The organism is Rhodococcus sp. Z13_19A (assembly GCF_058133575.1).
This window is the reverse complement of record NZ_JBYUNN010000003.1, coordinates 452093-815188: the sequence shown is the minus strand read 5'-3', so window position 1 is coordinate 815188 and position 363096 is coordinate 452093. Positions and strand designations below refer to the sequence as shown.

Below are 363096 nucleotides of genomic sequence, written 5' to 3'. Positions count from 1 at the left end.
AGAGTAGGACGCCGCCGAACATCATTTGCACCACCACGAAAGAGGATCCCCTTGCGGGGATCCTCTTTCGTGCGTTCCGGGCCCTTTATAAAGAGGCGGGCACCTGTTGCGCCACTGTGACGAAGCTGGGCGCCCCGGCGGGGGTGGGGCGGCGGGGAGTGCAGCGACGACTGCCCCTACCCTTGCGGGGTGCGTCTAGTGATTGCTCGTTGCGAAGTGAACTACGTGGGTCGGCTGACCGCCCACCTCCCGAGCGCCATCCGGCTGCTGCTGGTGAAGTCGGACGGGTCGGTGAGCATCCATGCCGACGACCGTGCCTACAAGCCGCTGAACTGGATGAGCCCGCCCTGCTGGCTCAGCGAGACCGACGGGCTCTGGACCGTCACCAACAAGGCCGGCGAGACGCTGGCGATCACCATCGAGGAGATCCTGCACGACTCCAGCCACGAGCTGGGGGTGGACCCGGGCCTGGTGAAGGACGGCGTGGAGGCGCACCTGCAGGTGTTGCTCGCCGAGCACGTGCAGACGCTGGGGGAGGAGTACACCCTGGTGCGCCGTGAGTACCCCACCGCGATCGGCCCCGTCGACCTGCTGTGTCGCACTGCCACCGACTCCTCCGTGCCCGCCCGTACGCGAAGCCGAGGAGCCGCTGGCGACGCTCCCGCCCCCCGCTACGCCGCGGTGGAGATCAAGCGCCGCGCCAACATCGATGCCGTGGAGCAGCTCACTCGCTACCTCGAGCTGCTCAACCGGGACACCTCGCTCGCTCCCGTCAGCGGAGTGCTGGCCGCCCAGATGATCGCTCCGCAGGCCCGGACCCTGGCCGAGGACCGCGGCATTCGCTGCGTGGTGCTGGACTACGACGCGCTCCGCGGCCGGAGCACCGAGGGCACGCTCTTCTAGTCAGTAGCTGGTGGAGCCGTCGTTGGTGTTCCACGTGGCCACGGCCCAGATGATCACCACGTCGATGGCGATGAGGACGATCGACCACACCGGGTAGTACGGCAGCCACAGGAAGTTCGCAATGATCGAGATCGCGGCGATGAAGATGGCCACCACCCGCGCCCAGGTCGCTCCGGTGAACAGGCAGAAGCCGGTGATGGCCAGCAGCGCACCGACGATGAGGTGGATCCACCCCCACGCCGTGGTGTCCAGGGTGTAGACGTACTCGGGCCCGACGATGAGGATGTCGTCGTCGGCCAGCGCCGACAGGCCCTGCAGGAACTGCAGGATGCCCACCGCCACCAGCAGCACCGCAGCGGCGATGGTGGCCCCCGCGGCGAAGCCCTGGCTGACGTCGTCGTTGCGGGGGCGCTGGGCGGCGGCACCGGTTCGGGGTGCGGAAGGGTTCTCAGTCACGGGGAGCTCCTCGGGGTTGGTCGCGGCATGCCTCCCCGCCCACAGTTCGCTAGACGAACCTCCCTGGCATCACCCGCCGCGGGTGAGTTCTTCGGATGACGTTGCACAAGTCGGGCACACGGCTCAGATCAGCTGCAGCTCACGGGCCCGGCGCACCGCCTCGTTGCGCCGCCGCACCGCGAGCTTGCGCAGGACGCTGCGCACGTGGGTGCGCACGGTGTGCACGGAGATGTACATCCGCGCCGCGATCTCCTCGGTGGACAACAGGTCCGACAGGTGCCGCAGCAGCTCCAGCTCTCGGTCGCTCAACGCGTCCACGCACGAGGCTCCGGGCGGAACCTCGGACGAGGCCAGCTGGGCAGTGGGGTCGGCCGGGTTCGGCGACCCGTCCCGGTGCAACCACCCGGCGGCGGCGCGCAGCCGCGGATCCGTGCTCAGCACCTGCCGCAGGGCGCCAGGGGCCTCCACGAACGGGCGCCGCGCGAGCTCGGGCTCGGCCAGGGCCAGGGCGCGCTCGGTGTGCTCCACGGCGGAACCGGTGGCGCCCGCACTGAGGTCGGCTGCGGCGGCGTCGATCCAGCCCTGCACCTGCACGTCCAGGTCGGCCGCGTCCTCGGGCAGCTGCCGCGCCGGGGGCGCGGTGCCGGTGCGGGCGGCGACCTCCGCGAGAGCTCGGGACCGCACCGCCTCGGCGCGCCTGCTGCCCCGGGCGGTGGCCGCTGTCGCCACCGCGTCGTGGGGGCGACGGCGGGCCAGCTGCACCAGGGCGAGCTCGACGGTGGCCCGCTCGCGCACCCAGGCGGGCCCGGGCGCAGCCGCGCCCTGCTCGTCGGCCAGTGCGCGCTCAGCCTCGGCCAGCCGGCGGTGCAGCCGGTGCACCCGTGCCCAGGTGGCGGAGACCAGCGGCTGCAGCCACGAGCTGTCGTCCAGCCGGTCCTGTGCCACCCGCACCCAGTGCTGAGCCGCGGGCAGGGCGTGCTGCTCGGCGTGCACCCAGGCCAGCGCCAGTGCCGGCGTCGCGGCCCGGTCGGTCGAGCTCAGCCCGGCGCGCTCCGCGAGGTCCTCGGCAGTGCTGGCCAGGCGCAGTCCGCTGCCCAGCTGCCCGCGCAGCGCCTCGAGCAGGGCCAGGTCGCCGACGCACTCCCGCTGCATCCGTTCGGCCTGGTCGGTGTCGCTGAGGGCCAGGGCCGCGCGCAGCTCGTCGACGGCCGCCTCCACCCGGTCACCACCCAGCCCGGTGCGGGCCCGGGCCCACCCGGCGAGCGTCTGCGCCGTGGGGTCACCACCGTCGTCGGGCACCTCCCCGGTGACCAGGGCGTGCACCGCGGCTGCGGAGGTGGCCAGCGGCGACGAGGCCATCGGGTCCAGCGCCAGGGCACGGAGCCGGCCGACGTCCGCCGTGGACACCGCACCGCGTGCCCGTACCGTCCGGGCCGTGCGCAGCACCGCGGCCGCGTCTCCGTGAGTGTTCTCGGGCAGGGCGGTCAGCAGGGTGTGGGCGGCACCGTCCTCGCGCAGCAGGAGCGCTCCCGCGCCGACGCCCTCCACCAGCAGCTCCGCCACGTGCGCCCAGTCCCCGGCAGCACCGGCGTGCTGGGCGGCGGCGACGGGGGAGCGTGCGGCGGCGAACCACCCGGCGCACCGGCGGTGCAGCTCGGGCACCACCGACGCCGACTCCGCCTCCAGCAGGTGGCGCAGGCACCGGCGAAACAGCGGGTGCACCTGGTAGGCGCCGGTGGAGGTGGGGCAGCGCTCCACGAAGGCGTTGGCCCGGGCCAGCGCGGCCAGGGTGCGGCGGCTGTCGGTGCCCTCGGTGAGCAGGTCCAACAGCTGCGGCCACACCCGCTCGGAGACGCTGGAGCGCAGCAGCGCCCGCTGGACCTCGGGTGGTTGAACCTCCAGCACCTCCGCCCGCAGGTACTCGCTGATGCTGCCGTCGTCGTGCTCCAGCGCCTGCAGGCAGCGCAGCGGGTCGGCGTCCTGGACCAGGGCGGCTGCGGCCAGGCGCACCCCGGCTGCCCATCCCTGCGTCCGCTCCACCACCGTCTGCACGACCTCGCGGGACGCTGGCGCCCCCGCGGCCGTGAGCAGGGCCTGCGCCTCCGCCACGTCGAGGGCCAGCGTGGCGCTGCGAACCTCGGTCATGGCGCCGGCAACCCGGTACCGGTGCAGCGGCAGCCGCGGGTCCCCGCGGGCGCACAGCACCAGCCGCAGGCGTGCGCCGGCGTGGCGCAGCAGGGTGTCCAGCCCGCGGACGAGCGCACGGTGCTGCAGGTGCTCGGCGCCGTCCAGGACGCACACCAACGGGTGCGGGCAGCGCAGCAGGTCCGCAGCCAGCGCCTCGAGAAAGCCCGCGGTGTCCTCCGCGCGCAGTGGCGGGGCCGCGGTGCTGGGCAGCTGCACGCCGGTGCTGGACAGGGCAGCGGCCAGGTAGGCCCAGAACGACGCGGGCTGGTCGTTGGTGTCGTCCACGCTCAGCCAGGCCACCGGCCACGGCAGCGGGTGGGCCCGGGTCCACGAGGCGGCCAGCACGGTCTTGCCCGACCCCGGTGGTGCGCTCACCAGCGTCAGCGGCGTCTGCTGCACGCCTGTGGTGAGCAGGTCCAGCAGCCGTGGCCGCACCAGCGGATCGGCCGGGTAGGGGCTCGGGTGCAGCGTGGTGGCCAGGACCGGGACGGAACCCGGCTGGTCGGCCCCACCCTCGCTCGCGCCTGCCATGTCGCCCAGACACCCGTCCGTTCGTCCGCGCTGGTCAGCGCCCAGCCCGCAGGTGCGCCGCACCTCCCACGCTACGCGGGGGCTGCGGCGCACTACGCTCCCGAGATGCCCACCCCCCGGTGTTCCGGGCGCCGATGCACTCCCGCCGGGAGGACGCCGGCCCCGGTCCCAGCGTCGCTCGCGCCCTGGCCCTGGGGGTGTGCGGGACGGGCGGAGTGCTGAGCCTGGTCCCGGCCGACCTCGCCACCGCCGTGGAGCGCGCGGCAGCCGAGCTCGACGAGCGCACCGCACGGCGGCTGGAGCGGTTCGGCGCCGTCCCCGACGGGTCGTTCGTGTGGACGCGCGACGCCGAGGGCAGCTACTGGCTGGGCCGGCTGGACGGTCCGTACCGCTACGACGGCAGCCCCGAGGCGGCGGCGGTGGACCTGGTGCACGTGCGCGACTGCCAGTGGCGGGAGACGCCGGTGCCCGAGCCCGAGGTGCCCGCAGCCACCCTGCAGACCTTCGCTCGCGGCGGGCGCAACTTCCAGCAGACCCACGACGGGAGGGTGGCCGAGCAGACGGCACGGCTCTGGTCCGACCCACGCTGATCGCGGCGCCGATCTGTGGGAACATGCTGTTGGCTACTCGGCGGTAACAAGCGTTGCCGTCGCCCTCGACGAATCGGGAGACCTGAGACGTGGCGCGCGAGTTCTCGACCATCGGAGTTGTCGGCCTGGGCACCATGGGTGCGGGCATCACCGAAGTACTGGCCCGTAGCGGCTTCAGCGTGGTTGCCGTGGAGCACGACGCGGCCGGTCAGGAGCGGGGTCGTCAGCACCTCGACCACTCCACCGAGCGTGCGGTGACCCGCGGCAAGCTCTCCGCCGAGGACCAGCAGGCCATCCTGGGCCGCATCACCTTCAGCACCGACCTGAGCGACCTCGTCGACGCCGACTTCGTCATCGAGGCCATCCCGGAGAAGCTCGCGCTCAAGGCCGAGCTGCTCAAGAAGCTGGACGAGATCGTGCGTCCCGAGGTCATCCTGGCCTCCAACACCTCCTCGCTGTCGATCACCGAGCTGGGCGTGCAGACCCAGCGCCCCGGCCGCGTGGTCGGCATGCACTTCTTCAACCCCGCGCCGGTGCAGGAGCTCGTCGAGGTGGTGCGCACGGTCGTCACCGAGCCCGACGTGATCGACGACGTCACCGCGCTGGCCGAGAAGATCGGCAAGACCCCCGTGGTCATCGGTGACCGTGCGGGCTTCATCGCCAACGCCCTGCTCTTCGGCTACCTCAACCACGCCGCGCGGATGCTGGAGGCCAAGTACGCCAGCCGCGAGGACATCGACGCCGGCATGCGCTACGGCTGTGGCTACCCGATGGGCCCGCTGGCCCTGCTCGACCTCATCGGCCTGGACACCGCCTACGAGATCCTCGACTCGATGTACCACCAGTCGCGCAACCGGCTGCACGCACCGGCCCCGCTGTTCAAGCAGATGATCACCGCCGGCCTGCTGGGCCGGAAGTCCGGCCGCGGCTTCTACACCTACGCCGCGCCGGACTCCTCCGAGGTCGTCGCGGACGCCTCCACCGCGGCCGCGGCCGTGGACGAGAGCGTGCCCACCCGGACGATCTCCTCGGTCGGCGTGGTGGGCACCGGAACCATGGCCACCGGCATCGTCGAGGTCTTCGCCAAGGCCGGCCACGACGTGCTGCTGCGCGGCCGCACCACGGAGAAGGCGCAGGCCGCCGTGGGCGCCGTGCAGAAGTCGCTGGACCGCGCGGTGAAGAAGGGTCGGCTGTCCGAGGCCGACCGCGACACCATCCTGGCCCGGGTCACCCCCACCGCGGCGCTGGAGGACTTCTCCACCGTGGACCTGGTGGTCGAGGCCGTCGCCGAGGACCTCGAGGTCAAGCGCTCGGTGTTCACCACCCTCGACGAGGTGTGCAAGCCGGGCGCGATCCTGGCCACCACCACCTCCTCGCTGCCGGTGGTGGAGTGCGCGGCCGCCACCAAGCGCCCCGGCGACGTGGTGGGCCTGCACTTCTTCAACCCGGCACCGGTGATGAAGCTGGTGGAGATCGTGCACACCGTCTCCACCGACGCCGACGTGATCGCCACCGCCCAGAAGCTGTGCCTGGACCTGAAGAAGGTGCCGGTGCACTGCGGTGACCGTGCCGGCTTCATCGTCAACGCGCTGCTGTTCCCGTACCTCAACGACGCGGTGAGCATGCTCGAGGCGCACTACGCCAGCGCCGACGACATCGACACGGCCATGCGCCTGGGCTGCCGCCTGCCGATGGGGCCGTTCCAGCTGCTGGACGTGGTGGGCCTGGACGTCTCCCTGGCCATCGAGAAGACGCTGTACAACGAGTTCCGCGACGCCGGCCTGGCCCCGGCGCCCCTGCTGGAGCACCTGGTGACGGCGGGTCGCCTGGGTCGCAAGACCGGCAAGGGCTTCCGGGACTACAGCTAGCCAGCTCTGGTCAGCGAGAACAGTGCCCCGACACAACCACCCCCGGCGCCGCAGCGGTCCCACCTCCGCTGCGGCGGCCAGGGGTGTCGGGGCTGAGGGTGTCGGGGCCAGGGGTTTCGGGGCGGGCACCCGTTCCGAGAGCGGGCCGGACGGCGAGTGGGCCGTCCGGCCCGTCCCTGCGTCGGGGGCCGGAAAGTTCTACCGGTGCCCGGGCTGCGACCACACCATCGCCGCCGGGGTCGCGCACGTGGTGGCGTGGCGGACTGATGACCCCGCAGGTGTGGAGGACCGCAGGCACTGGCACAACGGGTGCTGGGCGGGCCGCGGACGGCGTGGCCTGACCCGCCGCTGGTCGTGAGGGTGAGCTGACCGGCTAGCGGGGCTGACCCGCCGGCTGCTCGGCACCAGAGCGCGGCGACGGCCGGGGCTTGCTCGTCGCAGAGCCGGGCTCGTCCTGCTCGGACTCCCCCTGCTCGGGGTGCTGCCCACCCACGCTGCCCCGTCCGGCCGTGTCGGGTGCGCCGCTGGGCTGAGGTGCGACTGCTGCCTCGACCTCGGCCTCCTCCGCCGTGCGGGCCGCGGCCGCGGCTGAGGCGCTGGTGTAGTCGCCGGCCAGCTGGACCGCCTCGTCGTGCGGCGCCGCCAGCATCGCGGGCAGGTCCGCGAGGACGTCCCGAACCGCGACCAGCTGCTCGCCCACCCGCTCCCGCAGCGCGGCCAGCTCACGCACCTTCTCCTTGGCGGCCTCGGTGCGCTGCTCGGCCTGCTCGGTGGCGCGCTGCAGCCGCCGCTGGGCCTCGGTGGTGGCGTCGCGGACGCGGCGCTCGGCCTCCGCCTTGCTCGTCGCCTCCTGTGCCTGCACGGCGCGGATCGACTCCGAGCGGCGCGAGGACATCGCCAGCTCGAAGTCCTCCTGGACCCGCTGCTGGCGGGCGTCCTCCTCGTGGGCGATGCGGGCGGCCTCCGCCTCGGCACTGCGCACGATCTCGGTTGCCTCGTCGTTGGCCTTGCGCATGGTGGAGGTGTGCTGGTTCTCCATGGCCGCCCTGCGGTGGTCGGCCTCCCGGATCTGCTGGTCCCAATGCGCCTTCAGCTCGGCGATCTGGCGGGCGCTCTCCTCCTGCAGGACGGCGACGTCGTGCTCGGTGGTGGACCTGAGCTCGCGGACGTCACGCTCGGTGACGCGCTTGAGCTCGGCCACCTCCCGCTCGGAGTCGGCCCGCCAGCGAGCCACCTCCTGCGCGGCGTGCGCCCGCAGCTCGCCGACCTCCTGCTCGGTCACCGAGCGCAGCTCGGAGGCCTCCCGCTCGGTACGGGTGCGCAGCTCGGTGGCCTCGCGCTCGGCCCGCGTGCGCAGCTCGGTGGCCTCCGCACGGAGCCAGAGGATCTGCTGCTCGGAGCGCTCCCGAAGGTCGGCCACGTCCTGCTCGGCGCTCGCCCGGATCTCGGCAGCCTCCTGCTCGGCCACTGACCGCATCTCCGCGGAGTCGGCCTCGGCCCGCGCCTTGATCTCGGAAGCCTCGTCGTGGGCCAGGCGCAGCATCCGCAGCATGCGGTCGCTGAGCCCAGCCGTGCTGTCCAGGCCGGACACGATGCTGTCCAGCTGGCTGCTGAGGTTCTCGACCTCGGCGCGGGCCTCCTCCAGCTGGCTGGAGAGGTCCGCGACCTGGGCGGCGACAGCGTCCCGGTCGGCAGCGGTGACCCGGAGCTCGGCATCGAGCCGCTGCAGGTGGTCGTTCACCTGCTCGCGGTCGTAACCACGACGAACCAGGTCGAAGGGGCCGTCTACCGGAAAGAAACCATGCTCCGATGCCATGCCCGATACGCTACCGGCGCCGGTACGCTGTCGTCGCCATCCCACGCGCTAGTGGGCCGCCTAGATGCCGCGGAACCGGTTGATCTCGTCGATGTGACGCTCCCGCATCGCGGTGTCGCGCACACCGAGGCCCTCCTCGGGCGCCAGGCAGAGCACGCCGACCTTGCCCTGGTGCAGGTTGCGGTGCACGTCGTAGGCCGCCTGACCCACCTCGTCCATCGGGTACACCCGCGACAGCGTGGGGTGCACCAGGCCCTTGCTGATCAGCCGGTTGGCCTCGTAGGACTCGCGGTAGTTGGCGAAGTGCGAGCTCACGATGCGCTTGAGGTTCATCCACAGGTAGCGGTTGTCGTACTCGTGCATGTAGCCGCTGGTGGAGGCGCAGGTGACGATGGTGCCACCCTTGCGGGCGACGTAGACGCTGGCGCCGAAGGTCTCGCGGCCCGGGTGCTCGAACACGATGTCCGGGTCCTCACCGCCGGTGAGCTCCCGGATCTTCTTGCCGAAGCGCTGCCACTCCTTGGGGTCCTGGGTGCGCTCGTCCGACCAGAACTTGTAGTCCTCGGCGTTGCGGTCGATGATCAGCTCCGCGCCCATCTTGCGGCAGATCTCAGCCTTCTCCGGGCTGGAGACGACGCAGATCGGGATGGCGCCACCGTTGAGGGCCATCTGCGTGGCGTAGGAGCCCAGGCCACCCGAGGCGCCCCAGATCAGGACGGTGTCGCCCTGCTTCATGTCGGCACCGTTGCGGCTGACCAGCTGACGGTAGGCGGTGGAGTTGACCAGGCCGGGGGAGGCGGCCTCCTCCCAGGTGAGGTGGGCCGGCTTCGGCATCAGCTGGTTGGACTTGACCAGCGACAGGTGCGCGAGCCCACCGAAGTTGGTCTCGAAGCCCCAGATGCGCTGCTGGTTGTCCAGCATCGTGTCGTTGTGGCCGTCCGGGCTCTCCAGCTCGACGGACAGGCAGTGCGCGACCACCTCGTCACCGGGCTTCCAGGCGCTGACGCCCGGGCCGGTGCGCAGCACGACGCCGGCCAGGTCGGAGCCGATGACGTGGTACGGCAGGTCGTGCCGCTTGGTGAGCTCGTTGAGCTTGCCGTAGCGCTTGAGGAAGCTGAACGTGGAGACGGGCTCGAAGATCGACGTCCACACGGTGTTGTAGTTGATGGAGCTGGCCATCACGGCGATGATCGCCTCGCCGGGGCCGAGCTCGGGGGTGGGGACGTCCTCCACGTGCAGGGACTCCCGGGGGTCCTTCTCCCGGGTGGTGCGGCCCTCGAACATGTTGGCCTCGTCCGCGTGCACGGTCACCGCGCGGTAGGTCTTGGGCAGGGGCAGCGAGCCGATCTCGTCCAGCTTGTCGGCCTGGATCGCGGCGAGAATCTCATCCACAGGACACACCTCCGTAGGACGCCAGACGGCGCCGGGGAACAAGTCGGCGGGAATGTTACCGACTGGTAACCCGCCGGGGCGAACAGGTGGTCATCGACACACCGCGAATGGTGCTGCGCCCGAGCCGACCTCGCGTGGTGTCGGCCCGGGCGCCCCGGTTCCGGTGGTCTCGCCGCCGCTAGTGCTCGCTGGCGGCAGCCGGCTCGACCAGCTCGACGAGCACGCCGCCGGCGTCCTTGGGGTGCACGAAGTTGACCCGGGAGTTGGAGGTGCCACGGCGGGGGGTGTCGTAGAGCAGGCGCAGGCCCTTGTCGCGCAGGGCCTGGGCGACGGCCTCCACGTCGGTGACGCGGTAGGCCAGCTGCTGCAGGCCCGGGCCGTTGCGGTCGATGAACTTGGCGATGGTGGACTCCGGGGACAGCGGAGCGAGCAGCTGCACCTGGGCGTTGCCGACGCCGACCATCGCCTCGCGCACGCCCTGCTCCTCGTTGACCTCCTGGTGGGTGACCTCCAGGCCGAGCACGTCGCGGTACCAGGCGATGGCCACGTCCAGGTCGGGGACGGCCACGCCGACGTGGTCGATGGCGGTGACGAGCGCGGAGTCGCCCAGGGCGGGCAGGGCGGGGGGATTGTCCTTGGCAGAAGTAGTCATGGCCACAACCTAGCCACCGCGCCAGTCGGCGGGTAACCGTGGCCGACGGTGTCGCCGGCGGCGGCCCCGAGGGGCGAGTGTGGCGGCCGCAACACTGGGCGCGGCATACTTGTTACCGACGAGTATTCTCACGCTCACCTGACCGCAATGCTGCTGGAGGCTTCCGTGTCTGCTTCATCCACGTCCGGATCTGTGATCGTTGCCGGGGCTCGCACCCCGATGGGCCGCCTCCTCGGCTCGCTGAAGAACTTCTCCGGTGCCGACCTCGGCGGCATCGCGATCAAGGGCGCGCTGGAGAAGGCGGGCGTGGCCCCCGAGCAGGTCGAGTACGTGGTCATGGGCCAGGTCCTCACCGCCGGAGCCGGCCAGATGCCCGCCCGCCAGGCCGCCACGGCCGCCGGCATCCCGATGTCGGTGCCCGCGCTGAACATCAACAAGGTCTGCCTGTCCGGCATCGACGCCATCGCGCTGGCCGACCAGATGATCCGCGCCGGGGAGTTCGACGTCGTCGTCGCCGGCGGCCAGGAGTCCATGACCCAGGCGCCGCACCTGCTGGCCAAGAGCCGCGAGGGCTTCAAGTACGGCGACGTCACCATGGTCGACCACATGGCCTACGACGGCCTGCACGACGCGTTCACCGACCAGGCCATGGGCCTGCTCACCGAGCAGCGCAACGACGAGGACAAGATCACCCGCGAGGAGCAGGACGCCTACGCGGCCCGCTCCCACGAGCGCGCGGCCAAGGCGTGGAAGGACGGCCTGTTCGACGACGAGGTCGTCGGCGTCTCCATCCCGCAGCGCAAGGGCGACCCGGTGGAGTTCAAGTTCGACGAGGGCATCCGCGCCGACACCACTGTGGAGTCGCTGGGCAAGCTGCGTCCGTCCTTCCGCAAGGACGGCACCATCACCGCCGGCTCGTCCTCCCAGATCTCCGACGGTGCCTGTGCCGTCGTGGTGATGAGCAAGGCCAAGGCGGAGGAGCTGGGCCTGGAGTGGCTGGCCGAGATCGGCCCGCACGGCGTGGTCGCCGGACCGGACTCCACCCTGCAGTCGCAGCCCTCCCGCGCCATCGCCAAGGCGTGCGAGCGCGAGGGCATCAGCCCAACCGATCTCGACCTGGTCGAGATCAACGAGGCCTTCGCCGCGGTCGGCATCGTCTCCATGCGCGAGCTCGGCCTGGACGAGGACAAGGTCAACGTCAACGGCGGCGCGCTGGCCTACGGGCACCCGATCGGGATGTCCGGCGCTCGGATCACCCTGACGCTGGCCCACGAGCTGGCCCGCCGCGGTGGCGGCACCGGTGTGGCGGCGCTGTGCGGTGGTGGCGGCCAGGGCGACGCGCTCATCCTCCGCGTTCCGGCCAAGGGCTGACCCGTGACGTCGAGCTCTCGGCGACGAGAGCTCGACGTCGCCGCGCTGGTCGAGCGGGCTCGAGCTGGGCAGCCGCGTGCGGTTGCCCAGCTGATCTCGCTGGTGGAGGACGCGAGCCCGCAGCTGCGCGAGGTGGCTGCGGCGCTCGCCCCCCACGCCGGCACCGCACAGGTGATCGGCCTGACCGGCTCGCCCGGCGTCGGGAAGTCCACGTCCACCGCCGCGCTGGTCTCGGCCTACCGCGAGGCCGGACACCGGGTGGGCGTGCTCGCGATCGACCCGTCCTCCCCGTTCTCCGGCGGTGCCCTGCTGGGCGACCGCATCCGGATGCAGGTGCACGCCACCGACCCCGACGTGTTCATCCGGTCCATGGCCACTCGCGGACACCTCGGTGGCCTCAGCTGGGCAGCGCCGCAGGCCCTGCGCGTGCTGGACGCCGTGGGCTTCGACGTGGTGCTGGTGGAGACGGTGGGCGTGGGCCAGTCCGAGGTGGACGTCGTCTCCCTGGCCGACACCACGCTGGTGCTGGTGGCGCCGGGGATGGGTGACGGCATCCAGGCGGCCAAGGCCGGCATCCTGGAGATCGCCGACGTGTTCGTGGTGAACAAGGCCGACCGGGACGGGGCCGACCGCACCGCGCGCGAGCTCAAGCACATGATCTCCCTGGGTCGCCAGGAGCTCACCGGGCCGTCCTGGCGCCCGCCGGTGGTGCGCACCGTCGCCGACCGGGGCGAGGGGGTCAAGGACGTGGTGGAGGCCATCGCCGAGCACCGCGCGTGGATGGTCGGCAACGGCGAGCTCGAGCGTCGTCGCCAGCACCGGGCGCAGACCGAGGTGGAGGCCATCGCCCTGCAGACGCTGCGCGAGCGGCTGGCCGACGTGGCGGGCAGCTCGGCGCTGTCGGCGCTGGCCGGTCGGGTCCTGGCCGGTGAGCTCGACCCGTACGCGGCGGCCGACGAGGTGGTCCGCACCCTCGACACCACCCCCTGACCAGGCGCTTGCCGGAAACGTCCGGTTGGGGCCGGGGGCGTGGTGAGCGCCGTCACCAGGCACACTGAGCGCATGGCTTCTGCATTCGACCTCCGCACGCCCGCAGCCCGTTTTCGCCTGGTCGCCGTCCTGGAGGCACTCTCCTGGGCCGGTCTGCTGGTGGCGATGTTCTTCAAGTGGGTGCTGGACATGGAGGCCGGCGTCCCCGTGATGGGCCCCATCCACGGCGCCGCGTTCGTCGCCTACGTCATCGTCGCCCTGCTGACGATGCTCGCCCTGCGCTGGGACGTGAAGGTCACCGCGCTGGCCCTGGTGGCCAGCGTCCCGCCCTTCGGATCCATCATCTTCGAGCGCTGGGCGGACAAGCGCGGCCTGCTCGGTGACCGCGCCGCGGGCACGACGCCGGGGGCGCCGACCTCGGAGCGCGTCGCGCGGTGATCGTCGCCTTCAGCGTCAGCCCCAGCGGCGGCTCGCCCGACGGCAGCGTCAGCGAGGCGGTCGCCGCCGCGGTGCGGGTGGTCCGGGACTCCGGGCTGCCCTACGAGCTGTCGTCGATGTTCACCTGCATCGAGGGGGAGTGGGACGAGGTGATGGCCGTGGTCAAGCGCGCCGTGGACGTCGTCACCGAGACCTCCCCGCGCACCAGCGTGGTGATCAAGGCCGACATCCGTCCCGGCTACACCGGCCAGCTCACCGCCAAGGTGGCGCGAGTGCAGGACCGGCTCGCGCAGGACTAGCCGACCCCTGGCGGCCTCGTACCGCCAAACGTGTCAAAATTGGCGACGTGACTCGTCCAGGACCCCGTCCCGCACCAGCCCCGGCCATGTCCGGCGCGGTGGACCTCTCGGCTCTCAAGGCGCGCGCGGAGGCGCCGCCGTCTGCACCCGGCGCCGCGGCGTCGGCTGGCCTCACCGTCACCGAGGCCAGCTTCCAGGCCGACGTGGTGGACCGCTCCATGCAGAGCCTGGTCATCGTGGTGCTGCACGCCAGCTGGGACCCGCCGTCGCAGCAGCTGCTGCCCACCATGGACCGACTGGCCGCAGCCAGCGGCGGTGCGTGGACGCTGGCCAAGGTGGACATCGAGCAGAGCCCCCGCATCGCCGAGCTGTTCGAGGTGAAGGCGCTGCCCACGGTCGTGGCGGTGGCCCTCGGCCAGCCCGTGCAGGCCTTCGCCGGGCCGCAGCCGGAGGAGCAGGTGCAGGCCTGGATCGACAGCCTGCTCGCCGCGCTGAAGGACCGGCTGCCCGGTGCTGGTGTGCCTACCGAGGGCGCGGCGGTGGCCGAGGAGCCCCAGGACCCGCGCTTCCTGGAGGCCGAGCAGGCGCTGGAGACCGGTGACCTCGCCGGCGCCGAGGCGGCCTACCAGCGGGTGCTCGACTCCGAGCCCGGCAACGCCGAGGCCGCTGCCGCGCTGGCGCAGATCCGGTTCATGGCCCGGCTGGAGACCGTGTCCGCCGACGCGGTGGCCGTGGCCGACGCCAACCCCGCTGACGTGCAGGCCCAGCTGGCCGCTGCCGACGCGGAGCTGGCCAACCAGCAGGTGGAGGCGGCGTTCACCCGGTTGGTGGAGACGGTGCGCCGCAGCACTGGCGCTGACAAGGACGTGCCGCGCTCCCGGCTGCTCAGCCTCTTCGAGCTGTTCGAGCCCAGCGAGCCGTTGGTGGTCGCCGCCCGGCGCAAGCTGGCCAGCGCCCTGTACTAGACCGGGCGGCGCAGGCTCAGCCTCCGTAGACGGTGGCGCAGGTCGCGGCACCGTCGAGCACTCCGGTGCGGAAGGCCTCCACGCGGGTGAACCCGCTGGGGGCCTCCTTGCCGTTGACGTCGCTGGCCGCCAGCCCGTCGGTGAGCAGTCCGCTGACCGCCTCGTCCAGGTCGCCGGGGGACAGCCGCAGGGTGCCGGTGGGCTCGGAGGTGGCGGCCGCGTAGCCGCCCGCGTAGCAGGCGCTGCGCAGACCCACCAGCTCACCGTCCAGGCTCGCGCCCAGCCCCTTCTGGACCGCCAGGGTGTAGCGGGAGGCCAGCAGCACGTAGGCGCTGAAGTCGCCGCTGACGCTGTCCGGCAGGGCGTCGTTGTCCGTGTCGTCAGCCTTCTCCGCCCGCGCGGCCAGCCCGGGCACGTCCACGGTGAGGGTGTTGGTGGCCGGGCAGTAGGACACCGGCGGGGTCGACTTGGCGTCGGCGCACGGGCCGGTGTCGGTGTAGCTGACGGTCGGCTCGGCCACGTTGTTGCTGCGGAAGCTCTCCTTCAGGGACTCGATGACTGAGCCAACGTTGCGCTCGGTCACCGCGAGCTCGCCGGTGTCGGAGGAGGAGTCGAACTTGTTGGGCAGGTTGGCGATCCGCTTGCGCACCTCCTCGGTGTCGATCTTCGCGCAGCGGGCGGCGCCGTCGGTGAAGCCGAACTGGAAGGCGCTCACCCGGTCGAACGCGCTGCCGTGCGCGCGCTTGTCCGACGGCGCCATGCCCTCCTTGTCGCGCACGGCGATGGTGGTGGCCAGCACGGCGTTGAGGCCGTTGGCGGTGTTCAGCGTGAAGTGCTTGGCCTTGCCCTCCGCCACGGTGCGCATGAAGGCTCCACCGAAGCAGTCGGCCTGCTGCTCGGTGACCAGGGTGGGCGCCTTGGCGTTGAGCTTGGCGCGGCGCTGGACGGCGTGGCCGTACTCGTGGGCGAGCACCGTGACCACGCCCATGGCGCCGAAGCGGCTCTCGATGGCCGGCAGCAGCTTGCCGCGGTCCCAGCCGATGAGGTGCTCGGTGGAGCAGTAGAAGGCGTTGACCAGCTTGTAGGTGTCGGCGCCGCAGATCTCCTCGTCGCTGTCGACGGAGGAGTCGTAGGAGACCAGCTTCTCCACCTTCTCCAGCGGGCTGCCGAACACCGCCGGGTAGGTCTCCTGCCAGAACGCCTCCGCGTCGGCCACCGCGTTGACGGCGAGGGTGTCCACCGGGTCGTCGCTGATGCCCCGGACGGCCAGGTCTGCCCGACCCACCCCGTTGCGCGGCCCGCTGGGTCCCTCGCTCACCCGCAACCCGCTGACCAGCTGCGGGTCGGAGTAGATGGACGTGGCGGAGCCGTTCACCACGGTGGAGCACCCCGTGGCCAGCGTGAGCACCAGCAGCACGGTGCCCCACAGCGCAGCGCCTCGAGACCGGCTGCTGCGCTGCGGTGCAGCGGGTGTGCGCGAGCTGTTCATTCCTGGTCCCCCCGACGTCACCGACTGTGGCGGGATCCTATCTGTCAGTGGCGCCGGGGTGGACGAACTCGGAGCTACTGCTCGTGCACCAGCCACAGCACGCCGGCCGGGGGCAGCCGGACGTCGGCGGAGGCGGGCCGGCCGTGCCACGGCTCGTCGGTGGCGTGCACCGCACCCAGGTTGCCCACCCCGGAGCCGCCGTAGACCTCGGCGTCGGTGTTGAGCACCTCGCGCCACGTGCCCGCCTGGGGCAGCCCCAGCCGGTAGCCCTCACGGGGCTGGCCGGAGAAGTTCGCCACGCATGCCACCACCGAGCCGTCGTCGCCGTGGCGCAGGAAGCTGAGCACGTTGTTCTCGGCGTCGTTGGCGTCGATCCAGCCGAAGCCCTCCGGTGAGGTGTCCTGCGACCACAGCGCGGGCAGGCTGCGGTAGGTGGCGTTGAGGTCGCCGACCATCCGCTGGATGCCGCGGTGGGTGGCACCGCGCTCGGGGTCCTCCAGCACCCCCCACTGCAGCCCGTTCTTCTCCGACCACTCGCTGGGCTGGCCGAACTCGCTGCCCATGAACAGCAGCTGCTTGCCGGGGTGCGCCCACATGTAGGCCAGCAGACCGCGCACGCCGGCGGCCTTGTTCCAGTCGTCGCCGGGCATCCGCTCCCACAGCGACCCCTTGCCGTGCACCACCTCGTCGTGGCTGATGGGCAGCACGAAGTTCTCGCTCCAGGCGTAGACCAGCGAGAAGGTCATGCCGTGGTGGTGGTAGGTGCGGTAGACCGGGTCGTGGGCCAGGTAGTCGAGCGTGTCGTGCATCCAGCCCATGTTCCACTTCATCCCGAAGCCCAGGCCGCCGAGGTGGGTGGGCCGGGTGACGCCGGGCCAGGAGGTGGACTCCTCGGCGATGGTGACCACGCCGGGGTGGTTCTTGTAGACCGTGGCGTTCATCTCCTGCAGGAACGCCACCGCCTCGAGGTTCTCCCGGCCGCCGTGGATGTTGGGCTCCCACTGGCCCTCCTCGCGGGAGTAGTCCAGGTAGAGCATCGAGGCCACGGCGTCCACCCGCAGGCCGTCGACGTGGAACTCCTCCAGCCAGTACAGGGCGTTGGCCACCAGGAAGTTGCGGACCTCGCTGCGACCGAAGTCGAAGACGTAGGTGCCCCAGTCGCGCTGCTCGCCGCGGCGCGGGTCGGCGTGCTCGTACAGCGCGGTGCCGTCGAAGCGGGCCAGCGCCCAGGCGTCCTTGGGGAAGTGGGCGGGGACCCAGTCCACCAGGACGCCGATGCCCGCGGCGTGCATGGCGTCCACGAAGGCCTTGAACTCGTCGGGGGTGCCGAAGCGCGACGTGGGGGCGTAGTAGGAGGTGACCTGGTAGCCCCAGGACCCGCCGAAGGGGTGCTCGGCCACCGGCAGCAGCTCGATGTGGGTGAAGCCGGTCTCCCGCACGTACGCGGCCAGCTGGTCAGCCAGCTCCAGGTAGCCCAGGCCCGGGCGCCACGAGCCCAGGTGCACCTCGTAGGCGCTCATCGGCTCGGCGTGCGGACGACCCTCGGCGCGCCGGGCGAGCCAGGCGTCGTCGTTCCACTCGTAGCTGCTGGTGTGCACCACCGACGCGGTGGCGGGCGGGACCTCGGTGGCGAACGCCATCGGGTCGGCCTTGTCCATCACGCTGCCGTCGGCGCCGTGCACCCGGAACTTGTAGCGGGTGCCGTCGCTGAGGCCGGGGACGAAGACCTCCCAGACGCCGGTGGACCCCAGCGCGCGCATGGGGGTGGCCCGGCCGTTCCAGCCGTCGAAGTCGCCGACCACCGAGATGCCGCGGGCGTTGGGCGCCCACACCGCGAAGGACACCCCCTCGACGGTGCCGTCCGGGGTGTCGTAGCTGCGCACGTGTGCACCGAGGGCGTCCCACAGCCGCTCGTGGCGGCCCTCGGCGATCAGGTGCTGGTCCACCTCGCCCAGGGTGGGCAGGAACCGGTAGCCGTCGGCGACCACGGTGGTCTCCTCGCCGTAGGTGACCACCAGGCGGTAGTCCGCCAGGTCGGTCACCGGCACCGCGGCGCCGAACAGGCCGCCCTCGATGTGCGCGAGGTCGTGGTCGGTGCCGCCGATGCGGGCCTTCACCGAGGTGGCGTCGGGGCGCAGGGCTCGGATGATCGTGGCCCGACCGGCCGGGTGGGCGCCCAGCAGGGCGTGCGGGTCGTGGTGGGTGCCCTCCAGCAGTCGGGCCAGCTCGACAGCGTCCGGACGCGCGTCGGGGCGGGTGGCCGGGGTGCTCATGTGAGGTCCTTCTCTGTGGTTCGAGCAGGTACGGCGCGCGTGGGGGCGGCACCCGTGGGGGTGGCACCCGGGGGAGCGGCACTGAGGCGACGAATCGCCCGCAGCGGGATGGCCAGCCAGGTGGGCCGGTGCTGCGCCTCGTAGACGGCTTCGTAGATGGCCTTGTCCAGCTCGTAGGCCCGCAGCAGCTCGGGGTGCTCGCGCGGGTCGGCGCCGGTCACCTCGGCGTACCCCTCGCAGAAGGAGGAGATGTTGAGCTGTGCCCACTCCCGGGCGCGGAACTCCAGCTGCGAGGGCGGGCCGGCGTGCTCGCTGCCGGTCAGCTGGTGGAACGCGGCGTAGTCGAAGGAGCGGAGCATCCCCGCGATGTCGCGCAGCACGCTGTCGGGGCGGCGGCGGTCGGCCAGCGACTTGGCCGGCTCACCCTCGAAGTCGATGAGCAGCCAGCGTGCGGGTACCCGCAGCACCTGGCCCAGGTGCAGGTCGCCGTGCACCCGCTGCATCGTCAGCGACGCCGTGAAGGGCTCGGCGGCCTGGAACACCTCGCGCATCGCCTCGACGTGCTCGGCCAGCTCGGGCACCACCTGGACGGCGGCGTCGAGGCGGGCCAGCATGCCGGGCACGGGGCTGGTGGGGCCCTCGGTGCTGGCGCACTCCACGGTGCCCAGCGCGGCGGCCAGCCCGGCGTGCGCCTCGGCCACGGCCGCCCCGATGCGGTGGGCCTCGCCGGAGAAGTCGGTGCCCACCTCCTCGGCGTGCAGGTCGGCCTCGAGGAACAGGTCACGCACGCTGGTCAGGGCCATCTGCCAGCCGTCAGCCACGTTGAGGGCGTAGTCGTGAGCCATGGCCAGGGTGGTCGGCTCACCGTCCACCTCACCCTCCAGCCACGCGCGGACCGGCGCGATGCAGGTGCAGCCGGCCGCAGCCAGCGCGCGGTGCAGCTCCAGGTCGGGGTTGAGCCCGGGGGCGACGCGGCGGAACACCTTGACCAGCAGCAGCTCACCGAGCACGACGGAGGTGTTGGACTGCTCGGCCGACAGCGCGCGACCGGTGAGCCCGGCCGGGATGGTGACCCCGTCCTCCACCGCGAAGCGCAGGTGGTCGACCGGGCGCCCCGCGGCGAGGTGCTCGGCGAGCACCGCGATGGCGTCGGGGTCGCGCAGCCCGTCGTAGGCGACCCAGCCCTGCTCGTCCTGCCCGACCGCCCCGTGCAGGGCGGCCGCGGCAGAGTCGGACAGCGGGGTGGCGCGGTAGATCAGCGGAACCTGGAACAGCTGGGTCGGGGCGTCGGCGAGGTCCACCGACACCAGCAGGTGCTCCACCCGCTGGTCGTCGGCCTGGGCCAGCACCACCCGGCTGCGCACCTGCACCGCCTCGACGGCGTGGCCGATGGCACCGAACCACCGCTGCCGCGGCAGCCAGGTGGCGAGGGACTGCTCGAGCCCCGGCATCAGGCCTGCACCGCGCTGGCGGCCTCGGAGGGGTGCGCCGCGGCCTCCTGCTCGTGCGGCTCCTGCAGGGCCGGGTCAGGCTGCAGGGCGAACCAGAAGAACCCGTGGCCAGGCAACGTGATCATGTACTCCTCCGTGCCGATCGAGGGAAAGGGCACCGAGCCGGTGAGCTCGACCGGGATGCGCCCGGCGAACGGGCTCAGGTCCAGCTTCACGGCCTGGGGGAAGCGCGAGAGGTTGTTCACGCAGAGGATCACGTCGGCGGTCTTGCCCGGTCCCTCCGCCGAGGTGGCCGAGGGGGCCAGCTCGCGCAGGTACGACAGCACGCTCGGGTTCTGGCTGCCCAGCTCGGTGAAGGTGCCCAGCCCGAAGGCGGGGTGCTGCTTGCGCACCTCGATCATCCGCCGGGTCCAGTGCAGCAGCGTGTTGGTGGAGCCCATCTGCTGCTCGACGTTGACAGCCTCGTAGCCGTAGGTGGGGTCGAGGATGACCGGCAGGTACATCCGGGCCGGGTCCGCCCGGGAGAAGCCGGCGTTGCGGTCCGGCGTCCACTGCATGGGAGTGCGCACCGCGTCGCGGTCACCCAGCCAGATGTTGTCGCCCATGCCGATCTCGTCGCCGTAGTAGAGGACGGGCGAGCCGGTGAGGCTCAGCAGCAGGGCCGCGAACAGCTCGAGCTGGTTGCGGTCGTTCTCCAGCAGCGGGGCCAGCCGGCGGCGGATGCCGATGTTGGCCTTCATCCGCGGGTCCTTGGCGTACTCCGCGTACATGTAGTCGCGCTCCTCGTCGGTGACCATCTCCAGGGTCAGCTCGTCGTGGTTGCGCAGGAAGATGCCCCACTGGGCGGAGGACGGGATGGCTGGGGTCTGGGCCAGGATCTCGGAGATGGGGAAGCGGCTCTGCCGACGCACCGCCATGAAGATGCGCGGCATCAGCGGGAAGTGGAACGCCATGTGGCACTCGTCGCCGTTGTCCGGCTCGCCGAAGTACGCCACCACGTCCGACGGCCACTGGTTGGCCTCGGCCAGGAGCACCCGGCCGGGGTACTCCTCGTCCACCACCTTGCGGCAGCGCTTGAGGAACTCGTGGGTCTCCGGCAGGTTCTCGCAGTTGGTGCCCTCGCGGGCGAACAGGTACGGCACCGCGTCCAGGCGGAAGCCGTCGATGCCCAGGTCCAGCCAGAAGCGGAGCACGTCGATCATCGCTTCCTGCACGGCCGGGTTGTCGTAGTTCAGGTCCGGCTGGTGGGAGAAGAAGCGGTGCCAGTAGTACTGCTTGCGCACCGGGTCCCAGGTCCAGTTGGACTGCTCGGTGTCGACGAAGATGATCCGGGCCTCGGGGTAGCCGGTGTCGTCGTCGGCCCACATGTAGAAGTCGCCGTAGGGCCCGTCGGGGTCGCGGCGGGACTCCTGGAACCACATGTGGGTGTCCGAGGTGTGGTTCATGACCAGGTCGGTGATCATCCGGATGCCGCGACGGTGCGCCTGGTCCAGCACGTAGACGAAGTCCTCGACGGTGCCGAACTCCGGCAGCACCGCGCGGAAGTCCCGGATGTCGTAGCCGCCGTCGCGCAGGGGCGAGTCGTAGAACGGGGGCAGCCAGAGGCAGTCCACCCCCAGCCAGGACAGGTAGTCCAGCTTCTCCGCGAGGCCGCGCAGGTCGCCGGTGCCGTCGCCGTTGGAGTCGTTGAAGGCGCGCACGAGGACCTCGTAGAACACCGCCTTCTTGAACCACTCGGGGTCCACGCGCAGCTGGCGGGCGTGCGCGAAGTCCTCCGCGCTGGGCTCCGGGAGGTGGCCTTCGGCGTCGTGTGCCTCGGGGGGCACGGAGTGACCGAGGTTGCTGCTCAACGTGTTGCTCACCTTTGCGTCGTGTCGGGGGTACGGGGGCTGTGCAGGGGGAACACCGGTGCTACGCCCGCTGGGCGAGCGCCGTGCGGGCCTCGGCGGACAGGTGCGGCAGCGTGAGCACGTGGGCGACGGTGCGCCACGGCTCCAGCCGCACGTAGTTGGCCTGGCCCCACTGGTAGTAGTCGCCGGTCACCTCGTCGTGCACGGTGAAGCGGTCGGACCACTCCCGGCCCAGGGCGGGCAGGTCCAGCGACACGGTGCCCTCCTCGGTGCCGAAGGGGTTGAGGCTGACGACCACCAGCACACAGTCTCCACTGACCGGGTCGAACTTGGAGTAGGCGATCAGGGCGTCGTTGTCCACCGCGTGGAAGTGCAGCGTGCGCTGCTGCTGCAGGGCGGGGTGGTTGCGCCGGATCGTGTTCAGCGTGGTGACGAACGGCTGCAGCGACTGCCCGTGCGCCAGGGCGCCGGCGAAGTCGCGGGGACGCAGCTCGTACTTCTCCGAGTTCAGGTACTCCTCGCTGCCCTCACGCACGGCCTGGCCCTCGTAGAGCTCGTAGCCGGAGTACATGCCCCAGGTGGGGGCCAGGGTCGCCGCCAGCACCGCGCGGAGGGCGAACATGCCCGGGCCGCCGTGCTGCAGCGACGCGTGCAGGATGTCCGGGGTGTTGACGAACAGGTTGGCCCGGGCCACGTCGGCCTTGTCGGTGATCTCCCGGCCGAACTCCTCCAGCTCCCACTTCGCGGTGCGCCAGGTGAAGTACGTGTAGCTCTGAGTGAAGCCGAGCTGAGCCAGGCCGTAGAGCCGGGCCGGGCGGGTGAACGCCTCGGCCAGGAAGAGCACGTCGGGGTCGGTCTTCTTGACCTCGCCGATGAGCCACTCCCAGAAGTTCGGCGGCTTGGTGTGCGGGTTGTCCACCCGGAAGATGCGCACCCCGTGGTCCATCCAGTGCCGCACCACGCGCAGCACCTCGACGTAGAGCCCCTGGGGGTCGTTGTCGAAGTTCAGCGGGTAGATGTCCTGGTACTTCTTGGGCGGGTTCTCCGCGAAGGCGATGGTGCCGTCGGGCAGCACCGTGAACCACTCCGGGTGCTCGGTGGCCCAGGGGTGGTCCGGCGCGCACTGCAGCGCCAGGTCCAGGGCCACCTCCATGCCCAGCTCGGTGGTGCGCGCGACGAAGTCGTCGAAGTCCGCGAGCGTGCCCAGCTGGGGGTGGATGGCGTCGTGGCCGCCCTCGGCGGAGCCGATGGCCCAGGGCGAGCCCACGTCCTCCGGCCCGGGGGTGAGCGTGTTGTTGGGGCCCTTGCGGTTGACCTCGCCGATTGGGTGGATGGGCGGCAGGTACACCACGTCGAAGCCCATGTCGGCGATGCGCGGCAGCTCCTCGGCGGCGGTGGCGAAGGTGCCGTGCACGGGCTTGCCGTCGGCGTCCACGCCACCGGTGGAGCGCGGGAACAGCTCGTACCAGGAGCCGACCAGGGCGCGCGGGCGGTCCACCCACACCTGGTTGACCTTGCCGCGGGTGACCAGCTGGCGCAGCGGGTACACCCGGAGCAGCTCGGTGACCTCCGCGGAGAAGGCGGGTGCGATCCGCTCGGCCACCGTGGCGTCGGCCCGCAGCGCGGTCGCGGCGGCCACCACCCGGGCGCGGCTGGCCTTGGGCACCTTGCGGGCGGCCTCGGTGAGCAGCTGCGCACCGATCTCCAGGTCGTTCGCCAGCTCCTCGGCGGTCTGGCCCACGCCGACCTTGGCGTTGACGGCGTGCCGCCAGGTGCTCAGCGGGTCGCTCCAGGCGTCCACCCGGAAGCTCCACAGCCCGGGGGAGTCCGCCCGCAGCAGCGCGTGGAACCGGTCGGGCTCGGCGCCCTCGGTCATCGCCACCTGCATGGCAGCGCCCGCACCGGGGCCGCGCCAGACGACCGTCGCGGCCACTGCATCGTGTCCCTCGCGCCACACGGTGGCCGCGACGGGGATGACCTCGCCGACCACCGCCTTGGCGGGGTAGCGACCGCAGGCCACCACAGGGGCCACGTCGTCGATCCCGAGCCGACCACTCACGTATGAGCTCCATTCGTAAAAGGGTGTTTGGGTAGAGGTTCGGGTCCTACCCTGCCGGGCGCCGGGCCGCAGCGCTAGCCGAGCACAGTGTGATTTCTCGGTAGGCTCGCGATGTGAAAGCCCTTCGCCGGTTTACGGTCCGAGCCCATCTGCCCGCACGCTTGGCGGCCCTCGGGCCGTTGTCGCTGAACCTGCGGTGGTCGTGGAACCCCCTCATGCAGGACTTGTTCGCCGAGATCGACCAGGAGCTGTGGCAGTCGTGCCGCCACGATCCGGTCCGCCTGCTGGGGGAGGTGCCGCGCTCCCGGCTGGACGTGCTGGCGGCCGATGAGTCTTTCACCACACGGCTGGACGCGCAGGCCGCTGAGCTCCATTCCTACCTGACCGAGCCCCGCTGGTACCAAGAGATGGCCCGCACCGAGGAGCTGCCGCGCGCGGTGGCCTACTTCTCCATGGAGTTCGGCGTCAGCGAGGTGCTGCCCAACTACTCCGGCGGCCTCGGCGTGCTGGCCGGTGACCACCTCAAGGAGTCCTCCGACCTGGGGGTGCCGCTGGTGGCGGTGGGCCTGCTCTACCGCTCTGGCTACTTCCGCCAGTCGCTGTCGGCGGAGGGCTGGCAGCTGGAGCACTACCCGTCCCTGGACCCGCAGGGCCTGCCGCTGCAGCTGCTCACCACCCAGGACGGCTCCCCGGTGCTGGTGCACGTGGCCATGCCGGGCGACCGGGTGCTCGCCGCCCGGGTGTGGATCGCGCAGGTGGGCCGGGTGCCGCTGCTGCTGCTGGACTCCGACATCGGGGAGAACGACGCCGAGCTGCGCGGGGTGACCGACCGCCTCTACGGCGGCGACCAGGACCACCGCATCAAGCAGGAGATCCTGGCCGGCATCGGTGGCGTGCGCGCCGTGCGGGCCTACTGCGACATCACCGGTCACCCGCAGCCGGAGGTGTTCCACACCAACGAGGGCCACGCCGGCTACCTGGGCCTGGAGCGCATCCGCGAGCTGGTCACCGAGCACGGTCTGGACTACGAGGCCGCGCTGGCCGCGGTCCGGTCCGGCACCGTCTTCACCACGCACACCCCGGTGCCCGCCGGCATCGACCGCTTCCCGGTCTCGCTGGTGCGGCACTACTTCGCCGGTGACGGCGCCGACTCCGGGCTGCTGCCCGGCCTGACCCTCGACCGCATCCTCGCCCTGGGCGCGGAGGCCGACCCGCACATGTTCAACATGGCGCACATGGGCCTGCGGCTGGGGCAGCGCGCCAACGGCGTCTCCCGGCTGCACGGCGAGGTCAGCCGGGGCATGTTCGCCGAGCTGTGGCCGGGCTTCGACGCCGCCGAGGTGCCCATCGGCTACGTCACCAACGGCGTGCACGCCCCCACCTGGGCGGCGCGCGAGTGGTTCGAGATGGCCGAGGAGATGGTGGGCCGCGAGCGGGTCTCGCAGGCGCTGCGCCCCGACGGGCAGGCACGGGTGTTCGAGATGTTCAACGACGTCCCCGCGGAGCGGCTGTGGGAGCTGCGCACCCAGCTGCGCACCAAGCTGGTGCACGAGGTGCGCCGCCGGGTGAAGGCGTCCTGGCTGGAGCGCGGGGCCACCGAGGCCGAGCTGGGCTGGGTCAAGGACGTCTTCGACCCCGAGGTGCTCACCGTGGGCTTCGCCCGCCGGGTGCCCACCTACAAGCGGCTCACCCTGATGCTGCGCGACCCGGAGCGGCTGCGGGCGATGCTGACCGATCCTGACCGCCCGGTGCAGCTGGTCATTGCCGGCAAGAGCCACCCCGCCGACGACGGCGGCAAGGCGCTCATCCAGCAGGTGGTGCGCTTCGCCGACACCCACGACCTGCGGCACCGCATCGTCTTCCTGCCGGACTACGACATGTCCATGGCGCGCTTCCTCTACTGGGGCTGCGACGTCTGGCTGAACAACCCGCTGCGGCCGCTGGAGGCCTGCGGCACGTCCGGGATGAAGTCGGCGCTCAACGGCGGGCTCAACCTGTCCATCCGGGACGGGTGGTGGGACGAGATGTTCGACGGCGAGAACGGCTGGGCCATCCCCACCGCCGACGGCGTGCTGGACGAGACCCGGCGCGACGACCTCGAGGCCGCTGCCATGTACGAGCTGCTGGAGCGCTCGGTGCTGCCGCGCTTCTACGACCGCGGTGACGACGGGCTGCCCGCCCGCTGGGTGGAGATGGTGCGCCACACCCTGCGCGAGCTCGCCCCGAAGGTGCTGGCCTCCCGGATGGTCCGCGAGTACGTGCTGGGCTACTACCGGCCGGCCGCGGTGGCCGCCCACGCCATGGCTGCCGACGACTTCCGCGCCGCCAAGCAGCTGGCGGGCTACCGGCACGCCGTGCAGTCGGCGTGGCCGCTGGTGCGGGTGTCCGGAGTGGACGCCACCGGGCTGCCCGACACGCCGGTTATCGGGGCCGAGCTGACCCTGACGGCCAACGTGGAGCTGGCCGGGCTGCGCGAGCAGGACGTGACCGTGCAGGCGGTGCTCGGCCGGATCGGCGCCGACGAGGAGCTCACCGACGTGCAGGTCTACGAGATGCAGTCGGCGGGTGCGGCCAACGACGGCTCCGGGGCCACCACCTACCAGCTGCAGGTGCCCCTGCCGCACGCCGGCGCCGCCGGGTACACCGTGCGGGTGCTGCCCCGCAACGAGCTGCTGTCCGGTCCGGCCGAGCTGGGCCTGGTGTCGCTGGCCTGAGTGCCGGTGCTGCAAGAGGCTGCGCGATTGAGTGTGGGATTTTGTGCGTCGCGCTGTGTCATAACTTCGGTAACCATCCTTCGGTCTCGCCGACCTCGCGCAGGGATTTCTCTGTGTTCGCCCGCGAGTGCCATCTTTCGGCGGCCGCTACCCAGTGGAGAGGATAATCTAGCGGGCTTGCGAGGATATTGTCGATGTGTCCCGCTGGAAAACCAATTGGCCGCGCATCGGGCACTGTGACGACTGCATCAATACCGCAGCTGGTTAGTCCATTAAGTGCCTCGTCGGTCTGCTCAGTCAACAGTCGCGCTGTGAGTGCTCGATGCGCTGGCCAGGAGGCAGGACCAAGGCCAGCTATCGATCTCAGCGCACAGATATCGAGGCCTTGCAGCGGGTCCTGCACAGTTCGGTCAGCAGAGAAGAGTGCTACGACAGCGAGGGCTCTTGGGGATAAGGTTGCGGCGGCAGCGAGGGCATTCGGGGATAAGCGCGAATTCAAGGCGGTCGTTTCGACGGCCAGCCGACGCTCCAGTCCGCTCGCGCTTATACGGCTCAGGCCCTGAGCCAGGTTGTAGAATTGATCGGGAGTTAAGGAATCCAGGGCGGACGCCAGGTCTTCTGCCACGTCTACTAAAGTCGACTCGTTTGCGGTAATTAATAGCGCACCGCACCACGCCATGCGGGAATCGGAACTCGCGTGCTCGTTGACCTGGGAGCGCCACCACTGGGCGGTTTGGGGCGTCCGCATCGTCTGAACGAATACGCCGTAGTCCATTGCTGTGCCTAGTGCATCAGCTCCCTTCGTGATCGAGCCACTCGTATGGACGTGCCGGTTCGCGACCCCGATCAGGGCGATCTCGGTCGCTAACCAGCAAGGGCCGACGATGGCCGCGAGCGCGCGAGCAGTGTTCTGCCACGGCGCGGTTGAACCCCGCTCGCCCTTACGGAAGATGCTCGCTTGTTTGACGTCCTCGTAAGCAGAATCGACGGCAATAAGACGCTTAAAAACGTTCTGACGTTGGGCGCTATCATCCGTTGTTTCTTCAAGGTGGCCAGTTCGCAGTTGGTAAAGGGGGAGAGGCGGGTCATCGACGGTAATAGCCATACGCAAAAACAACTGAGGGCGCAACGCCCTTAAGAGATTTCCGGCTCGCGAGGCGCTTACGGTGGTGGTATCCGTTTGTTCACCATTAAGCACTCCCTGCACCATCGATTCGTCGAGTTTCGATCCCGGCGTCGGATCTGCACTGATCTGCAAAGCTGCTACGCGGGACGATGGGGTCGTCAGGCGGAGTCGGTCAGTCTCGCCCCGAGTCAGCAACTCGCTGCCGAACGCCGCGACAGTGGCTAGGATGCCTTCTTCGGTTGTATCATTTGCGTTCTGTAGTCTTAAACGGAACCAATCCCGCACTTCCGGGAGCGCCGATTCCATTCCGCCGAGCACGCGGGAGCGAAGAATCGCGCGAGGCGAAATAATCGGGTCTTCACGTAGCTCAGCAAAGATTTGAGTTGCGAGATCGGTTCCGCCGTGTATATGCGGCAGCGGTATGGCCGGGTCAGCCTGTGAGGTCATGTGAATAAGCCGTAAGCTCAAGTCATCGGTGAGGAGTGCGACCGCGCGCTTCTGGCTGCGGCTCACTCCAGCAAATACGCCGTCGCGAAGGAGATACCATAGGGCCACTCGGACCTGTACGGGGTGGCGGCCGCACTCTAAAGCGCTGTGGACGCCGTCGACCAAGCCGCTCAGTTCATTTGGATTGGCAAACCCAGCGAAGAAGAGGGTGGTGTTCAACCAGTAGGGTCGCTGGACCAGATGGGCGAGTATGTCTCCCTTAAGGACTTGTGTGGAGAGCATTCCCGCGTACATCGCTAAATAGCGCGCCGCGAAGTACTCTCTCACCGGCTGCACCGCAAACTCAAACGTGCCACCCTCTTTACTGGTTAACGCCCAAAATCGGTCGGATGCAGCGTAGAAGAGTTCATCGAGGATTGATACGGGTGCTTGAACTTCCTGTAGGTATGCGAACAGCGCCGTCTTTAGCTTTGCGACTGGCATTTTCCCTGCAGTTGCGTCACTCTCAACTCCAGACTGCATCGACCAGCCCAGCCACGACGTAATTTCGTAGATTCGTTCGACGTCGTCCTTGGCGATCTGTTCTCGCTCTATTTCGCGGTCCATCAGTGCGTCCATGTACGCGGTGTAAATGGCCGTACGCGCCGTCGGGACCGCCTCCCCCCGTCTGTTGATGAGGTACAGAAGCACGGTCAGATGCATGGGATTTGCACTCAATAGAGCGATATGCGCCTCGGCAGTCCTCGCCGAGAATATCCGGGTGAGTTTTCGGCGACGTGGACCCCGGATACCGTTAACTTCAGCCCATTTTTTTAAGTAGGCCAACTGCATCGAGGGGCTCATCGGATTTAGCCGAATATACTCGAACTGCGCCTTCGAGGGTTCGGCCTGAGACGATGCATTGGGGCGGGTGGTGACGACAAGTTGCGTCGAGCGGTGCCGGTCTGGGGCGACCCGGTTTGCTAGACGCTCAATTTCGCTCACTACGTCCTTGCGTAGTTTTTGGTCGCCTATTTCGTCCAGCCCATCAAGAACTATGAGTGACGGGTACCTTCCTAGAATCGTGTGGATATCATCAACAGTGACAGTGCGTCCTCCACTGTAGTGCCTGCAGTAATGGGCAATATAGTTTTCCAGGCTTCTCTGAGTTCCACGGCGCGGTCGGGTGGATTTCGCGGTGCTTGGATCTTCGTCGAAAGGATCAGCACCGTTAAGGAATCCGGCGTACTGACGCAGGTCGATGCGGAACGGTACCCTGCCGTTTTCGGTGGACACTTCATTTACTCGCGACTGAGCCAGCGTGTCGTCCGGCATTAGCACCGCTCGGTGAACTTGGCAGAGGTACTGGCCTAACGTCGATTTCCCTTGGCCTGGCTCCCCTAAGACGACTGTGTACAAGTTATATGTCTCGAGCAGGTAGCGTAACGCGCCCTCTTTGACGAGAATTCTCCCCGGCAGCTGAACTTCAGCTTCTACGTCCACAAAGACGTCGGCTAAGTCGGTCTGATCGAGGTCAACTTGGCTGAACTTTACCTTCGCGTCTTCGGCCCCTTGTCCCCTCATCACTTGTTGAAGGGTGTCGCGAAGTGCCGTGGCCGCGTCGTTCTCCGATGAGCCTGTAATTAGATATCGAATTAGGTCCTGGCCAGCCAGCATGTCAGCGTACGCCCACTTAAGCGCATCTGGTGCGATGTCCACCATGCCATCAATGTCTGCTTGCCACAGCGGCTGCATGGCGATGCCAAACTCTTGGGAGTACTTCTTGAACTCTTCGTCAAGAGCATCCATGGAACCAGCGGAAGGAATGCTGGTGCCCGCCACGCAGGTCATCAACCAGTAATGGGTGGCGCCTTCCGAGACCAGGCGCACAATACTCTTGCGTTCACCATCGATTGCCTGCTTCAACCACGAGACGGGATTCTGTATCCGCGTTTTAGTCCACTTGACCTGATAAATGTGCGCCCCTGCGCCACTGACTCCTGAGGGCACGACCATGTCCCTCCCTCCGTCTGACATTCCCACGGGGTATAATCGAACCCCCGGATGTCTGTTCAATAGGAGAGCGCCGCACAGTTGCTGGAACTTTTTTTCGCCAAGCCGCTCGTACAGATATTTGAACGAGTTCCCTGCTTGCTGGGAGACGGGCGACGTCTTATGGTTCCGTACCCCAGGTGATACGTTGACGCGAGCACTGGAACGGCGAGGGGTCGGGTTCAGTCCGGACAATGGACGGCTCCTGCTTTCGTTCTTGTGGCGTTTCTCTGTGTCGAAACCACTCTAGGCCGCCAGGTAGTCATTTGTATAGCGTCCTATTGCTCGGCAAAAGGGCCCAAGCGGGCAATACAAGGCCTCCCGGATCTGCATTGGCGCTCAATGCCGGCAACTTGGCGATAGGGCGCTGGTACCGAGACAGGGAGATCAGCCCAACGGAGCAGCGGCATCTGTGTGCCCGAGTCGGCCTCGCTGGCCTGAGCCGGCCCCGCCGCGGTGGTCAGCGCTCCCTGACCACCCGCAGCGCCCACAGGGTGTGCTCGGGCACCGTCACGGTGGTGCCGCCGGCCAGGAACCGCGGCCCGCTGGGCAGGCCGGTGGGGGAGCCGGAGTCCAGCACCACCTCCAGCTCTCCCACCGGCGCCAGCCTCACCTGGGCCGGTGCACCGCTGTGCAGCACCAGCAGCCAGCTGTGGTCGGCGAGCAGGTCGCCGTGGCGGTCGTGGGAGCGCACGTCGCCGCCGTCCACCCACATCTGCACGGTGCGCTGGGTGTGGTCCTGCCACTGGGCGTCGGTGATCTCGGTGCCCTCGGCGCCGAACCACACCAGGTCGGGCTGCCCGGACGGGGTGTCGCGGCCCTCGAAGAACTCCGGCTGGCGCAGTGCGGGGGCGGACCGGCGCAGCCGCCCCAGCCGGCGGTAGAACTCCAGCAGGTCGGGGTCGGCCGCAACCCAGTCCAGCGTCCACGGCGCTGCCGTGCTGGTGGGTGCGCAGTAGGCGTTGTTGTTGCCGCCCTGGGTGTTGCCCAGCTCGTCGCCGGCCAGCAGCATCGGGGTGCCGGTGGAGAGCATCAGCGTCGCGGCCAGGGCCCGGACGTGGTGCGCCCGGGAGGTGAGCACCGCGGGGTCGTCGGTGGCGCCCTCCACCCCGTGGTTGCAGGAGTGGTTGTCGTCGGTGCCGTCCCGGTTGTCCTCGCCGTTGGCCTCGTTGTGCTTGCGCTCGTAGGACACCAGGTCGTGCAGGGTGAAGCCGTCGTGGGCAGTGACGAAGTTGATGCTCGACCACGGTCGGCGGCCGCCCCGGGCGTAGAGGTCGGACGAGCCCGACAGCCGGTAGGCCAGCTCCCCCCGGGTGGCCTTGCCGCACCAGAAGTCGCGGACGGTGTCGCGGTAGCGGTCGTTCCACTCCGACCACTGCACGCCGAACCCGCCCACCTGGTACCCGGGGCCGGTGGCGTCCCACGGCTCGGCGATCAGCTTGCGGGTGCTCAGCACCGGGTCGGTGGCGATGGCGGTCAGCAGCGGGGCCCGGGGGTCGAACTCGGCGCCGCGGGGGCGGCCCAGCGCGCTGGCCAGGTCGAAGCGAAAGCCGTCCACCCCCATCTCCTGCGCCCAGTAGCGCAGCGAGTCGGTGACCAGGCGGACCACCGTGGGCGAGGCGGGGTCGAGGGTGTTGCCGCAGCCGGTGAGGTCGAGCAGCCTGCCGTCGGGGGAGTGCAGGTAGTAGGCCCGCGGGTCCAGGCCCCGCATGCTCAGCACCGGGCCGTCCGCCCCGCCCTCGCAGGTGTGGTTGTAGACCACGTCCAGCAGCACCTCGATGCCGGCCTCGTGCAGCGCGGCGACCATGGCGCGGAACTCGGCGACCTCCGCGCCCGGGGTGGCCGCGTAGCCGGGGTGTGGGGCGAAGAAGCCGAGCGTGGAGTACCCCCAGTGGTTGCGCATCCCCCGCGCCGCCACCCCGTCCTCGGTGCGGATGGCGTGCACCGGCAGCAGCTCCACCGCGGTCACGCCCAGGGACACCAGGTGCGCCACCGCCGCGGGGTGGCCCACGCCGGCGAAGGTGCCGCGCAGCTGCTCCGGCACGTCCGGGTGGGTGGAGGTGAAGCTGCCCACGTGCAGCTCGTAGATCACCGTCTCCTCCCACGGGACCTGCGGGGCGGTGCCGGTGGGAGGACCGCCGGCCGCGGTCACCACCCCCAGCCCGTCGGCGACCCGGCGGGCGTAGGGGTCCAGCAGCAGCGCCGGTGGCGTGGCCGGGGGCAGGCCAGGGCCGTGCACCCGGTAGCCGTACCGCTGGCCCTCGCGCACGCCCTCCACCAGGCCGTGCCACACGTCGAAGGTGCGCTCGACCAGCTCCACCCAGCGCTGCCCGCCGTCGTCGTCGAGCAGGCACAGCTCCACCCGCTCGGCCGCCGAGGAGGTGATGGCGAAGCGGGCGCCGGTGGCGGTCAGGTGAGCGCCCAGCGGGAACGGTGCCCCGGGGCGCGGAGGGGTTTCAGGCGACACGGAGGGCATCCTGCCCTCTGCCACTGGAGGCCGTGCGGGAAGATGGTCGGCGTGGTGCAACGCGAACCGGATCCCGACCTGCTCGTCGACCTCGACGAGGTGACCCTGCGCCGAGGGTCCACGACGCTGCTCGGACCGCTGTCCTGGCAGGTCGAGCTGGACGAGCGCTGGGTGGTGCTGGGGCCCAACGGGGCGGGCAAGACCTCCCTGCTGCGGCTGGCCTCCGCCGAGGAGCACCCCACCGCCGGCTCCGCGCACGTGCTGGGCGAGGTGCTGGGGCGCACCGACGTCTTCGAGCTGCGCCCGCGCATCGGCCTGTGCTCGGCAGCGCTGGCCAACCGGGTGCCCGGCGAGGAGCAGGTGCGCGACCTGGTGGTCTCCGCCGGCTACGCCGTGCTGGGGCGCTGGCGCGAGGCCTACGACGCGATGGACACCGATCGGGCCGACGAGCTGCTGGCCGAGCTCGGCGCCGACCACCTGGCCACCCGCGCCTTCGGCACCCTGTCCGAGGGGGAGCGCAAGCGGGTGCTCATCGCCCGGGCGCTGATGACCGACCCGGAGCTGCTGCTGCTCGACGAGCCGGCCGCAGGCCTGGACCTGGGTGGTCGGGAGGACCTCGTGCACCGGCTGTCCGAGCTGGCGATGGACCCCGACGCGCCGGCCATGGTGCTGGTGACCCACCACGTGGAGGAGATCCCCCCGGGGTTCACCCACGCCCTGCTGCTGCGCGAGGGCCGCGAGGTCGCGTCCGGCCTGGTGGAGGACGTCATCACCGGCGAGGCGCTCAGCGAGACCTTCGGCGCCTCCATCAAGCTGGACGAGATCGACGGCCGGTACTTCGCCCGCCGGGCCTGACACAGGGTTGCCGCGGTGGCGCACCGGGACGGTAGCGTGCCGCCCATGGCTGAATTCGTGTCACTCGAGGTCCAGGACGGCATCGGCACCATCAGGCTGAACCGCCCGCCGATGAACGCGGTGAACGAGACGCTGCACCGGGAGCTGCGCGCGGCGGCCGAGGAGGCCGACCAGCGCGAGGACGTGCGCGCGGTGATCGTCTACGGCGGCGAGAAGGTGTTTGCCGCCGGCGCGGACATCAAGGAGATGGCGAGCAAGAGCTACGCCGAGATGGCCGCCGACGGTGGCTCGCTCACCCAGTCGTTCCGGGCCGTGGCGCAGATCAGCAAGCCCACCGTGGCCGCCATCACCGGCTACGCCCTGGGCGGCGGCATGGAGCTGGCACTGTGCTGCGACCGGCGGATCGCCGGCGACAACGCGAAGGTGGGCCAGCCCGAGCTGCTGCTGGGGATCATCCCCGGCGCCGGCGGCACCCAGCGCCTGGCGCGCCTGGTGGGCCCCAGCAAGGCCAAGGACATCATCTTCACCGGACGCTTCGTCGGCGCGGAGGAGGCGCTCGCCATCGGGATGATCGACGAGGTGGTGGCCCCGGACGACGTCTACACCGCCGCGAAGGCCTGGGCCGGCCAGTTCACCCAGGCCGCCGCCCGTGCGCTGGCCGCTGCGAAGGCGGCCATCGACAGCGGGCTGGACATGGACCTGGACAGCGGCCTCAAGCTGGAGGCGCACCTGTTCGCCGCGGGCTTCGCCACCGAGGACCAGAAGATCGGCATGACGTCGTTCGTCGAGAACGGTCCTGGCAAGGCGAAGTTTACCGGCAAGTAGGGACCACTTAGGGTGTCCCGCATGACTGCGAGCACCCGCGACAACGTCGACCCGGCGCCCAACCCGCACGCCACCGCCGAGCAGGTGCAGGCTGCCTACTCCGACACCAAGCTCGCCCAGGTCCTGTACCACGACTGGGAGGCAGGCACCTACGACGAGAAGTGGTCGATCTCCTACGACCAGCGCTGCAACGACTACGCGCGGGGCCGCTTCGACGCGGTGGTCACCAAGGACGTCGCTGCTCGCGAGGTGCCCTACGAGCGGGCGCTGGAGCTGGGCAGCGGCACCGGCTTCTTCCTGCTCAACCTGATGATGACCGGGCTGGCCACGAAGGGCTCGGTCACCGACCTGTCCCCGGGCATGGTCAAGGTGGCGCTGCGCAACGCCGAGCACCTGGGCCTGGACGTCGACGGCCGGGTCGCCGACGCCGAGACGATCCCGTACGAGGACAACACCTTCGACCTCGTCGTCGGGCACGCGGTGCTGCACCACATCCCGGACGTGGAGCAGTCGCTGCGGGAGTGCCTGCGGGTGCTCAAGCCCGGCGGGCGGCTGGTGTTCGCCGGGGAGCCCACCACCATCGGCAACCGCTACGCGCGGCTGCTGGGTCGGCTCACCTGGGAGACCGCCACCCGAGTGACCAAGCTGCCGGGGCTGACGTCCTGGCGCAAGCCGCAGGGCGAGCTGGACGAGTCCTCCCGCGCGGCGGCGCTGGAGGCCGTGGTGGACCTGCACACCTTCGACCCCAGCGAGCTGGAGCGGATGGCGCTGCGCGCCGGTGCCGTGGACGTGCACGTGGAGACCGAGGAGCTCGCCGCTGCGCTGCTGGGCTGGCCGATGCGCACCCTCGAGGCCGCGGTGCCCGCCGGCAAGCTGGGCGTGCGGTGGAACTTCTTCGCGTTCAAGAGCTGGCAGCGGATGGCGGCGCTGGACGAGAAGGTGCTCAACCGGGTGGTGCCTCGCCAGTTCTTCTACAACGCGATGGTCACCGGCGTGAAGCCGGCCGCTGCCGACAGCCACTAGTGGGCTACGCGTTCGACCTCTCCGACGTCCGCTTCCTGCGGTCCGCGGAGGGCTCGGACGTCCTGGCTCGCTGTGCGGACCTGCCGCTGACCACCGCGTCCCGGCTGGCCGACGTGGCCGCGGTGCGCGCGGTGGCCGGCGACCACGCTCCGGCAGTGCTGGAGACGCTGCTGCTGCGCCGCCGGGCGGTGGCGAAGCTGACCGAGGCGCAGCACTGGCTGTTCACCGACGACGCGTTGCAGCAGGCCACCCCCACCCTGGTGGCGCGGCACCGCGCCCAGCGCCTGGCCGGCCGGGACGTGCACGACGTCACCTGCTCGGTGGGTGCCGAGCTGGCCGAGCTGACCGGCGTGGCCGGCCGGGTGCTCGGCTCCGACCTGGACCCCGTGCGGCTGGCGATGGCGGCGCACAACGTCCCCGGGGTGGCGCTGGCCCGCGCCGACGCGCTGGCCCCGGTCAGCCGGGACACCGTGGTGCTCGCCGACCCGGGGCGTCGGGACACCCGGGGCCGCCGGCACGACCCCGCGGCGCTGCAGCCGCCGCTGCCGGCGCTGCTGGAGGTCTACCGTGGCCGCGACCTGGCGGTGAAGTGCGCACCCGGGCTGGACGTGGACCTGCTGGACTGGGCGGGCGAGGTGGAGCTGGTCTCCCTGGACGGCGGCGTGCGCGAGGCCTGCCTGTACTCAGCCGGCCTGAGCAGCCCCGGCCACCAGGGACCCGTGCACCGCAGGGCCACCGTGCTCAGCAGCCGCGACGCCGCGTGGACGATCACCGACGCCGAGCCGGACGACACCGACGTGCGCCCGGTGGGGGAGTGGATCGTCGAGCCCGACGGTGCGGTCGTCCGGGCCGGGCTGGTGCGCCACTACGGCGCCCGACACGGCCTGGGCCAGCTCGACCCGCACATCGCCTACCTCACCGGCGACGTCCCGCCCCCCGGGGTGCGCGCGTTCCGGGTGCTGGAGGAGCTGGCCTACTCGGAGAAGGCGCTGCGCCAGGCGCTGCGGCGCCGCGGTGCGTCCTCGGTGGAGATCCTGGTGCGCGGCCTCGACGTCGATCCCGCCGTGCTCCGCCCGCGGCTCAAGCTCGCGGGACGCTCGGGCGGGCCCGCGCTGAGCGTGGTGCTGGCCCGCATCGGCGACGCGCACCGGGCCTACGTCTGCACCGCGCACCGCACCAGCTGAGCCGGGGGAAGTGGTCAGCGGGGTGATCTTTCCCATTTCGGCGCCCCGCCGAACCGTGTTAAATGGGCCGGGACGACGCATTGGTCCACTTCGCAGCGCAGCTCGGGCGAGAGTGGACGCAGTACCTGCTGCACCACCCGCACTGCCTTCACCCGCTCAGCAAGGGGGAGCACGGCATGATCGGCAAGGTTTTGCGCGACCCGCGCCGCACCGGTTCCGGCACCCCGCTGGAGGAGGCCGAGAACATCAGTCCCGCCCTGGCCAACGACCTGCGCTGGGTGGGGGTGCCCGACCTGGAGTCGCTGCGCGAGGCCGGTGCGGTCGAGGTCTGTGCCCGGCTGGAGGCCGAGGGCCTGATCGACTGCACCTACGCCCTGGTGGCCCTCGAGGGTGCCATCCAGGGTGTCCCGCACGAGCAGCTGGGCGAGGACGTGGCCGAGCACCTGAGCAGGCTCTGGGCGCAGCGCTGCCCCCCGCGCGGCGCCTGACCTGCCCGGTGGGGCAGTGCCGAGATGGTCGGCCCCGCCAGTAGGCTCCCTGCCCATGACGAGCATGTGGGGTGCGCCGCTGCGTGCCCGCTGGCGGGCCGGTCGCGGCAGCGGCGAGTCCGAGCAGGCCCGCTTCCTCACTCTCGCCTCGCTGCGGTGGGTGCTGCGCAACAAGGCCTACACGTCCTGGTACCTGGTGCGCTACTGGCGGCTGCTGCGCTTCAAGATGGCCAACCCGCACGTGGTGCTCCGGGGAATGGTGTTCCTCGGCCGCAACGTGGAGCTGCACGCCACTCCCGGTCTGGCTCGCATGGAGATCGGCCGCTGGGTCCACATCGGTGACGGCAACGCCATCCGCTGCCACGAGGGGTCGCTGCGCATCGGCGACAAGGCCGTCTTCGGGGCCAACAACGTGGTCAACACCTACCTGGACATCGAGATCGGTGCCTCCACCCTGGTGGCCGACTGGGTCTACATCTGCGACTTCGACCACATCTACGCCGACGTCAACACGCCGATCAAGGACCAGGGGATCGTCAAGACTCCGGTCCGGATCGGACCCGACTGCTGGATCGCCACCAAGGTGACCGTGCTGCGCGGCACGCGGGTGGGCCGCGGCTGCGTCCTCGGCGCCCACGCGGTGGTCAAGGGCGACGTGCCCGACGGCAGCATCGCGGTGGGTGCCCCGGCGCGGGTGGTGCGCAACCGCTACGACGACTGGGAGGCCACCGCCGCGGAGCGGGCCCAGCTGGAGGCCGCGCTGGCCGACATCGAGCGCAAGAAGGCGCTCGGCCTCGGCGGCTGAGCCACGGGCTCGGTGTGCCGCGCTCGCCGTGCGGCAGGGGGTGCGGTGTGGTCGACTCGGCTGATGAACAACATGCGGATGCTCCTGCCATGCGGGTAGTGGTCACCGGAGCGTCGGGCAACGTGGGCACCGCCCTCCTGCGGGCGCTGTCAGCTGACTCGGCCGAGCACGAGGTGGTGGGCATCTGCCGCCGCCCACCACCGGACGTGGACCCCTACCGTGGCGTGGAGTGGGTGGGCACGGACCTGTCGTACCCGTTCTCCGGGGAGGTGCTGGAGCGGGCCTTCGCCGGCGCGGACGCGGTGGTGCACCTGGCCTGGCTGATCCAGCCGTCCTACAACCAGCCGCTGCTGCACCGCACCAACCAGGGCGGCACCCGCCGGGTGATCGACGCCGCGGTCGCCCAGGGCGTGCCGCACCTGGTCTACCAGTCCTCCATCGGGGTCTACGCCCCGGCCGAGCAGGGCCAGGTGGTCACCGAGAGCTGGCCGCACACCGGTGTGCCCACCTCCTCCTACAGCGTGGACAAGGCCGCCACCGAGGCGATGCTCGACGAGCTCGACGCGCCAGGGACGACGGTCACCCGGGTGCGACCCGGGCTGATCCTGCAGCCCGACGCTGCCTCGGAGATCGCCCGCTACTTCATGGGTCCGCTGGTGCCCACCCGGCTGCTGCGCCCGGCGCTGCTGCGCCTGGTGCCGTTCCCGCCCGGGGTGAACCTGCAGTTCGTTCACGCCGACGACGTCGCCGACGCCCTGGTGCGCATGCTGCACCAGCGGGCCGAGGGCGCGTTCAACCTGGCCGCCGAGCCCGCGCTGGACCGCAGCACCTGGGCCGCGGCCTTCGGCGGCGTGGGTCCGCCCCTGCCGATCGGCGCCGCCCGGGCGGCCGGCAAGCTCAGCTGGCAGACGCGGCTGCAGCCGGTGGAGCCCGGCTGGGTGAACCTCGCGGCCGGTGCGCCCATCATGGACACCACCCGCGCCCGCACTGAGCTGGGGTGGACCCCGCAGCACGCCGCCGACGACGTGGTGCGCGAGTTCGTCACGGCCCTGGCCCAGCGTCGCGGCACCCTCAGCCCCGCGCTGGTGCCGCGCAGCAAGGACCGCGGCAGCACCCTGTAGCCGGCGTCAGCGGCCGGGCAGGGGGTTCGGCGGGATCACCGGGCGGGCCAGCGGTGTCCGTGGGCGTCGGTGGGCCGCGCGATAGACGTCCACGGTGGCCGCGGCGATGCTGGTCCAGCAGAAGTCGGTGTCCAGGCGCGCGCGGGCCCGCTGGGCGCGCTCCCGCGCCGCGCCGGGGTCGTCCAGCACGGAGCGCACCGCGGTGGTCAGCCCGGCCACGTCACCCGGTGCGAACGACAGCCCGGTCACGCCGTGCTGCACCGCCTCGCCCAGCCCGCCGGCCGAGGAGGCCACCAGGGGCGCCCCGGCGGCGGCGGCCTCCAGCGCCACGATGCCGAACGGCTCGTAGCGGCTGGGCAGCACCACCGCGTCCGCCCGCGCCAGCCGCTGCAGCAGCTGCGTCGTGCTCAGGTGCCCGGCGAAGGTCACCGCGCGCAGCACCCGGTGCCGGCGGGCCTCCGCGCGCAGCCACTCCAGCTGCGAGCCCTCGCCGGCCACCACCAGCCGGGTGCCGGGGTGCGTGCGCCGCACGCGGGCCAGTGCGGCGATGGCGTCCTGCACGCCCTTCTCCCACTCCAGGCGGCCCAGGAACAGCAGCTGCGGCGGTCCGGTCCGGGCGACCTGGGGCGGGCTCGGCCAGTGGTCCAGGTCGATGCCGTTGTGCAGCACCGTCACCGGCGCCTCGGGGCGGAACAGCTCGGTGACCTCGGCCCGCATGGCGGCCGAGCAGGTGACGAGCGAGTCGGCGCTGTTGGCCAGCCACCACTCCGCGGAGTGCACCTGGCGGTTCATCCGGTCAGGCAGCCAGCCGCTGTGCCGGCCGGCCTCGGTGGCGTGCAGGGTGGCCACCAGCGGCACCTGCAGGTGCTCAGCCAGGGCCACCGCGGCGTGCGCGACCAGCCAGTCGTGGCCGTGCACCACCTCGGGCTGCCAGCCGGAGCGCTGCAGGGCCAGCCCGGCGCGCACCAGGGCGTGGTTGAGCCCCAGCGTCCACGCCATCAGGTCCTCGGTGAACACCAGGTCCAGCGGGTCCTCGGCCACCGCGACGACGCGCACCCCCTCCACCACCGCGTCCGTGGTCGGGTGGGTGCCGGCGTCGGTGCCGGTGGGCCGTCGGGCCAGCACCACCACGTCGTGCCCGGCTGCGGCGAGGTGGCAGGCGAGGGAGTGCACGTGCCGGCCGAGCCCGCCCACCACCACCGGCGGGTACTCCCAGGACACCAGGAGGATCCTCATGCCGAGGCCGTGCTCCCGGGGGTGGCGAGCCGGCGGGCGTCCAGCGCGGCGAAGGGTCCGTCGGCACGGCGCCACTGCTCGGCCAGCGCCAGCGCAGGACCTCCCGCGCGCACCGCACCGGCGATCTCGTGCACCGCGTGGGCGTGGGTCTGGGCTCGGGTGCGGGCGTAGTCGGGGGCGGAGTCCTTGGTGACCATGAAGGCCCAGTCGCTGGACAGCGCCAGCAGCGCCTCCCGGAGGATCTGGTCGGCGACCGGGTTGCGGCCCTGCTCCTTGACCAGGTCGTCCACCGTGGACAGCGCGGTGCGGGTGACGTCGGCGTTGAGCCGGACGAAGTCGCTGACCTCGTCGCTGGCCCACACCCGCCAGTCCTTGCCCGAGCCCCACGACGACGCGGGCAGGTCCACCGGTGCGCCCACGCAGCCGGCCTCCACCGCACCCTCCAGGGTGGTCACCCGGACGCCGGCCTCGGGCAGCAGCCGCAGCACGGCCTCCACCCAGGCGGGCCCCTCGTGCCACCAGTGCCCGAACAGCTCGGTGTCGTAGGCGGTCACCACCAGGCCAGGGCGTCCGTCGCGCTCGGCCAGCGAGGCGAGCCGGGAGCGCACCACCTCCACGAACTCCGCGGCGTGCTGCTGCACCGCCGCCGCGGCCCGGGCGGGGTCGTAGGGCGCCTTGGCCTCCGGGGCGACGCCACGCCCGGTGACCCGGGCCGGCTTGAGCCCGCTGGGGTGGTCGTAGGTGTGGAAGTCGCGGTAGGCGGCGTGGCCGGGGTAGCCCGAGCGCGGCGACCACACCTTGTAGCTGACCTCGAGGTCGCGGCCGAAGCAGACCACGTCGCTGTCGCCCACGGTCCGGGCGGTGCTGGTCGCGCCGTGCAGGGCGGGTCCGTCCACCAGGAAGTGGCGCACACCGGCGGCGGCGTAGCCGGTCTCCATGCCGGGGGCGTAGGCGCACTCCGGGGCCCAGATGCCGGCCGGGGTGCGCCCGGTGCGGGCGGTGGCGTCGGCCAGGCCCGAGCGCAGCGCGAAGTCACGCAGCCGGGGGTCCATCAGCGGCTGGAAGGGGTGGGTCAGCGGCCCGCCGAGCAGCTCCACCACGCCGGAGTCCACCACCGAGCGCACCTGCGGGGAGCCGCCGTGGCGCCAGTGCGTCTCGAAGTCACCCAGCGCGGCCTCGGCGGCGCGGTGCTCGTGGGTGGCCAGGCGCTGCAGCGCGTCCTCGCCCCGGCGCCCGGCCGCGGAGTGCGCTCGCAGCTGCCAGTCGCCCAGCCAGTCGTGCATGCCGCGCAGGCTGTGCGCGTCGTCGAGCTGCGCGGCCAGCACCGGGGTGACGCCCAGGGTGAGCTGGCGGGTGCGGCCCTCGTCGGCGAGGCGGCGCAGCATGGCGAACAGCGGCTGGTACGAGCCGGCCCAGGACTGGTAGAGCCACTCCTCGCCCACCGGCCAGCGGCCGTGGTGGGCCAGCCACGGCAGGTGGGAGTGCAGCACCAGGCAGAAGGTGCCGACGGGCTCGGTGCTCACCGGCGGACCGCGACCGCGACCAGGTCCAGGCTCGCGTCCACGTCGGGCTCCACGATCTCGAAGTCGTCGGTGCTGATGGAGGCCACGTCGGCCACCAGCTGCTCCGGCCAGGCCTCGCCGGCCAGCGAGCGGTCCAGCTGGGCGTCGATGAAGGACCCGCCGTGGGCGGCGTCCAGTGCCCGCAGCCGCGGGCCGTGGTGCAGCCCACGCATGGACTGCACGGTGAAGCCGGCCTCGACCAGCAGCTCGGCCAGCTCGTCGGCGTTGAGCTCGCGGGTGTGGAAGGGGTTCAGCGGGGTGTCCCGGCCGGGGGAGAAGGTGATGCGGTTGGGGGTGCTGATGAGCAGCACGCCACCGGGGGCCAGCACCCGGGCGCACTCGCGCAGGAACTCCGCCTGGTCCCACAGGTGCTCGATGACCTGCAGGTTCACCACCACCTCCACCGACGCGGTGCGCAGCGGCAGCGCCGCCAGGTTGCCGCGCAGCACGTCCAGGCCGGGGTAGCGCCGGCCGACGTGGGCGGCGGTGTGCGCGTCGTAGTCCAGCGCCACCACGCGGGCAGCGCTGCGGGACAACAGGTCGGCGCCGTAGCCCTCCCCGCAGCCGGCCTCCAGCACGGTGCGGCCGGCGCAGTGCCGGGCCAGGTCGAGGTAGGCCACCTCGTGGCGGCGGAACCAGTAGTTCTCCTCGGCGATGCCGGGGACGGTGCGCTCACCGGTGATGGGGAGGGCATCGACGACAGCCGGGACGGGGCCCTGGCCAGCACCGTTCTGGTCCACGCTGTCCTGGGTGGCGGGAGCGGAGTCGGTCACCGGCGCAGAGTAGTACCTGTGCCGCAGCGGCGGTCCGGCACGCGGGAGTGTGGCGGGGATCGCTTAGCATTGAGTTGCACAGTTATTACCCGCCAGTAACATATGGGCAGAGCTACGCCGTGCCATCCTGCTCTACCGAAGGTCAGGATCACCACCACTCGCAGGAGGTCGAAGAAGACCCATGAACATCGTTGTGCTGATCAAGCAGGTTCCCGACACGTGGTCGGACCGCAAGCTGTCCGAGAGTGACTTCACCCTCGACCGTGCTTCGGCCGACGCGGTGCTCGACGAGATCAACGAGCGCGCTGTCGAGGAGGCACTGCTGCTCAAGGAGGCCGGCGAGGGCGAGGTCACCGTGGTGACCATGGGTCCCGACCGCGCGACCGACGCCATCCGCAAGGCGCTGTCCATGGGCGCCGACAAGGCGGTGCACCTCTCCGACGAGGCCCTGCACGGCTCCTGCGCCATCCAGACCGCCAAGGCGCTGGCCAAGGTCATCGGCACGCTGGGCGAGGTTGACCTGGTCATCGCGGGCAACGAGTCGACCGACGGTCGCTCCGGCGCCCTCCCGGCGATGCTGGCCGAGCTCCTCGGCCGCCCCCAGCTCACCCAGGTGCGCAAGCTGGCCATCAACGGCGGCACCATCACCGCCGAGCGGGAGACCGACGAGGGTGTCTTCCAGCTCGAGGCCTCGCTGCCCGCCGTGGTCAGCGTGACCGAGAAGATCAACGAGCCGCGCTACCCCTCCTTCAAGGGGATCATGGCCGCCAAGAAGAAGCCGGTCACCACGCTGACGCTGGCCGACGCCGGCATCGACCCCAGCGAGGTCGGCCTGGCCAACGCGATGAGCTCGGTCTCCGAGTCGGTGCCCAAGCCGCCCCGTGGCGGTGGCGAGCGCGTCTCCGACGAGGGCGACGGCGGCAGCAAGATCGCGCAGTACCTCGTGGCGCAGAAGATCATCTGACGGCGTGCTCGAGACCAACCGGACGAGAAGGTAGGAGAACCAGAAAATGGCAGAGGTCCTGGTACTCGTCGAGCACGCTGACGGCGAGTTGAAGAAGGTTTCATCCGAGCTCATCACCGCGGCGCGCGCGCTGGGTGAGCCCTCGGCGGTGGTGCTCGGCGCCGCCGGCACCGCGGCAGGCATGGCGGACGCGCTGGCCGCGGCCGGTGCGGAGAAGATCTACGTCGGCGAGTCCGACGCCGTCGACGGCTACCTGGTCACCCCCCAGGTGGACGTGCTGGCCAAGCTCGTCGAGCAGACCAGCCCGGCCGCCGTCGTGGCCGCCGCGAGCGTCATCGGCAAGGAGGTCGCCGGACGGCTGGCCCTGCGCCTGGGCTCCGGCCTGCTCACCGACGTCGTCGCGGTGGATGCCGACGGCTCCGTCAAGCACTCCATCTTCGGTGGCGCGTTCACGGTGACGGCCAAGGCCAACACCAGCGTGCCGGTCATCACCGTCCGGCCCGGCGCCATCGACGCCGCGCCGCAGGCCGGTGCCGGCACGCAGGAGACCGTCGAGGTGCCGGCTCCCGACGCCGCGACGGCCACCAAGATCACCAGCCGCGAGCCGGTCGTCAGTGGCGACCGTCCCGAGCTCACCGAGGCCAGCGTCGTGGTCTCCGGTGGACGTGGCGTGGGCAGTGCGGACAACTTCACCGTGGTGGAGGCGCTGGCCGACTCCCTCAAGGCTGCTGTCGGCGCCTCGCGCGCCGCGGTGGACTCCGGCTACTACCCGGGCCAGTTCCAGGTGGGCCAGACCGGCAAGACGGTCTCCCCGCAGCTCTACCTGGCCCTGGGCATCTCCGGTGCCATCCAGCACCGGGCCGGGATGCAGACGTCCAAGACCATCGTCGCGGTGAACAAGGACGAGGAGGCGCCGATCTTCGAGATCGCCGACTTCGGCGTCGTGGGCGACCTGTTCAAGGTCGCGCCGCAGCTCACCGACGAGGTGAACAACCGCAAGGGCTGACCCGGTCAGCACCATGCCCACGAGGCCCCTGCCCGCGCTGCGGGTGGGGGCTTCGTGGCGTTCTCAGCCGCGTACCCTGGTCCGGTCATGACTAGCACCCCAGCCTCGGCAACCGTCTACCTGGACCACGCCGCCACCACTCCCATGCTTCCGGAGGCGGTGGCCGTGGTGACCGAGGCGATGGGCACCGCGGGCAACGCCGCGTCCCTGCACGGCTCCGGCCGTGCCGCTCGCCGCCGCGTGGAGGAGTCCCGCGAGCTGCTGGCCCAGGTGCTGGGCGCCCGGCCCACCGAGGTGATCTTCACCGGCGGCGGTACCGAGAGCGACAACCTGGCGATCAAGGGGATCTACTGGTCGCGCACCGCCGCCGACCCGCGGCGGCGCCGCCTGCTGGTGGGGGCAGCCGAGCACCACGCGGTGATCGACGCCGCCCAGTGGCTGGTGGAGCACGAGGGCGCGGTGCTCACCTGGTTGCCGGTGGACGCGCACGGGCGGGTGCAGCCGGAGACGCTGCGGGCCGCGCTGGCCGCGCACGCCGACGACACCGCCCTGGTCAGCGTGATGTGGGCGAACAACGAGGTCGGCACCATCACCGACGTCGCAGCCCTGGCCGAGATCGCGCACGCCCACGGGGTGCCGCTGCACACCGACGCCGTGCAGGCGGTCGGCCAGCTGCCGGTGGACTTCCGCGCCAGCGGCGCCGACGCGCTCACCATCACCGGCCACAAGCTCGGCGGACCCTTCGGGACCGGGGCGCTGCTGCTCGGCCGCGACGTGGGCTGCGTGCCCCTGCTGCACGGTGGCGGCCACGAGCGCGACGTGCGCTCGGGCAGCCCGGACGTGGTCGGCGTGCTCGGTCTGGCCACCGCCGCCGAGGTCGCCACCCGCACCCTGCCCGAGCGGGCCGCGCGGATGGCCACGCTGCGCGACCAGCTGGTGCGCGGCGTGCTCGACGTGGTGGACGACGCGGTGCTCAACGGAGACCCGTCCCCGCAGGGCAGGCTGCCCGGCAACGCCCACCTGACCTTCCCCGGCTGTGCGGGCGACTCCCTGCTGATGCTGCTCGACGCCCGCGGCATCGAGTGCTCCACCGGCTCGGCCTGCACCTCCGGGGTGGCGCAACCCAGCCACGTGCTCATCGCCATGGGGGTGGACCCGCACGCCGCGCGCAGCTCGCTGCGGCTGTCGCTGGGGCACACCTCCACCGAGGCGGACGTGCACACCTTCCTGGACGCCATCGTCCCGGTGGTGGAGCGGGCCCGGATGGCGGGGCTGACCAGCGCGGGGGCGGCCCGGACGGCGGTGCGGGGCTGATGCGGGTGCTGGCCGCGATGAGCGGCGGCGTGGACTCCGCGGTCGCCGCTGCCCGCATGGTGGCGGCGGGCCACGACGTGGTGGGCGTGCACCTGGCCCTGTCGGCCTCGCCGGGCACGCTGCGCACCGGATCGCGGGGCTGCTGCTCCAAGGAGGACGCCGGCGACGCCCGCCGCGCCGCCGACGTGCTGGGCATCCCGTTCTACGTGTGGGACTTCGCCGCCCAGTTCGCCGAGGACGTGGTGGACGACTTTGTGGCCGCCTACGCGGCGGGGGAGACGCCCAACCCCTGCCTGCGGTGCAACGAGAAGATCAAGTTCTCCGCCCTGGCCGAGCGGGCCGTGGCCCTGGGCTTCGACGCCGTGGCCACCGGGCACTACGCGCGGCTGTCCGACGGCGTGCTGCGCCGGGCCGTGGACGCCGACAAGGACCAGTCCTACGTGCTGGCGGTGCTCACCGCCGACCAGCTGGGCCGCGCGGTGTTCCCGGTGGGGGACACCCCCAAGCCGGAGATCCGCGCCGAGGCTGCCCGGCGCGGGCTGGCCGTGGCGGAGAAGCCGGACAGCCACGACATCTGCTTCATCCCCTCGGGGGACACCCGTGCCTTCCTCGGCACCCGGATCGGGGTGCGTCCGGGCGCGGTGGTGGACGCCGACTCCGGCAGCGTGCTCGGGTCGCACGAGGGCGTGCACGGGTTCACCATCGGCCAGCGCAAGGGCCTGGGCCTGGACGCTCCCGCCCCGGACGGGCGCCCCCGCTACGTCACCGCCATCGACGCCGAGGCGGGCACCGTGACCGTGGGCTCCGCGGCGCACCTGGACGTGCACCACCTCCGTGGGACCCGCCCCGTGTGGACCCACGGGCACGCCCCGGACAGCCCGCTGGAGTGCGTGGTGCAGGTGCGGGCGCACGGGGGCCTGGCCCCGGCCACCGTCACGGTCACCGCCGAGGGGGTGGAGGTCACCCTGCACCAGCCGCTGCGCGGGGTTGCCGCAGGTCAGGCCGCGGTCTTCTACCGGCCCGACCCCGACGGTGACGTCGTCCTGGGCAGCGCCACCATCAGCGGCTCGCGCCACCCGGTCGACCACGCCGCACCGTCGGCCCCCACGGGCCCGCGCGACTGGTAGACAGTGCTGGTGACCGACGCAGCGAAGCCCTTCCTCCGCGGTCTGCCGGGCGGGACTGCCACCGGCGTGGGCTCCTGGCCCGGCGCCGACGCCGACGAGGCCGCGCGCATCGTGCTCGGTGAGCTGGCCGCGCTCCCGCACCTGGTGGAGCTGCCTGCCCGAGGCGTCGGAGCGGACATGGTGGGGCGCACCGCCGCCCTGCTGGTCGACCTGGCCGTGGAGGTCGCCCCCTCCGGATACCGGGTGGCCTCCCGTCCCGGCCGCGACCACCGCCGTGCCGTCGACCTGCTCCGCCGCGACCTGGACGTGCTGGAGGAGGCGCTGGAGCGCGCCGGCGCCACGCCGCCGGCGCTGAAGGTGCAGGTGGCGGGCCCCTGGACGATGGCGGCCCAGGTAGAGCTGCGCAGCGGCCACCGCCTGCTCACCGACCGTGGCGCCGTCGCCGAGGTCACCGCGTCGCTGGCCGAGGGGGTCGCCCAGCACGTGGCCGAGGTGCAGCGACGCACCGGCATCCCGGTGGTGCTGCAGGTGGACGAGCCCGGCCTGCCCGGGGTGCTGGCGGGCGCCCTGCCCACCGTCTCGGGGCTGACCACCATCCCGGCGGTGCCCGCACCGGAGGTGGAGGCCGGGCTGCGCACCGTGCTGGAGCAGGCGCCGGGCCGGACCATGGTGCACTGCTGCGCCGCCGCCGTCCCGCTCACCCTGATCCGCCGGGCCGGGGCCACCGCCGTGGGGGTGGACCTGGGACTGGTGGGAGTCACCGACCTGGACGAGATCGGCGAGACCCTGGAGGACGGGGCGATGCTTGTGCTGGGGGTGGTGCCCGTGCCGGTGTCCGTGCCGGCCTCCGGCGGGGCGTCGGCCACCACGCTGCACCAGCTGGCCGAGCCGGCCCTGCGGCTGATGGACCGCCTCGGCTTTCCCCGGTCGGTGCTGTCCACCGAGGTGCTGGTGACCCCCGGCTGCGGCCTGGCCGGCAGCACGCCCGCGGACGCCCGGCGGCTGCTGGCCCAGTGCGTGGAGCTGGGCCGTGCCTTCACCGACCCCCCGGAGTCCTGGGGCATGTGAGCGAGGCCCGGTCGGGGGCCGGGACTGTCAGGGTCACTGGCTAATCTTTGGGAGTGACGAGCGAGCTGCCAGAGACCTCCGGCGACCCCCAGGCGCGCGAGCGCTGGACCGCGCTCGCCGAGGAGGTGCGCGGGCACCAGTTCCGGTACTACGTGCGGGACGCGCCGATCGTCAGCGACCGCGATTTCGACCGGCTGTTTAACGAGCTGGTGGCCCTCGAGGAGGCCCACCCCGAGCTGCGCACGCCCGACTCGCCCACCCAGCTGGTGGGCGGCGGCTTCGCCACCGAGTTCAGTGCCGTGGACCACCTGGAGCGGATGCTCAGCCTGGACAACGCCTTCGACTCCGAGGAGCTGCACGCCTGGGCCGACCGGGTGGTGGCCGACGTGGGGCAGGAGGTGGACTACGTCTGCGAGCTCAAGATCGACGGGGTCGCACTGAACCTGGTGTACGAGAACGGCAAGCTGGTGCGCGGAGCCACCCGCGGCGACGGCCGCACCGGCGAGGACGTCACCCTCAACGCGCGCACCATCGAGGACATCCCCGAGGTCCTCACGCCGACCGCGGAGTTCCCGGTGCCGGAGCTGCTGGAGGTGCGCGGCGAGGTGTTCTTCCGGCTCAGCGACTTCGAGGCGCTCAACGCGTCGCTGGTGGCCGAGGGCAAGGCGCCCTTCGCCAACCCCCGCAACTCCGCGGCGGGATCGTTGCGGCAGAAGAACCCCGCGGTCACCGCGCGGCGACGGCTCGGGATGATCTGCCACGGCCTGGGCCGGCGGGTGGGCTTCGAGCCGGTGGCGCTGTCGCAGGCCTACGAGGCGCTGGCCGCCTGGGGCCTGCCGGTGTCCGCGCACACCGTGCGGGTGCACGGCATCGACGAGGCCGCAGCCCGGGTCGCCTACTGGGGCGAGCACCGCCACGACGTGGAGCACGAGATCGACGGTCTGGTGGTCAAGGTGGACGACGTGGCGCTGCAGCGGCGCCTGGGTGCCACCTCGCGCGCCCCCCGCTGGGCCATCGCCTACAAGTACCCGCCCGAGGAGGCGACCACCAAGCTGGTGGACATCCGGGTGAACGTGGGCCGCACCGGCCGGGTCACCCCGTTCGCGTTCATGGAGCCGGTGCTGGTGGCCGGGTCCACGGTGGCGCTGGCCACCCTGCACAACGCCAGCGAGGTGGTGCGCAAGGGCGTGCTCATCGGCGACACCGTCACCATCCGCAAGGCCGGCGACGTCATCCCCGAGGTTCTCGGTCCGGTGGTGGACGTGCGCACCGGCAACGAGCGTCCCTTCGTCATGCCCACCCACTGTCCGGAGTGTGGCACCGAGCTGGCCCCGGCCAAGGAGGGCGACGCCGACCTGCGCTGCCCCAACGCGCGCTCGTGCCCCGCCCAGCTGCGGGAGCGGGTGTTCCACGTGGCCGGCCGCGGCGCCTTCGACATCGAGGTGCTGGGCTACGAGGCGGCCACCGAGCTGCTCCGTGCCGGGGTCATCCAGGACGAGGGCGACGTGTTCACCCTCACCGAGGACGACCTGCTGCGCACCGAGCTGTTCCGCACCAAGGCGGGGAACCTGTCGGCCAACGGCCGCCGGCTGCTGGACAACCTGGACGCCGCCAAGGACCGTCCGCTGTGGCGCGTCCTGGTGGGACTGTCCATCCGCCACGTGGGGCCCACCGCGGCTCGGGCGCTGGCCGGGGAGTTCGCCAGCCTCGAGCGCATCGAGCAGGCCAGCGAGGCCGAGCTTGCCGCGGTGGAGGGCGTGGGCCCCACCATCGCTGCGGCCGTGGTCCGCTGGTTCGAGGTGGACTGGCACCGCGAGGTGGTGCGCAAGTGGCGTGAGGCCGGGGTGCGCATGGTGGACGAGCGTGACGCCGGCGTGCCGCGGTTCCTGGAGGGACTGTCCATCGTGGTCACCGGGTCGCTCGCCCGGCTGTCCCGGGACGAGGCCAGGGAGGCCATCCTGGAGCGCGGCGGCAAGGCCGCGGGCAGCGTGTCCAAGAAGACCGCCTTCGTGGTGGTCGGGGACGCCCCCGGGTCCAAGTACGACAAGGCCGTCACCCTCGGCGTGCCGGTGCTGGACGAGGCCGGCTTCGAGGTGCTGCTGGATCAGGGGCCCGAGGAGGCCACCAAGCTCGCGGTGCCGGCTGGAGAGGCGCCCGCCGGGGAGGTGCCGGCTGGAGAGGCGCCCGCCGGGGACAAGCCTGCCGACTAGCCCAGCACGGTGGCGACGATGCCCGCCATGTGACCCAGCCGCGCCACCTCGGACGGGCGGAACTCCGGGCCACCGGGCCGGCCGATGAGCACCGCGCGGTTCTCCTCGCCCAGGGGTGCCGCGGCGACGGTGGTGTTCACCTGCCGCCAGCTCTCCGGCACCCAGTCGGCGTTCTCGTCCAGGGCGGCCGGCGCCCGCAGCGGCAGCCAGGGCGCGGCCGCGGAGTGGGACTCCGGCGCGGCGGGGGAGCCCACCACCCGGTAGGGGCCGTCCTTGCCCATGCCCACGATCATCGCCCAGCCCACGCTGAGCACCCGGGGCAGCCCGTCCACCAACGTCTGCAGGCGGTCGCCGATGGTGCCGGCCACCACGTCGATCAGCTCGAGCTCGCGGTGGGTGTCCAGCACCCCCACGAACGGTCGCACCGAGATGACCTGCACGCCCTCGATGCCCTCGGCGGCGGTGATGAGGCCGTCGGGGAAGGACCCGCGGGGAATCTCCACCACCAGGTCGTCCACGGCGTAGCTGGCGTCGCGCTCCACCACGTCCACCGAGAGGATGTCGACGTCGGCACGTCCCAGCGCGGAGGCCAGCAGACCCAGGGCCCCAGGCTGGTCCGGGACCTGCACGCGCATGAGGAAGGACAATGTCGTCTCCTTGCCGGGGACACTCGGCGAACCGCTCGGGCAGGCAACATCTTCCTACACTCACGCGGGGGCAGGGCACGCTGGTGGCACCGGCTAGTCTTGGCGGGCACCCGATGCCGCCTCGATAGGGGAGATCCCCACCGCATGAATGCCGAGAACACGACGGCGCCCGTCATCACCCGCGAGGAGGTCGCCCACCTCGCGCGATTGGCCCGGCTCGCCGTCACCGAGGACGAGCTGGACCACTTCGCTGGTCAGCTGGACTCGATCCTGCACCACGTAGCCACCGTCTCCGAGGTCGCCGCGGAGGACGTCCCGCCGACCTCGCAGGCGCTGCCGGTCACCAACGCGTTCCGCCCCGACGTGGTCACCCCCGGGCTGACCCAGGACGAGGCGCTGGCCAAGGCGCCGGCCGCCGAGCTGGGCCGCTTCCGCGTGCCCCAGATCCTGGCGGACGAGCAGTGAGCGCCGAGCTGACCCGCCTCTCCGCGAGCGAGCTGGCGCAGAAGATCCACTCCCGCGAGGTCTCCTCCACCGAGGTCACCCGCGCCCACCTGGACCGCATCGGCGAGGTGGACGAGCGGGTCCGCGCCTTCCTCCACATCGACGGCATGGCGGCGCTGGCCGCAGCCGGAGCCGTGGACGCCTCCCTGGCCGCCGGTGAGCAGCCGGCCTCCCCGCTGGCCGGGGTGCCGCTGGCGCTGAAGGACAACTTCACCACCACCGACATGCCCACCACCTGCGGGTCGGAGATGCTCGAGGGCTGGTGGCCGCCCTACGACGCCACCGTCACCTCCCGCCTGCGCGCGGCCGGCATCCCCGTGCTGGGCAAGACCAACATGGACGAGTTCGCGATGGGCTCCTCCACCGAGAACTCCGCCTACGGCCCCACGCACAACCCGTGGGACCTCACCCGGGTCCCGGGTGGCTCCGGTGGTGGCTCCGCCGCCGCCCTGGCCGCCTACGAGGCCCCGCTGGCCGTGGGCACCGACACCGGCGGCTCCATCCGGCTGCCCGCCTCGGTCACCGGCACGGTCGGCGTCAAGCCCACCTACGGCGGCGTGTCCCGCTACGGCCTGGTGGCGTGCGCGTCCTCGCTGGACCAGGGCGGTCCGTGCGGGCGCACGGTGCTGGACACCGCGCTGCTGCACGAGGTCATCGCCGGGCACGACCCGCGCGACTCCACCTCCATCGACGCCCCGGTCCCGGCCGTGGTCGAGGCAGCGCTGCAGGGCGCCAGCGGCGACCTCACCGGCGTGCGCGTCGGCGTGGTGCGCGAGCTGCAGGGCGACAGCTACGCCCCCGGGGTGCTGTCCTCCTTCCACGCCGCGGTGGCCCAGCTGGAGGCGCTCGGCGCCGAGGTGGTGGAGGTCTCCTGCCCGAGCTTCGCCTACGCGCTGGCCTCGTACTACCTGATCCTGCCCAGCGAGGTGTCGTCCAACCTGGCCCGGTTCGACGCCATGCGCTACGGCCTGCGGGTGGGCGACGACGGCAGCCACAGCGCCGAGGAGGTCATGGCACTGACCCGCGAGGCCGGGTTCGGCGCGGAGGTCAAGCGCCGCATCATGATCGGTACCTACGCGCTGTCGGCGGGCTACTACGACGCCTACTACGGCCAGGCCCAGAAGGTGCGCACGCTCATCATCCGCGACTTCCAGGCGGCCTACCAGAAGGCGGACGTGCTGGTCTCGCCCACCTCTCCGCAGACGGCCTTCCGGCTGGGCGAGCGGGTGGACGACCCGCTGGCCATGTACCTGATGGACCTGTGCACCATCCCCACCAACCTGGCCGGTGACGCCGCCATGTCGCTGCCGTCGGGGCTCTCCGACGACGACGGGATGCCGGTGGGGCTGCAGATCATGGCGCCTGCGCTGGCCGACGACCGGCTCTACCGGGTGGGGGCGGCCTACGAGGCCGCCCGTGGACCGCTGCAGGCTCCGCCGGAGCTGTGAGCGCGGCGGCCGGGGCCGGCGAGCAGAAGCGGCGGATGCTCGCCGGTGAGCTCTACGACCCGGCCGATCCGCAGCTGGAGGCAGAGCGCCAGCACTGCCAGCTGGTGGTGGCGGAGTTCAACGCCGCCACCGACGACGCCGGGCGCACCGCGGTGCTGCACCGGCTGTTCGGCAGCGTCGGTGCCGGCACCTGGATCATGCCGCGGCTGCAGTGCGACTTCGGCTACAACATCACCATCGGTCGCAACTCGTTCCTGAACTACGACGCGATCCTGTTGGACTGCATGCCGATCACCATCGGCGACGACGTCTCCATCGGCCCGCGGGTGCAGCTGCTCACGCCGCTGCACCCGATGGACGACCACGAGGCGCGGCGGGCGCGCTGGGAGCTGGCGGCGCCGATCAGCATCGGGGACAACGCGTGGCTCGGTGGCGGGGTCATCGTCTGCGCCGGCGCCAGCGTGGGAGCGAACACGGTGATCGGTGCGGGCAGCGTGGTCACCCGCGACGTCCCCGACGGGGTGTTCGCCGCGGGAAACCCGTGCCGGGTCATCCGCCGGCTGGACCGGGCTGGGCGGGTCCCGCCGGGGGAGTGACCCCGTTGTGCCTGCGGTGCTTGCGCACCCGCCAGACCAGCACGGCCACCACGGCGACCAGTCCGACCGCGACCGCGATGTCGCGGCCGGCCTCGCTGGCGAGCTGCTGGTACGACGCCCCGGCCAGGTAGCCCAGCGCCACGCAGCTCACCCCCCACACCAGCCCGCCGACGGCGTTCCACAGCAGGAACTGCCGGTAGGGCATTCCGGCGGTGCCCGCCAGGGCTGGGATGATCGCGCGCAGGTAGGCCACGAACCGGCCCACGCACACCGCGATCGCGCCCCGGGTGGCCAGGAGGTGCTGCGCGGACTGCACCTGCGCCTGGCGCTTGGCCAGCACCTTGGCCTGCAGCATGCGCGTGCCGTAGCGCCTGCCGATCTCGTAGCCGATGCTGTCGCCGGCGATGGCGGCGGCCACGGTGACCGCCGCCATCAGGTAGACGTCGACGCGGCCGAGGCTGGCGGCCACCCCGCCGACCACCGCGGCGGTCTCGCCGGGGACGACGAAGCCGACGAACATCGCATCCTCGACCAGCACGATGAGCGCGATCGCCAGGTACACCCAGATCGGTGCCTCGGTCAGCAGCCGCTCGGCCAGGTCGCTCATCGCACCAGCAGACCAGGGATCAGAAGAAGACGCGGGTGACCGTCTCGGCGACGCACACCGGCTTGTCGCCGCCCTCGACCTCCAGGGTGACGGTGACGACCAGCTGCAGGCCGCCCCCGATCTCGGTGACCTCGCTGAGCACGGAGGTGCTGCGCACCTTGGAACCCACCTTGACCGGCGCGGGGAAGCGCACCTTGTTCAGGCCGTAGTTGACGCCCATCTTGACGCCCTCCAGGGAGTACGCCTGCCAGGACAGCATGGGGATGAGCGAGAGGGTGAGGTAGCCGTGCGCGATGGTGCTGCCGAAGGGGCCCTGGGCCGCGGCGTCGGGGTCGACGTGGATCCACTGGTGGTCGCCGGTGGCCTCGGCGAACGTGTCGATGCGGCTCTGCTCGATGGTCACCCAGTCGCTGGTGCCCAGGGTCTCGCCCTTGGCGGCGATCAGCTCGTCGGCGTTGTGGAAGGTGCGCACGTTCAGACTCTCCTCGCAGTTGGGCCCCGCGACCGTGCGGGGCTGACTCCGATCGTCGCACGGCACCTAGGATGGGGGACAACGCCGGCGTGCGGCGCCCGGCCGGGTCCACCGGCCGTGCAGCGCGCCGCGCCCGTCCACCGCACCAACGCGAGGAGCTCGTCACCGATGACCGCCAGCACCGCCGTCGACCTGATGGACTACGACGAGGTCGTCGAGAGGTTCGACCCGGTGCTCGGCATGGAGGTGCACGTCGAGCTGGGGACCGCCACCAAGATGTTCTGCGGCTGCCCCACCGGCTTCGGCGCCGAGCCCAACACCCAGGTCTGCCCGGTGTGCCTGGGCCTGCCCGGCTCGCTGCCGGTGGTCAACGCCGCGGCGGTGGAGTCGGCGGTGCGCATCGGCCTGGCGCTGAACTGCAGCATCACCCCGTGGGGCCGGTTCGCGCGGAAGAACTACTTCTACCCCGACCAGCCGAAGAACTACCAGATCTCCCAGTACGACGAGCCCATCGCCACCGACGGCTACCTCGACGTGGTGCTCGACGACGGCGAGACCTTCCGGGTGCAGATCGAGCGCGCCCACATGGAGGAGGACACCGGAAAGTCGCTGCACGTCGGCGGGGCCACCGGCCGCATCCACGGTGCCAGCCACTCGCTGCTGGACTACAACCGCGCCGGCGTGCCGCTGGTGGAGATCGTCACCCGCACGATCGAGGGCGCCGGGGCCCGCGCGCCGGAGGTGGCCCGCGCCTACGTCACCGCGCTGCGCGACCTGCTGCAGGCGCTGGGCGTCTCCGACGTGCGGATGGACCAGGGCTCGCTGCGCTGCGACGCCAACGTCTCGCTGATGCCCAAGGGCGCCACCGAGCTGGGCACCCGCACCGAGACCAAGAACGTGAACTCCCTGCGCAGCGTGGAGCGTGCGGTGCACTACGAGATGCGGCGCCAGGCTGCGGTGCTGGCCGCCGGCGGCACCATCGTGCAAGAGACGCGGCACTTCCAGGAGGCCGACGCCACCACCTCCCCGGGCCGCCGCAAGGAGACCTCCGAGGACTACCGCTACTTCCCCGAGCCCGACCTCACCCCGGTCGCCCCGGACGCGGAGTGGGTGGAGCAGCTGCGGTCCACCCTGCCCGAGCTGCCCTGGCAGCGCCGGGCCCGCATCCAGGCTGAGTGGGGCATCACCGACGAGGAGATGCGCGACCTGCGCAACGCCGGTGCGCTGGACCTGGTGGCCGCAACGGTGGAGGCGGGCGCCCCCGCGGCGCAGGCCCGGTCGTGGTGGGTGTCCTACCTCACCCAGCAGGCCAACACCCGCGAGGTGGCGCTGGCCGAGCTGCCCATCACGCCCGCGCAGCTGGCCCGGGTGATCACGCTGGTGGCCGAGGGCTCGCTGAACAACAAGCTGGCCCGCCAGGTCGTGGACGGCGTGCTGGCCGGCGAGGGGGAGCCCGACGAGGTGGTTGCCACTCGTGGGCTGGCCATCGTCAGCGACGACTCCGCGCTGCAGGCGGCGGTGGACGAGGCCCTGGCCGCCAACCCCGGGGTGGCCGACAAGATCCGGGGCGGCAAGGTCCAGGCGGCCGGCGCGATCGTGGGTGCGGTGATGAAGGCGACCCGCGGTCAGGCCGACGCGGCGCGCGTGCGCGAGCTGGTCATCAAGGCCTGCTCCTGAGCGAGCCCGGCGCGGGCTCAGCCAGCGCCCGGCTCAGACAGCGCCGGGGAACCCGTGCTGGCGCCACGCCTCGTACACCGCGAGGGTGGCGGCGTTGGCCAGGTTCAGCGACCGGCGCCCGGGCAGCATGGGGATGCGCACCCGCTCGGTGACGTGCTCGTCGGCCAGCACCTCCGGGGACAGCCCGGTGGGCTCCGCGCCGAACATCAGCACGTCGCCGGGGCGGTAGTCGATGTCGGTGTAGCGGGTGGTGGCGTGCCCGGTGAAGGCGAACACGCGGCACTCGCCCAGCGCGGCCCAGGCGGCGGTGAGGTCGTCGTGCACCGTCACCGAGGCCATGTCGTGGTAGTCCAGCCCGGCCCGGCGCAGCTTGGCGTCGGAGAGGTCGAACCCCAGCGGGCGCACCAGGTGCAGCTCGGTGCCGGTGATCGCCGAGGTGCGAATGGCGTTGCCCGTGTTGGGCGGGATACGTGGCTCGACGAACATCACCCGGAACACCGGGTGAGCATACGACCGGCTACACCGAGCTTGCGCCACCCTGTCCCGCCGGCGGCTGGATGCGCACCACCCGGTCGTCGGTGGGTCCCGCAGCGCCGGTGGTCTTGTTGACGGTGCCGGCCCACACCACGCCGTCGGTGCCCACGTCGGCGCCGTAGAGCTGGCCGTAGCGGCCCGGCACCAGCACCTCCGGCGGCGCGGTGACGGCGCCGTTGCCGCCGATGCTCAGCACGTGCAGCCCGGCGCCGGTTGTGACGGCCACCGACACGCGCCCCTGCACTGCAGCGCAGCCGGCCACGCCGGGCCGGTCCGGCCAGGTCCACACCTGCTCGCCGACCGCGCCGGTGGCGGACACCGGTCGCAGCCGGTCCACGGTGGCGCCACGGTCGGTGAGCCAGCTGCTGCCGGTGACGCCGTCGGTGCACACCCCGCCGGGCTCGTTGAGGCCGCTGGCCACCACCGGCGAGGTGGGGGTGGCGTTGCCCGGTGCCGGCGCCCCGGCCGGGGTGACCCGCAGCAGCTTGCCCGCCAGCGAGGCCGGGTCGGCGGCGGCGGCGGGCTGGCCGGCGTCGCCGGTGGCCACCAGCAGGTTGCCCTTGGCGTCAAAGGCGAGGGAGCCGGCGTTGTGCAGCGGCCCCTTGGGGATGCCCACCAGCACCGGCTTGGGGGAGTCGCCCACGGCGATGCGCACCACCCGGTTGTCGGTGGCCGTGGTGGTGTACAGGTAGATCAGGCGGTCCTGGGCATAGCTGGGAGACAGGGCCACGTCCAGCAGCCCGCCGTCGGCCGCGCCGTCCACCGGCACCCGGGCCAGCTCCACCGGCGCCTTCTCCGGGGCGACCCGCAGCAGCCGGCCGGTGCGGCGCTCCGCCACCAGGGCGCCGTCCTCGCCGGGCAGCTTGGCCAACCCTGCCGTGGGATCCAGACAGGTGGCCACCACCGCCGGGTCGGGGTCGGTGCACGGCGCCGGCGTCGCGCTGGGCGCAGGGCTCGACGGCGAGCCGGGCTCCGGCGGGGCGGTCGGCGGGGTGGGCAGCTGGGGGGTGACCTCCGGGCCGGCGCCCAGGGTGGGGTTCGGCCGGAAGTCGCCGGCGGGCTGGTCGTCGAACTGGGCGCAGCCGGTGGCGAGCACGGCCACCGCGGCCAGCGGAGCCAGCCGTCGGACCCACCGGTCGCCGCCTCTGCACCTGGTCACCACAGCAGGCTACTGGGCAGGTGGTGAGCCAGCGGTGAGCAGCGTTCACCGAATCGCAACACGCCACCGGTGCCGTGCTGCGCCGGATGCGGCGGGAGCGGTCCTACCGTCCTCGCATGGCACCGCGAGACCGCCCCACGAGCGCGGACGAGCAGGGCCCGCCCACGGTGGTCCTGCCCGGCGGCAGCCTGGGCGTGATCGCCCCCACGGAGCGCGCCAGCCCGCGCTACATCCCGCCGGCGTCCGAGCGGTCGGAGCTGCCGCCGATCTACCCCGGCCTCGACGACGACGACGAGATTGACGAGAGCGCAGAGCCGACCAGCGCGGTGGCCGTCCCCGTGGAGCGCCGCACCCGTCCATCGCCAGGCCTCGGGCCGTCGCCAGGCACCGCCCTGGGTCTGCTCCTGCTGCGGCTGGCGGTGGGGGCGCTGGTGCTGGCTCGCGGTGCGCACCAGCTGTGGGGCGTCCTGGGCGACAGCCACGTCATCGAGGCGCTGCCCACCGCGGTGAGCGTGGCCGAGCTGGTGGTGGGAGTCCTGCTGGTGCTGGGTCTGCTCACCGAGTGGGCGAGCGGTGCGGTGCTGGCGCTGGTGGTGGCGGCGCTGCCGGAGGTGCTGGAGCAGCCCCGCGTGGGTGTCCCCGTGATCGGTGAGCCCGGGCTCGGGGTGAGCGTGCACGCGCTGGGGCCCGAGCTGCTGCTCGGGCTGGGGGTGCTGGCCGTGGCGCTGGCCCTGGCCGGGGCGGGCCGGATCAGCCTGGACCACGGGCGGGTGTGGACCCGGGCCCCGCTGCGCACGGCCGCCGTGGCGCTGGTGCTGGGCGCCGCCGTGGGCGCGGTGCTGCAGCTCCAGCTCGCCTAGCGCTCGGCTCGGGGCTCGTCCTGGTCCGGGTCGTCGCGGGCCTCGTCGGCACCCTGGTCCGCCAGCTCCGCCTCGTCCCTGGCCGCGAACGGGTCAGGCACCCGGCCGCCGCTGGCCAGCGAGAGCACCGGCAGGTCGCGGAAGGTGACGCACGGCAGGGTCACCTCGGTGTCGTCGTCGAGCACCGCCCGGCCGAAGGAGCCCAGCCGGGTGCTCCGGTGGCGGGGGAACCGGACGCCGCGCACGCGGTCCCAGCCGATGGACTGCCCACCGGTCATGGTGCGCACCTGCAACCCGTCCGGGCTGGCCGTGGTGCGCATCCGCAGCACCCACCACGTGGCCACCACGGGGACGACCACCAGCCAGCCGAAGACGAGCGGTGCGGCGACCATGGCGGGGATGAGGCAGACGAGCAGGAAGCCGACGCCGAGCAGGGCGACACGGTTGTTCTGCAGCACGGCGGTGGGGGCGGGCTCGACCCGGGAAGGGGTGCTCGCCTCGGCTGGGGACATGCCTCCATGGTCGCACCCGTGGGTCAAGTTGACGCTGCCGGTGGCGCCCGGCTAACGTCACACGTGTGAACCATGACGCTCTCGTACTCGGCAGGCGCATCTACGCCTGAGCCGGACGTCTTCCGAACAGCTCAACCACAGCGTCGATGCGCCACCCTCGCACAGCGGAGTCTCCGCGGCGGGGGTTTTTTGTTGTTCGCCGAGCTTCATGCCACGTTCCCGTTGCCCCGTCCGACCAGAGGAAGCTGCAGTGAGCGCACCCACCGCCCGCCCGCACCCCACCCCGCGCGCGCCGCGCAGCCCGGCTGCGCCGGCCACCGGCCGCCGCGTGTCGTCCCCGCCCGAGCAGGTCACCGGGGCACAGTCCCTCGTGCGCTCGCTGGAGGAGGTGGGCTGCGAGGTGGTCTTCGGCATCCCCGGCGGTGCGATCCTGCCGGCCTACGACCCGATGCTGGACTCCACCCGGGTTCGGCACGTGCTGGTTCGCCACGAGCAGGGCGCGGGCCACGCGGCCACCGGCTACGCCCAGGCGACCGGCCGGGTGGGGGTGTGCATGGCGACGTCCGGGCCCGGTGCCACCAACCTGGTCACCCCCATCGCCGACGCCCAGATGGACTCCGTGCCGCTGGTGGCGATCACCGGCCAGGTGGCCACCGCGCTCATCGGCACCGACGGCTTCCAGGAGGCCGACATCTCCGGGATCACCCAGCCGGTCACCAAGCACAACTTCCTGGTGACCGACCCGCTGGACATTCCGCGCACCATCGCCGAGGCCTTCCACCTGGCGGAGTCCGGACGTCCCGGCGCCGTGCTGGTGGACATCCCCAAGGACGTGCTGCAGGCGCGCACCACCTTCTCCTGGCCGCCGGAGATCCACCTGCCCGGCTACCGGCCGATCACCAAGCCGCACAGCAAGCAGGTCCGCGAGGCCGCCCGGCTGATCGCCGCTGCCCGCCGGCCGGTGCTCTACGTCGGCGGCGGCGTGATCAAGGCCGAGGCCGGCGAGGAGCTGGCCCAGCTGGCCGAGCTGACCGGCGTCCCGGTGGTCACCACCCTGATGGCCCGCGGGGCGTTCCCCGACAGCCACCACCTCAACCTGGGCATGCCCGGCATGCACGGCACCGTCGCCGCGGTCGCCGCCATGCAGCGCAGCGACCTGCTGATCACCCTGGGCGCGCGCTTCGACGACCGTGTCACCGGGGTGCTCAGCTCCTTCGCCCCCGAGGCCAAGGTCATCCACGCCGACATCGACCCGGCTGAGATCGGCAAGAACCGCCACGCCGACGTGCCGATCGTGGGTGACTGCAAGGAGGTCATCACCGAGCTGCTGGAGTGCGTGCGCGACCAGCGCGCCGAGGGCGACGTGCCGGACCTGACGCAGTGGTGGAGCCAGCTCGACGACATCCGCACCCGGTTCCCACTGGGCTACGACCGCCCCGCCGACGGTGCGCTGTCCCCGGAGCTGGTGATCTCCGAGATCGGCAAGGCGGCCGGACCGGACGCCATCTACGTCGCCGGCGTCGGCCAGCACCAGATGTGGGCCGCGCAGTTCGTCTCCTACGAGAAGCCGCGCACCTGGCTGAACTCCGGGGGCCTGGGCACCATGGGCTACGCGGTGCCCGCGGCGATGGGCGCCAAGATGGGCCGGCCGGACACCGAGGTGTGGGCCATCGACGGGGACGGCTGCTTCCAGATGACCAACCAGGAGCTGGCCACCTGCGCCATCGAGGGCGTCCCGATCAAGGTGGCCGTCATCAACAACGGCAACCTGGGCATGGTCCGGCAGTGGCAGACGCTGTTCTACGACGAGCGGTACTCCAACACCGGGCTGTCCACCCACGGCGACGCCGACGGTCGCCGCATCCCCGACTTCCTCATGCTGGCCGAGGCCCTGGGCTGCGTGGGGATGCGCTGCGAGCGTGAGGAAGACGTCGCCGCCACCATCGAGGCGGCCCGCGCGATCACCGACCGGCCCGTCGTGATCGACTTCATCGTGGGCGCCGACGCCCAGGTGTGGCCGATGGTCGCCGCAGGCACCAGCAACGACGAGATCATGGCTGCCCGCGGCATCCGTCCGCTGTTCGACACCGACGACGCGGACCCGGAGATCGTCGCCGCGGCCACCGCCGAGGACGCGGCCACCGAGACCGGTGCTGCGGGCACCGGCACCGACACCACTGGGCACCAGAACCCGAAGGGACAGAACCTGTGAGCACCCACACCCTCAGCGTGTTGGTGGAGAACAAACCCGGTGTGCTCGCGCGCGTGGCCGGCCTGTTCTCCCGCCGTGGGTTCAACATCGACTCCCTGGCGGTGGGCGAGACCGAGCTGCCCGGGATCTCCCGGATGACCATCGTGATCTCCCTGGAGGACTTCCCGCTGGAGCAGGTCACCAAGCAGCTGAACAAGCTGGTCAACGTGATCAAGATCGTCGAGCAGGACCCCACCAACGCCGTGGCCCGCAAGCTGGTGCTGGTGAAGGTGAGGGCCGATGCCAGCGTCCGCAGCGAGGTGCTGGAAACTGTTGCCCTGTTCCGCGCGAAGGTCATCGACGTTGCCCACGAGGCCATCACCATCGAGGCCACCGGCACCAACCAGAAGCTGGACGCGCTGCTGCGGCTGCTCGAGCCCTACGGGATCCGGGAGATCGTGCAGTCCGGTGTGGTCGCGCTGGGCCGCGGCCCCAAGTCGATCACCTCGACACGCTAGCCACCCGCGCCCGCACGAACCAAGACTCAAGTCACCAATCGAAGGGAAACACTGTGAGCGTCGAGATCTTCTACGATGACGATGCAGATCTGTCGATCATCCAGGGCCGCAAGGTCGCCGTCATCGGCTACGGCAGCCAGGGCCACGCCCACTCGCTGAGCCTGCGGGACTCCGGCGTGGACGTGCGCGTCGGCCTCAAGGAGGGCTCGAAGTCCCGCGCCAAGGCCGAGGAGCAGGGCCTGCGGGTCGTCACTCCCGCCGAGGCCGCCGCCGAGGCCGACCTGATCATGGTGCTGGCCCCGGACACCGCCCAGGCCCAGATCTTCACCGAGGACATCGCCCCGAACCTCAACGAGGGCGACGCGCTGTTCTTCGGCCACGGCCTCAACGTCCACTTCGACCTGGTCAAGCCCGACCCCAGCATCACCGTGGCCATGGTGGCGCCCAAGGGCCCCGGCCACCTGGTGCGTCGCCAGTTCGTCGACGGCAAGGGCGTGCCCTGCCTGGTCGCCGTGGAGCAGGACCCCACCGGCAACGGCCTGGCGCTGGCGCTGTCCTACGCCAAGGCCATCGGCGGCACCCGCGCGGGCGTCATCAAGACGACCTTCCGGGAGGAGACCGAGACCGACCTCTTCGGTGAGCAGGCCGTGCTCTGCGGCGGCATCGAGGAGCTGGTCAAGAACGGCTTCGACGTGATGGTCGAGGCGGGCTACGCCCCCGAGATGGCCTACTTCGAGGTGCTGCACGAGCTCAAGCTGATCGTGGACCTGATGTACGAGGGCGGCATCGCCCGGATGAACTACTCGGTGTCGGACACCGCGGAGTTCGGCGGCTACCTCTCCGGCCCGCGCATCATCGACGCCGGCACCAAGGAGCGGATGAAGGAGGTGCTCGCCGACATCCAGAGCGGTGAGTTCACCCGTCGTCTCGTCGCCAACGTGGAGAACGGCAACACCGAGCTCGAGGGGCTGCGCAAGGCCAACGCCGAGCACCCCGTCGAGGTCACCGGCAAGAAGCTGCGCGACCTGATGAGCTGGGTCGACCGTCCGATCACCGAGACGGCCTGACACCTGGTCACCGCCAGCTGCACCACCAGCCGTGCCCGCCCGCGCTCCCGCGCCGGCGGGCACGGCTGTCTCGCCCCGGGATCATTCACCGCTGGGCCGTCACAACTGTGTCCCTACCTTTGCGCCAAGACCTCGGCCGCCGCGCGCTCACCCGCCCGCACCGCGCCGTCCATGAATCCCGCCCAGTAGGTCGCCGTCTCCGTCCCCGCCCAGTGCACGCGCCCGAAGGGCACCCGGATCTGCGCGCCGTAGGCGGTGGTGGTGCCGGTGCCCGCCGACGCCACCGGCGAGCCCTTGGTCCAGCGCTCCCGCGTCCAGTCCTGCTCCACGTACTCCACCGGGTCGAGCGCCTGCGGGCCGACGAGCTGGGCGAAGCCCTGCAGCACCGCGGTGCGGCGCTGCGCCAGGGGCAGGTTGCCGTACTCGCGCCACGTCGACCCGCCGACGAAGGCCAGCAGCACCCCCACGGCGGCGTCGGCAGGGGAGTTGTCGAAGCAGGTGCGCACCGCGCCGGAGGTGGCGATGCCGCTGCCGGACAGCCCGGCCGCGCGCCAGAACGGCGAGGGGTAGACGGCGTCCACCTTCATCAGCGTGCCCAGGTGCAGCCGGGTCAGCAGCTGCTGGCGCAGCGGAGGCAGCAGCGGGTCCCAGTCGATGGCCGTGACCAGGGGCGGGGGAGCGGCCACCACCACCCGGCCCGCCCGCACCTGGCCGCGGTCACTGGTCACCGTCACGCCGGTGTCGTCCTGGGCGATGCGTCGCACCGCGGCCTCGGTCTGCACCACCGCGCCCAGCTGGCGGGCCAGGGCCAGGGGCACCAGCTGCGAGCCGCCCACGAACCGGGAGTCCTGGGCTCCGTTGGCGGTGCTGGAGGCTCGCTCGAAGCTGCCCGGCGTGGTCTCGTTGCCGGAGCAGGCGATGGTCCACAGGAAGAACAGCAGTGACACGTCCTCGCCGTCGGAGCCGTAGGTGGGCTGCAGGAACGACTGCAACAAGGTCAGCGTGTCCCGGTTGAAGGTGTTGGCGCGCACCCACTCCTGCACCGTCACCGCGTCCCACTCCGCCGCGTGCGGGGCGCTCCACGGCGCGTCCACCGGCACCTGCCCGGCCATCCAGTCGATGCGCAGCTGCAGCACGAAGGCGTCCACCACGATGGCCAGGTCCGGCGGGACGGTGCCCTGGTAGCGCATGGTGCGGCCCTTGGCGGCGAAGATGTTGTCGCCGGCCACGTGCTCCTTGAAGGTGGGGACCCCCAGCTCGGCGGCCAGCGCCAGGATGCGGTCCTGGGTGGGTCCGACGAACGCGCCACCGGCCTCGATCACCGAGCCGTTGGCCAGGGTGTGGTTGAGCACCCGGCCGCCCACCCGGTCCCTGGCCTCCAGCAGCACCACCGTCCGGCCCGCCCTGGCCAGCTCGCGCGCGGTGACCAGCCCGGAGATGCCGCCTCCCACCACCACGACGTCGGCGGTGCCCGGCAACGGGCCCCGCGCGCCCGCGGCGGCCGCCCGCGCGGGAGCGGAGAGCGTAGCACTGGCCAGCAGCGCGCCACCGGCCAGGCCGCCGAGGAGCCCACGGCGAGTGAGGTTGCTGCTGCTGACGTCCATGACGGTCCCCCCGTGCTCGTCCGTGGTGCATGTCTATCCCACCGCGGGCCCCACCGGAAGTGCTGCGGAGGCACAGCCGTTCACCGCCCGCTGGGCTGGCGGGACCGCAAAGTAGGCTCGAAGAACCGCGCTTCGTCACATATTCCAAGCCAGGGAGATCGTCAGTGAGCCAGTCCGTCCGTCCCGTCGTCCTCATCGCCGAGAAGCTCGCGCCGTCCGTCATCGACGCGCTGGGCGACGGAGTGGAGGTGCGTCACGTCGACGGCACCGACCGCCCGGCGCTGCTGGAGGCCGTCGCCGGCGCCGACGCCCTGCTGGTCCGCTCCGCCACCCAGGTCGACGCCGAGGTGCTCGGCGCCACCAACACCCTCAAGGTCGTCGCCCGTGCCGGCGTGGGCCTGGACAACGTGGACGTGCCCGCGGCCACCGCCCGTGGCGTGATGGTGGTCAACGCGCCCACCTCCAACATCGTCTCCGCCGCCGAGCACGCCGTGGCGCTGCTGCTCTCGGCCGCCCGGCAGATCCCGGCCGCCGACGCCACCCTGCGCGAGCACACCTGGCAGCGCAGCAAGTTCAACGGCGTGGAGATCTCCGGCAAGACCATCGGCGTGGTGGGCCTGGGCAAGATCGGCCAGCTCTTCGCCCAGCGCATCGCCGCCTTCGGCACCACGCTCATCGCCTACGACCCCTACGTCTCCGCCGCCCGCGCCGCCCAGCTGGGCATCGAGCTGGTCACCCTGGACGAGCTGCTGCAGCGCGCCGACGCCTTCTCGGTGCACCTGCCCAAGACCCCGGAGACCAAGGGACTCATCGGCGCCGAGCAGCTGGCGATGACCAAGAAGGGCGTCATCATCGTCAACGCCGCCCGTGGCGGCCTGATCGACGAGCAGGCCCTGGCCGACGCCGTCACCAGCGGCCAGGTCGGCGCCGCCGGCATCGACGTCTACGGCAGCGAGCCCTGCACCGACAGCCCGCTGTTCGAGCTGCGCAACGTCGTGGTCACCCCGCACCTGGGTGCCTCCACCGTGGAGGCCCAGGACCGCGCGGGCACCGACGTGGCGCGCAGCGTGAAGCTGGCCCTGGCCGGTGACTTCGTGCCCGACGCCGTCAACGTGCAGGCCGGTGGCGTGGTGGGCGAGGAGGTCGCCCCCTGGCTGGAGCTGGTGCGCAAGCTCGGCGTGCTGCTGGGCGCGGTGTCCGGCAGCCTGCCCACCTCGGTCACCGTCGAGGTCCGCGGCGAGCTGGCGTCGGAGGACGTCACCGTGCTGCAGCTGGCCGCCCTGCGCGGGCTGTTCTCCGGCGCGGTGGAGGAGCAGGTCACCTTCGTCAACGCGCCGTCCATCGCCGAGGAGCGGGGGGTGAGCGTGGAGGTCACCACCGCCACCGAGAGCCCCGCCCACCGCTCCGTGGTCGTGCTGCACGCCGCCATGGGAGACGGTGCCGCCTACAGCGTCGCCGGCACCCTGTCCGGCCCTCAGCAGGTGCAGAAGGTCGTCTCCATCAACGGCCGCAACTTCGACCTGCGGGCCGAGGGCACCGTGCTGCTGCTGGCCTACGCCGACAAGCCCGGCGTGATGGGCAAGGTCGGCACCCTGCTCGGCGAGCAGGGCGTGAACATCGAGGCCGCGCAGCTCAGCCAGGCGGCCCAGGGCGACAGCGCGGTGATGATGCTCCGCGTGGACCGGGCACCGGCGGCCGACCAGCTCGCCCCGATCGCCGAGGCGGCCGGCGCCAGCACCATCGAGCTGGTCGACTTCAGCTGAGCCGCTTGACCTGAGCGCCGCCGAGCGCGCTGCCGGGCGACCCCGTGTCGCCCGGTAGCGTGCACCTCGGCCGCTGTGTGGCGGCCCCATACTCATGTGTGCAGGAGGCAGTGGATGAAGCTCGCGGTGATTCCGGGTGACGGGATCGGACCTGAGGTGGTCGCCGAGGCGCTCAAGGTGCTCGACGTGGTGGCCCCCGGGGCCGACCTGACCACGTACGACCTGGGTGCCCGGCGCTGGCACGCCACCGGCGAGCTGCTGCCGGAGTCGGTGATCGCCGAGCTGGGCGGGCACGACGCCATCCTGCTGGGGGCCATCGGCGACCCGTCGGTGCCCAGCGGCACCCTGGAGCGTGGCCTGCTGCTCAAGCTGCGCTTCGCCATGGACCACCACGTGAACCTGCGTCCGTCGCGGCTGTTCCCCGGCGTGCGCAGCCCGCTGGCCGACCCGGGCGAGATCGACTTCGTGGTGGTCCGCGAGGGCACCGAGGGCCCCTACACCGGCAACGGCGGCGTGCTCCGCAGGGCGACCCCGCACGAGGTGGCCACCGAGGTCAGCGTGAACACCTGGTTCGGCGTGGAGCGCGTGGTGCGCGACGCCTTCGCCCGCGCGGAGAACCGCCGCAAGCACCTCACCCTGGTGCACAAGAACAACGTGCTCGCCAACGCCGGCTCGCTGTGGACCCGCGTGGTCGACCAGGTCGCCGCCGAGCACCCCGACGTCACGGTGGCCTACCAGCACGTGGACGCCGCCACCATCCACATGGTCACCAAGCCCTCGCAGTACGACGTGATCGTCACTGACAACCTCTTCGGCGACATCATCACCGACCTCGCGGCCGCCATCTCCGGCGGCATCGGCCTGGCCGCCAGCGGCAACCTGGACGCCTCGGGCACCAACCCGAGCATGTTCGAGCCGGTGCACGGCAGCGCGCCGGACATCGCCGGCCAGGGGATCGCCGACCCCACCGCCGCGGTGCTGTCGGTGGCGCTGCTGCTGGAGCACCTCGGCCACCCCGCACAGGCCCGCGCCATCGAGGACGCGGTGGCCGCCGACCTGGCCGAGCGGGGCACCGCCGCCACCAGCACCAAGGAGATCGGCGACCGCCTGGCCGCCCGCGTCGCCGGCTAGTCCCCTCCCGCGCAGACCCTGCTCGACCCCGGTGGCCCTCGCTGCCGGGGTCGAGCCGCACCGTAGGCTCGGGCGCATGCGCTTGGGTCGAGTTGCCAGCCCGGATGGGGTCGCCTTCGTCAGCATCGAGGGGGAGGGCCCTGAGCAGCAGGCACGCGAGATCGCCGAGCACCCCTTCGGCACACCCACCTTCACCGGGCGCAGCTGGAAGCTGGCCGACGTGCGCCTGCTGGCGCCGATCCTGGCCACCAAGATCATCTGCGTGGGCAAGAACTACGCCGACCACGCCGCCGAGATGGGCGGGGCGGCGCCGGAGGCCCCGGTGATCTTCATGAAGCCCTCCACCACCATCGTGGGCCCGCACGCGCCCATCGTCCTGCCGCCGAGCTCCACCCGGGTGGACTACGAGGGTGAGCTGGCCGTGGTGATCGGGCGGCCCTGCAAGGACGTGCCGGCCGCCAAGGCGCTGGACGTGGTGCTGGGCTACACCGTGGCCAACGACGTCACCGCCCGCGACCACCAGGCCGCGGACGGGCAGTGGACCCGGGGCAAGAGCCACGACACGTTCTGCCCGCTGGGCCCGTGGATCGAGACCCAGCTGGACCCGGGCGACCTGGAGCTGGTCACCGAGCGTGACGGCGAGGTGGTTCAGCGCAGCCGCACCTCGCTGATGCTGCACGACGTGGCGGAGATCATCGAGTGGGTCTCGGCGATCATGACGCTGCTGCCCGGTGACGTGATCCTCACCGGCACCCCGGCCGGCGTCGGGCCGATCACCGCGGGCCAGAGCGTGAGCGTCACCGTCGAGGGCATCGGCACGCTGACCAACCCGGTGGCGGCCAAGCGCTGACCGATAGCCTGGGAGCAACATGACTACCTCCCAGAGCACCCGCCCGGTCCGTGTCCGCTTCTGCCCGTCGCCCACCGGCACACCCCACGTGGGCCTCGTCCGCACGGCCCTGTTCAACTGGGCCTACGCGCGGCACACCGGCGGCACCTTCGTCTTCCGCATCGAGGACACCGACGCCGCCCGGGACACCCAGGAGTCCTACGACGCCCTGCTGGACGCGCTGCGCTGGCTGGGGCTGGACTGGGACGAGGGCCCGGAGGTGGGCGGTCCGCACGAGCCCTACCGGCAGTCGCTGCGCAAGGGCCTCTACACCGACGTCGTCGCCAAGCTGGTCGAGGCGGGCGAGGTCTACGAGAGCTTCTCCACCCCCGAGGAGGTGGAGGCCAGGCACAAGGCCGCCGGTCGCGACCCCAAGCTGGGCTACGACAACTACGACCGCACGCTCACCGAGGAGCAGAAGGCCGACTTCCGCGCCCAGGGCCGTCCGGCGGTGCTGCGGCTGCGGATGCCCGACCACGACCTCACCTGGAACGACCTGGTCCGCGGGGAGACCACCTTCCGCGCCGGCACCGTGCCGGACTTCGCCATCACCCGGGGCAACGGCCAGCCGCTCTACACCCTGGTGAACCCGGTGGACGACGCGCTGATGGGTATCACCCACGTGCTGCGCGGGGAGGACCTGCTGTCCTCCACCCCGCGCCAGCTGGCCCTCTACGAGGCGCTGCAGCGCGTCGGGGTCGCCGACTTCACCCCGGAGTTCGGGCACCTGCCCTTCGTGATGGGGGAGGGCAACAAGAAGCTGTCCAAGCGCGACCCGCAGGCGGACCTGTTCCTGCACCGCGAGCGTGGCTTCATCCCCGAGGGTCTGCTCAACTACCTGGCCCTGCTGGGCTGGTCCATCGCCGACGACCACGACATCTTCAGCCTGCAGGAGATGGTGGACGCCTTCGACGTGCACGCGGTGAACTCCAACCCGGCGCGCTTCGACCAGAAGAAGGCCGACGCCATCAACGCCGAGCACATCCGGATGCTGGAGCCGGCCGACTTCGCCCAGCGGCTGCGCGCGCACCTCACCGCGCACGGCCAGCTGCCCGCGGACGTGGACTCCGAGCTCTTCGCCACCGCGGCCGACCTGGTGCAGACCCGCATCGTGGTGCTCTCCGACGCCGCCGCCCTGCTCGGCTTCCTCTTCGTGGACGAGAGCGAGTTCACCATCGACGAGGCGGCCGCGAAGAAGACGCTCGGCCCCGACGCGGAGCCGGCCCTGAACGCCGCTGTGGCGGCCCTGGAGGCCCTGGAGGGGTGGGACACGGCCAGCATCGAGGAGGCGCTGAAAAAGGCGCTGGTGGAGGATCTGGGGCTCAAGCCGCGCAAGGCGTTCGCGCCGGTGCGGGTGGCCGTCACCGGCTCCACCATCAGCCCGCCGCTGTTTGAGTCGCTGGAGCTGCTCGGCCGGGAGCGATCCCTGGGCAGACTGCGCGCTGCGGCCCGCTGACCAGGGGATTGGTGGTCTCGGCCGGGGGTGCGCTAGTCTCTTCCACGGCTCGAGAACAAGGAACCAACCACCGGCAGCCAGCCGGTTTGGAACTTGGAAGCCATTGGGGTATGGTGTAATTGGCAACACGGCTGATTCTGGTTCAGTTGTTCTAGGTTCGAGTCCTGGTACCCCAGCTGAGAGATCAGCACGGACGTGTTGATCTCCCTGGCCCCGTCGTCTAGCGGCCTAGGACGCCGCCCTCTCAAGGCGGTAGCGCGGGTTCGAATCCCGTCGGGGCTACACAGCACGAAACCCTCTGTCGCACTGCGGCAGGGGGTTTCTTGCCGTTCGGGGCAGCACGCCGACGACGGTGCGGTGAAGGTCACATCGCCTGGCGGCCCGCTCAGAGCCGCTGCTGCAGGGCCTCCGCCGCCGCCAGCAGGTCTGCCGCCCAGCGCTCGCCCGGGCGCCTGCCGATCCGGTCCACCGGGCCGGACACCGACACCGCCGCCACCACCGCGCCGGCGGCGTCGCGCACCGGTGCCGCCACGCTGGCCACCCCGGGCTCCCGCTCGGCCACGCTCTGCGCCCAGCCGCGGGCCCGGACCTGGGCCAGGGTCTGGGCGGTGAAGGTGGCCTCGTCCAGCACGGACCCCTGCAGCTGGGGCTCGGCCCACGCCACCAGCACCTTGGCTCCCGATCCGGCGGTCAGCGGCAGGTGAGTGCCGACCAGCACGGTGTCGCGCAGCCCGGTGGGTGGCTCGGCGATGGCCACGCAGACCCGGCTGAGGCCCTCGCGACGGTAGAGCTGCACGCTCTCCCCGGTGAGGTCGCGCAGCCGGGGCAGCACGCCCGCAGCGGCGTCCAGGAGGGGGTCGGTGACCGTGGCCGCCAGCTCGCTGAGGGCCGGTCCGGGTCGCCAGCGGCCCTGCTCGTCCCTGGCCAGCATCCGGTGCAGCTCCAGGCCGACGGCGAGGCGGTGCGCCGTGGCCCGGGGCAGCCCGGTCCTGGCGCACAGCTCACCGAGCGCGCAGGGTTCCGCCGCCACCGCGTGCAGGACCAGCACCGCCTTGTCGAGCACGCCGATACCGCTATCCTGTCTCACAGGACGATACTAACGTCCCACATGCTGGGAACGCGTGAGCGGAGATGGAAGACGTATGCCGAAGACACTGGCCGAGAAGGTGTGGGACGCCCACGTCGTGCGACAGGGCGCCGGCACGGGGGAGCAGCGCGAGCCCGACCTGATCTACATCGACCTGCACCTCGTGCACGAGGTGACCAGCCCGCAGGCGTTCGACGGCCTGCGGCTGGCCGGCCGGCCGGTGCGTCGTCCTGACCTCACCATCGCCACCGAGGACCACAACGTCCCCACCACCGACATCGACAAGCCGATCGCCGACCTGGTCTCCCGGACCCAGGTGGACACCCTGCGGGCCAACTGCGCGGAGTTCGGCATCCGCCTGCACTCCATGGGCGACGCCGAGCAGGGCATCGTGCACATCATCGGTCCCCAGCTGGGTCTCACCCAGCCCGGCGTCACCATCGTCTGCGGCGACAGCCACACCTCCACCCACGGCGCCTTCGGTGCGCTGGCCTTCGGCATCGGCACCAGCGAGGTGGAGCACGTGATGGCCACCCAGACGCTGTCGCTGCGCCCGTTCCGCACCATGGCCATCACCGTCGACGGCCAGCTCCCCCCCGGCGTCACCGCCAAGGACCTGATCCTCGCCGTCATCGCCCAGATCGGCACCGGCGGCGGGCAGGGCTACGTGCTGGAGTACCGCGGCGAGGCCATCGAGGCGCTGTCCATGGAAGCGCGCATGACCATCTGCAACATGTCCATCGAGGCCGGCGCCAGGGCGGGCATGATCGCGCCCGACCAGACCACCTACGACTACCTCAGGGGCCGCCCGCACGCCCCGCAGGGAGCCGACTGGGACGCCGCGGTGGCCAGCTGGGAGCAGCTGCGCACCGACGACGACGCGGTCTTCGACCACGAGGTGCGCATCGACGCCACCACGCTCACCCCGTTCGTCACCTGGGGCACCAACCCCGGCCAGGGCCTGCCGCTGGGCGCCTCGGTGCCCGACCCCGACACCATCGTCGAGGAGGGTGACCGCCAGGCCGCCCAGAAGGCCATCGAGTACATGGGTCTCACCCCGGGCATGCCGCTGCGGGAGGTCACCGTGGACACCGTCTTCCTGGGCTCCTGCACCAATGGTCGCATCGAGGACCTGCGGGCCGCTGCCGACGTCCTGCGCGACCGCCACGTGGCCGAGGGGATGCGGATGCTGGTGGTGCCGGGGTCCATGCGGGTCAAGGCGCAGGCCGAGCAGGAGGGTCTGGACAAGGTCTTCCTCGACGCCGGTGCAGAGTGGCGCCAGGCCGGCTGCTCGATGTGCCTGGGCATGAACCCCGACCAGCTGGCGCCCGGTGAGCGGGCCGCCTCCACGTCCAACCGGAACTTCGAGGGCCGCCAGGGCAAGGGTGGTCGCACCCACCTGGTGTCGCCACAGGTCGCCGCCGCCACCGCCGTGCGCGGCACGCTGTCCGCGCCCGCCGACCTGAGCTGAGAGGTACGACCATGGAAGCCTTCACCACCCACACCGGGATCGGCGTGCCGCTGCGCAGGTCCAACGTCGACACCGACCAGATCATCCCGGCGGTCTACCTCAAGCGGGTCACCCGCACCGGGTTCGAGGACGGGCTGTTCGCCGGCTGGCGCAGCGACCCGGAGTTCATCCTGAACAAGCCGCCCTACGACGCCGGCTCGGTGCTGGTGGCCGGACCGGACTTCGGCACCGGCTCCTCCCGCGAGCACGCCGTCTGGGCCTTGGGCGACTACGGCTTCCGGGTGGTCATCGCCTCCCGCTTCGCCGACATCTTCCGGGGCAACGCCGGCAAGCAGGGGCTGCTGGCCGCGCAGTGCAGCCAGTCCGACGTCGAGCTGCTCTGGAAGGTGCTCGAGGAGCGTCCCGGCACCCAGGTGAGCGTCGACCTCACCGAGCGGACCGTCACGGCGGGAAGCCTGGTGGTGCCGTTCGACATTGACGACTACACCCGCTGGCGGCTGCTGGAGGGCCTCGACGACATTGGTCTCACATTGAGACAGGTTGACGACATCACCGCCTTTGAGGAGTCCCGCCCCCGGTGGTTGCCGGTGACGACTCAGCAATTCTCGGGGTAATCGCCTTCGGCGCGCGCCAGAAATGGCCCGCCACTTGGACTCCTGTCGATTCTGGGTTTACCGTGGCGCCAGGTTGGCCCGTTCGGGGCCGCCCCTGGCGGAGGACTCGGGATGAACAAGGCGCAGCTCATCGATTCACTTTCCCAACGCCTGAACGGCGACAAGCGGGTGGCTGCGGAGGCCGTCCAACACATCGTGGACATCGTGGTGCGCACGGTGGAGGCGGGCGACCACGTGACGATCACCGGTTTCGGTGTGTTCGAGAAGCGAGCCAGGGCCGCACGGGTCGCCCGCAACCCGCGAACTGGGGAAACGGTGCGGGTGGCCCCCACGTCGGTACCCGCGTTCCGGCCTGGTGCCCAGTTCAAGGCGGTGGTCTCGGGCGAGCAGGAGCTGCCTGAGGACGCCCCGGCGGTCAAGCGCGCCTCGGCCGGCCAGGGAGGGGCCGGGCGCAAGCGCTCCGCCACGGGCAAGAAGTCGGACGCGGACAAGAAGAGTGGCCCAAAGAAGTCTGGTTCGACAAAAGACCCCACTTCGTCCAAAGGGAAGAAGGCGGACAGCAAGAAGAATAGTAAGTCAAAGAAATAGCTTCACGGGGAGTAGCTATTTCGCTTGACTATCTGTTGTTCTACCTCACTGTCCGTTTAACGCAACGGGGTGTCGAGATGATCAACCTCGATCACTCGACCCCCTTGCTGGGAGAGAACCCAGGTGCTGCCCTTTCGATTTCGGGAAGGGGGGAGGCCCACCTGGTCCCGCGCGGACAGCCAGTGCAGCAGGCCGGGGATGGCATCACCCTGGCTGCAGACGACGGGGGTCGTCGGCAGCTCGGCGATCTCCAGCAACCGCTTCTCGGCCAGCGCGGGGTCGGACTCGAACGCCTTGTCGGACAGGGCCGGCTCGGTGAGGACGGGCACGCCGAGGGCGTCGGCCAGCGGCTGCACGGTCTGCACGCACCGCACCAGGTCCGCGGCGTGCACCTCGGTGGCGCCGAAGGCCCGCAGGATCGGCACCAGCGCCGCTGCCTGCTGCCTGCCCACCGGTTCCAGCGGCCGCAGCCGGTCGTCTCCCTGGAACTGCTTGCGCGAGCCGGCCTTGGCGTGGCGCACCAGCAACAGGGTGGTGGTGTCGACCGGGCGCTCGGCGAACTGGTCGAGCACCCGTGCGTCGAAGGAGTAGCTGGCCAGCCGCCGGGCGTGCGGCAGGCTCAGCCAGCGCAGCTCGTCCACCTCGTCGTTGACCTGGAACTGCCCGCCCAGCACCCGGGCGGCCCAGTAGGTGACCACCTTCGGGCGGCCGTCGGTCCGGTAGGAGATGGTGCCGACGTACCGACCCAGGGCCACCCGCAGCCCGGTCTCCTCGGCCACCTCCCGGACCGCGGCGGTGGTGGCGTGCTCCCCGGGGTCCAGCTTGCCCTTGGGCAGCGACCAGTCGTCGTAGCGCGGGCGGTGCACCACGGCGACCTCCAGCGCGCCACCGGGGTCTCGGCGCCACACCACCGCGCCAGCGGCCCTGATCGGCTCCTCCACGCTCATCCGGCGGCCCCGTGGCGTCGCATGAGCTCCACCTGGTAGTCGCGGACCTGCTCGCCGGAGGCCGGGGCGGCCACCCACTCGCCGTCGGGACGCATCACCCAGCACCGGGTGGCGGGGTCCAGCGCGTCGTCGAAGACCGCCTCGAGCTCCTTGGTCAGCCGCGGGTCGGTCACCTGCACCATCACCTCCACCCGCCGGTCGAGGTTGCGGTGCATCATGTCGGCGCTGCCGATCCAGAACTCGTTGCCGCCGAGGAAGTGCATCACCCGGGAGTGCTCCAGGAAGCGGCCCAGGATGCTGCGCACGGTGATGTTCTCGCTGAGGCCGGGCACCCCGGGCTTGAGGGTGCAGATGCCCCGCACCACCACGTCCACCGAGACGCCGGCCTGCGAGGCGCGGTAGAGGGCGTCCACCACCTGCTCGTCCACCAGGGCGTTGGCCTTGAGCCGGATGCCGGCGGGCTCCCCCCGGCGGGCGTGCTCGATCTCGGCGTCGATGCGCTCGATGATGCCGCGGCGCACCCCGTACGGCGCCACCAGCAGGTTGCGGTAGGTGCGCTGGCGGGAGTAGCCGGTGAGGGAGTTGAACAGCTCGGTGAGGTCGCGGCCGATTTCCGGGGACGCGGTGAGCAGGCCGATGTCCTCGTAGAGCCGGGCGGTCTTGGGGTTGTAGTTGCCGGTGCCCAGGTGGGAGTAGCGCCGGATGGTGGTGCCCTCGCGCCGCACCACCAGGCAGATCTTGCAGTGCGTCTTCAGGCCCACCAGCCCGTAGACCACGTGCACCCCGGCCTGCTCCAGCTTGCGCGCCCACTTGATGTTGGCCTGCTCGTCGAAGCGGGCCTTGATCTCCACCAGCGCCACCACCTGCTTGCCGGCCTCCGCGGCGTCCACCAGGGCGTCCACGATGGGGGAGTCGCCAGAGGTGCGGTAGAGGGTCTGCTTGATGGCCAGCACCTGCGGGTCGGCGGCGGCCTGCTCCACGAAGCGCTGCACGCTGGTGGAGAACGAGTCGTAGGGGTGGTGCACCAGCACGTCGCCCTCGCGCAGGGTGGGGAAGACGCTCTTGGGGGTCTCCCGCTCGCCGAAGGCCGGGTGGGTGGCCGGCACGAACGGTGCGTCCTTGAGGTGCGGTCGGTCCACCCCGTAGATCTGCATGAGGCTGGTGAGGTCCAGCAGCCCGGGCACCTCGACCACGTCGCGCGGGTTGACGTCCAGCTCGCGCAGCAGCAGCTCGAGCATGTGCTCGGTCATGTCGTCGGCGACCTCCAGGCGCACCGGCGAGCCGAACCGGCGGCGAGCGAGCTCACGCTCCAGGGCCTGCAGCAGGTCCTCGTCCCGGTCCTCCTCCACCTCGAAGTCGGCGTTGCGGGTGATCCGGAAGGCGTGGTGCTCCACCACCTCCATGCCCGGGAACAGCGCGTCCAGGTGCGCCGAGATCAGCGCCTCCAGCGGCAGGAAGACGTCCTCGGCCAGGCGCACCCGCACGAAGCGGTCCACGTTGTCGGGCACCTTCACCCGGGCGAAGCGCTCGCCGCCGGACTGCACGTCGCGCACCGTCACCGCGAGGTTGAGGGAGAGCCCGCTGATGTAGGGGAAGGGGTGGGCGGGGTCGACGGCCAGCGGGGTGATCACGGGGAAGAGCTGCTCGCGGAAGTAGTGCGACAGGCGGGCGCGGGGCTCCTCCTCGAGGTCGTCCCAGCCGACGATGGCCACGCCCTCCTTGGCCAGCCCCGGCTGCACCTCGTCCAGGAAGACCCGGGCGTGCTTCTCCGCCAGCTCCTGGGTGCGCTCGGCGACCATGGCCAGCTGCTCGCGGGGGGACAGGCCGTCGGCCGAGCGCACGGACAGGCCGGTCTCGTCCCGGCGCTTCAGCCCGGCCACCCGCACCATGTAGAACTCGTCGAGGTTGGAGGCGAAGATCGACAGGAACTTGGCGCGCTCCAGCAGCGGGATGGAGGGGTCCTCGGCCAGGGCGAGGACCCGGGAGTTGAAGTCCAGCCAGCTGAGCTCTCGGTTGGCGTAGCGGTGGGCGGGCAGGTCGGTGGCCTGGGCCCGGCGGGGCGTGACCGCGGGCGGCGCGGTGGGCAGGCCCCGGTGCACGGCGGCGATGCCACCGTCGGCGTCGGCGGTGCCGTCGACTACGGCCGTGCCGTCGACCACGGTGGCGGTCTCCGGGTCGGTCGCGGGGTCACCGTCCGGGCCGCTGCTGGGGGGGACGTTCGAACCGGTGCTGGTCTCTGCGGTGCTCACACAGGACATCATCCCCCATTGCCACCGGGGACGGCGGCGGTCACCGGGGCGCTCGGATCCCTCGGGGGGCTGGCGCCCCGGGTCGCTCAGCCGGGCAGGGCCGCCGGGGCCGTGGTCACCAGCACCACCTCGCCGGCGGTGTTGCGGTGCACCCGCACCCGCTGGCCGGTGCGCAGCTGGCGCCAGCCGCCCAGGGCTGCGGCGGTGGGCGGGCAGGTGATGGTGCTGCCCTGGTCCCCGCGGACCACCAGCGCGCTGTCCGGCGCGTCCTGCACCGTGCCCGCGGTTCCCATGGCGTCGAGCACGGCGGCGGTGGCGGGTCCGACGCCCAGCCGCAGCGCCGCGGCGAGGTCCGTCACGGTGTCCACGTCGCAGCGCAGGCCCGGCCACCCGGGGGCGAGCGAGGTGGCGCCGGAGGAGGAGTGTGCGGCGGCCGAACCGGGGCCGAAGCGGGCGTTCAGCTCCACCCCGGTGGTGTGCAGCAGCGTGGTGCCGGTGCCGCTGCGGTCGGCGACGAAGCAGCGCAGGTGACCGGCGGCGGCGTCCAGGGCGGCGGCCAGCTCGGCGGGTCGAAGGGCCGGCAGGTCGGCCTGCAGCGCCACCAGCGGGCGGTGCGGGATCGTGGCGGCAGCGTGGGCGAGGGCGGGGTTGAGGCCGTCCACGTCGGGGTCGGCCAGCACCGCTGCACCCCACCGCACGGCGGTGGCGGCCACGGCGTCGTCCCGGGTGACCACGTGCACGCCGGCCACCTGCGGGGTGCGGGCGACGGCGGAGAGCGTGTCGGCGAGCATGGCCAGCACCAGGTCGCGGCGCCGGGCGTCGGGCACCGCCTCGGCCAGGCGGCTCTTGGCGTTGAGGAGGTCCTTCACGGCCAGCACCACGTGGACGCCCGCGGCGGAGGGGGTGGCAGTGGGGGAGGACACGGCTTGATCCTGCCAGCCGCAGGTCGCCGGAGCGGTTAGGCCATGATGGTCTGCCGGGCAGGACCGAGGCAGCAGACGTTTCAGGACAGGGGTTCGAGTGGCGCGAGTGGCCGTGCTGGGTGCGGGTTCGTGGGGCACCACCTTTGCCAAGGTGCTGGCCGACGCGGGCAGCGACGTGACGCTGTGGGCGCGCCGGCCCGAGGTCGCCCGCCAGGTGCAGGAGCAGCGGCGCAACGCCGACTACCTGCCCGGCGTGACGCTGCCGGACACCCTGTGCGCCACCTCCGACGCCCGAGCCGCCCTCGACGGAGCCGACATCGTGGCGCTGGCCGTGCCCGCGCAGTCGCTGCGGGAGAACCTGGTGGGGTGGACCGACGACCTTCCGGCGCACGCGACGCTGCTGTCGCTGGCCAAGGGCGTGGAGCTGGGCACCCTGCAGCGGATGACCGAGGTGGTGCGCGAGGTGACCGGGGCGGCCGCCGACCGGGTGGCGGTGCTGTCCGGGCCGAACCTGGCCCGCGAGATCGCGCTGGAGCAGCCCACCGCCACCGTGATCGCCTGCCTGGACCACGAGCGGGCGGTGGCCGTGCAGCAGGCGTGCACCAGCTGGTACTTCCGCCCGTACACCAACACCGACCTGCTGGGCTGCGAGCTGGCCGGGGCCTACAAGAACGTCATCGCGCTGGCCTGCGGGATGGCCGTGGGCATGGGGATGGGCGAGAACTCCCTGGCCAGCATCATCACCCGCGGCCTGGCCGAGACCACCCGCCTGGGCGTCGCGCTCGGTGCGGAGCCCGCCACCTTCGCCGGGCTGGCCGGGATGGGTGACCTGGTGGCCACCTGCTCGTCCACGCTGTCGCGCAACCGCACCTTCGGGGCGCGGCTGGGGGCGGGGGAGTCGCTGGAACAGGCGCAGCTGGCCACCAAGGGCCAGGTCGCCGAGGGCGTCAAGAGCTGCTCGGCCATCACCGAGCTGGCCGCCCGACACTCGGTGGACGTGCCCATCGCCGCCGGGGTGCACCGGGTGTGCCACGACGGGCTCAGCGTGCAGGTGCTGGCCTCCCAGCTGCTCGGCCGCAGGACCAAGCCGGAATGAGCACCCCCGAGCAGGGCCTGGGCGACTCCACCCGCTGCGTGCGCGCCGGGGTGGCCCCCGGGGCGCCGGGCGAGCCGATCATGCCCGGACCGGTGCTGGCCGCCCCGTACCACCTCAGCGCCGACGAGGGCAGCGAGAGCGACTTCTACGCGCGCAACTCCAACCCCACCTGGCGGGCACTGGAGCTGGCGCTGAGCCAGCTGGAGGGGGAGGGCTCGCCGGAGGTCGGTGCGGCGGTGTTCGGCACGGGGATGTCGGCCATCACCGTGCTGATGCGCACCGTGCTGCGGCCCGGGGACGTGCTGGTGATGCCCTCGGACGGGTACTACCTGGCGCGGGCGTACGCCGCGGAGAAGCTGGTGCCCCAGGGCATCGAGGTCCGCGAGGTGGACACCCCGGCGATGGTGGACGCAGTGGCTGGGGCACGGCTGGTGCTAGCCGAGACGCCGTCCAACCCGGGCCTGGACGTGGTGGACCTGCGCGCGCTGAGCGCTGCCTGCCGGCGGGCGGGAGCCCTGCTCGCGGTGGACAACACCACGGCCACCCCGCTGGGCCAGCTGCCGCTGCAGCTGGGCGCCGACGTGGTGGTGGCCAGCGGCACCAAGGCACTGTCCGGGCACAGCGACCTGCTGATGGGCTACCTGGCCACCGCTGACGCCGAGCTGCTCGGGCAGGTCTACCGCGAGCGGACGATGTCCGGGGTGGTGCTGGGACCGTTCGAGGCGTGGCTGGCCCACCGCAGCATCGGCAGTGCCGCGCTGCGGCTGGACCGCCAGGGCACCAACGCGGCGGCGCTGGCCGAGCTGCTGGTGCACCACCCGGCCGTGACCGACGTGCGCTGGCCGGGCCTGGCTGACGATCCTGCGCACGCGGTGGCCGCCACCCAGATGAGCCGGTTCGGCGGGTTGGTGCGCGGCGTGCTGCCCTCGGCGGAGGCGGTGCACGCCCTGGTGGCAGCCAGCGAGCTGACCACCCTGGCCACCAGCTTCGGCGGGCTGCACACCACCATCGACCGGCGGGCTCGCTGGGGTGATGACGTGGCGCCGGGGTTCTTCCGGCTCTCCTGCGGCATCGAGGACACCGACGACCTGGTCCGCGACCTCACCCAGGCGCTGGACTCGCTGCGCTAGCCCGATGCAGGGCTAGCCCCGGCCCCTGACGTGCGCGGGCACGGCGGCGTCCACCGGCAGCAGGGCACACGGCTGCGGCTCGCCCCAGCTCTGGGCCACGGGCAGCACCCCGGCCCAGGCTGTGCCCGCCTCGACGTCGGCGTCGTCGTCCACCGGGGGCCCCTGGCGCACCTTGACGCTGGCCTCGCTGGTGTCGATGGCCAGCACGGCCGTGGCGGCGAGCTCCTTGGCGGAGGGACCGCGGGCGTGCTCCCACGAGCCGGGCGTCACGTGCTCCACCAGGGCGCGCAGGGCGGCCAGCTTCTCCTGCGGGTCGGTCACCGGGCGGGCCTCGGCGTGCAGGACGGCGCTGCGGTAGTTGGCGGAGTGGTGGAACACCGAGCGGGCGTAGACCAAGCCGTCGAGCAGGGTGACGGTGAGGCAGACCCGGTGGCCGGCGGCGGCGCGCAGGCTCGGGGCGCCGGTGGAGGCGTGCACGTAGACGGTGTCGCCCACGCGGCCGTAGGTGGTGGGCAGCACCAGGGGAGCACCGTCGACCACCACGCCCAGGTGGGCGACCAGGCCGGCGTCGAGCACGGCGTGCAGGTCGGCCCGGTCGGTGCGGGCCCGCGCGGACTTGCGGACGGTGCTGCGCGGGGTCGGCGAGAGCTCGGGGGACATGCGCACGATCCTCGCACCCGAGGGCGGTGGGCTGCGACGGGTTTCAGCGCGGCAGGGCGGCGCAGAGCTGGTCGATCTCGTCGGTGGTGTTGTAGTAGTGCACGGAGGCGCGCACCAGGTCCTGCTGGGCGTGCGGGTCGAACCGGGAGTTGGCCGCGGTGGTGACGCTGGTGTTGATCCCCGCCCGGCGCAGCTGCGCCGAGACGTCGGCCGAGGCGGCGCCGTGCACGCTGAACGTGACGATGCCGCAGAGCCGCTCGCCGCGGTCGTGCACCTGGACGTGGGGGAGCTCGCGCAGCCGGTCGCGCAGCGTGGCGGCCACGGTGGTGATGCGTTCGGCGATGGCGGGCAGGCCCCACTGCAGGGCGTGGTCCACGGCGACGCCGAGGCCGATCTTTCCGGCGACGTTGCCCTCCCAGGTCTCGAAGCGGCGGGCACCGGGAGCGACCGTGAAGGTGTCGGGACCGGTCCAGGACGCGGAGTGCAGGTCGAGGAACGGCGGCTGGAGCCGGTCGGCGAGGGACTCGGCGACGTAGAGGAACCCGGTTCCCCGCGGGCCGCGGAGGAACTTGCGGCCGGTGGCCGAGAGCATGTCGCAGCCGAGCGTGCGGACGTCCAGGGGCAGCTGACCGGCGGACTGGCAGGCGTCGAGCAGGAAGGGGACCCCGGCGGCGCGGGTGAGCGTGCCGATGCCCTCGGCGGGGTTGACCAGGCCGCCGTGGGTGGGCACGTGGGTGACGGCGACCAGCTTGACGGTGCTGTCCAGCCGCTCGGCCAGGTCGGTCAGGTCGACCTGGCCGTGCTCGTCGTCGGCCAGGACCTCGATGCGCGCCCCCGTCCGCTGGGCGACCTGGAGCAGCGCCAGCGCGTTGCTGGCGTACTCCGCGGTGCTGGTGAGGATGCGGTCGCCGGGGGAGAAGGACAGCGAGTAGAACGCCATGTCCCACGCCCGGGTGGCGTTCTCCACCAGCGCGACCTCGGTGCTGGCGCAGCCGAGCAGCTCGGCCACCGCGGAGTAGGTGTGCGCAGTGGCCTCCGCCGCCTGTGCCGCGGCCTCGTACCCGCCGATGCGTGCCTCCAGCCGCAGGTGGTCGATGACCGCCTCGGTGACGGCGTCCGGGGGCAGCGCGGCACCGGCGTTGTTGAGGTGCGCCACCTCGCGGCAGCCTGAGGTCTCGCGACGGGCGCGGTCGACGTCCAGCGGCATGACCAGGACCTTAGCTAGAAGGGTGGTGGGTCGGCGCTGGCGGTGACGAGGCGGTGCGCAGCCGGGTGGGTGGCCTGGCCACGGTTGTGGTCGTCCCCGTCGGTGTTGTCCCCGTCGATGTCGTGGTGGGTGGGGACGTGGTGCAGGAACTCGTGACGCTCGGCGTCGGTGAGGTGGTCCTCGGACGGTGGTGGCAGGTGGTGTGCGTCGCCGGGGACGGTGTCGTGGGTGGTGCCGGTGGGGCTGGTCCAGCGCATGACAGCGCCGCGTTGGGGCTGCACGGTCCAGTCGCCGTGGGTCTTGAGGCGGTGGTGCCAGCGGCACAGGCACTGCAGGTTGGTGGCCTCGGTGAGCCCACCAGCGGCGGGGTTGGAGTGGTGGAAGGGCTCGACGTGGTCGAGGTCGCAGCGGGCGGCGGGCACCGCGCAGCCGGGGAAGCGGCAGTGGCCGTCGCGGGCGCGGACCAGCCGGGCCAGGGCTGCCCCGGGGGGGTAGCGGTGCACGGCTGCGGCGTGGGCGACGGCACCCGCGGGGGTCGGTGGGTCGGCGGCGATGATGGTGCCGCGGTGGGTGAGCAAGCGCTGCCAGGTGGCGTCGGCGGCCAGGGTGCGCACCACGTCGGCATCAAGCACACCCAGCCCGGCCAGCGCCCCGGGCAGGTCGGTGGCACCGGCGAGGGTGGCGGCGTCGATGCTGACCTGCAGCAACACCTTCGGCGTGGCCGGGGCCTGCGGGGCGCAGGGGCAGCCAGGATCGGTGCAGGTGCAGGCGAGGTGGTCCGCACCCAGGGCGAGGGCGGTGAGGGCGTCGGCGCGGCGCTGGGCGAGGCTGCGGGGATCGGCGCTGCAGACCGATTGCGCCAGCTGCCCCAGACGGGAGTCCAGCACCGCCCCGTCCACCGCCGGCAGCAGGCCCCACACCGACGCCAGTCCGTCGGTGTCGGCCCGCACCTGCAGATCCCGGTCGTGGTGGGCGCGCCGGCGGCGCTCGCGCACCCCGTCGGGGTCGACCTCGGCCACGATCCGGTCGAGTGCTGCCACCAGCCGGGCCCGGGTCAGCTCCCGACCTGGACGCAGCGCGACCTCCAGGATTCGGGCCTCCACCGCCGCCGCCACCGACTCCTCCAGGCCGGTGGTGCGGTCGGCGATCGCCCGCACCCGGGTGAAGTCCAGCTCCCCGCGGGCGAAGGCCAGCCGGGTCAACGGCAACCGCTCCGCCAGCGCCGCCCCCACGTGCACGAACACCCCCGCCATCGCACGGCTCACCGTCAGGGCGACGCCCACCTCGGCGGCGACGAACTCCCCGACCTGCGCGGCACACACCTGGGCGCGGAGATCGTCCTCGCACCGGCGTCGGTACAGCTCCGCCACCGCCGCGAGCTTGCCGGCCGCGTGTGCAGCCTCCGCCCGGGCATGCGCAGCCATCAGCGCCACGAGCTCCTCGGTGGTGCACGCCCCCGGTCTCGGGTGCTCCGACAACGTCGCTGATTCGAACATGTGTTCGACTTTACCGGCAGGCTCGCGCCGTGGCTAGGGCGATTCGGGCCACCTTGGGTGACTCACGGTGCCAACTGGGCCCTCCTAGGCCACTGCCTGTCATAGTGCGTAACCATGAGTGAGGTTCCGGAGACGTCCGACGAACGGTGGCGCGCCGCGCTGCAGGACGTCGTCGAGCGTCGCACCCCGCTCGTGCTGCACGCCCAGCCCATCGTGGAGCTCACCACCGGACGGGTCGCCGGCTACGAGCTGCTGTCGCGCTTCACCGGCCCCTGGCAGGCCTCGCCGGACCGCTGGTTCGCCGCCGCCGACCACTGGGGCTTCAACGCCGAGCTGCAGTCCCGCGTGCTCAGCGCCGGCATCGCCGCACGCGCCCACCTGCCGGCCAACACCTTCCTCACCGTCAACGTCGACCCCCACCTGCTCACGGTCGGTCAGGTCGCCGACGTCCTCACCGGCACCGACGACCTCACCCGCGTCGTGCTCGAGCTCACCGAGCACACCCAGGGCAGCGAGCACCCCACGGCGGCGGCGGTGATCGAGCACGTCCGCAGCGTCGGCGGGCTCATCGCCATGGACGACGCCGGCACCGGCTACGCCGGGCTGAGCAAGCTGCTGACGCTGCGGCCGGACATCGTCAAGCTGGACCGCGAGCTGGTCACCGGCATCGACCGCGACCCGGTGAAGCGCTCCCTGGTGGAGGTCTTCGGCGACCTCGCCGGTCGGATGGACGCCTGGATCCTGGCCGAGGGCATCGAGACCACCGACGAGCTGGACGCGCTGATCGCGCTGGGTGTGCCCCTCGGGCAGGGCTGGGCGCTGGCCCGCCCCGCGCCCACCATGCTCACCGAGCTGGAGCCCGACACGGTCACCCGCATCCGCAGCACCGCCAGCCGTACCGTTCTCGGCGACCACGTCGCCTCCTTGGTGCGCACCGCGGTGGTGGGCTCCGACCCGCTCACCTGCGACGTGCTGGTCGCCGACACCGGCCGCGTCACCCAGGTGCGGGTGCCGGGGGCGGTGCGCGGGTCGACGAGCGGGTGGGCTCCGGCGATGACCGTGGCGCCGAGCGCTGACGTGGTGGAGGTGGCTCGCCGGGCTGTGGTGCGCGCGGAGCCCCACCGGTTCGCCCCGCTGGTGTGCACCGACGGAGCGGGTTCGGTCCTTGGCACCGTCACCGTGGATGACCTCGTCGTGGCCCTCTGTCGGCGGCCCTAGCCGCTCAGGAGATCGTGGGGCCGGCCGATGGGGGAGAGACGACACTCCATCGAGAGAGGCCAGACATGAAGAGCTTTCGCTGCGGCGACGTGGTGCCCGGGTGCACCGCTGCGTTCACCGGTACCGAGGACGAGATCCTGGCCCAGGCCGCCAGGCACGCCGCCAGGGACCACGGCATGACCAGCGTGTCGCCCGAGATGGTGCTGCAGGTGCGTGGGGCGATGACCCCCCTGACCGCCTGACCTTGCTGGTGCGCTGCCGCGTCGACCAAGGCGCCGAATCGGCGTGACCAGCGTCATGGTGTGATCCGTTATCTACTCTCCAGTAAGGTAACGGCCATGACGAGCACCAAGAGCCATGAGACGAGCTCAGGCGCGCCGCGTCCGGCCCAGCGCGACGCCATGGGCTACGGCCTCGCAGCGCTGAACTGGTTGGCCGGGTCGTCCGTGCTGGATCGCCTGAAGATGCGCAAGCGCGCCGAGCAGGTGGCCTACCAGGCATCGCGCAGCGGCTTCCGCGTGGCGGGGGCGGCCAGCCGGGGCTTCAGCGCGGTGAACCAGCTGGGCAAGCCCGCCCGCCTGCCTGCCGCCCGCCCCAGCGACCTGTTCGACCTCACCCCCGACGACGAGCAGCAGATGATCGTGGAGACGGTGGCCGACTTCGCCGCCGAGCAGCTGCGCCCCGCCGCCTCAGAGGCCAACGAGGCCTGCGCTCCGCCGCCCGGGCTGCTGGAGCGGGTCAACGAGCTGGGCGTGACGCTGGTCGGCGTGCCCGAGGAGCTGGGCGGGGTGGGCAGCGAGCGCTCCGCCGTCACCAACGTCCTGGTGGCCGAGGCCCTGGCGCACGGTGACATGGGCCTGGCGGTCTCCTGCCTGGCGCCGTCGGCCGTCAGCACCGCCCTGGTGCTCTGGGGCGACGCAGCCCAGCAGGCCAAGTACCTGCCGGCCTTCGTGGGCGAGGACGTCCCGGCCGCCGCGCTGGCCGTGCTCGAGCCGCACCCGCTGTTCGACCCCTTCGCGCTGCGCACCACCGCGCGGCGCTCCGGCACAGGGTTCGTGCTCACCGGCGCCAAGTCGCTGGTGCCGCGGGCTGCCGAGGACGAGCTGTTCATCATCGCCGCAGAGCTAGAGGGCACCGGTCCCGCGCTGTTCGTGGTGGAGTCCAGCAGCGTCGGGCTGAGCATCGAGGCAGAGCCGGCCATGGGGCTGCGGGCCGCGAGCATGGGACGGGTGATGCTCGACGAGGTGCACCTGCCCGCCGACGCGCTGCTCGGGGCGGGACGTCCCGAGGTGTACGCCGAGTGCATCCGGCTGGGCCGCCTCGGCTGGAGCGCTCTCGCGCTGGGCACGAGCAAGGCCGTGCTGGACTACGTCACCCCCTACGTCAACGAGCGCATCGCCTTCGGCGAGCCCATCAGCAACCGGCAGGGCGTGGCCTTCAAGGTGGCGGACATGGCCATCGAGCTGGAGGGCATGCGCCTGGTCACCTACCGGGCCGCAAGCCGGGCCGCGCAGGGCAAGGACTTCGCCAGGGACACCGCCCTGGCCCGCAAGCTGTGCGCCGAGCGCGGCATGAGCATCGGCAGCGACGGCGTGCAGCTGCTCGGCGGCCACGGATTTGTCAAGGAGCACCCGGTCGAGCGGTGGTACCGCGACCTCCGCAGCATCGGCGTGATGGAAGGAATCGTGCTCGCATGATCAACCTCGAGGTTCCCAGGAAGTTCACCGCCTTCGTCAACCAGGCGCACCAGACCGCCGCGGAGGTGCTGCGGGCGAACTCGCGCAAGTACGACTCCGCCGAGCACGCCTACCCCAAGGAGCTGGACCTGCTGGCGTCCGTCGTCGACGGGCTCAACGACTCCTCGGCCACCGGCGGTGCCGGTGCTGCCGGTGTGCGCCGCACCGCCCAGAGCGGGGAGCAGAAGAACGCCAACGGCTCCAACATGTCCACCGCGCTGTCCATCATGGAGATGTGCTGGGGCGACGTGGGCCTGCTGCTGTCCATGCCGCGCCAGGGCCTGGGCAACTCGGCGATCGCCTCGGTGGCCAACGACGAGCAGCTCGAGCGCTTCGCCGGCACCTGGGCGTCGATGGCCATCACCGAGCCGCAGTGCGGGTCGGACTCCGCGGCCATCCGCACCACGGCGGTGCTCGACGGCGACCACTACGTGCTCAACGGCGAGAAGATCTTCGTCACCTCCGGCGAGCGGTCGGACTCCGTGGTGGTGTGGGCGACGCTGGACAAGAATCTCGGTCGCGCCGCCATCAAGTCGTTCCTGGTGCCCAAGGACACCCCGGGCCTGACCGTGGCTCGCCTGGAGCACAAGCTGGGGATCCGGGCGTCGGACACCGCCACGCTGTTCCTGGAGAATTGCCGGGTGCCCAAGGAGAACCTGCTGGGCAACCCGGAGATCGACACCTCCGGCGGCTTCGCCGGTGCCATGCAGACCTTCGACAACACCCGCCCGCTGGTGGCCGCGATGGCCGTCGGCTGCGCCCGGGCGGCCATCGAGGAGACCCGCGACCTGCTGGCCGAGGCCGGCGTGGTGGTGGACTACGACCGGCCCGCCGCCCAGCAGTCGCACGCCGCGGCAACGCTGCTGGGCATGGAGGCCGACTGGGAGGCCGCGTACCTGCTGGTGCTGCAGGCGGCGTGGATGGCCGACAACGGCAAGCCGAACTCGCTGCAGGCGTCGATGGCCAAGGCCAAGGCCGGCCGGGTGGGCACCGAGATCACCCTGCGCTGCGTGGAGCTGGTCGGCTCGATCGCCTACTCCGAGCACTCCCTGCTGGAGAAGTGGGCCCGCGACTCCAAGATCCTGGACATCTTCGAGGGCACCCAGCAGATCCAGCAGCTGATCGTGGCGCGCAGACTGCTGGGGAAGAGCTCGGCCGAGCTGAAGTAGGCCGGCTCACCCGGGACAGGTTCGGAGGCTGCGGATGTGGTGGGAAGGCAGGATGGTGCCCCGGGCAGCGGTGCTGCTGTGGGCGGACGGTCTTCCCGGAGAGGCTGGCCAGCCGGCGTACCCGGAGCTGGCTCGACTCACCGTGACGGTCACCTCCCGCGCCGAGCTGGAGCTCCTCCTGCTCCGCGTCCGTGCCGCCGAGCACCTGCACCTGCTCGAGGTCGTCGACGTCCCCGCCCACGTGCGCACCGTGGTGGTGCTCGGGCTGGCTGACGCCGGCGTGCTGGGCGGGGACGTCACCCTGCTCGCCGAGCTGCACCGCCTCGGCGTGCGGGTGCTCGCACCCATCCACGGCCACGGCAACGCCGCCGGCTCGGGCGCCCTCGACCGCGTGGACGCGGGGCTCACCGAGCACGGCCAGGTGCTGCTCGCCGAGCTCAACGCGGTGGGCATGGTGGTGGACGTCGCCGGGGCCAGCGAGCGCGCCACCGTGCAGATGTGCGAGCTCACCCGCGCCCCGCTGCTCATCAGCCACTGCGTGCTGGACGCCGACTGCGCGGTTCCCGGTGCCATCACCGTCGGGCAGGCGCGGGCCTGCGCGGCGACCGGCGGGGTGATCGGCATCGGCACCCCGGCAACCGCCGCCACGGTCGGGGCGGAGGACTTCCTCGCCCTGCTCGAGCGGGCGGTGGCCCTGGTGGGCGCCGAGCACGTGGGGCTGGGTGCCGTGGCCCCCGAGGTCCTGCGGGGACTGGACGGCACGCTGCGCGCGCGGGGGTGGTCGGCCTCGGACGCGGCCGCCGTGATCGGGGGTAACGCGGTGCGGGTGGCCCGGCAGGTGCTGGGTCGGGGGTAGCGCCACACCAGTGGGTGACACCTCAGTGGGATGGCGGAGGATCGGCCCGGCACCCCGGTAGCGTTGCGCCCATGGTTGAACGACGCACCAAGGTTGCTGTGGTCTACGGCGGACGCAGCAGCGAGCACGCCGTGAGCTGCGTGTCGGCGGGCAGCGTGCTCAGCCACCTCGACCCGGAGCGCTTCGAGGCCGTGCCCCTGGGGATCACCCGGGACGGCGCGTGGGTGCTGGGCACCACCGACCCCGAGGCGCTGGCCATCCACGGCCGCACCCTGCCCAGCGTGGACCCCGACGGCGTCTCTGTGGCGCTGTGCGTCGACCAGCACCGCGGCGGCGACGTGGTGGCGCTCGACCCGGACCGTGCCGGCGAGGTGCTCGCCACGGTGGACGTGGTGTTCCCCGTGCTGCACGGCGCCTACGGCGAGGACGGCACGGTGCAGGGGATGCTCGAGCTGGCGGGGCTGCCCTACGTCGGCGCCGGCGTGCTCGCCAGCGCGGCGGGGATGGACAAGGAGCTCACCAAGAAGCTGCTGGCCGCCGAGGGACTGCCCGGGGGCACCCAGGTGGCGCTGCGCGGTGGTGTGGCCACCCTGGACCAGGGGCAGCGCGAGCGGCTCGGGCTTCCCGTGTTCGTCAAGCCGGCCCGGGCAGGGTCGTCGTTCGGCGTCAGCAAGGTGACCAGCTGGGACCACCTGGACGCCGCCATCGCCGAGGCCCGGCGCTTCGACCCCAAGGTGGTCATCGAGTCGGCCGTGGTGGGCCGCGAGGTGGAGTGCGGGGTGCTCGAGCTGCCCGACGGCACCGTGCGCGCCAGCCTGCCCGCGGAGATCCGGCTGCTCAAGGCCGACGACGACAACGCCTTCTACGACTTCGACACCAAGTACCTCGACGACGTGGTGGCCTACGACATCCCCGCGGTGCTGGACGAGCAGACCCTCACCGCCATGCAGGAGATGGCGGTGACGGCCTTCCACGCCCTCAGCGGTCAGGGCCTGGCCCGGGTGGACTTCTTCGTCTGCGAGGACGGCTCGCTGGTGATCAACGAGGTCAACACCATGCCAGGGTTCACCCCCATCTCCATGTACCCGCAGATGTGGGCGGCCAGCGGCATGGACTACCCGTCCCTGCTGAGCACCCTCGTGGACACCGCCGTCGCCCGCGGAACCGGCCTGCGCTGAGGCCCTGACGCCCTAGCGGACCGGGGCGGGGTCCAGCGCCGTGGCGGGCAGGGTGGCCCGCACGGTGGACGAGATCTCCTGCACCGGGGTGGGGCCGGTGCCGTTGGGCAGGGTCAGGCCGACGTAGACGGCCCGGTCGACGGCCACCCACGTGGTGGAGCTGAGCCCGACCTCGGCGCCGGAGATCTGCAGCCACTGCACACCGTCCACCTCCACCAGCGCCGCCGCGGTGTCGAACTCGGCGGGCCGGTCGATGCCACAGCGCAGCACCACGGGGTCGGCCGACTCCGGGCCCTGCCACGCCGCAGCCCCGGCCGGTGCCGGCTGGACCAGCTGGGCTCGCTCGTCCTCGCCGAGCTGCTGTGGCAGCGCGGCCAGCAGGCTGGTGCACTCCGGCGACGTCGCCTCCGGGGCAGGGATCGCGCCCACCACCACCGGCCCGTCGCCGGCGCTGTCGTCCTTGGCGATCACCGCCGCAGCGATCACGCCCACGGCCAGGGCCACCGGCAGGGCCACGGCAGCGGCGAGGACAGCAGGGGGATGGGTGCGCGACACCGTCGGTCAGCTCCTCACTCGGGGTCGCCGCCACTGCAGGTACTGCCGCGGAGGGGCGGGCACCAGCAGGGTAGAAACTACTGCCAGGGAAACGGCTGCCAAGCAGGAGCGGCGGCGGCGACGTCGAACCACTCATCGACCGGGTCGTCCCGATCGCTGCCAAGGTACCCGCAGCCGGATCACCGCACCGCCACGACCACAGTCAGCAGGAGGCCCCCGATTACGTCCGCATCGAGCAAGCAGACCGTCGCCGACATCGGCGAGCTCGGGGTGATCGACCGGGCCGTGCGCGGCCACGTGCAGCCCGACACCACCCTGCTCGGTCCCGGTGACGACGCCGCGATCGTGCGCGCCGCCGACTCCCGCGTGGTCGCCAGCACCGACGTGCTGGTGGAGGGCGTGCACTTCCGGCTGGACTGGTCCACGGCCGAGCAGGTGGGGCGCAAGGCCATCGCCCAGAACGCCGCGGACATCGCCGCGATGGGAGCCCACTCCACGGCGTTCCTGGTGGGGCTGTGCTGCCCGTCCAGCACTCCGGTCGAGGTGGTCGACGGCCTGGTCAAGGGGATGTGGGCGGCAGCTTCTGAGCTGGGCGCAGGCATCGTCGGCGGCGACGTGGTGCGGTCGGACAACGTGGTGATCTCGGTGACTGCGCTGGGTGACCTGCGCGGACGGGAGCCGGTCACCCGCTCCGGCGCCCAGGTTGGCGACGTGGTGGCGCTGGCCGGCCGGGTGGGCTGGTCCGGCGCCGGGTTGGCCGTGCTCAGCCGGGGCTTTCGCGCCCCGGCGGCGGTGGTGCTGGCCCACCGCGAGCCCGAGCCCCCCTACGCCGCCGCGCTGGCCGCCGCCGCGGCCGGGGCCACGGCCATGACCGACGTCTCCGACGGGTTGCTGGCTGACGCCGGGCACCTGGCCGCCGCCTCCGGGGTGGGCATCGAGCTGCGCCGGCGACCGCTCACCCCGCCGCAGCGCCTGGTGGACGTGGGCAACGCGCTGGGCGTGGACCCGTGGACCTGGGTGCTCACCGGCGGCGAGGACCACGCGTTCCTGGCCACCTTCCCGGCCGGCACCGCCCTGCCCGAGGGCTGGGAGGCCATCGGCACGGTGCACGCGGGCGCCGGGGCCCAGGTGGACGACAAGCGGTGGACCGAGGCCGACGGCCCCACCGGCTGGCAGGCGTTCGGCAAGTGAGCCAGGTGGTGCTGTGAGCCAGGTGGTGCTGCGCCCGGTCGACTACGGCGTCGCCGAGGTGGCCGAGCTGGAGCGGCAGGTGCAGGCGGAGTACGCCCGCCGCTACGGCGGCGGTGACGACACGGTGCTGCAGCCCGAGCAGTTCCGGCCGCCCCGCGGGCTCTTCCTGCTGCTGACGGTGGACGGGGTGCCCTCCGGCATGGGCGGCTGGCGGGCCAGGGACGCCGACGGGCGGTTCGTGCAGGACGGCGACGCCGAGGTCAAGCGGATGTACGTGGTGCCCCAGGCACAACGCCAGGGGCACGCCCGCACGCTGCTGGCCGAGCTGGAGCGCACCGCCGCCCAGCACGGGCGCACCCGGATGATCCTGGAGACCGGGATGGCGCAGCCGGAGGCGATCGCGCTGTACACCTCCGCCGGCTACACCGAGATGGGCCGGTTCGGCCTGTACGCGCACGAGGAGTCGGCCCGCTACTACGCCAAGGTGCTCGGCGGCTAGGTTCGCCCCCATGGCCATCTACGCCCTCGGCGACATCGCGCCCACCGTCCACCCCGACGCCTTCGTGCACCCCGACGCCACGGTGATCGGCAACGTCACGCTGGCTGCGGGCGCCTCGGTGTGGCCGCAGGCGGTGCTGCGCGGCGACTACGGGACCATCACCGTGGGGGAGCGCACGAGCGTGCAGGACGGCACCGTGGTGCACTGCACCGACTGGCACCCCACCGACATCGGTGCGGACTGCGTGGTGGGCCACAACGCGCACGTCGAGGGAGCCACCATCGGCGACGGCTGCCTGATCGCGTCGGGCTCGGTGGTGCTCAACGGGGCGGTGGTCGGCGACGGCGCCGTGGTCGGTGCGGGCGCGGTGGTGGGCTTCAACGGCAAGGTCCCCGCCCGGACGATGGCCCTGGGGGTGCCGGCCCGCATCCGGGAGGGCCACGAGGTGGCCGAGGGCTCCACCCTTCCGGTGGTGCAGAAGTACCTGGAGAACATCACCCGCTACCGCGACGAGCTGCGCCGGCTGGACTGAGCGGCCGCCCGGGCGCCGGATAGCATCTGCGCTCGTGGCTGGACGACCGTTGAACGAGGTGGTGGAGGCCGGCTGGGCGCAGGCCCTCGCGCCGGTGGCCGACAACATCGCCGAGATGGGTGAGTTCCTGCGTGCGGAGGTGGCCGCCGGACGGCGCTACCTGCCGTCGGGTGCGGCGGTGCTGCGGGCGTTCCAGCAGCCCTTCCACGCGGTGAAGGTGCTCATCGTGGGCCAGGACCCCTACCCGACGCCGGGGCACGCAGTGGGGCTGAGCTTCTCGGTGGCCCCGGACGTGCGGCCGGTGCCCCGCAGCCTGGCCAACATCTTCCGCGAGTACACCGACGACCTGGGCCTGCCCATGCCCAGCACCGGCGACCTCACGCCGTGGACCGAGCAGGGAGTGCTGCTGCTCAACCGCGTGCTGACCGTGCGCCCGGGGGAGTCGGCCGCGCACCGCGGCAAGGGGTGGGAGGCGATCACCGAGCAGGCCATCCGGGCGCTGGTGGACCGGCCCGACCCGCTGGTGGCCGTGCTCTGGGGCAAGGACGCCGGCACCCTCACCGAGCTGCTGGGCGACGTGCCGATCATCGCCTCGGCGCACCCCTCGCCGATGTCGGCCTCCCGCGGGTTCTTCGGCTCGCGCCCGTTCAGCCGGGTCAACGCCGAGCTGGAGGACCTGGGCGAGGAGCCGGTGGACTGGCGCCTGCCCTGACACGCCGGGTGACGTGGCTCGGGCTCTCGGCGTGAGGCACAGTGGAGTGATGACGCCCGGCAACCACCTCCCCGACGGCACGAGCAGACCCGGCGGGGCACAGGTGGTGACCGAGCAGGACACCGACGACCGGCAGACCGAGCGTGCGGTGCGCGCCTGGATCAGCAAGCACCCCGGGTGCGGCCGCGACGCCGTGGCCGCGGGCGTGGGGGTGCCGGTGGAGCGGGTGAGCGAGATCCTCGGGTCCGAGGCGGGGCTGCTGCTCACCGAGACCCGGGCGCGGGTGCCCGAGTTCAGCGACGCGGAGATCATCGCCTGCCTGCAGCACGCGGCGGCCACCCTGGGCAGCCCGCTGGCAGTGAGCAAGTACGACGCGGTGAACACCAGCGGCCCCTCCAGCGCCCGCATCATCCAGCGCTTCGGCTCCTGGAACGCCGGCTGCGAGGCGGCGGGCCTGGCCGTCAACAAGGGGCGGGTGAGCTACTCGCGGGGCTGGACGCGCCAGTCGGTGCTGGAGGCGGTGGCCGACTACCTCGCGTCGGAGCGGCCGACGGGCTCCTACGCCGACTACACCGCCTGGGCCCGCCGCACGCCGGGCGCGCCCAGCGGGCAGACGCTGCGCAACTACGTGGGCGCGTGGTCCAGCGCCAAGGCCGAGGCCATGGTGGTGCTGGCCCAGCGACGGCACTAGCCGCCCTGGGGCCGGTGAGCGGGCACGAAAAAGACCCGGTGGAGAACCACCGGGTCTGTTTCACACAACCAGCTCAGGCGCGAACGACCTTGCCCGCCTTGAGGCAGGAGGTGCAGACGTTGAGCTTCTTGCGGTTGCCGGGGGACACCTCGGCGCGAACCGTCTGGATGTTGGGGTCCCAACGGCGCTTGGTACGTCGGTGCGAGTGCGAGACCGACATGCCGAAGCCGGGTCCCTTGGCGCAGACGTCACAGACGGCAGCCATAGTCGGACTCCTCGATAGTCATTACTTCACGGACAACCCGGCTAGCGTAGCGGGCGCACGCCGGCTCAGACAAACGACCCCACCAGCAGTCCCGCCGCCCCGCCGCCCGGGCACCAGTCGCGCTGTCGGGGCACGCGGATAGTCTCAGGTGACCCGCCCACGGGGCTGATCACCCCGGAGCACACCAAGGAGACGTCAGGTGCTGCAGCTGCTCGACGCCGCCGCACTACGGCGCTGGGCGGACGCCTGCGTGGAGGTGCTCACCACCCACTGCGCGGAGATCAACGGGCTCAACGTCTTTCCGGTTGCCGACTCCGACACGGGCAGCAACTTGCTGCACACCCTGCGGGCGGGGCTCGACGCCCTGGTCCGCGCGCCCGAGGAGGTCAGCCAGAGCTGCTCGGCCACGGCGGCCGCTCTGGCCCGCGGCACCCTGGTCGGTGCCCGGGGCAACTCCGGGGTGCTCATCTCCCAGGTGCTGCGCGGGCTGGCCGAGACCGTCCCCACCGACGCCGGCCTCACCGGCGCCGATCTCTCCGCGGCGCTGCGCCGGGCCGACGAGCTGGCCTACGCGTCGGTGGGCGAGCCGGTGGAGGGCACCGTGCTCACCGTGCTGCACGCCGCTGCCGAGGCCGCGCAGCGGGTGGAGCAGCCCAGCCTGGCCGCGGTGGCCACCGCCGCTGCCCGGGCCGCCACCGAGGCGCTCGCCCACACCCCGTCGCAGCTGTCCGTGCTGGCCAAGGCCGGGGTGGTGGACGCCGGCGGCCGGGGGCTGGTGCTCATGCTCGACGCGCTGGTGGCCGTGGTCACCGGCACCGCCGCCCCCAACCCGGTGCGCACCGTCAGCGCCCGGCCCGCGGAGATGCTCACCGCCGAGCGGGAGAGCGGGTCGTCGGCGCACGACTACGAGGTGATGTACCTGCTCGACGGCACGGGCCCGGAGCAGGTCGCCGGGCTGCGCGAGCACCTCAACGCCATCGGCGACTCGGTGGTGGTGGTGGGTGACGGCAGCGACCTGTACTCGGTGCACGTGCACTGCAACGACATCGGCGCTGCGGTGGAGGCCGGCGTGGTGGCCGGGCGTCCGCACCGCATCACCGTGGCCCGCTTCGCCGACGTCGCCGAGCCCCGCCAGGACAGCGGCCGGCTCACCAGGGAGCGGGCGCTGCTGGCCCTGGTGTCCGGGGCGGAGACGGCCTCGCTGTTCGCCGGGGAGGGCGCGGTGGTGCTGCGCTGCGGACCTGGCCCGGTGGAGCCGGACGCGGTGCGCAGCGCCATCGAGGACACCCGCGCCGGCCACGTCACGGTGCTGCCCAACGGCCTGGTGCCCCAGCGCGAGCTGATCGACGTGGTGGCCGCCATCCGCAAGGCCGGGCAGGGCGTGACGGTGCTGCCCAGCAGCTCACCCGTGCAGGGGCTGGCCGCGCTGGCCGTGCACGACCCCGGCCGCGACCACGAGGACGACACCCTGGCCATGGCCGAGGCCGCCACCGCCACCCGTCGCGGCGCGGTGCGGGTGGCCCGCGAGCAGGCGCTGACCTGGGTGGGCCGCTGCGAGCCCGGCGACGTGCTGGGCCTGCTGGACGACGAGGTGGTGCTCATCGCCCGCGGGGACGATCCGGCCGAGCAGCAGTCCGAGGCGGTGCGCGGTCTGCTGGACCGCATGCTCGACGCCGGTGGTGAGCTGGTGACGGTGCTGACGGGGGAGGGCATGGACGCGACGCTGGAGCAGGAGATGGCCGACCACGTGCAGGCGGTGCACCCCGGGGTCGAGCTGGTGGTCTACCCAGGTGGCGTGCTGGGAGACGTCGCCGTGCTCGGGGTGGAGTGAGCCCGTGGCGCAGCTGACCGACCCGCTGGGGCACGTGCTGGGGGAGAAGGCGGGCAAGGCCCTGGCCAAGACGTTGGACCTGCACACCGTGGACGACCTGCTGCGGCACTACCCGCGCCGCTACGCCGAGCGCGGCGAGCTGACGTCGATCGCCGGGCTGGAGGAGGACGAGCACGTCACGGTGATGGCGCGCATCGCCAAGGTGGACCTGCGCAAGATGCAACAGCGTCGCGGCACGATCCTCACGCTCACCATCACCGACGGCAGCAGCGAGCTCACCTGCACCTACTTCAACCAGCCCCACCTGGCCAAGGAGCTCACCCGCGGCCGGCGCGGGCTGTTCGCCGGCAAGGTCAGCCGCTACCGCCGGTCGCTGCAGCTGACCAACCCGCAGTACCTGCTGCTGCCCGACGACGACCACCTCACCGCCAGCTCCTCGGAGGGCTCGGGGGTGCTGGGGCTGGCCGCGGTGCCCGACGAGCGCGACTTCACCCGCCCGCTGCTGCCGGTGTACCCCTCCGCGGCCGGGCTGCCGTCCTGGACGGTGGCGCAGTGCGTGCGGGTGGTGCTGGACGTGCTGGAGGAGCCGGTGGACCCGCTGCCGGAGCAGCTGCGCACCGAGCACCAGCTGGCGCCGCTGGGCCAGGCGCTGCGGGCGGTGCACCTGCCGGAGGACGAGGCCGAGCTGGCCGCGGCCCGCCAGCGGCTGCGCTTCGACGAGGCGCTGGCCCTGCAGCTGGTGCTGGCCCAGCGCCGCCACGCCGACACCGAGCGCAGCGCCCCGGCGCTGCCCCCGCGCCCGGACGGCCTCGCCGCCGCCTTCGAGCGGCAGCTGCCGTTCGCGCTCACCGAGGGCCAGCAGCAGGTGGGCGCGGAGGTGGCCGCCGACCTCGCCCAGACGCACCCGATGAGCCGGTTGCTGCAGGGCGAGGTGGGCTCGGGCAAGACGGTCGTCGCGCTGCGGGCCATGCTCGCCGCCGTGGACGCCGGCCGCCAGGCTGCGCTGCTGGCGCCCACCGAGGTGCTCGCCGCCCAGCACGCCCGCTCGCTGGCGGACATGCTCGGCCCGCTGGGTCGTGCCGGTGAGCTGGACAGCGCCGAGCAGGCCACCCGGGTCACCCTGGTCACCGGCTCCATGCCGACCGCGGCCAAGCGCCGGGCGCTGCTGGAGGTGGTCACCGGCGACGCCGGGATCGTGGTGGGCACGCACGCGCTGATCCAGGACACCGTGCAGTTCTTCGACCTGGGCCTGGTGGTGGTGGACGAGCAGCACCGCTTCGGCGTGGAGCAGCGCGACGCCCTGCGCGAGCGTGGCCGCGACGGCGCCACCCCGCACCTGCTGGTGATGACCGCCACCCCCATCCCGCGCACCGTGGCGATGACGGTGTTCGGTGACCTCACCGTCTCCACGCTGCGCGAGCTGCCGCGCGGGCGCTCACCGATCGCCAGCTCGGTGGTGCCGGTGCTGGAGAAGCCCGCCTGGCTGGATCGCGCCTGGGAGCGGGTGCGCGAGGAGGTGGCGGCCGGTCGGCAGGCCTACGTGGTGTGCTCGCGCATCGGCGACGACGGCTCGGCGGAGGACGAGGTGGCGGCCGCCAAGGGGGGCGAGGGCCCGGAGACGTCGGCGGTGCTGGAGGTGGCGCCGGAGCTGGCGGCGGGACCGCTGGCGGGGTTGCGGGTGGAGGCCCTGCACGGGCGGCTGCCCAGCGACGAGAAGGACGCCATCATGCGGGCCTTCGCCGGGGGCGAGATCGACGTGCTGGTGGCCACCACGGTGATCGAGGTGGGCGTGGACGTGCCTAACGCCACCACCATGGTGATCATGGACGCCGAGCGCTTCGGCGTGAGCCAGCTGCACCAGCTGCGCGGCCGGGTGGGCAGGGGCGGGCACGCCGGGCTGTGCCTGCTGCTCACCAGCGCCGCGCCGGGCAGTCGTTCCCGCGAGCGCATCGAGGCCGTCGCCGCCACCACCGACGGGTTCGAGCTGGCCCAGCTGGACCTGGAGCAGCGCCGGGAGGGCGACGTGCTGGGCGTGGCGCAGTCCGGGCACAAGTCGTCGCTGCGGATGCTCTCGCTGCTGCGCGACACCGAGGTGATCGCCGCCGCCCGCGAGCAGGCGGAGCTGATCGTCGCTGGCGACCCCACCCTCCAGGCGCACCCCGGGCTGGCCGCGATGGTGACCTCGGCCCTGGACGGCGAGCGGGTCAGCTACCTGGTCAAGGCCTGAGCGGGGGTCTGCTCACCCGCCGTACCGGGTGGAGGTCGGGCCCACGGGACCCGGACCCTGCGCGCTGGGGCGCCACGTGGTGGCCTTGACCAGGTCGATCCCCAGGTCGTGGCTGAGGACGCCGGCGCTGTTGAGCCCGGCGGAGTCGAACCAGGACTGGTCGGCCTCCGGGTGCGGGCCCACCACGCCTACCCGGCCGCTGCCGTAGGAGGAGACGACGGCGGCCGGCTCCCCGGTGAGGTAGGTGGCGATCACCTCGGCGTCGGCGCCGGGGGCGATCCGAAAGACCGGCCCGTCCTGGAAGTACATCCGCCGGGGCACCCCGCGCCACAGCACCGACACGATGGTGTCGCGGGTGGTCCGGACCGTGGCCCCGTCGAGGGTGACGTACTGCTCGGTGTCACCAGGCAGCAGCCGGAACCCCGGCGTCGCTCCCGCGAGGTAGCCGCCGAGGCAGAAGCCGAGGTAGCTGCCGCCCTGGCGGACCCACGCCCGGATCACCTCGGTGTCCGCACTGATCTCGTCCCACGCCGGGTCGAGGTTGGCGCCGCCGGGCTGGGCGTACGCCGTGGCCGTGGCCAGGGTGTCCGCGGACAGCGGCAGGTCCTCGTCGGGGCCCACGTACGAGGTGCGGAAGTGGGCGCTGCGCAGCAGCGCGGTGACCGCCTCGGGGCAGCCCGGGGTGGCCGCGGGCCCGCGGTACACCAGGGCGAGCGGGCCGCTGTCGCGGTCGATGCTCAGCACGCCCGCCCCACCGGCCGCCGCCAGCACGCCGGCTCCGCCCAGGCCCAGCAGCAGCTGTCGTCGGGTGACCCGTGCCTCGCTCACCGCGGCCCCCACCGGTGCCGGGCCCGCTGCCGGTGCCGTCCGCCTGACCTGCGGGAGGGTGGTGCGGAGACCACGGCGAGGACCCGGCGCCGCGCCCGCGTGGCGGCGCCGGTGGCCAGGGTCTCCAGCGGGCCGCGACCGGCGAGGGACCGCCACGCGAGTCCCAGCGCCAGCACCGCCACCACCTGCAGCAGGTAGCTGGTCATCGCGGGATAGGTGTCGTGGGCGGAGTTGATGAACATGAGGTGGACGGTGTACAGCGTCAGCGTCATCGTCCCGGCGGCCACGAGCGGCGCCTGCACCGCGCCGAGCACCCGGCGCACCGGCGGCCAGGCGAGGTGGCCCACCAGCAGCAGCACTCCGATCACCGCCAGCGCCACCCCGGTGGTGGCGGCCAGGTCGAGCGGGGTGCTGGTGTGCGGCTTGTCCAGCGCGAGCCACCACCAGGTGGAGGTGGGGGTGGTGCCGTCGCCGCCGAAGACCAGCACGTCCTCGGTCTCGGAGGTGGTGAGGTTGCTGGCGTCCACCGCGGCACGGATGCGGTCCACCCCGCCGTAGGTGTGCAGCAGCAGCGAGGACGTGACCGCCGCGGCCACGGCGAGCACGAGCCCGCTGACCAGCGTCGCGAGCGCCACCCTCGCGCGGTCCAGGGACAGGCGCCCCAGCACCAGTCCCGCGCAGAGGTAGGCCATCCACGGCAGCGCGGGGTACTCACCCACGAGCGTCACCTCCGCGAGCAGCTGGCCGGGCCCCTGCACCAGGTCGCCGAAGCCTGGGTTGTCCAGCGACGGGGCGGGCAGGTGCGGCAGCAGCACGTGGGTCAGCGCGGGTCCCCCCACCGCCGCGACGACGCCGGCGCCGGCGACCGCCCAGGTGGGCAGCAGGACCAGGGGAGCGACTAGGACGAACATCATCGCGTAGTACGGCAGGATCACCATGGCCAGCGAGGGGTCGGCGTAGCCCAGCAACAGACCGATGCAGCCGATGACCCCCGCCCGGGCGAGCAGCCCGACGGCGGTGGGAACCGCGGCCCCCCGTCGTACCCGGGCCCGGCCGGTCATGAAGGCGACGGACACCCCGGCGAGCACCGCGAACAGCGCGGCGGATCGCCCGCCGAAGACCAGGAAGCTCCAGGTGGGCGCACCGGTGTCCGGGTCGAAGTCGGGCAGGGAGTGGATGGCCATCATCCCGACGAGCGCGATGCCGCGCGCGGCGTCGATCCCGCGCAGCCGAGCCCGGGGGAGCTGACCCACCGCCCCCGGGCCTGCCGTGCGCGGCACGGGGGAGGGCCGGGGCGCCGGGGAGGGCCGCAGCGCCGTGGTCGGGGTGGCGCCCGTGCGCAGGGCGGCGGTCACGGGGACATCACCGCGTCGACCAGGGCGAGCCCGAGGTCCTGCCCGCGGGCGGCGGCGGCGTCCCGCCGCCGGCGGCCGGGGTCGGGCAGCCCCGCGTCGGTGAACCAGTCCCTGGTGGCCTCCGGGTGCGGGCCGACCACGCCGACCCGGCCGGCGCCGTACCCGGTGACCAGGGCGGCCACCGTCCCGTTCGGGTAGGTCGCCATCACCGTGGTCCCCTCGTCGGCAGAGACCTCGAAGTGCGGTCCGTCCTGGAAGAACAGCACCCGCCGGTCGTCGCCCCAGCAGACCTCCACCAGGGTGTCGTCGGTGGTGCGCACGGTGGCCCCGCGGCTCACCACGTACTGGTCGGTGTCGCCGGGCAGCAGCTTGAACCCCGGCGTGGCGCCCGCGAGGTAGCCGCCGAGGCAGAAACCGAGGTACCGGCCACCGCCCTGGACGTACCCGCGGATGTCGTGCCGGTGCTTGCGCAGCCGGCGGTAGGCGGGCCCCAGGTCGGCGCCCCCCGGCTGCGCGTACACCGCCGCCCCCGTCAAGGTCGCGGCGCTGAGGGGATGCGGCTCGTGGGGTCCGACGTAGCGCACCGCGAAGCCCCAGCGGCTGGCGCTGAGCAGCTCGGCGACCGCCTCGGAGCAGCCGGGCACCGAGGCAGGTCCGCGGTACACCAGCGCCAGCGGTGCGCCGTCGGGCGCGGGCCCGGCCCGCGTGGCCGCCGGCTCCGCGCTGGTGCGCCCGAGCCACCGCCTCATCGCGCTGCCCCCACAGCCGCCAGCAGGCCGGTGCCTGCCTGCCCGCCGCCCGGCAGCCGGTCCACCACCTGGGCGGGGATGCCCCGCCACTCGGTGGTGGCGGGCAGGTGCTCGCCCTTCATCACCAGCGACAGCGACCCGAGCGAGACGTCACGCTCGACCACGGCGTCGTAGAGCACCACCGCCCGGGTGCCGACGGTGGCCCCCGCTTCCACGGTGACCACCGACATCTTCATCACGCGGTCCTCGAACAGGTGCGTCTGCAGCGACACCTCGGTCCCGATGACGGCGTCGTCACCGATCTCCACGAGGTCGAACTCGGTGAGGTAGGTGGTGCCGATCCAGGTGCCGCGACCGACCTTGGCGCCGAACGCGCGGAGCAGCGGAGGCAGGAAGGGAGTTCCCACCAGCATCCCCACGGCCGCCGGGACCGCAGCCGCCTCGTAGAGGCCGGTGACCAGCTCGCTGTGGCGGACCGTACGGCTCCACAGCGGTTCCACGCGGGGGCGGTAGGTGCCGATGAAGTTGCGCTTGACCGCCACGCAGAAGGCCACCACCGCGAGCCCGGACAGGATGGTCACGAGGGGGGACACCAGCGCGGGCACCGCGATGTCCCGACCGCGGGTGACGTCGGAGAGCACCCACAGGTACAGGTAGAAGCTCACGCCCAGCACGGACGCGGGCAGGGTGGCCCGCAGGAGCTCGATGAGCAGGCGGTGGCGCACCACCGGGCGGGTGGGCCGGAAGGTGAGCTCCTCGGGGAAGGAGCCGCTGTCCTGGCGCACCGGCAGCCGCATGGCGGGGGAGCCCAGCCACGACGTCCCCGGCGGCACCCCGGACTCCGGGGGCGCCGTGCAGACCCCGACCAGGGAGCCGTCGCCCATGCTGGCACCCGCCGCGACCACGGCCGCGTTGCCCACGAACGAGCGGTCGCCGATCTCGGTGCGCTGGAACATCACCCGTCCCCCCACGAAGGTGGCGGCACCGAGGCTGGCCATGTCGGCCACGAAGCTGTCGTCGCCGAGCGTGAGCAGGTCGGGGTCGAGGTGCGCGGCGGTGGACACCTCGGCACCGCGGCCGATGTCGGCACCGAGCAGCCGAAGCCACGGCGCCGTGTACAGCGTGGCGTACAGCGAGTTGGTGAACATCAGGCTGAACTCGATGAGCTTGTCCGCCAGCCACTTGCGCACGCCCAGCCCCGAGCGCAGCGGGTGCGCCCCGAGGGGCAGGCTCGGCAGGATCACCCGCTTGCCCACCAGCACCACCGCGCACACGGTGAGCACGAAGACGGGCCCGGCCAGCAGGGTGGCCAGCAGCCCGGCGATGACCCCGAAGGCCAGCAGCGCCCACCACACCAGAGCCACGCTGGGCACGATCATGGCGATGGCGGCGATCTCGAGGGCGAAGACGCCGACGGCCACCGCCGCGAGCTGCCCAGGCCGCCAGCCGTCGCGGCAGGGCTCGTCCACCAGCATCGACTCCACGGTCACCGACAGCCGGTCGACGGGCTCCGCCGGCGACCCCGCGTACCGGTGGCCGGCAGGGACCGTCTCGCCGTCGCTGAGCACCGATAGCTCGCCCAGGGCGGCCTCGGCCTGCACCGTCGCGCCGGGGTCCAGCACTGCCTGGGCACCGACGAAGGCGTCGCTGCCGATGGTGATCGGCTCGACGACCACCCAGCCGTCCTCCACCCGCCAGGGGTTGAGGGACACGCCGTAGCCGACGGCCGCGCGGTCGCCGATGCGCAGCATGCTGGGCAGGCTGATCGCGCTGGTGGCGATCTGCGCGTGCGTGCCGATCTTGGCCCCGAGCAGCCGCAGGTACGGCGCGGCCAGCGGTGAGCCGCTGAGCACGGGCAGCGGGCTGATGGACAGCAGCAGGTTCAGCGACCAGATCCGGAGGTAGGTGACACCCCATAGCTTGTACCGGCCCGGTCTGATGCCGGCCACCATCAGCCGACCGACCAGGATGGGCAGGACCCAGCGCACGTTGAGGTAGCTGACGAGGATCGCGACCAGCAGCTGGGCCAGCACCTCGACGGAGACGAAGCCGTCGTTCTCGGTGTAGACGTAGACCACCGGGAGGGTCACCACCAGCAGCAGCAGGTAGATGGACGCCGCCTGCCAGCCGCCGGCGACCGCGATGCGCCGGGTGCTGTGCCGCAGCGCCCGCGGCCGCGGGCGGGTGGGTGCCGTGCGGTGGCCCGACCGGGCCGCGAGCTGGGTGGCCATGCCCCGCACGGTGGGGTGGTCGTAGAGGTCGCGCAGCGCCACCCCCGCGCTCTCCGGCACCTCCCGCAGGCGGGAGACCACCTGCGCGGCGAGCAGCGAGTGGCCGCCGAGGTCGCTGAAGAAGTTCGCCTCCACCGACAGCGCCTCGGGCTCGAGCCCGAGTGCCGCAGCCCAGGCGGTGCGCACCTGCTCCTCCACCGGGCCCTCCGGCTCCACCACGGGCCCGCCGCGCAGCGCCAGGCGACGGGCGGGTCGCGGCAGCCTGGTGCGGTCGACCTTGCCGCTGGGCATCGTGGGCAGGGCGCTCACGACGTCGAGGAACACGGGCACCATGTACGCGGGCAGCCGCTGGACGAGCTGCTCGTGCAGACGCTCGGTGAGCACGTCGCGGGGCACCTCGACCCCAGCGCCCTGCACCACGTAGGCGGCCAGCTCGCCGGAGGAGCCGACGTCGGCAGAGTCGGCGGTCAGCGCCACCACGGCTTCGGTCACCGCTGGGTCCTCGAGCAGCACGCTCTCGATCTCGCCGAGGTCGACGCGGTGCCCACGGATCTTCACCTCGGCGTCGGCGCGGCCGTGGTACTCCAGCTCGCCCTCCGGCGTCAGGCGCCCGAGGTCGCCAGTGCGGTAGAGCCGGCCCGGCGCCGGCGCCAGCCGGTGGTGGACGAAGCGGTCGGCGGTCAGGTCGGGCCGGCCCACGTATCCGAGCGCCACGCCAGGGCCCCCGATGCAGATCTCGCCGATCTCTCCGGGCGCCACCTCGGCGCGGTCGTCGTCGAGCAGCACCACGGTGTAGGTGGGCAGCGGCCTGCCGATGGTGACGCGAGCACGGGGCCGCAGCTCGGCGACGGTCGCGGTGACGGTGGCCTCGGTGGGGCCGTAGGTGTTGAGCATCCGGCGCCCGGGTCTGCTCCACCGCTCCACCAGCTGCGCGGGGCACGCCTCGCCGCCGACCAGCACGCTGCGCAGGCGGGGCAGGTCGCGCGGGATGGTGGCCAGCAGGGTGGGCACGCAGTACAGGACGGTGACGGCGGCGTCGTCCAGGAAGTCGGCGAGCTCGGCACCCAGCCGGCGGGAGTCGGTCGGTCCCACGACGAGGGCCGCGCCGACGGCCCAGGTGGGCCAGATCTCCTCGATGGAGAAGTCGAAGGAGATGGTCATGCCTTGGTACACGCGGTCGGCCGGACGGACGTCGTAGACCTGGGGCACCACGCGCAGGAAGTTGCAGATGCTGGACTGGGCGATCTGCACGCCCTTGGGGCGTCCGCTGGACCCGGAGGTGTACATCACGTAGGCGACCGGGTCGGCCCCGTCCGGGTCTGGATCGTCGCCGACGCGGGGCACCGGGCGGCGCCGGTGCGAGGGGGACAGCTCGATGGGCGCGCGGTCGGTGTCGACCTCAATTGTGGTGCACGCCATTGCGGGAAGGGCACTCGACAGCGAGGACGACGTGACCACGAACTCGACCCCGGCGTCGGCGATGATGAATGCCACGCGATCGGCCGGCGCTGCGGGGTCAATCGGAACAAATGTGTTGTCCGCCTTGCCAATCGCCAGCAATGCGATGTAGGTGTCGAGTGATCGGTGCAGAAGAATGGCTGTCCGTGCACCCGGCCTGACGCCGCGTGAGACGAGGTGGTGGGCCAACCGGTTTGCTCTCGCCTCGAGCTCGGCGTAGCTGACCAAGACCCCCTCCCAGTCCACAGCGATGCTGAGAGGCGTTCTGTCGCAAGTTATCTCGAAGAACTGGTGGAGTCGCTGCGCAGTCTTGGCGACCGGTCTTGCAGTGGTTGTGGCACGAGCAGCCCCTTGCGAGACGGGTGTGTTCATCGAGCTCCTTGTCGAGCGGAGTTCTGGTGGAGCGCACCCCGGCAATGCGCAGCCCTCCGCTGCGCGCGTCCCGCCAAGAATGGGGGAGCCCGCCGCAGGAGAGCCTGTTTCGGGCGCAAATCTAGCGCATGAGGACCACGTTAAACAACAGCAAAAATCGCATGAACAAATGCTCACGCAAAGTGCATCTCGTGCTACCTGACGTGCATATAGACGAGGCGAGATAATGTGCTCAGGCAACCTCTCGGGGGCACAATGTCACACCATTGTCTACGCTGTGCTGAACAATTCGACGGCCTCGCTGCCGACGGTGTGAGTGCGCGGAGCCTCGCCCACGGTGGGGCCGTGGGCATTTCGCACGGACCGGGTGCCGCGACCAGCCTCGGGCGGTCCCGTTCTGTCCGTGGGCATCACCGAGGGTGGTCGAGATGACAGTGGGTGAGCCTTCCGGAACACGCCACCACACGCAGCTGCGCCCACCGGCCCCGAGACGGTCAGGGGTGCCGGGCGGTGTGCCGCAGCCACCACAGGCCCAGCACCGGCAGCACCAGCGGGACGAACCCGTAGCCGGCGCCGAAGTCCGACCACACGGTGGCATCGGGGAAGGCGTCCGGGAACACCAGGCTGGCCGTGCCCACCGCCAGCACGCCCACCAGCTCCGCCGTGATCGCCGTGGTGGCCAGCCGTCGGGACAGCGCGCCGCCCCGGGCCAGGGTGACCGTGGCCAGCACGTAGATCAGCGCGGCGAGCGCGGAGAGGGAGTACGCCAGCGGAGCGCGGTCGAGCTGGGTGCCCAGCTGCACGACCGAGCGGGCCGTCGCGGAGAGGGCGAAGATCGCGTACACGGCGATGAGCAGGCGGCCGGGGCCGCTGCGAGTGGCGGCGGCCCGGGTGCGCGGCGCGGCGGGGGTGTCACCCCAGCGCTCAGGCACCGTAGCCCGACCAGATCTGGTTCATCCGGACCACCAGCACCGGGATGACCAGGCACCCCACCATCAGCACTCCCACGCCCCACCGGCTCCGCTCGGCGAGCGACCACCACCCGGCCGCCGGCAGGATCAGCAGCGCGCCCAGCAGGTAGCCCACGAAGGTGGCGCTGGCGATGTGCCGGTGCTCCCCGAAGATCTTGCTGATGCCGACCACCGCCTGGACCACCAGCGCCACCTCGACCAGGGCGAGCCAACCCAGCAGCAGCCGGTGGCCCTTGGGGCCGCTGAGCATGAGCATGACCAGGCACCACAGCGCCCCGAGCAGGGCGCCGACCGAGATGGTGCCGGAGAGCAGCCCCGTCACTGCCCGCGCTTCCTCATGCCGGTCAGTATCGGCCATCGACGGCGGCACGTGGCGGCCGGGGACGGCGCCCGCGGCTGCGGGTGGGCAAGGCCACGTGCTGCTCGTCAGCACCCGGCGCGTCCGGCTCGGCATCATGACCGGCACCACCCGGTAGCGTTGCCAGGCACGTCACCTGAGAGGCGAGCGACCATGTTCCAGAAGGTGCTAGTTGCCAACCGTGGCGAGATCGCCATCCGTGCCTTTCGTGCGGCCTACGAGCTGGGGGCGGGCACCGTCGCCGTCTTCGCCTACGAGGACCGCAACTCCGGCCACCGGATGAAGGCCGACGAGAGCTACCAGATCGGCGAGGAGGGCCACCCCGTCCGGGCGTACCTCTCGGTGCCCGACCTCATTGCGGTGGCCCAGCGCTGCGGCGCCGACGCCATCTACCCCGGGTACGGCTTCCTCTCCGAGAACCCCGACCTGGCGGCGGCCTGCGCCGAGGCCGGGATCACCTTCATCGGCCCCTCCGCCGAGGTCCTCGAGCTCACCGGGAACAAGGCGCGGGCCATCGCCACGGCCCGGGAGGCCGGCCTGCCGGTGCTGGCGTCCAGCGAGCCCACCGATGACGTGGAGCAGCTGCTGGCGGTCGCCGAGGACATGACCTTCCCGGTGTTCGTCAAGGCGGTCGCCGGGGGTGGCGGGCGCGGCATGCGCCGGGTGATCGAGCCGGCGGACCTGCGGGAGAACATCGAGGCCGCCATGCGGGAGGCGGAGTCAGCCTTCGGCGACGCCACCGTGTTCCTGGAGCAGGCGGTGCTCAACCCCCGCCACATCGAGGTGCAGGTGCTCGCCGACGGCCAGGGCAACGTCATCCACCTCTACGAGCGCGACTGCTCGGTGCAGCGTCGCCACCAGAAGGTGCTGGAGATGGCACCGGCGCCCAACCTGGACCCGGCCCTCCGCGAGCGGATGTGCAACGACGCGGTCAGCTTCGCCACCGCCATCGGCTACTCCTGCGCGGGCACTGTGGAGTTCCTGCTGGACGCCGACGGCAACTACGTCTTCATCGAGATGAACCCCCGCATCCAGGTGGAGCACACGGTCACCGAGGAAGTCACCGACGTGGACCTGGTGCAGGCGCAGATGCGGGTGGCCGCGGGGGAGTCGCTGGCCGACCTGGGCCTGGCGCAGGAGGGCATCGTCCTGCACGGTGCCGCGGTGCAGCTGCGGATCACCACCGAGGACCCCAACAACGCCTTCCGCCCGGACACCGGTCGCATCACCGCCTACCGCTCGCCGGGCGGCGCGGGGGTGCGGCTGGACGGCGGCACCACCCTGGGCGCCGAGGTCGGCGCCTACTTCGACTCGATGATGGTCAAGCTGACCTGCCGCGGCCGCGACTTCGACACCGCCGTGGCCCGGGCACGACGGGCGGTCACCGAGTTCCGCATCCGCGGGGTGTCCACCAACATCCCCTTCCTGCAGTCGGTGCTGGAGGACCCGGACTTCCGGGCCGGGCGCGTCACCACCTCCTTCATCGAGGAGCGCCCCCAGCTGCTCAACGCCAACGCCTCCGCCGACCGCGGCACCAAGCTGCTCACCTACCTGGCCGACGTCACGGTGAACCAGCCCAACGGCGAGGTGCCGGTGGCGGTGGACCCGCTGGAGAAGCTGCCCACGATCGACCTGGACGCACCGCCGCCGGACGGCTCCCGCCAGCGGCTGCTGCGGCTGGGCCCGGAGGGCTTCGCCGCCGACCTGCGGGCACAGAAGGCCCTCGCCGTCACCGACACCACGTTTCGCGACGCCCACCAGTCGCTGCTGGCCACCCGGGTGCGCACCAAGGACATGCTGGCGGTGGCCGGCCACGTCGCCCGGATGACGCCGCAGCTGCTGAGCCTGGAGGCGTGGGGCGGCGCCACCTACGACGTGGCGCTGCGGTTCCTGGCCGAGGACCCGTGGGACCGGCTGGCCGACCTGCGCGAGGCGGTGCCCAACATCTGCCTGCAGATGCTGCTGCGCGGACGCAACACCGTGGGCTACACCCCCTACCCGGAGCGGGTGACCGACGCCTTCGTGGCCGAGGCGGCCAGCACCGGCATCGACATCTTCCGAATCTTCGACGCCCTCAACGACGTGGACCAGATGCGCCCGGCCATCGACGCCGTGCGCGCCACCGGCACCGCGGTCGCCGAGGTGGCGCTCTGCTACACCGGCGACCTGTCCGACCCGGCGGAGAAGCTCTACACGCTGGACTACTACCTGGGCCTGGCCGAGCAGATCGTGGCGGCCGGTGCGCACGTGCTGGCCATCAAGGACATGGCCGGGCTGCTGCGCGCCCCGGCTGCCGCCACCCTGGTGGGCGCGCTGCGGGAGCGGTTCGACCTGCCGGTGCACGTGCACACCCACGACACCGCCGGCGGCCAGCTGGCCACCTACCTGGCCGCCGCCGAGCACGGTGCCGACGCGGTGGACGGCGCCATGGCCTCGATGGCCGGCACCACCAGCCAGCCCGCGCTGTCGGCCATCGTGGCGGCCACCGACCACACCCCGCGGGCCACCGGCCTGGACCTGCAGGCGGTGTGCGACCAGGAGCCGTACTGGGAGGCGGTGCGCCGGGTCTACGCGCCGTTCGAGGCCGGGCTCAGCGCGCCGACGGGACGGGTCTACCACCACGAGATCCCCGGCGGGCAGCTGTCCAACCTGCGCCAGCAGGCCATCGCGCTGGGGCTGGGGGAGCGCTTCGAGGAGGTCGAGGCGATGTACGCCGGGGCCGACCGGATGCTCGGCCACCTGGTCAAGGTGACCCCCTCGTCCAAGGTGGTGGGCGACCTCGCCCTGCAGCTGGTCGGCGCGGGGGTGTCGGTGCAGGACTTCGAGGCCGACCCCAAGCGCTTCGACATCCCCGACTCGGTCATTGGTTTCCTGCGCGGCGAGCTGGGCGTGCCCCCTGGTGGCTGGCCCGAGCCGTTCCGCACCCGCGCGCTGGAGGGTCGGGCGGAGGCCGCGCCCACACCCGAGCTGACCGCCGAGGACGAGCAGCAGCTGCGGGACGCTCCGCGGGAGACCCTCAACCGGTTGCTCTTCGCCGGGCCCACCCGGGAGTTCGTCGAGCACCGCGAGCAGTTTGGCGACACCTCGGTGCTCGCCAGCGGGGAGTTCTTCTACGGGCTGCGCTACGGCGCCGAGCACGAGGTGGAGCTGGAGCCCGGGGTGCGCCTGCTGATCGGCCTGGAAGCGATCTCCGACCCCGACGAGCGGGGCATGCGGTCGGTGATGTGCACCCTCAACGGGCAGCTGCGCCCGGTGCAGGTGCGCGACCACAGCGTCGCCTCGGACGCCCCGGTGACCGAGAAGGCCGACCGCGCTGTCCCCGGGCACGTGGCTGCACCCTTCGCCGGCGTGGTCACCCTGTCGGTGCAGGAGGGTGCCGAGGTTGCCGAGGGTGACCCGATCGGCACCATCGAGGCCATGAAGATGGAGGCCGCCATCAGCGCGCCGGTGGCCGGCACGGTCAAGCGGGTGGCGCTGAGCGGGGTCTCCTCGGTGGAGGGCGGCGACCTGCTCGTGGTTCTGGAGTGACGCGGATCATCGCCGGGTCCGCCAAGGGGCGGCGGCTGACGGTCCCGACCAAGGGCACCCGCCCCACCTCCGACCGGGTGCGGGAGGCCATCTTCAGCGCGCTGCACGCGCGCACCGACCTCGACGACGCCCGGGTGCTGGACCTGTACGCGGGCTCGGGTGCGCTGGGGCTGGAGGCGCTCTCCCGCGGCGCCCGAGAGGTGCTGCTGGTGGAGTCCGACGCCCGCGCCGCCGCCGTGGCCCGCAACAACGTCAGCACCGTGGCCCTGCCCGGGGCGACGGTGCGCTGCTGCAGCGTGGCGGCCGCCCTGGGCACCCCGCCGGAGCAGCCCTACGACCTGGTGCTCGCCGACCCGCCCTACGCGGTCACCGACCAGGCCGTGGCCCGGGTGCTGCAGACGCTGGTGACCGACGGCTTCGTCGCCGACGGCTCGCTGGTGGTGCTGGAGAGGTCGGCTAGGGGTGCGGTCACCGAGTGGCCGGAGGGGCTGCAGCCGGAGGTGGTGAAGACCTACGGCGAGACCAGGGTTGAGATCGCCGCCTGTTACGGTCCCGTGCCATGAGCAGTGCGGTCTGCCCGGGCTCCTTCGACCCCGTCACCAACGGGCACCTCGACGTCATCGAGAGGTCCTCCCACCTGTTCGACGAGCTCGTCGTCGCGGTGCTGGTGAACAAGAAGAAGCAGGGCCTGTTCACGGTGGACGAGCGCATCGACATGCTGCGGGAGTGCACCGCGCACCTGCCCAACGTGCGGGTGGACTCCTCGCACGGCCTGCTGGTCGACTACGCCAAGGCGCACGGCCTGCGCTCCATCGTCAAGGGCCTGCGCGCAGTCAGCGACTTCGACTACGAGCTGCAGATGGCGCAGATGAACCAGCAGCTCTCCGGGGTGGACACCTTGTTCATCTCCACCAACCCGCTGTACAGCTTCGTGTCCAGCTCGCTGGTCAAGGAGGTGGCCACCTACGGTGGTGACGTCTCGCACCTGCTTCCCGATCTGGTGCACACCCGGCTGCTGGAACGATTGGCCGCCAACGCCTCTCAGTGACCACGCGAATCGCTCGGTGACGACACGCCGCCGGCGGTGCCCGCTGAGCCCGGCGCGGGCGGGCACACTGTGCCGAGCGGGTTGACTCGCACTTTCCTTTGATGATCGGGGTTGACGTTTGTACCGGGTTTTCGAGGCGCTCGACGAGCTGGTCGCCATCGTCGAAGAGGCGCGCGGCGTCCCGATGACCGCGGGCTGCGTGGTGCCGCGCGGGGACGTGCTGGAGCTGCTCGACGACGTGCGTGACGCCATCCCCGGCGAGCTCGACGACGCCCAGGACGTGATCGACCACCGGGACAAGGTGGTGGGCGACGCCCGCGCCGAGGCCGAGAGCACCGTCGCCGCGGCCAACGCGGAGGCCAAGGCCACGCTGGCCAGTGCCCGCGCCGAGGCCGAGCGGATGGTGACGCAGGCCCGCGACCGCGCCGAGCAGATCATCACCGACGCCCAGGGGCAGGCCTCGCGCACCATCGACGAGGGCGAGCGGGAGTTCGAGAAGCTCACCTCCCGCGCCCGGGCCGAGGCCGAGCGCATGGTCACCGCCGGCGAGAGCTCCTACGAGCGCTCGGTCAGCGAGGGCGAGGCCGAGCAGCGCCGCCTGGTGTCGCAGACCGAGATCGTCCAGGTGGCCAGGGACGAGTCGGCCAAGATCATCGACGCCGCCCACGACGAGTCCGACCGCCTGCGCGCGGAGTGTGACGTCTACGTGGACACCAAGCTGGCGACCTTCGAGGAGACCCTCACCGGCACCCTGCGCACCATCACCCGCGGCCGCCAGCAGCTGCGGGCCGGGCTCGGCACCCCCGACTACCGCAGCTGAGCGCCCGGCCGAGCGCGGCCACCCTGCCTCGCGCGTATCGTGGTGTGGTTGCCCGGTGCAGAGCCGGCGACACCGCGGTACCGCTGGGCGCACCGTCGCGCCCCGGAGCTCCTCCCGTGAGCACCCACGTGAGACACCCACGAACTGAGACCTGCAAGGAGACACGAGCAGCCGTCATGCCAGCACACAGTCACTCCGGCACGCACGTGGACCCGTCTGCACCCCTGGTGCTGGACACCCGCGAGCTCGGCCGCCGGCCGGGCAGCATGCGCACCGTCGAGCGCACCGTCGACGCCCCGGAACGCATCGGGCTGGAGCTCATCGCGGTGCCCCAGGGCGACCCGCTGGAGCTCGACCTGCGCCTGGAGTCGGTGATGGAGGGCGTGCTCGTCAGCGGCACCGTCGCCGCGTCGGCGGTCGGCGAGTGCTCGCGCTGCCTGGAGACCTTCACCCGGCCGGTGCAGATCACCCTCACCGAGCTGTACTACTACCCGTCCAAGACGCCGCAGCAGGCCGAGGAGGACGACGAGGCCAGGATGGTCGAGGACGAGCTGATCGACCTCGCCCCGGCCGTCACCGAGGCCATCGTGCTCGACCTGCCGCTGCAGCCGTTGTGCTCGGAGGACTGCCCCGGACTGTGCGCCCAGTGTGGTGTTCAGCTGGCGATTGCAGAACCCGGGCACGGGCATGAGACCATAGATCCCCGTTGGGCCGCGCTGTCGGCCAAGCTCGACCAGGCCGGTGTTCCGGAGCCCAGCGCCAAGCACAGCACCGATGACGGTGCGCCAACCGATCTCGAGGAGAAGTAGTCGTGGCCGTCCCGAAGCGCAAGATGTCCCGTGCCAACACCAGGGACCGCCGTAGCCAGTGGAAGACCACTGCTCCCACCCTGGTGACCTGCCCCAACCGGGCGTGTGGCGAGCAGAAGCTCCCGCACATCGCCTGCCCGTCCTGCGGCACCTACAACAACCGTCAGGTCACCGCGGTCTGAGTCCGCGGGATCAACGGTGGGTAGCAAGCACACAGACGGAGCGGTTCTCGACCGCGGTCCGCTGCTGACGGCACTCGGGGTCGATTTCGACCCCGAGCTGCTGACGCTGGCACTCACGCATCGCTCGTACGCGTACGAGAACGGTGGCCTGCCGACCAACGAGCGGCTGGAGTTCCTCGGGGACTCCGTGCTCGGGCTGGCAGTCACCGAGCGGCTCTACCGCACCTTGCCGGACAAGTCCGAGGGTGTGCTGGCCAAGATCCGGGCCAGCGTGGTCAACATGCACGCGCTGGCCGGGGTCGCCCGCACCCTCGGCGAGGGTGGGCTCGGTGCGTACCTCTTGCTGGGCAAGGGCGAAGAGCTCACCGGCGGCCGGGACAAGACCAGCATCCTGGCCGACGGCATGGAGTCGCTGCTGGGGGCCATCCACCTGCAGCACGGCATCGAGACCGCCCGCGAGGTGGTGGAGCGGCTGTTCGACACGCTGCTCACCGAGGCGCCGCTGCTGGGGGCCGGCCTGGACTGGAAGACCAGCCTGCAGGAGCTCACCTCCGAGCGCGGCCTGGGCGTGCCCGTCTACGACGTGCAGTCCAGCGGCCCCGATCACCTCAAGGAGTTCCAGGCGCGCGTGCTCGTCTCGGGGGACACCCTGGGGGTGGGCTCCGGCCGCAGCAAGAAGGAGGCGGAGCAGAAGGCCGCCTCCACCGCCTGGCGCGCCCTGTCGGCGGCCGAGACCCCCGTCGAGGCTGAGGGAACCACCTCCCCCTCCGGAGCCTGAGTGCCCGAGCTGCCCGAGGTCGAGGTGGTCCGGCGCGGCCTCGTCGAGCACGTGGTCGGCCACGTCGTGGAGTCCGTCGAGGTTCGCCACCCCCGTGCGGTGCGGCGCCACCTCGCCGGCGCCGACGACCTCGTGCTCGGCCTGCTCGGCGCGCGCCTGGTCAGCGCCGACCGTCGGGGCAAGTACCTGTGGCTGCAGGCCGACACCGCCGAGCGCGGTCGGCAGGCCGTGGTGGTGCACCTGGGCATGAGCGGGCAGATGCGGGTGCAGCCGGTGGGCGCCCCGGACGAGAAGCACCTGCGCATCCGGGTGCGGCTGCGGGCCACCGCCGACGAGCCGGCCAGCGAGCTGCGGTTCGTGGACCAGCGCACCTTCGGCGGCTGGGCGGTGGAGGAGCTGGAGCCGGTGGACGGCGTCCTGCTGCCCCGCCCGGTCACCCACATCGCCCGCGACCCCCTGGACCCCGACTTCGACGCCGAGGCCGCGGTGACCGCGATGCGGCGCAGGCACACCGAGGTCAAGCGGGCGCTGCTGGACCAGACCCTGGTCTCCGGCATCGGCAACATCTACGCCGACGAGGCCCTGTGGCGCGCCAAGCTGCACGGCCGGCGCCCCACCGACCGGCTCAGCCGCGCCCAGGCCCGCGAGCTGCTCAGCCGGGCCGCCGAGGTGATGCGCGAGGCGCTGGCCCAGGGTGGGACGTCCTTCGACGCGCTCTACGTCAACGTCAACGGTGACTCCGGCTACTTCGACCGCTCGCTGGCGGCCTACGGCCAGGCGGGCCGGCCGTGCCCGCGGTGCGGGCGCAGCATCGTGCGGGAGAGCTTCATGAACCGCTCCTCGTTCAGCTGCCCGTCCTGCCAGCCGCCGCCGCGGGCCCGCCGCAGCAGCAGCCGGACACCCACCGGCCTCAGCTCCGCCGGCGGTGCGGCACGAACTCCAGCACCAGGAACGCGGCCAGCACGAACGCCACCTGGCGCAGCCTGACCATCGCGAACCGCTGTCCGTCCAGCGCCCGGAACTTGCGCACGAAGCGGTACAGCGACTCGATGCGGATCAGCGGGTCGAGCAGGTGGGTGGCGACGTACACCGCCTGCTGGCCCGCCCCCCGGTGGGTGGACTCGAAGATCTCCGGGAACGCCGCGAACGCCAGCGACACCTTCTCCCCGCCGTGCTCCTTGCCGTGGTGCACCATGTCCACGCTGAGCCGCTCGTCCACCCCGTTGGGGGCGTCGCCGGAGCGGTAGGGCACGTCCAGGGTGAGCATGCGGCCCTCGTCGGCCGTGGCGTAGCGGTGGAACGCCACCGCCCTCCCCTCGGCGTCGCGGGCGATGGCCAGCAGGATGCCCGGCGTCCGGCCGTCGAGCAGGTGGTCCAGGATCATCGAGAAGCCCCGGTTGGCGTGCCGGTGGTCGCTGCTGGCGACGAGCCGGCGCAGCTCGGCCAGCGTCTCCTTGTCCAGGCCCCGCTCGGAGCGGACCTCGGTGGTGATCCCCGCGTTGTGGGTGCGCTGCACCGCCTGGCGGAGGTTGCGCCACTGCCGGCCCTGCAGGGTGAAGGAGGCGACGTCGATCACCACGTCACGCCCGATGGGCACCGTCCGCAGCCCGTGCCTGCTCCACAGCGGTGCGCAGTACTCGCCGGCGGCGAGCACCGCCACCCGCCAGCCGTTGCTGCGGCAGTGCGCCTGGAACTCCTCGATGAGGTCGGCGAAGTCGGTGCGCTCGCCCACCGGGTCCCCGGCGACGGCGGCGATGCCCAGGCGGGCCCGGTAGCCGAGCGCCGCGGTGCCGTCGCTGTTGAAGAAGTAGCCCTTGGCCGAGTGCATCACGAAGGGCGCCAGCGGGTCGTCCCGGGAGCGGTTGACCAGTGCGAAGACCCGGCCCAGCTCCTCGGGCGCGGCCTTGGCCGTCTTGGGGAACACCAGCACGGCACCGGCCAGGGCCAGGGCGATGAAGCCCAGCACCCCTCGGCCGCTGTCGTAGGCCAGCCGGGCGATGACCGCCAGCGCGATGGCGCCGAGCACGTGGTTGCGGGTGAGCGGCCGCCGCAGGTAGAGCCCGCGCAGCAGGAAGAAGATGGCCAGGCCGAGCGCGTAGGGCCAGGACCACTGCAGGTCGCCGAGGCGTCCGACGGTCTGGTCCTGGGTGGTGTCCAGGAACGAGGCGAGCCCGCTCACCCGGGATCCTGGCGCTTCTTGACCTCCAGGATGGCCGCGGGCACCCGGCCGTCGGCATCGATCGGGGTCCACGGCTCGCTGGGCACCCACTGCGAGCCGCACCCGGCACAGACGTGCAGGTCTTCCTCCGCGCGGCTGGCCCGCCAAGAACACAGCGAGCGGCAGGCGTTGACGACCAACCCGCGCTGTCCCACCCCTGCAGAATAGGCGGCATGCCTGATCCGACGACCGACACGCTTCCCGTCCGCCTCGCCGCATGGGTGCACGGTCACGTGCAGGGCGTCGGCTTCCGCTGGTGGACCCGCTCGAGGGCGCTGGAGCTGGGCCTGGTGGGCAGCGCCAGCAACCAGCGCGACGGTCGGGTGCTGGTGGTCGCCGAGGGCCCCCGCGCGCAGTGCGAGCAGCTGCTGCAGGCGCTGCGCGGGGGCGCGACCCCGGGCGCCGTGGACACCGTGGTGCACACCTGGGAGCCGGCGCGCGGCGGCCTGCACGGCTTCGTGGAGCGGTAGCGCCGGGTACCGTTCCCTGGTGCACCTGAAGAGCCTCACGCTGAAGGGATTCAAGTCCTTCGCCTCGGCCACCACGCTGCGCTTCGAGCCTGGAATCACCTGTGTGGTGGGGCCCAACGGGTCTGGCAAGTCCAACGTGGTTGACGCGCTCACCTGGGTGATGGGTGAGCAGGGCGCCAAGGCGCTGCGCGGGGGCAAGATGGAGGACGTCATCTTCGCCGGCACCTCCGGGCGCGCTCCGCTGGGCCGCGCCGAGGTCACCCTCACCATCGACAACTCCGACGGCGCCCTGCCGATCGACTACGCCGAGGTGTCCATCACTCGGCGGATGTTCCGCGACGGCGCCAGCGAGTACGAGATCAACGGCAGCTCGTGCCGGTTGATGGACGTGCAGGAGCTGCTCAGCGACTCCGGCATCGGCCGGGAGATGCACGTCATCGTCGGGCAGGGACGCCTGGCCACCATCCTGGAGTCGCGGCCGGAGGACCGCCGCGCCTTCATCGAGGAGGCGGCCGGCGTCCTCAAGCACCGCAAGCGCAAGGAGAAGGCGCTGCGCAAGCTCGACTCCATGCAGGCCAACCTGGCGCGGCTGGGCGACCTGACCACCGAGCTGCGCCGCCAGCTGAAGCCGCTGGGCAAGCAGGCGGAGGTGGCTCGCCGTGCGCAGACCGTGCAGGCCGACCTGCGCGACGCCCGGCTGCGCCTCGCCGCCGACGACCTGGTGACCCGCCGCGCCGAGCTGGACCGCGGCGTCACCGACGAGGCCGCCGCCCGCGCCCAGCAGGAGCAGGTGCAGGCCGAGCTGGCCCGCGCCGAGCAGCAGGTGGCCGTCAGCGAGGCCCTGGTGGCCGAGCTGGCCCCGGCCGCCACGGCTGCGCAGGACACCTGGCTGCGGCTGTCGGCCCTGCAGGAGCGGATGAGCGCCACCGTGCGGGTGGCGGCCGACCGGGCCCGCCACCTCAGCGCTCCGGTGGCCGACACCCGCCCCGGCCGCGACCCTGAGCAGCTGGAGGCCGAGGCCGAGCGTGCCGCCGAGCTGGAGGCCGAGCTGGAGGCGGCGATGGTGGCCGCCCAGGCGGAGCTGGCGACCGCGCAGCAGCGACGCACCGAGCTGGAGCGGGCGCTGACCGCCGCCGAGAAGGCACACCTGGCCGCGGTGCGGGCCATCGCCGACCGGCGCGAGGGCCTGGCCCGGCTGTCCGGGCAGGTGGACACCCTGCGCTCGCGCAGCGAGTCCGGCGCCGCCGAGATCGAGCGGCTGAGCACCTCCATGGCCGAGGCGCGCGCCCGCGGCGAGGAGGCTGCGCGCGAGTTCGCGGCGGTGCAGGCCGAGATCAGCGACCTCGACGCCGGCGAGCTGGGGCTGGACGACCGTCACGAGCGGGCGGTGGCCGCGCACGCCGCGGCCCAGCAGCGGGTGAGCGAGCTGCTCGAGGCCGAGCGTGAGGCGGGCCAGGCGGTGGCCTCGGGCCGCGCGACGGTGGCGGCGCTGTCGGTGGGGCTGGCCCGCAAGGACGGCGCTGGGTGGTTGGTCGAGCACCACCAGGTGCTCGGCACCGCCGCCCAGCGGCTGCGGGTGCGCACCGGTTACGAGGCGGCCGTGGCGGCCGCGCTCGGTCCGCTGGCCGACGCGGTGGTGGTGGCCGGCCAGCAGTCGGTGCTGCCCGCGCTGGAGGCGCTCAAGGCCGCGGACGGTGGACGGACCGGGCTGCTGGTGACCGACGCCGCGGCGCCACTCGGGCAGCGCCCCGCCGTGGCGCTGACCGACGGCGCGCGCTGGGCCGGTGAGCTGGTGGACTGCGACGACGCGCTGCGCCCCGCGGTGCAGGCCCTGCTGTGCGACGTCGTGGTCGTCGAGCAGCTCGGCCAGGCGGACGCCCTGACCGCCGCCGGGGTGCGGGTGGTGACCCAGGAGGGTGACCTGCTGGGCGCCGGGTGGGCGCTGGGTGGCTCGGACCGTCCGGCCAGCACCCTGGAGGTGCAGGCCGCGGTGGACGAGGCGACCGCCGCCGTGCAGGCCGCCGAGCAGCGCGCCGAGCAGCTGGCCGGTGCCCTCACCGGCGCACGGGAGGAGGAGAAGGAGCGGGCACAGAACGTCGACCTGACCCTGGCCGCGCTGAACGAGTCCGACGCAGAGCTGGCCGCGGTGGCCGAGCGCCTCGGTCGGCTGGGCCAGACCGTGCGCACCGCGGAGAGCGAGGTGGCGCGGCTGGCCGCCCAGCGGGAGAAGCTGGAGACTGCCCGGGCGGAGCGGCTCACGGCGCTGGCCGAGCTGGAGCAGCGCCTGGCCCACGCCCAGGCCGAGCCGGGGGAGGACGAGCCCACCACGGCCGAGCGCGACGCAGCCGCCGTCGCGCTGAGCACCGCCCGCGCCGCCGAGGTGGAGGCCCGGCTGGCCCTGCGCACCGCGGAGGAGCGAGCCGGGTCGGTGCGCGGCAGGGCCGATGCCCTGCGGCGCAGTGCCCGCGCCGAGCGCGACGCCCGGGTGCGGGCGGAGAACGCGCTGCGCACCCGTCGGCACGCCGCCGCGGTGGCGGAGGCGGTGGCCGAGGGCGGGCAGCGGGCGCAGCAGCACGTGCAGCAGGTGCTGGCCGCGGCGGTGGCCGAGCGCGACGCCGTCACCGCGCGCCGCACCGCGGCCGAGGCGGAGCTGCGCGTCACGCGGGAGAGCACCCGCAGCCTGGCCCAGCAGCTCGCCGCGCTCACCGACGCGGTGCACCGCGACGAGGTCGCCAGGGCCCAGGCGGCGCTGCGGGTGGAGCAGCTGGCGGAGACGATCGTGGCCACCCACGCCATCGGCCTGGACGAGCTGGTCGCCGAGTACGGCCCGGACGTGCCGCTACCGTCCACCGCGCAGGAGCTGGCCGAGCACGCCGCCGCCCGGGAGCGCGGCGAGCAGGTGAGCGCCCCGCCGCCCATGCCCTACGACCGCGCCACCCAGGAGCAGCGGGTGGCCCGCGCCGAGCGGGACCTGCGCACCCTGGGCAAGGTGAACCCGCTGGCGCTGGAGGAGTTCGCCGCCCTGGAGGAGCGCTACCAGTTCCTGGCCACCCAGCTGGAGGACGTCAAGGCCACCCGCAAGGACCTGCTGGGCGTGGTCGCCGACGTGGACCGACGGATCCTGGAGGTGTTCACCGCGGCCTACCACGACGTGGCGGCGGAGTTCGGCGCCGTGTTCGCCACGCTGTTCCCCGGCGGGGAGGGCCGGCTGGTGCTGACCGACCCCGACGACATGCTCACCACCGGCATCGAGGTGGAGGCGCGTCCACCGGGCAAGCGGGTCAAGCGGCTGTCCCTGCTGTCCGGCGGTGAGAAGTCGCTGACCGCGGTGGCCATGCTGGTCGCGATCTTCCGGGCGCGGCCGTCGCCGTTCTACGTGATGGACGAGGTGGAGGCGGCGCTGGACGACACCAACCTGCGGCGGCTGATCACCTTGTTCGAGCAGCTGCGGGAGCGCTCCCAGCTGATCGTCATCACCCACCAGAAGGCGACCATGGAGGTTGCCGACGCCCTGTACGGGGTGAGCATGCGGGGCGACGGCATCACCACCGTCATCTCCCAGCGGATGCGCAGGCAGCCCACGGGCGAGCCGGCACCCGCAGGCTAGTCCCCGCCCTGTCGCCCGGGGGCCTCCTCCCCACTGGGCCGTTAGGGTCTCGGCGGCCGGCGACTGGCACGATGGCGCTCGTGGAAACCTGGGTCTGGATCGTCATAGCCGTAGCCGCGCTGCTCATCCTGCTGCTCGTGGCGGGGCTGGTGCTGCGCCGTCGTCGTCAGGTGCGCCTCTCGGTGGGGCAGCGAGAGAGCACCGCCACCCCGACCGGCTACCGCGCGGACAAACCGATCAGCTTCAGCGGCGGGTCCACGGCTCCGCCTGCTCCGTCGCCGGTGGCACCCACCCTGCCGGAGACTCCAGAGTCTCCGGAGACCGAGCGCGAGCCGGCGGTCGGCGACGACGCGTCGATCCCGCGCGACTCCGAGCGCCGCACGCTGGTCAACGTCGACCTGCCCGACGCCGAGACGGCCGCGGCCGCGCCGCGCGCACCGGTGGAGACCGAGACCGCTGCACCCGAGACTGCCGAGACCGAGACCGAGACCGCAGCACCCGAGACCGAGACCGAGACCGCTGCACCTGAGACCGCCGAGACCGAGACGATCACGCCGGAGCCGACGGCGGAGCCCCGCGAGGAGATCGCCCCCACGGCCGGCCGGCTGGACCGGTTGCGCGGACGGCTCTCGCGCTCCCAGTCCGCCGTCGGGCAGAGCCTGCTGGGCCTGCTCGGCGCCGGCGACCTCGACGAGGACTCCTGGGAGGAGGTCGAGGACACCCTGCTGATGGCCGACCTCGGCACCGCCACCACCGTCGCGGTGGTCACCGAGCTGCGCGAGAAGATCGCCAGTCGCAACGTCCGCACCACCGAGCAGGCCCGTGCCCTGCTGCGCGAGGTCCTGGTCAACCAGCTGCACCCGGAGATGGACCGCTCCATCGCCGCCCTGCCGCATGCCGACCACCCGTCGGTGCTGCTGGTCGTGGGGGTCAACGGCACCGGCAAGACCACCACCACCGGCAAGCTCGCTCGGGTGCTGGTGGCCGACGGCCGGCGCGTGCTGCTCGGTGCGGCAGACACCTTCCGCGCCGCCGCGGCCGACCAGCTGCAGACCTGGGGCGAGCGCGTGGGCGCCGAGGTGGTGCGGGGCAAGGAGTCGGCCGACCCGGCCGCCGTGGCCTTCGACGCCGTCGCCAAGGGCACCGAGCTGGGCGTGGACGTGGTGCTCATCGACACCGCGGGACGCCTGCACACCAAGACCGGGCTGATGGACGAGCTGGGCAAGGTCAAGCGGGTGGTGGAGAAGAAGGCCGCGGTGGACGAGGTGCTGCTGGTGCTGGACGCCACCACCGGCCAGAACGGCCTGCTGCAGGCCCGCGTGTTCTCCGAGGTGGTCACCGTCACCGGGGTGGTGCTCACCAAGCTCGACGGCACGGCCAAGGGTGGCATCGTCTTCCAGGTGCAGCGCGAGCTGGGCGTGCCGGTCAAGCTGGTGGGCCTGGGCGAGGGTGCCGACGACCTGGCCCCCTTCGTCCCGGAGGCGTTCATCGACGCCCTGCTGGGCTAGCCCGCCGCGCCCGGTGACGCGGGCGCGGCCGTGAGGACCAGGCGAACCTGTGTGACTGCCGTAAACACGGACGTAACATGAGCGCCCCATCGTTCATCTCTGGGCAACAGTGGTGCTGCACAGGGGAAACACCGAACGGGGACTCTCTCCTCACAACCAGAGCCAGGGGGCATGCCCTAGGCCGGGGCAGGAGGAGGCAAGCCAGGTGAACTTCCCGACGATGGGCGTTCCGGACACAGGCGACACCGCGTGGATGCTGATCAGCGCGGCGCTTGTGCTGTTGATGACGCCAGGACTGGCGTTCTTCTACGGGGGCATGGTCCGAGCCAAGGGCGTGCTCAACATGATGATGATGAGCATCAGCGCCATGGGGGTCGTTGGCGTGCTCTGGGTGCTCTACGGCTACTCGGTCGCCTTTGGCGAGGACAAGGGCAACCTCATCGGTGACCCCACCCAGTACTTCGGGCTCAAGGGCCTGATCAGCGGCAACGGCTCCGCGGCCGTCGCCGAGGACGCTGCCGCCGGCATCGAGGCGGCCGACGTGGTGAACATCCCGCTGGTCGGCACCATGCCCGCCACGGTCTTCGTCGCCTTCCAGGCGATGTTCGCCATCCTCACCGTCGCCCTGATCTCTGGTGCGGTCGCCGACCGGATGAAGTTCAGCGCCTGGCTGGTCTTCGCGGGTCTGTGGGCCACGATCGTGTACTTCCCGGTGGCGCACTGGGTGTTCGCCTTCGACGGGGTCACCGCCGAGACGGGTGGCTGGATCGCCAACAAGCTCGCTGCCATCGACTTCGCCGGTGGTACCGCGGTGCACATCAACGCCGGTGCGGCCGCGCTGGTCCTGGTGCTCGTCCTCGGCAAGCGCCGCGGCTGGCCCAAGGACCCGATGCGCCCGCACAACCTGCCCTTCGTGATGCTCGGCTCCGGCCTGCTGTGGTTCGGCTGGTTCGGCTTCAACGCCGGCTCCGCCACCAGCGCCAACGGCACCGCGGGCACCACCTTCATCACCACCGTCGTCGCCACCTGCATCTCGATGCTGGCCTGGCTGCTGGTGGAGCGCGTCCGGGACGGTCACGCCACCAGCCTGGGCGGTGCGTCGGGCATCGTCGCCGGCCTGGTCGCCATCACCCCGGCCTGCTCCTCGGTGAACGTGCTGGGTGCGCTGGTCATCGGTGCGGTCGCCGGCGTGTTCTGCGCCCTGGCCGTCGGACTGAAGTACCGCTTCGGCTACGACGACTCGCTCGACGTGGTCGGCGTCCACCTGGTCGGTGGAATCATCGGCACCCTGCTGGTCGGCCTGGTGGCCACCTCGGAGGCTCCGGCCGGTGTCGACGGACTGTTCTACGGTGGCGGCGTCGACCAGCTGTGGCGCCAGGCGGTGGGTGCCGGCGCAGTGCTGGCCTTCTCGCTGGTGGTCACGGCGATCATCGCCCTCGCCATCAAGGTGACCATGGGTCTCCGCGTGGAGGACGAGGCTGAGATGATGGGGATCGACGAATCGCAGCACGCTGAGTCCGGCTACGACCTTGCACCGATCAGTGGTGGTGCACTGGGCATGACCGGGGGACAGTCAAAGCCGAACTCGATCCTGGCAGCATCTGCCAGCAAGGAGGCCTGATCATGAAGCTCATCACGGCGATCATCAAGCCGTTCACGCTCGAAGACGTCAAGACTGCGCTCGAGCAGCTGGGCGTGCTCGGCATGACCGTCAGCGAGGTCCAGGGCTACGGCCGGCAGAAGGGCCACACCGAGGTCTACCGCGGTGCCGAGTACTCGGTGGACTTCGTGCCCAAGGTGCGCGTGGAGGTCGTCGTCGACGACTCGGTGGCCGACAAGGTCATCGACGTGGTCGTCGAGGCCGCGCGCACCGGCAAGATCGGGGACGGCAAGGTCTGGTCCTCCCCGGTGGAGACCATGGTGCGGGTGCGCACCGGTGAGCGGGGCCCGGACGCGCTGTGACGCGCCCACGGTGACCAGCCTCCCTGCACGACGTCGCGGACCCTCGTCCGCCGGAACTCCCGGTTACGCACCGGTGAGGGCCCGGCGGGCGGGGGTCCGTGCCTGTGTGGGCGTGTCTGGCCCACCTCGCTGACGGACCCACCTCGCTGACCGGCCTACATCTCTGACCAGGACGGAGCTCCACCCATGCAGCCCGACTACGACCCGGTGCACGACCTCGTCGAGGGGCGGGCCAAGCTTCTGGCCAACGGCGACGCGCTGTCGGCCGCCGAGCTGCGCGCGGCCCTGCTCACCCTGCACGAGCACTGGCTGGTGCAGCGCGCCGACGAGCTCGGCATCACCGCCGGCAGCGGCATGGCCATCATGGCCGTCGGCGGGCTGGGCCGGCGCGAGCTGCTGCCGCACTCCGACCTCGACCTGGTGCTGCTGCACGGCAAGGGCGCCCCGAGCGGCATCGCCGAGATCGCCGACCGGCTCTGGTACCCGCTGTGGGACGCCCACGTGCAGCTCGACCACAGCGTGCGCACCCCGGCCCAGGCCCTGGCCGTCGCCGCCGAGGACGTCACCGCGGCGCTGGGCATGCTGGAGCTGCGGCCCATCGCCGGCGACACCGAGCTGGCCGGCGGGCTGGTTGGCTCGGTGTACGCCCAGTGGCGCAGCGGCATCCGCAACCGCCTGGACGAGCTGGCCGAGCAGGCCCACGAGCGCTGGGAGCGCGTGGGGGAGGTGGCTCACCGGGTGGAGCCTGACCTCAAGCACGGCCGCGGTGGGCTGCGCGACCTGCAGCTGCTCTCCGCGCTGGCTGCCGCCCAGGTGATCAACCGGACGCCCGGGCTCAGCGAGCACTCGCCCGGCGGCGGACTGCCCCGTGCGCACGCCCTGCTGCTGGACGTGCGCACCGAGCTGCACCGCGTGTCCGGCCGCGCCCGCGACGTGCTGCGCGCGCAGGACGCCGACGAGATCGCCGTCGCGCTGGGCCGCGGTGACCGCTTCACCCTGGCGCGGGAGCTCAGCGACGCCGCCCGCACCGTCAGCTACTCGGTGGAGGTGGGCCTGCGCACCGCCCGCAGCGCGCTGCCCCGCCGCGGCCTGGCCACCCTGCGCCGCGCCCCCGTGCGCCGGCCGCTGGCCGAGGGCGTGGTGGAGCACGGGGGCGAGGTGGCGCTGGCCAAGGGGGTGCGGGCCGGCTCCGATCCCGCGCTGTCGCTGCGGGTGGCCCTGGCGTCGGCCCGCACCGGGCTGCCCATCGCCGGCTCCACCCTCAACGCGCTGGCCGATGCCCCGCCCCAGGAGGCCCCGGTGTGGCCGCGGCCGATGCTGGCCAACTTCCTCGCCCTGCTGGGCACCGGGCGGGCGGTGATCGGCTCCATCGAGGCCCTCGACCGCGCCGACCTGTGGTGCACCCTGGTGCCGGAGTGGTCGACGGTGCGGGACCTGCCGCCCCGCGACGCCGCCCACGTCTGGTCGGTGGACCGCCACCTGATGGAGACGTGTGCCTACGCCGGCTCGCTGACCACCCGGGTGTCGCGGCCGGACCTGCTGCTGGTGGGCGCGCTGCTGCACGACATCGCCAAGGGGCTGCCCGGTGACCACAGCGAGGTCGGCGCCGAGATGATCCAGCCGATCGCCCGCCGGATGGGTCTGCCCGAGGCCGACGTGCAGACGCTGTCGGCGATGGTGCGCCACCACCTGCTGCTGCCGGTGACGGCGTCCCGCCGCGACCTCAACGACCCCGCCACCATCGAGGCCGTGGTGGACGCCGTGGGCGGCGACCGCGTGCTGCTGGAGCTGCTGCACGCCCTCACCGAGGCGGACTCCCGCGCCACCGGCCCTGGCATGTGGGGCAGCTGGAAGGCGTCCCTGGTGGAGCAGCTGGTGAGCCGCTGCCGGCTGATGACCCGCGGCGAGCCGCTGCCGGAGATGGAGCCGCTCTCGGCGGAGCACCGCGCGCTGGCGGAGGCCGGCAAGCTGTCGGTGACGCTGGAGCCGGCCACCGCCGACACCCCCATGCTGGTGCGGGTGGTGGCCCCGGACGCCCACAACGTGCTCGCTGCCGCTGCCGGGGTGCTGGCCCTGCACTCGCTGCGGGTGCACTCGGCGTCGGTGCGCGAGCACGCCGGCGCCGCGGTGGACACCTTCATGGTCTCGCCCCGCTTCGGCAGCCCGCCCGACGTGGCTCTGCTGCGCCAGGACCTGGCCCGAGCGCTGCGCGACGACGCCGAGCTGGCCCAGCGGCTGGCGGCCAAGGAGGCCACCTACGGTGAGCACGCCACCGACGGCACCGAGTCGCGGGTGCTCTGGGTGGACGAGGGCGTCGGCCCGGCCGTGCTGGAGCTCCGCGCGGCCGACCGGACGGGGCTGCTCTACCGGGTGGCCGCCGTGCTGCAGCAGCGCGGGGTGCAGATCGAGTGGGCGCGCGTGGAGACGATGGGCTCGTCGGTGGCGGACGCGTTCGGCCTGCACCTGGGCGACGCCGACACCCCAGTGCTGCGCAAGGAGCTCACCGCGGCGGTGCTGGCCGTCACCCGCTGAGCGCTCCGTCGTCGTGCAGCTGCCCGCGGAGCCGGAACTTCTGGATCTTGCCGGTGCCGGTCTTGGGCAGCGGCCCGAAGTGCACCTGCTTGGGCGCCTTGAAGTGGGCCAGGCGGGCACGGACGTGGTCTATCAGCTCGCGCTCGGTGACCTCAGCCCCCTCGCGCAGCACCACGAAGGCGGCCACCGACTCGCCCCACCGGGGGTCGGGCGCGGCGACCACCGCGCTCTCCAGCACGGCGGGGTGGGAGTCCAGCGCCTGCTCCACCTCGATGGAGGCGATGTTCTCCCCGCCGGAGATGATCACGTCCTTGGAGCGGTCGCGGAGCTCGACGTAGCCGTCGGGGTGCAGCACGCCGATGTCGCCGGTGCGAAACCACCCCTCGTGCTCGGCGGCCCGGGTGGCGTCCGGGTCGCGGTAGTAGCCGAGCATCACGTTGTTGCCGCGCAGCAGCACCTCACCGGTGGTGGCGGCGTCGGCGGGCACGTCGGCCCCGGCGGAGTCCACCACCCGCAGCGGCAGGCTCACCAGGTTGGCCACCCCCTGACGGGCGCGCAGCCGCGCCTGCTCAGCGGCGTCCAGATCGTCCCACTCCGGGCGCCAGTCGCAGATCGCGGCCGGGCCGTAGGTCTCGGTGAGCCCGTACAGGTGGGTGACGTCCAGGCGCAGGGCGGCCATCCGCTCCAGCAGCGCAGGCGAGGGCGGAGCGCCCCCGGTGCACACCGTGACGGTGCGCTCCGCCGGGGCAGCGTCGGGCGAGCCCGCCACGCCGACCAGCACGGTCGGCGCGGCGCACAGGTGGGTGATGCCCTCCTCGCGGATCGCCTGCCACACCGCGTCGGCCGCGACGGTGCGCAGCGTGTGGTGCACCCCGCCGGCCGCGGTGACCGCCCACGGGAAGCACCACCCGTTGCAGTGGAACATCGGCAGCGTCCACAGGTACACCGACCGCGCGTCCAGCCCGGTCTGGGCGGTCATGGCCAGCGCCTGCAGGTAGGCCCCGCGGTGGGAGTACATGACGCCCTTGGGCTTGCCCGTGGTGCCGCTGGTGTAGTTCAGCGACAGCAGCGACCACTCGTCGGTCACCGGCACCCGCAGCGGCTCCGCGGCCGCCAGCAGCGCCTCGTAGCCGTCCTCCGGCCCGCCGGCGACCACCAGCTGCACCGCGGGGTCCACCAGCGCGTGCACGGCGCGGCCGAGCTCGAGCAGGTCGGCGTCCACCACCAGCACCACCGACCCGGCGTGGGTGACGATCCAGGCCAGCTCGGCGGCGCTGAGGCGGGTGTTCAGCGCGTTCAGCACTGCACCGGCCATCGGCACCCCGTAGTGCGCCTCCAGCGCCACCGCCGAGTTCGGCGCCAGCACCGACACCCGGTCGCCGGGGCGCACCCCGATGCTGGCGAGCGCCCCGGCCAGGCGGTCGCATCGCTCAGCCAGCTCGCCGTAGGTGCGCCGGACGTCGCCGTCCACCAGCGCCAGCCGGTCGGTGTGCACCACCCGGGCGCGGTCCAGGAACGCGGTGGGCGTGAGGGGGACAGGGCCAAAAGGCGTGGTCACAGGCCTGAGCGTAAGCCTGCGGGTGCCGTGTCAGCCGATGCGAGCGGCGGCTGAGGCCATGCCCAGCCAGGTGTGCGGGTTGCCGCCCCAGCACCAGCCCAGTCGCGGCGCGCCCTTGCTCACCCAGACCCCGGTGACCCGCTTGTCGCCGGCCCGGGAGCCGAGCATCTGGAAACAGGTGCGCTCGCGCAGCCACTCCGGGTGCTGCACCGCCACGGCCAGCCCCTCCTCCAGGGTCAGCGGCGTGCGCCCAGTCCCCAGGATCGTGCTGAGCGCGTCGTCGGGGCGGACGTTGCGGGTCTCCTCCCCGGCGTCCACGTCGACCAGCAGGTACAGCGGTGCGTCGGGCAGCTCGACGTCGGCGGTGGGCACGAACCGGGCCAGGTCGTCCGCTGCCATGGTGGTGAAGCCGGTCTTGGTCCTCAGCCGGGCCAGCTCCACCAGCCGCTCCGGCGCCAGCAGCTCCCGGCTGGTGACCAGCACGAAGGGCTCGGCGGGCAGGTGCTCGCGCAGCGGGGCGGCCAGCGTGCGCAGCCGGTCCTCGGTGATCCCGGCGAGGGTGGGAAAGCCGGCGTCGACGAGCCGGTCCAGCTGCCGGTCGAGCTCGGCCGTGGCGGTGGGGCTGGGGGTGCGGGCTGGGCTGGCGACAGACATGGGTCACTCCTCCTCGACAGCAGCGGTGCGAGGTCAACGACCGAGCGCCCGGCGAAGTTCCGGCTAGCGACGCGGACGGACCATCCCCCGGCCGGTGACCAGCGGCAGGTCGAGAGCGGTGCGCAGCCCGGGGGCCGCGGCCACCACCGCGGGGATGGCGTTGACCAGCCGCATCGCGGTGGCGTTGAGGGTGGCGTCGTTGTGCACCCCGGTGGGCGAGTGCGCCACCAGGTCCAGGGTGTAGCTGGGCTCGCCGGTGATCTCCACCCGGTAGCTGCCCTCCGGCCCGGCCGGCTGGGGCCAGTGCGGCGCCAGGTCGGCGCGCAGCCGGGTGACGTGCTCGAGCACCAGCACCGCGGCCCCGTCCACCATGCCGCGGACGGCGAAGCGCAGTGCGGCCGCGGTGCCCTCGGCGATGGGGCCGGAGCGGATGGTGAAGGTCTCCGGGGCGGGGAGGCGCTCGTGCACCTCGGTGACCTCGTCCAGCTCCACCCCGAGCCCGGCGGCCAGCTGGCGCACCACGCTGCCCCAGGCCAGCGACAGCACCCCGGGCTGCAGCAGCATCGGCGTCTCGTCCATCGGCCGGCCGAAGCCCATGATGTCGAACAGCACGGTGGGGTTGTCGTAGGTGGCGTAGTCCACGATCTCCGAGCACCACACCTGCTCGATCTCCCGACAGGTGCCGGTGAGCACCAGCGGCAGCCAGTCGTTGGCGAAGCCGGGGTCGATGCCGTTGACGAACAACGAGGCGCCGCCCTCGGCCGCGGCTCGGCTCAGTGGCTCGTAGACCTCCGGCGGCAGCACGCCCACCGGGTACTGCAGGAAGACCGGCCCGCTGGCCACCACGTTGATCCCGGCACGCAGGAACCCGGTCAGGTCCGCCAGTGCCTCGGACAGCCGGTTGTCGCTCATCGCGGTGTAGACGATGCAGTCGGGCTGCAGCGCCAGCAGCTCGGCGGCGTCGTTGCTGGCGGGCACCCCGAGCGCGGTGTCCAGCCCGGCCAGCTCCCCGGCGTCGCGGCCCACCTTGGCGGGGTCGGACACCCAGACGCCGACCAGCTCCAGCTCCGGGTGCGCGGCCACACCGGCCACCGCGTGCCGGCCCACGTTGCCGGTGCTCCACTGCACCACCCGAGCGCCCATCGCCGACCCCCTGACTGTGGTGCACGTCACCGTGCGGCGAGGCTAGCCGGTGCGTGGCAGCCGGCGGGGACGGAGCGCGGCCGGCAGCAGCCGGCGTCGCGCCTCGTCCGGCTGGATGCGCAGGGCGGTGATGGTGGTGGCCAGCATCTCGTAGTGACCCACCAGCAGGCACAGCTCGATGCACTGCGGCTCCTCCAGGTGCCCGCGCAGCTGGGCCCAGGTGGCGTCGTCGAGGTCCAGGTGGGTGTGCAGGGCGTCCACTGCGTGCAGCAGGGTGCGCTCGCGGGCCGACCAGCCCGGCGCGTCGGGGCCGTCGGCCACGCGCTGCAGGTCAGCGTCGGTGACTCCGGCGCGGCGGCCCAGCCGGACGTGGTGCTCGTGCTCGTAGCGGTTGCCGCGCAGGTGGGCCACCCGCAGGATCACCAGCTCGCTCTCCCGCCGGGGGAGGGTGCCGCCGGGCATCAGCCTCCCGGCGAAGTGCAGCCAGCCGCGGAACAGCCGGCGGTGGCGACCCAGGGTGGTGAACAGGTGTGGGGCAGAGGTGCCCGCGGTGAGCCCAGCGAGCTGGGCGAAGCCCCAGGTCGCGAACCCGATGTCCGTGCGGCCACCGGGAGCGACGCGGGGCGTGCTCACGCGTGGTCGCCGGGCTGGGCGGTGGTGAGCGGGGCGTTCTCGGTGCGCGCGATCCGCAGGCTGTCCTGCAGGCCGTTCTGGGTGGCGCGGTCGGTCACCCGCTGGGCCAGCGAGCGGATGTGCAGCACCGGTCCCACCCAGCCCGGCGCCACCACCCGGCGGGAGCGGCGGGCGATGCCCCGCTCGAGGGCGTCCACGCCCAGCGACAGGGGCGCCACCTTGGACAGCGGCTTCTTCTTGCTCAGCGCCGTGGCTGCCTCGGTGCCGAACCCGCGGCTGGTCATGTCGGTGTCGAGCTCGGCGAAGTAGGCCAGGCCGACCTTGGCGCCCGAGGCGGCCAGCTCCACCCGCAGGGTGTTGCCCAGCGCCTCCACCGCGGCCTTGGACGCGCTGTAGGCGCCGAGCAGCGGGGCCTGCACGGCCGCCGCCAGGGACGACACCGCCACTGCGTAGCCGCGGTCGTGGCTGATGTGCGGGCCCGCCGCGCGCAGCAGGTAGTAGGTGCCCAGGACGTTGACCTGCAGGGTGCGCTCCAGCACCGACGGGTCGCCCCCGAGCATCGGCATCTGGGCGGCCACGCCGGCGTTGGAGACCACCACGTCCAGTCCACCGAGGCGCTGCACCACCTCGGCGACGGCGGCATCCACCTCGGCCTGCACCGCGACGTTGCACTCCAGCCAGGGCGCGTCCCCACAGCCGCGGGCCACCTCGGCGAGCAGCGCCGGCTCCAGGCCGATCAGCGCCACCCGTGCCCCGCGCTGGTGCAGCCGCCGGGCCAGCGCGGCGCCGATGCCGCGGGCGGCTCCGGAGATGAGGACGCGGCGTCCGCTGAGGTCAGGGGGCTCGGAGTGAGGCATGACGCCCAACCTAACAACATTCGTGACACCAGTGTTCGTTACGGCGGGCCGACGGGGGGCGCGCGGGTGCCGTCCGGTGGTGCGGGCCCGCGCGGAACACCCGGGGTGAGGTGGGCCGACTAGGCTGTCGTCACCAACCCGCCCGGCGTCACCGCCGGGGGGACCCCCGCCCAGCAATTGCAACGGGAGCGCGCTCGGTGTTCGAATCCCTCTCCGACAGACTGACAGGCACGCTGAAGGACCTGCGTGGCAAGGGCCGGCTCTCCGACGCGGACGTTGATGCCACGTCCCGCGAGATCCGCCTGGCCCTGCTCGAGGCCGACGTCGCGCTGCCCGTCGTGCGTGCCTTCGTGGCCAAGGTCAAGGAGCGCGCCAAGGGCGCGGAGGTCTCCGGCGCGCTGAACCCGGCACAGCAGGTCGTCAAGATCGTCAACGAGGAGCTCGTCACCATCCTCGGTGGCGAGACCCGCAGGCTGACCTACGCCAAGAACCCGCCGACGGTGATCATGCTGGCGGGCCTGCAGGGTGCGGGAAAGACCACGCTGGCCGGCAAGCTCGCCGCGTGGCTGCGCAAGCAGGGCCACACCCCGATGCTGGTGGCCTGCGACCTGCAGCGCCCCAACGCCGTCACCCAGCTGCAGGTGGTCGGTGAGCGTGCCGGCGTGCCGGTGTTCGCCCCCGAGCCCGGCAACGGCGTGGGTGACCCGGTGGACGTGGCCCGGCGCGGCATCGCCGACGCCCGCGCCCGCCAGTACGACGTGGTCATCGTGGACACCGCCGGCCGCCTGGGCATCGACTCCGAGCTGATGCAGCAGGCGGCGGACATCCGCGACGCCGTGCAGCCGGACGAGACCCTGTTCGTGCTCGACGCCATGGTCGGCCAGGACGCCGTCACCACCGCCAACGCCTTCCGCGACGGCGTGGGCTTCACCGGCGTGGTGCTCACCAAGCTCGACGGCGACGCCCGCGGTGGCGCCGCGCTGAGCGTGCGCGAGGTCACCGGCCAGCCCATCCTGTTCGCCTCCACCGGGGAGAAGCTGGAGGACTTCGACGTCTTCCACCCCGACCGGATGGCCAGCCGCATCCTGGGCATGGGCGACGTGCTCAGCCTCATCGAGCAGGCCGAGCAGGTCTTCGACCAGGAGCAGGCCGAGGCCACCGCGGCGAAGATGGGATCCGGCCAGCTCACGCTGGAGGACTTCCTCGAGCAGATGATGGCCGTGCGCAAGATGGGGCCCATCGCCAACCTGTTGGGCATGCTGCCCGGGGCCGGCGACATGAAGGAGGCCCTGGGCCAGGTCGACGAGAAGCAGCTGGACCGCATCCAGGCGATCATCCGTGGCATGACCCCCGCCGAGCGGGCCGACCCGAAGATCATCAACGCCTCCCGCCGGCTGCGCATCGCCAACGGCTCCGGCGTCAAGGTCTCCGACGTCAACCAGCTGGTGGACCGCTTCTTCGACGCCCGCAAGATGATGGCCCAGATGTCCGGTCGCTTCGGCCTGCCCGGCTCCGGCGGCGGCCAGCGCAAGGCGGTGCGCGGCAAGAAGGGCAAGAAGGGCAAGAAGGGCGGGCGCGGGCCCACCCAGCCCAAGGTGCGCGGTGGCTTCCCGGGCATGCCGGGTGGCCTGCCCGCCGGGCTGGACCTGCCGGGCCTGGCCGGCTCCGGTCCCGCCGGGTCGATCAACGAGCTCCCGCCGGGCCTGGCCGGGTTCGATCCCTCCCAGCTGAAGCTGCCCAAGTCGCCGAAGAAGTGACCGTGGCGGGGGGAGCGCCGAGGTGGCACCTGCAGGGCGTGGCCCTGCCGGACGGCGAGCCCACCGAGCTGTGGGTGGCCGACGGCCGGATCAGCACCGAGCCGGTGGCCGGCGCGGAGACGCTGTGCACCTCCGGGTGGATCCTGCCGGGGCTGGTGGACGCGCACTGCCACGTGGGCATCGGCCCGCAGGGCCCGGTGGAGCTGGACGAGGCCTACGCGCAGGCGGAGACCGAGCGCGACGCCGGGGTGCTGCTGCTGCGCGACGCCGGCTCGCCGGTGGACACCCGCGGCTTCGACGCCCACGACGAGCTGCCGCGCATCATCCGCGCCGGCCGCCACCTCGCCCGGCCCAAGCGCTACATCCCCACCCTCGGCATCGAGCTGGACGACGAGGCGCTGCTGCCCGAGGCAGTGGCCGCGCAGGCCGCCGCCGGAGACGGCTGGGTGAAGCTGGTGGGGGACTGGATCGACCGGGAGACCGGCGACCTCGCTCCACTCTGGAGCGACGAGGTGCTGGTGGCGGCGATCCGTGCCGCCCACGACGCCGGCGCCCGGGTGACCGCGCACGTCTTCGGCGAGGAGGCGCTGCCCGGGCTGGTGCGGGCGGGCATCGACTGCCTGGAGCACGGCACCGGGCTCACCGACGACGTCATCGACCTGATGGTGGAGCACGGCACCGAGCTGGTGCCCACCCTCATCAACATCGAGAACTTCCCGTCCATCGCCGACGGGGCGTCGAGGTACCCGCGCTACGCCGCGCACATGCGCGACCTGCACGCCCGGGTGGGTGCGACGGTGCGCAGCGCCGTGGAGGCGGGCGTGCCGGTGTACGCGGGCACCGACGCCGGCGGCGGCATCAAGCACGGCCGCATCGTGGACGAGGTTGTCGCCCTGCACCGCTGTGGGCTCAGCGCGCACGACGCCGTGGGCTCGGCCAGCTGGGACGCGCGCACCTGGCTGGGCCGCCCCGCGCTGCAGCACGGCGCCTCGGCGGACCTGCTGGTGTACGACACCGACCCGCGCACCGACCTCGACGTGCTGCGCAGCCCGGCGCACGTGCTGCTGCGGGGACGCCGGCACGGCTGAGCGCGCCCACCCGCCCCAGCGCGGCGACAGGCCGGGATTCGGCTGTCGCGGGGCAACGTGGCAAGATGGGAGGCTGCTCGCCGCGCCAGGCCACCTGTGACCTGGCGGGGCGGTCACACCCCCCAACTGCAAAACCGGATGGGCACGCTCGTGCGCATCGCTGAATTGCACCGTGACCAACTGCTAGGAGCACTACTTCGTGGCTGTCAAGATCAAGCTCATGCGACTCGGCAAGATTCGCTCGCCCCACTACCGCATCGTGGTCGCCGACTCGCGCACCCGCCGCAACGGCCGCGCCATCGAGACCATCGGCAAGTACCACCCCAAGGAGGAGCCGAGCCTCATCGACATCGACTCCGACCGGGCGCAGTACTGGCTGGGTGTCGGCGCGCAGGCGACCGAGCCCGTCGAGGCGCTGCTGAAGATCACCGGTGACTGGCAGAAGTTCAAGGGCCTGCCCGGCGCCGAGGGCACCCTCCGCACCGCCGCGCCCAAGCCCTCCAAGCTGGAGCTCTTCCAGGCGGCGCTCGCCCAGGCCGACCAGGAGCCTGCCGGCGAGGCCACCACGCCCAAGAAGAAGGCCAAGAAGGCTGACTCCGAGGCCGCAGATGCCAAGGCCACCGACGCCAAGGCCACCGAGGCCAAGGACGCCGACGCGAAGTGACCGTCGTCGCTGACGCCGTGGAGCACCTGGTGCGCGGCATCGTCTCCAACCCTGACGACGTCCGCGTCGACATGGTGACGGGGCGGCGGGGTCGCACCATCGAGGTGCACGTGAGCCCGGACGACCTCGGCAAGGTGATCGGCCGTGGTGGTCGCACCGCCACGGCGCTGCGCACCCTGGTCAGCGCCATCGGCGGTCGCGGCGTCCGCGTCGACGTCGTCGACACCGACCGCTGAGCACTCCAGCGGTTCAGCAACGAAGCAGGGAAAAGTAGTGGAGCTGGTCATCGGCCGCGTCGCGCGCGCTCACGGCGTGCACGGCGAGGTGGTCGTCGAGGTACGCACCGACGACCCGGAGGAGCGCTTCGCTGCCGGCACCGTGCTGCACGGGCGCAAGCCCCGTGCCAAGCAGGGTGCCAGCTACACGGTGGCAGCCGCCCGGAACCACTCCGGGCGGCTGCTGCTGCGTCTGGAAGAGGTGGCCGACCGCGCCGCGGCCGACGAGCTGCGCGGCACGCTGTTCCTCGTCGACTCCGCCGAGCTGCCGCCCTCGGACGAGCCCGACGCCTTCTACGACCACGAGCTCGAGGGCTTGTCGGTGGTGCTGGTGGACGGCTCCGCGGTGGGCACCGTGCGGGAGGTGCTGCACACCCCGGGCGGCGAGCTGCTGTCGGTGCGCCCGGCCGGGGCGGACAAGGGGGAGCACCTGGTGCCGTTCGTCGCGGCCATCGTCACCGAGGTGGACCTGCAGGCGGGCACCGTCACCATCGACCCGCCCGACGGCCTGCTGGAGGTCTGAGCGGTGCGGGTGGACGTGGTCACCATCTTCCCCGAGTACCTCGAGCCGCTGCGGACGTCGTTGCTGGGCCGGGCGATCGAGCGCGGCCTGGTGGAGGTCGGCGTGCACGACCTGCGGGACTGGACCCACGACGTGCACAAGGCCGTGGACGACTCGCCCTACGGGGGCGGGCCGGGCATGGTGATGAAGCCCACGGTGTGGGGCCCGGCGCTGGACGACGTGTGCGCCGGCGACCCGGCCCCGCTGCTGGTGGTGCCCACCCCGGCGGGCATCCCGTTCACCCAGCAGCTGGCCCAGCAGTGGTCGACCGAGCCGCGACTGGTGTTCGCGTGCGGGCGCTACGAGGGCATCGACCAGCGGGTGGTGGACGACGCCGCCCGCCGGATGCGGGTGCAGGAGGTCTCCCTGGGCGACTACGTGCTCATCGGCGGCGAGGTCGCGGTGCTGGTGATGGTGGAGGCCGTGGTGCGGCTGCTGCCCGGGGTGCTGGGCAACAAGCAGTCGGCGCTGGAGGACTCCTTCTCCGACGGGCTGCTCGAGGGCCCCAGCTACACCCGGCCGGAGACCTGGCGCGACCTGGAGGTGCCCGCGGTGCTGCGCAGCGGTGACCACGCCCGGATCGCGGCGTGGCGGCGCGAGCAGTCGCTGCGTCGCACGGCCGAGCGTCGCCCGGACCTGCTTGACGCGGCCGCCCGGGAGCAGCTCGGCCTGCCCGCAGTCACTGACGGCGATCCGGTCCGGGGCGGCTAGGGCCTCGTCGCGGGACCCCGCAGTTTCGCGGAGCGGGGGGCCGTCTGGCACACTTGAGTGGTTGCCTCGTGCAGGCAGCAATCTCGAGACTCATTCCATTGCCCGAAATTACCGAGCAGGGAGCGCGGCGTGCACCTCGGTGCGCGACCCACCTGCCGACGTCACTACTTTGAGGACGGACCACCGATGAACACCCTGGACTCCCTGGACGCCCAGTCGCTGCGCAGCGACATTCCGGAGTTCCGCCCCGGCGACACCCTCAACGTGCACGTGCGCGTCATCGAGGGCACCCGCGAGCGGGTCCAGGTCTTCAAGGGTGTCGTCATCCGTCGTCAGGGCGGTGGCATCCGCGAGACCTTCACCGTCCGCAAGGTCTCCTTCGGCGTTGGCGTGGAGCGCACCTTCCCGGTGCACAGCCCCAACATCGCCCAGATCGAGGTCGCCACCCGCGGTGACGTGCGTCGCGCCAAGCTGTACTACCTGCGCGAGCTGCGCGGCAAGGCCGCCAAGATCAAGGAGAAGCGCTGACCTACAGGCCTTGTGGGCCGGGGAGGGACTAGCCTTCCTCCGTGCCCGGGGTCTACAGCGACAACAGCTTCTTTGCCGCGTCGCCCGAGAACACCGAGCCTGCCCCGCAGGAGACGGTCTCGGAGCGCCGGCGCAGACGACCGAGGTTGACCCGCACACCGGGTCGGCCTCGGTCGTTTCTGCGTGAGCTGCCCGTGCTGCTGGTGGTGGCGCTGCTGATCAGCCTCACCGTGCAGCACTTCGTGGCCAGGGTCTACGTGATCCCGTCGGCGTCGATGGAGCCCACGCTGCACGGCTGCCCGGGGTGCTCCAACGACCGCGTGGTGGTGGACAAGCTCACCTACCGCTTCGGCGAGATCACCTCCGGCGAGGTGGTGGTCTTCACCGGCCCGCCCAGCTGGACCAACGACTTCCAGGCCGACCGCTCGGGCAACGGCGCGCTGCGCCTGCTGCAGGAGGCCGGGTCCCTGGTGGGGCTGGCGCCACCGGACGAGCGCGACTTCGTCAAGCGGGTGATCGCCACCGGCGGGCAGACCGTGCACTGCTGCGACGACCTGGGGCACGTGGTGGTGGACAACCAGCCGCTGGCCGAGCCGTACGTGGTCAACGACTTCCCGTTTCCCACCGGGGAGGCCAGCTGCAGCACCCCGCTGCGCTCGGGACGCTGCTTCGACCCGGTGACCGTGCCGGAGGGCAGCCTGTGGGTGATGGGGGACAACCGCAGCAGCTCGGCCGACTCCCGGGTGCACGGACCCATCTCGGTGGCCGACGTGGTGGGCCGTGCACGGCTGGTGGTACTGCCGGTGGGGCGCTGGCAGGTGATCGACGCGCACGACCCCCGGGCCGCGGACGCACCGCGCTGACACCGATCGGCTCCCGCCGTCCGTGAGCGGGCGGCGTGGCGTGCTCTAGCCTTGACCCGTGTCTGACGACGAGCACGATGCACCCACCGCGGAGAGCTCTCGGCCGTGGCGGCGCCGCCGGCAGACCGGCCAGCACGACGGTGGCCAGGGCGGCGACCAGCAGACCAAGCAGAAGCCGAAGCGATCCTTCTGGCGTGAGCTGCCCATCCTCATCGTGGTGGCGCTGGCGCTGAGCTTCGTCATCCAGAACTTCGTGGCCAGGGTGTACGTGATCCCGTCGCAGTCGATGGAGCCCACCCTGCACGGCTGCGTGGACTGCACCAACGACCGCGTGCTGGTGGACAAGATCACCTACCGCTTTCACGAGCCGCGCCAGGGCGACGTGATCGTCTTCCGTGGGCCGGAGTCCTGGGACAACGACTTCACCAGCAACCGCTCCAGCAACGTCGTCGTGCGCGGGTTGCAGCAGTTCGGCTCGCTGGTGGGCCTGGCCCCGCCGGACGAGCGCGACTTCATCAAGCGGGTGATCGCCACCGGTGGGCAGACGGTGGAGTGCTGCGACGCCGAGGGCCGGGTGCTGGTGGACGGCAAGCCGCTGACCGAGCCCTACGTGGTCAACGACTTCGAGTTCGTCCCCGGCGTCCTCGACTGCACCACCCCGGTGCAGTCGGCGCGGTGCTTCGAGCCGGTCACCGTGCCCGAGGGCAACCTCTGGGTGATGGGGGACAACCGCAGCGACTCGGCCGACTCCCGCTACCACGTGGCCGACGACGCCCGCGGCACCGTGCCGGTGGACAACGTGCTCGGCAAGGCCTGGCTGATCGTCTCGCCCCTGTCCCGGTGGCAGGTGATCGACTCGCCCACCATCACCTCCACGGCCCAGGCAAGCGCCATGGCCCAGGCCAGCGTCACGGCCCCGCAGCCGGCCGACGACCAGGGCACCGGCCCGCTGGCCGCGCTCGGCGTGGGTGCGCTGGCGGTGGTGCCGGTGGCCGGGCTGCGCCTGGGTGCCGCCCGCCGGGACTCCGAACGACAGGGTTCTGCACGACAGCGGTGAGCACTCAGTGGTGAAGGCACAGAAGTGGCCCCCGCGGGCCCTGGTCCGGCCGTCGCAGGGCCTGCGCACGCTGGAGGCGGCCCTGCAGCGCGCCGGGCTGGAGCACGTGGCCGGGGTGGACGAGGCCGGCCGGGGGGCCTGCGCGGGTCCGCTGGTGGTGGCCGCCTGCGTGCTGCCGCCGGGTCCGCAGCCCCGCCTGGAGGGTCTCACCGACTCCAAGAAGCTCAGCGAGGCCACCCGCGAGCGGCTCTTCCCGGTGATCCAGCGGCTGGCGGTGGCCAGCAGCGTGGTGGTGATCCCGGCCGAGGAGATCGACGCCAAGGGCGTGCACGTGATGAACATCGAGGGCATGCGCCGAGCCGTGTGCGCGCTGTCCGTGCCGCCGGACTACGTGCTGCTGGACGGGTTCCGGGTGCCGGGGCTGCCCGCCCCCTCGCTGCCGGTGATCGGAGGGGACGCCACGGCGCTGTGCATCGCCGCGGCCAGCGTGCTGGCCAAGGTCACCCGCGACCGGATCATGGTGCAGATGGACGCCGAGCTGCCTGGCTACGACTTCGCGGCGCACAAGGGGTACTCCACCCCGGCACACGCGCGGGCCATGCGGGCACTGGGTCCGTGTGTGCAGCACCGGATGTCGTATGCGAATGTGTCTGCAGCCCGCGCGGGGACGGCCACGCTGGTCGCCGCGGGGAGTCTGGCGATCGAATGTGCGCCATGATGGGGACGAAGGCTGAAGCGGCCATCCGGTACCAACGAGCAGGAGCGTCACAGCAATGAGTGCGGAAGATCTCGAGAAGTACGAGACCGAGATGGAGCTGTCGCTCTACCGCGAGTACCGGGACATCGTGGCGCAGTTCACCTACGTGGTGGAGACCGAGCGACGCTTCTACCTGGCCAACTCGGTGGAGGTGCACCCGCGCAACTCCGAGGGCGAGGTCTACTTCGAGCTGCGGATGGCCGACGCCTGGGTGTGGGACATGTACCGGCCGGCCCGCTTCCTCAAGAGCGTGCGGGTGATCACCTTCAAGGACGTCAACGTGGAAGAGCTGGACAAGCCGGACCTGCGGCTGCCCGAGGACGGTCCGTTCGGCGGCTAGTGCCACGCCGCTCAGGCGGTGTGCACCGTGGGGTGGACGGTGAAGTGCTTGCTCGCCGCCTCCTTGCCCCTGCTCGGCTCCTGTCCCGCCCGGGGGCGCAGCGCCAGCGCCACCGCGCCGAGGAGGCCGAGCGCGAGGAAACCCGCCCCGCCGTAGAGGGCGTAGGCGGAGGCGTCGGCAAAGCCCTCGGACAGCGCGGTGACCACCTCCGGGCCGCGCGGGCCCAGCTCGCCGGTGGTGCCCTGCTCGCGCAGGGCGCTGATCGCCCCGCCGGCGGAGCTGCGGGCGGCGTCGGCCAGGTCCTGTGCCGCGGGCGCCGCCACGCCCTGCTCCTCCAGGCGGGAGGCGCCGGCGCTGGCCACCCCCACCGAGAGGATGGTGCCGGCCACCGCGGTGCCGATGGCGCCACCGAGCTGGCGCACGGTGCTCTGGGTGGCCGAGCCCTGGCCGGACTCCGCGGCGGGGACCTGCGACAGCGTGAGCCCGGTCAGCTGGGCGGTGGTCAGGCCCAGCCCGAAGCCGTAGACGAGCAGCGTCACGGTCACCTGCCAGGTGGGCACCGTCGCGGAGAGCACCAGGGCCACCGCCACGATGCCGACGATCTCCACCACCAGCCCGATCACCACCGTCCAGGCGACGCCGATCAGCGAGACCAGGCGCCGGGACAGCCCAGCGGCGAGGAAGGTGCCCACGGCCATGATGGCCAGCACGTAGCCGGCCCCCAGGGTGGACAGACGCAGCACGTTCACCAGGTACAGCGGCAGCACGAACAGAGCGCCCAGCTCGCCGACGGACATCATGGTGGCGGTGAGGGTGCCGCCGCTGAAGGTGGGCAGCCGGAACAGGCTCAGGTCGAGGATCACCGACTTACCCCGCCGGCCGAGGAGGGCTTCCCAGCCGACGAACGCGGCCAGCGCCACCACCCCGACCAGCCCGCACACCGGCACCGCGGACAGCGCCGCCGTGGCCGGCCAGGTGAGGCCCAGCAGCCGCAGCTCGGCCGTCGGCGTCCACCAGCCCAGCTTGGGGCCCTGGATGATGGCGAAGATGACGGTGGAGAAGCCGATGATGCTGAGCACCAGCCCCCCGTAGTCCAGCCCCCGGCCCCGAGCGGGATCGCGTGACTCCGGCACCACCCACCAGGTGCCGAGGAGCACCAGCGCCCCGATGGGCAGGTTCACCAGGAAGATCCACGGCCAGGTGAACTGGGTGGTGATCCAGCCGCCGAGCAGCGGGCCGACGGCGGCCATCCCGGAGATCACCGCGCCCCACACGGCGAAGGCGATGACGCGGTCGCGGCCGCGGAAGGTGGCGTTGACCACCGAGAGGGTGGACGGCAGGACCAGCGCCCCGCCGATTCCCTGCACCAGGCGTGCCCACAGCAGCCAGCTGCCGCCGTCCGCGGCGGAGGCCAGGGCGCTGCCCGCCATGAAGACCAGCACGCCGAGGGCGAAGAACAGCCGCCGGCCGAACATGTCGCCCAGGCGCCCGGTGGTGAGCAGCAGGGAGGCGAACACCAAGGTGTAGAGGCTGTTGACCCACTGGGCGAGGTCCAGGCTGAGGTTCAGGTCAGCGATGAGCACCGGCAGCGCGGTGTTCACGATCGTCGCGTCCAGGATGATCATCGACAGCCCGACGGCGAGCACCGCCAGCGCCACCCACCGACTGCGTCCTTGACCGTTGGTGGGGCGGGGGAGCCAGTTCTGTGCGGGCATGAGCCACCTCCGACATGGGCGGGGTGACGCTCTGACGACCGGCTCCCGCTGCTGTGCGTGACCATCGGTCCCGGTCGTCTGGTGCCCGCCCGGGCCGCCACCTCATCCAGTATGCGGCTGCGTGGGCCGGGCGCTCAGTCGTCCAGCTGGGCGGCCAGGGTGCGGGGCGCGACGGTGCGATAGGCGTCGCGCACGATCGCGTCCAGCTCGGGGGACTGCACCTCGGTGAGGTGCACGCCCAACCAGCCGCGGTGGCCGACGTAGGGCGGGCGGAAGAAGCGGGCGGGCTCGGTCTCCACCATCTCCTCCTGCACCCCGGGCGGGGCCGCGCACCAGATGGCCAGCCGCCCGTCGCCGTGGTGGTTGTCCAGGAACATGACGAAGGTCTTCTTGCCCCGGACGAAGAACGCCGGGCTGCTGTGGCTGAGCCGCTCCGAGACCTCCGGCAGCCCCAGGCACGCGGCGCGCACCGCGGTCAGGGCGTTGTCGACCTCGGTGCTGCTGTGCGGCGGGGTGCGCGGGCTCGGTTGGTCCATAGCGCATTGTCGGTCCGCCCGGGGCGGCCCGTCCAGGGCTCGCACAGCCCCTGAGCAGCGGCGGGGGACGGGGTTACCGTGGACAAACGAGCGAGGGGGGCGGCCATGGTCATGGCATCGAGGCCGGGGGTGCAGGTCGCGAGCACCCCGATCGCGGCGATCGACACCGTCGGGCTGGGCGGGGCGTTCCTCTCGGCCCTCGCCCGCACCGCCTTCCGGCGGCCGTGGAGCGGACCGGAGGGCCCGGTGCGCAACGTCGCGGTGGCCACCACCCGGGAGCTGGTCCGCTCGCTGATGGGGTACATGACCTCGTTGCCGATCGACGAGTTCCGTGCGCTGGAGAAGGTGCTGGACGACCTGAGCCAGGTCGCGCTGCCGCCGTTCGTGGCGGTGCAGGGGGTGCACGCCGAGCACAGCAGCGTGGCGGGGGTGCCGGGCATGTGGTTCCGCAGCACGCAGTCCGACCCCAGGGGCACGCTCCTCTACCTGCACGGCGGCGGCTACATCGGCACCTCGCCCACCATGTACTCGGTGTTCATGGCGCACCTGGCGCGGGTCACCCGGTGCCAGGTCTTTGCGCCGGACTACCGGCTGGCCCCGGAGTTTCCCTACCCGGCGGCCACTGACGACGTCCTCGCCGTCATGCGGGCGCTGCTGAAGGCCGGGGTGCCCGACGACCGGCTGTTCGTGGCCGGCGACTCCGGCGGCGGTGGGCTGGCGGGCAGCGTGCTCAACGCGTGCGTGCTGAGCGGGGTGCGGCTGCCGGACGCGGTGGTGCTGTTCTCCCCGGAGGTCAGCCTGAGGCTGAGCAAGCCGTCGGTGCGGGAGAACGCCGCCCTGGACGTGCTGCCGTGGAACGTGCCCACCAATCCGTACCTGCACGGGCACAGCGCCGACGACCCTGCGGTGGACCTGCTGGTGCAGGACCTGTCGCTGTGGCCGCCCACGTTCGTCTCCTACGGCGGCGACGAGGTGTTCCGCGACGCCATCCGTGACTTCGTGGAGCGGCTGCGCGCCGCCGGGGTGCCCTACCAGGCGCACGAGGTGGAGCACATGTTCCACGTGTTCCCGTTCCTGCTGCCCTGGGCCTACGAGAGCCGCGAGGTGTACCGGCAGGTGGGGGACTTCATCGCGATGGTGTCCCAGACCGCGCCGCACCGGACCGCCGAGCCGCTGGTGAACACCCCGCCCGTGGCGGCCACCACCAAGCCGGCCCGACGGCGCCGCGCGGGGTCCGCCAGCCCGACGGCCTGATCCCGTCCCCGGTCGTGCCGCACCCGTAGGTGCTGGTCAGGGCGCCGCCGTCCGGTGACCCTGTGCACCCCCTCGTGACAGCAGCCGGGCGGCGAGGTGCATCCTGGAGCCACTGGTCGTTGTCTGCGGCAACTGTCTGCCCGGCATCAGCGCGAGGTGAGTTGCCGGGTCGAGCCGAGGGAGCAGTGCAGCATGGTGATGGGAGCACGGGTCGGCGTGGCGGTGGCGAGTGCGCCCATCGCCGTGGTGGACGTCGTCGGGCTGGGCGGCACCTTCGCCGCGGCGCTGGCGCGGACCGCGCTGCGCGCCCCGTGGCGGGGCAACGCCTCGGTGGTGCGCAACGTCGCGGTGTCCACCACGCGGGAGTGCGTGCGCTCGCTGATCGGCTACATGACCTCCCTGCCCATCGACGAGTTCCGTGCCCTGGAGCGCGTGCTGGACGGGGTCAGCGGGGTCGCGCTGCCGCCGTTCGTGCGGGCCCAGGGAGTGCGCATGGAGGCCGTCGCCGTCGCCGACGTGCCCGGGCTGTGGTTCCGCGCCCCGGACACCGAGCCGGTCGGGACCATCGTCTACCTGCACGGTGGGGGCTACATCGGCACCTCGCCCACCATGTACGCGGTGTTCATGGCCTACCTGGCCCGCACCAGCCGCTGCGACGTCTTCGTGCCCGACTACCGCCTCGCGCCGGAGTATCCCTACCCCGCGGCCACCGAGGACGTCGTCGCGGTGATCGGCGAGCTGCTGGCGGAGGGTGAGGTCTCCTCGGACCGGCTGTTCCTCGCCGGCGACTCCGGCGGCGGGGGACTGGCCGGCAGCGTGCTCAACGACCTGGTGCTGGACGAGCTGCCGCTGCCGGCCGGGGTGGTGCTGTTCTCGCCCGAGGTGAGCATGGTGCTCAACGAGCCCTCGGTGCAGGAGAACGCCGCCCTGGACGTGCTGCCCTGGAACGTGCCCACCAACCCCTACCTGCACGGGCACAACCCGGAGGACCCGTCGGTGTCGCTGCTGCACCAGGACCTGTTGCTGTGGCCGCCGACGTTCGTCTCCTACGGCAGTGACGAGATCTTCCGGGACGCCATCCGCAGCTTCGTGCAGCGGCTGGCCGAGCACGGCGTGCCGCACGAGGCGCACGAGGTGGCGGAGATGTTCCACGTCTTCCCGTTCCTGCTGCCCTGGGCGCAGGAGAGCCGCACGGTGTACCGGCAGGTGGGCAAGTTCATCGCGGGCGTGATGGCCGAGGAAGCGATCCACCCCGGGGTCGGCGCAGCCGTCAGCTAGCCCGCGGCGACCACGGGCTGGCGCAGGATCGTCCGCAGGCGTGCGGGCTCGGTCTTGCGCGGGTCGGACAGGTAGATCTCGTGGTGGCGCCCGGAGGGGCGCAGCCCCTGCGCGGGCAGGAACTCCTGGTGCAGGCGCTGCAGCGTGGGTCCTTCGCTGTCGTAGGAGCCCACGTGCAGGATCTGCGCGCTGCGGCCCTCGGGGTAGGGCTCGAAACGGGCCAGCTCGAGCGCCGGCAGGTCCTTCTCGGCCGCGGCGCGCGTGGCCTCGGCAACCAGGTCAGCGGTGATCCACTGGGGCTGGGCGATCATCACCGTCCAGTCCCAGGCGTCCTTGTCCCGCCGGGTGAACGCCGTCAGGTCCTCGGCGGACCAGAGGGCCTCCAGCGGAGCGACGGTGTGCACCTTCTCCAGCTGCCGCCTGGCCTCGGCGCGCACCGCGTAGGACAGGGGGTAGAGCGTCTGGACGGCGTCGCGGTAGGCGGCCGCCGTGTTGGGGTCGCCGTGGCCGTCGATCATGAGGAACGACAGTGTGGGCACGTCGACCACGCTGAAGCCGTCGGCCTTGGGCGCGTAGAGGCTGCGCAGCTCCTTCTTCACGTCGAAGCTCACCACGTGGTCACCTCTCCACGGTCCGGTCGGGTGCGGGCCTGACCTCCAGCATCTCGCGGTTGTGGCCCTTCTCGCCCCTTCGCCCACTGTCAGGGCCGAAACAGGTTGGCCGCGTGTGGGATACGCTTAGGGCCGAGATGGTGAACAGCGTGCTGTACTCCTGATCGTGGCGGCGGACCTGCACCGGCGCCAGCGCGAAACGGCAAACCCGACGGAAGTCGGGGACGCAAAGCCACGGGGCCCGCAGGGGTCAGCCGGGCTACCGAACGACCTGCTCGTCCTTCAGCACGTGCCGGCGTCTGCTGCGCCGCGACCCGTGGTGCAGTGCGAGGGCCACCACCACCAACACTGGGCACCTCATGACGACACTCGGACGACCCGCCATCTCGGCGATGAGGCCGCGATGACCCTGCGTGGAGCGGGGGACGGGCTGGCGCTGCACGGTGCGGGCGCGCCGCTGAGGCTGTTGCTCGTCGCGGAGCCCACGACCGACACGGCTCTCGTGCTGGTGCTGCTCACGAACCGCTTTCCGCACGCCTTCCTCGAGCTGCAGGTCGAGGTCGGCCAGGCTGCTGCGCTGGCCCGGCTGGCCGAAGACCCCTTCGACGTTGTCCTCGTGCACGTGCCGCAGCACCGGGCTCCGGGCGCGGCCGCCGCCGAGGAAGTGCGCGCCGCGCACCCCGCCACCCCGCTGCTGATCGTCACCGGCTCCACCGACAGCGACATGACCCTGTGGGCCCGGGTGGATGGAGCGCAGGCCATGGTGAGCGCGCTGCCCGGCGACCGCGCCGAGGATCGAGCGCTCCGGTACCTGGACCTGGCCCGGGGGCTCCTCGACGCCCAGGACGCACCCACCTGCGCTGTCGACCCGGAGGGTCGGATCGTCGCCGTCAACCTGGCGTGGCGCGACGTCACCGGGCGCAACGGCGGAACGGACGAGCTCTGCGGAGTGGGGGTCAGCTACCTGGACACCTGCGACCGGGCCGACCTGGACCGCCGGGGCAGCGGGACGCCGGACGCGGCGATCGTGGTCGGAGGACTCCGGCGGGTGCTCGCCGGCACGCTGGAGCTGTTCCGGCACGACTACGCGTGGCGCTCGCCCGACGAGAGCCGGTGGTTCCGCGTCCAGGTGACGTCGGCAACGATCAACGGCGGACGGGGAGCCGTGATCACCCACCTCGACACCACGAACGTGCGCGAGATCGAGCAGACCCTGGCGTACCAGTCGATGCACGACGCGCTGACCGACCTGCCCAACCGGGCCCTGCTGGTGGACCGTCTGGAGCAGGCGATCTGCGACGCCGACCGCCGCGGGCTCGGAGTGGCGGTGGCCCACCTGGACCTGACCAACTTCGAAAGGGTCAACCACCGGGTGCAGTACAGCGGAGGAGACCGCGTCCTCGTCCAGGTCGCCCAGCGCCTCCTCGCGCAGCTTCGGCCCGGCGACACCCTGGCTCGGGTGTCGGGGGACGAGTTCCTGGTGCTGTGGCGGGACCTGGACCTCGACGACCCGGAGGAGGTGCTCGCCCTGGGCGCGGGGCTGGTGACGGCGCTGGAGCAGCCCTTTGGCGCCGCCGACCTGCCGATACCGGTCACCGGGAGCGTCGGCATGGCGCGACACGTCACGGGTCGCGATCCCGAGCGAACCTTGAGCGCGGCCCGCCTGGCCCTCGCTGACGCCAAGACCCGAGGCCCCAGGAGCGTCGCCCTGTTCACGCAGGAGCTCGAGGAGGCGGTGATCGGCCGGACGACCCTGGAGACGGAGCTGCGGAAGGCGCTGGCGGGGAACATCACCCAGTTCGTCCTGCATTACCAGCCGGTCGTCGACCTCACGACCGGCACGGTCGTGGCGGTCGAGTCGCTGGTGCGGTGGGAGCACCCGGTCCTGGGCCGGGTGGGGCCGGATCGATTCATCCCGATGGCGGAGGCGACCGGCCTCATCCACGTGCTGGGAGGCTGGGTGCTGGACCAGGCCGTCCGGGACGCGGTCGCCATGACGCACGAGGGTCGCGAGCTCGACGTCGCGGTCAACTTCTCTGTGCTGCAGCTCAACGACGACGCGGTCCGGCAGGTGCAGCAGGTGCTCGAGACCAGCGGCTTGCGGGCAGGGCGTCTGATGATCGAGGTGACCGAGTCGGCCTTCGTCGAGGACGAGGATGCCGTGGTCCGAACCCTGGAGGCGCTGTCGCAGCTGGGGGTCAACGTCGCCATCGACGACTTCGGCACCGGCTACAGCTCGTTGCACTACCTGCGCCGCTACCCCATCAACACCATCAAGATCGACCGCGAGTTCGTTGCCGGCATCGGGACCAACGTGGACGACGAGGCGATCTGCGAGAGCATCGTCGGCCTTGCTGCCGCCGTGGGTGCCGCGACCATCGCTGAGGGGGTGGAGACGGCGGAGCAGTACGCCTTCCTCCACTCGCTGGGATGTCAGCACGGGCAGGGCTTCCTGTGGTCGCGGCCCGTCCCGGTCGACCAGCTCGGTGCAGCCATCGCCGCCTGCGGTGACGTCCCGGTCGCCTCGGCGCGGTCCCGGACGTCCCGGACGTCGGCCGGGCCGCGGACACCACGATGACGGACGAGAGGGGGACGGACGAGAGGGGGACGACGAGTGGGCCCGCGGTGCCACCGTCCGTGGCGGCCGCGCGACTGGCCGGCCCTGCACACCAGGCCAGCGGGCGTGCGTACCCGCTGAACGCCGCCGTGCCCGATCCGACCGCCGTGGCCGCTGAGCTCGCCGCCACCCAGGCACTGCTGCGCGCGGGGTCAGCGGCGGAGGTGAGCGCCATCGTGTCCACGCTCGTCCACGACCTCGGCGGGGCCCTCGTGGTGGCCCGCTACGCCGACCCGGCGACAGCAGTCCCCCTCGACGTCGCGCTCGGTCTGGCGGAGCCGCTGCTGCCGTGCGCCGACCCCGTCAGCGTCGCGGCGATGCGCCTGCGAGCGGTGCTGCCGGAGTTCCTCGAGGCGGCGCGGCTCGTGCTCTCCCGCATGCGAGACCAGGAGCGGCGAGAGGAGGAGGCTACGCGCGACCACCTGACGGGTGTCCTGACGCGGCGAGCCTGGATGCGGCGTCTATCCAGCGCGGCGCCAGGCGATGGCGTCTGCCTGATCGACCTCGATCACTTCAAGAGCATCAACGACACCGGCGGCCACGCGGCGGGCGACAAGGTGCTGCGTGCGTTCGGTGCCCTGATGCTCCGCACCTTCCGCCGTGACGACGCCTGCGGACGCTACGGCGGTGACGAGTTCGTGTGCCTGACGCCCGGGCTGGCCGGGCCGAGCCTGGTGGCGATGGGTGAGCAGGTTCGGCAACGCTGGGAGTCGGAGCAACCAGCAGCTGCGACGCTGATCGGGCTCACGATCGGGGTGGCAGAGGTGGGCGAGGACGGCGGTCGGGCAGCGCTGCAGCTGGCGGACGCGGCGATGTACCGGGGCAAGAGCGCGGGCCGCAACCGCACGGAGCTGGGCTGTACCGCTGGGTCTGGCCGAGGTGGACCCACGTGAGTGCACCCGCCGACCCGTGCGCGGCCTATTTCCGCACGGTCGAGGAGTTCGACCTCCACGGAGCCAGTGACCTCGTGGTCGGGCTCCTGGACGACGGCATGCCGGTGGACCGGATCATCACCGAGGTCCTTGCGCCGGCGCAGGTGAGCGTCGGTCAGCGATGGGAGTCGGGCCAGTGGTCCGTCGCCGACGAGCACGTGGCCACCTCGGTCACCGAGGCAGCGCTCGCCGCGCTGACCTACGCGGCGGTGCCCCGGCGGGGCGAGCACACCCGGCACGTGGCCGTGGCCTGCGTGGAGGGGGAGTGGCACAGCCTGCCGGCCCGGATGGCGGCTGCCATCGCGGGAGCGACGGGTGAGCTGCGGGTCACCATGCTCGGACCGTCCATGCCGGCTGAGCAGCTGCACCGTCGGCTCTCCGTCGGCGACATCGACGTGGTGGCGCTGTCCTGCTCCATGCCGACCAACCTCGTCGGCGCCGCCCGCTGCATCGCGGTGGCGCACGACCTGGAGGTGCCTGTCGTCGTCGGCGGCCGGGCTCTCGGTGCCCACCCGCGCCGGGCGCAGGCCATCGGGGCCGATGCCTGGGCGGTCGACGCTGGGGTGCTCCTGGAACCTCCGCCCGCGCTCACCGGACGCACCAGGGACGTGCCCACCGAGGTGCTGCTGCTCGACACCGTGGACGACGCGATCATCGGGCGGGCCCACGACCGGATGCTCGGTGCGTTCCCCCGGCTGTCGAGCATGACGTCGTACCAGCACGCGCGCACCCGGGAGGACCTCGGGTGGATTGTTCGGCACACGGCTGCTGCTCTGCTGACCGACGACGCGAGCATCGTGGGCGATGCCCTCACGTGGCTGTGCACGCTGCTGCGCGGGTTCGCGCCGGCGTCGGTGATCACCGGCACCGCTCAGCTGCTGGCGGAGACGCTCGAGCCGCAGGCGCCTGCCGGGGCAGCCATCCTGCGCCAGGCCATCGACACCACAGAGGGTGGCCTGAGGCTGGTGGGCGGCGACCGCATCACCTGAGCGCAGCTGTGCACAAGCACGCCCCGCTGTCCCCAGCTGCGGTGAACGGTGCACGCGGTGGGTGGCACCTCGGCACGCTGGCGGTCCTCAGTGGCCGAGACCCTCGGCGACGCGACGCACCGGGGACCGCCGTGAACGCTGCGCAGACACACCCGTCCGAACCACCCGCCGACGGTGAGCAGTCGGTGCTCAATTCACGAGCGGTGCTCAATTCACGAGCGGTGCCCAATTCACGAGCGGTGCCCAACCCGCGAGCGGTGCTGGGCGCGCACGGGGAGGACGTGGCCTCCCGCTACCTCACCGAGCGGGGCCTGGTGGTGCTGGACCGCAACTGGCGCTGCCGCCAGGGCGAGCTCGACCTGGTCGCGGTGGACGGGCAGACGCTGGTGGTGGTGGAGGTCAAGACCCGCACCGGTGTCGCGTTCGGCCATCCCGCCGAGTCGGTCACCCGCGAGAAGCTGCTGCGGCTGCGGCGCCTGGCGCAGCTCTGGCTGGCCGCGCACCGGGTGGGCTGGGTGGAGGTGCGCTTCGACGTGGTGTCGGTGCTGGTGCGGCCCGGCCGTCCGGTGGAGGTCGAGCACTTCCCGGGGGTCTACTGATGGCGCTGGGGCGGGCGCACTCGGTGGCCGTGAGCGGGGTGGACGGCCAGCTGGTGGAGATCGAGGCCTACCTGGGCAACGGGCTGCCCGGGGTGCACCTGGTGGGCCTGCCCGACACCGCGCTGCAGGAGTCGCGCGACCGGGTGCGCGCGGCGGTGGCCAACTCGGGGGAGAAGTGGCCCACCCGGCGCATCACGCTGGCGCTGTCGCCGGCGACGCTGCCCAAGGTGGGCTCGGTCTACGACGTGGCGCTGGCCTGCGCGGTGCTCCGAGCGTCGGGGGAGGTTCCGGCGCGGGCGATGGAGACCACCGTGCTGCTGGGCGAGCTGGCCCTGGACGGGCGGCTGCGCCGGGTGCGCGGGGTGCTGCCGGCGCTGCTCGCCGCCCGCAGCGCGGGCTGGCAACGAGCGCTCGTCCCCACCGACACCCTCGCCGAGGCGGGCCTGGTGGACGGGATCGAGGTGTACGCCGCCCCCACGCTGCGAGCAGCGCTGGCGTGGCTGCGCGGCGCCGGTGAGCTGCAGCGCCCCGGTGCTCGGGTGGTCGCCGAGCAGCACCTGAGCACCGACCTGGACGAGGTGGTGGGCCAGCCCGAGGCCCGGTGGGCGCTGGAGGTCGCCGCCGCCGGCGCGCACCACCTGCTGCTCACCGGACCGCCCGGCACCGGCAAGACCATGCTGGCGCAGCGCCTGCCCGGGTTGTTGCCCCCGCTGGGCGACGAGGAGGCGCTGGAGGTCACCGCCATCCACTCGGTGGCCGGGCTGCTCAGCGTCGAGCAGCCGCTCATCACCCGACCGGTGTTCGTGGCCCCGCACCACACCGCCTCGGTGAGCGCGCTGGTCGGTGGCGGCTCCGGGCTCGCCCGCCCAGGGGCGGTGAGCCAGGCCCACCGCGGCGTGCTCTTCCTGGACGAGTGCCCGGAGTTCTCCGCCCGCGCGCTGGAGGCGCTGCGCACCCCGCTGGAGGACGGGGAGGTGCGCATCGCCCGCCGCGACGGGGTGGCGCGGTACCCGGCCCGCTTCCAGCTGGTGCTCGCCGCCAACCCGTGCCCGTGCGCCCCCGCTCGGGAGCTGGACTGCGTGTGCCCGCCCACCGCGCGGCGGCGCTACCTGGGCAGGTTGTCCGGGCCGCTGCTGGACCGGGTGGACCTGCGGGTCCGGATGCGGGCGCTGGCGTCGAGCGCGCTGAGCGCGGAGGCGCCGGAGAGCACCGCCGCGGTGCGAGAGCGGGTGGGCCAGGCGCGGGAGGCTGCGGCGCAGCGGTGGAGCGGGCACGGCTGGCGCACCAACGCTGAGGTGCCCGGCCCCGCCCTGCGCCAACGCTTCCGGCTCGACCGGGCAGCGCTGGCCCCGCTGGAGCAAGCGCTGCGCAAGGGCCAGATCACCGCACGCGGGGCCGACCGGGCGCTGCGGGTGTCCTGGACGCTGGCCGACCTGGCCGGCGCGGCGAGCCCCGGGGCGGCCGAGGTGTCCACCGCGCTGGGCTTCCGGGACCGGAGGGCGGCATGAGCACCCGGGCGGTGGACAGCAGGCTGCGCGACTGGGCGTACCTGTCCGGAGTGGCCGAGGCGCCGTGCGCGCCGCTGTCGGCGTTCGTGGCGGAGGTGGGCCCGGAGCAGGCGGCGCGGGCCCTGCGGGAGCGCACCCTGCCACCGGCGCTGGACGGGCCTACCCAGAGCCGGCGCCACCGCGACACCGTCCGCGCTGACCTGGACCTGCTCGCGGTTCTCGGCGGCCGGTTGGTCACCCCGGACGACGAGGAGTGGCCCAGCTGGCGGTGGCTGGCGTTCAGCACGGCGACCGCAACCGGGGTGCGCGACGCGGTGGCTCCGCTCGCGCTGTGGGTGCTGGGCACGGCGCCGGTGGAGGAGCTCACCCGTCGGGCGGTGGCCATGGTGGGCACCCGGGCGGCCAGCGGCTACGGCGAGCACGTCACCGCCGAGCTGACCCACGACCTGGTGGCCGAGGGGTGGACCATCGTCTCCGGCGCGGCCTACGGCATCGACGGTGCCGCACACCGCGCGGCGCTGGCCGCGGGAGGACGCACGGTGGCTGTGCTCGCCTGCGGGGTGGACCGCGCCTACCCCGCTGGCCATGCGGCCCTGTTGCGGGAGATCGCGCGAGAGGGTGTGGTGATCAGCGAGTACCCGCCGGGCACCACCCCCGCCAAGCACCGCTTCCTGGCCCGCAACCGGCTGGTGGCGGGCCTGGCCGACGGTGTCGTCGTGGTGGAGGCCGGCTGGCGTAGCGGGGCCCGCAACACCGCCACCTGGGCACGACACCTCGGGCGTCCGGTGCTGGCGGTGCCGGGCCCGGTCACCGCGCTCAGCTCGGCGGGGTGCCACCGGATGATCCGCACCGGGGAGGCGGTGCTGGCCACCAGTGCCGCGGAGGTGATCGAGGAGGCCGGGCGCATCGGGGAGCTGGCCGGGCCCAGGCAGGGCGAGCTGGACCTGCGGCCCACCGACGGGCTCGACCGGGTGAGCGCCCAGGTGCTCGAGGCGTTCCCGGCCCGCGGTGCGGTGAACGAGCGGCAGCTGGCGCAGCAGTCCGGGCTGCCGCTGGCGCAGGTGCGCGGGGCACTGCCGCTGCTGGAGATGGCGGGCTTGGCCGAGTGGACGGAGCAGGGCTGGAACCGGGCCCGCTAGCGGGCTGGCCGCAGAACCTGGTCCCGCCAACCAGAGGAGTCCGGGACGCGGGCGCACTGCCGCACGGACATCTGCTGCTCGCCGGTGGGGTGGACGGTCTTCGTCCGGCCCCACGGCACAGTGGGCCGGTACCGTCAATGACATGACTACAGGCGACGTGACTACAGCCGCAACACAACCCGTCCGCATCGGTGTCCAGCTCCAGCCGCAGCAGGCTCCTGACTACGGCATGATCCGCGACGCCGTGCTGCGCAGCGAGGAGCTCGGGGTCGACATCGTCTTCAACTGGGACCACTTCTTCCCGCTGTACGGCGACCCGGACGGCCCGCACTTCGAGTGCTGGACGATGCTCGCCGCCTGGGCCGAGCAGACCGAGCGGGTGGAGCTCGGCGCCCTGGTCACCGGCGGCGGGTACCGCAACCCCGACCTGCTCGCCGACATGGCCCGCACCGTCGACCACATCAGCGGTGGACGACTGATCCTGGGCATCGGTGGCGGCTGGTTCGAGAAGGACTACGAGGCCTACGGCTACGAGTTCGGCACCCCCGGCTCGCGGCTGCGCACCCTGGGGGAGAACCTGGACCGCATCGAGCGCCGCTTCGCGCTGCTCAACCCGGCGCCCACCCGGGAGATCCCGGTGCTCATCGGCGGCGGCGGCGAGCGCAAGACGCTGCGGCTGGTGGCCGAGCACGCCCACATCTGGCACAGCTTCGCCGACCTGGAGGCCCTGCGGCACAAGAACCAGGTGCTCGCGGCGCACTGCCAGGACGTCGGGCGCGACCCGGCCGCCATCGCCCGCTCGGTGTCGTTCCCCAAGGAAGGGGGCGCGGTCGCCGAGGACTTCGTCAACGAGGGCGTCAGCCTGTTCACCGTGGGCGTCGGCGGGCCGGACTACGACCTGACCGAGCTGCGCGACGCGATCGCCTGGCGCGACGCCCGCTAGGAGGGACCGGCGATGCCCCGCACCCGCCGGCCCAGCCCGGTGGGCAGGCCGTCGGCGCACTGCCGGCGCACGATCTCCTGCAGCCGCTGCAGGGTGTCGGCGGCAAAGGGGCTCACCCCGCGGGTCTGCAGGCTCACGTGCAGGTCGAGCTGCTCACCGCTGGCGGCACGGTAGCCACCGGTGAGCGAGTACAGCTCGTGGAAGGTGTGCAGCCGCTTCGCGTCCACCCCGACCAGCCAGGAGTCCACCGCGATCTCCTCGCCCAGGCGCAGCTCGCGCTCGTAGGCGATGTGGGCGTCCACGACCATCTTTCCGCAGTGCCGCTGGGCCACGTAGCTGTCGCCGAGGCCGAGGTGCTCGGTGAGCGCGGCGTTGGACTCGTAGATGAGCAGCCCGTAGTGGCGCGAGTTCATGTGCCCGTTGACGTCGATCCACTCCGGCTGCACCGACCCGACGAAGCCGCGGAACGGGCCGGCGTTGGTGGTGGTGGGCGCGGTGCTGTCCATCAGGGCTGCCTCCGGGGTGTGCTCAGCGGGGAAGCCTGGAGTGTCGCCGCACCGCCCGGCCACGCACCGGGGAAGTCCCGGTGGTCGGGTGCGCCCCGGACCCGGCGCCAGCGGCGTGGCGCTTGACCCAGCGTCAGCGCTGCCGCACGGTGTGCGGGTGAATGCTCCCTCCGCGAAGGTGCCTGGCTCCGACGAGTCCCTGCCCGTGCCGTTGCGCGAGGCGCTGCAGGCCTTCGGTGAGCACCTCGAGCTGGAGGGCGGCCGGTCGCGGCACACCGTGCGGGCCTACCTGGGTGACGTCCGGTCCCTGTTCCGCCACTGGTGCGGGGCCGAACCGGCGGTGACGGGCCTGGACGGGCTGACGGTGCAGGTGCTGCGCTCCTGGTTGGCGGCACAGTCCGGTGCGGGCGTCGCCCGCACCACCCTGGCGCGGCGCACGGCGGCCGTGCGCAGCTTCACCGCCTGGGCGCTGCGCACCGGCCGCACCACCAGCGACCCTGGCACCCGGCTGGCCTCCCCGCGCGCGCACCGCACCCTGCCCGCCGTGCTCCGCCCCGACCAGGCGGCCCAGGCGGTGGACGCTGCCGCGCTGGGTGCCGAGCAGCACGACCCGCAGGCGCTGCGCGACCACCTGGTGATGGAGCTGCTCTACGCCACCGGCATCCGGGTGGGGGAGCTGTGCGGGCTGGACCTGGAGTCGGTGGACGCCGAGCGCCGGGTGCTGCGGGTGCTGGGCAAGGGCGGCACCGAGCGGTCGGTGCCCTACGGAGTGCCCGCGGCACGGGCGCTGGACGCCTGGCTGCAGCACGGGCGCCCGCACCTGGCGGGTCCGCGCAGCGGCGCCGCCCTGCTGCTGGGCGCCCGCGGTGGCCGCCTCGACCAGCGGGCGGTGCGCCGCACGGTGCACCAGGTGGTGGGCACCGTGCCCGGCGCGCCCGACCTGGGCCCGCACGGGCTGCGCCACTCCGTGGCCACCCACCTGCTGGAGGGCGGGGCCGACCTGCGGGTGGTGCAGGAGCTGCTGGGGCACTCCACCCTGGCCACCACCCAGCTGTACACCCACGTCAGCGTCGGCCGGCTGCGCGCGGTGCACGAGCAGGCTCACCCCCGCGCCTGAGGCCCGCTCACTCCGCCCAGGGCTTGAGCCGCACCGGCCAGCTGCCCACCAGGCGCAGCGGGTCGAGGTAGGTCTCGCCCCGGCGCACCCCCCAGTGCAGGCACGCCGCGCCGGGGCAGCCGGCGTGCCCGGCCTGCAGCACCCCCAGCACCTGGCCCTGCTGCACCGGCGCACCTGCGGCCACCTGCGCCGTCACCGGCTCGTAGGTGGTGCGCAGCCCGCTGGGGTGCTGCACCGACACCACCCCGCGCCCGGCCAGCGGCCCGGCGAAGACCACGGTGCCCGCACCGGCGGCCAGCACCGGCGCCCCCGCTGCGGCACGCAGGTCGACCCCGCGGTGTCCCGGCCCGTACACGCTGGCCGGCGGCTGGAACGGCCGCGCGACCAGCGGCCACCCGCCCAGCGGCCAGGAGTAGGTGCCCCGGGGAGCCGGCACGTCGGGGGCCTGGGTGGGCACGGCACTGGCCGCTGCCGACGGCGTCAGCAGCACCGCGCACAGCAGTGCCACCACCCCCAGCACCCAGCTCCGTCGCCCCACCGGACGACCCTCACCCACCTGCGTCCGAGAGCCCAGGCGCGCGCGGTGTGCTGTGCACGAGGGCTGGTCGCTGTGCACAGCCACGGGGGTCGCGCAGGTCGGTGGTGCAGGTCGTGCCCGGCAGGTCGTACACTGGGCCCGCGACCTGTGCGTGCACAGGCCGACTTCGCGCGCCTGAGTCCCACCCGTTCCACCAGGTGGACGGTTGCCGGCGGTCCCGCAGGAGCGGGTCCGGCATCCTTCTCGGGCGCCAGGGCGCTGGTCCACCCGGCCAGCGCGACAAACCGGCCGCGTGCCAGCGGGTCTTGGCCCCTGGCGCGCACTGAGCAAGAAAGGACGAGGGGCGACCCTCGACCACCACTATGGCAGTCGTCACCATGAAGCAGCTGCTCGACAGCGGCGCACACTTCGGGCACCAGACCCGACGCTGGAACCCCAAGATGAAGCGGTTCATCTTCACCGACCGCAACGGCATCTACATCATCGACCTGCAGCAGACGCTGGTCTTCATCGACCAGGCGTTCGAGTTCGTCAAGGAGACCGTCTCGCACGGCGGCACCCTGATGTTCATCGGCACCAAGAAGCAGGCGCAGGAGTCCATCGCCGAGCAGGCGACCCGCGTCGGCATGCCCTACGTGAACCAGCGCTGGCTGGGCGGCATGCTCACCAACTTCCAGACCGTGCACAAGCGCCTGCAGCGACTCAAGGAGCTTGAGTCGATGGAGCAGACCGGTGGCTTCGAGGGTCGCACCAAGAAGGAAATCCTCATGCTCACGCGTGAGATGACCAAGCTGGCGCGCACCCTCGGTGGTATCCGCGACATGTCCAAGGTTCCGAGCGCGGTGTGGATCGTCGACACCAACAAGGAGCACCTGGCCGTCGCCGAGGCCCGCAAGCTGAAGATCCCGGTCGTCGCGATCCTGGACACCAACTGCGACCCCGACCTCGTCGACTACCCGATCCCGGGCAACGACGACGCGATCCGCTCCGCCGCCCTGCTGACCAAGGTCATCGCCACCGCGGTGGCCGAGGGCCTGCAGGCCCGGGCCGGACGCAGCGGCGACGGTGACGCCAAGCCCGAGGGTGGCGTCGCCGAGCCGCTGGCGGAGTGGGAGCAGGAGCTGCTCGCGCAGTCCGCCACCGCCGCCGCGGCCACCGAGGTCGTCGCCGAGGCTGCTGCGGAGACCCCCGCCGCCGAGACCGCGGTCACCGAGGTCGTCGAGCAGGTCGCGGAGATCCCCGAGACCGCTGCGGCCGAGTCCGCCATCGGCGGTGCGCCGGTCTCCGAGACCGACGCCCCCGCGGACAACTCCTGACGTCCCGCCAGAGCCGGGCACCCCACCCCGGGTGCCCGGCTCTGGCGGTCGTCGCAGCGCGTCGAGTGCCGCACCGGCACACCGCGCCCCGGGTTCGCTGAACCCGCCCCCCGTCGAACGCACCACAACAAGGAGGCTCGCCGCACATGGCGAACTACACCGCCGCGGACGTCAAGCGACTCCGCGAACTGACCGGGTCCGGAATGATGGACTGCAAGAACGCGCTCACCGACAGCGAGGGTGACTTCGACAAGGCCGTCGAGCTGCTGCGCATCAAGGGCGCCAAGGACGTGGGCAAGCGGGCCGAGCGGGCCACCGCCAACGGCCTCGTCGCCGCGGCCGACGGCGTCATGGTCGAGCTCAACTGCGAGACCGACTTCGTCGCCAAGAACGCCGAGTTCCAGGAGCTGGCCGACCGCGTGGTCACCGCTGCCGCTGCCGGCAAGACCTCCGACGTCGCGGCCCTGAACCTGCAGGCCGTGGACGGTGCCACCACCGTGGCCGACCTGGTCGCGCAGTTCTCCGCCAAGATCGGCGAGAAGCTCGAGATCCGCCGCGTGGTCAGCTACGACGGCCCGGTGGCCGTCTACCTGCACAAGCGCTCCGCCGACCTGCCGCCCGCCGTCGGCGTGCTGGTGGAGTACACCGGCGACTCCGAGGAGGCCGCGCAGGCCGCCCACGGTGCCGCGATGCAGGTCGCCGCGATGCGCCCGCGCTACGTCACCCGCGACGAGGTTCCCGAGGACATCGTCGCCGCCGAGCGTCGCATCGCCGAGGAGACCGCCCGCGAGGAGGGCAAGCCCGAGCAGGCCATGCCCAAGATCATCGAGGGTCGCGTCAACGGCTTCTTCAAGGACACCGTGCTCCTGGAGCAGGCGTCCGTGCAGGAGTCGAAGAAGACGGTGAAGGCCGTGCTGGACGCCGCGGGCGCCACCATCACGCGCTTCTCCCGCTTCGAGGTTGGTCAGGCCTGACCGAAACAGCATGAGGCAGGATGGCGGGGTCGTCCCAGCCGCACCGAGACGATCGGTGCCGGCTGAGATGACCCCGCCGTCGTGTGCACACCCAGCGCCGGACGCCCCCACGGACGCCCGGCGGCATCAAACCCCGGCGAGACCTCGAGGAGCCCGATGACCGTCCAGGACACCCACACCACGCGAGGCGGCTACCGCCGCGTGCTGCTCAAGCTCGGCGGGGAGATGTTCGGCGGTGGGGGCGTGGGGGTCGACCCCAAGGTGGTGCGCAACGTCGCCGCGCAGATCGCCGAGGTGGTCCGCACCGGCGCACAGGTGGCCGTGGTCATCGGTGGAGGTAACTTCTTCCGCGGCGCCGAGCTGCAGCAGCACGGGCTGGACCGCGCCCGCGCCGACTACATGGGCATGCTGGGCACGGTGATGAACTGCCTGGCCCTGCAGGACTTCCTGGAGCAGGCCGGGGTGGACACCCGGGTGCAGACCGCGATCAGCATGGGTCAGGTCGCTGAGCCCTACATCCCGCGCCGGGCCGAGCGTCACCTGGAGAAGGGGCGCGTGGTCATCTTCGGCGCCGGCATGGGCATGCCCTACTTCTCCACCGACACCACCGCCGCCCAGCGGGCGCTGGAGATCGATGCCGAGGTGGTGCTGATGGCCAAGGGCGTCGACGGGGTGTACACCGCCGACCCCAAGACCGAGCCCACCGCGACCATGTTCACCGAGATCACCCACCGCGAGGTGCTCGACCGCAGCCTCAAGGTCGCCGACGCCACCGCCTTCAGCCTCTGCATGGACAACAAGATGCCCATGCTGGTGTTCAACCTGCTGGTCGAGGGCAACATCGCCCGCGCGGTGGCGGGGGAGAAGATCGGCACCCTGGTGCGCTCACCGAAGTGACACGCTGACACCGCGAGCGGCGGACAGCCGTGTGGTGCGGAGACTGGCATCAGTGCAACGAGACCGGAGGAACTGCTGTGATTGACGAAGCTCTCTTCGAGGCCGAGGAGAAGATGGAGAAGGCCGTCTCCGTGGCCAGGGACGACCTGTCCTCGATCCGTACCGGTCGCGCCAACCCGGGGATGTTCAACCGCATCGTGGTCGAGTACTACGGCGCGATGACCCCGGTGACCCAGCTGGCCAGCGTCACGGTGCCCGAGGCCCGGATGGCCGTGATCAAGCCCTACGAGGCGGCCATGCTGCGCAACATCGAGACCGCGATCCGCAACTCCGACCTCGGGGTGAACCCGTCCAACGACGGTCACATCATCCGGATCTCGCTGCCCCAGCTCACCGAGGAGCGTCGCCGGGAGTTCGCCAAGCAGGCGCGCGGCAAGGGCGAGGACGCCAAGGTCGCCGTGCGCAACGTGCGCCGCAAGTCGATGGACGAGCTCAACCGCATCCAGAAGGACGGTGACGCCGGCGAGGACGACGTCAACCGTGCCGAGAAGGAGCTGGACAAGGTGACCGCCCGCTACGTGGCGCAGATCGACGAGATGGTGAAGAACAAGGAGGCCGAGCTGATGGAGGTCTGACCCGGCCTGCACCAGCACGGACGAGCACCAGCACGAACCAGCACCAGCACACCAGGTCGAGCAGCAGGGAGGGCGGGATCCAGTGGTGACCGATCACGACGTGTCGACCAGTGGAGGCCAGGCCCCGCCCGTGCAGCGCACCTCGCGCGCCGGGCGCAACCTGCCCGCGGCCCTGCTCGTGGGCGGCGGCCTGGGCGCCCTGGTGATCTGCGCCCTGGTCTTCTACCCGCGGGCCTGGATCGGCATCGTCGCCGTGGCGATGGCGATCGCCACCTTCGAGCTGGGCACCGCCCTGCGCAGGACCGGCCTCAGCATCAGCCTGGTCCCGGTGCTGCTGGGCGGGCAGGCCGTGGTGTGGCTGGCCTGGCACAGCGTCACCGCCGCCCTCGCGGCCTTCGCCGTCACGGTCGTCGCCTGCATGGTGTGGCGGCTGTGGGGCAGCACCGAGCACTACCTGCGCGACACCGCCGTGTCGGTGTTCGTCGTCGCCTGGGTGCCGCTGTTCGGGGCCACCTCGGTCGCGCTGGTGGTGCAGCCCGACGGGGCGGCCAAGATCGCCGCCCTGATGATCGCGGTGGTCTGCTCCGACGTCGGCGGATACGCAATGGGCGCGCTGTTCGGCAAGCACCCCATGGTCCCGAGCATCAGCCCCAAGAAGTCCTGGGAGGGCTTCGCCGGCTCGCTGGCCCTCGGCGTGGTCGGCGGGGTGCTCACCTTCTGGCTGCTGCTGGACGCCAACCCATGGGCCGGGCTGCTCTTCGGCGCCGTGCTCGTGGTGGTGGCCACCGTGGGCGACCTGATCGAGTCACAGGTCAAGCGCGACATCGGCATCAAGGACATGGGCACGCTGCTGCCCGGCCACGGCGGGCTGATGGACCGGCTGGACTCCGTGCTGCCCTCGGCGGTCGCGGCCTGGCTGCTGCTCAGCGCGCTGGTCTAGCCCACCCGCCCGGCCCGGCGCCCCGGTGAGCGTGATCCCCAGCCCCAACGTGTGGCACCACCCCCAGCTCTACGAGCGGGAGAACCGGGCGCAGGACGTGCACGGCGCGGTGGACGCGGTGCTGCGCGAGGTGGCCGACTGGCACGGCCGCGACCTGCTCGACGTCGGCTGCGGCACCGGTTTCCACCTGCCCCGCTTCGCCGACGCCGCGCGGTCGGTGCACGGGGTGGAGCCCCACCCGCCGCTGGCCGAGCTGGCCCGGCGCCGCACCCGGGGGCTGGCCCACGTGCAGGTGCACCAGGCGGGTGCCGAGGCGCTCCCGCTGCCCCGTGACTCGGTGGACGTGGTGCACTCCCGCACCGCGTACTTCTTCGGCCCCGGCTGCGAGCCCGGCCTGGCCGAGGCGACGCGGGTGCTGCGCACCGGGGGAGTGCAGGTGGTCGTGGACCTCGACGTCACCCGCTCCCGCTACGGCTCCTGGATGCGCCAGGACCTGCCACCCGGCTACCGGGCCAAGCAGGTCGAGGCGTTCTTCGCCGACCAGGGCTTCGCCCTGCGGCGGGTGGACACGGTGTGGCGGTTCGAGACCCGCGAGGACCTGCGGGCGGTGCTGGGCATCGAGCTGTCCCCGCGGGTGGCCGAGCAGGCCGTGGCGCAGGTGCCGGGGCTCACCGTGGACGTGGCCTACCGGGTGCACTGGCGGCGCAAGGGCCTGCACGTGCCCCTGCACCAGCCCCGCTAGCGGCGCTTCTTGTCGGCCTTGCGCAGCTGGTGGATGCGGGCGCCACCCACCAGCGCCATGATCAACGCCCCGGCGATCGCGGCGAACAGGATGCTCACGCCCAGCGGCAGGCTGAAGTCCCAGAAGAAGATGGCGAACTCGGTGCTGTCGTTGTTCTGCAGGATGAACACCAGCAGCACCACCAGGATCAGCGCCCCGGCGATCAGCCCGGTCCAGGCCGCCGCGGCCCGGTTGCGCCGCTTGGGAGCCGCCGGCGCGGTGCCCGCCGTCCCGGCACCGGTTCCCGCCGTGCCCGAGCCGAGCGCGGAGGCGCCGCTGGTCTCGCTGGGGCGCACCGGTTCCTGCGCCATCGCCGGACGGTCGGGGGAGTCTGGGTTGGGGTGCATGTCCAGATCATGGCCCTTCCGCGGCGCACGCGCACCCGCGCCGCGCTGGGGTAGTGCGACAATGGAGACATCATGACCTCCCTGCCTCTCGTCTTTGACGCCCCCAAGCGGGGCATGCCGCCCCGTCACCTCGCCGACCTCGACGCCGACGGTCGCCGCGCCGCAGTCGCCGAGCTCGGGCTGCCCGCCTTCCGCGCCGACCAGGTCGCCCGCCAGTACTACGTGCGCCTGCAGGGCGACGCCGCGCAGATGACCGACCTGCCCGCCGCCGTGCGGGAGAAGGTCGGACAGTCGCTGCTGCCGCCCCTGTTCACCCCGGTGCGCCACCTCTCCTGCGACGAGGGCACCACCCGCAAGACGCTGTGGCGAGCCCACGACGGCACGCTGGTGGAGAGCGTGCTGATGCGCTACCCCGAGCGCGCCACCCTGTGCATCTCCAGCCAGGCCGGCTGCGGCATGGCCTGCCCGTTCTGCGCCACCGGGCAGGGCGGCCTCGACCGCAACCTCTCCACCGCCGAGATCGTGGACCAGGTGCGCGCCGCCGCGGCCGCCATGCGCGACGGCGAGGTGGGCGGCACCCCCGGCCGGCTGTCCAACGTCGTGTTCATGGGCATGGGCGAGCCGCTGGCCAACTACAAGCGGGTGGTGGCCGCGGTGCGCCGCATCACCGACCCCGCACCGGACGGCCTGGGCATCTCCCAGCGCGCGGTCACGGTGTCCACCGTCGGGCTGGCCCCGGCCATCCGCAAGCTCGCCGACGAGAACCTCTCCGTGCGGCTGGCGGTGTCGCTGCACACCCCGGACGACGAGCTGCGCGACACCCTGGTGCCGGTGAACAACCGGTGGTCGGTGGCGGAGGTGCTGCAGGCCGCGCGCTACTACGCCGACAAGTCCGGCCGGCGGGTCTCCATCGAGTACGCCCTGATCCGCGACATCAACGACCAGCCGTGGCGCGCCGACCTGCTGGCCAAGAAGCTCAAGGCCGCGCTGGGCCCGCTGGTGCACGTGAACCTGATCCCGCTGAACCCCACCCCGGGCAGCAAGTGGGACGCCAGCCCCAAGCCGGCGGAGCGGGAGTTCGTCCGTCGGGTGCGCAACGGCGGCGTGTCCTGCACGGTGCGCGACACCCGCGGCCAGGAGATCGCCGCGGCCTGCGGCCAGCTCGCCGCCGAGGGCTAGGCCCCGCAACGACGAACAGCCGACCGCGGTGGCTGCTGCCGTGCGGTCGGCTGTTCGGGTGGTACGGGTGCTGCTCGCCTGCGGGCGGGGGGAGCTACCTGCGCCAGGAGGTGCGACGGCGCATGGTGTCGCGGACCAGGATGAACACCAGCAGCGCGGCCAGGCCGATGAGCCACAGGTCCTCGACCCGGCCCTGGTGGTTGCCGATCAGCATGAGCAGCAGGATTGCGGCGACGACCCAGCCGCCGATGCGGGTGGCCTTGGGGAACTCGCCGTGCCAGCCCCACTCGGCAGACGGCTCGTCCACGAGGTCCACGGCGGTGACTGTGGACTGCGCCTCGGGCTTCTCAAGCTGCTTGCCGGCCACGGTTGGCTCCTCCTGCTCGATCCTGCGCGCTCCGCGAGCGGGCTGTGTTGGCGACCATCGTGGCACACGCGACTCCCGGTGGTGCTCACGGCACGGCGTTGGTGCCGGGGAGATCGTGTGATCTGTGTCGGGGGGCATCGGGGATGATGCGGGGGTGAACACCAGTGGCACCCCCGTGAGCACCAGCACCAGAACCAGCACCTCCGCCAGCGCCGGCACACCCGGTCCGGGCGCGGCCGCCGGCTCGGCCGCTCCGGCCCGGGTGCTGCTGCTGGGCAGCACCGGCTCCATCGGCACGCAGACCCTGGAGGTGATCGCCACCAACCCGGGGCGCTTCACCGTGGTGGGCCTGGCCGCCGGTGGGGGCAACGTGGACGCGCTGCTGGCCCAGGTTCGCGCCACCGGGGTCGCCGCGGTGGCGGTGGCCGACCGCACCGCGGCGACCGAGCTGCGCGCCGCCCTCGCTGCCCACGACCTGGGCGCGGTGCAGGTGCTCGACGGTCCGGACGCGGCCACCGAGCTGGTCCAGGCGGTGCCGGCCGACGTGGTGCTCAACGCCCTGGTGGGCTCGCTGGGCCTGCGCCCCACCCTGGCCGTGCTGGCCACCGGGGCGCGGCTGGCGCTGGCCAACAAGGAGTCGCTGGTGGCGGGCGGACCGCTGGTGCTGGCCGCGGCCGCGCCCGGCCAGCTGGTACCGGTGGACTCCGAGCACTCCGCGCTCGCCCAGTGCCTGCGCGGTGGCGCCGCCGGGGAGGTGGCGCGCCTGGTGCTCACCGCCTCGGGTGGGCCCTTCCGCGGCTGGAGCGCGGCGCAGCTGCGCGGCGTCACCCCGGAACAGGCGGGTGCGCACCCCACCTGGTCGATGGGCCCGATGAACACCCTCAACTCCGCCACCCTGGTGAACAAGGGGCTGGAGCTCATCGAGACGCACCTGCTGTTCGGCACGCCCTACGACCGCATCGACGTCACCGTGCACCCGCAGTCGATCGTGCACTCCATGGTCACCTTCACCGACGGCTCCACCCTGGCCCAGGCCAGCCCGCCGGACATGCGGCTGCCCATCGCCCTGGCGCTGGGCTGGCCCGACCGCATTGCCGGTGCCGCCGCCGCGTGCGACTTCAGCACCGCCGCCACCTGGACCTTCGAGCCGCTGGACGAGGAGGTGTTCCCCGCGGTGGCCCTGGCCCGGGAGGCCGGCACCGGCGGCGGGTGCCTGCCCGCGGTGTACAACGCCGCCAACGAGGAGGCCGCGGCGGCGTTCCTGGCCGGCGCCGTGAGCTTCCCCGACATCGTGCGCACCGTGGCGGCGGTGCTGGGCGAGGCGGACGCCCACCGGGCGGTGCCGAGCGGGGTGGCCGACGTGCTGGCGGCGGAGGACTGGGCCCGGGCCCGGGCCCGGGAGCTGGCCCAGCAGCGTCGGCGGTGACACAGCACCGCCGATCTGGTCACGGAGAGCCAGCGCCACCGGGCTCAGCCGGTACCGTTGAGCGCGACGGCACCCGGCAAGGCGGACAATAGGAGTTGTGGAGATGGTCTTTGCCTTCGGCGTGGTGCTGTTCGCGCTGGGGATCGGCTTCTCGATCGCCCTGCACGAGTTCGGTCACCTGCTGATCGCCAAGGCCTTCGGCATGAAGGTGCGGCGCTACTTCATCGGCTTCGGCCCCCGGTTGTTCTCCTTCCGCCGCGGTGAGACCGAGTACGGCTTCAAGGCCATCCCGGCCGGTGGGTTCTGCGACATCGCCGGGATGACCGCGCTGGACGAGCTCGACCCGGACGAGGTCGACCGGGCGATGTACAAGCAGAGCGCCTGGAAGCGGATCGCGGTCATGCTCGGTGGGCCCATCTCGCACTTCGCCCTGGGCATGGTCCTCATCTATGTGCTGGCCGTCGGCTTCGGCCTGCCCAACCTCAACGCCACCGACAAGGCCGTGGCCGGTGCGGTGGGCTGCGTGGCCCCCACCCAGTCCGCGGACGGCAGCTACGCCGAGTGCACCGGCGAGGGCCCGGCACAGCGGGCCGGGCTGCAGGCCGGCGACACCATCGTCGCCGTCGACGGCAAGCCCACCCCCACCTTCGCCGACGTCATCGCAGCCACCCAGGCCCTCACCGGCCCGGCGCCGTTCACCGTCGAGCGGGACGGGCGCGAGGTCACCCTCACCATCGACGTCGAGCCCGTGCAGCGCTACGTGGTCCGGCCGGGCGACCCCGAGCCCCAGCCGGCCACCGTCGGCGCCATCGGCGTCTCGCCGGTCAGCTATGCACCCACCGAGCACAACGCGGTCTCCGCGATCCCGGCCACCGTGGCGTTCACCGGCACCATGTTCGAGAAGACCTGGGAGAGCCTGCTCAAGTTCCCGGAGAAGGTGCCCGCGGTGGTGCGGTCGATCGGCGGCGAGGAGCGCAGCGCGGACACGCCGATCAGCGTGGTCGGCGCCAGCGTGATCGGCGGGCAGGTCGCCGAGCGCGGGCTGTGGGAGGTCTTCATCCTGCTGCTCGCGAGCCTCAACTTCTTCATCGGCATCTTCAACCTGCTGCCGCTGTTGCCCCTGGATGGCGGCCACATGGCCATCACCACCTACGAGAAGGTCCGGGACATGGTCCGCAGGGCGCTCGGCAAGGCGAAGGCGGCACCGGTGGACTACACCAAGATGCTCCCGCTGACCTACGTGGTGCTCATCATCGGCGGCGGCGTCACCGTGCTCACGGTGATCGCCGACGTCGTCAACCCGATCCAGCTGTTCCCGTGAGCAGCACACTCTTCGAGGAAGGACGATCGTGACCACACCCGTCACGCTCGGCATGCCGGAGGCACCCCAGCCGGTGCTCGCCCCGCGTCGCCCCACCCGCCAGCTGCACGTCGGTGACGTGGGGGTGGGCAGCGACTTTCCCGTGTCGGTGCAGTCCATGACCACCACCCGCACCCACGACGTCAACGCCACCCTGCAGCAGATCGCCGAGCTGACCGCCGCGGGCTGCGACATCGTCCGGGTGGCGTGCCCGCGCACCGAGGACGCCGAGGCGCTCAAGGCCATCGCGGCCAAGAGCCAGCTGCCGGTGATCGCCGACATCCACTTCCAGCCGCGCTACATCTTCGCCGCGATCGACGCCGGCTGCGCGGCCGTGCGGGTCAACCCCGGCAACATCAAGGAGTTCGACGGCCGGGTCAAGGAGGTGGCGCTGGCGGCCAAGGACGCCGGCATCCCCATCCGCATCGGCGTCAACGCGGGCTCGCTGGACCCGCGCATCCTCACCAAGCACGGCAAGGCCACCCCGGAGGCACTGGTGGAGTCGGCGCTGTGGGAGGCCGGGCTGTTCGCCGAGCACGGGTTCAACGACCTGAAGATCTCGGTGAAGCACAACGACCCCGTCACCATGGTTCGTGCCTACGAGCTGCTCGCCGAGCAGTGCGACTACCCGCTGCACCTGGGGGTCACCGAGGCCGGACCGGCCTTCCAGGGCACGATCAAGTCGGCGGTGGCCTTCGGGTCGCTGCTCTCCCGCGGCATCGGCGACACCATCCGCGTGTCCCTGTCTGCCCCTCCCATCGAGGAGGTCAAGGTCGGCAACCAGATCCTGCAGTCCCTCGGCCTGCGCCCGCGCAAGCTGGAGATCGTCTCCTGTCCGTCCTGCGGGCGGGCCCAGGTGGACGTCTACACGCTGGCCGACCAGGTCACCGCGGGCCTGGAGGGCATGGAGGTGCCGCTGCGCGTGGCGGTGATGGGCTGCGTCGTCAACGGGCCCGGCGAGGCTCGCGAGGCCGACCTGGGCGTGGCGTCGGGCAACGGCAAGGGCCAGATCTTCGTCAAGGGCGAGGTGATCAAGACCGTTCCCGAGGCGATGATCGTGGAGACCTTGATCGAGGAGGCCATGAAGATCGCGGATCAGATGAAGGACAGCGGTGCCACCTCCGGCGAGCCTGCTGTGACCGTCGGCTGATGTGCACGCTGGGCCCGCTGGGCCGCCGCGCGGCGGGCTGAGCCGTGCTCCGGGTCGGTGCGGGCGCGCAACCGTGGGACGACCGCCGGGCTGTCGTGCGCCGGCTGGGACAGGCCGACGCCGACGAGGTGCTGCGCGGGCTGGGCACCGACCCGGTGGCCAACTGCATGGTGCTCGCCCGGGTGGAGGCCCACGGAGTGACCCCCAACCGGCTCGGCGCCGAGCTGTGGACGGTCGACCAGCCGGGGCGGTCGCTGTGCTACTCCGGCGCCAACCTCATCCCGGTGCACGGCTCGCCGGAGGCGGTGGCGATGTTCGCCGAGCTGGCCCGGCGCCAGCCCCGCGCCTGCTCGTCGCTGGTGGGCATGGCGCACCTCGTGCTGCCCATGTGGGAGCTGCTGGAGGACTGGTGGGGTCCCGCTCGTGAGGTGCGTGCGCGGCAGCCGCTGCTGGCGCTGCCGGGTGCGCCGCTGGTGACGCCCGACCCGCACGTGCGGCGGGTCTGTCCCAGCGACCTGCCCGCGTACCTGCCCGCGTCGGTGGCCATGTTCATCGAGGAGATGGGGATCGACCCCACCGCCGCAGACGGCGGCGCTGCCTATCGCCGTCGGGTGGTCGAGCACATCGCCGAGGGCCGGGCCTACGCGCGGTTCGAGGACGGCGCAGTGGTCTACAAGGCGGAGGTGGGCGCCAGCTCCAGCACCACCGGGCAGATCCAGGGCGTGTGGGTGGCCCCGGAGCGGCGCGGCAGCGGGCTCGCCGGGGCGGGGACCGCCGCGGTGGCCGCCGCCATCCGCAGCTCCCACCGGCTGCCCAGCCTGTACGTCAACGACTTCAACGCCACCGCACGACGGGTGTACGAGCGGATCGGCTTCCACGAGGTGGCCACGTTTGCCACCGTGCTCCTGCACTAGAGCCGGCACCGTGCTCCTGCACGAGTGCCGGCACGGGCTGCTGGGCGCAAGGGTTTCGGTGTGCCGGTGCTTATGCTGGGCGGCGATGGTCACCGTCTCTGCGCGACCCCGCACCCTGGCTGGCCCGCGACTGCTGGCGGCCGTGCTGCTGGCGGTGCTGATGGTCACCGGCTCGCTCACCGCCTGCACCAGCGGGCCCAGCGCCGCCGACGCAGCGTCCCGGTTCCTGCAAGGGCTCTCCGCCGGTGACCTGGCCGCGGCCGGAGCCGCCACCGACCAGCCCGACGCGGCGCGTGCGGCGATCGAGACGACCCGCACCGGTCTGGGGGCGGAGTCGGTGGACACCGAGCTGGGGGAGGTCCGCACCTCCGACGGCACCGCCACCGCCGACTTCACCGCGCACTGGCACCTGGCCCAGCAACGCACCTGGACCCACACCGGCCAGCTGAAGCTCGGGCGCACGGGAGGGGACTGGACGGTCCGCTGGAGCAGCGCCAACCTGCACCCGAGGCTGGCCGACAACCAGTCCCTGGCCGTTCGGGCGGACCCCGCGCCCACCGCGTCGGTGCTCGACCGCAACGGCCAGGCGCTGCTCAACCCCGGCGTGGTGGTGCGGGTGACCCTCGACCCCGCCGCGGCCGGCGACGTGCCTGCCGTGGCCCGCGACCTCGCCGCCGCGGTCAGCCGGTTCGACCCCGCGATCACCACCCAGTCCATCATGGACGGGGTGGCCACCGGCGGGGCGGCGCCCTACCCGGTGGTGACGCTGCGGGAGAACGACTACCTGGCGGTGAAGGCCGCGGTCTACGAGCTGCCGGGCGTCAGCTTCAGCAGCCAGGCCGCGCTGCTCAGCGTCGACCCCACCGTGGCGCCCACCCTGCTCCGCGAGGTCAGCTCCACGGTGCAGGACGACCTGGCCGGGCGGGCCGGTTGGCGCGTGGTCACCGTGGGACCCAACGGTGCGCAGGTGGAGACCCTGGCCACCACCGCCGCGGAGCCTGCCGCGGCGGTGCGGCTCACCCTCGACCACGGCGTGCAGCAGGCCGCGCAGAACGCCGTGCGCAGCAAGCCGGAGCCGGCGATGACGGTGGCGCTGAAGGCGTCCACCGGGGAGGTGCTGGCCGTGGCCCAGAACGCCGCGGCCGACGCCGCCGGACCAGTGGCGCTGACCGGCCTGTACGAGCCGGGCAGCACCTTCAAGACGGTGACTGCCGCCGCCGTGCTGCAGGCGGGCACCGTCACCGCCGAGACCCCCAGCGCGTGCCCGGCCACCACGGTGGTCGGCGGGGTCCGGGTGATCCCCAACTACAACGACTTCGCGCTCGGCGAGGTCCCCCTGCGCACGGCGTTCGCCGCCTCCTGCAACACCACCTTCGCCCAGCTGTCCGGCGCGCTGGGAGCCGATGCGCTGAGCACCACGGCCCGCTCGCTGGGCATCGGGATGGACTACACCGCGGCCGGGATGACCACCGTCACCGGCAAGGTGCCGCCCACCGCGGACCTGGTCAAGCGCGCCGAGGACTCCATCGGCCAGGGTGACGTGCAGGCCAGCCCGTTCGGCATGGCGCTGGTGGCCGCCACGGTGGCCCGGGGCACCACCCCGGCGCCGGTGCTGGTACAGGGCGCGCCCACCGCGGTGGCGGGCAGCGCTCCGGCCTTGCCGGCCCCGGTGCTCGACCAGCTGCGGGTGATGATGCGCGAGGTGGTCACCGGTGGGTCCGGACGTGGCGTGGCCGAGCAGGGGCAGGTGCACGGCAAGACCGGCGAGGCGCAGTTCGGGGACGGCACCCGGTCGCACTCCTGGTTCATCGGCTACCGCGGCGACGTCGCCTTCGCCACCCTCGTGGTGGGGGGAGGAAGCTCGGCCGGCGCCGTGGGCGTCACCGGCCAGGTGCTCGCTGCGCTGCCCGCGGGCTACTGACCGGGGCGTTGACTAGGCTGGGCCCATGTCTGTCTTCACCACCGCCCGTCCGCCCCTGACCCCGGGGCACCCCACCCCGATCCGCACGGTTCCCCAGTCGATCCCGCGTCCGGAGTACGTCGGCAAGCCGGCGCCGACGCCGAGCAACGACCCCTGGGTGCAGCCGCCGGAGGTCATCGAGGCGATGCGGGTGGCCAGCAAGATCGCGGCCCAGGCGCTGCAGGAGGGCGGCAAGGTGGTGGCTCCGGGCGTCACCACCGACGAGGTGGACCGCGTGGTGCACGAGTTCCTCGTCGACCACGGCGCCTACCCCTCCACGCTGGGCTACCGCGGCTTCAGCAAGAGCTGCTGCACCTCGCTGAACGAGGTGATCTGCCACGGCATCCCGGACACCACGGTGATCCAGGACGGCGACATCGTGAACATCGACGTCACCGCGTTCATCGGTGGCGTGCACGGCGACACCAACGCCACCTTCCTCGCCGGCGACGTCGCGCCCGAGGTGCGCGACCTCGTCGAGCGCACCCACGAGGCCACCATGCGGGCGATCAAGGCGGTCAAGCCGGGGCGCCAGCTCAACGTGGTGGGCCGGGTGATCGAGGCCTACGCCAGCCGGTTCGGCTACGGCGTGGTGCGCGACTTCACCGGCCACGGCATCGGGCGGTCGTTCCACAGCGGTCTGGTGGTGCTGCACTACGACCAGCCCAGCGTGGAGACGGTCATCGAGGAGGGCATGACCTTCACCATCGAGCCGATGATCACCCTGGGCGGCATCGACTACGACCAGTGGGACGACGGCTGGACGGTGCTCACCAAGGACAAGAGCTGGACCGCGCAGTTCGAGCACACCATCGTGGTGACCGCCACCGGCGCGGAGATCCTCACCCTGCCCTGACCGCGGGCAGGGCAGGGGCTAGCCGTTCTCCTCCAGGGTGCGGCCCTTGGTCTCCTTGACGAAGAAGATCACCACCACCAGGGAGACCGCGGCCATCGCGGCGTAGCCGGCGTAGGTGAGCGAGAGGTTCGCCGCGGAGAAGGTCGGGAAGGTCACCGTCACCGCGAAGTTGGCGATCCAGTTGGCCGAGGTGGCCACTGCCACCGCGGCCGCGCGGGAGCGGTTGGGGAACATCTCGCTCAGCAGCACCCACACCACTGGGCCCCAGGACAGCGCGAAGAAGAACACGAAGCCGTTGGCGGCGACCAGCGCGATGGTGCCGTACGGGGAGGGCAGCTCGGCCGCGGCGGCGGTGCCGTCGGTGGAGGCGGCCACCGCCTCCGCGTGGGAGAAGCACCACGAGGCGATGCCCAGGGCCACGGTCATGCCCACCGAGCCGATGGCCAGCAGCGGACGGCGCCCGATCTTGTCGATCACCGCGATGGCCACGAAGGTGCCCACGATGTTGACCACCGCGCTCACCACGCTGATGAGCAGGGAGCGGTCCTCGCCGATCCCGACCGACTGCCACAGCGAGGCCGAGTAGTAGAAGATCACGTTGATGCCGACCAGCTGCTGCAGCGCGGCGAGCGCCACGCCGAGCAGCACCAGCGGAACCATCTTGTGCTGGCCGGTGAACAGGTCGCGAACCCGGGAGCGCTCCTCCAGCTTGAGCGACACCCGGATCTCCTCGATGCGGTGATCCACCTGCTCGGTGTTCCCGCCCTCCAGGCTGGCCAGGATCTTCGTTGCCACCGCCGTCTTGCCCTTGGCCACCAGGAAGCGCGGCGACTCCGGCAGCGTGTAGGTCATCAGCAGGTACAGCGCACCGGGGAAGGCCGCGGCCATCAGCATCCACCGCCAGGCCTCGAGCCCGGCGATCTCACCGCGCGAGCCACCAGCGGCCTCGGCGAGGGCGTAGTTGACCAGCGACGACACGGCGATGCCCAGCACGATGGCCAGCTGGTGCATCGATCCCAACCGCCCGCGGTAGGCGGCCGGGGAGATCTCGGCGATGTAGGCGGGGGAGATGACCGACGCGATGCCTACCGCGACACCACCCACGACCCGCCAACAGGCGAGGTCGACCACCGAGAAGGCCAGGGCGGAGCCCACCGAGCTCACGATAAACAGCACCGCGGCGATGCGCATCGTCCACAGCCGCCCCAACCTGCCCGCGACCGCCCCGGCGACCCAGGCCCCGAGGGCGGCGCCGATCAGGGCGAGGGACACGGTCAGCCCGGTCGCGGCGGTGCCGGCGTTGAAGCGAGACTGGATCGCCTTGACCGCACCGTTGATCACGGCGGTGTCGTAGCCGAAGAGGAAACCGCCCAGCGCGGCCGCGAGGGAGAACAGCAGGGCGTGGGCGACGCTGGCTCCTCCGGCGGGTGGTTCGGACCGGGCGGGGGTGCTGCTCGTGGCTCCGGTGCTCATCGGTCGTTCCGCCTCCCCGTGGCCAGGCATGCGCGTCAGCCGCGACGGTACGCCCGACGCTCCGGGGGTGCCGGGGAGCCGACGGGTAGCGTCGGCTCATGTCGGTGGAACAGGTGACCTGTGGTGAGCACACCTTCGACGTCCACCTCGGGGGTGACCCGGCGGACACCCCGGTGGTGCTGCTGCACGGGTTCCCGCAGAGTCCGCACTGCTACGACGCGGTGCTGCCGCGGCTGCACGCGGCAGGGCTGCGCACCATCGTCCCCGCGCAGCGCGGCTACTCCCCGGGGGCCCGCCCGACCGGGGTCGAGGACTACCGCATGCCCCACCTGGTCGGTGACGTCATCGCCCTGCTGGACGCCATGGACGTGGGCTGGGCGCACCTGGTGGGCCACGACTGGGGTGCGGCGGTGGCGTGGCAGGTGGCCGCCCGGCACCCCAGCCGGGTCAGCAGCCTGGTGGTGGCCAGCGTCGGGCACCCGGTGGCCTTCGCCGACGCGCTGCGCAACGACTCCGCGCAGAAGGAGTCCTCGAGCTACATGCAGCTGTTCGCCCAGCCCGGAAAGGCCGAGGACCTGCTGCTGGCCGACGACGGGCGGCGGTTGCGGGCCATGGTGGCCACCGGGGGGCAGACCGCGGAGCAGGTGGCCGCCAGCGTCGAGCCGCTGCTGGAGCCGGGTGCGCTCACCGCCGCGCTGAGCTGGTACCGCGCCATGCGCGGGGAGGACTACCGCGAGTGTCCGGCGGTGGAGGTGGCCACCACCTACTTGTGGAGCACCGGGGACACGGCGCTGGGCCGCACCCAGGCCGAGGCCAGCCGCAGGCACGTGCTGGCCGACTACCGCTTCGTCGAGCTGCCCGGGGTGACGCACTGGATCCCCGAGGAGGCCGCCGCCGAGCTGGCCGCGGAGATCGTGCTGCGCTCCAGCCCCTGGTAGGAGCCGGGCCCCGCTCAGCCGCGGCGGGGCTTGCGCGCACCCCCACGGGCACCGGACCTGCCACCCCGGGCACCGCCGGCCTGCTTCTGGGGCTGCCTGGTGCGTCCTGCTCGCGGGGCCGGCTCAGCGGGTGCCGGGTCGGCGCCGCGGGAGCTGCGGGCGGTGCGGCCCTTGACCACGCCGAAGAAGGTCTCCACCAGGTCGCTGTTGCGCTCGGGCACCCACGCCAGCGCCACCGGGGACGGCGCCACGTCGTGCACCGGGCGGTAGACGAGGTCGCGGCGGGCGTGCAGGCGGGCGATCGACTGCGGGACGACGACGATGCCCAGCCCGGCGGCCACCAGCTCGATGCGCTGGGCGTCGGTCAGCTCCTCGGCCACGGCCGGGCGCTCGCCGGTGCGCAGCTCCGAGGCGACGTCGCGCCACTCCGGCACGGTGTCCGGGTCCTGCAGCAGGTGCTCGTCGGCGAGGTCTGCCACCCCCACCGCATCGAAGAGCGCCACCGGGTGGTCCTTGGGCACCACCACCACCGGCACCTCCTCGTAGAGGCGCACCACGCTCAGCCCCTCGCGCTGCACGGGCAGCCGCACCAGGCACACGTCCACCCGCCCGGACCGCAGTGCGTCCACCTGCTCGGCCACCTCCACCCCCACTGCGCGCAGGGGCACCGTGGGCATCCGCTCGGACCACACGCGGCTCCACTTGGCCAGCGTCACCCCGGGCACGTAGCCCACGGTGAAGGTCTGCTCCCGTGGCGCGTCGTCGGCGGTCTCGGAGCCGCGGGGATCCGGTTCGGCCAGCGCTGACCGCGCCTGGGCGAGCAGCGCCTCGCCGGCCGCGGTCAGCCGGGTGGGCTGCTCGCCCGGCACCACCAGCGGCTCACCGACCTGCTCCTGCAGCGCGGCGAGGCTGCGGCTCAGCTCGGTGCGAGCGACGCCCAGCGACCGGGCGGCCTTGGTGAAGCTGGGCTGCTCGGCCACGGCCACGAAGTGGCGCAGCTGGCGGGGGTCGGCGGGCACCGGGGGAGTCCCTTCGTCGGTGGAGCGAGGCTTGCGGGGTGAAGCAGGGTCGATCGTTGCAGATAGGCTGACGTGGTGATCGAAGCGAGGAACCCCCGGTGAAGAAGCAGCAGACGATGAAGCCCGCCACGGCGGCGAAGAAGCTGGAGATCTACCTGCCTGCTGCCCCTGCGGAGTTCCGTGAGGGGACGGTCTCGCGCACCGAGCTCGAGGAGCTGCAGAACAACCCGCCGGAGTGGCTGCAGCAGCTGCGCCAGGCCGGCCCGCACCCGCGCAGCGTGCTCGCGCGCAAGCTGAAGATCTCCATCGCCGGGCTGGCCCGCGGAGGGGTGACCGAGGCGCTGACCACCGAGCAGGTGGACGCGCTGGTCGCCGAGGCGCCGGAGTGGCTGCAGGCCGAGCAGCGCCTGCAGGCTGGGGTGCGCGCGGAGAGCGCCCGCCAGCGCGAGGCCAAGCAGCAGTCCGGCAAGCCACAGTCCGCCAAGCCGCAGTCCGGCAAGCAGCAGTCCGGCAAGCCGCAGACCCGGGCCAGCTAGACCTCCAGGCCCAGCAGGGCGTTCTCCACCACCTCCGCCAGCGCGGGGTGGATCCAGTACTGGCCGGTGGCCATCTCGGTGGCCGAGAGGCCGAAGGACATCGCCTGGATGAGCGGCTGGATCACGGTGGAGGCCTGCGCGCCCATCACGTGGGCGCCCAGCAGCCGGCCGGTGCCGCGCTCGGCGATCACCTTGCAGACGCCCTCGACGTCCTCCATCGCCCAGCCGTAGGCCACGTCGCCGTAGGCCTGAACCTTCACGGTGACGTCCAGCCCGTGCTCGCGCGCCTGCTCCTCGGTGAGCCCGACGGTGGCGATCTGTGGGTCGGTGAACACCGCGGCGGGCACGTGGGCGTGGCTGGTGGTGCGCGGGGACTCCGGGTGCAGCAGGTTGTGCTGCACCACCCGCGCCTCGTGGTTGGCCACGTGCTTGAGCTGGTAGGGCGAGCTGACGTCACCCAGCGCCCACACGCCGGGCACCACCTCGCCGTTGGTGGACAGCACCCGCTGCTGCTCGTCGACCATGATCCGGCCGTCCGGGTGGGTGCCCACCCCGGCGGCGCCCAGGTCCAGCAGGTCGGAGTTGGGGCGCCGCCCGGCCGCGACCAGCAGTGCGTCGCCGCTGACCACGTCGCCGTTGGTCAGCTCCACCTCGATGTCGGGGTGGCCGTCGACGTCGCTGCCCTGGCGCACCTTGGCCAGGCCGTGCCCCAGGTGCACGTCCCACTTCTCCTGGGCGAGGGCGGTGAAGCGCTCGGCGATCCCGCGGTCGAGCTGGCGCAGCAGGACGTCGCTGCGCCCGATCAGCGAGACGGCGCTGCCGAAGGCGGAGAAGACGTGCGCGAACTCGGTGGCGATGTAGCCGGCGCCCACGATCACCAGGCGCTCCGGCAGCCGGGGCAGCCGCATCACGTCGTCGTTGGTGTGGAAGGTGACCCCGCTGTCGAGGACCTCGTCGGGCACGATCGCCCGGGACCCGGCGGCGATCACGATGCGGTCGGCGGTGATGGTCTCCCCGGTACCGGTGTCGATGGTGTGCGGACCGGTGAAGCGCGCCTCGCCGGTGTAGACGGTGGTGCGGGGGGTGCCCTCGCTGCGGTAGCGCCGTCCGCCGGCGGAGATGGGGTCGACCCGGCCGAACACCCGGTCCACGATGTCCGGCCAGCGCACCTGGTCCACGTGGGCGTCGATGCCGTAGCGCTCGGCGTGCTGCACCGTGCGGGCCACGTCCGCGGCGTAGACGTACATCTTGGTGGGGATGCACCCCACGTTGAGGCAGGTGCCGCCGAAGATCCCCCGCTCGAGCACCGCGACGTCGAGATCGTCGAAGCGGTGGTCCAGGATCGTGTTGCCCGAGCCGCTGCCGATGACTGCCAGGTCGAAGTGCTTCACCCGGTGAACGCTACCGCGCGAGGTCGACCTGCTCGTGGAGCGCCGCCAGCCAGGCGTCCAGCTCGGCGTAGGCGGCCTCCCGCGCCGGGGCCTGCGAGAGGAACACGTCGTGGCGGGCGCCGTCGATCGGGGCGACCAGCGTCCGGCCGCCCAGGCACCCCGCCCAGCGGGCGATCTGGCGCACGTCGAGCACTGCGTCGGCGGTGTCGACGTCGGGGGAGTACGCCGCGGCGAAGTGGCTGCGGGTGGAGCGCAGCAGCAGCGACGAGCAGCCCACGTCCAGGCCCCGGTGCAGCGCGGCCTGGCCGTGCCGCACGGCGCGCATCCAGCCGAAGCGGGCGGGGAAGCCCACCAGCGGCTTCCAGGAGAGGTCGTAGTCCCACTCGCCACCGCCGGAGCGGTGCAGGCTGGTGCCGTAGGCGTCGGCGCTGCCCACCGGGATCACCCGCTTCGGCGCGAGCCGGCCCACGGTGTCGATCAGGGCGGTGCCCGCCGCGCTGCGGTAGTACGCCGGTCCCTGCAGGTCGAACCACGGGCTGTTGAGCACCAGGCCGTCCGGGGCGGGCAGCCCGGCCTGTCGGCGGCGATCCAGCCACAGCGGCACGACGAGACCCCCGGTGGAGTGCCCGCCCACCACCACGCGGTCGCCGCCGGACTCCTGCTGCACGATCCGCAGCGCCTCGTCCAGCTCGGCGTCGTAGAGGGCGAGGTCGCTGACGAAGTGCGGCGTCTGTCCCGGCCGGATGGACCGCCCGCACTTGCGCAGGTCGAGGGCGTAGAAGGCGTAGCCCAGCGCGGTGAGGTGCTCGGCCAGCCCGGTCTGGAAGAAGTAGTCGGTGTAGCCGTGCACGTGCAGGAACGCACCCCGCGGTGCTACCCCGGGTGTGGCGTGTCGCACCAGGGTGGCCACGACCGGGGACTCCCCGTCCGGATCCGTGCCCAGCGGCAGCACCAGCTGCTGGTAGTCGGCACCGAGGACGTCGGGCTCCCAGTCGGTCATGGGGATCGATCCTAGGGGCAGGTGTGGTACCCATCGGGGATGACTCCTGTGCACCGATCGTGGTCCGCCGACCTGGACACCCCCACGCTCTACCGGCTCCTCGCCCTGCGCGTCGAGGTGTTCGTCGTGGAGCAGGCCTGCCCCTACCCCGAGCTGGACGGCGCTGACCTGCTGCCCCAGACCCGCCACCTGTGGCTGCAGGAGGGCGAGAACGTGCTGGGCACGGTTCGGCTGATGCAGCCCGACGGTGACGGGGGAGACTTCCGGATCGGTCGGCTGTGTGTTGCTCGACACGCACGGGGGCACGGTCACGCCCGTCGGCTGATGCAGGCGGCCCTGGCCGAGGTGGGTTCTCAGCCGTGCCGGCTGAACGCCCAGGTGCCGATGGTCGGCTTCTACGAGACGCACGGATTCGCCTCGGACGGTTCAGTTTTCGTTGAAGATGGGATCAAGCACCTGCCCATGCTGCGGTCCGGAGCGTGAGCCGGGAACCGGTGCTCTAACCACTACCCGTAGTGGTCACCCGAGCACCGTCAGCCACGATCTCGTTAGGCCGGCGAAAAAAGTCTGGGTAAGCAGAGGACTAAAGTTCCCTCCGTCTGAGCCGCACATGGCTCGGGCGCGAGCCCGGAACGCGATCGGCGAGCGGGCGTGCCTTGACTTCGAGAGGACTCGACCTATGCGGGTAAAGCGGTTCGCGGCGGCAGTCGCGCTCCCCGTGGCAGCGATGATGTTGATCGCCGGCTGCGGCGGCAGCAGCAGTGATTCAAGTGGGGGAAGCAGCGACCCGAACGCCGCCATCTCGATCCAGGGCACCCAGCCGGAGAACCCGCTGGTCCCGGCGAACACGAACGAGGAGGGCGGGTCCATCCCGCTCGACGTCATGTTCACCGGGCTCGTCAGCTACGACACCGACACCTCGGACCTGAAGATGGAGATCGCCGAGTCGATCACCACCACCGACGCGCAGCACTACGACATCAAGCTCAAGGACGGCTACACCTTCCACGACGGCACCCCCGTGGACGCCAAGAGCTTCGTGGACGCGTGGAACTGGGCGGCCTACGCCCCCAACGCGGCGCTCAACGCCAGCTTCTTCGAGCAGGTCAAGGGCTACCAGGACGTCAACCCGACGCCCCCCGCCGGCAGCACGGACGCACCCGCGCCCACGGCGAAGACGATGAGCGGCCTCACGGTGGTGAGCCCGACCGAGATCAAGGTCGAGCTGGTCGCGCCGTACAGCCCGTTCAAGCAGAAGCTGGGCTACCACGCCTTCGCGCCGCTGCCGCAGAGCTTCTACGCCGACCCGGTCGCCTTCGGCCGCAACCCGGTGGGCAACGGTCCGTTCAAGTTCGTCGCGTGGAACGACAACACCGACATCAAGATCACCCGGTGGGACGACTACAAGGGCGAGAAGCCCCAGGTCAAGGACGTCACCATCAAGCTGTACCAGAGCTCGGAGGCGGCCTACGCCGACCTCGTCTCGGGCAACCTGGACTTCCAGCAGCTGCTCCCGCCGTCCGCACTGGCCGGTGAGAAGTACCAGTCCGACCTGATGGACCGCACGCTCGACAAGGACGCGCCGCGCCTGACCACGGTGAGCCTGCCGATGTACGACCAGCGCTTCGCCAACGCCGACCTGCGCAAGGCCATCTCCATGTCGATCAACCGCGAGCAGATCGCCAAGGTCATCTTCAACGACACCTACGTGCCCTCCACCTCGTTCTCCTCGCCGGCCATCACCGGCTACGAGGCGGACACCTGCGGGGAGGCCTGCACGTACGACCCGGCCAAGGCCAAGGACCTGCTGGCCAAGGCCGGCGGCTTCAGCGGCCCGCTCACGCTGACCTACAACTCTGACGGCGGGCACAAGGACTGGTCCGAGGCGGTGTGCAACAGCATCAAGTCGAGCATCGGCATCGACTGCGTGGCCACCCCGACGCCGACCTTCAGCGTCCTGCGCCAGTCCATCAACGCCAAGCAGATGTCCGGCCTGTTCCGGTCCGCGTGGTCCTACGACTTCCCGAACCTGGAGAACGGCCTCAGCCCGCTGTACTCCACCACCGGCTCGGCGAACGACTCGAAGTACAGCAACCCCGAGTTCGACGCGGCCCTGCTGAAGGCGGCTGCCATCAGCGACACCGCGGAGTCGAACAAGGCGTTCATCGAGGCCGAGAAGATGCTGGCCGCGGACCTGCCGGCGATCCCGCTGTGGAGCGTCACGCAGAAGGCGGGCTACTCTGAGCGCCTGAGCAACGCCAAGCTGTCCTACACCCTCGAGCTCGACCTGACGCAGGTCAGGGTCAACAGCTGACACCCGCCACAGGCCGGCTCACCCTGCTGGGTGGCCGGCCTGTGGTGCGCGTGGCCAGTCAGAGCCAACTCGGAGATCCCCATGGGCCGCTACATCCTTCGACGTCTGCTGCAGATGATCCCGGTGTTCCTGGGCACGACGTTCCTCATCTACTGCCTCGTCTACGCAGTGCCCGGTGACCCCTTCGCCGGCAAGTGCGGCCAGCGGGCCTGCCCGCAGTCGTTCATCAACGAGATGACCGAGAAGTACAACCTGAACGACAACATCTTCGTCCAGTACTTCAAGTACCTGGGCAACCTGTTGCAGGGTGACTTCGGGAGCACCTTCTCGGGCGTGCCGATCAGCCAGATCATCTCGACCTCGTACCCGATCACCATCCGGCTGGCGCTGCTGGCGCTGGTCATCGAGATCGTGATCGGCATCGCGGCCGGCGTGCTCACCGGCCTGGGCCGCAAGGGCTTCTTCGACAACCTGGTGCTCATCTCCACCCTGTTGCTGATCTCGCTGCCGGTGTTCGTCACCGGCTTCGTGCTGCAGTACCTGCTGGGCGTCAAGTGGGGCGTGGTCAACCCGACCGTCTCGCCGAAGGCCCCGTGGAACGAGCTGATCATGCCGGCCTTCGTGCTGGCGAGCCTCTCGCTGGCCTACGCCACCCGCATCACCCGCACCTCGATCGTGGAGAACCGCCGGGCGGACTACGTGCGCACCGCCGTCGCCAAGGGCCTGCCCCAGCGCCGGGTGATCGGGGTGCACCTGCTGCGCAACTCGCTGATCCCGGTGGTGACGTTCTTCGGCACCGACTTCGGCGCGCTGATGGGCGGTGCCATCGTCACCGAGGGCATCTTCAACATCAACGGCATCGGCCGCCAGGTCTACCGCGCCATCCAGGTCAAGGAGGGCGCCACGGTGACCGGCCTGGTGGTGGTGCTGGTGCTGGTGTACCTGCTGATGAGCCTGCTGGTGGACGTGCTGTACGGACTACTCGACCCAAGGATCCGTTATGAGTGAACCCCAGCTCGGCGCCAGCCAGGTGGGCACGGGCGCCGCCCCCGCCGACCCCCAGCCGACGGGCAAGGACGCGGCCGGCACGGCGCCGGTGGAACGGGTGGGCAGCCTGGGCTCCGACGCCTGGCGCGACCTGCGCCGCAGCCCGCTGTTCCTGGTCTCCGCGGTGATCATCCTGGTGATGCTGCTGATGTCGCTGTGGCCGGGGTTGTTCACCAACGTCGACCCGCAGGCGGCCGACCTGAGCCAGAGCAACCTGGGCCCGTCCTCGGCGCACTGGTTCGGCACCGACGTGCAGGGCCACGACGTGTTGGCGCGCTGCATCTACGGTGCGCGGTACTCGCTGATCGTGGGCGTGCTGGCCACCCTGGGGACCACCCTGGTGGGCGTGGCGGTGGGCATCGTGGCCGCTTACTACGGCGGCTGGCTCGACGCTCTGCTCTCCCGGATCGCCGACATCTTCCTGGGCATCCCCTTCGTGCTCGGCGCCATCGTGGTGCTCACCACGTTCACGGTGTCCTCCACCGTGGGCATCGTGGCGCTGGTGATCGGGTCGTTGATCCTGCTCGGCTGGCCGGTGCCCACCCGCGTGATGCGCTCGTCGATGATGCAGGCCAAGCAGGCCGACTACGTGGTGGCCGCCCGCTCCATGGGCGCCGGCACCAGGCGGATCATCTTCCGCCACCTGCTGCCCAACTGCCTGGCCCCGACGCTGGTGTACGCCACCATCTCCCTGGGTGCGTTCATCGGTGCGGAGGCCACCCTGTCCTACCTGGGCATCGGCCTGCACGCCCCCGTCGTCTCCTGGGGCGTGATGATCAGCGACGCCCAGACCTACCTGCGCACGGCTCCCTTCGCCCTGCTCTTCCCGGCCGGCTTCCTGTCCATCACCGTGCTCGCCTTCGTGATGCTCGGTGACGCGGTGCGCCAGGCCCTCGACCCGAAGCTCCGTTAGGAGAGTCGTGTTCTTCCACCGCAAGCGCCCCGACCAGGGCACCCCCGACCCGACTGCCACCGAGCCGACCAACACCGAGCCGACCAACACCGAGCCGGCCGCCACCGCGGCAGGCACCTCCTCGGTCACCTCCGGCAAGGCCACGGCTGCCCCGGGTACCAGCGCGGTGCCCGGCTCGACCGCTGCCGACCCGCTGCACCCGTACCTGCCCGACGGCACCTTCCGCTCCCCGGCCCTGCTGGAGGTGGACGACCTGCACGTGGAGTTCCGCACCCGCGACGGCGTGGCCAAGGTGCTCAACGGCGTGTCCTACGACGTCCGGTCGGGGGAGACCCTCGCGGTGCTCGGCGAGTCCGGCTCGGGCAAGAGCGTCACCGCACAGACGGTGATGGGCATCCTGGACCAGCCACCGGGTGCCATCACCGGCGGCCAGGTGCGGTTCAAGGGCGAGGACCTGCTCGCCATGACCGACGAGCAGCGCCGCCTCATCCGCGGTGAGGGCATCGCGATGGTCTTCCAGGACGCCCTGTCCGCCCTCAACCCGGTGTTCAGCGTCGGCTTCCAGATCGCCGAGCAGTTCCGGGTGCGGCGCGGGATGAGCCGCAAGGACGCCACGGCCCGCGCCGTGGAGCTGCTGGACCAGGTGAAGATCCCCAACGCCAAGGGGCGCGTGAAGGAGTACCCGCACCAGTTCTCCGGCGGGATGCGCCAGCGGGTGATGATCGCGATGTCGCTGGCCCTGGACCCCGAGCTGCTCATCGCCGACGAGCCCACCACCGCCCTGGACGTCACCGTGCAGGCCCAGATCATGGACCTGCTCAAGGAGATCCAGGCCGAGCGCCAGATGGGGCTCATCCTCATCACCCACGACCTCGGCGTGGTCGCCGACGTCGCCGACAAGATCGCGGTGATGTACGCCGGGCGCATCGTGGAGCAGGCGGAGGTGCACGACCTCTACGCCAACCCCTGCCACCCGTACACCGTGTCGCTGCTGGAGTCGATCCCGCGGGTCGACCTCAAGGGCCAGAAGCTGCGGAGCATCGCCGGGCTGCCACCGAACCTGATGCACGTCCCGCCGGGCTGCGCGTTCCACCCGCGCTGCCCGATGGCGCAGGACGTGTGCACCCGGCAGGTTCCCCCGCTGATCACCCTGGGCGAGGTGCGCTCGAGCGCGTGCCTGTTCGCCGACGACCTCTACCAGGGCAAGGACGTGGTCCACCATGGCTGACCTGACCAAGCCCGCCGGCTCCGGCACGCCGCTGCTGGAGGTGCGCGACCTCGTCAAGCACTACCCGGTCACCCAGGGCGTGCTGCTCAAGCGAGCGGTGGGCCAGGTGCACGCCGTCGACGGTGTGAGCTTCACCCTGGACCACGGCGAGACCCTGGGCGTGGTGGGGGAGTCCGGCTGCGGCAAGTCCACCCTGGCCAAGGTGCTCATGCGGCTGGAGCCGGCCACCGCCGGCGAGGTGCTCTTCGAGGGCGAGGACATCCTCAAGCTCTCCGGCGCCGGCCTGCGGCGGATGCGGCGCAAGGTGCAGATGGTCTTCCAGGACCCCTACACCTCGCTCAACCCCCGCATGACGGTGGGCGACATCATCGGCGAGCCCTTCGAGATCCACCCCGAGGTGGCCCCGAAGAGCTCGCGCCGCAAGGCCGTGCAGGACCTGCTGGACGTGGTGGGCCTCAACCCGGAGTACATCAACCGCTACCCGCACCAGTTCTCCGGCGGCCAGCGCCAGCGCATCGGCATCGCCCGCTCGCTGGCGCTCAAGCCGGACCTGATCATCTGTGACGAGCCGGTCTCTGCGCTGGACGTCTCCATCCAGGCGCAGGTGATGAACCTGCTGGGCGACCTCAAGCACGACTTCGGGCTGTCCTACCTGTTCATCGCCCACGACCTGTCCGTGGTGCGGCACCTCTCCGACCGCGTGGCGGTGATGTACCTGGGCAAGATCGCCGAGGTCGGCACGGACGCCGAGATCTACGAGCAGGCCTCGCACCCGTACACCCAGGCGCTGCTCTCGGCCGTGCCCGTGCCCGACCCCGCCGCGCGGGAGCGCAAGACGGTGATCCGGCTGGTGGGCGACCCACCCAGCCCGGTGAACCCGCCGTCGGGGTGTCGGTTCCGCACGCGCTGCTGGAAGGCCCAGGACATCTGCGCCACCGAGGTGCCGGCCCTGGTGGACCGCACCGGGCACCCCAGTGCCTGCCACTTCGCCGAGCCGCGCGCGGTGCTGCAGGACTGAGGGCTGTGGCCCTCGACACGTTGGGCGCCCGGGTCTTTGACGGGTATGTCGGTAGCCGGAATGATGACCAGACTGCGACGGTTCACCGCGCCGTCCGTGACCGAGGAGTCGACTGTGAGCAGCGCGGAAGCCCGTGGCTGAGCCCGCCGGAACCTACTACCTGGCCGGTCTGGACCTGCGCGGCCGCCGCGTGGTCGTAGTCGGTGCCGGGACGGTGGCTCAGCGTCGCCTCGTCCGGTTGCTGGCCGTGGACGCCGACGTGGTGGTGGTGGCGCCGGCAGCCACTCCGACGGTGCAGGCGATGGCCGACACCGGCCAGCTGCGCTGGGAGCGCAGGAGCTTCCAGGGCAGCGACCTGGACGACGCCTGGTACGTGCTGGCCTGCACCGACGAGCCTGCGGTGAACGCGGCCGTGGTGGCGGAGTCGGAGCGGCGGCGGGTGTTCTGCGTCCGGGCGGACGACGCCGCCCGTGGCTCCGCCGTCACCCCAGCGACCACCGAGCACGACGGGCTGATGGTCGGGGTGCTCTCCGGCGGGCACCCGCGCCGCTCCTCGGCCGCGGTGTCGGCCATCCGGCGGGCGCTGCAGCGGGGCATGCTCACCGAGACCGCGCCGGAACGCCCCGTCGGCGTGGCGCTGGTGGGTAGCGGTCCGGGCGACCCCGAGCTGCTCACCGTGCGCGGCCGACGGCTGCTGGGGCAGGCGGACGTGGTGGTCACCGACCGGCTCGGGGCCACCGACCTGTTGCAGGAGCTGGGGGCGGACGTCGAGGTGATCGACGCGGCCAAGGTGCCCTACGGGCGGGCCATGGCCCAGGAGGACATCAACGCCGTGCTGATCGACCGGGCGCGGGCGGGCAAGTTCGTGGTCCGGCTCAAGGGCGGCGATCCCTACCTGTTCGGGCGCGGCTACGAGGAGCTGCTCGCGTGCACCGAGGCCGGCGTGCCGGTGACGGTGGTGCCGGGCCTCACCAGCGCGTTCGCGGTTCCTGCCGCCGCCGGCGTGCCGGTCACCCACCGGGGGGTCGCGCACGAGGTGGTGGTGGTCTCCGGGCACGTGGCGCCGGACGATCCGCGCAGCCTGGTGGACTGGCCGGCGCTGGGCCGGCTGAGCGGCACGCTGGTGCTGCTCATGGCGGTGAAGCGGCTGGCGCAGTTCGCCGAGGTGCTGATGGCCCACGGCCGCGCCGGCGACACCCCGGTGCGGATCATCCAGGAGGGCACCACCCGCACCGAGCGGGTGGTGTGCACCAGCCTGGCCCGCGCGGCCACCGACGCTCGCGCCCACGACATCCGCCCCCCGGCGATCATCGTGATCGGTGCGGTCGCGGGCCTGGGCGGTGGCGGCGATGTCTGAGTCCGCCCCGCCGGTCACCGGCCCCGTCGCCGCCGAGGAGCAGCCGCAGCGCCCGCTCGCCACCTCGGTCTTCGGCCTGGCCATCGTCATCCTCGGTGCCGTGCAGCTGATGCTCGTGCTCGACGGCAGCATCGTGAACATCGCGCTGCCGCACCTGCAGGACGACCCCGCCATCCGGCTCTCCGACGCCAACCTGTCCTGGGTGGTCAACGGCTACGCGCTGGCCTTCGGCGGCCTGCTGCTGCTGGGCGGGCGCTCCGGCGACGCGCTGGGCCGACGGCGGATGTTCATCGTCGGCATCGCGGTGTTCACCCTGGCCTCGCTGCTGGGTGCCTGCGCGTGGAGCGAGTGGTCGATGATCGCCGCCCGGGTCCTGCAGGGCGCCGGGGCCGCGGTGGCCTCGCCCACCGCGCTGGCGCTGGTGTCCACCACCTTCGCGCCGGGACCCGTGCGCAACAAGGCCTTCGGCGTCTACGCCGCGATGACCGGGGTGGGCTCGGCCGCAGGACTGCTGCTGGGTGGAGTGCTCACCGACATCTCCTGGCGGTGGACGTTCTTCATCAACGTGCCGGTGGGCCTGCTGGTGCTGGTGCTCGCTCCGCGAGCGCTGCCGACCACTCGCCCCGACCGGTCCAGCTTCGACCTGCGTGGCGCGATCACCGCCACCGCCGGCTTCTCCGCGCTGGTCTACGGGTTCACCGCCGGCGGCAGCGGCTGGCCGTGGATCGTGGCGGGAGTGGTGCTGGTGGCGGTCTTCGTGGTGCTGGAGGCCCGCACGGAGAACCCGTTGGTGCCGCTGCGGCTGTTCACCGACAAGGACCGCGCGGTCACCTACCTGGCCACCTTCATCACCGGTGCCTCGCTGTTCGCCATGGCGTACTTCCTCAGCCGCTACGTGCAGGAGGTGCTGGGCTACTCGGCCCTGAAGACCGGTATCGCCTTCCTGCCGTTCGCTGTCGCCTCCGGCCTGGCCTCACAGCTGACCTCGGCGCTCACCTCGCGGGTGAGTCCCCGGTGGATAATCGGGCCGGGCTCGGTGGTGATGGCCATCGGGTTCGCCTGGGCGTCACGCATGCCGGTGGACGCAGGCTACGTGCGCGACCTGCTCGGGCCGATGATCCTCATCGCCGCCGGCTTCAGCCTGATGATGATCCCGCTGACCATGTCGGCGGTGACGCGGGTGGACACCCGCGACGCCGGGGCCGCCTCGGCCGTGGTCAACGTGGTGCAGCAGATGGGTGGGGCGATCGGGTTGGCGGTGCTGGTGCTGGTCTCCACCCGGGTAACCGACGGCGCCGGCACCGAGCGCGTTCCGGCCCTGGCCGAGGGTTTCGGCGCCGCGTTCCTCACCTGCTCCGGGTTCGTGCTGGTGGCCGGCCTGCTCTCCGTGGTCGGCCTGCGCACCACCCACCACGACCTCGAGTAGCAACGAGCCCGCCCCCGGTCGGTGACCGGGGGCGGGCTCGTTGCAGCGGGCGCGGGAGCTACTCGTCGAAGCCCATCATCTTGCGGGAGGCCTTGGCGCTGGCCTCCACCATGGGGCCGCGGGGGAAGCCGAGGCGCTTCTTCGCGTTGGTGAAGTTGGCCTCGCCACCGGCGACCCACACCGGGCCCTCGGTGATGCGGGCCAGGCCCTCGGCGGCCACGTCGGCCGGGGCGGCCACGTCCAGACCGGGCAGGTCCATCTTCAGGCCGTGACGCTCCATGGACGGGGTGCGGGTGACACCCAGCACCAGGTGCAGCACGTCCACGTCGTGAGCCTTGAGCTCCAGCCACAGGCCCTCGGCGAAGACCCGGCTGAACGCCTTGGCGGCGGCGTAGATGCCGATCATCTCGGTGCCGAGGTAGCCGGCCATCGAGCCGAGCAGGATGATGCCGCCGCGGCCGCGCTCCTTCATCAGGGCGCCGAAGTGCTGGGACAGCTCGAGCTGGCGGGTGATGTTGAGGTCGATGACCTCCTGGACCTTGGTGAGGTCGGCAGTGACGAACTCGTTGGCGTAGGTGTTGGCGCCGGCGTTGAAGATGAACAGGCCGACCTCGAGCGGGTCGGTCACCGCGCGGATCTGCTCCACCGCGCCGGGGGCGATGAGGTCGACCGAGAGGGTGCGCACCTCCACGCCCAGGGCGCGGACCTTCTCCGCGGTCTCCTCCAGCGGGCCGGGCTTGCGGGCCAGCAGGACGAGGTTGATCCCCGCGGCGGCGAGCTGCTCGGCAAAGGAGGATCCGACGCCTTCCGAGCCGCCTGCGATGACTGCCCAGGGTCCGTACTTGGCTGCGTCGATGGTGCTTGTGTCGGTCACCGTGCTCCTCGGGTGGTGTCGGGATGTGCCGTCGCTGTGCGGCGCGTGCTCGAGCCGGCCGGGCGTGCTGCCCGCGGCACCGAGCGATGGTCTCGCACCTGACGGTAGGGCCGGGGGCGGTGATGTCGGACGCGCGTCTCACTGGATGGGAGAGGAGGGCAGCGGGTCGGTGGCGCCTCCGAGTGTGGGGTGCAGCACAGAAAGTCTTACTCAGCGGAACTGCAGCGCGCGGCGGCACCCGACACCTGTCGATGATTGTCGTCACAGGGGAGCGGGTCGGTGCAGCGCAGCGGCCCGAGGAGTGGGGAGGGGGTGGGTCAGTGGCCAGGATCGCCGTGATGCGTGCGCCGGCAGAGCCGAGCTCGGTGCTGCAGCACACCAAGTACCGACGGATGCTCAGGGCGGCGTCGGAGCTGGGTACGGAGAAGGAGCTCGAGCGCGTCCAGATGACGGAGGTCGCGCGGCGGGCTGGGGTGGCCATCGGCACGCTGTACCGCTACTTCCCGTCCAAGAACCACCTCTTCGTGGCGGTGATGGCGGGCCAGATCGAGCGGATGAACGAGGCCCCGCAGCTGGACGAGAGCAACGACCCCGCGGAGCGGGTGGCTCGCATGCTGGTGCGCTCGCTGCGGGCGCTGATGAGCCAGCCGATGCTGGCCTCGTCGATGATCCAGGCGGTGATCACCACCGGCGCGGCCGTGGTGAGCGACGTGGACAAGATCGATCACGAGTTCCGGCGCGCGCTCCTCTCGGCCGCGCACCTGAAGGAGCCGAACCAGGAGCAGCTCGCCCTCGTGCGGATGGTGAACCAGCAGTGGTACGGCGTGGTGCGGGCCAGCCTCAGCGGTCAGCTGGACGCCGCCCAGGCGGAGGAGGACCTGCGCAACGGCTGCCGCCTGCTGCTCGCCTCGCTGCGAGTGCCGGAGCTGGCGGGGCAGGGCCGCTAGCGCGTCGAGACCACCCCGTCGGCGTGCGGCGCCCGGTACTCACCTCGGGCGGTCTCGGGCTGCGCGGGCTCGGTCTCCCGCAGGAAGGTGTCGATGATCGCGACGACCTCCTGCGGCGCCTCGACGTGCGGGAAGTGGCCGATGCCGGGCAGCACCGCCAGCCGCGAGCTGGGCATCGCCTCGTGCGTGGCCACTCCGTGCGACAGCGGGATGATCGGGTCGTGGTCGCCCCAGATCAGCTGCATGGGCAGCCGGGCGCTGAGGTAGAGCCGGCTGGTGGCGCTCACCGCCTGACCACCGGGGTCCACCACCGAGCGCAGGATGCGCAGGAACGCCCGCCGGGACGGGCCGTCGGCCAGCGACGCGTACGCGCTCCACATCTCCTCGACCGCGCCGGCGCGCAGCCCCCGACGTCCCAGCCAGCCGCGGATCGTGTTGCCGGCGTCGCGGACGAACGGCGGGGCCAGCAGCGGCAGCACCAGCTCCGAGCCCGGCGTGGACAGCACCCGCAGCGTCCAGCTGACCTCCCGGCCCAGGCCACCGCTGGAGATGAGCACCAGGCGCTCGCAGCGCTCGGGGTACTGGTAGGCCATCTGCAGCGCCACCCCGCCGCCGAGGGACTGCCCGATCACGGTGACCCGGTCGATGTCCAGCGCGTCGAGCAGGTCACGCAGCGTGGCGGCGTACGCACCCAGGGAGTAGTCGCCGCGCGGCTTGTCTGACTCACCGTGCCCGGGCATGTCCGGGGCCACCACCCGGTAGCGCTTGCTCAGCTCGGGAATCAGGTACCGCCAGGTCGCCGAGCTGCCGGCCATGCCGTGCACCAGCAGGAGCGTCTCGCCGGTACCGGCCATCCGGTAGGCGAGGCGGTCGCCGTGCAGGTCGTGGAACATCAGCTGGGTCATGGTGGTCCAGTATTGACCACGAGCCGCACCGGTGCACGTCTGTGCACTGGCGCGGCTCGGGCGGTGCAAGCGGTGGTGCCGGCTCGGCGGAGCGCTCAGCCGGTGACCTCGCGCCGGATGATCTTGCCGGTCGCGTTGCGCGGCAAGGCATCCGTGGTGATCCGGTAGCGCACCGGGCGCTTGTAGTAGGCCAGGTGCTCCTCGGCGTAGGTGCGCAGCTGGTCCTCGGTCACCTGGTTCGCCGGATCGGTGACCACCACGGCGGCCACCTCCTGGCCCAGGTCGGCGTGCGCAACGCCGTAGACCACGCACTCCACCACGCCCGGGCACTCGTCGAGGGACTGCTCGACCTCCACGGGGTAGACGTTCTCGCCGCCGCGCAGGATGAGGTCCGACCGGCGGGTGGTCAGCCGCAGCATGCCGTTCTCGAACACGCCGATGTCGCCCGTCCGCAGCCAGCGACCGGAGTCGATGGCCTGGGCGGTGGCCTCGGGGTTGTTCCAGTAGCCGAGCATGACGAACGGGCTGCGGACGCACACCTCGCCCTCCTCGCCGTCGGGCAGGCGGTCGCCGAAGGGGTCGCGGATCTCCAGCGCCACGGTCACGATCGGCCGACCCAGGGTTCCCGGGTTGGCGGCCAGGTCCGCGGCGGTGGCCACGGTGGCGGCAGTGCTGCTCTCCGTCATGCCGTAGCTGTCCACCAGGGCGTCCTTGGCGAACGGCACGTGCTTGCGCAGCTTGTCCTTGAGCGCGATGGAGGACGGCGCGGAGGCCAGCGCGAACGCGGTGAGCGAGGAGGTGTCGTACTTGGTGAAGTCACCCTGCTCGAGCAGCCGGCTGGCCATGGTGGGCACCGCGCCCCAGTTGGTGACGCGCTCGCGCTCGATGAGCGAGAGCACCCGGTCCACGTCGAAGGCGCCCTGGTACATGACCACCACGCTGCCCGTGCCCAGCCGCGGCACGGCCAGGTTGTGCAGGCTCGCGATGTGGAACAGCGGCGAGGTGAGCAGGTAGCGCAGCGGCTCCGGCCCGGTCTGGCCGAAGGCGGCGAGGAGGGCGTCGTTGAGCTGGTGGTAGCTGACCACGGCCAGCAGGTTGCGCTGGGAGTGCACCACGCCCTTGGGTCGACCGCTGGTGCCGCTGGTGTAGAGGATGACGGCGGGGTCGTCCTCGTCCAGCTCCACCACGGGGGCGACGGCGTCGGGGTGCGCGGCGGCCAGGCGTGGCACGTCGTCCTCCAGGCCGAGCACAGGCAGCGGGGGGAGGGACACGGTGGCCTGCTCCAGCAGCGGCGCCCGCTTGCGGTCCACCAGGATCACGGTGGGCTCGCTGTGCCCGATGGCGAAGGTGATCTCCGGCGGGGTCCACCAGGCGTTGAAGCCCACGGCGATCGCCCCGAGGCTGGCCACCGCCCAGAACGCCTCCATCCACTCCGGGGAGTTGGCGCCCAGGATGGCCACCCGGTCGCCCTTGCCCACGCCGTAGGTGTCGGCCAGCTCCTGGGCCAGGGACCGCACCGCTGCGCCGTGCTCGGCGAAGGAGACGTGTCGGTCCTCGGTGACCAGGTAGTCGCGATCGCCGTAGCTCTCGGCCTGGGCCAGCAGCTCGGGAAGGGACTGGTTGCGGGTGGTGATCACGGGCATCCGGGTGCCGAGCACGTCCTCCTCGGCGATCTCGAAGGGTCCGCCGGGACCGGTGAGCTTGCCCATCACCTGTGCCACGTAGGCCTGCAGGTCAGCTGGAGCGGTCATCACACACACCTTATCGTCGTGCCTGTGTGCGCCAGGGCACACCGGGTTGCCAGCCGCACCGTGCCACAGCGCCCGGGGCGCAGCGGTGGTGGTTCCAGTCACCGAGACGGCCGCGGGCGTCGGGGTTCACCGTGCCGCGGGGGCGTCCTCGGCCGCGGCGGGGTGGGTGGCGACGTAGCGGGCCGGGTACTCGCCGCCGCCGTGCACGGCCAGGTCGGCACCGGTGACGTAGTCGGACAGGTCCCCGGCGAGGTAGAGGCACGCGCGGGCCACGTCGGCAGGCACCGCCATGCGCTGCATCGGGATGGTCCGCGCCACTGCGGCACCGCCGTCGGCGCCGTAGACCTCCGCCGCGGCCTCGGTGCGGATGAGCCCGGTGGTGACGTGGTTGACGCGGACCTTGGGCGCCCACTCCAGCGCCAGCGCGCGGCTGAGCACCAGCAGGCCGGCCTTGGCCGCGGAGTAGGCGGCGGTGCCCGGCTGCGGGTCGTGGGCGGAGACGCTGCCGATGTTGATGATGGTGCCGCCGCTGTCCTGGCCCTGCATCACCCGGTTGGCGGCCTGGGCGGCGTAGAACGGCGCCAGCAGGTTCAGCGCCACGATCTTCTCCACGAAGCGCGGGGAGACGGTGGCGGCATCAGCGTCGGGCGAGCCGCCGGCGTTGTTCACCAGCACGTCCACCCGGCCGAGCTGGTCCACCGCGTGCGCCAGCAGGGCGTCCACGGCAGCAGGGTCGCGCACGTCGGTGGCCAGGAAGAGCGCCTCGCGGCCGGCCGCCGCGGGCAGCGTCTCCGGTGCGGAGCGGCCGCACACCAGCACCTGGGCGCCTGCGGCCAGGAAGGTCTCGGCGATGGTGCGCCCGATGCCCTTGGTGCCACCGGTGACCACCACGCTGCGGCCGCTGAAGTCCAGGGGGTTGCTCAGAGTCATGCGGGAACCCTAACAAGCGCTTGGTCGGACGACCCTGACCGAGCGCCCCGGCGCGCTGTGGCAGGCTGGCCGCCGTTGGTCGGCAGGGGGAGGACACGCGTGGAGCGGCACGAGGCAGCCGGTGAGGCAGCCGACGATGCAGCAGCCATCGTCGCTGACACCGAGCACGCGGCGCCCACCTCGGACCACGTGTGGACGCTGCCCAACGCGCTGAGCACGCTGCGCCTGCTCGGGGTCCCCCTGTTCCTGTACCTGCTGCTGGGCCCGCAGGCCGACGGCTGGGCCATCGTGGTGCTGATGGTCAGCGGCGCCACCGACTACCTCGACGGCAAGCTCGCCCGGGTGCTCAACCAGACGAGCAAGCTCGGCGCCCTGCTGGATCCCGCCGCCGACCGCCTGTACGTGCTGTCCACCCTGTTCGCCTTCGTGGTGCGCGACGTGGTGCCCTGGTGGGTGGCGGCGCTCATCGTCGGGCGTGACCTGGTGCTGCTGTGCACGGTGCCGGCGCTGCGCAGCCGGGGGCTGACCGTGCTGCCGGTGCACTACCTGGGCAAGGCCGCCACCTTCTGCCTGCTCTACGCCTTCCCCGGGCTGCTCATCGCCCAGATGGACTCCTGGCTGGCCACCGTGCTGGGGCCGCTGGCCTACGCGCTGACCGTCTGGGGCACCGCGATGTACCTGTGGGCCGGGGTGCTCTACCTGGTGCAGCTGCGGCTGGTGCTGCGCGAGCTGCCGCGGGTGCCCTGGACCTGGCGTCCATGAGCGGTCCGCGCTTCCCGGTCCCGTCGCTGCTCGCCGCCCTGCAGACCGACCACCTCGACCCCGGCTACGCCGCTGCCGCCCAGCAGCCACGCGGGCAAGGACGTCGCCGGACCTGGTTGGCGGGCGGTGCCGTGCTGGTGGGACTGGTGCTGGGCGTGGGGGCGGCTGAGGCGACCTCCAGCGCCCCGGACGCCGACGTGGTCCGCACCGGGCTGGCCGCCGACGTCCGCCAGGCGCGCACCACGCAGCAGGAGCTCACCCAGCGCGAGGCTGCGCTGTCGGCGCAGGCGGAGGCAGCCCGCCGCAGCGCGCTGACCGGCAACGCCGAGGGCCGCGCCGCCCTGGACCAGCTCAGCGCCCTGTCCACCGCGGCCGGCGCGACCGCGGTGGTCGGCCCCGGCCTGGAGATCACCCTGGACGACGCCGAGGCCGGCAACGGCGCGCAGTCGCGCGGCAGCGTCCTCGACCGCGACGTGCAGCAGGTGGTCAACGCCCTGTGGGCCTCGGGAGCCGAGGCGGTCGCCGTGGGCGGGGTGCGGCTGGACCCGCGCTCCACCATCCGCCAGGCGGGCGGGGCGATGCTGGTGAACAACCAGCCGGTGCCCGCGCCCTACACCGTGGCGGCGGTGGGCCGGCCCAACGCGCTGCAGACCGGCTTCGTGGTCAGCGACGCCTACCGGTCGATGTCGGCGGTGTCCCGGTCCTACGGCACCCGCTTCGACGTCCGCGCCGCCGAGTCCCTGCAGCTGCCCGCCGCCACCCCGGTGGAGCCCCGCTTCGCGATCCCGCAGGTGCCCCGATGATCGCCGTGCTGGCGCTGGTCGCCGGCGTGGTGCTGGGCCTGGTGCTGCAGCCGGAGGTGCCCGACCTGTTCCAGCCCTACCTGCCCATCGCCGTCATCGCCGCGCTGGACGCGGTGTTCGGCGGGCTGCGCGCACGACTGGCCAAGATCTTCGACGCCAAGGTGTTCGTGGTGTCGTTCGTGTTCAACGTGGTGGTCGCCGCGCTGATCGTGGCCCTGGGCGACCAGCTGGGGGTGGGCACGCAGCTGTCCACCGCCGTGGTGGTGGTGCTGGGCATCCGCATCTTCGGCAACGCCGCAGCCATTCGACGCAGCGTGTTCGGGGTCTGAGCCGTGCCCGAGGCGCCGGAGGTTCCCGAAGCGCCCGAGACGGCCGACGCGAGCCCGGCCGCAGAGCCGCCCAGCCCGGTGGTGCCGCGGCGCACCCGGGTGCTGTCGGCGGTGCTGGTCTGCGCGCTCTGCGCCGGGCTGGGCCTGGCCATCGCCACCCAGGTGCGCGACACCGCCTCCGGCGACTCGCTGGACACCGCCCGCCCCAGCGACCTGGTGGTCCTGCTCGACACGCTGCACCAGCGCGAGGCCACCCTGCGCGGGGAGATCACCCAGCTGCAGGACAGCATCGCCGCGCAGCAGAGCTTCGGGCAGGGCTCGGCGTCGGCGCTGGCCGAGGCCCGGGCCAGGGCGCAGGCGCTGGCGGTGCTGGTGGGCACCGCCGCAGCCAGCGGCCCCGGAGTGGTGCTCACGGTGCGCGACCCCCAGGCGCGGCTGGGTCCGGAGGTCCTGCTGGACGTGGTGCAGGAGCTGCGGGCGGCGGGGGCCGAGGCCATCCAGGTGAGTGGCGCCGACGGCGGCGCGGTGCGGGTGGGCATGGACACCGCCGTCACCGGCACCGCCGGTGCGCTGCGGGTGGACGGCAGCACGCTGAGCGCGCCCTACCGGGTGACGGCCATCGGCGACGCACCCACCCTGGCCGCGGCGCTGAACATCCCTGGTGGGGTGATCGACACCGTCGCCCGGGCCGGGGGAGGCGTGGCGGTGGAGCAGCCGCCCCAGGTGCTGGTGGACGCCCTGCGCACGCCCAAGGTCGCGCAGCACGCCCGCCCGGCCGGTCGGTGAGCCGCGCGGGCCGGCGGCACGGGCCCCGCCCTCCTGGTGGCGGGAACCCCTGGGCGCGCAGGTAATCTGGCCATCGGTGCGGGGTGCAGCCCAGGCCCGTCCGTCCCCGGTCCCCGGAAGCAGGAGTCGATTGCCAGTGTCCGATGAGCAGGTACCGACCGATCGTCGCTACACCGCCGAGCACGAGTGGGTGCTGCGCACCGGCGACACCACCGCCCGCGTCGGCATCACCGACTTCGCGCAGGCCCAGCTGGGTGACGTGGTCTTCGTGCAGCTGCCCGACGTGGGCTCCGAGCACGCCGCCGGCACCGCGATCGGCGAGATCGAGTCCACCAAGAGCGTCTCCGACGTCTTCACCCCGCTGACCGGCACCGTCTCCGCGCGCAACGACGCGCTGGACGAGGACACCGCGGTGGTCAACACCGATCCCTACGGGGTCGGCTGGCTGGTGGACCTGGACGTGGCCACCGCCGCCGACCTGGACGAGGCGCTGGCCGCGATGCTGGACGCCGACGGCTACCGGGCGCTGACCTCCGGGGACTGAGCGCACCACGCTCGTCCCGCTCCCCAGGGAGGCGTCCAACCCGGACGCGCACCAGCGGAGCAGTCCCGGTGGTGGTGTCCACGGCAAGAGATCACGGTACGGTCAGTGCACGCTCCTCAGTCACTGGCGGGCCGCACACGAGAAGGAGAACAGGTGAGTCAGAGCAACGAGCCCGGCGAGCACGCGGCGGGATCGCCGGAAACCACCTCGGTGTTCCGCGCCGACTTCCTGGTCGAGATGGAGGGCGCGTCGGGCACCGGCTCGGCCGAGCCGTCGGTGGCCGGGCTCGACTCCCTGCCGGCCGGTTCCGCGTTGCTGGTGGTCAAGCGTGGCCCCAACGCCGGCTCTCGGTTCCTGCTCGACCAGCCGATGACCTCGGCCGGGCGCCACCCGGACAGCGACATCTTCCTCGACGACGTGACGGTCTCTCGCCGGCACGCCGAGTTCCGCCAGGACGGCAGCGACTTCGTGGTCGTCGACGTGGGCAGCCTGAACGGCACCTACGTCAACCGCGAGCCGGTGGACTCCGCGGTGCTGGCCAACGGCGACGAGGTGCAGATCGGCAAGTTCCGCCTGGTCTTCCTGGCCGGACCGCGCCACGCCGCAGACGCTGAGCAGTCAGCCGGCGCAGACGGACAGTGACCGCAGCCGGGCGCGCGCAGCGCGGGGGAGTGTCCATCGGAGTCGTCCTCGACGAGCTCCGGCCGGACTTCCCTGACGTCACCATCTCCAAGATCCGCTTCCTCGAGTCGGAGGGACTGGTCACCCCGCAGCGCACGCCGGCGGGGTACCGCCAGTTCTCGCGTGCCGACTGCGAGCGCCTGCGGTTCGTGCTCACTGCTCAGCGGGACCACTACCTGCCGCTGAAGGTGATCAAGGAGCAGCTCGACGCGATGGACAAGGGCATGGTGCCCGCGCACCCGCTGCGCTCCTCGCGCCCGCTGTCGCTGGCCGACGCCTCGGCCGGGGCCACCGACGCCCTGGTCCAGCGTGAGTCCGGCACGCACGAGGTGCGCATCACCCGCGAGGAGCTGCTGGCGCAGTCCGGCCTGGAGCCGGAGGTGCTGGACGAGCTGCAGCGTGGCGGCGTGCTGCGCACCGGGTCGGCCGGCTTCTACGACGCCGACTCCGTCGAGCTGGCCAAGGCCGCGCAGGCACTGGCTGCGCACGGCATCGAGCCGCGGCACCTGCGGGCCTTCCGGGCCTCGGCAGAGCGGGAGGCGGGACTGCTCGCGCAGGTCGCCGCCCCGGTGGCTCGCCAGCGTGACTCCGGGGCCAGCGCCCGCGCGGACGAGCTGGTTCGCGAGCTCACCTCGCTGTCGGTCACGGTGCACGCGATGTTGGTCAAGGTCGCCCTGCGCGACGCGCTGGGCCGTTAGCGCGCAAGACGTTTGGCGCTGTGGCCGATCAACGGACGGCCTCGGCCACGTGCGAGCGGCAAAGCCAAACCCGCCCGTGTAGCGTCAACACTGACGGTGAAACACGCTCCGGGCGTTGTCCCGCTGGAGCGAGAGAGTCAGTCGGAAGGCGGTCACGGTGGGTGAGATGCGGGTCGTCGGTATCCGGGTAGAGCTCCCGGCCAACCAGCCCATCCTGTTGCTGCGGGAGTCCGAGGGTGACCGTTACCTGCCCATCTGGATCGGTCAGGGCGAGGCTGCGGCCATCGCGCTCGAGCAGCAGGGGGTCAAGCCTGCGCGCCCCATGACCCACGACCTGATGAAGGACGTGATCGGCGCCCTGGGTCGCGAGCTGGAGCAGGTCCGGATCACCGACATCCAGGACGGCACCTACTTCGCCGAGCTGGTCTTCGACGGCGACCTGCACGTCTCGGCGCGACCGTCGGACTCGATCGCGCTGGCCCTGCGCAGCGGGGTGCCGATCCACGCCGACGAGGCCGTGCTCAGCGAGGCCGGCCTGCTCATCCCGGACGAGCAGGAGGACGAGGTGGAGAAGTTCAAGGAGTTCCTGGACTCGGTCTCCCCCGAGGACTTCGGCGCCGGCGACAGCTGACCCCCTTCCTGACAGGGCCGTCGGGTCTCGATTCGATCTCACCCTCAAGTCAAGGTTCACCCTGCCGCGCGTCGCGTTGACCCGGCTTTCGCCCACCCCTACCGTCAACGTGAATGACATCGGTGGGATTCACCCGCCGATGGACGTTGTCTGCTCTGGCCCGTTTCTCCGCGACGTGTCAGACTGGGCAAGCAAGTAGGGAGATTGTCCGTGGTAGATGGACCCGGCCTGATGGCCAGCGGTGGCGGGGACGGCCAGGACGGCCTGTTCCCTGACGACTCCCTGCCCGACGAGCTGGTCGGCTACCGCGTGCCCATCGCCTGCCAGATCGCCGGAATCACCTATCGCCAGCTGGACTACTGGGCCCGCACCTCCCTGGTGGTGCCCTCCATCCGCGGCGCGGCCGGCTCCGGCAGCCAGCGGTTGTACTCCTTCAAGGACATCCTGGTGCTCAAGGTGGTCAAGCGGCTGCTGGACACCGGGGTCTCCCTGCAGAACATCCGCGTCGCCGTCGACCACCTGCGTCGTCGTGGCGTGGCCGACCTGGCCAAGATCACGCTGTTCTCCGACGGCACCACCGTCTACGAGTGCACCTCCGCCGAGGAGGTCGTGGACCTGCTGCAGGGCGGTCAGGGCGTGTTCGGCATCGCCGTCAGCGGTGCGATGCGTGAGCTCAGCGGCACCATCGCCGACTTCCCCGCCGAGCGCGCCGACGGCGGCCAGGTGGAGTCCGCCCCCGAGGACGAGCTCGCCTCGCGCCGCAAGGATCGCGGCAGCCGCAAGACGGGCTAGACTTCCCCCGCGTCGACGTCGCGCGGGAGAGCTTCGGGTGCAGTGCCACGGCCACGGCCAACGGCTCGGCAACCCGGACGCCGAAGGAGCAGCACCTCCCCGTCAACCTCTCAGGCAGCCAGGACCGCGCGGGCTACGACGCCTCTGGAAAGCGGTGGTCAACCACCCGCCCACGGGGAAAGCCCGGCAGCGCTGCCGGGTGAATCTCTCAGGCGCCCCTGCGGGCACGACGACAGAGGGGGAGGGGTCCTGTGCTCGTGCTGCCCCTTGCCGGAGGTCCTCGTGAACCACTCGCTCGCCACCAACGGCGTCGCTGCCGTGCCACCCACCGCGGGGCAGGTTCCCCCGGCGCTGAGCCGGGCGGCGCGCACCTTCGCTGACCGTCACGTCGGCCCGGACGCCCCGTCGCTGGCCCGGATGCTCGAGGTCATCGGCGTGGATTCCCTGGACGCCCTGGCCGCGGCCGCGGTGCCGGCCAGCATCCTGGAGCCCGCCGGCGCCGGCCTGCAGACCCTGCCCCCGGCGGCCTCGGAGCACGAGGCGCTGGCCGAGCTGGCCGAGCTGGCGCGACGCAACACGGTGACCACCTCGATGATCGGGCTGGGCTACCACGACACGCTCACCCCGCCGGTCATCCTGCGCAACGTGGTGGAGAACCCCGCCTGGTACACCGCGTACACGCCCTACCAGCCGGAGATCAGCCAGGGCCGGCTCGAGGCGCTGCTGAACTTCCAGACCATGGTCACCGACCTCACCGGCATGGAGCTGGCCAACTCCTCCATGCTGGACGAGGCCACCGCGGCCGCCGAGGCGATGACCCTGCTGCGTCGCGCGGGCAAGTCCCGCTCCCCGCGGTTCGTGGTGGACGCCGACGTGCTGCCGCAGACCAAGGCGGTGCTGGCCACCCGCGCCGAGCCGCTGGGCATCGAGCTGGTCGAGGTGGACGCCGCCACCGCCGGGCTCCCGGACGGGGAGTTCTTCGGCGTGCTGCTGCAGCTGCCGGGTGCCTCCGGCCGGGTGCTCGACCACACCGCCCTGATCACCGCCGCGCACGAGCGGGGCGCGCTGGTGGCCGTGGCCGCCGACCTGCTGGCGCTGACCCTGCTCACCCCGCCCGGGGAGCAGGGGGCCGACGCCTGCCTGGGCACCAGCCAGCGCTTCGGCGTGCCGATGGGCTACGGCGGCCCGCACGCCGGCTACCTGGCCGTGCGCCAGGGGCTGGCCCGCCAGCTGCCCGGGCGCCTGGTCGGGGTGTCGCGCGACGCCGACGGAGCCTCGGCCTACCGACTGGCGCTGCAGACCCGCGAGCAGCACATCCGTCGGGAGAAGGCCACCTCCAACATCTGCACCGCCCAGGTGCTGCTGGCCGTGGTCGCCGCGATGTACGCCAGCTACCACGGTGCCGACGGGCTGCGGGCCATCGCCACCCGGGTGCACCGCTGCGCCACGGTGCTGGCCCAGGGCCTGCGCGCCGGCGGGGTGACCGTGGTGCACGAGGCGTTCTTCGACACCGTGCTGGCCCAGGTGCCCGGCACCGCCGATGCGGTGGTGGCCGCCGCCCGCACGGCCGGCATCACGCTGCGCCGGGTGGACGCCGACCACGTGGGCATCGCCTGTGACGAGGCCACCACCCCCCAGCACCTGGTCGCGGTGCTGCGCGCCTTCGGCGTGGACGCGCCCGACCTGGCCGGGCTGGACGCCGTCGCGGTGGACGCGCTGCCCGCCGGGCTGCTGCGCACCAGCGAGTACCTCACTCACCCGGCGTTCACCAGCTACCACTCCGAGACGGCGATGCTGCGCTACCTGCGCGAGCTCTCCGACAAGGACGTGGCCCTGGACCGCAGCATGATCCCGCTGGGCAGCTGCACCATGAAGCTCAACGCCACCGCGGAGATGGAGCCGATCACCTGGCCGGAGTTCTCCCGCCTGCACCCCTTCGCGCCGCAGTCCGACGCGGCGGGGCTGCTGGAGATCGTCCGCCAGCTGGAGCAGTGGCTGGTGGACATCACCGGCTACGACGCCGTCAGCCTGCAGCCCAACGCGGGCAGCCAGGGTGAGTACGCCGGCCTGCTGGCCATCCGGGCCTATCACCACAGCCGCGGCGAGACGCAGCGCGACGTCTGCCTGATCCCGTCCTCGGCGCACGGCACCAACGCCGCCTCGGCGGTGATGGCCGGCATGCGCGTGGTGGTGGTGGCCTGCAGCGCCGACGGCGACGTGGACCTGGCCGACCTGCGTGCCAAGGCTGAGCAGCACGGGGAGAACCTGGCCGCGATCATGGTCACCTACCCCTCCACCCACGGCGTCTACGAGCACGCCATCCGGGAGATCTGCGCGGTGGTGCACGACCACGGCGGCCAGGTCTACGTGGACGGCGCCAACCTCAACGCGCTGGTGGGCCTGGCCCGACCCGGCCGCTTCGGCGCCGACGTAAGCCACCTGAACCTGCACAAGACCTTCTGCATCCCGCACGGTGGCGGTGGCCCGGGCGTCGGCCCCGTCGGGGTGCGCGCACACCTGACGCCCTTCCTGCCCGGCCACCCGGACGCTCCTGGCCTGGGCTCCGGGGCGGCGATCTCCGCCGCACCCTGGGGCTCGGCGTCGATCCTGCCGATCTCCTGGGCGTACATCCGGATGATGGGCGCCGACGGCCTGCGGCGCGCCACGCTGACCGCCGTGGCGGCCGCCAACTACGTGGCCCGGCGCCTGGACGAGCACTTCCCGGTGCTCTACACCGGTGAGCACGCGATGGTGGCCCACGAGTGCATCCTGGACCTGCGTCCCCTCACCAAGGCGACCGGCGTGACCGTGGACGACGTGGCAAAGCGCTTGGCCGACTACGGCTTCCACGCGCCCACCATGAGCTTCCCGGTGGCCGGCACGCTGATGGTGGAGCCCACCGAGAGCGAGAACCTGGACGAGATCGACCAGTTCTGCGACGCCATGATCGCCATCCGCAGGGAGATCGACCGGGTGGGCTCGGGCGAGTGGCCGGTGGACGACAACCCGCTGCGCGGCGCCCCGCACACCGCGCAGTGCCTGGTGGGGGAGTGGGAGCACCCCTACGACCGGGCCACCGCGGTGTTCCCGGCCCAGCAGCTCGCCGGCGCCGGGGCGCGTCCGCGGCCCAAGGTGTGGCCGCCGGTGCGGCGCATCGACGGTGCCTACGGCGACCGGAACCTGGTCTGCTCCTGCCCGCCGATCTCTGCGTTCAGCAGCTAGCGGCTGAGCGTTTCAGCAGCTAGGGCACTGGGTTGAGCAGCTAGCGGCCGAGCGCTCAGCCGGCTCCTGCGGTCGGTCGCGGTGAGCGTGGCCGGTCAGCCCAGCAGCGGGGCGAGGGCGCCCGGCAGCTCGGCCGCGGACGAGCGGACCACGGTGCCGCCGGTGCGCGCGGTGATCTCGGTGAGCGCGGCCAGGTCGGGGTTGTCGCCGACGGCCACGACGTCGATGCGCACCGGCCGGGCGGGGTCCTTGGCGGCGTCGATCTTGGCGAGCAGCTGGCGCAGGGTGGCGCGCCCGTCGTCGCGGCCACCGGTGACCACCAGCAGGGAGGTGGCCTGCTCCGGGACGTGGGCCCGCACCGCTGCCTGGTAGGCGTCACCGACGGAGAAGTACAGCGAGGTGCTGGTGCGGGGACTCAGCGCGCCGAGGGTGCCGTCGAGCTGGCGCCGCAGCTCGCTGCCCGGGGCGCCGAGCGTGCCGATGGGCACGTCCACCCGGTAGGGGGCTCCCCGGTCGAGGTTGCCGGAGAAGGTCCACAACGAGAGCCGGCTGGTCTCCGGCAGCTGGCCGATCCGCCCGCGCAGTGCCTCGGTGACCGCGGTCAGCCGGGTGCGGTCGCCCTCCCTGGCCGCCATGGTGCGAGAGATGTCCAGCAGCACGGTGGTCGCTGCCGCGGGTGTGGTGGCGGCGGGAGCGGCGGCCGGGGCGACCGGCGGGGAGGCCGGTGCGGGGGTGGCGAGCAGCGTGCGCAGCGCGGTGCCGGTCGCGGCGTCGGGCGCGGGCAGGGTGGTGGTCAGCGGGGCGAAGGACACCGCGTCGCTGCTGGGCGGCGTGGCGTCGCCGGCCCGGAAGCCGGCCGCGGCCAGGGTCTGCTGCTGCTCCGGCTGTCCGAGGTACTCACCGAAGGCCTCGGCGGCTCGGCTCTGGGTCTCGTCCACCCAGGCGGCCTTCACCCCGACGTAGGGGTAGTCGGCCACCGGGGTGGCGCCGGCGAGGATGACACCGGCGAGCGCCGTGCTGCCGGGCTGCTGCGCGGCGGCGTAGATCTGCTGCTCGGTGGCGGGCACGGCCTGGTACGGGCTGCCCGCCACGGAGCCGAGACCGCGGATCGCGGTGAGAGCAGTGGCCGTGCTGCCCGGCTGCGCACCCGCGGCGCGCAGCAGGCGCAGGGCCTCCTGTGCCTCGGGGCGGGCGAGGGTCTCGGTGGTCACCGCGGCGGTGCCGGTGGCGGCGGCGAGCACCCCCTGCACGGCGAGCGCGGTGGCGGTGCTGCTGTCGTTGCCGGTGGGCAGGGCGATGGTGGTGGTGCCCCACTCGGGGTGGCCGTAGCCGGCCCAGCCCTGGGCGCCCTGCAGCCGGGGCAGGTCGGCCCAGCTCACGCCCGCGGTGGTCATGGCCTGCGCGGCCGGCTGCGGCACCGCCAGCAGCACCGGGCTGGTGGCCACGGAGCGGGACTTGCCCAGCAGTGCAGGCTTTGCCGCGGCGAGCTCGGCCGTCCAGGAGCTGTTCTTGGCCACCCACGCCGCCGGTGGTGGGCCCGACCGGGTGGCGTCCCACTCGCCCTGCAGACCGGCGAGCACCTCGTCGTCGGCCGCGGCGTGCACCTGCACCCGGACGCAGTGGTCGCGCACCACCTGGTTGCTGTCGGTGTAGCGGGTGGCCAGCTCGGTCAGCGCGGGGGTGACGGCCAGGTCGGCGGCGACGGTCAGCACCGTCTCACCACTGACGCAGGCGTCCTCGGCCGAGGCGCGCTGGTCGTCGATGCGGTCGCCGACCGACCTCCACCCGACCACACCGAGCACCAGCACCACGATCACGCCCAGGGCGATGATCGGGCCACGGCTCACGCTGCGTCGCTTGGAATTGTCGCGGTGGCGAGCCACGGAAGAGCCTCCTGCGGTTGGTGGGGGGTTCGGCACACCCTACTAACCACGTTGGGGCAGTTCAGGGCCGGTGCGCGAGGGGAGCACGCGCAACGTTCGGATGCGTTCGCGCGGTGGCGGACTGGTCAGGCGACTCGCTCACGGACGGTCAACAGGACCTCACAAACAGCGATGAGACGATGACGCAGCGCGGTCGAGCGGTGTGCGAACTCCCGCTGCCGAGCGACGTACTGCGCCTTGCCCTCGGGGGTCTCCACCGGCACGGCGGGCAGCCCGTAGGAGGACAGGTCGTAGGGCGAGGCCTGCATGTCCAGGGTGCGCACGTCCGCGGCCAGGGCGAAGCAGTCCAGCGCCAGCTCGCCGGGCACCGCGGGCCCCAGCTTGAGCACCCACCGGTGGCAGTCCATCGCCGCGTGCAGGCAGCCGGGCTGCTCGTGCTCCACCTGGGTGGCGCGGCTGAGCTGCACCTGGTTCAGCGGTACCGCCTCGGGGGTGAAGAAGCGGAACGCGTCGAAGTGCGTGCACCGCACGGGTGCGGACTCCACCACCGCGTCGGTGCCCGCCTGGCCCAGCCGCAGGGGCAGGGGGTGGCGGTGCTCGTCGCCGCGGTAGGTCATCGCCCACTCGTGCATGCCGAAGCAGCCGGTGAACGCCGGGCGTGCCGCGGTGGCGCTGAGGATGCGGTGGATGAACCGCACCGCCTCGCCGCGGTCGGCCAGGTACGCGTCCACGTCGAGGGTCACCACTCCGTCGGCGTGGGTGGCGTACCAGCGCCACTGCGCCTGCGGCGGCTGCTGGTCGGGACCGGGGCGCAGCCCGGTTCCCGCGCCGGGGTGCCAGCGGCGCAGCAGCGTCGGCCGGGTGCCGTAGTAGTCGTAGAGGAAGTCCTCCACCACGTGCTTCTCACCGGCAGCGCGGCGGGCCCGGTGCCCGGCGGTCATGGCGTCAGCCCGCGCGGCGTGCCCCTCGGCCAGCGCGGTCCACCGCCCGGGCGGCAGCACGTGCAGCGGACCAGTGCTCACGGCCGGCGCCCGCTCGTCACGGCTCACCGCGGTGGGTGGCGTCGCGGACGGTGCCGATGAACTCCTCCACCAGGTCCTCCAGCGCCACCACCCCGATCGTGTTGCCGCCGGCGTCCACCGCCCGGCCCAGGTGGCTGGAGGCCCGGCGCAGACCGGCGAGCGCCTCGTCCAGCTCCTGGTTGGCCGGAATGGGCGGCAGCACCCGGATGCGCGAGCGCGGGATGACCGTCTCCGGCCCGGCGTCGTCGTCCATCACCGAGTCGAGCACGTCCTTGACGTGGAGGTAGCCGGAGAGGGTGCCGTCGGGGTTGCGCACCGGGTAGCGGGAGTAGCCGGTCTCGCTGACCGCTTGCTCCAGCGCACCCAGCAGCACGCCGCCCTTGGCCGTCGGCTCCAGGGTGCGCAGGTTCTCCAGCGGGATGAGCACCTCTGTGACGGTGCGCCCGGCGGTGGTGAGCGCTTGGTTCAGCCGGCGGTGCTCCTGGGCGTCCAGCAGCCCCTCCGACCGTGACTCGGCGATCATCCCGGCCAGCTCGCGGGTGGTGTAGGCGGTGTCCAGCTCGTCGGCGGCGTGCACCCCGAACGCGCGCAGCACCGCGTTGGCCATCCAGTTGTAGGCGGCGATCAGCGGGCCGGCCAGGCGCACCCACATGAGCATCACCGGCACCAGCAGCAGCGCGGCCTTCTCCGGCCCGGCGATGGCGATGTTCTTGGGGACCATCTCGCCGAGCAGGATGTGCAGCACCACCACCACGCTCAGGGCGATGGCGAAGCTGATGGCGTGCAGCACCGAGCTGGGAATCCCCAGCGGGTGCAGCGCCCCCTCCAGCACGTGGGCCACTGCCGGTTCCCCGACCCGGCCCAGGGCGATGGAGCAGATGGTGATGCCCAGCTGGGACCCGGCGAGCATGAGGGACAGCTGCTCGCTGGCCCGCATGACCAGGCGGGCGCGCGCGATGCCCTGGTCGGCGAGGGCCTCCAGGCGGTCGCGGCGGGAGCTGATCAGGGCGAACTCCGCGCCGACGAAGAAGGCGTTGAGAGCCAGCAGCAGGACAGCGAGCAGGATGGCGGCGTAGTCAGGCATTCTCGCTCCGCTCGCTGTCGCTGTCGGTGCGGGCGGCCGACGGGCGGACCAGGTCGACCACGTCGACGCGCATCCCGTCCATCCGGCGCACCTCGACCTGCCAGCCGTCGACCCGCACCATGTCGCCCTCCTCGGGGATGCGGCCGAGCTCGGCGAGCACCAGGCCGCCGATCGTCTCGTACTCGCCCTCGGGTGGGTCGAAGTCGGTGGCCTCGGCCACCTCGTCGATGCGCAGCAGCCCGGAGAGCTCCCAGCCGCGCTCGGTGGCCTGCACGTCCCGCTCGGTGGGGTCGTGCTCGTCGCGCACGTCGCCGACGATCTCCTCGATGAGGTCCTCCATGGTGACCATGCCGGCCGTGCCGCCGTACTCGTCCACCACGAACGCGACCTGCATCCCGTCGCCGCGCAGGCGGTCCATCAGGGCGTCGCCGTCCAGGGTGGCGGGCACGGTGGCGACGCGGCGCACGATTCGCTCCAGCGGGGTGTCGTGGCGGCGGTCGTCGGGGATGGTGAAGGCCTGCTTGACGTGCACCACGCCGAGCGGGTCGTCCAGGTCGCCGTTGACCACCGGGAACCGGGAGTGCCCGGTGGCCCGAGCGGCGGCCAGCAGGTCGTCCACGGTGTCGTCGGCGTTCAGGGTGTCGATCCGCACGCGCGGGGTCATCAGCTCGTCGGCGTTGCGCTCGCCGAAGCGCAGCGAGCGGTCGAGCAGGTTCGCGGTGCCCGCGTTGAGCGAGCCGTGCCGGGCGGAGGTGCGCACCAGCGAGCCCAGCTCCTGCGGGGAGCGGGCCGAGCGCAGCTCGTCGGCGGGCTCCACGCCGAACATCCGCACCACCCGGTTGGCGGTGTCGTTGAGCAGGTTGATGACCCACTTGAACACCGCGGAGAAGCCGGCCTGCAGGCCGGCGGTGGCCCGGGCGACGGTGAGGGGCCGGTCGATGGCCAGGTTCTTGGGCACCAGCTCGCCGAAGACCATGGACACCGAGGTGGCGATGAGCAGGGCCAGGGCCAGCGAGATGCCGTCGGCCAGCGGCTCGCCCGCGCCCATGGCCGTGAGCGGCTTGGAGAACAGCCCGGCCAGCACCGGCTCGGCGATGTAGCCGGTGACCAGCGTGGTGATGGTGATGCCCAGCTGAGCCCCGGAGAGCTGGAAGGACAGGGTGCGGTGCGCGTGCTGCACCTGCTTGGCGCGGCGGTCGCCGTGGGAGGCGGCCGCGTCGTCCACGGTGCTGCGCTCCAGCGCGGTCAGGGAGAACTCGGCGGCGACGAACACGGCGGTGCCGGCGGTGAGCGCCAGGAAGCCGATGAGTCCGAGGATGGGGAGCAGGACGTTCATCGCGGGTCACCCGCGACGCGGTGGGCAGCCGGGGGTTGACCCGGCTCCGTACTCGCCCCCTCCGGGGAGGTGTCCGACGACTCGGAGGTGCCAGCCCCCTGTGCGGGGGTGACGGGAACAGCTGTGGCGGACACGACGGTGGTCGTGGGGACGCGGGTAGGCGCCGCAGGCACCGGGGTCCTTCCTCTCGAGGGTCCTGCCCCGGAAGCGAGACAGGAGGTCAGTTCATCGTAACGGGTGGGCAGCGAGGTGCGCTCCGTCCAACAGGACGAATCTGGCACAGCCCAGGGGAGCGGCTCAGCCCATCCGCTCGGCGACCTCGGGCGGGAAGCCGCCCGTGGCCACCGGGCTCCAGTCGGTGGGGACCACGCGGATCAGCGACTTTCCCTGGGTGGCCATCGCCTGCTTGTACTCCGCCCAGTCGGGGTGCTCGCCGGCGATGGAGCGGTAGTAGTCCACGAACGGTTCGGCCGCCTCGGGCATGTCGAGCACCTCGGCGGTGCCGTAGACCTGCACCCAGGGACCGTTGAAGTCGTCGGAGAGCACGCAGAGGCTGACCTGCGGGTCGCGGCGGGTGTTGGTGGTCTTGGCCCGCTGCGGGTAGGTGGAGATCACGATGCGTCCCTGCTCGTCCACCCCGCACGTCACCGGGGACAGCTGGGGGCGCCCGTCGGCCCGGGTGCAGGCGTAGATCGCCTTGTGCCGGGGGCGGAGGAACTCCAGCAGCTCTGCCCGGGAGACGACGTCAGCGGTCGCGATCTTGGCCATGACGCTCACGCTAGCGGCCGGCGCGGGCCGCTGCCGCGCGGAGGCGACAGCGGCCCGCGCCGGCCGAGCGCGGTCACCAGCCGGTGGGCAGGGGACGGCCCTCGGCGAAGCCGGCGGCGGACTGCACGCCGAGCACCGCCCGCTCGTGCAGCTGCGCCAGGGTGCGGGCCCCGGCGTAGGTGCAGGTGCTGCGCACCCCGGCGGTGATGTGGTCGAGCAGGTCCTCCACCCCGGGGCGCTCGGGGTCCAGGCGCATCCGCGAGCTGGAGATGCCCTCCTCGAAGAGCCCCTTGCGGGCGCGGTCGAAGGCGCTGTCGGCGCTGGTGCGGGCGGCGACCGCCCGCTTGGACGCCATCCCGAAGCTCTCCTTGTACGCGCGGCCGGCCTCGTCGTGGTGCAGGTCGCCGGGGGACTCGTGGGTGCCGGCGAACCAGGAGCCGATCATGACGTTGGCGGCGCCGGCGGCGATGGCCAGCGCCACGTCGCGGGGGTGGCGGACACCGCCGTCCGCCCACACGTGTCCACCCCGCTCGGCGGCGGCGACCGCGCAGTCGGCGACGGCGGAGAACTGCGGCCGTCCGACCCCGGTCATCATCCGGGTGGTGCACATCGCGCCGGGTCCGACGCCGACCTTGACGATGTCCGCGCCCGCCTCGATGAGGTCGACGGTGCCCTGGGCGGAGACCACGTTGCCCGCCACCAGCGGCACCCCCAGGTCGAGGGCGCGCACCGCGCGCAGGGCCTGCAGCATCTTCTCCTGGTGCCCGTGCGCGGTGTCCAGCACCAGCAGGTCGGCGCCGGCCTCCACCAGGGCGCGGCTCTTGGTGGCCACGTCGCCGTTGACGCCCACGGCCGCCGCCACCCGCAGCGCGCCGCGGGAGTCCAGGGCGGGGGAGTAGATGCCGGCCCGCAGGGCGCCGGTGCGGGTGAGGATGCCGGCGAGGGTCCCGTCCTCGTGCACCAGCACGGCGAGGGTGGCGCCGGCGGCGTGCAGGGTGTCGAACACCTCGCGGGGGGTGGAGTCCACGCCCGCGGTGACGAAGTCGGTGTCGGCGACGTCGGAGAGCCGGGCGAAGCGGTCCACCCCGGCGCACGCGGCCTCGGTGACCACGCCGACGGCCCGGCCGGCCTCCACCACGACCACCGCGCCGTGCGCACGCTTGGGCAGCAGGGCCAGGGCGTCGGAGACCGCGGCGTCGGGCGAGAGCACCACCGGGGTGTCGGCCACCAGGTGGCGGCTCTTGACGAAGCCGATGGTGTCGGCCACCGCCTCGGTGGGCACGTCCTGGGGCAGCACCACCAGACCGCCGCGGCGGGCCACCGTCTCGGCCATCCGCTTGCCGGCCACGGCCGTCATGTTGGCCACCACCACGGGGATGGTGGTCCCGGAGCCGTCCGTGGTGGCCAGGTCGACGTCGAAGCGCGACGCCACCTCGGTGTGGTTGGGCACCAGGAAGACGTCGTCGTAGGTCAGGTCGTAGGGCGGGGGCAGCTCGTGGAGGAATCGCACGTGGCGCAATGGTACTGGCTGGCCAGCCAGGTGGCGCTCAGGCGCGGCCCGCCCGCTCGGCCAGGCGCTCGTCCACCGCCTGGGTGAGCAGCCACCCGACGATCAGCACCACGTGCAGCAGGAACATCCACAGCCCCACCGCCACCATGCCGCCGACCACGTCGAGCCCGCCGAACGGGGCGCCGAGATCCAGCGGCAGGGACAGGAACAGCACGAAGCCCTGCAGGAACCCGGACAGGCAGGCGGCCGTGAACGGGGCGCCGACCAGCAGCGCCGGCCAGCCGATCCGCCCCGGGGCGACCACCCGGAACCCCCACGCCAGCACGACGGTGAGCGCTGCCAGCACGGCGTAGAAGCCCACCGCGACCTGCCCGGTGGTGGCCAGGACCCCGCCGGTGCGGGCCAGGTCGGCCATCACCTGCACCACCAGCAGCAGCGGGTAGAGCAGCGCGGGCGTGAGCAGCAGCAGCGGCAGGGCCAGCAGCCGTCCCCGCCAACCGGCCAGCGTCTCCCGGCGCGCCGAGAAGCGCAGCAGCGCGCGCCGCAGGCCCTCGCCGTAGAAGGACATCGGCAGCAGCGCCAGCACCACCCCCCACGGCCCCACCTCGACACCCGCCGACACCAGCCGCTGCACGGCTCCCGGCGCGCCCAGCTCGTCGGGCAGCAGCTCGGCCAGGCGCCCACCCAGCTCGCGCACCCGCTCCGCCGAGCTGAGCCAGGCGGTCAGGCCGAAGGCCACCACGAACAGCGGGACGATGGCCACCCCGGCGAAGAAGGTGAGGCCGGCGGCGAGCAGCGCGAGGTCCCGGTCGGCGAGGCGGTGCTGGACCACGGCCAGCAACCCCGCACCTTCCCGGCGCAGCCCAGCCAGCCGGGTCGGACCATCGGGCTGCTCGGTCACGCTGCTGCTCGGCTGGGCCCCGGCCGTCGAGGTCTCCGGGTCAGCCATCCAGGTCGCCGGCGTCCCGGCGGAGCTCGGTGAGCGCCGACACCAGCGTGCTCACCCGGCGGGGGGAGAGCCCTGGGCGCGCGAAGACCTCGGTGTTGAGCCGCTCCGTCGCCTGCTGCGCCAGCTCCCGGCCGGCCTCGGTGATCTCCACCAGCGTGGCGCGACCGTCGCTGGGGTGCGGCACCCGCACCACCAGCCCGGCGGCGGAGAGCCGGTCCACGGCGTTGGTGACGCTGGTGGGGTGCACCTGCAGGCGGGCACTGGCCTTGTTCATCGGCAGCGCACCGCTGCGGGTGAAGGTGAGCAGCATCAGCAGCTCGTACCGGGAGAAGGTCAGCCCCAGCGGCTTGAGCACGTCCTCCACCCGGGCCAGCATGATCTGCTGTGCCCGCATCAGCGAGGTGACCGCCGCCATCCCGTCGGCCACCTCGCCCCAGCCGTGCGCCACCCACTGGCGGTGCGCCTCGGCGATGGGGTCGAGCTTGGGGGAGTCAGCCATGACGGCTGTCAACCTATCCCGCTCAGACGTTGCGCCGATACTGTCCGCCCACCTCGAAGAACGCGTCGCTGATCTGGCCGAGCGAGCAGTGCCGCACCGCCTCCATCAGCGCGGCGAACACGTTGCCCTCGCCCATGGCCGCGCGCTGCAGCTCGGTGATGGCCGACTCGGCGTCGCCGCGGTGGCGGTCGTGGTAGTCGTGCAGCCGGTCCAGCTGGGACTGCTTCTCCTGCTCCGTCGCCCGGGCCAGCTCCAGCGAGCCGTGCGCCTCGTCGTCGGCGTCGGGGTTGAGGAAGGTGTTCACACCCACGATGGGCAGCGAGCCGTCGTGCTTGCGGTGCTCGTAGAGCATCGACTCGTCCTGGATGCGCCCGCGCTGGTAGCCGGTCTCCATCGCGCCCAGCACCCCGCCGCGCTCGGCGATCCGGTCGAACTCGGCGAGGACCGCCTCCTCCACCAGGTCGGTGAGCTCGTCGATGACGTAGGAGCCCTGCAGGGCGTTCTCGTTGCCCGACAGCCCCCACTCCTTGTCGATGATCATCTGGATGGCCAGCGCCCGCCGCACCGACGCCGAGCTCGGCGTGGTGACGGCCTCGTCGTAGGCGTTGGTGTGCAGGCTGTTGGCGTTGTCGTAGATCGCGCACAGCGCCTGCAGGGTGGTGCGGATGTCGTTGAAGTTCATCTCCTGCGCGTGCAGCGAGCGTCCCGAGGTCTGCACGTGGTACTTGAGCTTCTGCGACCGCTCGCCGGCGCCGTAGCGCTCCCGCATGGCCACCGCCCAGATGCGCCGCGCCACCCGGCCGATCACCGAGTACTCCGCGTCCATGCCGTTGGAGAAGAAGAACGACAGGTTGGGCGCGAAGTCGTCGATCGACATGCCGCGAGCCAGGTAGGACTCCACGTAGGTGAAGCCGTTGGCGAGAGTGAACGCCAGCTGGCTGATGGGGTTGGCCCCCGCCTCGGCGATGTGGTAGCCCGAGATGGACACCGAGTAGAAGTTCCGCACCGCGTTCTCGATGAAGTACTGCTGGATGTCGGCCATGCAGCGCAGCGCGAACTCGGTGGAGAAGATGCAGGTGTTCTGGCCCTGGTCCTCCTTGAGGATGTCGGCCTGCACGGTGCCGCGGACGTTGGCCAGCACCCAGGCGCGCAGCTCGGCGGCCTCGTCCTGGCTCGGCTCGCGGCCGTGCTCGTCGCGGAACGCCGCCAGGCGCTGGTCGATGGCGGTGTTGAGGAACATGGCCAGGATCGCCGGGGCGGGGCCGTTGATGGTCATCGACACCGAGGTGGTGGGCGAGCACAGGTCGAAGCCGTCGAAGAGCACCTGCATGTCGTCCAGGGTCGCGATGGACACCCCGGAGGTGCCGACCTTGCCGTAGATGTCCGGACGTCGGTCGGGGTCGCGGCCGTAGAGGGTGACGGAGTCGAACGCGGTGGACAGCCGGGTGGCCTCGTTGCCGTCGGAGAGCAGCCGGAAGCGCCGGTTGGTGCGGAAGGCGTCACCCTCGCCGGCGAACATCCGGGCCGGTGCCTCTCCGGCGCGCTTGAACGGGAACACCCCGGCGGTGAACGGGAAGTAGCCGGGCAGGTTCTCCGCGCGCAGGAAACGGGTGAGCTCGCCCTCGTCGGTGGTGCGCGGCAGCGCCACGCGGGGCACCGAGCTGCCGGACAGCGTCGGTCGGCGCAGCGGGGTGTGGATCTCCTTGTCCCGCACGGTGTAGACCAGCTCGTCGCCGGAGTACTCCTGCACCCGGGCGGGCCAGTCCGCCAGCAGCTGGGCCACCTCGGGGTGCAGCGCGTCGCCGGCCTGCGCGGCCAGCTCGCTGGCCTGCTCGGCGGCGTCCCCGGAGAGCAGCTCGGCGGCGGTGCGCAGGTGCTGCCGGCGGCGGGCGACCTCGACGTTCTCCGCGGTCTGCGCGTGGTAGCCGCGCACCGCCTCGGTGATGTCGGCCAGGTAGCGGGAGCGCTGCGCCGGGATGGCGCTGGTGAGGCCGGTGGAGGCCATCACGTCCACCGTGGGCAGCACGCCCTCGCCGAGGACCAGTCCCTTGCCGGCGAGCAGCTCGCGCAGCTGCTGGTAGAGCGCGGTGACGCCGTCGTCGTTGAACCGGGCGGCGCTGGTGCCGTAGACGGGCATGTCCTGCCACTGCTGGCCGAACGCCTCCCGGTTGCGGACCAGCTGGCGGGCGACGTCGCGGCGGGCGTCCTCGGCGCCGCGGCGCTCGAACTTGTTGATGGCGACCACGTCGGCGAAGTCGAGCATGTCGATCTTCTCCAGCTGCGATGCGGCGCCGAACTCCGGCGTCATCACGTAGAGGGCGACGTCGCAGAAGTCCACGATCGCCGCGTCACCCTGGCCAATGCCCGGGGTCTCCACGATCACCAGGTCGAAGCCGGCGGCCTTGCACGAGGCGATGATCGCCTCGAGGTTCTCCGGGACCTGCGCGCCCGGCGTGCGGGTGGCCAGCGAGCGGAAGTAGGTGGTGGAGCCGCCGCCGGCGGTGTCCTCGGTGAGCGCGTTCATCCGGATGCGGTCGCCCAGCAGGGCGCCGCCGCGTCGGCGGGTGGGGTCGATGGCCAGCACCGCGATGCGCAGCTTGTCCTCGTTGTCCACCCGCAGGCGGCGCAGCAGCTCGTCGGTGAGCGAGGACTTGCCCGACCCGCCGGTGCCGGTGATGCCGAGCACGGGCACGGTGCGCCCGGCGGCGGCCTCGGTGACCCGCTGCACCAGCTCGGGCGAGCGGCCGGCCTCGAGCACGGTGATGGTGCGAGCCAGGGCGGCCGGGTCGCCGGCGAGCAGGGCGTCCACGTCGGGGCCCTGGGCGGCCAGGTCGACGTCGCACTTGCGGACCAGCTCGTTGATCATGCCGGGCAGTCCCAGTCGCTGGCCGTCCTCCGGCGCGAAGATGCTCACCCCGCGGGAGGCGAGGAGCTTGATCTCCTCGGCCACGATGACGCCACCACCCCCGCCGAAGACCTGCACGTGCCCGGCGCCGACCTCGCGCAGGCGCTCCACCAGGTAGCTGAAGTACTCCACGTGCCCGCCCTGGTAGGAGGAGATCGCCACTCCCTGGGCGTCCTCCTGCAGCGCCGCGGTGACCACGGCGTCCACGCTGCGGTCGTGGCCGAGGTGGATCACCTCCGCGCCCTGGGCCTGCAGCACCCTGCGCATGATGTTGATGGCCGCGTCGTGCCCGTCGAACAGGCTCGCCGCGGTGACGAACCGCACCGGGTGCGCAGGCACGTGCAGCGGGGGAGGTGTGATGTCAGCCATACACGGATAGTAGGACGTCCACGCAATAAATGCTAGGACGTCCATGGAACTGGGTGGCGGACACCGCGGCCCGGCCGTCGCGGACCGGGCGGCTGCCGCCCAGCCCTGACGATGCTGGCTGAGCCGGCTCGTGAACAATGACGGTCGCCGGCCCGTGCGGGGCCGCGGCAACGACGTCATGGATCAAGCGCTTCGCCGAAAGGGGCTCTCGCGTGCGCATCGCGCTGCTCGGAACTGGACTGATGGGCACTCAGCTGGGCAGGCACCTGCTCGCCGCGGGCCACGAGCTGACCGTCTGGAACCGAACCTCGGACAAGACCGCGGCCCTGGTGGTTGCCGGGGCGCGCGCCGTGGACACCCCGCAGGAGGCGGTGGCGGGCGCGGACACCGTCGTCACCGTGCTCTTCGGCCCGCCGTCGGTGCGCGACACGGTGATCGGGCCCAACCTGCTGCCCGAGGGCACCCTCTGGCTGGACGTGAGCACGGTCGGGCCCGACGACACCGACCGCTTCGCCGCGGCGGCCCGTGAGCGCGGCGTGCGCTACGTGGCCGGGCCGGTGATCGGGTCGATGGTCCCGGCGGCAGCGGGCGAGCTGGGCGTGCTGCTCGGCGGCGACGCCGGCGACGTGGCCGAGGCCCGGGAGCTGGCGCTGCTGTGGGGCGACCCGGCCAAGATCCGCACCTTCCCCACCCAGCGGGAGGCCGCCGCCGGCAAGCTGGTGGTGAACCTGGCGCTGGCCGTGGCGATGCAGGGCGTGTCCGAGGCACTGACCCTGGCGTCGGACACCGGCCTGGACCGCGACGTCACGCTGTCGCTGCTGGCCGGCTCCATGCTCGCTCCCGCCGTGGCGGCCAAGAAGCGCCAGCTCTCCGAGCGCGACTTCGAGGAGGCGCAGTTCACCGCGGACGCGCTGCTGAAGGACACCGACCTGATCCTCTCGGCCACGCTCGGCCTGCACGCGGTGCAGGCCGCGCACGACGCCCTGGAGGCGGCGCAGGAGGACGGGCGGGGCGGCGAGGACTTCTCCGTCATCGCCGACGTCTGAGCCTCGCAGGGCGGTGACCAGCACCGACAGGTGGCTGGAGTGGTAGCGGACCCCGTGGTCAGATCCTGACCACGGGGTCAGTTCCTGGGTAGGGTGTGCCACGTCACCACCCGCCGCCCCGGGGAGCTGCCGTGCGCCAGACCCGCGAGGAAGTGCTCGGCGAGATTCGCGCGCGCACCCTCGAGCTGGTGGCCACACAGGGCTACGAGGCCACCACCCTGCAGGAGATCGCGGCCTCGGTGGGGTACTCCAAGTCGGCGCTGCTCTACCACTTCGCGTCCAAGGAGGCGCTGGTGGCGCAGGCGCTGCTCGAGCCGCTGCAGCGGATGCAGGAGTACCTGGCCGTCGCCGAGCACACCGACCGTGCGCAGCAGGCCACCGACCTGGTGCGGCTGATCGTGTCGCACCGCTACGAGGTGTTCCTGATGCTGCGTCACGGGGAGCGGCTGCACCAGCTGGAGCCCGCCCTGCGCCTGGACGAGTACACCGACCGCGTGCGCGCGCTGTTCTGTGGGCCCGGCGCCGGGCTGGCCGAGGAGGTCGCGGTCCGGGTGGCCATCACCGGAGTGGCGGAGACCGCCATGGTTCTGCTGGACGTGCCCGACGAGGAGCTGGGTCCTGCGCTGCTCGCCGCCGCCCTGCCGGTGCTCGCTCCCGGCTCTGCTGCGCCGGATCCTTCTGCGCCGGATCCCTCTGCGCCGGATCCCTCTGCACCGGACCCTGCTGCCCCCGCTCCGACCCGCGCCTGACGAGCTCCCCGGAGGACACCCATGGCCACACTGCTCGCCCAGCTCGGCCGGTGGAGCTTTCTGCACCGGTGGACGGTGGTGGCCGCCTGGATGGTGCTGGTGGCCGTCGTCGGCACCAGCGCCGCCCTGTTCAAGGGCCCCACCCCGGAGAACTCCTTCTCCATCCCCGGCACCGAGTCACAGCAGGCCATCGACACGCTGGCGGAGCGCTTCCCCGCGGCCAGCGGCTCCTCGGCCACCATCGTCATCACCGGCCCGGCCGGCACGACGGTGACCGACCCGGCCGTGCAGGCCCAGGCGCAGCGGGTGCTCGCCGCCGCCCAGCAGCTGCCGCACGTGGTTCCCGGCCCGGCCGGCGTCACCACCGTGACCTCCCCGGACGGCGCCGTGCTCATGGCCCAGCTGCGCTACGACGTGCAGACCGCCGAGCTCGGTGACTCCGACCGCACCGCGCTGAAGGCCCTGGGCGGGCCGGAGCGGGCGGCCGGGCTGACGGTGGAGGTCAGCGGTGAGCTGGTGCAGGGCGGGCAGGGTGCGATCTCACCGCTGGAGGGCGTGGGGCTGCTGCTGGCCCTGGCGGTCCTGGTGGTCACCTTCGGCTCGCTGCTGGCCGCCGGCATGCCGCTGCTCACCGGGCTGGTGGGGGTGGCGGTGGGCGTGGGCGGCCTGGTCGCGCTGTCCGGGGTGGTGGAGGTGTCCTCCACCGCGCCGATCCTCGCCCTCATGCTCGGGCTGGCCGTGGGCATCGACTACTCGCTGTTCATCGTCTCCCGGCACCGCAGCCAGCTCGCCACCGGCATGCGCCCGGAAGACTCGGCGGCGCTGGCCGTGGGCACCGCCGGCAGCGCGGTGGTGTTCGCCGGCCTCACGGTGATGATCGCGCTGGTGGGGCTCACGCTGGTTGGCATCCCGTTCCTCGGCTCGATGGGTCTGGTGGCCGCGGCGACGGTGCTGATCACCGTGCTGGTGGCGCTCACCCTGCTGCCGGCGATGCTGGGTCTGGCGGGTGAGCGCCTGGTGCCCGTGCCGGGATCACGGGTGGCCCGTCGGCAGGCCCGCGGCAACACCATGGGGGAGCGGTGGGTGCGGCTGGTCACCCGTTTCCCGGTGCTGGTGGTGATCGGGGTGGTCGCCGGGCTGGGGGCGCTCGCCCTGCCCGTGCAGGACATCCAGCTGGGCCTGCCGAGCGCGGGCACCGCCCCGCCGGAGAGCACTCAGCGCAAGGCCTACGACCTGGTGGCCCAGCACCTGGGGCCGGGCGTCAACGGCCCGCTCACCATCGTGGTGGACACCCGCGGATCCGGCGCCGACGTCACCCAGTCGGCCTCCCGGGTGGCTGCCGCGCTGCGAGCGGTGAGCCCGGACGTGGCGCAGGCGACCGCACCGATGGCCGCCCCCTCGGGCGACCTCGCCCTGGTCAACGTGGTGCCCCGCAGCGGTCCCGACTCCGAGGAGACCACCGAGCTGGTGCGCACCATCCGGGACGCAGCTCCGGGGCTGGGCGCCGACACCGGGTCGGTCGTCCAGGTCACCGGCCCGACCGCGCTGGGCATCGACGTCTCCCAGGGGCTGTCCTCGGCGCTGCCGCTGTTCCTGGTGGTGGTGGTCGGCCTGGCGCTGCTGCTGCTGGCGGTGGTGTTCCGCTCCGTGCTGGTGCCGCTGAAGGCGGCGGTGGGGTTCCTCCTCACCGTCGGCGCCTCGCTGGGCTGCGTGGTCGCCGTCTTCCAGTGGGGCTGGCTGAGCGGGCTGCTCGGGGTGGACACCCCCGGCCCGATCACCAGCTTCCTGCCCGTGCTGCTGGTGGGGCTGCTGTTCGGCCTGGCCATGGACTACGAGGTGTTCCTGGTGACCCGCATGCGCGAGGAGCACGTGCACGGCGCCGACCCGGACGAGGCGGTCCGGGTGGGCTTTCGCGAGGGCGCCCGGGTGGTCACCGCGGCGGCGCTGATCATGACCTCGGTGTTCGTCGGCTTCGCCCTGTCGGACGACCCCATCACCAAGTCGATCGCCCTCGCCCTGGCCATCGGGGTGCTGATCGATGCCTTCGTGGTGCGGATGACGCTGGTGCCGGCCGTGCTGGCGCTGTTCGGCCGGCGGGCGTGGTGGCTGCCGGCCTGGGCCGACCGGGTCCTGCCGCGGGTGGACATCGAGGGCGAGCAGCTCGACGGCGAGCGCCAGGCGCTGCAGGCGGCGGCCGAGGACGACCCGCCGGTACCCAGCGAGGTGCGCTGACGACACCAGGCCGCCCCTGCTGAGCAGGAGCGGCCTGGTGTCGAGGTGCTGGAGGGGCTAGCGGCCCTGGGAGCGGCGCTGGCCACCGCCACCGCCGGCGCTACCGCCGCGGCGGGCCTGCCCGGAGCCGGAGCGGCGCGGTGCTGCGGCGCCGCCGCCCACACCACCCCGACGACCGCCGGCCCGGCTGACCTGCTGCTGCGGGGGAGCCGGTGCCATCACCGGGGTGCCGCTGGGGCTGCGGGCTCCGGTGATCCGGGCCAGGTCGGTGTCACCGGCGCGCACCGGGGTGCTGATCGCCTTGACGCCGGCCTTGCGGGTCATGGCCTCCACCTCGCGCCGCTCGGGGTGGGTGACCAGGGTGACCACGATGCCCTGGTCGCCGGCCCGTGCTGTCCGGCCGGCGCGGTGCAGGTAGTCCTTGGGGTCGGCCGGCGGGTCGACGTGCACGACCAGGCTGACGTCGTCGACGTGGATGCCGCGGGCGGCGACGTCGGTGGCCACCAGCACCGGGGTGGTGCCGTCCTTGAAGGCGTCCAGCGTGCGGGTGCGGTTGTTCTGCGCCTTGCCGCCGTGCAGGGCACCGGTCATCGCGCCGGTGGCCCGCAGCTGCTTGGCGAGCCGGTCCACGCCGTGCTTGGTGCGCACGAACATGATGGTGCGACCCTCGCGGGCGGCGATGTGGGCGACGACGTTCTTCTTGTCGTCGGGGTCGATCATCAGCAGGTGGTGCTCCATCGTGGTGACGCTGGCCGACGGCGGCGCGGTGGAGTGCGTCACGGGGTTGGTCATGTAGCGCTTGACCAGCTTGTCGACCTCACCGTCGAGGGTGGCCGAGAAGAGCAGGCGCTGCCCGCGCGGGGTCTTGTCCAGCAGCTTGGTCACCTGGGGCAGGAAGCCCATGTCGGCCATGTGGTCGGCCTCGTCGAGCGCGGTGATGACCACGTCCTGCAGGCCGGCAGTGCGCTGCTGCACGTGGTCGGCCAGCCGGCCGGGGGTGGCCACGAGCAGGTCGATGCCGTCGGCGAGCTGGCTGACCTGGCGGCCGATGTTCACGCCACCGACCACGGTGCCGATGCGCAGGCCCAGGGCCTTGGCGAGCGGCTCCAGCTCAGCGGTGACCTGCGAGGCGAGCTCGCGGGTGGGCACCAGCACCAGCCCGCGCGGGTTGCGCGGGGTGGAGCGAGCGCCGGCCAGCTTGGCCAGCATCGGCAGGCCGAAGGCCAGGGTCTTGCCCGAGCCGGTCTGCGCGCGGCCGAGCACGTCGCGGCCGGCCAGGGAGTCGGGGATGGTGACCGTCTGGATGGCGAACGGGGCGGGCTTGCCCTGGGCGACCAGCGCAGCCACGAGAGCCTCGGGCAGGCCGATCTCGGCGAAGGTGCGGGTCGGCGTCGGCGTGCTGGACGCGTCGTGGTCGGGCACGGTCGAGGCGGCCGGGGCAGCGGTGGCCGGTGCAGCCTGGGCCTTGGTGGCCCGGCGGGGGGCCGCCGCGCGAGGGGCGGCGGTGCGGGGGGCCGCTGCGGCGTGGCCACCGGTGCTCGGGGTGGCGGTGGTCTCGGCTGCGGCGGGGGCGCCGGCCGGACGTCGGCCCGAGCGTCGGCGGGGGCGGGACGGGGACTGCGGTGTGGTCAAGGGTGTACCTCCGGTACGTGGTCACGTCCCGGCGGCACACAACGAGGTGTGGACAGTCACGAGGACGTCGCGCAGCAGCTGGATCAGCCGTTGCAGCGGATGTGTCCGAGCATCGCCGGACTGACGCCAGCGGAGTGCTCGGGAGTGCGCGGCGGTGACGCCGCGCTGGAGCAGCACGATCATCGTGCTTGCCTGAGGTAATCATACAGGCCGTTGGGCGGAGAGTGACGGCGCGGCGAGGGTGTTCAGCGACACGCCCGGTCGCCGGCGGCTGCCGGGACCGGGCGTGCGCTGCGAAAGCCCCTGCTCAGCAGGGTGGTGGGTCAGGCAGGGAGCTCGGAGCGGTCACCGCCCCAGAGGGTGTGGAACTTGCCGTCGGTGTCCACCCGGCCGTAGGTGTGCGCGCCGAAGAAGTCACGCAGGCCCTGGGTGAGGGCGGCCGGCAGCCGCTCGGCCCGCAGGGCGTCGTAGTAGGACAGCGCGGAGGCGAAGCCGGGCACCGGGATGCCCCGCAGGGTGGCGGCGACCACCACGCGGCGCCAGCTGTCCTGGGCGTTCTCCACGGCCTCCCGGAAGAAGGGGTCGACGATGAGCGAGGGCAGCTCGGCGTTGTCGGTGTAGGCCTCGCGGATGCGGTCCAGGAACCGGGCCCGGATGATGCAGCCGCCGCGCCAGATGGTGGCCATGGCGGCCGGGTCGACGTCCCAGCCGTGCTCGGTGCTGCCGGCCGCGATCTGGTCGAAGCCCTGGGCGTAGGCGACCACCTTGGAGGCGTAGAGCGCCAGCCGGATGTCCTCGACGAACTGGTCGGCGTCCTCGGCCGTCCAGCTCAGGGTGCCGCCGGTGAGCTCGCGGGCGGCGGCGCGCTGGTCGGTGTGGCTGGACAGCGCGCGGGCGAACACCGCCTCGGCGATGCCGCTGACGGGGATGCCCAGGTCGAGCGCGGACTTCACCGTCCAGCGGCCGGTGCCCTTCTGCCCCGCCTCGTCCACCACCACGTCGACGAACGGCTTGCCGGTCTTGGCGTCCACGTGGTCGAGCACCTCGGCGGTGATCTCCACCAGGTAGCTCTCCAGCTCCCCGCCGTTCCACTCGCGGAAGATGGCGGCGATCTCGGCGGGGGTCTTGCCGAGGGCGTGGCGCAGCAGGTCGTAGGCCTCGCCGATCAGCTGCATGTCGGCGTACTCGATGCCGTTGTGCACCATCTTGACGAAGTGGCCGGCACCGTTGGGGCCGACGTGCACGCAGCACGGCGTGCCGTCGACCTCTGCGGCGATGGACTCCAGCAGCGGTCCGAGCGCCTCGTAGGACTCCTTCGAGCCGCCGGGCATGATCGACGGGCCGTTGAGCGCACCCTCCTCGCCGCCGGAGACGCCGGTGCCGACGAAGTGCAGGTCGCGCTCGCGCATGGCGGCCTCGCGACGCATGGTGTCGGTGTAGAGGGCGTTGCCGCCGTCGATGATGATGTCGCCCGGCTCCATCAGGTCGGCCAGGTCGTTGATCACCGAGTCGGTGGGGTCGCCGGCCTGCACCATGATGAGCACGCGGCGGGGCTTCTCCAGGCTGTTGACCAGCTCCGCCAGGGAGTCGGCGCGGACGAAGTCGCCCTCGTCGCCGTGCTCGGCGAGCAGCCGGTCGGTCTTGGCGGCGCTGCGGTTGTGCACCGCGACGGTGTGGCCGTGGCGGGCGAGGTTGCGGGCGAGGTTGGACCCCATCACCGCCAACCCGGTGACACCGATCTGGGCGCGGGGTGAGGCTGGGCTGTCCGGAGCAGTCATGGCTGCCACCTTAGTGGCTGCTCCTTCCCGCTACCGTCGGTGAATCTCGGTGTGGGCCCACGCCGTAGACACAGCGTGAGGAGAGGTTCATGACGAGCGACGGACACACGGACCAGGCAGCAAGCTCGCAGGCCCCGGGTTCGCCGGCCCAAAGTTCCCTGCGGGGCCGCACAATCGTGATGTCCGGCGGCAGCCGCGGCATCGGGCTGGCCATCGCGCTGCGGGCGGCGCGCGAGGGAGCCAACGTGGCGCTGATGGCCAAGACCGCAGAGGCCGACCCACGGCTGCCCGGCACCGTCTACAGCGCCGCCGAGGAGATCCGCGCCGCGGGCGGGCAGGCGCTGCCGGTGGTGGGCGACGTCCGCAACGAGGAGGACGTGCAGCGGGTGGTGGAGCAGGCCGTCGCCGAGTTCGGCGGCATCGACGTGGTGGTGAACAACGCCAGCGCCATCAACCTCTCCGGCACGGTGGACCTGCCGATGAAGCGCTTCGACCTGATGCAGCAGATCAACGTGCGCGGCACCTTCCTGCTCACCAAGTACTGCATCCCGCACCTGGCGCAGGGCACCAACCCGCACATCCTCACGCTGTCGCCGCCGGTGAACATGGACCCCAAGTGGCTGGGCGGGCACCCGGCCTACACGCTGAGCAAGTACGGGATGACCCTGCTGACGCTGGGCTGGGCCACCGAGCTGGCCGAGCAGGGCATCGCCGCCAACGCGCTGTGGCCGCGCACCATCATCGCCACCGCCGCGGTGCAGAACCTGCTGGGCGGCGACGAGAGCATCGCCCGCTCGCGCAGCCCGGAGATCGTCGCCGACGCCGCACACGTGGTGCTCACCACTGCTGGGCGCACGCTCACCGGGCAGACGCTGATCGACGACGAGGTGCTGGCCTCGGCGGGGGTGACGGACCTGTCGCAGTACTCCACGGGCGAGGAGTCCGAGCTGGCGATGGACATCTTCCTCGACTGAGCTGGGGGCGTCTGCAAGTACCACCATCACCGCGCTCCGACGTCGGCAACCGCTACCAAGCAGGCGCCGGGGCGCGGGACTGGGGGGCGCGGGACTGGGGGCGCGGGCCCGCCGGGGAGCTGGACGAGCGGGCTACGGCTGGCGCTGGGTGGCTGCTGCCCGGTCGAGCAGCCAGTCGGCGACCACCGGCCACCGCGCCTGGTGCGTGCTGCGGAAGTAGCCCCGGAGGTGGCGGGTTGCGCAGCTTGGTAGCGGTTGCAGACGCCCTGGGGCGCGCATGGGCGTACTTGCAGACGCACCAAAGCACGTCAGCCCGGCCCACCAGTAGCGGTGGGCCGGGCTGAGTGTGCGCTGGTGGCTAGGCGCCCGTGGGGCGGTCCTTGCCGGTGAGCTTCTTGCGCACCTGCTCGATCTTCTGCTTGTTCTCCGGCTTGGCCGCGAACTCCTTGCCCTTCGCGACGGCCTTGTCGATCTTCTGCTTGTTCTCAGGCTTCGCGGCGAACTGCTTGCCCTTGGTGACAGCCTGGTTCACCGCCTGCTGCGCCTTGGGGCTGCGCGCGAACGCGGCGGCCTTGTCAAACAGTGACGCCATGGTGTCCTCAATCCTGGTTGCGGGCCGGACCGTCGAAGCCATCATACGAGCGGGTCTCGGTCCGCGAGCGGAAACCACCCGCGGTGGGCTCCGGACGGGCCGCGGCCGGCCGAGCGGCCGCCGGGCGCGCCGCCATGCCGTCACGGCGCGGTGCCTCGCGGCGGACGCCGTCCCGACGGGGGCCGCCCTGGTTGAAGCCGCCCTCGCGCTGGTAGCCACCCTCGCGGCGCGGGCCACGGGCGTTGTCGCGCGAACCCTGGTAGCCGCTGCCGGCGGGACGCGGGTTGCGGCCCTGGTAGCCGCCGCTGCGCGGACGCTCGCTGCGGTCGCGCTCCTGGGCGGGAAGGGGCTCGCCGCTGGGCGTCTGCGCACCGGTGATCTCGCTCAGCTCGGAGGAGCCGGGGGAGACGTTGGTGGCCTTGGGGTCGATGCCGGCGATGCCGGTCATGCGGCGCACCGTGCGGCGCTGGTTCGGCAGCACGATGGTGACCACGGTGCCGGACTCACCAGCGCGGGCCGTGCGGCCGGCGCGGTGCAGGTAGTCCTTGGCGTCGGCCGGCGGGTCGACGTGCACGACCAGGCTGACGCCGTCGACGTGGATGCCGCGGGCGGCGACGTCGGTGGCCACCAGCACCGGGGTGCGGCCGGTCTTGAAGCGGTCCAGCACGCGGGTGCGCTGGTTCTGCGCCTTGCCGCCGTGCAGCGACTCGGCGCGGATGCCCAGGGCGCGCAGCCGGTCGGTGATGCCCTCGACGCCGAGCTTGGTGCGGGCGAACATGATGGTGCGGCCGTTGCGGGCGCCGATCTCGGCGAGCACAGCGTCCTTCTGGCCGCGGTCCACCAGCAGCACGTGGTGGGACATGGTGTCCACGCTGGCCTTGCCGTCCTGCGTGGAGTGCTCCACGTGGTCGGGCAGGAACTGCCGCACGATCGACTGGATCTCCCGGTCCAGGGTGGCGGAGAACATCAGCCGCTGCCCGTCCGCCGGGGTGGCGCTGAGCAGGGCCTTGACCTCGGGCAGGAAGCCCAGGTCGGTCATCTGGTCGGCCTCGTCCAGCGCGGTCATCTCGATGGCGTCGAGGATGCAGGTGCCCTGGCGCAGGTGGTCGCCGAGGCGGCCGGGGGTGGCGACCAGGATGTCCACGCCGCGGCGCAGCTGGTCGGCCTGGCGGCCGAAGGGGGTGCCACCGACGGCGGGCTTGACGCTCAGGCCCAGCGCGTCGGCGTAGGGCTGCAGGGAGTCGACCACCTGGAAGGCGAGCTCACGGGTGGGGACCAGCACCAGGGCGCGGGGCCGCTTGGCCTGTGCGCGGCTGGCGTTGGGGCCGTAGGCGAGCCGGTTGAGCATCGGCAGCCCGAAGGCCAGCGTCTTGCCGGAGCCGGTCTGCGCGCGGCCGAGCACGTTCTTGCCGGCGAGCAGGTCGGGGATCGCCGCCGCCTGGATGGGGGACGGGGCGGTGATGCCCGTCTTCGCCAGGGCGTTCACCAGGGCGTCGGGAAGGCCGAGGGCGCCGAACGTGGTCGGCTCGCTCTCGGCGGACTCGTCGTTGGCGGGGGTATTCAGGACAGCCTGAGACACGGAAGAACCTCTCCGGGACAGCGGCGCGTCGCGGAGCGGGAGCTGTCATGCAGCACGCAGTGAGACGAGCCAGACACACGCTCATCTTCGCCAGCTTGGGCGGGACTGTGTGCCGGTGGATTGATCTGTCGCGAGTGCGACTGAACTGACAGTACGGCACACCGCGGGATGTACCCGCATCCCGCGGTGTGACGTCCCCGACTATTCGGGCGAGACGGACGTCTTGGTGCCTACTGCCCAGGCGGGACGTCGGCGGCGGTGGCGGTGTTGGACGTGCCGGGTGCCTCGGCCCCGGGCTGACCCTGGTCGAGGACGCGACGGTCCTCCTCCCACATGGCTTCCTGCCGGGCGGGCTCCTCGCGCACGATGGCGCTGTTCATCCACTCGCGCGGGATGGCGAAGCCGTCCACCAGGGTGGTCGCGTAGGGGCGCAGCTCCTTGCACAGCTGGTTGACCGTGGCGGTGACGGCCTTGCTGCGCGCGGCGTTCATCCGGCCGTGCTCCAGGAACCAGCCCTTGTCGGCCTCGATGGTGTGCAGCGCGTAGAGGTCGCACAGCCGCTCCAGCAGGGCGCGGGCCTCCGGGTCGGTGCTGCAGCGGTCGATGCCGGTGATGAAGGCCTCCAGCACCACCCGCTCCACGTGCACGTGGGCGGTGCGCAGCACGTGGTCCTGGGCGTCGTTGAACACCTCGAAGGCGTCGGCGTCCTCGTCGCCGGCGCGGCGCAGCCGGTTGGCCGCGCCCTCCAGCACGTGCTTCTCGCGGTCCTCGAACATGTGCAGCTGCCAGTCGCGGTCGCGGACCGAGGCCTCTTCGTCGTTGCCGGGCACGGCGTCGACGAGGCGCTGCACCAGGCGGCGGGCCGCGGTGCGCTCGAGCACCTGGTCCACCACCATGTTCGCGGCGAACTGTGCCTTGCCCCAGCCGGAGAGGTCGCCGAAGTCGTCGGCGTAGCCGGTGAGCAGGCCCTTGGCCACCAGCTGCATGAGCACGGTGTTGTCGCCCTCGAACGTGGTGAACACGTCGATGTCGGACTTCAGCAACGGCAGCTGGTTCTCCGCCAGGTAGCCGGCACCGCCGCAGGCCTCGCGGCAGGTCTGGATGGTCTGGTTCGCGTGCCAGGTGTTGGTGGCCTTGAGGCCGGCGGCCAGCGACTCCAGCTCGCGCTTGACCTCCGGCTCGGCGTCGTCCCCGGCGGTGAGGACGTCGTGCATCATCGCCGTCAGCTCTTCCTGGGCGAAGTGCAGCGCGTAGGTCTTGGCCAGCGCGGGCAGCAGCTTCCGCTGGTGGGCCAGGTAGTCCAGGATGACGATCTCCCGGTCGCGGCCGGGGGCGCTGAACTGGCGACGGGTCTCGCCGTAGCGCACCGCGATGTCCAGGGCGACCTTGGCCGCGCTGCCCGAGGCGCCACCGACGCTGACGCGCCCGCGCACCAGGGTGCCGAGCATGGTGAAGAAGCGGCCGGTCTCGCTCTCGATGGGCGAGGTGTACCCGCCGTCCTCGGCGACCTGCCCGTAGCGGTTGAGCAGCGCGCTGCGGGGGACCTTGACGTGGTCGAAGCTCAGGCGGCCGTTGTCCACACCGGCCAGGCCCTCCTTGTAGCCGTCGTCGGTGATGGTGACGCCGGGTGCGGGGTTGCCCTCCTTGTCGCGGATTGGCACGGCCCAGGCGTGCACGCCGCGGGGCTTGCCCTGGGTGACCAGCTGGGCGAAGACCACAGCCATCTGCCCGTCCCGGGCGGCGTTGCCGATGTAGTCCTTGCGCGCGGCCTCGTGCGGGGTGTGCAGGTCGAAGGTCTGGGTCTGCGGGTCGTAGGTGCAGGTGGTGCGCAGCTGCTGCACGTCCGAGCCGTGGCCGGTCTCGGTCATCGCGAAGCAGCCGGGCAGCTCCATGCTGATGATGTCGGGCACCAGGGCCGCGTGGTGCTCGTCGGTGCCCAGTGCCTGCACGGCGCCGCCGAACAGGCCCCACTGCACGCCGACCTTGACCATCAGCGACAGGTTGGTCATCGCGACCATCTCGATGGAGGCCACCGAGCCACCCAGGTCGTCACCGCCGCCGTGCTCCTTGCTGAAGCCCAGCGCGGTCTGGCCGGTCTTGGCCAGGTCGCGGGCGAGCGCGGTGGTGCGGGTGCGGGCGGCCTCGATGTCCTCGCCGTAGACCGGGGCCCACTTGGTGCCGGTGAGGTGGGTGCGCGCCTGCTGGCGGACGTGGGCCCAGCGGCCGTCGAGGACGTCGCGCAGCGCGTCCGGGTCGACGTGCTCCGGAAGGGGAGCTCCGGTGGTGTCAGCGGCAGTGCTCACGTGTCCTCCTGTGGCGCGGGTGGTTGTCCGGAGCCTAGTCAGACGGCGGTCCGGGCAGCGCCGTCGCCTCGCCCCGCGCGGGTGCCCCGAGCACCACCGGCAGCTGCTGCCAGCCGCGCAGCACGCGGGTGTGCCGCCGGGCCCCGGGAGCGCCGAGCTGCAGGTCGGGGAAGCGCTCGAACAGCGCACGCAGCCCGATCTCCCCCTCCATCCGCGCCAGCGAGGCACCCAGGCAGAAGTGCCGGCCGCCGGAGAACGACAGGTGCTCACGGGCGTTGGACCGAGCCACGTCGAAGGTGTGCGGGTCGGTGAACACCGCCGGGTCGCGGTTGGCCCCGCCGAGCAGGGTCACCACCCGCTGGCCCGCGGGCACCGCCATCCCGGCCACCTCGGTGTCGCGCACCGCGCTGCGGGCGGTCAGCTGCACGGGGGACTCCATCCGCAGCACCTCCTCCACGGCGTTGCCCCACAGGCTCGGGTCGGTGCGCAGCACGGCCACCTGGTCGGGGTGGCGCAGCAGCAGCTCCACGCCGCTGCTGAGCAGGTTCACGGTGGTCTCGAAGCCGGCGGCCAGCAGCAGCCCGGCGGTGGCCCGCAGCTCGGTCTCGCTCAGGCGCTCGCCGTCGTCGGTCAGGGTGACCAGCTGGCTGAGCAGGTCGTCGCCGGGGTCGCGGCGCAGCCGCTGCAGGTGCCGGCCGAGCCAGGCGTCGAAGGCGCGCAGCGAGGCGTCCACGTGGCGGAACTCCCGCCAGGGCAGCCCCATGTCCAGGCTGGGGGCCGCACCGGCGCCGTAGCCGAGGACCTCGGCGCGCTCCGCGGCGGGCACGCCCAGGATCTCGGCGATCACCGCGACCGGCAGCAGGGTGGCGTAGTCGGCCACCAGGTCGATCTCGCTGGTGGAGCCCGCGGCGAGGAGGTCGTCCAGCAGCCCGTCGGCCAGGGCCTGCACCTGCGGGCGCAGCGCCTCCACCGCCCGGGCGGTGAACACCCGGGAGACCTGGCGGCGGTAGCGGGTGTGCTCGGGCGGCTCCACGGCCAGCAGGGACGGCGGCTCGATGGGGTGCAGGATGCGGGCGTCCTGGGCCCAGTCGTTGAGCCGGTTGAGCGGCCACGGGAACACCGCCGAGATGTTGCCGGCGCGGAAGTCGTCGCTGCGCAGCACGTCGCGCACCACGCTGTGGGTAGCGGTGAGGTAGGTGAGGCGCCCGCGGATCACCGGGCCCTGGGCCCGCACCTCGTCGTGCAGCAGGAACGGGTCCTCGGCGGCGGCGGTGGTGGGGTCGGCCAGCAGCCGCGCCTGCAGGTCGCCACCGGCGGCGGCGCGGCGCATCAGCGCGCGGGGCAGCCCGTGCTGCAGGGCCCAGCGGACGGTGGAACGCATCTTTCTCCCCCTTTGTGACGCCTGACACTCGCGCGCCCAGCATGCCAGCAGCGCATTCCCAGATGTGCCCAGGCTCTCCCCGAGTTGCGCACCCCCCGTGCGGACGGTGCCATGGGACCAAGCGCTGAGCAGCAGCGCACCAGCTTGCTCCCGAGTGGAGCAGCCTCAGCACCATTGAGAGGATTGCGATGAAAGCCGTTACCTGGCAAGGCAAGCGCGATGTCCGAGTGGACACCGTCCCGGATCCCAAGATCGAGCTCCCCACCGACGCGATCATCAAGGTGACCACCACCAACATCTGCGGGTCGGACCTGCACCTGTACGAGACCCTCGGTGCGTTCATGGGCCAGGGCGACATCCTCGGCCACGAGCCGATGGGAATCGTGGAGGAGGTCGGCAGCGAGACCGGCGACCTCAAGGTCGGCGACCGCGTGGTCATCCCCTTCCAGATCTCCTGTGGCAGCTGCTTCATGTGCGACCGGCACCTGTACACCCAGTGCGAGACCACCCAGGTGCGCGAGCAGGGCACGGGGGCGGCGCTCTTCGGCTTCTCCAAGCTCTACGGCGAGGTCCCCGGCGGGCAGGCGGAGTACCTGCGCGTGCCGCAGGCCCAGTTCACTCACATCAAGGTGCCCGAGGGCCCGTCCGACGAGCGCTTCACCTACCTCTCCGACGTGCTGCCCACCGCGTGGCAGTCGGTGGCCTACGCCGACGTGCCCAAGGGCGGCTCGGTCACCGTGCTGGGCCTGGGCCCGATCGGCGACATGGCCGCCCGCATCGCCCAGCACCAGGGCAGCCGCGTCATCGCCGTGGACCTGGTGCCCGAGCGCCTGGAGCGCGCCCGGGCCCGGGGCATCGAGGTGGTGGACCTGCGTGAGCACGCCAAGGACGTGGGCGACGTCATCCGGGACATGACCGACGGCCGCGGCACCGACGCGGTGATCGACGCCGTCGGCATGGAGGCACACGGCTCGCCCATCAACAAGCTGGCCCAGCAGGTCGTCGGCATGCTGCCCGACGCCATCGGCGCGCCGCTGATGCAGAAGGCGGGCGTGGACCGGCTCAACGCGCTGTACTCCGCCATCGACATCGTGCGCCGCGGCGGCACCATCTCGGTGATCGGCGTCTACGGCGGCGCGGCCGACCCGATGCCGATGATCACCATGTTCGACAAGCAGATCCAGCTGCGGATGGGTCAGGCCAACGTCAAGCGGTGGGTCGGCGACATCATGCCGCTGCTCACCGACGCCGACCCGTTGGGCGTGGACACCTTCGCCACCCACACCCTGCCGCTGGAGCAGGCGCCGCACGCCTACGAGATCTTCCAGAAGAAGCAGGACGGCGCGGTCAAGGTGCTGCTCAAGCCCTGACCGGTAGGCCTTGCACACAGCAGCGTGGCCGTCCGGAGGGGCGGCCACGCTGCTGTGTGTCTGCGTCCGAAGTGCCTAGCGGTGGGAGTCCGGGGCGTCGGCGTCGGGGATCTCCTCGCGCCGCACGATGGTCTCCTCGGTGACGAGGTAGCGCCGGATCCGGCGACCGCTCTCCTCGCCCTGCTCCGAGCGGTCCTGCTCCGAGTGGTCCCGGTGCTGGTCATCCTGGCCGGAGTGCTGCTGGCCCGCGTCCTGGCCGTGGCCCGGTGCGACGGGGGCTGCGTGCCGACCCTGGTCCTGCCCCGCCGCCTGGCCGGTGGTGGTGTCCTGGCCGGTGGCGTTGTCCACGCCGTAGTAGCGGTAGAGCTGGTCCTCCTCCGCCGGCGTGAGCTCGCCGTCGGCCTCCACGTTGGGGGCGTCCTTCACCATCGACTTGGGGTAGGGCACCCGCAGGTCGTCGCCGTCCACGGAGGCCTCGGCGAGCGGCACGAACGAGTCGCGGGTGCCGAACAGGCCGGTGCGCACCGTCACCCAGGCGGGCTCGCCGGTGGAGTTGTCGAGGTAGATCTGCCCGATGGCGCCGATCTTGTGTCCGTCCACGTCGTGCACGGTGCCGTTGCCGATGGTGCCGAGGTCCTGCCTGGTGATCATGGTTGTCCTCCGGAAGCTGGTAGGGACGGCGCAAGCGTCGTCGTCCCCCTGAACCAAGCACGGGCGAACAGTCGCCGCCCGACGAGCGGAGACGCTGCAGGTCAGCGAGTCCGGCCCACTTGGGGTGGACAGGGCGCCCATCGGCATCCTGCCAGCCGCATGGCAGGGTCGACGGGTCAGGTCAGTCGGTGGCCTGCGCGACGACGAGGAGCACCAGTGGCGACGACGGGCATTCCAGCAGAGCTGCGCGACCAGGCGACGAGGGGCTTCGACGCCACGATCGGGCTGTCGGTGGTGGAGGCCACCGGCGACGAGGTGCGCTCGCAGCTCACCGTGCGCCCGGAGCTGCTGCAGCCGCACGGCATCCTGCACGGCGGGGTGCTCTGCTCGGTGGTGGAGAGCGTGGCCAGCGTGGGTGGCACCTTGTGGCTGCGCGACGCCGGGGTGGTCGTCGGGGTGAACAACAACACCGACTTCCTCCGCGCCACCAAGGAGGGTGCGGTGCTCACCGCCGTGGGTACGCCGATCCACCGCGGCCGCTCCCAGCAGCTGTGGGCGGTGCACATCACCGACGGCGAGGGGCACCTGGTGGCCAAGGGCCAGGTGCGGCTGCAGAACCTGCGCCACGCCGAGCGCGTCGCGAAGTAGCGCACAGCGGGGCCGGGTCAGAGCAGGGTGGCCAGCTTGGTGACGGTGTTCCAGTTCCGCGCCGTGGCTGCCACACCGAGGTGCTTCTCGGCGAAGCCGCCCACCGGCGGCGCCTGCAAGATGCCGTCCGGGCACCACTGGTAGATCACCCGCTCGCCCAGCGCGGTGTTCTCTGGGTCCAGCTGGCGCGGGTCGTGCGCGGCGAGCAGCGCGGGATCCGGCGCCGGGAACAGGAAGTGCGCCAGGTACCGCGAGCCGTTGGTCGCCCGTGGCCCGATCGGGTCGCCGTCGACCACCGCCTGCAGGTCGGTGCCGGTGAGCACGTGGCAGGCCGCGGTGACGCCCAGCTGGTCGGCCAGGCCCTGCTCGATCTGCACGGCCAGCGTCGCCGGGTCGGGCCGGTCGCTGCTGAACACCACGTTGCCGCTGTTGAGGTGGGTGCGCACCGCCTGGTGGCCGTAGCCGGTGAGCAGCTCGCGCAGGTCGGCCATGGCCACCCGCTTGTTGCGACCCACGTTGATGCCGCGCAGCAGGGCCACGTAGCGGCTGCCCTCCGCCGGGCTCACGGCCGCTTCGCCCGCTCGGGGAGCGGCTGGGCGCTCGACTCCAGGTCGGCCAGCAGGTCACCCAGCTCGGCCACCCGGGCCAGGACGTCGGGAGCGGTGAACACCAGCTGCTCAGGCTTCTCGCACGCGGCCACCTCGTCCCAGGTGAGCGGGGTGGACACCGTGGGGCTCGGCCGGCCCCGCAGCGAGTACGGCGCGACGGTGGTCTTGGCCGGGTTGTTCTGGCTCCAGTCCAGGAACACCTTGCCCGGCCGGGCCTCGCGGGCCATCCGCCACAGCACGGTGTCGGGCAGCTCGGCGGTGAGGTCCTGGGCCAGCTGCTTGGCGTAGGCGGAGGTGGTGGCGCTGTCGGTGGTCTGCACCGGCACCAGCAGGTGCAGACCCTTGGAGCCGCTGGTCTTGGGCCATGCCGTCAGCCCGTCCTCGGCCAGCAGGTCGCGCACCCGCAGCGCCACCGCGCAGCAGTCCACGACGTCGGCCGGCGCCCCCGGGTCGAGGTCGAAGACCATCAGGTCCGGCGGCAGCGCCTCGGCGGGGTGCTCGGCTGAACCCGCACCAGCGAAGCGCCACTGCGGCACGTGCAGCTCCAGACCGGCCAGGTTGGCCGCCCACACCAGGGCCGCCGGCTCGTCCAGCACCGCGTAGGTGACGGCGTCGGAGCCCTTGCCGTGCACCTCCTCGGTGCGCAGCCAGTCCGGGGCGTCGGCGGCCACGTTCTTGTGCACGAAGCTCTTGGCGCCGGTGCCGTTGGGCCAGCGGAACAGGCTCACCGGGCGGTCACGCACGTGCGGCAGCAACGCCTCGGCGATGCCGGCGTAGTAGGAGATCACCTCAGCCTTGGTGAAGCCGTCGGGGTAGAGCTCCTTGTCCAGGTTGGACAGGCGCAGGGTGCGTCCGCCGAAGGACACCGACTGGGCCTCACTCATCTCGGGCCTCACTCATCGAGCAACCCCCTCCACCGCGGCTGGCGCAGCATGCCGTCACCGGTCCACGTGGCGAACTCCACCTCACCGGTCAGCTCCGGCCGCACCCAGCGCGCGGTGCGCCGCCGCGCCGGGGACAGCGGACCGGCGAACGGCGAGGTGTCCGCGGCCAGTGGCTGCAGCCGCTCGTGCAGCTCGCGCAGCGCCCGGTCGGTGAAGCCGGTGCCCACGTTGCCCACGTACCGCAGGCTCCCGTCGTCGGTCCGCACCCCGAGCAGCAGCGCGCCCAGGCCGTCGGCGCGGCGACCGTTTCCCGGCTGCCACCCGCCGATCACCACGTCGGCCTTGCGCAGGTTCACCAGCTTGAGCCACTGCTCGCTGCGCCGCCCGGGCAGGTAGTGGCTGGCGGTGTTCTTGGCCATCACCCCTTCCAGCCCCTGCGCACGCACGGCCGCCACCACGTCCGCTGCGTCACCGGTCAGCGGGGGCGGCACCGACCACACCGGCCCGGCCAGCTCCAGCGAGTCCAGCAGCTCGCGCCGCTCCGACAGCGGGCGGCGCAGCAACGACCGGCCGTCCAGGTGCAGCAGGTCGAAGATCAGGTAGGTGATGGCTGCCCCGGCGATGCTCTTGGTGCGCGGCGTGCTGCCGGTCTTGGTGCCGGCCAGCTGCTGCAGCAGCCCGAAGTCCGGCCGTCCGTCGGGACCCAGCACCACCAGCTCCCCGTCCAGCAGCACCTCGTGGCCGGCCAGCGCCTCGCCCAGCCCGGCGATGCCGTGCACCGGCTTGGTGAGGTCCTGGCCGGAGCGGCTGAGCAGCTTCACCCGGCCGCCCTCCACCCGGGCCAGCGCCCGGTAGCCGTCCCACTTGACCTCGTAGAACCAGCTGCCGCGCGTGGGTGGCTCGCCCGGAACGGCGAGCATGGGGGGGAGCTCCTCGGGGAGGGGCTCGTAGTCGGGGTCGGTGGGGGCGTCGCGGCGGCGCAGCGTCCACTGGTCGCTCTTCTCGCCCGGCCGGTGCGACAAGGCGTAGCGGCCCTGCAGCACCTGCCCGTGCAGGGTGAACTCCACCTTCTTGGGTCCCCACGCGGTGATCTCCACCGGACCGCGGTCGGTGACGCGCATCCAGCCACCGCCGTACTCGTTCGCCGGGATCTCGCCCTCGAACTGGGCGTAGGACAGCGGGTGGTCCTCGGTCTGCACGGCCAGGCGCTGCACGCCCGGGCCCGGCGGCACGCCCTTGGGCACCGCCCACGAGGCGAGCACGCCATCGTGCTCCAAACGCAGGTCCCAGTGCAGCGAGCTGGCGTGGTGCTCCTGCACCACGAAGATCGGCCCGGTCTCGTCGCCGCCCACGCCGACCTGGGCCTGCTCACCCATCGGCTCCGGCGTCCTGGCCGTGTCGCGCTTGGCGCGGTAGCGGTCGAGCTGGTCGGACTCAGGCACTGCGCTTGCGCGGGCTGGACTTCTTGGCCGCGGCGGTCTTGGCCGGAGCGGCCTTCTTGGCGGCCGGCTTCTTCCCAGCGCTCGTCTTCCCAGCGCTCGTCTCCCCAGCGCTCGTCTCCCCAGCGCTCGTCTCCCCGGCGCTCGTCTCGGCTGCGTCAGCGTCAGTGTCGGCGTCGGCTTCCGCGGCGCTGGCCTTCTTGCTCTTCGCCGGGGCTGCCTTGGCGGTGCTCTTCTTGGCCGGGCTCTTGCGGGCAGGCTTGGCGTCGGGCTCGGTGTCGGCGCCCTTCCCGGTGTCCGTGTCCGCGTCGGTCTCCTGGTCGGCGGCCTTGCCCGCGCCTACTGCCTTGGGCTTGGAGCGGTCGATGCTGCGCTGCAGCGCGGTCATCAGGTCCACCACCTGAGCCGACTCCTTGGGCTCCTCGGCCTCCGGCAGCTCGGCCCCCTCGGCCTTGGCCTCGATCAGGGCCGCCATGGCGTCGCGGTAGTCGTCGTGGAACTCCTCCGGCTCGAAGTCGCCCGACATCGTCTCCACCAGCGACTCCGCCATCGCCAGCTCGTTCTTGCGCACCCCGATGTCCTTCTGCAGGAACGCGAACTCGGGCTTGCGGATCTCGTCGGGCCACATCATGGTGTGCAGCACCAGCACGTCCTCGCGGGCGCGCAGCATGGCCAGCGACTCGCGCTGGCGCAGGGTGATCTTGACCATCGCCATCTTGCCGGAGTCGATCAGCGCCTGGCGCAGCAGCACGTAGGGCCGCTCGGCGGCCGGGTCAGGCTCCACGTAGTAGCTCTTCTGGAAGAAGATGGGGTCCACGTCGGCGCCGTCCACGAATTCCAGCACGTCGATGGCGCGGTCGGTGCTCACCGGGAGGTTGGACAGCTCGGCCTGGTCGAGCACCACCATCCGCCCGTCCTCCATCTCGTAGGCCTTGGCGATCTGGTCGTAGGGGACCTCCTCGCCGCACACCGAGCAGACCTTCTTGTACCGAATGCGGCCTTGGTCGGCTTCGTGCACCTGGTGCAGGCGGAAGTCGTGCTCATCCGTTGCGGTGTACAGCCGCACCGCAATCGAGACCAGACCGAAGGAGATGGCACCCTTCCACAGTGATCGCATGCGCCGATTGTGGCGCATGCCTGCACCGTTGTGCAGCCCCGTGCGCCCAGCGCCGGGTGATCGGGCCGGCTACAGGCTGCTCAGCAGCGACTGGTCGAAGTGCTCCACCAGGTCGGCGGCGTCCCGGTAGACCTCCACCGCCCCGGCCTCGCGCAGCTCGGACTCGGCGAACCCGCCGCTGAGCACACCGATGAACCGGACGCCCGCCCTGGCCGCGGCCTCGCCGTCCCAGACGGAGTCGCCGATGGTGACGGCTCGCTCGGCGGCCAGCCCCAGGGTGTCCACGGCGGTCTGCAGCAAGTCCGGCTCGGGCTTGGTGTCCTCGACGTCCTCGGAGGTGATGGTGGCCTCGACGTGCTCGGCGCCGCCGATGCGCGGGAGCATCCAGTCGAGGTCCTTCGCCTTGCCGCTGGTCGCCAGGGCCACCCGCAGGTTCGCCTGCGCGCACCGGGCGAGCAGGTCGGCGGCGCCGGGCAGGGCGCGCACCTCGTCCTTCAGCTTCTCGTACTCGGTGGAGTGCGCCTCGGCGAGGGCGGAGTCGGAGCTGCCGATCAGGTGCGGCACCAGCTGGTCGTCGCCCAGCCCGATCGCCCGGTGCGCCTGGGCGGCGGTCACCTCGGGGTGGCCGTTGCGCTGGAAGGCCCGCAGCCACGCCAGACCGTGGTGGTACGTGCTGTCCAGCAGCGTGCCGTCGATGTCGAGCAACACACCGGCCCGGTCGGCGTCAGCCATGGGTCTCCTCCTCCCCACACGGCAGCAACCGGTGCGGGCTCTCGTTGGACAGGTCGACCTCGAAGCTACTGGGCCGACTCCGATGTCGCTGTGGCAGCTGCGATCTCGGCGATGAAGGAGATGGCGACGTCGCGCAGCTTGATGTTCCGCTTCATCGAGCGCTCGCGCAGCACCTCGAACGCCGCGTCGGGGCCGATCTGGTGCACGGCCATCAGGATGCCCTTGGCCTGCTCGATGGGGGCACGGGTCTGGATGGAGTGCTGGAGCTGGGCGGCGAGCTGGTTGGCGGAGTGCACCGTGGCGTACTCGGTGAGCCCACGGCCGGCGTGCTCGACCAGGGCGGCGATGAAGTCCTGGTCGGTGCCCTCGAAGCCGTGCTCCTCGGCGCTGTAGAGGTTGAGCGCGCCGATCGCCACACCCTCGGCCACCAGGGGCGCGGCGAGGAAGGAGTGGACCCCGGCCGCACGCGCAGGCTCCGCCATCGCCGGGAACTCGCGCTGCACGTCCCGTGCGCTCATGCACACCACGCTGCAGGTGCGCATCGCCTGCAGGCACGGGCCGTCGTCGAGGTGGTACTGCGCGTCGTCCACCGCCTGCACGCGCTCGTCGGTGAGGGCGGCGGTGAAGGCACTCTTGTCGAACTGCGCCGTGACGCCGCTCCAGTCCGCCCCGTCGATCAGCCGCACCGCGAGGTGGGCGGTGGCGGTGAGCAGGTCGAGCAGGTCGTCGTTGGTGTGCACGGGATGCCGCAGCGTGCTCAGGACGTCGGCCATCTCCTTGGGTCGAGCAGCCAGCAGGCGCCCCAGCTCGTCCGAGGCGAGGTGGATCCCGTTCGTCATGCCCGACTCATTTCCTTCGCTCGCTCGCCCGCGCCCCATCCCCGCGTTGGGTGCTGATCGTAGACGAAGAAACGACCTCCGAACCCGGTAGTTTTTCCCGGTCACAGGGCGTGACCGCAGGACGGCCGCGGCCCGTGCACAGCGTGACGAGCACGTCCGTTCAGCGCACCGCTGGGTCCGGCTGCACGATGGAGGCGAGGCGTCCGTCGGACCGACCCTCAGGAGACCGCGATGGCCAACCAGTTCGCCCTGGACGTGACCAGGATCCGCGACGACGCCCGCGCAAGGATGGCCGCCGGCGCGGTCACCGAGGGCAACATGATCGACCGGGACAACCTGATCGACATCCTCAACCAGGTGGTGGCCACCGAGATCGTCTGCTACCTGCGCTACACCCAGCACGCCATCGTGGCCACTGGCGTGGACCGGGCCCAGGTTGCCGCGGAGTTCACCGAGCACGCCGCCGACGAGATGAAGCACGGCCTGCGGGCGGCGGAGCGGATCAGCCAGCTGGGCGGCAACCCCGACTTCGACCCCGTGACCCTGCGCGAGCGCTCGCACACCCAGTACGTGGAGACCGAGGACAACGACCTCACCCGCATGCTGGAGGAGAACCTCGTCGCCGAGTGCATCGTCATCACCTCCTACCAGGAGATCGCCCGCTGGATCGGTGACCGCGACCCCACCACGCGCCGCCTGATGGAGTCGATCCTGGAGGAGGAGGAGGAACACGCCGACGACTTGAACGACCTTCTGGGAAACTGACCGGGTGGTCACCACAACAGCGGATGCGGTCATCGTCGGAGCCGGGCACCACGGGTTGGTGGCCGCCGCGGCGCTCGCTGACGCGGGCTGGGACGTGGTGGTGCTCGAGGGCAACGACGACGTCGGGGGAGCGGTGCGCTCCGCCGAGCTGGTCCCTGGTTACACCAGCGACCTGTTCAGCGCGTTCTACCCGCTGGGCGCGGCGTCGCCAGCCATCACCGCAATGGAGCTCGAGCAGCACGGCCTGATCTGGACCCACGCGCCCACGGTGGTGGCGCACCCCACCGGCCCCGACGACACCGAGGGCGTGGTGCTGCACCGCGACCCGCAGCGCACCGCCGACGGCCTGGCCCAGCACGACGCCCGTGACGGCAAGGCGTGGCTGGAGCTGGTGGAGCGCTGGCAGCAGATTCGCCAGCCGTTGCTGGACACCTTGTTCCGGCCGTTCCCACCGGTGCAGGGCCCCACCGCGATGCTGGCCAGCCTGGGCCCGGCCGAGACGCTGCGGTTCCTGCGCTTCATGCTGCTGCCGGCCCGGCGGATGGGTCGTGAGCTCTTCCACAGCGAGGCGGCTCGGCTGCTGCTGCTGGGCAACGCGATGCACGCCGACGTCCCGGTGGACGCGCCGGTGAGCGGCGCCTTCGGCTTCCTCATGACGATGCTGGCCCAGGACGTCGGCTTTCCCGTGCCGGTGGGCGGGGCCGGCGAGCTGACCGCGACCATGGCCCGCCGCGGAGAGTCGGTGGGCGTGCAGGTGCACACCGGGCAGCACGTGGAGGCCATCGAGGTGCGCGGTGGCCGGGCCGTGGGGGTGCGCACCGCGGAGGGGATGCAGGTACGGGCGCGCCGGGCCGTCATCGCCGACACGTCGGCGCTGAGCCTCTACCGCGACCTGCTGCCCGCCGCAGTGGTGCCCCCGCGGCTGTTGCGCGATCTTGAGCACTTCGAGTGGGACACCCCGGTGGTCAAGGTCAACTACGCGCTGGACGCGCCCATCCCGTGGCGGGCCCGGGGCCTGCACGGCGCCGGCACGGTGCACCTGGGCGCCGACGAGCGCGGCCTGGTGCAGTGGATGGCCGACCTCAACACGGAGGTGGTGCCGCGCACCCCGTTCATGCTGTTCGGGCAGATGACCACCGCTGACGCCACCCGCTCGCCCGAGGGCACCGAGAGTGCCTGGGCCTACAGCCACCTGCCGCGGGAGGTCACCGACGACGACTCCGCCGAGACCCTGGCCCAGCGGATGGACGAGGTGCTGGAGGCGCACGCCCCCGGCTTCGCCCGGCAGGTGGTGGGCCGCTTGGTGCAGAAGCCCAGCGACCTCGCCGGCGCGGACGCCAACCTGCTCTTCGGCACCGTCAACGGGGGCACCGCGCAGCTGCAGCAGCAGCTGATCTTCCGGCCGACCCCCGGCCTGGGCCGGGCCGAGACCCCGATCTCCGGTCTGTACCTGGGGAGTGCGGGTGCCCACCCCGGCGGCGGGGTGCACGGGGTGTGCGGCCTCAACGCGGCCAAGGCGGCACTGGGCGAGCAGGGACTCCTGGGCCTGCCCCGGCGACGGGTCACCAGCGCTCTGCTCGGGTTGTTGAACCGGGGCTAGAAAAACAGCGGCCGTGAAATGCATCACTAACCGCCAGTTCACGCTAACGTCGCGCCATGACTCCCGCTGACGCGCGTGGATCGACCAGGACGAAGCGCCGCGACCTGCTCCTGGACGCCACCGCCGCCATCGTCATCGACGAGGGCTGGTCGGCGGTGACGATGGGCCGGCTGGCCTCGGCGGTGCAGGTGAGCAGGCAGAGCGTCTACAACGAGCTGGGCAGCAAGGACAAGCTGGCGGTGGCGCTGGTCGCCAGGGAGACCCGGCGATTCCTGGACACCGTGCAGCTGCAGCTGCTCAGCCACCCCGAGGACATGACGACGGCGACGATGGCGGCGGTGGACTCCGCGCTGCGGATGGGAGAGGAGAACCCGCTGCTGCGGGCCATCATCTCGGCGGCGCACGGCAAGGCTGACGGCCTGCTGCCCCTGCTCACCATCCGGTCGGCACCCGTGCTGGACAGCTCGGTGATGATGCTGACGACCTTCGCCGACGAGCACTGGTCCGGGCTGGCCGGCTCCACCGACGAGCTGCACGAGCTGGTCGACGCCATCGTGCGGCTCACCCTCAGCCACCTGGTGCGACCGCAGTGGCCGGTGCCGCGGGTGACCGCCCTGGTGGGGCGCCTGGTGGATGCCGCGCTGCTGGCGGCCCGCACCGAGGCGGGCGTCAGCCGCGCGCCCACCAACGGCCGCCTCACCGAGGCGCACCGCTGACGCTGCGCCACCGGCTGGGCTGGGCCATGGCGGCGCGCTAGCCGAACAGGCTGAGCTGCAGGCTCTCCGGCTCCGGTGCACGGGCCGTGGCGCGGGTGCGGGTGCGGACTGGGGGAGCCTCCGCCGGGTGCGGCGCGCCCTGGCTGGCGGGGCCAGCCTGGATGAAGCGGGGACGCGGCTCGCAGTGCGCCAGCGCCACCGCCGCGCTCTCGGCCATCGCGCCCAGCTGCGCGTCAGCGAGCGCGGCGCGCAGGGCGTCCTCCGCCACCGGCAGCCGTCCGGCGCCGTCCACGGCCGACAGCGCCAGGCCCAGCTCGAGGTCGGTGGCCATCGTCATCAGCTCGACGTTGCGCCGGTAGGCCGCCCGGGAGTCGGCGTCGCGCAGCTTGGCCACCATGGACTGTCCGGCGGCCTTGGCCACCCGCAGCCCGTCGTTGTCGTCGACGTCGGCGAAGGCCTGCTCCACGGTGTCGAACTCGGCGAGCAGCTTCACCGCGCTCTTGGGGCCCACCCCACGGATGCCGGGCAGGTTGTCGGAGGTGTCCCCGCGCATGGCGGCGTAGTCGCGGTACTGGTGCGGGTGCACGCCGTTGAGGATGTGCATGCGCTGCCGGTTGAGCAGTGGTGAGGCGTCCACCCCGCCGTTGATCAGGCGCAGCACCTTGCACGTGTCGGACACCAGGGCGAAGGCGTCCCGGTCCGAGGTCATCACCACGGTGTCCCACCCGGCGACAGCCGCGTGCGCCGCCGCTGACGCCACCACGTCGTCGGCCTCCATGCCCGGGGCGACGACGGTGTGCACGCCGGCCGCGTTCAGCAGCGGTCCCGCCGCGGCCAGCTGCACCAGCAGGTCCTCCGGCTTGTCGGCTCGGTGCGCCTTGTAGGCGGGGTAGCGCGTCTTGCGCACGTTGCTGGTGGAGTCGTCCAGGCCCACCACCACCGCGTCGGCGCCCACCCGGCGCACTCCGCCGACCAGCTGCGACAGCAGGCCCTTCAGCGCCCAGGTGGGGGAGCCGTCGGCGGCACGCAGCTCGGAGTGCTTGAGCGCGTGGTAGGAGCGGTGGATCAGCGAGTTGCCGTCCACGGCGAGCAGGACGGGGCGATCAGCGGGGTCTTCCGGGTGCACGGCCCCCACTCTGCCCGTACCGCCGCGGGCCGGAGCACCCGGCTCACCGGTCCTCACCCCGCGGGGGCGAAGCGTTGCACGTAGCCCCGCTGCCACGGCGTCTCCACCGCCCGGCGGTGGTAGTGGGTGCGCACGTAGCGCACCGCCTCGGTGGGCGGCACCCCGTCGAGCACGGCGAGACAGGCCAGCGCGGTGCCGGTGCGCCCGCGCCCGCCGCCGCAGCCGATCTCCACCCGCACGTGCGGGCTCTGCTCCCACGCCTGCACCAGGGCCTGGCGCGCGGTTTCGCGGTCGCGAGGCAGCCCGAAGTCCGGCCAGCGCACCCAGCGCGAGGGCCACGGAGTCGGCTGCGGCTCGTGGCCCAGCAGGTACACGCCAAGCTCGGGCACCGGGCCGGGAGGCAGCGGCCGGCGCAGCGCGCGCCCCCGCACCAGCCGCCCCGAGGGCAGCTCCAGCACGCCCGGCTGGTGGGCGTCCCAGGGCTCACCCACGGCGAGGCCTAGGCGCGCAGCAGATCTGGGTGTGCCCGGCCGGCCACCATGGGCAGCTCCACCGAGGTGACCACCCCAGGGGCGGCCGCGCACACGTAGGGCACGGCGTTGACGCAGTGCGCCGCCGTGGCGACGATGCCGGGGTTGCTGGCCAGCCCCGCCTCCACGCTCTCCGGCTGCCAGCCGCGGATGGTGACGAAGGTGTCGGGGTTGCCGCGCACCTCGATCTCGAAGCGCTCACCCTCCTCGCCGAGCGTCCAGGCCGGCTCCAGGTGCTCCTCGCCCATCAACCAGCTCACACCGATCTGCACCACCAGCCGGTCGCCGACGAAGGCCTCCCAGAAGAACTTCTGCGCAGCGACCTGGCCGGGCTCGATCACCCCGATGGGGGAGTCGATGGGGGCGGTGGCCACCGCCAGCTCGTGGCGCGGACGGATGTCCACGTCACCGCCGATACCGAGGGTGTCGACCACCATGCGCACCGACTGGGTGAACCCGCGGCTGAGCAGGTCCAGCATCGGTCCGGTGCGCGCCTGCTCCGGCGTGGAGCCGAAGAACATGATCGAGCGGACCACGTCCGGTGCGCCGTAGGTGCGGATGTCGGAGAACTCCTCCGCACGCACGAAGGTCACCGCCGAGGACATCGACGACAGCAGCAGCGGGAACACCTCGGTGACGCCACCGGGGTCGATCCCGGTGCCGTGCAGGCTCACCCCACCGTCGAGACAGGCCTGCTCGACCTTGGTCGTCTCCTTGTCGGTGGGGTAGTACCAGCCCACCGGGGTGATCACGTTCTTGCCCGAGCGCAGCAGCGCTGCCACCTCCCGCGAGCTGGGGACCAGGGGCGCGTAGACCACTGCGTCGGCCTCCAGCGCCAGGATCTCCTCGACGCTGCTGGTGGCCCGGACGCCGAGCGGGTCGAGGCCCGCGAGCTCGCCGGCGTCACAGCCGTGCTTGTCCGCCGAGTGCACCCAGCAGCCGACCAGCTCGAGCTCGGGATGGGCCACGATGGCCCCGATCGCGGCGCGTCCCACGGAACCGGTGGCCCACTGCACTACCCGCAACACCATGACCGGCTCCTTGCCTGTTGGTTAGAGCCACGGTATTGCGGGGAGCGGCAGTGTCAATGGGATCAGCGTCAATGGCCTCGGCTCAGACGTGACCGCCGGCTGTGGGACGCCGGTGCCCGCGGGGATCGTGGTGACGTCGCCGTGGCGCTTCGCGCGGTGCGCCACCCAGCGGTCGGCCGCCAGGTTGAGCAGCGCACCGACCACACCCCAGACCACGATCACCAGCAGGTTGCCGCCGACACCGTGCCCGTCGAAGTAGACCGACAAGCCACCACCGGAGGCAGGCACACCACCCAGCATGACTGGGACGATCGCGGCGAGTCCGAACGTGCGGGTGAAGGCCCCGGTGACCAGCGCCATGGCGAAGATGGTCAGCGAGCCGACACCGGTCAGCTCCCAGGCGTGGCCGTTGACCGCGCCGATGAGGACGTCGAACAGGAACCACAGCCACAGGGCCCATGCCCACCGACCAGCCGGCGAGCAGCGGCAGGCGCTGGCGCAGCCGCGTGAGCTCCGGTGCTCCGCCGCGGAACACCGCCATGATCAGGAAGCCCGCCATGATCCAGGCCATGCTGACGTACATGCTGTTGCTGCCCATGCCGTCGTCCGACCGAGAGCCCGGAGCAGGACTGACGCTCCCGGTGGGGGTCAGATCATGTCGCGACCCTCGCGCCGTGCCTCCAGGTAGTCCCGGAGGAACGCCCTGCTGATCACGAACAGCACGCCGGCAACCAGGACCGGCCAGACCAGCATGTAGAGGGTGAGCGCAACGGTGCTCATGCGCGGGTTCCTTCCGTCGTGGGTGCCGTGGTGGAGGGGCCGGCGCGGGAGGGGTCGGCGCGGGAAGGATCGAAGTCCCCAGTGCCCTTGGCGATCAGGGCAAAGTCGAAGCGGGTGCGCTGGCGCACCGACATGCCGAAGCAGACCAGCGTGCTGACGGCGTACGCGGCCAGCGAGGCGCTGAGCGTGGCGTAGTCGTGCAAGAAGCCGAGCACGAACGGGGCGGAGACCAGCGCCGACAGCACGGCCACCACCTGCGCGACGCGCAGGCCGAAGAACCCGAAGGCCATCAGGCCGAGAACCACCCCGATCCCCACCACGGAGAGGACGTCGGTGAGCAGCCCCACCGCACCGTTCACGGGTACCCAGCTGAATCGGATGGGCAGGAAGACGGCAAGTGCGGCGAGCACCGAGGTGGTGAAGGCCCGGTTGGTCACCTTGTCCCAGTAGAAGCTGGCGATCACCGGGAAGACCAGCGCCCCCCAGAGCGCGCCCACGAAGACCAGCAGGTCCAGGATGCTCAGCTGGAGGCTCGCCAGCGCGACCGCGACCGCGGTGGCCACCACCATCGTGGTGCGGCCGACCAGCACCATGGTCCGGGGGTTCGCGCCCTTCTTGCCGGCGAGGTTCTGGCCGTAGACGTCAGCCATCGCGATGGAGGCGAGCGCGGCGAGGTCGGAGTCCGCTGTGGACGACAGCGCTCCGATGATCATCACGAAGAACACCGCCAGCAGCACGGCCGGCAGGTAGCTCATGGCCATCTGCGGGATCACGTTGTTCACGTCGCCGTCCATCGGCTCGATCCCGAGGTACAGCGCCAGGACCCCGAGCATGCCGACGCCGATCACGGTGGCGCCGTAGCCGATGGTCGCCGTGATGAAGGTCGGCTTGATGAGGTTCTCGCGCACCGCGAACAAGCGCTGCGCGATGGTCTGGTTGCCGATGGCGTAGGCCAGCACCGCGGCGATGTAGGGGGCGCCCTGGTTGAGGAACGCGTCGCTGGAGAAGAAGCTGCCCTGCTGCGCGGTGAGGTTGCCTGCGCCGCTCTCGAACGCGGCGGGGAAACCTGCGGCGAAGAAGATGAACGGCACGATCACCACCACGGCGCCGAGCATGGCGACCACCTGGATGAAGTCGGTCAGCACCGAGGCCCGAAAGCCCGACCACAGCGTGTAGAGCAGGACCCCGCCGGCGACGATGAACACCCCCTGGATGAAGTTGAACGGCGACAGCATGGAGATGAGGACTCCGCCGGCCAGAAAGTTCGACATCAGGCTGATCACGCTGCCGACCACGTTGGACCCGGCCAGCATCAGCTGGCTGGAGCGACCGTGACGCACGCGCATCACCTCGGCCAAGGTGTGGGCCTTGGGCGCCACCGCGCGGATGCGGCGTCCGAAGGGGTAGATGAACAGGATCATCAGCGCACCCCACAGCCCGTAGTGAATGGGACCGGAGATGCCGTAGGTGTAGCCGGAGGTGGCCGAGGGTTACAGCGACGACGCCCAGATCCACGTGGCGGTCATGCTCGCGGCCGAGATGCCGAATCCAAGCTTGTTCCCGGCGGTCATGTACCCGTCGGCGTTCTCCTCGCGCTTTCCGATGCGCAGCGAGACCCAGAAGGTGCCACCGTAGAAGAACACCAGGAGGCCGACGATCGCCACGACGCTGAGCTGCGTGAAACCTGAATCAGGCACACGCCACCTCCTTCATCAACTTCGAGCTCGGACCCGTTCCCTCCGGTGTGGTCACAGAGTCGGGTCGCGCCAGGTGTCGGTGGGCTGCGAGGCCGTCCAACGGTGTGATTCTTCGCAGACGGTGGCAAACCCACCCTTGTCGGACAGTGCGGACGTTATCAACGCCAGCTTTGTCGCGAGGTACCGGCACCAAGCCATAGCACCCTGGAACGAATACCCGAAATGGCCCGCTGACCGGCTGACATGGCGTCGCGGTCAACCGCTGGACAGCCCGGTGCGGCCGTGCCACGGTGGTCTCTCGGACCGTGCGGGAAAGGGGTCGGTCTCGAGTGTCGACGCCACTGGACCGAGCGAGCGAGGCGCTGCGGCGGCACGGCCTCGGTCGGTGGGCTCCGCCGGCGCCCTGGGGCAACGGTCTGGACCACGTGGTGTTTCGGGCCGGCGACCTGGTCGTGCGCGTGGGGCGCGACGCCGGCGTGGCCCACGAGAGCGGGCTGCTCGCCGTCCTCGCGGCGGCCGACCTGGGGGTGGCGGTTCCCTGCCCCGTGCTGGTGGATGCCGAGCTGGGAGTGCTGGCCTACCCGCTGCTGCCGGGCGCCTCGCTGCTGGGGCAGGCGCCGCCGCAGGGGAGTGCGACGACCCTCGCGCGGGCGTTGCGGCGGCTGCACCGGGTGGACTCGGCGGCGGTGGCGGGGCTCGTCCCCCGGGAGATCGATCCGGGACTGGAGTGGCTGGCCGACCTGCGCGGCCCCGCCGAGCACCTCGACCTCCTCCACGCCGCCGTACCTGATGCACCGGAGCACCCCGTGCTGTGCCACAACGACCTGGGAGCTGAGCACCTGCTGGCCGACGGCGGCGAGCTCACCGGCATCCTCGACTGGTCGGACGCGGCGATCACCGACCCGGCCATCGACCTGTCCCGGCTGCTCCGCGACTTCGGGCCGCGCTTCCTGGACGAGGTGCTGGACGGCTACGGCGACCTGGGCGGCGACGCGATGCCGCGGATCTACTTCTATGCCCGCTGCGCCGCGCTGGAGGACCTCGCCCACGCGCGGGCCACCGGTCGCGCGGAGTACGCGGTGGCGGCGCGGCGCAGCCTCACCTGGCTGTTTGCGGCTAGGCCGCCCCCCTGCTAATCGCCCCAGAGCCGGGAACCGCCGGCTGTGGTCTTCGTTGGTGTGCTGGTCGTGGGGTGCCGCCTGGGTCGATCCAGGGTGGTGGGGTGAACCAGGGTTGGCGGTCGTCACCGATGGTGACCGACCAGCCTTGGTGGTGGACAACGCGGTGGTGGTGTCCGCACAGCAGGACGAGGTTGCTTAGTGCGGTGTCGCCGTTGTTGACCCAGTGGACGATGTGGTGGGCGTGGCACCAGCCTGGTGGTCGGCCGCAGCCGGGGAAGGCGCAGCCGCGGTCGCGGGCGATGAGGGCCCTTCGGAGACCACCGGACACCACGTAGGTGGTGCGTCCGACGTCGAGGGGTACGCCGTTCTCGTCCAGGGTCATGGGGGTGACTTCGGCGTCGCAGGCCAACCGGCGGGCGGCGGCGATGGACAAGGGGCCGAGGAAGGTGAGCTCGGCGGCCGGGCCGCGGCCGGCGGCGAGGGCGTCGGCGCGCACGTGCAGGGTGAGGTGCGGGCGGGCGTAGCCCTCCCCGGGCACGCAGACGTGATCGGCGGCGCGGCCGAGCAGGTCGACGAAGGCGTCGCCGAGGCGTCGGGCGGGTGAGCGGGTGTCCTTCTCGCCGGTGTCTTCAAGTCGTGGTTTCGCCAATGGGGACAACACGGCCTTGGCGAGCTCGGCGGCTTCGGTGTCGAGCCAGCCGGTGAGCTTGTGCAGCCCGTCGCCGCAGTCACTGATGCGCAGCTGCCGGCGGGTGACTGCTTGTTCCTCGGTGAGCTCAGCATCGTCGGGGCAGATGCGGGCGAGCAGGTCCTTGCCACGCCGGCCCAACGCCTGTGGGTCCTCCAGGCGGGCGGCGTCCAGCAGGTAGGTGCGGCAGGCGTCGACACCGTCATCGGGCAGGTCGTTGGGCAGCTGCTGCAACACTCGCACGATCACCTCGGCGTGTTCGCTCAGCAGGGCGCCGGAGTCCAGCGCGGCGGCCACATCGGGCAGCCGATCCAGGGCCAGGCCCAACCGCACCATTCGCGATGCCGCACCCGGGGACACGTGGCTCACGTCGGTCAGCCACCGCGCGGTGTTCGCGGCGCCCAGCTCGATTGCTGCTCCCCGCCGGTCGATCTCGGTGATGGTTCGTAGCTGCAGGCCATTGATGGCGGAGGTGGCGGCGCCGAGGTCGCGAGCGAACGTCACCAGCTCATCCGACCCCAGGCGCCACAGCTCCACCCCAGTGGGGTCTGCGAGGGCACCGGCCATGTCCATGAGTCGAACACTAGTTCGAACCACCGACAGTTTCCGCGCCAGTGACCGAACGCTGGCCAGTGCGGGTGCGATGCCCTCGCCGAGCACCCCGGGGACGCGCAGCGCCTCCGGCCGCCCTGACGTCTGTAAGCAATAGTTGACGCACGTCACAATTCGACCTAGGTTCTGCTGTGACCAGCCTCACTCGGCTGCTGCGCACCATCTTTCCCGCCCAGGGCCGGCTGCGGCTCACCTCCAGGAGGACACGTGTCCCGTCCCACCACTGCCGTCATCGGCGCCGGCATCAGCGGTCTCACCGCGGGCAAGATGCTCGGCGACTACGGCGTGCCGTACACCTGCTTCGAGATGTCCGACCGCATCGGTGGCAACTGGGCGTTCGGCAACCCCAACGGGGTCAGCAGCGCCTACCGCTCGCTGCACATCGACACCTCCAAGCACCAGCTGTCCTTCCGGGACTTCCCGATGCCGATGACCTACCCGGACTTCCCGCACCACACCCAGGTCAAGGCCTACCTGGAGGACTACGCCACGGCGTTCGACCTCAAGCAGCACATCGAGTTCGACAACGGGGTGGAGCACGCCGAGCGGCTCGCCGGCGGGGGCTGGGAGCTCACCACCGGGCGCGGCGAGACTCGACGCTTCGACTTCCTCGTGGTCGGCAACGGCCACCACTGGGACCCGCGCACCCCCAGCTTCCCGGGCACGTTCTCCGGGGTGGAGATGCACTCCCACCACTACATCGACCCGCGCAGCCCGCTGGACCTCACCGGCAAGCGGATCCTGGTGGTGGGGCTGGGCAACAGCGCCGCCGACATCACCGTGGAGCTGTCCTCGCGCACCCTGCAGAACGACGTCACCCTCTCCACCCGCTCCGGCGCCTGGATCGTGCCCAAGTACCTGGCGGGCAAGCCGGCCGACAAGTACTTCAAGACCTCGCCCACCATCCCGGCGCGCTGGCAGCGCAAGCTCACCCAGCTCACTGCGCCGCTGATCGCCGGCAACCCCGAGGACTACGGCCTGCCCAAGCCCAACCACAAGTTCATGGAGGCCCACCCCACCCAGTCGGTGGAGCTGCCGCTGCGGCTGGGCTCCGGCGACGTGGTGGCCAAGCCCAACGTCACCCTGCTGGACGGGGAGACGGTGCACTTCGAGGACGGCACCAGCAGCGACTTCGACGTCATCGTCTACGCCACCGGCTACAACATCACCTTCCCGTTCTTCGACGAGAGCTTCCTCAGCGCGCCGGACAACCACGTGCCGCTGTACAAGCGGATGTTCAAGCCGGGCATCGACGACCTCGCCTTCGTCGGGTTCGCCCAGTCCACGCCCACCCTGTTCCCGTTCGTGGAGTGCCAGGCCCGCCTCGTCGCGGCCTACGCGGCCGGGCGCTACCGGCTGCCGCCGGTGGCCGAGATGGAGCAGGTGATCGTGGCGGAGGAGCAGAAGTACACCGGACACATGGTGGCCTCGGCGCGGCACACCCAGCAGGTGGACTTCTTCCTCTACGAGCACGACATGCGCACCAAGGAGCTGCCCGCCGGGCTGCAGCGCGCCACCGCTGAGGGCGCGCCCCTGCTCGCCGGCCGGACCACGTGAGCGCACGGTCGCTGACCGACCGCCGCGCTGGCGCCGCCGGCGACCTCCGCAGGACCGCGTTGCTGCGAGCCCTCGACGAGCAGCTGCGGCAGACCGACGGGGACCTGGACGCGGTCAACGTCGGCGACCTCACCAAGCAGGCCGGGGTGACGCGGCCGGCGTTCTACTTCTACTTCGAGAGCAAGGCGGCTGCCGTGGCCGCCGCGGCCGACGAGATGTACGGCGAGGTCTCCACCGCGACGTCGGTGCTGCTCGGCGAGGGGGACCCGGCCACCCGGATCACCCGGACGCTCGCGGCGCTGGTGCGCGCCGGGCGCGACCACCGCCACCTCTACCGGGCCATGCTGCAGGCCCGCAACACCTCGGCGGAGGTCCGGGCTCTCTGGGAGGCTGACCGCCGTCAGTTCGTCGCCCCGATCGCGGCGATGATCACCGACGAGCGGGCCGCGGGCCGCGCCGCCGCGGGCGCACCCGCGGAGGCCCTGGCCACCATGCTCCTCGACCTCAACGAACGACTGCTGGAGCGGCTCACCTTCGTCACCGACGCCGACCCCACCGCGCTGACCGACGCCGTGGCCGCCATCTGGCTGGCCACCATCTACGGACGCACCGACCTGCTGCACCCGAGCACCCACCTGACCACACAGCAAGGGACACCGGAATGACCACGCACGAGCTCCCCACCCGCCAGGAAGCCGGCTACCAGCAGGTCTCCTTCTCCTCGGCCGGCACCACCTGCGACGCCTGGCACTTCACCGCCGGCTCCGACGCGTTGACCACCGCGGCGGGACGGCCCGTGGTGGTGATGGCGCACGGGCTGGGTGGCACCAAGGACTCTGGGCTGCAGCCCTTCGCCGAGGCGCTGGCCGCCGCGGGGCTGGACGTGTTCGCCTTCGACTACCGCGGCTTCGGCACCAGCGGCGGCAGCCCCCGCCAGCGAGTGTCACCCACCGGCCAGCTGGCCGACTACCGCGCCGCCATGCGGGCCGCCGCGGCGCTGGACGGGGTGGACGCGCACCGGCTGGTGCTGTGGGGGGTGTCGCTGTCGGGCGGGCACGTGCTGGCCGCCGGCGCCGACCGCGACGACGTGGCCGCCGTCATCTCGCTGACCCCGCTGGTGGACGGCACGTCCGCGGGACGGCACGCCATGGCCCACCACAAGCCCACCGAGCTGCTGCGCTCCGGCGCGGCCGCGGTGCGCAGCCGGGTGTCCGGCCTGGTCGGCAGGGCGCCGGTGATGATGCCGGTGGTGGGCCGGCCGGGGGAGATGGCCGCGCTGTCGCTGGACGGCTGCTACGAGGACTACCTCTCCCTCGCCGGCCCGTCGTGGCGCAACGAGATCGACGCCGCGGTGGGCGTGGAGCTGGGCAGCTACAAGCCGGGCAAGCAGGCTGACCGGCTGCGCTGCCCGCTGCTGGTGCAGATCGGCGACTTCGACCGCAGCGCCCCGCCGCAGGCTGCCGCCACCGCTGCCTTCGCGGGCCGGGCCGAGGTGCGCCACTACCCGTGCGACCACTTCGACGTGTGGCCCGGCAAGGAGTGGTTCGACACCACCGTGGCCCACCAGGTGGCGTTCCTGACCCGCCACCTGGCCCCCGCCGACTAGCTCAGCTGGCGCTGGGGCCGGGGTCCGTCTCATGCGCCGGCGCCGGCTCCGGCTGCTCGGGCAGCGCGCACACGCCGTCCACGCACACCGCGCCGGCGCCGTCACCGACCATCTCGAACGGCGAGGTCACGCCGGCACCTCCGCGGCGGCCTGGGTGAGCGCCTGCTCGAACAGCTCGGCCGGCTGGGCGCCGGAGACGCCGTAGCGGCCGTCGATGACGAAGAACGGCACGCCGCTGATGCCGTAGGCGCGGGCCTGGTCGATGTCGGCCTGCACCGCGTCGCGGTAGGTGCCCTCGGCCAGGTCGGCACGCACCTGCGCGGCGTCCAGGCCCACCTCCGCGGCCAGCTCGGCGAGGTCGTCGTCGTGGCCGACGTGGCGGCCCTCGGTGAAGTAGGCGTGCAGCAGCCGCTCCTTGAGCTGCACCTGCAGCCCGTGGGCCTTGGCCACGTGCAGCACCTCGTGCGCCTTGAGGGTCTTGGTGTGCCGGACGGCCGCGTAGTCGAAGGTGATGCCCTCGGCGGCGCCGGTGGCGGTCATCTGCTCCAGCAGCTGGCGGACCTGCTCGACGGGCATGCCCTTGTGCTGGGCGAGGAAGTCGACCTCGCTGCCCTCGTAGTCCACCGGGGTGTCCGGGGCGAGCTCGAAGGAGTGGTACTCCACCTCCACCTCGCCGCCACCGGCCTGCTGGTAGCGGCGCACCCCCTCCTCGAAGCGGTGCTTGCCGACGTAGCACCAGGGGCAGGCGATGTCGGACCAGATGTCTACCTTCAGCGGGCTGCTCATGCCCGGGGCAACACCACGGGCAGACGCCGGTATTCCGGCGGCGGTGCGGTGCTCAGCCGGGGAGGCCGGCGAGCTCGGCGAAGGCCGCGAGCTGCTCCAGGTAGTGCTCCAGCGACTCGTGGCGCAGCGTCAGGTTCACCAGCGTGCCGCCCGCCTTCTCCGCCGTCTCCAGCATCTCGCCGACCGAGTCGGGCGCGCCGATGGCGTCGATGCGCCCACCGGGGGTGAAGACCACGTCGAACCCGGCCGGCGGGTCCACCTCGTCGAGCATCTGGCGCATCAGCTCCGGGGAGGGACCACGGAACGCCTGCGGCGCGGGCGACCACCCGTCAGCCAGCGTCACGGCACGCCGCAGCGCCCGCTTGCTGTGCCCACCGATCCACATGGGCAGCTTCTCCTGCGCCGCGTGCGGGTCGATCACCAGGTTCTCGAAGGAGTAGTACGGACCGTCGTAGGACACCACCCGCTTGCCCAGCGCCGCGCGCAGCGCCCGCAGCGCGTCGTCGGCCCGGGGACCGCGGTCGGCGAAGGGCTTGCCGAGCAGGTCGAACTCTTCCTCGAGGTTGCCCACCCCGAGGCCCAGCACCAGCCGGCCACCGCTGAGGTGGTCCAGCGTGCCGTAGCGCTTGGCCAGCTCCAGCGGGTGGTAGAAGGGCAGCACCAGCACGTACGGCAGGAACCGGATGCGGCTGGTCTGGCCGGCCAGGAACGCGAACGTCGCCAGCGGGTCGTAGAACCGCTCGCCACGGGGCAGGCCCGGGGGCACTGCCACGTGGTCGCCGCAGGTCATGAAGTCGTAGCCGAGCTGGTCGGCGGCCTGGGCCACCCGCACCAGCTCGGCCGGACCGGCCTCGCTCTCCCACGCCGGGCGGTTGCCCGAGAGCGCCACGATGGGAGAGCCGAGACCGACCCGCATCAGTGCGCGGCCTGGTCGTGACCGGCGAAGGCTGCCTCCGGGTTGACCGGAAGTGGCTCGTGGGAGACCACCTCCAGCGTCCCGGCCACTGCGGCCTCCCGGATGCTCTGCCGCAGCTCCTGGCAGCCGGAGAAGGTGCCACCGTTGGGGCCGGGACGCGGGGAGGCCGCCCGACGCTCCAGGCAGGCCTCCACCGCGTCGTCGTGCCACTGGATGGTCGTCTGGTCCCAGCTGCTCTTGCGTGCCGTGACCGATGCGGTGCACGCCCGGCAGCGCACCTGCTGCATCGGCGTGTCCTCGAGACGGTTGTCGGGCCGAACGCTCATCAGACCGGCTGGCTCTCGGCGGTCTCGCGATCGGCGGCGTCCCGGGTGGCGATGTTCTGGGCGACCTCGGCACGCCACGCCTGGTTCGGCTGCGTGGTGTCGATCTCGAACTCGAACCGGTCCGTCATGTCCGGCGTCACGTCGGCGACGTCGACGTAGAACTGCTCGTACCAGCGACGCAGCTGGTAGACCGGGCCGTCCTCCTCGGTGAGCAGCGGGTTGTCGATGCGGGCCTTGTGCTTCCAGATGTGCACGTCCTGCTCGAAGCCGAGCCGGATGAAGTCACCCATCTTGCGGGCCATCGCCTCGGCGGCCGCGTCGTCCAGGCCCGGCAGCTTCTTGACGATGACGCCGTACTGCAGCACGAAGGAGTTGGCGTCGATCGGGTAGTGGCAGTTGATGAGCACGCTGGGGACGTCCTCAGCGTTCTGGTAGTGGTACACGAGGTCGTCGATCATGAACGACGGTCCGTGGTACGAGGCGACCGATGAGTTGCCCGTGCTGATCGGCGCGTTGGGGTCGGCCGCGGCGGCGCGCTGGATGTCGTCGCGGCCCTCACCGTTCATCCACTGGGTGGCGGTGTGCCCCTCGAAGACGTTCTTGAAGTACGTCGGGAAGGAGTAGTGGATGTAGAAGAAGTGCGCCATGTCCACGACGTTGTCGATGATCTCGCGGCAGTTGGAGCCCTCGATCTTGGTGGTGTACCAGACCCAGTCGGTGTACTCCGGGTCGTCGTAGGAGGCGATGCGCGGGATGGTCACGTCCGCCGGCGGGGGGTTGCCCTCGGGGTCGTTCCAGACGAAGAGCATGCCGTCCTGCAGCAGCGTGGGCCACGCGGCGGTGCGGGCGCGCAGCGGGACGCGCTTGGCGTAGGGCACGGCCTTGCACTTGCCGTCGCCGCCCCAGCGCCAGTCGTGGAACGGGCAGGCGATGGTGTTGCCCTTGACCTCACCCTGGGAGAGGTCGCCACCCATGTGACGGCAGTAGGCGTCGAGCACGCTGATCTTGCCGTCCTCGCCGGCGAAGACCACCAGCTTCTGGCCGAAGGCCTCGATGGAGTGCGGCTTGCCGTCGGCGAAGTCGCGCTGCAGGCCCAGGCAGTGCCAGCCACGGGCGTAGCGGTCCGGCACGCCGTCGTTCTCGATCTGGCGGACCTCGTCCTCGATAATGCTCATGTTCGGGTCTCCATTCCTGACGTACCAGGGTCTGCGCCGCGAGGCAGTACGCCCGCGAGCCTGCTTGCAGTGTCATGGATCACCAGGGTTTAGGCGAGACGAGTCCCGCTGATCGGGAGAAAACCGGACAGCTGTCTCGCCCAACGGGACCGCGCTCGGGAGCGGTGGTGGGCTGGCCTAGCGTTCGCACCGTTGACCGACGATGTGAGGCGAGGCGCGGGAATGACTGTGGATAGCACCAGCTGGGACGAGACCTTCGACTTCGTGGTCGTGGGTTCCGGGGGTGGCGGCATGACTGCGGCCCTCACCGCCAAGGACGCGGGCATGTCCACCGTGGTGATCGAGAAGGGCTCCAAGTACGGCGGCTCCACCGCCATCTCCGGCGGCGGGATCTGGATCCCCAACAACCCCACGCTGCGCAAGAAGGGCCACGACGACAGCACCGGCTCCATCCGTCGCTACCTCGACCTGCTCACCGAGGGGCGCGTCCCCGGCGCCCGCCTGGACGCCTACATCGAGCACGGCCCCAAGGCGATGGAGCTGCTCGAGCAGAGCAAGTGGATGAAGTTCTTCTGGACCAAGGGCTACTCCGACTACCACCCCGAGCTGGAGGGCGGCAAGGCCGACGGCCGCTCCATCGAGGCCAAGCCGTTCGACACCCGCAAGCTGCGCGAGGACGAGAAGTACCAGCGCCCCAACAGCATGAAGGGCCCGCTGGGCCTGTGGGTGACGGCCAAGGACTACCACGACCTGGCCATGGTGAAGCGCACGTGGGCCGGCCGTCGAGCATCCATGGTCGCCGCCTGGCGGGTGTCGTCCAACATGGTGCTGCGTCGCCACATGGCCACCGGCGGCCGCGCCCTGGTCGCGCGGATGCGGATGGCCCTCAAGGACGCCGGCGTCCCGGTGTGGCTGAAGACCCCGATGACCGAGCTGGTGGTCGAGGGTGGCCGCGTGGTGGGCGTGGTGGTCCAGCGCGACGGCACGTCGGTGCGGGTGGGTGCCCGCCGCGGTGTCCTGCTGGCCACCGGTGGCTTCGACCACAACACCGAGATGCGGGAGAAGTACCTGCCCGAGGGCGGCAAGGAGAACCACAGCCTCGGCGCCCGTGAGCTCAAGGGCGACGGCATCAACGTCGGCACCCAGCTCGGCGCGGCCGTGGACCTCATGGACGACGCCTGGTGGATGCCCTCGGTGGAGCACCCCTCCGGTGCCACCATCCCGCTGGTGTCCGAGCGGGCCATCCCCGGCCAGGTCATCGTGGCCGCCGACGGCAAGCGCTTCACCAACGAGGCCGCGCCGTACGTGAACTTCGTGCACGACCAGCTGGAGGGCAAGCACCTGCCGGCGTACTTCGTGATGGACGCCAAGGCCCGCGCGCGCTACCCGTTCGCGCAGATCCTGCCCGGCATGCCCTTCCCGGACGACTTCTACTCCGCCGGCATCGTGCACAAGGCCGACACCCTCGCCGAGCTGGCCGAGCAGGTCGGGCTGCCGGCCGAGGCGCTGACCCAGACGGTGAGCCGCTTCAACGACTTCGCCCGCAGCGGCAAGGACCTCGACTTCAACCGGGGCGACAGCGCCTACGACCGCTACTACGGCGACCCGACGCTGAAGAACCCCAACCTCGACACCATCGAGAAGGCACCGTTCTACGCGATCCGCGTGGAGGTGGGCGACCTGGGCACCAAGGGTGGTCTGGTCACCGACGAGCGGGCCCGGGTGCTGCGCGAGGACGAGACGGTCATCGACGGGCTCTACGCCACCGGCAACACCACCGCCTCGGTGATGGGCAACGAGTACGCCGGCCCGGGCGCCACCATCGGCCCCTCCATCGCCTTCGGCTACATCGCGGCCAAGGACGCGGCGGGCGTGGCGCTCTGACGCTCCCTCAGCTCTGACGCTCGATCAGTAAGCCAGCCGGGACACCCCGGCAGCGAACAACCCCGGTGCTCGCGCGGCCAGTGGAACCACACGCCGTGCGAGCACCGGTCTGTCTCGGGCCCAGAGCAGGCCGCTGGTGATCAGCCGCGAGCGGCGCGACACCCGGGCCCAGGCGCGCTCGTAGTCCTGCGGCCGGCCCGCCCGCACGCAGCGCACCAGCTCGGCGGCCGCCCCGAGCGCCACGGCCAGGCCCTCCCCGGTGAGCGCGTCCACGTAGCCGGCGGCGTCGCCCACCAGCAGCACCCGGCCGGCCACCCGCCGGCGCACCGGTTGGCGCAAAGGCCCCGCACCGCGCACCGGCGACACCGGGGTGGCCCCGGCCAGCTGCTCGGCCAGCAGCGGGAACTCCCGCAGCTGCTCGGCGAAGCCGGTCCGGGTGGCGGAGAGCACCGCCACGCCGAGGGTGTCCGGCGCCACGGGCGTCACGTAGGCCTCGGAGTGCTCGCCCCAGGTCACCTCCACGTGGTCGGTGGTGGGGGCCAGCGCGTAGTGGCGGCGCTGGCCCCACCGAGGTGCCGCGGTGGTCGGCGCCTGCAGCCCCAAGGCGCGGCGCAGGGGGGAGTGCAGCCCATCGGCGGCCACCAGGTACCGCGCGCACAGCCCTGCCGCCTCCACCCGGTCGTCGTGCTGCACGGGGGCGTGCACGGTGCGGTCCAGGACGGACACGCCCTGCTGCTGCACAGCCTCGCGCAGCGCTCGGTGGAGCTCGGTGCGCCGCACCCCGCGTCCGGGCCCGGCGGTGAACGCGGCGTGGGCGGCCAGGCTGCCCTGGCGGTAGGTGATGCCGCGGATGGCGTGGCCCGGCGGATCGACGCCGAGGGCCTGCAGCGCGTGCAGCGCCACCGGCATCAGCCCCTCGCCGCACGCCTTGTCCAGGGTCCCTCCGCGCCGCTCGCACACCACCACGTCCAGCCCGGCACGGGCTGCGCCGAGGGCCACCGCCAGCCCGGCGGGCCCGCCGCCGGCGACGAGCAGGTCATGCATCCAGCGCCGCCAGTGCGTGGTTCTCGCTGCGGATGCGCACGGTGAGCAGCGCCGCGTTGAGCACCGTGAACACCACCGCGGTGACCCAGGCGGTGTGCACCAGCGGCAGCGCGACCCCCTCCACCACCACCGCGACGTAGTTGGGGTGGGGGATCAGCCGGTAGGGGCCGTGGGTGATCCGCGGCAGGTCCGGCACCACCACCACCCGGGTGTTCCACTGTGGACCCAGCGTGGTGATGCACCACCACCGCAGGCCCTGCGCGGCGACCACCAGCGCCAGCATGGGCCAGCCGAGGCCGGGGATGAACGGCCGGTCGGCGAGCCACACCTCCAGCAAGCAGCCCACCAGCAGCCCGGTGTGCAGCACCACCATGGCGGGGTAGTGGCCGGCCCCGCTCTCCCGCCCGCCGCGCTCGCGGCTCCAGGCCAGGTTGCGCCGGGCGATCACCAGCTCGGCGAGCCGCTCCACGCCGACCAGTGCCACCAGGACGGTGAACCAGACCTGGCTCACCACTGCAGCAGCACCAGCTCGGCGGCGAAGCCCGGGCCCATCGCCATCAGCACCCCGCGGTCACCGGGTCCTGCGGGGCGCTGCTGCAGGGTGTCGCGCAGCACGTGCAGCACCGAGGCCGAGGACATGTTGCCCACGGTGCTCAGCGAGTGCCAGGTCAGGGCCAGCGCGTCGTCGCCCAGGCCCAGCGCGGTCTGCACCGCCCGCAGCACCTTGGGCCCGCCAGGGTGGCTGATCCAGCGCGTCACGTCCTCGACCTTCAGCTCGTGCGCGGCGAGCAGGCCCCGCACGTCCTCGCCCAGGTAGGTGTCCACCAGCTCGGGCACCTCCGCACCCAGCACGATGGCCAGCCCGGTGGTGCCCACGTCCCAGCCCATGGCCGCGGCGGTGTTGGGGTAGAGGTGGCTGCGGGAGTCGACCACCTGCGGACCCTGGTGAGCGGTGGCGCGCTCGGCGCCCACGGCGACCACCGCGGCCGCGCCGTCGCCGAAGAGCCCGGAGGCCACCATGTTGGCCACGCTGGTGTCCCCGCGCTGCAGGGTGAGCGAGCACAGCTCCACCGACACCAGCACGGCCACCTCGTCCGGGGCGCCGCGGAGGTAGTCGTGCAGTCGGGCCACTCCGGACGCCCCCGCCATGCAGCCCAGGCCCATCAGCGGGACCCGCTTGACGTCCGGGCGCAGCCCGACCATGGCGGCGATGCGCGCGTCCAGCGAGGGCACGGCGATGCCGGTGACCGTGGTGGACATGATCAGGTCGACGTCCTCGGGGGTGAGCCCGGAGTCGGCGAGGGCGCCGAGCAGGGCCTGCGCGCCGAGGTCCACGGCCTCCTGGAGGAAGACGTTGTTGGCCGCGGTGAAGCCGTCCAGGCCGGCGTAGCGCTCGAGGGGCAGGACGAGGTGCCGGGTGGAGACGTGGGCGCTCTCGTGGAACCGGTTGAGCAGCAACCGGGACCGGTCGTCCGGCAGGCACAGCTGCGCAAACGTCTCGGTGATCTGCTCCTGCGGGTAGCAGTGCGGGGGCAGGACGCCGTGCGCTGCGGTGAGCGTGGTCACCCTGAAAACGGTACGACTGGTTCGGCGGATCGGCTCGTTCGTGCCAGAGCGTTCGTGGCGACAGCCATTTGATCACTGGTCGATCACGAAGGACTGCCCTCCGGCACGTCGCGCCCTGCTCCGTGTCTGGTCAACCGCTTAGATGACCAGTCATGAGGGGGAAAACCAAGGGGCGCTTCAGGAAACCGCAACCGCAGGGGACCGCCGACCGCATCTCGGTCGGCACGCTGCCCGCCCGCACCGTGCGCATCAGCGAGGCCGTGCTGCTGCGGCACCCGCCAGAGCAGGTCTGGGAGCTGATTTTTCCGGCCGAGCACGCCCCGGTGCTGTCCCCGAACATCGTGCGCGGCTTCGCCGTGCCCGGGACACCCACGGTGGGGGTCGGTCACCAGCAGTGCTTCACCGACGTGGCCGGCAACACCAGCATCCTGGAGGTGATCGAGCACGAGGCGGGCCGGCGGGCCGTCACCCGCACCATCTCACCGCGGCCGGCGGTGCCGCACCGAATGGTGCACCTGGTGGACCCGGCCCCCAACGGCACCGTGCTCAGCCTGGGCATCGAGATCGACGTCCCTGCCGGGCAGCATATCGACCCGGGCTTCGAGCCGCGGCAGCGTCGGGACCTGCGGGACTACCTCGATCGGGCCCAACGGGCGCTGGCCATGGACGAGACCACCAGGCCGACCAACCGCGGCAGGCACGCACGGCTCGACGACTAGCACGCCGCCAGCGCACCCAGGGTCACTCGGACTCCTCGTCGACCACGGTCACCGAGGTGACTCCGTCCACCCCGGCCAGCACCCGGGAGGCGTCCCCGACCCTGGCTCCGGCCAGGATCATCATCACGCCCACCTGGCCGGGCTCGTGCAGGGCCAGCGACTCGCTGACGTCGCGGCGCCCCGGCGTGTCCGCGGTCATGGCGTTCACCGTCCACCCGTGCACGCCGCAGGTGCTCAGCAGGCGCCGCAGCACACCCTCGCCGTCGCGGTAGGTGATGTGCAGCTGGACGGCCTGGTGCAGGTGGGGGATCCGGGCGATCACCGGTGCGAAGCCCAGCACGATCACGAAGTGCAGCGCGGTCACGACGACGGCCAGCAGCACCAGTCCGGCACCGGCCGCCATCCCGATGGCGGCGGTCTCCCAGACGGCCGCCGCGGTGGTCAGCCCGCGCACCGCACCTTGCCGGGTGATGATCAGCCCGGCGCCGAGGAACCCGATGCCGGACACGATCTGGGAGGCGACCCGGGTGGGGTCGACGCTGACGCCCTCGGCCACGACGTCGGTGAACCCGTACTTGCCGACCAGCAGGATCAGCGCCGAGGACGTGCCGACGATGGCCTGGGTGCGCAGCCCCGCGCTCTTGCCGCGCACCTCGCGCTCCAGGCCGATCAGTGCGGACAGGACGAACGCGATGCCCAGCTCGACGAGCTGCACCCAGCCCTGTCCGGGGCCGGTCAGCAGGTCGGACGGGTGCATGTCCGCCATGGTCCACCGCTGCGGGCGACCTGGCTGGACCGTTGCCCGGCGGGTGCCCTAGAGGGTGCGCAGCACCAGCAGGAACTGCCCTCCACCGGTGTCCACCTGGGTGGTGACCGAGAGGTCGGGCGCGAAGCGGGAGAGTCGGTCCAGCAGCCACTCGGCGGCCTGGTCGGCGTCCTCCCGGCTGGGACACCGGGCGACCACCTCGCGGCCACCCTTGCGGCTGAGCCGCTCCACCGTGGGCGCGATGGGGGCGGGGTCGACGACGAACAGCTCCGGCGACCACGCGACCACGGGCTTGACGGCGCCCTTGCGGGTGTTGCACGCGCGGTGCGCCAGGCGTTCCACGCCGACGCTGGACTTCTTGCCCTTCTTCACCGCGCCGCCATCGACGCTCGGGCCCAGGTCGGTGTTCACGGACGCCTCCGGGTCCACCGGCTCGTCGCAGAGCCAGCAGCGCCAGCCGTCGCGGTCGCCGACCTCGGCAAGGGTGCTCATCCGGCAGAGGCTACGGGTGGGCTCCACCGGCACCGGCGGTGGCCGCCGCGACGGCGACGGTCGGGGTGGCCGGGCCACGCTCGGAGGGCGTCCAGCCCGGCGGGCCGAACACGTAGCCCATCCGCTCCCGCCACGTGCTCGCCGCGCGGACGTCCCGAGCCATCCGGGCGTACTCGCCGTACTGCAGGCGCAGCAGGTTGTAGGTCCCCACCGGCTTGGTCAGGCCGTACCGCGGCCGCCGGCCCTCGCGGACGAACGTGCCGAACAGCCGGTCCCAGACGATGAGGATGCCGCCGTAGTTGGTGTCCAGGTACTCGGCGTCGCTGCCGTGGTGCACCCGGTGGTGCGAGGGCGTGTTGAACACCCACTCCACCGGCGCCGGCAGGCGCCCCACCGCCTCGGTGTGGGTGAAGAACTGGTAGACGAGGTTGAGCGAGAACCCCACGTACAGCGTCCACGGCGAGAAGCCCAGCAGCGGCAGCGGCAGCCAGAAGAAGAACTCGAACCAGGGGTTCCACTTCTGCCGCAGCGCGGTGCCCAGGTTCATGTACTCGCTGGAGTGGTGCGCCTGGTGGCCGGCCCACCCCAGCCGCACGCGGTGCGAGAAGCGGTGGTGCCAGTAGTAGGCCAGGTCGACGCCGAGGACGACGAGCACCCAGTACCACCAGGTGTTGGTCGGCAGGTGCCAGGGCGCCAGGTAGGAGTACACCGCCACGAAGGCGAAGAAGGTGACGATCTTGTACGCCGTCAGCACCACGATCGACCCCACGCCCATGGAGATGCTGGTGCGTGCGTCCCTGACGTCGTAGCCCGTGCGCGGCTGGTGCTCGTCGTCGTCCAGCCACCGCAGCGCGAGCAGCTCGATGACGATGCAGAGCGCGAAGAACGGAGCCGCGTACGTCAGCGGATTCTTCAACGGGTCCAACGACTCCCACAGATCCATGCGCGGATCGTAGATGTGACGCAGGGCGCACGCGCAGCAGCGTCCCTGGTGGGGGCATTGCGCACCGGGCGCCACCCAGGCGGCCTGGCGGCCACACGGGGGCGGTCGAATGTTCGCGGCTCCTCGGCGCGCGCTGGGTGCGTGCGGCGTGAGTAGCGTGGACGCCATGCCTGACAACCTGCGCCACGTGTCGGCCGAGTGGCTGCACGAGCACCTGCACGACAGCAACGTTCGCGTCATCGACGCCACCGTCTTCCTGCCCTCCGAGGCCAACGGGTGGCGGATGGAGTCCGGCCGCGCCGCCTACGAGCAGGCGCACGTGCCCGGCGCGGTGTTCGCCGACCTCATCCGCGACCTGTCCGACAGCGCCGGTGAGGCCCCCTTCGCCGCGGCGCCGTCGGAGCAGTTCGCCACCGTCATGGGCACGCTCGGGGTCTCCAACGAGTCCACGGTGGTGGCCTACGACCAGGCCAACGGCATCTGGGCCACCCGGATGTGGTGGCAGCTCGCCCTGGAGGGCTTCGACAACGCGGTCATCCTCGACGGCGGTCTGCAGGCCTGGCAGCGCGCCGGCTTCGACACCGCCACCGGGGTGGAGTCCTACCCGCCGGCGAGCTTCGTGGCGCACCGGCGTCCGGAGATGCTGCGCTCCACCGCCGACGTGGAGGCCGCGATCACCGACCCCGACGTGCTGCTGGTGAACGCCCTGGACGCGGAGACCTACGCCAAGGGTCACATCCCGGGCAGCGTCAACGTGCCGTTCGGTGACCTGGTGGACGCCCACGGGGAGCTCAAGTCGCGGCAGGAGCTGCGGGAGCTGTTCGCCGCGGCCGGGGCGCTGGACCCGGACAAGCAGCCGGTCACCTACTGCGGCGGCGGGATCGCCGCCACCGCGGCGGCGCTGGCCCTGGCCGAGGCCGGTCGCGACGACGTCGCGGTGTACGACGGGTCGATGAACGCCTGGACGGCCGACCCGCAGCGGCCGCTGCAGCAGGGCTAGACCGACCAGCTGGGCACGATGAACACGCCCTCGGCCTCCACCGTGACGCCCTCGGCGTCGGCGACGGTGGCGACGACGTAGACCTTGCGGCCCTCCTCGCGGTCGATGCGGCCCTCCAGGCGCAGCCCGCCGAGCGGGGTGGCGCGGCGGTAGCGCATGGTCAGCGTCCCGGTCATCGTGAGCCGGCGGAAGGCGCTGGCGGTCTCGCCCATCAGGTGGTCGAGCATGAGGGCGGTGACTCCACCGTGGACGTGGCCGGGTGGGCCCTCGGCCGCTGCGCCGAGCACCACGTCGCAGTGCACCAGGCCGTCGGGGTCGTGCACGATCGTCAGCGGTGGGGCGGCGGCGTTGCGCCTGCCGATCACCGCGTTGCCCCAGCTCCAGCTGCGGCCCTGCTCGTTGACGTGCACTCCGGCGGGCCCGTCGATCTGCGCTGCCCGCAGCCGGCGCACCAGGGTGGTGACCTCGGCGTGCACCGCCCTGGCCTCGTCCTCGTCCACCGTGGTGCGGATGGTGGCGTCGACCAGCTCGCGCACGGAGTCGGCCAGCGGCACGTAGAAGGACTCCAGGCGGTCGATCTCGCTGCTGGGCACGTCGCTCAGGACGAACTCGACCTCGCTCACGGCGGGTTCCTCTCGTGGTGGTGCACCGAAAAGTACCGCGGCAGTCAATGCCGGCGTCCCGCCCTCCGGGGGCGAGGGGAGGGCATGGGCGATACTCACGCGCATGAGTGTGCTGGTGTGCTTCCACGCCCATCCTGACGACGAGGTGTTCAACACCGGTGGTGTGATGCGCCTGGCTGCCGACGCCGGGCACCGGGTGGTGGTGGTGACGGCCACCGACGGCGCGCTCGGCGAGTTCCCGGAGGGCCTGCTCGCGCCGGGGGAACGCCTGGCCGACCGCCGCGAGAAGGAGGTCACCGAGTCGGTGCGCATCCTGGGTGCTGACCGCCTGGTGCTGCTCGGCTACGCCGACTCCGGCATGGCGGGCACCGAGGGCAACCACAACACGGAGGCGTTCTGCAACGCCGACGTGGAGCAGGCCGCCACCCGCCTGGCCGCCGTGCTGCGCGAGGAGGGCGCCGACGTGCTCACCGTGTACGACGCGCACGGCGGCTACGGCCACCCCGACCACGTCCAGGTGCACCGGGTGGGGGTGCGCGCCGCCGAGCTGGCCGGCACTGCGCACGTCTACGAGGCCACCACCGACCGCGACCACATGCGGCAGCTGCTGGCCATGGCCGGCGAGTGGTCGGAGGAGGGGGCGCCGCCGATCGACGTGGAGACCTTCGGCCTGCCCGCCTCGGAGATCACCACGACGGTGGACGTCAGCGCCGTGATGGCGGCCAAGCGCGCCGCGATGCACGCCTACCCCTCCCAGGTCGGCGACTTCGGCCCGTTCCTCGACATGCCCACCGAGCAGCTCACCGCCGCCTTCGGCAGGGAGTGGTTCCGCAAGCGCGACGCAGCCCCCGACCTCACCGAGACCGCGCTGGCGCTGTAGGCGCCGAACGGGGACGAGAGGTTGGGGGCTGCGGCTTGGGGGTTGCGTCCAGCGCCAGGTCAGCCGACCGGGGAGGCCTCGCGGTCGGCGTCCACCTGGTTGGTCTTGCCTGCGGTGGCCATCGCCAGCGGGTCCACCGGAGCCGCGGGGCGACGGACGAAGAACGATCCCACGATGGCCAGCAGCGAGATGACCGCGCCGCAGACCAGCGCACCGTGGATGCCCTCGCTCAGGGAGGTCACCGGGTCGGTGCCGTCCTCGGCGCCGGCCACGGTGGTGCGCGTCATCACGGTGATGAACAGCGCGGTACCGGCGGCACCGGCCACCTGCTGCAGCGTGCTGACGATCGCGCTGCCGTGGGAGTACAGCCGCTGCGGCAGGGCGCCGAGCGCGGCGGTGAGCAGCGGCGAGAACATGAACGCCAGGCCGATGTTCAGCAGGATGTGCCACGCGATGACGGTGCCGATGCTGGTGTCCACGCCCAGCGTGGTCATGCCCCAGAGGGCGACGCTGGAGATGATGGCACCGGGAAGGACAAGCGGGCGCGGGCCGATCTTGTCGAACAGCGCGCCGACCACCAGGCCGAGGAAGCCCATCGCCAGGCCACCGGGCAGCAGCATCAGGCCGGTGGTGAGGGTGGACTGGTCGAGGACGTTCTGCAGGTAGATCGGCAGCAGGATCAAGGTGCCGAACAGCGCCATCATGCTGATGGCCACCAGCACGACGGCGACGGAGAAGTCCCGCGTCTGGAAGGCTCGAAGGTCCAGCAGCGCCTTGTCACCCAGGCGCAGCTCGCGCCAGACGAACAGCGCCAGCGCGACCACACCCACTGCCAGCGGGATCACCGGCGGCATGAGCGCGGCGCCCTCGGCGTCCTGGCCGATGCTGCTGAGCCCGAAGATCAGACCGCTGAAGGCGAACGCGGAGAAGACCACCGACACCACGTCCAGCGGCACGCGCTGCGGCTCGGTGACGTTGCGGACCCAGATCGCACCCAGCACGGTGGCGAGCACCGCGATGGGCACCACGAGCCAGAACATCCAGCGCCAGCTGAGCTGGTCCAGCACCACTCCACCGATGGTGGGGCCGACCGCGGGGGCGACGGCGATGACGATCGAGATGACGCCCATGGTGCGCCCACGGCGCTCCGCGGGGACCACGTTGAGCACGGTGGTGAACAGCAGGGGCAGCATGATCGCGGTGCCCACGGCCTGGATGATCCGGCCCAGCACCAGCACGCCGAACACCGGCGCGGAGGCCGCGACCAGGGTGCCGACCACGAAGCTGGACATCGCGATCACGAACACCGTGCGCAGCGACAGCCGGGTCAGCAGGTAGCCGGTGACGGGGATGACCACCGCCATGGTGAGCATGAAGCCGGTGGTCAGCCACTGCGCGGTCGAGGCGCCGACCTCGAACTCGACCATCAGGTCGGGCAGCGCCACGCTCATGATCGTCTCGTTGAGGATCACGACGAAGGCGGCGGCCACCAGGAGGGCGATCAACCGCCCAGTCCGAGGTGGAGCAGCAGAGGTGGTGGAGACAGGCGAAGTCAAAGGGGTGCCTTTCGGGGACAGAGGAGGGCCGTGGGGCGGCGTCAACCACGCCCAACAGGACACGAGCCTATGTTGTTCCCGGCGTGCCCGTCACGGTCGCTGGCCGGCGCGTCAGGATGCGAGCAGCGCCGCCAGCCCCGCACCCAGCTTCGCCCGCCACCACGCCCAGTCGTGTCCACCCGGCTGCGCCAGCACCTGGTGCCACTCCTGCCGCTCGGCGAGCAGGGCGGCCACCTCGCGGTTGCCGTCGGCCACCTGCTCCTCGTGCGTGCCGTGCTGCAGCACGGTCCGGGTGGGACGCGGCTCGGCGTGGCGCAGCCACTGGGAGATGGGCCGGGCGGCGGCGTTGCCGGGGCTCGGCCACCAGAAGGAGCCGGACTGGCTGAGCACTCGGGCGAAGCGGTCGGGGCGGTGCGTGCCGGCGAAGAACGCAGCCAGTCCGCCGTAGCTCTGCCCGACCGCGACCGTGCGCGCGGGATCTGTGGTCACCACCAGGCCGCGGCGGCGGGCCCAGTCCTTGACGACGCCGCCGAGCAGGTGGTCGCTCACCTCGTCGATGAAGTCGGGGTTGCAGGTGAGGTCGGCCGCCCGGCGCGGCAGGTCCACCGAGCTGACCAGCACGGCAACCAGCGGGGGCAGCACGCCCCGGGTGACGAGGTCGTCCAGCAGCGCCGGCAGGCCGAGCTCCGCCCACACCTGGCCGTCGAACACCACCACCACGGCCAGCTCACCGGCTCCGGCAGTGGTCGGCGAGGCGTACAGCCAGACCGGGTGCTCGAGCCCAGCCCCCGGCCGGGTCCAGGTGACCTGCTGCACCGTCCCCGGTTGCCCGGCGGTGGTGCTCGTCGCCGCCTCGACGTCCTCGGGGCGGTCGGCGGCCACCGAGCGCAGCTCCGGGTGCGGGTGCGTGCGCAGCGAGGGCAGCGGCGGCCGAGGGGTCAGCGGGTCGGGACAGGCCCTGCTGATCAGCTCCACCCACCAGGCCCGGGTCTCCGGCGTGTTGCGCGGGCCCGGTGCCCGGGGCACCTCGGGCAGCGGCATGAAGGTGTAGCTGCCGATCCAGCCGGGGTCGAGGCGGAAGCAGGCGGTCCAGACGTCGGTGCCGGGCACCCGGTCCATCACCCCGTGGCGCAGGTCGGTGCGGTCGGTGTAGCCGGCCAGGTCGGCGTAGACCACGGGCGCGGTGGACCGGTGCACCAGCACCAGCACCTCACCTGCGCCGGGCAGCTGCGCGCGCAGCGGGGTACCCAGGGCGGCGACCCGCTGCCACCAGGCGTCGGAGCCCACCGGCAGGTCAGTCCCGACGGCCGCGAGCTGCTGGGCGAAGGGCGCCTGCGCCAGCATGACCCGGCCGGGCGGGAGCACGTCCGTGGCCACGAGGCGCTCGAGGGGCTGCACCCCGTCAGGTTAGCCAACCCTCGCATCCACCCGGTGTCGCTATTGTGTCCACCATGGACCTGAGCAAGCGTTCCGACGAGCGGCCGGCCCGGTCAGCCCCCATCGTCGCGGTGTTCGGCGGCACGGAGCGCCGCGGGCGGTGGCGCCCGGCGCAGCGAGTGGTCGCCGTGGCGCTGTTCGGTGGGGTGACCCTGGACCTCCGGGAGGCAGAGCTGCCCCCAGAGGTCCTGGATCTGCAGTGCTACGCCGCCTTCGGCGGGGTGCAGGTGACGGTGCCAGAGGGGACGCGGGTGGAGATGACCGGCTTCTCCCTCTTCGGCGGTCGCAGCGTCACGGCGAGCGGAGCGTCGGCGGTCCCCGGGGTGCCGGTGATCCGACTGCGCGCGGTGGCGTTCTTCGGCGGTGTCGAGGTGACGGCGAAGCCCTCCCGCCACGAGTGAGGGCCGACGTCACCGGGCTGCGCGGGTAGTCCCCGCAGCCCGTGGCTTACGCTGCTCGCCACAACGTCTCGTGGACCCAGGAACCCGGTGTGACTCCGGGGCGGTTCCGCCACTGTGAAGCCGGCTCCCACCTCAGGGTGGAGGCCGGCGCAGCCAGACACTGGCCACGGGACCTCCGTCGACCAGGGGCGAGAACCCCGAGGAGAAACCCGTGCGCATCGCGCTGCTCTCAACCTCTGACACCGACCTGCTCTCCGCCCGCGCCAGCGGCGCCGACTACCGGTGGGCCAACCCCGTCCGCCTCGCGGCGCGCAGCTGGGCGGAGGTGACCGGCGGCGCCGACCTGGCCGTGGTCCGCATCCTCGGCGGCCCGCAGGACCTCGGTGCGGACTTCACCGTGCTGCGTGCCAGTTGTGTGCCGGTGGTGGTGCTCGGCGGGGAGCAGCAGCCCAGTGCCGAGCTGATGGAGCTGTCCACCGTGCCCATCGGCGTGGCCGCGCAGGCGCACGCCTACCTGGCCGAGGGTGGGCCGGCCAACCTGGCTCAGCTGCACGCGTTCCTGTCCGACACCGTGCTGCTCACCGGGGAGGGCTTCGCCGCGCCGGCCACGGTCCCGGTGTGGGGCGTCGCCGAGCGCGCCCCCGGTGCCGACGGCCTGCCCCGCGTCGGTGTCCTCTACTACCGCGCCCACGAGGTCAGCGGCAACGCCGCCTTCGCGCACGCCCTGGCCGACGCGGTGGATGCCACCGGCCGGGCCGTGGGGGTGCCGATCTTCGCCGGGTCGCTGCGCTCGGCGCCGGAGGAGCTCTACACCGCGCTCGGCAGCCTGGACGCCCTGGTGGTCACCGTGCTGGCCGCCGGGGGCAGCGTGCCGGCCACCGCCTCGGCCGGGGGTGCGGACGAGGCGTGGGACGTGGAGCGGATGGCGGCGCTGGACATCCCGGTGCTGCAGGGGCTGTGCCTGACGTCCACCCGCGCCGAGTGGGCGGCCTCCGACGACGGGGTGACGCCGCTGGACTCCGCCACCCAGATCGCCATCCCGGAGTTCGACGGCCGCATCATCACCGCGCCGTTCTCGTTCAAGGAGATCGACGCCGACGGCCTGCCGCGCTACGTGGCCGACCCCGAGCGCGCGGCCCGGGTGGCGGGCATCGCCGTCAACCACGCCTGCCTGCGCCACGTCCCGCCCGCGCAGCGCCGGATCGCGCTGATGCTCTCGGCCTACCCCACCAAGCACTCCCGGGTGGGCAACGCGGTGGGGCTGGACACCCCGGTGTCCACCATCCGGCTGTTGCGACGAATGCGCGACGCCGGCTACGACCTGGGCGCCCCGGGGGAGATCCCCGGCCTCGACCAGGCCACTGACACCCAGGCCGCTGACACCCAGGCCGGCGACGCCCTCATCCACGCGCTGATCGCCGCCGGCGGTCAGGACGAGGAGTGGCTCACCGCCGCCCAGGTCACCGACGCGCACGTGCGCATCAGCCCCGCCGACTACCAGCGGTGGACCGCAGACCTGCCCGCCGAGCTGATGGCCGACGTCGTCGCGGCGTGGGGAGCCGCACCGGGCACGCTGTTCACCAACGACGCCGGCGAGATCGTGCTGGCCACCATCCAGGCCGGCAACGTGGTGCTGCTCATCCAGCCCCCGCGCGGGTTCGGGGAGAACCCGGTGGCCATCTACCACGACCCCGACCTGGTCCCCAGCCACCACTACCTCGCGGCCTACCGCTGGGTGGAGCACGGCTTCGGCGCCCACGCGGTGGTCCACCTGGGCAAGCACGGCTCGATGGAGTGGCTGCCCGGCAAGAACGCGGCGCTGTCAGCCTCCTGCGCCACCGACGCCGCCATCGGCAACCTGCCGCTGATCTACCCGTTCCTGGTCAACGACCCCGGCGAGGGGGCGCAGGCCAAGCGCCGGGCGCACGCCACCATCGTCGACCACCTCATCCCGCCGATGGCGCGGGCGGAGACCTACGGCGACATCGCCCGGCTGGAGCAGCTGCTCGACGAGCACGCCAACATCGCCGCCATGGACCCGGCCAAGCTGCCGTCGGTGCGCGGGGAGATCTGGCAGCTGATGCACGCCGCGGAGATGCACCGCGACCTCGGCCTGGAGGAGCGGCCCGGCGACGAGGAGTTCGACGACTTCCTGCTGCACGTGGACGGCTGGCTCTGCGAGATCAAGGACGCCCAGATCCGCGACGGCCTGCACGTGCTGGGCCAGGCGCCGCAGGGGCAGGCACGGGTCAACCTGGTGCTGGCCATCCTGCGGGCGGCGCAGGTGTGGGGCGGGCAGTCCCAGGCGGTGCCCGGGCTGCGGGCGGCGCTGGGACTCAAGGCCGACGAGGCGGTCACCGCGGTGGACGCGGTGGAGGAGCGGGCTCGGGCACTGGTGCAGGGCATGGAGGACGCCGGCTGGGTGCCCGAGCTCGCGGTGGCGCTGCACGACGACCCGCAGGTGCAGCAGGTGCTGCGCTTCGCCGCCGAGCAGGTGGTGCCGCGGCTGGCCCGCACCACCGATGAGCTGGACGCGGTGCTGCACGCCCTGGACGGCGGGTTCGTCCCCGCCGGCCCGTCGGGCTCCCCGCTGCGCGGCCTGGTCAACGTGCTGCCCACCGGCCGCAACTTCTACACCGTCGACCCCCGCGCCGTGCCCTCACGCCTGGCGTGGCAGACCGGCCAGGCGATGGCCGACTCGCTGCTGCAGCGCTACCTCGACGACACCGGTGAGTACCCGGCCTCGGTGGGGCTGAGCGTGTGGGGCACCAGCGCGATGCGCACCTCCGGCGACGACATCGCCGAGGTGCTGGCGCTGCTGGGCGTTCGCCCGGAGTGGGACGAGGCGTCGCGGCGGGTCAGCGACCTGCACGTGGTGCCGCTGGCCGAGCTCGGGCGGCCCCGCATCGACGTCACGGTGCGCATCTCCGGGTCTTCCGTGACGCCTTCCCGCACGTGGTGGCCATGCTCGACGACGCCGTCCGGCTGGTGGCGGTCCTGGACGAGCCCGACGAGGACAACTACGTGCGCGCGCACAGCCGCGCCGACCTCGCCGAGCACGGCGACCAGCGGCGGGCCACCACCCGCATCTTCGGCTCCAAGCCCGGCTCCTACGGGGCGGGCATCCTGCAGCTGCTGGAGCAGGGCAGCTGGCGCGACGACTCCGACCTGGCCGAGGTGTACACCTCCTGGGGCGGCTTCGCCTACGGCCGCGACCTGGACGGGGTGCCGGCGGCCGACGACATGCGCAGCAGCTACCGGCGCATCGCCGTGGCCGCCAAGAACGTGGACACCCGCGAGCACGACATCGCCGACTCCGACGACTACTTCCAGTACCACGGCGGCATGGTCGCCACCGTCCGTGCGCTCACCGGCACGGCGCCGCAGGCCTACGTGGGTGACTCCACCGCACCCGACGCGGTGCGCACCCGCACCCTGCAGGAGGAGACCAACCGGGTGTTCCGCGCCCGGGTGGTCAACCCGCGGTGGATCGGGGCGATGCAGCGCCACGGGTACAAGGGCGCCTTCGAGCTGGCCGCCACGGTGGACTACCTGTTCGGCTTCGACGCCACCGCCGGGGTGGTGCACGACTGGATGTACGCCGCCCTGGCCCAGGAGTACGTGCTGGACCAGACCAACCAGGACTTCATGCGCACGTCCAACCCGTGGGCGCTGCGCGGCATCGTGGAGAAGCTGCACGAAGCCGCCGAGCGGGGCCTGTGGGCCGAGCCGGACCCGCAGCTGCTGGCCGCGATGCAGCAGGTGTACCTGGAGCTGGAGGGCGACCTGGAGGACGGGCCCGCATGAGGCGGCTGGTGGTGATCGGCATCGGCATGGGCCCGCAGCACGTCACCCCGGAGGCGGCGGCTGCACTGTCCTCAGTGGACTACGTGCTGGCTTTCGCCAAGTGCGCTGACGATCCGCTGGTGGCGGTGCGCGCGCAGGTGTGCCGCCGCTTCGGTGACGTGCCCCTGGTGGTGGTGCCGGACCCGCCCCGCGACCGCGCCGACCCGGCCGACTACCCCGCGGCAGTGCGTGACTGGCACGCTGCCCGCGTCGCGGCCTACCGGCAGGTGCTCACCGAGCGGCCCGGCGATGTGGCCCTGCTCGCCTGGGGCGATCCGTCGCTGTACGACTCCACCCTGCGGCTGGTCGACGCCCTCGCCGCCGACGGTGACGTGACGGTGGAGGTGGTGGCGGGCATCAGCGCCCCGCAGCTGCTGGCCGCGCGGCACCGCGTGGTGCTGCACGAGGTGGGCCAGCCGGTGCACGTCACCACCGGTCGACGGCTGCGGGAGGCGGTCGACGCGGGACAGGGCAACCTCGTGGTGATGCTCAACAGCACCGTCGAGCTGGACGGGCTGGCCGACTGGCAGGTCTGGTACGGCGCGAACCTCGGGGCACCGGGGGAGCAGCTGGTGGCCGGCCGGGTGAGCGACGTGCAGGCCCAGCTGGTGGCTGCTCGGGAGCGGGCTCGCGCCGCCGACGGCTGGGTGATGGACGTGCTGCTGCTGCGCCGGGAGCGGTCCTGATGGCCGGGCTGCTGGTCGCCGGCACCACCTCCGACGCGGGCAAGACGCTGGTGGTCACCGGGCTGTGCCGGGCGTTGGCGCGCCGCGGCGTCCGGGTGGCGCCCTACAAGGCGCAGAACATGTCCAACAACTCCATGGTGGTCACCGGCCCGGACGGCCACGGTGCGGAGATCGGCCGCGCGCAGTGGATCCAGGCGCTCGCCGCCAGCGCCGAGCCCGAGGTGGCGATGAACCCGGTGCTGCTCAAGCCGGGCAGCGACCGGCGCAGCCACGTGGTGCTGCTGGGCCGGCCCGCCGGCGAGGTGTCGGCCCGGGACTTCGTGGACGGTCGTCGCCACCTCGCCGCCACTGCGCACGCCGCCTACGACGACCTGGCCAGCCGGTACGAGGTGGTGGTGGCCGAGGGGGCGGGAAGCCCCGCGGAGATCAACCTGCGGGCCGGCGACTACGTGAACCTGGGGCTGGCCCGGCACGCCGACCTGCCCACCGTGGTGGTCGGCGACATCGACCGGGGCGGGGTGTTCGCCGCCTTCCTGGGCACCGTGGCCCTGCTGGAGCCAGCTGACCAGGCGCTCGTGGCGGGCTTCGTGGTCAACAAGTTCCGCGGTGACGCCACCCTGCTCGAGCCGGGGCTGAGCCTGCTCGCCGAGCTCACGGGGCGGCGCACCTACGGGGTGCTGCCCTGGCACCCCGACGTCTGGCTGGACTCCGAGGACGCCCTGGACCTGGAGGGGCGCCGGTCGCGTGGCTCGGGGCGCAAGGTCGCGGTGGTCCGGCTGCCCCGCATCAGCAACGGCACCGACGTGGACGCCCTGGGCCTGGAGCCCGACCTGGACGTGGTGTTCGCCTCCGACCCGCGCCAGCTCTCCGACGCCGAGCTGGTGGTGCTGCCCGGCACCCGCGCCACCGTGGCCGACCTGCGCTGGCTGCGCGAGCGGGGTCTGGACCGGGCGGTGGTCGACCACGCCCGGGCCGGACGGCCGGTGCTGGGCATCTGCGGCGGCTGCCAGCTGCTGGGCACCGAGATCGCCGACCCGCACGGCGTGGAGGACCGCCCCGGCGCCGTGGTGCCTGGTCTGGGCCTGCTGGACGTGTGCACCGAGTTCACCCCCGAGAAGGTGCTGCGGCGGCACCATCCGGCGGGCTACGAGATCCACCACGGCCGTCCCACCGGCCAGCTCAGCGCGCGGTCGGTCACCGGCACGATGGTGCACGGCAGCCTGGAGGACGACGCCACCCGCAGCGCCTACCTGGCTGGAGCGCTGCCCGGGTGGACCCCGTCCGGGGTGAGCTTCGCCGCCGCCCGGCAGCGGCGCATCGACCTGCTCGGTGACCTGGTGGAGCGCCACCTGGACGTGGACGCCCTGCTGGCGCTGGCCCGCTCGGGGGCACCGGCGGGTCTGCGGCTGCTGGAGCCGGGGGCGAGTCGGTGAGGGTGCTGGTGCTGGGCGGCACCGCCGAGGCCCGGGCACTGGCGGCGGCGCTGGTGGCTGAGGGCGTCGAGGTGGTCTCCTCGCTGGCCGGTCGGGTGCAGCGGCCGCGGCTGCCGGTGGGGCAGGTGCGCATCGGCGGTTTCGGCGGGGTGGCGGGACTGCGGGCCTGTGCCGCGGACTTCGACGCCGTGGTGGACGCCACCCATCCCTTCGCCGCCCGGATCACCGCCAACGCGGCCGCCGCCTGCACCGCCACGCCACTGCTGCGCCTGGCCCGCCCTGGCTGGGCGGCCGATGACCCGGGGAGCTGGACGTGGGTGGACTCCCACGAGGAGGCCGCCACCCAGGCCGCGGCCGGCCAGCGGCCGTTTCTCACCGTGGGCCGCCAGGAGCTCGGGCGGTTCGTGGGGCCGCTGGCGGAGCACGCCGTGCTGGCCCGCGTGGTGGACGAGCCGGAGCAGCCGCTGCCACCGGGCTGGCAGCTGTTGCGCAGCCGAGGCCCGTACACAGTGGACGGTGAGCGTGCAGTGCTGGCCGAGCACTGGGCGGACGTGCTGGTCACCAAGGACTCCGGGGGAGCGCACACCCGCGCCAAGCTGCACGCCGCGGCGGAGCTGGGAGTGCCCGTGGTGGTGGTGCGCCGGCCGCCGCTGCCGGCCGGGCTGCGCACGGTGGCTGACGTGGCCGCCGCACTGGCGTGGGTCACTGCCCAGGGCCCGGCTGGCGCGGTTTGTCAGGGTCCGGCGTAGAACGGGGCGTGCTCCGGTCCGCACGTGTGCCCAGAGCGTGCGTTCGTCAGGTGGCCCAGTCGCCGAACCACGGTGGACCGAAGGAACGCCGCCGTGGTCGCGTGCCGGTGGGGCAGACTGCCGGAGGACCCACGACTGCTCAGTGACCCTGCGCAGCACCGGCGAGCGCAATTGTCAGCCAGCGGTGCACGGAGAAGGTAGGAATCCCATGCAGGACGCAGCCTGGTTGTTGTTGCTGGTCGGCATCGGGTTTTCCCTGACCAACCTTGTCTACAAGAGCACCCGAGGTCGGCAGAACTCACCCAGCCTGGTCCTGCTGAGCGCTGGTGCGCTGCTGCTGTCAGTGCTGCTCTTCATCGCGCTCTAGACACCCGGCGGCCGTGCGCCGTGTGCCCGGCCGCGGTGCGCATGCAAGGCTCGCTGCGAGCTCCCGCCGTGCCTGATCACCGCTGTGCGTCGGCAGCGCGACTCCGACCCCGACCATCACTACTGCGCCGGATTCACACCGGCTTCCTCGTGCCCGCAAGGGGGAGGGGACTGCGCTTCGCCCTCGGGGTCAGAGGGGTGCGATCCGGGTCGTGACTCCTCGTCCTCGAGGTACTTGAGGGTGATGGAGATGCCGGTGAAGAGCGCCGCCACCACACCCGCGAAGAGCATGTGCTCGCTCGGACCCCGGAGCGCACCGAACACGACCGCGGCGAGGAGGTAGCCGCCCAGCGGCCCGTAGTTGGCCTTGCGGATCGCTTTCCCCAGCTTTGGGTAGTCCACTGCACCCCGCCTCGTCGTCACCTTCTCCGCCGGCAATGGCCGTCGAGCCTAGGTGGGGAACTGCCCGGGGCGTGGGCGTTTCCAGCAAACGTCCTGCCCTGGCCAGAATGTGTTGGGAGGACCTGCGCGACGTGCTCGTCGACGACGCGGCCCTGCCTCGCGACCATCGTCGGCGACCGCACCCAGGCCCGGCACGGGTTCCCGGAGTCGTGGCAGCAACGCTTGGCGCGGATCGGGCTGCCCCGTGCGGACGTCGCGCCGTTGAGCATCAACTACCGCAAGCCCACCGAGGTGATGGCTGAGGCGGAGCCGGTGATCCGGGCCGTGCTGCCGACGCCAACGTGCCGACGTCCGTGCGCAGCACCGGTGTACCCGTGACCCACGGCGCGGGGTCCGAGCTGGACTCGGTGCTCGAGTCTGGCTTGCTGCACACGCCGAGGGGATCGCGTGCGTCATCAGCAACCGAGAGGTGGGGGAGCGGGTCACTACACCTAGGGCTGCAGCACAATCTTTCCCACGTGGTTGCGCTGGCCGAGCTCCTCCTGCGCCTGGGCTGCCTGCTCCAGCGGGAAGGTCGCTGCGATCACCGGCTGCACCTGCCCGGCACGCGCGATGTCCATCAGCAGGTCGAAGTGCGCTGGCGTGTGCATGCTGGAGCCGATGAGCTGGATGTTGTGCAGGTAGAGCCGGCGCACGTCGAACGCCACCTCGTGCCCGCCGAGGGCACCGGCGATCACCCACCTGCCGCCCTCGCGCAGCAAGGGCAGCCCCTCGCCGACCAGCTGACCGGCCACCACGTCCAGCACCACGTCGACGCCGTCCGGGGCTGCAGTGCGCGCCTGGTCGATCACGTCGGCGCCGCGGTCGATCACCTCGTGGGCCCCGGCCTCGCGCACGGTCGTCAGCTTGGCGCCGCTGCTGACGGCGAGCACCGTGGCTCCGCGGGCCCGGGCCAGCTGCACCGCGGCGAGGCCCACTCCACCGGAGGCGCCGGTGACCAGCACGGTGTCGCCCGCGCGCACCCGACCGCGCTCGATCATGCCCAGCGCCGTGCCGTACGCGGTGGGCAGCGCGGCCAGCTGGGCGTCGGAGAGCGGGGAGCTGGTCACGTCGTGGATGCGCTGGGCCGGCGCGAGCACGTGCTCGGCGTACCCGCCGTCCCACTCGCTGCCCATCAACCCCACCGGGTTCGCGTCGGGCGTCTCGGCGTCGTAGCGCGCGGGGTCGATCACCACCCGACGGCCCACCAGGTCTTCCGCGACGTCCGGACCGACGGCGGTCACCACCCCCGCGACGTCGGCACCCTGGATGCGCGGAAAGTCGACCGGCCCACGCCACCCCGCCAGTGCGTCGGGATCCCCGGGCAACCCGTAGGCGCCCTGGCGGGTCCACAGGTCTGTGTTGTTCAGGGCCACCGCCCGAACCTGCACCAGCACCTGTCCCGCAGCCGGAGCCGGGACCGGCACCTGCACGACCTCCAGCACCTCCGGTCCGCCGTGCGCCGTGATCCGCACCGCCTGCATCGTTGCCGCCGCCGACACTGTCTCGGGCACCGTCATGACCAACCTCCATCGCTACACTGATCGGTGAACTGTGCTGGCAACGGTAGACCGATCGGTGAAGGAGCGCGACATGGAGACCGATCGACCCCTGACCCCGGCCGGCCAGCGGATCGTGGCGGCCGCCGAGGACCTCTTCTACAACCGGGGCATCACCGCTGTGGGCGTCGACCTCATCGCGGAGCGCTCCGGCGTCACCAAGCGCACCTTGTACAACCAGTTCGGCTCCAAGGACACCGTGGTACTGGCCTACCTCACCGCCCGCGGTGAGCGCTGGCGTGCGCTGGTGGGGGACACCGTCGCCGCCGCCGGCGACCCGGTGGCGGCGGTGACGGCGCCATTCGTGGCCCTGCAGGAGTGGAGCGCGACGAGCTCCCGTGGCTGCGCGTTCATCAACGCTCTCGCCGAGCTGCCCGAGCCGGCGCACCCCGCGCACCGCCTGGCCGTCGAGCAGAAGCACTGGCTGCTGAACCTCTTCCAGCGTCTGGCCACCGCGGCCGGCTGCACCCAGCCCGATCAGCTGGCCACCCAGCTCCTGGTGCTGCACGAGGGGGCGCTGGCCACGCAGCCCCTCGGCCTGGACACCCTGCACGCGAGCACCGCGCTGGCCCGCGAACTCACGCTGGCCAGCTGCCCGGCCGCCCGGTGACCGCCCGTCTCATCCCGCCGCGACGGTGCGTGGGAACAGCCGGGCCAGCACGTCGGCGAGGGTGATGACCCCTGCCACCGACGTGCCGTCGGTGACCACCGCCAGGTGGTTGCGGGTCTCCCGCATCGAGGCCAGCGCCACGTAGACCGGGGTGTGCGGCTCGAGGGTGAACACCGGCCGCATGAGCTCGACGACGGGACGCTCCACGGGCTGGTTGAGGGTGTCGCGCACGTGCACCACGCCGTGCACGGTGTGCCGGTCACCCACCAGGATGCGCAGGTGCCCGGAGGAGCGGGTGGCCGTCTGCACGTCGGCGACCGTGGCCTCCACCGGCACCGTGGTGGGCGCGCCGGGGGCGGTGAGCAGGTCGCTCACCGTGAGCGTCTGCAGGTCCAGGGCGCCGGAGAGCTGGGCGAAGTACGACGGGTCCAGGGCTCCCACGTTGGCGGAGTGCTCCACCAGGTGACGCAGGTCGTCCGGGCTCTGTCCCGACTCGACCTGGCCGGTCGGTTCCACCCCCACCTTGCGCAGGCACCAGTTGGCCATGTTGTTGAGCCCGGTCAGCAGCGGACGGGTCAGCCACATGAAGCCGCGCATCGGGATGGCCAGCAGGGTGGCCGAGGTCTCCGGGTGGGCGATCGCCCAGGACTTCGGTGCCATCTCACCGACCACCAGGTGCAGGAACGTCACGATGACCAGGGCCAGGACGAACCCGCCGACGTCGGCGACCCACAGCGGCGCCCCCCACGACTCGAAGGCAGGAGTGAGCCAGTGGTGCACCGCGGGCTTGGTGATGGCACCGAGCGCCAAGGTGCACGCGGTGATGCCCAGCTGGGAGCCGGCCAGCAGCACGGTCAGCTCGGTGGAGCTGCGCAGCGCGGCGCGGGCCGAGCGGCTGTTGGCGGCGGCGTCCTCCAGGCGGTGCCGCTTGGCGGCGAGCAGCGCGAACTCGACGGCGACGAAGAACGCGCTGAGCGCGATGATGACGACGGTGACGGCGACGATCACCCAGGGGCTGCTCATCGGTCTTCCTCCCCAGCTGGGTCGGCCGGGAAGACCACGCGGACCAGGGACGGCACGTGCCGGTCGATCTCGATCACCTCGACGCGCAACCAGGCCGGCACGGGATCGTCGGCGAGGGCTAGGTCGGCGGGATCCAGAGGCAGCTCGACGTCGATGCGCGTCCCGGGCTCGGGCAGGGCGCCGTGCTGGTCGATGGCCAGTCCGGCGATGGTCTCGTAGTCACCGCGTGGCAGGTCACGGCCGATGGCGCGCTCCACCTCGTCGATGTGGATGTCGCCGGCCATCACCCACGTGCCGTCGTCGTCGCGCGGCACGATGGTGGGGGTGGCGGGATCGTGTTCGTCGGTGATCTCACCCACCAGCTCCTCGGCGAGGTCCTCGGCGGTGAGCACGCCGGCGAACCCGCCGTACTCGTCGATCACGCAGGCCAGCTGGTTGCGGGTCTCGGTCAGCTCGCGCAGCGCGTCGGGCAGGCTCATCGCGGTCGGGAGCACCACCGCGGGTCGCATGAAGTCGCGGGCCGGGGTGGAGTCGGGCTGCGTGGCGCTCAGCACGTCGACCAGGTGCACCACGCCGGCGACCTGCTCGTCGTCGGTGAGCACCGGGTAGCGGGAGTGCCCGGCCGCCATCTGGGCGCGCACCTGCGCGAGGGAGTCGGTGACGTGCACGGCGTCCACCCGGGAGCGGGGGACCATCGCGTGCTCGGCGTCGCGGTCCGGGAAGTCCAGGATGCGGTCGAGCAGCACCGAGAGCTCGCCCGGCAGGTCCCCGCTCTGGCGGGAGTCGGCCACGATGTGCTCGAGGTCGCGGGCAGTGGCGGAGTGCTCGAGGTCGTGCACCGGCTCGATCCGCAGCGCCCGCAGCAGCAGGTTGGAGGCCTGGTCGAAGATCGCGATGAGCCACCCGAACAGTGCCAGGTAGACGGTGGTGGACCGAGCCAGCCACAGCGCGACCGGTTCGGGCCGGGCGATGGCCAGGTTCTTGGGGAACAGCTCGCCGAAGAGCATCTGGATGAACGTGGAGAACACCAGTGCCAGCACCGTGCCCACCGCGATGCCCACGCCGGTGGGCACCGAGACTCCACCGAGTGCGTCACCGATGGACTCACCGACCAGCGGCTCGGCGACGTAGCCGACCAGCAACCCGGTGACGGTGATGCCCAGCTGGGCGCCGGAGAGCATGAAGGACGTGCGCTTGGTGACCGCCAGGGCACGCTGGGCGCCGGCGTCTCCGGCGCTGGCTCGCGCGCCCAGCCGGGAGCGGTCGACCGCCATGTACGCGAACTCCTGGGCCACGAAGTAGCCCGTGACCGCGGTGATGGCCAGGATCACCAGGACGCCCAGCAGCAGTGTCAACACCCACATCAGGCTCTGCACCCCCTTGTCGCAGCACTGGTGGCCGGCACAAGGGGGTTCGTACTGTCTGCGTCCATGTCTCTCTCAGGTCGTGGGGCAGGTCGACAGCGCACCGACTCTGCGCCGCGCCTGGGTTCCCGAACCAGCTCACGTTATGGGCGAATTGCCCGGTTCCGATCGTACGGGTCAGCTGGCTCGTCGAGCACCTCCCGTGCCGTCGAACCTCGGGGACCTGGGACGTCCCGCTCAGCGGATGAGGGTTTTTGACCGGCTCTCCGCGGTCGCCCTACCGTCAGGCGTCATGCGCCAGACCACGGTCACCGGCCTGATGCACCCACGGTGACCCGCACCGTGCGGAGCTTGCTCACGTCGGCGCCACGGCGGCGCAGCTCGACCACGCGTCCTCCGACCGACCGTCCTGAGGACGACCACCACAACACGATCTGTGCCAGCCCGCCGGCTGGCCGCGCGGCCGAAGGCGGCCGGCAGATCCGACCATGCACGACGCCCAGGCCGACAGCGCTGCTGCCCCGGCTGTGCTGACGTGCGCACGCACCCTGCCGAAGGACCACCGTGACGCTGCCACCACCCGCTCCCGTGCCCGCCGACCATGCTGGCAGCAGCACCGAGACCTCCCCGGCGCTGCGCGGCCGCTTCGCTCGACAGCGCCCCGCGTGGGTGATCATCGCCGTGCTGGTGGCGGTGGAGGTCATCAGCGCGTTCGAGACGTCGATGGTGTTCGCGGCGCTGCCCACGTTCATCGAGGAGTTCGACAGCGACGCCGCCACCGTGGGCTGGGCCGTCACCGCCTTCCTGCTGGTGGCTGCGGCCTCGGCCGCGGTCTGCGGACGCCTCGGGGACATGTACGGCCGGGAGCGCGTGCTCGTCGTCCTGCTGGCCGCCGCCGCCATCGGCTCGTTCGTCAGCGCGATCGGCGACAGCATCAGCAGCATCATCATCGGCCGCGCCATCCAGGGTGTTGCGGGGGCGATCCTGCCGCTGTGCATCGGCCTGGCTCGGGAGCACCTGCCCGTCGCCAAGGTGCCGGTGGCCATCGCGATCATCTCCGGCTCCGCCGTCGCCGCCGGTTCGGCCTCGCTGCTGGTGGCCGGCCTGATGCTGGACCACGCGAGCTGGCACATGATCTTTGTCGTCGCCGCCGTCTACGCCGTGCTGTCCCTGCTGCTGGTGTGGTTCGTGCTGCCGTGGCGCCGGCCCACCGGCGCCACGCAGCAGGTGGACTACGTCGGCACCCTGGCGTTCGCGCCGGCCATCGGGGCGATCCTGCTGGGCATCAACAAGTCCGGCGCCTGGGGCTGGAGCGACCCCAAGACCCTCGGCCTGGTGGTCGGTGGCCTGGCCGTGCTGGCCCTCTGGGTGCAGTGGGAGCTGCGGGTGACCGATCCGGTCATCAACGTGCGGATGTTCACCGACCGCAAGATCGCGCTGACGATGTGCGCGACCCTGGCCATCGCCGTCGGCCCGCTGGGCATCTCCACGATGATCATCCCGATGATCCTGCAGTCGCCGACGACCGCCCCGTTCGGACTGGGGATCTCACCCACCGACGCCGGGTGGCTGAGCTTCATCGGGTCGATGTTCGGCTTCGTGTGTACTCCGCTCAGCGGGCGCATCACGCGGGCCGTCGGCTCGCGGGCGGCGATGCTGCTGGGCACCGCGCTGTTCACCCTGAGCAGCGCCATGATGCTGGTGCTGCACGAGACGGTCGCCGGCATGGTCGCGATGGTGATCACCGTGTCCATCGGCACCGCCTTCGCCTACACCGCGCTGCCCAACCTGATCGTCGAGGCGGTGCCCGAGGGCAACACCAGCGAGGTGACCGGCACCAACACCGTGCTGCGCATGGCGGGCCAAGGCATCGGCACGTCCATCGCCACCACGCTGCTGGCCTCCTCCGCCGCGGCCGCCGGCAGCGCCGCGCCCACGATCAGCGGGCTGAACATGGTGGGCGGACTGATGATCGGCGGCGGGCTGCTGACCATCGCCTTCACCTTGCTCATCCGCCGCGGCACCGTCTACGCCAACGCCTGACCTGGCTGCTCGACCAGGCGCGGGGCGCTCCCGCGCACGTCGACCTGTGGAGCGGGTGATCTCCGGGACCTTCCCGCTGGGGCAGGCCGCCCGGGCGCAGGAGGAGCTCAGCCAGCGCAACCTCGTGGGCAAGATCGTGCTGAAGCCCTAGTGGGTGCTCTCGGAGAAGGCTGACCAGCAGATGTCGTTTCGCCGGGCCTGGTCGTCGAGGACGAGCTTGCGGACCGGTCTCGGGAGGCGAGCGCGCTGCCAATCACGTTCGGCCCGACCTGCCCCCGCATCATCGGGTGGCGCGCTCCGCACGGCCTTGATCGCGTAGGCCGCGGCACCGAGATCGTGCTCTGCGACGTGTCCGACGCAGGCAGCCTGCCCGGCCGAGTAGGCGGCGAACCGGGCCGCGCCGGCCAGTGGTCGAGCAGCACCCATCGCGTGTCCCCCTGCCGCGCGTGCCTGCAGCATCGGCATCTCGCCGTGCGCCCACGCGCGGGCGGCGGCGATCGCGTCCCGTGGTCGCGGATCATCCGGCCGCTCACGCTCGAAGTAGCCAACCACGTGCTCGGCGCACTCGGCGGCCCACAGCGCGAGCAGGTGGTGATCGTCGTCGGTCAGCGTGCCGCCCCGACGGATGGTGACCATGCGCAGGTCGCGGACCTTGGGCAGAATCATCGTGGGCTCGGCTCCCAGGTCGTGTCGCAGTGATGAGCTGACTGATCGTAGGTTTGCCCGCGTGGGCCGCCGATCAGGCTTGCAGCACACTCCCAGCTACGGGACGAAGTAGCGAATGAATCTGCTCAAGCTCACTGTTGCTCCGATGGCCATGTCGGTCCTGGTTGGACTCTTCGCGCGGCAGCGAATCGTGGCCTTACGGACACTAATGTCAACGGGAACTGTGAACGAGTACGGGTGATGTCCGTGGGACACGGGCTCGGCGAGGTCACATCCGCGCGTGCACCGCGTCGGCGAAGCGCTGCGCCAGCTGGGGGTGCCCGGCCCAGTGGGTGTGCAGGTAGGAGGCGTGCAGCGTCGGCCCGGTGTGCCCGATCACCACGCCGTCCACGATCCACGCCGGGGCATCCCCGGCCTGCGGGATGGTGTGGGTGCGGTGGAACTCGTGCCCGGTGACGCACTCGCCGGCGCGGGTGAGCAGCGAGTCGGTGGCGGCCCGCGCCACCGGGTAGCGCAGGGTGAGCCGGTCGGTCATCACCGCGTCGGCGTCCAGCACCCCGGCCATCGGGTGCTCGTCCAGGGCGCGCGAGAGGTACAGCAACCCGGCGCACTCGGCCACGGTGGGCACCCCGTCGGCCACGGCGGCGGCGATCGCCCGGCGCAGCGGCTCGTTGGCCGACAGCTCCGCGGCGTGCACCTCTGGGAACCCGCCACCCAGGTACAACCCGGCGGTCCCGGCGGGCAGCGCCGCGTCGGCCAGCGGGTCGAAGGGCACCACCTTGCAGCCGGCGGCGGCCAGCAGCTCGTCAGTCTCGGTGTAGCGGAAGGTGAACGCACGCCCGCCGGCCACCGCCACCACCGGCCGCCGCGCCGATGCTGCGGTGACCTCCGCCGCCGGGTCCCACGCCGGGGCGTCCAGGTCGGGGGCGGTGCGGGCCAGGGCGAGCACGGCGTCGAGGTCGACGTGCTCGGTGATCTGTTCGGCCAGCCGGTCCAGGGCAGCGGCGGAGAGCTCCCGCTCCGCGGCGGGGACCAGGCCGAGGTGGCGCGACGGGGCAGCCACCGCCTGGTCGCGGGGCAACGTGCCCAGCACCGGCAGGTCGATGGCGGCGGCCACCTCCGCGGCGTGCCGCGGGGAGCCCGCCTTGTTCAGGATGACGCCACAGACCTCCGTGGCGGAGTCCCAGGTGGCCAGGCCGTGCACCACGGCGGCGATGGTGCGCGAGGCACGGGAGATGTCCACCACCAGCACCACCGGGGTGCGGGTCAGCGCGGCGACGTGGGCGGTGGAGGCGAAGCCGTGGCCGCCGTTGCGGCCGTCGAACAGACCCATCACCCCCTCCACCACCGCCACGTCAGCCCCCGCAGCCCCGTGCAGCAGCAGCGGGACCACCCGGCCCTCGCCCACCAGGTGCGGGTCGAGGTTGCGGCCGGGCCGCCCGCAGGCCAGCGCGTGGTAGCCGGGGTCGATGTAGTCCGGGCCCACCTTGTGCCCGCTCACCACGTGACCGGCGCGGGTGAGCGCGGCCATCAACCCGGTGGCCACGGTGGTCTTGCCCTGCCCCGTTCCGGGCGCGGCCAGCACCAGCCGGGGCAGCGCGCTCACCACTCGATGCCCCGCTGACCCTTCTGCCCGGCGTCCATCGGGTGCTTCACCTTGGCCATCTCGGTGACCAGGTCGGCCACCTCCACCAGGCGGGGATCGGCGCGACGGCCGGTGACTACCACGTACTGGTGGCCGGGCCGGTTGGCCAGCGTCTGCACCACGTCGTCGACGCCCACCCAGCCCCACTGCATCGGGTAGGTGAACTCGTCGAGGACATAGAGGTCGTGGGTCTGGGCGGCCAGGCGGCGCTTGACCTCCGCCCACCCCTCCGCTGCCGCGGCGGCGTGGTCGTCCTCGCTGCCGGCCTTGCGGCTCCACGACCAGCCCGCGCCCATCTTGTGCCACTGCACCGGCCCGCCCTCGCCGGTCTCCTCGTGCAGCCGGCCCAGCCGCTCCAGCACGGTCTGCTCGCCGATGCGCCACTTGGCCGACTTCACGAACTGGAACACCCCGACGTTCCACCCCTGGTTCCAGGAGCGGATGGCCAGGCCGAACGCGGCGGTGGACTTCCCCTTCCCGTCTCCGGTGTGGACCATCAGCAGCGGTCGGTTGCGGCGCTGGCGGGTGCTGAGCCCGTCGTCGGGCACGGTGGTGGGCTGTCCTTGCGGCATGGGTGACCTCGTCTGGTGTCGGAAGAAGATGGTGGCTGCGCTCAGGCAGCGGTGCGGGCGAGGCCGGTGAGCACGTCAGCGCTCACCTGGCCCACCGGGACGTGCTCGGCGCGCAGGTGCTGGGCCAGCACAGCGGCCAGGCCCAGGCGCAGCGCACCGCTCTCGCAGTCCACGACGACGCCCGCGACGCCACGGGCGGCCAGCCGGTCGGCGGCAGCACGGGAGCGGGCCACGGCGCCGGCCCCGGCGGTGGCCCGCCCGTCGGTGACCACCACCAGCAGCGGGCGCCGGGCCGGGTCGCGGCGCTGCTCGACGTCGAGCACCCGGGCCGCCTCGAGCAACCCTTCGGCCAGCGGGGTGCGCCCACCAGCGGGCATCGTCTGCAGCCGGGCGGCGGCCACGTCGGTGGAGCCGGTGGGCGGCAGCAGCAGCTGAGCACCGGTGCCGGAGAACGTGACCAGCCCGACCTTGTCGCGCCGCTGGTAGGCGTCCAGCAGCAGGGACAGGATGGCCGTCTTCACCTGCTCCATCCGCTTGCGTGCAGCCATCGAGCCGGAGGCGTCCACGCAGAACAGCACCAGGTTGGACTCCCGGCCCTCGCGCACCGCCACCCGCAGGTCCGCCGGAGCCAGTCGCAGCCGGCCGTCGGTGCGGCCGCGGGCACCCTGGTGGGGGACCGCGGCGAGCACGGTGCCCAACAGGTCCAGCGGGCCGTCGCTGCCGGCGCGGCGGGCGACCCGGCGACCGGAGCTGGTCAGGGCCCGACTGCGGCGACCCGCGGTACCGGTGCCGGTACCGGCCACGGCGAACAGGCGGGAGCGGTACGGCGTGCCCGCCGAGGCGGTGCTGGGAGCGGCGCCGGCGGGTGCCTCGGTGTCAGCGTCGTGGCTGTCCTGCGGGGCTTGGGCGGGGCCGTCATCCGCAGCCTCGTGACCGTCACCGGGGCCGTCTGGTGTCGGTGGCTCGGGATCGGGGTCGCTCTCCGCCAGCAGCTGGTCCAGCCGGTCGGTGTCCAGGCCGGGGGAGTCGAAGGGGGTGCGCCGCCGCCGGTGTGGCAGCGCGAGGCGGGCTGCGGCGCGGATGTCCTCCCGGGAGACGGCGCTGCGCCCGCACCAGGCGGCGTGGGCCACGGCGGTGCGGGCGGTGACGATGTCGCCGCGCAGCCCGTCCACGTCGAAGGCGGCGCAGACCTCCGCGATGGCCAGCAGTGCGGAGTCGGTCAGCGTCACCGCACGGACCCGCTCTCGGGCGGTGTGGATCCGCTCCCGCAGGGCGTCCTCGGCCGGCTGGTAGGACGCGGTGAACCCGGCGGGGTCGGCGTCGAAGGCCAGCCGGCGGCGCACCACGGCCACCCGGGCCTCGGCCTCGCGGGGTGCGGCCACGTCCACCGCCAGGCCGAAGCGGTCGAGCAGCTGTGGGCGGAGCTCGCCCTCCTCAGGGTTCATGGTGCCCACCAGCACGAACCGGGCGTCGTGGGCCAGCGACACCCCGTCGCGCTCCACCGTGGCCCGTCCGGTGGCGGCAGCGTCCAGCAGCAGGTCCACGAGGTGGTCGTGCAGCAGGTTCACCTCGTCGACGTAGAGGATCCCGCGGTGCGCGCGCGCCAGCAGGCCGGGCTCGTACTCCGCGCGACCCTGCGCCAGCGCCCGCTCCAGGTGCAGCGAGCCGACGAGGCGGTCCTCAGTGGCCCCGACGGGCAGCTCCACCAGCCGTACCGGCCGGCTCTGCACGGTGCCGCCGGGGCTGTCCGGGGACACCGCGGCGGAATCGTGCGGATCGGCGGAGAACCGGTCACCAGCCCAGACGTCGATGGGCGGAAGCACCCCCGCCAGGGCCCGGACCGCAGTGGACTTGGCGGTGCCCTTCTCCCCGCGCACCAGCACCCCGCCGATCTCCGGGGAGACCGCGCTGAGCACCAGCGCGAGGGCCAGGTCGGGGAGGTTCTGCAGGTCCTCGGACCCGACCAGGGCGGAAAATGGGTACACGAAAGGCTGGTGCTGTGGCATGGGAGGCTCCCGCTCGTCCGCCATCGGATAGGAGCCACAAGGCCGGTCTTCGGACTTCCTGGATCTCGGTTCGCACCTCGTCCAGGTCACCGCAGCGGGCCTGTGCCGGACTCTCACCGGCTTCCCAGATTCTCCCGTCAACCCGACCTGTGGGGGTCAGACCTCGGGGCACCTCGTGGCTGTGGGGTGAGGGTAGCGTCTGCCGCCATGCCTGCCCCCACCCCCCGTTGCGCGGGTCACCCGCCGACGCCTCCGCTGCTGGTGGTGGGCGTCGGCGCGGATGGCTGGGAGAGCCTGCCGGAGGCGGCTCGCGCCTGCGTCCGCGAGGCCGAGGTGCTGCTCGGCGGAGCCCGCCACCTGGGGTTGGTGCCCTCCGACGTCACCGCGCTGCGCGAGCCGTGGCCCGCCCCGCTGCGCGCGGGTCTGCCCGCCTTGCTGGCCCGGCACGCCGGCCGTCGGGTGGTGGCGCTGGCCTCCGGTGACCCGCTGGTCTCCGGCGTCGCCACCACGCTGGTGGAGCTGCTCGGGGCCGAGCGGGTGCAGGTGCTGCCGGCGGTGTCCTCGGTGTCGCTGGCCCGGGCCCGGATGGGCTGGTCGGCGGAGTCGACCACTGTGGTCACCGTGGTGGGGCGCGACCTGCACGCGGTGCTGCGCGAGCTCGCCCCCGGCCACCGGGTGCTGGTGCTCTCCGCTGACGAGCGCACCCCGGCGGCGCTGGCGGCGCTGCTCACCACCCACGGCTACGGCGCGTCGGTGATGACCGTCCTCGGCGACCTGGGCGCACCCACCGAGAGCCGCGCCGAGGCCACCGCCGAGCAGTGGTCCGGGCCGGCCCCGCGGCTGCACGTCATCGCACTGCAGCTGGCCGGCCCGGTCGTCTCTAGCTGGGCAACCGGCTTGCCGGACAGCGCTTTTGAGCACGACGGGCAGCTGACCAAGCGTGACCTGCGGGCCAGTGCGCTGTCCCGCCTGGCACCGTACCCCGGGGCGCTGCTGTGGGACGTCGGGGCCGGTGCCGGCTCGGTGGGCATCGAGTGGATGCGGGCGCACCCCACGTGCCGGACCATCGCCGTGGAGTCCCACCCCGACCGGGCCGCACGGGTGCGGCGCAACGCCGCGAGCCTCGGCGTGCCGGGGCTGGTGGTGGTCGAGGGTCGGGCGCCGGACGCGCTGGAAGGTCTGTCCACACCGGACGCGATCTTCGTCGGCGGCGGTGCCACCCGCGCGGGCGTGCTCGAGCGGTGCCAGTCCGCGCTGCGCCCGGGCGGGCGGCTGGTGGTGCACGGAGTGACCCTGCAGACCGAGATGGTGCTCGCCCAGGCCCACGCCACCCACGGCGGGGAGCTGACCCGGCTGGCCATCGAGCACGCCGCCCCGGTGGGCACCTTCACCGGGTGGACCCCTGCCCGCACCGTCACCCAGTGGGCGTGGACCCGCCCCGCCGCAGAGGAGTACCCGTCGTGACCGTGCACTTCGTCGGAGCCGGCCCCGGGGCCGCCGACCTGCTCACCCTGCGCGCGGCGCGGATGCTCGCCGACGCCGACGTGGTGCTCTACCCGGGCACGTACCTCGACGCCGAGGTGCTCAGCCACTGCCGCGAGGACGCCGAGCTGGTGGACACCCAGCACCTCGACCTCGACGCCATCACCGCGCACCTGGTGGCCGGGCACGAGCGCGGCCACGACGTGGTGCGGCTGACCTCGGGCGATCCGTCGGTGTACTCCGCGCTGGCCGAGCAGACCCGCCGGCTGGACGCGGGAGGGGTGTCGTGGGACGTGACGCCGGGGGTGGCGGCGTACGCGGCTGCGGCGGCCCGGGTGGGGCGGGAGCTGACCGTGCCGCTGGTGGCGCAGTCGGTGGTGCTCACCCGCGCCCGGGCCCGCTCCACCCCGATGCCCGACACCGAGTCGCTGGCCGCGTTTGCCGCCACCCGGGCCACCCTGGTGCTGCACCTGGCCATCACCCGCACCCGCGAGGTGATGGCCGAGCTGGCGGGGGAGTACGGCGCCGACTGCCCGGTGGTGGTGGTCTACCGCGCCAGCCAGCCCGAGGAGCTGGTGCTGCGCGGCACCGTGGGCGACATCGCCGATCAGGTGGAGGCCGCCGGGCTGCGCCTGGCCGCGATCATCCTGGTGGGCCGGGCGCTGGAGCCGGCCTCCGGTGGCGAGTCCTACTTGTACGACCGGAATCGGCCGCGGCGCAAGTAAACCCGACTTGCTCACCTCCACGCTGCAGTCCCGCGCATGGCGCGATGGCCGAGGTTGGCGGCGTTCCGCGAACCAACGAAGCGGCCCGAGCTGCAGGCCGCCCAGTGGCCGCTTGAGCTATGACGTCCCGGCGCATGCTCCTTCCGCAAGCCGATGGCCCCGCAACTAGTGCAAACCACTCTGTCCGGACTGAGTGTGTACTTAGAGATACCGATAATCACGCTGTGTCACCGATTTGAGGCAATTTATGCAATCTCAGTGATAGTTGTTGCTGCTCTGTAACGTTCGGGGCTTCGTCTACGAGTGGTAGGCGCAGATGAAGTTGCGCCTTCCTTGGCGTTTACCACCCACATCCAAAGGAATTTGATGCCCGATCAGCGCCACGAGCCAGCCGATGCAGGACACCCTTCACAGGAGCAGGCCCCCCAGTTCGCCAGTGGTAACCAGGGGCCACCGTCGGGATATCAGGGTGCGCCTGGACCCGGATACCAGCCGGGCTACGGGCAGCAGCCGCCCCTGAACAAGAAGGACGCCAAGGCTCAGGCCGCAGCCGCGCGGGCTTACGCCAAGTCTCAGCGAAGCTGGTTCATGCGGCACAAGTTCCTCACCGCACTGGCTGCGCTCATTGTCCTCATCATCGTCATCGTTATGGCCACCAGCGCGGGCGGCGGCTCCGACAGTGATTCCGCTGGCGGGTCGGGGAGTTCTGAGCAGGCTTCTCAGGCCACCATCGGTACCCCGGTTCGGGACGGCAAGTTCGAGTTCGTGGTCAACGCCGTACAGCCCGGAACGCCCACCGTCGGGAGCGAACCATTGCAGACCACCGCCCAGGGCCAGTTCGTGGTCGTCAAGCTCTCAGTCCGCAACATCGGAGATCGCCAGCAGATTTTCAACCAGAGTGCGCAGAAGTTGATTGACCAGCAGGGTAGGGAGCTCTCGACCAGCACGGTGGCAGGTGCCTACCTTGACTCCAACAACTTCCTCGCGGAGATCAACCCGGGCAACAGTGTCGACGGCACCATTGTCTTTGACATCCCGAAGGATGCCGTCCCCACCACCTTGGAGCTGCACGACTCCGTCTTCTCCGGTGGAGTGAAGGTTCAGCTCAGCTGAGCACAGGAACGGTAGGTCGAGCAGCCGAGCGGGACTCGGCTGCTCGACCTACTCTTCGGCGCTTCCACATCTAGCCTCCCCTTTCTGCTCAGTTCAAAGGACCGTTGATGAACGACGACCAACCCGTCGGAAGCGACCCGTTCGCGCCCATCGGCGGGGACACCGGCAACGTCCACCCCGCTGCCTACTCGGCGCCTGCGGAGCAGAACCTGGTCCCGGTGAACCGCTGGCTGCTCTCCGGCCTGGTCGGCGTGGCGGCCATCGCGACTCTGGCCGTGGTGGCACTGGTGGTGGCCCTGGTCGGGCGTGACTCGACCACGCAACCGGTGGCCTACGACCCACCGCCGCAGGCGCCGCTGCCCACCGCCACCACGACGTCCGTGGCCCCGACACCGACGGAAACGACGGTGCTGGCACCCCCCAGCGTTGAAGAGGTTCCTGCGTTGACTGCTGCGCCGACAGCCACCCGGATCAGCGTGCCCACCCGAGTCCCGGCACCAGCGGCGACGGTCTCCGCGTCCCCGCAGCCTGCTGCTTCTGCTGCTCCTGCCGCGCCTCGACCGAGCCCAGCCTCGACCACCAAGCCCCCTGTCTCGGTCCCGCCAGCTCCAGCGAGCGTGGGCTCAACGGTGCCCTTCACGCTGACGGGCTCGCAGCCAACGTCCGGCACCGTCACCCTCAACAGCATCCGCCGCATTACTACGTCGGAAACGGCCTACGGCGGCAAGCCTACGAGCGGCAGCTACCTGATCGCCAACTTCACCGTGGCCATCAGCTCCGGAACCACCTACATCAGCCCGAGCTACTCCCGAGCCCAAACCCCTGACGGCAGCACCTACTCCGCCCAGCACAGTGTGGTCAATCAGGAGATGGACCGATCAGACCTCAGTGCAGGACGCATGCTGCGCGGCGACGTTGCCTTCGACGTGCCCCAAGGGTCCAGTCTGCTGCTGGACTTTGGAGGAGTCGGCAGCTCCCCGCTGGCGACCTTCCGCGTGACTGGTTAACCCGCCGTCCGTTCATGGCGACAGCACCCACCATGCGCCAGCACCCCGCGACTTCGGCTGCACCCTGGCCCCCTGCTTCGGTGCTACCGAACGCGTCCACTTCTCACCCAGCCAGCACTCAGGGCACCTCAGGGTCATCAACACGGCACTGTGCCACCTTTCAGTCCACGTAGCGCGGCGTCCAGACGGCTCCGCTCGCCGTCACCCGCGTGCGGGAGGCGCCCACGATGAGCAGGCACTTCATGTCGATGCTCGCCGGGTCCAGCTGCCCCAGCGTGGTCACCACCAGCGACTCCTCGGCACGCCCGACGTCGCGGCCGACCACCACCACGGTGTCCGGGCTGCGGTGCTGCAGCAGCAGCTCCTGCATGTCGGCCACCTGGTGGGTGCGGGAGCGCGACGCGGGGTTGTAGACGGCGAGCACCAGGTCAGCCTCGGCGATCGCCCGCAGCCGCTGCTGCACCACCGGCCACGGCTTGAGCCGGTCGGACAGGCTCACCACCGCGAAGTCGGCCCCCACCGGCGCCCCGGCCCGGGCGGCCACCGCCTGCACGGCGCTCACCCCTGGCACCACCCGGACGGGCACCGCGGCGTACGCAGGATCGTCGGCGGCCTCGTAGACCGCCGCGGCCATGCCGAACACCCCGGCGTCCCCGCCGGAGACCACCGCCACCCGCTGACCGGCACGCGCAAGGTCCAGGGCGAACCGGGCACGGTCCACCTCCACGGTGTTGCCCGAGGCGTGCCGCTGCAGCCCGGCCCGCTGCGGCACCCGGTGGACGTAGGGCGCGTAGCCGACCACGTGGTCCACCTCGGCCAGCACCGCCGCCGCCTCGGGGGTGAGCCAGCGCTCCGGTCCGGGCCCGAGTCCGACCACCACGACCTCGGCGGCCACCGCAGTGTCCGGTGTGGACGGTGTTGCGGTTGCGCGCCGTCCGTGCGGGTCGGCCTGCAGCGTGTCGCCGGGCACCACGATCATGGAGAAGTACGGGACGCTCGCGGGGTCGACGTCGGCCACCGGCAGCCAGCGCTGGGTGGGCATGGACGCCCGCTCCACGTACAGCGCGTGCTCCAGCCGCCCCGCCTGCTCCAGCGCCCGGCGCACCGCCGGGAACGTGCGGCCCAGCTTCATGATCACCGCCGCGTCGGTGTCGGCCAGCCGTCGCGCCAGCTCCGCCTCGGGCAGGGTGCCGGGCAGCACAGTGAGCACGTCGGTCTGGCGCACCAGGGGAGCGGCCACCAGCGCGGTGGCCGCGGCGAAGGCGGGCACCCCGGCCACCACCTCGGTGGGAAAGCGCCCGGCCAGGCGGTCGTGCATGTACATGAAGGAGCCGTAGAAGAACGGGTCGCCCTCGGCCAGCAGCACCACGTCGCGGCCGGCCTCCAGGTGGGTGGCCAGCCGTGCGGCGGACTCGGCGTAGAACTCCGCCATCGCCCCGGCGTATCCGCCCGGGTGGGCGGTGGCGCCGGTGGTCACCGGGTAGCGCAGCTCCTCCTCCACCACCCCGGGCGGGATGAGGTCGGCGGCGATGCGCCGGGCGTTGGACTGCTTGCCCACCCCGGCGTGGAAGGCCACCACGTCGGCGTCGCGAATGAGCCGGGCCGCCTTGAGGGTGATCAGCTCGGGGTCCCCGGGCCCGACGCCGACGCCGGCGAACCGGCCGAGGCGCGCGCTCACTCCGCCTCCTGGGCCAGGGCGTTGACGGCGGCCGAGGCCATCGCCGACCCGCCGCGGCGCCCGCGGACGGTCACGTAGGGGACGTCGATGCCGTGGTCGTCGGCGAAGCGGGCCAGTGCGTCCTTGGACTCCGCGGCACCGATGAACCCCACCGGGCAGCCGATGATCGCGGCCGGGCGCGGTCCGCCGTCGACGAGCAGCTCCAGCAGGTGGAACAGCGCGGTGGGGGCGTTGCCGATGGCGACCACGGCGCCCTCCAGCAGCGGTTCCCACAGCGACACCGCCGCGGCCGTGCGGGTGGTGCTCCACCGTTGGGCGAGGTCGGGCACCCGGGGGTCTTGCAGCAGGCAGTGCACCGGGTTGCCGGCCGGCAGCCGACCGGCGGTGATGCCCATGGCGACCATCCGGGCGTCGCACAGGATCGGCGCTCCGGCGGCCAGGGCGGCGCGGGCGGTCACGACGGCGGCGGGATGGATCACCAGGTCGTCGGTCAGGTCCACCTGCCCGCAGGCGTGGATCATCCGCACCGCCAGCTTCTCCGCCGCGGCAGGCACCTGGGTCAGGTCGGCCTCGCGGCGGATGGTGGTGAAGGAGTCGACGTAGATCGCCGGGCCGTCGTGGACGTAGGAGTAGCGCCCGGTGGGGCGGGGGAGCTCGCTCATCGGGTCACCCCCGCGACGAGCACGCCGCGCCACGGCGTGACCACCAGGTCTCCGTCACCGGCCAGCTGCACCAGCTCGGCCACCAGCGTCGGGGAGAGAGCGCCGTCGGGGGCGGGCACGTGCACGCCCCCGGGCACGGGGCCGTAGCCCAGCGGTCCCGCGGTGACGTCCACCTGGGGGTGCGGCAGCGTGGTGGCGGTCAACGGCTGTGGCAGCTCGTCCACGTGCCACGAGGCGTCGGCGCCGTGCCCGCGCACCCGGAGGAACTCGTGCGCCAGCACCACCAGGTGCTGCGGGGCGTCGGCGATGGCGACGATCGCACCCCACCGGTTGCTGCCCACCCGAAGCTGGGCGGTGCTGGCATCCAGGGCCACGAGGCCCAGGTCGGTGGGCCGGGCGGCGAGGTCACCGCGGCCGTCGTCCAGCACGAACAGGAACCGCCCGGGCAGCTCGGCCAGGTCGGGGTCCAGGCAGATCAGCTGGTCCAGCCGGGCGGCCACGGCCCGCAGGTCGGCGCGCCCACCGGCCAGGCCGGTCTGCGGCGAGACCATCAGGTTGCGCACCCGGTCGTGCGCGCGGGAGGGCAGCAGCCCGGTGCGCTCCACCGCGGCCACCACCGCCGCCGGCAGGCGCCCGTCGGCCAGCGGCAGGCCGCGCAGCTGCAGGTTCGCCCGCCCGGTCAGGTGCAGGTCACCGTCGCCGTGGGTCTGCGCCACGGCCGAGGCGGCCTGCAGCTGGGCGGGGGAGAGGCGGCCGCCCACCAGGCGCAGCCGCACCAGGGCTCCGTCGGCGGCCGGCCACGGGCGGGTGACGCCCGGGCAGCGGTCGGCCCGGGTGCGCGAGAGCTGGGTACGGGAAGGCACAGGGGTCACACGAGTCCTCAGAGGTCTGGGGCCCTTGCGCGAAGCCCGCCGATGACCTCGCGGTGGTCACCGCAAGGGCCAGCAGGTCTTCGGACTCGGGATCACTCGGTGCGGAACACCTTCCCGGACCTTGTGGTCCAGTGGTCGTCCCGAAGGACACGTTCCGCCCGTCACCCTCACCGCTGCGCGTCAGTCCCGGATTCTCACCGGGTTCCCTGACTCCAACTGCTCATGGAGCTTGACTGGCCCCGGGAGGCTACCAACACCCCTGCCGGGCGCCCGGCCACCGGGGGCTTATGGTTTCCGCAGGCTCGAGGTGCCCCACGGCGAAGCTGCCACGGGGAGAATCGGGAAGCCGGTGAGAATCCGGCACAGGGCCCGCTGCGGTGACCCAGGCTCGTACCTGGGAAGTCCGAAGACCGGCCTCGCGCCTCGCCCGGCCGTACTTCCGCGGTCGTGGATCCGTCATGGCAGATCGAGCGGGAGCCCTACATGCCAGCGCAGCGCCCTGTCGTTGTCCCACGCCCAAATCCATTGCTGCACAACGTATTTTCCCTCGACGTGGCCGGCCGCGCCGTGCTGGTCGCCGGGGGTGACGAGCACGCCGCCCGCGACGTGGCGGCGCTGCTGTCCGCCGGTGCTGACGTGACCGTGCGCGCCGCCGAGGTGTGCGCCGCGGTGCAGGACCTCGCCGACCGCGGGCTGATCAGCTGGCAGCCGGCGGCACCGGAGAACCCGCCCGACTACGACGTGGTGCTGCGGCCCCGACCCCGGACGCAGCGCCGCGAGACGCGCGAGGCAGGCCGGGGCAGCGTGGTGCTGGTAGGCGGCGGGCCCGGCGACGAGTCGCTGCTGACCGTGGCCGGCCGCGACGCCGTGGCCCAGGCCGACGTGGTGGTGATGGACCGGTTGGCCCCGTGGGGTGCACTGGCCTGGGCCCGCCCGGACGCGGAGATCATCGACGTCGCCAAGATCCCCTTCGGCCGCTCCACCTCCCAGGAGGCGATCAACACGCTGCTCGTGGAGCACGCCACCGCCGGGCGACGAGTGGTGCGGCTCAAGGGCGGCGACTCGTTCGTGTTCGGCCGCGGCATGGAGGAGGTCCAGGCCTGCGCGGCCGCCGGAGTGCCCACCCGGGTGATCCCCGGCGTCACCGCCAGCATCTCCGCACCGGCGCTGGCCGGCATCCCCGTCACCCACCGCGGCCTGTCCCAGGGCTTCACGGTGATCTCCGGGCACGTGCCGCCGGGGCACCCGCAATCCACCCTGGACTACGGCGCCCTGGCCCGCAGCGGCACCACGCTGGTGGTGCTGATGGGGGTGCACACGCTGCCCGCCATCGTCGCCGCCCTGCTGGCCGCCGGCATGGACCCGGCCACCCCGGCCGCCGTGGTCGCCGACGGTTCCCGGCCGAGCCAGCAGGTGGTGGTGAGCACTCTCGCCGAGCTGCCCGGGGCGGTGGCCCGAGCGGGGGTGCAGGCCCCGGCTGTGGCGGTGATCGGCGACGTGGTGTCCACCCGTGCGGTGTCACCCGCCCCACCGGGCTGAGCCTCACCCCCCGAGGTAGCGGACGTAGGTGCCCAGCTCGTCGCTGAGCACCCGCGCTGCCACCCCGTACACGGCGGCGATGAGGTCGGCGGTGAGCACGGTGGCGGGCGGCCCGGCGGCCACCGCGCGGCCCTGGTCCAGCACCAGCACCTGGTCGCAGTAGGCCGCGGCGAGGTTCAGGTCGTGCAGCGCCACCACCGTGGTCACCGCGGTGGTGCGCACCAGCGCGAGCAGGTCCAGCTGGTGGCGCACGTCGAGGTGGTTGGTGGGCTCGTCCAGCAGCAGCACCTCCGGCTGCTGGGCCAGGGCGCGGGCGATCTGCACCCGTTGGCGCTCCCCGCCGGAGAGGGTGGCGTAGCGCTGGTCGAGCCGGTCGGCCACCCCGGTGAGCTCGGCGGCCCGTGCCACCACGGCGGCGTCCTCTCGGGACGGCGCCGCCCAAGTCGGGCGGTGCGGCACCCGGCCCAGGCTGACCACCTCGCGCACCAGCAGGTCCTGGTCGCTGCTCACCTCCTGCTCCACCACCGCCACCTGCCGCGCCAGCCGGCGGCGGGGCAGCCGTGCGGCGTCGGTGCCGGCCACCTGCACCGCACCCCGGGTGGGGCGGCGCAGCCCGGCCAGCATGCGCAGCAGGGTGGACTTGCCCGAGCCGTTGGGGCCGAGCAGCCCCACCGTGGCGCCCACGGCCGGGGCCAGGCTCACCCCGTCGACGATGAGCCGGCCGCGGGTCTCCCAGCTGACCTCGCGAGCCACCAGGGGCGCGCCGCTCATCGCCGAGACCGGTTGCGCAGCATGATCACCACGAAGGCGGGGACACCGACCAGCGCGGTGGCCACCCCCACCGGCAGCTCCTGCGGGTCGAGCACCGTGCGCGCGGCGGTGTCCACCCACACCAGGAAGATCGCCCCCATCAGCGCCGCCGCCGGCAGCAGGGCCCGGTGTCCGACGCCCACCACCGCCCGGGCCAGGTGCGGCAGCACCAGCCCCACGAAGCCGATGGCGCCGGAGGTGCTGACGATCACTGCCGTCATCAGGGCGGTGACCACCAGCAGCACCGTCCGGGTGCGGGCCACGTGCACGCCCAGCGACGCCGCGGCGTCGGTGCCGAAGGTGAACGCGTCCAGCGAGGTCGCCGCGGCCAGGCACACCGCCAGGCCGACGAGCACCACGGCGGCGCAGAGCACCACGTCGGCCCAGCTGGCGCTGGCCAGCGAGCCCAGCAGCCAGAACAGCACACCGCGGGTCTGCTCGGCGTCGGCGGCGGTGAACACGATGAACGAGGTGAGCGCGGAGAACAGCTGCGTGGCGGCGATGCCGGCCAGCACCACCCGGTCGGTGGTGCCGCCGGCGGCCGCGGCGAGCACCAGCACCAGCCCGAACGCCAGCAGCGCACCCAGGAAGGCGCCGGTGGTCAGCCCCACCGCGCCCGCGCCGGCGCCGAGCACCACCACCGACACCGCGCCGGTGGAGGCGCCGGAGGACACCCCCAGCACGAACGGGTCGGCCAGCGGGTTGCGCAGCAACGACTGCAGGATCACCCCGCACACCGCCAGGCCGGCCCCGCACACCGCGGCCAGCACGGTGCGCGGCAGGCGCAGGTCCCAGACGATGCCCTGCTGGATGCGGCTGAGGTCAGAGGTGGCCAGGCCGGCGTGGTCGGCCACCACGCCGAGGACGTCGGCGGGGCTGAGGTCGGACGGCCCGATGGTGATGGCGACGGCGATGGAGACCACCAGCACCACCGGGCCCGCGACCCACACCCCGTGCGCCCAGCGAGTGGCCGCACGGGTGCTCACTGGTGCGGCGAGAGCTCGCGCAGACCCCGGACGACGTTCTCCACGCCGTCGACGGTGCGCAGGGACGGGTTGAGCTCGGCCCCGGTCACCTGGATGTAGCGGCGGTGGCGCACCGCGGTCATCTCCCGGGTCACCGGGTGCGACTCCAGGAAGGCGATCTTGGCGGCGGCGGTCTCGGCGGTCTGGCTCTTGCGGGTGAGGTCGCCGAGCACCAGCACGTCGGGGTCGCGGTCGGCCGCGGTCTCCCAGTTGATCTGCGGCCACTCGGCGGTGGTGTCGGCAAAGACGTTGGTCAGGCCCAGGGTGCGGCTGATGATGCCCGGGCCGCCGCAGCACCCGGCCAGGTAGGGCGACTCCTGGTTGGCGAACCAGAACAGTGCGGAGGTGCCCGCGGTGTCCAGGCTGGCCGCTGCGGTGCTCATTCGGTCGCGCAGCTGGGTGACCAGCGCGGCGCCGCGGTCGCGGACGTCGAAGACCGCGGCGAGGTCGGTGATCTCCTGGTAGACGGTCTCCATCTGCAGCGGGGAGCTGCGCACGCCGTCGTCGTCGCCCTGGTTGTTCTTGAGGCACTCGGCGGGGGACAGGTAGGAGGGGACGCCGAGCTTGTCCAGGGCCTCCGGCGTGGTGACGCCGCCCTCGCCCAGGGTGCTGGCGAAGGAGGCGGAGACGAAGTCGGGCTCGACCTGCAGCAGCCGCTCGCGGGACGGGGCCTGGTCGGCCAGGCGCGGGACCGTGGCGTTGTCGGCGGCGAGGTTCTCCCGCACGGGGTCGGTCCAGGTGGCGGTGCCCACCATCCGGTCGGCCAGGCCGAGCGAGAGCAGGATCTCGGTGGAGCCCTGGTTGAGCGAGACGGCCCGCTGGGGCGCCTCGGCGATGACGACCGACCGGCCGCAGTTCTCGATGGTGACGGGGTAGGCCGAGCCCGCGGAGGCGGTGGCGGTGGTCTCGGCGGAGCTGGAGCACCCGGCGAGCGCGGTCGCCGCGGTGAGCGCGGCGACGAGGGCGACCAGGGGCGACAGACGTGTGGACATGGGCATCCTTCAGCAGGTCTGGGCTCGTGCGCGAAGCCCGTCTACGACCAGGCGGCGGTCACCGCGAGGGCCAGCAGGTCTTCGGACTCGGGGTCGTCCGGGCCGGAGCGCCTTCCCAGACCCGGAGGTCCAGTGGCTTGTGTGCTCGGCCCGTCACCCACACCGCTGCGCGTCAGTCCCGGATTCACACCGGGTTCCCTGTCCCGCTCGTGCGCACTGCACGAGCGGGGGTGGCTGGCGAGGAGGACCGTAGCAGGCTCCGGATCCGTCCGTGGCCTACCACGGACGGCTGTCGGCACCACGGTGCACCCACGAGGCGCGGCTGCTGCCCACCGGGGACCATGGACCGGGTGGGACTCACCGATCACGCCCGGGTCGCCACGGCTGCAGCACGCAGCTCGTTGCCCTCGCCCATCACCTTCTTCCAGGCCGCCGTGCGTTCCCGAGGCCCGCAGCGTCAGGTCTTCCTCGACGCGGGGAAGGCCGCACTGGCCGCAGCGCTCGCGTGGCTGCTCGCCGACCAGGTGCTCGGCTCGGGGCTTCCCTGGCTGGCGCCCTACACCGCGGTGTTCATCATCGGGACCACGGTGCACCAGTCGATGCGCTCTGCCGCGAGACAGGTCACGGTGGTGATCCTGGGGGTGCTGCTCGCGGCCGGCGTCGGCCTGGCCATCCCGTCCACGGTGGTCGCTCTCCCGGTGGCGGTGGTCCTGGGCCTGCTGATCGGCCACTGGCGTCCGCTGCACCCGGACGGCAGCTGGGTGGCGCTGATCGCCCTGCTGCTGCTCACCTACGGCACCGCGACCGAGCAGTCCGACCTGCTGTCGCGGGTGGGCGCCGTCGCCCTCGGTGCCGTGGTGGGCGTGGCCGTCAACGCGGTGATCCTGCCGCCGATCCGGCTGGACGCGGCCCTGTCCGCCATGGCGGCCCGCGCGGACGACATCGCCGGCCTGCTGGTGGAGACCGCGGAGGGAACCGAGGACGGGGTGGACGCCGAGCGCACGACCAGCTGGCACCACCGCGTCTGGCAGCTCGAGCACACCACCAGCGCGGAGGACGCCCTGGCCGACGGGCGGGACAGCCTGCGCAAGAACCCCCGGCGACGCAGCGCGCGCACCGGGGGGAGCGCAGCCCCGTACCAGGCAACCGCCACCGCCCTGGACGACCTGGTGCCCCCGCTCAGCCCCATCGTGACCGCCGTGGCGCAGCAGCAGGAGCAGCTCGGCGAGGGCCAGGCCGTGAGCGCGCTGCGCCACCACCTCGCCGAGCTGCTGGGCGCGCTCGCGGAGGCGGTGCACCTGCTCGGCCAGTACCCGGCGAGCCCCGGTGACGGTGCGAACCCCGGGGACGGACAACACGTGCTGCAGCGGGCCACCGAGCTGCACCGACAGGCCCGGCGCATGTCGGACGCGCTGCCCGGGCCCAGCGACGTCGCCGCGGTCGGCGCGCTGCTGGCGGCCGTCCAGCGCACCCTGACGACGGTGGCCACCGCGCACCGCGCCACCCAGGAAGCCTGACCGGTACACCTGGGCAGGCAGTGCCATGGCGAGTCGATTGACAAACGATAGGTCTGCACCTCGCCCGCGGACGCGGTCAGTCGGCCACGTCGCGGCCGATGAGGTCGGCCACCGTCTCCCGCCGCACCAGCAGCCGGGCGGCGCCGTCGTGCACGGCGACCACCGGCGGACGGCCCACCATGTTGTACGTGGAGGCCATCGACAGGTGGTAGGCGCCGGCGACCGGCACCGCCAGCAGGTCACCCGCCCGCACGTCGGCGGGCAGCGGCACGTCCGCGGCGATCACGTCACCGGCCTCGCAGTGCCGGCCCACCACGGTGACGGAGCGCAGGGGTGCGGCCGGGCGCTCGCGCTGGCCGACCAGCCGCGGGGTGTAGCGCTGTCCGTACAGGGCGGGGCGCGGGTTGTCGCTCATCCCGCCGTCCACCGCGACCCAGGTGTGCTGCGGGGTCCGCTTGACCGACACCACCCGGTACAGGGCGATGCCGGCGGGGCCGACCACGGCGCGGCCGGGCTCGATGGTCAGCTGCGGCACGGGAAGCTGGTGCACCGCGCAGCGCGCCTGCAGGGCTTCGGTGACCTGGACGCCGAGCTCGGCGACGTCCAGCGCCGGGTCCCCGGGGCGGTAGGCCACCCCGTGCCCGCCGCCCAGGTCGAGCTCGGGCAGCACCAGGCCGAACCGGTCGCGCACCATCGCGGTCAGGGAGACCATCCGGGTGACTGCCGCGAGGAACGGGGCGATCTCGGTGATCTGCGAGCCCAGGTGGCAGTGCAGGCCCACCAGCTCCAGCTGCGGCTGGGCCAGGATGCGGGAGACGGCCGCGGACAGCACCCCGTCGGCCGGCGCCAGGCCGAAGTGCTGGTCGTCGGTGCCGGTGCGAATGGCGTGGTGGGCGCCGGCGGAGATGCCCGGCACCACCCGGATGAGCACCCGCTGCTTGTGGCCGTCGGGCACCTGGGTGGCCAGCCGTCGGACCTCCGAGAGACTGTCGATGACGATGCGACCCACCCCCAGGTCGAGGGCGGTGTGCAGGTCGGCGGGGGTCTTGGCGCTGCCGTGCACCAGCACGTCCCGCGCGGGCACGCCGGCGGCCACGGCAAGGTGTTGCTCCCCGGCAGAGCAGGCGTCGATGCCGAGGCCCTCCTCGTGCACCCAGCGGGCCATCGTCCGGCTCAGGAACGCCTTGGCGGCGTACTGCACGTGGGCGTCGGGAAAGGCCTGCCGGTAGGTCCGGCAGCGCGAGCGCACCTCGGCCTCGTCGAGGACGTAGGTGGGGGTGCCGAAGTCTCGGGCGATCTCGGCGAGGGCGACACCGCCGACGGCGACGTCCCCGCCGGGCAGCTGCCGGGCGCTGGCCGGCCAGACAGCGAGGTCGGTGTCGTGGTCGAGGGTGGTCATGCCGGCTGTCCCTCGGCGGGAGCGCGGTGGGTGATGACGGCTGCAGTGGTCGGCGCGGCGGCGGGCGTGTGGGTGGTGGGGGCGGCGGCGCGCGCCGCGAGGGTGGGATCGATGACCAGCTGGGCCACTCCGAGCGGGCCCACCATGGCGCGCAGCGCGGGCTCGGCCAGCCGGATCCACTGCTGGGTGTCGCCGAGGACGTCAGTGAGCTGGTTCGCGGAGGTGAACCCCACGGCCGTGGGTGCGCCCATGGGGGTGCGGAACAGCCGGATCACCGGGCCGAGGTTTCCGTTGTGGACGGGGACGAACAGCACCACGCGCGGGGTCGGATGACCAGAGCCAGTCACGGCATTCCTCCTGCAGAGGGAGCCCGAGCCGGTCGGCGTCGGGCTCCCTCATCGGACCACCGTGGGAGCGGGGGAGGACCCTGTGCAGACGCGATCTTGACGCGGTGCTGGCCGTTGTTGACGAACTCTTGACGGGGTGCCCGCACGTTCCCGGTTCCCAGCCTGGGGTGCAGTACTAAGGGGAGTCGGGTGCCGCTCCTCGCTTGGCGCTGCGGGCGCTGGGTGTACGGACGACTCGAGAGATGACGGCGCAGTCAGGCGGGTTACGGAGTCGTGGCCGCAAGTGTCTGAACTTCTTATGGAGAGCCCAGCGATTCGGAGTTCCGTCGAAGAATCCATCAAGGTCCACTCAACTTCGCTATTGCGGCCGTAGCAACCGGCGGACGGGCGCCGAGTCGTTGTTAACCTGCACGTGATAGGCAGCTCTGTGCCGCCCGATCGCATCACCGGCTCCGACGGGGTGATGGGAGACTTCCTTTGGTGCCCGCAGGGTGAGGGAATACGACTGCGAAGGGAGCACCGGACCGCTGCGCTGCGCAATGCCGGGCGGCAGGTCGCTCAGTTGCCCCACGTTTGCCCACGGTCCATGGGCGACTTGGCGCGGCTCCCGCGGCTTGTTCGCGGGTGAGGCCAGCTCCCGCCTCGCTGAGTGGTCAGCCCGCAGGGCGGCGTCGATCTCGGCGAGGAACTGCGCCCGCAGCGTCGCGGGCAGCCACGCGGTCTTGAAGGCGTTGCGTGCCAACGTGGCCGCCTCCTCGATGGTCAGCGGGGTCTCCTCGTGCACGCGCAGCAGGCACTCACCGACGTAGCCGTCGAAGTAGGCGGGGTCGTCGGAGTGCACGCTCACCTGCACACCCGCGTCCAGGAGCCGCTTGGTGGCGCCCTCCCAGACGGAGGCACGCACGAAGCTGTTGGAGATGGGGCAGACGGTGAGCCCGATGCCGCGCTCGACGACCTCGGCGAGCAGTGCCGGGTCGTCCAGGATGTTCACACCACCGAGCATGTTAGGCCTGACTGACGATGACCCATGGAGATCGCCACGCCGTCACGTCATCAGCGCGGCCGTCGTGGCCAGTCACGCTGCGGCGGGCGATGGCGGGCGCGGCGCGCCCGGCGCGGGCGAGCAGGTCGGGGTCTACGGGGTGCAACGAACCGGCGACCTCTCGCCTCGCCCAGGTCATCTTGCAGGGCCCGAGTGCGGGGTTGGGGCGTTCCACCGGCAGCGACGGTTCCGCTCGAGGCTGCAGGTCTGCGCGACCGGGCGTGGTATCGGAAGAAGCCTGGGGTGGTTGGCATTATCCCAACCCATTGGCTCACATAGATACACAAGTCGTGGGATGGTTGTTCTAGTCTTCCTTCATGGCGAGAGCGCAAGACATGCTATCTGGAGCCCTAGAGGAAGATTGCGACGCAGGTATCCGATGGAAGCCGGATTCGTGGAGCCGGTGGGTTCCCGTGGAGCACGTCCCAATGAGGCTGGTGCGAGCATCACTTATCCGCAAGGATGACCTCTATCAGTTGGCGGACGTAGTTAGGCAGGGTGGTGATGACCCCTCGGTGGCTGCTCTGCTCATCGCAGTGCAGGCCTGGGGATCGGGCATAGCGGGGCAAGGTGGAGACGGACGCGGTCCTTCTCGCGCTGCGTCAGCACTCGGGCTCCCCAAATACGCCCCGGGCGCACCTCTGAACCCACAGAGACTCGATGCGGTTCGACGTGCTGTTGCGCTATCTGAGGTCGACGTGGCGTCCGCTTGGTTGGCACTGAAGCGAGGCGACGGACATCTACCCGGATGGGACGAGCCGTTTTTCACCAAATTGATGCACGCGGCTGGGTACGGGCGGTCAAGCCGCCCCTGGCCGCTCGTCTTCGATGGCCGGGTACGGAGTGCCTTGAAGGCTGTTGGTCAGCCACCACGCGGTCGTGGCCTTGTCGACTACATGGCGTACCTGGGTTTGGTCGATCAGTGGTCCGATCAGTGGGGATACAGTCCGGCTCAAATTGAGTTCGGATTGTTTGTGTTTGGTGAGCGGAAGCGGGCAGCGGCGTAGCGGGAGGAGCGGGCGCCTAGTAATCTCTCGGAAGAGGCCCTCGGGCCCAGCAACAAGGCAACTGATCGGGTCGCTAGATCCTGCACGGTATTCATCCTGGGTGGCATTCTGACGGTCCTGGACGAACGGGGGCAACAAGGTGCTGCTGGCGTTATCAGTCCATGCTCGAGTAGCTGAAGAAGCCGGGTTCAATTCCTAACGACGTGAGCCACTTCTGTTCCCCAGTGCGACAGATCTGATCGCCATTGGCTTGCAGCAACGGGAGCACGTCGTCACCTTGGGCGCCGCCGAGCGCTGCGACCACCCGGCTGATCTCGTCTGGCTGCACGGTGGCCAGTACTCGTACTCAGATGAGCCCATTACTCCGGGCGGACCGAGGTCCTGGCCGGCGATCTGCAGCACGCCGTCGTCGAGGATCTCGGCCCAGACGTACAGCCCGTTGCTGTCTCTGAGGGTCACGCGTTCACTCATTGCCTCTCCCGGGTTGGCACAGTTCAGCTCGGAATGCTTCTTGTCAGCGATGCAGCTGGTCGATGGTCGCCCGTGGGACGTTCAGCTGCGCCAAGGCGTGGGTGTACTTGAGGTCCAGGCGCTCACGGGTGGCGTCGTCGAGCTGGGCCACCCGCACAGGGTCGAGGTTGGTGGCGAGGTCGGCTGTCTTGACCAGCAGGGCGACCGGCTTGGTGGTGATGGTCGCGTAGTAGTCGTCCGGCGGCACCTCCTTGGTACGGGTCAGCGCCACCACAGCATCGACGGCCCGCGGCGACAACCCCTGCGACAGGAGGTCCTCCGCGGTGACCGGAGTGTCTTCGATGACGTCGTGCAACCATGCGGCAACCACGGCGTCCTCCTGGGTGTCGGGGTCAGCCGCCTGGTAGGCGGGCAACCGTTGCACCAGGCCGACAACACTCGCAGGATGCTGGATGTAGGGTGCGCCGATCTTGTCGGTCTGTCCCGCGTGTGCCCGCTCGGCGATCTCGCGGGCAACGGCGATGACGTTGTTGCTCATGGTGGTCCTGACGAGCTCGGGAGAGGGGTTGACCTCATCTTGTCGTGCTCGAGGCCTGGCTGCCGCGTTTCCCGCAGAAGGGCTGTGCACCGTGCTCGAAGGCTCGCCGAGATAGGTACGGTCGCGACGTGGCGGTCGAGGTTGCCCCGTGCTCGCCCGCGTGGACGCTGCAGTTCCGCCGCATCACTGGACACCTCCGTGCCGCCATCGAGCCGGAGCTCGTCCCGGGGGAGTCCGCTACCTCTTCTTGATGGTCGTCGTTGCCCATCCAACGGACACCAGGACCAAGACGACTCCCAGAATGAGGCCGACGCTGTCGTCTCGCGCGGCTGCGCGACCGGCCATGGCGACGCCGACAACGCCCACCAAGAAGATGCACACCACGGCCCACCAGGTGCGCATCTCAGCACACCACGTCGTCGCGGGCCGCGCCCACCACCGTGACCGCGCGAGCATGGGCGTGGGTCATGTGGGTCGGCTCCCTTGTGTCCGCCCCGGCCCGCAGCCGCGTGGCTGCACCCGAACCTGAGCGCGCCGAGCGTGGCACAGATTCTCTTGTGCCTCAAGGACAGTGGCTACCGGCCGGGGCCAGGCGCGGAGAGGGTGAGCAGCTCGGGTGCAGACGTGCCACAGCACCCACCACCTGCGGGGGCGTCGGCGTCGGGCTCGTCGAACACCCCAGCGCCGCCGCAGACCCCGGTCTCGGGCAGCGTCAGCTCAACCCGGGCCGCAGCCTCGTGGTCGCCGGCGATCGCGGCGGCGATGCTGCGGACCTGCTCGTACCCGGTCATCGCCAGGAACGTCGGTGCGCGGCCGTAGGACTTCATCCCCACCAGGTAGAAGCCGGGCTCGGGGTGGCTCAGCTCCTTGGCGCCGTGCGGGTACACGGTGCCGCAGGAGTGCTCGTTCGGGTCGATCAGCGGAGCCAGGTCGACCGGCGCCTGCAGCACCGGGTCGAGCCCCAGGCGGATCTCCGACAGCCAGGACAGCTCGGGGCGGAACCCGGTCAGCACCACGACGCGGTCGACGTCGTCGATCCGCTGACCAGCGTCGGAGAGCAGGGCCACCCGGTTCTCGCCCGTGCGCTCCACCGCGGTGGTGCGAAAGCCGGTGACGACGTGCAGGAGCCCGTCGTCGACGGCCTTCTTCGCCTTGATTCCCAGTGCTCCACGGGCGGGCAGCTGGTCGGCCTGGCCGCCGCCGAACGTCGCGGCGACGTCGCCGCGACGCAGGACCCAGGTGATGCGGGTGCCGGGCGCCTCGTGCTCGAGCTCGGCGAGGGCGATGATCGCGGTCAGGGCGGAGTGTCCGCTGCCGGCGATCACGGTGTGTTGGCCGGCGTGCTGGGCACGCACGGTCGGGTCGTCGAGGTTGGGCACGCGGTAGGTGATCGCGTCGGCGGCGGCCTTCTCGCCGAGTGCGGGCAGCCCCTCTCCGCCCAGCGGGTTCGGGGTGCCCCAGGTGCCGGAGGCGTCGATCACCGCCTGCGCGAACATCCGCTCCTCGGTGCCGTCGGCCCGGCGGAGGTAGACGGAGAGTGGCTCGGTGTCGCGTCCGGCGTCGACCACCCGGTCGCGTCCGCGGCGGGCGACGCCGATGACCTCGGTGTCGAGCCGCACGGCGTCGCCGAGCGCAGCGGCGAGCGGCTCGAGGTACTCGCGGGCCCACTGCAGGCCGGTGGGGTAGGCATCGTCGTCGGGAGCGTTCCAGCCGGTCTGGTCGAGCAGTCGCCGCGCGGCGGGGTCGATGACCTCCGACCAGCGGGAGAACAGTCGCACGTGGTTCCACTCGGCCACAGCCGCGCCCGCTGCGGAACCGCGCTCGAGAACCAGGGGGGTGAGTCCGCGCTCGCGCAGCTCGGCTGCTGCGGCGAGCCCGACCGGACCGGCTCCCACCACAACCACCGGCAAGTCACTCATGGCGAGGCCCTTCATAGATAGATTTCGATCCACGAAAACAGGGTATCTGACGCCGTCAGCCAGCGGGACTGCTGCTGCCGGGTTGGGGCTGCTGGCCGGGCACGCCTGACCACGGCGAACGGCGCCGCCGGCAGGTGCCAGCAGCGCCGTTCGGGTGCGCGGAGGGCGGGAGGTCAGGCCGGCAGCGCGGCGTCGATCTCGGCGAGGAACTGCGCCCGCAGCGTCGCCGGCAGCCACGCGGTCTTGAAGGCGTTGCGGGCCAACGTCGCCGCCTCCTCGATGGTCAGCGGGGTCTCCTCGTGCACGCGCAGCAGGCACTCACCGACGTAGCCGTCGAAGTAGGCGGGGTCGTCGGAGTGCACGCTCACCTGCACACCCGCGTCCAGGAGCCGCTTGGTGGCGCCCTCCCAGACGGAGCCACGCACGAAGCTGTTGGAGATGGGGCAGACGGTGAGCCCGATGCCGCGCTCGACAACCTCGGCGAGCAGCGCGGGGTCGTCCAGGATGTTCACGCCGTGGTCGATCCGGTCGACGCCGATGACGTCCAGCGCCTGACGGATGTGGTCGAGCGTGCCGGGCTGGTCGACGTCGCAGTGCATGGTCAGCAGGTAGCCCTCGGCGCGGGCCCGGGCGAAGACCTGCTCGAACTTCACCGGCGGGTTGCCCCGCTCGTCGGAGTCCAGGCCCACCCCGATGATCCAGTCCTTGTACGGCAGCGACTCCATGAGCGTGGCCATCGCGTACTCGGCGGAGAAGTCGCGGAGGAAGCACATGATCAGCTCGGCGTGCAGGTCCAGCGTGCGACGCGCGTCGACGATGGCTCGGCGCAGCCCGCGGACGACGGTGCTGAACTCCACGCCGCGGGAGGTGTGCGCCTGGGGGTCGAAGAAGATCTCGACGTAGCGCACCTTCTGCGAGGCGGCCTTGGTGAAGTAGGCCGTGGCCAGGTCGTAGAAGTCCTGCTCGGTGACCAGCACCTGCATGTTGCGGTAGTAGCCGACCAGGAAGCTGGTCAGGTCGTTGAAGGGGTTCTCCCGCTTCATCTCCGCGGCGTCGGCGTAAGGCATCTCGATGCCGTTGCGCCGGGCCAGCTCGAACACGAGCTCACCCTCCAGGGTGCCCTCGATGTGCAGGTGCAGCTCGCACTTGGGCACCTGGGCGATGAAGTTCTCCACGGTCTTGTCGCTGTTCATGTTTCAATTTTCCCATCCAGTCGCCTCGGTGCACTGCCCGGGTCACTGACGTCAGGACCACAGCAGCACCTTGATGGCGCGCCGCTCGTCCATCGCCCGGTAGCCCTCGGCGGCGTCGTCCAGCGGCACCTCGAGGTTGAAAACCTGCCCCGGGGTGGACCTTGCGCTACCAGATCAGGTCGGTTAGGTCGGTCAGGTCGGGCAGGAACCGGCGCACCGGGGCGGGTCCGCCGTGCGGGATGCGGGTGAGGCTCGCGCATGGCGCAGGATCACCCCCGAGGGGCGCGGCCGCGCACCGCAGCGACGACGAGGAGGCTCCGTGATCGACGACGTGATCGCCCGCTGGCACCGGTACATGCTAGGTGAGCTGCCCGGCGGTCTCGACGATCTGCTCGCCGATAACGTGGTCTTCTACTCGCCGGTGGTCTACACCCCGCAGCGCGGGAAGCCGGTCACGACGCAGTACCTCGAGGCAGCGGCCGCCGCGCTGGCTGGTGGGCCGGACGGCGCCTTCCAGTACACGAAGCAGGTCCTCGCGGGCGACACCGCGGTGCTCGAGTTCGAGACGAGCGTGGAGGGCAAGTACGTCAACGGCGTCGACATCATCAGGTGCGACGACACGGGCCGGATCGTGGAGTTCCGCGTCATGATGCGGCCCCTGCAGGCGATCCAGGCCGTGCACGAGCAGATGGGTCGGCGCCTGGCCGCCGGCAGTCGTTCGCCGCGCAGCGGGCGCCGTGTCGCTGGCAGTGTGAATGACATGGCTGAGAACTCTTCTGTCGTCGTGGTGACCGGTGCGAACGGACTGGTGGGTGCCGCGGTGTGCCGGGGGCTCGTCGAGCGGGAGGCACAGGTGCGCGCCGTTGTCCGCCGTGCCGGCAGTGCTCCTGCACTCCCCGGTGTCACCGAGCACGTCGGCGACTTCGCCGACGAGGGCCTGGCCCGGGCAGTGGTCCAGGGTGCCGATGCGGTAGTCACGACGGTCCACCCGATGGGATCGTCGCGGGAGGCGCAGCACCGGGTGGGGGTCGAGGGGACGGCGTTGCTCGCTCGGGCTGCCCGGGACGCCGGCGTCGCCCGGTTCGTGCACATGTCGACGGCTGGGGTCTACGACCGCTCGGCGGGCGTCGGGGACGTGGCCGAGGACGGGGCACTCCTGCCCGAGGGCAGCGGCGACTACCCCGACACCAAGAACGCCGCCGACGCCGCGCTGGCGCAGGTCGCCGGGCTCACGACCGTGCTGGTCCGCCCGCCGGCGATCTTGGGTGCGGGTGAGACGTCCGTGTGGAACACGCTGCGCCCGCAACAGGTTCGAGACGGTGAACGCCGAGCGAATCCGGCGAAGACCTGGGCCTGGGTGCACGTCGACGACCTGGCGGCCCTGATCGCGGACGTCGCCACGGGCACCGTCGCGACCTCCGACGACCCGGAGCGAGGCCCCGAGGACGGGAGCGTGACGCCGGTCATCGTGGCGGGCGAGCCGGCGACGTGGCGGGACTACCTCGGCACCGTGACCGACGCGTTGGGCGTGGAGCCCGAGTGGACCGACGAGCAGGTCTGGACCGGGCAGCTCCGGGCCGACCGCGCACGGGGCTGGGGCTGGGCGCCGCGAGTGGGCCTTGCGGAGGCGATGGCAGAGCTGCGGCGGAGCGTGACGGCCCTCGAGTGAGGGCTCCGCGGATCGGGCGATCCGCCGTCTGCGCGACAGGCCTGCAGTGCACCTGTGCGCGTCACTACCTGATCACGTGGTGGGTCGGGCCGCTCAGGCGACGGTCCGCAGCCCCTCGACCAGCGGGGTGGTGGGGCGGCCCGGGAGGCGGGCGAGGTCACCGTTCGGGAAGGCAAAATCCCGGCCCGGATCCCGGCGTCCACGCTGACCACCATCGCGGCCAGTGGCTCGGGGACGCCCGCCTCGGTGAGGGCGGCCAGGTGCTCCTCGGGCATGACCGACTTGCGGACCACGTCGCGGCCGAGGACCTCGCTTCCCCGTCTTCGCTGGTCTCAGTCGGTGGCGCGGCTGGCGCGCGTGGGCAGCTCGGGGTCGTCCGGGTGCAAGGGGCCCACGACCTCGCGCCACGCCCAGGTCATCTCGTCGTAGAGGTCCTGAAAGAAGCCAAACTTCCCCCGCAGGTCTCGCAGCGCCAGGGCTCGCGCAGCGCCCTCGATGTCCCGCCCCGGGCTCCACCCACGAAAGAGCGACATCATCCGCTCACCACCGCCACCGTTCGCGGCGGAGAGGGCGTCGTCGGAGGCGTTCAGCGCCGCCTCGGCCACCCGCCTGGTGGCGTAGGCGCGCTCAGCACGCTCGGCGACCGCGATCGTCGGGTGCGGCACCACGGCGTTCTGCCGGGACGCCGCCGCGATCTGCTGCGTCTCGTCTGCGGTGAGCACCCCGGCGCGGCGCACGAACGCCACGACCTCCGCCCACTGGGGGCCGAACGCTTGGGCAAGCACCGTGGTGCTGACCCGGGTCGACTGCAGCAGCGCGTCTACCCGCGTCGCAGTGTCGCCGCGGCCCTTGGCGGAGCTGGTGGTGCGCAGCAGGTGGTTGACCACCTCGCGGGCGAGGTGTCCGTCGCCAGGTACTCGGGCGCGGCGCAGCAGCTCCTTCTCCAGCTGCCTGCCGACGAGCGGCTGGTCGCCAGGCTCGGCGACGAGGTCGGCGAACAGCTGCTGCAGCGACGCGCAGATGTCTAGCGCACCTGCTCCGCCGTCGCCGGTGGGTGGCGTGGTGGAGGTCTGCTCGTCGCTGGTGGTCACTGTCAGACATCCCTGAGCCGAGGGGTGGGGCCCGGTGCTCCCGCCGCTGCACTGGGCATCGTGCCACCTGCGACCTGAGGACGAGCCGGTGCCACGGGTCGGGCCCAGCGAGGAACGGTTCGGCGCCGTCGCCCCGGGGGTGGTTGGGTGGTCGGCACGGGCCCGCGGGGGGAGATGTCCATCAGCGCCGGAGAGCTGCACCACCAGGACGACTCGTGCACGAGTGCGGCTCCGCCGTGCCCCTTCTCGCTCGAGGTGTCGCCGATCGCCCGCTTCTTGAACGTCGAGCTGTCGGACGATCCGACCTACGACGGCCTCGAGCTGCAGTGGTTCGACGACGACCTGCACGGCACAGGCATGCTGGCCTTCTTGTCTCGGCGGGCCGACCGGCGCGTGGACTACTACCTCGAGCCGGGCCTTCGGGTGGACCCGGCCGGCTACGAGATCGGCGGAGGGATCGGGCACTGGGGTGAGACGGAGTTCTCCGTCGCGCGACTGGAGGTCGCCGAGGACGGCGTCGTTGCTGAGGTGCGGTTCACCGACGTGGAAGGACGCGAGGTCGAGGTCCGGGTGGACGACCGCGACGGTCGGCGGCGTCGCCGGGCGCAGCTGCTCGCACCGGTCAGCGCGGGAGTCGACCGACCAACGGCGCTGTTGCTCGTGTGGCTGGGCCGGTTTGACCTGGTTCGCGTCACCAGCACTCCGCCGACCATCCGGATCGGTGGGCACCAGGTCTCCACGGGACGACTGCCGGGAGCGCGCCTGCATCGCAGGCACCTCATCAAGTACGCCGCGCCGCTGTGCGCCGTCGGGGTCAATCGCGGCCAGGACGGCCCGCTGCCTCCTGGGAAGGCTGGGCAGCGCGTGGAGCTGACACCCGACCGGTCGGGAATCACGGCCGTCGGTGCCGAGCACGGTGGACACCGCGCCCGCGTCGACCTCGACCCGGCACTGCCCGACGTCCGCGCCCTAGCCGACGGCGCGGCTGCGACGGGGCACTGGCACGTGTCCGTCGACGGCGCCCGCGTGACGGGTGGTGCGTGGTTGGCGCAGCGCCGCGGCGACCAAGTGGCCCTGGGCCTGGACGTGACGCAGCGGTGGCGGCCAGGGCCCCTGCCGTGGCTGATGCGTCTGGTGACCACCCTCGTGCCCGTGTTCCGGCGCTGGCCCACCACCTACCGCTGGCGGGCCGTCGTGCAGCTGGGTGAGACCGCAACCATGGCGTCCCACTGGGAGCGAACGGCTCCCGGCGGGGCCACCGGCTACCGCCGCTGGACCCGTTCTTGACCGGATCGTTGCCAGCCCTCCGGGCCGGCAAGAACCAGGCCCGAGGCTCCTGCAGAGTGGGTCCCGTCGACCAGGCAGCCTTTGCTGACACACGTGACAACAGTGCTCTGGCCTGCTAGTTTCGGCGGTGAACCGCCGGGACAGGACGCGTGGGTCCAGGAGCTGGTCGTGGTTGACGTTCGTCGTGCTGGCGGTGGGGTTGTGGGTAGCCCCCTGCGCAGGCAGAGCCCTGTCGGTGCCGACGTTGGTCGCTGGTCAGTGAGGATGTCCCATGATTGGTTCTCGATCCGCCCGTTCCCGAGTCCTGCTGAGTGCTGGCGCACTCGCCGCGGTGACGGCGCTCACCGCCGCTCCGGTCGCCTCAGCGGCGCCGGCTGCTCCTGCGTACACCGCGCAGCGCACGGTGCTTGACGATGCGGGGCAGCCGCGCGCGGTGGCCGTGCACCGCACCACCGGAACCACCTACGTCGCGGTGTCCAGCGGCGACGGGACCGGGCCCGGGGTGCTCACCGTGGTCGACGGTAACCCCCCAGGGGTGCGCGCGAGCGTGCCGCTGGCCGGCGGTGCCTCAGACGTCGCCGTCGACGAGGCCCGCAACCGCGTCTACGTCACGTCCCCCGGAAACGACGGTGCGCCCAGCTCGATCACGGTGGTCGACGCCTCCACGGGCGTGGTGCTGCAGCAGGTTCCCGTCCCGCCGGGCTCGGACTTCGCCGGCGGCGCACGGGCGGTGGCGGTGGACGGCCGGGACGGAGCTCCCTACGTCCTGGTCGGCGACCAGCTGCGCCGCCTCGACCCGGCGAGCCTGCTGCCCACCGCGACGCTGCGGGAGAGCGAGGCAGGTGACGTCGACATCGACGAGCGCACCGGAGCGGCCGTGCTCACCTTCCCCGGCGTCAGCACCAGTGGCGAGTTCTCCTACGTCGGTTTCGTCGACGTGAGTCGATTCGTCGACCTTCCCGCCGAGGACACCGCGATTCGCGGGTTGCTGGACTCGGTTGCGGTCGACGACACCACGGGCCGGGCCTACGTCGTGCGGCGGGGGACCGTCGTCCCGAACTTTCTCACCGCGTCGTTCGCGGCGGGCGGGATCGAGGTGTTTGACGTGGCGTCCCGGGCCCGGTCGGCGACCATCACCGTCCCCGGAGACCCGATCGGGGTGAGCATCGACGCGACGAGTCGCACCGGGTACGCCGCTGAGCGCAACGGGGTGGTCGGGGTGTTCGACCTCGACACCAACACGGTGGTGGGCAGCCCAGGAGTGCCCAGTCCGGCCGCCCTGGCCAGCGACGCCGCCGGCGTGCAGGTCGCGACAGTGGGACCCGCGCTGGTCAGGCTGACCCAGGCGGGTTCGACGACGCCCACCACCACCACGGTCCAGCCTTCGGTGAACGCCTCGGTGGGCAATCTCGGTTCCTTGATCACCGTCGCGATCGCCAACGGTGGTGGCGGCCGGGTGGCCTTCACCGCAGACGGTGCGCCCATTCTCGGTTGCGGATTTCAGCCGGTGGTCAACGGTCTCTCCTACTGCATCCCCGAGCGCCCCTTTGACCGCGCTGGGGAAGTCGTCATCGAGGCCACCTACAGCGGGGACGACACGCACGCGGCATCTCGCGGCGCCGCACCGATCACCGTCGCCCCGTCGACCGACCCGTTCAGCTACGCGCTCGGCCAGGCCCTCCGATTCCTCCAGCTCTTCCTCGTCGGGTCACGCCTGCCCTGACCTGACGTCGCCTCGGTGCATCACTCGGGTGAGGGCTACCGCGGCAGCTGGTCGAGCCAGTGGCGCAGGCGGTCGGCCATCTGGCGAGTGTCTTGGGCGGCAGGGTCAGTCCGCGCGCTGATCGAGTCCAGGTGTTGCTGCATGTAGGCCCAGCCCTCGTCCGGTCTTCCCAGGCGGGCGAGCAGGACCGCGACCGTGCACGGGCCCGCCGCCGAGGCCGTGAGCGTCCCGGAGGCCTTCACCGCCTGCAGCACGCGCTCGGGATCGGCCGCGAGCCGCTCCAGGTAGGGCTCGGCGTGGTCGCGGGTCGCGGCGGCCAGCTCGGCGGCGACCGGGGCCGCCGTCTCCGGTGTCACCAACCAGCTCCGCCAGGTCGGTGCGGGCATCAGGTAGCCGATGCTGGTGACGGCGCTGGTCGAGCGGTAGCCGCCGTCCTTGTAGGTGCTCTGGAGGAGCTCGCGGACCACCGGCTGCACGTCGTCACGGCGCAGGTGGACGAACAACGTGGCGTGCCCCGTGCCGGCTGCTGCGTACCTCGAGGCGACGCTGGCGGCGAGGACACCGGTGTACTCGGGAGCAATCGAGCGGGTGAACCACCCGGCTGCCCGGGGCCGCCAGCCGATCGCCTGCATCGGTTCCCGCAGGGCCTGTTCCATCAGCTGGCGCCCCGTAGTCACTCCGTGACGCTAGCCGGTGCCGACGACAGCCAGCCGGGTTGCGCCCGGGTTTGCATCTCGACGTCATCATCGAGCTCGACCGGCATCGGTACCGCCCGAGGCCTGGCGCGCACGTACCGGCTGCTGGCTCGGGGCAGGCGAGCTTGACGGCACCCGCCTGCTGCCGAAAACGCGGTGCCGCGCGCCCTACGAGGCGATCCGCTAGGCGGAGCAGGGCCGGGGCAGCTCCCAGCCGCCCCTCATCATGGCATTGAGGGCCGCGCTCGAGGACTCGTCGGCCATGGCCGCTCCGCCCACCCAGCTCGTCGCGAGCACGGCGAGGAACAGGTCCCTGCCGCGTACCTCCGGCCGCGCGCCGCCGTCCTGCTGCGCTGCGGCGAGGAACTCGTCGGTGGTCGTGACGAAGCCGTGGCAGGTGAGGGCCAGCGGGCTCGTGTCCTCGGACAGGGCCACCCGCAGCGGCTCTGGCAGTCCGTCGAACGCGGTGGCCCAGTTCCCGAGCGCCTCCAGCCACTGAGACAGGGCCTCGGTGGAGTCGTGCACCTCCTCGCGGATCGCCTCACGACGCGACACCAGCTCTTCCGCACGTGCTCTGAGCAGTGCGTCGAGCAGCGCTTCCCGGTTCGGGAAGTGTCGGTAGAGGGTCCCGGCGCCCACGCCGGCCCGCTTGGCGATGGCGTCGAGGGATCCGGTGATCCCGTGCTCGGCGAAGTACTGCTCGGCCACGTCGAGGATGTGCGTCCTGTTCCGCTGGGCGTCCGTCCGGGGCCTGCGCTCGCGGGCTGCTGTCGCCTCGGACACGTCGGACCACCCCTCGTTGACAATGCGGAGACTGTCTCCGTATCTTCGGTGAAGTCAAGCGGAGACGCTCTCCACCTTATCGCAGAGGACCGATCATGCCCACCCCGCAGATGCTCCTGGCCATCCAGATGGCCAACGGCTACGGCTCCCAGCCCGGCTCCTGGCGCATGCCCGGAGTCGACCCGTCGAGCTACACCGACATGGACGTCTTCGCGCGGCACGTGCAGGTGGCGGAGCGGGGGAAGATCCAGCTGGTCTTCCTGGCCGACACGCCGGCGCTCGAGAACGACATCGAGCGGGGCGTGCCGAACCACGCCATCGACCCGCTGGTGGTCCTGACCACGATGGCGCGGGCCACCGAGCGCATCGGCCTGGTGGCGACGGCCTCCACGACGCTGAACGAGCCGTACACGATCGCCCGCCAGTTCAAGGCGCTGGACGTGGCCAGCCACGGTCGCGCCGGCTGGAACGCCGTCCCGACCTCGCTCCCAGCTGCGGCCGCGAACTACGGCGTGACGCTCCCGCCCCGCGCCGGGAAGTACGAACGCCTCCACGAGGTCATCCAGATCGTCCAGGCGCTGTGGGGGAGCTGGGGGCCCGACGCCTGGGTCCGTGACGTCGCCGGCCGGCGGTTCGCCGACACCAGCCAGATCCAGCCGGTGAACCTGCAGGGGCGTCACGTCTCCTCCCGCGGCCCGCTGCCCATCCCCCCGTCGGAGCAGGGGCAGCCGGTCATCTTTCAGGCCGGCGGGGGAAGCAACGGGCTCGAGGTGGCCGCGCGCTACGCCAGCGGTGTGTACGCCAACCCGTTCACGATCGAGGAGGGCCAGGCGCACCGCGCGGCGCTGCGGGCGGCCGCCGAGAGCGTCGGCCGCGATCCCGACGAGGTCAAGCTGTTCGCCGGTTTCATGCCCAGCATCGCGCCGTCCCGGCGGGCCGCCCTGGACCGGCGCCGGCAGCTGGACGAGGTCGTCGACCTCGACCAGCGGGTGACCTATCTCGGCGCCATGCTCGGGCTGCGCCTGACGCCCAACCAGATCGACGAGCCGCTCACCCCGCAGCAGCTCGCCGCCGCGCGACCCAGCCCGGGGGACCCGCGCTCGCCGCACGCTCTGGAGGTCGCCCGCGAGGGCTGGACGCTGCGCGACGTCCTCGCCCACGGCGTCATCGACTACCACCCGGTCGTGCCCGGCACGGCCGCCGACGTCGCCGACCACATGCAGGAGTGGTTCGAGGCCGGGGCCTGCGACGGCTTCTCCCTGGCGATCGACGTCTACGCCGACGGAATCGAGGCCTTCGTCGACCAGGTCGTCCCGCTGCTCCAGGAGCGGGGCCTGTTCCACCACGACTACGAGGGCGCCACCCTGCGCGACCACCTCGGCGCTCCCGCCCAGTACGGACTGGATCCGCGACTCGCCGGAGCGGCGCACGCGTCGAGCTGACCCGGCTCCACCAAGAAGGACGGAGACACATCGCGTGGACATCCAGGAATCACCGGCACCTGCCCTCGCAGCGCCCGCACCGCAGACCCACCCCGGCGACCGGCTCCCCCCGGGGAGCGCTCTCGTCATCGGCCTGCTCATGGCCTCGACGTTCACCGTCCTGCTCAACGAGATGATGCTCGGGGTCGCGCTGCCGACCCTGATCACTGACCTCGGCATCACCCCCACCACCGGTCAGTGGCTGACCACCGGCTACCTGCTGACGCTGGCGGTGCTCATCCCGGCCACCGGGTTCGTGATGCGGCGGTGGCACCTGCGCACGATCTTCCTGGGCGCGATGTCGCTGTTCACGGTGGGGACGGCGATAGCTGCCGCCGCTCCGGGATTCGGCGTCCTGTTCGCCGGCCGGATCATCCAGGCGGCTGGTACCGCTGTCTTCCTTCCTCTGCTGATGACCACCGCCATGCGTCTGGTCCCCGTCGCCCGGCGCGGCGCGGTGATGGCGATCGTCACGGCCGTGCCGGCCGTGGCGCCGGCGGTCGGCCCCGCGTTGTCGGGAGTGGTGCTGTCGGCGCTGAGCTGGCGGTGGCTCTTCATCCTCATGCTGCCGGTCGCCGTTCTCGCGCTGGGGCTCGGGGCGCTCAAGCTCCGGAACATCACCACCCCGGAGCCCGTCACTCTCGACGTGCTGTCCCTGGTGCTCTCCGCCGTCGGCTTCGGCGCACTGGTCTACGGGCTGGCGTCGATCGGCGAGTCGGTCTCGGGTCACGCACCCGTCGCCCCTTACGTCCCGATCGCGGTGGGGCTGGCCGGCATCGCGGCCTTCGTCCTGCGCCAAGTCACCCTGCAGCGGTCGAGCAACGCCCTGCTGGACATGCGCGTCTTCCGGTCGCGCTCGTTCACGCTAGCGCTGCTGGTGATGCTCGTGATCGCGATGATCGGCTTCGGCAGCCTGATCGTGCTGCCCTTGATCCTGACCAGCGTCCTCGGCCTGAGCACGCTGTCCCTCGGCCTGTTCCTGGTGCCGGGCGGTGCGGCCATCTCGCTCGTCTCGGCCCTGGGCGGGCGCGTGTACGACCGCGTCGGCCCCCGACCACTGGCGATTCCCGGCGCGCTCGTCTGGACGGCATCGCTGTGGTTCCTCAGCACCGTGGACGAGGACACCGCCGTCGGGACGGCCCTGGTGGCCTACCTGGTCATGTCCGCTTCCCAGGCCCTGATGTGGGCGCCGATGACGACGACGGCGCTGGCGGGGTTGCGCGCCGATCTCTACCCGCACGGCACCGCGGCCTTCACGACGATCCAGCAGCTTGCCGGTGCCGCGGGCGGGGCCGTGCTGATCTCCGCTTACACCATCGGCTCCGACGCCGCGGGCGCCGGCACGCTGACCCTCGCCCAGGCCGAGTCCGCGGGACAGGCCGCCTTCGTCACCGCGGCAGTCATCGGCCTCGGCGCGGTCGTCGGCACCCTCTTCGTGGGCCGGTCATCGGTGCCCGCCGAGGCGACCGCTCCTGACCTGACCTGACCTGACCTACCTGATCACCACATCACAGGAGCACACCATGCAGATCGGCATCCTCGGCGTCGGCAACGTCGGCGCCACCCTGGCGCAACGACTCACCGCTGGCGGGCACGAGGTGAAGGTGGCCAACTCCCGCGGTCCGGAGACCATCCCGGCCGAGGTGACCGCCTCGGGCGGACGGGCCGTCCGCGCGCACGACGCCGTTTCCGACGTCGAGGCACTGATTGTGTCCATCCCGCTCATCCGCATCCCGGACATCCGGCCGCTCGTGGACCAGCTGCCGGCCGGTGCCGTCCTGCTGGACACCTCGAACTACTACCCGTTCCGCGAAGGCCGCATCCCCGCCCTCGATGAGGGACAGGTGGAGAGCGTGTGGGTCGGCGAGCAGCTCGGCCGCCCCGTCGTCAAGGCGTGGAACGCCATCCTGGTGGATCCGTTCTACGAGGCCGCGATCGATCAGCCCACGAGTGCCTGAGTAAACGGATTCGGGAAACACAAGGAGCGCGGTCAGGGCACGACCGCCGGGTCATCACCTGACTCAAGGACGACTCCATCAGGGACCCGGACAGCCTGCGGGCCCCGACGTGTTATCGCTGCCTACCAGGGGAGATGGTCGCCGGCCTGAAGTCCTTTACGAGACTGCCGTCGGCCTCTGGTCGGTGGCCGGACCCCGACACCTGATCCACTTGGTGTGGGAGTCGTTCATCGGTGGGTGCAGCCCGCAGCCGGAAACCGGACAGTACGAAGCAGCTGCCTTCATTCGGCAGAAGAGCCGGTCCTCACCATGGTTCAGGCGCGTCGGAACAGCTCGGCCGGTCGGCCGCGCGTACCGCGGGTCATCTCGCCTGTTCCGATGAGGTGTGGGTCCATCGCCCGCCGAAAGGTGTCCTTCTGCAGCTCGTGGCCGGCGACGGCAGCGTGGACGCGGCGCAGGTTGAGGATGGTGAACTCCTCGGGCAGCAATCCGTCAGGATCGGGCAGCTCGCGATAACGCCGGCGGGCATCCTCAGCCGCTAGCGCGATCATCTCGCCGTGGCCGTAGGGCATCCGCCCAGGTGAGTCGACCGGCACTAGGCGGGTGTCGGGCAGGCGCGCATCCAGTCGCTCAACCGGGACGACCACGACGTGGGCGACCGAGAGCACCCAGCCGCGGTCGTCTCGCTGCGGGTCGTCAAACACCTGCAGCTGGCGCGGACGCACACCCTCGACGCCGGCCTTGACCTGCAGCCCGCGCAGCACCGCGTCGATCAGACGCTCACCCTCGTGCAGAAAGGTCCCGGGTAGTGCCCAGCCGCGTCCCTCGTCGCGTCGCACTTGAAGCACGCTCAGGCCAGCGTCCCCGTCGATCGTGAGGAGCGCGGCGTCGACCGCAACCGACGGGCGCGGGTAGTCGGACAAGCTGCGTCCGCTGCTGTCTCGGTAGCTAGCCACCAGCCGAGTTTAGCGGAAATTCGCTCCAAACTTGCAAAGTTGTCGTACCCTCGGTTTATCTTTTGCGCAGAAGTCAGCGAACTAACTATGGAAAGAGGATCGCGATGATGAAGATCCCTGCACTGCACGTCGGTCAAGCGCTCGCGTTCGGACCGGTCACGCTGTTCCCGGTCTGGGCCGACGCCCCACCGGTGAGCGGACTGCGTACCGGGCCCGCCGCGCAGCTCGAAGTGTCCGAGCTGACGACCGGACCGAACGTGGGACGGCTGTCGGTCTACAACTGCGGCGACAAGGCTGTGCTCCTGCTCGAGGGCGAGCTCCTCGAGGGCGGTTGGCAGACCCGCACCGTCGTTCGCGACGTGATCGTGGCCGCCGGTCAGCGCGCGGCGGTCGAGGTCGCCTGCGTCGAGCAGCACCGGTGGGGCGGCGACACCCTGCACGGACGCCGCAGTCGGCGGGCCACTGCGTCGGTGCAGTCCGCGCTGCGCGGCCAGGACGACGGCCGGCAGCAGCGTGTCTGGGACAGCGTTCAGCGCTACGAGGCCAGCGGTGCGACGGCGAGCGGATCGCTCGCTGACCACCTCGACCGCGTCCTCCCGCTGGAACCACCGCGGCTGATTGCCGGCCAGAACGGCGTCATCGTCGGGGTCGGTGGGCAGCCGACCGCGTTGGAGCTCTTCGGCAGCTGCACCGCGCTGAAGGCGCACCTGGCGGGCATCCTCGATGCCGCCCTGCTCGAGGCAAGCCTTGCGGGTCCGCCCGTGCCGGTGCCCGCACGTCGGGCGCGTCGCTTCGCCCGCGCTGTCGAGGCGATGAGCTGGGACCCGGATCTGCCTTCGGATGCGTCAACCGAGGCGTGGACCGGTCGCACCGACCGGGTGACGCTGCGGGCGCTCACCGTCGGGCCCGGACTGGCGCACCTGTCGGCGGTGACGGCATGACGAGCTCCGCGATCCGCCGCGACCGCGCGGTCGGAATCCTGTTGGCCACTGCCGCCGGTGACGCCCTCGGCGCTCCGTTCGAGTTCGGACCGCCCCAGCCGGCGACCGTCCCCGTCGAGATGACCGGTGGCGGCGGGTGGGATGTCGGTGAGTGGACCGACGACACTGCGATGGCGATCGCCATCGCCGAGGTCGCGGCCGAGGGTCTCGACCTGCGGACCCAGGCGACCCAGGACCGCATCGTGGCGCGCTGGTACGAGTGGTCGCTCGGGGCGAAGGACGTCGGCATCCAGACCCGGGCGGTGCTCTCCGACGTCGGGTCGTCCAGCGGCTCGGCTGCGGCACGCGAGGCGGCTAAGGAGCTGCACCACCGCACTGGACGTTCCGGCGGCAACGGTTCGCTCATGCGCACCGCCCCGGTCGCCCTCGCCTACCTCGACGATGAGGCCGGCCTGATCGAGGCGGCGACGTCCCTGAGCACCCTCACGCACTTCGATCCCGAGGCGGCCGAGGCGTGCATGCTCTGGTGCCTGGCCATCCGGCACGCCGTGCTGACCGGCGAGCTGGACGTCCGCGTCGGGCTTGCATCCCTCACACCGGAGCGCGCCACGGTGTGGAGTGCCCGCATCGAGGTCGCCGAACGCTCGACGCCGGGGAGCTTCACCCACAACGGCTGGGTCGTCGAGGCATTCCAGGCAGCGTGGTGCGCGATCGCCACGACCCCGGTCCCGGAGATGCGAGCCGACCATCTTCGGCTCGCGCTGCAGGCCGCCGTTCGTGGTGGACGGGACGCCGACACCGTTGCTGCCATCGCCGGTGGCCTGCTCGGCGCGGCGTACGGAGCGTCCGCGGTGCCATGGGAGTGGCGCCGCGTGCTGCACGGCTGGCCGGGCCTCGGCGCCCGCGACCTGATCGTGCTCGCCGGACGGATCGAGCGTCGCGGCGCCCCGGACGGGTTTGACTTCGGCTACCGCGCCTACCCGCGCGTCGGCGTCCTCGGCCGGCACCCGTACGACGGCGGTGTGCTGCTCGGCGGAGTCGCAGGGCTCGACCAGCTGCCGCCGGAGGTCGACGCCGTCGTCTCGCTGTGTCGAGTCGATCCGCTGCCCTCCGCAGACGTCGTCGTCGTGGAGTCGCGGCTCATCGACGAGGTCGGCGCGAACGCGCACATCGACTTCTTGCTGCTTGATGCCGTCCGCGCGGTCGAGGCTCTCCGCGCCGAGGGCCGGACGGTCTACCTCCACTGCGTCCAGGCGCACAGTCGGACGCCCGCCGTCGCCGCGCTGTACGGAATGCGCCGAAGGGGAGTCACCGCCGAGCAGGCCCTGGCCGACCTCCAACAGGTCTTGCCGAACGCTCACCCGAATCCGGAGCTCCGCGAAGCACTCAGGCGCCTACGATAAGACGCGGAAGGTGACGACGAGAGAGTGTTCTTCGACAGTCCAGCTGTGGTCAGTTCCGGGGTCCCACATCAGGTAGTCGCCAGGCGTGGACAGACCATGATGCCTCTGAACAGCAACTGAGAAACGCGAGGTGCGGCTTGGATGTTGGCAACGCTCCGCCCTCATCCCTGTCATGGACATCTTCGACCACCGCACCTACCCCGACTACTGCGCGAGACCTCGGCGACTTCATCGTCGTGCTCACCACCCACACCGGTCCACACGAGACGACGTACTCCTCGAGCTGGCCGCTGAGGCCAGCGACTCAGACGACGACAGGTTCGGCCTCGGGTGGCCGGAAGCCTGGTCCGGAACTGCGGCTGCCTGGTGGGTTGGCGCGCGAAGGGGATTGACGCCGGCAACGAACGCGAGGGAACAGTGCCAGCACGGTGACGCCGGGCTCCAGACTGGAGGCGGCGGCGAGGACCCTCGGGGCGACCCGCTGCGCTGTGAGTTCCTGGGCGCCGGTCGATACGCGCGCACAGCAAACGAGCCTCGAGGAGGTCATGACGGCTGTCTCACATGAGGCACCGTCCCTGAACCAAACTATCTATCGGACACGGGCACGTTGCCAATCTCGGGGGCAGTCGGGGTGCGCCGTCGTCCGGTGCCCGATCGGCTGGTGAGACTGCGGTTAGACGGGGGGAAACTGGGGTTCAGACGGGCGGCAGCCGAAGAGCGGCGGTGTAGTCCTTGCCGTCCTTGCGGTGGGAAGCAAACGACCGCAGCCGAGTGAAGTCGCCGCGGCAGATCTCTGCGGCCAGCCGGTGAGCGAGGACGGCGCCGCGGAGCGTGCCCGGCGTGAAGGTTGGACACACGGCGTCGAGGTCCGCTGCCAGTCGGTCGTGATGAGCAGCGGCGACGTCGAGGCCAGCGCCGGAGGAGAAGGTGACGATCGCCGCGAGCCGTAGCTGGTTCTGGAGGATCTGAACTCCTGCGTCCTCGCGGTCTCCGGTGAGCCGGTCCAGGACAAGCTCGCTGAGCGCGAGCGTCCGTGCCCAGGCGAGGCCTGTGCTGTTCTCGTCCCCGGCATACCTGTCGACCATCCCGGTGATCCGCAGCTGTCGTGGGTCGGTCATGTCGGCCTTCAGTTCGTGGTGCGGCCAGGGCCTCTGGAGTTCCCCCCAGCGGCGGCAACAGCCGGAGGCCTGACGTGATGGGCTTGCTCAGCGCAGGCGGCCGCCCTGGTGGCCACCGGTCGGCGACCACCGTCATCCAGCGACTGCGGAGAGTGCATGCCAGCACCTCTGCACACTGCTTGGCCACTGACGCTCATCGTCACCGGCATTGCCGCCCACGATCAGCTGCTTCAGCCGCACATCCGCTTCAACCAGGCTTTGCGCGCGCCAAAGCGACGTGCCAAGGACAGATGATGAGCTGGAGCTCGTTGTCGTCGGCGACCCTGCGCGGGCCGCAGCTCGCCGGAGGTGCAGTCCATCGCCGGACGCTCACCTCTGAGGAAGACGACCTAGACGCAAGAAAGCCCCGGCCGTGGAGACCGGGGCTGTTCGTGTTCTGGGTGTCCGAGGGGGGACTTGAACCCCCACGCCCGTTAATAGGGCACTAGCACCTCAAGCTAGCGCGTCTGCCATTCCGCCACTCGGACATGCGCACAGCAGCATGCTTGCCTGCGCTGGGCTAGGTTAGCCGACGCGGTGTGCGCTTCCCAAACCGGGTGGTCAGCGGGTGACGACCTTGCGCCGTCCCGGTCCGAAGGCCCTGTGGCACCACCCGAGTGGTAGGAAGACCCGGTGGCCCCCAGTGATGACACGAGCACCGAGTCCAGGGCTGAGGCTGAGGTCGTCGAGCTCACCAGCCAGCTGATCCGCATCGACACCACCAACACCGGCGACCCCGCCACCGTGGTGGGCGAGGAGGAGGCCGCCCGCTGGGTGATCGCCCAGCTGGAGGAGGTCGGCTACGAGACCACCTACGTGGAGTCGGGCATGCCCGGCCGCGCCAACGTCTTTTGCCGGCTGCCCGGCGCCGACCCCGCCCGCGGCGCCCTGCTCATGCACGGCCACCTCGACGTCGTGCCCGCCGAGCCCGGCGAGTGGTCGGTGCACCCCTTCTCCGGCGCGGTCAAGGACGGCTACGTCTGGGGCCGGGGCGCGGTGGACATGAAGGACATGGTGGCCATGACGCTGGCCGTCGCCCGCCAGTTCAAGGCCGAGGGCGTCGTACCCCCGCGCGACGTCGTCTTCGCCTTCCTGGCCGACGAGGAGGCCGGCGGCAAGTGGGGCTCGCACTGGCTGGTGGAGCACCGCCCCGACCTGTTCGCCGGCGTCACCGAGGCCGTGGGCGAGGTGGGCGGCTTCTCCCTCACCGTGGCCCGCCCCGACGGTGCCGAGCGCCGCCTGTACCTACTGGAGACCGCGGAGAAGGGCATCGCCTGGATGCGGCTGCGCGCCACCGCCACCCCCGGCCACGGCTCCTTCCTGCACTCCGACAACGCCGTCACCCGGCTGGCCGAGGCCGTCGCCAGGTTGGGCAACCACACCTTCCCGCTGGTGATGACCGACAGCGTCCGCGAGTTCCTCACCGCCGCAGGGGAGGAGACCGGCCTGGACTTCGACGCCGACTCACCGGACCTGGACGGCACCCTGGCCAAGCTGGGCTCCATCGCCCGCATCGTCGGGGCCACCCTGCGCGACACCGCCAACCCCACGATGCTGCAGGCCGGCTACAAGGCCAACGTCATCCCGGCCACCGCCGAGGCCGTGGTGGACTGCCGCGTCCTGCCCGGCCGCCGCGCCGCCTTCGAGGCCGAGGTGGACGCCCTGCTGGGCCCGGACATCGAGCGCGAGTGGGTGACCGCCCTGGAGCCCTACGAGACCACCTTCGACGGCGAGCTGGTGGACGCCATGAACGCCGCTCTGCTCGCCCAGGACCCGCACGCCCGACTGGTGCCCTACATGCTCTCCGGCGGCACCGACGCCAAGGCCTTCGACAAGCTGGGCATCCGCTGCTTCGGCTTCGCCCCGCTGCAGCTGCCCCCCGAGCTGGACTTCGCTGCGCTGTTCCACGGCATCGACGAGCGGGTTCCGGTGTCTGCCCTGAAGTTCGGCACCCGCGTGCTCGACCAGTTCCTCCGCACCTGCTGAGCCAGCCCCTTTGAGGAGTCCGATGAATGTCGCCGGCAAGACCGTCCTGATCACCGGCGGGGCCTCCGGCTTCGGCGCCACCGCCGCCCGCCGGCTGGTGGCCCAGGGCGCGCAGGTGGCCCTGGTCGACCGCAGTGCCGACGCCGTCACCGCCCTGGCCGACGAGCTCGGTGGCCTGGCCGTCGTCGGCGACGTCAGCGACCCGGACACCGCCACCCGGATGGTGGCCGAGACCGAGGAGCGCTTCGGCCGCCTCGACGTCGCGTTCCTCAACGCCGGCGTGATCGGCGGCCAGTCCGCCTCCGACGACACCTTCGACCTGGCCCGCTACCGGGCGGTGGTCGGGGTGAACCTGGACGCCGTGGTCTTCGGCACCTGTGCCGTGGTGCCCGCGCTGCGCCGCGCCGGCGGGGGACAGGTGGTGGCCACCGCCTCGCTGGCCGGCCTGGTGGCCATCCCGGGCGACCCGGTGTACACGCTCACCAAGCACGCGGTGGTGGGCTACGTCCGCTCGGTGGGTGCGCAGCTGGCGGGGGAGGGCATCGCCGTCAACGCGATCTGCCCGGGCTTCGCCGACACCCCGCTCATCGCCGGGCAGCGCTCCGCCTTCACCGACGCCGGCTTCCCGCTGCTCACCGCCGACGACGTGGTGGACACCGTCGAGGCGGTCCTGGCCAGCGGGGAGAGCGCGCAGTGCTGGTACATCCAGCCCGGGCGTACCAGCGAGCCGTTCCGCTTCCGCAACGTGCCCGGCCCGCGCGCCGGCGCCACCACCACCACCGCCGCCCCGCCGGACGACGTCATGCGGTCGGCCCACGGAGGCTGAGCTACTGGTTGATGATCTGCGGGTTGGGCCCAGCGCCCTTGCGCCGCAGCAGGCTGTTGGGCACCCGGTTGGCCAGCTCGCCCAGCGGCTCCACGGCCCGGTTGAGCACCAGCACCGACTGCTGCAGGTCCTTGAGCACGTCGCCCAGGTGCAGCAGCTGGTCCAGGGTGCCGCCGTCGGCGGTGAGCTTCTCCACGAAGCCGTCCTCGGCCAGCAGCCGGTCGGCCAGCCCCTGCTCGCGCAGCAGCAGCTCCAGCAGCCCGTTCTCGTGGGTGATGCGGTCGAGCGCGCCGTTCTCGGCCAGCAGCCGGTCCAGCGGACCGCCGGGGGACAGCAGCAGCTCCAGCGCACCGCCGGTCTGGGTGATGCGGTCAAGCGCGCCGCCCTCCACCAGCAGCCGGTCCAGCGGTCCGCCGGGGGCCAGCACCCGCTCCAGCGCGCCCCCCTCGGCCAGCAGCCGGTCCATCGGCCCGCCGCGGCTGGCGAAGCGCTCCAGCACGCCCTCCTCGACGATCCGCTCCAGCGGCCCGCCCGGGGCGATGGCCTTGCCCAGCGGACGGTCCTCCTCCAGCGCCTCCGCCAGCTTGGTCAGCGCGCTCAGCGGACCCTGGGGGTCCTGCAGCACCCGCGCCAGCTGCTCGGCCACCCCGCCTGCGCCGAACACCGCGGTCACCTGGTCGGCGTAGCCACCCTTGCGGCGCAGCGGTCCCTCGGCGGCGGCCAGCTGGCCGAGGCCGAGCGTCACCTGGGTGGCGGCGACGGTGACACGAACAGGCAGCGTGACGAGGCCGAGGAGGTTCATGAGGGCACCCTAGACCGGAAAGCTCACACTCGAGCGGCGCTGCCCACAGCCTGCTCGATGCTGGTGAAGCCCTCGCGGCGCACGATCCGCGCCAGGCCCTTGTGGATGTGGCGGGCGTAGAACGGCCCGCCGTAGACGAAGCCGCTGTAGCCCTGCACCAGGCTGGCGCCGGCGGCGATGCGCTCCCAGGCGTCGTCGGCGGTCTCGATGCCACCGACGGAGATGAGCACCAGCTCCTCGCCCACCCGGGCGTGCAGCCGCCGGAGCACCTCCACCGACCGCGCGGCCACCGGGGCGCCGGAGATCCCGCCCGCGCCGATGGCTTCCACGGTGGTGGCCGGCGTGCGCAGCCCGGCGCGGGAGACGGTGGTGTTGGTGGCCACGATGCCGGCCACGCCCAGCTCCACGGCCAGGTCGGCGATCGCGTCCACGTCGGCGTCGGAGAGGTCCGGCGCGATCTTCACCAGCACGGGGATGGACACGGTGTCCTGCACGGCGCGCAGCAGCGGCCGAAGCGACTCCACCGCCTGCAGGTCGCGCAGCCCCGGGGTGTTGGGGGAGCTGACGTTGACCACCAGGTAGTCGGCCAGCGGCGCGAGCAGCCGGGCGCTCTGCACGTAGTCGTCGGCGGCCTCGGCAGCGGGCACCACCTTGGTCTTGCCGATGTTCACCCCGACGGGCAGGTGGGTGCGGCGGCGGCGCAGCGCGTCAGCCGCAGCGCCCGCGCCGTGGTTGTTGAAGCCCATCCGGTTGACCACTGCACGGTCGTCGACCAGCCGGAACATGCGCGGCTTGGGGTTGCCCGGCTGCGCGTGGGCGGTGACGGTGCCCACCTCCACGCTCCCGAATCCCAGTGCCCCCCAGGCGTCCACCCCGGTGGCGTCCTTGTCGAAGCCGGCGGCCAGGCCGAGCGGCGCAGGGAAGTCGATGCCCAGGACGGTGCTGCGCAGCGCGGGGTCGCGCACCGTGAACACCCGGGCCAGCAGCCACCGCAGCGGCGGAAGGGCAGTGACCAGGCGGAGCAGGCCGAAGGCCAGGGTGTGGGCCTTCTCGGGGTCCAGCCGACGCAGCAGCAGGCTGAACAGCAGGCGGTACACGGTTCTCCTCGGGTGGTCAGTGCGGCGCCGAGCGCGGTGGTGGGAACGAGTGGCGCAAGGCAGAGGCTAGGTGCTGGGTGCCGGCAGCTGCTGGCCGGTCTTGCGTCGACGCAGGATCACCCGGCGGCTGCCGTCGGAGTACAGCCGCACGCGGGAGAGCTCCCAGCCGCCGAACTCCGCCTGGATGGACAGCTGCATGGTGGCCGTGACCCGGGATACGCCCGGGGGCAGGCGCAGCGGGTGGTACTCGTACTCGATCACCGGGTGCCTCCTCCGGGGACGACTCGCTGCAGACCACCACCTGAGGCGGAGGCGACGAGCACCGCGCCGCTCGCGGAGTCCACCGCAACAGTCTCAGGCTGGGCCACGGTGTCAAGCCGGTACCGCTCCACGGGCTCGCCGCCGCCCATCGCGTAGCCCACCACCTGGTTGCGGCCGGTGACCGTGACCCAGGCGAGGTCGGTGGTGGGGTCGTAGGCCACGGCGTAGGGCTGGTTGGCCACCGGGAAGCGCTGCCGCATCAGCAGCGGGTCGGCGGTGAACACCATCAGCTGCCCCAGCTCCACGTCCACCACCAGCATTCGCCCGTAGCGGTCGGTGGTGCCGTTCACCGCGCCCTGCCCGGCGCGCAGGCTGGTGCCGAGGTCGCCGTCGTCGAGGTTCACCTGGGTCACCGAGGTCTGCTTGCGGTCCAGCGCCACCAGCGTGCCGTCCGCGTAGCTCAGCGCCGCGACGTCGGCCAGCCCGGCGATGGTCTTGGTGACGGTGTCGTCGGCGCCGAGCACCAGCACCTCGCCCTCGGCGGTGCCCACCACGGTGGTCTGGTCGTCGATCTGCAGCGCGGCCTGCGGGGTGCCGGGCAGGGTCACCGTCGTCACGTCACCGCTGCGCTGGTCCACCCGCAGCAGGGCTCCGGGGACGGAGACCAGGAAGGGCCCGCCGGGCTTGCTCAACGAGATCTGGGCGGCGCGGGCCGGCAGCGCGACGGTGCGGGCGACGCCGGCGGGGTTCTCCGAGCTGCGCAGCAGCAGCCGGTCGGGGCCCTCCACCTGCACGGCCAGCACGTGGGTGCTGGGGTCGACGGCCATCCCCCGCGCGGGGGCGCCCAGCACGGTGACGGTGCCGGCGGGAGACGCGGTGGGTGCCGTGGTGGCGGGCACGGCCGGTTCGCGCACGTTCTCCGGGGTGCTGCTGTCGCTGGAGCAGCCGGTGGCGAGCAGGGCCACCGCCGTGAGCAGGGCAGCGGCGCCCGCCGCAGCCCGTCGTGAGCCGACCATTACAGAACTCCCATGCTTGACGACGCGGTGTGTCCGCCCTGTCAGTGTGCCCTCGGCGTGGGTGCCCAGTGCCCTCGGCCTGGGTGCCCCGTCTCCTCAGCCGGAGCTGACGTCGTCCAGGGCCGCGCGGATGGCGGTGGGCAGGATCACGTCGCGCTCGGCGAGCACGCCGGTGAGCTGAGCGGCGGTGCGGGCGCCCACGATGGCGCTGGCCACGCCCGGCTGCTCGCGCACCCAGGCAAGCGCCACCGCCAGCGGTGAGACGCCCAGCCCCTCGGCCGCCGTGACCACCGCCTCCACCACCAGGGCGGCGTCCTCCCCGCGGTGCGCAGCCAGCCCGGCGGCCAGGTGCGCGCTCGCGCCCCGCGAGTCGGCGGGCACCCCGGTGCGGTACTTGCCGGTGAGCACCCCGCGGGCCAGCGGCACCGCGGCCAGCAGTCCCAGCCCGTGGTGGCGGGCCGCGGGCAGCAGCTCGCGCTCCGGCGTGCGGTCCAGCAGCGAGTACTCCGTCTGCACCGCCACCACCCCGCTGCGCTGGCCCTGCGACACGGCGGTGGCCAGCTGCCAGCCCGCGTGGTCGCGCAGCCCGGCGTACCGGGTGCGACCGGTGCTCACCGCGTGCTCGAGGGTGTCCACCACCTCCGACACCGGCGTGTGCGGGTCCCAGCTGCTCACCTGCCACAGGTCCAGGTGGTCGGTGCCCAGCTCGCTCAGCGTCTCGTCCAGCTGGCTCAGCAGCGCCCGTCGAGAGCAGTCCACCAGGCCCCCGGGGTGCAGCCCGGAGGCGGCGCTGAGCACCACCGCCGAGCGGGGCACCAGGTCGCCGATCAGCTCACCGACCACCCGCTGGGCCGCGCCACCGGCGTAGGCGGGGGAGACGTCCACCAGCGTGCCGCCGGCGTCCACGAAGGCCACCAGCTGTGCGGCGGCCTCGTCGGAGCTGGTGTCCCGGCCCCACGTCAGGGTGCCCAGGCCGGTCTGGGACACCCGCAGTCCACTGGCTCCTACTGATGTCTGCTCCACAGCACAGGAACCCTAGGCCGCACCGGCACCGTTGCCGGCCAGGCTCGCCGCCCCCTGCACTACCTACCGGTAACCTGCCGCACCATGCGACTGGGACTGAACATGGGCTACTGGGGCGCGGGCAACGACGCGTCCAACCTCAAGCTGGCGATCGAGGCGGAGCGGCTGGGCTTCTCCGTGGTGTGGGCGGCCGAGGCCTACGGGTCCGACGCCCCCACGGTGCTGTCCTGGGTGGCGGCGCAGACCTCCACCATCGACATCGGCAGCGCCGTCATGCAGATCCCCGCGCGCACCCCGGCCATGACGGCGATGACCGCGGCGACCCTGGACACCCTCTCCGGTGGCCGCTTCCGCCTGGGCCTGGGCGTCTCCGGCCCGCAGGTCTCCGAGGGCTGGCACGGCGTGCGCTTCGGCAAGCCGCTGGGCCGCACCCGCGAGTACGTGGAGGTGGTGCGCCAGGCGCTCTCTGGCGAGCGCGTGCGCCACGACGGCGAGCACTACCAGCTTCCGCTGCCCGACGGCCCGGGCAAGGCCCTGCAGCTCACCGTGCACGGCGCCCGCCAGGACCTGCCCGTGTACCTGGCCTCCGTCGGGCCCCGCAACTTGGAGCTGACCGGCGAGATCGCCGACGGCTGGCTGGGCATCTTCTGCTCGCCCAAGCACCTGCCCAAGCACCTCGCGCACATCCAGGCCGGCCGCACCAAGGCGGGCAAGACCGGGCTGGAGGGCTTCGACGTCGCCCCGTCCATGCCCATCGTCCCGGGCGCTGACTGGCGCAGGTGCGCCGACTTCACCCGCCCGTACACCGCGCTGTACGTCGGGGGCATGGGCAGCCGGGAGAAGAACTTCTACAACGCCCTGGCCGTGTCCATGGGCTACGCCGACGCCGCCAAGCAGGTGCAGGACGCCTACCTGGACCGGCGCTACGACGAGGCCATGGCGGCGCTGCCGCTGGAGCTGCTCGACGAGATCGCGCTGCTGGGCACCAAGGAGCGCATCGCGGAGCGGTTGACGGCGCTGGCCGAGGCCGGGGTCACCACCGTGAACCTCGCGTGCCCGCCCGGCGAGGACGGCTTCGCCGCGCTGCGCACCGCCGCCGAGGCGCTGGAGCTAGCAGGCCTCGGCGAATGATCCTGGACATGACCTGGCTCCAGGCGATGGTCCTGGGGCTGGTGCAGGGGCTCACCGAGTTCCTGCCCATCTCCTCCTCGGCGCACCTGCGCATCGTCTCCGGGGTCTTCTTCGGCCACGACACCGGCGCGTCCTTCACGGCGGTGACGCAGCTGGGCACCGAGGCAGCGGTGCTGCTGTACTTCGCCCGCGACATCGGCCGGCTCGTCGTCGCCTGGTTCCGCGGTTTCCGGGAGCCGGCCGTCCGCAAGACGCTGGACTACCGGATGGCCTGGTACGTCATCGTCGGCACCATCCCGGTGGGCATCCTGGGCCTGCTGTTCAAGGACCAGGTCCGCTCCGGGGCGCGCAACCTCTACCTCATCGCCACCATGCTCATCGTGTTCGGCCTGGTGATGGCGGCGGCGGAGTACTTCGGCTCCAAGCGGCGCACCGTCAAGGAGCTCACGCTGCGCGACGGCATCGTGATGGGCTCGGCGCAGGCGCTGGCGCTCATCCCCGGCGTGTCGCGCTCCGGCGGCACCATCAGCGCGGGGCTGTTCCTGGGTCTCACCCGCGAGGCGGCAGCCCGGTACTCGTTCCTGCTCGCCATCCCCGCGGTGGTCGCGTCCGGGCTGTTCAGCCTGCCCGACGCCTTCGAGCCGGCCGAGGAGGGACTGCTGCAGGCCAGCGGGCCACAGCTGCTGGTGGCCACCCTGGTCGCCTTCGCCGTCGGCTACGCCTCCATCGCCTGGCTGCTGCGCTACGTGGCCAACCACACCATCTACCTGTTCGTGGGCTACCGCATCGCCCTGGGCGTGCTGGTGCTGGTGCTGCTGACCACCACCGGGCTGCAGGCCACCTGAGCACGGAAAGCTGTCCGCTCAGGGTGAACTGGTGCACTGCCTGCTCACCGGCGGGGCGGCCGGGTCCTAGGGTGGTCGCATGACGGTCATCCTGCTGCGCCACGGCCGCTCCACCGCGAACACCGCCGGGGTGCTCGCCGGGCGCAGCGAGGGCGTGGCGCTGGACGAGAAGGGCACCGGGCAGGCCGAGGCCCTGGTGCAGCGGCTCGCCGAGCTGCCCATCACCGCCATCGTCACCTCCCCGCTGCTGCGCTGCCAGCAGACGGTGGCCCCGCTCGCCGCCGCCCGCGGCCTGCACCCATGCTCCGAGGAGCGCCTGGCCGAGGTGGACTACGGCGAGTGGACCGGCCAGGAGCTGAAGAACCTGGTGTCCGAGCCGCTGTGGAAGGTGGTGCAGCAGCACCCCTCGGCGGCGGTGTTCCCCAACGGGGAGGGCCTGGCGCAGGTGCAGGCTCGAGCGGTGGCCGCGGTCCGTGAGCACGACGCCGCACTCGCCGCCGAGCACGGCGCTGACGTGCTGTGGGTGGCGTGCACCCACGGTGACGTCATCAAGTCGGTGCTGGCGGACGCGCTGGGCACGCACCTGGACTCCTTCCAGCGCATCGTCGCCGACCCGTGCTCGGCGAGCGTCGTCCGCTACACCGACACGCGGCCGTTCGTGCTGCGCAGCAACGACACCGGGGGAGACTTGTCCAGCATCACCCCGCCCAAGAAGGCCGCCGATGGCGAGGCCGCGCCGGCTCCTGCCGACGCGGTGGTCGGCGGAGGGACGGGCGGGTGAGCGCCGTGCCCGCACGCCTGGAGCACCGGTCCCTGGTGTGCCGATCCACAGTGATTCACCTAGTGTCGGAGTTGCCATGTCACGAGTAATCCACGTCTTCCGCAACCCAGACCGGTTCATTGTCGGCACTGTCGGTGAGCCCGGTGACCGCGCCTTCTACCTGCAGGCTGTGCAGGAGGGCCGGCTCATCAGCGTGCTCCTGGAGAAGCAGCAGGTGCAGGTGCTGGCGGAGCGCATCATCGCGCTGCTGGAGGAGGTGCACCGCCGCTTCGGCGCCGAGCTGCCCGACGACGACCCCATCGTGGAGGACCTCGAGCCGCTGGCGGTGCCGGTGGACGAGGAGTTCCGGGTGGGCACCATGGGCCTGGGCTGGGACGCCGACGCGAGCTGCGTGGTGGTGGAGCTGCTGGCCGTCACCGAGGGCGAGGTGGATGAGTCGGTGGTGCTCGACGACACCGACGAGGGTCCCGACTCCGTGCGGGTGTTCCTCTCCGCCGAGCAGGCCCGGGACTTCGCCGCGCGCGCTGAGCTGGTCATCAGCGCCGGGCGGCTGCCCTGCCCGCTGTGCAACGAGCCGCTGGACCCCGAGGGTCACGTGTGCGTGCGCACCAACGGGTACCGCCGCGGCGTGGGCATCGCGCCGTCGGCCGGCGAACCCAGCCAGGACTGATCACGACCGTGCAGGTGCACGACCCAGCCACGCTCGAGCTGCTGCGCGCCGGAAAGCTCGAGATCCTCGGCCGCATCGTGGAGGCGAGCAACGCCACGCTGCTGTGCTCGGTGGAGCTCGACGGCGTCACCGGCCACTGCGTGTACAAGCCGGTGCAGGGCGAGCGACCCTTGTGGGACTTTCCGGACGGGACGCTGGCCGGCCGCGAGGTGGCCTCGTACCTGGTGTCGGCGGCCAGCGGCTGGGGGGTGGTGCCGCCGACGGTGCTGCGCGACGGGCCGTTCGGCTCCGGGATGGTGCAGCTGTGGATCGACACGCCGGCGGCCAGCATCTCCGACGACGAGGACTCCGATGCTGGGTCCGGCTCAGCGGCTGGTTCTGGATCGGCTGCGCACCGCGAGCACGTGGAGCAGGTGAGCGACCTGGTGGAGCTGTGCCCGCCCGGGGCGGTGCCGCAGGGGTGGATGCCCATCCTGCGGGCGCAGGACTACTCCGGGGAGATGGTGGTGCTCGCGCACGCCGATCACCCCGGGCTGCGCCGGATGGCCGTGCTGGACGTGGTGCTCAACAACGCCGACCGCAAGGGTGGGCACGTGCTCGCCGGGCTGGACGGCGGGGTTTACGGCGTGGACCACGGCATCTGCCTGCACAGCGAGCCCAAGCTGCGGACCGTGCTGTGGGGCTGGGCAGGGGAGCCCATCGGTGACGAGGCGGTGGAGATGCTCTCGAAGCTGGCCAGCCTGCTGGAGGGCGAGCTGGCCGACCAGCTGGACGAGCACCTGACCATCGCCGAGGTGCAGGCGCTGCGCACGCGGGTGCGCCGGTTGCTCGCCACGCGGGTGATGCCGGAGCCGTCCGGGATGCGTCCGGCGATTCCCTGGCCTGCGTTCTAGCGGCTTTCGCGGTTTCCCTGAGGTTGTCGGGGGTTGTTCGTATCATTCGAACATGAGTTCGAACGGTGTAGCGGAGGACCTCCCTGACGAGGTCGCCTCGTTGCTGGCTGAGCACGCTGCGGTGATGGTGCGGTTGCAGCAGGTGCCGCTGGCCGGGCTGTCCGATGCTGGGGTGTTGGCGGTGTGCCGTGAGGTGGAGCGGGTGCACCGGATGAAGCCGACGGTAGATCATCGGTTGATTGTGGAGATGGAGTGCCGTTCCCTGGCCACGGTGTTCCTAGCGCGGGGCACGGCGGGGTTGCTGTCGGAGGTGCTGCACCTGGACATGCAGGAAGCACGAGCCCGGGTGCGGGCTGCGCAGCTTCGTGGGCCACGCACGTCGTTCACTGGTGAGGATCTCGGTCCTCTGCACCCCGCAACAGCCGCAGCGGAGGCCGCTGGTGAGATCTCGCCGCGCCACGCCGAGATCGTCGCCAAGACGATGCACGAGCTGCCGGCCTCGCTGGATACCGGGACTGTCGGGTTGGCCGAGCAGACGCTGGCTGCGCAAGCCTGCGCGTTGCGGCCGTCGGAGCTGGCCAAGGCCGCCGAGCGTCTGGTGGCCTACCTCGATCCCGACGGCCGGCAAACCTCCGACGCCGATCAGGCCCGGCGGCGGGGTTTCACCATCGGCCGGCAGCGCCCGGATGGGATGAGCCGCATCAGCGGTGAGCTCGACCCGATGACCCGAGCCCTGGTGGATGCTGCGTTCTCCGCCGCCGCGCGGCCGGTCACCGAGGACGGGGTGCCGGATCCGCGCAGTGCCGCCCAGCGCAACCACGACGCGCTGGCCATGCTGTGCCGCAACGCATTGGCGGGCGGGGAGCTGCCGAGCAACCGCGGGCTGCCAGCAACGGTCGTGGTGACCATGGGACTGGCAGACCTCGAGCGCCGCGCGGGTACCGCGTCGACCGCCTCCGGCGGGACGGTGCCGGTGCGTGACGTGCTGCGCATGGCCGCGGACGCCCGCTGGCTGCCCTGCGTGCTCGACTCCACCGGACAAGTCCTACACCTCGGCACCGGGCAGCGCCTGGCCTCACCGGCGCAACGACTAGCCCTGTACGCGCGCGACCGTGGCTGCACCCGGCCCGGCTGTGAGATGCCTGCGCAGTGGACCCAAGTTCACCACCTCACCGAGTGGCAACACGGCGGACCCACCGACCTACACAACCTGGCCCTGGTCTGCCCGTTCGACCACCGGCTCATCACCCACGAAGGCTTCACCGTCCGCATGGGCACCGGCGGCCGGGTGGAATGGATCGCACCCAGACATGTTGACCCACAACAGGTTCCGCGCACCAACCCGATCCACCATCCACCCGACCTCAGCGACGCCGACCCACCGCCCCAGCAGTCGAGGACCAGCTGGCGGCCTGGCACGATCAGGGCATGACCGTGCTCGAGCTCTCGGACGAGTGGTGGAGCCGAGATGGTCCGTTGGCGGCGGACAACTTTGCTGCGGTGCTTCGCGAGATCGAGCGGGAGCTGAGTCCCGACCACCCGCTGGCGGGTCAGGTCGTGCGGGTGGAGGCACGCTTCGGGCCGTCCGACGACGTCATCGTGAGCCTGGTTGACGGCGGGTTCGCTCTGGTCCACCCGACGTGGTCGGGTCACGTCGAGCCGTCGCCGTGCCCAGACACGACCTACCTCGGGGACGCGGCAAAGGCTTCGCAGACGATCGCGGAGTGGGAGCGGTGGTGGTGAGGTGGGTCTTGGCAGCAACCGGGCCGGCGCAGCACGCTGCACCGGCCCGACCTCGGGAGAGCCCCGCTGATCAGCTGCGCCGCGCGTACCGGGCGAAGCGGGCGTCGATGTCGGCCTCAGTGAGCCCGAAGTCGGACAGCTGGTAGCGGTGCGACGGCGTGCGCGGCCCGCTGGTGCTCGCCGCGTGCATGTCCTGCTGCGCCTTCCGCGCCTCGTCGCTGAGGGTGATGCCGAAGTGGCGGTAGATGCCCTCCACCGTGCCCAGCGCGTCCCCGACGAAGTCCTCGTAGTAGACGTCGCAGAACTGCGCCGGATCGGCCTTGGCCCGCGCCTCGGTGAACGCGTCCAGCCCCCGCGCCCACAGGTCCACCTGGTCGCGCCCGATCAGCTGGTCGGTGAACTTGTCCGACCACCCCTGCGCCGCCTGGGCGCTGAGGCTGCACGAGGATGGAATCGCCGTCCGCGGGTCGCGGTGCGTCTGGACGATGAGCGCGTCCGGGTACACCTCCAGCAGCGCGTCCAGGGCGAACAGGTGGCTGGGGTTCTTCAGCACCCACCGCCGGTCGGTGTCGTTCAGGCCGATCAGCTGCAGGTTCTTGCGGTGCCGGGCGTAGGCCGACGTCCAGCTCTGCTCCGCCAGCCACTGCGAGTACGTCGGGATGTGTGCCAGCGACTCGTAGGACACCGACTGCATCGACTGCCGCAGCAGCTGCCAGCACTCCTCCACCTCGCTGGCGGACATGTAGTGCACGCCCATGAACTCCGGCCGCTCCACGTGGTGCTGGCTGAACGCGGCCTCGATGCCCTGGAACACCGGGTTGTCCGCCCACGTCTGTCGCGGCGGGCGCGGCTGCGGGAACTCCGTCAGCCACATCTCCGGGCCCTGGTGGCCGGGGTCGGCGGTGAGCAGCCGGTGCAGCGCCGTGGTGCCGGTGCGCGGCAGCCCGGTGACGAAGACGGGCCGCTCGATGGCCACGTCGGCGTGCTGCGGGTTCTTCTTCCAGGCATCCTCGCTGAGCAGCCGGGCCACCAGCGCGCCGCGCAGGAACACCCGCGCGACCTTGGAGCCCAGCGGGGTCAGCTCCGCCTCGGTGATGTAGGAGTCCAGCAGGACCCGCAGCCCCTCCAGGTAGCCCTGGTCGCCGAAGTCGTCCAGCCCGGTCAACCGGGACGCCGAGGCGTGCAGGTCCTCGACGGTGCCGACGGTGGTGTGCGGTGCGGTCACGGGTGGAACTCCCCACAGTTGACGTCCAGTGTCTGTCCGGTGATGGCCCGGGCCATCGGCGACGCCAGGAACACCACGGCGTCGGCGATCTCGTCCGGCTCGGGCAGCTTGCGCAGGTCCATCGCCGCGGCGGTCTCGTCGTAGACCTGCTGCACCGGCACGCCGCGCTTGCCGGCCAGGTGGTCGAAGTACCACTTGAGGCTGTCGGCCCAGATCCAGCCGGGCGCCACGGTGTTCACCCGGATGCCGCGCGGACCCAGCTCGGTGGCCAGGCTCTGCGAGGCCGCCAGCAGCGCGGCCTTGGTGATCTTGTACGGCCCGTACGGCGCCTGGGTGTGCCGGATGACCGAGGAGTTGATCATCACCACCGCGCCCTTGCTCTCCGCCAGGGCCGGCACGAACAGCTTGGTCAGCCGCAGCCCACCCAGCACGGTCACCTCGAACGCCGCGCGGATCGCCTCGAAGTCCACGTCGGCCAGCTTCTTCATCGGCGGCATGCCGAAGGCGTTGTTCACCAGCACGTCCACCCGCCCGAACTTCTCCAGCGACGCCTGCACCAACCCTGCGGCGGAGCTGTCGTCGGTGATGTCGGTGCGCACGGTCAGCACCTCGCGGCCCAGCTCGCGGACCTCCTTGGCCACCTCGTCCAGGCGCGACTGCGTGCGCGCGGCCAGCACCAGGTCGGCACCGGCCGCCGCGCTCTGCAGGGCGATGGAGCGGCCGAGCCCGGGGCCGACGCCGGAGACCACCACGACCTTGTCGGCCAGCACCCCCGCGGTGCTCACTTGCGGTCCGCCCAGCGGTTGACGGTGAGCGCGAAGCTGGGCACGTCGTCGGTGGACATCGTCGCCTCGTAGGTGCGCACGTAGCCGGTGGAGCTGATCCGCCACTGGCCGTCCTCGCCCCGGACGTAGGTGTCGGTGTAGAACGCCGCGCCCTGCAGGATGAACTTGTACTTCGGCACGATCACTCGGTCCTGCAGGTACCAGGTGCCGGTGGCGGTGTCGCCGTCGACGTCGATCTCGGGGTGACCGACGTGGTGCTCGGTGATGCTGTTGCGGTCCAGGGACTTGCGCATGAACGCCAGGATCTGGTCGCGCCCGGTGAAGGTCAGCTTGTGCCCGTAGGCGGCGTCGGCGTCCGGGGTGAGCGTCGACTCCAGCAGGTCGAAGTCCTTGGTGTCGACGGCACGCAGGTAGCGGTACTTCAGGCGCTTGATCTCTTCCAGCGTTTCCAGGTCCATTCGGCGACACTAGAACTTATTCTAGTTTTGTGCCAGTGTTTCCAGCCATGACCTTCGACCCTCGCTCCGCCAGAGGGGGACACCCCCTGTGAGCAGCACCTACGAGCTGACCCACCTGCAGGCGCTGGAGGCCGAGGCGGTGCACATCTTCCGCGAGGTCGCCGCCGTCTTCGAGCGCCCCGGCCTGCTGTTCTCCGGCGGCAAGGACTCCGTCGTCATGCTGCACCTGGCCACCCGCGCGTTCTGGCCGGCGCCGGTGCCGTTCCCGGTGATGCACGTGGACACCGGGCACAACTTCGACGAGGTGCTGGAGTTCCGCGACCGCACCGTGGCCGACCTGGGCCTGCGCCTGGTGGTGGCCAGCGTGCAGGACGACATCGACGCCGGGCGCAGCGTGGAGGAGACCGGCCCGCGGGCCAGCCGCAACCGGCTGCAGATCGCCACCCTGCTCCGCGGCATCGCGGAGAACCGCTTCGACGCGGCCTTCGGCGGGGCGCGGCGCGACGAGGAGAAGGCCCGCGCCAAGGAGCGGGTGTTCAGCTTCCGCGACGAGTTCGGCCAGTGGGACCCGCGCAACCAGCGCCCCGAGCTGTGGAGCCTGTACAACGGCCGCCACCACCGCGGCGAGCACATCCGGGTGTTCCCGCTGTCCAACTGGACCGAGCTGGACATCTGGCAGTACATCCACGAGCAGCAGATCCCGCTGCCGTCGATCTACTTCGCCCACCGCCGCCCGGTGGTCGAGCGCGACGGCATGCTGCTCGCTGTCACCCGCCACCTGACGCTGCTGCCCGGCGAGCAGCCCGTCGAGGCCCAGGTGCGCTTCCGCACCGTCGGCGACGCCACCGGCACCGGCTGCGTGGAGTCCGACGCCACCACCACCGCGGCCGTGGTGGCCGAGGTGGCCGCCACCCGCGTCACCGAGCGCGGGGCCACCCGCGCCGACGACCGCATCTCCGAGGCCGGGATGGAAGACCGCAAGAAGGACGGGTACTTCTGATGCCGCAGCTGCTCCGCATCGCCACCGCAGGCAGCGTCGACGACGGCAAGTCGACGCTCATCGGGCGACTGCTCTACGACTCCAAGGCCATCTTCACCGACCAGCTCGAGGCGGTCGCCCAGACCAGCCGCGACCGCGGCTCGGCGACGCCGGACCTGGCGCTGCTCACCGACGGCCTGCGCGCCGAGCGGGAGCAGGGCATCACCATCGACGTGGCCTACCGCTACTTCGCCACGCCCCGGCGCAAGTTCATCATCGCCGACACCCCCGGGCACGTGCAGTACACCCGCAACATGGTCACCGGTGCCTCCACCGCCGACCTGGCGATGATCCTCATCGACGCTCGCAAGGGGGTGCTGGAGCAGACCCGCCGGCACGCCTTCCTCTCCACCCTGCTGGGCATCCCGCACCTGGTGCTGTGCGTCAACAAGATGGACCTGGTCGACTGGTCGCAGGAGCGCTTCGAGGAGATCCGCGAGGAGTTCCGCGTCTTCGCGATGAAGCTGGACGTGGCCGACCTGACCTTCATCCCCATGTCGGCGCTGCAGGGCGACAACATCGTCAACCGCTCCACCAGCATGGACTGGTACGAGGGCGCCTCGCTGCTGCACCACCTGGAGGAGGTGACGTCGTCGTCGGACCGCAACCTCATCGACGCACGCTTCCCGGTGCAGTACGTGATTCGGCCGCAGAACCTGGACGGCTCGAGCGGGGCAGCAACGGACGACCCCGAGCTGCACGACCACCGCAGCTACGCCGGCACCGTGGCCGGGGGAGTGTTCCGCCCCGGTGACGAGGTGACGGTGCTGCCGTCGGGCTTCAGCTCCACGGTGGACAAGATCTGGGGCCCGGGCGGGGTGCCGCTGGACGAGGCGTTCACCCCGGCGGCCGTGACCATGCAGCTGACCGACGACATCGACATCTCCCGCGGCGACCTGATCTGCCGTCCGGCCAACCGTCCGCACGTGGGCCAGGACGTCGACGCGATGCTGTGCTGGCTGACCGAGACGGCCGCGCTCACTCCGGGGGCCAAGTACACGATCCTGCACACCACCAAGGCCACCAAGGCCGTGGTGCGCCAGCTCGACTACCGGCTCGACGTCAACACCCTGCACCGCGACGAGTCAGCAACAGCGTTGTCGCTCAACGAGATCGGCCGGGTGCGGCTGCGCACCCAGGCGCCGCTGCTCTTCGACGCCTACCGCCGCAACCGCGACACCGGCAGCTTCATCCTGATCGACGACGCCACCAACGCCACGGTGGCTGCGGGCATGATCACCGGCCCGTCGCTGCCGCAGGCGCAGGTGGTGTGGCACTCCGCCGCGGTGGAGCGCACCGACCGCAGCACCCGCGGGATGACCGTGTGGATCACCGGGCTGTCCGGCTCGGGCAAGTCCTCGGTGGCGGTGGAGCTGGAGCGCCGGCTGGTGGCGGCCGGCCACCCCGCCTACCTGCTGGACGGTGACAACCTGCGCCACGGCCTCAACGCCGACCTCGGGTTCTCCGACGCCGACCGCGCGGAGAACGTGCGTCGGGTGGGCGAGGTGGCCGTGCTGCTGGCCGACGCCGGCGTGGTGTCGGTGGTGTCGCTGATCAGCCCGTTCCGGGCCGACCGCGCCAAGGCCCGCGCCGCGCACGAGGCCGCGGGGCTGCCGTTCGTGGAGGTGTTCGTGGACACCCCGCTGGCCACCTGCGAGGAGCGGGACCCCAAGGGCATGTACGCCAAGGCTCGGGCGGGGGAGATCATCGGCTTCACCGGCATCGACTCGCCCTACGAGGCGCCGCAGTCACCCGACCTGCTGCTGCGCCCGGAGGACGGCGCGCCCGCGGACATGGCCGGCGCCATCCTCGACCTCGTGCTGGAGCAGCTGTGAACGACTCCCGACTGGCCGCGCAGATCGCCGAGGAGGCGGGGCAGCTGCTGCTGCAGGTCCGCGCCGAGGCCCCCGCTCACCTGACGCCCAAGCAGCTGGGCCAGCGCGGCGACAAGCTGGCCAACGAGATGCTGCTGCGGCGGCTGGCGCAGCTGCGCCCGGACGACGCGGTGCTGTCGGAGGAGTCGGCCGACAGCCCGCAGCGGCTGAGCAGCAACCGGGTGTGGATCATCGACCCGCTGGACGGCTCCCGGGAGTTCGGCCTGCCCGACCACGACGACTGGGCGGTGCACGTCGCGCTGTGGCAGCGCAGCGCCGGTACCGAGCGGGCCGGGATCACCGCTGCGGCCGTGGCGCAGCCCGCGCTGGGTGCGGTGTACGCCGACGACGACGCAGTGCTGGCCGCCTCCGGTGCGGCCGGCTCGGGTCCGCGGATCCTGGTGAGCGCCAGCCGTCCCCCGGTGTTCGCGGCCGCGATGGCGCAGGCGGTGGGTGGCGAGCTGGTGACCATGGGCTCGGCCGGCGCCAAGGCGATGGCGGTGCTGCGTGGTGACGCCGAGGCCTACGTGCACGCCGGCGGGCAGTGGGAGTGGGACTCCGCGGCCCCGGTGGGCGTGGTGCTCGCCGCGGGGCTGCACGCCTCCCGCGTCGACGGATCGCCGCTGCGCTACAACGAGGCGCACCCGTACCTGCCGGACCTGCTGATCTGTCGGCCGGAGCTGGCGCAGCCGCTGCTGTCAGCGATCGCGGCGGCGGACTAGCCGCCGGCTTCGGGGCTTCGGGGCTCGGGGCTCGGGCGATGAGTTCGGCGCCGTTCCACGGTCTGCACCAGTAGACCCCGGTGGAAGGACGGCTGTCATGAGCACCGTTGCGCGTCCCCTGGACAAGTGGTTCACCGCCACCCTGCAGCAGAGCCCGGGCAAGGGTGGGTGGACGTACGTGGTGATGCCCGACTCGGCGGGCTTCTTCGGCACCCGCGGGCTGGTGAAGGTGCGCGGCACCATGGACGAGCGGCCGTTCGAGAGCGCGTTCATGGCGCTCGGCGACGGCACGCACAAGCTGCCGGTGCGGGCGGAGCTGCGGCGGGCCATCGGCAAGAGCGCCGGGCAGGACGTGGCGGTGCACCTGTGCGAGCGCCTGTCCTGACTTGGTGGTACTTGCAGTACCCCCACCGCGCCGGCCCGCGTCTGCAACCGCTACCAAGCGGGCTGGCACCGCGAGTCGTCCGCCGTCCGAGCCGCGCGATGACCTCACGCTGACGGTTGCACCGTTGCCGTACGGTCAGGCCAACGGGACCGCTCAGGTTCCCAATCTAGGGGTCATCCCATGTCTGACAAGTCGCCCCGCACCACCATGTCGAAGAAGTCCGGCAAGTCGCTGAAAGAGAAGCGCGCCGACAAGAAGACGAAGGCCGACAACGCAAACGCAGCCGTCGAGGTGACGGCCAATGTCAAGAAACGCTGACCGGCCCCCCACCACTGAGCTGCTCTCCCTGGGCGTCCTGGCGCACTCCCGCAAGCCCGACGAGCGGCGCCTGCCCATCCATCCCGCGCACCTCGCCCGGATCGACCCTGACCTGCGCGCACGGATCTACCTCGAGCACGGGTACGGCGAGCCCTTCGGCATCACCGACGACGAGCTGGCGCGCGACATCGCGGGAATGCGCTCGCGCGCCGAGCTGATCGCCAGCTCCGACGTGATCCTGCTGCCCAAGGTGCAGGCCGCCGACCTCGCGGAGATGCGCACCGGGCAGGTGATCTGGGGATGGCCGCACTGCGTGCAGGACACCGCGCTCACCGAGCAGGCCGTCGCGCAGCGGCTGACCCTCATCGCGTTCGAGGCGATGAATCACTGGACCAAGGACGGTGGGTTCAGCCTGCACGTGTTCCACAAGAACAACGAGCTGGCCGGGTACAGCTCCGTGCTGCACGCGATGCAGCTGGCGGGGCTGACCGGTGACTACGGTCGCCGGCTGCGGGCCACGGTGATCGGCTTCGGCGCCACGGCCCGCGGGGCGATCACCGCGCTCAGCGCGCACGGGGTGGACGACGTGCGGGTGATGACCAACCGGGAGGTGGCCGCGGTCGGCTCGCCGATCCACTCGGTGGACATCGTGCAGTTCGAGCACGACTCCACGGACCCGCACCGCAGCTACGCCAACACCGTGGACGGCCGGGTGCCGCTGGCGCCCTTCCTGGCCGAGAACGACATCGTGGTCAACTGCGTCCTGCAGGACACCGCGGCGCCGTTGACCTTCCTGCTGGAGGAGGACCTCGCGGCATTCGCGCCCGGCAGCCTGGTGGTGGACGTCTCCTGCGACGAGGGGATGGGCTTCAGCTGGGCTCGGCCGACGTCGTTCGCCGAGCCGACGTTCCTGGTGGGCGACCACGTGCAGTACTACGCGGTGGACCACAGCCCGTCGTACCTGTGGCACTCCGCGACGTGGGAGATCAGCCTGGCGCTGCTGCCGCACCTGCGCACGGTGCTCAGCGGGCAGGAGTCCTGGGACGCCGAGCAGACCATCAGCCGGGCGATCGAGATCCGCGACGGGGTGATCCAGAACCCGGCGATCCTGGCGTTCCAGCACCGCGACGCGGATTTCCCGCACGCCGTGGTGCAGCCGGTCTGCGTCTAGCCGGACCGCTTGGGGGTACTTGCAGTACCCCCACCGCGGCGCACGGTGGTACTTGCAGACGCCCCAACAGAAAACGGCCGGCACCCCGCGAAGGGTGCCGGCCGCTTCCGCGTCCGCGTGCGGAGGCGCTCAGCCCGCCAGCGCCAGCGCGTGGCTGGACACCGCAGCCGTCGCCACGGGCTCGACGGTGAGCTCGCCGTCCACCACGTCCACCCGCACCGCGCCACCGGCGGTCACCGCGTCGTCCACCAGCAGGTCGGCGATGCGGTCGTCGACCTCGCGCTGGATGGTCCGCCGCAGCGGGCGGGCGCCGAACTCCGGCTCGTGGCCGTGCTCGGCGATCCAGTCCACCGCCGCCGGCGTGAGCTCCAGGCTGATGTCCAGCCCGGCCAGCCGGCTGCGGGTGGCGCCCAGCAGCAGGTCCGTGATCTGGCGCAGCTGCTCCAGCTCCAGCTTGGCGAACACCACGATCTCGTCGATGCGGTTGAGGAACTCCGGGCGGAAGCTCTCCCGCAGCCGGCCCATCAGCCGCTCGCGCACCTTGGTGCCCTCCCGCTGCTGAGCCTCGGTGGCGAAGCCGATGCCACCGGAGCGGCTGGAGATGATGTCCGAGCCGAGGTTGCTGGTCATGATCAGCACGGTGTTCTTGAAGTCCACCGTCCGGCCCTGCCCGTCGGTCAGGCGCCCGTCGTCGAGCACCTGCAGCAGGATGTTGAACACGTCCGGGTGCGCCTTCTCCACCTCGTCCAGCAGCACCACCGAGTACGGGCGACGCCGCACGGCCTCGGTCAGCTGCCCGGCCTCGTCGTAGCCGACGTAACCGGGAGGCGACCCGACCAGGCGGCTGACGTTGTGCCGCTCGCCGAACTCGCTCATGTCCAGCCGGATCATGCTGTCCTCGTCGCCGAACAGCGACGTGGCCAGTGCCTTGGCCAGCTCGGTCTTGCCCACGCCGGTGGGGCCCAGGAACAGGAAGCTGCCCACCGGGCGGTTGCCGTCGCCCATGCCGGTCCGGCTGCGCCGCACCGCCCTGGCGATGGCGTGCACCGCGTCGTCCTGGCCGATCACCCGCTGGTGCAGCTCGTCCTCCAGCCGGCGCAGCCGCTCCTTGTCGTGCGCGCTCACCTGGTTCACCGGGATGCCGGTGGCGCGGGCGAGCACGTCGGCGATCTCGTCGGCGCCCACCTCGTGGGAGGGCTCCTCAGCCGAGGCGCCGGCGATCGTCACCTCCAGCGCAGCGATCTCGTCGCGCAGGGCGGAGGCGCGCTCGTAGTCCTCGGTGGCCACCGAGCGGTCCTTCTCCTGGGTCAGCCGCGCCAGCTTCTGCTCCAGCTCGGCCACCGGGCTGTTGCTGCGCCGCAGCCGCAGCCGCGCACCGGCCTGGTCGATCAGGTCGATCGCCTTGTCCGGCAGGTGGCGGTCGGGCAGGTACCGGTCGGAGAGCTCCACCGCGGCCACGACTGCCTCGTCGGTGTAGCGCACCTCGTGGTGCTCCTCGTAGCGGCCCTGCAACCCCCGCAGGATGGTGATGGCGTCGACCACGCTGGGCTCGTCCACCTTGACCGGCTGGAAGCGGCGCTCCAGCGCGGGGTCCTTCTCGATGCGCCGGTACTCGCTCAGGGTGGTGGCACCCACCAGGTGCAGCTCACCCCGGGCCAGCCGCGGCTTGAGGATGTTGCCGGCGTCCACCGCGCCGTCCGCGCCACCGGCGCCGACCACGGTGTGCACCTCGTCGATGAACACGATGACCTCGTCGCGGTGGGCGACGATCTCGTCGATCACCTTCTTCATCCGCTCCTCGAAGTCACCCCGGTAGCGGGTGCCGGCGAGCATGCCGGAGATCTCCAGCGCCACCACGCGCTTGCCGTGCAGCAGCGGCGGGACGTCGCCGTCGACGATGCGCTGCGCGAGGCCCTCCACGATGGCGGTCTTGCCCACGCCCGCCTCACCGATGAGCACCGGGTTGTTCTTGGTGCGCCGGGACAGCACCTCGATGGTCTGCTCGATCTCCTCGGCGCGGCCGATCACCGGGTCCAGCTCGCCGGCGCGGGCCTGGGCGGTGAGGTCCAGCCCGTACTCGTCCAGCGTGGGCGTCTCGCTCTGCTCCGCGCTGGAGGCGTCGTGGTCGGTCTCCCCAGCCGCCACCTGCAGGGTCTGCGGGTTGGCGCCGCGGGCGGCCAGCAGCCGGCCGGCGGTGTTGGCCGGGTTGGCGGACAGGGCCAGCAGCACGTGCACCGGGTCGACGTAGGTGGAGCCCAGCGCGCGGGCAATCTGGTGGGCGGCCAGCAGCACGCGCTGGCTGGCCGGCCCCAGCGACGGCAGCGCGGCTGCGGGGCCGGTCATGCCCTGACGGGCCGGCAGCTGTGTCTCGACGTCGTTGCGCAGCTCCTCGACGTCCACGCCCACCCGGCGCAGCAGGGAGCTGGTGGGCTCCTGGCCGCTCAGCGCCCACAGCAGGTGCAGCGAGTCGACCTCGGGGTGGCCCTGCTCGACGGCGTGCTTGGCCGCGGCCTCGACCACCTGGTGCGACTGCTGGTTGAGCACCCGCGTGAGGTCGACCCGGCGGTTCGCGCCGAGCTCGCCCCCGAAACCTGAGCCGAAGAAGTCGTCAAAACCTGGCATGAAGTTCCTCTCTCACCACGGAGTGTCGGACACCCGGCTCCGCTTACTTGAGTCTTGCACTGTCAACTAACGTAGCAATCCCCAGCGCAATTCCCGTGCGACCCCGGCAGGCGTCAGCCGGCTCCCCGTCAGCAGGGGGATAGTGGCCTGACCAGCCCGAACCGGGGGGAGCGGACCCTGACGCAGCAGCACGGTGTGGACGAGCCGGGCCTGGCGATGGGCACGGCGGGCGGACGCTGGCTGCTGCTGGCCGCGATCGGCGGCTCCGGCATGGCCCTGCTGGACTCCACCGTGGTGAACGTCGCGCTGCCCCGGATCGGTACCGCGCTCGACGCCGGCTTCGGCGGCCTGCAGTGGACCCTGAACGGCTACACGCTGATGCTCGCCTCGCTCATCCTGCTGGGCGGTGCGCTCGGGGACCGCTACGGCCGGCGCCGGGTGTTCCTGGTGGGGGTGGCCTGGTTCGCGGTGGCCTCGCTGTTGTGCGGCCTCGCGCTGAACGTGGAGATGCTGGTGGCCGCCCGGGCCCTGCAGGGCATCGGCGGCGCCCTGCTCATCCCCGGCAGCCTGTCGCTGATCTCGGCCAGCTTCCGGGCGTCCGACCGCGGCGCGGCGGTGGGGGCGTGGTCGGGCCTGGGCGGGGTGGCCGCGGCCGTCGGGCCGCTGGTCGGCGGCTGGCTGGTGGAGCAGGTGAGCTGGCGAGCGGTGTTCCTGGTCAACCTCCCGCTGGCCGCGCTGGTGCTGTGGGTGGGGGCGCGCCACGTGCCGGAGAGCCGCGACCCGCAGGCGCCCGGCCGGCTCGACCTCACCGGGGCGTTGCTCACCGTGGTGGGCCTCGCCGCGCTCACCTACGGGCTGATCGCCGTGCAGTGGGTCCCGGTGGTGGTGGGCCTGGTGGCGCTCGGGGCCTTCGTGGTGGTGGAGCGGCGCAGCCGGCACCCGCTGGTGCCGCTGGAGCTGTTCGCCTCGCGGCTGTTCACCGCGGCCAACCTGGTGACGCTGGCGGTCTACGCGGCGCTGGGCGGGGTGTTCTTCCTGCTGGTGCTGCAGCTGCAGGTGGTGGCGGGCTTCTCCCCGGTGGCGGCGGGGCTGGCGCTGCTGCCGGTCACCGCGCTGATGCTGGTGCTCTCCGCGCGCTCGGGGGCGCTGGCCCAGCGGATCGGCCCGCGGCTGCAGATGACGGTGGGCCCGCTGGTGGCCGCGGCGGGGCTGCTGCTCACCCTGCGCATCGGGCCGGGCTCGTCCTACCTGCGCGACGTGCTGCCCGCGGTGACAATCTTCGGGCTGGGCCTGGCGTGCCTGGTGGCCCCGCTCACCGCCGCCGTGCTGGCCGCGGCACCGGCACACCTGGCCGGCACCGCGTCCGGGGTGAACAACGCGGTGGCCCGCACCGCCGGACTGCTGGCCGTGGCCGCGCTGCCCGCGCTGGTGGGCCTCGGGGGAGCGGACTACCTGCAGCCGGCGGTGTTCGACCCCGGCTTCGACGCCGCGATGCTCATCTGCGCGGGTCTGCTCGGGGCCGGTGCCGTGGTGGCGCTGGTGCTGGTGCACGGCCGTCCCGAGCTGCGCGGGCCCAGCCCCACCGTGCTGGCGGTGGACCGGAACCTGCAGTGCGGCGTGGACGGCCCGCCGGTGTGTCCCCGCGCGCCGCGGCAGAGCGAGTAGCCACGGTCGCTCGTCTGCTAGCCTCCCAACCAAGCACTTGCTAGGTAGATCGAGCAGAGGTAGGGACGCACGTGGCTGACAAACGGATGACCGAGCAGGAGGTCGTCGCCGAGCTGTCCTCGGGGATGACCATCGGGATCGGCGGATGGGGGTCGCGGCGCAAGCCGATGTCCCTGGTCCGGGCGATTCTCAACTCCGACCTGACCGACCTGACCATCGTGACCTACGGCGGTCCGGACGCCGGCCTGCTGTGCGCGGCCGGCAAGGTCCGCCGCCTGGTCTACGGCTTCGTCTCGCTGGACTCCATCGCGCTCGACCCGCACTTCCGGGCGGCGCGCCAGGCCGGCAGCATCGAGGTCACCGAGTACGACGAGGGCATGCTCCAGTGGGGCCTGTACGCCGCGGCCATCCGCGTGCCGTTCCTGCCCACCCGGGCCGGCCTGGGCTCCGACGTCATGCGCGTCAACCCCCAGCTCAAGACGGTCTCCGACCCCTACGGCAGCGGCGAGGACCTGGTGGCCGTCCCGGCGCTGCACCTCGACGCCGCGCTGGTGCACATGAACCGCGCCGACGCGCAGGGCAACGCCCAGTTCCTCGGCCCGGACCCGTACTTCGACGACCTGTACTGCATGGCCGCCGAGCGGGCCTACGTCTCCTGCGAGAAGGTCGTGCCCACCGAGGAGCTCTCCGCCACGGCGCACCCGGCCACCCAGCGCATCTCCCGGATGATGGTCCGCGGCGTGGTGGAGGCCCCCAACGGCGCCCACTTCACCTCCTGCGTGCCCGACTACGGCCGCGACGAGAAGTTCCAGAAGGCCTACGCCACCGCCGCTGCCGACCCGGCCGCCTGGGCCGAGTTCAGCGAGCGCTACCTCTCCGGCTCCGAGGCCGACTACCAGGCCGCAGTGACCAACAGCAGCACGGAGGTTTCGGCATGAGCGAGGCGACCCAGACCGGCGCGACCCAGACCGACGTGAGCAGGGCCGAGGTGTGCGTCATCGCCTGCGCCGAGGCCTTCCGCGACAACGGTGAGATCCTGGCCAGCGCGTTCGGCACCATCCCCGCCATCGGCGTGCGCCTGGCGCGGCACACCTTCTCCCCGGACCTGCTGCTCACCGACGGCGAGGCCGCCGTGGTCAAGGGCACCTGGGCCATCGGTGCCGCCGCGCCCGAGGACGTCGAGTCCTGGATCCCCTTCCGCACCATCTTCGACGTGGTGTGGAGCGGCAAGCGGCACGTGATGATGATCCCGAGCCAGATCGACTCCTACGGCAACACCAACATCTCGGCGATCGGCGACCACGCCAAGCCCAAGGTGCAGCTGCTCGGCGCCCGTGGCGCCCCGGGCAACAGCGTCTACCACCCCACCAGCTACTGGGTGCCCAAGCACAGCACCCGCATCTTCACCCCCACGGTGGACATGGTGTGCGGCGTCGGCAACGACAACGCGCAGAAGGCGGGCCCCGCGGCCGCGAAGTTCCACGACCTGCGCACCGTGGTCACCAACCTCGCCGTCCTGGACTACGACAAGCCCACCGGCCAGCTGCGGCTGAAGTCGCTGCACCCGGGAGTCACCGTGGAGGAGGTCCAGGAGGCCACCGGCTTCGACCTGGTGGTCCCCGCGGACGTGCCCTTCACCCGGCTGCCCACCGACGCCGAGCTGCAGCTGATCCGCGAGGTCATCGACCCCCGCAGCCTGCGCGACCGCGAGGTCAAGCCGGAGGTCAAGCAGTGAGCCTGCACCCCGCGCTGAGCACCCGGGTCACCGAGCTCTTCGGCGTCAAGTACCCGGTGGTGCAGACCGGCATGGGCTGGGTCTCCAACGCCGGGCTCACCGCCGCCACCGCCAACGCCGGCGGCCTGGGCATCATCGCCGGCGGCGCGATGAGCTACGAGGAGCTGTCGGACAACATCACCAAGGTCCAGGCCCTCACCGAGAACCCCTTCGGCGTGAACCTGCGGGCCGACTCCGCCGACATCGCCAAGCGGATCGACCTGGTCATCCGCGCCGGCGTCAAGGTGGCCTCCTTCGCCCTGGCCCCCAAGCAGGACCTCATCGGCCGGCTCAAGGACGCCGGCGTGGTGGTCATGCCCTCCATCGGCGCCCGCCGGCACGCGGAGAAGGTCGCCGCCTGGGGTGCCGACGCGGTGCTCGTGCAGGGCGGGGAGGGCGGCGGCCACACCGGCAACGTCCCCACCAGCCTGCTGCTGCCCCAGGTCGTCGACGCCGTGGACATCCCGGTGATCGCCGCCGGTGGCTACTTCGACGGCCGCGGCCTGGTCTCGGCGCTGGCCTACGGTGCCGAGGGCATCGCCATGGGCACCCGGTTCCTGCTCACCAGCGACTCCCCGGTGGCGGCCAACGTCAAGGACGTCTACCTGTCCAAGACGGTCAACGACACCGTGCTCACGCTGCAGATCGACGGGGTGCCCCAGCGCGTGCTGCGCGCCGGCACCATCGACCAGATCGAGTCCAGCTCCGGCGCCCGCCGGATGGCCCGCTCGGTGCGCAACGCGGTGGCCTTCCAGAAGCTCTCCGGCACCCCGTGGACGCACATGATGCGGGAGGGCCTGGCGATGAAGAAGTCGCACGACCTCTCCTGGAGCCAGGTCGTGATGGCGGCCAACGCCCCCATGCTCTACCGCTCCGCGCTGGTCGACGGCCGCACCGACCTCGGCGTGATGGCCACCGGTCAGGTGGTGGGCCTCATCGAGGACACCCCCAGCTGCGAGGAGCTCATCCAGCGCATCATCACCGAGGCCGACCAGGTCCTCAACCGACTTGGGAAGGCCTGAGATGTCTGAGAGCACCACCGCGTCCGCACCGGCCCTGCAGCCGGGCCCGGGCCACAACCTGCTGGCCGGCAAGACCGTGCTGGTCACCGCCGCGGCCGGCACCGGCATCGGCTTCTCCACCGCCGAGCGCTGCGCCATCGAGGGCGCCACCGTGGCCATCAGCGACCGCCACGAGCGTCGCCTGGCCGAGGCGGCCGACAAGATCGAGGAGACCACCGGCACCCGCCCGCTGGCCATCCCGTGCGACGTCACCAACCAGGAGCAGATCGACCACCTGATGGACGCCACGGTGGCCGAGCTCGGGCGCATCGACGTGCTGGTGAACAACGCCGGCCTGGGTGGCACCGCCTCGGTGATCGACATGACCGACGACCAGTGGAGCAGCGTGCTCGACGTGACGCTGACGTCCACCTTCCGCGCCACCCGCGCGGTGCTGCGGCACATGGTGCCCCAGGGCAGCGGCGTGATCATCAACAACTCCTCGGTGATCGGCTGGCGCGCCCAGCAGGGCCAGGCCCACTACGCCGCCGCCAAGGCCGGCGTGATGGCGCTGACCCGCTGCTCCGCGCTGGACGTGGCCGAGCACGGCATTCGGGTGAACGCCGTGGCGCCGAGCATCGTGATGCACCCGTTCCTGGCCAAGGTGACCACCGACGAGCTGCTCGCCGAGCTGAGTGCCAAGGAGGCCTTCGGGCGCCCGGCCGAGGCGTGGGAGCTGGCCAACGTCATCGTCTTCCTGGCCAGCGACTACTCCAGCTACATGACGGGCGAGGTCGTCTCCGTCAGCAGCCAGCACCCGTGATCGCCACCTCACCCCAGCCGCTAGGAGCACGCGCATGACCCAGACCGAGGCCTCCGTGGTCACCACCACCGTGCACCCCAACGGGGTCGCGGAGATCGTCGTGGACAACCCGCCGGTCAACGCCCTGCCCGTGGCCGGCTGGTTCGCCATCGCCGACCAGGTCCGCGCCGCCGGTGCTGACCCGCAGGTGCGCGTGGTGGTGCTGCGCGCCGAGGGGCGTGGCTTCAACGCGGGCGTGGACATCAAGGAGATGCAGCGCACCGACGGCTTCACCGCGCTGCTCGGGGCCAACAAGGGCTGCTACGAGTCCTTCAAGGCCGTCTACGAGTGCGCCGTGCCGGTCATCGCCGCGGTGAACGGCTTCTGCCTCGGCGGCGGCATCGGTCTCATCGGCAACGCCGACGTGATCGTGGCCAGCGAGGACGCGACCTTCGGCCTGCCCGAGGTGGACCGAGGCGCCCTGGGAGCCGCCACCCACCTGTCCCGGCTGGTCCCGCAGCACAAGATGCGGGCCATGGTCTACACCTCGGCCACGGTGACCGCTGCGGAGCTGCTGCACTTCGGCTCGGTGCACTCGGTGGTGCCCAAGGACGAGCTGCGCACGGCCGCGCTGGAGCTGGCGGAGCAGATCGCCGCCAAGGACCCGACGGTGATCCGGGCGGCCAAGGCCTGCCTCAACGGCATCGACCTGTGGGACGTCAACCGCAGCTACCGCTACGAGCAGGGCTACACCTTCGAGCTCAACCTCACCGGCGTCTCCGACCGCATCCGGGACGAGTTCGCCTGAGCCCGCCGGGGTCGGTCTCCCACCGCTGCTGGCGGTGGGAGACCGGTCTAGCGGTTCAGCCGGCCGCGAACGGTGCTGCCCAGCGCCCGCACGGCGCCCTTGGCGCTGGCGGCCAGCACGGTGGTCCAGTCGAAGTAGTCGCGCCAGAGCACGATCTTGCCGTCGCGCACCTCGAAGGTGCCGCACACCCAGAACGCCGCCTCCCACGAGCGCACCTTCAGCACGTCGGTGCGCTCGGTGAGCACCACCGGGCCGTTGGCCGCGATGTTGTGGATGCGGCCCTCGAAGCCGGTGCCCACCTTGCCCATCCAGCGCACCTGCTTGGCGAAGGCCTCCTTGCCGCGGGCCGGGGGCAGCGGCACGTTCTGGTAGACGACCTCCTCGGCCGCGTACGTCAGCGCCTTCTCGATGTCGAGGGCGTCCATCGCCGCCAGGAAGGCGGTGACCACCTCGGTGGGATCGGTACCCACCTGCGCGTGGCTGGGCTGCGGAGCAGGGCCGGGTGACTGTGACGTGTCTGACATCCAGCAATCGTAGTGCCGCCAGCGGGTATCCGCGTGGCCTGATTCACTCCGCGCTCGTAGCGTTGTACCGGTGACCGACCTTGCGACCAACAGCATGCCCACCACCGTCGGCGCGCTCCGCGCCAGCAACCACGTCCAGCGGGGCGTGAAGGACGAGATCCGCCACAACCTGCTCACCGCCCTGCGGGAGGGCCGCGACCCGTGGCCGGGGGTCCTCGGCTTCGACGAGACCGTCCTGCCCCAGGTGGAGCGCGCCCTGCTCGCCGGCCACGACATGGTGATCCTCGGCGAGCGCGGCCAGGGCAAGACCCGGCTGCTGCGCTCCCTGGTGGGGCTGCTCGACGAGTGGACCCCGGTGATCGCCGGCTCCGAGCTGGGCGAGCACCCCTACGAGCCCATCACCCCCGCCTCGCTGCGCCGGGTCGCCGAGCTGGGCGAGGACCTGCCCATCACCTGGCGCCACCGCAGCGAGCGCTACGCCGAGAAGCTCGCCACCCCCGACACCAGCGTCGGCGACCTCGTCGGTGACGTCGACCCGGTGAAGGTGGCCGAGGGCCGCAGCCTGGGCGACCCGGAGACCATCCACTACGGCCTCGTCCCGCGCAGCCACCGCGGCATCGTGGCCATCAACGAGCTGCCCGACCTCGCCGAGCGCATCCAGGTGTCGCTGCTCAACGTGATGGAGGAGCGCGACATCCAGGTGCGCGGCTACATCCTGCGCCTGCCGCTGGACGTGCTGCTGGTGGCCAGCGCCAACCCCGAGGACTACACCAACCGCGGCCGCATCATCACCCCGCTCAAGGACCGCTTCGGCGCCGAGATCCGCACGCACTACCCGCTGGAGCTCGCCGATGAGGTAGCCGTGGTGGTGCAGGAGGCCGACCTGGTGGCCACCGTGCCCGACCACCTGCTGGAGATCCTGGCCCGCTTCACCCGCTACCTGCGGGAGTCCACCTCGGTGGACCAGCGCTCCGGCGTCTCCGCCCGCTTCTCCATCGCCGCCGCCGAGACCGTGGCGGCCGCGGCGCTGCGGCGCTCGGCGGTGCTGGGAGAGCAGACCCCGGTGGCCCGGGTGGTCGACCTGGGCACGGTGGTGGACGTGCTGCGCGGCAAGCTGGAGTTCGAGTCGGGCGAGGAGGGCCGGGAGACCGAGGTGCTCGAGCACCTGCTGCGCCGGGCCACCGCCGACACCGCCCGCGCCAACCTGGCCGGCATCGACCTCGGTGCGCTGGTGGGCGCGATCGACTCCGGCGCCGCGGTGGTCACCGGCGACGACGTCACCGCCGCGCAGCTGCTGGCCGGGCTGCCGCCGGTGGACGCGCTCAAGGAGGTGGACGAGCGCCTGGACGCCGACACCGACGGTGAGCGGGCCGCCGCCGCCGAGCTGGCCCTGGAGGGGCTCTACCTGGCGCGGCGCATCGCCAAGGACGCCGACGACCGGGGCCGGACGGTGTACCAGGCATGACGGCTCCCCGCGGCAGGCACCGCTTCGCCTACGGCCCCTACAGCGGGGGGCCCGACCCGCTGGCACCCCCGGTGGACCTGCGGGAGGCGCTGGACGAGCTCGGCCAGGACGTCATGGAGGGCTCCTCGCCACGGTCGGCGGTGCGCGAGCTGATGCGCCGCGGGCTGCCGGGCCAGCGCGGGCTCGACCAGCTGGCGGCGCGGGCCAACCAGCGCCGCCGCGAGCTGCTCAAGCGCAACAACCTGGACGGCACCCTGGCCGAGGTGCGTGAGCTGCTGGAGCGCGCCGTGCTCGAGGAGCGCAAGGAGCTGGCCCGCGCGCTGGACGACGACGCCCGCTTCGCCGAGCTGCAGATGGAGTCGCTCAGCCCCTCGCCCGCGGAGGCGGTGCGCGAGCTCAGCGACTACTCCTGGCGCAGCCCCCAGGCGCAGCAGGACTACGACAAGATCAAGGACCTGCTGGGCCGTGAGCTGCTGGAGGAGCGGTTCCAGGGGATGAAGCAGGCGCTGGAGGGAGCCACCGACGCCGACAAGCAGCGGGTCACCGAGATGCTCAAGGACCTCAACGACCTCCTCGCCGCGCACGCCCGCGGGGAGGACACCGACGAGCAGTTCGAGCAGTTCATGGCCGAGCACGGTGACTTCTTCCCGGAGGACCCGCAGGACGTGGAGGAGCTGCTGGACTCCCTGGCCCAGCGCGCCGCCGCGGCGCAGCGGATGCGCAACTCCATGACCCCGGAGCAGCGGGCCGAGCTGGACGCCCTGGCGCAGCAGGCGTTCGGCAGCCCCGAGCTGGCCGACCAGCTGGCGCAGCTGGACGGCATGCTGCAGGCCGCCCGCCCCGGGGAGGACTGGCAGGGCAGCGAGGACTTCCGCGGCCAGCAGGGCATGGGGCTGGGGGAGGCGACCCAGGCGATGGCCGACATCGGCGAGCTGGAGCAGCTGGCCGAGCAGCTCAGCCAGGCCTACCCGGGCGCCCGGATGGAGGACGTCGACCTGGACGCCCTGGAGCGCCAGCTGGGGGAGCAGGCCGTCACCGACGCCCGCACCCTGGCCGAGCTGGAGCGCGAGCTGCAGCGGCAGGGCCTGCTGGACCGGGCGCCGGACGGCAGCTGGCGGCTCTCGCCCAAGGCCATGCGGCAGCTGGGCCAGTCGGCGCTGCGGGACGTGGCCGAGCAGCTCTCCGCCCGCCGCGGCGACCGGGAGACCCGGCGCGCCGGTGCCGCCGGCGAGCTCACCGGGGCCAGCCGGGCCTGGCAGTTCGGTGACACCGAGCCCTGGGACACCACCCGCACCGTGACCAACGCGGTGCTGCGCACGGCGGGGCACCCGCTGCCCGTGCGGCTGGACGTCAGCGACGTGGAGGTGGCCGAGACCGAGCAGCGCAGCCGTGCGGCGGTGGCGCTGCTGGTGGACACGTCCTGGTCGATGGTCTCCGAGGGCCGCTGGCTGCCGATGAAGCGGACCGCGCTGGCGCTGCACCACCTGGTGTCCACCCGCTTCCGCGGCGACGCCCTGCAGCTCATCGGCTTTGGCCGCCACGCGCGCACCCTCAGCGTGGCCGAGCTCACCGGCCTCGACGCGGTGTGGGAGCAGGGCACCAACCTGCACCACGCGCTCAAGCTGGCCGGGCTGCACCTGCGGCGACACCCCGGCACCCAGCCGGTGCTCATGGTGGTGACCGACGGCGAGCCCACCGCACACCTGGAGCGCGACGGCCGGGCGGTGTTCGACTACCCGCCGCTGGCGGAGACGCTGGGGCTGACGGTGCGTGAGCTGGACGCGGTGGCCAAGCTGGGCACCCAGGTCACCTTCTTCCGGCTGGGCAGCGAGCCACGCCTGGCGGCGGTGGTGGACCAGCTGGCGCGCCGCTCCGGTGGGCGCGTGGTGGCTCCGGACCTGGACGGGCTCGGCGCGGCGGTGGTGGCGGACTACCTCGGTCGCCGGCGCTGAGAGCTCCCGTGGCTCGGGGTGGCTGACGCCACGGACGCTCGCCCCTCCTGAACGGGACCCGCACACGCTCTGGGTAGGGTCGGTCTCATGCAGTCATGGCCGGCCCCGGCAGTTCCCAGCGTGCCCGGCGAGGGCCCCTCGATGCGCCTGTTCGACACCGCCGACCGCCAGGTGCGGCCCGTGGCACCCGGCCCCACCGCCACCATGTACGTCTGCGGGATCACCCCCTACGACGCCACCCACCTCGGCCACGCCGCCACCTACCTCACCTTCGACCTGGTGTACCGGTTGTGGCTGGACGCCGGGCACGAGGTGCACTACGTGCAGAACGTCACCGACGTCGACGACCCGCTGTTCGAGCGCGCCGCCCGTGACGGCGAGGACTGGGTGGAGCTCGGCCTGCGGGAGACGCAGCTGTTCCGCGAGGACATGGCGGCGCTGCGCATCCTGCCGCCGCGCGACTACATCGGTGCGGTGGAGTCCATCGGCGAGGTCACCGAGATCGTGGAGAAGCTGGTGGCCTCCGGGGCGGCGTACGTCGTCGACGACCCCGAGCACCCCGACGTCTACTTCCGGGCCGACGCCACCAAGCAGTTCGGCTACGAGTCCGGCTACGACCACGCCACCATGACCACCTACTTCGCCGAGCGCGGGGGAGATCCCGACCGTCCCGGCAAGCGCGACCCGCTGGACGCCGCCGTCTGGAGGGCCGTGCGCGACGGCGAGCCGTCCTGGCCCTCGGCGTTCGGCCCCGGCCGGCCCGGCTGGCACGTGGAGTGCGCCGCCATCGCCCTCAACCGCATCGGCGTCGGCTTCGACGTGCAGGGCGGCGGCAGCGACCTGATCTTCCCGCACCACGAGTTCTCCGCCGCCCACGCCGAGGCGCTCACCGGCTGCGAGCGCTTCGCCCGCCACTACGTGCACGCCGGGATGATCGGCCTGGACGGGGAGAAGATGTCCAAGAGCCGCGGCAACCTGGTGCTGGTCTCCCGGCTGCGCGAGCAGGGCGTGGACCCGATGGCCATCCGCCTCGGCCTGCTCGACTCGCACTACCGCAGCGACCGCCAGTGGACCGACGCGGTGCTCACCGCAGCCACCGAGCGGCTGGCCCGCTGGCGCGAGGCGGCGGCCCTGGACGCCGGTCCCGACGCCACCGACACCATCGCCCGGGTGCGCCAGTACCTCGCCGACGACCTGGACACCCCGCGGGCGCTGTCCGCCATCGACGACTGGGCGCGCCAGGCGCTGAACCGTCGCGGCACCGACGCCGCCGCGCCCGCAGCGCTGGCCGCCACGGTGGACGCGCTGCTCGGCGTGCAGCTGGTCTAGGGCCCCGAGCCCGGGCCGCGCCGGCGCAGGTACCGCTCGAACTCCGCCGCGATGGCCTCCCCGTCGGTCTGCGACACGGCCTCGGACATGTCGGTCTCGGCGTCGCCACGCTCCTCCAGGGCGCGCACGTAGCCGATGACCTCCTCGTCCTCCTCGGCCATCTCGTTGACCGCACCCTCCCACTCGGCGGCCTGCTCGGGCAGCCCCACCAGCGGGACCTCCACGTCCAGCACCTCCTCCACCCGGTGCAGCAGCGCCAGGGTGGCCTTGGGGTTGGGCGGCTGGGCCACGTAGTGCGGCACCGCGGCCCAGAACGAGATGGCCGGCACCCCGGCGCGCACGCAGGCCTCCTGCAGCACCCCGGTGATGCCGGTCGGGCCCTCGTAGCGGGTCTGCTCCAGGTTGAACTGCTTGGCCGCAGCGGTGCTGTACGCCGAGCCGGTCACCGGCACGGGGCGGGTGTGGGCGGTGTCCGCCAGCAGCGCGCCCAGGGTGACCACCGTGCGCACCCCCAGCGTGTCGAAGACCTCGATGAGCTCCGCGCAGAACGCCCGCCAGCGCATGTTCGGCTCGATGCCGCGCAGCAGCACCACGTCACGGGCGGAGCCCGGTGGGCGGCACACCGTCAGCCGGGTGGCCGGCCACTGGATCTCCCGGGTCACCCCTTCCACCATGCGTACCGTGGGGCGGGTGACCTGGAAGTCGTAGTAGTCCTCGGAGTCCAGCTCCATCAGGGGGGTGGCGTCCCAGCAGAGCTCGAGGTGCTCCACCGCCCCGGTGGCTGCGTCCCCTGCGTCGTTCCAGCCCTCGAATGCCGCGACCAGTATCGGGTCCAGCAGACGGGGTGGCTCAGTCTGCGTCACACCGACCAGCCTACGACCCGGGCCCGACAAGGGGCTGCGACTAGGCTGGTAGTTATGCCTGCTTCTCCGTCTTCCCCTCTGCTCGAAGCCCTTCGCCAGCGCGTGCTCGTGGCCGACGGGGCGATGGGCACCATGCTCCAGGCCGCCGACCTGGACGTGGAGAAGGACTTCCTCGGTCTCGAGGGCTGCAACGAGATCCTCAACGACACCCGCCCGGACGTGTTGCGCGAGATCCACCGCGCCTACTTCGAGGCCGGTGCCGACCTGGTGGAGACCAACACCTTCGGCTGCAACCTGCCCAACCTGGCCGACTACGACATCGCCGACCGCATCCGCGAGCTCTCCCGCAAGGGTGTGGCCATCGCCCGCGAGGTCGCCGACGAGATGGGTCCCGGCCGTGACGGGATGCCCCGCTTCGTGCTCGGCTCGATGGGCCCGGGTACCAAGCTGCCCACCCTGGGCCACGCCCCCTTCGCCGACCTGCGTGACGCCTACCAGGAGGCCGCGCTGGGCATGGTCGAGGGCGGTGCGGACGCCATCCTCATCGAGACCTGCCAGGACCTGCTGCAGGTGAAGGCCGCGGTCATCGGCAGCAAGCGCGCCATGACCGAGCTGGACAAGGTCATCCCGATCATCTGCCACGTCACCGTGGAGACCACCGGCACCATGCTGCTGGGCAGCGAGATCGGCGCCGCCCTGGTGGCGCTGGAGCCGCTGGGCATCGACCTCATCGGCCTCAACTGCGCCACCGGCCCCGCCGAGATGAGCGAGCACCTGCGCCACCTGTCCAAGCACTCCCGGCTGCCCATCTCGGTGATGCCCAACGCCGGGCTGCCCCAGCTGGGCCCCAACGGCGCTGTCTACCCGCTGCAGCCCGACGAGCTCGCCGAGGCACTGGCCGGCTTCGTCCGCGAGTACGGCCTCGCCCTGGTGGGTGGCTGCTGCGGTACCACCCCCGAGCACATCCGCGCCGTGGTGGCCGCCATCTCGGCCATCCCCGACGACGAGCGCGGCGTGCGCAAGGTGCACCAGGAGCCCGGCGTCGCCTCGCTGTACTCCGCGGTGCCCTTCAAGCAGGACCTCAGCGTGCTCATGATCGGCGAGCGCACCAACGCCAACGGCTCCAAGGCCTTCCGCGAGGCGATGCTGGCCGGCGACCACCAGGCCTGCATCGAGATCGCTCGCGACCAGACCCGCGACGGCGCGCACGTGCTGGACCTGTGCATCGACTACGTGGGCCGCGACGGCACCGCCGACATGGCCGGGCTGGCCGCCAAGCTGGCCACCGCCTCCACCCTGCCGATCATGCTGGACTCCACCGAGCCTGCCGTGCTGCGGGCCGGGCTGGAGCACCTGGGTGGGCGCTGCGCCATCAACTCGGTGAACTACGAGGACGGCACCGGCACCGACTCGCGCTTCCACCAGGCGATGGAGCTGGTGGTGGAGCACGGCGCTGCCGTGGTGGTCACCTGCATCGACGAGGAGGGCCAGGCCCGCACCGCGGAGAACAAGGTGAAGATCGCCGACCGCATCATCGGCGACCTGGTCAACGAGTGGGGAATGCAGGAGAGCGACATCATCATCGATGCGCTGGTCTTCCCCATCACCACCGGCCAGGACGAGGTGCGCCGCGACGCGCTGGAGACCATCGCCGCCATCAAGGAGATCAAGCGCCAGCACCCCTCGGTGCAGACCACGCTGGGGCTGTCCAACGTCTCCTTCGGCCTCAACCCCGCCGCCCGCCAGGTGCTCAACTCGGTGTTCCTGCACGAGTGCACCGAGGCCGGCCTGGACACCGCGATCGTGCACGCCTCCAAGATCGTGCCGATGGCCCGCATCCCCGACGAGCAGCGCGCGGTGGCGCTGGACCTCGTCTACGACCGTCGCCGCGAGGGCTACGACCCGCTGCAGAAGCTGATGGAGCTGTTCGAGGGCGTCTCCGCCGCCTCCGCTCGCGCGTCCCGGGCCGAGGAGCTGGCCCAGCTGCCGCTGTTCGAGCGGCTGGAGCGGCGCATCATCGACGGCGAGCGCACCGGGCTGGAAGCCGACCTGGACGCCGGCATGCAGGAGCGCCCGCCGCTGGAGATCATCAACGACACCCTGCTCTCGGGCATGAAGACCGTGGGTGAGCTCTTCGGCTCCGGCCAGATGCAGCTGCCGTTCGTGCTCGCCTCCGCCGAGGTGATGAAGACCGCCGTGGCTCACCTGGAGCCGCACATGGAGGCCACCGACGAGGACGGCAAGGGCCGCATCGTGCTGGCCACCGTCAAGGGCGACGTGCACGACATCGGCAAGAACCTGGTGGACATCATCCTCACCAACAACGGCTACGACGTGGTCAACATCGGCATCAAGCAGCCGATCGCCGCCATCCTGGAGGCCGCGCTCACCGAGAAGGCCGACGTCATCGGCATGTCCGGCCTGCTGGTGAAGTCCACCGTGGTGATGAAGGAGAACCTGCAGGAGATGAACTCCCGCGGGGTCGCCAAGGACATCCCGGTGCTGCTCGGTGGTGCGGCGCTCACCCGCGCCTACGTCGAGGACGACCTGGCCGAGGTCTACGACGGCCACGTCACCTACGCCCGCGACGCCTTCGAGGGGTTGCGCTCGATGGACGCCATCATGAAGGCCAAGCGCAGCGGCGGGGAGCTGGGCGCGGTGAGCGAGGCCGAGCAGGCCAAGATCGACGAGCGCCGGGCCCGCCACGAGCGGTCCAAGCGCATCGCCGAGGCGCGCAAGGCCAACGAGCCGGAGGTGGAGCTGCCCGCCCGCTCCGACGTGGCCGCCGACGTCGACGTGCCCACCCCGCCGTTCTGGGGCAGCCGGGTGGTCAAGGGTGTGCGGCTGGCGGAGTACTCCGGCCTGCTCGACGAGCGGGCGCTGTTCCTCGGCCAGTGGGGCCTCAAGGGCGCCCGCGGTGGCGACGGCCCCTCCTACGAGGAGCTGGTGGAGACCGAGGGCCGTCCGCGGCTGCGGCACTGGCTGGACCGGCTGAGCACCGACGGCATCCTCGCCCACGCCGCGCTGGTCTACGGCTACTTCCCGGTGGTCTCCGAGGGCGACTCGGTGATCGTGCTGGAGTCCCCGGAGCCCGACGCCGCGGAGCGCTTCCGGTTCACCTTCCCCCGGCAGCGCCGTGACCGGCACCTGTGCCTGGCCGACTTCTTCCGCACCCGTGAGCAGGCCCGCGAGCACGGGCAGGTGGACGTCATGCCGTTCCAGCTGGTCACCATGGGCCAGCCGATCGCCGACTACGCCAACGAGCTCTTCGCCAACAACGCCTACCGCGACTACCTCGAGGTGCACGGCATCGGCGTGCAGCTCACCGAGGCGCTGGCCGAGTACTGGCACCAGCGTGTGCGCGAGGAGCTGAAGATGCCCGACGGCCAGGCCGTGGCGGCGGAGGACCCCGAGGAGGTCCAGGAGTTCTTCCGCCTGGGCTACCGCGGCGCCCGCTACTCACTGGGCTACGGAGCGTGCCCCGACCTGGAGGACCGCGCCAAGATCATGGAGCTGCTGGAGCCCAGCCGCATCGGGGTCGAGCTGTCCGAGGAGCTGCAGCTGCACCCGGAGCAGTCCACCGACGCCTTCGTGCTGCACCACCCGGAGGCCAAGTACTTCAACGCCTGATCAGCCGCGGTTCGGCTGCTGGACCGCTTCGTGGCTCCGCTGGGCGTGGGGAAGCCCCGCGGACGCCAGGAGCGACAGCTTGTCTGCGTCGCTGGAGCCGGCCTCGGGGTGGTAGACGACGAGGTGGACACCGTCAGCGCCGTCGATGCTCAGCCGTTCGCGGTGCAGGACCAGCTCGCCGACCTGCGGGTGGTGGAACCGGACGGCCGTCCCACGCTGGCCGCGGACCTCGTGGCGCGCCCACAGCTGGCGGAACGTGGGGCTGGCGAGCGAGAGCTCGCCGGTGAGCTCGATGAAGCGGGGGTCGTCGATGTCCGTGCCCACGGCCTGGCGCAGGTTCGCGATGAAGCACTCCGTCATGGCTAGCCAGTCCGGGTAGTACTCCTGCTGGGCCGGATCCAGGAAGAAGTCCCGAAGCTGGTTGCCTCCCACGGCGAGTCCCGGGGACAGGGCGACGGCGAGATCGTTGGTGGCCAGGATGTCGAAGTACCGCCCCTCGATGAAGGCGGGCTGGACGAGGGAGTCCAGCAGCGTGAGCGCGCCGCGCGGGACGGTCTCCTTGCGCGGTCGGGGCCTGCGCCTGCGGGGGACGTCGGCGACGAGCGTCAGCAGGTGCGACAGGTGCTCGTCGTCGAGCTGCAGCACCCGGGCGATCGACTCCAGCACCTGCGTCGACGGGTGACGATCTCGGCCTCGTTCCAGGCGCAGGTAGTAGTCCGCGCTGATGCCGGCGAGCATCGCCACCTCCTCGCGCCGCAGACCGGGCACGCGCCGCACCCCCACCTCGGGGATGCCTGCCTGCTTCGGCGTCACCAGCGCTCGCCGGGCACTCAGGAAGGCGCCCAGGGCGTTCGACTTCTCCGTCATGTCGTGAGCGTAGGTCGAGGGACACCGCAGTGCGGGGGTCCTGCCGCACCCCCCGCTCGTCAGGGCTCTGGGTGGGCCCGACGGGCGCCCCTAGCGTCGGTGAACGCCGGCTCAGGCCACCTGGCCGAGCACCGGCGTCGACCACGACCGAGGGGATCTAGCCTTGACCAGCACGACCACACCAACCGATGTGTCGGCCCCGGACGTCCCGGCTTCCTGGGGTGGCGTGGCTTCCCTGGGCCTGGGGATCTTCGCCATCGTCATGTCGGAGTTCTTGCCGGCGAGCCTGCTTCCTCGGATCGCCGAGGACCTGGCCGTGTCGGCTGGCGCAGCGGGCCAGACGGTGACCGTGACCGCGTTCGCCGCCGCACTCTCCGCACTGCTCATCGCGGTGGTGCTGCCGCGTGCCGACCGGCGGCGGGTGATGATCGGTCTCACGCTGCTCGCCATCGTCTCCAACCTGCTCGTCGTGCTGGCGCCGAACCTGTACGTGCTCCTGGCGGCGCGGCTGCTGCTCGGTGTGGCGCTCGGCGGGTTCTGGGCGATGGCCACCGCGATGGCCGCGCACCTGGTGCCCCCAGACCATCTCGGTCGTGCGCTCACGGTGGTCAACTCCGGTGTCGCAGTAGCCACCGTCGCCGCAGTTCCGCTCGGGGCCTGGCTCGGCGACGTCTGGGGATGGCGGGGGGTGTTCCTGCTGGGCGCCGGCGTCGCGGCCGTGGCACTGGCTGTGCAGGCGGCGACGCTGCCCCACGTCACGCCCGCCGCCGGCGGTGGTCTGCGAGCACTCGGTACAGTCCTGCGCTCCAGCGTCGTGCTGGCAGGACTGTTCGCGATCCTGCTCGTCTTCAGCGGCCACTTCAGCGGGTTCACCTACATCCGGCCCGCCGCGGAGAGCATGTCGGGGATCGACGGCGGCAGCTTCGCCGTGCTGCTCCTCGTGTTCGGCGTGGCCAACTTCCTCGGCACGGCACTCGCCGGGCCACTGGTTGACCGATCGCCGCGCACGGGGCTGTTCCTGTTCCCCGTGGTCCTGGGGGCCGGGATGATCGTCATGTTCACCGCCGGCGGCTCGGTCGCGGCCCTGTTCGTCGCGGCCCTGTTGTGGGGCTTCGGTTTCGGCGGCATCCCGACGACCGTGCTCAGCTGGGGAGCCAGGACCGAACCGGCGCACCTCGAGCAGGTCGGTGGCGTCATCGTGACGGTCTGCAACGTCGCCATCGCTGTCGGCGCGGCGGTGGGGGGTGTCCTCGTGGACGAGGTCGCGGCCGAGGTGCCCCTCCTCGTCGGCGGGGTCGTCGCCATCATCGGGGCGCTGGTGCTCACCAGCCTGCGCCAGCGCAGCTGAGGGGAGATCTAGGATGGGACGTGGCACGACTAGTCACACCACGCTCTTCGGAGGGCATTCTGA

322 protein-coding genes, 3 tRNA genes, 11 pseudogenes and 7 riboswitches are annotated in these 363096 nt (G+C 72.1%); of the genes and pseudogenes, 193 read left to right on the top strand and 143 right to left on the bottom strand.

Annotated features, from left to right (window positions below):
* Positions 1-189: 189 nt before the first annotated feature.
* Positions 190-903, top strand: coding sequence for an endonuclease NucS (nucS, locus tag AC3YNX_RS14940; protein ID WP_127782626.1), 714 nt, complete (start codon positions 190-192; stop codon positions 901-903).
* On the opposite strand, the gene AC3YNX_RS14935 is transcribed toward nucS, so the two are convergent.
* Entirely contained in the window at positions 904-1359 is a 456-nt protein-coding gene (locus AC3YNX_RS14935; RefSeq protein WP_489983429.1) for a DUF7144 family membrane protein, read from the bottom strand. It abuts the gene before it with no gap.
* 123 nt (positions 1360-1482) lie between these two features.
* Complete coding sequence (locus tag AC3YNX_RS14930) at positions 1483-4077, bottom strand: helix-turn-helix transcriptional regulator (RefSeq protein ID WP_489995925.1); 2595 nt, start codon at positions 4075-4077, stop codon at positions 1483-1485.
* 134 nt (positions 4078-4211) lie between these two features.
* Between AC3YNX_RS14930 and AC3YNX_RS14925 the strand changes: the two genes are divergently transcribed.
* From AC3YNX_RS14925 to AC3YNX_RS14910, 4 genes and pseudogenes are all read left to right on the top strand, one after another.
* Positions 4212-4667, top strand: coding sequence for a GAF domain-containing protein (locus AC3YNX_RS14925; RefSeq protein ID WP_489995961.1), 456 nt, complete (start codon positions 4212-4214; stop codon positions 4665-4667).
* A gap of 89 nt (positions 4668-4756) precedes the next feature.
* Positions 4757-5596, top strand: a pseudogene (locus AC3YNX_RS14920) (3-hydroxyacyl-CoA dehydrogenase family protein); the annotation flags it as partial.
* A 93-nt stretch (positions 5597-5689) separates the two neighbouring features.
* Positions 5690-6535 carry a 3-hydroxyacyl-CoA dehydrogenase family protein gene (locus tag AC3YNX_RS14915; RefSeq protein ID WP_206518208.1) on the top strand — a complete coding sequence of 282 codons (846 nt, stop codon included), beginning with the start codon at positions 5690-5692 and terminating at the stop codon, positions 6533-6535.
* A gap of 22 nt (positions 6536-6557) precedes the next feature.
* Positions 6558-6893 carry an Rv1322 family protein gene (locus AC3YNX_RS14910; protein ID WP_489995924.1) on the top strand — a complete coding sequence of 112 codons (336 nt, stop codon included), beginning with the start codon at positions 6558-6560 and terminating at the stop codon, positions 6891-6893.
* Positions 6894-6908: 15 nt separating this feature from the next.
* On the opposite strand, the gene AC3YNX_RS14905 is transcribed toward AC3YNX_RS14910, so the two are convergent.
* From AC3YNX_RS14905 to mce, 3 genes are all read right to left on the bottom strand, one after another.
* The gene (locus AC3YNX_RS14905; RefSeq protein WP_489995923.1) at positions 6909-8351 is read right to left on the bottom strand and encodes a coiled-coil domain-containing protein; all 1443 of its coding nucleotides are present in this window, start codon (positions 8349-8351) and stop codon (positions 6909-6911) included.
* A gap of 60 nt (positions 8352-8411) precedes the next feature.
* Positions 8412-9743, bottom strand: a complete 1332-nt coding sequence (ccrA, locus tag AC3YNX_RS14900; protein ID WP_127782632.1) for a crotonyl-CoA carboxylase/reductase — start codon at positions 9741-9743, stop codon at positions 8412-8414.
* Positions 9744-9921: 178 nt separating this feature from the next.
* Positions 9922-10395, bottom strand: coding sequence for a methylmalonyl-CoA epimerase (gene mce / locus AC3YNX_RS14895; protein WP_127782633.1), 474 nt, complete (start codon positions 10393-10395; stop codon positions 9922-9924).
* A 147-nt stretch (positions 10396-10542) separates the two neighbouring features.
* Here mce and AC3YNX_RS14890 point away from each other — a divergent pair, with 147 nt between their 5' ends.
* The 5 genes from AC3YNX_RS14890 (at position 10543) to AC3YNX_RS14870 (ending at position 14458) form a co-directional block, all read left to right on the top strand.
* A complete protein-coding gene (locus AC3YNX_RS14890; protein WP_127782634.1) occupies positions 10543-11766 on the top strand; it encodes an acetyl-CoA C-acetyltransferase in 1224 nt (407 codons plus the stop codon).
* A 3-nt stretch (positions 11767-11769) separates the two neighbouring features.
* Positions 11770-12756, top strand: a complete 987-nt coding sequence (gene meaB, locus AC3YNX_RS14885) for a methylmalonyl Co-A mutase-associated GTPase MeaB (RefSeq protein ID WP_489995922.1) — start codon at positions 11770-11772, stop codon at positions 12754-12756.
* Between the two features lie 72 nt (positions 12757-12828).
* Positions 12829-13194, top strand: coding sequence for a DUF3817 domain-containing protein (locus AC3YNX_RS14880; protein ID WP_127782636.1), 366 nt, complete (start codon positions 12829-12831; stop codon positions 13192-13194).
* Positions 13191-13493: a thiamine-binding protein gene (locus AC3YNX_RS14875; protein ID WP_489995921.1), complete on the top strand. Its 303-nt coding sequence runs from the start codon at positions 13191-13193 to the stop codon at positions 13491-13493. Before AC3YNX_RS14880 ends, AC3YNX_RS14875 begins: the two co-directional genes overlap by 4 nt.
* An 86-nt stretch (positions 13494-13579) precedes the next feature.
* Positions 13580-14458: a co-chaperone YbbN gene (locus tag AC3YNX_RS14870; protein WP_489983490.1), complete on the top strand. Its 879-nt coding sequence runs from the start codon at positions 13580-13582 to the stop codon at positions 14456-14458.
* Between the two features lie 16 nt (positions 14459-14474).
* Here AC3YNX_RS14870 and AC3YNX_RS14865 read toward each other — a convergent pair whose 3' ends face one another.
* From AC3YNX_RS14865 to AC3YNX_RS14845, 5 genes are all read right to left on the bottom strand, one after another.
* Positions 14475-15947 (bottom strand): neutral zinc metallopeptidase, encoded by a 1473-nt coding sequence (locus AC3YNX_RS14865; RefSeq protein WP_489995920.1) that lies wholly within the window; start codon positions 15945-15947, stop codon positions 14475-14477.
* Between the two features lie 74 nt (positions 15948-16021).
* Entirely contained in the window at positions 16022-18220 is a 2199-nt protein-coding gene (glgB, locus tag AC3YNX_RS14860) for a 1,4-alpha-glucan branching protein GlgB (protein WP_127782639.1), read from the bottom strand.
* On the bottom strand, positions 18217-19671 hold the full coding sequence (locus AC3YNX_RS14855; RefSeq protein WP_489995919.1) for a maltokinase N-terminal cap-like domain-containing protein: 1455 nt from the start codon (positions 19669-19671) through the stop codon (positions 18217-18219). Before AC3YNX_RS14855 ends, glgB begins: the two co-directional genes overlap by 4 nt.
* Positions 19671-21521 (bottom strand): maltose alpha-D-glucosyltransferase, encoded by a 1851-nt coding sequence (gene treS, locus AC3YNX_RS14850; RefSeq protein WP_127782640.1) that lies wholly within the window; start codon positions 21519-21521, stop codon positions 19671-19673. Before treS ends, AC3YNX_RS14855 begins: the two co-directional genes overlap by 1 nt.
* 61 nt (positions 21522-21582) lie before the next feature.
* Positions 21583-23580, bottom strand: coding sequence for an alpha-1,4-glucan--maltose-1-phosphate maltosyltransferase (locus AC3YNX_RS14845; RefSeq protein WP_489995918.1), 1998 nt, complete (start codon positions 23578-23580; stop codon positions 21583-21585).
* Between the two features lie 113 nt (positions 23581-23693).
* On the opposite strand from AC3YNX_RS14845, the gene glgP reads away from it, so the two are divergent.
* Entirely contained in the window at positions 23694-26294 is a 2601-nt protein-coding gene (gene glgP / locus AC3YNX_RS14840) for an alpha-glucan family phosphorylase (protein ID WP_489983420.1), read from the top strand.
* Between the two features lie 58 nt (positions 26295-26352).
* Here glgP and AC3YNX_RS14835 read toward each other — a convergent pair whose 3' ends face one another.
* Together AC3YNX_RS14835 and glgX are read right to left on the bottom strand one after the other, a co-directional pair.
* On the bottom strand, positions 26353-29862 hold the full coding sequence (locus AC3YNX_RS14835) for an NACHT domain-containing protein (RefSeq protein ID WP_489995917.1): 3510 nt from the start codon (positions 29860-29862) through the stop codon (positions 26353-26355).
* A gap of 496 nt (positions 29863-30358) precedes the next feature.
* The gene (gene glgX, locus AC3YNX_RS14830; RefSeq protein WP_489995916.1) at positions 30359-32374 is read right to left on the bottom strand and encodes a glycogen debranching protein GlgX; all 2016 of its coding nucleotides are present in this window, start codon (positions 32372-32374) and stop codon (positions 30359-30361) included.
* Positions 32375-32407: 33 nt separating this feature from the next.
* On the opposite strand from glgX, the gene AC3YNX_RS14825 reads away from it, so the two are divergent.
* The 7 genes from AC3YNX_RS14825 (at position 32408) to AC3YNX_RS14795 (ending at position 38666) form a co-directional block, all read left to right on the top strand.
* A complete protein-coding gene (locus AC3YNX_RS14825) occupies positions 32408-33220 on the top strand; it encodes an ABC transporter ATP-binding protein (RefSeq protein WP_127782644.1) in 813 nt (270 codons plus the stop codon).
* Between the two features lie 45 nt (positions 33221-33265).
* The gene (locus AC3YNX_RS14820) at positions 33266-34045 is read left to right on the top strand and encodes an enoyl-CoA hydratase/isomerase family protein (RefSeq protein WP_127782645.1); all 780 of its coding nucleotides are present in this window, start codon (positions 33266-33268) and stop codon (positions 34043-34045) included.
* 21 nt (positions 34046-34066) lie between these two features.
* A complete protein-coding gene (locus AC3YNX_RS14815; protein ID WP_127782646.1) occupies positions 34067-35068 on the top strand; it encodes a class I SAM-dependent methyltransferase in 1002 nt (333 codons plus the stop codon).
* Positions 35068-36252: a THUMP-like domain-containing protein gene (locus AC3YNX_RS14810; protein WP_489995915.1), complete on the top strand. Its 1185-nt coding sequence runs from the start codon at positions 35068-35070 to the stop codon at positions 36250-36252. Before AC3YNX_RS14815 ends, AC3YNX_RS14810 begins: the two co-directional genes overlap by 1 nt.
* A gap of 176 nt (positions 36253-36428) precedes the next feature.
* Positions 36429-36740, top strand: coding sequence for a TfoX/Sxy family DNA transformation protein (locus AC3YNX_RS14805; protein WP_489983416.1), 312 nt, complete (start codon positions 36429-36431; stop codon positions 36738-36740).
* 55 nt (positions 36741-36795) lie between these two features.
* Entirely contained in the window at positions 36796-37545 is a 750-nt protein-coding gene (locus AC3YNX_RS14800; protein ID WP_127782649.1) for an acyltransferase, read from the top strand.
* 89 nt (positions 37546-37634) lie between these two features.
* Positions 37635-38666, top strand: a complete 1032-nt coding sequence (locus tag AC3YNX_RS14795) for an NAD-dependent epimerase/dehydratase family protein (RefSeq protein ID WP_127782650.1) — start codon at positions 37635-37637, stop codon at positions 38664-38666.
* Between the two features lie 6 nt (positions 38667-38672).
* Here the strand turns inward: AC3YNX_RS14795 and AC3YNX_RS14790 are convergent, their stop codons facing one another.
* The 3 genes from AC3YNX_RS14790 to AC3YNX_RS14780 are packed head-to-tail and all read right to left on the bottom strand — an operon-like array spanning position 38673 to position 42204.
* Positions 38673-39902, bottom strand: coding sequence for a glycosyltransferase family 4 protein (locus AC3YNX_RS14790; RefSeq protein ID WP_489995914.1), 1230 nt, complete (start codon positions 39900-39902; stop codon positions 38673-38675).
* Positions 39899-41425 (bottom strand): 1,4-alpha-glucan branching protein domain-containing protein, encoded by a 1527-nt coding sequence (locus tag AC3YNX_RS14785; protein ID WP_489995913.1) that lies wholly within the window; start codon positions 41423-41425, stop codon positions 39899-39901. Before AC3YNX_RS14785 ends, AC3YNX_RS14790 begins: the two co-directional genes overlap by 4 nt.
* On the bottom strand, positions 41422-42204 hold the full coding sequence (locus AC3YNX_RS14780; RefSeq protein WP_489995960.1) for a class I SAM-dependent methyltransferase: 783 nt from the start codon (positions 42202-42204) through the stop codon (positions 41422-41424). Before AC3YNX_RS14780 ends, AC3YNX_RS14785 begins: the two co-directional genes overlap by 4 nt.
* A 214-nt stretch (positions 42205-42418) precedes the next feature.
* On the opposite strand from AC3YNX_RS14780, the gene AC3YNX_RS14775 reads away from it, so the two are divergent.
* From AC3YNX_RS14775 to ligA, 6 genes are all read left to right on the top strand, one after another.
* A complete protein-coding gene (locus AC3YNX_RS14775) occupies positions 42419-43201 on the top strand; it encodes an electron transfer flavoprotein subunit beta/FixA family protein (RefSeq protein ID WP_127782653.1) in 783 nt (260 codons plus the stop codon).
* Positions 43202-43247: 46 nt separating this feature from the next.
* Complete coding sequence (locus tag AC3YNX_RS14770) at positions 43248-44207, top strand: electron transfer flavoprotein subunit alpha/FixB family protein (RefSeq protein WP_489995912.1); 960 nt, start codon at positions 43248-43250, stop codon at positions 44205-44207.
* A gap of 87 nt (positions 44208-44294) precedes the next feature.
* On the top strand, positions 44295-45521 hold the full coding sequence (locus AC3YNX_RS14765) for a cysteine desulfurase family protein (protein ID WP_489983411.1): 1227 nt from the start codon (positions 44295-44297) through the stop codon (positions 45519-45521).
* Positions 45521-46648 (top strand): tRNA 2-thiouridine(34) synthase MnmA, encoded by a 1128-nt coding sequence (mnmA, locus tag AC3YNX_RS14760; protein ID WP_489995911.1) that lies wholly within the window; start codon positions 45521-45523, stop codon positions 46646-46648. Before AC3YNX_RS14765 ends, mnmA begins: the two co-directional genes overlap by 1 nt.
* Positions 46649-46657: 9 nt before the next feature.
* The gene (locus tag AC3YNX_RS14755; RefSeq protein WP_127782657.1) at positions 46658-47716 is read left to right on the top strand and encodes a methionine synthase; all 1059 of its coding nucleotides are present in this window, start codon (positions 46658-46660) and stop codon (positions 47714-47716) included.
* Between the two features lie 53 nt (positions 47717-47769).
* Complete coding sequence (gene ligA / locus AC3YNX_RS14750) at positions 47770-49926, top strand: NAD-dependent DNA ligase LigA (protein ID WP_489995910.1); 2157 nt, start codon at positions 47770-47772, stop codon at positions 49924-49926.
* Here ligA and AC3YNX_RS14745 read toward each other — a convergent pair.
* On the bottom strand, positions 49923-50573 hold the full coding sequence (locus AC3YNX_RS14745; protein WP_127782659.1) for an ACT domain-containing protein: 651 nt from the start codon (positions 50571-50573) through the stop codon (positions 49923-49925). The genes ligA and AC3YNX_RS14745 overlap by 4 nt on opposite strands.
* 144 nt (positions 50574-50717) lie before the next feature.
* Between AC3YNX_RS14745 and gatC the strand changes: the two genes are divergently transcribed.
* Genes gatC through AC3YNX_RS14730 form a run of 3 tightly spaced genes read left to right on the top strand, consistent with a single transcriptional unit; the run spans position 50718 to position 53121 of the window.
* A complete protein-coding gene (gene gatC / locus AC3YNX_RS14740; protein WP_127782660.1) occupies positions 50718-51038 on the top strand; it encodes an Asp-tRNA(Asn)/Glu-tRNA(Gln) amidotransferase subunit GatC in 321 nt (106 codons plus the stop codon).
* Positions 51035-52525, top strand: coding sequence for an Asp-tRNA(Asn)/Glu-tRNA(Gln) amidotransferase subunit GatA (gene gatA, locus AC3YNX_RS14735; protein WP_127782661.1), 1491 nt, complete (start codon positions 51035-51037; stop codon positions 52523-52525). The genes gatC and gatA overlap by 4 nt, the downstream gene beginning before the upstream one ends.
* Before the next feature lie 35 nt (positions 52526-52560).
* Positions 52561-53121, top strand: coding sequence for a sugar O-acetyltransferase (locus tag AC3YNX_RS14730; RefSeq protein WP_127784729.1), 561 nt, complete (start codon positions 52561-52563; stop codon positions 53119-53121).
* On the opposite strand, the gene AC3YNX_RS14725 is transcribed toward AC3YNX_RS14730, so the two are convergent.
* On the bottom strand, positions 53075-53728 hold the full coding sequence (locus tag AC3YNX_RS14725; RefSeq protein ID WP_489995909.1) for a DedA family protein: 654 nt from the start codon (positions 53726-53728) through the stop codon (positions 53075-53077). The two genes, AC3YNX_RS14730 and AC3YNX_RS14725, sit on opposite strands and share 47 nt — an antisense overlap.
* Positions 53729-53747: 19 nt before the next feature.
* A complete protein-coding gene (locus AC3YNX_RS14720; RefSeq protein ID WP_164860593.1) occupies positions 53748-54200 on the bottom strand; it encodes a MaoC family dehydratase in 453 nt (150 codons plus the stop codon).
* A 168-nt stretch (positions 54201-54368) separates the two neighbouring features.
* On the opposite strand from AC3YNX_RS14720, the gene gatB reads away from it, so the two are divergent.
* Complete coding sequence (gatB, locus tag AC3YNX_RS14715; protein WP_489995908.1) at positions 54369-55877, top strand: Asp-tRNA(Asn)/Glu-tRNA(Gln) amidotransferase subunit GatB; 1509 nt, start codon at positions 54369-54371, stop codon at positions 55875-55877.
* Between the two features lie 33 nt (positions 55878-55910).
* Here gatB and AC3YNX_RS14710 read toward each other — a convergent pair whose 3' ends face one another.
* Positions 55911-56375, bottom strand: a complete 465-nt coding sequence (locus tag AC3YNX_RS14710) for a tRNA (cytidine(34)-2'-O)-methyltransferase (RefSeq protein ID WP_489983406.1) — start codon at positions 56373-56375, stop codon at positions 55911-55913.
* 19 nt (positions 56376-56394) lie between these two features.
* Positions 56395-57570 (bottom strand): PQQ-dependent sugar dehydrogenase, encoded by a 1176-nt coding sequence (locus tag AC3YNX_RS14705; RefSeq protein WP_489995907.1) that lies wholly within the window; start codon positions 57568-57570, stop codon positions 56395-56397.
* Positions 57571-57686: 116 nt separating this feature from the next.
* On the opposite strand from AC3YNX_RS14705, the gene AC3YNX_RS14700 reads away from it, so the two are divergent.
* The gene (locus AC3YNX_RS14700) at positions 57687-58430 is read left to right on the top strand and encodes a hypothetical protein (protein WP_489995906.1); all 744 of its coding nucleotides are present in this window, start codon (positions 57687-57689) and stop codon (positions 58428-58430) included.
* On the opposite strand, the gene AC3YNX_RS14695 is transcribed toward AC3YNX_RS14700, so the two are convergent.
* Positions 58427-58942 carry a PH domain-containing protein gene (locus AC3YNX_RS14695; protein ID WP_489995905.1) on the bottom strand — a complete coding sequence of 172 codons (516 nt, stop codon included), beginning with the start codon at positions 58940-58942 and terminating at the stop codon, positions 58427-58429. The genes AC3YNX_RS14700 and AC3YNX_RS14695 overlap by 4 nt on opposite strands.
* Before the next feature lie 250 nt (positions 58943-59192).
* Between AC3YNX_RS14695 and AC3YNX_RS14690 the strand changes: the two genes are divergently transcribed.
* From AC3YNX_RS14690 to ilvC, 3 genes are read left to right on the top strand one after another with little or no spacing between them, the layout of a single operon-like run.
* Positions 59193-61154 (top strand): acetolactate synthase large subunit, encoded by a 1962-nt coding sequence (locus tag AC3YNX_RS14690; RefSeq protein ID WP_489995904.1) that lies wholly within the window; start codon positions 59193-59195, stop codon positions 61152-61154.
* Positions 61151-61651, top strand: a complete 501-nt coding sequence (ilvN, locus tag AC3YNX_RS14685; RefSeq protein WP_127782667.1) for an acetolactate synthase small subunit — start codon at positions 61151-61153, stop codon at positions 61649-61651. Before AC3YNX_RS14690 ends, ilvN begins: the two co-directional genes overlap by 4 nt.
* Before the next feature lie 53 nt (positions 61652-61704).
* A complete protein-coding gene (ilvC, locus tag AC3YNX_RS14680) occupies positions 61705-62718 on the top strand; it encodes a ketol-acid reductoisomerase (protein ID WP_127782668.1) in 1014 nt (337 codons plus the stop codon).
* A 113-nt stretch (positions 62719-62831) separates the two neighbouring features.
* Here ilvC and AC3YNX_RS14675 read toward each other — a convergent pair whose 3' ends face one another.
* The gene (locus AC3YNX_RS14675) at positions 62832-64322 is read right to left on the bottom strand and encodes a flavin monoamine oxidase family protein (RefSeq protein WP_489995903.1); all 1491 of its coding nucleotides are present in this window, start codon (positions 64320-64322) and stop codon (positions 62832-62834) included.
* Positions 64323-64486: 164 nt separating this feature from the next.
* Here AC3YNX_RS14675 and serA point away from each other — a divergent pair, with 164 nt between their 5' ends.
* The 6 genes from serA to AC3YNX_RS14645 all read left to right on the top strand — a co-directional run bounded on the left by serA (position 64487) and on the right by AC3YNX_RS14645 (position 69843).
* The gene (serA, locus tag AC3YNX_RS14670; RefSeq protein WP_164860594.1) at positions 64487-66085 is read left to right on the top strand and encodes a phosphoglycerate dehydrogenase; all 1599 of its coding nucleotides are present in this window, start codon (positions 64487-64489) and stop codon (positions 66083-66085) included.
* Positions 66086-66199: 114 nt separating this feature from the next.
* On the top strand, positions 66200-67216 hold the full coding sequence (locus AC3YNX_RS14665; RefSeq protein ID WP_127782671.1) for a 3-isopropylmalate dehydrogenase: 1017 nt from the start codon (positions 66200-66202) through the stop codon (positions 67214-67216).
* A 76-nt stretch (positions 67217-67292) separates the two neighbouring features.
* Positions 67293-68066, top strand: a complete 774-nt coding sequence (locus AC3YNX_RS14660; RefSeq protein WP_489995902.1) for a fumarylacetoacetate hydrolase family protein — start codon at positions 67293-67295, stop codon at positions 68064-68066.
* A gap of 19 nt (positions 68067-68085) precedes the next feature.
* Positions 68086-69561, top strand: coding sequence for a glutamate--tRNA ligase (gltX, locus tag AC3YNX_RS14655; protein ID WP_489983398.1), 1476 nt, complete (start codon positions 68086-68088; stop codon positions 69559-69561).
* Between the two features lie 104 nt (positions 69562-69665).
* Positions 69666-69737: transfer RNA gene (locus tag AC3YNX_RS14650), tRNA-Gln, on the top strand.
* A 33-nt stretch (positions 69738-69770) separates the two neighbouring features.
* Positions 69771-69843 (top strand) — tRNA-Glu (locus AC3YNX_RS14645).
* A gap of 103 nt (positions 69844-69946) precedes the next feature.
* Here AC3YNX_RS14645 and AC3YNX_RS14640 read toward each other — a convergent pair.
* Positions 69947-70648, bottom strand: coding sequence for an IclR family transcriptional regulator (locus AC3YNX_RS14640; protein ID WP_489995901.1), 702 nt, complete (start codon positions 70646-70648; stop codon positions 69947-69949).
* 55 nt (positions 70649-70703) lie between these two features.
* On the opposite strand from AC3YNX_RS14640, the gene leuC reads away from it, so the two are divergent.
* From leuC to AC3YNX_RS14625, 3 genes are all read left to right on the top strand, one after another.
* The gene (gene leuC, locus AC3YNX_RS14635) at positions 70704-72119 is read left to right on the top strand and encodes a 3-isopropylmalate dehydratase large subunit (protein WP_127782675.1); all 1416 of its coding nucleotides are present in this window, start codon (positions 70704-70706) and stop codon (positions 72117-72119) included.
* Between the two features lie 11 nt (positions 72120-72130).
* Positions 72131-72733 (top strand): 3-isopropylmalate dehydratase small subunit, encoded by a 603-nt coding sequence (gene leuD, locus AC3YNX_RS14630; RefSeq protein ID WP_127782676.1) that lies wholly within the window; start codon positions 72131-72133, stop codon positions 72731-72733.
* A 111-nt stretch (positions 72734-72844) separates the two neighbouring features.
* Complete coding sequence (locus tag AC3YNX_RS14625; RefSeq protein ID WP_489995900.1) at positions 72845-73321, top strand: HU family DNA-binding protein; 477 nt, start codon at positions 72845-72847, stop codon at positions 73319-73321.
* Positions 73322-73377: 56 nt separating this feature from the next.
* On the opposite strand, the gene AC3YNX_RS14620 is transcribed toward AC3YNX_RS14625, so the two are convergent.
* The 3 genes and pseudogenes from AC3YNX_RS14620 to cofC all read right to left on the bottom strand — a co-directional run.
* Complete coding sequence (locus tag AC3YNX_RS14620) at positions 73378-74268, bottom strand: NUDIX hydrolase (RefSeq protein WP_127782678.1); 891 nt, start codon at positions 74266-74268, stop codon at positions 73378-73380.
* On the bottom strand, positions 74265-76427 hold the full coding sequence (locus tag AC3YNX_RS14615; RefSeq protein ID WP_127784733.1) for an RNA degradosome polyphosphate kinase: 2163 nt from the start codon (positions 76425-76427) through the stop codon (positions 74265-74267). The genes AC3YNX_RS14620 and AC3YNX_RS14615 overlap by 4 nt, the downstream gene beginning before the upstream one ends.
* A 383-nt stretch (positions 76428-76810) precedes the next feature.
* A pseudogene (gene cofC / locus AC3YNX_RS14610) lies at positions 76811-77440 on the bottom strand (2-phospho-L-lactate guanylyltransferase); the annotation flags it as partial.
* Positions 77441-77537: 97 nt separating this feature from the next.
* On the opposite strand from cofC, the gene AC3YNX_RS14605 reads away from it, so the two are divergent.
* A complete protein-coding gene (locus tag AC3YNX_RS14605) occupies positions 77538-78536 on the top strand; it encodes an NAD(P)H-dependent glycerol-3-phosphate dehydrogenase (protein ID WP_489983395.1) in 999 nt (332 codons plus the stop codon).
* Entirely contained in the window at positions 78533-79666 is a 1134-nt protein-coding gene (locus AC3YNX_RS14600) for a cystathionine gamma-lyase (RefSeq protein WP_489995899.1), read from the top strand. Before AC3YNX_RS14605 ends, AC3YNX_RS14600 begins: the two co-directional genes overlap by 4 nt.
* Before the next feature lie 12 nt (positions 79667-79678).
* Here the strand turns inward: AC3YNX_RS14600 and AC3YNX_RS14595 are convergent, their stop codons facing one another.
* From AC3YNX_RS14595 to AC3YNX_RS14585, 3 genes are read right to left on the bottom strand one after another with little or no spacing between them, the layout of a single operon-like run.
* On the bottom strand, positions 79679-80326 hold the full coding sequence (locus AC3YNX_RS14595; protein ID WP_489995898.1) for a pyridoxamine 5'-phosphate oxidase family protein: 648 nt from the start codon (positions 80324-80326) through the stop codon (positions 79679-79681).
* Between the two features lie 43 nt (positions 80327-80369).
* Positions 80370-81533, bottom strand: a complete 1164-nt coding sequence (locus AC3YNX_RS14590; RefSeq protein ID WP_489995897.1) for an aminotransferase class V-fold PLP-dependent enzyme — start codon at positions 81531-81533, stop codon at positions 80370-80372.
* A gap of 14 nt (positions 81534-81547) precedes the next feature.
* Entirely contained in the window at positions 81548-83029 is a 1482-nt protein-coding gene (locus AC3YNX_RS14585; RefSeq protein WP_489995896.1) for an HNH endonuclease signature motif containing protein, read from the bottom strand.
* A gap of 114 nt (positions 83030-83143) precedes the next feature.
* Here AC3YNX_RS14585 and AC3YNX_RS14580 point away from each other — a divergent pair, with 114 nt between their 5' ends.
* From AC3YNX_RS14580 to AC3YNX_RS14555, 6 genes are all read left to right on the top strand, one after another.
* The gene (locus tag AC3YNX_RS14580) at positions 83144-84247 is read left to right on the top strand and encodes an EAL domain-containing protein (RefSeq protein WP_489995895.1); all 1104 of its coding nucleotides are present in this window, start codon (positions 83144-83146) and stop codon (positions 84245-84247) included.
* Positions 84248-84312: 65 nt separating this feature from the next.
* Positions 84313-84489, top strand: coding sequence for a DUF1059 domain-containing protein (locus AC3YNX_RS14575; RefSeq protein WP_127782686.1), 177 nt, complete (start codon positions 84313-84315; stop codon positions 84487-84489).
* 96 nt (positions 84490-84585) lie between these two features.
* Positions 84586-85944 carry an acyl-CoA dehydrogenase family protein gene (locus AC3YNX_RS14570; protein WP_206518127.1) on the top strand — a complete coding sequence of 453 codons (1359 nt, stop codon included), beginning with the start codon at positions 84586-84588 and terminating at the stop codon, positions 85942-85944.
* A complete protein-coding gene (locus tag AC3YNX_RS14565) occupies positions 85941-87152 on the top strand; it encodes an acyl-CoA dehydrogenase family protein (protein WP_489995894.1) in 1212 nt (403 codons plus the stop codon). Before AC3YNX_RS14570 ends, AC3YNX_RS14565 begins: the two co-directional genes overlap by 4 nt.
* 52 nt (positions 87153-87204) lie before the next feature.
* A complete protein-coding gene (locus AC3YNX_RS14560; protein ID WP_489995893.1) occupies positions 87205-88008 on the top strand; it encodes a dipeptidase in 804 nt (267 codons plus the stop codon).
* A 71-nt stretch (positions 88009-88079) separates the two neighbouring features.
* Complete coding sequence (locus tag AC3YNX_RS14555) at positions 88080-89186, top strand: D-alanine--D-alanine ligase family protein (protein WP_489995892.1); 1107 nt, start codon at positions 88080-88082, stop codon at positions 89184-89186.
* A 12-nt stretch (positions 89187-89198) separates the two neighbouring features.
* Here AC3YNX_RS14555 and AC3YNX_RS14550 read toward each other — a convergent pair whose 3' ends face one another.
* On the bottom strand, positions 89199-89741 hold the full coding sequence (locus AC3YNX_RS14550) for a DUF3515 domain-containing protein (protein WP_489995891.1): 543 nt from the start codon (positions 89739-89741) through the stop codon (positions 89199-89201).
* A gap of 219 nt (positions 89742-89960) precedes the next feature.
* Between AC3YNX_RS14550 and AC3YNX_RS14545 the strand changes: the two genes are divergently transcribed.
* The 5 genes from AC3YNX_RS14545 to AC3YNX_RS14525 are packed head-to-tail and all read left to right on the top strand — an operon-like array spanning position 89961 to position 93366.
* Complete coding sequence (locus AC3YNX_RS14545) at positions 89961-90932, top strand: thiamine-phosphate kinase (protein WP_489983487.1); 972 nt, start codon at positions 89961-89963, stop codon at positions 90930-90932.
* A 13-nt stretch (positions 90933-90945) separates the two neighbouring features.
* The gene (locus tag AC3YNX_RS14540; RefSeq protein ID WP_489983386.1) at positions 90946-91431 is read left to right on the top strand and encodes a GNAT family N-acetyltransferase; all 486 of its coding nucleotides are present in this window, start codon (positions 90946-90948) and stop codon (positions 91429-91431) included.
* 10 nt (positions 91432-91441) lie between these two features.
* Positions 91442-91963 carry a gamma carbonic anhydrase family protein gene (locus tag AC3YNX_RS14535; RefSeq protein WP_127782691.1) on the top strand — a complete coding sequence of 174 codons (522 nt, stop codon included), beginning with the start codon at positions 91442-91444 and terminating at the stop codon, positions 91961-91963.
* Between the two features lie 34 nt (positions 91964-91997).
* Complete coding sequence (locus tag AC3YNX_RS14530; RefSeq protein WP_489983385.1) at positions 91998-92675, top strand: uracil-DNA glycosylase; 678 nt, start codon at positions 91998-92000, stop codon at positions 92673-92675.
* A gap of 49 nt (positions 92676-92724) precedes the next feature.
* Entirely contained in the window at positions 92725-93366 is a 642-nt protein-coding gene (locus AC3YNX_RS14525) for a homing endonuclease associated repeat-containing protein (protein WP_127782693.1), read from the top strand.
* A 73-nt stretch (positions 93367-93439) separates the two neighbouring features.
* On the opposite strand, the gene rpmB is transcribed toward AC3YNX_RS14525, so the two are convergent.
* Positions 93440-93631, bottom strand: a complete 192-nt coding sequence (gene rpmB / locus AC3YNX_RS14520; protein ID WP_127782694.1) for a 50S ribosomal protein L28 — start codon at positions 93629-93631, stop codon at positions 93440-93442.
* Positions 93632-93830: 199 nt separating this feature from the next.
* Here rpmB and AC3YNX_RS14515 point away from each other — a divergent pair, with 199 nt between their 5' ends.
* A complete protein-coding gene (locus AC3YNX_RS14515; RefSeq protein ID WP_206518128.1) occupies positions 93831-95462 on the top strand; it encodes a DAK2 domain-containing protein in 1632 nt (543 codons plus the stop codon).
* Positions 95463-95466: 4 nt separating this feature from the next.
* Positions 95467-97689: an ATP-dependent DNA helicase RecG gene (recG, locus tag AC3YNX_RS14510; RefSeq protein WP_489995890.1), complete on the top strand. Its 2223-nt coding sequence runs from the start codon at positions 95467-95469 to the stop codon at positions 97687-97689.
* A gap of 12 nt (positions 97690-97701) precedes the next feature.
* Here recG and AC3YNX_RS14505 read toward each other — a convergent pair whose 3' ends face one another.
* From AC3YNX_RS14505 to AC3YNX_RS14480, 6 genes are all read right to left on the bottom strand, one after another.
* Complete coding sequence (locus AC3YNX_RS14505) at positions 97702-98517, bottom strand: BPL-N domain-containing protein (protein WP_489995889.1); 816 nt, start codon at positions 98515-98517, stop codon at positions 97702-97704.
* Positions 98514-99872, bottom strand: a complete 1359-nt coding sequence (locus AC3YNX_RS14500; RefSeq protein WP_489995888.1) for a heparan-alpha-glucosaminide N-acetyltransferase domain-containing protein — start codon at positions 99870-99872, stop codon at positions 98514-98516. The genes AC3YNX_RS14505 and AC3YNX_RS14500 overlap by 4 nt, the downstream gene beginning before the upstream one ends.
* The gene (locus tag AC3YNX_RS14495; RefSeq protein WP_489995887.1) at positions 99869-100621 is read right to left on the bottom strand and encodes a BPL-N domain-containing protein; all 753 of its coding nucleotides are present in this window, start codon (positions 100619-100621) and stop codon (positions 99869-99871) included. Before AC3YNX_RS14495 ends, AC3YNX_RS14500 begins: the two co-directional genes overlap by 4 nt.
* Positions 100618-104589 carry a Pls/PosA family non-ribosomal peptide synthetase gene (locus AC3YNX_RS14490; RefSeq protein WP_489995959.1) on the bottom strand — a complete coding sequence of 1324 codons (3972 nt, stop codon included), beginning with the start codon at positions 104587-104589 and terminating at the stop codon, positions 100618-100620. The genes AC3YNX_RS14495 and AC3YNX_RS14490 overlap by 4 nt, the downstream gene beginning before the upstream one ends.
* A gap of 587 nt (positions 104590-105176) precedes the next feature.
* Positions 105177-105614 (bottom strand): hypothetical protein, encoded by a 438-nt coding sequence (locus AC3YNX_RS14485; protein ID WP_489983380.1) that lies wholly within the window; start codon positions 105612-105614, stop codon positions 105177-105179.
* Positions 105607-105975 (bottom strand): hypothetical protein, encoded by a 369-nt coding sequence (locus AC3YNX_RS14480; protein WP_206518130.1) that lies wholly within the window; start codon positions 105973-105975, stop codon positions 105607-105609. The genes AC3YNX_RS14485 and AC3YNX_RS14480 overlap by 8 nt, the downstream gene beginning before the upstream one ends.
* 189 nt (positions 105976-106164) lie before the next feature.
* On the opposite strand from AC3YNX_RS14480, the gene AC3YNX_RS14475 reads away from it, so the two are divergent.
* The 8 genes and pseudogenes from AC3YNX_RS14475 to mutM all read left to right on the top strand — a co-directional run.
* Positions 106165-109539, top strand: a complete 3375-nt coding sequence (locus tag AC3YNX_RS14475) for a pyruvate carboxylase (protein ID WP_489995886.1) — start codon at positions 106165-106167, stop codon at positions 109537-109539.
* The gene (rsmD, locus tag AC3YNX_RS14470) at positions 109536-110102 is read left to right on the top strand and encodes a 16S rRNA (guanine(966)-N(2))-methyltransferase RsmD (RefSeq protein ID WP_127782702.1); all 567 of its coding nucleotides are present in this window, start codon (positions 109536-109538) and stop codon (positions 110100-110102) included. The genes AC3YNX_RS14475 and rsmD overlap by 4 nt, the downstream gene beginning before the upstream one ends.
* A complete protein-coding gene (gene coaD / locus AC3YNX_RS14465; RefSeq protein WP_127782703.1) occupies positions 110099-110587 on the top strand; it encodes a pantetheine-phosphate adenylyltransferase in 489 nt (162 codons plus the stop codon). The genes rsmD and coaD overlap by 4 nt, the downstream gene beginning before the upstream one ends.
* 118 nt (positions 110588-110705) lie before the next feature.
* Positions 110706-111407: a DivIVA domain-containing protein gene (locus AC3YNX_RS14460; RefSeq protein ID WP_489983377.1), complete on the top strand. Its 702-nt coding sequence runs from the start codon at positions 110706-110708 to the stop codon at positions 111405-111407.
* A 176-nt stretch (positions 111408-111583) separates the two neighbouring features.
* Entirely contained in the window at positions 111584-112216 is a 633-nt protein-coding gene (locus AC3YNX_RS14455; RefSeq protein WP_489995885.1) for a YceD family protein, read from the top strand.
* A gap of 2 nt (positions 112217-112218) precedes the next feature.
* Positions 112219-112398, top strand: a complete 180-nt coding sequence (gene rpmF / locus AC3YNX_RS14450; RefSeq protein WP_127782706.1) for a 50S ribosomal protein L32 — start codon at positions 112219-112221, stop codon at positions 112396-112398.
* Positions 112399-112414: 16 nt separating this feature from the next.
* A complete protein-coding gene (rnc, locus tag AC3YNX_RS14445) occupies positions 112415-113176 on the top strand; it encodes a ribonuclease III (RefSeq protein WP_489995884.1) in 762 nt (253 codons plus the stop codon).
* Positions 113177-114061: pseudogene (mutM, locus tag AC3YNX_RS14440) on the top strand (bifunctional DNA-formamidopyrimidine glycosylase/DNA-(apurinic or apyrimidinic site) lyase); the annotation flags it as partial.
* Positions 114062-114086: 25 nt separating this feature from the next.
* Here the strand turns inward: mutM and AC3YNX_RS14435 are convergent.
* Complete coding sequence (locus AC3YNX_RS14435) at positions 114087-115355, bottom strand: bifunctional lysylphosphatidylglycerol flippase/synthetase MprF (RefSeq protein WP_489995883.1); 1269 nt, start codon at positions 115353-115355, stop codon at positions 114087-114089.
* Positions 115352-115549: a hypothetical protein gene (locus tag AC3YNX_RS14430; protein ID WP_127782710.1), complete on the bottom strand. Its 198-nt coding sequence runs from the start codon at positions 115547-115549 to the stop codon at positions 115352-115354. The genes AC3YNX_RS14435 and AC3YNX_RS14430 overlap by 4 nt, the downstream gene beginning before the upstream one ends.
* 18 nt (positions 115550-115567) lie before the next feature.
* On the opposite strand from AC3YNX_RS14430, the gene AC3YNX_RS14425 reads away from it, so the two are divergent.
* From AC3YNX_RS14425 to AC3YNX_RS14400, 6 genes are all read left to right on the top strand, one after another.
* Positions 115568-115864 (top strand): acylphosphatase, encoded by a 297-nt coding sequence (locus tag AC3YNX_RS14425; RefSeq protein ID WP_127782711.1) that lies wholly within the window; start codon positions 115568-115570, stop codon positions 115862-115864.
* 19 nt (positions 115865-115883) lie between these two features.
* A complete protein-coding gene (smc, locus tag AC3YNX_RS14420; protein WP_489995882.1) occupies positions 115884-119471 on the top strand; it encodes a chromosome segregation protein SMC in 3588 nt (1195 codons plus the stop codon).
* A gap of 80 nt (positions 119472-119551) precedes the next feature.
* Positions 119552-120979 (top strand): signal recognition particle-docking protein FtsY, encoded by a 1428-nt coding sequence (gene ftsY / locus AC3YNX_RS14415; RefSeq protein ID WP_489995881.1) that lies wholly within the window; start codon positions 119552-119554, stop codon positions 120977-120979.
* A gap of 220 nt (positions 120980-121199) precedes the next feature.
* Positions 121200-122600, top strand: a complete 1401-nt coding sequence (locus tag AC3YNX_RS14410; RefSeq protein ID WP_127784739.1) for an ammonium transporter — start codon at positions 121200-121202, stop codon at positions 122598-122600.
* A gap of 2 nt (positions 122601-122602) precedes the next feature.
* Positions 122603-122941, top strand: coding sequence for a P-II family nitrogen regulator (locus tag AC3YNX_RS14405; RefSeq protein WP_127782714.1), 339 nt, complete (start codon positions 122603-122605; stop codon positions 122939-122941).
* Positions 122942-123127: 186 nt separating this feature from the next.
* Positions 123128-125473, top strand: coding sequence for a [protein-PII] uridylyltransferase (locus tag AC3YNX_RS14400; RefSeq protein WP_489995880.1), 2346 nt, complete (start codon positions 123128-123130; stop codon positions 125471-125473).
* Here the strand turns inward: AC3YNX_RS14400 and AC3YNX_RS14395 are convergent.
* The 5 genes from AC3YNX_RS14395 to AC3YNX_RS14375 form a co-directional block, all read right to left on the bottom strand.
* Positions 125463-127031, bottom strand: a complete 1569-nt coding sequence (locus AC3YNX_RS14395; RefSeq protein ID WP_489995879.1) for an acyl--CoA ligase family protein — start codon at positions 127029-127031, stop codon at positions 125463-125465. The genes AC3YNX_RS14400 and AC3YNX_RS14395 overlap by 11 nt on opposite strands.
* A 30-nt stretch (positions 127032-127061) precedes the next feature.
* Positions 127062-127685 carry a DUF5701 family protein gene (locus AC3YNX_RS14390; protein WP_127782717.1) on the bottom strand — a complete coding sequence of 208 codons (624 nt, stop codon included), beginning with the start codon at positions 127683-127685 and terminating at the stop codon, positions 127062-127064.
* 63 nt (positions 127686-127748) lie between these two features.
* Positions 127749-128828, bottom strand: a complete 1080-nt coding sequence (locus AC3YNX_RS14385; protein ID WP_489995878.1) for an NAD(P)H-dependent amine dehydrogenase family protein — start codon at positions 128826-128828, stop codon at positions 127749-127751.
* 42 nt (positions 128829-128870) lie between these two features.
* A complete protein-coding gene (locus AC3YNX_RS14380) occupies positions 128871-129461 on the bottom strand; it encodes a carboxymuconolactone decarboxylase family protein (RefSeq protein ID WP_489995877.1) in 591 nt (196 codons plus the stop codon).
* A complete protein-coding gene (locus AC3YNX_RS14375) occupies positions 129458-130318 on the bottom strand; it encodes an SDR family NAD(P)-dependent oxidoreductase (RefSeq protein ID WP_489995876.1) in 861 nt (286 codons plus the stop codon). The genes AC3YNX_RS14380 and AC3YNX_RS14375 overlap by 4 nt, the downstream gene beginning before the upstream one ends.
* 197 nt (positions 130319-130515) lie before the next feature.
* Between AC3YNX_RS14375 and ffh the strand changes: the two genes are divergently transcribed.
* The 11 genes and pseudogenes from ffh to AC3YNX_RS14320 all read left to right on the top strand — a co-directional run bounded on the left by ffh (position 130516) and on the right by AC3YNX_RS14320 (position 138920).
* Entirely contained in the window at positions 130516-132075 is a 1560-nt protein-coding gene (gene ffh / locus AC3YNX_RS14370) for a signal recognition particle protein (RefSeq protein ID WP_127782721.1), read from the top strand.
* 2 nt (positions 132076-132077) lie between these two features.
* Positions 132078-133163 (top strand): amidohydrolase family protein, encoded by a 1086-nt coding sequence (locus tag AC3YNX_RS14365; protein ID WP_489995875.1) that lies wholly within the window; start codon positions 132078-132080, stop codon positions 133161-133163.
* 199 nt (positions 133164-133362) lie between these two features.
* Positions 133363-133827 carry a 30S ribosomal protein S16 gene (gene rpsP, locus AC3YNX_RS14360; protein ID WP_489995874.1) on the top strand — a complete coding sequence of 155 codons (465 nt, stop codon included), beginning with the start codon at positions 133363-133365 and terminating at the stop codon, positions 133825-133827.
* Positions 133824-134063, top strand: coding sequence for an RNA-binding protein (locus AC3YNX_RS14355; RefSeq protein ID WP_127782724.1), 240 nt, complete (start codon positions 133824-133826; stop codon positions 134061-134063). The genes rpsP and AC3YNX_RS14355 overlap by 4 nt, the downstream gene beginning before the upstream one ends.
* Before the next feature lie 37 nt (positions 134064-134100).
* Entirely contained in the window at positions 134101-134625 is a 525-nt protein-coding gene (gene rimM, locus AC3YNX_RS14350) for a ribosome maturation factor RimM (RefSeq protein WP_489995873.1), read from the top strand.
* 3 nt (positions 134626-134628) lie between these two features.
* Positions 134629-135375: a tRNA (guanosine(37)-N1)-methyltransferase TrmD gene (gene trmD, locus AC3YNX_RS14345; RefSeq protein WP_489995872.1), complete on the top strand. Its 747-nt coding sequence runs from the start codon at positions 134629-134631 to the stop codon at positions 135373-135375.
* Positions 135376-135561: 186 nt separating this feature from the next.
* Entirely contained in the window at positions 135562-135903 is a 342-nt protein-coding gene (gene rplS, locus AC3YNX_RS14340; RefSeq protein WP_127782727.1) for a 50S ribosomal protein L19, read from the top strand.
* A gap of 146 nt (positions 135904-136049) precedes the next feature.
* Entirely contained in the window at positions 136050-136766 is a 717-nt protein-coding gene (lepB, locus tag AC3YNX_RS14335) for a signal peptidase I (RefSeq protein ID WP_489995958.1), read from the top strand.
* A gap of 58 nt (positions 136767-136824) precedes the next feature.
* Positions 136825-137634, top strand: a pseudogene (lepB, locus tag AC3YNX_RS14330) (signal peptidase I); the annotation flags it as partial.
* Between the two features lie 199 nt (positions 137635-137833).
* Positions 137834-138541 (top strand): ribonuclease HII, encoded by a 708-nt coding sequence (locus tag AC3YNX_RS14325; protein ID WP_489995871.1) that lies wholly within the window; start codon positions 137834-137836, stop codon positions 138539-138541.
* A 55-nt stretch (positions 138542-138596) separates the two neighbouring features.
* Positions 138597-138920, top strand: a complete 324-nt coding sequence (locus AC3YNX_RS14320; protein ID WP_127782729.1) for a DUF2469 domain-containing protein — start codon at positions 138597-138599, stop codon at positions 138918-138920.
* Between the two features lie 11 nt (positions 138921-138931).
* Here AC3YNX_RS14320 and AC3YNX_RS14315 read toward each other — a convergent pair whose 3' ends face one another.
* Positions 138932-140578 carry a DHA2 family efflux MFS transporter permease subunit gene (locus tag AC3YNX_RS14315; RefSeq protein ID WP_241249815.1) on the bottom strand — a complete coding sequence of 549 codons (1647 nt, stop codon included), beginning with the start codon at positions 140576-140578 and terminating at the stop codon, positions 138932-138934.
* A 191-nt stretch (positions 140579-140769) separates the two neighbouring features.
* Entirely contained in the window at positions 140770-141171 is a 402-nt protein-coding gene (locus AC3YNX_RS14310; RefSeq protein ID WP_489995870.1) for an MmcQ/YjbR family DNA-binding protein, read from the bottom strand.
* A 129-nt stretch (positions 141172-141300) separates the two neighbouring features.
* Between AC3YNX_RS14310 and AC3YNX_RS14305 the strand changes: the two genes are divergently transcribed.
* Together AC3YNX_RS14305 and AC3YNX_RS14300 are read left to right on the top strand one after the other, a co-directional pair.
* Positions 141301-142425 (top strand): alpha/beta hydrolase fold domain-containing protein, encoded by a 1125-nt coding sequence (locus AC3YNX_RS14305; protein ID WP_489995869.1) that lies wholly within the window; start codon positions 141301-141303, stop codon positions 142423-142425.
* Positions 142426-142617: 192 nt separating this feature from the next.
* Entirely contained in the window at positions 142618-143703 is a 1086-nt protein-coding gene (locus tag AC3YNX_RS14300) for an alpha/beta hydrolase (RefSeq protein ID WP_489995868.1), read from the top strand.
* Here AC3YNX_RS14300 and AC3YNX_RS14295 read toward each other — a convergent pair.
* Complete coding sequence (locus tag AC3YNX_RS14295) at positions 143700-144314, bottom strand: GyrI-like domain-containing protein (protein ID WP_489995867.1); 615 nt, start codon at positions 144312-144314, stop codon at positions 143700-143702. The genes AC3YNX_RS14300 and AC3YNX_RS14295 overlap by 4 nt on opposite strands.
* Before the next feature lie 191 nt (positions 144315-144505).
* Positions 144506-144581, top strand: a riboswitch (cyclic di-GMP riboswitch).
* Between the two features lie 136 nt (positions 144582-144717).
* On the opposite strand from AC3YNX_RS14295, the gene AC3YNX_RS14290 reads away from it, so the two are divergent.
* The 7 genes from AC3YNX_RS14290 (at position 144718) to AC3YNX_RS14260 (ending at position 153041) form a co-directional block, all read left to right on the top strand.
* Positions 144718-146892 (top strand): putative bifunctional diguanylate cyclase/phosphodiesterase, encoded by a 2175-nt coding sequence (locus AC3YNX_RS14290; protein WP_489995866.1) that lies wholly within the window; start codon positions 144718-144720, stop codon positions 146890-146892.
* 59 nt (positions 146893-146951) lie between these two features.
* Complete coding sequence (locus AC3YNX_RS14285) at positions 146952-147824, top strand: GGDEF domain-containing protein (RefSeq protein ID WP_489995865.1); 873 nt, start codon at positions 146952-146954, stop codon at positions 147822-147824.
* On the top strand, positions 147821-148852 hold the full coding sequence (locus tag AC3YNX_RS14280) for a cobalamin B12-binding domain-containing protein (RefSeq protein WP_489995864.1): 1032 nt from the start codon (positions 147821-147823) through the stop codon (positions 148850-148852). The genes AC3YNX_RS14285 and AC3YNX_RS14280 overlap by 4 nt, the downstream gene beginning before the upstream one ends.
* 221 nt (positions 148853-149073) lie before the next feature.
* Positions 149074-149451, top strand: coding sequence for a YraN family protein (locus AC3YNX_RS14275; RefSeq protein WP_489995863.1), 378 nt, complete (start codon positions 149074-149076; stop codon positions 149449-149451).
* Positions 149451-150959 (top strand): YifB family Mg chelatase-like AAA ATPase, encoded by a 1509-nt coding sequence (locus AC3YNX_RS14270; protein WP_489995862.1) that lies wholly within the window; start codon positions 149451-149453, stop codon positions 150957-150959. Before AC3YNX_RS14275 ends, AC3YNX_RS14270 begins: the two co-directional genes overlap by 1 nt.
* The gene (gene dprA, locus AC3YNX_RS14265) at positions 150956-152098 is read left to right on the top strand and encodes a DNA-processing protein DprA (RefSeq protein ID WP_489995861.1); all 1143 of its coding nucleotides are present in this window, start codon (positions 150956-150958) and stop codon (positions 152096-152098) included. The genes AC3YNX_RS14270 and dprA overlap by 4 nt, the downstream gene beginning before the upstream one ends.
* 142 nt (positions 152099-152240) lie before the next feature.
* Entirely contained in the window at positions 152241-153041 is an 801-nt protein-coding gene (locus AC3YNX_RS14260; protein ID WP_127782739.1) for an LLM class F420-dependent oxidoreductase, read from the top strand.
* Here AC3YNX_RS14260 and AC3YNX_RS14255 read toward each other — a convergent pair.
* Positions 153038-153547 (bottom strand): thioesterase family protein, encoded by a 510-nt coding sequence (locus AC3YNX_RS14255; protein ID WP_489995860.1) that lies wholly within the window; start codon positions 153545-153547, stop codon positions 153038-153040. The genes AC3YNX_RS14260 and AC3YNX_RS14255 overlap by 4 nt on opposite strands.
* Before the next feature lie 157 nt (positions 153548-153704).
* On the opposite strand from AC3YNX_RS14255, the gene AC3YNX_RS14250 reads away from it, so the two are divergent.
* Positions 153705-154664, top strand: a complete 960-nt coding sequence (locus AC3YNX_RS14250) for a tyrosine recombinase XerC (RefSeq protein WP_489995859.1) — start codon at positions 153705-153707, stop codon at positions 154662-154664.
* 7 nt (positions 154665-154671) lie between these two features.
* Here the strand turns inward: AC3YNX_RS14250 and AC3YNX_RS14245 are convergent, their stop codons facing one another.
* Positions 154672-155202: a peptidoglycan DD-metalloendopeptidase family protein gene (locus tag AC3YNX_RS14245; RefSeq protein ID WP_489995858.1), complete on the bottom strand. Its 531-nt coding sequence runs from the start codon at positions 155200-155202 to the stop codon at positions 154672-154674.
* Between the two features lie 362 nt (positions 155203-155564).
* Between AC3YNX_RS14245 and rpsB the strand changes: the two genes are divergently transcribed.
* The 6 genes from rpsB to AC3YNX_RS14215 all read left to right on the top strand — a co-directional run bounded on the left by rpsB (position 155565) and on the right by AC3YNX_RS14215 (position 160706).
* Positions 155565-156518, top strand: a complete 954-nt coding sequence (rpsB, locus tag AC3YNX_RS14240; RefSeq protein ID WP_127782743.1) for a 30S ribosomal protein S2 — start codon at positions 155565-155567, stop codon at positions 156516-156518.
* A 146-nt stretch (positions 156519-156664) separates the two neighbouring features.
* The gene (gene tsf / locus AC3YNX_RS14235) at positions 156665-157492 is read left to right on the top strand and encodes a translation elongation factor Ts (RefSeq protein WP_127782744.1); all 828 of its coding nucleotides are present in this window, start codon (positions 156665-156667) and stop codon (positions 157490-157492) included.
* Between the two features lie 156 nt (positions 157493-157648).
* On the top strand, positions 157649-158389 hold the full coding sequence (gene pyrH / locus AC3YNX_RS14230; RefSeq protein ID WP_489995857.1) for a UMP kinase: 741 nt from the start codon (positions 157649-157651) through the stop codon (positions 158387-158389).
* A 77-nt stretch (positions 158390-158466) separates the two neighbouring features.
* Complete coding sequence (gene frr / locus AC3YNX_RS14225; protein WP_127782746.1) at positions 158467-159024, top strand: ribosome recycling factor; 558 nt, start codon at positions 158467-158469, stop codon at positions 159022-159024.
* A gap of 100 nt (positions 159025-159124) precedes the next feature.
* Positions 159125-159964 (top strand): phosphatidate cytidylyltransferase, encoded by an 840-nt coding sequence (locus AC3YNX_RS14220; RefSeq protein ID WP_241249817.1) that lies wholly within the window; start codon positions 159125-159127, stop codon positions 159962-159964.
* Between the two features lie 31 nt (positions 159965-159995).
* The gene (locus AC3YNX_RS14215) at positions 159996-160706 is read left to right on the top strand and encodes a class I SAM-dependent methyltransferase (protein ID WP_489995957.1); all 711 of its coding nucleotides are present in this window, start codon (positions 159996-159998) and stop codon (positions 160704-160706) included.
* Here AC3YNX_RS14215 and AC3YNX_RS14210 read toward each other — a convergent pair.
* Positions 160703-161092, bottom strand: coding sequence for a LapA family protein (locus AC3YNX_RS14210; RefSeq protein WP_489983350.1), 390 nt, complete (start codon positions 161090-161092; stop codon positions 160703-160705). The two genes, AC3YNX_RS14215 and AC3YNX_RS14210, sit on opposite strands and share 4 nt — an antisense overlap.
* A 69-nt stretch (positions 161093-161161) precedes the next feature.
* Between AC3YNX_RS14210 and rlmN the strand changes: the two genes are divergently transcribed.
* Positions 161162-162271 (top strand): dual-specificity RNA methyltransferase RlmN, encoded by a 1110-nt coding sequence (gene rlmN, locus AC3YNX_RS14205; protein ID WP_127782749.1) that lies wholly within the window; start codon positions 161162-161164, stop codon positions 162269-162271.
* Between the two features lie 94 nt (positions 162272-162365).
* Here the strand turns inward: rlmN and AC3YNX_RS14200 are convergent, their stop codons facing one another.
* Positions 162366-162638, bottom strand: coding sequence for a DUF2631 domain-containing protein (locus tag AC3YNX_RS14200; RefSeq protein WP_489983349.1), 273 nt, complete (start codon positions 162636-162638; stop codon positions 162366-162368).
* A 262-nt stretch (positions 162639-162900) separates the two neighbouring features.
* Here AC3YNX_RS14200 and dxr point away from each other — a divergent pair, with 262 nt between their 5' ends.
* The 6 genes from dxr (at position 162901) to map (ending at position 170304) form a co-directional block, all read left to right on the top strand.
* Positions 162901-164064, top strand: a complete 1164-nt coding sequence (gene dxr, locus AC3YNX_RS14195; RefSeq protein ID WP_489995956.1) for a 1-deoxy-D-xylulose-5-phosphate reductoisomerase — start codon at positions 162901-162903, stop codon at positions 164062-164064.
* Between the two features lie 103 nt (positions 164065-164167).
* Positions 164168-165385, top strand: a complete 1218-nt coding sequence (locus AC3YNX_RS14190; RefSeq protein WP_489995955.1) for a M50 family metallopeptidase — start codon at positions 164168-164170, stop codon at positions 165383-165385.
* Positions 165386-165413: 28 nt separating this feature from the next.
* Entirely contained in the window at positions 165414-166574 is a 1161-nt protein-coding gene (gene ispG / locus AC3YNX_RS14185; RefSeq protein WP_127782751.1) for a flavodoxin-dependent (E)-4-hydroxy-3-methylbut-2-enyl-diphosphate synthase, read from the top strand.
* A gap of 95 nt (positions 166575-166669) precedes the next feature.
* The gene (locus tag AC3YNX_RS14180; protein ID WP_489995856.1) at positions 166670-167488 is read left to right on the top strand and encodes a GNAT family N-acetyltransferase; all 819 of its coding nucleotides are present in this window, start codon (positions 166670-166672) and stop codon (positions 167486-167488) included.
* Positions 167489-167573: 85 nt separating this feature from the next.
* Positions 167574-169409, top strand: a complete 1836-nt coding sequence (locus tag AC3YNX_RS14175; RefSeq protein ID WP_489995855.1) for a penicillin-binding transpeptidase domain-containing protein — start codon at positions 167574-167576, stop codon at positions 169407-169409.
* Between the two features lie 25 nt (positions 169410-169434).
* Positions 169435-170304, top strand: coding sequence for a type I methionyl aminopeptidase (gene map, locus AC3YNX_RS14170; protein ID WP_127782753.1), 870 nt, complete (start codon positions 169435-169437; stop codon positions 170302-170304).
* Between the two features lie 18 nt (positions 170305-170322).
* Here the strand turns inward: map and AC3YNX_RS14165 are convergent, their stop codons facing one another.
* On the bottom strand, positions 170323-171777 hold the full coding sequence (locus AC3YNX_RS14165; RefSeq protein WP_127782754.1) for a sugar porter family MFS transporter: 1455 nt from the start codon (positions 171775-171777) through the stop codon (positions 170323-170325).
* Positions 171778-171875: 98 nt separating this feature from the next.
* Here AC3YNX_RS14165 and AC3YNX_RS14160 point away from each other — a divergent pair, with 98 nt between their 5' ends.
* Positions 171876-172715: an alpha/beta fold hydrolase gene (locus AC3YNX_RS14160; RefSeq protein WP_489983346.1), complete on the top strand. Its 840-nt coding sequence runs from the start codon at positions 171876-171878 to the stop codon at positions 172713-172715.
* A gap of 14 nt (positions 172716-172729) precedes the next feature.
* Here the strand turns inward: AC3YNX_RS14160 and AC3YNX_RS14155 are convergent, their stop codons facing one another.
* Complete coding sequence (locus AC3YNX_RS14155; RefSeq protein ID WP_489995854.1) at positions 172730-173734, bottom strand: LysR family transcriptional regulator; 1005 nt, start codon at positions 173732-173734, stop codon at positions 172730-172732.
* Between the two features lie 116 nt (positions 173735-173850).
* Here AC3YNX_RS14155 and AC3YNX_RS14150 point away from each other — a divergent pair, with 116 nt between their 5' ends.
* Positions 173851-174270, top strand: a complete 420-nt coding sequence (locus AC3YNX_RS14150) for a DUF5997 family protein (RefSeq protein ID WP_489995954.1) — start codon at positions 173851-173853, stop codon at positions 174268-174270.
* On the opposite strand, the gene AC3YNX_RS14145 is transcribed toward AC3YNX_RS14150, so the two are convergent.
* Together AC3YNX_RS14145 and AC3YNX_RS14140 are read right to left on the bottom strand one after the other, a co-directional pair.
* Positions 174267-175661, bottom strand: coding sequence for a mycothione reductase (locus AC3YNX_RS14145; RefSeq protein WP_127782757.1), 1395 nt, complete (start codon positions 175659-175661; stop codon positions 174267-174269). The two genes, AC3YNX_RS14150 and AC3YNX_RS14145, sit on opposite strands and share 4 nt — an antisense overlap.
* Positions 175662-175671: 10 nt before the next feature.
* Positions 175672-176661 (bottom strand): alpha/beta hydrolase, encoded by a 990-nt coding sequence (locus AC3YNX_RS14140; protein ID WP_489995853.1) that lies wholly within the window; start codon positions 176659-176661, stop codon positions 175672-175674.
* 39 nt (positions 176662-176700) lie between these two features.
* Between AC3YNX_RS14140 and AC3YNX_RS14135 the strand changes: the two genes are divergently transcribed.
* From AC3YNX_RS14135 to AC3YNX_RS14100, 8 genes are all read left to right on the top strand, one after another.
* Positions 176701-177144, top strand: coding sequence for a GNAT family N-acetyltransferase (locus AC3YNX_RS14135; RefSeq protein ID WP_127782759.1), 444 nt, complete (start codon positions 176701-176703; stop codon positions 177142-177144).
* A gap of 196 nt (positions 177145-177340) precedes the next feature.
* Entirely contained in the window at positions 177341-178975 is a 1635-nt protein-coding gene (locus tag AC3YNX_RS14130) for a peptide ABC transporter substrate-binding protein (protein WP_489995852.1), read from the top strand.
* 81 nt (positions 178976-179056) lie between these two features.
* Positions 179057-179983 carry an ABC transporter permease gene (locus AC3YNX_RS14125; protein ID WP_489983342.1) on the top strand — a complete coding sequence of 309 codons (927 nt, stop codon included), beginning with the start codon at positions 179057-179059 and terminating at the stop codon, positions 179981-179983.
* Complete coding sequence (locus AC3YNX_RS14120) at positions 179976-180935, top strand: ABC transporter permease (protein WP_127782762.1); 960 nt, start codon at positions 179976-179978, stop codon at positions 180933-180935. Before AC3YNX_RS14125 ends, AC3YNX_RS14120 begins: the two co-directional genes overlap by 8 nt.
* A 7-nt stretch (positions 180936-180942) precedes the next feature.
* On the top strand, positions 180943-182163 hold the full coding sequence (locus AC3YNX_RS14115) for an ABC transporter ATP-binding protein (protein ID WP_489995851.1): 1221 nt from the start codon (positions 180943-180945) through the stop codon (positions 182161-182163).
* A complete protein-coding gene (locus tag AC3YNX_RS14110; RefSeq protein WP_489995850.1) occupies positions 182156-183181 on the top strand; it encodes an ABC transporter ATP-binding protein in 1026 nt (341 codons plus the stop codon). Before AC3YNX_RS14115 ends, AC3YNX_RS14110 begins: the two co-directional genes overlap by 8 nt.
* A gap of 133 nt (positions 183182-183314) precedes the next feature.
* Positions 183315-184538 carry a uroporphyrinogen-III C-methyltransferase gene (gene cobA, locus AC3YNX_RS14105; protein ID WP_489995849.1) on the top strand — a complete coding sequence of 408 codons (1224 nt, stop codon included), beginning with the start codon at positions 183315-183317 and terminating at the stop codon, positions 184536-184538.
* Positions 184531-185964, top strand: coding sequence for an MFS transporter (locus tag AC3YNX_RS14100; protein WP_127782765.1), 1434 nt, complete (start codon positions 184531-184533; stop codon positions 185962-185964). The genes cobA (AC3YNX_RS14105) and AC3YNX_RS14100 overlap by 8 nt, the downstream gene beginning before the upstream one ends.
* A gap of 58 nt (positions 185965-186022) precedes the next feature.
* Here AC3YNX_RS14100 and AC3YNX_RS14095 read toward each other — a convergent pair whose 3' ends face one another.
* Entirely contained in the window at positions 186023-186838 is an 816-nt protein-coding gene (locus AC3YNX_RS14095; protein WP_127782766.1) for an SDR family NAD(P)-dependent oxidoreductase, read from the bottom strand.
* Between the two features lie 338 nt (positions 186839-187176).
* Here AC3YNX_RS14095 and AC3YNX_RS14090 point away from each other — a divergent pair, with 338 nt between their 5' ends.
* On the top strand, positions 187177-187785 hold the full coding sequence (locus tag AC3YNX_RS14090; RefSeq protein ID WP_489995848.1) for a TetR/AcrR family transcriptional regulator: 609 nt from the start codon (positions 187177-187179) through the stop codon (positions 187783-187785).
* On the opposite strand, the gene AC3YNX_RS14085 is transcribed toward AC3YNX_RS14090, so the two are convergent.
* From AC3YNX_RS14085 to AC3YNX_RS14075, 3 genes are all read right to left on the bottom strand, one after another.
* Positions 187782-188690 carry an alpha/beta fold hydrolase gene (locus AC3YNX_RS14085; RefSeq protein ID WP_489995847.1) on the bottom strand — a complete coding sequence of 303 codons (909 nt, stop codon included), beginning with the start codon at positions 188688-188690 and terminating at the stop codon, positions 187782-187784. The two genes, AC3YNX_RS14090 and AC3YNX_RS14085, sit on opposite strands and share 4 nt — an antisense overlap.
* Positions 188691-188785: 95 nt before the next feature.
* Positions 188786-190441, bottom strand: coding sequence for a steroid-24-oyl-CoA synthetase (casG, locus tag AC3YNX_RS14080; protein ID WP_489995846.1), 1656 nt, complete (start codon positions 190439-190441; stop codon positions 188786-188788).
* A 126-nt stretch (positions 190442-190567) separates the two neighbouring features.
* On the bottom strand, positions 190568-191371 hold the full coding sequence (locus AC3YNX_RS14075; RefSeq protein WP_489995845.1) for an SDR family oxidoreductase: 804 nt from the start codon (positions 191369-191371) through the stop codon (positions 190568-190570).
* A 99-nt stretch (positions 191372-191470) separates the two neighbouring features.
* Here AC3YNX_RS14075 and clsA point away from each other — a divergent pair, with 99 nt between their 5' ends.
* The 10 genes and pseudogenes from clsA to gcvP all read left to right on the top strand — a co-directional run bounded on the left by clsA (position 191471) and on the right by gcvP (position 200619).
* Complete coding sequence (gene clsA / locus AC3YNX_RS14070; RefSeq protein WP_489983337.1) at positions 191471-192133, top strand: cardiolipin synthase ClsA; 663 nt, start codon at positions 191471-191473, stop codon at positions 192131-192133.
* Positions 192130-192936 (top strand): DUF881 domain-containing protein, encoded by an 807-nt coding sequence (locus AC3YNX_RS14065; RefSeq protein WP_489995844.1) that lies wholly within the window; start codon positions 192130-192132, stop codon positions 192934-192936. Before clsA ends, AC3YNX_RS14065 begins: the two co-directional genes overlap by 4 nt.
* A complete protein-coding gene (locus AC3YNX_RS14060; RefSeq protein ID WP_127782772.1) occupies positions 192933-193265 on the top strand; it encodes a small basic family protein in 333 nt (110 codons plus the stop codon). Before AC3YNX_RS14065 ends, AC3YNX_RS14060 begins: the two co-directional genes overlap by 4 nt.
* A gap of 78 nt (positions 193266-193343) precedes the next feature.
* The gene (locus AC3YNX_RS14055) at positions 193344-194051 is read left to right on the top strand and encodes a DUF881 domain-containing protein (RefSeq protein WP_489995953.1); all 708 of its coding nucleotides are present in this window, start codon (positions 193344-193346) and stop codon (positions 194049-194051) included.
* Between the two features lie 136 nt (positions 194052-194187).
* Entirely contained in the window at positions 194188-194595 is a 408-nt protein-coding gene (gcvH, locus tag AC3YNX_RS14050) for a glycine cleavage system protein GcvH (protein WP_489995843.1), read from the top strand.
* Between the two features lie 153 nt (positions 194596-194748).
* The gene (gene garA, locus AC3YNX_RS14045) at positions 194749-195237 is read left to right on the top strand and encodes a glycogen accumulation regulator GarA (protein WP_241249820.1); all 489 of its coding nucleotides are present in this window, start codon (positions 194749-194751) and stop codon (positions 195235-195237) included.
* Positions 195234-195974 carry a transcriptional regulator FtsR gene (gene ftsR, locus AC3YNX_RS14040; protein ID WP_489983334.1) on the top strand — a complete coding sequence of 247 codons (741 nt, stop codon included), beginning with the start codon at positions 195234-195236 and terminating at the stop codon, positions 195972-195974. Before garA ends, ftsR begins: the two co-directional genes overlap by 4 nt.
* Positions 195975-196131: 157 nt before the next feature.
* Entirely contained in the window at positions 196132-196605 is a 474-nt protein-coding gene (locus tag AC3YNX_RS14035; protein WP_127782775.1) for a bifunctional nuclease family protein, read from the top strand.
* 252 nt (positions 196606-196857) lie between these two features.
* Positions 196858-197397: pseudogene (locus AC3YNX_RS14030) on the top strand (MerR family transcriptional regulator); the annotation flags it as partial.
* A gap of 13 nt (positions 197398-197410) precedes the next feature.
* Positions 197411-197534, top strand: a riboswitch (glycine riboswitch).
* 280 nt (positions 197535-197814) lie between these two features.
* Positions 197815-200619, top strand: coding sequence for an aminomethyl-transferring glycine dehydrogenase (gene gcvP, locus AC3YNX_RS14025; RefSeq protein ID WP_489995952.1), 2805 nt, complete (start codon positions 197815-197817; stop codon positions 200617-200619).
* A 95-nt stretch (positions 200620-200714) separates the two neighbouring features.
* Here the strand turns inward: gcvP and AC3YNX_RS14020 are convergent, their stop codons facing one another.
* The 9 genes from AC3YNX_RS14020 to icmF form a co-directional block, all read right to left on the bottom strand.
* Complete coding sequence (locus tag AC3YNX_RS14020) at positions 200715-202466, bottom strand: substrate-binding domain-containing protein (RefSeq protein ID WP_489995842.1); 1752 nt, start codon at positions 202464-202466, stop codon at positions 200715-200717.
* 161 nt (positions 202467-202627) lie between these two features.
* Positions 202628-203524 (bottom strand): 3-methyladenine DNA glycosylase, encoded by an 897-nt coding sequence (locus tag AC3YNX_RS14015; RefSeq protein WP_489995841.1) that lies wholly within the window; start codon positions 203522-203524, stop codon positions 202628-202630.
* 16 nt (positions 203525-203540) lie between these two features.
* A complete protein-coding gene (locus AC3YNX_RS14010; RefSeq protein WP_127782778.1) occupies positions 203541-204608 on the bottom strand; it encodes a hemolysin family protein in 1068 nt (355 codons plus the stop codon).
* On the bottom strand, positions 204601-205944 hold the full coding sequence (locus tag AC3YNX_RS14005; protein ID WP_489995840.1) for a hemolysin family protein: 1344 nt from the start codon (positions 205942-205944) through the stop codon (positions 204601-204603). Before AC3YNX_RS14005 ends, AC3YNX_RS14010 begins: the two co-directional genes overlap by 8 nt.
* Positions 205945-206241: 297 nt before the next feature.
* Positions 206242-206712: a PPOX class F420-dependent oxidoreductase gene (locus AC3YNX_RS14000; protein WP_127782780.1), complete on the bottom strand. Its 471-nt coding sequence runs from the start codon at positions 206710-206712 to the stop codon at positions 206242-206244.
* Between the two features lie 73 nt (positions 206713-206785).
* Positions 206786-208222, bottom strand: coding sequence for a GMP reductase (gene guaB1 / locus AC3YNX_RS13995; RefSeq protein WP_489995839.1), 1437 nt, complete (start codon positions 208220-208222; stop codon positions 206786-206788).
* A gap of 37 nt (positions 208223-208259) precedes the next feature.
* Positions 208260-209171, bottom strand: coding sequence for a YihY/virulence factor BrkB family protein (locus AC3YNX_RS13990; RefSeq protein ID WP_489995838.1), 912 nt, complete (start codon positions 209169-209171; stop codon positions 208260-208262).
* Complete coding sequence (locus tag AC3YNX_RS13985) at positions 209164-209670, bottom strand: MarR family winged helix-turn-helix transcriptional regulator (protein WP_127782783.1); 507 nt, start codon at positions 209668-209670, stop codon at positions 209164-209166. Before AC3YNX_RS13985 ends, AC3YNX_RS13990 begins: the two co-directional genes overlap by 8 nt.
* Before the next feature lie 22 nt (positions 209671-209692).
* Entirely contained in the window at positions 209693-212944 is a 3252-nt protein-coding gene (icmF, locus tag AC3YNX_RS13980) for a fused isobutyryl-CoA mutase/GTPase IcmF (RefSeq protein WP_489995837.1), read from the bottom strand.
* Between the two features lie 212 nt (positions 212945-213156).
* Between icmF and AC3YNX_RS13975 the strand changes: the two genes are divergently transcribed.
* The 3 genes from AC3YNX_RS13975 to AC3YNX_RS13965 all read left to right on the top strand — a co-directional run bounded on the left by AC3YNX_RS13975 (position 213157) and on the right by AC3YNX_RS13965 (position 216971).
* The gene (locus AC3YNX_RS13975; protein ID WP_241249821.1) at positions 213157-213990 is read left to right on the top strand and encodes an NAD(P)-dependent oxidoreductase; all 834 of its coding nucleotides are present in this window, start codon (positions 213157-213159) and stop codon (positions 213988-213990) included.
* Between the two features lie 131 nt (positions 213991-214121).
* On the top strand, positions 214122-214739 hold the full coding sequence (locus tag AC3YNX_RS13970; protein ID WP_489995836.1) for a TetR/AcrR family transcriptional regulator: 618 nt from the start codon (positions 214122-214124) through the stop codon (positions 214737-214739).
* A gap of 21 nt (positions 214740-214760) precedes the next feature.
* Positions 214761-216971 (top strand): MMPL family transporter, encoded by a 2211-nt coding sequence (locus tag AC3YNX_RS13965; protein ID WP_489995835.1) that lies wholly within the window; start codon positions 214761-214763, stop codon positions 216969-216971.
* A 57-nt stretch (positions 216972-217028) separates the two neighbouring features.
* On the opposite strand, the gene AC3YNX_RS13960 is transcribed toward AC3YNX_RS13965, so the two are convergent.
* The 3 genes from AC3YNX_RS13960 to gndA all read right to left on the bottom strand — a co-directional run bounded on the left by AC3YNX_RS13960 (position 217029) and on the right by gndA (position 220381).
* Positions 217029-218393 (bottom strand): DEAD/DEAH box helicase, encoded by a 1365-nt coding sequence (locus AC3YNX_RS13960; protein WP_206518214.1) that lies wholly within the window; start codon positions 218391-218393, stop codon positions 217029-217031.
* A 231-nt stretch (positions 218394-218624) separates the two neighbouring features.
* Positions 218625-218786, bottom strand: coding sequence for a hypothetical protein (locus AC3YNX_RS13955; RefSeq protein WP_164860602.1), 162 nt, complete (start codon positions 218784-218786; stop codon positions 218625-218627).
* A 140-nt stretch (positions 218787-218926) separates the two neighbouring features.
* Positions 218927-220381, bottom strand: a complete 1455-nt coding sequence (gene gndA, locus AC3YNX_RS13950) for an NADP-dependent phosphogluconate dehydrogenase (protein WP_127782789.1) — start codon at positions 220379-220381, stop codon at positions 218927-218929.
* A gap of 89 nt (positions 220382-220470) precedes the next feature.
* Here gndA and AC3YNX_RS13945 point away from each other — a divergent pair, with 89 nt between their 5' ends.
* The gene (locus AC3YNX_RS13945; protein ID WP_489995834.1) at positions 220471-221355 is read left to right on the top strand and encodes an SDR family oxidoreductase; all 885 of its coding nucleotides are present in this window, start codon (positions 220471-220473) and stop codon (positions 221353-221355) included.
* Positions 221356-221713: 358 nt separating this feature from the next.
* Here the strand turns inward: AC3YNX_RS13945 and AC3YNX_RS13940 are convergent, their stop codons facing one another.
* The 4 genes from AC3YNX_RS13940 to AC3YNX_RS13925 all read right to left on the bottom strand — a co-directional run bounded on the left by AC3YNX_RS13940 (position 221714) and on the right by AC3YNX_RS13925 (position 227210).
* Positions 221714-221947 (bottom strand): hypothetical protein, encoded by a 234-nt coding sequence (locus AC3YNX_RS13940; protein WP_127782791.1) that lies wholly within the window; start codon positions 221945-221947, stop codon positions 221714-221716.
* Between the two features lie 7 nt (positions 221948-221954).
* Entirely contained in the window at positions 221955-223526 is a 1572-nt protein-coding gene (locus AC3YNX_RS13935; protein WP_127782792.1) for a DEAD/DEAH box helicase, read from the bottom strand.
* A 230-nt stretch (positions 223527-223756) separates the two neighbouring features.
* Positions 223757-225829 carry an acyl-CoA dehydrogenase family protein gene (locus tag AC3YNX_RS13930; protein ID WP_489995833.1) on the bottom strand — a complete coding sequence of 691 codons (2073 nt, stop codon included), beginning with the start codon at positions 225827-225829 and terminating at the stop codon, positions 223757-223759.
* A gap of 34 nt (positions 225830-225863) precedes the next feature.
* Positions 225864-227210 carry a cytochrome P450 gene (locus AC3YNX_RS13925; protein ID WP_489995832.1) on the bottom strand — a complete coding sequence of 449 codons (1347 nt, stop codon included), beginning with the start codon at positions 227208-227210 and terminating at the stop codon, positions 225864-225866.
* Positions 227211-227398: 188 nt separating this feature from the next.
* Here AC3YNX_RS13925 and AC3YNX_RS13920 point away from each other — a divergent pair, with 188 nt between their 5' ends.
* Positions 227399-228580, top strand: a complete 1182-nt coding sequence (locus tag AC3YNX_RS13920; protein WP_127782795.1) for a zinc-dependent alcohol dehydrogenase — start codon at positions 227399-227401, stop codon at positions 228578-228580.
* A 75-nt stretch (positions 228581-228655) separates the two neighbouring features.
* Here AC3YNX_RS13920 and AC3YNX_RS13915 read toward each other — a convergent pair whose 3' ends face one another.
* Positions 228656-229231, bottom strand: a complete 576-nt coding sequence (locus AC3YNX_RS13915; RefSeq protein ID WP_241249823.1) for a PRC-barrel domain-containing protein — start codon at positions 229229-229231, stop codon at positions 228656-228658.
* A gap of 216 nt (positions 229232-229447) precedes the next feature.
* Between AC3YNX_RS13915 and AC3YNX_RS13910 the strand changes: the two genes are divergently transcribed.
* Positions 229448-229879: a PaaI family thioesterase gene (locus AC3YNX_RS13910; RefSeq protein ID WP_489995831.1), complete on the top strand. Its 432-nt coding sequence runs from the start codon at positions 229448-229450 to the stop codon at positions 229877-229879.
* A gap of 17 nt (positions 229880-229896) precedes the next feature.
* On the opposite strand, the gene AC3YNX_RS13905 is transcribed toward AC3YNX_RS13910, so the two are convergent.
* From AC3YNX_RS13905 to AC3YNX_RS13880, 6 genes are all read right to left on the bottom strand, one after another.
* The gene (locus tag AC3YNX_RS13905) at positions 229897-230445 is read right to left on the bottom strand and encodes a DUF1697 domain-containing protein (RefSeq protein WP_489995830.1); all 549 of its coding nucleotides are present in this window, start codon (positions 230443-230445) and stop codon (positions 229897-229899) included.
* Positions 230442-231371, bottom strand: coding sequence for a non-homologous end-joining DNA ligase (ligD, locus tag AC3YNX_RS13900; protein WP_489995829.1), 930 nt, complete (start codon positions 231369-231371; stop codon positions 230442-230444). Before ligD (AC3YNX_RS13900) ends, AC3YNX_RS13905 begins: the two co-directional genes overlap by 4 nt.
* A gap of 8 nt (positions 231372-231379) precedes the next feature.
* Positions 231380-232813, bottom strand: coding sequence for a non-homologous end-joining DNA ligase (gene ligD, locus AC3YNX_RS13895; protein WP_489995828.1), 1434 nt, complete (start codon positions 232811-232813; stop codon positions 231380-231382).
* Entirely contained in the window at positions 232806-233927 is a 1122-nt protein-coding gene (gene ku, locus AC3YNX_RS13890) for a non-homologous end joining protein Ku (RefSeq protein ID WP_489995827.1), read from the bottom strand. The genes ligD (AC3YNX_RS13895) and ku overlap by 8 nt, the downstream gene beginning before the upstream one ends.
* Before the next feature lie 69 nt (positions 233928-233996).
* Complete coding sequence (locus AC3YNX_RS13885) at positions 233997-234659, bottom strand: HAD family hydrolase (RefSeq protein ID WP_489995826.1); 663 nt, start codon at positions 234657-234659, stop codon at positions 233997-233999.
* Between the two features lie 65 nt (positions 234660-234724).
* Positions 234725-235498 (bottom strand): ANTAR domain-containing protein, encoded by a 774-nt coding sequence (locus AC3YNX_RS13880; protein WP_489983314.1) that lies wholly within the window; start codon positions 235496-235498, stop codon positions 234725-234727.
* 231 nt (positions 235499-235729) lie between these two features.
* Between AC3YNX_RS13880 and AC3YNX_RS13875 the strand changes: the two genes are divergently transcribed.
* From AC3YNX_RS13875 to AC3YNX_RS13865, 3 genes are read left to right on the top strand one after another with little or no spacing between them, the layout of a single operon-like run.
* Positions 235730-236263, top strand: a complete 534-nt coding sequence (locus tag AC3YNX_RS13875; RefSeq protein ID WP_489995825.1) for a ferritin-like domain-containing protein — start codon at positions 235730-235732, stop codon at positions 236261-236263.
* 4 nt (positions 236264-236267) lie between these two features.
* A complete protein-coding gene (locus AC3YNX_RS13870; protein ID WP_489995824.1) occupies positions 236268-237863 on the top strand; it encodes a phytoene desaturase family protein in 1596 nt (531 codons plus the stop codon).
* Positions 237864-237919: 56 nt separating this feature from the next.
* Positions 237920-238579: a TetR/AcrR family transcriptional regulator gene (locus tag AC3YNX_RS13865; protein WP_127782805.1), complete on the top strand. Its 660-nt coding sequence runs from the start codon at positions 237920-237922 to the stop codon at positions 238577-238579.
* 37 nt (positions 238580-238616) lie between these two features.
* Here AC3YNX_RS13865 and AC3YNX_RS13860 read toward each other — a convergent pair whose 3' ends face one another.
* The 7 genes from AC3YNX_RS13860 to AC3YNX_RS13830 form a co-directional block, all read right to left on the bottom strand.
* A complete protein-coding gene (locus tag AC3YNX_RS13860) occupies positions 238617-239705 on the bottom strand; it encodes a 5'-3' exonuclease (protein ID WP_489995823.1) in 1089 nt (362 codons plus the stop codon).
* Positions 239706-239758: 53 nt separating this feature from the next.
* Complete coding sequence (locus AC3YNX_RS13855; RefSeq protein ID WP_489995822.1) at positions 239759-240196, bottom strand: phosphatase domain-containing protein; 438 nt, start codon at positions 240194-240196, stop codon at positions 239759-239761.
* A gap of 8 nt (positions 240197-240204) precedes the next feature.
* On the bottom strand, positions 240205-241266 hold the full coding sequence (locus AC3YNX_RS13850) for an NAD(P)H-dependent amine dehydrogenase family protein (protein WP_489995821.1): 1062 nt from the start codon (positions 241264-241266) through the stop codon (positions 240205-240207).
* A gap of 21 nt (positions 241267-241287) precedes the next feature.
* Complete coding sequence (locus AC3YNX_RS13845; RefSeq protein WP_489995820.1) at positions 241288-241626, bottom strand: hypothetical protein; 339 nt, start codon at positions 241624-241626, stop codon at positions 241288-241290.
* Between the two features lie 288 nt (positions 241627-241914).
* Positions 241915-242046, bottom strand: a complete 132-nt coding sequence (locus tag AC3YNX_RS13840; RefSeq protein WP_241249825.1) for a putative transporter small subunit — start codon at positions 242044-242046, stop codon at positions 241915-241917.
* Entirely contained in the window at positions 242043-243470 is a 1428-nt protein-coding gene (locus AC3YNX_RS13835; RefSeq protein WP_489995951.1) for a sodium:solute symporter family transporter, read from the bottom strand. Before AC3YNX_RS13835 ends, AC3YNX_RS13840 begins: the two co-directional genes overlap by 4 nt.
* Positions 243471-243536: 66 nt before the next feature.
* On the bottom strand, positions 243537-243743 hold the full coding sequence (locus AC3YNX_RS13830) for a hypothetical protein (protein ID WP_489995819.1): 207 nt from the start codon (positions 243741-243743) through the stop codon (positions 243537-243539).
* A 329-nt stretch (positions 243744-244072) separates the two neighbouring features.
* Between AC3YNX_RS13830 and AC3YNX_RS13825 the strand changes: the two genes are divergently transcribed.
* Positions 244073-244879, top strand: coding sequence for a phosphotransferase (locus AC3YNX_RS13825; RefSeq protein ID WP_489995818.1), 807 nt, complete (start codon positions 244073-244075; stop codon positions 244877-244879).
* Here AC3YNX_RS13825 and AC3YNX_RS13820 read toward each other — a convergent pair.
* A complete protein-coding gene (locus AC3YNX_RS13820) occupies positions 244860-246125 on the bottom strand; it encodes an HNH endonuclease signature motif containing protein (protein WP_489995817.1) in 1266 nt (421 codons plus the stop codon). The two genes, AC3YNX_RS13825 and AC3YNX_RS13820, sit on opposite strands and share 20 nt — an antisense overlap.
* A gap of 246 nt (positions 246126-246371) precedes the next feature.
* Here AC3YNX_RS13820 and AC3YNX_RS13815 point away from each other — a divergent pair, with 246 nt between their 5' ends.
* Genes AC3YNX_RS13815 through AC3YNX_RS13805 form a run of 3 tightly spaced genes read left to right on the top strand, consistent with a single transcriptional unit; the run spans position 246372 to position 249327 of the window.
* Complete coding sequence (locus AC3YNX_RS13815; protein ID WP_489995816.1) at positions 246372-247721, top strand: flavin-containing monooxygenase; 1350 nt, start codon at positions 246372-246374, stop codon at positions 247719-247721.
* On the top strand, positions 247718-248386 hold the full coding sequence (locus AC3YNX_RS13810) for a TetR/AcrR family transcriptional regulator (RefSeq protein WP_489995815.1): 669 nt from the start codon (positions 247718-247720) through the stop codon (positions 248384-248386). The genes AC3YNX_RS13815 and AC3YNX_RS13810 overlap by 4 nt, the downstream gene beginning before the upstream one ends.
* Complete coding sequence (locus AC3YNX_RS13805; RefSeq protein WP_127782814.1) at positions 248383-249327, top strand: alpha/beta hydrolase; 945 nt, start codon at positions 248383-248385, stop codon at positions 249325-249327. The genes AC3YNX_RS13810 and AC3YNX_RS13805 overlap by 4 nt, the downstream gene beginning before the upstream one ends.
* A gap of 1 nt (position 249328) precedes the next feature.
* On the opposite strand, the gene AC3YNX_RS13800 is transcribed toward AC3YNX_RS13805, so the two are convergent.
* Genes AC3YNX_RS13800 through AC3YNX_RS13780 form a run of 5 tightly spaced genes read right to left on the bottom strand, consistent with a single transcriptional unit; the run spans position 249329 to position 252530 of the window.
* Complete coding sequence (locus AC3YNX_RS13800) at positions 249329-249457, bottom strand: hypothetical protein (RefSeq protein WP_489995814.1); 129 nt, start codon at positions 249455-249457, stop codon at positions 249329-249331.
* Positions 249454-250113: a DsbA family oxidoreductase gene (locus tag AC3YNX_RS13795; protein WP_127782815.1), complete on the bottom strand. Its 660-nt coding sequence runs from the start codon at positions 250111-250113 to the stop codon at positions 249454-249456. The genes AC3YNX_RS13800 and AC3YNX_RS13795 overlap by 4 nt, the downstream gene beginning before the upstream one ends.
* Before the next feature lie 52 nt (positions 250114-250165).
* On the bottom strand, positions 250166-251029 hold the full coding sequence (locus AC3YNX_RS13790; protein ID WP_489983300.1) for a TIGR03619 family F420-dependent LLM class oxidoreductase: 864 nt from the start codon (positions 251027-251029) through the stop codon (positions 250166-250168).
* Positions 251029-251355, bottom strand: a complete 327-nt coding sequence (locus AC3YNX_RS13785; protein ID WP_127782817.1) for a ferredoxin — start codon at positions 251353-251355, stop codon at positions 251029-251031. The genes AC3YNX_RS13790 and AC3YNX_RS13785 overlap by 1 nt, the downstream gene beginning before the upstream one ends.
* Positions 251355-252530, bottom strand: coding sequence for a 3-ketosteroid-9-alpha-monooxygenase, oxygenase component (locus AC3YNX_RS13780; protein WP_489995813.1), 1176 nt, complete (start codon positions 252528-252530; stop codon positions 251355-251357). The genes AC3YNX_RS13785 and AC3YNX_RS13780 overlap by 1 nt, the downstream gene beginning before the upstream one ends.
* A gap of 222 nt (positions 252531-252752) precedes the next feature.
* Between AC3YNX_RS13780 and AC3YNX_RS13775 the strand changes: the two genes are divergently transcribed.
* On the top strand, positions 252753-254414 hold the full coding sequence (locus AC3YNX_RS13775) for an FAD-binding protein (protein ID WP_489995812.1): 1662 nt from the start codon (positions 252753-252755) through the stop codon (positions 254412-254414).
* 24 nt (positions 254415-254438) lie between these two features.
* On the opposite strand, the gene AC3YNX_RS13770 is transcribed toward AC3YNX_RS13775, so the two are convergent.
* From AC3YNX_RS13770 to AC3YNX_RS13760, 3 genes are read right to left on the bottom strand one after another with little or no spacing between them, the layout of a single operon-like run.
* The gene (locus AC3YNX_RS13770; RefSeq protein ID WP_489995811.1) at positions 254439-255458 is read right to left on the bottom strand and encodes an NAD(P)/FAD-dependent oxidoreductase; all 1020 of its coding nucleotides are present in this window, start codon (positions 255456-255458) and stop codon (positions 254439-254441) included.
* Positions 255451-255969, bottom strand: coding sequence for an isoprenylcysteine carboxyl methyltransferase family protein (locus AC3YNX_RS13765; RefSeq protein ID WP_489995810.1), 519 nt, complete (start codon positions 255967-255969; stop codon positions 255451-255453). The genes AC3YNX_RS13770 and AC3YNX_RS13765 overlap by 8 nt, the downstream gene beginning before the upstream one ends.
* Positions 255966-257024 (bottom strand): type III polyketide synthase, encoded by a 1059-nt coding sequence (locus AC3YNX_RS13760; RefSeq protein WP_489995809.1) that lies wholly within the window; start codon positions 257022-257024, stop codon positions 255966-255968. The genes AC3YNX_RS13765 and AC3YNX_RS13760 overlap by 4 nt, the downstream gene beginning before the upstream one ends.
* Positions 257025-257176: 152 nt before the next feature.
* Between AC3YNX_RS13760 and AC3YNX_RS13755 the strand changes: the two genes are divergently transcribed.
* Positions 257177-257743, top strand: a complete 567-nt coding sequence (locus AC3YNX_RS13755; RefSeq protein ID WP_489995808.1) for an SRPBCC family protein — start codon at positions 257177-257179, stop codon at positions 257741-257743.
* Positions 257744-257765: 22 nt separating this feature from the next.
* On the opposite strand, the gene AC3YNX_RS13750 is transcribed toward AC3YNX_RS13755, so the two are convergent.
* Genes AC3YNX_RS13750 through AC3YNX_RS13740 form a run of 3 tightly spaced genes read right to left on the bottom strand, consistent with a single transcriptional unit; the run spans position 257766 to position 259944 of the window.
* Positions 257766-258500, bottom strand: coding sequence for an MgtC/SapB family protein (locus AC3YNX_RS13750; RefSeq protein ID WP_489995807.1), 735 nt, complete (start codon positions 258498-258500; stop codon positions 257766-257768).
* Between the two features lie 57 nt (positions 258501-258557).
* Positions 258558-259001, bottom strand: coding sequence for a hypothetical protein (locus AC3YNX_RS13745; protein WP_489995806.1), 444 nt, complete (start codon positions 258999-259001; stop codon positions 258558-258560).
* Between the two features lie 10 nt (positions 259002-259011).
* On the bottom strand, positions 259012-259944 hold the full coding sequence (locus tag AC3YNX_RS13740) for a sterol desaturase family protein (protein WP_489995805.1): 933 nt from the start codon (positions 259942-259944) through the stop codon (positions 259012-259014).
* 166 nt (positions 259945-260110) lie between these two features.
* On the opposite strand from AC3YNX_RS13740, the gene AC3YNX_RS13735 reads away from it, so the two are divergent.
* Positions 260111-260944 carry a sulfurtransferase gene (locus AC3YNX_RS13735; RefSeq protein ID WP_489995804.1) on the top strand — a complete coding sequence of 278 codons (834 nt, stop codon included), beginning with the start codon at positions 260111-260113 and terminating at the stop codon, positions 260942-260944.
* Here the strand turns inward: AC3YNX_RS13735 and AC3YNX_RS13730 are convergent.
* Complete coding sequence (locus AC3YNX_RS13730; protein ID WP_489995803.1) at positions 260941-261567, bottom strand: PaaI family thioesterase; 627 nt, start codon at positions 261565-261567, stop codon at positions 260941-260943. The genes AC3YNX_RS13735 and AC3YNX_RS13730 overlap by 4 nt on opposite strands.
* Positions 261568-261670: 103 nt before the next feature.
* Here AC3YNX_RS13730 and AC3YNX_RS13725 point away from each other — a divergent pair, with 103 nt between their 5' ends.
* Positions 261671-262447 (top strand): PIG-L family deacetylase, encoded by a 777-nt coding sequence (locus tag AC3YNX_RS13725; protein WP_489983290.1) that lies wholly within the window; start codon positions 261671-261673, stop codon positions 262445-262447.
* Positions 262448-262506: 59 nt separating this feature from the next.
* On the opposite strand, the gene AC3YNX_RS13720 is transcribed toward AC3YNX_RS13725, so the two are convergent.
* Positions 262507-264003 (bottom strand): MDR family MFS transporter, encoded by a 1497-nt coding sequence (locus tag AC3YNX_RS13720; protein WP_489995802.1) that lies wholly within the window; start codon positions 264001-264003, stop codon positions 262507-262509.
* A gap of 111 nt (positions 264004-264114) precedes the next feature.
* A complete protein-coding gene (gene fes, locus AC3YNX_RS13715; RefSeq protein ID WP_489995801.1) occupies positions 264115-265401 on the bottom strand; it encodes an enterochelin esterase in 1287 nt (428 codons plus the stop codon).
* Positions 265402-265454: 53 nt separating this feature from the next.
* Here fes and AC3YNX_RS13710 point away from each other — a divergent pair, with 53 nt between their 5' ends.
* The 6 genes and pseudogenes from AC3YNX_RS13710 to AC3YNX_RS13685 all read left to right on the top strand — a co-directional run bounded on the left by AC3YNX_RS13710 (position 265455) and on the right by AC3YNX_RS13685 (position 272922).
* Positions 265455-265841, top strand: coding sequence for a hypothetical protein (locus tag AC3YNX_RS13710; RefSeq protein WP_489995800.1), 387 nt, complete (start codon positions 265455-265457; stop codon positions 265839-265841).
* Between the two features lie 25 nt (positions 265842-265866).
* Positions 265867-266024: riboswitch (cobalamin riboswitch) on the top strand.
* Positions 266002-269648: pseudogene (gene cobN, locus AC3YNX_RS13705) on the top strand (cobaltochelatase subunit CobN). It overlaps the preceding riboswitch by 23 nt.
* Positions 269645-270373 carry a precorrin-6A synthase (deacetylating) gene (cobF, locus tag AC3YNX_RS13700; RefSeq protein ID WP_489995799.1) on the top strand — a complete coding sequence of 243 codons (729 nt, stop codon included), beginning with the start codon at positions 269645-269647 and terminating at the stop codon, positions 270371-270373. The pseudogene cobN and the gene cobF overlap by 4 nt, the downstream one beginning before the upstream one ends.
* Positions 270373-271806: a cobyric acid synthase gene (locus tag AC3YNX_RS13695; RefSeq protein WP_489995798.1), complete on the top strand. Its 1434-nt coding sequence runs from the start codon at positions 270373-270375 to the stop codon at positions 271804-271806. The genes cobF and AC3YNX_RS13695 overlap by 1 nt, the downstream gene beginning before the upstream one ends.
* Positions 271803-272555: a cobalt-precorrin-6A reductase gene (locus AC3YNX_RS13690; RefSeq protein WP_489995797.1), complete on the top strand. Its 753-nt coding sequence runs from the start codon at positions 271803-271805 to the stop codon at positions 272553-272555. Before AC3YNX_RS13695 ends, AC3YNX_RS13690 begins: the two co-directional genes overlap by 4 nt.
* A gap of 142 nt (positions 272556-272697) precedes the next feature.
* Positions 272698-272922: a hypothetical protein gene (locus tag AC3YNX_RS13685; RefSeq protein ID WP_489995796.1), complete on the top strand. Its 225-nt coding sequence runs from the start codon at positions 272698-272700 to the stop codon at positions 272920-272922.
* A 119-nt stretch (positions 272923-273041) separates the two neighbouring features.
* Here the strand turns inward: AC3YNX_RS13685 and AC3YNX_RS13680 are convergent, their stop codons facing one another.
* A complete protein-coding gene (locus AC3YNX_RS13680) occupies positions 273042-273323 on the bottom strand; it encodes a hypothetical protein (protein ID WP_489995962.1) in 282 nt (93 codons plus the stop codon).
* 162 nt (positions 273324-273485) lie between these two features.
* Here AC3YNX_RS13680 and AC3YNX_RS13675 point away from each other — a divergent pair.
* Positions 273486-273786 (top strand): annotated as a pseudogene (locus AC3YNX_RS13675) (AAA family ATPase); the annotation flags it as partial.
* Positions 273787-273814: 28 nt separating this feature from the next.
* On the opposite strand, the gene AC3YNX_RS13670 reads toward AC3YNX_RS13675, so the two are convergent.
* Entirely contained in the window at positions 273815-274882 is a 1068-nt protein-coding gene (locus AC3YNX_RS13670) for a zinc-binding dehydrogenase (protein ID WP_489995795.1), read from the bottom strand.
* Between the two features lie 73 nt (positions 274883-274955).
* Here AC3YNX_RS13670 and AC3YNX_RS13665 point away from each other — a divergent pair, with 73 nt between their 5' ends.
* A complete protein-coding gene (locus tag AC3YNX_RS13665; RefSeq protein ID WP_489995794.1) occupies positions 274956-275531 on the top strand; it encodes a TetR/AcrR family transcriptional regulator in 576 nt (191 codons plus the stop codon).
* A 9-nt stretch (positions 275532-275540) separates the two neighbouring features.
* Here the strand turns inward: AC3YNX_RS13665 and AC3YNX_RS13660 are convergent, their stop codons facing one another.
* Both AC3YNX_RS13660 and AC3YNX_RS13655 read right to left on the bottom strand, forming a co-directional pair.
* Positions 275541-276554, bottom strand: a complete 1014-nt coding sequence (locus tag AC3YNX_RS13660) for a hemolysin family protein (RefSeq protein WP_489983278.1) — start codon at positions 276552-276554, stop codon at positions 275541-275543.
* Positions 276551-277921: a hemolysin family protein gene (locus tag AC3YNX_RS13655; protein WP_489995950.1), complete on the bottom strand. Its 1371-nt coding sequence runs from the start codon at positions 277919-277921 to the stop codon at positions 276551-276553. Before AC3YNX_RS13655 ends, AC3YNX_RS13660 begins: the two co-directional genes overlap by 4 nt.
* 666 nt (positions 277922-278587) lie before the next feature.
* Here AC3YNX_RS13655 and AC3YNX_RS13650 point away from each other — a divergent pair.
* The gene (locus AC3YNX_RS13650) at positions 278588-279961 is read left to right on the top strand and encodes an MFS transporter (protein WP_489995949.1); all 1374 of its coding nucleotides are present in this window, start codon (positions 278588-278590) and stop codon (positions 279959-279961) included.
* 147 nt (positions 279962-280108) lie between these two features.
* Here AC3YNX_RS13650 and AC3YNX_RS13645 read toward each other — a convergent pair whose 3' ends face one another.
* The 4 genes from AC3YNX_RS13645 to AC3YNX_RS13630 all read right to left on the bottom strand — a co-directional run bounded on the left by AC3YNX_RS13645 (position 280109) and on the right by AC3YNX_RS13630 (position 284850).
* Positions 280109-280627, bottom strand: a complete 519-nt coding sequence (locus AC3YNX_RS13645; RefSeq protein WP_489995793.1) for a putative immunity protein — start codon at positions 280625-280627, stop codon at positions 280109-280111.
* Positions 280628-280895: 268 nt separating this feature from the next.
* Entirely contained in the window at positions 280896-282233 is a 1338-nt protein-coding gene (locus AC3YNX_RS13640; RefSeq protein WP_489995792.1) for a cobyrinic acid a,c-diamide synthase CobB, read from the bottom strand.
* Positions 282230-282844, bottom strand: a complete 615-nt coding sequence (gene cobO, locus AC3YNX_RS13635) for a cob(I)yrinic acid a,c-diamide adenosyltransferase (RefSeq protein WP_489995791.1) — start codon at positions 282842-282844, stop codon at positions 282230-282232. The genes AC3YNX_RS13640 and cobO overlap by 4 nt, the downstream gene beginning before the upstream one ends.
* Before the next feature lie 41 nt (positions 282845-282885).
* Entirely contained in the window at positions 282886-284850 is a 1965-nt protein-coding gene (locus AC3YNX_RS13630) for a VWA domain-containing protein (RefSeq protein ID WP_489995790.1), read from the bottom strand.
* 23 nt (positions 284851-284873) lie between these two features.
* Positions 284874-285041: riboswitch (cobalamin riboswitch) on the bottom strand.
* Positions 285042-285057: 16 nt separating this feature from the next.
* Here AC3YNX_RS13630 and cbiE point away from each other — a divergent pair.
* The 4 genes from cbiE to AC3YNX_RS13610 all read left to right on the top strand — a co-directional run bounded on the left by cbiE (position 285058) and on the right by AC3YNX_RS13610 (position 289177).
* On the top strand, positions 285058-286314 hold the full coding sequence (gene cbiE, locus AC3YNX_RS13625; protein ID WP_489995789.1) for a precorrin-6y C5,15-methyltransferase (decarboxylating) subunit CbiE: 1257 nt from the start codon (positions 285058-285060) through the stop codon (positions 286312-286314).
* Entirely contained in the window at positions 286311-287057 is a 747-nt protein-coding gene (gene cobM / locus AC3YNX_RS13620) for a precorrin-4 C(11)-methyltransferase (RefSeq protein WP_489995788.1), read from the top strand. The genes cbiE and cobM overlap by 4 nt, the downstream gene beginning before the upstream one ends.
* 366 nt (positions 287058-287423) lie before the next feature.
* The gene (locus AC3YNX_RS13615; protein ID WP_241249828.1) at positions 287424-288170 is read left to right on the top strand and encodes a DUF4352 domain-containing protein; all 747 of its coding nucleotides are present in this window, start codon (positions 287424-287426) and stop codon (positions 288168-288170) included.
* 107 nt (positions 288171-288277) lie between these two features.
* Entirely contained in the window at positions 288278-289177 is a 900-nt protein-coding gene (locus AC3YNX_RS13610) for a DUF4352 domain-containing protein (protein ID WP_489995787.1), read from the top strand.
* A gap of 160 nt (positions 289178-289337) precedes the next feature.
* Here the strand turns inward: AC3YNX_RS13610 and AC3YNX_RS13605 are convergent, their stop codons facing one another.
* From AC3YNX_RS13605 to AC3YNX_RS13595, 3 genes are read right to left on the bottom strand one after another with little or no spacing between them, the layout of a single operon-like run.
* Complete coding sequence (locus AC3YNX_RS13605) at positions 289338-290855, bottom strand: precorrin-2 C(20)-methyltransferase (protein WP_489995786.1); 1518 nt, start codon at positions 290853-290855, stop codon at positions 289338-289340.
* Positions 290852-291517, bottom strand: coding sequence for a precorrin-8X methylmutase (locus AC3YNX_RS13600; protein ID WP_489995785.1), 666 nt, complete (start codon positions 291515-291517; stop codon positions 290852-290854). The genes AC3YNX_RS13605 and AC3YNX_RS13600 overlap by 4 nt, the downstream gene beginning before the upstream one ends.
* The gene (locus AC3YNX_RS13595; protein WP_489995784.1) at positions 291514-292389 is read right to left on the bottom strand and encodes a nitrite reductase; all 876 of its coding nucleotides are present in this window, start codon (positions 292387-292389) and stop codon (positions 291514-291516) included. Before AC3YNX_RS13595 ends, AC3YNX_RS13600 begins: the two co-directional genes overlap by 4 nt.
* Before the next feature lie 54 nt (positions 292390-292443).
* Positions 292444-292642, bottom strand: a riboswitch (cobalamin riboswitch).
* 35 nt (positions 292643-292677) lie between these two features.
* Positions 292678-292822: riboswitch (cobalamin riboswitch) on the top strand.
* Positions 292823-292941: 119 nt separating this feature from the next.
* Between AC3YNX_RS13595 and cobA (AC3YNX_RS13590) the strand changes: the two genes are divergently transcribed.
* Positions 292942-293928, top strand: coding sequence for a uroporphyrinogen-III C-methyltransferase (gene cobA, locus AC3YNX_RS13590; RefSeq protein WP_489995783.1), 987 nt, complete (start codon positions 292942-292944; stop codon positions 293926-293928).
* A 3-nt stretch (positions 293929-293931) separates the two neighbouring features.
* On the opposite strand, the gene AC3YNX_RS13585 is transcribed toward cobA (AC3YNX_RS13590), so the two are convergent.
* From AC3YNX_RS13585 to AC3YNX_RS13575, 3 genes are read right to left on the bottom strand one after another with little or no spacing between them, the layout of a single operon-like run.
* On the bottom strand, positions 293932-294699 hold the full coding sequence (locus tag AC3YNX_RS13585) for an ABC transporter ATP-binding protein (RefSeq protein WP_489995782.1): 768 nt from the start codon (positions 294697-294699) through the stop codon (positions 293932-293934).
* Positions 294696-295724, bottom strand: coding sequence for a FecCD family ABC transporter permease (locus AC3YNX_RS13580; protein ID WP_127782855.1), 1029 nt, complete (start codon positions 295722-295724; stop codon positions 294696-294698). The genes AC3YNX_RS13585 and AC3YNX_RS13580 overlap by 4 nt, the downstream gene beginning before the upstream one ends.
* Positions 295721-296755 carry an ABC transporter substrate-binding protein gene (locus AC3YNX_RS13575; protein ID WP_489995781.1) on the bottom strand — a complete coding sequence of 345 codons (1035 nt, stop codon included), beginning with the start codon at positions 296753-296755 and terminating at the stop codon, positions 295721-295723. Before AC3YNX_RS13575 ends, AC3YNX_RS13580 begins: the two co-directional genes overlap by 4 nt.
* Positions 296756-296830: 75 nt before the next feature.
* Positions 296831-296981, bottom strand: a riboswitch (cobalamin riboswitch).
* Positions 296982-297105: 124 nt separating this feature from the next.
* Between AC3YNX_RS13575 and AC3YNX_RS13570 the strand changes: the two genes are divergently transcribed.
* A complete protein-coding gene (locus AC3YNX_RS13570) occupies positions 297106-298272 on the top strand; it encodes an FUSC family protein (protein WP_489995780.1) in 1167 nt (388 codons plus the stop codon).
* A 76-nt stretch (positions 298273-298348) separates the two neighbouring features.
* On the opposite strand, the pseudogene lysA reads toward AC3YNX_RS13570, so the two are convergent.
* The 3 genes and pseudogenes from lysA to AC3YNX_RS13555 form a co-directional block, all read right to left on the bottom strand.
* Positions 298349-299717 (bottom strand): annotated as a pseudogene (lysA, locus tag AC3YNX_RS13565) (diaminopimelate decarboxylase).
* Complete coding sequence (locus AC3YNX_RS13560) at positions 299668-300018, bottom strand: SAV_915 family protein (protein WP_489995779.1); 351 nt, start codon at positions 300016-300018, stop codon at positions 299668-299670. The pseudogene lysA and the gene AC3YNX_RS13560 overlap by 50 nt, the downstream one beginning before the upstream one ends.
* 358 nt (positions 300019-300376) lie before the next feature.
* Complete coding sequence (locus AC3YNX_RS13555) at positions 300377-301009, bottom strand: hypothetical protein (RefSeq protein WP_489995778.1); 633 nt, start codon at positions 301007-301009, stop codon at positions 300377-300379.
* Positions 301010-301377: 368 nt separating this feature from the next.
* On the opposite strand from AC3YNX_RS13555, the gene AC3YNX_RS13550 reads away from it, so the two are divergent.
* The gene (locus tag AC3YNX_RS13550; RefSeq protein WP_489995777.1) at positions 301378-302067 is read left to right on the top strand and encodes an 8-oxoguanine DNA glycosylase OGG fold protein; all 690 of its coding nucleotides are present in this window, start codon (positions 301378-301380) and stop codon (positions 302065-302067) included.
* Between the two features lie 514 nt (positions 302068-302581).
* Here the strand turns inward: AC3YNX_RS13550 and AC3YNX_RS13545 are convergent.
* From AC3YNX_RS13545 to AC3YNX_RS13530, 4 genes and pseudogenes are all read right to left on the bottom strand, one after another.
* A complete protein-coding gene (locus AC3YNX_RS13545) occupies positions 302582-303076 on the bottom strand; it encodes an HD domain-containing protein (RefSeq protein ID WP_489995776.1) in 495 nt (164 codons plus the stop codon).
* 575 nt (positions 303077-303651) lie between these two features.
* Entirely contained in the window at positions 303652-304995 is a 1344-nt protein-coding gene (locus AC3YNX_RS13540) for an NAD(P)-binding domain-containing protein (RefSeq protein WP_489995775.1), read from the bottom strand.
* A 173-nt stretch (positions 304996-305168) separates the two neighbouring features.
* A complete protein-coding gene (gene add, locus AC3YNX_RS13535; RefSeq protein ID WP_127782862.1) occupies positions 305169-306188 on the bottom strand; it encodes an adenosine deaminase in 1020 nt (339 codons plus the stop codon).
* 51 nt (positions 306189-306239) lie between these two features.
* Positions 306240-306423: pseudogene (locus AC3YNX_RS13530) on the bottom strand (IMP dehydrogenase); the annotation flags it as partial.
* Positions 306424-306543: 120 nt separating this feature from the next.
* Here AC3YNX_RS13530 and AC3YNX_RS13525 point away from each other — a divergent pair.
* Both AC3YNX_RS13525 and AC3YNX_RS13520 read left to right on the top strand, forming a co-directional pair.
* Positions 306544-306894: pseudogene (locus AC3YNX_RS13525) on the top strand (nuclear transport factor 2 family protein); the annotation flags it as partial.
* Positions 306877-307857, top strand: coding sequence for an NAD-dependent epimerase/dehydratase family protein (locus AC3YNX_RS13520; protein WP_489995948.1), 981 nt, complete (start codon positions 306877-306879; stop codon positions 307855-307857). The pseudogene AC3YNX_RS13525 and the gene AC3YNX_RS13520, both read left to right, overlap by 18 nt.
* Positions 307858-308189: 332 nt before the next feature.
* Here AC3YNX_RS13520 and AC3YNX_RS13515 read toward each other — a convergent pair whose 3' ends face one another.
* A complete protein-coding gene (locus tag AC3YNX_RS13515; protein WP_489983251.1) occupies positions 308190-308948 on the bottom strand; it encodes a hypothetical protein in 759 nt (252 codons plus the stop codon).
* 147 nt (positions 308949-309095) lie between these two features.
* Between AC3YNX_RS13515 and AC3YNX_RS13510 the strand changes: the two genes are divergently transcribed.
* Positions 309096-310235: a hypothetical protein gene (locus AC3YNX_RS13510; RefSeq protein WP_489983250.1), complete on the top strand. Its 1140-nt coding sequence runs from the start codon at positions 309096-309098 to the stop codon at positions 310233-310235.
* A 271-nt stretch (positions 310236-310506) separates the two neighbouring features.
* Entirely contained in the window at positions 310507-311958 is a 1452-nt protein-coding gene (locus tag AC3YNX_RS13505) for a YncE family protein (RefSeq protein ID WP_489995774.1), read from the top strand.
* Between the two features lie 35 nt (positions 311959-311993).
* Here AC3YNX_RS13505 and AC3YNX_RS13500 read toward each other — a convergent pair whose 3' ends face one another.
* Together AC3YNX_RS13500 and AC3YNX_RS13495 are read right to left on the bottom strand one after the other, a co-directional pair.
* On the bottom strand, positions 311994-312635 hold the full coding sequence (locus tag AC3YNX_RS13500) for a hypothetical protein (RefSeq protein WP_489995773.1): 642 nt from the start codon (positions 312633-312635) through the stop codon (positions 311994-311996).
* Between the two features lie 201 nt (positions 312636-312836).
* Positions 312837-313361, bottom strand: coding sequence for a TetR/AcrR family transcriptional regulator (locus AC3YNX_RS13495; RefSeq protein WP_489995772.1), 525 nt, complete (start codon positions 313359-313361; stop codon positions 312837-312839).
* A gap of 170 nt (positions 313362-313531) precedes the next feature.
* Between AC3YNX_RS13495 and AC3YNX_RS13490 the strand changes: the two genes are divergently transcribed.
* From AC3YNX_RS13490 to AC3YNX_RS13480, 3 genes are read left to right on the top strand one after another with little or no spacing between them, the layout of a single operon-like run.
* The gene (locus AC3YNX_RS13490; RefSeq protein WP_489995771.1) at positions 313532-314878 is read left to right on the top strand and encodes an NtaA/DmoA family FMN-dependent monooxygenase; all 1347 of its coding nucleotides are present in this window, start codon (positions 313532-313534) and stop codon (positions 314876-314878) included.
* Positions 314879-314912: 34 nt separating this feature from the next.
* Positions 314913-316403: a DHA2 family efflux MFS transporter permease subunit gene (locus AC3YNX_RS13485; protein ID WP_489995770.1), complete on the top strand. Its 1491-nt coding sequence runs from the start codon at positions 314913-314915 to the stop codon at positions 316401-316403.
* A 37-nt stretch (positions 316404-316440) separates the two neighbouring features.
* Positions 316441-316875: an NADPH-dependent F420 reductase gene (locus tag AC3YNX_RS13480; protein WP_489995769.1), complete on the top strand. Its 435-nt coding sequence runs from the start codon at positions 316441-316443 to the stop codon at positions 316873-316875.
* Between the two features lie 314 nt (positions 316876-317189).
* Here the strand turns inward: AC3YNX_RS13480 and AC3YNX_RS13475 are convergent, their stop codons facing one another.
* A complete protein-coding gene (locus AC3YNX_RS13475; RefSeq protein ID WP_489995768.1) occupies positions 317190-317831 on the bottom strand; it encodes an NrtR DNA-binding winged helix domain-containing protein in 642 nt (213 codons plus the stop codon).
* A 104-nt stretch (positions 317832-317935) separates the two neighbouring features.
* Here AC3YNX_RS13475 and AC3YNX_RS13470 point away from each other — a divergent pair, with 104 nt between their 5' ends.
* Together AC3YNX_RS13470 and AC3YNX_RS13465 are read left to right on the top strand one after the other, a co-directional pair.
* Positions 317936-318772, top strand: coding sequence for an ARPP-1 family domain-containing protein (locus AC3YNX_RS13470; protein WP_489995767.1), 837 nt, complete (start codon positions 317936-317938; stop codon positions 318770-318772).
* Complete coding sequence (locus AC3YNX_RS13465) at positions 318769-320175, top strand: ADP-ribosylglycohydrolase family protein (protein ID WP_489995766.1); 1407 nt, start codon at positions 318769-318771, stop codon at positions 320173-320175. Before AC3YNX_RS13470 ends, AC3YNX_RS13465 begins: the two co-directional genes overlap by 4 nt.
* 695 nt (positions 320176-320870) lie before the next feature.
* Here the strand turns inward: AC3YNX_RS13465 and AC3YNX_RS13460 are convergent.
* Both AC3YNX_RS13460 and AC3YNX_RS13455 read right to left on the bottom strand, forming a co-directional pair.
* Positions 320871-321293 (bottom strand): hypothetical protein, encoded by a 423-nt coding sequence (locus AC3YNX_RS13460; RefSeq protein WP_489995765.1) that lies wholly within the window; start codon positions 321291-321293, stop codon positions 320871-320873.
* Between the two features lie 441 nt (positions 321294-321734).
* Positions 321735-321820 (bottom strand) — tRNA-Leu (locus AC3YNX_RS13455).
* A 145-nt stretch (positions 321821-321965) separates the two neighbouring features.
* On the opposite strand from AC3YNX_RS13455, the gene AC3YNX_RS13450 reads away from it, so the two are divergent.
* Together AC3YNX_RS13450 and AC3YNX_RS13445 are read left to right on the top strand one after the other, a co-directional pair.
* Positions 321966-323318, top strand: coding sequence for a M20/M25/M40 family metallo-hydrolase (locus tag AC3YNX_RS13450; protein ID WP_489995764.1), 1353 nt, complete (start codon positions 321966-321968; stop codon positions 323316-323318).
* Positions 323319-323340: 22 nt separating this feature from the next.
* Positions 323341-324144: an SDR family oxidoreductase gene (locus tag AC3YNX_RS13445; protein ID WP_489995763.1), complete on the top strand. Its 804-nt coding sequence runs from the start codon at positions 323341-323343 to the stop codon at positions 324142-324144.
* Between the two features lies 1 nt (position 324145).
* On the opposite strand, the gene AC3YNX_RS13440 is transcribed toward AC3YNX_RS13445, so the two are convergent.
* From AC3YNX_RS13440 to AC3YNX_RS13420, 5 genes are all read right to left on the bottom strand, one after another.
* Positions 324146-324946: an ABC transporter gene (locus AC3YNX_RS13440; RefSeq protein WP_489983239.1), complete on the bottom strand. Its 801-nt coding sequence runs from the start codon at positions 324944-324946 to the stop codon at positions 324146-324148.
* Positions 324947-324969: 23 nt separating this feature from the next.
* Positions 324970-326043 (bottom strand): quinone-dependent dihydroorotate dehydrogenase, encoded by a 1074-nt coding sequence (locus AC3YNX_RS13435; protein ID WP_489995762.1) that lies wholly within the window; start codon positions 326041-326043, stop codon positions 324970-324972.
* A 66-nt stretch (positions 326044-326109) separates the two neighbouring features.
* Positions 326110-326304: a DUF5703 family protein gene (locus tag AC3YNX_RS13430; protein ID WP_127782880.1), complete on the bottom strand. Its 195-nt coding sequence runs from the start codon at positions 326302-326304 to the stop codon at positions 326110-326112.
* Complete coding sequence (locus AC3YNX_RS13425; RefSeq protein WP_489995761.1) at positions 326301-327320, bottom strand: YncE family protein; 1020 nt, start codon at positions 327318-327320, stop codon at positions 326301-326303. Before AC3YNX_RS13425 ends, AC3YNX_RS13430 begins: the two co-directional genes overlap by 4 nt.
* Before the next feature lie 96 nt (positions 327321-327416).
* On the bottom strand, positions 327417-328343 hold the full coding sequence (locus AC3YNX_RS13420) for an aldo/keto reductase (protein WP_489995760.1): 927 nt from the start codon (positions 328341-328343) through the stop codon (positions 327417-327419).
* 84 nt (positions 328344-328427) lie between these two features.
* On the opposite strand from AC3YNX_RS13420, the gene AC3YNX_RS13415 reads away from it, so the two are divergent.
* The 7 genes from AC3YNX_RS13415 (at position 328428) to AC3YNX_RS13385 (ending at position 334406) form a co-directional block, all read left to right on the top strand.
* Positions 328428-329474 carry an LLM class F420-dependent oxidoreductase gene (locus AC3YNX_RS13415; RefSeq protein WP_489995759.1) on the top strand — a complete coding sequence of 349 codons (1047 nt, stop codon included), beginning with the start codon at positions 328428-328430 and terminating at the stop codon, positions 329472-329474.
* A gap of 8 nt (positions 329475-329482) precedes the next feature.
* The gene (locus tag AC3YNX_RS13410) at positions 329483-330319 is read left to right on the top strand and encodes an undecaprenyl-diphosphate phosphatase (protein ID WP_489983237.1); all 837 of its coding nucleotides are present in this window, start codon (positions 329483-329485) and stop codon (positions 330317-330319) included.
* A gap of 79 nt (positions 330320-330398) precedes the next feature.
* Positions 330399-331100 carry a histidine phosphatase family protein gene (locus AC3YNX_RS13405; protein WP_489995758.1) on the top strand — a complete coding sequence of 234 codons (702 nt, stop codon included), beginning with the start codon at positions 330399-330401 and terminating at the stop codon, positions 331098-331100.
* Between the two features lie 76 nt (positions 331101-331176).
* Positions 331177-331770: a DUF3090 domain-containing protein gene (locus tag AC3YNX_RS13400; protein WP_127782886.1), complete on the top strand. Its 594-nt coding sequence runs from the start codon at positions 331177-331179 to the stop codon at positions 331768-331770.
* Positions 331771-331784: 14 nt separating this feature from the next.
* The gene (locus AC3YNX_RS13395; RefSeq protein WP_489995947.1) at positions 331785-332663 is read left to right on the top strand and encodes an SCO1664 family protein; all 879 of its coding nucleotides are present in this window, start codon (positions 331785-331787) and stop codon (positions 332661-332663) included.
* Between the two features lie 52 nt (positions 332664-332715).
* A complete protein-coding gene (locus tag AC3YNX_RS13390) occupies positions 332716-334095 on the top strand; it encodes an HNH endonuclease signature motif containing protein (protein ID WP_489995757.1) in 1380 nt (459 codons plus the stop codon).
* A complete protein-coding gene (locus AC3YNX_RS13385) occupies positions 334092-334406 on the top strand; it encodes a hypothetical protein (RefSeq protein WP_489995756.1) in 315 nt (104 codons plus the stop codon). The genes AC3YNX_RS13390 and AC3YNX_RS13385 overlap by 4 nt, the downstream gene beginning before the upstream one ends.
* A gap of 70 nt (positions 334407-334476) precedes the next feature.
* Here the strand turns inward: AC3YNX_RS13385 and AC3YNX_RS13380 are convergent, their stop codons facing one another.
* Genes AC3YNX_RS13380 through AC3YNX_RS13370 form a run of 3 tightly spaced genes read right to left on the bottom strand, consistent with a single transcriptional unit; the run spans position 334477 to position 336874 of the window.
* Positions 334477-335631, bottom strand: a complete 1155-nt coding sequence (locus AC3YNX_RS13380) for a sulfotransferase family protein (protein ID WP_489995755.1) — start codon at positions 335629-335631, stop codon at positions 334477-334479.
* Positions 335628-336416 (bottom strand): SDR family oxidoreductase, encoded by a 789-nt coding sequence (locus AC3YNX_RS13375; RefSeq protein WP_489983233.1) that lies wholly within the window; start codon positions 336414-336416, stop codon positions 335628-335630. The genes AC3YNX_RS13380 and AC3YNX_RS13375 overlap by 4 nt, the downstream gene beginning before the upstream one ends.
* On the bottom strand, positions 336413-336874 hold the full coding sequence (locus AC3YNX_RS13370) for a nuclear transport factor 2 family protein (protein ID WP_489983232.1): 462 nt from the start codon (positions 336872-336874) through the stop codon (positions 336413-336415). Before AC3YNX_RS13370 ends, AC3YNX_RS13375 begins: the two co-directional genes overlap by 4 nt.
* Before the next feature lie 88 nt (positions 336875-336962).
* On the opposite strand from AC3YNX_RS13370, the gene cysD reads away from it, so the two are divergent.
* From cysD to AC3YNX_RS13340, 6 genes and pseudogenes are all read left to right on the top strand, one after another.
* Complete coding sequence (gene cysD / locus AC3YNX_RS13365) at positions 336963-337874, top strand: sulfate adenylyltransferase subunit CysD (protein WP_489995754.1); 912 nt, start codon at positions 336963-336965, stop codon at positions 337872-337874.
* Positions 337874-339748 (top strand): adenylyl-sulfate kinase, encoded by a 1875-nt coding sequence (gene cysC / locus AC3YNX_RS13360; RefSeq protein ID WP_127782894.1) that lies wholly within the window; start codon positions 337874-337876, stop codon positions 339746-339748. Before cysD ends, cysC begins: the two co-directional genes overlap by 1 nt.
* A pseudogene (locus AC3YNX_RS13355) lies at positions 339745-340497 on the top strand (3'(2'),5'-bisphosphate nucleotidase CysQ); the annotation flags it as partial. The gene cysC and the pseudogene AC3YNX_RS13355, both read left to right, overlap by 4 nt.
* A gap of 109 nt (positions 340498-340606) precedes the next feature.
* Positions 340607-340894, top strand: a complete 288-nt coding sequence (locus AC3YNX_RS13350) for a DUF1905 domain-containing protein (protein WP_127782896.1) — start codon at positions 340607-340609, stop codon at positions 340892-340894.
* A gap of 180 nt (positions 340895-341074) precedes the next feature.
* Positions 341075-341212, top strand: coding sequence for a hypothetical protein (locus AC3YNX_RS13345; RefSeq protein ID WP_164860612.1), 138 nt, complete (start codon positions 341075-341077; stop codon positions 341210-341212).
* A complete protein-coding gene (locus AC3YNX_RS13340; RefSeq protein ID WP_127782897.1) occupies positions 341196-342383 on the top strand; it encodes a N(5)-(carboxyethyl)ornithine synthase in 1188 nt (395 codons plus the stop codon). The genes AC3YNX_RS13345 and AC3YNX_RS13340 overlap by 17 nt, the downstream gene beginning before the upstream one ends.
* Positions 342384-342512: 129 nt before the next feature.
* Here the strand turns inward: AC3YNX_RS13340 and AC3YNX_RS13335 are convergent, their stop codons facing one another.
* The gene (locus AC3YNX_RS13335) at positions 342513-345005 is read right to left on the bottom strand and encodes an ATP-dependent Clp protease ATP-binding subunit (RefSeq protein WP_489995753.1); all 2493 of its coding nucleotides are present in this window, start codon (positions 345003-345005) and stop codon (positions 342513-342515) included.
* Between the two features lie 195 nt (positions 345006-345200).
* On the opposite strand from AC3YNX_RS13335, the gene AC3YNX_RS13330 reads away from it, so the two are divergent.
* The 6 genes from AC3YNX_RS13330 (at position 345201) to AC3YNX_RS13305 (ending at position 351055) form a co-directional block, all read left to right on the top strand.
* On the top strand, positions 345201-346670 hold the full coding sequence (locus AC3YNX_RS13330) for a DHA2 family efflux MFS transporter permease subunit (RefSeq protein WP_489995752.1): 1470 nt from the start codon (positions 345201-345203) through the stop codon (positions 346668-346670).
* Positions 346671-346741: 71 nt separating this feature from the next.
* On the top strand, positions 346742-347608 hold the full coding sequence (locus tag AC3YNX_RS13325) for a CoA transferase subunit A (RefSeq protein ID WP_127782899.1): 867 nt from the start codon (positions 346742-346744) through the stop codon (positions 347606-347608).
* A complete protein-coding gene (locus AC3YNX_RS13320; protein ID WP_127782900.1) occupies positions 347605-348405 on the top strand; it encodes a CoA-transferase subunit beta in 801 nt (266 codons plus the stop codon). The genes AC3YNX_RS13325 and AC3YNX_RS13320 overlap by 4 nt, the downstream gene beginning before the upstream one ends.
* Positions 348402-349466, top strand: a complete 1065-nt coding sequence (locus tag AC3YNX_RS13315) for an NAD(P)H-dependent flavin oxidoreductase (protein ID WP_206518141.1) — start codon at positions 348402-348404, stop codon at positions 349464-349466. The genes AC3YNX_RS13320 and AC3YNX_RS13315 overlap by 4 nt, the downstream gene beginning before the upstream one ends.
* A gap of 1 nt (position 349467) precedes the next feature.
* A complete protein-coding gene (locus AC3YNX_RS13310) occupies positions 349468-350268 on the top strand; it encodes an SDR family oxidoreductase (RefSeq protein ID WP_127782901.1) in 801 nt (266 codons plus the stop codon).
* Positions 350269-350302: 34 nt separating this feature from the next.
* On the top strand, positions 350303-351055 hold the full coding sequence (locus tag AC3YNX_RS13305) for an enoyl-CoA hydratase family protein (RefSeq protein WP_127782902.1): 753 nt from the start codon (positions 350303-350305) through the stop codon (positions 351053-351055).
* A 47-nt stretch (positions 351056-351102) separates the two neighbouring features.
* On the opposite strand, the gene AC3YNX_RS13300 is transcribed toward AC3YNX_RS13305, so the two are convergent.
* Positions 351103-351579 carry a limonene-1,2-epoxide hydrolase family protein gene (locus AC3YNX_RS13300; protein ID WP_127782903.1) on the bottom strand — a complete coding sequence of 159 codons (477 nt, stop codon included), beginning with the start codon at positions 351577-351579 and terminating at the stop codon, positions 351103-351105.
* A gap of 94 nt (positions 351580-351673) precedes the next feature.
* Here AC3YNX_RS13300 and AC3YNX_RS13295 point away from each other — a divergent pair, with 94 nt between their 5' ends.
* The 3 genes from AC3YNX_RS13295 to mshC all read left to right on the top strand — a co-directional run bounded on the left by AC3YNX_RS13295 (position 351674) and on the right by mshC (position 356325).
* Positions 351674-353044, top strand: coding sequence for a sigma 54-interacting transcriptional regulator (locus AC3YNX_RS13295; protein WP_489995946.1), 1371 nt, complete (start codon positions 351674-351676; stop codon positions 353042-353044).
* On the top strand, positions 353041-354996 hold the full coding sequence (locus AC3YNX_RS13290; protein ID WP_127782904.1) for a VWA domain-containing protein: 1956 nt from the start codon (positions 353041-353043) through the stop codon (positions 354994-354996). Before AC3YNX_RS13295 ends, AC3YNX_RS13290 begins: the two co-directional genes overlap by 4 nt.
* A gap of 87 nt (positions 354997-355083) precedes the next feature.
* The gene (mshC, locus tag AC3YNX_RS13285) at positions 355084-356325 is read left to right on the top strand and encodes a cysteine--1-D-myo-inosityl 2-amino-2-deoxy-alpha-D-glucopyranoside ligase (protein ID WP_489983225.1); all 1242 of its coding nucleotides are present in this window, start codon (positions 355084-355086) and stop codon (positions 356323-356325) included.
* Here the strand turns inward: mshC and AC3YNX_RS13280 are convergent.
* The gene (locus AC3YNX_RS13280) at positions 356322-357197 is read right to left on the bottom strand and encodes a PAC2 family protein (protein ID WP_164860704.1); all 876 of its coding nucleotides are present in this window, start codon (positions 357195-357197) and stop codon (positions 356322-356324) included. The genes mshC and AC3YNX_RS13280 overlap by 4 nt on opposite strands.
* Before the next feature lie 45 nt (positions 357198-357242).
* Here AC3YNX_RS13280 and metH point away from each other — a divergent pair, with 45 nt between their 5' ends.
* Positions 357243-360818 (top strand): methionine synthase, encoded by a 3576-nt coding sequence (gene metH / locus AC3YNX_RS13275; protein ID WP_489995751.1) that lies wholly within the window; start codon positions 357243-357245, stop codon positions 360816-360818.
* On the opposite strand, the gene AC3YNX_RS13270 is transcribed toward metH, so the two are convergent.
* Positions 360819-361685 (bottom strand): helix-turn-helix domain-containing protein, encoded by an 867-nt coding sequence (locus tag AC3YNX_RS13270; RefSeq protein ID WP_489995750.1) that lies wholly within the window; start codon positions 361683-361685, stop codon positions 360819-360821.
* Positions 361686-361911: 226 nt separating this feature from the next.
* Between AC3YNX_RS13270 and AC3YNX_RS13265 the strand changes: the two genes are divergently transcribed.
* Positions 361912-363033: an MFS transporter gene (locus tag AC3YNX_RS13265; RefSeq protein ID WP_489995749.1), complete on the top strand. Its 1122-nt coding sequence runs from the start codon at positions 361912-361914 to the stop codon at positions 363031-363033.
* The last annotated feature ends 63 nt before the right edge of the window (positions 363034-363096 follow it).

Bases quoted from the DNA above. Each gene is read 5' to 3' on its own strand.
- AC3YNX_RS13610 (WP_489995787.1), top strand. From the start codon at position 288,278: ATGAACGACGACCAACCCGTCGGAAGCGACCCGTTCGCGCCCATCGGC.
- AC3YNX_RS14140 (WP_489995853.1), bottom strand. From the start codon at position 176,661: ATGACCGACTGGGAGCCCGACGTCCTCGGTGCCGACTACCAGCAGCTG.
- AC3YNX_RS13955 (WP_164860602.1), bottom strand. From the start codon at position 218,786: ATGATCGTGCTGCTCCAGCGCGGCGTCACCGCCGCGCACTCCCGAGCA.
- AC3YNX_RS14880 (WP_127782636.1), top strand. From the start codon at position 12,829: ATGGCTTCTGCATTCGACCTCCGCACGCCCGCAGCCCGTTTTCGCCTG.
- AC3YNX_RS14175 (WP_489995855.1), top strand. From the start codon at position 167,574: ATGGTCACCGTCTCTGCGCGACCCCGCACCCTGGCTGGCCCGCGACTG.
- AC3YNX_RS13845 (WP_489995820.1), bottom strand. From the start codon at position 241,626: ATGGCGCTGGTCACCGGGGCCTTCACCCGCACGTTCGGACTCGCCGCG.
- AC3YNX_RS14390 (WP_127782717.1), bottom strand. From the start codon at position 127,685: ATGTCTGTCGCCAGCCCAGCCCGCACCCCCAGCCCCACCGCCACGGCC.
- AC3YNX_RS13505 (WP_489995774.1), top strand. From the start codon at position 310,507: ATGATTGGTTCTCGATCCGCCCGTTCCCGAGTCCTGCTGAGTGCTGGC.
- AC3YNX_RS14770 (WP_489995912.1), top strand. From the start codon at position 43,248: ATGGCAGAGGTCCTGGTACTCGTCGAGCACGCTGACGGCGAGTTGAAG.
- ku (WP_489995827.1), bottom strand. From the start codon at position 233,927: ATGCGATCACTGTGGAAGGGTGCCATCTCCTTCGGTCTGGTCTCGATT.
- AC3YNX_RS14135 (WP_127782759.1), top strand. From the start codon at position 176,701: ATGACTCCTGTGCACCGATCGTGGTCCGCCGACCTGGACACCCCCACG.
- AC3YNX_RS13795 (WP_127782815.1), bottom strand. From the start codon at position 250,113: ATGAGCAGCCCGCTGAAGGTAGACATCTGGTCCGACATCGCCTGCCCC.
- AC3YNX_RS14495 (WP_489995887.1), bottom strand. From the start codon at position 100,621: ATGAGGCGGTGGCTCGGGCGCACCAGCGCGGAGCCGGCGGCCACGCGG.
- mnmA (WP_489995911.1), top strand. From the start codon at position 45,521: ATGCGGGTGCTGGCCGCGATGAGCGGCGGCGTGGACTCCGCGGTCGCC.
- AC3YNX_RS13415 (WP_489995759.1), top strand. From the start codon at position 328,428: ATGCGACTGGGACTGAACATGGGCTACTGGGGCGCGGGCAACGACGCG.
- AC3YNX_RS14165 (WP_127782754.1), bottom strand. From the start codon at position 171,777: ATGAGCACCGGAGCCACGAGCAGCACCCCCGCCCGGTCCGAACCACCC.
- AC3YNX_RS14820 (WP_127782645.1), top strand. From the start codon at position 33,266: ATGGCTGAATTCGTGTCACTCGAGGTCCAGGACGGCATCGGCACCATC.
- AC3YNX_RS14595 (WP_489995898.1), bottom strand. From the start codon at position 80,326: ATGTCCCCCGAGCTCTCGCCGACCCCGCGCAGCACCGTCCGCAAGTCC.
- AC3YNX_RS13665 (WP_489995794.1), top strand. From the start codon at position 274,956: ATGGAGACCGATCGACCCCTGACCCCGGCCGGCCAGCGGATCGTGGCG.
- dprA (WP_489995861.1), top strand. From the start codon at position 150,956: ATGAGCACCCGGGCGGTGGACAGCAGGCTGCGCGACTGGGCGTACCTG.
- AC3YNX_RS13440 (WP_489983239.1), bottom strand. From the start codon at position 324,946: ATGAACCTCCTCGGCCTCGTCACGCTGCCTGTTCGTGTCACCGTCGCC.
- AC3YNX_RS13880 (WP_489983314.1), bottom strand. From the start codon at position 235,498: ATGACGAACGGGATCCACCTCGCCTCGGACGAGCTGGGGCGCCTGCTG.
- AC3YNX_RS14775 (WP_127782653.1), top strand. From the start codon at position 42,419: ATGAACATCGTTGTGCTGATCAAGCAGGTTCCCGACACGTGGTCGGAC.
- AC3YNX_RS13820 (WP_489995817.1), bottom strand. From the start codon at position 246,125: ATGGACATGGCCGGTGCCCTCGCAGACCCCACTGGGGTGGAGCTGTGG.
- AC3YNX_RS13850 (WP_489995821.1), bottom strand. From the start codon at position 241,266: ATGGTGTTGCGGGTAGTGCAGTGGGCCACCGGTTCCGTGGGACGCGCC.
- AC3YNX_RS14075 (WP_489995845.1), bottom strand. From the start codon at position 191,371: ATGACTCTGAGCAACCCCCTGGACTTCAGCGGCCGCAGCGTGGTGGTC.
- AC3YNX_RS14560 (WP_489995893.1), top strand. From the start codon at position 87,205: ATGGTGCCCCGGGCAGCGGTGCTGCTGTGGGCGGACGGTCTTCCCGGA.
- AC3YNX_RS13545 (WP_489995776.1), bottom strand. From the start codon at position 303,076: ATGAGCAACAACGTCATCGCCGTTGCCCGCGAGATCGCCGAGCGGGCA.
- AC3YNX_RS13885 (WP_489995826.1), bottom strand. From the start codon at position 234,659: ATGGCTGACGCCGACCGGGCCGGTGTGTTGCTCGACATCGACGGCACG.
- rplS (WP_127782727.1), top strand. From the start codon at position 135,562: ATGAACACCCTGGACTCCCTGGACGCCCAGTCGCTGCGCAGCGACATT.
- leuD (WP_127782676.1), top strand. From the start codon at position 72,131: ATGGAAGCCTTCACCACCCACACCGGGATCGGCGTGCCGCTGCGCAGG.
- AC3YNX_RS13425 (WP_489995761.1), bottom strand. From the start codon at position 327,320: ATGGTCGGCTCACGACGGGCTGCGGCGGGCGCCGCTGCCCTGCTCACG.
- AC3YNX_RS13390 (WP_489995757.1), top strand. From the start codon at position 332,716: ATGAGTTCGAACGGTGTAGCGGAGGACCTCCCTGACGAGGTCGCCTCG.
- AC3YNX_RS14665 (WP_127782671.1), top strand. From the start codon at position 66,200: ATGAAGCTCGCGGTGATTCCGGGTGACGGGATCGGACCTGAGGTGGTC.
- AC3YNX_RS14620 (WP_127782678.1), bottom strand. From the start codon at position 74,268: ATGAGCGTGGAGGAGCCGATCAGGGCCGCTGGCGCGGTGGTGTGGCGC.
- AC3YNX_RS13410 (WP_489983237.1), top strand. From the start codon at position 329,483: ATGACCTGGCTCCAGGCGATGGTCCTGGGGCTGGTGCAGGGGCTCACC.
- AC3YNX_RS14100 (WP_127782765.1), top strand. From the start codon at position 184,531: ATGTCTGAGTCCGCCCCGCCGGTCACCGGCCCCGTCGCCGCCGAGGAG.
- AC3YNX_RS13445 (WP_489995763.1), top strand. From the start codon at position 323,341: ATGAATGTCGCCGGCAAGACCGTCCTGATCACCGGCGGGGCCTCCGGC.
- gcvP (WP_489995952.1), top strand. From the start codon at position 197,815: ATGCTCGAGGTCATCGGCGTGGATTCCCTGGACGCCCTGGCCGCGGCC.
- AC3YNX_RS13350 (WP_127782896.1), top strand. From the start codon at position 340,607: ATGAGCACCGTTGCGCGTCCCCTGGACAAGTGGTTCACCGCCACCCTG.
- AC3YNX_RS14160 (WP_489983346.1), top strand. From the start codon at position 171,876: ATGTCGGTGGAACAGGTGACCTGTGGTGAGCACACCTTCGACGTCCAC.
- AC3YNX_RS14110 (WP_489995850.1), top strand. From the start codon at position 182,156: ATGGCTGACCTGACCAAGCCCGCCGGCTCCGGCACGCCGCTGCTGGAG.
- AC3YNX_RS13335 (WP_489995753.1), bottom strand. From the start codon at position 345,005: ATGCCAGGTTTTGACGACTTCTTCGGCTCAGGTTTCGGGGGCGAGCTC.
- AC3YNX_RS13945 (WP_489995834.1), top strand. From the start codon at position 220,471: ATGACGAGCGACGGACACACGGACCAGGCAGCAAGCTCGCAGGCCCCG.
- AC3YNX_RS14290 (WP_489995866.1), top strand. From the start codon at position 144,718: ATGACCCTGCGTGGAGCGGGGGACGGGCTGGCGCTGCACGGTGCGGGC.
- AC3YNX_RS14000 (WP_127782780.1), bottom strand. From the start codon at position 206,712: ATGGCCAAGATCGCGACCGCTGACGTCGTCTCCCGGGCAGAGCTGCTG.
- AC3YNX_RS14570 (WP_206518127.1), top strand. From the start codon at position 84,586: ATGACGAGCACCAAGAGCCATGAGACGAGCTCAGGCGCGCCGCGTCCG.
- AC3YNX_RS14825 (WP_127782644.1), top strand. From the start codon at position 32,408: ATGGTCGGCGTGGTGCAACGCGAACCGGATCCCGACCTGCTCGTCGAC.
- AC3YNX_RS13985 (WP_127782783.1), bottom strand. From the start codon at position 209,670: ATGGCTGACTCCCCCAAGCTCGACCCCATCGCCGAGGCGCACCGCCAG.
- AC3YNX_RS14925 (WP_489995961.1), top strand. From the start codon at position 4,212: ATGCACTCCCGCCGGGAGGACGCCGGCCCCGGTCCCAGCGTCGCTCGC.
- AC3YNX_RS14795 (WP_127782650.1), top strand. From the start codon at position 37,635: ATGCGGGTAGTGGTCACCGGAGCGTCGGGCAACGTGGGCACCGCCCTC.
- AC3YNX_RS14525 (WP_127782693.1), top strand. From the start codon at position 92,725: ATGACGCCCGGCAACCACCTCCCCGACGGCACGAGCAGACCCGGCGGG.
- AC3YNX_RS14410 (WP_127784739.1), top strand. From the start codon at position 121,200: ATGGGCGTTCCGGACACAGGCGACACCGCGTGGATGCTGATCAGCGCG.
- AC3YNX_RS13470 (WP_489995767.1), top strand. From the start codon at position 317,936: ATGATGAAGATCCCTGCACTGCACGTCGGTCAAGCGCTCGCGTTCGGA.
- AC3YNX_RS13940 (WP_127782791.1), bottom strand. From the start codon at position 221,947: ATGGCGTCACTGTTTGACAAGGCCGCCGCGTTCGCGCGCAGCCCCAAG.
- AC3YNX_RS14580 (WP_489995895.1), top strand. From the start codon at position 83,144: ATGAGTGAGGTTCCGGAGACGTCCGACGAACGGTGGCGCGCCGCGCTG.
- AC3YNX_RS14725 (WP_489995909.1), bottom strand. From the start codon at position 53,728: ATGAGCGACCTGGCCGAGCGGCTGCTGACCGAGGCACCGATCTGGGTG.
- AC3YNX_RS14790 (WP_489995914.1), bottom strand. From the start codon at position 39,902: ATGAGGATCCTCCTGGTGTCCTGGGAGTACCCGCCGGTGGTGGTGGGC.
- AC3YNX_RS14565 (WP_489995894.1), top strand. From the start codon at position 85,941: ATGATCAACCTCGAGGTTCCCAGGAAGTTCACCGCCTTCGTCAACCAG.
- AC3YNX_RS13865 (WP_127782805.1), top strand. From the start codon at position 237,920: ATGACTCCCGCTGACGCGCGTGGATCGACCAGGACGAAGCGCCGCGAC.
- AC3YNX_RS13920 (WP_127782795.1), top strand. From the start codon at position 227,399: ATGAAAGCCGTTACCTGGCAAGGCAAGCGCGATGTCCGAGTGGACACC.
- AC3YNX_RS14930 (WP_489995925.1), bottom strand. From the start codon at position 4,077: ATGGCAGGCGCGAGCGAGGGTGGGGCCGACCAGCCGGGTTCCGTCCCG.
- AC3YNX_RS14585 (WP_489995896.1), bottom strand. From the start codon at position 83,029: ATGTTCGAATCAGCGACGTTGTCGGAGCACCCGAGACCGGGGGCGTGC.
- AC3YNX_RS14625 (WP_489995900.1), top strand. From the start codon at position 72,845: ATGAACAAGGCGCAGCTCATCGATTCACTTTCCCAACGCCTGAACGGC.
- AC3YNX_RS13735 (WP_489995804.1), top strand. From the start codon at position 260,111: ATGCCTGACAACCTGCGCCACGTGTCGGCCGAGTGGCTGCACGAGCAC.
- cbiE (WP_489995789.1), top strand. From the start codon at position 285,058: ATGCCTGCCCCCACCCCCCGTTGCGCGGGTCACCCGCCGACGCCTCCG.
- AC3YNX_RS13370 (WP_489983232.1), bottom strand. From the start codon at position 336,874: ATGGACCTGGAAACGCTGGAAGAGATCAAGCGCCTGAAGTACCGCTAC.
- casG (WP_489995846.1), bottom strand. From the start codon at position 190,441: ATGACCGCTCCAGCTGACCTGCAGGCCTACGTGGCACAGGTGATGGGC.
- AC3YNX_RS14700 (WP_489995906.1), top strand. From the start codon at position 57,687: ATGGCACCGCGAGACCGCCCCACGAGCGCGGACGAGCAGGGCCCGCCC.
- ligD (WP_489995829.1), bottom strand. From the start codon at position 231,371: ATGAGTGAGGCCCAGTCGGTGTCCTTCGGCGGACGCACCCTGCGCCTG.
- AC3YNX_RS13460 (WP_489995765.1), bottom strand. From the start codon at position 321,293: ATGACCGACCCACGACAGCTGCGGATCACCGGGATGGTCGACAGGTAT.
- AC3YNX_RS13710 (WP_489995800.1), top strand. From the start codon at position 265,455: ATGGACCTGAGCAAGCGTTCCGACGAGCGGCCGGCCCGGTCAGCCCCC.
- AC3YNX_RS14590 (WP_489995897.1), bottom strand. From the start codon at position 81,533: ATGCCGCTGGACGTCGACCGCGCCCGTCGCGAGACCTCAGGCTGCCGC.
- AC3YNX_RS14425 (WP_127782711.1), top strand. From the start codon at position 115,568: ATGCCTGATCCGACGACCGACACGCTTCCCGTCCGCCTCGCCGCATGG.
- AC3YNX_RS14675 (WP_489995903.1), bottom strand. From the start codon at position 64,322: ATGGACGTCAGCAGCAGCAACCTCACTCGCCGTGGGCTCCTCGGCGGC.
- AC3YNX_RS14060 (WP_127782772.1), top strand. From the start codon at position 192,933: ATGATCGCCGTGCTGGCGCTGGTCGCCGGCGTGGTGCTGGGCCTGGTG.
- glgB (WP_127782639.1), bottom strand. From the start codon at position 18,220: ATGAGCACCCCGGCCACCCGCCCCGACGCGCGTCCGGACGCTGTCGAG.
- AC3YNX_RS14865 (WP_489995920.1), bottom strand. From the start codon at position 15,947: ATGAACAGCTCGCGCACACCCGCTGCACCGCAGCGCAGCAGCCGGTCT.
- AC3YNX_RS14575 (WP_127782686.1), top strand. From the start codon at position 84,313: ATGAAGAGCTTTCGCTGCGGCGACGTGGTGCCCGGGTGCACCGCTGCG.
- AC3YNX_RS13775 (WP_489995812.1), top strand. From the start codon at position 252,753: ATGACTGTGGATAGCACCAGCTGGGACGAGACCTTCGACTTCGTGGTC.
- gndA (WP_127782789.1), bottom strand. From the start codon at position 220,381: ATGACTGCTCCGGACAGCCCAGCCTCACCCCGCGCCCAGATCGGTGTC.
- AC3YNX_RS14555 (WP_489995892.1), top strand. From the start codon at position 88,080: ATGGTTGAACGACGCACCAAGGTTGCTGTGGTCTACGGCGGACGCAGC.
- AC3YNX_RS13990 (WP_489995838.1), bottom strand. From the start codon at position 209,171: ATGGCTGACCCGGAGACCTCGACGGCCGGGGCCCAGCCGAGCAGCAGC.
- AC3YNX_RS14130 (WP_489995852.1), top strand. From the start codon at position 177,341: ATGCGGGTAAAGCGGTTCGCGGCGGCAGTCGCGCTCCCCGTGGCAGCG.
- AC3YNX_RS13540 (WP_489995775.1), bottom strand. From the start codon at position 304,995: ATGAGTGACTTGCCGGTGGTTGTGGTGGGAGCCGGTCCGGTCGGGCTC.
- AC3YNX_RS14260 (WP_127782739.1), top strand. From the start codon at position 152,241: ATGACTACAGGCGACGTGACTACAGCCGCAACACAACCCGTCCGCATC.
- rpmB (WP_127782694.1), bottom strand. From the start codon at position 93,631: ATGGCTGCCGTCTGTGACGTCTGCGCCAAGGGACCCGGCTTCGGCATG.
- AC3YNX_RS13575 (WP_489995781.1), bottom strand. From the start codon at position 296,755: ATGTCCACACGTCTGTCGCCCCTGGTCGCCCTCGTCGCCGCGCTCACC.
- AC3YNX_RS13615 (WP_241249828.1), top strand. From the start codon at position 287,424: ATGCCCGATCAGCGCCACGAGCCAGCCGATGCAGGACACCCTTCACAG.
- AC3YNX_RS14385 (WP_489995878.1), bottom strand. From the start codon at position 128,828: ATGGGCGCTCGGGTGGTGCAGTGGAGCACCGGCAACGTGGGCCGGCAC.
- AC3YNX_RS13305 (WP_127782902.1), top strand. From the start codon at position 350,303: ATGACCCAGACCGAGGCCTCCGTGGTCACCACCACCGTGCACCCCAAC.
- AC3YNX_RS13965 (WP_489995835.1), top strand. From the start codon at position 214,761: ATGGCCACACTGCTCGCCCAGCTCGGCCGGTGGAGCTTTCTGCACCGG.
- AC3YNX_RS14010 (WP_127782778.1), bottom strand. From the start codon at position 204,608: ATGCCTGACTACGCCGCCATCCTGCTCGCTGTCCTGCTGCTGGCTCTC.
- AC3YNX_RS14300 (WP_489995868.1), top strand. From the start codon at position 142,618: ATGGTGATGGGAGCACGGGTCGGCGTGGCGGTGGCGAGTGCGCCCATC.
- AC3YNX_RS13805 (WP_127782814.1), top strand. From the start codon at position 248,383: ATGACCACGCACGAGCTCCCCACCCGCCAGGAAGCCGGCTACCAGCAG.
- AC3YNX_RS14400 (WP_489995880.1), top strand. From the start codon at position 123,128: ATGCAGCCCGACTACGACCCGGTGCACGACCTCGTCGAGGGGCGGGCC.
- AC3YNX_RS14255 (WP_489995860.1), bottom strand. From the start codon at position 153,547: ATGGACAGCACCGCGCCCACCACCACCAACGCCGGCCCGTTCCGCGGC.
- AC3YNX_RS14190 (WP_489995955.1), top strand. From the start codon at position 164,168: ATGGTCTTTGCCTTCGGCGTGGTGCTGTTCGCGCTGGGGATCGGCTTC.
- AC3YNX_RS13670 (WP_489995795.1), bottom strand. From the start codon at position 274,882: ATGACGGTGCCCGAGACAGTGTCGGCGGCGGCAACGATGCAGGCGGTG.
- add (WP_127782862.1), bottom strand. From the start codon at position 306,188: ATGAACAGCGACAAGACCGTGGAGAACTTCATCGCCCAGGTGCCCAAG.
- AC3YNX_RS14905 (WP_489995923.1), bottom strand. From the start codon at position 8,351: ATGGCATCGGAGCATGGTTTCTTTCCGGTAGACGGCCCCTTCGACCTG.
- cysC (WP_127782894.1), top strand. From the start codon at position 337,874: ATGCCGCAGCTGCTCCGCATCGCCACCGCAGGCAGCGTCGACGACGGC.
- AC3YNX_RS13745 (WP_489995806.1), bottom strand. From the start codon at position 259,001: ATGAGCACCCTTGCCGAGGTCGGCGACCGCGACGGCTGGCGCTGCTGG.
- glgX (WP_489995916.1), bottom strand. From the start codon at position 32,374: ATGCCCTCCGTGTCGCCTGAAACCCCTCCGCGCCCCGGGGCACCGTTC.
- gltX (WP_489983398.1), top strand. From the start codon at position 68,086: ATGACTACCTCCCAGAGCACCCGCCCGGTCCGTGTCCGCTTCTGCCCG.
- AC3YNX_RS14310 (WP_489995870.1), bottom strand. From the start codon at position 141,171: ATGGACCAACCGAGCCCGCGCACCCCGCCGCACAGCAGCACCGAGGTC.
- AC3YNX_RS14835 (WP_489995917.1), bottom strand. From the start codon at position 29,862: ATGGTCGTGCCCTCAGGAGTCAGTGGCGCAGGGGCGCACATTTATCAG.
- AC3YNX_RS14005 (WP_489995840.1), bottom strand. From the start codon at position 205,944: ATGAACGTCCTGCTCCCCATCCTCGGACTCATCGGCTTCCTGGCGCTC.
- rpsB (WP_127782743.1), top strand. From the start codon at position 155,565: ATGGCAGTCGTCACCATGAAGCAGCTGCTCGACAGCGGCGCACACTTC.
- metH (WP_489995751.1), top strand. From the start codon at position 357,243: ATGCCTGCTTCTCCGTCTTCCCCTCTGCTCGAAGCCCTTCGCCAGCGC.
- AC3YNX_RS14320 (WP_127782729.1), top strand. From the start codon at position 138,597: ATGAGTGCGGAAGATCTCGAGAAGTACGAGACCGAGATGGAGCTGTCG.
- cobO (WP_489995791.1), bottom strand. From the start codon at position 282,844: ATGCCGCAAGGACAGCCCACCACCGTGCCCGACGACGGGCTCAGCACC.
- AC3YNX_RS14120 (WP_127782762.1), top strand. From the start codon at position 179,976: ATGAGTGAACCCCAGCTCGGCGCCAGCCAGGTGGGCACGGGCGCCGCC.
- pyrH (WP_489995857.1), top strand. From the start codon at position 157,649: ATGACCGTCCAGGACACCCACACCACGCGAGGCGGCTACCGCCGCGTG.
- AC3YNX_RS13915 (WP_241249823.1), bottom strand. From the start codon at position 229,231: ATGATCACCAGGCAGGACCTCGGCACCATCGGCAACGGCACCGTGCAC.
- AC3YNX_RS14815 (WP_127782646.1), top strand. From the start codon at position 34,067: ATGACTGCGAGCACCCGCGACAACGTCGACCCGGCGCCCAACCCGCAC.
- AC3YNX_RS14870 (WP_489983490.1), top strand. From the start codon at position 13,580: ATGTCCGGCGCGGTGGACCTCTCGGCTCTCAAGGCGCGCGCGGAGGCG.
- AC3YNX_RS13465 (WP_489995766.1), top strand. From the start codon at position 318,769: ATGACGAGCTCCGCGATCCGCCGCGACCGCGCGGTCGGAATCCTGTTG.
- mshC (WP_489983225.1), top strand. From the start codon at position 355,084: ATGCAGTCATGGCCGGCCCCGGCAGTTCCCAGCGTGCCCGGCGAGGGC.
- mce (WP_127782633.1), bottom strand. From the start codon at position 10,395: ATGACTACTTCTGCCAAGGACAATCCCCCCGCCCTGCCCGCCCTGGGC.
- AC3YNX_RS13645 (WP_489995793.1), bottom strand. From the start codon at position 280,627: ATGATTCTGCCCAAGGTCCGCGACCTGCGCATGGTCACCATCCGTCGG.
- icmF (WP_489995837.1), bottom strand. From the start codon at position 212,944: ATGGCTGACATCACACCTCCCCCGCTGCACGTGCCTGCGCACCCGGTG.
- AC3YNX_RS14855 (WP_489995919.1), bottom strand. From the start codon at position 19,671: ATGCCGGGGCTCGAGCAGTCCCTCGCCACCTGGCTGCCGCGGCAGCGG.
- gatC (WP_127782660.1), top strand. From the start codon at position 50,718: ATGAATGCCGAGAACACGACGGCGCCCGTCATCACCCGCGAGGAGGTC.
- AC3YNX_RS13780 (WP_489995813.1), bottom strand. From the start codon at position 252,530: ATGAGCATTATCGAGGACGAGGTCCGCCAGATCGAGAACGACGGCGTG.
- AC3YNX_RS14375 (WP_489995876.1), bottom strand. From the start codon at position 130,318: ATGCCTCACTCCGAGCCCCCTGACCTCAGCGGACGCCGCGTCCTCATC.
- AC3YNX_RS14270 (WP_489995862.1), top strand. From the start codon at position 149,451: ATGGCGCTGGGGCGGGCGCACTCGGTGGCCGTGAGCGGGGTGGACGGC.
- AC3YNX_RS13320 (WP_127782900.1), top strand. From the start codon at position 347,605: ATGAGCGAGGCGACCCAGACCGGCGCGACCCAGACCGACGTGAGCAGG.
- AC3YNX_RS14405 (WP_127782714.1), top strand. From the start codon at position 122,603: ATGAAGCTCATCACGGCGATCATCAAGCCGTTCACGCTCGAAGACGTC.
- AC3YNX_RS14695 (WP_489995905.1), bottom strand. From the start codon at position 58,942: ATGTCCCCAGCCGAGGCGAGCACCCCTTCCCGGGTCGAGCCCGCCCCC.
- map (WP_127782753.1), top strand. From the start codon at position 169,435: ATGTCTGTCTTCACCACCGCCCGTCCGCCCCTGACCCCGGGGCACCCC.
- gatB (WP_489995908.1), top strand. From the start codon at position 54,369: ATGACCGCCAGCACCGCCGTCGACCTGATGGACTACGACGAGGTCGTC.
- AC3YNX_RS13600 (WP_489995785.1), bottom strand. From the start codon at position 291,517: ATGAGCGAGCTCCCCCGCCCCACCGGGCGCTACTCCTACGTCCACGAC.
- AC3YNX_RS13490 (WP_489995771.1), top strand. From the start codon at position 313,532: ATGCCCACCCCGCAGATGCTCCTGGCCATCCAGATGGCCAACGGCTAC.
- AC3YNX_RS14455 (WP_489995885.1), top strand. From the start codon at position 111,584: ATGCCAGCACACAGTCACTCCGGCACGCACGTGGACCCGTCTGCACCC.
- AC3YNX_RS13770 (WP_489995811.1), bottom strand. From the start codon at position 255,458: ATGCATGACCTGCTCGTCGCCGGCGGCGGGCCCGCCGGGCTGGCGGTG.
- AC3YNX_RS14765 (WP_489983411.1), top strand. From the start codon at position 44,295: ATGACTAGCACCCCAGCCTCGGCAACCGTCTACCTGGACCACGCCGCC.
- AC3YNX_RS13925 (WP_489995832.1), bottom strand. From the start codon at position 227,210: ATGCGTTCCACCGTCCGCTGGGCCCTGCAGCACGGGCTGCCCCGCGCG.
- AC3YNX_RS14085 (WP_489995847.1), bottom strand. From the start codon at position 188,690: ATGACCCAGCTGATGTTCCACGACCTGCACGGCGACCGCCTCGCCTAC.
- AC3YNX_RS14475 (WP_489995886.1), top strand. From the start codon at position 106,165: ATGTTCCAGAAGGTGCTAGTTGCCAACCGTGGCGAGATCGCCATCCGT.
- AC3YNX_RS14730 (WP_127784729.1), top strand. From the start codon at position 52,561: ATGCTCGCCGGTGAGCTCTACGACCCGGCCGATCCGCAGCTGGAGGCA.
- AC3YNX_RS14600 (WP_489995899.1), top strand. From the start codon at position 78,533: ATGAGCACCCCCGAGCAGGGCCTGGGCGACTCCACCCGCTGCGTGCGC.
- AC3YNX_RS13270 (WP_489995750.1), bottom strand. From the start codon at position 361,685: ATGACGGAGAAGTCGAACGCCCTGGGCGCCTTCCTGAGTGCCCGGCGA.
- AC3YNX_RS13345 (WP_164860612.1), top strand. From the start codon at position 341,075: ATGTCTGACAAGTCGCCCCGCACCACCATGTCGAAGAAGTCCGGCAAG.
- AC3YNX_RS14800 (WP_127782649.1), top strand. From the start codon at position 36,796: ATGACGAGCATGTGGGGTGCGCCGCTGCGTGCCCGCTGGCGGGCCGGT.
- AC3YNX_RS13740 (WP_489995805.1), bottom strand. From the start codon at position 259,944: ATGGATCTGTGGGAGTCGTTGGACCCGTTGAAGAATCCGCTGACGTAC.
- AC3YNX_RS13340 (WP_127782897.1), top strand. From the start codon at position 341,196: ATGTCAAGAAACGCTGACCGGCCCCCCACCACTGAGCTGCTCTCCCTG.
- AC3YNX_RS13875 (WP_489995825.1), top strand. From the start codon at position 235,730: ATGGCCAACCAGTTCGCCCTGGACGTGACCAGGATCCGCGACGACGCC.
- AC3YNX_RS13695 (WP_489995798.1), top strand. From the start codon at position 270,373: ATGGCCGGGCTGCTGGTCGCCGGCACCACCTCCGACGCGGGCAAGACG.
- AC3YNX_RS13405 (WP_489995758.1), top strand. From the start codon at position 330,399: ATGACGGTCATCCTGCTGCGCCACGGCCGCTCCACCGCGAACACCGCC.
- tsf (WP_127782744.1), top strand. From the start codon at position 156,665: ATGGCGAACTACACCGCCGCGGACGTCAAGCGACTCCGCGAACTGACC.
- AC3YNX_RS13290 (WP_127782904.1), top strand. From the start codon at position 353,041: ATGACGGCTCCCCGCGGCAGGCACCGCTTCGCCTACGGCCCCTACAGC.
- AC3YNX_RS14125 (WP_489983342.1), top strand. From the start codon at position 179,057: ATGGGCCGCTACATCCTTCGACGTCTGCTGCAGATGATCCCGGTGTTC.
- AC3YNX_RS13295 (WP_489995946.1), top strand. From the start codon at position 351,674: ATGCCCACCACCGTCGGCGCGCTCCGCGCCAGCAACCACGTCCAGCGG.
- AC3YNX_RS13585 (WP_489995782.1), bottom strand. From the start codon at position 294,699: ATGAGCGGCGCGCCCCTGGTGGCTCGCGAGGTCAGCTGGGAGACCCGC.
- coaD (WP_127782703.1), top strand. From the start codon at position 110,099: ATGAGCAGTGCGGTCTGCCCGGGCTCCTTCGACCCCGTCACCAACGGG.
- AC3YNX_RS13750 (WP_489995807.1), bottom strand. From the start codon at position 258,500: ATGCACCCGTCCGACCTGCTGACCGGCCCCGGACAGGGCTGGGTGCAG.
- AC3YNX_RS14090 (WP_489995848.1), top strand. From the start codon at position 187,177: ATGCGTGCGCCGGCAGAGCCGAGCTCGGTGCTGCAGCACACCAAGTAC.
- AC3YNX_RS13300 (WP_127782903.1), bottom strand. From the start codon at position 351,579: ATGTCAGACACGTCACAGTCACCCGGCCCTGCTCCGCAGCCCAGCCAC.
- AC3YNX_RS14890 (WP_127782634.1), top strand. From the start codon at position 10,543: ATGCTGCTGGAGGCTTCCGTGTCTGCTTCATCCACGTCCGGATCTGTG.
- AC3YNX_RS14150 (WP_489995954.1), top strand. From the start codon at position 173,851: ATGAAGCCCGCCACGGCGGCGAAGAAGCTGGAGATCTACCTGCCTGCT.
- AC3YNX_RS14065 (WP_489995844.1), top strand. From the start codon at position 192,130: ATGAGCGGTCCGCGCTTCCCGGTCCCGTCGCTGCTCGCCGCCCTGCAG.
- AC3YNX_RS13785 (WP_127782817.1), bottom strand. From the start codon at position 251,355: ATGAGCGTTCGGCCCGACAACCGTCTCGAGGACACGCCGATGCAGCAG.
- AC3YNX_RS13400 (WP_127782886.1), top strand. From the start codon at position 331,177: ATGTCACGAGTAATCCACGTCTTCCGCAACCCAGACCGGTTCATTGTC.
- leuC (WP_127782675.1), top strand. From the start codon at position 70,704: ATGCCGAAGACACTGGCCGAGAAGGTGTGGGACGCCCACGTCGTGCGA.
- AC3YNX_RS13480 (WP_489995769.1), top strand. From the start codon at position 316,441: ATGCAGATCGGCATCCTCGGCGTCGGCAACGTCGGCGCCACCCTGGCG.
- AC3YNX_RS13840 (WP_241249825.1), bottom strand. From the start codon at position 242,046: ATGAGCACCGTTGCGCTCACCCTCTACATGCTGGTCTGGCCGGTCCTG.
- AC3YNX_RS13725 (WP_489983290.1), top strand. From the start codon at position 261,671: ATGAGTGTGCTGGTGTGCTTCCACGCCCATCCTGACGACGAGGTGTTC.
- AC3YNX_RS14805 (WP_489983416.1), top strand. From the start codon at position 36,429: ATGATCGGCAAGGTTTTGCGCGACCCGCGCCGCACCGGTTCCGGCACC.
- AC3YNX_RS14535 (WP_127782691.1), top strand. From the start codon at position 91,442: ATGGCCATCTACGCCCTCGGCGACATCGCGCCCACCGTCCACCCCGAC.
- AC3YNX_RS13550 (WP_489995777.1), top strand. From the start codon at position 301,378: ATGGCGAGAGCGCAAGACATGCTATCTGGAGCCCTAGAGGAAGATTGC.
- AC3YNX_RS14210 (WP_489983350.1), bottom strand. From the start codon at position 161,092: ATGCACCCCAACCCAGACTCCCCCGACCGTCCGGCGATGGCGCAGGAA.
- AC3YNX_RS13790 (WP_489983300.1), bottom strand. From the start codon at position 251,029: ATGCGGGTCGGTCTCGGCTCTCCCATCGTGGCGCTCTCGGGCAACCGC.
- AC3YNX_RS13755 (WP_489995808.1), top strand. From the start codon at position 257,177: ATGAGGGGGAAAACCAAGGGGCGCTTCAGGAAACCGCAACCGCAGGGG.
- AC3YNX_RS13310 (WP_127782901.1), top strand. From the start codon at position 349,468: ATGTCTGAGAGCACCACCGCGTCCGCACCGGCCCTGCAGCCGGGCCCG.
- AC3YNX_RS14660 (WP_489995902.1), top strand. From the start codon at position 67,293: ATGCGCTTGGGTCGAGTTGCCAGCCCGGATGGGGTCGCCTTCGTCAGC.
- AC3YNX_RS13520 (WP_489995948.1), top strand. From the start codon at position 306,877: ATGGGTCGGCGCCTGGCCGCCGGCAGTCGTTCGCCGCGCAGCGGGCGC.
- AC3YNX_RS13630 (WP_489995790.1), bottom strand. From the start codon at position 284,850: ATGCCACAGCACCAGCCTTTCGTGTACCCATTTTCCGCCCTGGTCGGG.
- AC3YNX_RS13660 (WP_489983278.1), bottom strand. From the start codon at position 276,554: ATGAGCAGCCCCTGGGTGATCGTCGCCGTCACCGTCGTCATCATCGCG.
- AC3YNX_RS13385 (WP_489995756.1), top strand. From the start codon at position 334,092: ATGACCGTGCTCGAGCTCTCGGACGAGTGGTGGAGCCGAGATGGTCCG.
- cobF (WP_489995799.1), top strand. From the start codon at position 269,645: ATGAGGCGGCTGGTGGTGATCGGCATCGGCATGGGCCCGCAGCACGTC.